This window comes from Peribacillus sp. FSL H8-0477 (genome assembly GCF_038002765.1).
Lineage (GTDB): Bacteria > Bacillota > Bacilli > Bacillales > DSM-1321 > Peribacillus.
Map to the genome: position 1 here is coordinate 1554648 of NZ_JBBODE010000001.1, position 461373 is coordinate 2016020.

The following is a 461373-nucleotide window of genomic DNA, read 5'->3' on the forward strand; positions in this document are numbered from 1 at the left end:
GAACTTAACGCTTTTATTCATACTTACACTAATACTCGGTTTTTCATTTGCAGGAGGCGTTGGAGCTGGTTACTTTGCTGCACTTGTAAAAGAGGAACCAATCAGATCAAAAACAGACCTAAAAAAGGATTTATACAATTATGAAGAAACCTCAGAAATCTACTTTGCCAATAAGGTTTATCTCGGCAAACTTACATCTGATTTGGAACGTGAAGAAATTTTATTAAACCAAATGTCAACACATCTTACTGACGCCATTATAGCCACAGAGGATGAATATTTCTATGAGCATGAGGGTGTCGTACCAAAAGCCATTATGCGTGCAATTTTTCAAGAAATGACAAATGCCTCTGTTCAATCAGGCGGAAGTACGTTGACTCAGCAATTAATTAAGAATCAAATACTAACAAATGAAGTATCTTTCGAGCGGAAAGCAAAAGAAATACTACTTGCGCTTCGCGTCGAAAAGTTCTTTGAGAAAGAAGAAATACTTCAAACCTATCTTAATATTTCAACATTTGGCAGAAACTCATCAGGTAAAAACATTGCAGGCGTTCAAGCTGCCTCAGAAGGGCTTTTTGGGATTAAAGCTAAAAAGCTTAATCTCCCACAGTCTGCCTTTATTGCCGGGCTGCCTCAAAGTCCATTCGGGTATACTCCATATACCCAAAAAGGAGAATTAAAAACAAATCTCGAACCAGGTCTGAATCGAATGAAAACGGTTCTAAAGAGAATGTTTGATGGCGGCTATATCACTGAAGCAGAATATAAAGATGCACTAGCTTATGACCTTGTAAAGGATTTCATAGGACCTCAACCACAACCCTATGATGAATACCCTTGGGTTACTTATGAAATTGAAAAACGTTCCGTAGAAATTCTCACAACCATCTTTGCAAAAGAAGCTGGCTATAATGAAAAAGACCTTGAAAAAGATAAAGATTTAAAAGAACAGTATACGACCATAGCTGATCGTAAGCTTCATCAGAACGGCTATAAAATTTATTCGACAATCGATAAAAAAATATATAATAAAATGAAAAAAGTAGCGAAAGATTACCAGTATTATGGGAATACAAAAAAACAGAGAATAACAGATTCAGAAACAAAAGAATCAAAGGTTATTGATCAACCAGTAGAAACCGGAGCCATCCTTATTGAAAATAAAACGGGTAAGATTCTTAGCTTTGTAGGCGGCCGGGATTATTCACGGGAACAATTGAATCATGCTACTGCAGCTAAGCGTCCAAATGGATCCACCATGAAACCACTGCTCGTCTATGCACCGGCCATAGAGTTAGGCAAGATTTCTCCTGCTTCCATATCCGTTAATGTGCCCATTAAAGTTGGTAAATGGGAGCCTAAGAACTACGGAGGCAGTTATTCAGGTTTAACCACCGCACGTGAAGCACTAAAAAAATCGCATAATGTTCCTGCAGCCATCTTTTACATGGACATTATTAATCAACGGCCAGCTAATTACTTGAAAAAGATGGGCTTTACTTCACTTGTTGAAGGAGATTACGTTAACCCATCGATGTCACTCGGAGCACTAAGCGATGGCGTGACAGTAGAAGAAAATGTGAATGCCTATTCGACCTTTGCTAATAATGGCGACTTTGTTGATGCCTACATGATTGATAAAATCGAGACTAAGGATGGCAAAGTTGTTTATAAACACAAAACAAAGCCAGTCGACGTATTTTCTCCGCAAACCGCTTATCTTACAGTAGATATGATGCGTGATGTCATAACCAGCGGTACAGCGGCATCCTTAAGAAACCGACTCGCCTTTTCTTCTGACTGGGCAGGAAAAACGGGGACAGGTCAAGATTATAACGATGCCTGGTTCGTGGCAACGAATCCTAACGTAACATTCGGAACATGGATGGGCTATGACACACCAAAACCGCTGGAGCAAACGTATAAAGGACTCTCCTATAGTAAGCGGAATATTTATCTCTGGGCAGATTTAATGAATGCTGCCTATCAAGTCAATCCCAAGCTTGTTGACCCAGCTGAACGGTTTGAAATGCCAGGAGGAATAGTCCGTCGATCTGTCTGTGCAGTATCAGGACTCCTTGCCTCAAATTCTTGCTCTGCAGCAGGTATGGCTTCTACAGACCTATTTAATGCAAAGTTTGTCCCAAATGAGACAGATGATAGCTTTATAACTGGAAGGTACGTACAAGTGGGTACCAAGCAATATACCGCGCTTCCTGCTACCCCAGAGGAATTTACAACCAATGGTTATGTACTTAATTCAGACTTTTTTAATAAGATTGGCGGAAAATATCTTGTCGATCCAAATATTTTGGCTTCCATGAATAGCAGCTGGAAAAACGTGGTTGTGCCAAACGCTGTTCTAAACGACAACGGAAAAGTTCCTGCTCCTCCAGAGGTATATCAGACAGGGCAATCCATAGCCTGGAATTCTCATTCTGAAGGGGATGTAGTCGGGTATCGCGTTTATAACGGCGGGCAAAAGGTTGCAAGCATTCGAGCTGGAGAAAAGCTTAGCTACAGCAGCGGTGCAGGGAGCTATTACGTCACTGCAGTAGATATAGCGGGCAACGAATCCCCAATGTCCACTCAGATTATGATTCAAACAGGCAGCACAAAAAAAGCACCTGAGACCACACCTGCAGAACCAGTTGTTGATTCTGATGAGGAAGATTCCCAAGAAAACGCAGAAGAAGAGGAATCTGAGCCTGCAGACGAACCTGAAGAAGTTGATGATGATACAGATGAGTAACAAGAAAGAGGCTTCCCTAATGGGAAGCCTCTTTCTTGGTTTGTTCTTTTTAGTCTTCCATCGTTGATAGATCTCCAGTTGGCAGATCTAGTTCCCAAGCTTTTAAGACGCGGCGCATGATCTTACCACTTCTTGTTTTAGGAAGCTTGTCACGGAATTCAATTTCTCTTGGTGCTGCGTGTGCAGCCAAGCCTTGTTTTACGAATTGGCGGATTTCTTCAATCAGCTCTTCCGTTGGTTCATAACCATCCCGGAGTGCAATGAATGCTTTAATAATCTCACCGCGTACCGGATCAGGTTTCCCAATGACACCGGCTTCAGCAACAGCCGGGTGCTCCACCAGCTTGCTTTCTACTTCAAAAGGACCTACACGCTCTCCTGAGGTCATAATGACATCATCAACCCGCCCTTGGAACCAGAAGTATCCCTCTTCATCCATATAAGCGGAATCTCCAGATACGTACCAACCACCCGGCATAAAATAAGATTCATATTTAGCTTGGTTATTCCAAATGGTATGCATCATTGACGGCCAGCCTTTTTTAATAGCCAGATTCCCCATCCGGTGGGGAGGAAGTTCATTTCCTTGATCATCTACAATTGCTGCCACGATTCCTGGAAGTGGTTTTCCCATCGAGCCCGGTTTAATTTCCAAGCAGGCATAATTGCTGATAATCTGAGCTCCTGTCTCGGTCATCCACCAATTATCATGAATTCGTTTATTAAAGACTTTCATCCCCCAACGAACGACTTCAGGATTAAGCGGTTCTCCTACACTTAATACATGACGAAGGGAACTCAAATTATATTTCTGGACGATTTCATCACCTGCGCCCATCAACATACGGAAAGCCGTAGGTGCACTATACCAAACAGTTACCCCATACTCCTGAATCGTTTTATACCATGATTCTGGTTTAAAACGGCCTCCTACGATAACATTTGTCGTTCCAGTCAGCCATGGTCCAAAAATTCCATAAGATGTCCCAGTTACCCATCCAGGATCAGCTGTGCACCAATAAATATCATTTTCTTTTAAATCAAGCACCCACTTCGCACTCTGATAATGCTGGATCATGGCATTATGAACATGTAGAACGCCTTTAGGCTTTCCTGTAGAACCAGATGTATAGTGAAGAATTAACCCATCGTCACGATTTACCCATTCTATTGAAAACTTCGTATCTGCTTGTTTTAATTTAGCAGAGAAATCATGCAGGTTTTCCTTTTCCTCAATATTATCCCCGACAAGAAAAATATGTTTCAGTTCAGGCAGATCGCTTACCGGTACGCGTGGCAGTAATTCTGGTGTAGTAATTAAAACCTTTGCACCGCTGTCCTCCAATCGGTCCCGAACCGCACCTTCCATGAATGCTTCAAAGAGCGGTCCAACTATCGCTCCCGTCTTAATCGTACCGAGCAAGGCCATATAAAGTTCTGGTGAACGAGGCATGAAAATAAATACACGGTCCCCTTTTTCTACCTCACCATAGTTTTTTAACACATTAGCGGCTTGATTACTTAAATTCTTCATCTCGTCGAATGTATATGTTTCGTCTCGATTATCGTCTTTATAAAGCAGGGCCGCCTTGTCTTTTCTATCAGATTCAGCGTGACGGTCAATCGCTTCATAAGCTAAGTTCATTTTCCCAGTTTTTGACCAAGAAAACTCTTTTTCTGTCTCAGCCCAATCAAACTGCTTGTACTTTTCATCATAATTTTGTAAGTTATACTCACCTTTAATTACTGGCAGCGCTTCCAATTTCATAGACAATGTTCCCCCTTTTCTCGACTTATACAGTATAATTATAGTATATAATTCTATTTATCTCAATTTTTTACTTTAAGAACCCACTATCCCTCTGCCCTTACTATACTCATAAACATCCATGTAACAAATATGTCCAAATTTAGAATGGATTAGAAAAACTTCAGAAGAATACTAGTTATCTAAAATTCCGATTTTACTTTTTATGTATAATAGAAGGTAATACTCATTAGGCGGTGAAAGAATGGAACATGTAAAGGCGTATAATTCCATGGAATTAGAAACAGGTAGAGGTACTCTAGTCATTGAAGGACCAGTTACTGCTGAAAAATTAAAATCATATGATTTCCACGAAGGATTAGTTGCTTTCCGACCGCCAGCACAACAGCATAAGGCATTAATTGAAATTGCTGATCTTCCAGAAGGAAGAATTATTATTGCCCGCCAGCAAGAAATGATTATTGGTTATGTCACTTATTTATATCCAGATCCGCTAGAGCGCTGGTCAGAGATCAAAATGGATGACTTAATTGAACTTGGTGCAATAGAAGTCATAAAAGATTACCGAGGAGCCTCTGTTGGTAAGAACATGATCCGCCTATCCATGACAGACGATGCGATGGAAGATTTCATCATCATTACAACAGAATATTATTGGCATTGGGATTTAAAAGGAACCGGATTAAATGTATGGGACTATCGCAAAATTATGGAGAAAATGATGAGTGCCGGAGGACTGGAATATTATGCTACTGATGATCCAGAAATCAGTTCTCATCCCGCTAATTGTTTAATGGCAAGAATCGGTAAACGAGTTGAACCCGAATCCATTCAAAAATTCGACCAGCTAAGATTTATGAACCGATTCATGTATTAAACGGTTATAAACTACGAGGAGGAGTAGAAATGATTGTTGAAAAAATCATGAAGAAAGAGATTATCACACTAACTGAAACGGATACCATTCAAACCGCCTTATTACTAATTCAAGAGAAACGAATTCGGCATATCCCAATCGTTAATCATGAGCATCATCTCGTTGGTCTTATCAGTGATCGTGACATCCGTGACGCTTCCCCCTCAATATTTAGAACCGAGGATTTTAAAGAGGATATGCAAAAACCTCTCCACACAATTATGAAAACCAATATCATAACCGGACACCCCCTCGATTTCGTTGAAGAAATAGGTGCTATTTTTTGCGAGTATAATATTAGCTGTCTCCCAATTATTCACGAAAAAAAACTTGTCGGCATCATTACTGGTACTGACTTGCTTCAATCTTATGTTGAACTAACAGGTGTGAATAAACCAGGTTCTCAAATTGAAGTCCAGGTCCCTGACCAACCAGGCGTTCTCTATGACCTGTCTTGTATCTTTAAAAAAAGAAATACCAACATCCATAGTATCCTCGTCTACCCTGCAAAAGAATCGGAAAGTGAGAAGGTTCTCGTACTGCGGGTTCAAACGATGAATCCATTTTTAGTGGTTGAAGACTTAAAGAAAGAAGGCTATAAAGTCATATGGCCAAGCCTTCCCGGTATCTCCCTATGAAGGATGCCGTGTTTGTCTTTTCTGAAGAACTATTAACATACAAATTCAGCAACGATCATCCGTTTAACCAAAAGCGCCTTCTCTTGACGCTGGATTTATTAAAAAAAACGGGTGCTATTACTGATGAGGATATCATCAAACCAAGGATGGCTACCGACCAGGAATTAGAATTAATTCATGATCCTGCCTATGTAAACGCTATCAGATTAGCTGGAAAAGGAAAACTTCCTAAAGAAAAAGCAGGGAATTTTGGAATAGGGACTGAGGATACGCCTATCTTTCCAGATATGCATGAAGCAAGTGCTCTTCTCGTTGGCGGGACCTTACAGGCTGTAGACTATGTTATGACAGGAAAGTCTCAACATGCATTGAACTTAGGCGGCGGTCTTCATCATGGCTTTCGCGGGAAGGCTTCTGGGTTTTGTATTTATAATGATAGTTCAGTGGCTATAAAATATTTACAGGAGAAGTATCACGCCCGTGTTTTGTACGTTGATACGGACGCCCATCATGGGGACGGTGTTCAGTGGTCTTTTTATGATGATCCAGAGGTATGTACTCTTTCCATTCATGAAACAGGAAGGTACCTGTTTCCAGGGACAGGAAATATCAATGAACGAGGCCAAGGAAAAGGATACGGCTATTCCTTTAATATTCCAGTCGATGCCTTTACCGAAGACGACTCGTGGTTAGACTCCTATACAACGGCCTTTACAGAAATCATGGAGTTCTTTAAACCTGATGTCATACTCACCCAAAATGGTGCCGACTCACACTACTTTGATCCATTGACCCATTTATCGGCAACCATGCGAATTTATCGCGAAATTCCACGCTTAGCTCACAAACTGGCCCATCAATATTGTGAGGGACGCTGGGTTGCAGTTGGCGGCGGCGGCTATGACATATGGCGTGTGGTACCGCGCGCTTGGTCAATGCTATGGATGGAGATGTCTGAACAGCCTAACCCTACGGGGCCATTATCGCCAGAATGGCTGGATACTTGGCAGCCTGACTCACCTGTCACACTGCCGCAATCGTGGGATGATCCTGAGGGAATCTACGAACCAATTCCCCGAAGACCTGAAATAACGGAAAAAAACGCGCTAACGGTTGAAAAATTACTCTACCCTATTCGTTCCAATCAATCATCTTCTGTGAAACCTACATAAAGCAAAAAAAATAAACGTCCATATTGGACGTTTATTTCGTTGATTGACGTTTTTCAATTCTATGTGGAAGAATAACAGACTCTTGATCCTCTACACTTTCTTTATTCATCAGCTTAGTTAGAAGACGCATGGAAACTGCACCAATATCATAAAGCGGCTGCACAATTGTCGTGATTTGCGGGCGAACCATTAAAGTAAGTCGTGTATTATCAAAACTAATTACCTCAAAATCATCTGGAACATTAAACCCGCGATCCTGAGCTGCATGCACAACTCCCAATGCCATTTCATCCGAACCAACAATAATAGCATTTGGTTTTTCTTTTAGGTCATTTAACTTTTGGAATGATTCAATGCCTGAATCATATGTATAATCGCCATCGATAACAAACTGCTCATTAAGTTCAATCTTTTGATGAGCTAGACCGCGCTTATATCCTGCTAATTTTTTTTGATTAATCGGATCATTAATGTTACCGCTGACAAATGCGATATTCTTTAATCCTCTTGCAGCAAAGTCCTTAACGGCATCAAAAGCAGCAGCCTCATAATCAATATTAACGGATGGAATTTGTTTCGTATCCTCAAGAGAAGCAGCAAGGACAATCGGAACCGGGGACTTCTGGAATTCCTTTACTAGTTCTTCCGTGATATTTGCACCCATAAACACAATTCCATCTACTTGTTTACCAAGCATTGTATTTAATAAGCGAAGTTCTTTTTCTTCATTTTCATCAGAATTACTGAGAATGATATTATATTTGTACATAGTGGCAATGTCTTCAATTCCTCTAGCCAGCTCTGCATAAAATATACTAGAAATGTCTGGGATTACTACCCCCACTGTTGTTGTCTTTTTGCTTGCTAATCCTCTTGCTACTGCATTCGGACGGTATCCTAAACGGTCAATCACATCAGATACCTTTTTACGTGTAGCAGGTTTAACATTCGGATTCCCATTAACTACGCGTGAAACGGTAGCCATTGATACGCTAGCTTCACGAGCTACATCATAAATCGTTATATTATTCATAAAACCACTCCTTCTTACCATCAATTTTCCCATTTACAGCTTTTCTCAATCTTAGCTTTTTTATAACCAGCTCATCTAAAGAGGAGCATATAGGATTTTTCATATATTTCTTCAGAGCTGATGTTAATCTCGATTCACTTGGTCAACTTCAGGAAATCAATCTAACATTTTAATTGTTCAGATATGAGCATTCAAGTCGTTTCATACACTTATCCATTACTGTATAAACGTACTGTATTACTCTATCATACGACAGGAGAACCCTTGTCCGCAATGTATCTGTTCCTAATTATATAACAAATTTATCAATAAAGTTCAGCACAAATAAAAAACAGCTCCCCAGCCGAATTGGAAGGGAGCTGTTTTCACTAAAGAAAATTACAATGATACCCAGTTCAACTTGTTAATTTCATTATAGAAAGTATCAAATTGTTTGAAGTCCATTTGTTGAGCAGAATCGGATAATGCAACCGATGGATCTGGATGTACTTCAGCCATAACTCCGTCAGCGCCGATTGCTAATGCCGCTTTTGCCGCTGGAAGCAGCAGATCACGACGTCCAGTAGAATGAGTTACGTCAACCATAACAGGCAGATGCGTTTCTTGTTTTAGAATCGGTACAGCTGAAATATCAAGTGTATTTCTTGTTGCACGTTCGTATGTCCGAATTCCACGTTCACAAAGAATGATGTTGCCATTTCCTCGGGACATGATATATTCAGCAGCATGAATAAATTCGTCAATTGTTGCTGCAAGGCCTCGTTTTAACAGCACAGGTTTATTCACAGCTCCTGCAGCCTTTAACAACTCGAAGTTCTGCATGTTTCTTGCACCAATTTGTATAACATCGATATACTCACAAGCCATTTCAATATCATTTGGGTTTACAATTTCACTAATGACAGCTAAATCGTATTCATCGGCAACTTGTTTTAGTATTTTTAATCCCTCTAGCCCAAGTCCTTGGAAGTCATACGGTGAGGTACGCGGCTTATAAGCGCCTCCGCGTAATAACTTAAGACCCTTCGCTTTTACAACTGCTGCTACAGCAGCTACTTGCTCATAGGATTCAACTGAACATGGTCCGAATACAAAGCTCGGAATTCCGTTCCCTATTAACTCACCCTTAATGTCAATAACGGTATCCTCTGCTTTTCTTTTTCTTGATACAAGTAAGGCTTTCTTTTGATCTTCTTCTTGAAGATCCAGTCCAACCTTAAAAATTTCCTTGAAGATATGTTTAAGGGAAGCAGGCTCTAATGGTCCTTCATTATTCGCTTCGATAAGATCCAGCATTTCTCTTTCACGAACTGGATCATAACGATTAACGCCCTGCTTTTCTTTTACACGGCCAATTTCTTGTACAACTCCCGCACGTTGGTTAATAAGATGTAATAAATCAAGGTTGATGTCATCAAGCTTTTCTCTCAGAGTTTCAAGATCCTTGTTGCTCATTTCAAACCGTCCCCTTTGACTGTCTATTTTACTACATACTCAACACTTATCTTTTGCAGATTGCTCAAATCTGCGGATATTCTTCCTTTTATATCCGACAACTGTCAAGAATTTAAAAAATATGGTACATTTCTTATATAATTTAGATTAGTATAAATGAAAATCTGAAGATTGTCACTATTTATTTCTTTATTAAAGAAACGCTTTTAAGCATTAAAGCGTATTATAACTACTTAAAGAGGTGTTTGTATTGCCGGAAAAACTCTTTGCCCTCGATATTGGTACGCGATCAGTGGTCGGTATTATCCTTGAAAAACAGGATACTACATATGAGGTAAAGGATATCCTATCCCAAGAGCATACAGAGCGGGCCATGCTGGATGGACAAATTCATGATGTATTGGCTGTTTCTAAAGTCATCACGGCTATAAAGAATCAACTTGAGGAAAAACACGGTCCCCTTAAGAATGTGTCCGTAGCAGCTGCCGGACGTGCACTTAAAACGGAAAGAGCTGTAGAAGTAATTAACATTAAGGACAAACCCATGATCCAGCAGGAGGATATTCTGCATCTTGAATTGTGTGCTGTTCAACAAGCTCAAGCAATCGTCGCCGAAAAAATGGCCTTACAAGAAAGTACACAATATTTTTGTGTAGGGTATTCTGTACTTTTCTATCGGCTTGACGGCCAAGAAATCGGCAGTTTAATCGATCAGAGCGGCTATGAAGCCTCGGTAGAGATTATTGCAACCTTCCTGCCTAAAGTCGTCGTTGAATCGTTAGCTGCCGCTTTAAAGAGAGCTGAGCTCCATATGCAGGCTTTAACACTTGAACCGATTGCTGCTATTAATGTTCTAATACCTCCTTCTATGAGGCGTTTAAACGTCGCTCTCGTTGATATTGGCGCTGGGACTTCCGATATCGCGCTGACTGATTCAGGAACGGTCATTGCTTATGGAATGGTTCCAATAGCAGGCGACGAAATTACTGAAGCAATCAGCGATCAGCTCCTTCTTGATTTTCCACTCGCTGAAAAAGCAAAAATAGAGTTAAGCGATCCTGAGCGGGACAGTATATCCGTAACTGATATTCTTGGATTTACAACTGAACTTAGCAAACAAGAAGTGATTACAGAGTTAAATCCCGCCATTGAAAAGTTAGCTCACTCAATCAGTCATGAAATTCTTGCTCTCAATAATAATAAAGCACCAAAGGCCATTATGCTCATTGGCGGTGGAAGTCTAACACCAGAATTACCGTCAATGATAGCTGAAAAATTAAGCTTGCCCTCGAATCGAGTGGCTATCAGAGGGATTGAAGCGATACAAGATATTAAAATTGCCGCTCATGTAAAAAAAGGACCAGAGCTTGTTACTCCTATCGGAATTGCTATTGCAGCACATCGTAATCCAATACGCTATTTAAGCGTCATTGTTAATGGAAAAACGATTCGCTTGTTTGATATGAAACGACTCACGGTTGCTGATTGTCTGCTCACGGCGGGGATTCGTTTGACTAAGCTTTTTGGCAGGCCTGGAATGGCGCAGATGGTTCAGGTGAACGGTCAGCCTGTAACCATACCAGGGAAACTAGGCGGTAAGCCTGTACTCACTCTGAATGGTATCTCCGCTTCCCTTGATGATCCTGTAAAAAGCAATGATGACATCTCCATTCAAAAAGGACTGGACGCCGAGCCAATTATGCTTCCAATCAAGGACTTACTTGATCATATTCCGCATTGTACCGTTTATATAAATAATCAGGAATATCCTGTTGAGGCTGAAGTAAGACGGAATGGATTCCCTGTATCTGGAGACGAGCTTATTGCGGATCACGATTCCATTACTTGTATAATGCCGCCAACGATCAGCGCATTAGTAACTTCCCTTCAATTAAAAAGTTTATTAGCTAACGTACGCCCATTTATAATTGAACTAAATCAAAAACCGCTGCAGCTCCCAGCCTTTGCCGGGAGACTTTTAAAAAATGGTTTAGCTGTAAAACCAGAATCATCCTTTGCGGATGGAGATAAGTTTAGTATCCATGCTCCTCTACAGCCAAGGGTAACAGATTTAGCAAAAGCTATTCAGGCACAGTTAGCCTATACAGTCCCTGTTTCTTTTAATGGCAAACGCATCATTTTGTCAAAAAAGCTAACCGAATTTTACAAAGAAGGACAGTTGTTAAAAGATACGGATCAGGTTACCGATGGAGACTCCATCTCTTTCATTCAACACAAAATGGAGCCTTTTATATTCCAAGACTTATTCCGACATGTCGAAATTGATATGCCTAAGCATTCAGCAGGGCGCTTTGTTTTAATAAAAAATAATCAAGAAACCAGTTTTCATGAAACGCTGGCATCCGGTGATGAACTTAAGATTCTCTGGCCTACCACCATCCATAATCATAAATAAAAAAAGCCAGATGCAGAGGTTAGCATCTGGCTCTTCCTATTTATTGCTCTAAAGCTGTTTGTAACGATTCCTGCGTAATTCTCCAATGTGAATCATTCCAGATTGGTTGTCCATTTTTAAACAAAATAGCTTGTGGAGATGCATGCTTGATTCCAAACGTTTCTGCTACATAATTGGACAACGGTCTAGCTTCCTGAACAGCTAAGAAGGCTGTTTCTAAGTCATTTTTATCAGAAATAAACGATTGGTACTCATCAAAAGCCGCTCCACTTACCGGACAAGTTAAACTATGTTTAAACAAAAGAAAGAATTCATTGGTAAGAAGTTTATTAAATTGCTCTTCTGTTTCAATTTTTTTACCCGCCAAGAATTTTACCCCCTTTACAAATTAAAAAGACGCTGAAAGTATCGTAACACTTCAGCGTCTTTTCTTACAAATTATTTTTTGTATTTATTTTCTGTCTCATCGAATGCTTTTTTTGTTTCATCCAGCTTCAGTTTAGCTGCATTAGCATTGCCAGTGGTAGTCGTGTTTCCTGTATTGGTATCAGTTTTCACTTCTACGGCTGCAACTGGAGCTTTATTATAGCCTGTTGAACCATCAGAATCACCAAGATCACTTGTGTCATTTCCAGTATTCTTAACATTTGGGTCTTCTTGTGATTGTTTTAACCCTTTTACTTTGTTAAGTATATCCGTTGATTTGGTAGTTACAATATCTGCAACTGGTTTTGTTTTTTCCATTGCAGTTTCAGCAAGTCCAGATCCTTTTTCCATTAAATCAGAACCCTTTTCCATTGCAGTTTGACGAAGTTTTTCGGTTTTCTCAGTAAGTGATTTGGCTTGGACGTTTAAATCATTACGAAGCTCTTTACCAGGCTTTGGTGCCATGAAAAGTGCTGTAGCTGCACCAACAATACTGCCAATGATTGCTCCTACTACGAAATCCTTCGAGCTCTTGCTGCCTCTTTCTTCTTCAATCGATCTTTGATTATCTCTTGTATAATCCTTTACTGGGTAATCTTTTTGTACCATGTTACATTCTCCTCTCAAATTTGAAATTAGTTAGTAGATCGTAAAAAGCGTTTTTTCGGTATACTTTCTGTTTCAACTTCAGGTTTTGTTACCATGGCTGCTGGGACAGATGAGTCTTCAGGTTGTCTTTTTCTTGTTTTCCACTTTTCACGAATTTCCATTGCAATATTACTCCATTGGACAACTTGTGAAATTCTTTCCTGATTATCATCTATTTCCTGTTGTACTTTATTTGAAACCTTTTGAATAGATGTATTAAAACTCTGGATAGAGGTTCCTACATCTCTTACAGCATGAACAACTGTATTCAGGTTTTCAGATTTCTCCTTCAAGTCTTCTGCCAAAACGTTTGTTTTGTGCAGGAGCTGTGTAGTCTCTAATGAGATACCCTGCATTTGACTTTCAAGACCGACAAGTGTTTTGGATACACTGTCTAAAGTAACCTGTAAAGATTTCAATGTATTGCCTAAGAAAAATACTAAAACTAAAAACGCAATCGCTGCAACTGCAGCACTTAAATATAATACAATTTCCATTTGACCACCTCCACGAATAATCCAACAACAATATATCCCTTATGTTACTAGTTTAAATACCCTAAAGGGAATAATATAAACTATTTATTTTTTCAAGAAAGAAAGTTAAATACCTTTATTTTTCAGAAAATAATTTTCACCTGCAAACCTATTATTTCAAATCCCGAAATAAATTCAGGAAGAATTCAAGGAAATCGGTTACAATAGAAAGGTAAAAATATTACATATATGGAGGAATACCTGATGAAAGACCCTAGAATTACATTATTAGCCAAAAATTTAATAAATTATTCAGTTAATCTTCAAAAAGGTGAAAAAGTTTTAATTGAGAATTTTGGAATACAAACCGAATTAGTTACAGCCCTCGTTCAAGAAGCGTATGCTGCCGGCGGATTCCCTTTCGTATCTTTAAAAGACCATCAAGTAGACCGTGCCCTCCTTATGGGTGCTAAAGAAGAACAATATGAAATGATGGCTAACTATGAAGCTAAAGTCATGAAAGAAATGGATGCTTATATTGGCCTTCGTGCAGGAAACAATATCAGTGAACAAGCCGATGTCCCATCCGATAAAATGGCTATTCACGGCCGCACAATCGGAAAAAAGGTACATCGCGATATTCGTGTCCCGAAAACCAAATGGGTTGTTCTCCGCTACCCAACTCAATCAATGGCTCAACTTGCCAAAATGAGTACTGAGGCCTTTGAAGACTTCTACTTTGATGTATGCAATCTAGATTATGGGAAAATGAGTGGAGCCATGGACAGCTTGGTTGAGCTAATGGATAAAACAGATAAAGTCAGAATCACAGGACCTGGAACTGATTTATCCTTCTCTATCAAAGGTATCAAAGCAATCAAATGTGCTGGAGAAATGAACATTCCAGACGGTGAAGTCTATACAGCACCAGTAAGGGATTCCATTAATGGCGTTATTTCATATAACACCCCATCCCCTTATCAAGGTTTCACATTTGAAAATGTAAAACTCACATTCAAAGAAGGAAAAATCATTGATGCAAAAGCAAACGATACAGAACGCATCACAAAAATATTTGATACTGATGAAGGCGCACGTTATGTTGGAGAATTTGCAATTGGAGTCAACCCCTTCATCCAAACTCCTATGCAGGATATCTTATTTGACGAAAAGATTGATGGAAGCTTCCACTTTACACCGGGACAATGCTATGAAGAAGCTTCAAATGGCAACCATTCCGATATTCACTGGGATCTAGTCAATATACAACGACCTGAATACGGCGGCGGCGAAATCTATTTTGATGATGTACTCATCCGCAAAGACGGAATTTTTGTCATTCCAGAATTAGAAAAACTGAATCCAGAAAATTTAAAGTAAACAAAAAAAGTGACCCAAATAATTAACGGGTTCTGTTTTGAAGTAGAAAACTTTAATTCACAACCCGCTTAGAATCATAATTAGTATTGTTTTTAACATAAAAATAGCAATAGAAAAAGCAATGGAATTCATTTTCCATTGCTTTTATTGTTGAATTTCGCCATTTGTTCGTGATACGTTGAAAACCTATTTCACCACTTGAGCAGTTCGCTCAGCAATATGTAGATTGTCGAAATCTCATATAAATGATGCTAGCAAAAAAATGAAACTAAGCCATACACAAAGAGGTGAATAGAAGGCGGTATCTTGTTTTGCAAATCTAGTATGTTTGATTTTCTTGAAAAAACCTACATATTTTCCTTCACCAATAGCACGTAACAAGAAAACAATTCCTCCAGCTATACAAAGCCATTTTGAAAGATGGGAGGATTTTATGACTGCGAACAAATCTATTTGAACTAATAGAAGTACAGATGCAAAAAAGCATAGTAATCCGATAAAAAGTGTACCTAACATTCTTGGTCGTAAAACTGGTAATTTACTGTCATCTTTAGTTGGAAGAGCCGTATTTACTCCCCAACTTCCACCAAATGCCCAAAAAACGTGTAAGATACCAATAAGTATAAATATGAGAGACGTTATTCCTATTAAAATCTTTATCAATTTACCACCTCTTCTGTATGTTATCGTCCTCCCATATCTAAATTGGTCATATCATTAGCATACTTATTTTTCAAGCATTTTAGCACACTTTTCGCAAGGTGTCTGCTGAGCAGCAGATTCTTGGGAATTGGAATGCTAATCTAATTGCTAATTGACTCGTTAAAATCATTGAAACCCTTATATAGCACCAAATAAATGAAGCCCAATTCATATGAGAATTGGACTTCAAATTGATTCGTTATTGTACTTTTTCTACTTCAATACCGAACCCGTTACCAAATTATTGGATCATTTTTTTGTACACTTAATTTTATGCAAATGATCCTGCACTTCTGATGGAGGGACGCTGACCCTGGGGGGTATTTCCTATAATAAAGCATTTAATCCCGTCTGAGGGGGGCGTATTCCCGTCTCGATCAAGGGTATTCCCGTCTGGAACAGCTGTATTCCCGTCTGAGACTAGCATAATCCCGTCTAGGCACTAAATTTGAACACAAAATACCCACCTGGGTATATTAGTTTTAGGTTCTTATATAAATGGGACGCTATCTTTTAATCTTCCTACGCCGCGCATACCCTATGGGGGTATTTCCTCTATATTTGTGCTTCTCCAGCACTTAATCCCGTCTGAGGGGGGTGTATTCCCGTCTCGATCAAGGGTATTCCCGTCTGGAACAGCTGTATTCCCGTCTGAGACTAGCATAATCCCGTCTAGGCACTAAATTTGAACACAAAATACCCACCTGGGTATATTAGTTTTAGGTTCTTATATAAATGGGTCGCTATCTTTTAATCTTCCTACGCCGCGGATACCCTATGGGGGTATTTCCTCTATATTTGCGCTTCGCCAGCACTTATTCCCGTCTGGGGTTAGCACTCGCTTTTTTCTAACAAAAAAACCGAGCACGGGTTTCTCCGGCTCGGCTGCTTTTCTTAATTAAGTTCAATTTGCTGCTCGTAAGCAACTTGGAATTTCTGAATATCTCCAGCTCCCATAAACAAAATAATGCCTGTTTCGTACTGCTTAAGTACGGACATATTGTCTTCTGTTATAAGTTCAGACCCTGGAATTTTCTTTAATAAATCTTGAATCGAAAGTTTCCCTTGGTTCTCACGTGCTGAACCAAAGATTTCACATAGATAAACCTTGTCTGTAAGATTTAATGCTTCTGCAAAGTCGTCAAGGAACGCTTGTGTTCTTGAATAAGTATGAGGTTGGAAGACAGCTACCACTTCACGTTCCGGGTACTTTTGTCTTACTGAATCAACAGTTGCCTTAATTTCAGTTGGATGATGCGCGTAATCATCAATGATAACTTGAGATCCTGCTATCTTTTCTGAGAAACGACGTTTTACTCCACCAAATGTTGCTAAATGCTCCTTCACTGCTTCAGTATCTAAATTTTCATATTGACAAAGCGCAATGACAGCAAGAGCATTAAGAACACTATGCTTTCCAAATGTCGGAATCGTAAACGTTTCATAATACGTATTACGAACATTTACATCAAACGTTGTTCCTTGTTCGGAAATAGAAATATTTCTTGCTTGGAAATCATTTTCTTCAGCAAAGCCATAAAAAATAACGGGAACCTTCGCTTGAATTCCTTGTAAATGTTCATCATCACCACAAGCAATGATTCCTTTGTTAACTTGAAGAGCCATCTGCTGGAATGCATCTACGACATCCTCAATATTCGCAAAGTAATCTGGATGATCAAAATCAATATTGGTCATGATTGCATAATCCGGAGAGTATGAAAGGAAATGTCTGCGGTATTCACATGCTTCGAAAACAAAGTATGCCGAATCAACGATTCCTTTTCCAGTGCCATCTCCAATTAAATAAGATGTTGGTTCTGCTCCTCCCATTACATGGGCGAGTAATCCAGTGGTTGACGTCTTACCGTGTGCACCTGTTACAGCCACACTTGTATAACGCTTCATGAAATCACCAAGGAAACGGTGATACCTAATAACTGGCAACCCTAGTTCCATTGCTCGGACTATTTCGGGATGTGTATCTGGAAATGCATTTCCAGCGATGACAGTCATGTCCGGCTGAATATTTTCTTCTGTGAAAGAAAGAATTGGGATACCTGATTTTTCTAATGCTAGCTGCGTAAAGAATCTCTTTTCATAGTCGGATCCTTGAACCTGATAACCAAGATCATGCAGCACTTGGGCAAGCGCACTCATGCCTGAACCTTTGATACCAACAAAATGGTAAACGGTCATATATAGAACCTCCAACAATCGTCTATCTGTATGACAGTATATGACGTTATCTTTTATTTGCCTTTAACGAGGAAAAGTAAAAGTCCTGACCTGCGTCTGACGATACTGTCAGATTTCAATTTGGACAACCATATCTCCTGATTAAACACACTTTTTTAATATAAATGGGTGTTACTTAAATTCAGTCAACGAAAATAATTATAGCACTTTTTCTTCAAATCAACCATCTTAGAAAGATTTCATTTGCTTACTCTATCTTTGTACCTAGACCCAACTATTTTCACGAATAAAAATTAGTTATTTAGAATTATTTCACAAGACTCTTGTCCTGAAGGAATTCTAATTCTTCTTCTGTAATTAATACATCTCTGGGCTTGCTTCCTCTAGATTCCGAAACGATTCCTTGACGCTCCATCATCTCAATTAACCGGGCTGCCCGATTATAGCCGACATGGAATCGTCTTTGCAGACTTGAAGCAGAGGCTGCACTTTGAGCAATGGCAAATTCGCATGCTTCAAAGAATAAATCATCACTATCCTCTGTAGCCTGAACTTTGTTGAGTAAATCTTCTTGTTCAAATAAATAATTTGGCTGCTGCTCATTTCTAACATGCTGTACAACCGCATCAATTTCATCATCATTCACAAATGTTCCTTGAAGGCGTACCGTTTTTGATGAACCATTCTCAGCAAAAAGCATATCCCCTTTGCCTAAGAGTTTCTCAGCTCCACCACTGTCAATAATTGTCCGAGAATCCACCTGAGATGAGACCGAAAAAGCAATTCTAGTTGGTATATTAGCCTTTATCAAACCGGTGATGACATCCACAGAAGGACGCTGTGTGGCCACAATCAAATGAATTCCGCATGCCCTGGCCTTTTGGGCTATCCGGCAAATGGCTTCCTCTACATCAGCTGGTGAAACCATCATTAAATCAGCTAATTCATCAATTATGATTAAGATATAAGGTAGTTTATTTGCATATTGGCCGGCAGCTTCAGCATTCTGGTTATAGCGGCCAATATCACGAGCACCAGCGTGAACAAATAATTCATACCGGCGTTCCATTTCATCAACAGCCCATTTAAGCGCAGCTGTTGCAGCCTTTACATCTGTAATAACAGGACTGACCAGATGAGGAATCCGGTTATATGGCGCCAGTTCCACCATTTTAGGGTCAATCAGCAATAATTTAAGTTCCTGTGGAGTTGCTTTATATAATAGGCTCACGAGCATTGAATTGATACAAACACTCTTCCCTGATCCCGTTGCACCCGCAATAAGACCATGAGGCATCTTTTTCAAGTCGGTAACCACCGGCTGACCAGAAATATCTAGGCCTAAAGCAACTGTTAACGGTGAGTCATTGGATGTAAATGGATCACTTTCCAGCACTTCACGTAAAAACACTGGTTTACTCTTTCGATTTGGGATTTCTATACCAATCGTATGTTTCCCGGGAATAGGAGCTTCCATTCTCAAATCTTCTGCTGCAAGACTAAGCTTGATATCGTCCATTAAATTAGTGACCTTATTGACTTTAACCCCAGGCTCTGGCTGTACCTCAAAGCGTGTAACAGCTGGTCCCTGTGTAACATTTACCACTCGGGCACGCACATTAAAATTCTTTAGCGTACCATCTAGAATAGCTTTCTGCTCCTCGACCCATATTTGATCATTTTCTGGAGGAGCTGCGGGTGTTAATAAATCACCACTTGGGAAAACATAGTAGGGATTTTCCGTTTCCAGCTGTACCTCTGTTTGAATGATCGTAGACGATTCAGGCTGTTGATCACTTTGGTTTACATCATTGAGACTCACCATCGTAGGAATCGCTGTTATTTCTTCTTGAACATTCTCTGCAATTCCAGCTGTTTCCGTAACTTCATGTTCAGCTTCTACATCTATATCCGTACTTGTCGTATTAATTGCATCTATAGACGATACTTCCTCAACGCCGCTTGCCACTTCTTCCTCAGATACAATATAAGTAGTCTGGTTAGTCTCTACTTTTTCCTGTGGTTTAACCGTTTCTTCCGTTAGAAGACTTTTTTTTTGAGCCTTTGGTACAAAAGATGTGATTTTTTCTTTATCCTTTTTTAACATCATCACATTAAATGGGATATGTTTTTTTACTGTTTTAGTCAAATCCTCCTCAACTTGAGGTGTCTCAATTTCAGCTGATTCTTCTGTTTGTATCACACGTTCTTCTATTCCAAAAGATTCCGGCTCCATTTCTTCGACGGCTTCTTCTTTTAGTACAACCTCAATTGGTTCAGGTTTGTTACCCGTTTCTTGATAATAAGCGGGCTCTAAAATACCTGCCGCTACTTCTGCACCGGCACTTTCACTTAATTCTAAGCGTTCAATCAGTTCTTTCTTTTCCTGCTCGTTAGGGTCGGTGCTGGATTCAAGGTCTATTAAACTATCTTCCTTACGATAGACCGCTGGTATATCCAGCGGCAGTGACTCCGTTAATGGAATAGCCGATTTAACAGTTTTTAATTCATATTCAATGATTTCTTCTGTGTGACTGACAATCTTACTCGGCCGTTGAAAACCATAAACAGCCGAAGGAATTTCCGTTGGACGAAAAGGTTTTTTCGATGGCATTATTTTATTTGTTACTTCTTCTTTTTTTGTATTAATTTTGGCGGCTGGCTTTTCGGTATGACTCTTCTTACCAGTAGCACGCCGTTCTGTTTTACCTGGTTTTACAGGTTCTTTCGTTCGTACACGTCTTGGTCTCGATTCTTTCTCTGCATGATCAGGAATAACAGGGAATTTAAATTGTCCCTTAGGATATTGAAATAAGATTTTGGTGTCTGGATCTCTAGACGTGTTATGTGCTTGTAATAAATGCTGTTCCTTCTTTTTCTTTTCCTTCTCTTGCTCTAAACGCCAATTCTGTGCTGATTTATGCTTTGAAAAATCTAAATCTACTAATTCTTTTGGTTCAAGTGGCTCATCTATAATAATCTCTTCAATTTCAATAATTTCCTCTTCCGTTTGAAACCATTTTTTAAACGTATTTAACCATTTCATTACAATCACTCTTTCTGCTTACATGTAGTCAATGTTCATTCTAACAGGATTCAAGAAAATTTGGAGTAAATATCCGTGATTAGGAAAAATAAAGAAGAACTTATTTTACATAAGTCCTCTTCTATACAACCCTCTTTATATACCTTTTAAACATTAAATTTTATATCAACATAGTTTTTATCGGTTAAAGACAATAAACATTAAAGTTTCATCACCCTATCATCATAATCCTTTCTACGGGAAATCTATATTAATAAAATATTTTATTTGCATTACAAGTAGTTTCAGCTATTACACTCAGTCATAAAAACAAAAAATGAAGCTCGATATATGTGAGTGTTTTTACTTACACTTTCTTTTCATACATTCGTTAAATCATTTTCTAAAATAGTTTAATCATGAGTTTTAATCATAGAAGCACTATTTGACGTCCCTGGATATTCATATTTTTATGACTAAGTTCAAAGGTATTTTTATTTGAATACATAATATAACAGTTAGTGACTACTCTATTTTGATTGGGGGAAGCATTTTGGGAAAGAATTGTACGATTTTTTTCTTAATTTTCTTTTTAGCAGGATGCGCTAAGGTAACAACTTCAGAAAATGAAATTCATGATGCAGCTACCCCGAAAGTTTTACCACTCGTCGAAGAACTGGAAGATGGATTAGAAACCTATCATTATTTATTAGATACTATGGAAAGAGGAAATCACGAATTATTTGATAAGGATTTAATTATCGATTTTAAAACTGAGGATGTAACAATTGAACGAGGCAACGTTGTAGTAACAAGAAATCAAGAAGTAGATTTACTTGTCACTCGTGTGATTGGTCTTCCTGGAGAACGTGTAAAAATTGAAAAAGGTCAAATATATATTAATGATAAAAAACTTAGTGCCTTTTATGGAAAGGCACATCGATTAGGAATGAATAAAAATGATTACTTTTCTTTTGTAGATAAAAATAAAAAGTATATGAAACAAACTAATTTGGAGGAAATATTTGATTTAGAAATGGAGAGCATGACCTTAAATAACAATGAATATTTCTTAATTGGGGACGATTGGTTTAGAAGTGTCCATCAAAAAGCAAACATAGGTGAGATAATCGGAATAGTCACAGGGATACAAGAATAATGAAACAGAAAAGACTGCCAATATAGATTGGCAGCCCTTTACTGTTAACGCTTTTTGTTTTTCCCAAGAATAAAAACAGGTTCAAGCTCCCCGTCTTCATAAAGAAACGATAAGGCGGTTATTGGTACATGACCACTAGTGAAAAAACTCATAGCCATTTGCGCGAGAATATCGTACCCCGTTTCATTTTCGATGTCACAAATGATAATAACGTCCTGATGAGGAATGGCTACTGCCATCGTTCCTTTCATAGAGGCCTTCATTTCTTTTAACCACGCTTCATTAACAATCCTACTTGCATCGTAACCATCATTCGTATTGAGAAAATAGAATGTATTCCCTGCCACAGTATCTGCCTTCACAGGGGTTGGTAAGGAACGGACATTAAAACGAGCTATTTCTCGGATTCGATCCGCATCCCAATCTTCCTGTTCAAGCATGGTATGATCGATTAAACGATACGTCTTTCCTAAGTCTAGAGCATAGTAAATCCGCGTTTCTGCTGTATGGTCATCAAATAAAAACTTGTTCCCACTTTCCGATTCATCAGGAAATGATGTTGAACGGACAACGGGGAAGATTTGTTTCTCTTTTCCCTGAAGTGAATGTTGTTCTCCCATTACTTTTAAGGCTTCTTCTACATAATAAACCACTTCGTCAATGGCTTTATCTTGAACGTTTTCCCAATTAGCCACAATTTTTGAAATTTCTACTGTAATTCCTTTTTTTGTATCTGTATTTACAATCCGCAAGGTATCCTGCTTACTATCATATTGAAAACTGCGTTTGCTCTGGTCTAACCGCTCTTGTAACGCCTTGACCATTTTCTTGCTATCCATTTTCATAATTTCGATTGCCTCCTGCTATTCTCTCTATAAGATAATCCTTTCCAATATACCGAAAGTGAAGTCTTATAATGATTCAATAAATGTTTCGATTTCCTCTTTTGTTTTCCGGTCCTTACTGACAAATCGCCCAGTTTCTTTGCCTTGATTATAAGCCAGAAAACTTGGGATTCCATATATATCATTCTGTGCACAAATATCAATAAACTCGTCACGGTCTACATAGATAAACGTGAACTCTGGATATTTCTCTTCAACCTCTGGAAGAAGCGGCTCAATGATTCGACAATCAGGACACCAGCCAGCGGAAAATAAGAATATATATTTCCCTTCCTTTTTCATTTCCTCAAATTGTTCAACTGATTCTAAATGCTTCATTTATAATTCCTCCTGCTATTTCATTTCAACGACAGTTATGTACCTTGATAATACCAAACAAACGTTAGGACAACCAATAATACGCAACCTGTCGCGTGAAAAAGAAAAGTAAAAACATGACCATTAGTCTATATAAATTAGGTGTACTGGTCAAAATTGACAAAAAACTATTGTTATACTGGTAAATTATATTTATAATATAGTAATTATTTAGTATTTTAACAATTTTCAACCATATCTGTATTTTGGTCCTTCCGTACGTAACCCATTAGAAAGAGAGGACGAAATGAAAACAATACGAGCAAAGATTAGTATTATTCTTTATATGACCTTAGCAGGGGTCATAGCATTAATTGCTTTTAATCTATATTCATCCACTATGCAAAAGAATGTACGCAATGAAGAGGTAATTTTAAATACTGCTGTCTCTCAGATAAAAGACGTTAAATACGACATGGCCACAACTCGTAAATTTGAGCGTCAATATTTAAGAAATCCACAAAAAACCGGTGCAAAGTTGGTAGAAAATAATATTAGCGATGTACAAAAACAAACAGCTGAATTAAAGAAAGAATACAGTGACTATCCTGAAATAGCTGCTAACTTTGAAAAAATTGAAAAGAGTGTAATCGATTATACAACGAATTTCAAGAAGCTTGCTGCTTTGTATGTTGAAATGGGTTACTCCCTTAATGAAGGTCTAAATAATGAAATAAACCAATCAGGCAGTAACGTGTCACAATTATTAAATCAAGCAGGTAATCAATCTCTGATTGACGAATTCTTCATACTGAGGCTCCTAGAGAATCAGTATCTACTTACGAAAGAACAAGAACCGTATAGTGACTACAGCAATCGTTTATCTACTTTCCTTACACTTTTGGAAGATTCGTCTCTAACCGGATCACAAAAAGAAAAAATAGTTAAAGAAATGGATACCTATCAAAAAGTCCTAAGTTCAATTGTTTCAGCGTACTTAAAGACAACCAGTATGAATCTCTCTTTCGATAAGCTTGGTAAATCTGTCGAGGCAGCCGCTGTCGATCTAGAAAAAATGGCCAGCCAAGAACAGGAAGTCTTAAATCAAACACAGCAAAAGAAAATTCAACAACTAACCTATTCATTAATTGGGATTAGTCTATTGATTATTATTATTTTATTTTTAGTAGGAACGTTTCTCTTAAAAACGATTAATTCATCGATTACCGCCTTAAAATCAGGTGCTGAAAAAATCGGCAGCGGTGACTTGACGCACCGTGTTTCTATGAAGCACAAAGATGAGATGGTCGCTGTAGCTGACACCTTTAATATCATGGCTGATCGAGTAAAAGAATCATTACTTGAGGTCCGTAATTCGGCTGAAAAGTTAAGCTCATCCTCTCAACATCTTGCAGCCATTTCTGAAGAAACATCTGCTCAATCTATCCAAGTTAATATAGCTGTCAAACAAGTGGCAGTGGGGGCTAGTCAACAGACATCTGAACTTGAAGAAAGCAACGGTATTATGAAGAATGTATCTAATTCTATCCTCGGTACGGAAATACTTAGCAAAGAAATACAAGCTGAAGCACAACAAACCGTAATTGAGGGGCAAGAAGGATTAAAAACCGTAGAAAGTCTTCATAATACATCAGAACAATTTCTCGAATTAGCGACGCATTTGACCCGACAAGTTCAAAGCGCATCTGAAAAGTCACATGCAATTGCAAGTATTGTTGGAACGATTCAAGAAATTGCTGAGAATACAGATTTACTCGCGTTAAATGCAGCGATTGAATCAGCTAGAGCGGGTGACGCAGGTCGAGGGTTTAGTGTCGTTGCAAAGGAAGTTCGAAAGCTGGCTGAGCGGTCAAAATTTGAAGCACAGACCATACAAAATCTAGTCCAATCTATGAATGATCAAATGGAAAAATTAATGATTGAAGCAAAGAAATTCAATGAATATAAAAATGTACAGAGTACTTCCGTAATCGTGACAAAAAATGCTTTTGAAAACATTGTTAATCATGTCAACCGAATCAGTTCCAAAATTTCAAATGTGCAGCTTTCTGTCAAAGAAGTTCAAGATTACAATAATGTCCTTGCGCATAAGCTTGGTGAAATCTATTCCATTTCTGAACAATCCGCAGGTTCATCACAAGAAGTAAGTGCATCAAGTGAGAGTCAGCTCCTTGCCATTAACCAGGTCAGCGAAGCTGCATCTGAGTTAAGTTATATTGCAGGGGACCTACAAAATGTTGTTTCTCAATTCGAGCTTGAAAAGACAGAGATAACGTTTGAACAACCAGCTGTATCTAAATAAAACAACCTGAAGTTCCAATTTGGAATTTCAGGTTGTTTACTTTTGTGCAATAGAGTCCACAATCGCCATCATTTGGGCAGCCTCATCAGACAGATTTTTTTCACTCGTTTCTGTCGTTAATTTAACTCCCCCAATTCCAACTGATACCTCGTATTTTTTCTCATCTAAATCTCTAATCGCTATAAAGCCGAAGCTTTCTCGATCTTCAAAGTTTGCAAGGTCAATATCCTTATTGTTCAACTGCTTTACGGTCTCATATAACGTTCGACTCTTTCGATTTTCATGGGGATTCACAAATAAGATATATGGATTCCCGCTTTTTTCTAATATAAAATTATTTTCACTCTCTTCCGCTACAATAAAGTCTTCTGGCAAATACAATTTTATAGTTTCTGTTTGATAGTCAGGCTTTAATGAAGCATCAAAAAAGACAGTTTCAGCCGCTTCTTTTGCTTTATTTGAATGATCTTCATAAGAACAGCCAGTTGTTACGCAGGCGGCAACACATAAGATACGTATTGATTTCGGAATAATCATACATCATCCCACATTCTTAATAATTTACTGGCATATCCAGTATTTTAAAAATGCCCTAATCTTCACCTTCTTATACGTTTCGTTCCTTATATTCATACTGCCCAGCAAGCATCCGAACAATATGCAAGAACATCTCTGCCCGCGTGACCCGGTTATTCGTAAATATCCCTATTGCCCCTTCTTTTATTCGAATATTATGACTTTGGGTAAAATCATCCATTACAGGTCCCAACTCTTCTCCAGCTCGCAGTCGCTTTGCGATACTTTCAGGAAGCAGGACTCGTGCCCCGCCAGCAATGAACACTTCATTCTTCCTTGTCACTAATGCACCCCAGTTACAGACAAACATGCCATGCTTTGTATCCACGACGCCTCCTTCAAGGCCGATGGAAAGTTCAGCATCACTTTCATTCAAACAATTTTTAGCTCGGTTAACAGCACCCTCTATTGTCTCTTCATCTGAGAAAGGCTGTTCAGATACCCCAGAATCAACGTTCAGGGTCACTAATTCATCTTTGTTAAAAATAGTCCGTACAGCTTCTACCTTTGCAGGGTTAGAACTTCCCACTGCTATTTTCATTTTCGTTCACTCCATTCAAAAAACCAGCACTGATCTAAGCAAACAGGACTCGCCTGTTTACCTAATCATTGCCGGTTTGTATCATCCGTTATTTCTAATACTTTCTACTGTTGAACGATCACAAGCCCTAACTAATTTTCCTATTAACTCACGAGCGGCGGCATAATCATCAATGTGAATAATGGAGGCATGCGTATGAATGTACCTCGAACAAATTCCAATTACCCCACTTGGGATTCCATCATTAGCAATATGAACCTTTCCGGCATCTGTCCCGCCTTGAGAAACAAAATACTGATAAGGAATGTCATTTGTTTCAGCTGTATCAAGGATGAACTCTCTCATCCCCTTATGTGTTACCATTGAGCGGTCAAGAATGCGAAGCAAAGCACCGTTACCAAGCTGGCCAAATTCATTCTTATTCCCTGAAGCATCATTTGCTGGACTTGCATCTAACGCAAAGAATAAATCGGGCTTAATCATAAATGCAGCTGTTTGTGCGCCTCTTAAGCCCACTTCTTCTTGCACTGTAGCACCTGAGAAAAGTGTATTAGGGAGTTTCTCATTTTTTAGGTCTTTGAGTAATTCGATTGCTAATCCGCACCCATAGCGATTATCCCAAGCTTTAGCCATAATTTTTTTTGGATTAGCCATTGGAGTAAATGGACAGATAGGAACGATGGCTTGCCCCGGTCTAATTCCAATTTTTTTTGCATCTTCGGCGCTGTCTGCACCAATATCAATTAACATATTTTTTTGATCCATTGGCTTAGAACGCTGTGATTCTTCAAGTAAATGTGGTGGTACGGAGCCAATAACCCCAATAACAGGGCCTTTATCAGTGATAATCTCAACCCTTTGGGCTAATAAGACCTGACTCCACCAGCCGCCAATCGTTTGGAAACGGAGCATTCCATTATCCGTAATGGATGTTACCATAAACCCTACTTCGTCCATATGCCCGGCTACCATAATTTTAGGGCCATCTTCGTCCCCTTTTTTCACGCCAAACAAGCTGCCTAATCCATCCTGAATCAATTCATCAGAATACTTTTCAAGCTCAGTTCGCATGAATTTACGGACATCGTGTTCATTTCCCGCAATACCCGGCAGCTCTGTTAATGTCTTAAACAGCGATAAAGTCTCTTGATCCATTTTATAACCCCTAATCTTTACTTTTTTATGTACATACCTATTTTAGTTAGATTCTTATATTTTGAATGATGTTATTATACCATTTGCTTGTTAAATATTGTTATGTTTTTGGTTTGTTCAAACATGTACCGTCCAATTATTGGGCTTTGTCCGTTTTTTTTGTATACTAGAACAAGAGACCAAAAAGATATCAAGCAGGAGGGGAACATTTATGAATTATAAAAATTTATTATTAGGTGCTGCCGCTGGATTTGCAGCAGGATATGCAGCTAAGCAAGCTCTTGAACAAAACTGTGGGCCATCACCAGAAAAAGTATTAGCCTCAGTAAAAGAATCTGTTAAAAAAGATGGTAAAATATATGGTTCATGGATTGTTATGAAGCCAGAAAATTATCAAAAAAATGATTTAGACTATCAAGTCTTTAAAGGCGGAATTACTCGTTATACCGACGGACTCCTTGAACAGTTTGATTTTGCTGCTGATGCCTCAACAGGCACTATCATTGATTTAACACAAAAATAATCAATATAATGGGGGGCAGACTACTCGTAGTCTGCCCCTTATAGTTTATAATTAAGTAATTCAGCGCAAAACTGGTACCCCTGTCCGGAGAAGATTGTCGCTGCCTTTAAATCAATCAGCGGATTCTTTTCACTTCATCAATCACTTGTTTACCTGTCTGATCCCATTTTATTGCCCGGTAATAGGCATCGTGATAAAAACTGTACCAGACTCGTTTCTCTAATCCCGTCTTCATCCACTTTTGTTTTTGGTAGACGGAATCCATTGGATAATCATCATAAGCAAGAACCCAAAGTACATTTGAATGAGCATGAGTCGGCATGATATCGCCCATATGGAGTAAGGTTTCATCACCATCTTCGATAATAACAATGGAATGCCCGTTGCTATGTCCTCCTGTATGAACCATTCTAATCCCTTTCGTAATTTCAATTTCCTTTTCGTAAGGTTTTATTTGACTAGATACAGCTTCCCAATTTTCTCTCCAGTACGTATTTTTTGAACGGATATTCGGGTCCCTCATTTCATCCCATTCAATCTGCGAAGTAATAATCACTGCCTGTTTAAAAACCGACACCCATTGATTATCCTTCAGCTCCGTTAATCCGCATGCATGGTCGAAATGAAGATGTGTCATCAACACGATATGTATATCATCCGCCGTTAGTCCTAATGCCTTTAAATCTGTTAATACAGATGATTCTTCCAAAACCCCAAAGTTCCGTTTCTTCTTCTCATCAAACTTCCCATTTCCCAATCCCGACTCAAGTAAAATATTTAAGCCATTTGTTTGGATTAACAAAGGATCGGTTCTTAATTCAATCTGATTATGTTCATTTGGTGCATACTTTTTTGCCCATAATGGCTTTGGCACAACACCAAACATTGCACCGCCGTCTAAAAAGGTTACTCCACCGTTTAGCCAGGTTAACTTAATATTACCCAATTGTAAGGTTTCCATATTCCCCCTCCTTTTCTTAAATTGTATCATTACTGACCAACTATTTAAAATTTTTAGAATACTGTCCCATAAAAAAAAGCCTGGGTAATTGCCCAGGCGTTTCTTAACGATATTGTGCTTCTAATCGATAAATTCGATTGCCTTTTTTAGAAAACTTTTCTTCATACTCGGTCATGATATTTCCCTCAAATGAACTGTTATGCAAATCTAAGCTGATAAAGTTCAACTTCATTCCATAATCGGAAATACTCAATAAAGAGGATTCAAACAAGCCTTGGTTATCCGTTTTAAAATGAACTTCACCTTTTTCCGGTAGGATGGATTCATAGATACCCAAGAATGAAATATGCGTGAGGCGTCTTTTGGCATGACGAGTTTTTGGCCAAGGATCTGAGAAGTTTAAATACACCCGGTCCACTTCACCTTTTTCAAAATAATCAGCAAGGTTTACTGCATCCACACTTAAAAGCTTTAGGTTTGGCACGGCCGCTTCAATTAGTAAATCAAGTGCCGATACAATGACGCTTTTATATACTTCAATTCCAATAAAGTTAATAGTCGGATGAGCTTTGGCCATTTCCGTAATAAAGCGGCCTTTTCCTGTTCCTACTTCAATATAAAGCGGATGATCGTTTCCAAACAATTCCCGCCATTTTCCCTTATGACTTTCCGGCTGAGCTATTGCATAGTTTGGGAACTCTCCCAAACGTTCGTCAGCCCAGGGCTTATTTCTTAAACGCATACTGACACCCCTAATTATAAGATTTCGTTCAAACCATACCATGAGAGCATGGCATCCTGCAACACCAAAAGAAACCGCTGCTGCACGCCGCGGGTTTAGTTTAGGTATAAAACCATTCGAAACACACATCCTATTTAAAGAAGAAACAATACCCCAAGGAGGATAAAAGATGCCCTTATCTCAACAAGATCAATTCTCTTTATTAAAGGATATTTTAACTAATCAACAAACTGATTGTTGTGGATCCGTTGCGGAATGCGAGCAAGTCGAACGACTGGTTAAATCACTCATGATCAATATGGATATTGATCAAAGCGCACTAACAATACTAGAAGAGATTTACCGTTATGGCCAAACAGGAGCCGGAACTGCTGATTTAGACAGCCATATTTCCGAACACCAAGGTCAGCTATCTGAATGGGTAGACGAAATTGACCAGTATTCCTAATTACGATTCAAGCACGTAGCCTAGTCGTTCTAAAAGAGCCGCCATTTCTTCTAAACGATTCTTTGATTTATGCCATTGAATAAAGGATAGTAATTGGGAAATGGCGTGCCACTTCATTCTCATTTCTAAGCCGGCATCCAAGCTTAGACCGTAGCGTTCCAACCAATCACTCCAATTTTCCCTTGGAACATAGGTATACAAAAGACTGCCTAGATCAATAGCCGGATCCGCAATCATTGCCCCGTCCCAGTCAATCAAATAAAGCTTTCCAGCATCAGTCAGCAGCCAATTATTATGATTAATATCACAATGACATACAGCCGTTTCATTGGATTCAATTAACAAAAGGTTTTCTCGCAAAAAGGAGAACGCCTGAGAAACCTTTGGAATATTTAATATGTCCTGTTCTATGTTCGTTTCAATTTCTGTAAGTATACCTTCAGGCCTTAGAGGGGATTTCCCAAGTCTTTTCAACATGCTTAACAGCGGTTGAGACTGATGGATTTTCCGCAGAAGTTTTGCAACTGGTTCTTTATCCATTTCAGCTTGCTTAAGCTCTCTGCCATTCAACCAGTGCTGAGCCGTAATGACATCCCCATTCTCCAGGCGTCTTGTCCACATTAACTTAGGAACAATTCCCTCCGCAGACAGAACAGCCAAAAATGGCGAAGAGTTACGTTTCAGGAAAAGTTTCTGTTGGTCATTTACAGCAATGAAGGCTTCTCCTGTTGCCCCTCCAGCGGGATAAACATCCCACCCCTCACCTAATATATCTTCCAAATGGTTCACCTTCAATTTCCTCACTTAATACGATCAAGCACTTTTGAATCAGCACAGAATATAAACAGTCGTACTCCAAACAATCTATTATAATGAACTTGATAAATTTCCTTAAGAATAAAAAAGACAGCTATTGAGCATTTAACAATAGCTATCTTATTAAATTTTAGTTAAAAGCCTTTCTTACGTCAAGTAGTATCCGACAATCTTCTACGAAATACTACCTAATATAGGCAAAAATGATAACAAAACCCTTTTATTTGGTAACGGAAGCGTTTTATTGGTTATAATATTCTTTTAATCGTTATCTATCTTTTTTGACATACGTGTAAATCACGCTCTGCCACTTGAATAGTTACACTTGTGCTACCAACGAATTCTCCATCAGCCTGTATTTTCACTGAATCAATGGAGTGAATCCGTATTGTCTTCCCAGTGAACATATCCACGTGTTTAATCCGAAGATGTCCTCCCCAATAAACGGAGATAAATACGAGGAGCAATTTAAGAGGGGAAATCGTATGTACAGCCAGCACCTCAAACTTGCCATCATTGGTCTTTGACGCTGGCGAGATGTTCATGCCGCCGCCAAAAAATGATTGATTCGCCACCACAATAAACCATACATTTTTAAAATAGAAGTCCTTTCCATCGATACTGATTTCCATATCGCTTCTCTTATAGGTAATCACTTTTTTAATAAATGTATAGATATATGCAAGTTTCCCTGCCTTGAAAATATTAAACCATTTTTTAATCTTTGATTGATTCATGGCATAGATGACTTCGGCATCAATGCCTATCCCAATACTATTTACAAAATGTCTCTGTTCACCGTCAATCATAAACTCACCTATATCCACAGCTGCTTGGGAAGATTCAGCTTGGGCTATAAGGTCTAGTGCTTCTTTAACATTTTTCGTCTTTTGAATACCTCTTACAAAGTCATTTCCTGATCCTGCCGGGATACTAGTAATAACTGCATGAGGGAATCCTTGCGCACCATTAATGACCTCATGAAGGGTTCCATCGCCTCCTACAGAAACGAGCAGCGTCCGATATGTTGTTTTCTGTAGAATATCTCTAACGATAGACTCTGCATGTCCCTTCTGTTCGGTATAAAAAACGGTGTGCGGTATGTTTAGACTGCTTTCTATTTTCCCCCAGAGCTTTTGGCTGCGTTCATTCTTGGCAGCTGGATTTACAATAAAATAAATCCGATTGATCGCCAGTCTTTCTCCTTCTTGATTCAAACTATTATGTTCTGTAATCATCTTCTGCTTCTCCATCTATTTCAGTTTCCCATTCTACTCGGCTGCTAGAAGTTGTTTGGCAATAATCAAGCAGTGCCTGTGCGGTCTTTAGTTGCTGATGCTTTAAAGGGGATCCTGCATTTCTCATTTTTTTAAACCAAGCTGGAAAGCTTCGTTTATCAACTATTTCTATATCATAAGGTGATTGTGGATAATCTATATACCCATTTCGAGATAATATGACTTTATGTATGGGAAGCGGCGATTCATAGATTGAACCTATCCTTTTAACAATTTTACCCATTCTGTTTACAGAAAGCATCGGATTTAACACTTTTTTATCGGAATGTAAATGATGCTTACGGAGCCAAAACCGATCACTTGAGCCCATAAAGGCCGCATCATCACCATCTTCTAAGAAAGCGATACACCAGACTTCTGTAGGAGTGACAATAATCACCTCTCCTTCGACAGGGGCATTTTTTAATAAAAAAATGGGTTTATACAGAATCAAGCATGTATCAGGAAAACGCTGTAAAAAGAAGCGCAGCTTTTCATCGAGAAAAAAGGTCTGGTTAATATACGATTTTTCTTGAATCGTTGAACTTCCCCATTTTAATTGAAAACGAATAAGTTGATTTAAATAGGTCTGTTTAAGTTCCTCTAAACTATTTGGCGTAGAAGAGAAACGTAATGAAAATTCTTTTCTTTCCATAACAGGAAGTGCTTCTAGTTCAGTCACCTCAGATTTCGCCTGACGGCTGAACATTTTTTTCAGCTTAGTACCAAACCTATTCTTCCCTTCCTGCCAAACTTCTGCTTGTATGTCTTCGGGCTGATTGCCATAAAGGGTCTCAAGTTCCCCAGCTAAAAAAGCTGTCTTTAACTTCTCCCATTGCTGTTGCTTTAAACGTACAAACTGCAGGGGATAACGATAAATGTCCTGTTCATATCTTGAAATGTAATCCTGCAGTTTAATGAGCTGTCCCATTCAACTCATCCCCCCTAAATTTTATGTATTAGGTCGTAAATAAATGGTCTCTATTGATTCGTAAGAAGGAGAGACACCTAAATGTGTTTGATATAAACTAACCTTAGTTGCAGTAAAATCTGCTGTCTGTTTACTATCGGCTGTATGTTGCAAACTCTCAAGAGAAAACTGTTCGCCTGTATATTTTCTTGCTAGTGTTATATGTGGTGTAAAGGGTTTTTTATCCAGTTTAAATCCAGCTGTTATACATGCATCATAGACTTTTTGCTGAATCGTCCTCAGCTTTTCAGATTCTTCTATACCTGCCCAAAGAATTCGTGGACTTTTCTTGTCTCCAAATATCCCTGCGCCATCCAGTGTGAGTTCAAAGCTGGTTTCATTCTTCAAGCTGCTTTCGACAAGACGGACTGCCTCCTGTCTTTGAGTGTCTGAAGCATTCCCAAGAAAAGCAAGTGTAATATGATAATCATCGCGATGAAGCCACTTTTTAAAAGGAAAATCCTTTTGTAATTTCTGAGATTGTAAATGAAGTTCTTCCTTCATTTGTTCAGGCAAGGTAAGAGCAAAGAAGAAATGCGCAGCTGAATTCATAAATAAACAAATCCTTTCTTTACCATTTCCTTTAATAGTATCACAAAGTACTTAATTTCAAAAAAAACGAAACAGCTCTTGCCTTAACTAGGCAAGAGCATTTCATTATAGTAGATTATATTCGACCACACTGCGTTTCAATTTCTTGGTGAAACAACTGCTGAAGTCTTTTGGTTATTGGTCCTGGTTCCCCGGCTCCGATTGCTTTTCCATCAATTAATGTAATGGGAGTAATTTCAGCACTCGTACTTGTCATAATAACCTCGTCAGCATTCATCATTTCAGCAATAGTGAAAGATTCTTCACGATAGGTTATTCCATTCGTTTGACAGAGCTGCAGCATTACCCTTCGCGTAATACCATTTAATATCAGGTTAGCAGGAGGATGGGTAAATAGTACATTGTCCTTCACAATCGAGATATTAGAAGAACTTCCCTCTGTAATCGTATCTCCTCGATGTTGAATGGCTTCAAAACAACCCTTTTCCACTGCCTGTTGTTTTGCTAAGATATTGCCAAGTAAGTTTAAGCTCTTAATATCACACCGCAGCCAGCGGATATCCTCCGTTGTAATCGCTTGTTTACCCGATTTCACTTCACCGCCGTATGGAATTTCTTTCGTGTAGGCAACAAAAACCGATTGTATTTTATCCACTGGAAAAGCATGATTTCTAGGTGCTGCTCCTCGGGTGAACTGCATATAAACCGTACCAAAAGTCAACTGATTTTCAGTGACTAGCTGCTGTATCAGGATTTCAAGTTCTGCTGCTGTGTATCCTACGTCTAAGGAAATCTTTTTAGCACTGTCAATTAATCGATTAAGGTGCATCTGACTTGTAAACAATTCCCCATTATATACACGGATTACTTCATACACCCCATCACCGAACTGATATCCTCGGTCTTCTACGTCCACTTTACCAGCTGAACGATTGATGAATTCTCCATTAAAAATCAGTTTTTCCAACATCTTTTCCTCCCCGCCCGATTATTTAGCTAATTCGTAAATGGCATGGGCATAAATAGCCGCAGCTCTAAGCATATCGTCTATATCTATATATTCATCCTTTTGGTGGGCGATGTCTTCACTTCCTGGGAATAATGGTCCAAAAGCAACCCCTTCTTTCAATGACCTTGCGTACGTTCCGCCCCCGATAGAAAGAAGTTCAGCTTGGTCACCTGTTTCTTCTTCATATACTCGTTTAAGGGTTTGAATTAAGAAACTGTCGCTATCGACATAATGTGGTGTTGAATGGGAATTCGTCACAACCGTAAAGTCAGGTAATTCTAGTTCTAGCTTTAATTTGTTCGCTTCCCAATCATAGGTGACAGGGTAACGCATACTGAAACCTATCATACCTTCTCCATGACTTGAATAACTGAATTTGCCCGCATTCAATGTTAATTCTCCAGTGATTTCATCGGAAAATGCTAGGTTCAATCGGTTTCCGCGAGTATCTCCAAAAAGCTGATTTTGAATAAATGTAAAATAGGTCTTTGCATGGGCAGGCAATTGCAGTTCTGAAAGAAAAGCAGCCAAATATAAGCCTGCATTCACCCCATTATTTGGTTCCATTGCATGGGCGGATACTCCCTCAAGTTCAAGTAAGGCTTCATCTCGTTCAATAGCAGCATTACCCTTTAAAGAGTGTTTTTTGAGGTAATCAGTAAATTGACTCGTTAACGTTGATGGGTCGGTAAGTTTCACTCTAGCACTAGCATAATCAGGAACCATATTTGTTCTTCTTCCGGACGAGAAGTCTATAATCTCTAGTTCGCCTTTTTCACTTTCACTGCTTGGTTCTTGTACAAGAGAAAAGTCCCAAATCCCCTTTTCTGCATTAATAATCGGGAAGTCGGCATCAGGAGCAAAACCGATTGTCGGCATTTCCTCTGTTTCAAAATAACGATCTACACAACGCCAATCTGATTCTTCGTCCGTTCCAATAATCATTCGTACTCGTTTATTTAACGGCAGACCAAGCTCCCGAATCGTTTTCATTGCATAATAAGCCGCCATCGTTGGACCTTTATCATCAACTGCACCACGAGCAAAGATTTTACCATCTCTGATTTCTGCACCAAACGGATCTGATGCCCAGCCGTCACCTTCAGGTACAACATCGACATGGCAAAGAATACCGATTAATTCTTCCCCTTCACCCATTTCGATATGACCAGCCACATGATCAACAGATTTAACAGTAAAGTTATCCTTCTTTCCTAACTCCAGCATATAATCCAGTGCTTTCTTTACACCTTCACCAAAGGGAGCCTGCTCTGTTGAATTCTCCTCATCCATTACACTCTTGATCTTCAGCAAGTTCTGAGTGTCTAACAATAAATCTAATTTCCTGCTCTCGATTTCATTTGTCCAATTAATTTGATCCATATTTTACAGCTCCTATTCATTTATGATGCTTCTATTCTAGCATTAAGTTCATAATATTCCACCTTGTTCGCCCTCTTAGGTAATGACTCCGATATAATAACCAATGAGATTAAACACGATACACCAGCTTAATGAACCAACTCCGGCATACAAGAAGTACTGCCTTTTTCTCATGCCGCTGATGCCTGAAAAATAGCAAGTCAAATGTCGGATGCCTGGAATGTAATAACCAATGACAATGGTCCACGGACCATAACGTTCAAACCATCTTTCGGCCATTGCTAATCTAGCCGGTGTCAATTTAATCCATTTCCCATGGTTCGTTAGCAGGGGCTTGCCCAATTTTCTACCAAGAAAAAAGCTCCCCATCATCCCTGTAATTGCCCCCAAAAAGCTAACAAGTACAGCTAATTTAAAATTCAACACAGAAGTAGATGTTAAGTATCCTACAAATGTCATTAAAATTTCATCAGGTACTGGCAGTCCAATCATTCCTAATGCAAGCATTCCATAGATAGCGAAATACCCATACTGAGCGATTAAATCTTTAGCGATATCCATTCCACAAGTCTCCATTTCATGTATATCCAGTGGCTTAATCTATAGAACGAACAACGAAGGGTGGAATTCAATAACTTTATGTAAATATTGATTAACTTTTTTTTCCACATAGACTAAAGATAATAGAAAAGTGGGAGCAAATCAATGATAAATTATCCTGTGGCATCGATGATGCTATTCATAAGTATGACCAAACAGTCTCTTTGTAGTCAATGGAAGATGGAGTGCCGAGAACGAAAAAGCAAGACACCGTGGTATAGTGTCTTGCTTTTTTCTACTCTTATTTAACAATTTTAAAATCATTAATCGGCCAATAGACAAAATTTGCTTTTCCTACAACTTCATCAATAGAAATTGTACCAATTTCTCGGCTGTCTAAGCTATTTTGACGATTATCACCCATAACGAATAATTCATTTTCGGGCACAGTCATACTGCCGGTTTTATCTTCAAGCTTAAAATCCCAAGTTAGCAGCTCGCCGCCCATTTCCTGCTTGTATTCATCTAAGTATGGTTCTTTATATTCTTTGCCATTTATATAGAGCGTATCATCCTTGTATTCAATATGATCGCCTGGCTTACCGATTACTCGTTTAATGTAATCCTTTTTCTCAGTTGCATGGAATACCACTACATCAAACCGTTCAATATCGTCAATGTTGGTTCCAAACTTATTAAGTACCAGTCTTTCATGGTCCTGTAGGGTGGGCATCATGGACTCACCGTCGACGATAATTGGTGCAAAGGTGAAAGTCCGAATGACAAAAGCCAGGATAACTGCAATGGCAATTGCCTTAATCCATGAAAATAGTTCTTTTCTTTTTTCCAAAACGAACCCTCTCTTTCCTTATTCAGAGATTATATCATAATTCCGCAGAACTACGGATATATAGAATTCACATTATTTAAGATATTTATCTCCAATGATCATATTGCTGCTCAAGTAATTCCTCAGTAAATAAGCCTCGTTGTAAGCGCGAAGGACAAATCGAATTATATTTCGCCACTTTTTCGTTTAGTTCATTTATGTAAGGTTCGAGGTCTCCTTCAAATTCATTTGAGGATTTTAAGGTAACTGTTTGTAACACAAGCTTACGAATGTCCTGTTGCAGCTTAATCCATGGCGGTAAATAGCCTGCTTGTTTTGCAGTATTTAAAAAATTATCATAAATAGAACCATGTAAAGTCGTTTTCGGAAGCGGTTTTCCGTACCCTGGATTATTTTTAAGTCCGCCGTCTTTCTCATACTCTTTATAAATGGAATCCATCCAATTTACATGCTCATTCTTACGATCAGCCAATACAACTGCCTCCTCACAAACAGTATCCAGTACTTTACAAGTATATAATACTTACCCATAATCTAACAATTCAAATTATAGAATCAAGGTCATATATTGCTTCTGGTGTTAGCAGGAGGAGGAGTTTAACAAATAATAACGTCTGCTTTTACTAAGCTTTTAAACGGAAATAGTCTTCTGCCAGAATGCCATAATAATGTAAATCGACTGATTCTCCACCCTTATAAACGTGCCCTCGGAGCGTTCCCTCTTTTTTCATTCCGATTTTTTCCATCACCATCCATGAGCCTGGATTATCGACAAAGGCTGCAGCAAAGATCCGATTCAGTCCTTTTTCTTCAAATCCAATCGTCAAAAGTTCCCGTGCTGCCTCACTTGCATAGCCATTTCCCCAATGTTCTTTTCCGACCCAATAGGCGAGCTCCCCACGTTTATGGTGCAAAGATAAATTTAGGTTTATTATTCCAACCAATTCATTCTCCATAGGATCCGCAATGGCATAGATTAACACTTCTCCCTTTTTCTCAGCTTCTCTCATACATTTTATAAATGTTACCGCTGCCCCTTCAGGATAAGGGTGGGGAATGGATAACGTAGTCTTTGATATGTCGTAATTCCCTGCAAGACTTTCTATATGTATAGCATCCTTGTCCTCCAAAGAACGCAGGATAATCTTATTCCCAACTTTCATATTCATCTCTCATCTCCTCTTTTAGTAAAATAGTATCATAAAACACCTATTATACTTCGTTAAATTTTCATTAAAAATTGGTTATAAACGTTTTTTTTGTAATATAATTTTTTTGCTTGAAATATTTTCGTTCGTTTAGACAAAAAAAACCTCAAAATATGAGGATTGTTAGGTAATAGCTTACCTATTCTCTCGTTATTTTTCTGCAATGACATCATTGAAATAATAAACCCTGCTGTAAAAGTAGTAAGTAAACTGTTTCCGAAAAACCTCCATGAGGGAGAAAATTGATTGGATCAATAGAACTGGAGACAGAAAGTATCCAGCCTTAGTATTTTTGATCCCATTACTAAAAAACGTAATTTTCATATAAGAAAATTACGTTTTTACTTCTATTCATTTGTGCAAGAATCATCCGTACAGCTGCCGCCTTCTGACTCATTTCCTGAAATCAGCTGCAACTCATCTTCTTCCCATGCCTTTTTCAGCGTGTTGATAAATAATTCAGTCGGCTGTGCACCTGAAACACCATATTTCCGGTCAATCACAAAAAATGGCACCCCAGTAATTCCGAGTTTGCTTCCTTCTTGCTCATCTGCTCTTACTTCTGAGGTATAGCGATCGCTTTCGAGCATTACTTTAGTCTCTATAGGGTCGAGACCTGCTTCAGCTGCGAGTGCCGTTAGTACTTCTTGTCTGCCAATATGCAAGGTATTTGTAAAGTACGCTTTAAATAGGAGTTCGTTCATCTCTTTTTCTTTACCATAGTCTGCTGCAAAATGCAGTAAACGATGGGCATCAAATGAATTGGTTAGGATCATTTTATCAAAGCGATACTCTAGCCCCTCTGCTTTTGCCTGCTGCAGAATACTGTCAGTTTGAGCCTTAGCTTGTTCTAGGCTCATACCGTATTTACCCGCAAGCATTTCATACATATTTACCTTGTTATCACGTTTTGCGTTCGGATCTAACTCAAAGCTCCGAAAGACAACCTCCACGTCCGATTTGTGATCGAACTGTTCTAATGCCTTCTCAAAACGGCGTTTTCCGATATAGCAAAACGGACATTGATAATCGGACCAAATTTCAACCTTCAGTTGAAACACCTCCAGAGTATTAGATAGTCACTTACTATATCTCTTTGTTCAAAAAATAGAAAGTAATTTAACTAACGATTCTATATCTTCCTTAGCTTAATTGAAGTAACATTATGGCTTGCATCTTTAACCAAAATGATATCTCCTCGGTTCTTGGTTGGTTCGATATTTTCTTTTAAATTAACTTTATTAATACTATTCCATATACCTGCAGCTGTTTCTTCCGCTTCAGCATCGGAAAGATATGCATAGCGTTTAAAATAAGAATTGGGATTATTAAAAGCAGTCAATCTTAACTTTTTAAAACGATCGATATACCACTCAATCAAATCATTTTCATCCGCATCCACATAAATCGATAAATCAAAGAAGTCAGAAACAAAGACGCTCGGGAGCGTTTGGTCATCCGAGGACGGTGTCTGTAAAACATTTACCCCTTCAACAATCACGATATCAGGTTGATCAATAATCTGATAGTCTTCTGGAATGATATCATAATACAAATGCGAATAGACTGGAGCTTTAATCCTCGGTGTCCCGGACTTCAACAAGGCTAAAAACTTAATTAATTCCTTAATGTTATAGCTTTCTGGAAACCCCTTTCTATGCATAATCCCTCTTCTTTCAAGCTCTGCATTGGGATAAAGAAATCCATCTGTTGTGACAATTTCCACCTTCGGATGATTCGGCCATCGTGAAAGCAAGGCCTTGATTATCCGTGCTGATGTACTCTTCCCTACAGCCACACTTCCCGTCATTCCTAAAATGTAGGGAACCTTTCGCGTGCTTTTTCCAAAAAACGTATCTGTTACCGAGTGCAGCTGTTGCGAAGCTGTCGTGTACAAATTAATTAGTCTTGTTAATGGAATATATATATTAGAGACTTCATCAATCGATACCTGTTCATTGACACCCTGTAGCTCTTCTATCTCTGATTTAGTTAAGGTCATTGGTGTGTTAAAGCGCAGTCTAGCCCATTCTTCTTTTGAAAATGTGCTATAAGGCGAATAAGTCTCAGTCTCGATTTTCATGTCAGGCTCCTTAGTGTCCGATTATGATGACGTTTACATCAACCATCATTTCCTATTTTAGTAAAAATAATTAGTTCTGGAAAGTAAAAAGAAACATCTGTGTCAATTTATTTTTCAAATGCCTAAATCGAACTTTCAAGAATATAACTCGATAAAGATTTTTAAGGCGTAATAATATGACCAGGGTACAACCCTTAGTTCAGAAAAGGTCTCGGTTCCTCCAATAATTATGACAACAGGAATGCTCATTATTGTTTTGTATCGGGATTATATAATAATCCATTTCGATAATGCTTTCCAACAGTTGGACTTGCAATGCCCGTTCCGAACCTTAAGTAACTTTCTCAAATGGCATTCGTATACCTGATTCATCTCCAATGAAATGGAATTAGTAAGTCGTAACGTTTTTTTCCTCCCTTGTTAAAGAGGGTTGCGTAAAGACTTTTAGAAAAATAATTCCTGCACCTGAAACAAGACAAATCAGAATACCAACGGAGAGAAAAAGCGCGGGTAGACCATATGCCGACGCACAAAATGTACCATATATGATTCCGAGCGGTGCCGCCGCTTTGGTGAGCAGAAAGCGGACGGATAACACCTGCCCCATGATCTCTTCAGGTACAAGCCGATGATAGAGAGTGGAACTGTATACATTCCAAAAAGGCATGGCCATTCCTGCAGCTAACTCAATCAAACACGCAGCCCAAAACATGGTTGTACTCCCTAAAGCGATGTAGGTAAGACCACCAAAGCATAGTGTTGTGAGCATAATCGGATACAAAGCTTTCGGCTCCCTCACTCTGCCTACGATAACAGTTCCTGCTATGTACCCTAATGGAAAGGACGCCGCAAAAAAGCCGTATGCTGCTGAAGTGCCGCCAAGAATTTCCGTTACATAAGGAATATACATCGCTTGTGTAGCAAACACTCCGAAACTTGTAATAGAGACAAATACGCCCAATATCAGGAGTATTTTTTGATTCTTATAAATAGCTAATCCCATTTCAAACTGCTTCCCCCAGGTTTGATTACGTTGAACCTTAGGCGGTTTCTCTTGGGTCCTAACTAAGGCTGCTAATGAGAAGACAAACAAGACAATAATGATTTCAAGTGTAATCTTCGTGCCATACATCCCAACCAGTAACCCAGATATAGGCAAACTTACGAATCGGGCAAATTGAACAAGTCCTGAGATTTTCGCATTGATTTTCACTAGAATACGGCGATGAACCCACTTTGGAATCAAGGCATTGGCTGCAGCATCATAAACAGCTAATGAACTGAGAAATGAAGCGATATATAATACAGCAACCGAACTCTGACCAGTCGTCTGGAATAAGAGAATGGCCCCATAGGAAAGAATCCGTACAAGCTCGGTCAGCTTCATCACTGACGTCCGCTTATACTTATCAATAAGTGGGCCAATTATAAACTGAATGAGCATCTGGGCACTAATGCTGACAAGCCATAAACTACCCATAGCCACTTTCGAACCGGTAAGTTCAAAAACCATCCATCCAATTACAAACGTTCCAGAAACACTAGCAAATGTTGAAAACATCTGGCTCGCAACGACTAACTGAAGATTAAACCGTTCTCTATTTTTCACGAGTCACCTCCACACTCAGATACTCTAGTAAACTTGCTTCATATCCGACAAGCGCTGATTTATTCAAGGAATACATAGCACCAGTGACATGTACCATTTGTGCAGATCTTAATATCGCTAAATGATGGTGAATCGTTGTTTTGCCAATATCAAGAATGTCGGTCAACTCTTTTAATGACCGATTCGAATCGGATAACAGGTTAAGAATACGAAGTCTTTTTTCATCTGCCAGCGCTTTATAAGCTTGAACTAAATATGCGGGAGGCTGAGTCGAATCTTGCATCCCGTGTAAACTAGCATCACTGACTGGGTAATAGAATACTTTCGTTCGCTCTAAATTCGCTTCAATTGTCCAAGGTCGATAAATGATATGAGGAATTAATAGAACACGTTCAACATTTACTTCCGGTTTATAGACTGACCCTGTTGACCATTGAACAACCTTTTCGGGTGATGATTGTGCAAGCCGGTGCTGTTTCTCCAAAACATCCCGCTGTAAAATTTGTTCGACATCTTCCTGCTTCATTACTTCATGAGTCCAGCCTTCCATTAGTTGTTTAATATGTAAAATGAGTTTACTGGTTTCTGTTTCTGCGATAAAGGTAATCATTTGAGGAAAAAATACATGATCCATACAAGCTGCAGCCATCTCCCTTATGGCCTGCTGATCTCCCTCAGAGGCACGCATTCGATTAGCCTGTTGGGATTCATCCAGATAAGGAAGAACCAAATAGGTAAACTGTTGGGGATTCACTTCATCCAGATAATCTAAAAAATCTTGAAGAGAGAAAAAATCTTGCTGGTGCAGAAGCTGCAAAATCATTTTCCATGTATTATGCTGCTGACAATAAGCGAGCTCAGCTTGTAGTTCCCTGGAAACAGATTTTCGTACCTGCTCTAATTCAGCTTTCGTTTTTTCCAACTGTTCGTGAAGCTTTGGATAGGTAATCATGGCAATCCCCAGCGCACATTCAAATAAGGGGGAGGATTTGAATTCTACCTCAAAGCTTCTTCGTTTAAATGACGTATCAAGAACGTTCATTTTTTCCCTCCTCGACCTTTTTACCATTAATATACAGTACTTATTTTAAATATTCAATATAATTAGAATATAGAATTCTATAAATATTGAACAATTTCTTCATAAAAAAACCGCCGAGTAAATGGCGGTATTCACGATTTTAATTTTCCAGTAAATCCTGTATTTCTTGATTATCATTGTAGGCAGCATAATCAGCTGCTGTTTCACTATTATCATCTTTTATCGTCGGGTCAGCACCTTTTTCAAGCAAAAATTTAACCATGTCGATATCATCATTATAGACTGCATACATTAGGGCAGTTGATCCATAATCATCTTGAGCGTCTATATCAATATTCTTCTCTATTAAGTAGGATGCCGTATCATAGCTGCTCATATCCACAGCATAATGAAGGGCGGTTGAACCCATATCATCCGTAATCAACATGTCTTCACCATTATCAATTAAGTCTTGTAGCAATGCTACATCATTATCTTCAGCAGCTGCAAAAAAGGTATTTTCAGTTTCTACATATTCCTCATTAACAAGCTCCCCTATTGATTCAATTACATCTGTTTTATAAATGGCATATACAATACCTGCTGGAATCATAATTCCAATCACGAGCATTCCAAAAACACCCATCACAACTCTTGACCTTTTTTCTTTCCGTAAGTGATGATGCTCAGGATCAACCCAATAATCCAGGGCATTTAATCGTTTCGGTAAGTCTGGATGTGAAGATAGTTTTTCACTTAACCATGCGAAGAAACCTGATTCTTCGTTGATTTGATCAATAAAAGCTTCTTGATTTACTTTCGGGGCAAGTTTCTTTCCAATAGCAAGCATGGTTAGTGCCTGCTTCGATGCTTCAAAATGATTAACATAAAAAGCAGCATAACGATCACATGTATATTCGCAGCCTCGTAAATAGGCTTCTCCAAGGAACGGAATAAACATGGCAGGAAGAAGCAGAAAGTGCACCAATACATGACGGCGTTTAAGATGAGCAAACTCATGGGCTAGTACAAATAATAGTTGGTCTTCTTTTCCCTCTTCACTCAGATCAAAGATTTCAGAGTAAACTACCACCATATTTTTTCCAAAGAATCGGGTAGCAAACGCATTGAGAAAACCAGATGACTCCAAAACATAGATGGATGGCATTTTCACCAATTCCATATCAGAAGCTAATCCTTGTGCTTTTTGATAAAGATCAGGAAATTGTTTTTCACTGATACGAATGCCATTGCGGCGGATGGATGCCATAGAAAGAGCATGAAAAAAATAAGAAAAAAGGATGATCGCAGCTATAATAGCTATCCCAATAAAAGAAAAAAGCAAGAAAATATAAGCGGTGATACTGACAATAATCGTTAAAGCAAAGTATAGCGTTTCTTTCGAATGAACGAGCCTGTTACGCAATGTTGAATCCAACTTTTTTCCTCCTAATATACATATTAATAGGTATTTCTGGTTACGTTATGTCTATAGGAGCAATAAAAGCTGACTTATCAACTAATATTTTCCCTAAAAAAGACAACAAATTTCATTATATAGTAATGAACCTATTTTTTTACATGAGTCCTTAGAACCATTTCTTTTCGCTGCCTCTCTGACTGTAATAGGTATAAAAAATATATAATTTGCGTATTATAATAGTAAAAAATTTAATATTTTGTTAATTCAATGTTTTTCTCTAGAATTGTGCTGTAAAAAGAGGTAAAATGAAGGCAAATGAACTTGTTATTTCATGGATGTTTATGAGGAGCTTTAAGGGTGGTATAGCAATTACATAGTGGCACTGTCATACTGCCCAGTATATCCGTTTGTGTTTTCATTTGTTTCGGACAATGAAAAAGACCAAGGGAGTGATTTTTTGAAACCTTCAACAAATCGCATGTTAACCCGTATTAAATCCGTTTATATGTTCATCAGTAATAACGGTACGGTTTCTACGCAAGAGCTTGTAGAAGAATTTGGTATCACTCCTCGAACCATACAGCGCGATTTAAATGTGTTGGCTTATAATGATTTAGTTAAAAGCCCAAGCCGTGGTGTCTGGACCACAACAAGTAAGCGAGTTAAAATATCTTCTTAATTGCATGAAATAACGAAAAAAGAGGCGGACCGCAGTTGAAGTGCACCCCAAAAGTTAGAGTCATAATCTAACTTTTGGGGTGTTTTAGTATGGCTAAATATAGCGATGAGTTTAAGTTGATGATTGTGAGAGAGTATCTTAATGGTCCACTTGGCTTCAAACTACTTGTTCGTAAATACGAGATAAAATCACCTACGCAATTAAGAAATTGGGTAAATATATACAAGAACCAAGGCGCAGTTGGACTTTCTAGAAAGAAAACCAATGAATTTTACTCTGTTCAATTCAAGCTTGATGTACTAAGCTTTATGAAAAGGACAGGCGCTTCTTACACTGAAACGGCTCTTCACTTCGGGTTAACCAATCCACCTTTGATTGCTTCGTGGAAAGGAAAACTCCTTGAGAGTGGTGTGGAAGGCCTACTTAAACCGAAAGGACGGCCAGCCATGTCAGACAAAGCGAAGAACAATCAAAGAAGAAAACAGCCTGTAAAAGAGATGACCGTTGAACAGAAACTCAAAAGGGAAAATGAACTTCTGCGTTTGGAGAACGAGTACCTAAAAAAGTTGCGCGCTTTTCAGATGGATCCGGACGGTTATCTCGAAAAGCACAAGCAGCGCTATCATACGAACTCAAAGAAGAATTCCGACTGAAGGATGTACTTCAGTTCATAGGTATTCCCGAATCTTCTTATCATTACCATGTGAAAAAAATGAAGCAAGAAAACCCTCATCAAGAAGTAGAAGAAATCATTCAAGCTATTTTTGAAGAGCATAATGGCAACTATGGGTATCGCAGGATTCGTTTAGCGTTAAAGAACCAGGGACTCCTAGTGAATCATAAGAAAGTACTACGCATCATGAGAAAGCTTGGATTGAAAGGGGATAAGTTCACCCGTAAATCACGTCGATTTAGTTCGTACAAAGGAACAATTGGCACGGTAGCGAAGAACAGAATCCATCGCCGGTTTAAGACCCCTATTCCCTATCAAAAACTCACCACCGACATCACAGAATTCAAGTGTGCGGATGGAGGTAAACTCTACCTCAGTCCGATTTTGGATATGTATAATGGTGAAATTCTTTCATATGGGATGAGTATGCATCCGACACTGGACTTTGTACTAGAGCCTTTGAAGGAAACTCTTCGAGTAGTAAAAGAGGCAAGATACCGAACGACCATCCATTCAGATCAAGGCTGGCATTATCAGCATAGAAAATGGGTCCATACATTGAAAAAACATAACGTGTTCCAAAGCATGTCCCGAAAGGGAAACTGCTTAGATAACTCGCCTATGGAGAACTTCTTCGGATTATTAAAGCAAGAAATGTATTATGGTGAACCACTTCGCACGTACGAGGAACTGAAACGGACTATCGAGTCCTACATTTATTATTATAATAACCAACGCATTAAACAGAAATTGGCTGGAATGAGTCCGGTACAATACCGTCTTCAAACCAACCAATTGGCTGCGTAATATAAAACTCTAACTTTTAGGGGTCACATCAAGTCCGCCTCTTTTTTCGTTATTCATTTGTTTCTTCACTTAACCCTGCAGGGCTGTTTTGCAGTCCCTCAAGTTCATCCAAAGTCAATTCCCGATAGGTACCAAGTTCAAGACTCTCATCGAGTTCCAAACTTCCCATTGAAACTCGTTTAAGATAGGTTACTCGTTTCCCAACTGCCTCGAACATCCGCTTCACTTGGTGAAACTTGCCTTCCATAATGGAGATTTCAATTTCAGAAGTTTCTCCTGATTTTAGAATTTGCAGCACAGCCGGCTTTGTTAGATAACCATCGTCAAACGTGACTCCGTTACGAAATGCCTCAATGTCTTCTTCCGTCACCATTCCCTCAATGACTGCGAAGTAAATTTTTGGTACGTGTTTTTTTGGCGAAAGGAGTTTATGCGTCAGCTTCCCATCATTTGTAATTAGGAGCAAGCCCTCTGTATCCTTATCAAGTCTTCCAACGGGGAAGGGCTCATAGGCAGCATGCTCAGGACTTAGAAGATCAATAACCGTTTCTTGAAAATTGTCTTCTGTCGCCGAAATTACTCCAGGCGGCTTATTCATCATTAAATAGATGAATTCCTTATACTCAACTAACTCACCGTGTACCGTGACGCGGTCTTGAATCGGATTGACATGCGCTTTTGCATCTTTAACTGCATGCTCATTTACCAATACTGCACCTGTCTTTAACATTTTCTTCACTTCTTTACGGGTTCCATAGCCTATATTAGCAAGCAGCTTATCTATCCTCATCTATTTTTCCCTCCAGTTATCCATCTCTTCGATGCCTTATAGGCCTAACTTTTGTTTCAACCGATCAATGCGGCTGCCTAGTAAGCGATGAGCTAATTTACTCTTTAATGATAACAGTGCATAAACTAAACCGCCAAAGACCGCACTAATGACTGTAATGATAATGGCTTGAAAGGTTTTTTTCTCATCTAGGAATAGACCTAATAATCCTTCGAGACCCCATACGATTAAGGCCATAACCCCAGCAAAGACAAACATTAAAACAGTCCTCTTAATCACCAGTCTATAGCTGTATCCTGTAAAGTATCGAATGAAATACAAATTCATAATACAGGCTGCTAAATAACCAAGTGTGGTTGCATATACGGCACCTTCCGCACCAAACATTTCAATAAAGGGAATATTCACTGATAGTTTAATTAAGAATCCTGTCAGTAAGCTGAGCACGGTGAATTTTTGTTGATTAATTCCCTGTAATACTGCTGCAGATACTGAAAATAGGGCAAATAAAATCGATGTAGGCGCATATGTCGCCAGGATACTTGAACCGAGCGGACTATACGAATAAAAAGCCGTATAAATAGGACTAGCTAAAATGGACATTCCGACTACCGCTGGAATGGTCACAAATAAAAGAATTTGGAACGCTTGATCCAGATGATGACGGAACTCTTTATTATCTCTGCTCACATACGCTTTAGTCACCGATGGCAGCAAGGCCATAGAAAAAGCTGTTGCCAAGGTCATTGGAATGACCACAAGCTTTTGTGCATTAAAGTTAAGTATCCCAAAAGCCTTGTCCGCAATATCACCAAGTCCTGCTGCTACCATCGCTCGGCTAAAGGTTAGAATATCAGCCAGCTGGAAGAGTGACATGGCAATCCCTACAAATATGAATGGAATCGATGATACGAAAATTTCTTTATAAATTTGCGGCAAGGAAATATCCATCGTTCCTTTATCTCTCGACAAAAGGTCTTGTAAATATGGTTTTTGCTTTTTCCAATACCAAAGTAATACAAGTAGACCGCCTATCGCACCAATTGCAGCAGCAAATGTTGCCACGCTAACCGCTGTAACTAGATCGCCGTCCAATACTTTGATAACGACAAATGCACCGGTTAGTAGAAAGACAATCCGGACCAGCTGTTCAACGACCTGTGAGTAGGCTGTCGGCTCCATGAATTGATGGCCTTGAAAATAACCACGGATAATACTCATAAACGGAATGAAAATTAATGCAAAACTGACCGCTCGAATAACCGAGCTGATATCGCTTGCTGAAAAACCTTCCTTATTTCCTTCCGCAATATAGTCTGCAAACAATGGTGCCATTGAATACATGACCAAAAAAGCTAGAAAGCCTGTAACAGCCATCAGCTTCAGACTGGATTTAAATAATTTTTGACTAACTGCATATTCTTCCAAAGCATTATACTTTGAAACCGTTTTGGAGACGGCAAGCGGCATACCAGCCGTCGCTAAACTAATGAAAATCGTATAGGGAATATAAGCATAGGAATAAAGGCCAGCGCCCTTTTCACCTAGTAGTGCGTCGAATGGAATAACATATAATAATCCAAGAACCTTTGATAAAACCGAACCGAGCGTTAATATAAACGCGCCCTTTAATAACTTAGATGACATCTTAATCCCTTCCTGCCTATGTCAGTTACGTACAATCTCTTTATCTTACCATAATTCATTCCGATAACATCACTTAAACCATGACCAATAATTTTTTTTATGGATTGATATACCTTAAGCATTTTAACAAACATTCCACATCCCTCACAAGACAAAGCTTTTGTACTTTTTTTACAAGTGAACCAGCTATGCTTTATAATAGAGGAACTGAAAAAAGAAACTGGTGATATGAATGAATGAAAATGTAATTATAATTGGCGGCGGTCCATCTGGTTTGATGGCAGCGATCGCAGCAGGTGAACAAGGAGTAAAGGTACTGCTCATTGATAAAGGGGAAAAGCTAGGAAGAAAACTAGCCATTTCCGGCGGCGGCCGCTGTAATGTAACGAATCGGCTGACCATTGATGAAATTATTAAGCACATTCCCGGGAACGGACGATTTCTATACAGTGCCTTTTCCGAATTTAACAACGAAGACATTATTGCGTTCTTTGAAAATCTCGGGGTTGAATTGAAAGAAGAAGATCACGGCCGAATGTTCCCTGTCAATAATAAAGCCCAAAGTGTCGTGGATGCTTTACTCGACAGGCTGAAAGAATTAAACGTGACTATTTATAAAAACTCGCCTGTACAGGACGTGTTATATGAAAATGGAAGAACGTCTGGTGTCTTACTAAAAAACGGTCAAACATTTACTGCAGATGCTGTCGTTATAGCCGTTGGCGGGAAATCCGTCCCACAAACGGGATCAACCGGAGATGGTTATGCATGGGCTGAAAAAGCAGGTCATACCATTACTGAGCTGTTTCCTACAGAGGTTCCCTTACTTAGTCACGAACATTTTATTAAAAGTAAGGAATTACAAGGGTTATCACTTAGAGACGTATCATTAAGTGTGTTGAACCCAAAAGGCAAGGCACTTATTTCACATAAAATGGATATGATTTTCACCCATTTTGGTGTTTCAGGTCCTGCCGTATTAAGATGCAGTCAATTTGTTGTCAAAGCACTGAAGAAATTCAAAACACCTACGATCACCATGAAGCTGGATGTACTGCCTGAGAGGAATCAAGAAGATATTTTTCAAGAAGTCATGAAGAGTATTAAAACGGACCCAAAAAAGGCAATTAAAAACACCCTTAAAGGTCTTCTTCCAGAACGCTATCTTCACTTCTTACTAGAGAAAAGCGGAATTGATCTACAAGAGCAAGGTACCGTGATTGCACACGATAAAATCCGTCGCTTCGCTGAGCTTTGCAAAGACTTTCAATTTACCGTGTATGGCACACAACCGCTAGAAAAAGCGTTCGTCACTGGCGGCGGGGTTTCTATTAAGGAAATCCACCCAAAAGAAATGGCCTCAAAAGTAATGGACGGCCTCTATTTCTGTGGTGAGATTTTAGACATTCATGGGTATACAGGTGGATACAATATTACTTCTGCTCTTGTTACCGGAAAACTAGCCGGACAAAATGCAGCGATTTACAGCAAAAGTTTATGATTTAAGAAAAAAATAAGAAGCAGTGCATCCATGGGTGCACTGCTTCTTATTTTTCATAAATAATCATTGCGCTGAAGCAATAAATTTGGTTATCATCATCTTCGCCAGAGGTTGCGATATTGTACTTGATATCCACAATCTCACGGTTATGAATATGTTTAAGAAACATATTCATTTCATGCTCAAGATCTTTCTCATGTTCATAATCAAAAAGCTTCACTTGAATCATGGCTCTCCCCTGCCTTTTTTAAACAGCGTGTCCAGATTCGTATCTTTATATACAAGATTTAAAAGACAATTTCTCCAGTCCAATGACTCATACCGCCAACCATATTGACCGTTTTATATCCCCGTTCCTGCAAGTAATAGCAGACATTCTGACTCCGTCCACCTGAATGACATACAAAGACATATTCTTTTTCTTTATCAAATTGGTCTAGGTTTCCAGGGATATCGTTCATCCGGATATGCTTGGCACCTTCAATCATTCCATTTTCCACTTCATCATCTTCACGTACATCAATTATTTCTAACTCTTCTCCTGCTTCCACTTTTGCTTCCAGATCTTTAGGGGTTATTTCTTTAATTGCTTCCATTTCTGCACCTCTATTCATATATTTCCCTTTTATTAGAAAGAAGCTCCCTGGGGGAGCTTCTACTACTTAATTAGCAACGATATTGACTAGTTTCCCTGGGACCGCAATTACCTTACGAATCGTTTTCCCATCGATTTGTTCTTTAATGATATGATCACCCATTGCAATTTCTTCTAACTTTTCCTTTGGTGTATCCGTTGGAACCATTAATTTGACCTTCATTTTACCGTTAATTTGAATAACGATTTCGACTTCATCATCCATAAGTTTCGCTTCGTCGTAAGCAGGCCATGTTTCATAAGTAATCGTGTCTGTGTGGCCTAGTTTCTCCCAAAGCTCTTCAGCAATATGAGGTGCAACAGGTGAAAGCAATTTAACAAAGCCTTCAATAAATACTTTCGGCATCACTTCTGCTTTATATGCCTCGTTTATGAAGACCATTAATTGTGAAATAGCCGTATTAAATTTAAGCTCTTCAAAATTCTCGGTCACTTTCTTAACTGTTTGATGGTAGATTTTTTCAAGCTGAGCCAAATCATCAGTCTCAACAATATTACCAGCAATGTTACCATTCTCATCTGTCAACAAACGCCAAATACGGTCAAGGAATCTGCGTGAGCCGTCAAGTCCATTATTGGACCAAGCAATTGATGCATCAAGTGGCCCCATGAACATTTCGTACATGCGAAGCGTATCTGCTCCATGGCTCTCAACAATATCATCAGGGTTTACAACATTCCCTTTTGATTTACTCATTTTTTCGTTATTTTCGCCCAAAATCATTCCTTGATTGAAAAGATTTTGGAATGGCTCTTTAGTTGACACCACACCGATATCAAATAAGAATTTATGCCAGAAGCGTGCGTAAAGTAAATGAAGCACTGCATGCTCTGCTCCGCCTATATATATATCGACTGGAAGCCATTCTTTTAATTTCTCAGGATCGGCCAATACTTGATCATTATTCGGATCAATGTAACGTAAGTAGTACCAGCTGCTGCCAGCCCAGTTTGGCATTGTATTGGTTTCGCGACGGCCTTTACGTCCATTTTCATCAACAACATTTACCCATTCGCTTATCTTAGCAAGTGGTGACTCCCCTGTGCCCGATGGTTTGATGTCATTTGATTTAGGAAGTAACAACGGAAGCTCTTCTTCTTTAAGTGCTTCAATCGAGCCATCTTCCCAATGGATGATTGGAATTGGCTCACCCCAATAGCGTTGACGACTGAACAACCAATCACGCAAACGGAAGGTAACTTTCTTCGTTCCAATTTCTTTTTCCTTTAACCATTTAATCATGGCTGATATACCATCTTCTTTGTTCAATCCATCTAAGAAGTCAGAGTTTACATGCAATCCATCGCCCGTATAAGCTTCAGTTGTTACATCTCCGCCAGCTACAACTTCCTTAATTGGCAAATTGAATTTGACTGCAAATTCATAATCACGCTCATCATGAGCAGGGACTGCCATGATAGCACCCGTTCCATAACTGATTAACACATAATCAGCTATCCAAATCGGCATTTTTTCACCATTAACTGGGTTAATTGCATAAGCCCCAGTGAATACACCTGATTTGTCTTTAGCTAAATCGGTTCTTTCTAAATCACTCTTATGTTTCACTTGATCTAAATAAGCTTGAACAGCCTCGTTCTGAGCAGCTGTTGTGATTTTATCAACAAATGGGTGCTCTGGTGCCAATACCGCATATGTTGCACCAAATAGTGTATCTGGACGTGTTGTGAATACAGTAAATGTCTCATCATGTCCTTCAATACCAAATGTAACTTCTGCACCCTCTGAACGGCCGATCCAATTCCGCTGCATATCTTTGATATTCTCAGGCCAATCTACATCATCCAAATCATCAATCAAACGATCCGCATAAGCCGTAATTCGAAGCATCCACTGCTTCATTGGACGTCGTTCAACCGGATGACCTCCTCGTTCACTTTTTCCATCAATTACTTCTTCATTAGCAAGAACGGTTCCTAACGCTGGGCACCAATTCACTGCCACTTCATCAACATATGCTAAGCCTTTTTCATATAATTTAATAAAGATCCATTGGGTCCATTTAAAATAACTTGGATCAGTTGTATCAATTTCACGATCCCAATCATATGAAAAGCCCAATGCCTTAATTTGACGGCGGAACGTATTAATATTATGCTCTGTAAATTCTGCTGGATCATTCCCAGTATCCAGCGCATACTGCTCAGCTGGAAGACCAAATGCGTCCCAGCCGATTGGGTGGAGCACATTACAGCCTTGCATCCTTTTTACCCGTGCTAAAATATCACTCGCTGTGTATCCTTCAGGATGACCAACATGAAGCCCGGCACCTGATGGGAAAGGGAACATATCAAGCGCATAAAATTTCCGCTTGCCGCTTTCTTCACCCGTTTTAAACGTTTTATTTTCTTCCCAAAACTTCTGCCATTTCTTTTCAATCGAAATATGATCAAAACTCATTTTGTTTTCCTCCTATACCAATATGGAATTACAATAAAAAAACCCCTCATCCCTGTAAAAGGGACGAGAGGATTATGTATATCTTCCCGCGGTACCACCCAGATTGGCGACTATATTCGTCACCCCGCTCAAACATCCGTAACGTGGACCCTACGCCGAGTACTACTACACTTCATACCCGTAACTCCAAGGCGAGTTCGCGATCACTCCTGATTGGCTTGCACCTTCCGCCAACTCTCTAAACAGGTTCTAATCGGTACTACTCCTTATCATAGCCAATTTGAATATTTAATTATATAGGTATTTTAGTAAATAATCTCGATAAAAGCAAGTACTGCTATGAATCATTTTGGTCATGTTTTCCTTTATATATGCAGAAAAGACTAAAAAGTTTCATTGTATATAACATTATAGCATTAATACCCAGATAGACTTGCACGGTGAAAGAGTATTTTCGTCTCTCCTGTGCAAACCAAAAGTTAATTTTGTGTGCAATGGAAGCCCATATCGGTCCAATCAAGGGATCAAAAAAGGTTGTCGAGAAGTTTCTCGACAACCTTTCTGCAAAGTTAATGATCTAGTCTTACCATATTGTATTGCATTTGCTGAAGCTGCATTCTCATACGATACAGCTGTTCTCTTTGTTGGTCGTTCGCACTGCCCAAAAGTTTTTCTAGATCATTCATTGCTTCCTGCAGAGTCGCTTGTGATTGCACATATGTCTCGTCTCCGTAATGCTCCTGCCTAGATCCGTCCTGATACTGATCCTGAGCATAACTAAGAGCATTTTCACATTGCTGTATGCACATGCCGATTGATTGCCTTGTAGCCATAGTAGCATCCGCTCCTCTTCCGATCATTTGATGGGGTGACCATCTTTTATATTTTCGGCAGAATGACGCTGGATTATCTACTCCAAGAAAAACCATTCTATGTTGGATGCCTAATTACCCTTGCTGACCATACCCGCCTTGACCGTACCCACCTTGGCCATATCCACCATGATAGCCATGACCATACCCGCCCTGGCCGTAACCATGACCGTATCCATGCCCGTATCCGCCATGACCATGGCCATATCCACCATGATGTCCGTACCCATAGCCTCCGCCGTATGGCTGTTGACCATAACCTCCGTATTGGGGCTGGCCATATCCATACATATTGTATGGATATCCGTATCCTCCCATTCCTGGATTAAACACTTGCCCTCCAAACCCATAAGGCGCAACAAACTGACGATCAATATTTAAAAATTCAGGATTCTCAGGATAATAATTATTATTTTGCATGAGTAATTCCTCCTCTTTTTTTAGGTAACTCCTCACTCGTAATGTTATATGCCTAATAATCAAATGACGTGCAAATACAAAAAGTAAAATGAATTGGACATAATGATGACATCTTGCGGAAAGGGTTCAGTGAAAAAGACTCGCTGAAAGAGCAGCCGGAGAAAAGAGGGACATAAAACAAAGATGGGTAAACTGAAACCAGAATATATGGTCTTCTCTGAGGGCGCATTATATGGTGTACAAGCTGTAAAACAGCAAAAAAATATTGACCCTTCATCTAGTCAGCATTCACATTGCTGACTTTTTCTTCTCCCATAAAGCCCCCCTTCTTCTGTTTAAAAAGTTGTATAATAATAATTACCGATTATTCACCTTTTAAGGAGGTTACTGATTTGCATCAGATAAACCCGTTCAAATATGCATCAGACGAAAAACGCTACCACACCTGGAACTATCATTTACGTCAAGAATTCGGTCACAAAGTGTTTAAGGTTGCTCTCGATGGCGGCTTTGACTGTCCAAATCGTGACGGCACCGTCGCTCACGGCGGATGTACATTCTGTAGTGCAGCTGGATCAGGTGACTTTGCTGGCAGCAGAGTCGAACCGTTGGATGTCCAATTTAAAGAAATTAGTGAAAAAATGCATCATAAATGGAAAGATGGTAAATACATGGCCTATTTCCAAGCATTCACGAATACACACGCACCCGTAGAAGTACTTCGGGAAAAATACGAAGGCGTTCTCCAGGAAGAAAATGTTGTCGGTTTATCTATTGGTACCCGGCCAGATTGTTTACCTGATGATGTGGTGGAGTATTTGGCCGAGCTCAACGAACGGACGTATCTTATTGTGGAGCTTGGACTGCAAACCGTGCATGAGAAAACGGCTCGGATGATCAATCGTGCTCACGACTTTGCCTGCTACAAAGAAGGTGTTGAAAAATTACGAAAGCATGGCATACGTGTATGTTCTCATATTATTAACGGCCTACCACAGGAATCTTATGAAATGATGATGGATACAGCACGTGAAGTTGCCAAACTCGATGTTCAAGGAATCAAGATTCATCTACTGCATCTTCTAAAAGGAACACCGATGGTCAAACAATACGAAAAAGGATTACTTGAATTTCTTACCTTTGAAGACTATATCTCGCTAGTTTGTGATCAACTGGAAATTCTTCCTCCTGAGATGATTATCCACCGCATAACAGGGGACGGTCCAATTGAATTAATGGTTGGACCTATGTGGAGCGTTAACAAATGGGAAGTATTGAATGCTATCGATGCAGAATTAAAGAAGCGTGACAGCTATCAGGGGAAATTATACATAACGGAGGTTCCACTTAAATGAAACTAGAAAAGATCTTACCATTTGCCAGTCGTTTATTAAAAGACTCCTTAACTCATGGAGATATCGCCGTTGATGGAACAGTCGGAAATGGATTTGATACCGTTTTTCTTGCGGATTTGGTTGGTGAGGAAGGGCATGTTTATGGGTTTGACATTCAGCAAGCTGCGATTGATCAAACGGAGAAAAAGCTAGCATCCGAGAAGGTAACCGAACGATGCACATTATTTACTGCTGGACATGAACAAGTGACCTATCGTATTCCCGAGAAACACCATGGTCAAATAAAAGCTGCCATTTTTAATCTTGGTTATCTTCCTGGCGGCGATAAATCAATTATTACACATTTTGAAACGACTATTTCCAGTGTAGAACAGCTCCTTGATATTATGGCACCAGGCGGAATGATCGTCCTCGTTATTTACCATGGTCATCCTGGAGGAGCTGAGGAACGCGACCATTTACTCGAATATGCTGCCGCATTATCTCAGCATCGGGCACACGTCTTGCAATACCAGTTTATAAATCAAGTAAACGATCCCCCATTTATCCTTGCTATAGAAAAAATATAGATTAAAAAGAAGCTGCCGAAATACCGGCAGCTTCTTTTCATTGAACTACATATCCTAGCGTCTTCAGGCGGGTTTCGACAAAACTGAGCGCATATGTGAATACATCGTTTCTTTCTGGTTCATTAAAGATTTCATGATATAGTCCGTGCCATTCTTTGAATTGCTTTTCGCTGCATTGATTATAATTAAACCATTCTCTAACAGGGCGCTTGTCAACTACCTTATCATCGCCGCCCTGCATTAATAGCATTGGAACATCCTGAAATTCAGGAATATCCTCAAAGGCCTCCTTAATTGCGCCCAGCAGTTCACGATACCAGCGAACCGAAACCTTCGTAACATATAAGGAATCGTTTAGATCTTCTTCTTGGATTTCTAAATTTCTCGTAACAAGTTCAGGTTTGAGACCCGCATCAATTCTTAATTTAGGCAACGCGATATTTAATCCTAGTGAAGCCGCGCCAAGTAGCTTAGGCGGCTGTGTTACCAGTCCTAAACATGGTGAAGAAAGGATGACGCCGGCTATTTCTAGTTCATCTTCTTGTAAAAGTCTAATAGCAATCAAGCCGCCCATGCTGTGTCCCAGCAGGAAGACTGGAAGGGCATATTCATATGCCTCCTCAATCCAGGTCCTGACCTCATTTAAGTACTGGTCAAATGAATTAATATGTCCTCGATAGGCTCTTGTTGTCATTCCTTGGCCTGGAAGGTCCCCCATAATAACATGATACCCAGCAGAGCGCCACATTTGTGACAGCCATTTATATCGGCCGTGATGTTCCATTGCTCCATGTACCATAACAATTACAGCTTTCGGGCTTCCTTCAGCCTCCCATTTCCACATATGATGTCCCCCCTATCATTTCAAGGTGTATTTTTTTCCAAATAGATTTTCGTCCTTTATAATACAAATAATACATAAAAAATGTCGATTTCGGAAAGGATTTGTTTTAAATATGCCAGTGTACCCATATAAAAACAAAATACCTCAAATTGCTGAAAGCGTTTATCTTGCTGAGAATACGATAATAACAGGTGATGTTACCATTGATGCTGAATCAACCATTTGGTTCAATTCCGTCATTCGAGGGGATGTTGCTCCAACTATTATCGGAAAAAAAGTTAACATTCAGGATAATAGTATTTTACACCAAAGCCCTAATAATCCACTGATTATTGAAGATGAAGTGACTATTGGACATCAAGTTATTCTTCATAGCTGTAAAGTTAGGAAAGGTGCACTTGTTGGAATGGGCTCAATCATTCTTGATAAAGCTGAAATCGGTGAGGGTGCATTTATCGGAGCCGGCAGTTTAGTCCCTCAAGGAAAAGTGATTCCACCTAACACATTGGCCTTCGGAAGACCGGCTAAAGTCATCCGGGAGCTGACGGAAGAGGACAAACGTGACATGGAGCGCATCGTAAACGAATATGCCGAAAAGGGCCAATATTATAAACACACTGCTCCACTAGAATAAGATATGAATTCCTTACCTGCTAAGAGCTTGATTGTTATAGTATTGATTCAGAAAAGCAGATAATGCAAAAAAAGAAATCTTACCAAGGTAAGATTTCTTTTTTTTGTTTATGCTTTTGCTTGTTCTTTTAAAGAAGCTGCCTTGTCTGTACGTTCCCAAGGAAGATCTACATCTGTACGGCCAAAATGTCCATACGCTGCAGTTTGTTTATAAATCGGTTTACGAAGATCGAGCATTTTAATAATTCCAGCAGGACGAAGATCAAAGTTCGCACTGACTAAGTCCACTAAAATATCTTCATCCACTTTTCCTGTACCGAATGTATCAACAGCGATTGATACCGGCTTAGCTACACCAATAGCGTAAGCAAGCTGTACTTCTACTTTATCAGCCAGACCCGCTGCCACTAAATTCTTCGCTACATAGCGCGCAGCATACGCAGCTGAACGGTCCACTTTTGTCGGATCTTTACCAGAAAATGCACCGCCGCCATGACGAGCATACCCACCGTAAGTATCAACAATAATTTTCCGACCTGTCAGACCTGCATCACCTTGTGGTCCTCCAATTACGAAACGGCCAGTTGGATTAATGAAATATTTTGTTTCAGCATCAATTAACTCGCTAGGCACTACCACATTAATGACATGTTCTTTTAAATCGCGTTGAATTTGTTCCAATGTAACATCAGGACTATGTTGAGTCGAAATAACAATGGTATCTACACGGACAGGCTTGTTATTTTCATCATACTCAATTGTTACCTGAGTTTTTCCATCTGGACGAAGGTAATCTAACGTTCCATTTTTACGGACTTCTGACAGACGACGAGAAAGCTTATGAGCCAATGAAATAGGCAGCGGCATAAGTTCTTCTGTTTCGTTACAAGCAAACCCAAACATCAATCCCTGATCTCCAGCACCAATTGCATTAATTTGATCATCAGTCATTTGGCCTTCACGAGATTCAAGAGCTTCATCGACTCCAGCAGCAATATCTGCTGACTGTTCATCAATTGAACTTAATACAGCACATGTTTCAGCATCAAAACCATATTTTGCGCGTGTGTATCCAATACCAGCAATTGTATCACGTACGATTCTTGGAATATCTACATAGGTAGAAGTAGTAATTTCACCAGCAACTAAAACTAAACCAGTTGTAACAGATGTTTCACATGCAACACGTGCATTTGCATCCTTAGCTAGGATAGCATCCAGAATTGAATCTGAAATCTGATCACAAATTTTATCCGGATGTCCTTCTGTCACAGACTCAGAAGTAAATAAACGACGTTTCTTTGACATTCTTTTGCCTCCTCAAATGTTCTCAGGCTAAGAAAATGAATGGCAGCCATTCACATTATCTTTTCCCATTTTGTTAGACGAAACTCATTCCCAGTTGGTATTATATAATAGAAGCAGAAAGGTTGATGCGAATCATTCATAGTAAAAAAAGAATGATTAAACGCATAAAAACCCTTCCTAGTTTTTGAGGAAAGGTTTGTTGTCTCGAATTGATCCTTTCACTCTTATCGTTCAAGGGTTTTTTTACCTTGCTCAGGTTAGCACCAACACTAAAATGATTTTGAAAATAAACAATTGCTGATAAAAGCAATTTATTGTTTTATCAAAATCAAACATTCTAGCAGGTTGCTGGGTTTCATTGGGCCTGGCCCTCCACCATCTCGGGATAAGAGAATCCGTACAATTTAAAATCATAACGTAATTCTACAAATTCTGTCAATACTTATTTCACATTCAGTAGAAAAAAACTTCTATTTCCACTATCCTCACATTATGTCATAGTACAGAGAAAAAATGGAGTAATACGCTCATATACCCTGTAGATCCTTTCACTAAATTTTGCCGAATTCAAACCAATTCCTCTCAGTAAATACACGAAACGAAACAAATAGTATAGACTATTAAAATCAATGTGTTATACTATTTATAAATTGATTATAAATTCAAAAAAAGGAAGGTATCTCCTATATGAATACGCTTGATATCTCAAATGAGTTACACCAATTATTATCCGGTAACAACATACATGTGCAGCTTTCTGTACCTCAATTAGTGGAAAAAGTATTAAGCCGCAATGAAGGGCAGCTCACGTCAACAGGAGCTGTAAAAGCTGAAACCGGAAAATACACAGGACGTTCTCCTAAGGATAAATATATAGTAGATGAAAAAGCGGTTCATGAAAAGATTGATTGGGGGACTGTAAACCAACCGATTTCTAGTGAAGTATTCGCAAAGTTATACGATAAAGTCCTGCAATATTTAAAACAAAAAGATGAAGTATTTGTTTTCAAAGGCTTTGCAGGTGCCGATAAACAACATCAATTACCCATTCAAATCATTAACGAATACGCTTGGCATAATCTGTTTGCCCATCAATTATTTATTCGGCCAAATGAAGAAGACCTTCAAGATCATTTATCAGAATTTACGGTCATATCAGCACCAAACTTTAAAGCCGATCCAGCCGTAGATGGTACACAGTCTGAAACGTTTATTATTATTTCTTTTGAACGCAGGACGGTATTAATCGGCGGTACTGAATACGCAGGAGAAATGAAAAAGTCCATTTTTTCAGTTATGAACTTTCTTCTTCCTGAAAAAGGGATTCTTCCAATGCATTGTTCAGCCAATGTCGGCCGAGAAGGCGATGTCGCATTATTCTTTGGTCTATCAGGAACTGGAAAGACCACATTATCTGCAGACTCTAACCGAAAATTAATTGGTGATGATGAGCATGGCTGGTCTTCAAACGGCGTATTCAATATTGAAGGCGGCTGCTATGCAAAATGCATCAATCTGTCTCGTGAGAAAGAACCTCAAATCTTCGATGCCATTCGTTTTGGTGCCGTTCTAGAGAATGTAGTTCTTAACCCGGATACCCGTATTGCGGATTATGACAGCAGTGCCTTGACGGAAAATACACGCGCTGCCTACCAAATACAATCGATTGATAATATTGTTGATCCAAGTGTGGCAGGTCACCCAACAACAATTATCTACCTAACTGCTGATGCATCAGGCGTATTGCCTCCAATCAGTAAACTAACGAAAGAACAAGCCATGTTCCATTTCTTAAGCGGCTATACGAGTAAATTAGCTGGAACGGAGAGAGGTATCACTTCGCCTGAAGCTACGTTCTCCACTTGCTTTGGTTCCCCATTCCTGCCGCTTCCTGCAGTCCGCTATGCAGAAATGCTAGGCGAAAAAATTGATGAGCACAGTGCAAAAGTATTCCTCGTCAATACAGGTTGGACTGGCGGCGAGTACGGCGTCGGCAGCCGAATGAAGCTTGCTTATACAAGAGCCATGGTACAGGCAGCACTAGAAGGGGAATTAACCAACGTCGAAACCATCAAGGACGAAGTATTTGGCTTTGACATTCCACTACATGTGCCCGGCGTTCCAGACGAAGTGCTCCAGCCTACACGAACATGGGAAGACAAAGATGCCTATAAAGCTAAAGCCATCGAACTAGCACAAAAATTCAATGAAAACTTCAAACAATTTTCAAATGTAGCCAGTACAATTAAAGATTTAGGCGGCCCATTAGTCAAATAAAAAAACGCTCTCCCAAAAGATCATTGATCTTGTGTGGAGAGCGTTTTTTATTACTCTGAATTTTTGATAATCCTTTGAATAACGAGCTTATGTTGGGAAGCCAGCTAGTTATTACATTCGGATTCGCATTAGAATTAAAGGGGGAACATTCGGCCCAACTCTCAATCATTTGGCTCGACGCCCTTTTGGATACAATCTGGACAACCCCGATTCTCCAGAAACGCTTTGATAAAATTACTACTTGGCTCTTAAAAAAGTGTATCTTTCTCTTATTCTGTCTAGATAACCGTAATTTCTCATGAATCTCTTCATTTGAAGCAGCCTGATTGGCAACAGATCCGCTAAATCCTTGTTCATTTGGCCTGAACTCTGTATGATTCGGCCCAAACTCCAAATCATTCGGCCCTTTCTGGCTTTGATTCGGCCCAAAACCAAGTTTATTCGGCCCTAATTCTTAATCATTCGGCCCGACGTCCTTTTAGATACACCTTTTGGACAACCCCGATCCGCCCAGAAACACCTTCAAAAAATTACAACTTGGCCCTTAAAAAAAGTGTATCTTTCACTTATTCTGTCTAGATAGCCAGGATTTCTCGTGAATCTTTCTTTTGAAGCAGCCCGATTGACATCAGATCTGCTAATTCCTCTTTCATTTGGCCTGAACTCTGCATGATTCGGCCCAAACTCCAAATTATTCGGCCCTTTCTGGCTTTGATTCGGCCCAAAACCAAGTTTATTCGTCCCTAACTCTCAATCATTCAGCCCGACGTCCTTTTGGATACACATTCTGGACAACCCCGATCCTCCCAGTAACGCCTTCATAAAATAACATCTTATCCCTAAAAAAAGTGTATCTTTCACTTATTCTGTCTAGATAACCAGGATTTTTCGTGAATCTCTTCATTTGAAGCAACCCGATTGGCATCAGATCCGCTAAATCCTCGTTTATTCGGCCCGCCCATCCAAAGATTCTATCTTATTAACTAACACAACAAAAAACAGTCTATCCTCCTAAGAGAATAGACTGTTTTAATCAATGTATTGATTAATGTACTAATGTGTAAAGAGCTTTGATATGAGCTAAATAACGTACATTACTTGCTTCCTTCATCAATGTTGCAGGAAGTCCTTTAAGTGATGTTCCGCTTGCACCAATTGATGCTACAGCGTCTTTACGGCCTAGGCTCGCAAGTGTACCTGAGTTAATTGGGCTGAATGTCTCGAACGATTTGCCTTCAAGGTATGCGTAAAGGTTGTACCCTACGTTTTCTCCCATTTGCCAAGCGATTTGTGCAGTCGGCGGATATGGGCGACCGTCTGGGCCAAAGAATACAGCACTGTCTCCAGCAATGAAAACATCGTTGTGTGATGTTGATTGAAGGAATTCATTAACTGTTGCACGTCCACGGTTCACTTCAAGACCTGATTGTCCTACAAGTGGATTTCCTTGTACGCCGCCAGTCCATACGAATGTATTCGCAACGATTTTTTGACCGTCTTTAAGGTCGATCACATTTCCTTCAACGCCTGTTACAGGAAGACCTGTTAGGAATGTTACGCCGCGTTTTTCAAGGCTGGTTGTTGCACGTTCAATTAAATGATCAGGAAGCATTGGCATAACCTTTGGACCTGCTTCAACAAGCATCAATTTAATTTCACTTGGATTAATTCCATGACGTTTAGCAAGTGCAGGCATTCTATCAGCGATTTCACCAACTAATTCGATTCCTGTTAGTCCGCCGCCGCCGATTAGGATAGCTGCATCAGCTGGATTTTTAGTTTTTGCATAAGCTGCAATACGTTCTTCAATATGTTGATTGATGAAGTTTGCATCTTTAGCAGATTTTAGAACTAAGCTATTTTCTTCAAGACCAGGGATCCCGAAGTAAGCTGTTGTGCTGCCAAGAGCAACGACAAGAGCATCATATGTTAATGTAGATCCGTCATTAAGTTTCACTTCTTTAGTATCCGCTGAGAATGTTTCAACTTTAGCAATCTTAAGTTTAACATCTTTCCCGCGAAGAAGTTTTTCTAACGGCATAGCGATTGCTTGTTCAGCAATACTTCCTGCTGCTAAACGGTGTAATTCAGTAATAATTTGGTGTGTTGGGTATTGGTTTACTACTGTAACTTTTGCTTCATCAGCTGTTAAATATTTGCGAACAGTTAAAGCTGCTAGTAATCCGCCATAACCTGCTCCTAAGATGACTATTTTCTTTGACATAGTGTATCCTCCGTCCTAACTGTAGAAATGTAATAGAACTTATTTTTTGTTATTATTTTCGGCATTAACTTGTAGAAAAGCATTCATGAAACGGAACATTTTTTGAGCTTGTGGATCTTTCATCATTTTCATTAGACCAAAAAGGCCGATTGATTCCGTACTATTTTCAGCGCGTTCTTTTGCTTCAAGTGTAGTTGCTGCAACATTTTTCAATGAACCTACCACCGGTCCTGCAATTTCAGTAATAGCTCCTACAGTATCGCTTTTAAGAACTTCATCAGTAGATATTGCTTGAACAAAGTCATAAGACTTCGTCATAACAGTTACCAATTCCGTTAATTTTGGAAGTTGTTCAACTAGAGCCGTCAAAGACTCCTGAACTTCTGGATTAAGTAGTTGATCTAAAATATCCAGTTTTTCTTGAGTTGAAGCCAATGCTGCTGCTTGTTCATTTGTTTGAGCGATTGATTCTGACATATCCATTCTCCTTTGCAATAAGCATAATGCTTTAATTCGGGAATTAGTGTGTTCCCTATTTCACATAAAAACTCTCAAAGCTGCAAGAGCTTAAAAAAGAGCATTATTATGACTCCCACAGCCTAAAATGTATTACTACATATTTGGGATTCAAACATATCCCCAAACCTAAATTTAGTTAATAGATAGAAAGTTTCTGTTAGGAGCCCGAACGACATTTTTTTAGATGACGGGTTCTGTAACTAGCAGCTTCCCCGAAAAAATAAGCTTGGTTTAAATAATACATATTATACTATTAAATATATCACAAAATTGTCATAAGTAGCTCGTCGATTTTTTTAAACGGTGTATTTTTTCCTATTTCAACCATATTAAACTATAAAACTATTCGATTGAAAGTGATTATATATATTATTTTCAATATCGTGAAATCCTTCACAAACATTCATTTATCAACTATTTTACTTTTAATTCTTGCAAAAAAGTTTAGTATCTCCAACTTTAAATTTGTAATCAATTCCCTGAAAAAATATTTTAAAAAAAGTGAGCGCTAAAGCCTAGCGCTCACCTCTTAACTATTTATACAGAAGGTAGTTTTTTCGGACATCCATAAAGTCTTTTAAACCATTTTTCCATTCTGCTTTCATTTGCTTTACTGTTTTTCCTTGTTCAATGCCTTGTCTGATTGAACCATTTCCAACCAAGTTATCAAAAAATGATATTCCGTTTGAACCAGGGGTCCTAAAGGCAAAGTCATTTGGATACATATCATGGACCGTTTTCACAATATGGAGCCCTGTTTCAAATGGTTTGTACGCATTACGATTCGTTACGTGAATTTGAATTCCATGAGAAAGAACATTTGCGTGCTTAGAGAAGCTTGGTGTAAAGGAAGCTGATCTAAACAGAACACCTGGAAGATCAAGCTTATTCAAGTTCTCTGCTAGTTCATCTCCATTAATAAATGGAGCGCCGATTAATTCAAAGGGCTTTGCTGTTCCTCTGCCCTCTGATAAATTTGTTCCTTCAATTAATGCTGCACCTGGGTAAACAGATGCAGTTTCGAGTGTCGGCATGTTTGGAGATGGCAAGACCCATTCAAGCGGCGTTTCATCATAATGCTGATATCGTTTCCAGCCTTCCATTTTTACCACTGTTAAATCAGCACCGATGTTAAACTCTTTATTAAAGAGTAAAGCAAGCTCCCCTACTGTCATCCCGTGGCGTACAGGAATAGGAAATTCTCCAACAAATGAAGAGTATTTATCTTCCAGTACGGGACCTTCTACTTCCTGACCGCCAAGCGGATTAGGCCGGTCCAGCACAATAATTTCTTTATTATTCTCTTTGGCTGCTTCCATAGCTAATGCCATTGTATAAATGTACGTGTAGAATCGACTTCCTACATCTTGAATATCAAATACGAGTACATCTACGTTTTCCAGCATTTCTGGTGTCGGCTTTTTCGTTACTCCATAGAGGCTATAAACTGGCAGTCCGGTTTTAGGATCTGTATAAAAGTCAACGTATTGTCCAGCCTGTGCACTTCCTCTTACCCCATGTTCAGGTCCGTATAAGGCTGTTACATTGATCTCCTTATGACTCGACATCAGATCCACAATACTTGTTAAATCCTGGTTTACACCAGTTGGATTTGTAATAATCCCCACACGTTTGTTTTTCAACGTTTTTATTTTATCCTGCAATAGGACATCAACCCCTAAACGGAACTTGGGCTGTTTATCGTGTTTATTCTTATCGGCGGTTGCCGATGAATAAACGGTCATGATGAGCAGTAAAGTCATTATACAAGCGAGCCATTTTTTCATCCTTTTCCCCTCCATCTCTAATAGTTTAAACCATGTCCAAACCCATAGAGAACATCACCACCACTGTTATAGATAGTAATTGGTAGTTTTCCTGTTGGATTGTTTTGGCCAAAAATAGTTGCAGCTGATGCTTCAAAACTAGCACGTCTAAATCCATATTGAACTAAGTAGGCGTCAACATTTGGATAAGCCATTACATCATATGGATTTCTGATTCCAATACCAATCACAGGAATTTGTCCTGATGTAAGCTGATTAGCAAGCTTCATCTGGTCGCTGTTTGGCGCCCGGCCGCTCACAGTTGAGGTCATTGTTCCTAAAATAATCGTTTTCGCATCTTGAATCCCAGCTAATTGCTCGTCAGTTAGTGGTTTTGTAGTGGAAATGACTTGAACATTTTGATGATATTTCTTAATCTCTGTTTCTAGCTCAGTAAGATACGTACTGCCAATGACAACGACCTTTTCTTTTTGAGTTGCTTTTAAAGGGAGTGCAGCTTCATTTTTCACTAATGTAATGGATTTTGCAGCTGCTTCTTTTTCTATTTGTTTATGTGTTGCCGAGCCTACGACTAATTGGGCATTTTTCACTTTTTCAGCGATATTCTTCTCTTCTTCAGCCTTAATAATTCCGCGGTTAACCTTAAGTGTTAGAATTCTTTTTACTGACTGATTAATGCGCTTTTCTGAGACTTCACCCGTTTTCACTGCACTGTAGAGTCCCTCAGCAGCATCTTTTAATCCAACAGGCATTAACACAATGTCCGTTCCTGCTTTTACCGTACGTATCGCAGCATCGACTGGACCGAAATGGCTGCTGATTGCTTGCATGTTCATTGCATCTGTAATAATGACTCCTTGGTAACCCATTTCTTCTCTCATTAAGCCCGTTAAAACTTTTTCAGAAAGAGTCGCAGGAATTGAAATCTCCGTTCCATCTTGTTTGGAAATCGCTTTGGTATTGTCAATTTTTGGGAACGTGACATGAGCAGTCATAATTGCATCAATGCCTGCATCCATAGCCTGCTGAAATGGATATAATTCGACTTTCTTAAGGCGTTCAAGATCATGGGGTACTTCAGGCAATCCTAAGTGAGAATCTACCGCCGTATCTCCGTGACCGGGGAAATGCTTAGCTGTGGCTGCGACACCCGTATCTTGAAGCCCTTTAATATAGGCTTTTCCCATATTGGCAACAAGCACTGGATCTTCTCCAAATGATCGTACTCCAATGACTGGGTTATCGGGATTATTATTCACATCTAATGACGGTGCTAAATTCATATTAATCCCCAGCGAATGTAATTCTTCACCTATCGCTGAAGACACCTTTCTTGTCAGTTCTTCAGACCTTGCAGCTCCAAGCGCCATATTGCCTGGCATATCGGTTCCTGATTGGAGTCGAGTAACAATGCCGCCTTCTTGATCAATCGTCATTAACAGCCCATACTTTTCAGCGGTTGCTTGATAATCATGTACAAGTTTAGTCGTCTGCTCAGTTGTCTCGACATTTTCTCTGAATAAAATAACTCCTCCAAGATGATAATCCTTAACAAGCTGTTTAATTTCTGGAAGCATTTGTGTCACATTCTGTCCGTTCCAAGTTCGGAAGTCAGGCATAAGCATCTGTCCGATTTTTTCCTTCACTGTCATTTTTGCTACAGCATTATCAATGATGTTGTATTTCCCCTTTTTATCCTTTGTTGGCGTGATAACTGCTCCTTTTTTTGAATTTCTGATCGTAATTTTGTCAGTTAAAACGCCATTCTTTACCGTAATAATGGTTGTACCACTGCGCCCAGACAGAGTCACTTTTCCTGCTTTCGATACAGAAGCGACTCGCTGGTTAGATGATCTCCATTCCAATTTTTTTTCTGCTTTCTCGAAATGTCCATCCTTATAGATACGGAGTGCATGGAGTTCAATTTTGTTATCTTTAAATTGCCCCTTTATCTGCGGAACATTTAAATCAATAATGAGTTTCGTTGAGCTATGTTTGGCCGGAGCCGCTTCAACATTGCTTCCTGAAACGCCTAAAACCTGTGTGACGGCCAGGCCTACTACTGCCATTGAAATAAGAAATAGCTTCATATACTTTTTCATATTTTTCCTCCTCTTGATTTAGTAGTTTCTAAGCTTCCAATCCGAGGCTTCAAAGGATAGAACCGTTTTCTTGTTCTTAGACTGAATTTTTGCGTCTTTGATATACCAGCCTCGTCCATTTACCGAGGCATCTGTATGATACGTAAACCGTATTTTCACAGCTTCTTTCGGGACCTCAACCCGTTGTTTTTCCCAGCCATTACTAGTTCCTTCAAACTTTACGAGTTCTACCCATTCCTCGTTCACCATCACCTCAACCACTCCATAGTCAGCATTTTGCTCGAGGCTATGCCATTGAGTGAAGGTTAAGTCGGTTTTATTTTTCAAATCAAGCTTTGCTTCCAACTTTCTAGAAAGCTTGTCGCCATACCCCGAGAACCAAGCTGACCCTTTCCCTGGTATCGAAACCGGAATAGCATCAGCAGTCTGACGAGCAAAGATTCTTCTAATCCCATTCGTCGAAATGGTCGTTCTAGAAGGATGAACACGGTTGGTTAAAAGAATGGCAATTGTTTTATGCTTTGGACTTATGACAATTGAGGTGCCCGTATAGCCTGTATGACCAAAAGAGGTACTGTCAGATAATGCATCCATGTACCAGCCTTGCCCTAATTCCCAGCCAAGTCCGTGGTCATTTCCAGGAAAGGCCTGATTCTGATTCTCGAGAAGAAGTTTCACTGTACTCGCCTTAAGAATTCTCTTCCCGCCATAGCTCCCATTATTCAGGAAGGTTTGTGCTAATGCTGCAAGGTCTTGTGCCGTTGTAAATACACCCGCATGGCCTGCTACACCATCTAGTGACCAGGCATTTTCATCATGAACCTCTCCCCAGACTAACCCTCTATTCGGTACAGTTTGAACTTCTGTAGCTGCGATGCGCATTTTCAATGATTCAGGCGGATTATACATCGTATCCCGCATTTTTAATGGTTTCGTAATATTTTTTTCAACGAACTCATCTTGTCGAATTCCAGAAATACGTTCTATAATCGCCCCAAGTGTGATCATATTTAAATCACTGTATGTATAAGTCGAACCGGGCGGCATAGAAAGAGGCTGTTTAAAGACTAAATTAAGCCTATCCTCTCTAGAATTCCCCTGACTATATAAGGGGACCCAAGCAACGAAGCCAGACGTGTGTGTAAGCAGCTGCCTAACCGTCACTTGTTCCTTTCCGTTCTGAGCAAATTCTGGTATATACTTCATGACAGGATCATCAAGACCTACCAACCCTTTTTCGTAAAGAACCATAATGGCTGTAGACGTGAAAATTTTACTAATGGACGCTGCATCAAATATCGTATTCTCTTGCATTTGAATCGGCGTATCCATCTCCGTATGAAATTCATCTGCATATTTAGCTGAATACCCATACGCTTCATTTTTAACAATCTTGCCGCCTCTTGCTACAAATGCAACTGCACCAGGCATGACCTTTTCAGAAATTGCTTGGTTAATCAGGCCATCCATTTCTTGTAAGGGGGCATCAACCATTCCTGCTTCACGTGCTGAACTCGGCTGGAGAATGCCTAATGAAGGAATCACCGGAGAATCCCAAGTGAAAATCGGATGAATTTGGTGATCAGCGGTGAATTTCTTTTCGGCTTTTTCAATTGAAGGCACCCCCTTTGGCGGCTCAGCATAGGCTGCTGCACTTGTGCTTGTCCAAAATACAGAGCATACGGACGAAATCATAAGCAGTTTCTTTTTCATAGACCCTCCTTTAGGTTTACTATTTACAAATTTACCCCAAAATAATAAAAATTGGATAATAACTACTTTTAGACTATCTTATTGTTGATAAATTCGTCTATAAAGCGTAAGTACTATCACGTCAGTATTCTGGATTCTTTAAATGTAAAAAGATGGATGTCTTTCGGATCATTTTTTGAATAGTCAGTATATTTTGGTTCTTTTTCACAAAAATACTCGCCAATCTATCTATCTAAAATCTCCATAATCATTTCTTTTTTTTACTATATCTATAATACTTTCTCCCTTCCTCTTTCTCTGTTACAATCAATGTCTGCCTATCCTCATTAGAAAAGGGGGAATATTTTGATAGTCTTAGATCGTATCAGCAAGAGCTATATGTTAAAAAATGGTCCATATAAAGCAGTACATTCTGTTTCTCTTCAGGTTTCTCAAGGTGAAATTCACGGAATAATTGGAACAAGCGGTGCTGGGAAGTCTACATTGCTCCGCATGATTAATTTACTTGAATCACCTTCCATGGGCCATGTCCGAATTAATGACTTAGAATTAACTCAATTAACCAGTAAAAACCTCCGCAAAGCACGAAGATCGATTGGGATGGTTTTTCAAGCGTTTAATCTAGTGAGTAACCGCAGTGTAAAAGGAAATGTCATGATCCCCTTAGAACTTGCTGGTTTTTCTAAACAAGCACGACTAGAGCGGGCAGAAGAATGTTTACGCATTGTAGGTCTTGAGCGGCAGGCAGAGCAATATCCGTCCAGCTTGAGTGGTGGACAAAAGCAACGTGTAGCCATCGCAAGGGCACTTGCGACCAATCCAACTGTACTTTTATGTGATGAACCAACATCTTCACTTGATCCGCAGACGACTGAAGAGATATTAAAGGTATTACATGAAATTAATAGGAATTTCGGTGTTACGATTTTAATCGTTACCCACGAAATGGACGTCATTAAAAGCATTTGCAACAAAGTTTCTCTTATGGAAGCAGGGGAAATAGTCGAAACCATTTCGTTCGAACCCAAAGGATTTATTGCCACAAAGAATGATTTTCAATCACTGCGTAGGCAACTTTTAAGCGAGGGTGATGGAGATGTTTGACCATATTATGCAATACCAGGCTGAAATTTGGCAGGCAATCGGTGAAACCTTTCTTATGGTAGGAATTTCTATTACAGCCGCTGTCTTGGTCGGTCTTCCACTCGGAACCTTGTTATTTTTATGCAGGAAAGGCCAACTGCTTGAAAATCGTATAGTGTTTTCCATACTTAATGTATTCGTTAACGTTGTCCGCTCATTTCCATTCTTATTACTGGTGGTATTTTTAATTCCGCTTACCCGATTTATCGTTGGAACGGCCATCGGAACCTTAGCTGCTTCTGTCCCTCTCGCCATTATGGCTGTCGCCTATTATTCACGTCTAGTTGAACAATCTCTACTTGAAGTGCCAAGAGGAGTAATTGAAGCTGGAAGGGCTATGGGGGCTTCTACCCTGGAAATTATTTATAAATTTCTTTATGTAGATGCACGATCAGGTTTACTTCTTGGATTAACAACCTCTACGATCAGCTTTATTTCCTATTCTACAGTAGTAGGAATTGTCGGAGGCGGGGGGATCGGCGATTTCGCCATCCGCTATGGCTATCAGCGATTTGAAACCGATCTCATGGTATTTACCATTATCATCATGCTCATCTTTGTTCAAACGATTCAATTTGTTGGAAGTACAACAGCAAGACTCATAGATAAACGCTAGAAATATAAACGGAGGTACACGACCAATGAAAAAAATAACCGCACTTCTTCTATCTCTATCTCTTATCCTTATTATTACAGGCTGTGGTCAAGACGAAAAACAACCAGCATCCCAACCGGAGAAAAAAGATGTTACCCTTAAGGTGGCCACACTTATTCCTCCAATGACTGATATCTTAGATATTGTAAAACCCTTACTTAAAGAAGACGGCATCAATCTAGATATTGTTGTTTTAGGAGATAACGTTCAACCAAATACTGCACTTGCTAATAACGAAGTCGATGCAAACTTCTTTCAGCATGTCCCTTATATGAATCAGTATAATGACAGCAATGATACTGAATTGACTCTTGTTCAACCTATTTATCATGCCATTTATGGAGCCTATTCAAAACGCTATAAAGATATTGCTGATTTGCCGGATGGAGCCACCATTGCCATTGCTAACGATGCCTCTAACATTGGCCGTTCACTAGTAATGATTGAAAAAGCCGGCTTGATTAAACTAAAAGAAGGCGCAGGCATCGAAGCAACACAGAGAGATATCGTTGAAAACAAACATAACTATCAGTTTAAAGAAGTCGATTTATTAATGCTGGCCCGTACACTAGATGATGTCGATTTAGTCGCGATGACACCAGCCTATGCAAAACCAGTTGGATTAACCCCTAAAAAAGATGCATTAATTACAGAATCCGTAGATTCGGAATTTGCCATTTCACTCGTGGCGCGTAGTAATAACGCTAACGCTGAAGAAATTAAAAAGCTGGCTGAACGAATGACTGGCCCTGAAGTGAAGAAATTCCTTGAAGAAGAGTATGATGAGATTGCTCTGCCAGCTTTTTAAGTTTTAAATGCTATCGATAATTTCTCGGCTCTTTAAAGGTATCCGTACTATTAAAAATAATCATATAAAAACAGGCTGTCGATTTCTCGACAGCCTGTTTTTAGTTTGTTGATTTTAAAGAGATTAATTTGTATGTAATCGTAGTTGCTTCATTCTGCCATTCTACTTTTTGGATGACCGCAGTTCCGCTTGATTCACTTTCGATCGTCTTACGGATATCGAGTGGAATATCGATTGGGTATAAACGATACCCTTCTTTTTTCAACCGGAAGATATTCTCTTCCTCGCGTTCTTCCCGTCCTTTAGTAACGATCATCGTATTTAATTCCATAGGCATGCCCATACTATGCCCTCCTCATTCGTATTACCTATATCTTATCATCTTTACACCTGTGTTTTCATCCACTGAGTTAAATCCCTGACAACTTTTCGGTTTACAGCAGGGGGAAAGTAGTGAGTAAACTGTGGGAAGTACCAGGTCTCCACTTGTTTATGCTTCTCGTTCAGTTGGTTTTCCAGACGATAGGCATGATCAATAGAGACATTTCCATCTCTTTCACCATGAATGATTAGCACGGGGACATCTAAAGAATCGAGTGAGAACAAGGGGGTACGATAAACAAATGCATCGGGGACTTTATTCGGCGTTCCTCCAATGACACGTTTCATCATTCTGCGTAAATCTACACGCTCGACATAGGTTAAAAACATATCTGAGACACCACCCCAAGTCACAATCGATGCGGCCGTCGGACAATAGATAGCCGCCCATAACGCCATGATCCCTCCTCTTGAGAAGCCAAAAATATGAATGGATTTTGGATTGACACGACGATGATTTTCAAGCAGTTTATATCCTGCAATCGCATCGTATCGATCTTCCCCTCCGAAATCCTCGTCTCCCTCACCGCCCTGATTGCCACGATAAAATGGGGCGAATACAATAAAGCCCTCTGAGGCAAATTGGGTAATTCGTGATGGTCTGACTTTGCCAACATTTTTGATTCCGCCGCGAAGATAGAGAAAACCATCATAAACTTCCCCATTTACCGGTTCCGCAAGTAATCCTTTCACCCTTAATCCCTGTGCAAGATACGTAACACTATAAAGATGAACCCCCGGATGCGGAGATGGAAAGCGGATTTTTTCAACAATTGTACCATCTTCCATTAACAGTACCCTCCTTCAACACTTCCTAATGACCTTATTTTAATGCATCCTAACTTTTTTATCCTGATTCAAAGCTTAGTCATAAAAAAAGGGCTATGGGCATTCACACATTTTCTACCTATTCATATTCTAATTCAAGATGATTACACACCATTTAGACGAGGAGGAACATAGGTGAAAAAGTGGTATAAAGCAAGTATTCTACTGCTATTCGCAGTAGTTTTAGTATTCTCATTAGCAGCATGCGGCAAGGATGAACTTCAAAAAGTCCGGATTGCTGAAGTTACTCGTTCCGTTTTTTATGCACCACAATATGTTGCGATAGAGAAAGGGTTTTTTAAGGAAGAAGGATTGGAAGTGGATTTAAAGACAACAGCTGGTGGTGATAAGACCATGACGGCACTATTATCTGACGGTGCCGATTTTGCTCTTGTCGGATCAGAAACTTCTATATATGTAACGGCCCAAGGAACCAATGATCCCATTGTGAATTTCGCTCAGTTGACACAAACTGATGGAACGTTCTTAGTCGCACGAGACAAAATTGATAATTTTTCATGGGATATGTTGAAAGATTCTACGTTCCTCGGACAGCGTAAAGGTGGAATGCCACAGATGGCAGGCGAATTCGTCTTAAAGAAACATGGAATTGACCCGCAAAACGATTTAACACTCATTCAGAATATCGACTTTGCTAATATCGCAACTGCCTTCGCATCTGGAACTGGAGACTACGTTCAGTTATTTGAACCTACAGCTAGTGTATTTGAAAAAGAAGGAAAAGGTCATATCGTGGCTTCTTTTGGAACAGAATCCGGTCATATCCCATATACCACTTATATGACGAAATCGAGTTATCTAAAAGAAAATGATGAGACTGTTTTAAAATTCACTCGAGCGCTGAAAAAGGCTCAAGATTGGGTTCAAAAACAGGATGCTTCAAAGATTGCTGAAACGATTCAGCCTTATTTCGAAGATGCAGATCCTGAAGTAATGGAAATGTCCATTCAACGGTATAAGGAGCAAGGGTCATATGCTACCGATCCTATTCTCGATGAAGAAGAGTGGAATAACCTTCAGGACATCATGGATGAAGCGGGGGAACTTCCATCCCGAATGGATTATAAGAAACTTGTGAACGTCAAATATGCCGAAAAGGTCTCTCAATAGAAAGGAGAGGCAACAATGAGTTTTTTAACGATTGATCATGTAAGTCATAGCTATTTTTCAAAAGAACATGCAACATCTGCACTATCAGACGTAAATCTTACGATGGAGGAAGGGGAGTTTATCTCATTCCTCGGTCCCAGCGGATGTGGTAAAACAACGCTGCTTTCTATTATTGCCGGTCTATTTCCCCCTACGATTGGGAAGGTACTAATTGAGGGACAATCCAATCACAATCGTTCCATTGGCTATATGCTGCAGCAGGATTATCTTTTTCCTTGGAAAACAATCAGCGAAAATATCACTCTTGGTTTAAAGCTATTAAAGCATGAGAGTGAGGACGCAAAGATAAAAGCACTCGAGTTACTCGAAAGCGTTGGATTAACCGGGGTAGAAAATCAATACCCTCGTCAACTTTCAGGCGGTATGCGTCAGCGGGCAGCTCTAGCGCGGACTCTTGCGGTTGATCCAAAAATTCTTTTACTTGATGAGCCTTTTTCTGCACTCGACTACCAGACGAAACTCCGTCTTGAAGATTTAGTATCCATTACCTTAAAGTCATTTGGTAAAACAGCTGTTCTCGTTACCCATGATATTGGTGAATCCATTGCTATGAGCGATAAAATCTATTTATTTGCCTCTAACCCAGGCAGAATCCATACAACATTTGACGTTCCTGAAGAACTTCGATCGCTTACACCCTTTGAAGTTCGAAACCATCATGCTTATAATGCTTTATTCCAAACTATTTGGAAGGAGCTCGAAAATCTTGAAGACAACATCTGATATACACGATCTGCATAATCAATATAAAGCTGATTTAAAGAGTGAGAAAAGACGTGTTCGAATATACCAGCTGTTGATCTTCATCATTTTTTTCGGCGGTTGGGAGATTGCGTCTCGATTAGAATGGGTTGATCCGCTCATATTCAGCTCACCTTCTAAAATCTGGAGTCTGTTTACTGTTAAATTTTTCGATGGCACTCTAATCAATCATGTGAGTATCACCTTATTTGAAACAGTCCTAGGGTTCATTTTAGGTACCCTGCTTGGTACCTTACTAGCCGCTATCCTTTGGTGGTCACCTTTTCTCTCAAAGGTGCTTGACCCCTATTTAGTCATTTTAAATGCCATGCCTAAAGTGGCACTTGGCCCTATTTTAATTGTAGCTCTCGGCCCTGGTTTCACCTCTATTATCTCAATGGGAGCCATTATTTCAGTCATTATTACCACCATTGTTGTGTATACGTCATTTAGAGAAGTGGATCCAAACTACTTAAAGGTCCTTCAAACATTCGGTGCTACTCGTTTCCAATCCTTTAAGGAGGCGATCCTTCCAGCCTCCTTTCCAACCATTATTTCTACATTAAAAGTTAATGTAGGGCTTTCTTGGGTTGGTGTAATTGTTGGTGAATTCCTCGTATCCTCAAGAGGACTTGGGTATCTTATTATCTATGGGTTTCAAGTGTTTAACTTCACGCTTGTCCTTTTGGCACTGATGATTATTGCTGTTTGTGCAACCATAATGTATCAGCTGGTTGCTTGGCTTGAGCGTAAACTAATAAAACATGGATAAAAAATAGACCATCGTGCTTTTAAAGCTCCACGATGGTTCCCTTTTTTTTAAGTTGAGTAAGACTAAGTGCGATAATTTCATCCTTCATAATAAAACTGTAACGAGGATCAGTTTTAATGTCTGCAGGCAATTTCTCAATCAAAACAGGTCCTGCTGTTTCTAAATAATCACTCTTTGGTTCCAGCTTCTCTAATTCGGCGTAATAAATCGATTTCACAAAGGGTTTAGTTGGATCGTTAACGCGGTACTGACCAAGCAGCAGTAATTCGTTTACAATACCGCCAATTTCTTCATATACTTCTCTGATAGCTGCATCCTCAATCGATTCTCCCGCTTCTCTTTTCCCCCCTGGGAACTCCAGTCCTCTTTTTTTATGCTGCGTTAATACCCAGTGATTATTCAAATGGCTTAACACGAGAACATGCCAAGCCTCGCCAAACTCTTCACTTTCGGAAAACTCAACTTGATAACCGTTTGCATCTACAAAATTTTGCATGAATTTACTCCTTAAACGTAGTACCTCTAGTTTACTACGTTTTAGCAAGTGCGACTGTTTAAGTCTCATCGTTTATTGGATTTTCTTTCAGCACACCAGTACTTTCAATAAATTGCTTCGTTTCACTATCGCCAAGTTCATAAATAAGTTCATACACCTTTTGCAAATTTTGATCATAGTGATCATTAGGGCGATCATAATGATACTGAATATATGGTACATGCGCTCTATAAAAAGAATCCACATCAGCTTCGTGTTCTAAATCAAAATATTCACGCAGCCTAATCATGTCCTCCTCAGACGCTTCAATTTTAAATGTCCATGGTGAAAACTCACCGTTCCGTGATATCTGGTGGGATGGTAAATCTATATAATATTCCTTGCGATTTTCACCCACAACATCAGCTCCTTTTATGGCTAGTGTACTTATTTTGCCACTCAACACAAACGTTCATACACATAAATTACACTAGGACTTTCCAACGAAATCCATTACTATTTGGCAAGTAAATGTAAAAATCAGATTAAAGTATCTTTCCAAGGGTAAAACATATAATATATCCATATAAGAAGTGTTCCTAAAGCCTAAGCTTTTTACATATGATTAACACAAATTAGCCTAGAAATGAGGTGACCTGCAATGAAATTAATTGAGGAGTTATATAATTTATACCGTAATAAACTCACCGGTGATGAAGAAGATATCGATATGCTTGCATTTGCTGTTTTAGAACAGCTGAATCGTGAGGAAATTCTTGAATTACTACAAGAAATGGATGATCAAGAATTAAACAATTTATTAGGTATCTATATCATTGAGTCGCTAAAAGGAAAATTCACACAAGATAGTATGGATGAAGTTAAGCCGTCTTCTTTTCACCAGCGGAATATTCATTAATAAAGCTATATCATATAAAACCTTTGAGTCCATCTCTTTGGTTTTTTTTTTCAAAAAAAAGACTAACTGAAAATGGTTTCAGTTAGTCTGACATCTTTATTATTTACCTAGATACGCACGAAGCATCCAAGTGTGTTTGTTTAGGGATTTTTTCATACCCACTAACATATCTCCTGTTACTTCATCGCTATTTTCTTCTGCAATGGAAATAATTTCAGCGAATTCATCTGATAAAGTTTCGAAATCACTAATGATATTTTTCACCATTGTCTCTGTTTTTTCACTGCCAGTAGCTTCTTTTATTGTGGTTAATTCCATATATTCTTTAATGGTTGCCACAGGTTTTGCACCCAATGCGAGAAGTCTTTCGGCCAGCTCATCCATATTTAAGGTCACTTCGTTATACAGTTCTTCTAACTTCACATGCAGAGAAAAGAAATGCGGACCATTAACATTCCAATGATAGTTATGCAATTTGGTGTAAAGTACATTAAAGTTTGCAATTTCCTTATTGACTAATTCAACTAATTTGTCTGCCGATCCATCTTCACCTTTTTTATATTGTACTAAATTTCCACTCATAATATCGCCTCCATATAGTATTACTGTCTATACTATATGTTTCCCTTTTTTAGGACAGTTAAACCATTCAAAAAGTTCTCCTAACACACTTTAGGTATAATCCTTGACCCAGCTTTATTTCATATATGGTAAGATAATTATAATTAGCCATACGAGAGGAGATTCCCCTTGACAGCTGTTTTAATTATTTCAATTCTAATTATTTTTGTTGTTTTATTTTTAGCTATTATGACAATAAATAAAGGGTATAACTTTAAGCATACGATTGATCCACTGGATAAAGAAGATCTAGAAGACCACACGAAAAAATAAAAAGCAAAAAGGGTGCGGAATTTTACTATTCTGCACCCTTTTTGCATGACTTTCCCATTTGCTTGCATACTAAGTTTGCAGCCATCATGCCAAACAAAGGTGGGAAACACCATGATAACGAAAAGAATATTCACCTCATTCGTATTATCTTTAGCACTTATAACCGGGTGTGCGCCAGAAAAGGAACAAGTTACTATCGATGGAATGACTAAGGCCTTCAAGGATGCAAAATTACCAATTGGTGATGTTGAATCATTCAGTAAAGATACTGATCCAAACGAGCAGCTAGGCAAACCTGGATATTATTCAGCTAAAGCTGATTTTGCCGATAATAGATTAGATCAAATTAATGAAGAGTATACTGAGGAAAAAGATTTAATCGGTGGAAAAATTGAGCTTTTCGAAAATGGCGTTGATGCTAAAAAACGGTATAATTATTTAAAAAGGTTAAACGATCCTGAATTAGGACCCCTTGCCTTAGACGAATTTTTATATTTACATGACAATGTACTTTTAAGAATTACCTATGACTTAAGTGAAGAACAAGCACAATAGTATAACAAGGTATTGAATAATTATCTAGATTAAAAAAGACTGTAGACGATTTGTCTACAGTCTAAGATATTAAGCGAATACTTGATGAAGATCTTCTTTACTTTGCTTAAGCCAGAAGTTTATCAACTTCTTTGCTCCTTCAAGATCATGCAGTTTAGCCTGGCCGCATTGTTTCTCATTAGCAGCTGGAATTTCTGTGATTTGAACAGCATCCTTAAATGTATCTTCCAATACATCGATAATTTCAGTAACAGTCGGCTCACCGCTTACTACTAAGTAATAACCAGTTTGACAACCCATTGGTGAGATATCAATAATATCAAAATGATCATATTTTTCCGAGTGCTTACGGATATTAAATGCAAGAAGATGCTCTAATGTATGAATCGTATCAGGCTTCATTGCTTGTTTATTTGGCTGACAGAAACGGATATCAAATTTATTAACCAATCCGTCTGACCCTACTTTATGCACTCCGCAGTGTCTAACATACGGGGCTTTAACGGCATCGTGATCTAATTCAAAGCTTTCAACTGAAGGCATTTTATCACTCCTTAAAAGTCTATATTCTTATTCTACATCTAATTCCGATTTTTTTCATCTATTTAGATTGATTTACCAATAAACTATCGCTCCATTATATACAATCTTTATGGTATAGTGAGAGAAATAATTATGATTATTTTCTAGAGAGAGATGAGCTGTCATGATAAAAAAAATATTTATGGGTATTATTCGTTTTTACCAAATCGTGATATCCCCGCTTACACCGCCAACATGTCGTTTCTATCCAACCTGTTCACATTATGGGCTGGAAGCAATCAATCGTTTCGGTCCAATTAAAGGAAGTTGGCTGACGATTAAGCGTATTGTTAAATGTCAGCCTTTTCATCCTGGTGGTTTTGACCCTGTCCCAGAGAAAAAGGAAAAACGTTTATAACGGCCCAAAATTACCACTTGCTTTCATCATTTAAATAAAGTAAAATACAGAAGTCAAATCGTAATCATTTCGTTTAATTTTTAAATCGTAATCAATCCGAATTATCAGGAGTGAAGAATCATGCACAAAAGATTTCTCATGATCGCTCTACTTGCTTTTGCGGTCATTTTAGCTGGTTGTAATAAAGAGGGAGAAAAAAGCAGCGAAACTGCGGATACCATTCATGTATATACAACGGTCTATCCACTAGCTGATTTCACGAAGAAAATTGGTGGTAAGTACGTGGATGTTGATACGGTTTATCCACCTGGCACTGATGAACATTCTTTTGAGCCCTCGCAAAAAGATATTGTGAGCATGGCTGATGCCGATTTATTTTTCTATATTGGTTATGACCTTGAGGGGTTTGTTACCAAAGCAAAGCCAATCTTAACAAACGAGGGTGTTAAGGTCCTTGCCATTGGAGAATCAATCGACCTCGAAGAAAATCACGAAGCAGAGGATGAAGGCCACGAAGAACATGATGGACATAATCACGGAAGTGTTAATCCACACCTTTGGTTGAATCCAGTCTATGCAAAAGCAATGGCTGAAAAAGTTAAAGAGGAACTCGTTGCGGAAAAACCGGAACAAAAAGAATTTTTTGAAGCTCAATATAAACAGTTAGCTTCTCAGTTTGACCAGTTAGATCAAGATTTTGCTCAAACCATTGACGCAGCCTCAACCAAAAAACTAATCGTGTCACATGCTGCATATGGGTATTGGGAGGAACGCTACGGTCTAGAACAAATTAGTATAACTGGTCTGACTGCTTCAGCTGATCCTTCTCAAAAAGAACTTGAGAAAATTGTTAAAACGGCTAAAGAGAATCATCTAACCTATATTATATTTGAACAGAATGTCAGCTCCAAACTAACCGAAATTATCCAGAAGGAGATTGGAGCAAAAGATCTGATGCTTCATAACTTATCGGTTCTTACTGAAAATGATGTAAAAAATAATGAAGATTATTTCAGCTTAATGGAACAAAACCTTGAAACCTTAAAAACAGCCTTATATTAAATTTTGGTAATCCTTCTATAAATACTGCAGGTTGTAACAGGATCATTTGCACATTCTAATAAGGTACCACTACAAAAAGGAGTGGATTGCATGCCACATGGTGTAAAGTGTTCGGTTGACAGCTGTCATTTTTGGCGGAACGGAAATCGCTGCTCCGCTGACCATATTAATGTAGTGAGTTACACAGAAGAACGAGCCCGTACCAGCGAAGAAGTGGCCTGCAAAACATTCCGGCCAAGTGAAGATCTTTAAATAAAAAAAGCGAGGCCTGGCGCCTCGCTTTTTGTTTGTGTTAAATTTGGAAATCAGTTAAGAATTCCTCATTGTTATTCCATTTATTTTTTAAGAAAAACAGCTCATGCTCTCCTAATTTCGTAATCTCTTTTACAACTAAATCCGGCAGCCCGCGCTCCAATAAAATCTCTGCAATTAAATATTGCTTCTCCATTTACTCATCTCCTCTGCTATTCTTCATTTGATGTAAGCGCTGTCACTATAATATAAAAAAGTAAATGCTGAAAAAAGTAGTAAATGCCTATTTTCCCTCATTTATTTGGAAGCTATATCTTAAAGGCATTCTACTTGTAATTCCTTCCATTTCATCATATCATAATCTGTTTCTTATCTCACCAATAATTTTTACAAATAACAGAAATTTTAAACAATTCAACACATGTATGATCCATTTAGCCAAAATGCAGCTTAAACAGATCATATATATATACAACGTATTCCTAGTCCTTTTCTTTCGTTCCTGTTTTCCACAATCATTGAGTAAATCGTTATCGTGTAAACGCATGGTTATAAATGGACATGCTGGTTACACGCTCCTCATCCACTGCAAAACCCATGCCTGGGGTTGTTGGTATGGTTATCTTCCCGTTGTTCACCATGACTTCCGGCTCAATAATATCTTCTGACCAGTACCTCGACGATGGTGCTAAATCACCTGGTATGGTAAAACCAGGTAGTGATGCCAGTGCCAGATTATGAGCTCGGGAAATACCAAACTCAATCATTCCACCACACCATACGGGTATTTGTTCTTGAAGACAAAGATTATGAATTTTAACCGCTTGATTCCACCCACCTACGCGGGACATTTTAATATTTATGATTCCACAGCTTCCAAGCAGTAACGCACTTTTCGCATCATGGAATGAACAAATACTCTCATCCAAACAAATCGGTGTAGTAAGCTTTTGTTGCAATAGTGAATGTTCCACAATATCGTCATTTCCTAATGGCTGTTCAATCATCATGAGATCAAACGTATCTAACTTCTTCAAATGCTCAACATCATCGAGTGTATATGCCGAATTAGCATCTGCCATTAAGCTGATATCCGGGTAGACATTTCTTATTTCCGATAAAAGGGCAATATCGGTATTTCGATGAATCTTCACTTTATATCTCTCATATCCTTCAGACTTCACGTCCTCAATTTGCTGAAGAGCTGTTTGAATATCTGGTGCCGCAATGACAACACCCGCTGCAACTTCTTGCCTTACTCCTCCAAATAGTTTACCGAGATAAACTCCTTGTTGTTTCGCGTATAAATCCCATAATGCTTGTTCGAGTCCAGCCTTAGCCATAGTATTCCGCCTAATTCCACTCCACAGAACCTCGAGTTCGGAGGGATGATGAATCGGTATATTTAATAAACGTGGAATCAAGAAATCTTCGAGCATGTGTTTACAGGTTTGAACCGTTTCCTCTGTATACCAAGGGCTTGAAAAAGGCACCGCTTCCCCGTAACCAATGTTTCCATCTTGATCCATGACTTTAATAACAATAACTTCTCTTATAGTGACAGTTTCTAAATGAGTCGTAAACGGTGATTTTAGTGGAGCGGAAATAATAGATAGAGTTACCGAATGTATTTTCATGAGCGGCATCCTAGTTCTTTTAGTTTTCTTCTCAGCAGCTTATTAGCAGCATTTCGAGGAAGTTCTTCGCAAAAGTAAATGTGTTTAGGCACTTTATATGCAGCTAGATTCTCTTTTACATACCTAAGTAATTCTTCTTCCGTAACCACTTGATTCTTATTGGTAACAACAAACGCAATCGGAACCTGTCCCCATTTTTCATCCTCTATAGAGGTTACACCAGACTCAAACACAGCAGGATGTTTACTAATCACTGCTTCTATCTCAGCTGGATAGACATTCTCACCGCCCGATATCAACAAATCACTACGTCGGTCCATAACAAAGAGAAAACCTTCGCTATCGAGATAACCAATATCACCTGTGTATAACCATCCATCCTTAATTGCTTTCTCTGTCACTACCTTTTGATTCAAATAGCCAGATGTCACATTTGGACCTGAAACCACAATTTCACCATGTTCATTTGGACCTGCTTCGTGCCCATCAATCTCAATTCGAAGTTGGGAAGGGAATAAAGCCTTTCCAGCTGAACCAAGCTTCTCCAAGCTATCTTCAGGAGACAGCGTCACAATTTGCGAAGCTGTTTCCGTCATTCCGTAGGTTTGATACACAGGAATCTGTTTAGCCTTACATTCTTCCAATAAGTACTTTGGAGCAGGACCTCCACCAAGAAGCATACAACGGAACGACTCCGGATAACCTTCATCGCCAAGATCCTGTATCATCCGGTTCAGCATCGTAGTAACTACAGAAATAATGGTAATTCCCTTTTCTTGAATCATTTTATTTGCTTCAATGGCACTGAATTTCTCGGCTAGAACAACCTTCATCCCGTATATCATATTTCGCATCAAGATGGAAAGACCGCTTATATGAAAAATGGGAACTCCACAATACCAGCAATCTTTTTCAGTTAGTCCCAAATTCAACACAGAACCAATGGCACTCCACCAATGATTGCCGAAAGTCTGGATAACGCCTTTTGGGTTTCCTGTAGTCCCTGAGGTATACATAATGGTTGCCGTTTCATCCATAACAAACTCACTGACAATCCGGGCTTGGTTATCTTCAGTCACTTGCTGAACAACCTCTATACTCACTATTTTAAGTAATGGAAGCTGACTTTGGACTTGATTCCCCTTTTCACTAAAGACATCATCAAAAATAAGCTGGTCTGCTTGACTATCCTTCACCTGCCAAGTCAGTTCGTTTGCAGTTAGACGATGATTCAGCATAACAATACGTACACCTAAATAAAAAAGCCCGTGAATTAATGCCACACTTCTACTATCATTTCGTATCAAAACGGCACATGTATCCCCCTGCTGTAAACCTAACGCAGCCGCTTTCCTTGCTGTGCTTTCTGCTAATCTGTCTAGTTCTAGAAAGGTATAAACTTTTTCTTTATACTCTATAGCAGGTCGATTTGGGGTCAACTGAGCACGTTTCTTCAGCCAATTCGGCATTTTTTCAACTTTTGCAGTCATTTTTCTAACTCCTTATACGAAAACAGCTCGACGAGTTACCCCGCCAAGCTGTTTCATGATTGTCTCTATTATGGGAAACGCGGGAATTGACCAAAGTCTGGATCACGTTTTTCTTTAAACGCATCGCGTCCTTCTTTTGCTTCTTCTGTTGTGTAATATAAAAGGGTTGCATCTCCAGCTAATTGCTGAATACCTGCAAGTCCATCTGAATCAGCATTGAAAGATGCTTTTAAGAAACGTAAAGCCATTGGACTATTTCGAAGCATTTCTTTACACCATTGAACGGTTTCTTCTTCAAGCTGTTCTAATGGTACAACCGTGTTAACTAGTCCCATATCTAATGCTTCTTGTGCATTATATTGACGACATAAATACCAAATTTCGCGTGCTTTTTTATGGCCGACGATACGGGCTAAATAACCTGCACCATATCCACCATCAAAGCTTCCTACCTTAGGACCCGTTTGACCGAATACAGCATTATCAGCTGCAATCGTTAAATCACAAACGATATGAAGTACATGTCCTCCTCCAATGGCATAACCGGCTACCATAGCTACTACCGGTTTAGGAATGACACGGATTAAGCGTTGTAGATCTAAGACGTTTAGGCGCGGTATATTATCCTCGCCAACATACCCGCCATTACCACGAACTTTTTGGTCTCCGCCTGAACAGAACGCTTTTCCACCTTCACCAGTTAGTATAATCGCACCAATTTCAGAATCATCACGTGCACGTGAAAATGCATCAATTAATTCAGTTGTCGTTTTCGGACGAAATGCATTATGTACGTGAGGACGATTAATAGAAATCTTTGCAATGCCATTATAAGCTGTGTATAGAATATCTTCATATTCTCGTTTAGTTACCCACTCGATTGTCATTTTTGCTCCTCCTTATTGTTTAGCTAAAAACTCATATACTATTTTACCAAACATTTTCTCATTCTCCGAGTGAATAGCATGCCCAACATCATTAATTATTTTCCAATCGCAATTTTTGATAAGCCTGCTCATCTTCTCTGCCATTTCACAGAACTTAACATCAAGCTCCCCGGTCAACAACAGCGTTGGAAAAGACAGCGTGTCAAGACTCTCCCAACGCGAAGGCTGAGCGCCCGTACCCATTCCGATTAAACTGTTGGCTAGTCCCGTTTCATGATTATCCAGTCTTTGTTTACGGATTACCGCCTGCTTTTCGGCAGGGAGTCTTTTTTGTGAAGCAAACAAAGGAATGTTCTCCCACATATTCACAAATGATTCGATCCCACTTTCTAGTATGTTGTACGCAAGTTGGTGGTCCTGATTCATTCTTTTCTTTCTAGCCTCGACGTCTTCAAGTCCTGGCGAAGCACTTTCAAGAATTAATGACTGGATGCATTCAGGGTAAAGAACGGCAAAGTTCAGTGCCAGCCTTCCACCCATAGAATAACCTAATACATGGATTTTACTAATGTCCAAGTGATCGACTATCGCTTTTATATCTGCAGCAGCTGATTCCATTTTATAAGGAGAAATGTCTTTGGGAGCACTTGTTTTCCCATGACCAACGATATCAATCATGATTAATTGAACATGTTCGCTAAGTATTGGGATAAGAAAGTCCCAAGTATGGAGATCTCCTGTGAATCCGTGCAGCAATAGAAGCTGTTTTCCACCAGATACACCTGCTGTTTCTATATGATATTCTACACCATTTACGACAAAATTCATGATTTTTCCTTATCTAGTACAACATTCATTTCCCGGGAAACATAATTCCATAAATCTCGATGTTTTAAGACATTTTCTTCTCTATTTGTCGGGACTTCAATGACCTTTAAACCGGGAACAGTAAAGGATTTTGTGAAATTCTCTTGGAAATCGTCCCAATTCTGTACTTTATGGTACTTACCTCCGTAAAGCTTTACGGCAAGTTCAAAGTCAAGACCATGAGGAGTACCAAATAGGACTTCGAAATAATCTTTTTCAGACGATTGAGGTAAAAAGGAGAAAATTCCACCACCATCATTATTAACAAGCAGTATGGTTAGGTTCTGCTTTTGCAATTTAGCTGCTAGCAGCCCATTCATGTCATGGAAAAAGCTTAAATCTCCAATAACTAGTACCGTATTTTCCTTCACAGTGCTTACACCAAGAGCCGTTGAGACAACTCCATCAATTCCATTGGCACCGCGGTTGGCATACGTACGAATCGACTTATTATTCGTAAAGAAGAATGTATCCAAATCTCTAATAGGCATACTATTTCCGACGAATAAATGAGAGTCTTCAGGCATTAAATCACTTAAAAGAGAAAATAGTTTCCCCTCATCCAGCTCAGCTCCATCTCGAATACTGCTTAAAGCCTGCTTAGCTGCATGATTAATAGTTATCCATTGAGACAGCCAGATTGAATCTTGGACTTCTGGCAGTCTTGCAGTCATCCCATGACAAAATACAGCTTCTTCTGACTGAATCATATTTGTAGCAAGACCTGCAGGTTCTCTCCATCCTCCGCCGCCATCAACGACCATATGAACAGCTTGACGCTGCTTTTTCATATATAGTAAAAGCGGCTTTGAAACTGGCATCGCACCGAATCTTAAAATAAGATCCGGACTGAGGGCCGCACACGCTCGTTCATCCCGCAAAATGGTATCATAGCAATCAATAATATTCACAGCGCTTTGTCCGCTCCGAAGTTGTGACAGCGGATCTGCAAGAATCGGTACATTCCATTTATCAGCTAATTGGAGAATGGCTTCTCTGCTTTCAGTGGTTTGCAGCTCTCCACAGACAATCAAAGCCGCCTTTGACTGGCTAAGTATGTTTGCTAGATTATCCATTTGCTTAAGCGAAAGGGATAATTCACCGGCTTCCACTTGTACAGTTGCTTCTCTTTGGCCTCTGTAAGTTTGTACATCCTTCATAGCAGGCACGAGCGGCTCTCTAAGAGGGAAGTTAACGTGTACTGGTCCGCTTGGTTGTTTAACGGCTGTAGCCGCAGCTCTTGCAGATATGGTGCGGGCATAGCGGATCATCACATCTGTATTTTCTGGAATAGCCATTTCAGCAAACCACTTAACATGCTTACCATACATCTGCATCTGATCAATGGTTTGCGGAGCACCTACATCACGAAGCTCATGCGGCCGATCAGCCGTGAGAACGATGAGAGGTACTCTCGCATAAAAAGCTTCTACTATAGCCGGATAAAAATTGGCTGTAGCTGTACCAGATGTACATAACATAGCAACAGGTTCTTGTAACGCTTTGGCTAAGCCAAGCGCAAAAAAACCTGCTGAACGTTCATCAACATTAATATGAATGGTAATGTCAGGGTGCTCTGCAAACAAAAGAGCCAGGGGAGTTGATCTCGAACCTGGACTTATCACGGCATGTTTAACCTGATTCCGAGCTAGTTCATCAATAAATGAAGCTGCATATGCGGTTAATGAATCTTGCTCATTCATTTAGCGTTCCTCCTAAAGCACTTAGCATTGGATTAAATTTAATGGATGTTTCCCGATACTCACTCTCCGGGATTGAATCTGCCACAACTCCACAGCCCGCAAATAAGGATGCTTCATTGCCTTGTAGAAGACCGGAACGAATTCCAACAGCAAATTCTCCATTTCCATAGGAATCGATCCAACCAATTGGTCCTGCATAAAACCCGCGTTCCAGCTCTTCTATCTCACGAATTCGGCTGACCGCCTTTTCTTTTGGCAGTCCGCCCATAGCAGGTGTAGGATGTAGTTTATCTACTACCTGAAACATAGAAACATCACGGGCACACGTCCCTTTCACAGGAGTAAATAAATGCTGAATATGTCTATTTTTCATCAATTCTGGTTCACGTGGAACCATTAATCTTTCACACACAGTTTCTAATGCACCTGTAATCATTGAAACCACATATTGATGTTCCATTAGGTTTTTTTCATCATGTAATAATTCATTTCCAAGAAGCGTATCCTCTTCCTCTGTCTTACCGCGGGCAATCGAACCTGCTAAACATGCAGAAAGCATTTCACTGTCCTGTTTTTTAACGAGTCTTTCTGGCGTGGCACCAATGAAACAATCACTCTCAGACTCTAAACTGAAGATATAGCTTTTTGGCTGTTCTTTTTGCATTTGATTTAATACAGTTTCAGACTGAATACGTTCTGTACACGTGACTCGTAATTCTCTTGCAAGGACAATCTTATCCATATCCGTATCTTTTAATTCTTGAACGGCCTGAGCTACGGTATTCTTCCAAGCTTCTGGATGAATTTCCGTTTGGCTTTGGACCTTGTTCTCCGGCATAGATTTGTTGATCTTCCCGTTCACTAACTTGTCCCAATCATTTATCTGTTTAATCAGCATTTCTCCCTTAACGCCGGGAGTGCAGAGTGTGTTGGTCGTAACATATGCTTGCCCCTTCACAACGGATAGCATGAGGGAGGGAATGTATAAAAGATTATCTCCAAAATGCTCCCATAAACGAGAGTCACTTTTGTTAGGATCAAAAGAAAAGCCTCCAAATAACAAGGGCCCTGTTGCTATTATATCGGTTGCTCCTGTAATAACAGCAGTATTCCGGATGGTAGACCAGTTATCTTCCATACTGTTGAAACGATTCGAATCAGCAGGTACTTGGAGTTTCAGGGCTTTCCCTAAACCCGCAATGACAATTTCTTTCTCAGGGTCCTGCCAAAAAAAGCGTTCCCCTTCATAGCGTTCTCTTCCAGCTCGATAAAATGAAAGGGGGTCAATATGATCGATTTTTTTTACTTCACTGAACAGGACGACTGTTTGGAGCAAATTTGCTTGTTCCAACGCCTGCTTTAGTCCTACAAATCGTTCAGTTTTATATGAAATAGACAAAAAAATCCCCCCGTAAATATAAGTTCAAACCTCTTTAAAGATACACCTCTGTCAGAGTTAATGTCAATTATTCCAACTAGTGAGAACAATTTTCTTCCTTATTATATAAAACTTGAACTAAGCAATTAGTGCCATTCGAAAAAGACATTGACACTGCCTCAATCTTTTTCTAAACTTAGTCTGTATGCTTACGTCATTTTCAGCCAATTTTCTACTTATAGAGGAGAGACACAATGGATTCACAAGATTATTCAAATTCAGCTTCGCTTCCAGGTAAGCGACACTGGAAAATATGGTGGGAACTAATAAGGCCCCATACATTAACAGCCGGTTTTATTCCTGTATTAATGGGAACCGCACTTGCACTCCTTACAGACTCAGTAAATACGCTGTTATTTCTAGCTATGCTTTTTGCCAGCTTGCTCATTCAGGCTGCTACCAATTTATTCAATGAGTATTATGATTTCAAACGAGGACTAGATACCGCAGAATCAGTAGGAATCGGCGGCGGCATTGTTCGTCACGGGATGACACCAAAACTGATTATGCAGCTCGCACTTGTTATGTATACCATATCGTTGCTGCTTGGCATTTATATCTGTGCCGCATCTTCTTGGTGGCTTGCAGCAGTCGGTCTTGTCTGCATGCTGGTCGGCTATTTATATACTGGAGGACCATTCCCAATCTCTTGGACACCATTCGGCGAACTTGCTTCTGGATTCTTTATGGGATTCTTGATTATACTCATTGCCTATTATATTCAAACTGGGCATGTTTCAAGCATAGCTGTATTAGTGGCTGTTCCAAGCGGTATATTAGTAGGACTAATTAATATGGCCAATAATATTCGAGATCATGATGGGGATAAACGCAGCGGACGTAGAACCCTTCCAATTTTACTTGGACAAAAGAAAGCAATTATCTTTATGGGGATTATGTTCGCAATAGCCTATCTCTGGGTAATTGGATTAGTTGTCACTGGAACGGTATCTCCATGGATTCTACTCGCTTTATTAAGTATTCCTAAGGCCGTACAAACAACAAAAGGTTTTGTTGGTAAAACAATGCCTATTGAAATGATGCCTGCCATGAAATCTGCTGGGCAGACCAACACCTTCTTTGGTTTCCTTTTATCGATTGGCTTATTCATCAGTTACTTTATATAACTCTTTACCCCGTGTATCCTTACACGGGGTATTTTTTTTCAATTGTATATCTTGTTTCCCCAGCCTATAAAGCGGGTAATATGTAGTTATAACTAATCGTAAGCGAGACATTAAACACGAGGAGTGATTTCAATGGCTACAAATAAACAGATAGAACACTTAAAAGATATGCTTTTGACTGAACAAGAGCAGGCATCGAATAGAATACAACAAGATAAAGAAACCGTAATTGAAAAAAGTGAAAGAGAAGCTTCAGAAGAGTTATCCTCCTATGATAATCATCCAGGTGACTTAGGCACAGAATTATTTGAAAAAGAAAGAGATATGGCGCTTACTACTCATGCTGAATCACAAAGTGAAAAAATAAGTGAAGCCTTAAATGCTATAGAAGACGGCAGCTATGGAAGATGTAAGACTTGTGGAGGAGATATTCCATACGAACGACTAGAAGCTGTACCAACCACTCTCTACTGCGTTGAACATACACCAAAACAACAATCTACAAGAGACAGACCTGTGGAAGAAGAGATATTGATCCCGTCTCAAGGTGATCACTTTGAAAACAGACGATCAAACGAGATTAACGATAAAGAAGATAGCTTTGCTGAAGTCGCCCGATTCGGAACATCTGAAACGCCTTCAGACTTCACCAAAGATACAGCTAATTATGACGACCTATATGAAACAGAAGATGATACCGATGGCTTTCCTGAAAAGTACGAAGGATATCTCGGAAATGATATTGACGGAAAAAACCGCAAAGCCTATCCGACTAGTCATCAAGAACACGAAGAAGAACTATTAGATAAAGAAAATAAGGAATCTAAGTTAGGTGACATTCCCTACAGAGAAAAAGACAGTTATCTAGATAAAAAGTAATAATTAAAATCCCCTGGCTGCACAGGGGATTTTTCTCTTTGGATGGAAGGAAGTTCTAAGATGAATGAGAAAGTTTTTCAAGAGGAGCAAGATACATGTTACATCTAGGTTTTAAATACTCTTTGAAAATAACGCTTACATATTAAACATAAAAAAAAGATGTACACAATGTGTATACATCTTTTAATATGACCCCTACGGGATTCGAACCCGTGTTACCGCCGTGAAAGGGCGGTGTCTTAACCGCTTGACCAAGGGGCCTACTGGCGGAGAAGGAGGGATTTGAACCCTCGCGCCGCTTACGCGACCTACACCCTTAGCAGGGGCGCCTCTTCAGCCTCTTGAGTACTTCCCCGTGGCTCCGCAGGTAGGACTCGAACCTACGACCGTTCGGTTAACAGCCGAATGCTCTACCACTGAGCTACTGCGGAACAATAATGGTGGGCCTAAATGGACTCGAACCATCGACCTCACGCTTATCAGGCGTGCGCTCTAACCAGCTGAGCTATAGGCCCATTATTGGAGCGGGTGAAGGGAATCGAACCCTCATCATCAGCTTGGAAGGCTGAGGTTTTACCACTAAACTACACCCGCAATATTAAATGGGGCGACTGATGGGAATCGAACCCACGAATGCCTGAACCACAATCAGGTGCGTTAACCACTTCGCCACAACCGCCAAAATAAAATATGGTGGCTCAGGACAGAATCGAACTGCCGACACAAGGATTTTCAGTCCTTTGCTCTACCGACTGAGCTACTGAGCCAATATGTAAATAATAATTTTTAAATAATAATGGCGGTCCGGACGGGACTCGAACCCGCGACCTCCTGCGTGACAGGCAGGCATTCTAACCAACTGAACTACCGGACCATTATGATTGCGGGGACAGGATTTGAACCTGCGACCTTCGGGTTATGAGCCCGACGAGCTACCGAACTGCTCCACCCCGCGATAATAATAATTGTACTAATCTAAATGTCACTGTTTTAAAAAATAATAATGGAGGAGGAAGGGGGATTCGAACCCCCGCGGGTTTTGACACCCCTGTCGGTTTTCAAGACCGATCCCTTCAGCCGAACTTGGGTATTCCTCCACAGTTGAAGATGGTGGACCTTGTAGGACTCGAACCTACGACCGGACGGTTATGAGCCGTCTGCTCTAACCAGCTGAGCTAAAGGTCCTCTAATTTTGGTAGCGGCAGAGGGGATCGAACCCCCGACCTCACGGGTATGAACCGTACGCTCTAGCCAGCTGAGCTACGCCGCCCAAATAGAAGATATATGTGTTATAAAAAATTGGTGGAGCCTAGCGGGATCGAACCGCTGACCTCCTGCGTGCAAGGCAGGCGCTCTCCCAGCTGAGCTAAGGCCCCAAAATTTCATGGTCGGGAAGACAGGATTCGAACCTGCGACCCCTTGGTCCCAAACCAAGTGCTCTACCAAGCTGAGCTACTTCCCGATAAAAAGTGCGCCCGGCGGGAGTCGAACCTACAACCTTCTGATTCGTAGTCAGATGCTCTATCCAATTGAGCTACGGGCGCATATTTAATTAAAAGATGGTGCCGAGGACCGGAATCGAACCGGTACGGTAGTCACCTACCGCAGGATTTTAAGTCCTGTGCGTCTGCCAGTTCCGCCACCCCGGCAAGGAACTAATAAGAATTGGAGCGGAAGACGGGGTTCGAACCCGCGACCCCAACCTTGGCAAGGTTGTATTCTACCACTGAACTACTTCCGCATATTAAGTGCGGGTGAAGGGACTTGAACCCCCACGCCTCGCGGCGCCAGATCCTAAATCTGGTGCGTCTGCCATTCCGCCACACCCGCGATAAAAAATGGTGAGCCATGTAGGATTCGAACCTACGACCCTCTGATTAAAAGTCAGATGCTCTACCAACTGAGCTAATGGCTCATAGATGTCTTGCAGCTTAAAATCAATATGATAAGCTTGTACATCCATAAAAATGGTGCCGGCAAGAGGACTTGAACCCCCAACCTACTGATTACAAGTCAGTTGCTCTACCAGTTGAGCTACACCGGCAGGTGTATAATAAAAATGGTGGAGGATGACGGGATCGAACCGCCGACCCTCTGCTTGTAAGGCAGATGCTCTCCCAGCTGAGCTAATCCTCCATATATATGCTTGGCGACGTCCTACTCTCACAGGGGGAGACCCCCAACTACCATCGGCGCTGAAGAGCTTAACTTCCGTGTTCGGAATGGGAACGGGTGTGGCCTCTTCGCTGTCGCCACCAAACATTTTCAATCTGACTTATATTATTATATAGTCTTTTTGAAATTTTGCAAGAACAATTTTACTTATTCTTTCAAAACTAGATAATAAGAAGGTTTTTGCATGTAATTAAAACGAATGGTTAAGTCCTCGATCGATTAGTATTTGTCAGCTCCACGTGTCACCACGCTTCCACCTCAAACCTATCTACCTGATCATCTTTCAGGGATCTTACTAGCTTACGCTATGGGAAATCTCATCTTGAGGGGGGCTTCATGCTTAGATGCTTTCAGCACTTATCCCGTCCGCACGTAGCTACCCAGCTATGCCTTTGGCAAGACAACTGGTACACCAGCGGTGCGTCCATCCCGGTCCTCTCGTACTAAGGACAGCTCCTCTCAAATTTCCTGCGCCCACGACGGATAGGGACCGAACTGTCTCACGACGTTCTGAACCCAGCTCGCGTACCGCTTTAATGGGCGAACAGCCCAACCCTTGGGACCGACTACAGCCCCAGGATGCGATGAGCCGACATCGAGGTGCCAAACCTCCCCGTCGATGTGGACTCTTGGGGGAGATAAGCCTGTTATCCCCGGGGTAGCTTTTATCCGTTGAGCGATGGCCCTTCCATGCGGAACCACCGGATCACTAAGCCCGACTTTCGTCCCTGCTCGACTTGTAGGTCTCGCAGTCAAGCTCCCTTGTGCCTTTACACTCTACGAATGATTTCCAACCATTCTGAGGGAACCTTTGGGCGCCTCCGTTACTCTTTAGGAGGCGACCGCCCCAGTCAAACTGTCCACCTGACACTGTCTCCCACCCCGATAAGGGGCGCGGGTTAGAATTTCAATACAGCCAGGGTAGTATCCCACCAATGCCTCCACCGAAGCTAGCGCTCCGGTTTCAAAGGCTCCTACCTATCCTGTACAAGCTGTACCAAAATTCAATATCAGGTTACAGTAAAGCTCCACGGGGTCTTTCCGTCCTGTCGCGGGTAACCTGCATCTTCACAGGTACTATAATTTCACCGAGTCTCTCGTTGAGACAGTGCCCAGATCGTTACGCCTTTCGTGCGGGTCGGAACTTACCCGACAAGGAATTTCGCTACCTTAGGACCGTTATAGTTACGGCCGCCGTTTACTGGGGCTTCGGTTCAAAGCTTCGCTTACGCTAACCTCTCCCCTTAACCTTCCAGCACCGGGCAGGCGTCAGCCCCTATACTTCGCCTTGCGGCTTCGCAGAGACCTGTGTTTTTGCTAAACAGTCGCCTGGGCCTATTCACTGCGGCTTTTCCGGGCTATTCACCCTAAAAAGCACCCCTTCTCCCGAAGTTACGGGGTCATTTTGCCGAGTTCCTTAACGAGAGTTCTCTCGCACACCTTAGGATTCTCTCCTCGCCTACCTGTGTCGGTTTGCGGTACGGGCACCCTTTATCTCACTAGAGGCTTTTCTAGGCAGTGTGGAATCAGGAACTTCGGTACTTAATTTCCCTCGCTATCACAGCTCCGCCTTAATGGAAACGGGATTTGCCTCGTTTCCGGCCTAACTGCTTAGACGCGCATATCCAACAGCGCGCTTACCCTATCCTCCTGCGTCCCCCCATCGTTCAAACGATAAATTGGTGGTACAGGAATATCAACCTGTTATCCATCGCCTACGCCTTTCGGCCTCGGCTTAGGTCCCGACTAACCCTGAGCGGACGAGCCTTCCTCAGGAAACCTTGGGCATTCGGTGGAAGGGATTCTCACCCTTCTTTCGCTACTCATACCGGCATTCTCACTTCTAAGCGCTCCACCAGTCCTTACGGTCTAGCTTCGACGCCCTTAGAACGCTCTCCTACCACGGACACCCTACGGTGTCCATCCACAGCTTCGGTGATACGTTTAGCCCCGGTACATTTTCGGCGCGGAGTCACTCGACCAGTGAGCTATTACGCACTCTTTAAATGGTGGCTGCTTCTGAGCCAACATCCTGGTTGTCTAAGCAACTCCACATCCTTTTCCACTTAACGTATACTTTGGGACCTTAGCTGGTGGTCTGGGCTGTTTCCCTTTTGACTACGGATCTTATCACTCGCAGTCTGACTCCCAAGAATAAGTATTTGGCATTCGGAGTTTGACTGAATTCGGTAACCCGTTGGGGGCCCCTAGTCCAATCAGTGCTCTACCTCCAATACTCTCATCTTGAGGCTAGCCCTAAAGCTATTTCGGAGAGAACCAGCTATCTCCAGGTTCGATTGGAATTTCTCCGCTACCCACACCTCATCCCCGCACTTTTCAACGTGCGTGGGTTCGGGCCTCCATTCAGTGTTACCTGAACTTCACCCTGGACATGGGTAGATCACCTGGTTTCGGGTCTACGACCACATACTAATTCGCCCTATTCAGACTCGCTTTCGCTGCGGCTCCGTCTTTTCAACTTAACCTCGCATGGGATCGTAACTCGCCGGTTCATTCTACAAAAGGCACACCATCACCCATTAACGGGCTCTGATTACTTGTAAGCACACGGTTTCAGGATCTATTTCACTCCCCTTCCGGGGTGCTTTTCACCTTTCCCTCACGGTACTGGTTCACTATCGGTCACTAGGGAGTATTTAGCCTTGGGAGATGGTCCTCCCTGTTTCCGACGGGATTTCTCGTGTCCCGCCGTACTCAGGATCCACTCAGGAGGGAACGAAGTTTCAACTACAGGGTTTTTACCTTCTTTGACGGGCCTTTCCAGACCTCTTCATTTACCCCGTTCCTTTGTAACTCCATATTGAGTGTCCTACAACCCCAAGAGGCAAGCCTCTTGGTTTGGGCTGATTCCGTTTCGCTCGCCGCTACTCAGGAAATCGCTATTGCTTTCTCTTCCTCCGGGTACTTAGATGTTTCAGTTCCCCGGGTCTGCCTTCAGTACCCTATGTATTCAGGTAAAGATACTGTTCCATTACGAACAGTGGGTTTCCCCATTCGGAAATCTCTGGATCAACGCTTACTTACAGCTCCCCAAAGCATATCGGTGTTAGTCCCGTCCTTCATCGGCTCCTAGTGCCAAGGCATCCACCGTGCGCCCTTTCTAACTTAACCTACTAAAAAAAACATTCGGTGTTTTAAAAATTGATGCAAAATTTGCCTTCTATCTATTATCTAGTTTTCAAAGAACAAGGTTGAATGAATTACTCATTCAAAACTGAACAAAACAAAAGCGTCACGTTAATTTTCCTTAGAAAGGAGGTGATCCAGCCGCACCTTCCGATACGGCTACCTTGTTACGACTTCACCCCAATCATCTGTCCCACCTTAGGCGGCTGGCTCCTTGCGGTTACCTCACCGACTTCGGGTGTTACAAACTCTCGTGGTGTGACGGGCGGTGTGTACAAGGCCCGGGAACGTATTCACCGCGGCATGCTGATCCGCGATTACTAGCGATTCCGGCTTCATGCAGGCGAGTTGCAGCCTGCAATCCGAACTGAGAATGGCTTTATGAGATTCGCTTACCCTCGCGAGTTTGCAGCTCTTTGTACCATCCATTGTAGCACGTGTGTAGCCCAGGTCATAAGGGGCATGATGATTTGACGTCATCCCCACCTTCCTCCGGTTTATCACCGGCAGTCACCTTAGAGTGCCCAACTGAATGCTGGCAACTAAGATCAAGGGTTGCGCTCGTTGCGGGACTTAACCCAACATCTCACGACACGAGCTGACGACAACCATGCACCACCTGTCACTCTGTCCCCCGAAGGGGAACGTCCTATCTCTAGGAGTGTCAGAGGATGTCAAGACCTGGTAAGGTTCTTCGCGTTGCTTCGAATTAAACCACATGCTCCACCGCTTGTGCGGGCCCCCGTCAATTCCTTTGAGTTTCAGCCTTGCGGCCGTACTCCCCAGGCGGAGTGCTTAATGCGTTAGCTGCAGCACTAAAGGGCGGAAACCCTCTAACACTTAGCACTCATCGTTTACGGCGTGGACTACCAGGGTATCTAATCCTGTTTGCTCCCCACGCTTTCGCGCCTCAGTGTCAGTTATAGACCAGAAAGTCGCCTTCGCCACTGGTGTTCCTCCACATCTCTACGCATTTCACCGCTACACGTGGAATTCCACTTTCCTCTTCTACACTCAAGTTCCCCAGTTTCCAATGACCCTCCCCGGTTGAGCCGGGGGCTTTCACATCAGACTTAAGGAACCACCTGCGCGCGCTTTACGCCCAATAATTCCGGATAACGCTTGCCACCTACGTATTACCGCGGCTGCTGGCACGTAGTTAGCCGTGGCTTTCTGGTTAGGTACCGTCAAGGTACCAGCAGTTACTCTGGTACTTGTTCTTCCCTAACAACAGAACTTTACGACCCGAAAGCCTTCATCGTTCACGCGGCGTTGCTCCGTCAGACTTTCGTCCATTGCGGAAGATTCCCTACTGCTGCCTCCCGTAGGAGTCTGGGCCGTGTCTCAGTCCCAGTGTGGCCGATCACCCTCTCAGGTCGGCTACGCATCGTTGCCTTGGTGAGCCATTACCTCACCAACTAGCTAATGCGCCGCGGGCCCATCTATAAGTGACAGCCGAAACCGTCTTTCCATCTTCTCTCATGCGAGAAAAGAACATATCCGGTATTAGCTCCGGTTTCCCGAAGTTATCCCAGTCTTATAGGCAGGTTGCCCACGTGTTACTCACCCGTCCGCCGCTAATCGTTGAGTAAACTCAACAATTCGCTCGACTTGCATGTATTAGGCACGCCGCCAGCGTTCATCCTGAGCCAGGATCAAACTCTCCGTAGAATGTTTGACTTGCTCGGTTGTTTTTATAGTGTGTACTCACTTCTTTAAAACGTTGACGCTTTGTTTTGTTCAGTTTTCAAAGAGCAATTTCGTTCAGCGTTTCTTCCGAAGCGACTTGATTATCATATCATGTAAGCAGCTTTTATGTCAACAACTTTTTTCGAAATATTTTCATGTGCTTCATTTCGTTTTTTTGTTTGTTGATGTTGTTGCTGTCTTAAGGACAAGAAATAATATACCACGATAAAAATATGTTTGCAATACATTTTTAAAAACTTTTTATAAAAACTCTTCCTACCGTTTCTATTTTTAAAACTCTCTCATTTATTATTCACTAGATTAGTATTCAACAGACATAATACTAAGTCTGTTGAATATGCTTAACTATCAAGTATATCCGAGGTGACACAATGGACTTGCTGCTCGTTGGATTAATTATTTCATACAGCATGACACTATACTTATTTATCATTGCTTATATAGAAGCAATAAAAATTTGCAGTGCTGAAGGTAAAGTCTATGGCGGAACAATGATTGGTAGTTTTACACTTGCTTTGGTCTTTACCAGGTTCACCTATCTATTCTATTCATAATTCTATACCTGTATCTACTATAAAAGCAGTAAGCATAAGCTTACTGCTTTTATAGTGCATCGGAATTGTTCTGTTCATCTCTTAAGAAGATCATGAGGCTTGCCAGAATAATTGCTCCCCCAACTGCTTGTGTCCACTGAATTGTTTCACCTAAGATCCAATAAGCAAGGAGTGCTGCTCCAATTGGCTCGAGAAGAATGGCCATTGATATGGTTGTCGTGCTCACCCACCTTAGTGACCAGTTAAATAGCGAATGTCCAAGTAAATTTGGGAAGATAGCAAGCAGAATAAAATAAATCCAATCACTTGCCGGATACGGACCAAAAGAACTTCCTGCTGCCCATGCATAAATAAATAAGGTAATCGTGCTCGCCGAGTACACAACAAACGTATATGTAATAGAAGAAAGCCTCTTTCTAACTGTCTGCCCTAACAGAAGATAAGCAGTAATGAATCCGCAAGCAATTAAGGCCAGCATGTCCCCAAGTAAAGCCAGTCCGCTCACCCTAAAATCACCCCAACTGATTAACAAACTGCCCAACACAGCAACGACTCCACTAAGAATGGCTTTTACTGAAAATCGCTCCTTGTAAAAGAAGTAAGCACCTGCAAAAGCAAATATCGGCTGCAGGGTTACAAGGACAGTTGAACTTGCTACAGAAGTGTAGGTTAACGATTCAAACCAAAGGATAAAATGAAAGGCTAAGAAAATCCCAGCAGTACTAGCTAACATCCAATCCTTTTTTTTCACTTTCGTAAGCTCCATGCGATATTTCATTAAAAACAAAGGAAGCATTAAAAGAACAGAAAACAAAAGCCGATAAAAAGCAATGATGGCGGACTCCGCAGTTGCAAGCTTAACAAAAATAGCCGATGACGAGACTGAAACCACACCGATTGCAATAATAAAGTAAGGATTTATTTTGGGTTGTTTCATGTTGGTTCCTTTCTATCATCAATGATAAAATGTTTATATCTATTGTACGATATTTCCTAGAAATCTGAGTATATAATCTTTTCCTGTAAATCCCGATTGGAGAGTGACGGCCTCATGGAATGGAGTATCAGCCTTTTAGAATGGCAAATCCTTATGAAATTAGGGATTTCTGCTTTATTAGGACTTATAATTGGCTTAGAGAGAGAAATAAAACGAAAACCAGTTGGCTTAAAAACAAGCCTTGTTATCTCCATTATCAGCTGTCTTCTGACAATTGTATCTATTGAATCAGCTTATAGTTTTCCTGGAAGCGACCAAGTGAATGTCACGATGGATCCCCTGCGTCTCGCAGCACAAATTGTATCAGGTATTGGGTTCCTTGGTGCAGGTGTTATACTCCGCCGTGACAACAATAGTATATCAGGGTTGACAACAGCTGCCATTATCTGGGGAGCGGCGGGAATTGGCATTGCTGTTGGTGCTGGTTTTTATATTGAAGCTATTGTTGGTGTCATCCTATTAATCATTAGCGTAGAATTTGTTCCTTCTTTTATCGCAATGATTGGACCTAAGCAATTACGTCAAAAAGAAATATTGCTTAAACTGACCATTAAAAACAAAAATGACATTGCTGCTGTTATGGAGCGTATTGATGCTGAAAACATTGCTGTCAAAAATGTTCGAATTAAAGACAGAGGCGAAGATAACCACCTTCTTCAATTAAGAATTCTTATTCACCAAAAACAGAAAACCACCGAAATCTATTACACTGTCTCTTCATTTAAAGAAATCTCAGCCGTTGAAATTGAAAATTTATAATGAAATTTTACACCCTCCAACGCATCAAACTTGGAGGGTTTTTTATTTTTCTGGAATTATTAATCAAATTCTATTGACTTTTCTCTGTTTTCCGATAAAATAATTCTTGTACATCAAACGGGGGCTTAGCTCAGCTGGGAGAGCGTTTGGCTGGCAGCCAAGAGGTCAGGGGTTCGATCCCCCTAGTCTCCATACTTCGAAAACCTTTGCGTAGCAAGGGTTTTTTTCTTTTTGTCCCCTTCCATTTTCTACTCGAAAATCATCAAAGTCCACAAAAGTTCACACAGATTCACATTTGATTTTCATTATTAACTTTTGTTTGTGCTTTTCGATCTCTTGTTCATACGAGGAAAATAAACTTATTTTTAACTATTATTTGTTGGCGTGTGCTGCACTAAAAAACAGTATCGGGGCATAGGTTAAAACCCTTGGATGGTTTTTTTCAAGTAAAAGGGTATCTCTATATTCTTTCGCATCCACCATAATAGTAAAGCTATGGGTGAATTATGATTTCGGTGTACAACCTTCCTTATTCATTGATAGCAAAGTAAACAAAACACTTCGGTGGTATACCTCCGAAGTGTTTTGTCCGTACATATATTTATTAACTTATCCAAAGATCCGCCCATCCAGCGCTCATAACAAACTTTGAATATACTTGGCACACTAAATAATCCTCCAATTGAACGGAGGATTCAGGTATTTCCAAGTTATTTATGCACGTTCATACTAATCAATTGGGCTAATTCTTCTGAGGAGAAACAAGTAACATCATTCCAATTTCTTCACTGTAATCCCACATTTTTATCCAAGGGTAAGTATCGTTCTCTCTTCTTGCGGCTTTATTACTAACATATCACATTCGGTACCATGTTCTTTAGTGGCCGGATGAATTTGAAAATCCCTATTGGTATCGTTATAATAAACAAATTTCATTATTATCTGCCCCTCACAAAAATTGCTCTTACTTCAAAGGTAATCTCATTTCTTCCGGGAGACATTCAGTCAGAAAATTAAATAGGATTTTACCCTCGATATTATTGACAAATAGTTAAAATATACTTACTCTTCGTTCTCAATATCAATCCCTTCTATTTTTACTCCACTCGTTAGGTATTTCATCTTTTACCAATTACCTATTCATATTTATTTCTATACCACCTATATTCATAAAGCAATTACAAATAAGAAACATTCCATTTGCAAGCCATACTTTACAAGATATTTTTGAAAGTAGATTTAAGAACCAGCGTCAAGGTAATAAATAGACATTTAGCTTATTCCCTTTCTCTTCTCCTGAATACATTATAAACAGAGCAACACTTGTTTTATTATGTGCAATATACAAGATTGTTTCAAATGATTTTAAAGGAGAGGTCAAATGTCGCAGCCGAATATCCCTAATATTTCCCCTACAGTTTCAATTACAAGAGAGGATGCTATTAACCTACTCTTAGTTTCTATTGCAATGGAAGAATTAGGACTAGCACATATCATTAATGCAGAAGGGGAAAAAATTCAATATGCTCTTGGCACATTACCTGGCTTGATAACACCAGCTTCATTAGAAGATATCTTACAAGTAAATGACAGTGTACAAGATACTCTCGAATTGGCGATTAAAAAAGAACTACTACTGGATAGCAAATTAAAACAAGTGACTCAAATCACTTCCTCTAGCTCTACTGGACCAACCGGTGCTACCGGGGTTACAGGTAACACTGGACCCACTGGATCCACTGGAGCTACTGGAACTACCGGGGTTACTGGAGCAACCGGCAACACTGGAGCTTCGGGAACTACCGGGGCTGCTGGAGACACTGGACCCACTGGAGCTACTGGAGCTATCGGGGCTACTGGAGCTACTGGAGCTTCGGGAACTACCGGGGCTACTGGTGACACTGGAGCAACTGGACCCACTGGAGTTACGGGAACTACCGGGGTTACTGGTGACACTGGAGCAACTGGACCCACTGGAGTTACGGGAACTACCGGGGTTACTGGAGCAACCGGTGACACTGGAGCTACGGGAACTATCGGGGCTACTGGAGCAACCGGTGACACTGGAGCTACGGGAACTACCGGAGCTACTGGAGCAACCGGCGACACTGGAGCTACGGGAACTACCGGGGCTACTGGTGACACTGGAGTTACGGGAACTATCGGGGCTACTGGAGTAACCGGTGACACTGGAGCTACGGGATCTACCGGGGTTACTGGTGACACTGGAGTTACGGGAACTATCGGGGCTACTGGAGCAACTGGTGACACTGGAGCTACGGGAACTATCGGGGCTACTGGAGCAACCGGTGACACTGGAGCTACGGGAACTATCGGGGCTACTGGAGCAACTGGAGTTACGGGAACTACCGGGGTTACTGGTGACACTGGAGCTACGGGAACTACCGGGGCTACTGGTGACACTGGTGACACTGGAGCTACGGGAACTATCGGGGCTACTGGAGCAACCGGTGACACTGGAGCTACGGGAACTACCGGAGCTACTGGAGCAACCGGCGACACTGGAGCAACCGGCGACACTGGAGCTACGGGAACTACCGGGGCTACTGGTGACACTGGAGTTACGGGAACTATCGGGGCTACTGGAGTAACCGGTGACACTGGAGCTACGGGATCTACCGGGGTTACTGGTGACACTGGAGCAACTGGAGCTATGGGAACTATCGGGGCTACTGGAGCAACCGGTGACACTGGAGCTACGGGAACTACCGGAGCTACTGGAGCAACCGGCGACACTGGAGCAACCGGCGACACTGGAGCTACGGGAACTACCGGGGCTACTGGTGACACTGGAGTTACGGGAACTATCGGGGCTACTGGAGTAACCGGTGACACTGGAGCTACGGGATCTACCGGGGTTACTGGTGACACTGGAGCAACTGGAGCTATGGGAACTACCGGGGTTACTGGAGCTACCGGTGACACTGGAGTTACGGGAACTACCGGGGTTACTGGTGACACTGGAGCTACGGGAACTACCGGGGCTACTGGAGTAACCGGTGACACTGGAGCTACGGGAACTACCGGGGCTACTGGAGTAACCGGTGACACTGGAGCTACGGGAACTATCGGGGCTACTGGAGCAACCGGTGACACTGGAGCTACCGGTGACACTGGAGCAACTGGAGCAACTGGAGCTACGGGAACTATCGGGGCTACTGGAGTAACCGGCGACACTGGAGTTACGGGAACTACCGGGGTTACTGGTGACACTGGAGCTACGGGAACTACCGGGGCTACTGGAGTAACCGGTGACACTGGAGCTACGGGAACTATCGGGGCTACTGGAGCAACCGGTGACACTGGAGCTACGGGAACTACCGGAGCTACTGGAGCAACCGGCGACACTGGAGCTACGGGAACTACCGGGGCCACAGGAGCAACCGGTGACACTGGAGCTACGGGAACTAACGGAGTTACTGGAGCAACTGGACCCACTGGAGTTACGGGAACTAACGGGGCCACAGGTGATACTGGAGTTACGGGAACTACCGGGGCTACTGGAGTAACTGGTGACACTGGAGCTATGGGAACTACCGGGGCTACTGGAGTAACTGGTGACACTGGAGCTACGGGAACTACCGGGGCTACTGGAGTAACCGGCGACACTGGAGCAACTGGACCCACTGGAGCTACGGGAACTATCGGGGCTACTGGTGTAACAGGTGACCCAGGAGCCACGGGGCCTACTGGTACTACTGGATTTACTGGGGCAACAGGCGCTACTGGTGTAACAGGTGCTACCGGCGCTACTGGACCTACTGGTATTACTGGTGTTACCGGCTCTACTGGTGTTACTGGTGTGACTGGTGTTACCGGCTCTACTGGACCTACTGGTGCTACTGGTGCTACTGGTGCTACCGGGACAGGTGCTACAATACAAAACGGACTATTTTTTGTTAATGTAACATCTGTAGTAAATGGCACAGCCATTTCATATTCAACCACGTTTATTAATGGCACTGACATTTCTCACCCTTCAAACACAACCTTTGTACTAGCAACTGGGCACATTTATTTGGTTTCGTATACTTTCAGAGCAACTAGTTCTTTAATTGGAAATATTACTGTTACACCTAGAATTAATACGGTATTTCAGAGTCGTTTTTCAGGTAAATCAGTTACTGGAACTTTAGATGCTAATGTTAGCGTATCAGGAACGTTCTTAGCTAATGCTACCGCAGGTGCCATTACATTAGATTTTCTTTATAATGGATCAGCAACTACCACTTTGTCTGAGGGTTCTGTTTCGATTATTGAAGTTCAGTAAGGTTGGCACTTGCCTTGCCATCCCCAATAATAAAACAATAATCTTTGAGTCATCTATGTAATAGGAAGCAATTCAGTACCCTCCCTTTTCAAAATTTTCAACTCTGCATCCAGCTCATCAAATGTAACAGGTACAGTCAATACTTCAGTCGATCCTTCCACTGGCGTAGGATCAGTTCCACCAAGAAATACTTTTGCTAGCGCAGTGAGAAATCCAATTTCTTTCAGCCTTCCTATACCTGTTGGAACAAGTGGTACGTTACTGTATCACCTAAGCGTGTATTAGCTTAATTTAGTATTAAAGTAAAAAAAAGGGAGTCTTATTTTGTATAAGAGACTCCCTTTTGTTGTAAGCAATACAGGATGGTATTTGAAAGGAAGAGAATTTATCCTCTTTTCCATAACAAAAAATCATTATTCAACTAAGGGATGCTTTATCGTCATGAGAACTGCTAATCGTCTAAACGAATGGACACCAAATGGGGAACGATATTTTGTAATGAAAACCAACCAAATTATTATGATCCAAATCACACTCATATTAAGTGAATGTGTACAGCCGCAGCCAGATATAGACAGAAGTCGTTAGTCCTGTTCAATTGTGGAATAACCGAGTGGAAGAAATTCAGCATAATAAGAGAGTTGCAATTACCTAAAGTTTTAACCTGAGTCGAAGGTAAATTCTGTTTGATAATGTTCTTTTATTTAATAAAAAAAACGCTGCAACTAGGCAGCGTTTCAACTTATATTTTTGATTCTTCTTTCGAGCGTAAATTCCCTTTATAGATAAAATAAAGGGCAATAATCATAAATAGTATTGCGAAAACACGTTTCATATCTAATTCTATGACTAAACTATTGAACCATCCAAAATGATCAATTATGACACCAATTATAAGTTGACCAGCTATACCAGAAATATTAGTTGCGATTACCCCAATTCTAGGAACTGCCATGACGGTCAGAAGTAAATACATAGTGCCTAAAAATGCTGCACTTAATTGCCATTTAGGTGCTTCTAGAATTCCAAGCACATTTCCACTGCCAAAAAATAGAATGAAAATAGTCAGAAACATTGTTCCAGTGAGAAAGGTTAAAAATGTTGTTTCAATTGTTCCGGCTTTTTTACTAAATGTACCATTTATAGATGATTGTGCACTTAATGTAATACCGCCAATCAATGTAAATAAAATCATAAATGTCCCCATAATTGTCTACCTCCTAGTTGATTAATATAAGTGCAATAATCATTGAAATCACTGCAAATATCTTTTCTTTATTAATTTTAGTTTTTTTACTGCCTAGCCATCCAAAATGTTCAATAACCATACTCATGACTAATTGTCCGATAATTACAGCCACCATTGTTATACCAACACCAACGTATGGGACACTAACCACAATGGAAGTTAAATAAACCACACCTAAGACCCCTCCAAGTAATGACCATTTAGGTGCTTCCAATGTATAGGAAATCCTTCCTTTTCCAAAAAACAGCCACAAAAGCCCCATGATAATTGAGCCCATAAAGAAGTTATAAAAACTTGTTTCTATTTGTCCAATTGATTTTCCTAATTCAGCATAGATAGCTCCTTCAAAGCTAAGTGCTGCACCAGCCAATAGAGCTAGTAGATAAGATAAAAAGCGCATAGATAGTATCTCCTTTTTCGTATAATTACATATCTAGAAAAATAGATATGACTAGGTAAAAAAAACAGAAATCAATATAGATTAGATCTCTGTTCGAAAATAATGAGCTAACTGTTGAATAAATTCTTCATTTCGCCTATAGTAAGTCCATTGTCCATGACGTATCGATTCAAGTAGACCAGCTTTTTGCATCATGTTTAAGTAGCTAGAAACGGTAGATTGAGAAACTTTGGCTTTTTCTTGAATATCCCCCACACATACTCCACCCTTATAACTTACCTCCTTTGGTAGGTGAGCGCCTTGTTTTGGGAAGTGCTTCTCTGGTTCCTTTAACCACTCCAAAATGTGGAGTCTTGTTTCATTTGATAACGCTTTGAAAACATCAATAGGTTTCATGGACGTAATTATATATCTGGAATTCTCGATATGTCAAGGTGAAGGAAATAGATTACATTTAATGAAACTATTTGATTTCTATATTAAAATAAACATCAGTTGCTTTGCGATCTTTTGAACGCGTATTTTTAGGGGGGTATTTTATCTATTTTTCTGCTATTCCTGCCATTAATCCCGTCTGGAGTAAACATATTCCCGTCTGAGATGGAGTTAATCCCGTCCGGATCATGCGTATTCCCGTCTGGGCACTATTTACAGCCCGATAATACCCCATAGGGCATCTTTCTTTGCTGACTACAAACACATATCACCCTAAGGCTGATCTTTTGTACCACAGCTTATAAATGGTTGGCCTTTTCATGGCCATAAACGAAAAAAGTTGTGAGTAGACGAAACTGTCTGCTCACAACTTTTTTATTATCCTTATTAATGAATTATTTTAGTTCCAGTGACCTGCCTTCACTAATTTTTCTTTTTGCTTGAAGGCAACCGTTACTAATAACATGGAGATCATAATCATCACGATAATCGCGATTAGTACAATGGTATAAGAATTGGTTAAATCTTTTATTAATGAATAAAGTGGTAACGCTACAATTCCTGCAACCGCTAAACCTACAGAAGCGGTAGCATAAATATCTGCGTAGTTTTTGTTACCGAATAATGAAATCGTAAGCAGTGGACCCAATGTACCGATTGATGATGATAAGAAACCAAAAATAATAGCACCAATCATAATCATTACTTTAATCTCACCGAATAACAGGAATAAAACGAATGTTACTAAACCGGAAATTAAGGCTACGAAAGTAGTGCCTTTTGCACCTATTTTATCAGCTAAGAAACCGAATGTTAATGAACCTATTAATAAACCAACCATGAATAGACCCATTAAGGTACCGCCAAATGCAGTATCGAATCCTTTGGTAATTGCGAAAGTCGGTACGTGTTGTGCGAATGCAGCAACAGATGTTAAGAAGAAAAAGAAGGCCATTAATGCGAAGAACGCAGGTGATTTTTTCGCAATATTAGATGCGATCCCTTTGTTTGCTTCTTCATTTGCTGCGTTTACTTCTTTATTTTCTGTATTTCCTTCGTCATCACCATATGCACCTTTTTTACCTGGGGCGAAACGGATGAATAATACAATTACGATAATTGCTCCTGCACCTAATAGTAGCCCAGAAGTAGTGTAAGCTGAACGCCAGCCTTCATTCGCGATTAAGTTACCGATCCAAGGAGCGATAAACGCACCGAATGCACCAACTGTCGCCATCATGATACCCAATGCTAAACCTTTAGATTTTTTGAACCAGTTGTTAATGATGACTGGACCAGCAATTTGTGCAACGATAACGTAACCAATTGCACAAGGAATTGCAAGTATGTACCAGCCCCATACGCTGTTCATGAAGCCCATTGCAGCAAATGCGCCGGCGTGGAAGATAACCCCTGCGATTAAAATAATACGGATATCCGCTTTTGCAATTAACTTACCAGCAAACGGTAAGAAAATCATTGTTACGATTGACATAATCGATACGTATAAAGATAAGCTGGATAAACTCATACCTAAGTCATCTGAAACAGGCGTTAAGAATAAACCTGTTGCGTTGTTAATACCACCACGAGCAAAGCCCATCATGATAGCAACACCTAATAGAACGAACCAAGCATAATGAATCCCTTTTTTTGACTTGTTTGTCATCTGAGTATAACTCCTTTTATATGTACTTCTACATGTATGCAACTTTAAAGTACTAAAACCTTATAAAGCTTAGAAAGAACAGTAAACTTATACCGTAATGCCTAGCAATAAGTTAATGAATATGCTGGTTGTTCCCTCGTGACTCGAATGACAACAAGTTATATCTTTATAACTTTTGCGCACAATTAGTAATATTAACATTATGCAACAAAAATTTCCATATGGGAATCTTTTATTTGAATTCTAATCAGATATAATATTTACGCTTTAAAAGTATTGCTTTTTTCTTTTAAACTATTCATATGAACCATCACATTTATTATCGTTTGATAATTTCATTTTTCTTTATAATCATTTATTCAATAGTAATTCATAAATATGAGGAGTTACTTTGAAAACCTACATTTAAACGTTCATACAACATTCACTCTTTAAAAATCTATAATGTGTTTTACATGGTAAGATTCAGTTATAAATAGTTTGTGAAAACATTCACAAACTTGGAATGGAGGGTTACCATGTCAACTAAATTAAATGTCATTCAGGAAAAACAACCTGTCACCCCTATGATTGATGAATTAGTCGCTAACGGATTATCCGCTCTGAAAGAGTTCAGTCATTTTACTCAGGAAATGATTGATGATGTAGTTAAAGAAATGGCTCTTGCAGGTATGGATCAGCATATGCAACTAGCCAAAATGGCTTTTGAGGAAACTAAAAGAGGCGTTTATGAAGATAAAATTATCAAGAATATGTTCGCTACTGAATTTGTATACCATAATATTAAATACGATAAAACGGTCGGAATTATCAACGAAAATACGAATGAAGGAATAATCGAAATTGCCGAACCAGTTGGCGTCATTGCTGGTGTTACACCTGTGACAAATCCCACTTCAACAACGATGTTTAAGGCTTTAATCTCAATCAAAACCAGGAACCCGATTATCTTTGCCTTCCATCCCTCTGCACAGAAGAGCAGTAGTGAAGCTGCAAGAATTCTTCGGGACGCTGCGGTTAAAGCAGGTGCCCCTAAGAACTGTATTCAATGGATTGAGAAACCGTCAATCGATGCTACTCAAGGACTTATGAACCATCCGAAGATTTCATTAATCTTAGCTACTGGTGGTTCAGGAATGGTCAAATCTGCATACAGTTCAGGAAAACCTGCTCTTGGAGTTGGACCTGGTAATGTTCCTTGTTATATTGAAAAAACGGCAAATGTTCTTCAAGCAGTAAATGATTTAATTCTCTCAAAGACGTTCGATAATGGGATGATTTGTGCCTCAGAACAAGCGGTAATTATCGATAAAGAAATTTATTCTGAAGTCAAACAAGAACTAGCATCAAATAACTGCCACTTTCTTACTCCAGAAGAAAGACAAAAAGTAGAGACATTAGTCATTAATGAACAAACCTGCGCAGTAAATGCAGCAATTGTCGGTATGCCTGCCTACAAAATTGCTGAAATGGCTGGAGTTACAGTACCAGAGCATACGAAAATTCTGATTGCTGAATTAGAAGGAGTAGGGCCGCAATTTCCTTTATCCCGGGAAAAACTAAGTCCTGTACTTGCTTGTTATAAAGTGAACAGCCTAGAAGAAGGCTTAGAACGGTCTGAAGAAATGCTAATGTTTGGTGGAACTGGTCACTCAGCTGTCATTCATACTTCAGATGATACGGTTATTAGAGAATTTGGTTTACGAATGAAAGCGGGACGGATCATCGTAAATGCACCATCTTCACAAGGTGCCATTGGAGATTTATACAATGCTTATATGCCGTCACTTACACTTGGCTGCGGTACCTACGGAGGCAACTCCGTATCAACAAATGTGGGAGTAATTAACTTAATCAATATAAAAAAGGTAGCGAGAAGGAATAATAATATGCAATGGTTTAAAGTCCCTTCCAAAATTTATTTTGAAAAAAATTCCGTTCAATACCTTGCTAAAATGCCGAATATTACCAAGGCATTAATTGTAACCGACCCGGCAATGGTTGAGTTAGGTTATGTAGATAAGGTTCTTTATTACCTTAGAAAACGTCCAGACTATATTCATTGCCAAATTTTCTCTGATGTTGAACCAGATCCATCTCTTGAGACCGTTGAAAAAGGCGCGGAAATGATGGATAAATTCCAACCCGATGTTATCATTGCTCTTGGTGGCGGTTCCGTGATGGATGCAGCTAAAGGCATGCAGTTATTCTTTGAATATCCTGAAATGGAGTTCTTCGGCATAAAACAAAAGTTCCTTGATATTCGTAAACGAATTGTTAAGTATCCGAAACTTGGGGTTAACGCTCAATTTGTTGCGATTCCGACCACATCTGGTACTGGTTCTGAAGTTACATCTTTTGCTGTTATTACAGATAAAGTTGCCAATATTAAATATCCATTAGCGGATTATGAACTAACACCTGATGTGGCAATTATTGATCCCCAATTTGTCATGACTGTACCTAAGGTCATTACTGCAGATACAGGTATGGATGTTCTAACACATGCTGTAGAAGCCTATGTATCTTGTATGGCGAATGACTATACAGACGGATTGGCCATAAAAGCTATACAGCTAATCTTTGAATACTTGCCAATAGCATATAAAGATGGAAGTAATGAATTAGCACGCGAAAAAGTGCATAATGCTTCTACAATTGCCGGGATGGCATTTGCGAATGCATTTTTAGGTATTAATCATAGTCTTGCCCACAAGCTTGGACCTGAATTTCATATCGCCCATGGACGGGCAAATGCGATTTTATTACCGCATGTTATTCGCTATAATGCGACAAAACCAACTAAATTCACAGCGTTCCCGAAATATAACCACTTCATTGCTGACAAGCGCTATGCAGAAATAGCCAAGATGCTCGGGCTTCCTGCACGCACAACAGAAGAAGGAGTAGAAAGTCTTATACAGGCGATTATAAAGTTAGCTAAAGAGATGAATATTCCGATGAGTATTGAACAGAATGGTGTCGATCTGGCTGATTTCGAAAGCAAGGTTGAATACTTAGCCGATCGGGCATTTGAAGATCAGTGCACAACGGCTAATCCAAAGCTTCCCCTCGTAACTGAATTAACCGAGGTTTATCGTCTAGCCTTTAAAGGCGTCTAATCTATAGAGAAAAAGAGTCAGGGATAAGAATCCCTGACTCTTTTTGTACCTTAAACGATCATTCAGATATCAATTCATAAACAGATATTTTCTTAATTCTCCGGGATACTAGCATGGAGACGATATAACCTGCTAGTAAAATACCGATACAAATACTAAGGACAATTGGAATACGAACGATAAATTCAGCGTTATAGATACTCATCCCTGACATCAGCAACTCAATTACTGAATTCGTACAATAATATCCGAAGACTCCGCCAATAGTGACCCCTAAAATAAGAATGGGCATAAGGCTAAATGATAGTTGTGTCATAAGATTTAGAGTTGTATATCCAACAGACTTTAGGATTCCAAATTCTTTTCTTCTTCTGAGAATGATGCTTTTAATAACTAGATAGAGAATTAAGGTTACGACAATCACGGTAGCGGTAATAATCAATAACATCATCAGAAAAAGGGCCTGTGTAAACGAGTCAAGTGTACTTTGGATCCCTTCTTCAACATTGTAAATGGCATCTAGTTGATCTCCGTATTGTTTTTCAAGCTTTGTGATATATTCTTCCGTACTTGTTGCATCAAGATAAACGTTTAAGGATACTCGATTATACTCTGGCTGCATCCGTTGAATTCCTGAAAGCGTCACGTTTGCTACCTTACCCAATTGAGAAACCCCCTGGCTAATCCCTGTAATTAAGAAGGGTTTGCTGCTTTGATTGAGCTCAATGGTGATCTCCTCACCAATTTTTTTATTAATTTTCTTTGCAACCAGGGAAGAAATAGCAATTTCATTATCGTAAAGCGGCTGTCTTCCTTTAAAAACGGTATTGGTCTCAAGCTTGCTAAAATCATCTGATACCTGTAACACAATACTCATGTTATCAACTTTCCCTGTCAGTGTATCAAGTGTACTTGTTTTTCCGACTCCATCCATATCAGATATTGAATGGTATAACTTCTCTTTATCGACCTTATTCTTTGGATAGAGGGTAACATTTGCTTGTTCAAAACCAATAATACTAACCACTGCATCGTTCTTCGAATTGATATTATCATATAGAACTGAAGAAAATAAACAAGCGAAGGTGAGCGCAGCTACAATCACGATAATAATTATATTTTGCCTAAAACTCACAGCTAATCCTTTTAAACTTAGTATCCAGTGAATGGATCCTTTTGTCTGTTCAATCGGAAAAAAATTCTTTTGGAAATTATGTGTTTGAACACCGCCTCTTATGGCTATCACTGGCGTAATTCGTTTTGTTCTTCTGCTTGAAAAAAATGCGGTTATGGAGACTAATCCTGCAATAAAAAATAGACTACACAAATTAATTATCCATTCAAGATGAAGGCTCCAAAGTAATCCTACTGAAGATGTTATGATATTCCCAATAAAAGGCATCAATGCATAGGAGGCTATAATCCCAGGAATAGCTGCTACGATCGTAACAGTCAGAAACTGCAGGATGAGTGTCTTGTTTATTTGAGATCCCGTATAACCAATTGCTTTTAATATCCCAATGTTGTTAATATCATCTTCTATGCTGGTTGAAACTTGAAAACGGATGACGATAATGGTGACAAAGACCATCACAAGAGAAAAACCAATGAGAATGACTGCCATGAAATTAATAAAGATGGTGCTGCTTTCTTTAGCAGAAACAAGGCTAACAGCACCAAAAGTATGATCTTGGGATTGAAAAAGCATATCATAATAGTCCATCATGACGGCTTCTCCTTTTTGACTTTCGGTAAACACAGCAGATAGATTCGTATAATCTCCAGATTGATCTAAATCAAGCGCAAGCTGACGATATCCTGGCCCATCTAAAAATAATTTAATGGATGAATTATTAAACGTACTATAAGAGGTATCTTCAAAAAATCCTCCTACAATATAGGTGTACGATATATTGTTATATTGTATTGAAAAAGAATCTCCAAGCCGATATCCCGATCCTGTTTTTAATATATAAGGTAGATAAACGGTGTTATCCTGTTTATTTTTAAGTTCTTCCACCATCGTTAACGGAGAGATTTCCCTGCTTTCATCTTGGTTAAAAAGAATAAGATTTTGTTTACTTTTTTCTTTGGAAAGATCAATCTCTGCTTGTGATAAAAATAGTATATTTTCGCGCTCGACATTGACGATATCAGGATGGCTTTTCAGCATATCCTCATATTTGTCTTCAAATTTATCTGTCATGAGATAGGTAGAGAAGTGGGCACCCTTTAATTCGATATTTTTCTCATCAAATAATGAGTTCACCGTTAAAATAACCGTCAAGCTAATGTTTAAGAGTATGGTACAAAGAAGAATTAAGATGAATAGCGCTATAGACTTACTCTTATGCTTGTTGATGTTAGAGAGGGCTAGTTTCCAAATTAACATTTCACCACCCCATATCCGTTAAAAACGCCTGCATTTTTTCTAATCGTGAATAATCATTAGATTCATCGTACTTCTCCATCTGCAGTTCACCCACAATAGTGCCATCCTTTAAATAGATTATTCGATTTCCTCTTAACGCTGACTTCATATCATGCGTCACCATAATTATACTTTGATGTTTTCGATTAACATCAGTTAATACATCAAGCACTTTTTTACCACTGGCAGAGTTTAATGCACCTGTAGGCTCATCAGCAAAAACGATCCGAGGTTCATTAATTAAGGCGCGCACGATTCCTGCTCTTTGTGCTTCACCACCTGATAGTTGTGAAGCTAATTTATTCCAAGTAGATTCAGCTAAATCTACTTGATGTAAAAGGTGTTTCGCTTTTCCAACAATTTCTCGTTTATTTTTATTCAGTAAAAAACCACTTGCCAGTATATTATCAAGGACACTCATATGGCTCAGCAGATGAATTTGTTGAAAGATGAATCCGCAATTTTTTCTCCTAAACTTGGCTAACTGGTCGTTATTCATCTTGGTGAGTTCTCTATCATTAACGAACAATTCGCCTAGTGTTGGCCGATCCATACCGGATAATGCATATAAAAGTGTGGATTTTCCAGATCCAGAACTGCCCATAATGACCGTTAAATCTCCTTCGAAAACCTGCAGGTCAAGATTTTTCAATACATGCTGCTGAATACCCCCGTTAGAAAAGGTTTTACCGAGCATTTTTGCCTCAATGATCACGTTTTTCATCTCAACACCGTCCATTCATAAGACTGCTATTCTCTTTTCAGTCTTATCGTACAATAGATGTTCTTAACGGAGCTTTATCTGTTTCTTAACTAATTCTTAATTAGGCAAGCTTTATTGCTAACACAGCCGTAAACCCCTTCTCACTATTCATGAAAGAAATATCGCCATCCATTTGCTTAATTAGATAGCTAGAAATGTATAATCCTAATCCTGAACCATTTTGCCCTTCTGCATTACGGCCACGATAAAATTTAGTACATAATAACGGTAAATCATCTTCTTCAACTCCGCTTCCATAGTCCTGAACTTGAACATGGAGATAGGCATCTGTTAACTGAAAAGTAATATTGATTGAAGTATTGGCATATTTGTAAGAGTTACTGATAATATTATCGAAAATTTGCTGTAACCGAATTACATCTACAACAATCACACACTCGGGGATACTCTCTAGCCTTATCCGATCGTAAAAATTAGTATTTTCAATTATTTCGTGAAGGATACGGCTATTTTCTTCCGTTGGCTGCACCTTTAACTCGTGAAGATCCTCAAGAGCCGATAAGAACAAATCAGATACCAGACGATCTATTTGCTCTGCTTTTGCATAAATCGTCTGCAGCTGTTTTTCCACTTTAGCTTCTTTCACTGTGACAAGCATAAATTCACTCACGGCTTTAATAGAAGCAACAGGTGTTTTAATGTCATGACTTAAACTTGCAACCAATTCCTTTTTACTTATATTTGCCTCATATTCTCTGATTTTCGCTTTCTTCAGTTCCTCCCGCATCATATCAAAGCTCTCCGTATACGCACCAAACAGATTATGTCTATCCATTGCAAGCGGGATATCTAAATGACCTCTTGCTATATGTCTAGCAAATCCTTGTAAACGATTGAACGGTTTGACAATAGAATGATAAGAATAAAGAATAAATAACGTAATCAAAACAGCAAATGTCATAAAAATAAGTAAAGCCGTTATGGCTAATCTATTTTTAGCATGAGACAACTCCTCTATATTTTTATTATAAAAAATGATTTTCCCCTTATAATCCTGATCAATGACTACATCTACAACCGTATCCCGATGTCGAATTGCTTCATTAAGCGTATGATACTTGTCAGGCTGGGTTGAAAATATGAGTTCATTATCATTTGTAATTATAGAAAACTCGTATTTCCATTCTTGAAAATCCTCCTGATTTAGAGCTGGCCAATTACGTTCGGCCTTCTTGAGAACATCATTCATCGCAACAGAATCAACCTTCGTTTCCAAGTCCATCTGTAGAATAAGCCCATATAACAAAAAACCAGTAAACAGCGTGAAACAGAATATACTAGCTATCCATTTTCTATTCATGATTTAATCAGCCTCAAACAGATACCCTGTTCCCCAAATGGTTTTAATGTACTGAGGCTCATTTGGATCTTTCTCAATTTTTTCCCGTAAGTGTCGAATATGTACATTTAGGGTCCCATCTCCTGTGATTGAATCGCCCCAGACATTCCGAAACAGTTCATTCTTTGTGACCACCTTATTCTTATTTTCTATCAAGTAACAAAGAAGTTTATATTCCATCGATTTTAGCTTGATAGGCACGCCGCCTACATTTATACGGCATAAATTATGATCAAGCTCGATATTTCCCACTTTTGTGACCGAAGCAACAGATTGATATCTTTTCAACACCACTTTCACTTTCGCCAATAACACGCTGAGCGAATACGGCTTTTGAATATAATCATCTCCTCCTATATTCAGAGCAATCAATATATCACTCTCACTAGACCTGGCACTTATAAATAAAATCGGAATTTGCGTCGTTATTCTTAGTGTTCTGCATAAATCGAATCCTGAAGAATCACCGAGATTTATATCCAGCAAGATCAGGGAGACTTCATTATTCTTTAAAAACTTCAAACAATCTGCCCCGCTGGTTACATAAGCAGAATGTACATCAAACATTTTTAAATATTCACAAGTAGTTTCTGCTAAAACCTGTTCATCATCTACAATTAAGCAATCATATTTCATTATCATTGTCCTTTTTCAGTATTTAGGATCCTATTCATCCTCTGCTGCAACCAAGTGTCACACTAAACAACCTGGATAAAGTTTTTCAGTATCTTATATTTTCCCAAAAATATACAGACTCTAACAAAAGTATATTGGCAAAATTAGGATAATACAACGTTATTTTTACTAGTAACTTTTCAAATGTCGTATGTATAATAAAGTAATAGGAAGGAGTTGATCATTTGAATAAAAAACAGATCACAAAAAAACAATATGACTTTCTTGAACATGAACTAAAATACCTTGAAAAAGAACAGTTTATTGTGGATAAGGAATCAGCTAGGATTTTATCAATCTATGAAGTCAAAAATGTCCAATTTATTACCATACTAGCAGCAATTGGAGCTCTTCTAATTGGGTTAGGCGTTTTAACATTTGTGGCAAGTAATTGGATGTATCTAACTAAATCAGTTAAGCTGTTTATCATCATTCTGTTTCTGATATTGGTCAATACAGCCGGGGTTTTTGTTACGAGAGAATTCCCTAAAACTGCAAGAAGCCTTCATTATATTGGTATCTTAGTATTTGGAGCTGGGATTTTTCTAATAGAACAAATGTTTAACATTAGTATTAACTTTAACCATTCGTTTTTATTATGGGCAAGTGGGACAATCATTATTGGCTGGTATTTAAAAGATGCGGCAATTTTAATGTTTACCTCTTTCCTGCTTTTTATCTATCTCAATGGCAGTATGTTTCTTGATGAAAAATCTTATCCGCTTGCTATTCTACTGTTTTTACCAACATTATATGTTTTACTCAGAGGATCTGCCTACCCTGTTATTCTTATCTTTTTCGTCAATGCCTTATCTATTAACACCTTTGTGTTATTCCTTCTGGAATTTGTTCCAAAGTTCTCACCTGATCATTCAGCTACTATCATCTCAGGCCTCTTATTTATCATAGGTATCATTCTCATATACATCCCGCTTCCATTAAGCGCAAAAAGAATAACTCATATTCAGGGACATATACTCCATGGAATCACGGCTATTATCTTAACCTATGACTTTGGTCTCTGGTTTTCTCTCTTTTATTTTTTCTTTCTTCTTTACCTCATTCAAAAAGGCAGTTTAATAAGTATTGTGATCATTTGTGCCTTGATTTTCAGATATTATCTACATTCAGTAGATTTCCTGCCAACATCCTTCACCTTTATAATTGGTGGAATCATTCTTTTAGGCTTTGGTTTCCTTTTTGAAAGACAGCGAAAAAGAGGGGGGAAAACTATTGAAAAATAATCGTTTTCTTCGACCGCTTATGGTTTTTTCCATACCCGTATTAATTCTCGTGCTTTTAGCCGCCCCTCATGTATGGACAACAGTTACTGGTGATGAGATCCAATTAAAGACCGTTCCAGTCGATCCAACAGATTTATTTCGTGGGAGCTATGTCGATTTACAATATGAAATAGAATCGGTAGATAGCCGTTTGCTCGATGACTCTACCCGTTCATTACTAAAAAAACAGAACAGAGGGGATTACAAAAACGTATATGTTCGACTGCAGCAAAACAAAACCGGACTTTATGAAGCTGCTTTAGTAACGCTAGAAAAGCCTCATAAAGGAACCTATCTTAAAGGACGTTTACACATCCCTTACGATACAACAAGTTCGTCTCTCCAAATTAAATACGGCTTAGACAATTTTTATGCGCCTTCTGACAAGGCAAAAGAGATGGAAGCAGCCGCCGCTGGTCATGCACCAGTAGCTATGGTAAAAGTTAAGAATGGAAATGCAGTATTAATGACAATATCATTTAAGTAAAAGCAATTTCCTTTTTTCGACTGTCGACTCCTAGACAGTCTTTTTTTCGTGACTTTTATACAATAATTTTTTTTACTGACAATGCCTCCTTAATACTCCATTATATTTAACAGAATTTGCTTAATTCAGACACACATATCCCATATACCCCATAATCTAAACAACATTAGTATCTTCATAGTCTCTTTTCAGTATGTTTTAATATTTATTGTCTTCCCTTAAAATATCTGTTATTTTAATATATGAATATTTTAAAATAACACAACAGGAAAGGTTAACTATATCCCGTGATTAAAGAATGGAACCTCCTAAGAGTAATTGCCTGTTTATGTATTGTTTTTTTACACAGTACAACCTTAAATTCAAGACATGCAGGACATCCAGACATTGATTATTACGATGTGTTTCGAGCCCTATTATGTTTCGCCACACCGACCTTCATTGTCTTATCCGAAATAATCTTGGCTAACCGCTATCCAGATAGATTACCAAATAATTTTTGGCAAAAACGATTAAAGTTCATTTTTCTGCCCTTTTTATCATTTGCCATAATCGATGCTTTTAACGCTAAGTACTTTAACCCTAACGTCTTTCTTGAACTAAAAATCTTCAATAATATTGTAATGGGTACCTTTATAGGGTATTTTATTTTCATCATTTTCCAATTTTATGTTTTACATTATCTTGTTGTACGTTTTAAACCATCAATGAAGTGGTTACTGCCGTTGAGTCTTCTTACAATGGCTGTTCATTTAAGTTTTATGAAAATGAATATTCCTTTTGTGAGTGAACATCAAGCACTTCTGAAATTACCGTTCACTGCATGGTTCGGTTACTTTACACTTGCTTTTATTATTGGGAAACACTATAAGAAACTACAGCTGGAATTATTGTCCTATAAATGGTTAACACTCATTCTGGCTGCTCTATCAGCCCTCTATTTCTACTTTTCATTTGAATCTGGAAATGCGCGAATCAACTCATTAAGGTTGGATTTATTCCCTGTTGTCTTGTCATTTACTGCAGTAATCTTGGCCTGGGGACAACTCATTCCTAATTTCCGTATCATTCAATTCATTAGCAACTATTCGTTTGGAATTTACCTGCTGCACTGGCAAGTACTAAGGCACCTTGCGCCCTATACGGTAACTTGGTTCAACCACACCAGCACCCGAGTTCTCGCCTTGTTTTTCATGGGTCTCGTTATAAGTATAACCATCATTAAATTGATTTCATTATTACCATTTGGTTCAATGATTGTTGGGCACATAAAAAAATTATCTCCAAAATTAAAACAAACAAGTGACACGGTAAAAGCTGCCTAAAGTATGCACGAAATATATACACAATAAGAGGACTTCGGTACACTGACCGAGGTCCTCTTTTTTCCAAATTGAAGATTCTCTTGATTCACTCCTCTATAGAACAGAAAAAGGTTTTAAGCTATACTTTAGGAAAGCAGTAAACGGTGGTGAATAGTTTGTTTAAACTTTTATTAATTGAAGATGATACGACTCTTTTTAATGAGATTGAAGAACGATTAACACAATGGTCCTATGAAGTGTTTGGTATACATGATTTTAATAAAGTGATTCAAGAATTTACCGAGTGTAAGCCTGACCTTGTCATTATTGATATTCAGCTCCCCAAGTTCGATGGATTTCATTGGTGCCGGATGATTCGTGCTCATTCCAATGTTCCAATTATCTTTTTATCGTCACGGGATCATCCCACCGATATTGTTATGTCTATGCAGCTGGGGGCGGATGATTTTATCCAGAAGCCTTTTCATTTTGATGTGCTTATTGCTAGGATTCAAGCCATCCTTCGTCGTGTTTACAACTACAATACAGATAAAATCGAACTGAAGACTTGGTGCGGCGCTGCTGTGGATTACGAAAGTAATATCGTCACAACGGATACGAGTTCTATCGAGCTAACAAAAAATGAAATGTTCATCTTAAAAAAATTAATAGATCAGAAAAATAAAATTGTTAGTCGAGATGATTTAATGAATAGTTTATGGGACGATAAACGCTTTGTCAGTGATAACACTTTGACGGTTAACGTTAATCGATTACGAAAAAAATTGGATGATATCAATTTAGGCCGTTTTATTGAAACAAAGGTTGGACAAGGGTATATGGCGGTTGAAGAGGCACAACAATGATAAGGAAATACTTGCTGGAAAGGGCCAGCTGGATTCTCTTTTTCCTATTTCTTCAGATTTCCATCCTTTTTGTTACTTATCTTGATTCAGCCATTCCATTAACAGCTGTTCTCTATGTTGTTCTTTTAACCACACTTATGTTTTGTCTCTTTCTTTTTATCCGTTATAAAAAAGAAACACGATTTTATAAAAGCTTGGCAGAACGAGAAGATAATCTAGATCTCACAAATATTCCTGAACCTGGGAGTCCCTTTGAAAAGATCATCGAAGAAAGTATTAACAGTCAATCCGAATTACTGGGAGACTTAATGTCAAAAAGTCAAACAAATCTAGAACAAGAGAAAGATGACTTACTGGCTTGGATTCATGAAGTGAAGACACCGTTGACGGCTATGCGTTTAATGATTGACCGCTTAGAAAAAGGATCGCTCAAAACTCATTTAACCTATGAATGGCTGCGGATTCACCTTCTGCTGGATCAGCAGCTTCATAATAGAAGGGTATTGTTTATCGAAAATGATTTGCATATTGATCGTCTTAACTTGGAAACAATTATCTTTGACGAGATTAAAATGCTTCAGTCATGGTGTATTCAAAAAGGCATCGGTTTTGATCTTAACCTAACTACAACGGAAGTGCTTAGTGATGCGAAATGGCTGGCTTTTATCATTAGACAGCTTTTATCCAATTCTATTAAATATAGTGAAGCTTCTGATATTGTAATGACGAGCTTTCAGCAAGATGACCATACAGTCCTTGTTGTGAAAGATTCTGGATGTGGAATTAACCCAAAAGACTTACCACGTATTTTTGAAAAAGGCTTTACCTCGACTACAAATCATCGGGATACTGCTGCAACAGGAATGGGCCTGTATCTAACCCATAAAGCAGCCGAGTCCCTCTTAATTCGGATTGATGTTCAATCAACACTTGAAGAAGGTACAACCTTTACTCTTACTTTTCCCAAAAAAAATGAATTTGTGAATATCTCAAGCATGTGACAAAATTGTCACATGCTTTTCTATTTTGTTCGGACAATCGAAGGAAAAGAATTCCCATCCCTTTTATACTTAGGACATAGAAAAAAAAGGAGTGAGCGTAGATGACTATTTTAGATGCAAAGAAAATCCATAAAAGCTTTGGAAACAAATTCAATAAACAAGAAGTGTTAAAGGGAATTGACCTTAGTATACAAAAAGGGGAATTCGTTAGTATTATGGGAGCCTCCGGTTCAGGAAAAACAACTCTGCTTAATGTCCTTTCCTCCATAGATAAAATCAGCTCAGGTACGATTATGATTGATGGAAAAGCAATGACGAGTATGAAAGAAAAGAAATTAGCGGAGTTTCGTAAGAATCATCTTGGGTTTATTTTTCAAGAATACAACCTATTAGACACATTGACGGTCAAAGAGAATATTCTTTTACCCTTATCCATCACCAAGACGCCAAAAAAAGAAGCTAATCAGCTCTTTGATGCACTTGCTAAGGAATTAGGAATCCATGAGTTAAGTAATAAATACCCAAGTGAAATATCCGGCGGTCAAAAACAGCGGACCTCTGCGGCACGCGCCTTTATTCACAAGCCTAGTATTATCTTCGCGGATGAACCCACTGGTGCATTAGATTCTAAATCCGCAACAGATTTGTTAAATAAAATGAGTGAGTTAAATCAAAAAAGAAAAGCTACCATCCTTATGGTCACTCACGACCCTGTCGCAGCTAGTTACTGCAGCCGAGTTATTTTTATAAAGGATGGACAAATTTATACCCAGTTAATGAAAGGGGAAGAAACGAGACAGACATTCTTTAAAGATATCTTAAAAACCCAGGGCGTACTTGGAGGGGTGCAAAATGAGCATTAATCACCTCATTTTTCGAAATCTGAAAAAAAACCTGAAAAACTATACACTCTATGTCTTTGCGCTAATCTTTAGTACCACTCTTTACTTCGCCTTTGTTACCCTGCAGTTTGACCCTTCCATGGATGAGGCGAAAGGTACAATCAAAGGCGGCGCTTCCGCCAGGGTTGCCTCTTATTTACTTGTCACGATTGTGTCCATATTTCTTTTATACGCCAACACAATCTTTATCAAACGGCGAAGTAAAGAAATCGGCTTATTCCAATTAATCGGAATGACAAAGGGGAAAATCTTCAGGATTCTTAGCATAGAGAATTTTATTCTTTATTCCGGTTCTGTCATCCTTGGAATTTTCGGAGGATTAATTGGTTCTAAATTAATTCTGATGATTTTATTTAAAGTCACAGGCGTTCAATCGATTGCGGCCTTTCAATTTTCATCTCAAGCAGTTAGTCAAACATTGGTCGTTTTTGGGGTTATCTATCTGTTGATTATGCTCATGAATTACAGATTTATTAAAAGACAAAGTATTTTATCGTTATTTAACGAAAAAGCAAAAACTGAAGAAAAGGTGAAGAAAGTTTCCTTTGTTGAAATAACAATTGGGATAGTCGGCATCCTCTTCATTCTTTCTGGTTATTATGTGTCATCTCAATTATTTACAAGTGATTTCTCCACGGCCTCTGATTTTTTTATGGCTATGAGTTTTATATTGGGTTCGGTTATTATCGGTACTTACCTCTTTTATAAAGGATCTGTCAGTTTTATCTTTAATCTTATCCGAAAAAATAAAAACGGATATTTATCCATTAATGAAGTACTTTCTCTTTCTTCAATCATGTTCCGAATGAAATCAAATAGTTTATTGTTAACAATTATCACGACTGTGTCAGCTCTTGCCATTGGGCTTTTATCATTAACCTATATCTCTTATTACTCGGCTGAAAAACTGGCTGTATCTGATGTACCTTCAGATTTTTCTCTTGATAATGTCCAGAATGCTGACATGGTAAAAGAGACATTCACAATGAACCATATTGATTTTACAGCGCATGAAATTGAAGTCATCAATGCATCTGTCAATATAACAGGAATAATGGATTCAAATGCAGGCCCATTAGCATTGGACATTAACCCAACTAGGTTAACCCTGCCAATCGTTAGCGATCGAGCTGTTAAAGGAGTCGATGTGACTGAGAATGAAGCCCTGTTCAGCGGTTACAGCAGTGTGGTTCAAGAGCTGATGCAATTTAAAGATTCCGGAATGATAGAACTTAAAGGTAAGAATGAAGTCATTCCACAGACCTATCTCGGTTTAAAAGATAAAACCCTTCTTTCCTATAGTTTTACAAACTTTAATGTCCCTGTGGTTATTATTGTTGACCAAACGGTATACGAGCGTTTGAAAAAAGATAGTGATCCCGAGGATCAACCACCTTCTAGTACCTATATTGGGATTGATATTAACGATAAAGAAAAACTTGAAGAAGCAAATCAATTATTCTCTCAGCTTCCGATTGAAGACTCAGCCAGCTCTTCTCAACTACAAGTGAAGAATGCCACAAAAATGGGTATGGGTCTAATCATGTTCATCGTCGGATTTTTAGGATTAACCTTCTTAATTACCTCTGGTTGTATCCTTTACTTTAAACAGATGGACGAAAGCCAAGAAGAAAAGGGCAATTACACGATTCTGAGAAAGCTTGGGTTTACCCAAGGTGATTTAATTAAAGGTATCCAGTTTAAACAACTCTTTAACTTTGGGATTCCGCTTATCGTCGGGTTGCTTCATAGTTACTTCGCCGTACAATCAGGATGGTTTTTATTTGGTACAGAGGTGTGGACACCGATGATTATTGTTATGGTCCTATACACAGGGTTATACTCCATTTTCGGCATCCTCTCTGTTCTTCATTATAAAAAGGTAATCAAGGATTCACTCTAAATCTAAAAAGCTCCAAGCCTAAATGGCTCTGGAGCTTTTTAATTACTTTTATAATAAGAACCCGTTTTTTTCTTTCTTCGTAAAAGAAAAAGAGTATAGATTAGCAGGCCGATTATAATAAACATCAGATAATAAATAATCATACTATCAGTTGTCAGGATTTGAAAAACATCCAAAGGCTCTACCTTCTGCATAGAGACCTCATAAGGGTTTTCCTCTGTGTAAGAAATTCCTATAGAATGGTTATATTGATAAAAGGTATGACTCGTCACTCTCTTTGTTAAATAGAAAACGTCCTTACTTTGGTTCTGATAATAGAGCGTTAAATAGTATGAGTTACTTCCTTTAGGATTGATAATTTTATATTTATCAGTTATCACTGCTCTAGCCTCTATTTTATTTTCGGCTGTATAGGTACCATAAGAGTTCTCCACCATGGTTCCAAAGTTAAACACACCATACAGCAAAGTAAAGGCTACGGCGCCCCATATAAGGATAATGAATGGCAGGTGAAGGGATTTTGAATTCAGCACGCGTTCAAAAAACCTACTTACAGCATCTATCTTATCTAACCAAAATAAAATATATCCTATAGGATATATTGCTACTAAACAGAATACTAGATAAAAAGAAAAAGATTCATCATCTAAATCCACTTTTGTACTAAACTTTCCATTAACGTTATATCCATCGATCGAATCATGAATAGCCAAATCATCAAAAACGTCTTTCGTTATACTCGCATGTTCCTCACTGCTTTGTTTAAAAACCGACTGATTAATGATCATTGGTTTAAGCAGTGCATAATAATTAGTCCCGTCAAAAAGATCTTGAACAACTGTTTTTCCATAGACCGTTGCTGTCATGGGCTGCTTATCATCGTTTTTTTTCTCCAGATATTCGTTTCCATTTTCATACATAGCTTGAAGGACAAAAACAAAGATGACAAACCCGAGAAGATAACTTCCAGCCCGTTTCATATTTCACACCCCCCTGCAGAGACACCTAATAATGGTAATTAAATCATACTACAGGAGGGGTGTTCAGCCAAGGCTGCTGCTATTGCATCATTTGCTTCACTAGTTCTTTATTCCGCTTCTTAAAGACTTCATTATGTGAAGAAACCATTCCTGCTTTAGTAGCGTCAGGCTGAATATATTGTTTTGCTTTATTTACAGCATTTGCGGCATCTTGAAAAGCACCTGCTATTAAATGTACTTTTCCTTCATGCATTAAAATATCACCCGCAGCATAAAGTCCATCAATCGAGGATTCACTAGTCGAGTTTCCTTTAATGTAATACTTATCTACACGGGTAATGCCTAAATCACTATTTTCAAGTAAGGTTGCATCATGCTCGTATCCATGATTAATAATGACTTCATCAATTGGTAAATAGGAGACCTCACCGGTTTGATGATTCGTGAGCTCAACGTGTTCAATTACTTCGTGGTTGGGACTTGCAATTAGTTTGGTAATAGACGTTTGGAATAGGCAGCTCGCAGAACTATTCATTAATTTTGTTGCCTGTGCTTCATGACCTGCCAAAGCTTCTTTTCTATAGGTTACATACACCTTTTTAGCTATAGTTTCTAATTCATTTGCCCAGTCAATTGCTGCATTTCCACCACCAGAAATAATCACCGTTTTATCTTTAAATTGTTTTAAAGATTTCACCGTATAATTCAGGTTGCTAATCTCAAATCTCTCTGCTCCTTCGATTTCGAGCTTTTGAGGATTTAAGATTCCTCCGCCAATGGCCATAATGACCGTTTTCGAAAAATGCACTTGACCAGAAGCACTATGTAAAACAAAGATTCCTTCTTCATCTTGTTCAATATTTATTATTTTTTCATTCAAAACCACTTCAGGATTAAAGGTCAACCCCTGTTCGATAAGCTGCTCAATCAGCTTGGCTCCAGGCATTGGTGTCAGCCCGCCTACATCCCATATCATTTTCTCAGGATAGACATGGATTTTACCGCCTAAATGCGGTTGATACTCAATAAGTTTTGTTTTCATCTCTCTAAGTCCACTATAAAAAGTCGAGTAAAGACCAGCTGGCCCTCCTCCGATCACGGTTACATCAAATAAATCGTGCTGTTCCATCCAGATTCACCCCTTAGTGAATTGTTACACCTGATTATCATTCTCAATTAAGCCTACTACGTTTTCATTATTTTTACAATACAAAAACCATTTTCCCTAATTAAATATACCTACTTATAAAAAATCAATAAAAAAAAGACAAATTCACTATGAATTTATCTTTTTTCTCACTCAAGACTTATTCTCTATCATAAACCCATATACTGCTCCAACTAAATTAGCATGTTGACGGAAGTGACAGGCTGCAATAGGGGGCTTAATTCGGGCATGCGGTATCCCTGATAGAATGTGATTGAGTTTATCGTCAATCATCGTAATGAGGTCTTCGCGGGCACTGATTCCACCCCCTATGAGAATAATCTCAGGGTCATAAACGTATTGCAGATTATAAATGCCAACTGCAAGCAAATGATAGAATTGATCCAGCGCCTGAATGCAGTCTTGATCACCTGCCTCTGCCATGGCAAAGATTTGTTCACCGGTAAGAGAATCCTCCGGAATTTGCTTCGCATCCGCCACATTTCTTACCAGAGCTGCTGTAGAGGCTTGTCGACTCCAGGTGTCATTACTGCCTTTCCTGCTGCTATCAAGCAGCATATATCCAAATTCTCCACCATGGAGATGTGCTCCCTTATGCAGGATACCATCCTTAATAATCGACCCGCCGATTCCTGTACCAATAACCATAACCATAATGTCTGTCATACCTTGAGCTGCACCTTTCCAGATTTCAGCATAAGCAGCACAATTAGCATCATTCTCGAGGTAGACCGGCTTTTTGGTTTTTTCTTTCAATAATTGTTTAATATTCGGTCCATGTAGGTAGGGCAGGGCGCTTGATCCGTAAATAATACCATCTTCTCCGACCGCTCCCGGAGCACTGACGGCAATACCCGCAGATTGTGGATATTTCTGAGAAATACCATCAATCAAGTGTAATAAATCTAAAAGTCCTTTAGGCGTTGATTCCCTGCCGCTTTCCAAGATAGCGGCATTTTCATCTACTAACCCATACTTAATATAAGTTCCTCCTATATCAATTGCTAAGAAAGTTTTCATGCATGCTCCCCGTTTTCCGCTGATTTTGATCAATACGCTTCAAAATCTTCAAGTTATTTTCTGTACGTTTAGCGAAGTGAAGCGTTCATGGTCATTTAACTATATCTTCATCCTCAGCCAAAAAAGATTTGTTTTCAATAATCTGTTTGTACCAGTAAGCTGATTTTTTTAAGTTTCGATTTCGATTGTTTTCTAAATCAATTTCCACTAATCCATAACGATTTTTAAACGCATTCATTGGAGATACGTTATCCGAAAAAGCCCACAGCATATATCCTGTACAGTTGGCTCCTTCTTCGACCGCCTTAATCAGCCATTTAAGATGTTCTGCAATAAACTCGATTCGATAATCATCCTGTATAATTCCTTCATCATTCTTAAACCGATACTCATTTTCGACTCCCATGCCGTTTTCAGCAATGAACCATTCAATATTCCCATATTCATTTTTCATACGCATAGCCATATCAAACATGATTTTCGGATAGATCTCCCATCCTCGGTAGGGATTCATTTTTTTACCTGGCAAATCAAACTTGGCATAATAGAACTCTGGATGAAATGGCATAGCTTCGTTCCATCCTGTTGTCCTGGCTTGAATACGATGCGGATAATATAAGTTCAGCCCGACATACTCCACAGTATTTTCTTTGATAATCTGTAATTCTTCTTTTGAATATTCAAACGTTATATCATGTTTCGACATTAAGTCGAATAATTCCTGCGGATACTCCCCTTTTATTGATGGGTCAAGAAATATTCGGTTAAAAAATAGGTCATACATTCTTGCTGCTTCCTGATCGTGTGGTGCAGATGAGCGGGCATAAGTCACTTCCGGGTTTAAAATAACCCCAATCTTTGCTCCATATTTTTCTTTAAGGTCCATTTCTTTAAACAACTGGACAGCCTTTGCTGTTGCCAGCACTTTATGATGATTCCACTGCATCCATTTCTTTGTGTTCTGTTCATAAGGATAACGAAGTGCATCTAAATAGACTCGAGTTTGAATCACGATAGGTTCATTAAACGTAAACCAGTGCTTCACTCGGTCACCATATCGTTCAAAAACTTTTTTGGCATATGTACTAAATAACTCAACAACATGCTTCGAACCCCAGCCTCCATACTTTTCGAATAACGCTGCAGGCAGCTCGTAGTGCTCAAGACAAATCATTGGCTCTACACCATTTCTGAGAAGTTCATTAATCATATCATCTATGTATGCTGCATATTCCTCGTCAACTACTCCCTCTTCATAATCCGTTAGAAAGCGTGACCAATTGATAGAAGTCCTAAAATGAGTTAAGCCTATTTCCTTCATGTATCCGATATCTTCCTTATACCGATTCTTAAAGTCAGTCGCTACTGCTGGACCATACCCTTTATGCCAAACATATTTATCGTTTTTATACCACAAATCTAAAAAAGAATCTTGATGATCCTTCTTACCTGACCATCCCTCAGTCTGCCATGCTGAAACAGCAGCCCCTAAGATAAAATTTTCTGGTATGTTTATCGTTTTTGTTTGCATAGTAATGCTCCTTCTTGGTTAAATAAATTGCTTTTTAAAAGTGTTTACTTGAAACTAACTTACGATATTGGGTTGGTGTTAGACTAGTTAACTTTTTAAAAACTTCAACAAAATATTTATATTCTTGATATCCAACCTTGTCGGCTATTTCATTCACCCTCATTAGGGTCTCTTCTAATAGTATCTTAGCATTGCCTATTCGCAGCTGGTTGATATATTCAGTAAAACTTCTTCCAGTTCCTTGCTTAAATAATGTACTGAAGTAGTTTGGAGAAATTTGAATATATTCTGCAACCTCTTGAGCAGTAATTAATGAAGTATAATGTGTTTGAATATACTGTTCCGCTCTGTTTATCAGCCAATCACTGTTGTTGGATTGTTTATAACCATAATAACTGTACAACATTGTTAAATTTTTAGTGAACAGTTTTTTTAATGAAACATTAGAGTTATACAAGCTTTCATCTATTTGTTCCTTTAATTGTTCTTCCAACGGGTGAAATTTTCTATTAAACAATTTTTCATAACGACTGAGGATATTCAGTAATATATCAGTACATACCTGAATGGTTTGTTTCAAATCAGCTTGGTTTTCTGAAAGATTATAAAATATTTCGTCAATTTCATCTTCGATATTCTCATTCCCCTGGTCTATGGCAGTCAATATTTGCTTGATCGATTGGCTGGTATCTATTCTTTTAACCGGTTGTTCTGCATTTTTCACGGTGATAACGTTTCCTTCACTTAACGGGAGATAACGAATACTCTCAACTAATTGTTCGTATGCTTTTCTTAAATGACTAATTTTCACTCCCACATGGCTTATAACAAAGGAGAGGGCTGGATGAAAGTTGAAATTATGAAGAAACGAACGGAAATCGTCTAAAGTAATGGGCTCCTTTAGGATCAGACAAGTTAGAAGAATGTTTTTGTTAGTAAAGATTGATACAGCTTCATAACTGGTGGTTTTTAAACATAATTCCATGGATTGTTTCCAAATTTCCTTATATAAAACCACTTCCTCCTCGCTCATCTCTTCTATAGCAAGAAAAGACGAATCAATTAGCGATAAAAAAGGAAAGATTACAATTTCATCTGTCCCTATTTCTCCTGAATGCTCCGTCTTCTCAAAACGCGTATCGAGAATCTGTGAGTAAATTGCATTTTCAAGTCTTGTTCTTTGTGAACTGATTTCTGAATTTCTCCGTACCTTTATTTTTTCTGTTATTTTGGTAATCACTTGCAAAAGCTCATCTACCACGACTGGCTTCAAAAGATAATCCTGAACTCCTGATTGAAGCGCCTGTTTAGCATATGAAAACTCATCATACCCACTAATCATAATAATTGAGATATGGGGATGATTATCTTTAATCCACTCTGCTAGTTCAAGTCCATCTACAACAGGCATTTGGACATCCGTAATAAGGATATCAATATTTTGTAATTCTGTTATTTTTTCCATTGCTTCTGATCCATCGTAAGCTGTACCTGCTATTTTAATCCCGTAATCCTCCCAAGGTATGGTTAACGTAAGCCCTCGGCAAATAATCGGTTCATCATCAACAATAAGTAAATTATAGGTCATTTATATCACCCAGATTCTTTTCATGATCTACGATCACCATTGGTATCTTAAGTCGTATCCATGTTCCGATTTCACTGTCCAGCCTTTCCATCCCAAATCCTCGGCCAAATAGAAGGTTAAGCCGTTCAGTTAAATTTTTTAGTGCAAATCCTGTTTCATTTTCGGTTAGGTTCTTTGGAAAACCATCACCATTATCAATGACATCTATCCAAATTTCATCATCGTTTTGATAGCAGCGTATTTGAATCTTTCCTTGTCCGCGAAGATTTTTAAATCCATGCAGGATACTATTTTCTACCAATGGCTGTAAAAGCTGCTTGATTATATAAAAGCCTTTAACATTATCATCATAATAAATAGAGTAATGCAGTCTTCGTCCCATCCTGCTTTTCTGAAGTTCAAGATAATTCTGCACATACATTAATTCCTCTTCAACTTGAACCCACATTTTGCCCATACTTAAATTCATTCGAAAATTTTTAGATAACCGTTCAATAAGCTGTCCCGTCTCCATCGCATTCTCAAGACGAGCAGTCCAGCGTATCATATCGAGGGTATTATAGAGAAAATGCGGATCAATCTGACTTTGTAAGGCTTTTAATTCCGATTCCTTTTGTTTAATCTTTAACTTGTATTCACGATTAATATATTCTTGGATTGAAATGGCTAAATGATTAAAGCGCATCCCTAATATTCCGATTTCATCCTGAGAACTAACTTGTACTCTAGCATTAAAATTTTGGTTTTCTAACAGTCTAGTCTGCTGAGTAAGCTCTGTTATTCTCTTAATATTCGAAAAATAAAACCCAATAAAAGCGATAATTCCAAGCATAATTAACACAATAAAGCTGAGTAGGAAAAGGCTTCGAATACTGTATAATCCGTCTGCAACCTTAGACTGATTAACCACTACTGCAGCATACCAATCTGTCCCCTCAATCTTCTTTTTAACGCCTAAGTAGGTTACACCATCTTCATTATAATGAATAACTCTTTTCCGTGTCTCATTGGAAAACTGAACAATTTCTCGGTTAGGATACGGTTTACCAACAAGAGATGGATTTTCATGTAAAATGACATCCCCTGTGTTAGATATAACAAAATAAGTACCTGGCTGTGCATTAAACTTTTTTTCAATCATTTTAAACAGTTTAGTTGAGTCAAGTCGAATGGTCACCATCCCAATTGGCTCATTAATTTGATTGATATCGTTAATGAATCGTATAAGACTGCTTACGTTCTTCACTCTCGACCAGCTAGTCGAAACTGAATAGGAATTACTCCAATGTATAGCTCCTTTTTTAGCCGCTGCCTCTTCCTCTAACCATTTCTCAGTTCCCAGTATTGTGTTACCAAATTCCAGTGTATCACCATCTTTCGCTTTCAGAGTAATCGAATCAATATAATCAAAACTCATCAATTGAAAGGTAAAATAGCCCTTAATTCCTTTAACGATTTGTGAATAATCCGCATGTTTTCGTTCTGCTGCTGACATAGTGAAGAATGATCGGAAATTATCATCGTAAATCATGAATGAAGATATATTTTCAATACTATGAATAATCGATTGCAAAGTCTGCTCATTGACTTCAATTCTATCCATAGTATTATCTTCTACTTGCTGTTTAAAGGTATTTGTCGTTTGGAAATAGATTATGCAGCCAAATAACAAGGTAGGCAGTGTAATTAAAACAATAAAAACGGTGGCAAATTGTTTTTTTAATCCCCAGTTTTTAAACAAGCCATCAACCCTTATCTCTTTCTCTGTCTTTATCTTATTTTATCCTTTTACAGCACCTGCTGTCATTCCTTTCACAATTTCCTTTTCTAACAATAGATAAAAAATTAAAATTGGCAGCAGAGACATTGTCAAACCAGCCATCTGAGCCCCGTAATTAACGGTAAATTGTCCAGCAAAACTTGCAAGCCCCAGCGGGAGCGTCTGAAGAGCGGGATCATTAATTAAGACGAGTGCAAATGAGAATTCATTCCAATTATAGATAAAGTTTAATATGACAACTGTTGCAACGGCTGGACGAGACATTGGCAAGATAATAGACCAAAAAATCCTAAAGATTCCCGCACCATCCATAACAGCTGACTCTTCAATATCCTTTGGAAACTGCTTCATAAAACTAGTCAGGATAAATATTGTCAACGGTAAATGAAAAGCTATATAGGGAAACAGTAAGGTGATTGGACTGTTTAGTAATCCGAGATCTCTAAGTAGAATAAACATCGGAACAAGGGTTGAGTGAATGGGAATCAACATCCCAAAAATAAAAAACGAATAGATACCTTTATTCATTTTAAAAGTAAACCTAGAAAGAAAATAGGAAGCCAAAGCCCCAATAAATACTGTGATCAGCGTTGCAACAATACAAATAAAAATACTATTTTTAAAAAGAACACCTAGATTCGCAGTATTCCACGCACTAATATAATTATCAATCACAAAGTCTTTTGGAAAACCAAATTGATTTATGGCAAATTCTTTTTCTGATTTGAAGGAGTTGATAACCATCCAAAGGATGGGGTAAACATTTATGACAGCAAAAATACTCAGAGCTGCATATATAGTTGATTTCTTCAGCCATTTTTTTCGGGCTTTTTTCTGTGGTTTCCTAACAGGTTTTGGTTCAGGCTTTACGATGATTTCCATGTTAAGCTCCTCTCTCTATATCATTTTTTTCCCCATAGACTTTGTAACTATAAAGATTAATAGCAGACTAAAGAAGAAAATAACTACGGAAACTGCACTTCCGTACCCGTATTGTAGTTTGTTAAAGGTTTCATTGAACATATACAAAGCCATAACTTCAGTCGAATGAGCCGGGCCTCCATGAGTCATTACATAAATTAAATCAAATGTCCTTAGACTGCCTGATATACAAAGTATCACTGCAACAATAATCGTATCCCAGATCATAGGTATCGTAATCTTCCATGTTGTCATCCATTCCGAGGCTCCGTCGATTTTAGCAGCCTCAAGTACTTCTTCTGGAATGTTTTGCAAGGCCGCTAAAAAGATAATTAGATAGAGACCAACAAATTGCCAAATCACTGTAATACAAACAGCAATCATGGACCATTTGGTATCACCCAGCCAATTTTGTGTGAGACTTTCAAGTCCAACTGTTCTAAGTAATTCATTGATTAACCCATTTTTCGTATTATAAATCAGGCTCCAGGTTAATGAGATGACGACTGTTGAAAGTACAACTGGAAGAAAACCAATCGTTCGAAAAAATTTAGCACCTTTTAATTTTCTATTAAGCAGTAACGCTATTACTAAGGCAATGGGGATTTGCCCTAGAACAGACGCCATGACTACAAACAAATTGTTCTTTGCTGACTTCCAAAATAATGGGTCTTGGAACAGCTCCTTAAAATTATTAAGTCCAACAAACTTCATCTCTGAAAAACCATTCCACTCCATCAATGAATAATAGAAGGATTGGAGGATTGGTACAATGGCAAAAATGGTATAGAGCAATAATGCAGGGAGCAATCCAATAATAATGGCAAATTTCGATCTTTTGGCAAGGTGCATGTTTCCCCTCCTATACTTAGAGGCTGCCCAATTTTCAGGCAACCTCTGAAGTTCTTATTTATTTTTTTCGTACGCCTTCTGCATTTCTTCTGCTAGTTCTTTGGGAGTTTTTTCACCGAGCGTAATGGATTGCAATCCGTTATTAATAACATCTGTTAACTCTGGGGTTAATGATGCATCATATACTGGAGCAATTCCCCCACCTTGAGCAAATTCATTTGCTGATTTTAATATCCCTGGAACACTGTCATCCATTTCCAGTTCAACAGGAACAATAATATTGGCTTTCATCAATTTTGTGTATAATTCATCATTGTAGAAGTATTCAAGAAAAGTAAATGCCGCTTCCTGTTTTTCCTTACTTAAGCTGCTGTTTAATGCGATTCCGCCACCAGCTGCTCCTGTCATTTTATTAATATCTCCTTCTCCTCCGAAATCCGGAAAAGGTGCCAATCCAATATTATCTGCATCTTCAACATCATTTAGAATCGGACCAATCGCCCAAGACCCGGCAACATGCATAGCTGTATTCCCGCTTATGAACATCGTTCTTGCTTGCGCTTCATCAATTGTATTTAAATCTTCATTAAATGCATTCAGCTTGGTTAACTCATCAATCACAGTCAGCGCTTTCACAAATCGCTCATCTGTAAAAGATTGTTTACCATTGAGCGTATCAGCTAAATACTCACTGCCAGTAAATCGATCAGCAATCATCGAAATATAAACAGATTGCAAGGGCCAGATGGCTTTATTCCCGAGAGCAATCGGTGTAATATCCTTATCTGTTAAACTTGTAATCAACTTTTTCCAGTCTTCATATGTTGTCGGGAAAGTATCGTATCCCGCTTTGGCTAAAAGCTCTTTATTATAAAAAATTAAACTAGTTTCACTAATGTTCGCAGGAATTGCATATTGTTCTCCATCCACGGCATAATCTTTTAAGATTGCTTCCGGGATTTTATCCTTCCATTTATCCATAATTGGATTAAGTGACAATAAGGCATCTCCTTCTACAAGAGGAGTAATTCTAGTCCCTGGCCAAACCCTGAACATATCCGGAAGTTGTTTGCCAGCAGCCTGTGTCCTCAACTTTGTTTCATATTGATCATGCGGAATACTTTCAATTTTAATTTCAATGTCTTTATTTTCTTTATTGAAGTTAGCAATAATGTCTCTATAAACTGTATTTTCCGGCCGCTCTTCCGTCCAATCATTCCAAACCGTCAATTCAATTTCACTGCTTCCTGAAGTTTTCTCATCACTACTGCAGGCAGCTAACCCAAAAAGCAAAAACAGACCTAAAACCATCATCCCAACTTTCTTCACATGCATTCCCTCCCTTTATTAAGCGCTTACAATTTTATTTTACCTATCTTACTCATTTTTAACTATCCGATAAAACTATTAAAATATCCGATAATTTACAATGAAAGCTTTTCTCGCAGGCTATTTTTTCATGCCTGATTTATTTACTTTTTCACAAAAAAACCTTCCCAAAAATTAGTTGAATTTTGGTACAATATTCTTGATATAAATACCAAATATTGGTTTAAACTTCTCCTTTCTCCCCTTCACTCACCATGTTCTCATCTCTTTATACTTAAACCCGTTTATTATTAAAAGGCTGTATCAGCCATGGAGGAAAAATATGAAACAGCTATTAGCTATGGTTATTGTTTTTGTTTTTGTTTTTGTCTTGGCGGGTGCAGAGGCTGTGACTGCTGCTGGTAAACGGTATGTGGTGATAACTGGAACTGTTCAGCAAACAACTGAGAGTGAAGAACGTGCCTTACAGCTAGCTCAAAAAAGCGGGGGCCAGGTTTATGAGGATAAGATCATTGGGATTGCTGGACAACAGGTGGGGTGGGGAGTCACGACCATTAAGGCAAATAAAGCTTGGAAGCTAAATTATAACGGAAAGGGTGTAAAGATTGGCATCATTGATACAGGTGTGGATACGGCTCATAAGGATTTAAGAGTTGCAGGTGGTAAATCGTTTATTAAAGGGATAACAAGTTATCGTGATAATAATGGTCATGGCACACATGTTGCTGGAATAATTGGTGCATTAGACAATAAAATTGGCATGATTGGGGTAGCACCTAAATCAGAACTCTATGCGTTAAAAGCATTAGACAAAGATGGCACTGGTTATGTCTCAGATGTCATCAATGCAATAAATTGGTGTATCGATAATAAGATGGACATCATTAACTTAAGCATGGGAATTAATGAAGATCTATTCTATCTTAAGGATGCTGTAGACAGAGCAGCTGCAGCGGAGATCGTTGTTGTCGCCGCCGCTGGCAATGAAGCGAAGAATAACGTAAGCTATCCTGCCCGTTACCCAAGTGTAGTAGGTACCGGTGCATTAAAAACCAGCACTTCCTTAGCCTCTTTCTCGAATAAAGGAAGCGGAATAACGGTAACTGCTCCAGGCTATAAAATCTATAGCACGTTACCTGGTGGATTTGGTACGTATAGCGGAACATCTATGGCCGCCCCATTTGTTGCAGGAACGCTCGCTCTTTATAAACAAGCTACCGGACTATCCGGTAAAAAGCTTGCAGCAAAATTAACTGCCTCTTCAATTGATTTGGGTACTAAAGGGAAAGACAACTCATTTGGCTACGGCCGTATTCAGGCTCCTATTAAAAAACTAGCTCAATCCCCTCCAAGCGATGAAGTGAATGGAAGAAAAGCGGTTGAATCAGCAGAGAGTTTTGTTCCAAGACTTAGAAGCTTATACAACGTGAAGAAGGAAGGAACGTCTTATTACTTTCCAAAATCAAATTCGTCGACTGAAGAAAAAGCCTATAAAGAATATACAATAGCAGCTTCGACAGTAAAGAAAGTGAAAAACAAGAAAGTAAAAGCAGAGTTAACAACGAAACTAAATGTAGTAAATAAACATTTCAGTAGGATTCATGCCTATAAAAATGCCCTTGATTATGCGCAAGAACTTGAATATTATCAAGTATTACTAGAAGAAGATTGGTACGCTGATACAATTACTGACCAAACTGTTAAGAATTTCTCTGCTCTGAAAGAACTCCTAAACCAAAAAGAACCATTCACCGAAGCCTATGGTCCTGGTAATCGAACTGCGTTTTACGAAAGGTATTATGAACCGGCCGAGGAACTGTGTGCCTTGCTCTATGATGAAATAAAGAAGTATACGAATTAAAAAATACAAGCATACAAAAAAGAACGTGCCGAGTGCACGTCCTTTTTCTAGACATTTGTTAGTCCATATCGTCTTGTTTCTTCACAAACAAATCATCGGTTACTTTTTCCTCAAGTTGATTCTTCAAAGCCAGACCTGCAGCCTTTCCATCACTTGGTGATCCATCTGCAAAGTACATGGGGAACAGAGAGAAGAACATAATATAAAATGAGAAGTAAATAAACTGATACCATACCACGGATCCCTCGATAATATCCTGGTAAATCAAGCTATATACAAGCAGCATACTGATTAGATTAAATAAAGATCCACCAATGTAAATCATCATGTTTGTGAATCGATTATCATGCTTTAAATTTTTAAACTCACACGAACCATTCCAAAAGTAATATTTTCTCACTTCAATAGTCAAAAACGAGAATAGTTTTTTTCCGCATCCAATATAGATTTTCTTTTCTGTACCTCCGAAAATTGAAACAAAGAAAATATGACCGCTCAAGTGAATAAGCGTAATGATCGGCATAATCAGAAAAAAGGACAACAAGAATTTCACAATATCCGTTAGTCCAAACATGGATATCACCCTCCTTTACTAGTTCTAGGTCCTTTAATGAAGGATGATACTCTGATACCCCCAATCGTCGTGCTATAACTAGTAATTATTATCAATTCTTACGAATTCATCTACATAAGAAAAAGCCGATCTAATGAAAGATCGACTTTTTGAAAATCATTTAGCAGCATCCACCGTAACCGCCGCCGTAGCCTCCGCCGTAACCGCCGCCGCCGCAACCGCCGCCGCCGCCTACAAAACTAGCTCCTACAATGATGAGCAGGATAAACAAAACGACGATAAAAGCAAAACCTCCACCAAATCCAACACCTTCATGGCCACCTGACATATTGGTACATCTCCTTTTTTTAGAAGGAGTACTTACATGGGTAATAGCAGTTTATGCACAGTTTAGGCAAGTGACACTCATTTAACGAACTTTATTTATATAAATATCAAAAGCCCTTGTTCATGAATTGTTCATGAATTAGATGGTTTTTATTCATTTTTTCATATTTTAAACAATCAAGCATAAATTCCTTTTTTTCTTCTTAAAAAGCCTTATTAAAGCAGGTATTACGCCCTATTATCAGGGATAATTTTGAACTTATTGATAATAATAACAACTAGTCACACCTTTACTTTGAAGGTGCTTGGTGATTAGATGATTTAGTTCTTCACAAATTAGACAAATTGCAGACAAAATTGGATTTTTCTTCTTTTCTTTATATTGCTTTTTTGTGTCCTAAGGTGCAAAATGAAGATATATTAAAGATTGTGAAAGAATTCACATACATCATGAATAACTGAATGGAGGAATTGTCATATGAAACAAAGAAATGTTAATCGCGTTGCTCTTATAGGTGCTGGATCTGTCGGAAGTAGTTATGCATTCGCCCTATTAAATCAATCTATTACTGAGGAATTAGTCATTATTGATCTAAATGAAAATAAAGCAATGGGTGATGCCATGGATTTAAATCATGGGAAGGTATTTGCACCGAATCCAACAAAAACATGGTATGGCACCTATGCAGATTGTAAAGATGCAGATGTAGTATGTATTTGTGCAGGAGCTAACCAAAAACCAGGTGAAACGCGCTTAGCTCTTGTTGAAAAAAACCTAAGAATTTTCAAAGGAATTGTGGAAGAAATTATGGCGAGTGGTTTTGACGGGATCTTCTTAATTGCCACAAATCCAGTCGACATCTTAACATATGCAACCTGGAAATTCAGCGGTCTGCCAAAAGAACGTATAATCGGCAGTGGTACGATCTTAGATACGGGCCGTTTCCGTTTCATGCTCGGCGAATATTTTGATATTGCTCCAGCTAACGTTCATGCTTATATTATTGGAGAACATGGTGATACAGAACTACCCGTTTGGAGCCATGCTGATATCGGGGGTGTATCCATTACGGAATTGATTAAAAGAAACCCAGAGTATACGATGAAAGATTTAGATGAGCTGTTTATAAATGTCCGCGATGCAGCCTATCAAATTATTGAGAAAAAAGGCGCAACCTTTTATGGTATTGCCATGGGTCTGGCCCGGATTACAAAAGCCATCTTAAACAATGAAAACAGCGTTCTAACTGTTAGTACTTATCTCGAGGGAGAATATGGAACAGAAGACGTATATATAGGGGTTCCAGCTGTAGTCAATCGTAACGGGATAAGAGAAATTGTTGAATTAACGCTTAGTGAACAAGAACGTCGACAATTTAAACACAGTGCGGATGTTTTAAAAGAAATCTTAGCTCCAAATTTTAAAGAACAATAAAATTTAAGAAAAGAAAAGGAGAAAAAACACCAAGTGTTTTTTTCTCCTTTTTTACATTAGTTAATAAGAATTTCTTGATTACTAGCTCCTGCCTTAGGACCAACATGTTTGTATTCTGGTTTAAAAACAGAGGTTTTAATGGGACAAGCAATCTGCCTTTGGGTGTTTCCCTTTCCATCGGGAACATCAACAATCATGCCGCGTTCCTTAAGCTGTGGATGTTCAACCGCTTCTGTAAATGTCAGCACTGGTTCAACGCAGGCCTCATATTTAACAAATACTTCTTGCCAATCTGCAAAGGTTTTTTCCAAAAACGCTTCCTTTATGGCATGTTTAAATACTCGAATGCTTTCGTCATCATTTTGCATACTAATCTCTGCTAAATCTCCCCTTTCTAGGGCCACGCATAAAGCTTTACGGAATGGAGGTTCTAAACTTCCGACAGAGAAGTAACGCCCATCTTTTGTTTGATAATAGTCATAAAAGGACCCGCCGTTTAATAGCAATTTTTCTGGTTTAAGCTCCATACCACTTTGTAAATTCAGAGGGGCTGATAAGGCATTTAATGAGAAACTGCAATCGGTCATACTTATATCAATCGATTGTCCCTCTCCAGTTCGATCACGAAAAATGACTGCAGATAGAATCCCAATGACCGCATGCAGTGAGCCGCCAGCGAGATCAGCAATTTGTGTTCCATTTTTGGCAGGGCCGTCTTCTTTTGTCCCAGAATAACTAGATAAACCAGCAATAGATAAATAATTAATATCATGTCCTGGGCGATATTTATATGGACCCGTCTGACCAAATCCCGTCAGCGAGCAGTAAATCAGCTGAGGATTCACTTTTTTCAATTCCTCGTATCCTAAGCCTAAACGTTCCATTACACCTGGACGGAATTGTTCAAGCACAATATCATATTCTTTCACAATCTTTTTAACTGCCTCTATCGACTCCTCTTGTTTTAAATCAAGAGTTATTGATCTTTTTGAGCGGTTAAGATATTGATCCATAGAGCGGGTTTCCCCGTCCGTTGGTCTTTCCACTCTCAAAACATCCGCTCCTAAATCAGCCAACATTAAAGTTGCAAAGGGACCTGGTAAAAGGGTTGAAAAATCAAGTACTTTTAAATTTGATAATAATGTCAACTACTGTACACCATCCTTTTCCTTCTTAACTGCTTATAGGCTTTTCTAGGGTAAAATCCCCGCTTCCTTTATTAATACTCTACTTTTATGGAAAACCCTTTTTTTATTTGAAAACGCCTTCATTTTATTTGTACAGCACAATATTTTCTGGTAAATTACGGTTTACAAGGCGATTGTCTATTCAACTCCTCTAATCATTCATTACATATTTTCTCATTTCTTAGGGCAATTTCTGATCGAATAATGAAAAAAGTTGCTTTCATTGTTGTCAACTGCGACAATTAAAAGGAACGAACAATAAAGTAAAAGAATGCGTAGGTGACTATTATGATTGAAATTAAAAGTTCTACACTTAGCGACGGAGAGTTTAATAGAGGGGTTTTTGCACAACGTGATATAAAAAAAGGAGAAATCCTGCACGAGGCACCCGTTATTGCTTATCCAAATGCCGAACATGAACACATCGAAAAAACACTGCTTGCAGATTATGCATTCGAATATGGTATAAACCATACAGCGATCCTCTTAGGATATGGTATGCTGTTTAATCACTCATACACACCTAATGCCACGTATGACATTAATTTTGATAATCATACCTTTGATTTCAGAGCATACACAGATATTAAAGCTGGTGAAGAGATAACGATTAACTATAACGGCGAAGTCGATGACAACGAACCGCTTTGGTTTAATAAAGACAAAGAATAGTTATGCAGCGGAACCCTTCAAGGGTTCCTTTTTTATTTATAATAAAAAAGAGAGAGCATTTCTGCTCTCTCACTTTCATTATTCAGCGTCAAAAACAACAACTTTTTCCATTTTGTCGCCTTGTTTCATGTTTTTAGCTGTTTCCAGACCAGAGGTTACCTGACCGAAGACAGTATGAACACCATTAAGATGCGGCTGCGGTTCGTGAACGATAAAGAATTGACTTGAGCCTGTATCTTTACCGGCATGAGCCATAGAAAGGCTTCCTGCAAGATGTTTATGCGGATTGCCTGCTGTTTCACATTTAATTGTCGTACCGCTTCCACCTGCACCAGTTCCAGTTGGATCTCCACCTTGGCTTACAAAGCCAGGGATTATACGGTGAAAGACAACGCCGTTATAGAAGCCTGTGTTAGCTAAATTTTCAAAGTTAGCTACCGTGTTTGGTGCTTCATTCGGGAATAGATCAAACTCAATCTTCTCACCATTCTCCATTTGTATGTATCCTTTTTTCGCCATAACAAAACATCTCCTTTTTACTCAGTAAACTTTATTATAGATAGAAAGAGCAGAAAGTGCTATTCTTTCGTATTTCTCTATCTTCTTTCTCCCTGACAAAAAGGGGTTAGCCCATTACACTCTTTTCGAATGCAGCAGAAACTTTTTCAAATTCCTCATCTGTTTCGATATCAGTTAACTGACCATCTTCTTCTACTTTGAAAAAGAAAATATCAATATCTTCCTCTGTTTCACGCTCAATATCATCAACGATTCCTGCAGCGATGTATTCAACACCTTCAACATCTAACTTTCCAAGTGCTTCAATTTCTTGTTCTACATCATTTTCATCAATTAATGTAAAGATATCGCCTATTTCAATTTTTTCCATATCTCATTCTCCTCTTTTTTGTTAATATAATACCTTATCTTTCCATTATTCAAACAATTTCATACGACTTAAAAGCAGATTAATTTAAAAAACTGCCTTTATCCACTAAACTCAATTTTCATTTGAGCCTTTTTTACAATGGACTCTCTATAAAGTGTACTTCATCATCATACCAAGCCAAGCAAATATTGCAAGAGTCAGCTATAAAGAAACAACATATAGACGAACCTGCCCTTAGAATAGGAAGAGAATCGCTATAAAATGAGAAAGGCTGTCGAAGTTACTCGACAGCCCAGAAGACTCCTAGCGAGCCTCCTCTTTTCTCCCAGCAGCATCCTTTACCATCTGTGAGCCTTAGCATTACTTCTAAGGATCATGGTTTGCTGTGATTCTTGGGTGTGCCCATTCACTTGAGATTTAGAACGCTTAGGTCTTGTCCAATTATGGTGAAACTGCTGCGAATGTGGATCTAACTGTTCACGGTAGCTCATTCCATATCACCTCATTGTTAGAATCGGATACGCTGGAGCGATATTCAAAAGAATATCAAGAATAGTATTCGATAACAGCCAAGATATCATACTTGATTTTCACAAAAATAAGCTGAATGCAAATGCAGTCAGCTCTTTCTTCGATGAGAGATTACTCTTTATTAAGATTATAAAACACTTTATCAACATTGTACTTTGCTCTACGCATATTGATAATATAGGTTTCGTAAATTTCACGTTCCATCGGATCTTCAACCACAAGGATTTCAACCTTAGTCACTTCTTTACGGTGAAGTTTGATTGGTGATACATTATCCTCAAAGTGTTTCTTAACGCGTTGTCTTAGTTTTCTTGCTTTACCAACGAAAAGAAGCTCATCTTCATCATTATAAAACATGATAATGCCGCCCTTATCCCTTGGAATTAAATGAAAATCAATGAAACCAAAAATTGATGGAATGACTGCTTCGTCACCTTCAATGACTTGTGTTCGTTGAGTAATCGTTATATCTGATGCTGGAATATCAATTTTTATCACTATAGTTCACTTCCTCTGTATGGGTAAAGGTAAATGTTATCATAGGTGATGGATTAAGTGCAAGCACTCCGCCAGTTCACTAAGTTCAAACAAACCTTAAATGATGAGGCCCATCTATGTTATTTAGGGAAACTTTTGCTACAATATAGAAAGAAGTTAACCATTCAGGAGGAAAAACAATGACTACATATGCAGCTGTTTACTATTATGAAGCACACCCAAATAAAGAAGAAGACTATACAGTTCATGTCTTTTTCCCCGATTTACAAGCAGTTGGACTGCCGGCAATCACGACGGGAGACAATCGTGATGACGCCAAAGAAGCAGCTGAGGATTTCCTTGCTATTTCTATGGATATGGCTGCTGACGAAGAAATACTGCTTCCTGTACCTACACCCATTGAAAAGATTGAGCTTGCAGACTTTATTGAGAGTGAAGACATTAAACCTTTTCGAATTGAATTAGATTACGTGACTGTATAAATTCTCATCCTTCCCTCATCAACCTATTGATGGGGGATTTACCCTTCACTTAGTTGGTTCTTTCCTTTGCTTTTAGCCTCATATAATAATTGATCAGCCCTAGTAACTAAGTTTTCATAAGGAGTTTTTTGGGTATCTGTCATACCTGCTGAAAGCTTAATGTCTGCATGATGACATTTCGTCATAATCTCATCGATAAACGGTTTTGATTGATCCGTATTTTTATTATAAAAGACAATACTGAATTCATCTCCTCCTATTCGAAAACCATACGCATCCCAGGGAATTGTTTCATGAATGATCTTACTGAAGGTTCTAATTAATTGGTCACCTGTTTCATGACCTAATTGATCATTAACCTGTTTTAAGGAGTCCAAATCCATGATGGCAATCGAACGCACCCCATCATGTTCAGGAAGATCATCATATACTTTATCCCAGAACCTTCGATTGTATAAGCCTGTCATGGGGTCTTTCGCATTTATGATTTGCAAATCAATCGCATATGCTAGAAAAGAGGCAAGTTTCTCTAAGATACTGATTGTTTTTTCGTCAAACATATTAGGTTGTTGATCAAACACGCAGAATGTTCCAAATACAGAGCCATCACCTAAAAGGATAGGCACTCCTGCATATGAACATAGATTAAGCTTTTTCACCATTTGCTTTCTGTCATCTTTGACAGCATTTTCTATATCATCCACTACGATTGGTTTCTTATTTTTATAAACTTGATGGCAATACGTTTTTTCAATAGGTACCATCATTCCTTCTGTGAATACTTCATGATTCATTACCTTTAGAGATTTATACGTACGTTCATTAATATAACTGATCAGAAAAGGCTTCTCACCTATTACGAGGTTGGCAACATCTAATAGTTCGCCCATTATCTTAGAGAATGTTCGCTCATCGGTTATCGGTGGCACAAGCATGATCTAAAACCTCCCTTATTATCCTAGAATCATTATATCATTCTCTTTTACTATATAAAGGGAATGCTAATAGGAGATTGGTTTCGAAATAAAGTCAGTTGTGGTACTTTAGAAATAATAAAGAAGCGGACTGGAGGAAGAATCCATGAACATTATTTTTCGGTTTTTAATAAGCGGCCTCATTCTTCTCATCATTGATTGGCTTCTTGATTCAATATCTATTGCCTCATATGGGACTGCTTTACTTGCTGTTTTCTTACTCAGCATTATGAATTTACTCGTTAAGCCCTTTCTCCATCTTATTTCTTTGCCCATTACGATTTTAACTTTCGGATTGTTTTCATTTGTGATTAACGCACTTACCTTCTATATAACGGCTTTCTTTATTGATGGGTTTGTCATCTCCTCTTTTTGGGGTGCACTTATTGGTTCAATTTTGTTAGGATTTACGCAAGGTCTGCTTACAAAAAAGGAGTAACACCCATTTATTCATCTGTTTTCAAAAAAAAGAAAGAGGTAACTTGTCATATTTCAAGCGTATTCTTATAGTATTAGCCGTCGCTATAGGTGGTTTTACTTCTTCAGGATATATTGTTGGTCAACCCGTATCAGATTCTACTGTCATTACGAATCATTATCCTAACCAATCCAGCTAATATGATTTTTATTCAGGTTCCGCCTGAACGCAGAGCCGAATTTGGGCGGGAATACAAGATATAGATTAGTCCCTTTGATACACCTGCTTCCATTCATTACCCATCATAATTATGGAAGTACAGTTACTTAAAGGTGCTCGCTTTACAAACGATATTTAACAGGCTATCATTACTTATGTTAATTTCGAATATTGTAAAAAATGGAGACATGTAATCCAGGAATTAATAACTCTATTACATCCATGATACTACGGAAGAAAAGGTGAAGAACACATGCAGAATACTAAAGAAGATCCTCAACTACAAAGGGGGCTTGAAGAACGGCATATTACACTAATGTCGCTTGGTGCTGCCATAGGCGTTGGCCTGTTTCTCGGATCCGCTTCTGCAATCAAGCTTGCTGGACCAGGAATTATCGTTTCTTATGCCATTGGCGGATTTATCATTTACTTGGTCATGAGAGCATTAGGAGAAATGGCCATAAAAAATCCCGTAGCAGGCTCATTCAGCCGATATGCACGAGATTACATAGGTCCATTTGCGGGTTATATCACAGGATGGAATTATTGGTTTTTATGGATTGTTACCTGTATGGCAGAGATTACGGCTGTAGGTATCTATATGCAGTTTTGGTTTCCAGATACCCCACAATGGGCTTGGGCTCTTGCTGCCTTACTTATTATGACAACCGTTAATTTTCTTTCTGTCAAAGCATATGGAGAATTAGAATACTGGTTTGCCTTAATTAAGATTATTACTATCGTCTTAATGATTATCGTAGGTTTCGGTATGATTTTCTTTGGTCTTGGTAATGGTGGAGATGCAATTGGTTTTGCTAATCTCTTTGAACATGGCGGTTTCTTACCTAATGGTGTTACAGGTCTCATTATGTCTTTCCAAATGGTTATGTTCGCTTATTTAGGAATTGAAATGCTTGGAGTTACTGCAGGAGAAGTAAAGAATCCTGAGAAAAACTTAAAACGAGCAATTAATACCGTCTTTTATCGTATTATGATTTTTTACGTTCTCTCTCTAACTGTCATCCTATCGATTTATCCATGGGATGCTATAACGGGACAAAATAGTCCATTTGTTTTAACCTTTGAAAAAATAGGGATTCCAGGTGCTGCTGGCATTGTTCAGTTTGTTGTTCTAACTGCTGCACTATCGTCATGCAACAGCGGAATTTTCAGCACGGCTAGAATGCTGTTCAATTTGGCTCAGCAAGGCGAGTCTCCGAAACAATTTCAGCGTACAACTAAGTCTGGCGTACCAGGTATAGCGATTATTGTCTCAGCAATCGTTCTCTTGTTCGGTGTTTATTTAAATTATATCGTTTCGGATAAGGTATTTGGCTATGTCACTAGTGTTGCAACTTTTGGAGCCCTTTGGACATGGGGAACTATTCTCATCACACAGTTAAAATCACGTAAGATTATGAGTAAACAAGATTTAAACAGGCTGCAATTCAAAATGCCGCTATTTCCCTTGACCTCATACGTTGCACTTGCATTCTTACTGTTTGTAACAGTTGTACTAGCTTTTTCTCCTGTCACACGGATTGCCTTAATTGTAGGTCCTCTCTGGCTTGGATTTTTGACTATCATTTATTTTGCCAGCGGCCTTCATAAACGCAATTAATAAAGAAAACCCGCTTCAGCAGAAGCGGGTTTTCTTTATTAATTTTTTCGTCTTCTCCTATTCCATATAACCAGCCATGTAATTCCGCCTAAAATAACTAGTATGGGTAGATTACCAATGATAAAAACGATTAGCCACGATCCTGCAGCAAGGATATAGTTTGTACTTTCAGCAAGTTGTTTTTTTGTTTTATCCCATGTATCTAAATTTTTATTGCTTACTTCTGGAACTACTACGCCATTTTGAATGAGCTGTAATGATACTGTAGCATATGCGGTTTGATTTTCGAGGTATTTCATTTTCCCCGTTACTACTTCTAATTCTTCTTGAACCTGAGCAAGATCAGCTGAGATTTTTAATAAATCCTCAGTCTTTTTAGCTTGTTTCATAAATTCAAGCAATCTTGCTTCTACGACACGTTTTGACTTCAGTGTCGATTCTAAGTCCACATATTGTTCCGTTACATCCTGTCCCGTAACCGTTCTGCTCAAAACCTTTGCTGCTTCACCTTCTGTATCATGTAAAAAATCTTGAAAATATTCTTCGGGGATTCGGACGATAGTCGACCCACTCATTTCTTCTTCCATTTCTTCCTCATGTGATAGTGTCGATTCAACAATATATCCTCCATACTGTTCTACCTTTTTTTCTATCCATCTGCTTGTTTTCTCTAGACTTTTTATTTTTAAGTATAATTCAGCCTGGTGAATGACCATCCGTTCAGATTCAATCTTTTCTCCCTCTTTGGCGGACTTATCTTCAGTCTCGGAACTAGTGTCTGCTTCATTGTTAGAGAGTGTATCATTTTTAGAAATTTTGTTCTCACCCGAATCCTTCGACCCCTTTGCAGGGTCATTACTACATCCCAGCAAGAGTATAGAAAGGCACATAAGGACCGTTATTAAAAATATGGACTTTTTCAGCATTGTTCGTCCCTCCTACCTTTATTACATGTAAGACGTCTTAAAAAGTAGGAAGGTTACAAGATAACAGATAAAATGTTTAAGTTTCAGTAAGAAGGTAAAAATAAACTATTACTTTAAGAAAGTGGTGTTGCATTTGACTCTTCTAACTGTAAATGGCGAAACGGATATTCAAAGATTAATCAAAAATATCTTGATTCCAATTGTTGGTGGTTCATTAGTCGGAATATTGGCTACAAGAAAGGCGAAAGAAAAATACCGAAAGCTGGATACACCCTCATACTCTCCTCCTTCTTGGGTATTTCCTGTCGCATGGACTGGTCTGTATACCACAATGGGAATAGCTCGATACCGAGTATCTTTAAAAGAAAAACAAGAATCTCTCCCTGAATCTGCTCCCCTGTACAATGTGCAGCTTGGGCTGAACTTCCTCTGGTCCTTCCTGTTCTTTAGATGGGGACTACGCGGTACAGCATTTATTGAGATGGCGATTATGCTCTCGCTGATTACGATTACTTCCTATAAATACTATCAACGAGATAAAATAGCCGGTGCCCTAATGATTCCGTATATTGGCTGGGTTACCTATGCACTTGGATTAAATTACTCTATTTGGCAAAAAAACTAAAAAAATCTCCCGGTCCTAAGACGGGAGATTTTCGGTTCACCTTATTTAGCTGTTAAATTGAATTTATAGATGCCAAATCCTTTTTCATTTAACTTATTAGTGTAAGAGATTTTACTATTTTCCGTTAAATACGCTGCTCCATTTGGCGACGAAGTGAAACTTACATTTACTTGGCTGTTTATTGGCGCTATCGACCAGTTATTATCGGCCGTTGGATTAATTTCTTTTACTTCAGTAATATAATCCATTAAAATTTGACGATTTTCATCAGCTGAATCTACGATATATTCTTTGTCTTTAATAGGGAAGTTACCGCCCCCTGAAGCTCGGTAATTATTCGTAATTACAATAAAATCTTGATTAAGATCTAATGCTTTTCCATCATAGGTTAAGTTTGTAATCCGGTTAGCATCAGACACCTTCAAACCTTTTTCATCATAACGAGCCGGTTTAGTCACGTCAATTTGATAAGAAACTCCATCTATCACATCGAAGTTATACACAGCGAACTTATCATTCAGCAGCGTTTGTTCTTCTGTTTGACTCGGGTCAATTTTATTAAATTTGCCCGCTGACATCTCCAGCCATTCCTTTACTGACGCTCCTTTAATCTTTATTGCTTTGAGTGTATTATCATATAAATAAAGATCTCCAGCACTGCGAATGGTTAAGTCGCCTTTCTTGATTTCCGTAAATTCTTCTACACCATTCCGTCCCGCCTTAAATGGTGCCCCGACTGATAGAATCGGTAAATTACTATATTCAGGACGGGTGGTTTTAATATATTTCTCCACGTACCATTTTTGAGCACTTGTTACAACCTGAATAGAAGGGTCATCCTGAACAAGTGCAAAATAACTGTGAATCGGAGCTGTCGTTGTACCGATTGGTGTATTCACATAGGCAACTGTTGCTTTATGATCGGCTGTAACTGCCTTTACGACAGCAGGATCTTCAACTGCTTTAAAACCAGTTGCCTTGTCATTAATTACTCGTGTAGACGATTGTGAATTAACGACTTCCCATTTTCCCTTAACAACTTGCAAGTTTAGGTCAATTAACCCAAGATTACTGCCCCCATATCCTGCTTGAACCGCTGGGACACCATTAATGGTTCCCTTTGCATTATCAACTCCAGGAAGAACCTTTCCTTCACTGTCTTTAAATAAGGCATCCAATGACTTTTCATCTGCTGCTGGAAATACCTTATGTGTATGTGAGAAAGTAATCGCGTCAATTTCTTTTACCTTACTAAGATAATAAATAACATCATCTGTAACAGAAATATCACTGTTAAAACCAGAATGGGCAAGGGCAATGACTACATCAGCACCCTTTTTCTTCATTTCAGGAACGTATTTGTTTGCGCTTTCAACAATTCCCTTGGCTACAACTTTGCCATCAAGGTTTGCCTTATCCCAATCCATGATTTGCGGTGGAACAAACCCGATATATCCGACCTTAACCGTTTTACGAGCGCCGCTTTCATCGTAAACTGTTTTATTCACAATTTTATATGGCGTGTACATATTCTTATCATTTTTAGGATTGTTGTCTTTATCCTTCACATATACATTCGCATTCACATATGGGAAATTCGCATCATTAACGGCTTCCTTTAGATAGTCGAGGCCGTAATTAAATTCATGATTTCCGAATGTCGCCATATCATAACCAAGCTGATTCATAGCCTTATAAACAGGATGAACTTCTCCTTTTTTCAATGGCTCAACAGTTGCTTTATATGTACCAAGCGGAGTTCCTTGGATTAGATCGCCATTGTCTACCAAGACACTATTTTTCACTTCTTTTCTAGCTTCTTTTATTAGGGTAGCTGTTTTTGCAAAACCAACAGTGTCAGAGACAGCATCTTTATAATAATCGTATCCTAAAAGATTCGTATGAACATCCGTTGTTTCCATAATACGAAGTGTCACTGGAGCATTATTAACGGGCTTGGCCAGACTGCTTCCAAAGTTCTTAAAGTTTCCATTATACTTGCTGACAACGGACACTTTTACCCAATATTCAGGGTTTGAAGCATTAAATGATACGGTAAACTTCTCTGCTTTTTTAATATCCGTTTCCACTGCTGTTTGGGTAACTGGGGTTGTCCCATTGATAAGTTGAAATACCACTGTTTCTAACCCTTTATTCCCTTTTCCAGGCGTTACGGTAACAGAAGCTTTGATACCTTTTTTATAGTCAACACTAGGTGCCGAAATAGTAAAGGGATCTTTCGATTTTACTGTCTTCGCTTCCGTATTCGCTGGAAACGTAAATTGTGCTGTTGTCAGACCAATAGCTAAAGAAGTTAGGAAAATTTTTTTCCCATTGCTTATAAATGACATGTTGCACACTCCCCTAATAATTTGAAATACAAGAATACTATACCATAAATATTTTACTTTTAATTAGAATTATTTTCTTTATTTATCGGCGAGGCCTCTATCAATAAAATTTGCAGAAACCGGTTTCATTTCCATTTCTCTTGCCCATATGGAAAGCTGGCCAATATGATGAATTTCATGAACGATAATATGACGTATGATTTCACCTTTTGTAAAAGATTGATTAAGCCATGAGGCATAAACCATCTGGTTTTCTATATCATGCGTCCATTCGCTAAGATATTCTCTATATTCCTGCTGGAGTTTGTTCGAAAGATCCTCAATCTCATCAATGGTGTAGTAGGAAGCCAAATCAATTTCAATATCCAGTTTTCCCATATACGCCCGGACCCAGCTGTATTCCACATCAATAATATGAAGAAGAGTTAACCGAAAACTCCCCATGCCCCCAGCCCGTTCCTTAGTCAGCTCTGATGCAGATATGCCGCGGCACCACTGAAGCCACTCCTCTCGAACCTGCCAATTGTACTGAAATAACATGTGCACACCATTCATCCCTTTCTATCTGATTCAACTTAACGTGCAAGAAACATATTCCCCCGACTCTTAAACCCGTACTGGAGAAATGATATGCAGTAAGGAATCATCTCCGAAAGGTGTAATAAGAATGGGCCGCATCGTACCTCCAAAACGAAGAATTGTTTCTGTGGTATGTATGGTCTTTAATGCATCAGTCATGAATACTCCATTGAAGGTTATTTTCAAATCCAGCTCATTCTTAATACTGTGCATCATTTGTCTTTCAGAGATTTCTCCCAACTCTGCAGAAGCGGATACTAATAACAGTTCTGTCTTGGAGTTAATGATTAATTGGATCGTGTGATTCCTGCTGGAAGCTACAAAACTTGCCCGCTCTATCCCTTCCAAAAAACTTTTAGTAGATACGCTTATTTCTGTCTGGTGTTCTTTTGGAATCAACATGCTTACATCAGGGTAGTTTCCCTCAACCAATCGAAAATACATTGTGATGGTTTTTATTTGAAAAATCATATAGCTGTCTGTGAAAAAGATTGAAACATCTGATTCAGCTTGATCGAGTATTCTTATTAATGCGTTTATCCCTTTGTTTGGGAGGATGACTGAACACCTTATACCTTGGTTAGCTATTTGCAGCCGTTTACTGGCTAATCTATGTGAATTCGTTGCCGCACACGTAATCTCCCCCTCACTGATACTCATGTTTATACCGCACAAAATTGGCTTTGTTCCATTTTTAGCTGCTGCAAATGCCGTTTGTTTAAACAGGGCACTAATTTCACTTTTTTTGAGTGTAATAGCCTGAACAGCTTCCATCTTGGGCAGCTCTGGGTAGTCGTCTGGATTTAGTCCATTTAGACGAAGGTTGATATCACCAGAAGTTATCTCGATATGAAAATTACTAAGTCCTTTAACGTTTATTATTTCAGGTAATTTTTTCATTATGTCTAAAAATAATTTTGCAGGAAGCAGTACATATCCCTCTTCAATTAATAATAAATCATCCGAACACACAGGGATTACTTGTTTCATTATGATGTCCGAATTACTCCCTACTAATGTCAGGTTTCTACTTGAAACAACGAGCAGTATTCCTGATAAGACCGGATTTACCGTTTGATTAGCTGTCATTCCACTTATATCCGTTGCTGCTTTAATGAATAAATCTCGTTTTATGACGAACTCCATAGCATTCTCCTTAATCGAAAGACTTTTCTGACTACTTACAGTATACAGGAACAAACGTTCTGAATATAGACATTTCTTTTACGAGTTCATTTCTTTTTCATAAATACAGCCGGTTCTAATGTTTCGGCTTCTATGACAATGGCCATCATACCTGTTTCGCTGATTGTTTCATGTCCCTCCCCTTTTTCCCAGAACACCGCATCACCAGTTGTTACCACAGATTCCCCGCTGATACCACGTACGCACCCTTCCCCCTGCACTACAAGAAGTAATTGCGGTACGACCGCTTTGTGATAACCAATGATTCCACCCTCAGCCAGATGCATGCAGTTTATGCGTACTTCAGCCTTTGTATTGAGTATTTTCGTCATAATAAATGTCGAATCAAAGTGGTTAATTACTTGACCAACCTTTTTACCAAAAGTAAATATCTCCAAAATTACCCCTCCATTCAACCGGTTAACACATCCAATATAAACCAATTTTATCATTCAATCTAGTCGAGTTGATTTAAATTCTGGTATATATAGTGTGCTCGATTGACGATAAATCGTGATATAACTTCTGGTTCTTTATCAAAAGAGGAGAGGTTGTTTTTTAAATATGGGTCGTTAAGGACATACGGTCGAATCATTTGAAAGGTCTCATCGATACGAGGCATTAAATATTCAAGAGTAAACTGGCTCTTTAACACTTCAAAAAGAAGCGTCTGATATTGTTTGCGGTAGGTATCTACATCCAAAATCCGAGCTGTTAAGGTATTAAATCCTTGAATGCGTACATAATCCGGCGGCATGTTTCTTCCATCAACGTCCCTTCCCCAGGTGGCATCAAAATCCCATGGGATGATTTCGAACTGAAGTGTTTCCGCATTTAAATACAAGGCATAGTTATGAACAAATCCATCAAAATTCTGCGTAAGAACAATTCCAGTAAGCCACTTAAGATATTTCTCAACATTGAGATATTGTCGAATTTCCTTTTCAAATGCTGCCCTTGGAATCGTATTTATCCGAATAATAAATTCCTGCAGATAGTGTTCATCCTGAGTAATTCCACACTTCGTTTCGTAACCATGTATGAGCGAGTCCTTAACCCCTTTATCTAAGTCACTAATGAGTGAGAAATTAGCATCATCATTTACTGCATAGAAAACAGCTCCTTTTGGCAGGCCTCTATTTGCGAGAAAAAATTCATCTACAGATTCAAGTTCTAAATAGATCCCTTGGTTTTTACCGTTTAATTTAAGTGAAATATAGCGTGAGCGAGGTGACAAGATGCCCAGTTCTGCAAAGAAATCCAATGACAATTTATTTCGTAAAAGAGAAATGTCATTGTATTCCGCATTAATATGAACTTCATTGGCATTGCTGTAGGTACTCGGACTGCGGAACACTACGTGGTACGATTTTTTTTTGAAATCTCGTATATGAGAGCCCCGGTAAGAAAGATGAATCTCCAGTTTCAGTTTGTTTATTATTAACACAGCCGGTACTAGGTCATCACACCAAATATCCTTATGAAGTTTCTTTACATTTTTCGGATGAATATCAAATTTATACTCAATTATCTTGTCATCCATTTGAAAACTCCCTTACTGCTTTTCTTTATTCGTATGAGGGAATTTAACAAATACAACTATCAATATATTATTATTTTTTGAACCTCAGCTTTTGCCTTACTCATTGTTAAGACAGGCTGCGTATAGTAGTATGTGGCAATTTTTAAAAAAATGGAGGTTATTTTTTTGGCAAACTCATCGAATAACGATATTCAAAAGGCTCTCAGAGAGGCTCTGACATCAGGTCTTGGGGACTTCCTGCTTCAAGAACCTGCATCATCTCAGAATGGGTCAGGGAACACAAATAATTCAAGAACAAGAGGATCTAATAATAAACAGTCTCGAAGCGGAAAGTCTGGAAACAAACAGTCTCGAAGCGGAAAGTCTGGAAATAAGCGGTCAAATAGCAATAAAAACAGCAGTCGTAGAAGCCGTTCACAAGGCTCTCGAACCGGAGCTAGATCCTCCCGAGGGAATAGCCGCCTTTTAGAGCTGTTCCGCCAACGACTAGCAAGCAGGTTGGGTGCAGATAATCAAAGGCGCTCTGGAAGATCGCGTTCGCGCAGGTCTCGCCGCTCCTAATTATTTTTAACAGCTGGTTTTATATGGTGGGATTCAGAGATGATATGTTTTATATCATCTCTATTCTATTCTATAAAACACACATAATCTTGGCGATGATCCTAAATTACCGGTATGATAAAAGCAGATTAACAAGAAGCGGCAGAGATTGTTTGAAGGATAGGTGAAATTAAATGAAGATAGGCTTAGTGAGACATTTTAAAGTAGCAAAGCCCTTACCTAGGGGAATATACATAACACCAGACTATCTGAATCAATGGTTTTTAGATTATGATTTAGCGGATATTGAATATGGTTCTACAGAACTTGGTGAGATTATCTGGTCTCAATGCTATGTCAGTGATATGCCAAGGGCCATAAAAACCGCCAAACATATTTATACTAGAAATGATATTATTCAGACGGACAAGCTTCGTGAACTGCCAGCACCAAAATATAAAGGAAAGTTTGGACTTCCTTTTATACTTTGGGCTGTGCGAATTCGATTAGCGCCTTTTTTTAATAGAGAAACACGTATAGCAGTTGCAGATGCCAAGAAACGAATTGGAGCAACGCTTGACGCTATCCATGAACAAGGCAGTGAAAATGTTCTGATTGTCAGTCATGCAGCTTTGATGGTATATATGCGTAAAGAACTGTTAAAACGAGGCTTTACCGGCCCTTCATTTTCGACACCCAACAATGGTGAACTATATATTTTCGAAAAGTAAGAATCTACTTCTAGAAGAATTTATCATTCTTGTTTTCGGAACAAAGCCTTCTGCTTACGCCAAATACAGGTTCGGTACTAGGAACTTGGATCATTGGTTCTCATTTGAATAACCTTAAAATTCTTAGAAGACCTAGTTGCCATGAAGGCTTCTTTCAAGATACACATCGGATCCGCAAGTCTCCTCCTTCAATAAAACAGGTAAGGAGTTAACCCCCTTTGGTTTTACATAAAAAAAGGCATCCCCTGTTGAGCTGGCCCCGAAAAGTTATTATCTAACTTTCAGGGGTCGGTTCACTTTAGGATGCCTTTTTATGACTCTTTAGCTTTTCACCTGATATTGATAATAGTCTTGTTGTCCAATTACCTTAAATCCGCACTCTTCGTAGAGCCTCAGCGCATGAGCATTTGTCGCTTCTACCTCTAGATAAATAGCGTTCCCTCTTGTTTCTTCCTCAAGGACTACTCGCTTCAATATTCTTCTGCCAAAGCCGCGGCCCTGATACTCTGGAAAAATAGCAAACCCGTAAATCCAGGTTTCAGTCGACTTACGATCCACTCTAATTTTACCAATCGTTTTTCTTTGTTCCTCATCTTCAATCATAAATACCTGTTCTGGTTCATCAGCGCGCATACGCTTATGAAACGATCGTGCATCCTCTTCCGAAAACCCAAAACATTGTATATCCAATTGAATTTCTACCTCTGCATCTTCATGCGTAGAAGGACGCAGCTTCACTCCCTCATAATTAAATAGTTCTGTCTTTCCCCACTTCATTTGGTATTCAGCAACAGCAAACTGACAGGAAATACTTTGTAAAAATCCCTTTGCACTTGCTGATTTAGCCGGGGCATTTAGTAAGATCGTCTTATATTTTCTATCTAAGCAATCCACAATTCCTGCATCAATAAGTTTTGTAAATATTCCCCGTCGGCGATAATCAGGATGAACCATCCCGCATATTTCTGCTTTATCTCCAAAATCATAGACTGCAGCAAAGCCTATCAGCCGATTCATTTCATAAAAGAAATAGTCGGAATCCTTCCTTTTTCGACTTCGCAGCGTATCCCAATTTAACTTCAGCTTAAACCCTTCTGCCTCACAGATTTGCTGCAGCTCTTCTACTTCTTTCAATTGAACTTCATTCAATTTCTCCAACTCCCAAAGTTCTTTATAAAAATATAATATCAAATTCCTACTTATTTTCATGTATAAACTGACTAATACCTAACAATTCCACATCCCTCTTTGTTCTTATTTATCACGATTAACCGTATCTAACAGTGCATTCACCGCTCGTGTCAGCTCTTCTATTTGTTTCTCAAACTTTAGTAGTAAGTAAAAGGATACGACCGTTGGAAATCCAAAATTGTTCAGAATAGCCAACCAATTTGACCCATCTTCCATATTGATCCTCTCCTTTTCGATTTACTACCCAAAGTGAAATATTATCCAAAAAGTAAATTTAGCCCGAACGGATCATAGAAATAAGAACAAATGTTCGTTTATAATTGATTTATACTCTTAAACTTTCACTTTATAGAATAAAGGAGGGCGAGATTCTATGAATAAGACAACGATACTTTTTCTATCGAATACGTTCGAATGCCTGATTGTGAAGCATCAGAGTTTTTTTGAACAACCGATAATCAAGCTTTTTTTACAACAACCTGGAAATCGCGCTAGTTTTCTTGCAGCGCTGGAAAACCCTACATTTCCTTACGTTAGTGAGCTCAATGATAAATTCGAGTTTTTTTATTACCGCACACGTATACAGAAATACCTGTGTTCGCTCATTCATTTTTATTCAATTGATTACGATAAACGAGAACGAAAGCACAGAGAGCGTTACCTTTCTATTCTTGACAAACCCGCTTCTGAATTTGAAAATGGTCCAAGCCTTTTAGAGTTACTTGATTATGATATGGATATGGACAAATCGAATTATTCAATCGAGCTATCCTCCATCTTAAGTGATGAAGATTTAATTATTTCCATTCGAAAATTGACACATAAGCAAGGGGTTGTTTTAAGCCTATACTTTATTAAAGGTTACTCGAATAAAGAAATTGCCGCTTATTTTAAAGAAACTCCACAAAATATCTCGAACATACGTAAACAAGCGCTTCATAAAATCAGACAGAATTATCGAAAGAGAATCTCAAACAAAAAGGAGGATAAGCATTGTGGCTAAAAAAATGACAAAAAGTGAGCTGCTTGAATTACTTAACACACTTGAACCAAAAATCAAGAAATCATTGTGGAATACCAGGTTTCAAGATCAAGAAGATTTAGAACAGGATATAAAGGTCAAAATTCTAGAGTCCTACGAAAAAATTGCAGATATTAAAGTCCCTAATTTCGAACAATTTCTTGGAGACTATTTATCTAATGAGAAAAAGAAATCTTGAATTTCTTTACGAAAACACAACAGCAGCCCTCCATGGAGAGCTGCCTTTTTTTACTTAACTTCCCCGATGGTGAAGTCCACCTTAACATTTGAAAGAAAATCCGCTATACGCTCAATTGTTGATTCAATACGATGGGTAAACATCGGTATTAAGAAGTATCCATGAATTAAGCCGGCTTCACATTTATATTCAACCTGAATACCTGCTTCGACCAGTCTTTTCGCATAAGTTAGTCCATCGTCCCTAAGCACATCGTATTCTGCCGTAAAAATAAGGGCAGGAGGAAGACCTCTTAGATCCTCAGTTAACAGCGGGGCTGCCAGATTGTTCAGCAGATCCTCTCGAGATTCAGCATAGTGACCAGCAAACCAAGTCATTAGTTCTTCTGTAAGAATAAACCCTTTACTATATTTTTGATAAGATTCTGTCGTAAAATCAAAATCTAAGCTGGGGTAGAGTAATACTTGAGCCATAATATTCGGCCCTCTTCGATCTCTGGCTAAAATAGTCACGGCAGCCGCCAAATTCCCCCCTGCACTATCGCCACCGACAATCACTTTCTTACTATCACCCTTTAGTAAACCGGCATTGGCTTCAACCCATTTTAAAGCCGTATAGCAATCTTCTAATGGGATAGGAAATTTATACTCTGGTGACAACCGATAATTCACGGAGATGACAACTGCATTTAGGTGGCTCGCCAGCATTCTGCAGGTAGAGTCAGCAGTTTCCAAATCACCAATGACCCATCCACCGCCATGATAGTAAACAAAAAGAGGGAATGGCCCATGTCCTTCTGGTGTATACGTCCTTACAGTAATACGGCCTTCCTCTACTGGAATTTCATATTCTTTAGTCCTCCCAGTACCTGCTGAAATCGATTGTTCTACTGGCAATTGTGATAGTAAATCCCTGACAGTTTGTGGATTCAGTGTATGAAGCGGCGGAATCCCGGTCATCATTTCAAGATAAAGCTTGGCCTGTGCATCTAGTACCATCTTCCTCATCTCCTCTGAATTATTAACCTGCTATAAAATCTATGTATTTTCACATGGAAAATAACTAGATTCCCCTAGTCAAACTGCCGCTGTAGAATCAATCCTTACCTGCAGGAGTCAGCGTCAGCACTTTACCTTTTACTTTTTCTAATTGGGTAACATGATACGTCCCTTCTGCCCAGCTAGTCATTTGATCATGATACCATTTACTTTTCACATTGCCTGATTGACCTGGTCCCACTAGATGGTAGGCCTGCTTCATATTCTCTATATCAATGACAAATCGCCAGGATCCGCCATGATTCACAATTCCATCTGACTTAAAGGCTGCTGCTTGAACGGTCACATTACTCCCGCCGACTGGAATGCTGCCTTCCTTATTAAATAAATAATTTAGAGGTGAAACACTCGATAATGGATGTGCAAAGGAAAGCTGATGGTACTCTCCCCAGTGCCAATCCGCAGGATCACTTCCCTGCATTTCCTTAATATCAGTCACCGTCTTCTGAAAAGATTCTGACAGTACCTTTTCTAGACCCCCATTATCTTTCATCCAAGGTCCCTCGTTCCCTTCCAGCGCTCTGCGCAGCAGTTCATCTACCGCTTGTCGTTTGCCCTTAAATAGAGCAAGTGTATCTTCAGGGATTTGTTTCACAAACAATACCTCAGCTATATTTTGCATCCAAAGATTAAAAACGAGGGGCGCTGCCTGGTCTTCACTATCAATAAAGTCCCATTTGTCTACAATATCCAACACTTGCTGGTCTTCTTTTTTGACTGAACCATTCAGTACCTGGACAAGCTGCGGAGCAAATTCTTTTGCCTGCAGATTTTTTTTATCCATTTGGAGATTCTGCATATCTTTGGCTGTCAGCTTTTCATTTGTTTGCAGTACTTCCTGAATTCTCATTTGCCGATAGGGTTGAGCCCAATCATTACTGATATGATACGGATATTCATCAGATATGACTTTATTGTTAGCCGTTGAGATAAAACCTTCCGCAGGGTTTACAACTTTAGGAAGCTCATCAAAAGGTATAAATCCTGTCCATTCATACTCATCTGTCCAGCCTGGAACAGGGAGTAAGCTATCACCCTTCTTCCGAATGGGAATGCTGCCATTTGCTTTATATGCAATTGTGCCATCAGTAGACGCAAATACAAAATTCTGGGCCGGAGTTTCAAATCTAAGAAGCGCCTGCTCAAATTCATCCCAATTGCTTGCTTTATTCATATTCAATATCGCCTCAAGTTCGGCTGATGGATCGAGTGCAGTCCAGCGTAATGCCAAAACGGTATCCTTCCCGCTTTTACCAGCAAACTCTGAAATAACAGGTCCATGGCGAGTCACTGTTACTTCATAATCAATTGTCTTCCCGTCCTTAACTTTAATCGGTTCCTTAATGACTTCCGCAGCTTCCCACTTATCTTGATAGGAAAATTCGGCAGCATTTGCAGGATTCCTTTTTTCAATATAAAGATCTTGGACGTCAGGTCCTGTATTGGTTACGCCCCATGCAATGGTTTCATTATGACCTAGAATGATTCCAGGGACTCCCGCAAATATGACACCGCTTACATTTACATTCGGGTTTTCTAAATGCATTTGGTACCAAACCGATGGTGTTGCAAGCCCCAAGTGAGGATCATCAGCAAGCAGCGGCTTCCCTGACTTCGTTTTACTCCCGCTTACAACCCAATTGTTACTGCCATTAAATTCATGAGGTATCACGGCATTTGCAAAGCTTTTATCAATATCGAGTGACTCTTTCCCAATTATGTACGGAGATCCTTTTGGATAATCTGGAAATAAATCATATGCTTTATCTTCAGGGAAATTCTCCAGCAAATACTGTCTAAATGCCTGCGACTCCCAATTTCCGCCAAGATCGAAAGCCATATATTTACCAATCGTTAATGAATCAACAGGTGTCCATGGCTCAGGCTCATAACTAAGAAGGGTAAATTCAATCGGCCACTTCCCACTTTCCCTAACTTGTTCCATATATAGATTAACACCTTCGGCAAAGTAATCCAGTGTGGCTTTTCCGCTGTCTGTATATTGATCATAGGATGCCTCGGCTGCTCTTCTTAACCCCAAAGTCAAAAAGAACTTGTCATTAGTAAGTACTTTATCACCTATAACTTCACTTAGCTGTCCAGATGCTTGGCGCCGGCTTAAATCCATCTGGAACAATCGATCCTGAGCTTGGATATATCCCTGAGCTAGATATAGGTCATGTTCATTATTTGCCTTAATATGCGGCACACCCGAAGCATCTCTTGTTACCGTTACCTCCTCTGTCAATCCAGGAAGCGAAATTTCTCCTTCTGTCTGCGGCAATAATCGATTAAGGTATATAGTAACGGCTAACCAAACAGCAAGCAGCAAGAAAAGGAGAATTGCTCCTATCCATAAAGCGCGTTTTTTCCACTTACGCTTCGGCTTAATTTGAGGTAAAACTGCCCCCATTTCATCATCTCTCCCTAATATGTTATTCATTCTGCTTTTTTCCGCTAACCTTAGTATTCGACTGAAGCGCCTTACATCCCTACTCTAATTTACAAAAAACAAAAAAACACAGATACAAAGTCCAAGTGAAGAGACACTTGAGCTTTGCCTGTGTTCTTATAGGCAGCATACCTTTAAAGCTGACCATACATCAGGATAAATGACTAGATCTTCAAGGCCCTCATTCAAATGACGGGCATCTTCTTTTAAGGTCTCTGTCAATCCCGACAAATAATAGGAGACACTAACGGCATTTAACGAAGAACACAACTGATAAATTCGTTCAGCATCTGACTTTTCAATGACATCGAAATTAGATAAATCAATAATTAACGTATGAATTTCTTTTTTTCTGCAAGATATAAGTGTCTCACGAAGAAATACGGCTGAATATTTTTGATCTTTATTTGGATAAAGAGAAACCAGACCTAATCCTTCTTTAAGTAAGGTAGCTTGGGTTGGTATATCTTCATTCGTAGTTGCCTCATCTTGTACACGTTCACGATCTGCTTGTTTATAATATTGAAGAAATGATTCAATAATCTCTTCAAAAGCAATGTAAACTAAATCACTCCAAAGCAAAATTTCCTTATGAGCCACTTTCTTATCATTTAGTTGAACAAATTCTCCAATCGCTTCCCAAAAGATCATTCTTATTCTGCGCAGCTCCACAATTACTTGATGAATGGAGGCTTTCTTTCCATGAAGTTTACCTGCAACCTGCTTAATCCAGCTATCAAGCGAAGAAAAAAACAGCCCCTGTTCGACGAGAAATACCTTACTGAGATGGATAATAAATAATTGATTTTGATAGGTTATTTTACTCAGCTGCACTGAATCATCAGTTGAAAATAGGGACACCCACTCGTCATTAAAGGATTTGGCCCATGTAGTTGAGATTTCAGCAGAGTGGTCTAATAAAAATGTATATAATTCTTTATTGTTATGCATATCTGATCATCCTTAAAGTGTGTAACATTATCATTAAAATAAGTCAGATTAGGAATCGTAAAGCAGCAGCAGGAGACTCCTGCTGCTGCTTTTTCTTCTCAAAAAGACAATACTTCCATAGTTATAATACCCTTACCTAAACATCTTAAACACTCTTTCAATACTAGCGAAAATTTAAAAAGTTGTCATTGGCTGATTGGCCCTATTTTCAACCCTCTATCTTTTAGTAACTCATTTATCGCCTGACGGAAGGATGAGTAAATGAATTCCTTGCTAAAAGAACCGTACTCTTTTATTTCTTTACTGACAAAAGACGAAAAACCTACAAAGATTGTTTTTGTTCCCATTGAAGACAAAGAATGAACCAGTTTCTCAAGAATAGGAAACAAACTGGAATCCTGTTCTGCTATTCCTGTAAAATCTATAATCACGCTATCTACCATTAAAACCTTGCATTCATTGACTACTTTTTTCTGCAAATCCTTCATTCTTTCTTCATTCAACTCGCCGCTTAGGGGAATATGAAGGACTCCATCCAGTACAGTTTGAATAATAGGCGTTGATAATGTTTTTATGACAGATTCTTGGTTTTTTATATGCTGTAGAGATTTTGAAGTTATATTTGTGGTTTCCTTGTAATGATTAACGAAGCCCAAACTAATACTTCGAAGGGATATATCTAATAGTGCATCGATAGTGGACATTGCTTTTAAGAGGATGTTTACAGCGTATTTCTGATTACTTACTTCTTCTTCAATAAAGCTCCAAAAAAGATGGCGGCTGTTCATGGTATTCTCTATCGCAAGATTAATAGAAGACCCGCTTTCCACCATTACTTTGCCTATATTCAAACTAGCCGTACTCATCTTTTTTTCTGCTTGTTCTTTTCCATAAATCAGAGCTTCTCCATGTATTTGCACAAGATCCGCACGCCACTCTCTTACCATTATGCCGCCAAAGGAAAAGTGATCATTTTGAAGAAGATCGATATGCTCAGCAAATATATACTTATTTTTAATTAGTTTTTCTCCTAATCGCTTTAATTCTTCCATGTTTGCCTCCACCACCGTCAACTAATTTAATTCTAGTTAATACGTACTTTCTCTTATATCGTTTATAGCCTAATTATCCATTTTAAAACATCAATCTTCTATTCAATTTTTCTGGATGTTTGCATATTTCTCATTTGGGTACTATATAAAAACTGAGTATTTACTAATCATCTTTGGGGGGATATTTATGTCTAACAAAAATAATGACAATGAAACAGAAAATATGATGGACCTGATTCGCTTAATTAATGCTAAAAACCATGGCAGAAGGATTAAGAAAATCATGAAAGAAAATAAAGCTGAAGATAAGAAAACCAATTAAAATAAAGAGCTCTCGCCTAAGACCAAGGTGAGAGCTCTTTTCCAATTATACTTTGAACGTGTGTGTCATCTCTTGCATTTCTTTTGCCAACTTAGCTAACGTTTCAGCAAACGTACTTATTTCTTGGATAGAAATTGCTTGTTCCTCAGTAGCTGCTAATACACTTTGAGTGGAGGCAGCCGACTCTGCAGCAGCATTAGTGATCATATCCATTGATTTTACAGCACTATTTGTTCCAGATGTCATCTGTTCAATCGCAGCAGAAACTTGAGCTACTTGTTCAAATACCGAATTAACTGATTCCTGAATCTGTGTAAAAGATTCACCTGCCCCTGACATCACATTGATTCCGTCGCTGACCTCTGCATTAACGGATTCCATGGTATCAACCACCTGACGTGTTTCAGTCTGTATATGAGAGATAATCCCTGTGATTTGCTGTGTAGCATCCCCTGATTGTTCTGCTAATTTCCGTACTTCATTTGCTACAACTGCAAATCCTTTTCCTTGTTCTCCTGCTCTCGCTGCCTCTATTGCCGCATTTAAGGCCAATAAGTTGGTTTGCGCTGATATCCCTGTAATTACTTCGACAATCTTTCCTATTTCTTTCGATCGTTCACCTAATCCCCTGACTACTCTTGCTAACTCATTGACATTTGAATAGATGGATTCCATCTGTCTTCCTGCAGATTCAATCGAACTAGTTCCCGCATCGGCTTTTTCCATTGATTTATTTATACTTGAAACTACGGTCACCGCGTTTGTAGAAACTTGAGCAAGACTTTCAGACATTTGATGAATCACATTGGATGTTTCACTTACACCTCGCACCTGATTATCTGCTCCACGAGAAATCCCTTCAATAACTGTTGAAATATGTTCTGTGGCCTGATTTGTTTGTGCTGTACCTTGAGCCAAGTTAATCGAAAAGTCAGTCATATTTTTCGATGATTCCTGAACTTTATTTAATACATTTGACCATGAATCAACCGCATAATTTACACTGATTGCCACAGATGCAAGAAAACCAAGATTCTCCGGTTCTAAGCGATCTCTCATATCTCCATCTGCCAGCTTTTCGAAGAACGTATTAATCTTTTCTATCGGTTTGATAAATCGTCTATGATTTATAAAAGCTGAAATCACTCCAACTACTCCGCCCATTAACGTAATACATATAAGGTTGATAACAAAACTTTTCCCCTCTATTCCGTTCATGATACAAACAAAAAAACCAATCGTGAATGTTGCTGGAATGACAATGATACTCGTTCGTAAAATATATTGGAAAAGCTGCATAGATTCATTCTCCTTACAATTAGTTTAAAAGCGCTTACATAGTTAAGCTCTACTCTTTATTTCAATCTAGCATAACTATTATACTATAAACACTTCTAACTATTTGGTTTTTTTTACCTTATAAAAAAAACCGACCTCAAATGCGAAGTCAGCCGATTAGTTCTACTTTACCCTCTGTATAAATAATAAAAAATACAATTAGAATAAATACACCACTTAGCAGAAAACCCGCCCAAGCGAATTTTTTTTCGTTTCTAATAGGGTCTTTTCTTTTAAATATTCCGAACAAACACAGCAAAAAGGCAGGGTAGGTACAAACTAAGAATAGCAAGGCAAGCAAACCATAAACAAAAATACTAGCTGAAATACCTGCCATGATCATACTAATTAAAATACTACCAGAAATTAACGCTCCAATACTTAAATAAAAACCTACTACACTTTTATTCATACATTTACACCTCAAGTTATCCATTAGCGGAAGAAAGTCTACACGTTAGCTATCATACCACTTACCACTGCCTCATCGAAAAAAATCATACAAAAAAACCCGTAAATCATATTTACGGGTTTGAACATATAGCGGTTATCTCCATCTCGTATTTCGCATAATTAAGGACACAATAAAAACCACTATGATTGCCCCAAGCAGTGCAGGAACAATGTAAAATCCGCCAGTAGCAGGTCCGATTGAACCTAGAATAGCCGTACCAAGCCATGCTCCTATAAATCCAGCAACGATATTCCCAATGACTCCACCAGGCATATCACGTCCAATTATTAAACTCCCCAGCCAGCCAATAATCCCACCAACAATTAACATCCAAAGAAGTTCCAAGCGTCTTCCACCCCCTTCCCTTGAAAATATATTAAGGGAATAGACAAGTTAGAATAGCTAGTTGGAAAATAATATAAATAAACACCCAACTTTGAATGGAACCTGAGTAGAACAGGCGAGGAATCAGCCATATTGACTGTCTTGCGTGTGTGCTTTATTAACCCTTTTTATCTTTATCCATATATTCTTGTATCTTTTTTTCTTTCCAGTCATAACCAATACTGCTGTGTACCCATGTCGTGACCCCATGTATGAACAATCCAGCACCCCATCCTCCGAGCGGGAACAGAAACCACCAGTTTCCAGCATCCGTTAAGAAATTAATAATAAAGAGCATACTATTCACTAACAGGTAAACAGCTAAATGAATATAGAAGCCAAATAGATTTTCAACCCTTTTTTTCGCCTGACGGTATTGTTCATTTCTCTCCATTTTAGACCCCCTAAAAGTCTTTTAGATATATTATACATAAATACATTAAATTTACATATAAACAAAAAAAATAAACCTACAGCTAAAGAAGTCTAATAGCTGCAGGTTTACGATTTGATTATTTTTTTCTTCTAATATCCGTTATTTGCTTTCCATCATATTCAATATAGACCGTCTCATGATTTCGAAAATCTAGATAGCGGTCACAATCTATTTCGAGGATTTTGTCATTGCTGAACTTCATTGCGCAGCTTGATCCTTCATCATTTTTTGTTACATCAATCACTTCATTCGTTTCGATACCAATAGCTGTACCAGCTTCTCCCTGTGGATAATATTTTTCTATTATCTCTACTTGTTCTGCTACCATTCCTGGACGCATAAATACAAATAATAAAATCAGTAATACAATTAGTAATCCTATTAAAACAGCTGCTTTACTTTTCAATTTCTTAATTACCCTCTTCTCTATGCAATCTATGATCATCTCTCTCTATTTATCCTCTTTTCTACAATTTATTCAGAAAAAAGATAAATATGAAAGCCTTTTTTATTAGCAATGCTCTCACCGAAAAAATCCCTAGACACTACTAAGTTTAAAAGGTTTTCAGCATGGTTTGCAATATATATATACTAGGAAAATCTTAGGTAGGAAGTTAATAAGATCCATTACCTAAATCACTGCCAATGATTTCCCCTGTCAAACCCCAGCTAAATGTTTGAACAGGAAGGAACTTACGGCGACTTTAACAAGCCCGCATCGTTTCATTCATACAGGATTCCATCCAGTAACACCACTATTTGTTTCTTGAAGTTACTACGCCCTATCTTCACGACTTTTAAAACTATGTATTGGGAAAAGATATTGAGGCAGATACTTTATCTGCAGGAAGGGATTGGGGGATTGGTTTTGCGATCCTGATTAACAGTAAAAAAACAGGTATCCGTTTCCGAAACGGATACCTGTATCTATAGAGAATAAAATGAGCAGTTTTGTTATTATCTTTGAACAACTGCTGCTGGTACTTCTAATCCAAGACCTTCTGCAATACGAGTTCCATATTCAGCATCTGCTTTGTAGAAGTGTCCAATTTGACGAAGCTTGATTTCATCTAGTGTCACAGGTTTCATTGCACCAACGATATTAGCAACAAGACGAGTACGCTCATCTTCGCTTAGTAGACGGTAAAGATCTCCTGCTTGTGTATAATGATCATGTTCATCATACGCAACACTATCAGCTACTCCTGAAACAGCAAATGGAGCTATTTTGTTTTCTGGAGTTTCAGTAGGGCCGCCGAAACTATTTGGCTCATAATATACTGATTTACCGCCGTTAGCATCATGACGCATAGCGCCATCACGGAAGTTGTTAGCAGCTTCCACTTTCGGGCGATTAATCGGAAGTGTATTATGATTAGCACCAACACGGTAACGTGCAGCATCAGCGTAAGCAAATAGTCGCCCTTGAAGCATTTTATCTGGAGATGGCTCAATACCAGGTACAAGCGTTCCAGGTGAGAATGTTGCTTGCTCAACTTCAGCAAAATAGTTCTCAGGGTTTCTATTTAATGTCATACGGCCAACTTCGATTAACGGGTAATCTTTTTGAGACCATACTTTTGTTACATCAAATGGATCGAAACGGTACGTATTTGCATCTTCTTCAGGCATGATTTGAACGCATAGCTTCCAAGAAGGGAAATCACCTTTTTCAATCGCATTGAATAAATCTTCAGTGTGGTAATCAGGATTTTCACCTGCAAGCTGTGCAGCAAGATCCACATCAAGGTTTTTAACACCTTGTTCAGTTTTAAAGTGGTATTTCACCCAAACTGCTTGTCCTTCAGCATTAACCCACTTGAACGTATGGCTTCCGAAACCATGAGTGTGACGCCATGTAGCAGGAATACCACGGTCTGACATTAGAATTGAAACCTGATGAAGTGATTCTGGAGAATGAGACCAGAAATCCCATACTGCTGTTGGGTTCTTCAAGTGTGTTTGTGGATCTCTTTTTTGTGTATGGATAAAGTCAGGGAATTTAATTGCATCACGAATAAAGAATACAGGCGTGTTATTACCTACGATATCGTAGTTGCCTTCTTCTGTATAAAATTTAACAGCAAATCCACGTGGATCACGAAGCGTATCAGCAGAACCAAGTTCACCAGCAACTGTAGAGAAGCGGATAAACATATCTGTTTTTGTGCCTGTGCCATTAAATAGTTTTGCTTTAGTATATTGTGACATATCATTTGTCACTTCGAAGAAACCATGTGCTCCGCCGCCTTTAGCATGTACAACACGCTCAGGCACACGTTCACGGTTAAAATGTGCAAGTTTTTCTAAAAGATATACGTCTTGAATCAATGTAGGGCCGCGATGGCCGGCAGTAATTGAATTTTGGTTGTCACCAACAGGTGCACCCCAGCTAGTCGTAAGTTTACGATCTGTCATAAAAAAAATCACCCCATATAATTAATAATCACATTTATAATACTAACGTTTATTAAAAAAAAATCAATACTTATTTATAATAATTTTAATTTAATACTATGTATTTGTTACTTCAAATTTCACATTTTATGTCAAGAAAAATGAATTGTATGTTTGCTCTAATCCCTTTCAGGCAGACATTAAGAGCATTATCCCTCATGTTACTCTGTTGATTTCTTCTATCTATTCACCAAGATACTTATTGCAAATTTCTAACTGTCATTCTCATTTACAATGCCAGAAAAACATTTATAAAAGAAAGCTGGACAATCATTCTTAACCCTTCTTCACTAAAAAAGGACATAACCAAATAATTTTTCATCTTCTAAAATGGGGTGTTGATTTCCATTCCAGACGTTTCGCTTTCCGCGGGCAGGCGGTGAGCCTTCTCATCGCTTACGCTCCTGCGGGGTCTCACCTGTCCTGCTTTTCCCGCAGGAGTCTTCACGCTAACACTCCCATCAACTGCCTTTCTAAAGGCAATCTCAAAAGTCAAATCCGTTCTATTTTTAAATAAACTTGATAAGGTCCTTTCAAAAACCCATTTAATTCAACGTGGTCAGCTTGAAATGGTCGCACTAGACCAGCTTGTTCCCGAGTACCATTTGGCCCGCAAAATGGAAGAAGCCCTGGACTTTTTATGATCTGGTCAAGATGATCTGTATTTGGAAGTAAGCCGGCCTTGAAAGATGTCATGAACAGTCTTTATAAGCCAGAAAACCTCCATGAAAAGTGTTCAAAACTCAAAGAGGTCCGGAATGAAACATTCCGGACCTCTTTTATCGACAAACTGAGGGGCTGTCTCATATGTCCTTTTTAAAGTAAAGTAACGCAAAATTGAAGAGGCAGAAATGTTGTTAAAACAACATTTCTGCCTCTCTCTTTTTATTCATTTTGGGCTTAAGTACCCCTTTTGGGAAAGCCCGAGAACTTTAGTTAGATGCCCTGCTCTTTTTCCTCGTCAACACCCAGTAGATAGGAAGTCCGATAATTCCAATTCCAATCGATAAAAGTGCATCCGCGGGTTTATCCATTACCGTATTAACCACCAGATAAATGGTTCCAATTACAGCTATAATTGGTGTTAACGGATAAAAAGGAACTTTATACGTCTTCACATCCGGCTGTTTCTTCCTGAGAATAAACACCGCAAAAAACGCTAAGCCATAAAAAGAAAATACTGAGAAAATGGCCATATCTGTGAGTCGATCTGGATCACTAACAATCATCATAATAACTGCAATGACCATTTGCATGATTGTTGCATTCATTGGTGTCTTGTAGGTCTTATGAACTTTTGAAATTTGTTTGGATCCAGGCAGTAATCCATTTTGCGCCATGGCAAAAGGAATTCTGGGAAACGTTAAAATTTTCCCATTTAAACAGCCAAAGATAGAAATTAAAATTCCTATGGTAATTAATTTACCCCCAAAATCCCCAAAGAGAATCGTAGCCGCAGTATTTGCTGCATTGGGACCGAGTTCAATGATTTGTTCTGCAGTAAGTACATGAAGCATAGCTACATTTACAGACAAGTATGAAACCATAACAATTAAAATCCCTGTAATAATTGCCTTCGGAAGCGTTTTCGAAGGATCCTTCATTTCCCCTGCCATAAATCCGACATTCATCCAGCCATCATAGGCCCAGAGTGTGGCCAGTATTGCTGCTCCCATGCTAATAGCTGCTGTTGAAGACCCACTCGAAACATTTAATACTGGTTGATCTCCCAAAATGATTCCAAATATAGCAATGGCGAATATCGGAATCAGTTTTGCAACCGTAGAAACATTTTGGATCATTCCTCCATAACGAGTACCTAGACTATTCACAACACCTAAAAAAATGACCGTTATAATACCCACGATTGTTGATAACGAGGAATCTAACTGAAAAAAACTAACGAGTAACGAACCAAAATATAACCCTAGGGCTCCCATAACTGCTGGTCCATAAATAACTGTTTGAACCCATCCGCATATGAATCCCCATATCCTGCCGTATACTTCCTCCAGATAAGCATACAGCCCTCCGGTTTTTGGAATACGCGTACTTACTTCGGCAATCGTTAACCCGCTGGCAAGGGTGATGAGTCCCCCTATTAACCAGGCTAAGAGTGCTCTCGTTGAGTCACCGCTTGATTCAAGAACAATTCCTGGTTTCATAAAAATTCCGGACCCGATTACGGTTCCAACTACTAATGATGTTCCAACAAAGAAGCCGATGTTTTTCTTTAACTGTACTGTTCCCAAAGCATCCTCCCCATAACCTATGTATAAATTTAATGTAGTAATTATAACATGTTTAATATATAAGAATAATTTAATTGTTGGCTTTACTATGGCTGAAAAATGCTATTTAATCAACAATTTAAAGCCCTGCTTCTTTAAAAAGAAGCAAGGCTTTGTGTTTAGTTTAAATGACTATGTTTTTTGGAGTAACTAAAATAAATAATCGTCCCAATCGACAGCCAAATAACAAATGAAATCCAAGTAATCAGCGGCAGACTCGAAGCTAAATAGAGACATAGCAATGCGCTGATGGCCGGCAGGACAGGAACAAAAGGCACACGGAAGGACGCTTTCAAATTAGGATGACTTTTACGCAGCACAATAATAGCAAGTGACACGAGCGTGAAAGCTGCTAATGTCCCCATATTAACCAAATGAGCTAGGGTAGTTAAATCAACGAAACCAGCAATTCCAGCTGCTACGAATCCGGTAATCCAAGTATTGATGAACGGAGTCTTAAATTTCGAATTCACTTTAGCCAAGGTTTTAGGCAGGAGACCATCTCTGCTCATTGCATAAGAAAGACGCACCTGTGCATATATCAACGCTAATATTACGGTTGTAATTCCAGCAACTGCCCCTACAGATATAATTCCAGCCATGGAATCTTGTCCAACCACACGAAGTGCAAAGGATACAGGATCCGCCACATTTAGCTGGGTATACGAAACCATTCCTGTCAGCACAGCGGATACACTTATATACAATACTGTACAGATTAATAAAGATGTAACGATTCCAATTGGCATATTCCTCTTCGGATTTTTCACTTCTTCAGATGCTGTAGCAATCACATCAAAGCCAATATAGGCAAAGAATACTGTTGCAGCACTGGTAACAATCCCTTCTAATCCAAATGGTGCAAAGGGGGTCCAGTTTTCAGGTTTTACATAGTTGATTCCTGTAACAATAAACAACAAAATGACTCCTAATTTAATAAATACCATAATGTTATTAAATGTAATGCTTTCCTTTACTCCACGACTGACAAGCGCCGTGATTGACAAAATAATTAATACAGCGGGTAAATTAACTAGTCCGCCGGATCCCATTCCAGGAGCAGATGCTAACACTTTTGGCACTTCCATACCAAAGCCGGCAATAAGTGATTGGAAGTACGCAGACCAACCTGTTGCAACTGCTGCAATGGCAAGAATATATTCCAATATTAGGTCCCAGCCAATCAAAAAGGCAAAGATTTCTCCTAATGTTGCATAGGTGTATGTATAAACACTACCTGATACCGGTACAGCAGAAGAAAACTCAGCGTAACAAAAGGCTGCCAGCGCACACGCTATGCCAGCAAGGACAAAGGAAAGCATAATGGCAGGTCCGCCGCTGGTTGCAGCTACTACACCAGTGATAACAAAAATCCCAGTTCCAATGACACAACCGACACCTAGGAAAATTAAATCAAGTAATCCCATCGAACGATTTAGATCTTTTCGCTGACCTTGAACAAGTAAATCATTTATTGATTTTTTTCGAAATATTTGGTTCATGGGAGTCCTCCTGATTAAATACAAAAAAATTCTGAATTAATACATCAAATAGCAGTATATTGTCGATTTTTGTCGAAGTCAAGTTCCTTTTAAATGAATTGGTTTATATCATGCCTGTTTTATATAGTATCTAACAAAATCTAGTATCTATTTAGTCTTTACACATATTTCGATAAGCAATGTCAGGTAACACAATAAAACTCTCGTCCCATATATATGAGACGAGAGTTTTATATAGTCTATTCATTTCCAGCAATCGGAACCTTACCAAACAATAAACAGAAGGATGATTGCTAGTACTATTCGATAAATGGCAAATGGAGTCAATTTAATTTTTTCAATCAACTTCAGGAAGTATTTAATACAAAATAATGCAAACACAAATGCACTAATGAAGCCTGCAATGAAAAACGGCATCGCTTCAGGTGTAAAAAAGCTCCAATATTTAACCACTTTTAAAAGGGTAGCTCCAGCCATAATCGGTACGGCCATGATGAAGGTAAAATCTGCTGCAGCCCGATAACTCATTCCTAGGAGAACCCCTCCGGAAATTGTTGATCCCGAACGCGAGAATCCAGGCCATAATGACAAGCATTGAATAAGTCCAACACCAAGGGCTTGTTTATAGGTAATCTGATCAACTGTTTCAGTCTTAATTTTCGGATGCAGCTTATCAGCAGCAATCATAAGGAAAGCACCAATAAATAATCCAATTGCGACCGTTTTTACTGAAAAAAGATGATCGTCAATATAATCCTCAAAAGCAAGACCTAGTACTGCTGCTGGAAGTAATCCAACAATGATTTGCAATAAATTGAGTTTCTTTTGACCAGCAGGAGCTGAAGAATCCATTTTCTTCAATCCAAGCAAGTCCATAAAACGGCTCCAAAAAAGAACCACTACAGCAAGAATAGAACCTAGCTGAATGATTATCTTAAAAGCATTGGCAATCTCGTCTCCAAATAACTCATTTGATTTAAATAAAAAATCGTCGACAATAATCATGTGACCTGTTGACGAAACTGGTGCAAATTCTGTTAGTCCCTCAACCAATCCAAGGACTATTGCAACAAATATTTCCCACATTTCTTAACTCCACCTCGTTTGATCTTATTCAGCTCTAATTAACAGTATATTTATTATTTCTTTTCTTGCATACGGTCGATTTTACCGGTTGTATAGAAAATTGTCTAAGATAATAGGTGAAATATTGTCAGATACGACGTAAAATAGGGAAAAATAGCTAGAGACACCTCGTAAAAGGAAGTGAATGTAGTGAAAAAAATTAGTGTTTATGCTCATCGAGGATCAAGAGGTACACATCCTGAAAATACAATGGCTGCTTTTATCGAAGCCGAAAGAGTGGGTGCTGATGGCATTGAATTCGATGTCCATCTTACTAAAGACGGCGAACTTGTTATTATTCATGACGAAACTCTTAATCGAACGACCAACTTAACTGGCTTTGTTAAGGATTATACTGCAGTTGAATTAAGAAAAGCTGATGCTGGGGTGAAATTTTCACCTGCTTTCTCTGGAGAGGGCCTCCCCTTCCTCTCTGATGTGTTTGAATGGGCTTCAGCAAATAAACTGATTATGAATGTAGAGTTAAAAAATGATAAGCTGAACTATCCTGCTATTGAGCAAAAGGTCATATCCTTAATCCGTCACTATCATTTAGAAAGCCGTATTGTTCTTTCTTCTTTTAATCATTCTTCTATTGCAGAAGTAAAAAAACTCGCACCCGACATCGAGCGTGCATTACTATTTGAAGGTCTTCCAGATGATATTGTCAATATTTTATCTAAAAAGAAGGAAGCAGGATTTCATCCAGATGCGCCTAGTCTAACCAAAGAGTTAAACAAGCAGGCACAAGAACTAGGATATGTTGTACGGCCGTGGGTAGCTAATACAAAGGAATGGATCCTTAGAATGGCTGAGTTCGGGGTAGATGTGATAATGACTGATTTTCCTGAAGCCGCTATAGGCATTCTTCAAACTAAACAAGATCTCGAATCAATATAAAAAAGAAGGGGCATCAGCCCCTTCTTTAATCCATATTTATTAGGTTTTATCAACGAGACGATCCGCCTAGTTGTTGTTCAGCCATTTGTACTAAACGCTTAGTGATTTCTCCACCAACCGATCCGTTCGCACGAGCAGTTGTTTCTGCACCTAAATTTACTCCAAATTCAGAAGCGATTTCATACTTCATTTGTTCTAGTGCTTGTTCTGCTCCTGGTACTACTAAATCATTGCTGCTGTTGTTATTTGCCATATGTCTTTCACCTCCTCTCTACTATTAATGATTTACTAATCTCCCCTTTTGTATGTTTGCCAATTTATTGAAAGTTGTTTATTCACTTATCATGAATAAAATCTTTTCTCATACATTAATAATGAAGTCTTTTTCTTTTATGGCATGCCATCTATAAGAAGGAGGATATTCCTTTGCAAATACATGTTGTTCAGCCAAATCAAACGTTGTCAGGTATTGCATCAACATATGGGGTCACGGTAGACAGACTGATTGAGTCGAATAAAATTCCGAACCCAACCAACTTAGTTGTCGGACAAAATATCGTGATCCCTATTGTAGGCAGTTATTATTTCGTTCAGCCAGGAGATTCCCTTTATAGTATTGCGCAGAAGGTAAACGTTCCGTATCAAGAACTAGCGAGAATAAATGGCCTTTCAGAAAATCAACAGCTCTCCGTTGGTTACCGGCTTTATATACCAGCTCGAACAAAAACAACAGCCGAATTTAATGCGTATATTGAGCCGCGTGGATCCAAAGTATCAACTGTCTTAGAGCAAAGTGCTATAGAGAATGCACCGTACTTAACTTATTTAGCACCGTTTAGTTTCCAAGCAAAGCGAGACGGTTCTCTTAAAGAGCCGCTCCTAAATAACTTTGCCGAAATTGCTAGAAATAATCGCAATGTTTTAATGATGGTTATTACCAATCAGGAAAATGACCAATTTAATGATGAACTCGGACGGATTCTGTTGACTGATATGGACATACAAACTAAGTTTGTGACCACGATTATCCGAACAGCAAAGAAGTATGGATTCAAAGACATTCATTTTGATTTTGAATATCTTCGACCCGAGGACCGCATAGCATATAGTCAATTTCTTCAAAAAATGAAAACACGTTTTCAAAAAGAGGGCTGGCTATTATCCGCTGCCTTAGCTCCGAAAACCAGTGCAGAGCAAAAAGGCCGCTGGTATGAAGCTCATGATTATAAAGCGATTGGCGCAATTGTTGATTTTGTCGTAATCATGACATACGAATGGGGATACAGCGGAGGACCAGCACAGGCCGTTTCTCCAATTGGTCCCGTTCGGAAGGTATTAGAATATGCCATCACGGAAATGCCCTCTTCCAAGATTCTTATGGGGCAAAATTTATACGGTTACGACTGGACTCTTCCTTTTGTACAGGGAACAACTGCAAAAGCTGTCAGTCCACAACAAGCAATCGAAATTGCCGCTGACTACCAAGTGACCATTGAATACGATCAAACCGCTCAAGCCCCCCATTACACATATACTGATAACGATGATAAACAGCATGAAGTATGGTTTGAAGATGCCCGCTCCATTCAGGCGAAATTTGACCTTCTTAAAGAATTAAAACTACGAGGAATGAGTTATTGGAAACTAGGTCTCGCGTTCCCGCAAAATTGGCTCTTAATCAGCGATAACTTCAATGTACGGAAACGGGCATAAACAGAAAAGCTGTCTCAAAAGGTCCCGAACCTTTGAGCACAGCTTTTTTCTTTTTGAAAGACTACTTGTAACTAAATAAATGACCGCCTTATGAATCCATTTTTTTTTGTACATAATGGAATTAAGGAGAGTGACAAACATGCTAAGAGTAAGAGTAAAACAATTTTATGACAGCTATCCACGCTGGCCGCGGCTGGCTCGGCTGCTCGTGATTATTTGTCTATTTCTGCTGGGATTCGGCACTCTTATTCATCTAGTAGAACCACAAACCTTTACGTTCTTTGATGGGATATGGTGGGCGATAGTAACTGCTGGGACAATTGGATATGGGGACTTCGTTCCCGTAACGCCTTTGGGTAAAGCGGTTGGGATCGTTCTCATTTTTTCTGGAGCTGGTATTGTTGCCACTTACTTCGCCTCCATTGCGGCAGTAGCCGCTTCCTCAGAGAAGTCCTTTATTGAGGGAAAAAAACCATTCAAGGGGAAAGATCAGTTAATCATTGTAGGGTGGAATGAACGCTCTCGGTATATTATCGCGGATATGCACGAAAGAGAACCACAGCTGCCTATTGTCTTAATTGATGAATCTTTACCCAGACATCCACTGCCGCGTACAAACATTCATTTCATTCATGGACGAGCTGCTGAAGATAACGTCTTATTTAAAGCAAACATTCATGAAGCAAAACAAATTCTTATTACAGCTGATTTACAGCAGAATGAATTTCACACAGACATGTTTTCAATCCTTACCCTTCTAGCCGTTAAAGGACTGAATCCTGCGATCTATTGTTTAATTGAGATCCTTACAGAAGAACAGCGTCTTAACGCCTTAAGAGCCGGAGCAAACGGATTAATTGAAACCAATAAATTCGCCAGTTTTTATATGGTTAAGGCACTTATTACCGGTAAAACTGTTTTTGAAGAGGAAGAGCTTCCCTCCAAGTAAAAAACAAACTCGGGTATGACCTTTAAAATCGAGAAGTTGATTTCCTTTCCAGGTGTTTCGCTTTCCGCGGGCGGGCGGTGAGCCGTATCAATGCTTACACTCCTGCAGGGTCTCACCTGTCCCGCTGTTCCCGCAGGTGTCGACTTCAATCAATTGACTTTCTAAACATAAAATTAAAGGCCTATTTGGTCTGAAAAAAGCAAAAGAGGTTCAGAATGAAACCATTCAAAGCCTCTTTTGTCTACTGAAACCTTCTCCAAGGACAAGGTCTTTTACTGGAGCAATTATAAGAGTAACTTTTCGACCTCATGCAAATGAGCCTGACCAAGAGAAATATAGTCTTCAGGAAATTCCCCATCCTTATCCTTCGGTTCAGCAAATTGGTTAAAAGCAGCGGTTACATTCCCGATATTACCCTCTGGATCAACACTATCCTGGTAGACATGAGACAATAAAAAGGGCTGTTGCAGTTCTACGACAGCACCTGCAGAATCGAGCTCGCTGTTAACTGCTTTAAATGGCAATCGTAAAAATAAATACCCTTCCTTATCATCCATTTTATAATCAAAAGACCCATGTTCATAATCCCAATTCCCACCAATTGAATAACCCAGCGGTTTCAACTTTTGTTCTAAATCAGACAGTGAAAAAGCCTTACCTGAAAGTGAAGAAGACAACTCAATCATTCAAACATCTCCTTTTTCTACTTTAGATTAGCTTTACCCACACCGGATAAATCATCCGAAGAAAGAGCCTGTCTTTCAAATTTCTAGTGTATCTGTTGGGATCTGAATCTGTAGTTGTTCGATCTCTTTTTACTTAGTTTCGTCATCCTTATCACTTTGGTTTATTTTCTCAATCTCTCCTTGGAGTTTCGTTAGCTGCTTTTCTAAGTGTGACGATGAAATTGATGATTGGCTGGCGGCACCGCTAACGGCCGAACTCGATAGTAAAAAAACTATACAAGATAAGAATTACCAATATATGAACAAAAAAAATCCAGAGCAGCATAGCCGCTCCGGATTCATTATTACAGACGTTTTTCTAGTTCCGCTTTCTTTTCCTCAAACCCAGGTTTACCTAGTAAAGCAAACATGTTTACTTTATAAGCTTCAACTCCAGGTTGGTCAAACGGATTAACTCCAAGCAGGTAACCGCTGATTGCACATGCTTTTTCAAAGAAATACACAAGGTATCCGAATGTAAAAGCATCCATTTTAGGGATACTTACGATTAAATTCGGTACGCCGCCATCTGTATGAGCAAGCAATGTTCCCTCAAACGCTTTATCATTAACAAAATCAACTGATTTGCCAGCCAGATAATTCAAGCCATCCAAATCATTCTCTTCTGCTTCAATGGTTAGCTCATGACGCGCCTGGTCAACTTTAATAACTGTTTCAAAAAGGTCACGGCGACCTTCTTGTACATATTGACCTAATGAATGCAGGTCAGTCGAAAAGTTGGCTGAGGAAGGGAAAATACCTTTTTGATCTTTTCCTTCACTTTCACCAAACAACTGCTTCCACCATTCAGAGAAATACTGTAAGCCTGGCTCATAGTTAATTAACATTTCAATGGTTTTACCCTTATTGTAAAGTACATTTCGAACAGCAGCATACTGATACGCAAGATTTTCGGAAAGTTCATCTGAACTGAAATCTTGACGTGCCTCTGCTGCCCCTTTCATCATTTCTTCAATATTTGCACCGCTTACTGCAATAGGTAATAATCCTACAGCAGTTAATACAGAATAACGGCCTCCAATATCATCAGCAATGACGAATGACTCATAACCTTTTTCTGTTGCAAGTGTTTTTAATGCACCTTTTGCTTTATCTGTCGTAGCATAAATTCGAGATTTCGCTTCATTCTCTCCATATTTTTCTTCGAGAAGTTTACGGAAAATCCTGAAAGCCAAAGCAGGTTCTGTCGTCGTACCCGATTTAGAAATGACATTGATTGAAAAATCTTTATCTTTTAATAAATCCATTACATCCGTCATATAGGATGAACTGATATTATTTCCAACAAAGATAATTTGTGGTGTTTTACGCTGTTCGCCAGGAAGTGCATTATAGAAACTATGTTGCAGCATTTCAATTGCAGCCCGAGCTCCTAGATAAGAACCGCCAATTCCAATAACAAGTAAAACTTCTGAATCCTTTTGAATCTTTGCAGCGGACTTTTGAATCCTTGAAAATTCTTCTTTATCATAATTCTCTGGAAGATCGATCCAGCCTAGAAATTCATTCCCTGCACCTGATTTAGCGTGAAGAGATTGGTGCGCTGCTTTTACAGCATCTTGTAAGTAAGTAATTTCATGTTCACCGAAGAACGGTAATGCTTTTGAGTAATCGAAACGTACATGTGTCATGTTAGTTCCTCCATCTTCTATAAGAGTACCACTTCACTTTATACAAACCCATCCCATTAATCAAGATGCTCCTATACAAAAATCACAGGGATGCACGTAATATTGCGAGTACGTCTTCTCGATTTAACTTCTTAAAGTTACCAAATTCGCCGTTTATCATAGCTTTATCAGCCATTTCTTCTATTTTCGAATCATCTATATCATATTCCGACAATTTTGTGGGCGCACCTAAGCTGCTCCAAAATTCCCGCAGTTTTTCAATTCCCTCAAGAGCTGTTTCTTCATCAGTTTTTCCTGCTGGGTCAACACCAAACACGCGGATTGCCACCTGTTTAAAACGAGAAACATCTTCATGAAGCACATGCTTCATCCAATTAGGGAAAATGATTGCCAGACCGCCTGCATGAGGAATATCGTATATCGCTGATACAGCATGTTCTATATTATGTGATGCCCAATCTCCTCGATATCCAACCTGTAAATACCCATTAAGAGCAATCGTACCTGAATAAAGAATGGTCTCTCTAAGTTCATAGTTGTCTAATTCATTTAACAGTTTAGGTCCAGACTCAATCACCGTAAGAAGTAATGATTCACAAAAACGGTCCTGAAGGGGTGCATTTGTTTTTTGATGAAAGTATTGTTCAAATACGTGAGACATCATATCAACCATTCCATAAACAGTGTGATTTTTCGGAACAGTAAACGTATTAACTGGATCAAGGATGGAGAATGTCGGGAATGTCAACGGACTTCCCCAGCCGTATTTCTCTTTTGTTTCCCAGTTAGTGATAACCGAACCTGAATTCATCTCTGATCCCGTGGCCGCAATCGTCAGAACCGTTCCAAAGGGAAGTGCTTCCTTAACCGGCGCTTTTTTAGTTACTAAATCCCAAGCATCTCCATCATACTTAGCCCCTGCTGCAATCGCCTTTGTACAATCGATTACACTACCACCGCCGGCAGCTAGTATAAAGTCAATATTTTCTTTTTTACAGATTTCTACACCTTTACGTACTGTCGTAATTCGCGGGTTTGGTTCTACACCGGCTAATTCATATATATCTGCATCTATGCTTTTGAGTTGTGTCATAATCTCATCATAAAGGCCGTTCTTCTTTATACTTCCGCCGCCATAAACAAGAAGTACCTTTGTTCCGTACTGCGGAATTTCTTTTGATAGTTGTTCAAGTTGTCCTTTACCAAATATTAGTTTGGTGGGATTTTGATAAGTAAAGTTATTCATTAAAAAATAGCCTCCTTTTTTCTTCATTATGAAGAATCGCGCGTAGAATTACAAAATATCGGATTGAGTAAATGAATAAATTTCGGGTTATGCAGCAAACTATAGATGTTCGAACTCAAAGGAGGAAATACTATGAGTGGCATTCAAAGAGCTGCACTAGTCCTTACAATAATCGGCGCCATTAACTGGGGACTGATTGGATTTTTCCAATTTGACCTCGTAGGTGCTATCTTCGGTGGCCAAGGTTCTGCCATTTCCCGTATCATATTCGGTCTTGTCGGAATAGCAGGATTGGTTAATCTCGGTCTTTTATTTAAACCGAGTGAGGAACGCTCTACGCAACCTGAAACAAGGACAGAACGTTAAAGAAGAAATGGCCGGCAATCGCCGGCCATTTCTTTATTGATATGAAAATAAATAAAAAAAACGGCTGCTCTCAAGAGAGCAGCCGTCGAAAATTATTTTTTAATTAAATCTTCGCGTTGGGATTGTTCGATCCATTCTTGAAGCTTGTCCTTCAACGTATTGAAGCCTTCATTTGAATCATTAGTTGTTGTTGAAGTTTTAATAGCTGCTTGACGTTTTTTAGGGGCTTTTTTAGCTGGTGAAGCAGGAACTTCTGGAGCTTCTTCAGTAGCACGAATTGATAATCCGATTTTACCTGCTGATGCATCAACAGAAAGTACTTTAACTTGAACTTCATCGCCCACTTTAAGATGTTCATTAACATCTTTAACATATCCGTGAGTAATCTCAGAAATATGAACTAAACCTTGTGTAGACTCATCTAACGCAACAAATGCACCATATGCTTGAATGCCGGTTACTTTACCAGTAACGACCGATCCAACTTCGAATTTTTCAGACATTGTAACACTCCTATATAAGTATATTTTTCCTCTATTACACGCAATATAAAATTATATCATACTTTTTGCAAATAATCAAAACATCCATATTCATTTTAACACACATTACATATTGTTTAAACCAGTAATTTAAAGAACGACCTTGTCTTTACATTCTCCAATTTCTTTTCAATTCAGTCATCCAGACAGCTGGATGATATTCCTATTATTAGAAACAGCCGATTTACAGCATTAATTCCCCTCTTGTCCTTCCCTAAAAAACATAGTAGTATAGTAAAAATATTCACAATTCAGCATTTTATAAAAGATACCTTCTCGATTTATTGTTGATTGTATTTTAAAAGGAGTTATTCAATTATGGCAAACCAAGAGCAGTGGACATCTAAGATTGGATTTATTTTAGCAGCAGCAGGGTCTGCTATTGGGTTAGGAGCGATCTGGAAATTCCCTTATATGGCAGGGACAAATGGGGGCGGTATTTTTTTACTACTGTTCATCCTATTTACCCTTTTAATTGGTACACCGATATTAATAGCTGAATTCATTATCGGCAGAAATGCACAAAAGGATGCAGTAAGTGCTTATAGGAAAATTTCACCTAAAAAACCATGGTATTTAATTGGTTATGGTGGAGTGATTGCCTCCCTTATCTTGCTTTCCTTTTATAGTGTTGTCGGCGGCTGGATTCTCTCTTATTTAGTACGAAGCTTCTCAGGCTCACTTTCAGGTCTTAGTCAGTCTGACTATAATGGATTATTTAATGACATTATCAGCAGCCCAACGGAAACAATACTAGCTCAATTCGCTTTTATGATTCTAACTATTATTGTTGTACAGGGCGGTGTTCAAAAGGGAATTGAAAAAGCATCTAAATATATGATGCCTGCATTATTTATTTTGTTTATTGTGCTATTGATTCGTTCTGTCACCCTTGATGGGGCAATGGAAGGGATTAAATTTTTCTTACAGCCTGATTTAGCGTCCCTTTCCAAAGAAACGGTTCTGCTTGCACTAGGGCAAGCGTTCTTCGCACTAAGTGTTGGTATATCTGTAATGGTCACTTATGCTTCTTATTTAAGCAAAAAGGAGGATATTGCTAAGTCAGCCTTTTCGGTTGTTGCATTAAATATCTTCATCTCCATATTGGCTGGTTTAGTTATCTTCCCTGCCGTCTTTGCTTTTGGTTTCGATCCTGCAAGTGGTCCGGGGCTTGTCTTTGTTGTTTTACCCGCCGTATTTAACGAAATGGCTTTCGGCACCTTGTTTATGGCAATCTTTTTTATTCTGCTTTTATTTGCAACCTTAACCTCAGCTTTCTCCATTCTCGAAATTATGGTTGCAGTTATGACTAAGAATGACACTAAAAAACGTAAAAAAGCATCATGGATATCCGGCCTTACTGTTTTCGTTGTTGGGATTCCAAGTGCTCTATCATTCGGTGTTCTATCTGATGTTAAACTTTTCGGCAAAACCATTTTTGATTTTGCTGACTTCCTGACAAGTAATATTGCTCTGCCTTTAGGCGCTATGCTGATATCCATCTTCGTTGGGTATCAAATGAAACGATTTGAAGTGCAAAAAGAGCTTGAACTTGGAACTGCAAGTACAGGGAAATTTTTTAGAATGTGGTATTTCTTAATCCGTTACGTGGCTCCAATAGGCATTTTCTTCATCCTATTAAGTTCTTTAGGAATTATTTAGGAATGATCAAGAAAAATACATTTTTATAAGATCTAATTCCTTCCTTATCATGGTAAAATTAGGTAGAAGCGAAATCTCTTTCTAAGGAAGTGAATTGCAATGACCGATATCGGTAAACTAATTAAAACATATCGAGAAAAGAAAAATCTGACACAGCAAGAATTAGCTGTTAAAGCAAGATTAGGTACTAAATCGATTGAAAAGTATGAGTCTGGAGAACAGATTCCCGATACTCAGACGGCATTGAAAATCTCAACAGTCCTTGATTTACCTGCTTCGGAACTATTAGAACATGAATACACCGTTCGTCATGATATTGATCAAGAAATCATCCAGCTGATTACTGAGCTTGGACACGAAAAGGCAAAGGTTATTTTGCGTAAGTTCAAGGAATTAAACGCAGAAGACTATACCTATATTATGCAAAAAATGTATGAATTAAATCACGTCAGTCAGTATAACGATAAAGAATAGTGGCAAGACTACTCGTAAGACATCTAAGGTTAGTCAGGATTCTATTTGCCCTGAAAAACATTCCTTTCTGATGTTTTTCAAGTATTCCCCCTTTTTAATAGGGCCCCCAAAGCTTGGGAGCCCTATTTTTTTATTGATAATTTTTCATAAATCGTGCTATTCGTTTTACTGCTTCTTGAAGTTGAACCAGTGATGATGCATAAGAACAACGGATATAACCTTCACCGCTTTCTCCAAAAACATCCCCGGGAACAACCGCAACTCTTTCTTCAAGAAGCAATTTCTCTGCAAATTTTTGAGAACTTAAGCCTGTCTTTGCAATGGAAGGAAACGCATAAAAGGCACCCCCTGGATTATGACACGTAAGACCAATTTCATTGAAGGATTTTACGATATAGTTTCTTCTCTGCCTGTAGCTAGTGCGCATATCTTCTACGTCATCCCAACCATGTTTCAATGCCTCTAACGCACCATACTGGGCCATTGTGGGTGCACACATCATCGTATACTGATGGAGCTTTAACATGGCCTCAAGAATTTCCCGCGGCGCACAAACAAACCCAAGACGCCAGCCAGTCATTGCAAAACTTTTAGAAAATCCATTGATTAAAATGGTCCGATTAATCATATCTCCTACTGATGCAAAGGAGGTAAATGTTTCGTCATACGCTAGCTCTGCATAGATTTCATCTGCGATCACCAGCAAATCATTTTTCTTAATGATCTCAGCAATTTTAATTAACTCTTCTTTATTAAGCTGTGTGCCAGTAGGATTATTCGGTGAACAAATAATCATCGCCTTGGTGTTAGGGGTAATCGCCTCTTCTAGTTCTGCTGGTGTCAGCTTAAATTGATTTTCACCGGTCGTATGAATGATCTTAGGAACCCCTCCAGCCATTGTTACTAAGGGAGCATACGAAACAAAGCATGGCGAAACCACTAATACTTCTTCACCTGGATTAATAATAGACCGTAACGCAAGATCAATTCCTTCACTTGCACCAACCGTGACTAAGATTTGATGTTCAGGTTGGTATGAGACGTTAAAGGCTTGTTCCATATAGCCGGCTATTTCCGTGCGCAGTTCCAATAAGCCAGCATTTGCTGTATAGGATGTCCTGCCTTCCTCTAAGGAATGTATAGCCGCTTCTCGAACGGACCAAGAAGTAACAAAATCCGGTTCACCAACACCTAGTGACACGACACCTTCCATATTAGCAGCCAAATCGAAGAACTTTCGAATACCTGATGGCGGCAGACTTGCAACCGTTTTTGACACATAATTCTCATTTGTCATGGTGACACCACAATCCGATTATCTTCTTCTGGCTGATCAAAAATCGTGCCATCATGTTTATATTTTTTCAAAATAAAATGTGTGGTTGTAGAGATAACAGAATCAAGTGTTGATAACTTTTCAGAAACAAATCTTGCAATTTCATTCATTGAGTTTCCTTCAACGATGACCGATAAATCATATACGCCTGACATTAAATAAACAGACTCAACTTCTTTAAACCGATATATCCGCTGTGCCACTTCATCAAAGCCCACACCTCGTTTAGGCGTAACCTTGACATCAATCATAGCGGTGACCCCGTGATGCTCATCAATTTTCGCCCAATTTATAATCGAAGCATACCGTACAATAATCCGCATTTCTTCAAGTTTTGTTAACGTTTCTTCAACCTCTTGTTCGGAGGAAGCTACCATTTTCGCCAAATCACCATAGTCAATTCGACTATTTTTTTCGATAATTCTTAATATTTCTAATTCCTTGTCATTTAAATGCATACCTTTCCCCACTTTCTTTACTCTATAATGGAATACATAAGTTTCAGTTGTTAGTAAACTTTTTTTATTATATCAAATACAAGTTACTGCGTTATAGGAAAATAAGGGCACGATAAAGAAAAGTGTGAACCCTAGGAGGACAGCTCGATGGAACAACCGATACATAAAGGCACCCAAACTATTGAAGAAAATGAACTCTATTATGAACTGTATCAACATCCCGAAGAAAGACCAACACTCATTTTACTACATGGATTTCTTTCATCAACTTTTTGTTACCGCAAGCTGCTTTCCATCCTTACCGAGAAGTATACAGTCTACTTGATTGATATACCCCCTTTTGGGCAAAGCGGAAAGAGCAGTAAGTATACATACTCTCTGACTAATATTGCAAAGACGATTCTAACCTTTATTGACATGCACAAATTGGAAAAAGTAATTTTAATTGGCCATTCCATGGGCGGACAAATAGGGTTAAACATGTGCAAACAACGGCCGGACTTGATAGAAAAAATAATATTACTTGCCGGATCAGGCTATTTAGCAGCTCCTTCTCGATGGTTAAAAAGAGCCAGTTATGTGCCTTTCTTCTCCTACTTCGTCAAGCGGTATCTTGAAAAATCCGGTATCGAAAAGAACCTCCGACAAGTTGTCTACGATCAATCGATGATCGACGATGACATGCGAGACGGATATACTGCACCCTTTCTCCAAGGAAAAGCCATCTTCAAAGCATTAGGAAAAATGGCCCGCGATAAAGAAGATGACCTAACGGAAAACGATTTACATACCATTCACACCAACTGCCTTCTCCTCTGGGGACGCTACGACAAAGTCGTTCCACTATCAATTGGCAAACGACTACACAAAGATCTTCCCTGTTCCCAGCTAATCATCATAGAAGACACAGGACATTTACTGCCAGAGGAAAAACCAGAAGAAGTGTTTCGTCATATTAACAATTTTATTACAAATGAAGGATGACGGCTCCAGGGGGTGGGGGTATTTGCTTTCTTTTTACAGCAGAATCTTGATTATTCCCGTCTGGATTGAGCTTAATCCCGTCTCGAGTATGGGTATTCCCGTCTAGATGAGCATTATTCCCGTCTGAGGGATTGGTATTCCAGTCTGGCACCTTATTATATGATGAAAATACCCATATGGGTATATTAAACGGTAATCAAAAAAAGCTGATCCATAGAAATGGTTCAGCTTTAGAAGGAGCAACTTGCATTATTTTTGATGGTTAGTAATTTTTCGGCAATCTTTAAGCATTCATCATATGCGAGTGCTTCTTCAAAGGAGAATTCATAAATTTCTTTAATTTTCCTGGCTAGGTCTTTACTGTTCTCTATGTCGCGCATGGCGATCATACAGTCGGCTATTTCTGGATCATAAAAATCTTCTCCTTGATTGAAAGGATCCCAGTTTCTCAGGACTTTAACCAGGGCAAGATTCATTTCTTGAGTTTGCATGCAATCATCACCTGCTATTCATTATCTGTGAACATGTTATCATATTACCATAGATAGTAAACTTTAAATGGTGGTGTTTGTAATGAATAACTTTGATGAACATATTGACCGAAAAAATACTGGTGCCTTTAAATGGGATCATATGAAGGATCTCTATGGAAGAGATGACCTTCTGCCAATGTGGGTGGCTGATATGGATTTCCCTTCACCAATAGGTGTACAGAAAGCTTTACTAGATCGAGTCATGCATCCTGTATACGGGTACACAGCTCCTATGCCGACCCTTTTGCCTGTCATTCAAACTTGGCTTAAGAATCGCCATTCCTGGGAAGTTGATAAAGAACATCTTTCCTTCAGCGCAGGCGTAGTCTCTGCAATTGGAATGACGATTCAGGGACTTACTGAACCTGGCGATAAAATTTTGCTGCAATCGCCTATTTACACACCCTTTTTCAGCATGATTGAACAAAATAATCGAGTGGTTGTTAATAGTCAGCTGAAAGTTATTGATGATCGCTTTGAAATAGACTTTATAGACTTTGAAGAGAAACTTAAAGAAGGCGTTAAACTCTTTCTTCTGTGCAGCCCTCATAACCCAGGCGGCCGCATTTGGACAAAAGAGGAGTTAACGCGTATGGGTGAACTTTGTTTGAAGTACGGAACTATAATTGTTAGTGATGAAATTCATGCTGACTTATTTCATTCTCCCTATACTCATTATCCGCTGGCCTCATTAAATGAACGTTATGCCGATCAGACTGTAACCCTGATGGCACCTAGTAAAACCTTTAATATTGCCGGCATGCAAGCATCGATTATGATTACGAGCAATAAAGATATTCGCACCAAAATAACGACTACACAGACTAGAAATGCCTTTCACGGGCTCAATATATTGGGATTAACGGCAATGGAAGCAGCCTATCAAACCGGGGAAACCTGGCTTGACGAAATGCTTGCATATGTTGAAACAAACGTAAAGATTGCAGAAGATTTTATCGCTCATGAAATACCTGGTTTGCGCTGTATGCACCCTGAGGCATCATATCTGCTATGGATTGATTGCCGCGGCCTAGGCTTGAGCGACGAAGAAATCCAAGAACTTCTTACTTCTAAAGGAAAACTGGCATTAGAGCCAGGAGCTAAATACGGTCCTGGCGGAGAAGGTTTTGTTCGAATGAACATTGGCTGTCCACGAACTCTATTAGAAGATGGACTCAACAGACTTAAACAAGCGTTCAGCTGAGAAACATTCACTTCCCTTTTGTAATGACACCGCAGGCGATTCGTTTCCCTGAGTCTCCTGCTGGCTGAGTCATCCCGTCATCTTGGTTTTGATTCACAATGATGGAAGTACCCTTCTGTGTAAAAAGCGTTGTTTTCCCTTTCCTTAACGTTACATCTTTTGCAGTAAGCGTTGCTTTCACATTACCAGAATCCTTTACAATTAAATTAGGCAAATCCCCAGCATGGGCTCCCTTCGGATGAAGAAGCCCATGCTCTTTATCATCGGGATTATAATGGTTGCCTGCTGATTTAAAATCAGGCGCTTTGCACTTACCTACACTATGAATATGAATGCCATGTACGCCCGGCTCAAGCCCCTCCAAATCAACTTTCAGTTTCAATCCCTTCGCTTGTTCCTGAAGCTTAATCGTACCCAAAGAATCCCCATCAGCATTAAACATTTTTACATCCAGTTTCTTCGGATTCTCTTCCGCACAGCCTGCAAGCAGCACCATAAACCCAATCAGTAACACTTTTTTCATCCAATTTTCGCCCCCTAATCTATTCCTATCTTCCCCCCAATAAGAAAAGAGATACAAAAAAAGCACCGTTCCAACTAGGAACGGTGCTTGTCTTTTAATACACGGTTTTAGCTGTAGAATACAGCTTATATCCGCCATCTAGATTTTTCACTTTTATACCATGACCAGTTAGAATACGGGCAGCTAAATATCCTCGTAAACCAACTTGACAAGAAACGTATAAGTCTTTATCTCGAGGTACTTCCTCGAGTCGTTCACGCAATTCATTAACAGGGATATTAATTGTGCCGTCAATCGCGCCTCTAGCCACCTCACCAGGGTCCCGTACATCAATCAATATACCTCCACCTGCCAGAAGTTCATCAATTTCATGCCACTGAACACTCTCAGCTGAACCATCCATAATATTTGAAGCCGCATAACCGGCAATATTAACAGGATCTTTAGCAGAAGAAAACGGCGGTGCGTAGGAAAGCTCTAAATCAGCTAAATCCTCCACCGTCATACTGGCTTTAATGGCGGTTGCTAGTACATCAATCCGTTTATCGATTCCGCCCTTCCCAACTGCCTGTGCTCCAAGTATTTCACCAGTTTTTTTATCAAAAATAACTTTTAACGTCATCGGTGAAGCACCAGGATAATAGCCAGCATGGTTCATAGGCTGAACGTGAATCACTTCATATGAGCGATTCATCTTCTTTAGTGTTTTTTCATTATTTCCGGTTACGGCAGCAGTAAGATCAAATATCTTTACAATCGAAGTTCCGAGTACACCCTTGTAGGCTGCTGGCAATTCATTAATCACATCTGCCACAATACGCCCTTGACGATTAGCAGGACCTGCAAGTGGAACAAAACCAGCCATTCCATTGATATAGTCCTTTACTTCAATGGCATCCCCAACTGCATAAATGGAAGGGTCGGAAGTTTGCAGCTTCTCATTCACTTTAATTGTCCCACGTACTCCAAGTTCAAGTCCTGCATCTTTTGCGAGCTGTGTTTCCGGCTGAACACCGATAGCAAGAATGATCATATCAGCTGTTTCAACCTTGCCGCTTTCTAAAATAATGGTCGTTCCTTGATCTTTAAATTCCTTGACACCATCGTTCAGGATTAAGTTTATCCCTTTATTCTTAAGCTCTGCATGAACAATTTGAGCCATTTCAAAATCGATTGGAGCCATAACTTGATCTCCACGCTCAATGACTGTTACCTTCACTCCGCGTTCTACCAAATTTTCAGCCAGCTCAAGACCAATAAATCCTCCGCCTATCACAACCGCTTGCTTGGGCTTTCCCTCATCAACATATTGTTTAATACGATCTGTGTCTGGAACACTGCGAACCGTAAATAAAGCTATAGCTTCTTCTATTCCAGGAATTTGAGGCTTAATTGGTTTAGAGCCTGGTGAAAGAATTAACGCATCATAGGGTTCATTATATTCTTCTCCCGTTTGCAAATTACGCGCCGTCACCGTTTTTTCTTGTGCATTAATCCGTACAACTTCCGTTAAATTACGAATATCTAAGTTAAAGCGATTACTCATTCCTTCAACAGTCTGAACAAGCAGCTTTTTACGATCTGAAATGACACCGCCGATATAGTACGGAAGTCCGCAATTGGCAAAAGAGATATATTCTCCGCGTTCAAACATAGTAATCGTATCTTCTTCATTTAACCGTCTCAGTCTCGCTGCTGCCGTAGCTCCCCCAGCAACACCGCCAACGATGATTATTTTCTTTTTCATTAATTTTCCCCCTCAATATACCTATGGGGGTATTATAACAAATCAAAAACAGGTGTGAAAGCTTTTGACACACTTTCACACCGTTGACACATTAATCCTCGCTGTCTTCTTCAACATAAGGTTCTTTTTCAGAAGCAGGCAAGTCGCCAAGGATGGTCTGCACGCCTTCTTCTTCTAACATATCCACATAGTTTTCATATTTAGCATTTCGATAGATGGTAACTGAATCTCCGTACAGGTCTACACCCGCAAAGTTTTCATAATCTTCGACGTAGCCAACATTTTCTTGTGCTTCTATATACGTATCGTTATAGTCTGCTGTAGGTTGAACTTGATCTGCAGGTGTATCGGACGTTCCGTATCTCGCAACATCCTGCCAAGAATCCTCACCATCATATCCCACTGATTCATGATCTTTATCTGCCACAAAACCTCCGAAGGACGTACGTAAAACTGATTCTTCGATTGGACGATCATCAGACGTATGTTGAGATGGAGAATGGTCTATACAAAAACGAGTCGTAGGCATGGCCTCCAGCCGTTCATATGGAATGTCTTTTGAGCATACCTCACATTTCCCATAATTTCCTTCTTCAATAGCCTTCAGTCCCTTATCAATATCTGCTAATTCAATTTGATAATGCTCATATAGGGCAAGATCCTTTTCACGCTCGTATAACTCAGTCCCTTCATCAGCTGGATGGTTATCATAACTTGATAACTCACCTGTTGAATCTACCAGGCTCCGCCTTAAACCAAAATCATTTTCATCTCCAAAGTGCTCCTTTAGCTCTTTTTTCTGCTGTTCGAGCTTTTGTTGAAAATCCTGTACTTGCTGGTTTGAAAGCATAATACGCCAGTCCCTTCCTCACTATAATCTTCTTTTAGTATTTTCCATTATCCATATTTTTATAAGTAATAAATAAGGGGACATTCTTGGCAAGCTGCGTTTTGTAAGTTATCCTAATGACTAACATAATTTTCCTATAGGGGTTTTGAAAAATGAAACCATTATCATTTCTTATTCATTTTGGATACACTCAAGCTTTGGCCTGTCTGTTTCCAGTCGCTATCTTTTTAACACTTGCACTTTCCAAAATCATTCCGCTTTCGATCATACCTCGATATGACTTTATTCTGATTCTTTGTCTGCTCATGCAGGTGTTTATGGTTACAGCAAAGTTTGAAACCTGGGACGAGCTTAAAGTGATTTGTCTCTTTCATGTCATTGGACTTGCTCTCGAATTATATAAAGTTCATATGGGTTCTTGGTCGTATCCAGAAGAGGGGTTTTCTAAACTTTGGGGAGTTCCGCTATACAGCGGATTTATGTATGCAAGTGTTGCCAGCTATATGTGCCAATCTTGGCGGCGTTTACACCTTACACTAGTCAATTGGCCGCCAACCATCATTGCAGCTATTACTGCTGCAGCAATCTATCTTAACTTTTTTACACATCATTTTATCATTGATTTTCGCTGGATATTAATGGGGGTCGTCCTTCTAGTCTTTTGCCGGACAATCGTAATGTTCACAGTAAACAATCAACCCTATCAAATGCCTGTGGTAGTATCGTTTGTTTTAATGGGGTTCTTTATTTGGATTGCTGAAAATGTGGCTACTTTCTTTGGGGCATGGCAATATCCGAACCAGGAAGAAGGCTGGCACCTCGTCCATTTCAGTAAAATCAGCTCTTGGCTGCTGCTCGTCATTGTAAGTTTTCTTATCGTTGCTCTTCTTAAACATGTGAAGAACCAAGAAGCACAACCAATCAATTTTAACCAATAAAAAAAGCTGCGGATTCTTCCCGAATTCGTAGCTTTTGCACTTATTGTGAAGGATCTTCTTCTGAAATCCTAAGATTTTTTTTTGTAATTTCTTCTTCTAATTTCTGAGTTTTCAATGCTTCATTTCGAGAGATTTTCATGATAAAGCGCATAGCGAATACAGCAGCGATAAGAAAGATGACACAAGTAATGCCTGCTGGAATATACTCAGATTTGTCTTCAGGAAAATAAAGAAACAGCCCCAAGACAGCTTGATTCAATTCATTCATTTCTACACTCCTTCCAGGCTTAAGGATCCTCTATATTATACCAACTTGAATCAATATACTCTAGAATAAAAAAAACGGGGATTTAAACCCCGTTTCAATTTTTCTTAAACTAATGTAATCGATTGAATCACGATATCTTCAGCTGGTTTGTCACCGTGTGTTGTTTTTGCGTTTGCAATTGCATCTACGATATCAAGACCTTCTACTACTTGTCCAAAAACAGTATGTTTGTGATCAAGCCAAGGTGTACCGCCATTTTCCATATACGCTGTGATAATTTCTTCTGGGTACCCAGCTTGTTTCATCTGATCGCCCATTCTGCTGTCAACATGCTGTGCTTGCACGATAAAGAATTGACTTCCATTTGTTGCAGGTCCTGAATTGGCCATTGAAAGTGCTCCGCGCAGATTGAATAGCTGCATGGAAAACTCATCTTCGAAAGTAGAACCCCAAATACTCTCGCCGCCCATTCCTGTTCCATCTGGATCGCCGCCTTGAATCATGAAGTCTTTGATTACACGGTGAAAAATAATTCCATCATAATAACCATTTTCTGCATGTGTTAAAAAGTTTTCAACTGTCTTAGGAGCTAATTCAGGGAAAAACTTAATTTTAATTGAACCTGCAGTCGTTTCCATAATTACTGCTTTTTCATTTCCAAGTACTTCTGTTGTTAATTGTGGAAAGTTTGTCATTGTGATAACCCTTCTTTCAGTTCTATTTTCGTAGGCCGTCCTATTGAAGACGACCAAGCATCAATTGTACAATACATGAAAAGGAAGAAAAAAGCATCTATTGAATCCTCCTTGCAGTTCGTATCAATATTCAATCGTGCCATTTATATGTATGATGATGGAAAGACATATTCTAAAAAGGTGGGATTCCCATGACAGAAAAATCATTTGTAAACGGTGAAATTGTTACCGCAATTTATAAAACGGGGAAATATATTGGGGAAATTACGGATGAACGGGCCAACGCTTACCTTGTACGGGTACTAGCAGTCGTCAATCATCCGACACAAGGGGATTTACACAATCCTAAACAAACCGATGTCTCTCTATTTCACCAGCGACGTGCATTAGCCTATCGTGAACAAACGAATGTCCCAAAAAACATGGTACGTCCTTACGACGAGACTGTGATCCCCGACTATCAAAGCTCATTAAAGGCTGCTTTAGAAAAACAGAAACAGAAATTGAATGAGGGCGGCAGGGAATGGGACCAAAAAAGCTTAGAAATGATTGCGGAACTTGAAGCTGATTATTTCAAATAATGACCATAATAAAAGCCAAATCAGTATCGTTGATTTGGCTTTTATAATACGAGTTGATCTAATACCTTCGATAAGTCAATTCTATCGCCGATAGTAGTGGGCTGGTGGTTTTTCATATAGCTTTTATCTTTTTCCACTAATTTAAAGATATTGTAAGTCGTCAATGCATCGTCTAGTGCACGATGGTGTTTACCTGTTCCTTCTTTTCCATATGCTTGTACGGCCTTCCAAAGACCTGTCTGATTTTGATCTCCAAAAAATCTTTTATATTCCAATGAAAGATCTACTTGTTTACCTGTAAACGGAAAGTCGAGTCCTGCTTTTTGACAATTGTTACGCAATACTTTCATATCCATATTTCCCCATGTTACCACCGTTGTAGGAAGCTTTTCATCATAGCTTTTTAACAGTGATACCAGTTCAGCAAATGGCATACCTAAATCGGTTTGACTTTGATTGATATGCAGGAACTTTTTACACCGATCGGTCAGCTTATTAAATCTCGTTGGTGTAACAAATGACGAAAATTCACCCGTAATGTGGCCGTTCTTCACCGCCGCAAACCCTACTTCAATAATTTCTGGATAAAATCCAATTGGATTTGCTTTCCCTTCCGGCATGGTAAATTCAAAATCAATAAATAGATACTGCTGCTCTTCCATGCTCTAACCTCCTTCTTTACACTATTAACATATTTAAGGTAATTAAGCCCTTTTTTTTATTAGTATATCAGAAACGAATTCGGAATATTTCATTTTTTTATACTAGATGCAACTTTTATTGCCTTAAGTTTTTTTTCCTCTATACAAAATGGAACATCCCTTCAAAAAGAAATTAACATTCTCCCTGAATTTGCCGTTATAAACAATGACCCAAAAATGTCCTTTTATTATCGTTTATACCCAAATATATTAGACAGGAAGTTGGACTATGCGTACGTTTCTTGGTTATGTCTTAATTTTTATGTTTGTCCCACTTTTCTGCTGGATGTTTTTTCTTTCCTATTCAGAATGGTCATCAAGCCTTAGCCTAAATCAAGTGCTTGATAAAAAGATTCCTATGAAAACCATTCCACTAGCTGAAACAAGTTGGATAAAAGATAAAAACGGCAGTGTAATCGCGTCAATCTCCAATCAACAACATAGGATTTCACTCGCTGATTCAGAAATACCAACGTTTTTAAAAGAAGTATTCATCATCGCTGAGGATCGTAGTTTTTATGATCATACAGGTTTTGATGCAGCAGCGATTGGCCGTGCAATAATGGTTAATGCAGCCAGTGATTCGATTGAACAAGGCGGCAGTACCATTACTCAGCAGCTAGCAAGAAATAGTTTCTTATCTTCTGAAAAAACGTATAATCGTAAGCTGGCGGAACTGCTTCATGCCTACCAGTTGGAACGGAAATACAGCAAACCGGAAATTCTTGATTCCTATATTAATGCCATTTATTTTCATAACGGCATGTATGGGATTGAAGCAGCAGCTAATTTTTATTTTAGCCAATCTACTGACAAATTGACCAACGCACAACTTGCTTTTCTTGCAGCGATCCCGAATAACCCAAACGCTTATAATCCACTAAAGCATTACGATGAAACAAAGCGCAGACAAGAACGTTTAATTAAACAGCTTAGTGAGGCTGGGAAACTGACAAAAAGTGAAACGAGTAAACTGATAGAAGAGAACATCACCTTGAATATCAACCAAAAAGCGAAGGAATCATACCCGGACTATACAGATTACGTAACCCATGAATTCAAAAGTCTCATCGCTCGGGGTGATGGCTTGGAAGCGAATCTTGCCAGTAAAGATTCCTCTATAAGAAAGGCAGCACAAATGAAGTTAGCTAATAAAGTAGAAACCTTACTTGAATCGGGTATAACCATCGAGACTGCGTTAGACCCTGCTATCCAGAAAGTCTCAAAAGAATCCGTGCAGCAAACGCTTAACGGAACCGATATCGAGGCATCAGCAGTGGTTATAGAACATCATACGCAAAAGCTTGTCTCTTTGATTGGGGGAAAGAATTATATCAAAAATTCTTTTAACCGTTCGTATCAAAGCTATCGTCAGCCAGGATCCGCAATGAAACCATTACTAGTTTACGCGCCTTATTTCGAGGAGACGAATGCACCAATTACTCAATTAATTAGTGGAGCATCTTATTGTAAAAATGGATACTGTCCCCGTAATGCCGGTGGAGGCAGTTATGGCTCTATTACCTTAAAGCAAGCATTTTCCCGTTCCTATAATACGCCAGCTATTCGATTATTTGAAAAGACAGGAATCAATACATCCTTTTCGTATCTAAAACCCTTTCGTTTCCAAAAAATCACCACTGATGATTATACTTTGCCCGCAGCAGTCGGGGGATTTTCGTATGGTGTCAGTACGCTGGAACTCACCCGGGCTTTTACCTCATTCGCAAACGGGACATATAAACCGGCACACGCTATTGTAAGAGTTCGTAATAAACAAGGAAAAACTCTCTACCAATGGGACGATAAAACAAAAACCATATGGAGCGATCAAACCGTTAAAAAAATGAGAAATCTTCTTCATGAAGTAACCATAAATGGAACTGGGCGGAAAGCGTATATTGAGCGTGGTTATATTGGGGGGAAAACCGGTACGACAAATGATGTTAAGGACCTCTGGTTTGTTGGACTGACGAACGACTATACCACAGGTATTTGGATAGGGAAAGATCAGCCGTCAAGCATGAATGCTCAACAGCTCGCTGCTCCTCATCTAACTATCTGGAAGACTATTAACCTCTCCATTCCAAGCTTATAAAGGCATGCTTGCTATGACACTGTTATAGAGCTTGATCCCACAGTATAAAATGGTACTCAGCATAGCTGACCAACCAAAAACGTGAAAAACAATGATTCCAATCAGCCCCGCTCCACTGAGTGCAGGGCTGATTTTGTATACAAAATAAATGAAAGCAACGAATGTGGTTGTAAGAAATATAGCTAAAATCCCTAAAATGGATTGAATACTTATGATAGAAGCAGCTCCTCCAATCAAATAAATCACAGCACAAGCTCGAATACTTCTTAAACTTTCCCCGTCTGATTCTTTGGAAAAAAACAATAAGGAAATCTCAATGGCTGTATCAGCGATTAGTTTTAACGCGGCGAACATCATAAAGACAATCAAAAACAATCCAAACAAAAGAGTTAATTTAATACCAGTAACCGAAAAAAACGCCAGCATTCCTTGATAAATACCAATCTGTTTTAACAAATTCAGGGTATGTAATTCACCATATACTGCAAAGGATAGACTGAATAATATAATTGAAATTAGCGGAAAATAACCTAGTAAATAGGTATTTTTCATTCTTAAACTTCCTTTCTTAAAAAAAAATTTTGCCTAAATATGACCTGTTTCTACCTATTTATAAATTTTTTTATAATTCGATTGCGGACGCTCGTCAGTCATGCAGCAGGCTATTATTTACGCTATACTTTAAGTACGTTCCCTGGGTAATGCACAATCGTACTAAAAATGAGGAGGAGTATTATGTCGTTGCTTCACTGGGCCGTATCAGCGCCGTTTTTGGCAGCGCTGCTGGTCCCTTTTCTTTATAAGCTTGTCCGGCGAATTCATACAGGCTGGTTTGTACTTTTTCTACCAATCATTCTTTTTACATACTTTTTCACACTGATTGAAACGACACGAAATGGTTCAACAGTTATCGAAAGTATTCCATGGATTCCTTCTCTACATATCAATGTATCCCTATATGTGGATGGATTAAGTTTATTATTCGCATTATTAATAACGGGTATTGGTGCTCTAGTTATTCTCTACTCAATTTTTTACTTATCAAATAAAAAGGAATCTCTGCATAACTTTTATGTATATTTACTTTTATTTATGGGTGCCATGCTAGGTGTCGTTCTATCTGATAACTTAATCGTTCTCTACACATTCTGGGAACTAACCAGCTTGTCATCCTTCCTGCTGATCGGCTATTGGCATCATCGTGAGCGCTCTCGCTATGGTGCACAAAAGTCATTGTTGATTACGGTTTTCGGTGGACTTTCCATGCTCGGCGGTTTTGTCCTCCTATCCTATATCGGCAGCACCTTCAGTATTCGTGAGCTAATTATTGAAAGCCGGCAACTGTTTGATCAGCCTTTATTCATCCCTGCTATGCTGCTGATTTTGATCGGCGCGTTCTCGAAATCCGCGCAATTTCCGTTTCATATCTGGCTCCCTGATGCAATGGAGGCTCCGACACCGGTTAGTGCTTACTTGCATTCAGCTACAATGGTAAAAGCAGGTATATACTTGGTTGCTCGTCTATCACCTGTCTTTGCTTTTTCTGGAACTTGGCTCTGGCTGGTTTCTATCTTTGGAATCATCACTCTTTTATGGGGTTCATTCTTTGCGGTAAAACAAACCGACTTAAAGGGCATATTAGCCTATTCAACGATCAGTCAGCTTGGCCTAATCATGTCATTATTAGGAGTTGGTGCAGCTGCCCTTCATTATGAACAACTAGATAACAATCTCTATCTTGCCGCTACTGTTGCAGCCGTTTTTCATTTGATTAACCATGCCACCTTTAAAGGCAGCCTGTTTATGGTTGCTGGGATCGTCGATCATGAAACAGGTACACGTGATATCCGTAAGCTCGGCGGTTTAATGCAGGTCATGCCGATTACCTTTACGGTTGCCGTTATAGGTACATTTTCTATGGCAGGAATACCGCCCTTCAATGGCTTTTTAAGCAAGGAAATGTTCCTAGCAAGCATGGTCCATGTCTTTGAATTAGATATATTTAACTTCACTACTTGGGGAGCTCTTTTCCCTGTAATAGCTTGGATAGCAAGTGTCTTCACCTTTATTTACAGTATGATTATTTTATTTAAAACCTTTACAGGAAAATTTCAGTCGGAAAAGCTTCCTAAACAGCCGCATGAAGCACCAATTGGGATGCTCATTTCCCCAATAATCTTGGCATCGCTGGTTATTGTATTTGGCTTATTTCCGAATCTGTTGTCAGCTTCCATTATTGCACCAGCAACAGCTGCCATTCAGCCAACGCTGACAAATGACCTTCATGTTCATATTGGATTTTGGCATGGATTTAAACCAGAGTTCTGGATGACCGTTGGAATCATCGTAATTGGGACTATTCTTTTTATAACCTTAAAAAGATGGAGGAGAATTTACTCCATCATTCCCGAGCATATTTCACTTAATAATCTCTATGACCACACTTTAAACTTGATTGAAGTAATCTCATTGAAACTCACAAAGTTCTTTATGACTGGGTACATTCGCAACTACTTAATATATATTTTCATATTTTTTATTGCGGCCCTTTTAAGCACCCTTTTTCAAAAAAATGCTTTCACATTCAATTTAGATCATGCTGCACCAATCGGAGTATATGAGGTTATTTTAGCGGTCATCATAGCCAGTGTGTCTATTGTTATTTTATTTGCTAAATCACGGCTGACCTCCATTATCTTGCTTGGTGCCGTCGGCTATACCGTTTCACTCTTTTTTGTTTTATTCAGAGCACCTGACCTTGCCTTAACTCAGCTGATTATTGAAACCATTTCAGTCGCATTATTCCTGTTATGTTTTTACCGGCTTCCGAAGCTTGGCAATCGAAAAGAAGAACGAATGGCCTTTAGATGGAATAATGCATTAATTTCTATCGGAGTGGGTATCACCGTGACACTCATTGCGATCGCAGCGTTTAGCAGCCCTAAACCGTTTTCTCCTATTTCGAGCTACTATGTCGAAAATGCCTATAAAGAGGCAGGGGGAAAAAACATTGTCAATGTCATTTTAGTTGACTTCCGCGGGCTGGATACCATGTTCGAAATTACAGTCCTTGGAATTGCAGCATTCGGCATCTTCGGAATGATCAAACTTAGGACAGGGAGGAAGTCAGAATGAAAACAAATGACCTAATCCTCCAAACCGTTACTAAGGTTGCAGCTTTTGTCATTATTCTGTTTTCCCTTTCTATCTTTTTAGGCGGCCACTACTCGCCAGGCGGCGGCTTTGTCGGAGGACTAATGACTTCCTCTGCTATCATCTTGCTGTTGCTCGCTTATGACCTAAAAACCGTTGCGGGAATACTACCTGTTGACTATAAACTGTTTATCGCAAGCGGGCTGCTCCTTTCTGCACTAACTGCATCAGGCGCTCTGCTGTTCGGTGTACCACTGATGACCCATGTATATACGTATGTTAACCTCCCGCTACTCGGACATATTTCACTGCATACAGCTGTCCTGTTTGACCTCGGTGTCTACCTTGTGGTTGTTGGCGTAACGATGACGATTATCCAAACGATTGGAGAGAGTGAATAATGGAAATTTTAATGGCCATTGTCATTGGCATCCTTTTTACGTGTGCAACGTATCTCATGCTCTCTAAAAGTATTCTTCGGATCATAATTGGGACAGGGCTGCTGAGTCATGGCGCACATTTATTAATTCTAACGATGGGTGGACTTAAACGCGGCGCAGTCCCCATCCTAACCGATAAGATTCAAGACTATGTAGATCCACTTCCCCAAGCTCTTATCTTAACAGCTATCGTTATCAGCTTTGGGGTTACGGCTTTTTTCTTGGTACTGGCATATAGAACCTATCAAGAGATTGGTACCGATGATATGGATCAATTGAGAGGGACGAAGCATAATGAATAACCTTGCTATATTGCCTGTGCTGCTGCCGCTGCTCACAGGAATTTTCTTACTGTTCTTTACCAAATCAATTATTACTCAACGAATTCTCTCGCTGCTCTCTTCCATAATTGGCATTGGAATTGCAGGTATCTTAGTTTCCAATGTTTCTGCCCACGGAATCATAGCCTTAGCTGTTGGCAGCTGGGAAGCACCATTTGGCATTGCCATCGTCGCCGATATGCTTGCAAGCTTACTTGTACTGACCACCACTATCATCGTCTGTGCGGTATTGATTTATTCGTTTTATTCGATTGGGGAAGCACGTGAGAAATTCTACTACTACTCAATGGTTCAGTTTTTACTAGTCGGAATAAACGGAGCATTTTTAACAGGGGATTTATTTAACCTCTTCGTCTTTTTTGAAGTTATGTTGATGGCTTCCTACGTATTACTTGCTCTCGGTGGAACAAAAGTTCAACTCCGCGAGACCATTAAGTACTTATTGGTGAACGTCATTGCCTCTGCGCTCTTTGTCATTACCGTTGCCTATCTATATTCCGTCACAGGAACTCTGAACATGGCCGACTTAAGCAGAAAAATCGCAGAAATTGGACAACCGGGCATTATCACCGTCATTGCTGTTTCCTTTCTCATCGTATTTGGGATGAAAGGGGCGATTTTTCCGCTCTTTTATTGGCTGCCCGGCTCATATGCCGCCCCGCCGATTCCAGTAATTGCTTTGTTCGGTGCACTTCTAACAAAGGTTGGAATTTACTCGATTTTTCGCACGTACACACTGTTGTTTTATCATGATCAAGGCTATACCCATACCTTACTAGGTATACTTGGCATCCTAACCATCATTATTGGGATCATAGGTGCGGTCGGCTATTGGGATTTAAAGAAAATTATTATTTATAACATCATCATTGCCATTGGCGTGATTACGTTTGGGATTTCACTAATGAATGAACAAGCTCTAATCGGAACAGTATTTTATATCATGCACGATATGATTATCAAAGCCGCATTGTTTTTACTAATTGGAATTATGATTAAACTAACTGGAACGAATAATTTACGTGAAATCAGCGGTCTGATCCGTACATACCCTGTACTCGGCTGGAGCTTCTTTATTGCAGCCATCTCACTAGCTGGGATTCCGCCTTTCAGCGGCTTTGCCGGAAAATTATTAATTCTCCAAGGAGCAGCTGCTGAGTCTGCATATCTCGGAATGGCCGTCGTTCTTCTGTCCAGTCTGTTCGTGCTCTATTCGGTCATGAAGATCTTTATCAATGGCTTTTGGGGTGAAGCAAAAGAATATCCGAAGAAAGAAATTCCTTATAAAAAGCTGCTATTTCCAGCCGTTTTACTTGTTGCCATTTCCATCAGCTATGGCCTAGGTACAGAACTTGTGTATCCATTTATCTCACAGGCAGCCGAAACCCTGCTTCATCCAGATATCTATCTTGATGCGGTATTAAAGGAGTAATGTGTAGATGTCTTTTCAAATCTTGTTAAATATATTACTCGCATTCACTTGGATGTTTTTAAAAAATGAGTACAGCGGAAACACCTTTATCATTGGGTACATACTCGGACTGCTCATTTTAATCGTCTTCCGTCATTTTTTCAACGAACGATTCTACATGCTGCGTGTTTATGCAGTCATGAAGCTCGTTCTCCTGTTCTTTAAGGAACTCCTTCTTTCTAATATTGCCGTACTCAAGGTTATTTTAAAACCACGGCTTACCATTACACCTGGGATTTTCGCATTAGAAACGAAGCTGACCAAAGACTGGGAAATTACAATACTAGCCAATTTAATTACACTTACGCCAGGAACGCTGGTCGTCAACGTCTCAGCTGATAATAAAACTCTCTACATCCATGCCATGGATCTAGCTGATAAACAAGAAGCAATCGACAACATTAAGAATACGTTTGAAAAAGCGATAATGGAGGTGAGCCGATAAATGTTTTCTATAATCATTCAGATAGCCCTCATCTGCATCTCATTATCTATGCTAGGACTGGTATATCGGCTTATTAAAGGACCTTCAACCCCTGACCGGGTTGTTGCACTCGACGCCATAGGCATAAACCTTATAGCACTGATTGCACTGCTTTCCATAAGCTTGGACACAAGTGCCTACCTAGAAGCCATCCTCCTTCTAGCAATTGTTTCCTTTATCGGAACAACCGCCTTTTCCAAATTCCTAGAGAAGGAGGATATCATCGAACATGATCGAAACCATTAAATTCATAGCAGGCATCCTAATCCTATTAGGTGCCTTCCTATTTCTAGCATCTACATTCGGCGTCATCCGGCTTCCGGACGTCTATACCCGAAACCATGCCGCCTCAAAAAGCACCACCCTAGGCGTCATCTCAATCCTCATTGGAACATGTATCTATTTTTACGCACAACACGGACACTTCAATTCAAGATTGATCCTAGCCATATTCTTCATTCTTCTAACCGCACCCGTAGCTGGCCACCTAATCAGCCGCGCTGCCTATAACACAAACGTCAAACTCTGGAAAAACAGCGGTGAAGATGATTTAGAAAAAGCGAGGATGGCGAAAGAAAAAGAGTAATACGATTAGACAAGCTGATAGATAGCTTGTCTTTTTTTTGGATGATTTTATTCTATAAGTATATACTCCCTACTTTTTGTAATTCCTGTGAAGTTAAGAGCCATAGACGCCAGAATACGATGGGCAATCGTTTCTGATTCTATTCCCAGGAAGAGACGAAGTTCCTTATTCGTAACTGTACGTTTTTTTAATAACGTATAGTCCCTCAAGGACGACAAATGGGCATCCGGAGACGATTCTCCACAAGATCTACATATCCAATTTCCAATTTTTCTGTTCATAGGAAGTGAAAAACATATTGGACAATGAACGCCATTCAGCAATTCATTTTCATTAATCGAGTATTTTTGCAGGATATTCGTTTGGAGAGGACAGTCAGAAGTAAGCAGAAGGGTTGAGAGTTTGAGGAGTTCATTTTGATTGAATATTTCAGATTGGTACTTTTGCCGAAGCTTTTCTATTTTTAAAGAAAGATAGTCACTATTAATCAACACGTCAAATATTGAAAAGTGCTGAGGCGAGGCCTTAATAATCGCATGCTGATTAGCAATAACAACAAGATGTTCAATAGGGATATCAGGAAATTCGTTGCGTTGAAGCCATTCCAAAAATAGATTTTTTTGCCTAATCACTTGAATAATCGGATCTTTATAAGCCGTTGTGACACCATTTCTTATTTGAATCAGCTGAGGATAGTCCCGCTCTAGAATGATTTCACCTGCATAATTTTTCACCTCGATTAGGAGAAAAAAAGAGGGAGAAATGAGTAAAAAGTCCATTTGAAAGTGTTCACCATAGATTTTGGAAAGCCTTAACCCATGAAAAATCCTATAGGCTGGATGATGAAGACGCACTAAATGGCGGTTCACTTCCATTTCACCTTTAAAGCCAGCCAAACTTTTTCCTACATCTTCCTCAACATATTTCTTTTTTGGATGCAGTTCCGGCATTCTTCGATTAAGTGCCTCCAGTGCTAGGATACCGACTGATTTATTACATGCTTTCATGAACATAAAATTCCCCCTTCGCCATTCACTACCCTACCATTCGACGAAAATTAAATTATACCTGCATCTTAACTCAATTCCTCCAAACCAAGGGGGTATTTTGTTGAAATTATGCCTGCTCAACTAATTAATCCCGTCTGAGGTGTGCTTATACCCGTCTGGATATGGCATATTCCCGTCTGCGCACCTCGTAATCCCGTCTGGCCTCGGCTTATTCCCGTCTAGCGGCTTGAAAAGGCACCAAAATACCCCAGCGGGTAACCTGTTAGGCTTGTCTTTTTAAAATGTTCTTTTCTAAAATTATTTCCATTTTTATGAAATTATTCTATAATGATTTGTATAAAAAACAAATCAGAAACTGGGTGTAACAGGATGGGGATTTTTGTTCTAATAGCTGTAGTAGCAGTAATTGTGGTTTTGCAATCAGCAGAATATTTAAAAAGGAAAAAACCAAATAGTAGAACTTACCTTCTGCCTGGATTCTTTTTAACTGTTCTATCTTTTATCCTAATGATAGTGTCCTATTTTACTTCATCGGATGGTTGGAATATTATGGGGTATTTTTTCTTGTTTATCTTTGTTTCTATAGCTTCATTTATAGGAACAATCGTAGGAAGAAAGTTTGGTATGGAAGAAGAATAATTAGCAACGGTTTTTTACACGTTGCTTTTTTTGTTGTTGATTATTTATTAACTATTGGTAATTTATGCTAATATAAATATAGACAAGATTATTATTGGAGGGATAAGTAATGATGCTATTTGGACCATTTTTAGTAGCCTGTATACCAGGTATTTGTATCTTGCTACTTACTTGGCGGCTTGGAAAAAAAGATATACCAACCTTCATAAAATTGTTACCCTGTCTTTTAACAATAGTTGCTGCCATTGGTCTCTTCTACGTTGGATTTGTAAACATTAGAGGATTTGAGGGTGCAGGTTATGGACTTCTCGCTATTTTCCTTATCATTTTTGCGTTAATTTCTTTACGATTTGCAAGAACAACAACAGCACCTTAAACTATCGGTTACTTTGCATAGAAATAGAAACTAAAGAGGACCATTTAAGGTCTTCTTTTATTTAATACAGGGGGGTATTTTGTTGAAATTATGCCTGCTCAACTCATTAATCCCGTCTGAAGTCTGCTTATTCCCGTCTGGATATGGTATATTCCCGTCTGCGCATCTCGTAATCCCGTCTGGCCTTGGCTTATTCCCGTCTCGCGGCTTGGAAAGACACCAAAATACCCCATTGGGTACCCCGTTAAGCTTGTCTTTTTTTAAATGACTCGCTTCTTCGGGGTTTGAAATCCTTCATCTAAACAGAAAAAAAAGCAGCCGCCGCTGCTTTTTTGTCTTATTGTTCTTTTTTCAGTTTTATAACGGCGAGTGTACAGCGGGAGATGCAGACTAGTTGTTGTTCTTCGTCGCGGATTTTGATGTCCCAGACCATGGTTGTTTTACCGTGGTGCAGGATGGTTCCTTCTGCTGTGACGATGCCGGAGCGTTTTCCTTTTAGATGATTGGCGTTAATTTCGAGACCAACCACGGCTTCCTTTGTGGGGTCTACAAGGGCAAATCCGCCCATACTGGCAACTGTTTCGGCTAAGGCTACTGAAGCACCTCCGTGAAGCAGGCCGAACGGCTGATGTGTTCTTTCGTCGACAGGCATAGTTGCAACAATGCGCCCTTCGCTTAGCTCCGTAACTTCAATTCCTAGTGTGTTCATTAATGTATTTTGGATATTTATTTCCATTGTCCTTACCTCCATATACTATCGATATACTGTAGTTCGATTAACTCATAGAAATATCCTTCTTTTACTCACTCATCATACCTATTTATCTTTTCTCATATGTTGAAGATGAAGGAGGCGCCAGCCATGAAATATTCTGATCAATCCCCAAATGTACATCGTTATCCTAAGGTCTATCAGCCAGACATTCATCCATTTCCGCAGCGGCCGTCACCTGCACCTGATCCATCAATGTTTATTAAATCTGCTCAACTCTCGCAGTCTCTTTTGGCCGATGCGCAAAAGGTGGTTAAACAGATGGCTTCTTCCAAATCATTTTCTCAAAAAATTATGACTGCTGCTCAAGATTCTAAACAGAGTGAGATCACAGAAATGATAAAAAAAGTAGGGCTCACTACAGTTCCAAAAATTCGAATTACCCCGGATGGAATACGAATGGACTTTGACTCTAAAATAGAAGAATCACCTGGGGATACTCATGTCATTATCTTGTTACGATGGCATACTTTTTAACGCCTTTCCATAATAACGGAAAAAAACCGAAGTCCCTAAGACTTCGGTTTCATCTTTTTATTTTTCTCCAAACCGTTCAACAAGCGTAGCGAGTGTTCTAGTCATTACACCCGTTCCACCAGCTGTACCGAGTTCTGATAGGGCATTGGTCGTTGATGTTCCGGCAATATCCAGGTGAACCCATGGAGTATCTTCTGCAAATTCCCCGATAAACGCACCGCCCATGATCGCATGTCCTGGACTTCCTGGTGAGTTGTTTAGATCCGCAATGCGGCTTCCTCTTACCCGCTTCTTATCTTTTTCAGTAATCGGAAGTCTCCAAATCGGCTCACCAGCTTCATGAGAGGCTTCTAAGACTTCAATGAATAAATCCTCATTATTAGTCATTGCGCCAGTCATATCCATCCCTAAGGCCGTAATAACCCCGCCAGTCAGTGTAGCCACATCAACCAAGTACTCTGCGCCATGCTGTTTCGCATAGGTGACAGCATCGGCAAGTACCAATCGTCCTTCTGCATCCGTATTTAATACTTCAATGGTTTTACCACTCATCGAAGTAATCACGTCATCTGGTTTAAACGCATTTCCGCTAATCATATTATCTGTCGATGGAATGACTGCCACCACATTTTGCTCAGGCTTTAATTCACCGATAATCTCCATAGCACCAAGTACAGCCGCAGCTCCACCCATATCGGTCTTCATCCCGACGATACCGGCCTTTGTTTTAATGGAATAGCCTCCTGTATCGAACGTAACCCCTTTACCGACAAGTCCGATGACATCTTTCCATTCTTCTTTACCCTGATATTTCAATACGATCATTTTTGGCGGTTCTGTAGATCCTTGGTTAACCGCTAAAAGCGCGCCCATTCCAAGTTTAATCATGTCTTCTTTATCTAATATTTCTGTTTCAAAATCATATTTTTTGCCAAGTTCAGAAGCGTATGCAGCTAAATCTGTCGATGTTAAAAGGTTTCCCGGTATATTAACTAAGGTTCTAGCTGAATTGGTTGCTTTACCAAATACATGTCCAACCTCAAGAGAAGCTTTTAAATCTTGACTGTCGCTTTCGCTGTAAACTGTAATTGCTTCGATCTGCTTTTGCTTCTCATTAGATTTTTGCTTGTATCCCGCAAATTCATAAGTGGCAAGCTGAAATGCTTCACTAAAGGCATGAGCGGTATCCAGGATTTCTACGTGCTCAGTACTAAATGTATCGAGTGCTACTGAAATCTCAGACGCACGGGAGTTCTTAATCATTTTAAAGGCAGCCCCGAATGACTCACGCAAGCTTTCAAAGCTGACTGTGTCACGTTTGCCTAGACCGACGAACAATAATATTTTCGGTCCCATTTGCCCTAATGTATGTACCTTCGTTATTTTATTACGTCTTCCAGATAGTTCACCAGCTTTTATTAGTTCCGTCAATTGACCATTTAGTTTTTCATCGGCCGTTTTCCCTGCTCCTTCAAGCCGTGCTGGCTGATCAAAGACACTGATAAGAAGACATTCCTCAGGATGATCTATTTGAAAATGATTATTTATGGTATACATAGTTACCTCCTATATTTCGTAAAATCAATTATATCTAAGTTTTCAAGATATTTCGAATATAGCACATATTTTCGATTTAATAATTATTTTTTTGTAAAAATGGTTTAGAGCCCCTTAATCATGTTTATGAATAAAGTAACAGGATTTCTTAGCAGGATTTACTTACTTTTTCACCGAATAACATATCATTATCTTTTCAAGCGTTTAGATCGCGTTGAAATTAGAAAGAAGGAGATGCCCCTTGGATATACTTTTCAATTTTCCCTTAATCGCGGCTTTACTTGCGATATTCTTTGCTCAATTCATCAAAGTTCCTATTCACTTTATCGCACTAAAAAAGCTGGATTGGTCTCTTCTTACCTCAACAGGCGGCATGCCGAGTTCACACTCAGCTGCAGTCACTGCGCTGGCCACGGCCGTGGGGATTGAAGCGGGGCTTACTTCTCCCATCTTTTCAGTTGCAGCCATTTTTGCCGTCATTACGATGTTTGATGCTACAGGAGTTCGACGCCAGGCAGGTGAACAAGCCGCGGTACTCAACAGACTGGTAGTGGATTTTAATACCTTTGTCTCAGAAGCAAAGACGTGGCAGCAAAAAGAAGAAAAGCAAAAACAGCGGAAACTTAAAGAACTGCTGGGTCATAAACCAATTGAAGTCTTTTTCGGCGGATTAACAGGTATTTTTATAGCACTCTTTCTTCATTTTGTATTATTTGAAGGGTAGAGTTCTCATGATGAAAATCATTTCTTTATGTCCTAGTAATACTGAGCTTTGTGTCTATTTAGGTGTTGAAGACCAGTTGATTGCTATAGATGATTACTCTGATTGGCCTGACTCTGTACAGCATTTGCCCCGGGTAGGTCCGGATTTATCCATAAATGTTGACCTAGTAGCAGAACTAAAGCCTGATTTAGTATTGGCATCTTTAAGTGTCCCAGGAATGGAGAAAAACCTTATAGCCCTTCAAGATCAAGGCATTCCCCACCTGACCTTCAATCCACAATCGTTAGATGATATTGCTAAGGATCTGCTAACGCTGGGTGATGCCCTAGGAATGGAGACAAGAGCTGCAGAAGCCGTTCATGCCTATCGAACACGGATTACGCAATTCGAGGAAACAGCTAAAAAGATAGAACAAAAGATACCTCTATACTGGGAATGGTGGCCGAAACCTTTGTTCAGCCCAGGTGGTGTGAATTGGCTGACAGAAATCAGCAGACTAGCCGGGGGTTATAATATTTTTGAAACCATAGATGCTGCAAGTATTCAAGTTCAACCAGATGATGTACGAAAGCTCGACCCAGCATTTATCCTTTTAGCTTGGGTCGGCATTCCTACAAGCAAAGTTAATCCTGAACTCGTAAAAAAAAGACCTGGCTGGAAGGATATGAGCGCTGTTCAGCAAGAACAACTGCGTCTTTTAGAAGAACCATTATATTGCCGACCCTCGCCGCGCCTTCTTGATGGATTAGAGAAATTAGCCTTACTTCTGCATCCTGAACATTTTCAGCATCTTACCGCTAAATAAAGAGACGGTCGAACTTTTTTCGACCGTCTCTTTTACTAGTTATTCTTTTTTTGTTTTTCCAACAATCTGTTCTCGAAAAACTTGCAGATTTTTATCTTCATTAAGAACTTCCAACTGTTTTTCTGTTAAAGAACCTTTTCCCTTTTCGATAATGTATACATCCAGGGTCTTTTTCCCCCAGTCCGAATATACATCAGCGACGGTATTGTAATACAAATCAAGTTCATCACCATTGATTGCTCCGCCTTTATCCGCGACTACTCCGTACCCATAACCAGGAATCCAAAGAATGGTCCCTAATGGGAAGACATTTAAATCTGCAGCGACTGTAGAATACAAATCCCTTTTTACCTTAACTCCTGAATAGGTAATCCCGTATGTAGGACTTTCTGGATATTTGCCAGTTGATTCGTATCCTGCGGTATAGCCTGTTGCTGTCACAGTATGTACTGGATATTGTGTAAAATCGATTTCATCCTCTATAGATGGTTGAATTTCTGCTGCTTGAGCTTTCAAACCGTGCCCTAAAAACGTTTTCTTAATTGACTCTAGACCTATATGATGAGTCTTTTTATTATCCAGAGATAAGAACTTTGTTGATTCCTCTGTTTGATTAATTTGAGCGTCGACCCCTGTTACCTGCCAGAAGGTCGTATAGAATGCTGTTATAAATAACAAGCTTACAGCTATTCTTTTAATCCCGATTTTCATTTTTTCCATATAGTAATTCCACTCCCTTATCATCATATTTCTTTCCCGAAAAACGATGAAGTATGCAGGATTCGTGGAATTTGTGTAAAGATTGGTTCTTTTGGATTAGCAAAAAACAGGCAGCCCTGATTCGGCTGCCTGCTTGATTTTAAAACATTTGATACCCTTGTTTTCTCAAAATTTTAATGACAACACCAGCTAAGATAGCTCCAGCTAGACCACTGGAAAGAATGGTAATGTCAGCAACTGCAAGATTTGAAAATTTAGTACCAAGTGTACTAAATACTCTGCCGGGAGCTCTGAAGTAGTCAATCATTTTCTCACCATTTACGATAAAGATCGTTACAAGAGGGAAAATAATTACCATGACCCAAGAGGACCGGAACAGCATATTTAATAAAAAACCGATTCCAAAAAAGAGCAGAAAAAATAGAACAACAGATATAATTAAAACAGGCAACGCCATAGTCAAAGACCCTCCTCAAGAAGCATCACTCTCAGTTTACTCAATGAAAAGGGACACGTCAATTCCTCAGATAGATAAAAATGGAATCAATGATTACGATGTTTTTCTAATTTTCACCTTTTAAAAAAGACAGTCAGGATTTTTCCCCTGTTTTTCCGCTGCCATCACAACCGTTGCAAGTTTCCGATCCGCCAAGTAATAATTGAAAATAGCCCTGCCCAGAACAATATTCACAAGTATTTCCCTTTCCTTTCATTATCAACATCTCCTTATAAATAATCTTAATTTTCTGATATCTTATCAAATATAACGATATAAGGAAAATCTCAAAAGGAACGAAAAACCTTTTATGTAACCGCATACAGTTATGATTTTCTGCTGTTTTCTCTCTATTTCTTAAATTAACTGAATATTTAAAAAGCTGTATAGGAAAATTCCTAACAGCTTGGTGTTTTAGAGAATATTAAATTTCCCTTTCTTTAATACGGTACTTGTGCCGCCAATAGAGAAAAGTGCGCGATTATCAATCACCTTTTTCATTACTGAAGCAGGTTTTCCTTTTAATTTTTTCCCATAGACGATACCAATTGCATCACGTTCCCCAAGCGAGCATACGGTGCCTTTAATATCAGGCTTAAACGCAGTCAAATTCGTTTCTTGACGTAATAATGCCAGTAGATTATTGGTTACCACATCTGCTTGCTGCAGCGCGATTTGAGCTGTTGGAGGATATGGCCGATTAATCTCCTCATTAATAATTAGGGAACAGTCTCCAATGATGAAAATATTCTCGTGTCCTGGAGCCCGTAAATCTGGGTCCACCTTCACTCGGCACCTATTCGCTTCAAAGCCTGATTCTTCAATTACGGAGCTTCCGCGAATTCCAGCCGCCCAAATCACTGTACCTGCTTTAATTTCTTGTGTCTCTTCTTCACCAATACCTACTATAATGCCTTCTGGATCAGCACCTTTTATAGGTGTTCCAATCTTAAATTCAACCCCTCTTTTCTCCAGATGGGCTACTGCATAATCAACCAATTCGGGATCAAAACCAGGAAGTACCGCTTTTGCTGCCTCTACACAATAAACCTTCACCTTATTTTGATCAATTTCATATGTTTTACATAACTGCGGTATGCGATTGACCAGTTCACCTAGGAATTCTATCCCTGTGAAACCTGCACCGCCGACTATGATTGTTAAGCGTTCTTCCTTTTTTATAGCTTCATTTTGATACGTTGAAAATTGACTTTCAATATGCTCGCGTATACGTTTAGCTGCATCTACACTCGTAATCGAATACGCATATTCCTTCAAGCCCTTTATGCCAAAGGTTTCTGACTCACCGCCGAGTGCTATAACTAAATAATCATAAGAAACCTCACCGATATCGGTCATTACTTTTTTTTCTGCGGTGGCTATTCTTGTAACGGATGCTTGAATAAAGGCCACCTTTTTAACATCAATTACAGATTTAACTGGGTAGGTAACCTGGTCGTCCCGTAGTGTACCCGCTGCGGCTTCATGAAGCCAAGTCGTTTCATAATGGTAGTTATTTTTGTTAATCAGTACAATTTCTACTTCTTCTGTACGTATTTTTTTTTGCAAGCGTACGGTAGTCATTAATCCACCGTATCCTGCCCCAAGAATAACGATTTTAGTTTTCAAGAATATCACTTCTGCCTTTCCTTTTACGATTATGTTTTATTGTTTCCATATTCTTTATTATTAACAATTCATTTTTTGGGATTCTTGTTTTTTTATCTTCTGAGGTTTTCTGTTCATTCCTGATTTTCCTTGTTTATTAAGAGAGAGGGGTCAGAATTAGGGGCAAACTAAGCGTAATAAGTTTCTGAATATAGAGGTTTTTGCGTTTCGTTCTTGATTATATATGATAAGATAGAAAAATAAATTTCGTATTTTTATCGGAGGGATTTTGCTTGGAAGAGAATGAAAAAGTATATGATATAACAATTATCGGAGGCGGCCCTATTGGTTTATTTACCGCTTTTTATGGCGGTATGAGACAGGCGTCTGTGAAAATTATAGAAAGTCTGCCACAGCTGGGCGGGCAATTATCCGCCTTATATCCAGAAAAATACATTTACGACGTTGCAGGCTTTCCAAAAGTACGGGCACAGGAGCTTGTCGATAATTTAAAGCAGCAAATGTCTAAATTTGAACCAACTGTGGTACTTGAAGAGGCTGTTCAAACCGTTGAAAAACAAGCTGATGGTGTGTTTAAGATAACAACTAATGGTGGTACACATTTTACAAAAGCCATTATTATCACAGCTGGGAACGGAGCGTTCCAACCACGCAGAATTGAATTGGAAGAAGCGGCTAAATACGAAGGGAAAAACCTTCATTACTTCATCGATGATTTAAATCATTTTGCCGGCAAAAAAGTGGTGATATTCGGTGGAGGAGATTCCGCAGTTGATTGGGCGCTTATGCTTGAACCCATCGCTGAAAAAGTAACAATCGTTCATCGTCGAGATAAATTCAGAGCACACGAACATAGTGTTGAGAATTTAAAAAAATCAAATGTTGAAATTAAAACCCCATTTATCCCTGCTGAATTCCTTGGTAACGACGAAGCCATTACACAAGTGGTCGTGCAGGGTGCAAATGGTGAAGATAAGGAAGTCATCGATGTCGATGCAGTCATCGGGAATTACGGTTTTGTATCCTCTCTTGGACCAATTAAAGATTGGGGATTCGAACTTCAAAAAAATACAATTGTTGTGAACTCAAAAATGGAAACGAGTATTCCAGGCATCTACGCAGCCGGCGACATTTGTACCTATGATGGCAAAGTGAAACTTATTGCCAGCGGCTTTGGCGAAGCACCTACGGCCGTCAATAACGCCAAGCAGTATATTGATCCAAAGGCTCGAATCCAACCGATGCATAGTACGTCAATGTTCTAAGAATTGATGAAAGGAACCAAGTGGAGGATGAAAAATCCCTTCTACTTGGTTCCTTTTTGTTTACCTGTTTTTATAGAGGGTAAAAAATAAATAAGTAATTTATGAAAGGGTGTTTCCATATGAAAGTATTAGTAGCTGGAGCAAATGGAACAACAGGCAGACAAATTGTAAGCTTATTAGCTAAAGAAGAAAATCATACGGCACTCGCTATGATTCGAAAAGAAGAACAAATTGAGGATATCAAAAAAGCGGGCGGCGAACCAGTCTTGGCCGATCTCGAGGGAAATCTTGATCAAGCAGTCCAAGGTGTCTCTGCAGTTATTTTTGCAGCTGGTTCTGGTCCAAAAACCGGCCCTGACAAAACGACAGCCGTTGATCGTGATGGGGCCATCTCTTTAATTAATGCAGCAAAAAAAGCGGGAGTAAAACGCTTTGTCATGTTAAGTGCGATTGGATCTGACACACCGGAACAAGGACCAGAAGGCATGCAGCACTATTTCAAAGCAAAGCTTGATGCCGATGAGCATCTTAAGCAAAGCGGACTAACCTATACGATTGTTCGTCCAGGCGCATTAACGAATGAAGAAGGTACAGGGAAAATTATTGCACAGAATAAACTTGAAGATCCGAAAGGAAAGATTTCTCGAGCAGATGTTGCACAAGTTATCGTTTCTTCCCTAGAAGACGAAAAAACGTATAATCAAACCTTTGAAATTCTGAATGGGAATGTCCCAATCAAAGAAGCCATTTCTGATCTATAAAAAAAAGCACCTGAAATGATTTCAGGTGCCTCTTTTTTGTATTAACAGCTTTCTGGTGTTCCTTCATTCTTCGCTGTTTTAAAAGATGATCCACAACCGCAAGAAGCGATGGCATTCGGATTCTCTATGGTAAAACCGCCGCCCATTAGCGACTGTTTGTAGTCAATAGCCGTGCCATTTAAAATCGAAGCATCGTTTTTATTGACTAGGATTTTGATTTCAAACTGTTCAAGCTGCTGATCATTTTCTCCAGCTTCTTGTTCAAAGCCCATACCATATGAAAGACCGCTGCAGCCTCCTCCTTTTACAGCTACCCGTAAAAAGGAACCTTCTTCTTCATTGTGTTTCATCATTTCTTTTATTTGAAAAGCCGCAGCTTCTGTAATTGTTACTACTTCACTCATTTAAAACCCTCCCTTAAGTTTGATGAGGAATGTTTCTCTATTAGTATATACTGAAAATCAGTTACTTCTCAACTTTCCGATCCAAAAATAGGAATATCTTTTTAAAAAGCAAACTTATCTATGATCACCATTCATTTAGAACATTGGATTGTCTTTAAGGTATTGATAAATATTACTAACCAGCTCTTCTGTTGTTTCTCCAGAAACAGGATCACCATTCACTAAAGCATAAAGACTTGCCGCGCATTTTCCACATTGACTGAGGCATCCATACTCCACAATATCTAAATTCGGATCACGTTCTAATTGCTCTAAAGCTTCCTGTGCTCCGCTGGCTAAGTTACTTATACAAAATTCAATTATAGGCTTCATACTCTCACCTCACATTACTAACAGATTATCCTATCCCTTTTTTTCTAAACAGTCAATTCATTTAGCTTACAATTATCAAAATTGTTATATAATTAGTTGTGATTTATCGACAATTTAGATATACTTTTTAGTGGTATATAATGCAGTAAATGCGCGGACAAACGGGGATTTAGGGGAAATATCTGCAACGAGAGTAAATTGCGCTCAGTATTGAGTAGTGACTCTTAGTTGCACAAAGGGGAATTATACATGAAGAACTTAGTCATACTAGGCGGAGGGTATGGAGGAATGCGAATCCTTGAGCGATTGCTTCCTGGACATCTTCCGGACGAAGTGTCCATTACACTTATTGATCGTAATCCTTACCATAGTTTAAAAACAGAATTCTACGGTCTAGCTGCTGGAACAATTCCAGATCAGCATATACGTGTGGGGTTTCCTGATCATCCAAGACTTGAGAAAGTGTATGGTGAAATTGAATCTATAGACTTAGAACATAAACAAGTCATTCTTTCAAATCAAGAACCAGTGCCTTACGATGATCTTGTTATCGGTCTTGGCTGTGAAGATAAATATCACAGTGTTCCAGGTGCAGATGAGTTTACGTACAGCATTCAAACAATAGACAAATCACGCCGTACATACCAAGCATTAAATAATCTTGGTTCTGGGGGAACGGTTTCGATTGTCGGCGGAGGGTTAAGCGGAATTGAACTCGCTAGTGAGCTTTGTGAAAGCCGTCCTGATCTAAAAGTGAAACTGTTTGATCGTGGTCCGCATATTCTATCTACGTTTCCTGTACGACTGTACACGTATGTAGAATCATGGTTCACAAAGCATGGTGTAGAAATAGTCCACCATGCAAATATTACAAAAGTAGAAGAAAATATTCTTTATAATAATGATCAGCCTACACAGAGTGACGTAGTTGTCTGGACAGCTGGAATCCGGCCGAATCGAATCGTCAGAGAAATGGACATTGAAAAAGACAAACAAGGCCGGGCTATTCTTACACCACAGCACTTTCTTCCAACCGACGACAGTGTTTTTGTAGTAGGAGATTGCGCGAGTCTTCCACATGCTCCAAGTGCACAGTTAGCAGAAGGACAAGCCGAACAAATCGTTCAGGTCCTTCAAAAAAAATGGGCGAATCAACCACTTCCTGAGAGCTTCCCATTGATTAAGCTTAAAGGGACATTAGGCTCTTTAGGTAAGAAGCAAGGCTTTGGGCTAGTAGCCGAACGTCCAATTACTGGACGAGTGGCACGTCTCTTAAAGTCAGGCATTCTTTGGATGTACAAAAATCATAGAGGATAACCCTAAGCTTGCAGAAACTTTCTGCAAGCTTGTTTTTATTCTGATCCTTCTTCATAGCCATATTCTTTTAATTTAGCAGCAATGGTTTTTAACCTTGGATTGCCTTCCCCCATAATTTCTCCCTCTATTAAGACAATGGGATAAAAAAGGTCTTCTTCAATTATTCTGTTTACAAATTGCTGAATCACAGGGTTATCATGTGAACTGTCAATATCAAAATAGTTCATTTGTATATGTTGGTTTGGGAATTTCCGATTTAGTGCAGCTCCAAGCCATTCATACGTATCTTTAGATGAAGGCATTCCTACACAGCTTGCGCAAACCTGTTCCGCTCCAAATACTTGTACTTCAGTCTCTTTGTAATTCATTATTTAGCATCCCCTAACTTTATTCTTCTGAATTTAAAAATAAGGCTTGTTTGAAAATTTTATACGTAGTTACAGATGGATTTTTTGCTTCCTGAGCATTATAATAAAGAGTATGAAAGGAGTCGATTGCAATGTCTGAACAGACAATGGAAGTACAGGTTCAAGAAGTTTTAGATAAGCTTCGTCCGTTTCTTCTTCGTGACGGCGGTGACTGTGAGCTTGTAGACGTAGATGAAGGAATCGTTAAATTACGTCTTCTTGGCGCATGCGGCAGCTGTCCAAGTTCTACAATTACCCTTAAAGCCGGTATTGAACGCGCTCTTCTTGAGGAAGTTCCTGGCGTAGTGGAAGTTGAACAAGTATTCTAAGTAACTTCAATATAGTAAAGCTGGCCTGTATAGGCCAGCTTTTTGTTTTATTTTTTACTTGTCTCTATTCCATCTCCTTGTGCAAAAACCATTGCCTTGCTTCCTTCATTATCAATATTAATCAGCTGCACTGTGTATGCTGGAAAAGTAGTTACCAAACACTCCAAAACCTGACCGGCTTTTTCCTCCTCCACGAGGCATAATACCGTAGGTCCAGCCCCGCTTAGTGCTGTTCCGACAGCACCACTATCCCTTGCTGCTTCTTCAACTTTGGACAAATGAGGCACCAGCGTACTACGATATGGCTGATGAAATCGATCCTTCTTCATCATTGCCCCAGCTAGCTCCCAATTACGTGTTAATAGCGCCGTCAGCAGAACATTCGCTGATGCACTGGCTAACACGGCATCTTGGTACCCTAAGCTTTTTGGTAAGACATTGCGTGAATCGTCTGTCCGAAGCTCATAATCTGGAATAACTGCAATCACCTTAATACCTTCTAAAGGATAGGATATTACATGTGTTTCCTCCTCCGAATGCCAGCCGACAACAAGTCCACCAGTAACGGATGCCCCAGCATTATCTGGATGCCCCTCCAATAGGGATGCATGACGGATTTTTTCTTCTGCAGATAGATGCAGATTGCCTGCAATATTGGCAAGTTCAATTCCAGCGACAATTGCAGATGCACTGCTTCCTAATCCACGCGTCAATGGAATGTCACTGCAAACGGTCATACGGCATGGCCTTAGTTCTTTATTATAGGCTTCAGCCACTTTTTTAGCGATTGAGACAATATAATTCGTTTCATCGGCAGGAAATACCTTAAGATCTTCTGATAGAGGTATCACTTCCCACCTTTCCGAAAAGCTTCCACGGACCTCTAAATACAGCGCAAGCGCTAGTCCAATTGAATCAAATCCTGGTCCTAGATTTGCAGTACTTGCTGGAACCTTGATTGAAAACATTGCCTCTTCACTCATACTTTTACCGCACCCTGCAGATGCTCAATGATGATTTTTTCATCCATTGGCAGCAGTTCCGCTTTGATTGAACTCGTCTCAACAGCCACATTCGGATCCTTCAGGCCATTTCCAGTTAATACAGCAACGATTTTAGAACCGCGTTTGATTTCTCCGCTGGCCAACTGTTTACGAATTCCAGCAATCGAGGCACATGAAGCTGGTTCAGCAAAGATCCCCTCTTTACTCGCTAACAGGTGATAAGCTTCTAGTATTTCTGCATCAGAAACTTCGTCGATTTTACCGTTTGATTCTTCAGCCGCTTCTACAGCAAATTTCCAGCTTGCAGGATTTCCAATTCGGATTGCTGTAGCAATGGTTTCTGGTTCCTCAAACACACGATTGTGTACAATCGCCGCTGCACCTTCGGCTTCAAATCCTCTCATCTCTGGAAGCCCTGTCTGTTTCTTTTCATTGTATTCCTTAAAGCCTTTCCAATAGGCCGTAATATTTCCAGCATTACCTACTGGAAGGGCTAGAATATCAGGTGCATGACCTAAAACATCTACAATCTCAAAAGCCGCTGTTTTCTGTCCTTCAATCCGGTAAGGATTAACCGAATTAACTAGTGTAATAGGCGCAATCTCACTGATATTACGGACAATTTGCAGCGCATTATCAAAATTACCTTCAATCGAAATAATTTCAGCTCCATACATGACCGCTTGGGCTAGTTTTCCCATGGCAATTTTTCCTTCTGGAATGACGACGATACAACGTATATTTGCTCTAGCCGCATACGCAGCCGCAGCAGCAGACGTATTTCCAGTGGAAGCACAAATGATTGCGTCACTGCCCTCTTCAATTGCTTTAGCAACGGCCATTACCATGCCGCGATCCTTAAAAGAGCCTGTTGGATTTAACCCTTCATATTTTACATAAAGGTCAATTCCCCATTCCGCAGAAAGGTTGTTACATTTAATAAGAGGAGTATTGCCCTCATGAAGGGATAAATCAGGTGTTTGATCATTGATTGGCAGATAGTCTATATATTCTTTTAACAGTCCGTTCCAACTCATTTTCCATTCTCCCCTTCAACACGGTACGTGCTTTTGATTTCTTTTACCATTTCATAATCATTCATTTTTTGTTGTATTTTTTCAAAATTTTCAAGAGTTGCGCGATGTGTTACAAGCACGATTTCTGACGAATGCTCTTCCTCCATCGGCAATTGCAGTATTTTATCAAAGCTGACACCATGTTCTGCAAATAGTGTGGTGATTTTTGCAAGTACTCCCACTTCGTCCTTTACATGCAGACGGAAAAAGAACTTCGCCTTAACTTCTGAAGGCTTCTTAAGCGTTTTTGAATATTGAGGCGAAACAGCACTTCGTCCATTTACACCTAATCTCATATTCTTCATAACAGATACGAGATCAGATACTACGGCTGTAGCTGTTGGAAGACTTCCTGCACCAGGACCATAAAACATCGTTTCCCCTACCGCTTCTCCATAGACATATACCGCATTATATTCATTGTTTACAGATGCTAAAGGATGATGTTCCGGAAGCAAGGCAGGCTGAACACTTACCTCTACCTTATCTCCATCTCTAGAAGATAAACCAATAAGCTTCATCGTATATCCGAGCCTCTTGCTATATACTAAATCTTCCTCCGAAATGCCCGTGATCCCCTCATACTTCACATCTGCTAGATCGATATTCATTGAGAATCCCAACGTAGAAAGAATCGCCATTTTACGCGCAGCATCTAGTCCGCTGACATCCGCAGTTGGATCTGCTTCTGCGTATCCAAGTGCCTGTGCTTCCTTTAATACATCTTCGTAGGCACTGCCATTTTTACTCATTTTCGTAAGAATAAAATTGGTGGTACCATTCACAATGCCCATCATTTTTGTAATCCGATCTGACGATAATCCATCTACAAGCCCACGTAAAATCGGGATACCTCCTGCAACACTAGCTTCATAGAATAGATCACATTGATTTTCAGTGGCAACTGTCAGCAGCTCTGAACCATATAAAGCCATTAAATCCTTGTTAGCCGTTACTACGTGCTTTTTATTTTTCAAAGCCTCTAAAAGATAGCCTCTCGTTTCGTCAATACCTCCCATGACTTCGATAATGACGTCGATTTCCGGATCATTTAAAACATCCGCAGGATTCAAAGTAAGCTTCCCTTCAGGAACTTCCACATCACGATCCTTATTCAGATTTTTGACAAGAATTTTCTTTATTCGAACGGGACAGCCGATTTGATGGATTAGCTTATCCTGATTTCTTTCTATGATTTTTACTACTCCAGATCCAACCGTTCCGAGTCCTAGTAGGCCAATTGAGATAGTTTTCATTTCCGTTTCCCCCTGCCGTCTGTATATCCATTAAAAACATTTGTTTTTCTATAGTAGACATTATAAATTTATTTTTCTAAAATTTCAATAGGTGACTCCCCATTTTCCTCATTACTCTGTTCGAATCCTCGTTAAACTAGCAGAATACACTGAAATTTCTTTTTTTAAAAAGTGCTTTCCATTAAGGAAAGCACTACTTTCAAATTTACCTATAAATTCTTTAGGCTAGTTTTTGAAGACAAAACAATCTGTGGATTTTTTGCAGGATCAAGCCAAGAAAGAATACGAACAACATTTTTCTCTGTTGTTGCCGCACATCCAGCGGTACTTGTTCCTCTACCCCGCCAGACATGAAGGAAAATGGCACTGCCCTTCCCTTTAATAACAGGGTCCATATTATACGAAATCACAGCTCCGTATCTATAAAGAGGATGATTCATCACCTCATAAGATTTCCACTTTTTATCTGGATTACCTGTGTAACGCACCCATTTGTTATAATCTTTTGATGCTGGATCATCTACCCAAAAATCATTCTTCGTCGTTTTTTTGTAAGGCCACGTTATCGAATCAAGTTTTTTTGTTTTTCCAAAGGCTGTCCCAAATGCATACATTCCTATTGGGGTTTTTCCATCACCCTCACTTTTTTGATTGGTGAAGCCTTTTTTACCAACGACCCCAGACATCTTAATTAATACTCTTCGCCACTCCCCATACTTGTTTTCATATGCTCGAATGGCGGCACTTGTACTGGTATTCTTTTCTCCAATGACAGTCAAAATCTGTTTTGCACCTTTTTCCTTAAGAGCCTTGTTCATGATTCCTTTCTCATCTACGGTGAAGACTTCTTTTGCAGAATGGGCTTTAACATATACAGGACGGTTATTATAACAAACATGGTACCAACTGTGTTTCCGCTTGACCACAGCTAGTTGTTTCCCTTTCGCCAGCGTTTTCACGGTGACTGATGCAGGGTCCTTTTTTTCTTTCAAGTCCGTTTTTTCCTTTAAAATAATGCTAAAAGCAGTCTTGCTGCATTCAGCAGCTAATGTTTCCTTTGGTTGACTTATACTCAGAATGAAAAGGAACAGTATGAACGTAAAAATAATTCTTTTTTTCAATTAGACAATCCTCCAAAATCTTCTTTTGCTGACAACCACTCTTTATTAACTAATGTTTTAGGCTTCCTTCTAGTTAAAATTCTGCTGATATTTTCTGAACATAAGGTCATCATTTCTATCCTTGTTTCTATGCTTGAACTTGCTATATGAGGAGTAGCAAGCACATTCGGTAATGAAACCAATGGGTGATCAGAACCAATGGGCTCAATTGTGAATACATCCAGTCCTGCCCCGGCTATTTCCCTTTGAACAAGCGCTTTATGTAATGCGTCTTCGTCAACAACACGCCCTCTGGACGTATTAATAAATATGGCTGAATCCTTCATGCGTTTAAATGCTCCCGCATCAAACATATTCTCGGTTTCGTCTGTTAAGGGAGTCATACAGACAACATAATCGGAACGTTCCAGTAATTCTTCGAATCTGCAATAAACAGCCCCTAGCTGCTGCTCAGCTACTGGCTTCCTGCTCCGATTATGGTAGAGAATTTCCATTTCAAATCCAAGGGACCGTCTAGCAACCGCTTCGCCGATTTCTCCCATCCCAATTATTCCTAATGTTTTATGATGAATATCATGACCAGCTAGTAGCAACGGACTCCACGATTGCCAGTTTCCCCGCTTAACTGTTTCAGCACCTTCGGCTATCCTTCTCGCCGTTGCCATTAAAAGCGCAAAGGTGAAGTCCGCCGTTGTATCCGTTAAAACATCTGGGGTATTACATACAGCAATTCCCTTAGAATTTGCAGCTTCCACATCAATATTATCGTAGCCTACTGCCATATTAGCGATTACCTTCAAATTTTCAGCCTGCGCTAAGAGGCTGTAGTCAATTTTATCTGAAATCGTGATGAATAGTGCATCGACCTTTTTTGCCTCTTCAAGCAAAATCTCCGGGGGAACTGCATCTTCTTCAGAGTCCCATATTCTAACTTCAAACTGTTTCTTTAAGTTCTCGATAACATCAGGTACCATTTTCCTTGTAATAAAAACGGACGGTTTACTCATTCTGTAATCCCCTTTCCGTGTCTGGTTATCGTTATCATAACATAGTAAAAAAGGGTGGAAAACAGATTAAGTAAATTTTCTAAATTTTCTTTTTATGTTCTCTACAGCCAACTAATGGATGGGATGTTTAACTGCCTTGCGGGAACTTGAGCAATTTCATAAAATCGCTTTAAAAATTCCTCATAATAATGAGCTGTATCTGTATAGCCATTCAGCTTATCTTCCAATTCATTTGCTCTAGACTCTTTCGGGTTCGAGAAATACTCCTCAATGGTTTCTACATAATGAATAGGGAAGAGCAGCCGTGAATAGAGTAAGCGTGCCGAAAAGCTTGATAGCGTGCCGAGTGCTTGGTAATCATTCATAAATTCTGTAATTTCCGGCTGATGGGTAAGTGGTTTTGCAAAGTACTGTTCCCTTGTCCACTCAGCTATATCTCGGCTTCCATGATCAAATACCCAATCAAATGGGTTCTTGATACAAGGCTTTCCACTCCAGATATCATTGGTAAACCTTTCATAGCAAACGGTTCCACCATCCGTCATAACAGGTGTATCATCGATTTCAGTATCTACCAAATATTGGATTGCGTTTTCTGAAAGGGACATATAGTAAGGAAAACTTTCAATAAATTGTTTCTCAAACGAATTATTCGGATGTGCAACTAACTTGTCATTCCACATTCTTTCCAGCTGGTCAATTCTTTGCTCCCAAAGACCTTTCCACTCACCCACTCTAGAACACTCCTTAATCGGTGTCGAAATGGAACGTGCCCGGTGATGAAACTTGGCCAGTTTCCTGCCCATTTGTGTGCTTCTCCCCTCTTCTTGAGAGGTGTTCTCCAGCAATAAAAATAATTGACCTTCCGTTACGGAAATATAACTCCCCTCTTTGGAAAGAATAAATCGTGAGACATACCTATCTCCCTGAAGAGCTAAATGCTCAGACATTTGTTGTCTTTCAGCTAACTCCGCCTCGTTCACTTCTTCTAATGGGATGATGCTGTAAATGGCATCGCCCGAACGGAAGGCTGGGTATCTGTTTCCTTTCTCTTCCCTATCTACAGTAATACCATACTGATCAAAGATCGTTTGCTCAATCATATTCCCCCGCCTTTTTTTAGAAGTGGCTTCACTACTTAAACATATGATGAAAGAGAAGGATTTCTGAATGATTTTCTAAATTTTAGAATACATTTTGATAATAAGCGCTTTGCTGTACAAATTGTTGGAGAAACGGGTGATTACATGACAGAAAAAGTTAATGTATCTGAACAGACAGCAAAAAGATGGCTGCTGGAGCGTGGAGTAACGATAAAAGATATTGCAGAGCTCGTGATGTTTTTACAATCTAGTTACCATGAAAATTTACAGTTAAAAGATTGTATCCATAATGTCGAACGTGTCTTATCTAAAAGAGAAGTTCAAAATGCAATTTTAACCGGTATTCAATTGGATATGCTTGCTGAGCAAAACATGCTAGAGCAGCCTCTTCAAGCGATAATCGAAACAGACGAAAGTCTATATGGCGTCGATGAGGTTCTCGCTTTTTCAATCGTTAACGTCTATGGTTCAATTGGATTTACTAATTATGGATATGTCGATAAACTGAAGCCAGGAATCCTCAAACATCTCAATGATAAGAGCAGCGGGAAGGTTCACACTTTTCTAGATGATATTGTCGGTGCCATCGCTGCCGCCGCATCAAGCCGTCTTGCGCACCGAGATGAAAACGCAGAATAAACCCGCGTTCGTTTTCTGATTAAGGATCCGGTTTTAACTAAATAAAGCCGGCCCTATTGGACCGGCTTAACGTTATCTGTTAAAATTCCCATTGATCAAGAGAATCAAGTACATGTGTTGGCTTAACATTATATTTAGTCAAATGTTCTTTTGTTGTCACGCCTGTGTGGACAAGTAAGGTGTCCATTCCAGCATTTATTCCTGCAAGGATGTCCGTGTCGTAATTATCACCGACCATAATCGTTTCATCTTTGCTGATACCTAACACTTTCAGTGCCTGTTCTACAATTATTGATTCTGGTTTACCAATGAACACGGGCTGCACGCCGGTTGAGACCGTGACCACCGAAGTGATTGAGCCGTTTCCAGGCAGAAAACCACGTTCTGTCGGCAAAGCAATATCAGCATTTGTTGAGATGAAAAATGCACCATTTCGAACAGCCAGACAAGCTTTTGTCAGTTTTTCATAATTGATACCACGATCAATCCCCATAACGACAAAGTCTGGTTTTTCATCCGTTAAGTGAATCCCCTTTGCTTGAAGAGCGGCAATAATTCCTTCTTCCCCGACTACATAAGCAGTCGAATTGCTTTTTCGTTCTGCAATAAAATTAGCTGTGGCCATACTAGTCGTAAAAACTTGTTCATCCTTTGCTTCTATCCCAAATGCACGTAATTTTTCGGCAACCTGCTCAGGTGTTCTTGAAGAGTTATTCGTAACAAATAAATAGGGAATCTTCCGTTTGACCAGACCCTCAATAAAAGCACCAGCATCTTCAATTTTCTCTGTTCCTCTATAGATTGTTCCATCTAAATCAATAAGGTAACCTTTATAGTGTTTCAATCGATAACCTCCAACCAGTTGTTTAGTTTTTAAAAGCAGATACTGGTCCTAATTCATTTAGTAAATAGGTTCTGATGTGACGAGGGTATAATACAAACGCTTCCAAATTTTCTTCAAATACAACGGACGTTTCTGTAAAATCTAATTCCAGATAATCCTGAATTAGTTTTTTTCGAAGCGGCAGTAAATGTTTGAATTGGACAGCCATTTCATTTGTGATTACCTTTTCATCGAGTAAAATATCAATAATGTCCTCAAAACTACCGGGGTCCCGCATAATAAATCCATCAATCATTGCATTACCCGTATCTAGTACGGCATCAATGGATGTTTGTATGATTCTTTCTAAAGCAAGTTTTGATTGACGTTCTTCCCAATTCTTAATTTCACGATAGGAAGCAAGCTGTTTTTCTAGAAAAGCTAACAACATTTCTATTCTTTCTCTATCCACAAAATACATTCTCACAAACCCCTTTTCTCTGGTTAGTCATAAATCACTCATGCCTTACCCGCCACTTGATGATACCATAATTCAGTCCTTTACCGTCGAATCTGCTATTAAATACGGCTGTGGATTGTTATGATAAAAGAAAATAGCGGAAAGAAGGGATTGTTATGGAAACGTTTGATTTTTTATACAATGACCTCGTAGATACGAAAACACGTTTTGCCAGCTTTGTCGGAAGAGAAATCCGTTATGACTTAGCTATTGTAATGACTGATCGGTTTTATGGAAAAAAACTTATTCTTGATATGCAAAGCAACCGTTTTGCGATTATCGGTCCTGATGATTTAGATGAAGAAGGCTACCTTGAACATGCCTTTCAAATTTCTGCTGAAGAAGCAGAAGAACTGCACTTATTCTTAACTGAAATCGTTTAGCATGCTCCCTCATAGAATGGACATCCTATAAAGGGAGGATGATACCAATGACAGAGAATTATCATGATTTCCTCAATGTTGAAAAACAACGTCATTCCCTGATACCAGAAGAATTTTCAGAAGGTTCATACGGTTCTTCACGAGGAGCAGATTCACCAGTTGAAAACAAAAGCTCAAATTGGAAAGAAGGACAATCATTCCAAAGTGCTTTTAATTATGAAAACAAATCGCTGCATGAAAACCTGCCAAGAAAATACCCTGGTGCAGCTGTACCTGAAGATCTTAAAAAAACATAAACAATAATAAAAGGAAGCTGTCAATGACAGCTTCCTTGATTATTTAACCTTTTTCATTACGAAATAGGGACATCCAAAATTACAGTATTCATACAGATACTCTGATAATGTACTAATTTTTGTATCGAAGGTTGCCTTTTGATTTTGATCATCAAAAAACCCGCGAAGCCGCAATTGACCATAGCCCCAATCACCGACTATATAATCATACTTAGTCAATATCTCACTGTATCTAGCTAGAAAAGCTTCTTCATTATATCCGTCCCTTTGTTCTTCTACCATTTCATAGTTCAGATTATTGATGCTAATCATGTTCATCACCTCGCAGCTTATAACTTCTTCCTTAAATTATAACGTATTCTCCATGATTTTCTAAGCGAAATTTAGATAAAACTGTCCATGATATGTAATAGGGGGTGCTAATACTTGAAAAAAACAATCTTAACGGTCAGCTTAAGCTCTATTATAGCCTTAACGGGTTGTTCTAGTGACAACAATCACGAGTCCAATGAGAGTATGGAAAAGGGGCGTAATCAAGCAAATCCTAGCCAAATTAATTCTCCAGCTACGATTTATGATGAAGATTACCAAAACAAAGATAATTCTCCCCAGGATTTTGGTTTTACTCATTTAACCAATGCCACCATCAATGGGAAGAAAATCAACAACCAAACACCAACGATTGATCGTGAACAACTTGCATCCATTATTACTCAACTCACTGTCCAACTGCCAAATGTAAAAGAAGCATCTACTTTAGTGACTGACGAAAAAGTATTAGTGGTTTACTCCACAGATACTTCTAACCGCTTTATGACAGCTGATCAAGTTAAACGGACGGCTGCCTCTGCAGTCCCGCGGTACTATCATATATATGTCAGTGATAATTATGTGCTGGCTCGTGATATTGAAGACTTTTCACTTCTTTCTACTCAAAGTCGTGATGTTGATCCGGCAATCAATTCCATTATTCAATTGATGTTAAAGTCACCACAAGGCAATAGGCTTTCTGATGGGGAAAACGAAAATGGCAAAATGAAAGGTGAAACGTCCATGTAATCAACTGGATAAAATTTAGAAAACCCCCGTTTAAAAAGGGGGCTTTTTTTTCGCTGTTATACTTCTTCTTTAATGAGCATTGCATCACCTTTTAACTGTTTTTGTTTGGCGGCTGCATTTACCTGCTCATCTGCATGATAAGACGAACGGACCATTGGCCCCGCTTCACAATGACTAAAGCCCTTCTGGATAGCTATCTTCTTAAGCTCATTAAATTCTTCTGGTGTGAAATACTTAAGCACATTAAGATGTTTTTTTGACGGTTGTAAATATTGTCCAATTGTCATGATATCTACCTTATTCGCCAATAAATCATCCATGGTTTCAAGAATTTCTTCCTTTGTTTCACCTAACCCAATCATTAAACTTGATTTGGTTGGGATATCTGGATACATCTCCTTGGCTCTATGCAGCAGTTCTAAAGACCGATCATACTTAGCACGCGCACGAACTCGATTGGATAAACGACGTACCGTCTCAATATTGTGATTGAGAATATCTGGTTTCGAATCCATTAGATTTTTTAAATTTTCGTATACCCCTCCCATATCGGAAGGAAGCACTTCAATGGATGTAAAAGGATTTTTCCTGCGAATGGCTCGAACTGTTTCTGCAAATACTACCGAGCCTCCATCCTTTAAATCATCCCGAGCGACAGCCGTAATGACCGCATGCTTTAAATTCATCGCAGCAACAGAATCAGCAACTCTCTCTGGCTCTGCTAAATCTAATTCTGTCGGTAAACCTGTCTTAACCGCACAGAAACGACAAGCTCTCGTGCAAACAGCTCCGAGAATCATGAAGGTAGCTGTCCGCCTTACTGCCCAACATTCATGGATATTGGGACATTTCGCTTCTTCACAAACTGTATGTAAATTTTTTTCACGCATCATTTTCTTTAAACCCGTATAGTTTTCATTTGTGTTGAGCTTAATTTTCAGCCACGCCGGTTTCCGAAGCGGTTCTTCTTTAGTCGCCATACCCCACACTCCATTCTTCTTGTAAATAATAGGAAATATCTCTTCATTGTCACTTTACCAAATAACATATCAATGAACAAGTATAGGTAGATATTCCATAATTTTAAAATAATGTTTTTCGACTTGTAATAGCAAACTAGATGTAATGAACTAGGAAGGAGACTAGATGCGTGAAGTGGAAATTAGTACTCGTTGTTTTTATTATCATTTTAAGTTTCCCAACAGAACACCGAACGGGCATCGCGGCTTCAACAGCACATTCTTCTGAAGTCATTTACCAAAAGCGGATGGAACTTTATAAAAACATGGAAACAGCATTGCAAATTCCTTGGTATTATTTAGCTGCTGCCGATCAGTATGAATATAGTATCCGAGGTTTTAATAAATCTGAACCGCTGTCGGGTGTCATTGCGATTCAAATTAAACCTTCGAAGTGGAGCGGAGTTCTTAACCCAGAGCCAAACGACCAAAACCCCCTTTCTATCAATTTTTTCGGCGGATCTGGATTAGATGGAAACGGTGATGGTCTGGCAGATAAAAGCAATGACGAAGATCTGCTGTTCACTTTTGCCAAGCATCTTTTATCCTATGGAACAGATGATGATAATATCCGAATTGCGCTTTGGAATTATTATAAACGGGATAAAGCAGTCGGAATTATTATGGGAAACGCACAAATGTATAAGAAGTTTAATCGGATTGACCTGCAGGAGAAAGCATTTCCCGTTCCTGTGGGGACTGACTATACCTTCCACAGTACTTGGGGAGTTGCCCGTGGATGGGGAGGAAGACGTTCACATGAAGGAACAGATATTTTTGCCCACTATGGGTTACCTGTTCGTTCTACTTGCTATGGAGTCATTGAAATGAAAGGATGGAATCGTTTTGGCGGATGGCGGATAGGCATTCGTGACATGAACAATACCTACCACTATTTTGCTCATTTAAATGGATTCACGAAAGATTTAAAAGTAGGACAAATTGTCGAACCAGGACAAGTAATTGGAAGTGTAGGCAGCACTGGCTATGGACCTCCTGGGACAGCTGGAAAATTCCCGCCCCATCTGCATTTCGGACTTTATAAAGATAATGGTAATCTGGAATGGAGCTTTGATCCTTACCCCCACCTCCGTGTTTGGGAACGAAAGGATACCTTAAAAGCTAGGCAATAACCGGTTGTTTTTTTACGTATTAATAAATATCCCTTTTCCTAAAGCATACGTTTTAAGGAGGGGGGTTGGCATGTTTCATAAGAAATCTAAACCAAATACTGATTTAAAGAGATTCTTTACCGGAATTCTCTCCTTAAAAAGGTATTCATCTATACCTTTATACTCTTTCTCATTTGCAGTATTTTTTCAATTTGGTTTATTGATAAAGCCATTGAACCTGTGATTATGAAAGTAGCACAGAAAGAAATTAAACGTGCTGCAACGGCAGTCATTAATGAATCGTTCCATAAAAACCTATCTAAAGAATTGCCCGACAACGATATTGTCTTGACCCATTATCAAGAAGGAGACCCCGCTCCATCCTATAGCTTTAATCCTAAATTATATAATGCAGTCCGAAAGGAAACCATACAGGATATTCAAGATCAATTAGGAATAAGTGATGAAAACCCATTTCAGAAAAAAACCAATAAAAATCAATTAAAATCAGTGGTATATTATATCCCCCTAGGCGTAGTCACAAGAACCTCTATTTTAGCTAATATTGGGCCGAAAATTCCTGTTGAAATGTCTCTAATAGGTCACGTTGAAATGGACTATGAATTTAAATCTACAAGTGCCGGGATTAATAATACGTATTTAGAATTATTTGCTCGTGTAGGTGTTCATATGGAGGTTGTTATTCCAACCTTCAAAAAAGAAACACCAGTTGAACAGGTCATTAACCTTGGAGGACGATATATTCCCGGCAGGGTTCCTAATTTTTATGGAACAGATCGAAGTCTCATAACGGCTCCCGGAGTAGATTCAGGGAAAAAATAAAAAGAGAAACGGGTACATACCCCGTTTCTCTTTTCAGACTTAGACAAACTCGGGTGAAAACCTTAGTTTGTCTATTTTTATGGTTTGTATAACCTGAACAATGATTTCCACTCCAGGCACTCGCTTTCCGCGGGCGGTCGGGAAGCCTCCTCGGCTTTCGCCTGCGGGGTCTCCCCTAGACACGCTACCCGCCAGGAGTCTCGTACCTTCCGTTCCAATCAACTTTGTTTTACCTTTGATCCTCGAGTCACTTTTTTTGAAAATAGAAGGATTAAAACTTAGGTGATGAGGATGCTTTCTAAACAAGATTCTATTCAGCGAGACTCCTTTGAAATGTTATATTACATCAACTGGTTCCATCTAACCATTTGGTTCGCAAAATGAAGGCCGTCATTGACTTCACTTTCATTTTTATGGCATGGTGAAAGATATGTATTCAGAGGTAGACGCTGAAGTATTTCTATAGGGTATCGGAATTTTTTAATTCCAATCTCCTTTTGTCTACAAACTAAAAAGAGAAACGGGTACCCCGTTTCTCTTTTACCTTTTAATCAACATGACATTTTTTTATGACTAAATAATCATGTTTGAGCAAATCTAGTTCATACCCTTTTTCCAAAACGTTTCCCTGCTCTTCAATAATCTCAAGAATCGGTCGTTCTCCCATCCCCGTGTTTTGTTTGGAAACAATCCCTTTTCGGCCATCATTTAGTTCGACAACTAGTCCAACAGGGTAAAGGGCAACCGACCGTCTAAATGCTTCAATAATCTTTACATCAAATTGCGTACCTGCACCCGAATATAGAATATCTAATGCTTCATGAGGAAGCAAAGCATTACGATACACTCGATTAGATGTCACTGCATCAAAAACATCTGCTACAGCTATAATTTTTCCATAAAAGTGAATATCCTCGCCGTTTAATCCTCTTGGATAGCCTGTCCCATCAAGTCTCTCATGATGTTGGTAGGCACAATGAGCTACAAGCAAAGGTATGGTATGTACTCCCCGCAATAATTGAAATCCAATCTCGGAATGTTTCTTCATGGTTTCGAATTCATCTTCCGTCAGGCGGTCTGGTTTTAAAATAATTTCAGTTGGAATCATCATTTTACCAACATCATGCATGATCGCACCTAAACCGAGAATTTCCATTTGCTTCTGATTTAATTTAAGGTCAAGTCCCATAGCTATAGAATATAAGGCTACGTTAAGCGAATGAGTAAAAATGTAATGATCATAGGCATACACGTCAGTTAACAGGGACAGTAATTCTTTATTATTATTCACTTCGGACAATATAGAGCGAACAAGATCAGTAAACTTCTTGCTTGCTTTTTCTAAAACAAAGGAATCACTAATCTTTTGATTCTTATTAAGTTGACTAAACGTTTCTTGAATAGTCAACACAGCTTGATTTCTTGTTTTATCTGGAAGAGAGGGATTCGGTTTAATATGTAATGTCCGTCCATCCTCAATATATACAAAAGGGATATCTAATTCGATGAGCCGCTTAATCATATTATTCGTCAACAATACACCGGAGCTAATTAAAACGATTCCTCTTTCATTGAATATCGTTTTACCTAGTTTCATACCCGAGGTCAGTGATTGCGTCTTTAATAGCCTCATAATTCATACTCCTATTGCTTCTTATATCCAACCTAAAGTCAGAAGCTATTCACTGTTTTTTAATCTGTCTCTATCCTATTTATCGGACATATCTGCCCAATTCTAAAGCTTCGATACTACATCCGTTATTTTAGTATACGATACAGACAAAATGAATAGCTATACAAACTGGATAAAAATACAATATTATTAGATAATTTTACTTAAAGACGTATTTTTCAACTAATCGTGCATTTTTAATAAGGCTTCTCGTCCAGTCATCCCTTTAGTAATCCCTAAGTTTTCTGCTTCAGTCGTTACCGCTTCAAGCGGTGCCTCAAGCAAGTCATCAATTGAAGTAACACCGACTGCCCTGCCTGCAATAATTTTTCGATGATTCAATTTAGTATTCAACTGGTGAACATCTAGTGCACCGCACATAATATAACCATTAGTAGAAGTGATCATTATCAGTGTTGTCTTTGGGAGATAGATGGTTATTCCAACAAATGTACTCTCTTCAATCGTTAGTGGCCTATAATCAATCATAAATATCCGCTCCTTTCCTACCCATACTGTATGTAGGAAAGGAGCTTTAAGTGCCCAGATTAATGTGTTTTAAGTTTCCATGCCAAGATATCCCTTAAAAACTCTGGCATTAAGTATTCCTTATGTTGAGATCGTTGAAGATGCGGAAAGAAATATCCAAAGGTAAACATGTCAGGAAGGACAAGTCTATACTGCTTCTCTGGATTCAGCTTTTCTCCATCAATTAAAATATACTTGACCAGTTTATTGTTCGTTGTAATAAAGCCAATCCTATCGTACACCATGTTTCCCATGATTTTTCCTCTAAAACCAAAACCCTTTACCGGCATATGGGGCCATTCCGGATTTAAGGATTGCATGATAATTTCTTTTAACTGGCTTCCGCTTAATGTCACTACACAAGGATTAATCGGATGTGGAAGGATTCGGTGTAGATCCGCCTTTGTCACCTTCCCCTTTGGCAATCCTTCTAAAAGCAGGCCAGCGTTTAAAAACGCACAGTCTGCAGAACTCCATTCCCTTAATGCCTGGCATAATATCTCTGGTAAGATTGAAGGTTTAAACCATTGGGTTTCTAAAGCTTCTGTCAAGGTCACTACGACATCTTTAAGTGCCTGGCTGCCAACATCATGGAGAGATTGTTCCCAATCGGATTCGCCCTCTATCTCATTAAATTCATTGGTGTCATATAACCAGGCCTTTTTATCGATAACATCTCCGATTTCATTTACAGTCAACTCCACCTGGCCCACATAAAATCCGTACTTTCCTGCCCCGCAGAGCAGAGATTGATTAACCACTTTTCCTTGGTGCAAGATATGGTGTGTATGTGCACCAAGAATTACATCTACCTCTGGAAAGTCCGCAGCAATTCTTTCATCATCATGTATTCCTAAGTGCGAAAGCAATACTATTATGTCTGCTTTCGATTTTAGAGCGCCTAATTGTTGTTCTAATTCTATAAAAGGCTCACTGACTTTCCATCCAAGTGCTGAATATAACTTTTGGAAATTTGCGGTTAGACCGAGCATGGCAATTCTTGTTCCGCTGGTTGTTGTATGTATTTCATAGGGCAATGCCCATTTAGGACGTTCTCCATTTTTTTGATAGATATTCGCAGCCAATACTTTAAAATCTGCCTTTTCGTAAAGAGAATCTAAATCGTCATATGTCATCGTAATACCTTCATTGTTTCCAATCGTCACATACTGATATCCAGCTTCGTTTAAAAGTTTAATATTGCCTTTGCCTTGCGTTCCCTCCGTATATGGATGCCACCTATCTACATGATCACCTATATCGAGAATCAAGCATTCTTCACCCGTTTCAGCATGCAGTTGTTTTCTACTCCGCAAAAAAGCCTCAATACGCGGCCATTTTTCAAAATGACTATGAAGATCATTTGTATGATATATGTGAATCGCCTCTGACATCGTTCGTCATCTCCTATCCTGTTATTCCGTTGATTATTAGGCGGAGACCAATAATGATGAGCACAGCCTTCAATAATGTTGCTAATGATTTACCTGTTAAACGTGAATTAATCATAACTCCGAGTTTCGCTCCAAACCATGCACCTGGAATAAGTGCCAGTACATACGGCCAGATGACATTTCCAAGATAAATATGCGTAATGGAATTTGTAATCGACGAAAGAAATACCATAAACATGGACGTAGCAACTGCCACATGCGGCGGAAAGAAAAACAGCAGCATCATAGCTGGAACCATCAAAGAACCTCCGCCTATTCCAAATAGACCGGAACAGAAACCAACACCAAACGAAAGGAAGACAGCTAGGATTGGATGATAGCCATACGTATATGCTTGCCCATCTTGATTGATGGTTTTTGTTATCTTATGCTTCCCTTCCTTAAAAACAACCGGTTTTAGTTGATCCTTTACTAAGAGTACCAATGAAATTAAAATCACAAAGCTGCCAAAATAAAGAGAAAAGGCAGCTATCTGCAAGCTTTTGTTCGCAAATGCACCAATGATACCACCGGGGCCGCTGCCCGCAAAGAATATCAATCCAGCTTTGTAGTCACCTGTTTTCTTTTTTAAGTAAGCAAGTGTCGACGAAAGTCCCGTAAAGATCATAATAACTGTCGATACGCCCACTGCACGCTGAGGAGTTAAATTTCCAAGAAGGTCAGTTGAGCCCGCAAGAAAAAGCAGCGCAGGGACTATGATAATCCCGCCTCCAAGTCCGACCAATGCCCCAATAATCCCGGCGGTTAACCCAATTGCAGCTAACACTATCCATACCATTTACAATCCGCCCCATCCTATTCTAAAAGAAATCGAGCTGTTTTGGTGCCAGCCCCTCATACTCTATATTTAATAATTCTATCATTTCCTTTGCATTGCCTGCCGCATCTCCACCAGAATTATTATTGAACAGCACATATATGTCCTTGCTCTGTTTTTCGAGAATTCTCAAACGTGTTACCCACTCCTGTAACTCTACATGATTGTATTTATAGAGATAACGGACTTCCCGCCAATTTCCTGAGGAAGGCTTTTTCCATCCATAGACATTTCGACCGTGAAAACGGACAAGTGTCTTTTCCTTATTGGTCGATTGAAGGACAATCGGGATAGAACCTTCTCCAGATTGAGGTTCATCACATATAGAATGGATCCAGCCCTCTCGTTCCATAAAATCCAATGTTTGTTCACGTCTCTCTCCTGTAAACCAACTCTGGTTTCGAAATTCTAAACTGACAGGTACATTGGCCATTTCTGCTCGACACCATCGAAGATACTCAACATTTTCACGAGTGCAGTCAAACCAAGGTGGAAACTGAAAAAGGACCATAGCAAGCTTTCCAGCTGATTGATAGGCATTTAAAGAGGCATGAAAAGCATCAAACATTTCCTTTTTACTTTGAAAAGGAATTTCTCCACGGGTATGAGTTGTCATCCCTTGATAGGCTTTTACAACAAATTGAAATCCTTGAGGTGTTTCGGCAACCCACTTTTTCGAATTCCTTTCCGGCTGTACAGCATAAAAGGAAGCATCCACTTCAACGGTTGGAAAATGCGAACCATATTCAAGCAGCTTTTTCCGGGGGGACAGCTTGTCCCCATATAACCCATCATGATCTCCCCAGCCTGTTACACCAATGTAAATCATTAAGTATCACCTCTTTATATTTAAAAAAGTCTCTCCTCATTATATAACCCAAAAACGAAACCATAAAGCATCCGGAACTGATTTTACCCGTAGAGTGTATCGATACGGACGTCTGTGCTGAATCGTTATTTCCATTCGACTAAAGATATAAACATCCACATTTCTATCCATTTGTGCTACATTATAGGAAAAAGTGTTAAGAGGTTATCCTATCGTGTATCTAGAATTGACCGCTTTTATTACTCTTGTTTGTACTTCAGGAGTATTACATCTGTGTTTATGTCTCTATGTATTCTTTAAGCGTCATAATTATACAAATATATCTTATCTATTTATCCTTTATTCTGCTTCTATAACCATATATTGCTTTGCTTCTGGTTTTGGTTTAACGGCTACGACACTCGAGCAAATTAAATTTTGGACTGTTATTCAGTATATTGGAATGCCGCTATCACCACCCTTAGGGCTATTGTTTATCATGCAGTATTTAGATAGGAAAATCACGAAAAAGCTGTGTATATTCCTTTTTTCTATCCCTTTAATCAGTTTGGCAGCAGTTGCTACAAATGATTTGCACCATTTTCATTATCGTGTATTTGAGGTTAATCAAGTTTTAGGGGTTCCTTACATTCACCAAGAAATAGGTGTCTGGTATATGATTCACGGTGTTTTCACGTTTTCCTGTATGTTTGCAGCTTTGTTGCTTGTCCTCTCACATTGGAAAGATACAGCTAAGGTCTATCGGCCGCAAATCATCTCATTAATTTTCGGACAATTTATCCCTATTGTTACAGCATTTATTTATTTGATCGGATTCACACCCCCTGGAGTTGATCCCGTACCAATGGTCTTATGGATTTCATCTCTGTTATATTTCTGGTCGATTGGTACATCACGTATGTTTTCAATTATGCCCATTACTAAAAGTACGATATTTAATAGCATCAATGATGGTGTTATGGTGTTGGATGAGTCCTATCGATTAATTGAATATAACCAAGCAAGCAAAAGGATGTTTTCAGATTTAAATAACTCCATGTTTGGCATGGCCTTTGATAAAGTTTGGATTAAGCTGTCAGGAGAATCTTTTCCTCATCTATTAACCCACGGTATAGTCACTCTGGAAGTAGAACTAACTGCTGACCGTTCAAATCGTGTCTATCAGATCCGTACTTCATCATTGGTACATCCTAATTATAATAAAGGTGTGCTAATGGTTTTCACGGAAGTCATGGAGCTTAAAAGGCTTCAGTCCAAATTAGAACATCAAGCCTATCACGATGAACTTACCAATATTCTTAATCGTCGCGCGTTTTTTCAGAAGTGCGACCAAGAGTTTTCTATAGCAAAGGCTGCTTTATCGCCTTTCTCAATCATTTTAATCGACATTGATCATTTCAAAAATGTGAATGATGCCCATGGTCACATCGTTGGTGATCAATTACTTATGCATTTCGTAACGGCTTGTCAAACACAAATAAACGAGGGCATTTTATTTGCAAGATATGGTGGTGAGGAGTTTGTTCTGGCACTGAAAGGTACCTTGATGGAAGCAGAAAAGTTGGCTGATCAGATGCGCAGACATATAGAAACACAACCTCTACTCGTAGTCGAAGGGGAGATTTCTGTTACTTTGAGCAGTGGTGTAGCTGAGGCAAGTAAAGAAACAGAAGAAACTCTGTATGAACTTTTGAATAAGGCTGATGAAGCACTTTATTCAGCAAAGCGCAATGGACGTAATCAAGTTCATGCGTATACCCTTCAAACGTAAAAGAAGACGAACTCAGGAGAGTTCGTCTTCTTTAAAAGGAAATGATTATCCGATAGAACCTTCCATTTCAAACTTGATTAGGCGGTTCATTTCGACTGCATATTCCATTGGCAATTCTTTTGTGAACGGTTCGATAAAGCCCATTACGATCATTTCTGTTGCTTCTTGCTGAGAAATCCCGCGGCTCATCAGATAGAACAATTGCTCTTCTGATACTTTGGAAACCTTAGCTTCATGTTCAAGAGAAATATTGTCATTCAGGATTTCATTGTATGGAATCGTATCAGATGTTGATAGATTATCCATAATTAACGTATCACACTCAATATTTGAACGGGCACCGTCAGCTTTACGTCCGAAATGGACGATTCCACGATATGTTACTTTACCACCCTGTTTAGATATTGATTTTGAAACGATTGTAGAAGACGTATTTGGCGCAAGATGCGTCATTTTTGCTCCTGCATCTTGATGTTGGCCTTTACCAGCAATCGCGATAGATAACGTCATACCACGTGCACCTTCACCTTTAAGGATGACAGCAGGATATTTCATTGTCAGTTTAGAACCGATGTTTCCATCAATCCATTCCATTGTCGCATTTGCATCACATACAGCCCGTTTAGTTACAAGGTTGTATACGTTATTTGCCCAGTTTTGAATGGTTGTATAACGGCAATATGCGTCTTTCTTGATGATGATTTCAACAACTGCACTATGAAGGGAGTTAGTTGTATAAACAGGAGCTGTACAACCTTCTACATAGTGGACACTTGCGCCTTCATCTACAATAATCAGCGTACGTTCGAATTGTCCCATATTCTCAGAGTTAATTCGGAAATAGGCTTGAAGAGGCGTATCTACTTTAATACCCTTAGGTACGTAGATGAACGAGCCTCCAGACCAAACAGCAGAGTTCAATGCAGCGAACTTATTATCTGTTGGAGGAATCGTTTTACCGAAATACTCGCGGAATAGATCTTCATTTTCTCTTAAAGCAGAATCCGTATCTTTAAATACGATTCCCATATCTTCAAGTTCTTTCTTCATGCTGTGGTAAACCACTTCTGATTCATATTGAGCAGAAACTCCAGCTAGATACTTTTGTTCAGCTTCAGGAATTCCTAATTTATCAAATGTTTGCTTAATCTCTTCAGGAACCTCATCCCATGATTTTTCTGATCTCTCAGATGGCTTCACGTAATAAGTAATTTCATCAAAGTTTAAGCTGTTTAAGTCTCCGCCCCATTGTGGCATTGGCATTCTGTAGAAATGCTCCAAAGATTTCAAACGGAAATCTAACATCCATTGTGGTTCACTTTTCATACGTGAGATTTCTTCGACGATTTCTTTAGTCAATCCACGTTTCGAACGGAATATGGAAACATCTTTATCTGCAAAGCCATATTTATAATCACCGATTTCAGGCATTTTCTTTGCCATAGCGCTATTCATCCCTTTCAATGAAGGCTGTGGTCTTGAAACATGTCCACAGCCTGCTCATTTATCTTACTGTTCCTTTAATCCCTTTTCCATCGCTTTCCAAGCTAAAGTAGCACATTTAATTCGTGCCGGGAATTTAGAAACACCTTGTAATGCTTCAATATCTCCAAGATCGAGACTATCGTCATACTCTTTTCCCTGAATCATTTCCGAAAATGTTTTCGACATGTTCAGAGCCGTCTCAATATCTTTACCCTTTACGGCCTGCGTCATCATAGAAGCAGAACTCATAGAAATAGAGCAGCCATCACCGTCAAACTTAGTGTCTACTACGATTCCATTTTCAACCTTCATCGTTAAACGAATTCGGTCGCCGCAGGTTGGATTATTCATATCTATGGTCAAGTTACCATCATTAAGAATCCCTTTATTACGGGGCTTTTTATAGTGATCCATAATGACCTGTCGGTAGAGTGTATCTAAGTTATTAAAAGACATTACTGAAATACTCCTTTGTTTTGACAAGCCCATCTACAAGCTTATCAACATCTTCCTCCGTATTGTAGAGGTAAAAGCTGGCACGCGCAGTAGAAGAAACATTCAGCCACTTCATTAATGGCTGTGCACAGTGGTGACCTGCCCGAACAGCGATTCCTTCTGCATCCAATACGGTTGCAACGTCATGCGGGTGAACTTCATCAAGATTAAAAGTAACCACTCCCGCACGTTTTTCAGGATCAACTGGTCCAAATATAGTCAAACCTTCCACTGCAGACATTTTTTTCATTGCGTATGCTGTCAGTTTATGTTCATGAGCTTCAATATTTTCCATACCAATTTCTTCAAGGAAATCAATAGCTGCACCGAGGCCGATTGCTCCTGCAATAATCGGGGTTCCACCTTCGAACTTCCACGGAAGCTCTTTCCAAGTAGATTCCTGCAAGCCGACAAAGTCAATCATTTCACCGCCAAATTCTACCGGTTCCATGTTTTCTAAGAGTGCTTTTTTACCGTATAAAACACCTATCCCAGTTGGTCCAACCATTTTATGACTTGAAAAAGCAAAGAAGTCACAATCCAAATCACGAACATCTACCTTTAGATGCGGTGTACTTTGAGCACCGTCAACCACCATAACCGCACCATGCTGATGAGCTATTTCGGCTATTTCTTTAACTGGATTAATTACCCCAAGTACATTTGACACTTGCATAATAGAAACAATTTTTGTGGAATCAGTTATGGTTGACCTAACATCATCTAACGAAATTGTTCCGTCCTCTTGAAGAGGCAAATACTTGAGTGTCGCACCTGTTTGCTTTGCAATTTGCTGCCAAGGAATAATGTTACTATGATGTTCCATATAGGAGATCACAATTTCATCGCCAGCAGAAAGGTTGGCGCCTCCGTAGCTTCTTGCTACCATATTTAAAGATGCAGTTGTTCCCTTTGTGAAAATAATTTCTTCCGTCGAGGCTGCATTTATGAATTTTCTTACCTTTTCACGTGCCCCTTCATACGCATCCGTAGCTTTTGTTCCAAGAGTATGGACTCCACGGTGGACATTGGAATTATACCCCCGGTAATATTCTTCAATGGTTTCAATCACAGAAGCTGGTTTTTGTGATGTAGCCGCACTATCTAGATATACCAGCTGATGTCCGTTCACTTCTTGATTTAATATTGGGAATAGCTTACGAATTTCGTATGGGTTCATTATCTAACTTTCCTTTCGATTACCTCAGCCAATTGTTTCTTAACGCCTTCAACAGGCAATTGATTAACAACTGGTGCAAGGAATCCAGTAATAACTAAGCGTTCAGCATCTTGCTTAGTAATACCGCGGCTCATTAAATAATAAAGCTGTAATGGGTCAACACGACCAACAGATGCAGCATGGCCGGCAGTTACATCATCTTCTTCAATAAGAAGAATCGGATTTGCATCACCGCGTGCTTTTTCACTAAGGATTAAGACACGTGACTCTTGCTCAGCGTTTGCTTTAGATGCACCATGTTCAATTTTACCAATTCCATTAAAGATAATGGTTGAATTGTCTTTTACAACACCGTGCTTCAAGATATACCCTTCAGAACGTAATCCGTAATGAATGATTTGAGTCGTGAAGTTTTGTTTTTGTTCTCCACGGCCGACTACAACACTTTTTGTATCTCCGAATGAACCATCGCCCATAAGGTAAGTCGTGTTATCAGAAATAGTATGGCCATCATTCATCAGACCTAGTGCCCACTCAATACGTGCATCACGGCCAGCTACACCACGGCGGTTTACATAAGTCGTAAAACCAGCTGATAATGTATCAACAGCTCCAAAAGCAACATGAGCATTTGCATTAGCGATAACTTCAGTAATAATGTTTGCAACACCTTGATTAGAATCTACAGTTGAAATGTAGTTTTCTACATACGTTACATTACTATTATCTTCAGCAACAATTAATACATGGTTGAAGAGTGTTGTATCCGGGTTATCTTGAATGAAGATCGCTTGGATCGGCTGTTTCACTTCAACATTTTTTGGAACATAAAGGAACGCTCCACCATTTACTAAAGCTGCATGAAGGGCTGCTAGACGATGTTCGTCAGCCTTAACACCAGATTTCATGAAATACTTTTCAACTAATTCACTGTGTTCACGGGCAGCTGTAAATAAATCCGTAAAAATGACACCTTGAGCTTTTAATTCTTCAGAAAGACTGAAGAATGCAGGCGTATTATTACGTTGAATATATAAATTGTTATTTTCTTCTAAATTAATAAGTGGTTTTACCGCTTCAGGAAGCTCGTCAAAGGAAGCGTATGCTTCACTTTTCACTACATGCGAACTAAAGTTAGTGAAATTCCAATTATCGATCTTCGTTTTATCAGGCTTAGGCATTGGAATAGCATCAAGTCCATCAAATGCTTGAATACGTTGCTCAGTAAGCCAAGCCGGTTCATTATTTTGTTGTGAGTAAGTGTTGATGTACTCTTTTTCAACTGATAGTTTTGTTACGGTAGTCATGGCAAATCCTCCTACTTACGCTTCTTGGCCAACAGTTTCGTCTTCGATGCCCAGTTCTTGTTTAATCCAGTCATATCCTTCAGATTCTAAGCGTGCAGCAAGCTCAGGACCGCCAGATTTAACGACACGTCCTTGCATCATTACGTGTACGAAATCAGGAGTTATATAATTTAACAGACGTTGGTAATGTGTAATGATTAAGCAGCCGAAATCTTCTCCGCGCATTTCATTTATGCCTTTTGAAACGACTTTAAGTGCATCAATATCCAGACCAGAGTCAATTTCATCAAGAATAGCGATTTTAGGTTGAATCATCATTAATTGAAGAATCTCGTTACGTTTTTTCTCTCCGCCTGAGAATCCTTCATTAAGATAACGTTGTGACATATCTTCAGACATTTCAAGGAATTCCATTTGTTTATCCATTTGGCGGATAAATTTCATTAATGAAATTTCGTCGCCTTCTTCACGACGTGCGTTAATAGCAGAACGAAGGAATTCAGCATTTGTAACACCGCTGATTTCACTTGGATATTGCATAGCAAGGAATAACCCTACACGTGCACGTTCATCTACTTCCATATCCAATACATCTTCGCCGTCAAACGAAATACTTCCGCTTGTTACTTCATATTTGGGATGGCCCATAATTGCGGCAGAAAGTGTTGATTTACCTGTACCATTTGGTCCCATGATTGCGTGGATTTCTCCACCTTTTACTTCAAGGTTTACACCTTTTAAAATTTCTTTGCCCTCGATAGAGACATGAAGATCCTTAATTGTTAAAGTTGAAGCTGACATATGAATACCTCCGTGATCTATATTCCTATTTTATAGCCAAAAGCTATTTTCTCTCTTTATAAAAGTAATTCTCACTTTATTCTCATTACAATTTTATAACAAATCAAATCTGTAAGCAACCATTACGATGTACTTTCTACTACGGTGATAGTATTAACCTTAGATCCTTTACACATAATGTGTCCATAAAGTCGATGTTTCTTCCGTTAAACCCACATTTAACTGGTTGTAAGAAGAACTTATCCAGCAATAAAAAAAACTGCCTTTTTGGCCAGATAAATGCTACCGAATCGAAGAAGGCAGCAATCCTACGCTTATCCTTCACCCATTAGGCATATTATCTTCCATTAAAGGCAGTTTCATTTGATTTATTATTTATATTAGGAATGAAGTTTCCTGCGAAGTTCATTAACGATCATATTGCTTGCTTCATAATCTCTCTCTCTTTGTTTTTCGACTTGGATCCGGACATCTAACCTCCTGCCGTACTCACTATAGCCTACGCCATGTGATTGTTGCATCGCCTTTTCCATTTCGCTGGTTACGTTAAAATCTAGAGAGTTGATAATGAATCAATCCTTTCTGGTTTTGTAGTTCTAATTTTATCATGTTTCTAAAAGATTACTCAAAGGTCATATACCCGCCCTACCATTCACTAAACATGATATAACTTAATAACAGCCAGCATATAAGGTATAGATGAAAAATACCTCCTAATCGCTGGCTCTTAAGCAGTAAGTGTTCACCGTAATAAATCGTCCAATGCTTCCTGAACAAGCGTAACTCCCTGACTAAGTGCAGCTCCGCCTCCAAATGCACCAGTTACTCCAACAGCTTCCATAATTTCCGTTTCGGATGCTCCATTATCAATACAACCCTTTAAATGATAAATAATACAATATTCATCCTGTGCGTACAGACTGATTCCTAAAGCTATTAATTGTTTTCCCTTTTGAGTAATTTGGCCTTCCTTGAAACAGGCTTTCGCAAAATCATTGTAAGGACCTGCGATTTCTGGCATCTTTTGTGTAAAAACACCCATTCCATGTTTGAATTCATATAGGGCTTCTTCAGTCGGATTAACAGGTTCGCTTGTCATTAGTAACATCTCCTTATACATCTTTTTTCTCTAGTATGGTCAGATGCTCAAGTGATATACCAACAACAAGAGGCTGTTCCGAGTTGGGTACGGGCAATAGATGGGTTAACTTACCTTATTCCATCATGCGTGCCGAAGATTAATGACCCTTTTTAAAATTTTAGCAAGAATTATTGTAGGCAGTAAATTGATAACGGTCTAATTGGACTGGTTATCGGTCTTCCGGCCATGTTTATCGGTCTAACTGGAGGTTGTATCAGTCTAACTAGGTTTTATCAGTCTACTTCATGGTTGTATCTGTTTATCTTGACTGGTTATCGGTCTGCCAGACACGTTTATCGGTCTAACTGGAGGTTGTATCAGTCTAACTAGATTTTATTGGTCTACTTCATGGTTGTATCTGTCTATCTTGACTGGTTATCGGTCTGCCAGACACGTTTATCGGTCTAACTCCTGTATAGCCTTTATTCAACCAATCTGCGCTGGAAGGCTCTAAAGTAGCGACCGAGGAGACAGTTCAGATTTTGAAAACCATCTCTCCCTCTACAATTTTTCGCAAAAAAAAGACTGTCGCAGTTCTCGACAGCCTCAACTCATCTATTTATTCAGAAACAGGTACAACCGCACCTTCATATTCTTTTAAAATGAAATCTTGAATTTCTTTCGAATGCAATACTTCTACTAGTGCTTTAATCGCTTTGCTGTCTTCATCGCCTTTTCTTACGGCAATCACATTCACATATGGTGAATTTTCATCTTCGATAGCAATGGAATCTTTAAGGGGATTTAAGTCTGCATCAATTGCATAATTGGAATTGATCATAACCGCATCGCCTTCTTTATTATTATAAACCTGAGGTAATAATGCTGCTTCAATATCCGTTTTGAACGTAATTTTCTTTGGATTATCTGTAATATCTTTTACAGTAGCCGTCGTTTTATCGATGCCTTCTTTAAGTGTCAATAATCCTTGAGCTTCAAGCAATGATAACGCACGACCATGATCAGCAACCGAGCTGCTCATAATAATTTCAGCGCCATTTGGAAGTTCGTCGAGAGACTTATACTTTTGTGAGTAAATTCCGATTGGCTCGATATGAATACCGCCGGCATTTACAAAGTCATATCCATTTTCAGCAATTTGCGCTTCTAAATAAGGAATATGTTGAAAATAGTTTGCATCCAAGTCTTTTTGCTCTAATGCTTTGTTCGGTAAAACATAATCCTGGAACGTTTCAATTTTCAGCTCGATTCCTTTTTCTTCAAGAAGAGGTTGAGCTTTTTCAAGTATTTCTGCATGGGGTACGTTTGAGGCACCCACCACTAATTCTACTGAATCTTTCCCGCCTTTTGAATCGTCATTACCGCAGGCAGCAAGCGCAAATGTTAAAACAAGAATTAAGGCAAAACTGACTATCTTTTTCATGAATTCATCTCCTAGTTATCGTTTGTCTAATTTCGTTGTGAAAAAGTCACCAATGATTTGAATAATAAATACAATTAATAAAATGATAATCGTAGCAATTAGCGTCACATCATTTTGACCTCGCTGATAACCATCCAGATAAGCAAGGTTTCCGAGACCGCCTGCTCCAATTACACCAGCCATCGCTGTATATCCAACAAGTGCAATTGCAGTTACCGTGATACCGGATATAAGGGCTGGTAATGATTCCGGAATCAACACTTTCCAAATAATTGTATTGATTGTCGCCCCCATTGACCGTGAAGCTTCAATAACACCCTTGTCAATTTCACGTAATCCTATTTCGACCATCCTCGCATAAAAAGGAGCTGCACCAATAATTAACGCAGGAAGAGCTGCATTTTCACCAATCATTGAACCCATAACTGCCCGGGTAAATGGAATGAGAAGGACAATTAAGATGATAAACGGAATGGATCTGAATATATTTACAAATGCGCTAATGACCACATTAACAGGGCGATTTTCCCATATGTTTCCCTTTGACGTCAAAAATAACACTAGACCAAGGACAATTCCCAATATGAAAGTTGCCACAATTGATATTCCTGTCATATAAAGTGTTTCATATGTTGCTTCCATCATTTCTTCCCAATCAACGTTAGGCAATAATTCTTCAATCATGTGAAATCACCTCCACGCCAACCTGCTGCTCTTTGATATATTGTATGGCCTGGTCCATTTCTGCCTGCGCACCATCGATATGAATAAACAGCGTACCGTATGAACCATGTTGTGTTTGCGAAATTTTCCCTTGTACAATATTTACATCCAGCTTGAAAGAACGAACAAGCTGAGTAATTAAAGGACTCTCGGTCGATTCCCCGACAAATGTCAGCTGAATAACCCTGCCTTCTGGGAAACGTTCCAATAAATGCTCAATCGTTTCCTTCGTTTCTTCGGGCTCGGTTACTTGTTGAACAAATCTCTTCGTAATCGGTTGAGCAGGGTTACGGAATACATCTAGAACAAGGCCTTGTTCTACCACTTGCCCGCTTTCCATAACTGCAACACGGTGACAAATCTTCCGAATGACATGCATTTCATGGGTAATTAAAACAATTGTCAATCCTAATCGTTTATTAATATCAACCAGAAGTTCTAGAATTGAATCAGTTGTCTGTGGGTCGAGGGCTGAAGTTGCCTCATCACAAAGAAGTACTTTAGGATTGTTCGCCAGCGCTCTAGCAATGCCAACTCTTTGCTTCTGCCCGCCGCTTAACTGAGAAGGATACGCGTCTTCTCTGCCTTCGAGACCGACCAGATTAATCAATTCATTTACTCTTTTTTTCGTTTCAGTTTTCGACACACCGGCAATTTCCAGAGGAAAAGCAATATTATCAGAAACCGTTCGAGACCAGAGCAGATTAAAATGTTGAAATATCATACTGATTTCTTGTCGAGCCTTTCTGAGCTCTGTCCCTTTAATTTTAGATATTTCCCGGCCTGCCACAATAACCGAGCCATCCGTTGGTGTTTCAAGACCATTTAACATCCGAATTAACGTGCTTTTTCCTGCTCCGCTATATCCAATGATTCCGAAAATTTCACCTTGATCTATCTTCATGCTGACATTATCGACAGCTTTTATTAATCCACCTTGGGCCAAGCCTGTACGAAAGGACTTACTTATTTGTGATAATGTTATCAATAATCTCACCTCTTTATTCAATACATTCTATGAACTTAGTAAACTTCCTCTCAAGAAAAGCCTTCACATATATCGTTTCTCATTTCACGCTAAACATGTATTAGAATTTCAATTAAGAAACAAAAAAACCTTTCCGCAAGAGCAGAAAGGCAGGCTAAGAAACTAACCGTCCTCTCATCTCCCAAAGCATAACTGCTTTGTGTGAATTGGCACCTTTCCAAGGTATTCCTTGTCGGTTGCCGGGCTTCAAAGGGCACATCCCTCAGCCTCTCTTGATAAGAGTAAAACGTATATGTGATTGAAGGTTTCCCCTCGTTTAAAGTCCATAATAATTATTACAAAATAATATCATGAATAAAGAGATGGTGTCAATCAATAACATCTAGTGTCAGATGCTCTTAACTAGTTTTAATTGAAGTACTCGTAATTCCTGTTGCTTTTCCGATACCATCTTCGAGCGCCTCAATTAAATCTTCCACGTTTTCAATGCCAACCGATAGACGTACGAGATCCGCGCTGACCCCCGATTTTAGTAATTCCTTATCATTTAATTGTTGATGTGTTGTACTTGCAGGATGAATAATTAAACTCTTAGCATCGCCTACATTGGCAACATGTGACCATAGCTCGATGGAGTTAATCAATTTCGCTCCCGCATCGCGGCCGCCATTAATTCCAAAGATAACGATGGATCCTGCACCCTTTGGCAAATATTTATCAACCAGTTTTTTATCCGGATGATTTTCATTACCTGGATAGGTTACCCAGCTGACAGCGGGATGATTTTCCAAATAGGTTACAATTTCTTTTGTATTGGCTAGATGCTCCTTCATTCTCACATGAAGCGTTTCTAAACCGAGCGTAAATTGGTACGCACTTTGTGCACTCAAAGTCGGACCAAAATCACGAAGCAATTGCACACGTGCCTTTGTTATGAATGCAGCAGGACCCGCTGCTTCACTGAAAACAATCCCTCCGTAGCTCGGATCCGGTTCCGTAAAGCCAGGGAAATTGGGTGAATTCCAGTCAAAGTTTCCACCATCAACAATAATACCGCCCAATGTCGTCCCATTACCAAGCAGCCATTTAGTTGCGGAATGGATCACAATATCAGCTCCGAATTCAATTGGCCGGCATAGATAAGGTGTTGCAAAGGTATTATCAATAATCAGCGGTATACCATTTTCATGAGCAATGTCAGCAATAGCTTCAATATCTAATACTGTTAAACTTGGATTACCAATGGTTTCTCCAAAAATAGCCTTAGTTTTCGGCGTAATTGCTTTTCTAAAGTTTTCTGGATCCTCAGGTGAAACAAAGTGAACTTTTATCCCATACTTCGGCAGCGTGTTGGCAAATAAGTTGTATGTTCCTCCATAAAGGGTTGAAGCTGCTACAATTTCGTCCCCAGCTCCAGCTAAATTGAGGATGGCTAGTGAAATAGCAGCCATTCCACTTGCAACCGCAAGAGACCCAATCCCTCCTTCTAGCAGGGCAACCCTTTCCTCAAATACAGTAACAGTTGGATTATGAATCCTTGTATATATATAGCCTGCTTCCTTTAATCCAAATAAATTGGCTGCATGCTCTGTGTCTTTAAATAAATAGGCATTACTTTGATGAATAGGCAGGGAACGTGCTCCTGTTTCATCCGTCTGTAATCCCCCATGAATACTCACTGTTTCAAACCGATAACTTTTTTCTTCTGACATCGTCTCATCTCTCCCTTTAATCTTATTCTTGATATATAAGCTTTCGAAGGATTTGTAAGAACAAAAAAACTTCATCTGGTTTAAGAAGAAGTTTTTTAGGAACTCTCCTTATCTTCCAGAGCTTATACTCTGCTGGAATTAGCACCGTGTATTAAAAACATACCGGTTGCCGGGTTTCAAAGGGCCAGTCCCTCCACCTCTCTTGATAAGAACATATTTAATTATCAGATTATTATCTTGTAGGAAATATATCACGAGCATAAGAGTACGTCAATATTAAATTCAGAATTTTCCACCTTTATAACCATTTTTAAATCTCCTCATACTCAAAAGTTCTTTTGACACCTGTATAAAAGCATACTTTCCCCCTAAATACTTCGCCGATTTTACCATTACTCCTCACTAAGACCTTATTCGCTCTATTTGGTTATTCCTACCAATTGTTCATTTTCAGTTTTCAACGATTTTCAAGACAAAATATGACAAAGTTTTCTTTGATCCGTTCGCTATTATTAAACTAGCATCAGTGACCTGCATACTGTCCGACTATGCAAAGGGAGGGTAGCTGAATAAATAGAACGGACTCATTTTGTTCTTTGACATTCGAATAGGGGGAAGAAAATTTGCTAAAAAAACGCGAAAGAAAATGGCTGGCTTTATTATTTTCGATATTGCTGTTTACATCCTTGATTATTCCGACAAACTCCACCATTGCTTCGACAAGTACACTTCATACCTCTGCAAAAGATAGTCTTTTAGGAAAAGAACAAAAGAAGATTGCTCCTACAGTCCTTTCACAATTTAAAGAAAATAAAGAAGTTACCTTCCTAATTAAATTCAAAGAACAAGTGGATACCCAAAAAGTATCTGCCAAAGCTGCTGCTATAGCCAAAACACAAAAACTATCAGCTAACCAATCAAAACTACTTAAACGCTCTACTCTTGTATCCGAGCTTCGATCTACTGCATTAGAAACACAGGTAAATGTTAAAAACTATTTAGACAAACAGGAAAAAGCAGGCCAAGCAAAGAATCTTCAATCCTTTTATGTCGTCAATGCGATGGCAGTAACAGCTTCCAAAGACGTAATGGAGCAGCTTGCTGTTTACCCTGAGGTAGCTAAAATCCTGCCAAATGAAATCAGACAGTTAATTCAACCAGATAGCAAAACCAAAATCTCTAATGCAGTGAACGGCTCTACTGCTGTTAAAAGCAAAGCCGACACGTCTGCCATAGAGTGGAATATCGATAAAATCGGTACACCAGCTGTATGGGACATGGGGATCGATGGTGCAGGAACCGTGATCGCCTCAATCGATACAGGTGTTCAATGGAATCACCCTGCATTAAAAACAAAATACCGCGGGTATAATCCTGCAAACCCAAACACCGCTGACCATGAATATAATTGGTTGGACGCGGTGGGTGGACAGGCTTCGCCTTATGATGATCAAGGACACGGAACACATACGATTGGAACCATGGTTGGATCTGAAGAAAATGGAACCAATCAAATCGGTGTTGCTCCAGGCGCTAAATACATTGCTGTTAAAGCCTTTTCTGCAAGCGGTGGTTCTGATATTGATTTATTAGAAGCAGGTGAATGGGTTCTGGCACCAAAAGATGCTGCTGGAAATCCACATCCTGAAAAGGCACCTGATGTAGTAAACAATTCATGGGGCGGTGGTGCTGGTCTTGATGAATGGTACCGTCCAATGGTTCAAGCTTGGAAATCAGCTGAAATATTCCCTGAATTTTCTGCAGGAAATACAACTCTGTCTAACCCTGGTGGTGCAGGTTCTATCGCTAACCCAGCAAACTATCCAGAATCCTTTGCTACAGCAGCCACAGATCTAAACAATCAAATTGCTAGTTTTTCCTTACGAGGACCTTCACCTTATGGAGAAATCAAGCCAGATATCTCTGCTCCAGGTGTAAATATTCGTTCATCAGTTCCCGGAGGTTTGTATGAGGGCGGTTGGAATGGTACATCAATGGCTGGTCCGCACGTGGCAGCTGTAGCTGCGCTGCTTCGACAAGTTAATGCGAGTTTAACCGTTGATGAGCTTGAGGAAATTCTATTAACTACATCAACACCTTTAACAGATGCTGCATATACAACAGTACCAAATAATGCATACGGCCATGGCTTAGTAAATGCATTTGATGCTGTTTCCTCTATTGTAAGTGGACTTGGGAAAATCGAGGGCAGAGTTTCGAAAGACGGAGATGATACAGAACCAGCTGTTATCCGTCACGAAGGCCCTGAAAGCTCGTATAAACAAATGGATCTTACCTTAACTGCTGAAGTTACTGATAATATCAGTGTTTCAGAAGTCCAAGTAAAGTACCAAAAAGCAGATGAGACTTGGGCTGAAGTGAAAGCGGATCGAGTAAGCGGAGATTTCAAATCAGGCACCTACGAAGCAACGATTCCAGCTTCTGCATTAACTGCAGATTCCATTGTCTATAAATGGACAGCTACAGACTTTGGCGGATCTGTTACGACAACTGAAAATGATACTGTCGAATTAATCCCTGGAATCAGTGTCGGCTATACAGAGGATTTCGAACAAAATCCTGTAGGCTGGACTAAATTCGGGACAAATAATGACTGGGATTGGGGCGTCCCAACCAGTGGACCTGGCTCGGCTTCTTCCGGAGAGAAAGCCTATGCTACAAACCTTGCCGGAAATTATTCGAACAGCGCCAACATGAGCTTAAAAATGCCTCCAATTGATTTACCAGAAGGCTCAAGCTATTTACAATTCAAACATTGGTATGAGCTTGAAAGAAACTATGATTTTTCTCATGTATTCATTTCAACAGATGGAACCAATTATGTTCAAGCAGCGCGATTCAATGATAAATCGACTACTTGGATTGATGGTGAGGTTAACCTAAGTGAATATGCCGGACAACGAGTCTATATTGCTTTTAATGTCACGACAGATGCCTCCATTCCTAAACCTGGCTGGTATATCGATGATGTTAAACTTAGCAGCACATCCCTGCTTCCAACTACAAAAGCAAAAGCTGGAATTAGCTTAGGCAAGAATGATTCTTCCGTTTCAGCTAAGCCTGCAGTTGATCCAAGTAAAATCACACCAACTATTGAAAAAGCAAAACAAGAACCTGAAAAGGATCAGCCTGCACCTGTACTTCTTCCCTTACAAGCTCAAGTTAGTGTGCTTGAGACTGGAAGATCTGTGTACACGAATCCACAGGATGGTACCTATCAATTAACACATGCAACAGGTTCATATACGTTACAAGCAGAAACGTATGGCTTCCGTTCGCAGACAAAAACCGTAACAGTCGAACAAGACGCTGTTTCAACAGCTAATTTCACCCTTCAAGAAATACCTAAAGGGACTGTGAATGGTACAATCACAAATAAAATTACGGGTGAACCAGTATCAGGTGCAACGATTTTCTTGGTTGAAGATGCTGCAATCCAGCCCGTAGAAACGAATTCAAATGGTGAGTATTCGCTAACGGCTTACGAAGGAGATTACACGTTAAAAGTGGTAGCACCTTCCTATTATGGAAGTGAAGCTGCCGTTACTCTTTCAGAAGGCAGTACTTCCACAAAAGATTTCGAACTTAAACCGTTCATTGGGTATCCTGATGAAATTAAGTATGATGATGGCACAGCAGAAAATGCTCATTCATTCAATGCAGCCGGAAATAGCTGGGCAGTGAAAATGTCACTGGCTAATGGTAATAAAACAGCCAATGTGACAGGCGCTCTCTTCCGTTTCTGGGATACTACATGGCCATTACCAGGTGGAACCGAATTTGAAGTGTCCGTCTATGATGCGACAGGTACAGACGGATCACCTGGCAAAAAATTAGCCGGTCCATTTACAGAAACAGCATTACGGAATGGTCAATGGACACATGTTGATTTAAGTACGCATGGAATCATGGTAGAAGGCGATTTCTTCGTCGTCTACACGCAAACAAAAGCGAATCCGAACTCTCCTGGACTGGCTACTGATGAAGATGGTCCAAATGCTGGACGCAGCTGGCAGGGAGTTAGCGGAGCATGGTCACTCTCTCCTGAAGAAGAAGGAAATTACATGATTCGCGCAACCGTTGATTATGAAGTAAAAGAACCTGTTATTACTTCACCTAAAGACGGCTCATTCACAAATAAAAAAGAAGTAACGATTGAAGGTACGTCTGCTCCAACAACAGCAGTCGATATCTTTAATAAAGGTGAGCAAGTAGCTACGACTGATTCAACAGACAGTGGAACCTTTACCGTTCCGGTCACCCTAACTAATGGGGAAAATATTTTGACTGCAAAAGCGCGGACAAGCCAAGGTTCAACAGAGGCTTCTGCTCCGGTTAAAGTGATTCTGGATACCCTTAAGCCAGAACTTGAAATCACATCACCTGTGAATGGCTCTAAATCTAACCGTGAAACCGTTACAGTAACTGGTACGGTAACTGATGAAAACCTTGATTGGGTTAAAGTGAATGGGCAAAAAGCAACAATTAAGGACCAAACCTTTAGCTATCGCCTTGTTCTCAATGAAGGCATCAATACAATCAAAGTTGTTGCACAAGATAAAGCAAACAATAAAATCACGAAAACAATCTCAATTGATGTAAAATACACAGCTCCTGAGATTTCAACATTAGTACCAAATGAAGATAAGATCCTAAAAAATGGTGAATCAGTCAAAATAGAATTTGACAGCGAACCAGGCCTAACCGCTGACTTCTCTATTATGATGCCTCTTACAAATGCAGGAGGGGTTGCAAACGCAACTGACTTACCAATGAAGGAAACCTCTTCAGGTCATTACGTCGGCTACTATACCGCCACAACGAATGTGAAGGCACCTGGCGCCGTTATCGAAGTGAAAATAGCTGACAGCTACGGAAATGTAACAACCAAACGAGCCGAAGGCAAGCTTTGGATTAACGCAAAAAAAGAATAAGCATACCGCCGCATACCCGTTACTAACCGGGTATGCGGTTTTTTAATTTTTAATGAAGTGCCGCCGCTGCTGAATACGAGGGTGAAATGGGTATGGGCAGAATCAGAGTATTCGAGCCTATAATTGATGAGATGTCGGAGACAATACCATCCCAGTTCAGCATGTTTTGTCCAGAATGCGTCATTAAAAGAAAAAAAGCTTTTAAAAAAGAGAAAATTACTCAAATTATAAAAGCTAAGCCCCGGGAAGTTTGATCGGTTGAAGGAAATCTAGCTCATTCTGCTTCGGGCCGAATCATCTTGAGTTTGGGCCGAATAAAACTCGGTTTGGGCCGAATCATTTTGGGTTTGGGAAGAATAAATCCTCGTTTGGGCCGAATCAGACTACTCGAGCCTATAATCGATGAGGTGTCGAAGACAATCCCCCTCCCTTTCAGCATGTTTTGTCCAGAATGCGTCATCAAAAAGGAAAAAGCTCTTAAAATCAAACGAAAAAGAGAAAGTTACTCTATTTTTAAAAGCTAAGACCAAGGGAAGTTTGATCGGTTGAAGGAAATCTAGCTCATTCTGCTTCGGGCCGAATCATCTTGAGTTACGGCCGAATAAATCCTAGTTTGAGCAGAATCAGGCTACTCGAGCCTATAATCGATGAGGTGTCGAAGACAATCCCCCTCCCATTCAGCGTGTTTTGTCCAGAATGCGTCATCAAAAGGTAAAAGAGCTTTTAAATTCAAACAAAAAAGAGAAAATTACTCAAATTATAAAAGCTAAGACCAAGGGAAGTTTGCTTGGTTGAAGGAAATCTAGATCATTCTGCTTCGGGCCGAATCATCTTGAGTTTGGGCCGAATAAAACCCGGTTTGGGCCGAATCATTTTGAGTTACAGCCGAATGAATCCTAGTTTGGGCCGAATCAGGGTATTCGAGCCTATATTTTATAAGGTTTTGAGGACAATCCCCCTCCCATTCAGCGTGTTTTGTCCAGAATGCGTCATCAAAAAGAAAATAGCTCTTAAATTCAAACGAAAAAGAGAAAGTTACTCTATTTTTAAAAGCTAAGACCTAGGGAAGTTTAATCGGTTGAAGGGAAATCTAGATCATTCTGCTTCGGGCCGAATCATCTTGAGTTTGGGCCGAATAAAACTCGGTTTGGGCCGAATCATTTTGGGTTTGGGCCGAATAAATCCTCGTTTGGGCCGAATCAGAGTATTCGAGCCTAAAATTGATAAGATTTTGAAGGCAATCCCCCTTCCATTCAGCGTGTTTTGTCCAGAATGCGTCATCAAAAAGAAAAAAGCTCTTAAATTCAAACAAAAAAGAGAAAGTTACTCTATTTTTAAAAGCTAAGATCAAGGGAAGTTTGCTCGATTCTGCTTCGGGCCGAATCATCTTAAGTTTGGGCCGAATCATTTTGGGTTTGGGAAGAATAAATCCTCGTTTGGGCCGAATCAGACTACTCGAGCATACAATCGATGAGGTGTCGAAGACAATCCCCCTCCCATTCAGCGTGTTTTGGCCAGAATGCGTCATCAAAAGGTAAAAGAGCTTTTAAATTCAAACAAAAAAAAGAAAGTTACTCTATTTTTAAAAGCTAAAACAAAAGAAAGTTTGATCGGTTGAAGGGAAATCTAGATCATTCTGCTACTGGCCGAATCGGAGTCTCGAGTCTTTTCGAAGACAATCCCATCCCCATTCAGCAGGTTTTATCCAGAATGGAGTATAAAAAAATCCTTATCTTCTAGGAGACAAGGATCAAGCGTTCAATGTTTTTAATTCTTCATATAGGTATGGTACTGATTGAAAGGCGTAGATTTTCTTCGTTAGTGTTCCATTTTTAAATAATAGCAGGCATGGGACACTTTCTACTTCGTATTGATGGGCAATCTTTTGCATAAAGTTTAGGTTCATCTTCCCGCATTCCAATTCTTGCAGTAGTTCTAATGATACATTCATCATTTTAGTGGCGACCATACAGGTGCCGCACATTGGGGTGTATAAGTATAAACAAAACGTTCGTTTCCACTGAATGGCTAGGTTCAATTCAGTCTCCGTCCAATCTTTCATGTAATCCAGTCATCCTCTTTTCACTTCTATTTTTCCTGCTGCTAATACGTCAGTCAAGTGGTGTAAGGGTGCATCTGCAACTTGACGATATACTCGATCAATATATAAATGTGAAGCATTTGGCATTTCACGCAGCAGTTTTTTGCGCAGCTTCTCCCCTGATTCATCAGCATCGACAAGAATGTAGACATCCTTATCAGCCAGCTCATCAACCAATTCGTCAAGCCGTGTGATAGATATGGTCCCATTTGTACAGATAATTTCCAGCTTCTCGTTAAGAATTTGTGTGACTTTTCGTTTATCCGTCACTCCTTCAACAATTAACACTTTATCTGAGCATTCGTTTCCCACTACAAATCACCTGTTTCTTCTGATTGTGTAAATAAAAAAACAGAGAAGGGCAATGCCCCTCCCCACCTGCACACATAACTTAACCTTCGTTTGTCATTTCGTCGTATTGTTCCGGAGTCATCAAGTTTTCAATTTCACTTTTGTCTGCCGGCTCAATAACGACCATCCATGCTTTTTCATATGGGGATTCATTAACGAACTCAGGGTTATCATTTAATTCTTCATTAATAGCAATGATCTTGCCGCTGATCGGTGCATACAATTCAGAGACTGTTTTAACAGATTCAACGCTGCCAAATGGTTCATTAGCTTTTAATTCAGCGCCTACTTCCGGAAGCTCAACAAAAACGATATCACCTAGTTCAGCCTGCGCGAACTGTGTGATTCCAACTCTTGCCGTTTCACCTTCTGTTTGTACCCATTCATGCTCTTTTGAATAACGAAATTCCTTTGGTGCTGCCATTATGAATTCCCCCCTATATTATGTAGACTAGAGCCTTATCAGCCCCAGGTCTTCGCGTACTCTTCTTCCTTAAAGCCTACCGTTACTTTATTCCCGTCTGAAACAATAGGTCTTTTTATCAACATGCCATCTGTAGCCAGAATATCAAGCATTTCAGCTTCAGTTGCATCCTTCAGCTTGTCCTTCAAACCAAGTTCCCGGTATTTCTGACCGCTGGTATTAAAGAATTTCTTTAACTCTAAACCACTTGTTCGATAGAGCTCTTCCAATTGCGATCTTGATGGCGGATTTTCGAGTAAATGAATCGCTTCATATTCCAAACCCTGCTGATCAAGCCATTTTTTTGCATTACGGCATGTACTGCATTTAGGATACCAATAAAATGATAGAGACATCTTTTCACCACCTACAAATAGAATACCCGTTTTTTCTTTCCATTACAAAAAATCAGCTGAATAAACAGCGCTGACTCTATGTTCTATCATACTAAAAAATCACCTTGGTGTATCTAAACAAATTAGAAAAAGAAGCACCCCCGCAGGGATACTCCTTTTAAGACATATTGATTAGAGGACAAATTTTTCTGCATCAATAATTTTGACTGCTGCTTCACGTTTCTTCGCAATTACATTGATTGGGTTATGACGAGTTAATTTACGGAATGAAGAAAGCATGATTCGTAAAGTATCGCCCGTTTCAACTGCAATTAACGTTTCTTTCGCATGCTGTTCAATTTGATTAAAGGCTTCTTGAACAAAAATTTCTGTATAAAGAACTTTTTGTTGGTTCTTCTCTAGTCCAGTTGCTGCGATTGCTTTTTCTGTCCGCAATACAGCTGATTCTGCAGCATAAGCTAGGGAAACAATATCAGCAATATTCACAAGAACTTCTTGCTCTTTATCTAGTTCTTTGCCATATTTTTGTGCAGCTAATCCAGCAGCTAAGATACCAATTTTTTTGGCGTTACTGACAAGCATTTTCTCTTGTGCTAATGGCTCATCGCCCGGTTCTTCAGGCATCATCATCATTAATTCCTCTTGAAGAGCTTGTGCCTTCTGGAATAATGGAAGCTCGCCTTTAAGCGCTTTTTTCAGGTATGTTCCAGGAACGAGTAGACGGTTAATTTCATTTGTTCCTTCAAAAATACGATTAATTCTTGAATCACGATAAGCTCTCTCAATCTCATATTCTTGCATGAATCCGTATCCGCCATGAAGCTGAACGCCTTCGTCAACCACATAATCAAGAACTTCAGAAGCGAAGAATTTATTGAGTGAACACTCAATTGCATATTCAGCTATCGACTTAGCTACTTCTTTACCATCTTTGATTTCATCAGCAGAAAGTTGGCTCATTCTTTGCTCAAACAGACCCACGGTCCGATATACGGAGCTTTCTGCTGCATAGATCTTAGAAGCCATGGTAGCTAGTTTTTCTTTTGTTAGATTGAAAGAAGAGATCGGTGTTTTGAACTGTTGACGTTGGTTTGTATATCCAACTGCAAGCTCAAATGCACGCTTTGCTCCGCCCACTACACCTACACCTAACTTATAACGACCAATATTTAGAATATTAAAGGCAATCACATGGCCTCGGCCTGCTTCTCCAAGAAGGTTCTCAACCGGCACCTGTGCATCTTCTAGGATTAATGTCCGTGTAGAAGAGCTCTTAATACCCATTTTCTTTTCTTCAGCACCCGTTGAAACGCCAGAGAAACTACGTTCAACAATAAAAGCTGAAAACTTATCGCCGTCAATTTTTGCATACACAACAAATACATCTGCAAAGCCAGCGTTCGTGATCCATTGTTTTTCACCATTCAACACGTAATGCGTACCTTCTGCATTAAGTTTAGCCGTTGTTTTTGCTCCTAACGCATCTGATCCCGAGCTTGGCTCCGTCAGGGCATAGGCAGCAAGAAGTTCACCGCTTGCAAGAGCCGGTAAGTATTTTTGCTTTTGCTCTTCGTTTCCGAATAGGACGATTGGCAGTGAACCAATCCCGACATGCGCACCGTGAGTAATACCGAAACCGCCAGCGCGTGCCATTTTTTCAGCAATGAGTGCTGAACTGATTTTATCAAGTCCAAGTCCGCCGTATTCTTCAGGTACATCTGCTCCAAGCAATCCAAGTTCTCCTGCTTGCTTTAAAAGCTCCACTGAATTTTCAAATTCGTGGTTTTCTAATTTTTCTACCTTAGGAAGAACTTTGTTAAGAACAAAATCCTCAGTTGTTTTCGCAATCATTTTTTGCTCATCTGAATAGTCTTCTGGCGTAAACATTTGTTCATACGTAATATCTTCTAATAAAAAGGCTCCACCTTTGAGCAGGTTTTCAGTTTGATTAGACATATATAATGACCTCCTGAATTTTATTATTTAAGCTAACAGTTCAAATACTCCAGCTGCACCCATACCGCCGCCAATACACATAGTCACAATCCCAAATTGTGTATTTCTGCGTTTCATTTCATGCAGCAGACTCAATGTTAACTTTGCACCAGTACAACCAAGCGGATGTCCAAGTGCAATAGCGCCGCCGTTCACATTAACGATTTCTTCATTCAAGCCGAGTTTACGAATGATTTGGATGGACTGAGAAGCGAATGCTTCATTCAGTTCAAAAAGACCAATATCAGATAGTTCAAGACCAGCTAATTTAAGTGCCTTCGGAATAGCTGCCACAGGACCAATTCCCATAATTTCCGGAGGTACTCCCGCTACTGCAAATGAGCGGAATCTGCCCATCGCTTGAAGTCCAAGTGATGTCGCTTTTTCTCTGTCCATAACCATCACCGCTGCTGCTCCATCACTCGTCTGTGATGAGTTACCAGCTGTAACCGATCCAGTAACAGAGAAAGCGGGCCGTAATTTCCCTAAGATTTGAGAAGTGGTTCCCTCGCGGACACCTTCATCTTGTGAGAATTGGAACGTTTTTTCTTGTAATCGATGATCTTTTCCAACAGACCGAAGCGTTACATCAACTGGTACGATTTCATCAGCGAATTTTCCTTCAGCGATGGCTTTAGCTGCCTTTTGATGACTGCGTACCGCGAAAGCATCCTGATCTTCACGAGAAATGCCAAACTGTCTAGCTACTTCCTCTGCTGTATGACCCATTCCCATATAGTATTCAGGTGCCGTTTCAGCAAGCATACGGTTCGGACGAGTGACATGGCCCATCATTGGCACAAGACTCATTGATTCTGCTCCGCCTGCCAGAACTGTATCACTTTGTCCAAGCATGATCCGTTCTGCACCGTAAGCTATACTTTGCAATCCGCTTGAACAATACCGGTTAATGGTAATGGCCGGTACATCGTGCTTAAGACCAGCTAACGCACCGATATTTCTTGCCATATTCAGCCCTTGCTCTGCTTCAGGCATAGCGCATCCGATAATCAGGTCATCAATTGTACCTTCATAATTTCCCGCACGTTTCAACGTTTCTTTTACAACAAGAGCCCCTAGGTCATCTGGACGGACATTGGCAAGTGAACCTTTTTTTGCCTTGCCCACCGGAGTCCTTGCTCCAGCTACTATTACCGCTTCTCTCATGAGGATCCCCCTTAAATTTTCTAGTAAGCTAGTGATTTTAGTTACGTAACGGCTTGCCTTTAACAAGCATATTTTGCATCCGCTGCTGTGACTTTGGCATTTGGATTAAGCTTAGGAACGCTTCTTTTTCTAGGTTAAGAATATACTGCTCATCAACTTCTGTTCCAAACGGAACCAAGCCTCCAGCCAGTACAAAAGCTAATTTCTTCGCAATTACCATATCATGGTCAGAAATGAAACCCGTTAATCTCATAGATTCTGCTCCTAATAAAAGAGCCGCATAACCTGTTTCACCAACCACTGGAATCTTAGTGTTCGCTGGTGCTGTATATCCCTCTTCATAGAGAGCAAGAGCTGCCTGCTTAGCATCATAAATTAAGTGGTCAGGATTGATACTGATTCCATCAGCAAAATTCAAGAAGTTATTTTCGCGAGCTTCTTCCCCTGAAGTGGATACCTTCGCAGTTGCAATGGATTCAAAGACATTATTCGCAACTTTTTGAAGATCGAACTCAACATTCTTCGGCATGCTTTTCAGTGTTTTAACATACAGCTCTTTTGCTCCGCCGCCGCCTGGAATTAAACCGACTCCTGCTTCGACAAGTCCCATATATGTTTCAGTGGACGCCTGAATTTTTGCAGCTGGCAAGCAGACTTCTGCACCACCGCCAAGGGTCATATTAAATGGGGCAGCAACAACTGGACGTGAGCTATATTTAATTTTCAGCATTGCTTTATGGAATTGAGTGATGACCATATCTAGTTCAAAGATATTATCATCCTGTGCTTCCATCAGCATCATCGCGATATTCGCGCCAACACAGAAATTCTTCCCTTGGTTCCCGATTACAAGCCCTTTATAATTTGCTTCCACTTCATCAATGGATTGATTAATCATTTGGATGATATCTAATCCAATTGCATTATTAGGTGAAGTGAATTCTAAAAGTGCTATACCGTCGCCAATATCAATTAGACTTGCACCACTATTTTTCTTAATGACACCTTTTTGTTTTTTTATTTGTTTTAAATTGATAACTTTCGGATTTTCCTGCAATGGTTTGTATTCACCATTGTTATAGTAAGAAACAACACCATCTTCTTCCTTATAGAAAGAAGTGAAGCCATTTGCCAACATGTCAGTCACCCATTGGGGAACCTTTTTACCTTCTTGCTCAAGGCGGGAAACGGATTTTTCTAGACCAATACTATCCCATGTTTCAAATGGACCTGTTGACCATCCAAAGCCCCACTTCATCGCCTGATCGATAGAAACGATATCATCCGCAATTTCTCCTGTAAGTTCTGCTGAATAGAGAAGAGCTGGAGTTAAAATGTCCCATAAAAGCTGACCAGCACGATCTTCACTATATACAAGCGCTTTCATTTTGTTCCCAAGACCTTTTGCTTGTTTGGCCATCTCAACGGATGGAGCTTTTAGTTTTTTCCTTGCCACATATTCTAATGTTTCTGGATCTAATTCAAGAATCTCTTTCCCTTTTTTATGGAAGAATCCTTGACCAGATTTGCTGCCGTACCAACCATTATCCAGCATTTTAGTTACGAAATCCGGTAGTGTGAATACGTCTTTCTCTTCGCCGTCAACTTGGTCATACACGTTTTTCGCAACATGTGCAAAGGTATCTAGTCCGACCACATCAAGTGTACGGAATGTAGCACTTTTTGCTCTGCCAATCAGCGGGCCTGTTACCGAGTCCACTTCACCGACACTGTAACCGCCTTTCAGCATTTCTCTAACCGTTACAAGCAAACCATACGTACCAATACGATTGGCAATGAAGTTTGGCGTATCTTTCGCCTCTACTACCCCTTTACCAAGGACATCTTCACCAAACTGTTTCATAAAAGTAAGAACGTTTGGATCGGTTGCTTTCGTCGGAATCACTTCAAGCAGTTTCAAATAGCGCGGTGGGTTAAAGAAATGTGTACCTAAGAAGTTTTTCTGGAAGTCTTCAGAACGTCCTTCTGCCATGGCCTCAATTGAAATACCAGATGTATTGGAGCTGATGATGCTGCCTGGTTTTCGGAATTGATCAACCTTTGTGAAAACATCCTGCTTAACGGCAAGATTTTCAACCACAACTTCTATAACCCAATCCACTTCACTTAATCGTTGTAAATCATCTTCAAAGTTTCCCGCCTCAATAAGCGCAAGGTGTTTTTTTGAGGTAAGTGGAGCTGGTTTTTGTTTAAGCAGCTTGGTAATCGCTGATTGACTAAAGCGATTCCGTACTTGTTTATCATTAATGGTAAGTCCTTTTTTCTTTTCATCCTCTGATAGTTCACGAGGTACAATATCCAATAATAAAGTTGGAATGCCGATGTTCGCAAGGTGTGCAGCAATCCCTGATCCCATAACTCCCGACCCTAAAACAGCAGCCTTTCGTATTTGTCGAACCAAGTTTAAATCCCCCTTACATAATGTATTGAATGAATGCTCATTCATTTTTATCTCAAAAAAATATCAACAATTTATTCCTATTACAAATATAAAAGATTCCAGAAGATTTCGCAATCAAAAGTAACCAAAAAATGTTTATTTTTTTACATTTATTTCTTTTAGCGGAATCGGAGTAAATAATCGCGCATTAGAAAAAATAAGAAAGGCGGAGGTGAATACAAGATGAAACGTAAACGAAATCCCTCAAAAGGTGCGGTCAGCGCTGCGAGTGTTAAGGGAAACGCTGGACCGGGTGAACAACAGGAAAAAAACAAAGTAAACAGTCAAAACAATCAATATAAAAAATAAGCTGAACGGAACCAGGTCTCATGAATGCTTGGTTCCGTTATTATCTTTATTTAAACATTCCTTTCAAAACAAATGCTACATTTGCCGGTCTTTCCGCAAGCCGCCGCATGAAGTAACCATACCAATCTGTTCCATATGGAACGTAGACTCGCATTTTATATCCTTCAGCAGCAAGCTCAAGCTGCCGTTCATTTCGAATCCCAAACAGCATCTGAAATTCAAATTGATCATACGGAATATTATATTCTTTTACTAACTGTTTAGTGTATTCAATGATCGCATCATCGTGCGTAGCAATCGCCGTATAATTTCCATTTTCTAAATGCATCCGAATAATGTTTTTATAGTTTTCATCGACATTCTTCTTTTCTGGGAAAGCCACATCAGGTGATTCTTTGTATGCACCCTTAACTAGACGAAGATTAGGTTGATACTCATTTAATTCTCGAATATCTTGTTCTGTGCGGTAAAGATAAGCTTGAATTACGGTACCGATATTGTCATATTCCCTTTTTAACTTCTTAAAAATTTCGATTGTCTTACCGCATCGTTCGTAATCTTCCATATCAATGGTAATAAACACATTATGTTCTTGCGCTTTATCAAGAATTCTTCGCATGTTATTCATGACAACGTTTTCATTTAAGTCTAGACCCATAGACGTTAATTTTAAAGAAAGCTGTGAGTTGAGACCTCGTTTACCAATCTCTTCAATCGCAATGAGACAATTATCAGCCATTTCATTCGCTTCTTTTTCGTTATCTACAAATTCACCCAGGTAATCTATCGTTACAGCTAACCCTTGATCATTTAAATCCTTAATCGCTTCTGCTGCAAAATCAATTGTTTCTCCAGCCACAAACCGTTTTGCTCCAAAGCGCAGCCCATATCTTTTAGCCAATTTTGTCATACCTCTATTTTTCGATAAGAACAGAAAAAAATCTCTCATTGCTTTCTCCATATAGCTGCCTCCTGTATCCCTCCCTTTTATAAAGCAAGGGGAAAACTATCGTAAGATTATATTACCATTTATTTAATATAATGGATATAAAATTCAAATCTTCAAAATTATTTATTTTGTATAGTTTTTTTGGACAGGGGGAAGGTAAGAAAGTTCGTTTAATTGAAAAGGAGGATACAAATGCAGAATCAATCATTTGAACAGTCCAATCAGCAGCAAACCCAAAGCACCATGGCACAACCTCCGAAGGTTATAACATCTAAGGATGCTCTTTATATTACAGACATGCTTTCTTGGAATTTGTTAGCACTTAAAAAAGCCCATTTCTATGCAACTCAGTGCACGGACCCTCAGCTGATCACAGCCATAAATGAATGTGGACAAATGCACCAAAGACATTATGAGAAAATTCTCTCACACTTGGATGCCGGTCAACAACAACTACAATAGTCTGAGGAGGCTTTCCTATGGATAATCAAAACCAAAATAAAGTTCAGAATCCCGAAACACCAGTCCCTAAGACGCCGCAAATGAACGAGCGAGATTTTATAAATGATCTTTTAAGCACAGAAAAGTATATGAAAAGTTCCTATGATACGGCGATTAATGAAGCAAGCCACCAAGAGTTATATCAAGACATTCTTTCTATCTATAATGAAACAGCAGATATGCAGCGGAATTTATACAATCTAATGTTCCAAAAAGGCTGGTACAGTCTCGAAAAAGCTGAGACTCAGAAAATAAGCCAATCACATCAGCAATTTACTGACTACGAAAACCAATTTCCTTATTCTCTTCATTAATAAGAAAAGGAGGCGCTATACGCCTCCTTTTCTTATTCAGCTGATTTATTGCGGTGAGCATCATTCAATTGCTTAATCTCCGCAATCAGCTGTATCATTTCTTGTTTGCTGTCTGGATAGATTTGATTCCAATGTTTAACGAGTGCAGGCATGGTTTTTGAAATCTGAGTATATAACGCATAATAACGAACTTTTTCCTTCAGTTCTTCCTCGCCGCTTCCAAGTAATAGCTCTGAATATTTTTCGAGGAGTGCGTCAAATTGTGCTCTAAACTGTTTAGTCATCTAATTCCTCCTTTACTAGCTTCAATTATTAAATAGTATGAATGATTGACTAGAATTAGCAAGCCTGACACCTGTTTCGCTTCGCTTCATACAATTGATTATCCGCTGATTGAACATACCTCTCTACATTCTCCCTGTCCTGAGGAACAAAAGAAGCCGCTCCAGTGCTTACGGTTACATAGGCACAATCAGTTGACAATGAATGCGGTATTCTCAATTTTTCTACTTCTTGTCTTAACCTAGCAGCCAGTTTCATACTAGTGTGTTCATCCGCATTCGGAAGGATGACCGCAAACTCCTCACCCCCATAACGAAAAACCTTTCCTGAATCATGAACCGTTTCCTCCAAGACTTTCGCTATTTTTTTAAGACAGATATCTCCTTCTATGTGACCATATGTATCATTAAATTTCTTAAAATAATCAATATCAAGCATAATCAGCGCCATTGGTTTTTTTTGTTTACGCATATCCTCCCATATGTCATATAAGTATTCTTCGAAATAACGACGGTTTGGGATTCCAGTTAACCCATCTGTTAAGGATAGGTGCTTCAACTGATTATTACGGTTTTGCATCTCATTTCTATATTGAAGTAAGAAAGATACTTCCGTAAAAACGATAACTACTTCATCTAAGTGGCTCTTCTTTGAAAGAATTGGATTCGTGTGTACGAGGAGCCATTTTTCTTGACCACTGCTTTTATGCTTTAACCCAATCATTTGATTTTGCATGGGCTGCTTATTCCTTAGTGTTACTTTAGAGGGCCGTTCCTCTTGTGCTATAGGTAAACCATATTCATCAATAAACTCCCAATCATCCATGCTTTCAGAAGAATCAGCAAACAGAATTTCTTTCCCTCTTTCATTAATTGTCGTCATCTTTCCTTGATGATTAACGATGGCGGTTCCATAGTGAATAAGGTGATTCTTTTGGTTCTCCGTTTTATATACATGGATTAGGCAGCATCCATGTATCAGGCAAACAATAAGCAGGTAAACCAAATGTATATTGTATAGCAGTCCCATCGTAATAATAATTAATAAACCGATTAGATAGTTATTTGAACCATGGCTTTTTAAGTATGTATGCATGCTGTAGTCCCCCGAGATAAGTTTCTGTTCTACCTATTCCCTTTTTACCAGGACTAAAAACCTATATATTCAGTTTTTACCTTATATATCCTATAAAACAACACCTAAAAAAAACCTATTGCTAATGACCTAAATACTAGGTATTAACAACAAGCTTTTTTCTAACTATTTGAAGAAAACATGTATTTCTTGTAATGATAGCGGATGCTGAAGATCAGTCCCATAGCCATCATATTCCCCATTAGAGAACTTCCTCCATAACTGATAAATGGAAGAGGAATACCCGTAATTGGCAAGACCCCAATTGTCATTCCGATGTTTTGGAAGACGTGGAAAGTAACCATACTAATCACACCGACACAGAGATATGTATAAAATCGATTTTTCGTATACATGCCAGTTTTGGTTAAATGATAAATTAATAAGAAAAATAAACTAATCAAGATACTTGAACCAACGAAACCAAATTCTTCGCCGATTACACTGAAGATAAAATCGGAATGACTTTCTGGAAGATAAACTTCGCGAGAACCGATACCTTTACCTGTCGTTTGTCCTGAGCCGATTGCAAGCAGTGACTTAGTCAGCTGAAAGCCTGTTGTACTAGAATAGTTATACGGATCAAGCCAAGAGTAAATCCTCCCGAATTGATATTCCTTTACGCCCAAATATTTTTCTAAGAAGGCAGGCTGTTTCAATACTAAATATAAAATCAATGATCCAATTGAAGCAACCGCCGACACGATTGGCAAAAGGATTTTCCATGATATCCCCGAAATAAACATCATCCCAAGCATGATGGCTAAAAACACCATTGATGTCCCAAGATCTGGTTGCTGCATAACGAGTGCAAGTGGAACCATTGTTACAATACCTAATTTAATCAACAGCCACAAATCTGATTTAATTGTTTTTATAATGAATTTAGGATGATGACTAGAGATTGTTTTGGCCAATCCCATGATTAGAAAGACCTTCATAAACTCCGACGGTTGTATAGATCCAAGTGCCGGGATGACAAACCAACTCTTAGCACCATTCCGAACTGGTACAATACTCTCTGGGGCAATAATAAGTAGAAGTAATAAGAATAGTCCAAAACCGTAAGCATACCAGGAAATTTTAATTAATTGATCGGAATCTAAAGTAATGACCGCTGCGATAATACCCACACCAACGGCATACCAGAAAATTTGTTTTACAAGAAAGTTTTCTGTATATTGCCCTGTTGTCATAGCACTGTAAATGGCGATACAACTAGAAATACATAATAGAAATAAGATAAAAACTAAGGTGTAGTCGATGCGATTTGAAAATCTATTTTGCTGTTCCATTTAAAATCTCCCCTAACAATGCAGCACTACTTAAAGCCATTTATCCATTATACTTTATCCAAGCAAAATCTCAACTATATCGAAGGATGGATAATATTACATATTGCGCATTGAGGAATACATATTTTTACTTTTCATTTTCTTTTTTTAACTTTAAGGTTATTTTTCATACAAATTCTCAACGGCATAAAGAAATACAAGCTCTTAATATGCTCATAACATCATCATCTGTTCAAGGGTGATCGAGATGAAAATTCTCCGAGGATATAAAGGGTACGGACCCATCATTCTATGTGAAGATACTACGCAAACAGAGTTTCCTTCTGTATGCATTGACCATTATGCAGCAGTAACCTTGGCATTTAATCATTTAATTAAAAATAATTATTCTAAAATCGGATTAGTCCTAGGATGATTGATTGGACGTAACAGTCATCAGCGTTTAAAGGCTAATCACGAATCAGTCGAAAAGTATCAGCTTGTCGCTAGAAAGGATTGGCTGATTGACGGCATCTATAACATTACAGATGGCGGTGAGGTGTTTCATATTTGGAATGGACTTGTTGAAAAACCAGACGACTTGTTGAAGCAGCAGCGGGTTTCATCTTACAAGCGAGGCAATCAGGAAAGAACGTTCCCAGAAGCGTTGGTATTATTGGCTTTAATAATGACGGCGTTGCCAAAACGCTCGGCATAACAACCGTTTCGCTCCCTCTAGAGCAGATTGGAAAAACTGCCTTTGACCTTAGTCAACTAGAAAAAGATCCAGCAAAAATCAAGCTCAAGTTCCGTCTGATTAAACGCAAAACCGTATAAATAGGTTTGCTTCCATATTTATTCATTGCACTCTGCTTTAAAGTCATTTATAATTTTAACATAATTAATTTAATACTTCCTCATTAACCGATGAGTTAGAGGCTGCAGCTTATAAAAGTATGACGGACGAGATTCAATGAAAATTTTTGACTCCTTCAGAAAGGATAAGTTGCCGAAGTTTGGGTATAACATTGTATACCCACGCTGGCGATGTTTTCAAATAGGAACATCTCTGTCACGTTTTTAAACGTGGGGTGCTATCTTCGGAAGGATAAACGGTCTATCAACAGCCGTCGATCTTTTTCGACTGCTGTTTTTTTGTGCCTTTTTTCTTCTATATATCAAAGGAGTGTTAGTTCAGTGAAGAATTCACAATCATCAAACGGTCAACTACAACGTGGACTGAAAGCACGGCATTTAACAATGATCTCTCTAGGCGGAACCATAGGCACAGGACTTTTCCTTGCCAGTGGGGGAGCCATTCATACGGCTGGACCAGGCGGAGCACTGGTCGCATATGCAGCAATTGGACTTATGGTTTACTTTTTAATGACTGGTCTAGCTGAAATGGCTGCGTTCATGCCTGTCACTGGTTCATTCAGGGTTTATGCGTCACGGTTTATTGATCCTTCCTTCGGTTTTGCGATTGGATGGAATTATTGGTATAACTGGGCAGTCACCATTGCAGCTGAGCTTGCCGCAGTTGTTCTGATTATGAAATTTTGGTTTCCAGACAGCCCATCTCTTCTTTGGAGCGCGCTTGCTTTAGTTATTATGTTTTTGTTTAATTACATGTCTGTTAAAGGATTCGGTGAAGCAGAATATTGGTTTGCTCTTATTAAAGTCATAACCGTTATCATTTTCTTAATTACCGGTATTTTAATTATTTTCGGAATCATGGGTGGAGAAACAATCGGTTTTTCTAACTTTACAATTGAAGATGCACCATTTAACGGCGGATTTTTCACCATTCTTGGTATCTTTATGGTGGCTGGTTTCTCATTCCAAGGAACAGAACTTCTAGGAATTGCTGCCGGAGAAAGTGAGAATCCAGAAAAAACAATCCCTAAGGCCATCAACTCCGTTTTCTGGAGAATTATTTTATTTTATATTTTAGCGATTTTTGTCATTGGAATGATCATCCCATATACAGACGCTCGTCTTCTAAGTGAAAACGTAGCGGTTAGTCCATTCACACTCGTGTTCGAACGAGCAGGACTTGCCTTCGCTGCTTCCTTAATGAACGCTGTTATCTTAACATCTGTTCTTTCAGCTGGTAACTCTGGAATGTATGCATCAACTCGGATGCTGTGGGATCTTGCACGGGACGGTAAAGCCCCTAAGTTCCTCGGTAAGCTCGATAAGAGAGGCGTTCCAGTAAATGCACTAATTATGACAAGCCTTGTTGGTACCCTTGCCTTTACTACAACCCTCTTTGGTGATGGTGTGGTATACGTTTGGCTCCTAAATGCTTCTGGTATGGCTGGATTTGTCACGTGGGTAGGAATAGCTATTGCTCATTACCGTTTTAGAAAAGCCTATGTAGCCCAAGGAAGAGATTTAAACGATCTTCCCTATCGCTCAAAGCTATTCCCAATTGGTCCTTTATTCGCTCTAGGTGTCTGTCTCGTGGTTATATTTGGCCAGAACTACGAAGCCTTTACTGGCGGTTCAATTGACTGGTTAGGGGCCATCAGCGCGTATATTGGCCTGCCTTTATTCTTTGTACTTTGGTTAGGCTATAAATTCATTAAAAAAACAAAAGTAATTCCTTTAGAAGAATGTGACTTTACGACTGAAGAAAAATAATTAAGCGTAAAAAAGCAGCCTCCAACGTTGGAGCTGCTTTTTTTTGTGAAATTTTAAACACCTAAAGAGACAGTCTGTTACTTTTGCTTGTTCATTTCTAATAAGCCCGCGGGAAAACCCGTTTTACTACAGAGCTGAATTCATCATACATACCTGAGATTGGTTTTCCATTCCTCACATCTCTTGCATATTGATCCATTCGCTTAACAAAGTGAGGACTAGTGGAAATGTAAACATGTCTGACTGTACGATCTGCTTCTCTCACTCTTTTGGCTATTCTCTGCTTTACGTCTTTAGAAAAATGCGTCTGTTTATGATCTGTAAGCTGTGCGGCAACATATGCCTGATCGCCAACCACGATTACCGTTGACCGTTTGATTTCTTTCAAATCATTCAGGCTTTTAGAAATGTCTTCTGACAGGCGCATATCTTTTCCGTTATTATTGTCTCTAACTCCCGCATCATTTGTATTAACATTTCTCGGCGTTATATAATCTCCGTTTCTAACTTGATTTACATTAGGTGTATTACGATTGTCTCGATTATTCATCCCTACATCCGTATTCTGGTTATCATTATTGGCTGAACATCCTCCAATAAATATGGCCATTACACTACTAGCTATAATTGCGGCAGATTTTCTCATCATTCTCACTCCTCTAAGTTGATACAGTTATTATCCGCCGTATCAATTGATTTATTCTTATGGAGTAAAAATGATCATGCCTTAATTAGAGGAGGTAACTTTCAACCCTATAATTCCAACCAATATAAATCCAACAAAAACTAAACGAGAAACACTTCTTGGTTCATTAAATAGAATGATTCCCATGATTACCGCACCCAATGCGCCAATACCAGTCCAAATGGCATAAGCAGTTCCAATTGGAAGCGTCTTAATTGCTGCTGAGAGAAAATAAAAACTAATAACCATTCCAATGATTGTTACAACCGTAGGCCATAACTTAGTGAATCCCTCTGTATACTTTAGACTGATTGCCCAGACCACCTCAAAAACGCCTGCAATAAGTAAAAAAATCCACGCCATATTCAATCTCCTCCTTAATAATCATGCTGCGTAATTTCCAGTTAAAATTCAAAAAAAGCCCGGGAGGTATCCTTAGATATCTCCCGGGCTTTTATCCCTCCGTGTACGCAAATTCGCGCGTTTCTCTCGGACCAGACCAGACCTTAACCTGCGGAACCCTAGAAACCTAATTGTTTATTCTATTTTAAGCCTGATCCCGTTTTGTAGCACTGACAGCAGGATTTTTGACATTTATTCCTTTGACAGCATGCCATACTTGTTTGAATGACGCAGGAACAGCTTTTACAGAATCCATTGTATATTGAACTGATTCTTTTTTCAACTGTACATCATCAGTAATTGCCTGCTGTGTCTGACTCAAATGAGTCGTTTCTTCCTTAAGCAATTCCATCCTTGCTTGCAATCTAACCGATGTTTCATTAAGGCTTTTTAAGGCTGGCTTCATATCTTTATATGTCTTAAAAGCCCGAAAAGCAAGATAAGCTAAGGAAAAAATCACAATTACTAAACTTAGGTAGACAATAAACATTCCGTATCCTCCTCCATTTAAATGGTCATTACCCTACTTTACCCTTTCCACACTATAAATAACAACTATCTATCTGAACATACTGAATTTCAACCTATTTACTCTTAAGATAACCAAATTTTCTATGACTAAAACCAACATACTGGGTAAAACTAGACCCATCATTGAAATAAAGGAGGCAGAATGAATGGATATCAGTCTCGTTTGGAGAACAGGATTTATTATTCTTGCAGTCATGTTCTTATTAAAGGAGGCAAAAAACAAGTCTTTAGTTCGAATTACCATTTCTCAAGCTATTGTGTTAATTGCCACTGTTATTCTTCTCATCCACCCTTTAACCAGCGGTAATGCGTGGATAACATTTGCTACATCCTACTTAATTATTATGGTCCTATAAATCAAAACCCCTAACCTTAACAGGTTAGGGGTTTTAAAAAGCTGCCGAGTTTATCTCGACAGCCGGATACTTTTATTATTTTTCTGAATTAGATTCTTCTTCAGTATTCGTGTAATCGTAATTTGCTGGGTCAATCGGCTTAAAGCCATTAGGAGTATAGAAACGAAGCAAATCTCCATTAACTACTTTATCCGAAAGCTCGAGCATAGTTTGAGCCATTTTCTGATCTTGAATGATTTCTTCATTTTCTTCGACTAGCTCACCAGTATTTGTATCATAGTTTTTACCTTTTAAGACCGTATAGTTTGGCGTGATAAAATCTCCATTACGGAATGGAACAACTTCACGGTGTTCTTTCGATAATAGATCCGAACCGAATTGAACATAATCTTTCGTATCAATACCTAATAAGTGAAGCATCGTTGGCATTAAATCAATTTGCCCGCCATATTGATGCATCTCTCCGCCTTCAACACCAGGAACATGAATTAATAGCGGTACGCGCTGTAATTGAGTATTTTCAAATTTATTAACTTCTTTACCAAGTACTTGAGACATAGCTGCATTATGGTTATCAGAAATACCATAGTGATCACCATACATGATAATGACAGAATTATCATATAGTCCAGACTCTTTCAGGTAAGTAAAGAATTGTTCCAGAGCCTCATCCGCGTATCTTGCGGTTTGGAAGTAATTATCTACTGATGAATCACCAGTCGTATGTTTCTCAATCGTTGCTTCTTCTGGGTCAAGTGGATATGGGAAGTGATTAGACAAGCTGATAAACTTCGCATAGAATGGCTGTTCCATTGATTCAATCAACGGAATAGATTCTTCAAAGAACGGTTTGTCTTTTAATCCGTAGTTCATCACGTCATCTTCATTCATATCATAGTAACTAGCGTCAAAAAATTGATTGAAGCCAAGTGCCTTATACATTTTGTCCCGATTCCAGAAACTTTTATAGTTACCATGGAAAACAGCTGATGTGTATCCCTTTTGCCCTAAAATAGCAGGAGCAGACTGGAATGTATTCTGAGATTGTGTTGTGAATGCCGCACCCTGCGGAAGACCAAACAGAGAATTTTCTAACATAAATTCTGCATCTGCCGTTTTACCTTGACCTGTTTGGTGGAAGAAGTTATCAAAGTACATAAAGTCCTTGCTGTCAGCAAGAGAATTCAAGAAAGGCGTTACTTCTTCGCCATTTAATTTATAGTCTATAATGAATTCCTGAATGGATTCTAGGTGAAGATAGATAATGTTTTTTCCTTCAGCTTTTCCAAAGTATTCAGGGTTTGGTGAGGCTGTAGTAGCCTTCGTATAGTTCACTGCCTCAGCAATATCTGAGCTGTTAGCTGTTGCACGCTGAGCATATGTTTTTGTATTTTGAATCGCATCATATACCGTATAATTGTACATACCTAAATACTTAACAATATAGTTTCGGTCAAACGTTTTTTTGAGGAGCTGCGGGCGATCCTGCTCCGCTAAACCTAAATTAACTGAGAAAATGGCAACCGCACAGGCAAAGACCACTGCTACCTTACGGCGATTCATTCTTCCTGTTTCGACTTTTACTGTTTTAAACAGGTAAAGTCCTAATAAAATCACTGTATCAAGGAAATACATAAAGTCATAAGGATTCATAAGTGCCGTAATACTTTGTCCAAGATCTCCAGCATTTTTTGTTTGAGTTAGTGTAGGAAGTGTGATGAAATCACTGAAAAAGCGATAATACATAATGTTAGCATATAACAGGAAAGACATAACAAAGTTTAATCCAATAATCCACTTATATGCTTTTTTCCCTCTTGCTAAAAGCGCAAGCCCAAAGATAAACATGGCTGAACTAACAGGGTTAATAAATAGCAGGAATTCCTGCATTTTACTTTCTACTCCTAAGTTAAATTCAACACGGTAACCAATATATGTCTTAATCCAGAAAAGTACAACCGCAATTAAGAAGAAACCAATAAGTTTATGCCGCAATAAAGATTGGCCCTTTTTAAATCTGTTCATATAACTTTTTCACCTCTATTAATCTAGTAGTTAGATTTAATTGTCATTCAAAAAATAAAAAGCCCTCAAAACAGCATCAGAGAGACTTTGCACATAAAGTAAATAGTATCACTCTTGGTGAAGTTGTCAATAAAAATACATTTTTTTACAATTCATATATCAGTTCAGTTGTCTGTTGGCGTAAAAGGACAAATCTACTGCTTGCCTTATTCATCTTATGAAAAGTTTTACATAAAAATAACAAATTAATGCTACGACATTTATATTACCACTTTCACGTTTAATTTTCCACTTTATCTATTTATCATTAATGAGTATATGGACACCCTGCAGTCCAGCCGCAAATTTATGATATGTTGATATATCAAGCTTTGTACACCTATTTTAAACCTTTTCTTCACTTTTTCAATATGTAATTATGCCTAATTTAAACCATTTATTTACATTTATTTGAAATAACAAACATGTTGTTGTTAGAAAGCCTATTTTACTGAGAATTATGTAATGCCTTCTTACATTTCTCTCTCCATTACTGAAACTGTTCCTACCCTTCAGGCAGATAGATACCTTAGAAATCGTCAGCATACTAACTGAAGAAAAATATTCATAGCGTTTAACCTAGATGATGCCTAATCTTCTTCGAGGTCTCCAGACCATGTTTGATAATCGTTTTCAAGGCGTGTCGGTGATATAATATGGATGACCATACTAAGCTAAAGGATGAGATTAGAGATGCCCACATTCCTTTCTAAGATATTTTCAAGCAAAAAGAAATTAAAAGTGGAGTTCTGCCAAAACAATTTGGATCAATTCGTTGATGAACAATCATTTCCTCGATATGAAGAATTTTTTTCATCAAATCGTGTTGAATATAAAGAATACGAATGCCTAAGCGAGTGTAAAACCTGTAGACAATCACCTTATGCTAAGGTTGATGGACAGATACTAACTGCCGATACGGCATTTGAATTATTAGAAAAGCTAAAAGCTCATTCACAATAAAACACCCCGTTTCACAGCGAAGGGGTGTTTTTGGTCTGTACTAATTCAATTATTTCTCCGGAAGGGCCTTCGACAAATAGAGTCTTCCAGCCATTTTCAAAAGATAAGGGTCCTTCAATGACTTTTCCATTCTGTACTACCTCCGCTTGCTCCTTTAAATCCGTTACCTCCAAGCAAAGATGGGGATTGGCGGCAGCGGTCTCTGTTTTTTGGACAATTAATTCTAATGTGAAAGTCCCGAGTGTTAAGAAATAGAGTTCCTCCCCCATTAAAATCATTCTGTCTTTCATCTGAAAACCCAACTGTTCGTAAAATCGCATGGATTTCTCAATATTATTAGTTTCTATACCGATATGATGAACCTTCACCTCTGACACCTTCCTTATATAATAAAGTTGATATCACCAAACTCATGCCATAAATACTTTTCCCGAATTGCCTCACCATAAGCATTAAACAATATTTCGGGGCTAATAAATGCGGTAAGCATATCTAAATGGCTTGCTTCTGGTTCATGAAATCCAGTAATAATCCCATCCACTATTTCCAATGGAAAAGCAGCGTCAATATAAAGCGCTGTCTCCCCAGAAGAAATACCTGTTGATACTGCTGACTCAAGTGCTCGGACTACAGTGGTACCTACTGCAATAACTTTGCCTCCTGAAGCTTTTGTTTTTAAGACTGCAGCCATTGTTTCTTGGGGAATGTCGTACCTCTCTATATTTTCTTTAGGGGAGAGTTGATCATTATCGTTCAAATAGGAAAGCCCAGTATGAAGCTGTAAATAAGAAAGCTGTATTCCTCTTTTCTGCAAATCCAGCAGCATCTCCCAGCTAAATGCTCTTCCAGCTGAAGCCAATTCCACTGAACCTGGTACCGTTCCATATACATTTTGGTAATAATGGAGATCCCATGACTCTTCGATATATTCATAGCGAATGGGTTCACCTAAGCTATACACATGCTGAAAAAGAGACAACCCGCTAATTGAGAAGCGAAGTACGAGTAGTGGTGAGTCCCGTTTTCTGTCTATTACAACGGCAAATAGTTCGTCGGAAAATTGGAGGCAATCACCAATTTCCACATTATCGAATAGTACTAAGGCTTCCCAACTTGTTTCGCTTAAGCAGCGAGCTAACCTCACCTCTATTTCTTGATTATGGATGGTTGCCCGGAGCGCAGCCGGGATGGTACGACTGTTATTCAACACAATCATGTCACCTGGTTTTACATAATCAGCTAAATGATTGAAAGAATCATGAATCACTTTGCCAGATTTTCTATCTATCGTCATCATTCGGACATGATCTCTTCTAACACCGCGCCGTTCAGGTGGAAACGCTGCGTGTAGTTCATGCGGGAGGGTAAAGGTTTGTGTGTTAATCTGCATAGCTGCCCCGCCCTTCTCTGAATTCGACTGCCTCTAGCCGTTGTCCATTTACGGTCCGAGCCTTCTCTGAAGCAAGAAAGAGAAAGACATCACACACATCTGCGGGATGATTTATAGGGTACGTACAATCTGGAACTGCTAATGCATGCATGTCAGTATCCATTTCCCCTGGATCTACCATATTAATTCTGACCCCCGTACCACTCACTTCATCTGCCCATGTTTGCGTTAATCCTTCTATAGCAAACTTTGAAATACCATAAGCACCCCATCCAGCGTAACCAGTGCTTCCTGCTTCTGAGGTAACATTGATAATAGATCCTCTGCCTTTCTGAAGCATACTTGGAAGAACACGTTTGGTCATTAAAAAGGGGCTTACCGTATTTGTTCTCACAACGTCGTGATAATCCTCTTCAGGATAATCTACTAAATACGGCATCGGACTCGGTCCTAGAACCGAAGCATTATTAATTAAAACATCCACCCTGCCAAATTCTTTTTCAATACATGACGCAAATTTCTCCACATCTCTTCCTATAGATAGGTCCCCGGCTACAGCTAGAACGATCGCCCCTAATTCCTCGGCTTCCGCTTTAACCTGGAACAGTAACTCCTCATTCCTTGCACACAGTGCCAGACACGCTCCCTTTTTTGCAAAAGCTAGAGCGAGCTCTCTCCCTAGTCCTTTTGAGGCACCCGTGATGATAACGACTTGGTTAGATTTTGTTTCCATTTATTATTCCCCTTTCCATCTACTGATTTATACCTTTATCTTACGCGCAGGATAAGGCAGCAGCATCGCCAATAAGATGGATGATTTACTACAACTTTAGTCGTACGTGGTTTTACTCAAGCAAGAAAGGGAACATATATAGAAAAAAGCTGGAGGTGCCTATGGATAGTCATAGTCTTCTTTTTAAGGATGATGGAATCATCCCCAACAACCCCGATCTACCTGTTCTTATTTACAAACATGCATTTGGAAAAGGAAATGAGATAGAAGAAAGATTTTACAAAAACAATTGGAGAAACAGCTGGGAAGGAGGAGTTTTTGATTATCACCATTTTCATAGCAATACTCATGAGGCCCTTGGTGTGATGCAGGGCACAGCGACCATTATGCTTGGCGGTGAACAAGGACAGTCTATTGAAGTGAAAACAGGTGATGTAATGATCCTCCCCGCAGGTACTGGACATAAATGTATCCTGGCAAGCCCTGATTTCATGGTTCTCGGCGCTTATCCAAATGGGATGAATTACAATTTAAAAACCGGTGAATCTAGAAATCGCCCTGAGGTGATTTCGGAAATAAAGCAAGTCCCCTTGCCAGATTATGACCCTGTATTCGGGAAAAATGGTCCTTTATTATCGGAATGGTTAAAAAAATAAAAAGAAAAGACTGTAGACAAAATCGGGTGGAAACCCGAGTTTGTCTACAGTCTTCTTTGGTTTTCTAAATCGGCAGTTGATTTCCGTTCCAGGCGTTTCTCTTTCCGTGGACGGGCGATGAGCCCGTAGGAATCTTCACGCCAACACCCAAATCAACGGTCTTTCTACATTTAATTTGGATTTTAGTCCGACGGTCAAATGAAAACACGTGCTACCCAAGAGCGGATTTAGGTGGAGATCCATTCAAATCGGGGGAATTGCGAAGAAATAGTAAGTAGAACAAAAGCTAAAACGCCATAAGAAGTCAGAGCACCTTATAAGGAGCTCTGACTTCTTTTAACATACGTTGTCTTCTGGAATGATTTTATCTTTATAATCTTGTAGTTCATCTAATGACTTATCTTTCTCAATACGGTGCATTTCTAGTACTTCTTCCGTTGGTGGAATAATCAAGCTGACCACGACAATCGTCAATCCTGAAATCACTGCCCCTGAGAATGCAGGCATATGCCATAGTTCAGATAAGAGACCAATGAAACCTGTTGAGTCTGATACAGTACCTGGAACTGAAAATACCGAAGTAACAATATAATAGGCAAGTCCTACGGTAATACTTGCCCAAACCGCCGGTGTACTTACGCGTTTCCAAAACGGCCCTAAAACTAATGGCCAGAATAATGTAACAAAGACAATATCCCATGCCAAGTAAGCTAGATCAATTACCTTTTGGAAGCCAAGTGATAGAATCAAGCCAAGTGCTGCACAGACTACGATAACCAGCCTTGAAAAAAGCAGCAATTTTTTTGGATCTGGATTTGGATTGATAAAATCGAGATAAATATTTTTGGTAATGATACCTGATGATGCTACATAACAAGCTGCTAATGTCGACATTCCCATGGCCGCCATTGCTGTAAGGAAAATTCCTGACACAATCGGTGGGAAATAGCCTTGAGCAAAAGCGAGCATTAATGTTTCTGGATTTGTACTATCTGGGAAAATCATTTTGAATGATTCACCAAGCATTCCCGGAATCCAACTGATTGCAATGACTACCGAACCAGCAATAATCATGCTTAAGTAGGCAACTCTCGGATTTTTAGCTGCGGCGACTCTTTGTCCCAAATCAGCTGCTGGAATATCGCCTAGAGCCAAAATCAAGTAGAGCGACCAAAAACCTGCTCCCCCTTTTTCAAAGAGGTGACTAACATTCCACCAATTCGGATTAAAGATAAACTCATCATATTGAAAGAACACGACCAGTGCGATACCAAGAATGCCGGCAATCGCAAATATTCCTTGGACAATCTCAGTATAGGCAACTGCCCATAACCCGCCCACAACAGAATACACGACGGTTAGTGAAACAAATAAAATCGCGGCCGGTACAAAATCTATCGTAAAAATGGCTTGAATAATATAAGTCCCACCAACCGTCAATGCTCCTGCATTGAATAATCCAAAAGCAATGGCCATTAAACTACCTGTATAAGCTCCCAGTTTTTTAGATCCATACCGTAAGCCATAATAATCGGCGATGGTCCATCCTTTCAATCTTCTTAGCGGCTTTGTCCAGATTAATGCACCAAGAATCATACATGTACCAAGACCAGCCATTGTAGCCGTACCTTCAAATCCACCATCTGTATAACCAGAACCTACAGCTGCAAAGAAGAATGGTGCAGCAAGCAAAGCTGCAATCAGACTGCCCGTTACAACATACAGCGGCATACTCCATCCGGCTACAATCAGGTCTTCTGCTGTTTTTATCCGTTGATACCCTTTGAAACCTATATAATAAATAAATACTAAATAAAGACAAAATATTACGATTGCACTCACTATTGAACCCTCCGCTGTTTATTAGCCATTCATAACTACTCCGCCATTCGGACTGATAATTTGTCCTGCGAAGAAATTAGCTTGCTCCGATGCTATAAAGAGGATGGTCTGGGCAATCTCCTCAGGCTTTGCCAAACGTTGTAATGGGTACTTACTCGCTTCTTCCTCAATATAATTTTCACCAAACGCTTCTAGGATATCTGTCAGCGTGCCGCTTGGTGCTACAGCATTTACATTAATCTCAGGGGCTAATTCCCTCGCGAGTGCTTTTGTAAAGGCATTGATTCCGCCTTTCGCTGCTGAGTAATGGGTAAAGTCCTCACACCCAAGGCTTCCTAAATCTGAAGAGATATTGATAATTTTACCGCTCCCCTGAACCTTCATCCGCTTGGCCGCTTCTCTCGCGTTATAAAAAGTACCGTACAGATGCACCTTAATCATCTTGTCCCACATATCATCGGACATCTCGGTAATTGGCGACTCCTGCGCAAACCCTGCATTGTTGACAAGAATATCCAAACTCCCTAATTGTTCGTCCATATAGCTGAACATCTCAGAAACTTGTTTAGAATCTGCGACATCTGCTCGATATTTATAGGCTTTCACACCATAAGTCTCGGCCTGTTCCCGAACAGCCTCCGCTTCTTCGTCACTTCCTATGTAATTGATTAAAACATTTGCTCCAGCTTTGGCAAAGGCAAGCACCGCTGCTTTACCAATGCCTTTACTTGAGCCGGTTACTACAACTGTCTTATTGCAAAAGTTCATAGCTCCCCCTGCTTTCTTAAATTTTGAAATGGCCGATTAGTATTTGTAATTCCTCAGCTGTTTTTCCTAACGAATCAGAAGTTGCCTTTATCTCTTCCATTGATATCAACTGTTCACGACTGGCTTCGGAAACATTGGTAGAGAATTTCGCTGTATTCTCTGCAGTGGCCTTCATTTCATTAACCGATGCGGCAACCTCTTCAGAAGAAGCAGATATTTCTTCAGATGCGGCAGATACTTCTTGAATTTGCAGGGCAACTTTTTCAGTTGATTCAAAAATCCGTTCAAAAATGGAACCGGCCTCGTTCGTTAGAGTCAAGCCTGCTTCCACATCTTTTTCACCTTTATCCATGACTTGAATGGAGTATGAAGAATCAGTTTGAATGACCCGAATTAGATCCGTAATTTGTACAGCTGAATTTGATGATTGTTCTGCCAGTTTCCTTACTTCATCAGCCACGACAGCGAAACCTTTACCATGTTCACCTGCACGAGCTGCTTCAATCGCTGCATTAAGAGCAAGTAAGTTCGTTTGATCAGCAATTTCAGATATGATTTTGACAAAACTGCTGATCTTCGCTGTATTATCATTTAATTTACCTATGACATTTCCGATTTGATGTACTGATTCATGGATGTTTTGCATCTGATCTATTAGTCGGTGCACAATTTCATTTCCTAATTGTGCCTCATTTGACGTATGAACGGAAGATTCCGATACGATCAAGGATGAACCGGCAATTTTTTGTATTCCAAATGCAGTTTCTTCAATTGCAGCGACACTTTCCTCCGTTGTCTGTAAGGTGGTTTCATTTCCACGTGCCACTTTCGTAATATCTTCAGACACTTTCATCGAATAGTCATACGTTTCAGAAGCATTAGCAGAAAGTTCTTCCGCAGAGGCAGCCAAATAGCTTGATGTATCATGAATATTAGTGATTAGACCATGCAAACTCGAAACCATTTCTTGTACAGAATGCGAAAGCTTGCCAACTTCATCATCCGTATTAACTGCTTTTATCGTAGCCGTTAAATCACCCTTCGCGACACTATCAGCAACTTCAACTACGAGGCCCAGCGGTTTTAAAAGACGTTTCAATACAAAATGGATCACAACCAGAATCACAATTAACCCCAATACCCCTATGACTACTTGATTAATAATTGATTTTTTTACAATATTGTTAATATAATCTGCCGAATAATCGATCCCAATAACAGCAATAACCTGTCCGTTATTCTCGATGGGAGTAAATACTGTTCTCCAGGATCCAAACGTATCCTTGAAAATATCAGTCACCTCTGATTTACCTGATTCCATTGCTTGTTGAGCCGTTTTTAAATGAATGGGCGCAATATCCTCAAATACTTCACCTGCTTTATAAATCTCATTTAAATTACTTGTATAGCCTATCGGCGTAACTTTATCTCCATCGACACTCCAGATATAGCTCCAGCTCATAATTCCCTGCTCTTTTTGAATCGAATCAAGGTCACCTTGTATTTTTTTAAAGGTTGAATTTGTTGTACTCGATGACTTGCTTAAAGTTTCTATCGCAGTCGAATTTAATGTCTTTTCTGTTAATAACCCCACACTTGTCAATTCCTGTTTTAAATCTTCTTGAAGTCTTAATTCCAACATATATATGCTTGTAGTTGAAAGAATTACGGTTAGCAAACATACGGTAACTAACACGATGACCATGATTTTGTAGCGTAACGATTTTTTATTAAACATCTTATTTCCCCCTTTTAGTGATTGACTGACATGATGTAAACAAATGCTAAACAAGACACATGATCACTAAAAGTACTGTATATATAATCCAAGCTGCCGGCAAAATAAAAAAAAAGCACCAGAAGAAGGTGCAGTGTATAAACCCATGGTAACTTGTACGGCAACCCGGCTGCCCTAGCACTATGCGGTAGGCCCGTGGCTTTGCGTCTCCACTTTTCAATGGATTTGCTATTTACACAATACATTTATAAAGTAATCTTTGTTTCTTAAAAACGAAGAGCACATTTTTTATTATATCGGCAGTTTTTATAAGAATTTCACTCTTTTTTTAAAGATTATAGGTCTATTCTCTCTGTTTATTTCATATTTTTTTCACATTCCCCCTGAGTAAATTCCATAAAATGAAAAAAACGCTCAGTGCTACTATTTCCATCGAAAGAATATACCAAGGATAGGGACCAAGTAGATCAAGGACACTTCCACTACCTGGCTTCTCCCGCAGAAACATATAATTACCACCGAGTTGATCATTTATCAACCATATAAAAGGCAGGAGAATATTTAAAGTAAGCATGGTTCCTCCAATTCCTCTTAGCGTGGGCCGATAACCTTTTACCCAAGTAAAATAGAGAGCCGTTATAATAATGCCTATATGTGTATAAAAAAAGTGAAAGTACCGAAAATGCGGAAAGCTCCATTCCATTACAGGGGTCAGCATGGCTTGAATAGCACCGCCAATTCCGGCAAATAAAACAAACTGATATAAATAGCGATTCCCCGTCCATAACAGCACGATTGTCACCATAAGACTAAGACTGCATAACTCTAGAGGAAGAGATTGTCTAAAATGCCATTGCTCCGTCGTAAAGAGCCACATGTGGTATAACCCTTCTATAATTAGCAGGGTGACAGCAAAGATTTTTTCTAACCACAGACATCTTGTCGTATTTACACTACGCCCTTTTAATATGAAGAGACCTATTATGAGTAGTCCTAATGCCGCTAGAGCCCATACATGGTCTACGGACCAAAAGATAAACTGATGGTCATCACTATCCCCTATAAATCTATCCATCTCAGCTTCTTCCCCTTTACCTATATGATAGAAAACAGCTTTTGTATCAAGTGTTTTTTCGTATATTAGCTTTGAGATGAGAATATACATATTCGTGACGTCTTATAAAAGGAGTGATCGAATGCAGCATGTCCAGCCAGAGATAAACCGTCTTACGGCTATTCTTCAGAACAGCCAAGGAAAAGATGGCTCATGGCATGACCCATTCGAAACAAATATTGTAGTCGATGCCTATATGATTATTTTACTAAGAGTTCTAGAGATCAATGACGAAAAGTTAATACAATCATTAGTCAAACGAATTGAAAGCAAACGCGAAAACGGTGTATGGAAACTCTTTGCGGATGAAAAGGATGGAAACCTTTCTCTTACCACAGAAGCCTACTATGCGCTTCTTTATTCAGGGTTAAAGAACAAAGAGGATCCAGATATGCGAAAAGCACGGCGATTTATCCTTGAAAAAGGCGGACTAAAGCAGACTAAGATGTTTACAAGATTAATGCTTACGGTCACAGGTCAATATAAATGGCCATTACTTTTTCCTATTCCCATAGAAGCTGTTTTGCTTCCGCCGACTTTTTTTGTGAATATGTTTGATATTTCCATCTATGCACGAGTTCATTTTATGCCGATCGTCCTGCTCGGGGAAAAGAAATTTCAGGTAAAAGGTGTGAATGCCCCAGATTTAAGTGATTTACATCAAAGCAGAAGCTCTGATCATGAGTGGGAGGAGATACGTTCAAACGGCTATCGTTCTCTATTTTCGAGTCTTCAAACCAGTACAGCAGCCTTAATTGGGCTGCCTTCTAAGCTGAAATCACTTGCTGTTGATTCAATTGAACAATATATGTTAAACCGTCTTGAACCAGACGGAACACTCTATAATTATTTTAGCTCTACTTTTTTTATGATTATCGCACTCCTTTCCCTTGGCTATTCAAAAAAGGATCCGGTAATCATTAAGGCAGTGGAAGGACTAAAAGCAATGGCTTCTTCTATTGATGGTCAGGTGCATATTCAACATACAACCGCAAACGTTTGGAATACAGCATTAATCAGCTACGCCTTACAGGAATCTGGTCTTTCTTCTTCAACACCGTCGATCAAAAAAGCAACTGCCTATTTATGCAAAAAACAGCATGTGAAATATGGGGATTGGGTCATTCACAATCCAAACACAGCACCCGGTGGCTGGGGATTTTCCGATTTAAATACTATAAACCCTGATGTAGATGATACAAGTGCTTCACTGCGGGCACTCCATCCCGTCTTTGTCTCAAATCCTGATCATCACAATTCCTGGGAGCGAGGCGTGACATTTCTTCTTTCTATGCAAAATGACGATGGCGGCTTTCCCGCTTTTGAAAAAAATGTCGACAATGAATTATTAAGCGTGCTCCCTGTCGAAGAAGCAAAATATATTTTAACAGATCCTTCTACACCAGATTTAACAGGCAGAGCGTTAGAATTTTTATGTAAGTATGCGGGCCTCCAAATGCCCAATCGATCGATAAAAAAGGCAGCAGATTGGCTTCTTCTTCATCAGGAAAAGGATGGTTCATGGTATGGAAGATGGGGAGTTTGTTATATTTATGGCACATGGGCAGCACTTACTGGCTTAGCTGCTTCGGGTTATTCCACAAATCCTGCAATCAGCAGGGCAGTCAAATGGCTTAAAAGTATCCAACACCAAGATGGAGGATGGGGTGAATCTTGCTACAGTGATATCAAAAAAAAGTATGTACCGCTTGGAACTAGTTCGTTAACTCAAACAGCATGGGCATTGGATGCTTTGATTGCGGTGTCAGCCAAGCCAAGTGCCTCCATAGAAAAAGGGATTGCCTACCTGATCCGTGAAGGCAAAAAAAATGATTGGACTACTTCTTATCCAGCTGGACAAGGACTAGCAAACTTCCTATATATTCATTACCATAGCTATCAGCACATCTTCACGCTGCTTACGCTTGCCCATTACCGGGAAAAATACCTCAATAACTCAACTAACTAGTGTTCTACTCGAAAAAACTCTCCTTAGTAAATAGGAGAGTTTTTTTTAATACAGTACCCTCAGTCTGAGATTTTCGACACGTATCTATTTCGACAGCTTACTAGTAATCATGTTCCAGTACTGTTCATCTTGATTGTGGCCTAATCTCCAGATACCAATTCCCTTTAAATTTTCTGCGTTTACTACGTCTAATTTATAGGAAAGACTTTGAGCATTTTCAAACCAAACAATATGTCGAACACCCTTACCGTCTTTATAAGAAAAATTCGGAGTTTTTGTAACCCGGTCAAAAATAATTTTCACTTTATATTTTTTTGCTAGCTTCATTGATTCCTCATAGGTTCTTGAAACAGTCTTCCCCTTTGTACTCCAGTCATACCCATAAGAACCAATACCAAGCAGGATTTTATCAGCTGGAACAACCGTTTTCGTGTAGGCAACGACTTTCTTCACCCAGCCAATGGAAGCAACTGAACCCGGTAAGCTAGATTTGTAGTGTTCTTCATAGGTCATGATTAATAGGTAATCGACATACTTTGCGACGGCTTTATAGTCATAGGCATAGTTCCAAGTCATCAGGGGGTGATCAGCTGTTTTAGGCTGCAATGACACCGATAGACTAAACCCTTTAGGCTTTAAAACTTCAGCTAATTCCTTTATAAGCTTCGTATATACGTTTCGATCTGAGCCTTGTACATTCTCAATATCAATATTGACGCCTTTGTAGTGATCTTTTTTAAGAATAGCCAGTGTATTCTTAGCAAATCTCGTTCGATTTGTTTTACTGTTTAGTAGTCTATGAGCATTTTCACGATTAAACTCATTCCCTATCATCAACGTCGCGTTCATGTTTCTTTCATTAGCTAACGTAATTTGCTCCTTGGCCGAAGTACCTCTTATTGTTCCTAACCCATCAACAACATGTGTAGCCGCAGCAATAGAAGTCAACATTTCAGAATGTTTATTCATGACTTTATACGAACTGACATCTAACTTATTGTACTTCACTGTAAATCCCAGTACCTCTTTCTTCACTGTTTTAGCCTCAGCATAGGAAACAGTACCAAAGAAAACGATAACCACGAGGAATAGTGTAATCATTTTTCGTACTAATCGATCATTCATTTGTATTTCCTCCATGTCTCGTTACTCCCAGACAGTATCTAATTTATCTGCATAAAAACTTAGCGCCTTCCGATATCGTTTAATTTCCTCATCGTTGGTTGTATCAACTAACTGGTTAATTAGAATCTCCATTGCCTGATGATGCTCATTACTATTAAAAAGTGTAAGTGCATAAAACACATGAAGAGCCCGATTATCCGGAAATAGTTTACGTGCCTTCTCTAATGTTTCTTTCGAGTTTGCATACTCTCCAACTGTTCGGTATGTACTTCCTAGACCTAAGAAAGCCGCTTGAGCATCTTGGTTAGGTAAGCCAAGCTCAATTGCTTTTTGATAATATGGAATAGCTCTTCGTTCCATTCCCCTAACATCAAAACTCCAGGCACATTGGTAAACAATCTTTGCATCCTCAGGATATGTCTCAGCCAATTCAATCAGCATTTCGTTTGATTTCACGTAATTCTGCTGTTTTCTCAGTTCTAACGCCTCTGTCAACTTATCCAAATTCTTATAATCCCCTCCTATCTTTGAACCCAAATAGCTTTGGTATAGGCAATATTCATGCCTGCTCGCTGCATATTCCGCTGACTGGCAGAGCCAAATTGGGCTTGTCCAATTATGTAATCACACCCAAGACTGCCGGCTAATTTAAAACGCTCTGCAAGCAATGCGCTTTGGACTCCTCTATTCCGTGCTTCAGGGACAGTTGCTGCCGCTGCTAAATCAGCACATTCACCATTTGTATATAACACAGCAACTCCAACCAGCTCCCCCGCGGCCATTGCTCCCAAAAACCTCCAATTCTGCAGTCCATAAAGAACCTGATTATTCCTTGTGATATCTTCCTTAAGAAAGGAAGGCATCCCAAATCCCCGAACGTAAATATCACCGAATCTGTCAAACTCGTGATCTTCCAATTCCCGAATCATTATCGTTTCTGAAACAGCAGCATAGTTCGCTTTTGTCGAGCCATACAAAAGCGTATGAAAACCGGACTGATAAAAACCTCTTTCTGTTAAAGAAGTATAGACTTCGATGACGCGTGTGTCGGTGTTAATTCAATTCGGCAAGGAATCTCTTTTTCTTTAAAAAAATCAAGGATTTGATTCAGAAAGGGAATAGCCTCCTTACTTAAACCCTTTACCGTATTAAAAGCGGGACCAGGTATATGCTTGACAGAAAAAGCACGAGCACCGCCAAAATCGCGAATATTCACACACATTGGGTTACCTTTACTACTCTGAACAGCAGTAAGCCTTGATGTCAGTGAATCGATTTCTGCTTTTTCAAATTTCAATGCTAAATCCTTTGTAAGCACACACATGATTTCTTCCTCCCGTTTATTTTTACCGCTCAGACTCACACCTTCTATCAAATCTTAATATGTTAAATGAGAGGTGATTGCAAACAAATGAATACCATTAGCTTATGTATGATTGTCAAAAATGAGGAGCAAGCGTTACCCAAATGCTTAGAATCAATTAAAGATATCGTGGACGAAATCATTATTATCGATACCGGCTCAACAGACCGGACTAAGGAATTAGCCAAAAAATTCACAGACAAAATATATGATTTCGAATGGATTAATGATTTTGGAGCAGCTCGTAATTATTCGTTTTCTAAGGCTACAAAAGATTTCATCCTGTGGCTCGATGCTGATGATGTATTTACCGATGAAAACCGAGAAAAACTGCTGACACTTAAAAAGACACTGTCCTTAGAAATAGATGCTGTTTCTATGCTTTATCATCTGACGTTAAATGAGGATGGCAGTCCAAGCTTTAGTTCTAGGCGAAATAGGTTGGTCAAACGCGAAAATAATTTTAAATGGATTGGTTTTGTTCATGAATATCTCGAGGTAGCGGGAAATATTATTCCTTCCGATATCGCCGTAGTCCACCAAAAGGAGCGGCATTCCAGCAACCGGAATCTACTTATTTACGAAAAAGCATTAGAATCAGGGAAACCCTTTTCACCCAGAGACAAATATTATTATGCGAATGAATGTAATGACAATAGAAAATATGAAAAGGCCATTTTTTGGTATCAATACTTTTTAGAGGAGGGTCTAGGTTGGTCTGAAGACAATATTCAAGCATGCGGAAAATTAGCCGATTGTTTTCTTAATCTTAAAAGGTATCCTGAAGCAATGGACATCTGTCAAAAAAGCTTTCTCTACGATACCCCAAGAGGAGAGATTTGCTGCCGATTGGGCTTTTTGTACTTAGAGCAAAATGATTTAGTAAAAGCTATCTCTTGGTATAAGCTGGCAACTATCGTAGAAATACCAGAAAAGAGTCCTTTTATCAACCGTTCATGTTACACATGGCTCCCAAATTTACAGCTCTGCCTGTGTTATTCAAGACTAGGACATCAGGAGATTGCCAGGAGTTATAACGATAAAGCGGCCGAATTTCTCCCGAACAATTCACAAATTCAGTATAATCAAGAATTCTTCAAACGGTATTTTGGAGAATAACTACATCCCCGCCACCGACTTAATAAGTTCTGGCGGGGACTTCTTACTTTCCTAAAAAGTCTTGTAAGGCTGCTTTATTTTTTTCTATGTCTAAATCTAGGACAAGTCCTGCCCCTGGATATCGTTTGTCTTGATACGATCCGTCTTGAGGAATTCTAAGCGTTTGAAGATTCCGATTTTCATTAGAAAGAAAGGCCGTTCCGATTGATAATAATAAAGACCGTTCGATATTGGTGAAAATGTATGGTTGTATGGTTCCAATCATAGTCGGCAACTTCATTACCCCCTGAATACTTACCACTTCATTCGTCAGCTGCTTAATAACCTTCTGCTGACGCTCCACTCGTCCAAAGTCCCCTTGTGCATCATTACGATATCTTACATAACCGAGTAGTTCTTTTCCATGCAGTTCTTGTAAACCAGGCTTTAATTTTACACCAATATTTTTTGACATCGCTTTTTCTACATTAATTTCAATTCCATTAGGAAAAGCTGCATCAATCATCTTTGTAAATCCTTTAAAATCAATTAAGGCATAATATTGTAAATCAATAGCAAAATTCTCGTATATCGTCTGTCTCAGCAGTTCTGTACCGCCATAAGTAAAGGCCGAGTTAAGTTTATGTTTTTTATATCCAGGTATTTCAACATAACTATCCCGCATGAGAGAGACAAGTTTTGACTTCTTCGTTTCTGGATCATACTGAGCAATCATAATAGTATCCGTCCGAGAAACCTCTTCACCTTCTCTAGCATCAACTCCCAGTAGAAGAACATTCACTTTCCCAAGAGGATTTTCTACTCCGTTAAACTCAATTTCTTCCGTTGGAACAGCCGTATCTGTATCCGTTTTTGCTTTATTTAGAGCCTGAGAATATTCATAATAAAAATAGGTGGCTGCCCCCAGTAAAACAAACAAGAAAACAAGAAACAAAGATACAATAACCTTTCGTCTTTTACCTTTCCTTTTACCATTCTTAGAACTCTGTCTGCTGCCTGCCATATTTTCCGTCCTTTTCTATTTCAGCTCTTTCTACATAATCTATCAAATATATCCAATAAATACAATATATGAAAAAATACAAAAAAAAGACCTGTCATAATGACAGGTCCATTCTTACTTTCTATTATGGATTAGTTGACCATAAGCCCGCTGACTTCATAAGGATACGAGGATGAAGTTTTAACTGTGCAACCATTACCTCAGCAAGATCTTCTGGCTGCATTACTTTATCCGGATTACCATCTGTCAGGTTCGTATCAATTGCTAAATCAGTTGCTACCGTACTTGGTGTTAAGGCGCTAACACGGATATTATGCTTCCTTACTTCCAGCATAAGCGATTCAGTTAATCCTAAAACACCAAATTTAGAAGCACTATATGCACTTGTAACAGGAGCTCCTTTTTGACCAGCAGTTGAAGAAATATTAATTATATCTCCTGATTTTTGCTCAATCATCTCTGGTAAGACAGCTCTTGTTACATAATATGTTCCCATTAAGTTTACCTGAATGATATTCTCAAACTCTTCTGGAGAAAGCTCAAGGAAGCTGCCGAACTTACCGATTCCTGCATTGTTAATCAGAATATCAATCGCTCCTAATTCCGCTTTAATCTGATCAACTGCTTTAATTACTTCAGCATTATTAGCAACGTTTGCCGCTGCCAAAGCAACCTTTACGCCATAAGGCTTTAGTTCTGCCGCAACTTTTTCAAGATTTTCTTTTGTACGGCCAACAAGTCCAACATTAATACCTTCTTTTGCAAAAGCGATGGCTGTTGCACGACCAATTCCCCGTCCAGCTCCTGTAATCAGTGCTGTTTTTCCTTGAATCTCTTGCATATGATCACTCCTTTTCTTCTACTGTTTCTTATGTCATAAGATTATATCCCTGCATAGAAAAGTAATCAATATTTCCGCCTGAAGCATACAGCCTCATTGGCTGCCTATTTAAACCATCCCTTTTCCTGTGATCGTTTAATGGCTTCAATTCGATTGCTTACATCTAGTTTATCAAGAATGATGGAAATATAATTACGAACCGTTCCATTGGTAAGATATAAATTACTGGCTATTTCCTTCGTGTTCTTTCCATCAGCTATCAGTTGGAGAACCTGCTTTTCACGATCTGTTAACGGATTAACCTCCTCGTAGGCAACATCCATCAATTCAGGCGCATAGATTCTTCTTCCACTGATAATCATTCGAATGGAAGCTGCCAGCTCCTCACTCGGACTATCCTTTAATAAATACCCGCCAACTTGAGCTTTACGCGCACGTTCAAAATAGCCTGAACGGGCAAAAGTTGTAAGAATGAGAACTTTACACGAACTATTCTTTAATGCTTCTGCAACATCGATACCATTTTTTATCGGCATTTCAATATCCGTAATGCAAATATCCGGTTGATGCTCTCTTACCAGCTCTAGAGCTTCTTCGCCATTTTTTGCTTTTCCGACCACTTCCATATCTTCCTCTAAATCAAGAAGTGCACCCATCGCTCCAAGCAGCATCTGCTGATCTTCCGCAATTACGATTCGAATCACATTATCCCCTCCTAAACTGTTTGAGATTGCATAATAACATTTGGAACCCTAATGTTAATCGTCGTACCATCTTGCGTTTGCATATCAAGATTTCCATTAACAAATTCCAAGCGCTCTTTCATTCCTAAAAGTCCATTCCCTTTCGTTAACTTTACTTTTTTGGATAGCCCCACACCATTATCTACAATTTTCAAATGCACCTCTTTTGAAGATTGATTAATAATTAACGTACAACTAGATGCTTGACTATGTTTCACAATATTGGTTACAGCTTCTTTCAAACACATGCTCAATACATTTTCGACCAATAACGGCGTATTTTCTAATTGAACATTGCCCTTCATTTGAAAATCAATGTCTGCTGCTTGTAAAAGTTGTCTAACATGAATGACTTCTTCGTCCAGACGGGTCCCGCGCATGTCAGAAACCATCTCACGAACCTCTTTCAATGCAGCTCTTGCCGTCTGTCGGATATCGTTAATTTCATCTTTAGCAGCATCCACATTTATCGAAAGCAGCTTACCTGCCAAGTCACTCTTTAACCCAATGAGTGAAAGTTTTTGGCCAAGTGTATCATGAAGGTCCCGAGCAATCCTTTGACGTTCCTCCAGCTTGACCAATTCCGAAATACGCTTATTGGCATCTTCTAATTTCTCTTCAAGTAAATCGTGTTTATTGCGATTGTATGTAGTAAAAGGCAGCAAAATCACCGCAAAAACACTAATCAGAATAAAGGGAGACTGTGTGAAAAAAATCGGATTCTTCGTTAGGAAGCCAATATTAATCGTAACAATTACACTGACTAAATTAATCGAATACAACGTGAAAAAACCAACCTTATTACGAATATTTCCAATGAAGAACGCTAAAAACAGCGAGAAGTAAAAATAACCAAACAAGCTAGTCATCGCCATACTAATTACGATTTGAAAGCTGACCCATACATAAACCGGCCATCCCTTTGACACATAAGAAAGACCATAGGAAGTAAAAAATAAAATGACTAATAGAATCCCATAAACCGTTTCAAGTACCGAAGACGACTTAAAAATAAAATAAAAAGGAAGAATACAAAAAATCAGCCATACATAAGGGCTCAGGCCCGTTCTCTTCGGAAAAATATGAAACCAATTTGCCATAATAACTCCCTTCAATAGTAACGAATAGATAACATACAGACATCATGTTTATCATACGGGGATTTTAAGCGGAGGTAAACTGTCTCGGAAAAGGGTATTCCCGTCTGAGGATGAGTGAATCCCGTCTCGAATAGGCTTAATCCCGTCTAAGCAGGTGTTATTCCCGTCTCGAATAAGCTTAATCCCGTCTGGCTTCATTAAAGTACCATTTATGAGCTGTTCGGGGGCTTTTTGCTTTTCTTATTGTCCAGCTCAGCCCCCAACTCACTTTGGAAAAGATGAGTGCACTCAAAAGGCAAAAAAAGCCTTTCGGGTCCCTCCCTTTTTCCTGTGTGAGCTGTTCGGGGCTTTTTGCTTTTCTTATTGTCCAGCTCAGCCCCCAACTCACTTTGGAAAAGATGAGTGCCCTCAAAAGGCAAAAAACGCCTTTCGGGTCCCTCCCTTTTTCCTTTGTGAGCTGTTCGGGGGCTTTTTGCTTTTCTTGTTTAAATTTATCAAAAAACCATTCAGGTGTAAATTGAATGGTTTTTGGGTGGTTATTTATTTTTCCTGGATGTGTGAGGTTGTAGTGTTTTGTCTCATCTCTGCTTTGGCTTGCCTGATCCTTGATTTGATTTCCTTGAAGCTGACGAATGTTTTATTTTCGCTATCCCATAAACGGAAGCGAAGGGCCCTTAGGCTTGAGCTGATTGTTATGGTTGTTGCAGCCTGAAGCGGCATAGATGCTTCGTGTACTTTTTCAAGATTGTAGTTGGGTACTTTAGGACTTAGATGATGAACATGATGGAAGCCGATATTTCCTGTAATCCATTGTAATACTTTTGGAAGTTTATAATAGGAACTGCCATCGATTGCGGCTTTGATGTAATCCCACTGTTCTTCGTCCTCAAAGTACGAGTCTTCAAACTGATGTTGTACATAAAACAACCAAATTCCAAGTGCCCCTGCGATAAATACAATGGGCGCTTGGACTAGTAGAAAGTTCTGCCATCCAATTGACCAGGCTAATAGTCCATAAATGAAAAGTACGGATAGGTTAATAAAATAAGTGTTCGTACGCTCTTTTCCTCTTGCACCTTTACGATTGAATCGATTACTTATTAGAAAGAGATAGAAGGGTCCAATTCCAAACATGACGACAGGATTTCGATACATCCGATAGACAAAACGCTGCCAAAAAGAAGATGCGATATATTCGTCAACGGTTAAGATCCAAATATCACCTGTTCCTCTTTTGTTTAAATTACTGCTGGTAGCATGATGAATAGAATGCTCACGTTTCCACTTTTCATATGGAAAAAGGGTGATGATTCCAGAAATAGTACCCAGTATCTTATTCCATTTTTTGCTTTTCAAAAACGATTGATGACAGCAATCATGGAAAATGATAAAGATCCTGATTACAAATCCTGATGTTAGGACCGCGCAAAGAAGGGTCAACCAATAAGAAACGCCTAAGCTAAGATACGCTGCATACCAGGATAAGAAAAAGGGTGGAATGGTATTGATTAATTGTTTGATACTATCCTTGGTACTAGATCCTTCAAAAGGTGCAACCGCTTTTCTTAATGCCAATTGTTTTTGTTTACTCATGTCATCCTCCTCAATCGCAAGTTTAGTTGGATATAAATTTACCTTATATACCCTAAATATCCACATAAAGTTATCCTGCGTAATTACGTTATTTTTTACTCTCAAAAATAAAAAAAATCCCGATTGTTAATCGGGATTTTGAAAAATGTTAGTCAATCCATGTTGTAAACGATTCTATATCTGTTTTGTTCACTTCTCTCGGTTCCATATCAGGATAGCCTAAGTAAACAAAAGCAAGAATTTCACCCTTCTCCGTTAATCCGAAGAATTCAGCAACCTTTTTATGGTAGCAGATATTCCCGGTTCTCCACACGGTCCCTAATCCAAAAGAGTGGGCAGCCAGCAGCATATTTTGCACAGCACTATTTACCGCAGCATGTTCCTCAGCTAAAATAACATTTCCCTTATCACTCGGCTCTACACCAACTGCAATAACAACGGGTGCTCTTAATGGATTTTTGCTTGATTTATCAACTTTGACGGCCAGTTCATCAGCAGGTAATCCTTCATTTTCTGCTTCTGTAATTTCTCCCAGAACCTTACCTAACTTATTTCTTCCTTCACCCGTCATGACGAAAAAACGCCAAGGATTGGTCCGATGATGATTAGGTGCATGAATCCCGGCAGTTAAAATTTGTTCAATTATTTCAGCTGGTACCTGATCAGGCTTAACCTTTCCAATACTTCTTCTTGTTAAAATGGCCTCCATGGCTTCCATTTGATCTCCTCCAATATTTCTCAACTTTAATTTCCTTTATAGTACCACCTATATAAGCTTTGCAGAAAGTATTTCTATTTCATCTATTATATAAACTAATGCCCAAACCAATTTCTAGTAAAATACACCTATTTTTATCTCCTATTTAATGTTATTGTATAATAACATTACCAGTTCAGAGGGTGGCTACTAATGAGAAGAAATATACCTATATACCGGATTCTGACTCTCAGTTTCCTATTCATTCTGCTGCTTTTTTATCCTTCTGGTGTTCAGAAGGAAGCAAAACAAATTTCTTTTCAAAAAAATAAATTGCCGCTTGGAATGGAAAACTTAAATGAAAAAAGAAGCATTCAAAAAATTTCAGCAGACATGACCTATACGAAGATTGAACGAGGCCGCCCTTCTAACCAATATACTGTCGAAGTGGGTTTTTTTGAAGATCAAGCAACGGCACGTAAATTAATTAAAAAACTAGCAATTAATAACTTCTCATTCTCAATTCTTCCGATTCAAAACGATCACTTCAATGACATCCGTGAAGACATAATCGGATACAGTGTCCGATCAAGAAATTATAAAAAAGAATCAGAAGCAAAATTAGTCAAGACTCAACTATCGGTTAAAGGGTTTTCCGGAAAAGTACTTTATAACGGATTTGATGGATCAAGTACCAAAACAACTGGTCCCTGGACAATACATATTTTAGAAATTAATCGAAAAGTCTCCGACAACTTATTTATAACATTAGCTAATGGAGAAGTTAGTGGAAAAGAAACAGTATCAAGGATAGCTGCCCGTTCAAATGCAATAGCTGCTATAAACGGCGGATATTTCGTAATGAAAGAAAACGAAGGAACAACTGGCGATTTAGCCGGTATTTCCATCATCAACGGTGAATTACTCAGCGAAGGTATAAATCACCGTTCAGGACTCGTGTTATCTAAGCGGAAAGCAAACGTTTCTGTTTTATCTACTCAGATACAAGTAAAATCTTCTGATGGGTTTCAACGAGACGTGAACGGAATAAACCGTGTGACTGGATTAAGTAGAAATTGTGGGAGTCTAACTAATCTAAAACCATTGCACGATATAACCTGTCACTCGGATAGCGAACTCATTCTCTATAAGCCAATTTTTGATACGGTCACTCCCGTAGGAATTGGTGTTGAGGTTGTCTTAAATGAACAAGGAGAAGTAATCCTACAGGATGAGTTTCAAGGTCATATCATACCTCGAAATGGATCAGTACTCAGCGGGACCGGAGAAGCAGCCGCGTGGTTGAGAACCCATGCTACAGTTGGGATGAAAGTAATGACGAAGACTCATGTTCAGTCTGACAAACGAGAGTTATCCCTCACACCAAAGACTTCAGTCGTAAATGGCGGCCCATTGCTGGTGAAAAACAATCAATTTTTCATCGACGCTGAACGAGAAGGCTTCAAATGGAGTCATGATTTCTTCTACCGTTTTGGAATTAATCGTAACCCACGTACCCTAGCAGGTATAAAACCAGATGGAACGATCCTGCTCGTCGCTGTAGATGGGCGAAATCCACAAATAAGCGTTGGACTCAGTTTCCAAGAAAGCGCCGTATTAATGAAAGCACTCGGTGCAAAAGATGCACTCAATTTAGATGGCGGCGGTTCAACTACGATGGTCATTAATGGGAAGATTGTTAATCATCCTTCTGATTCAGCCGGGGAACGACCTGTTGGAGATGCCATATTATTTACACAGAACTAACTAGATGTGAAAGAGAGACCAACGGGAACACTCGATGGTCTCTCTCATTAGCTTGATTGTTTCACTTGAGTAATGATAAAACCACTTTTCGGCAAACTAGGGATGCGAATGAGGTTATATGTTAAATCTTGCTCAGGTAATTCATAGGTGATCTGCTTAGTAAGAAATTCAAGACTTACTTTCATTATGTTAATGGTCGCCCACTCACCTGCACAGCGATGGCCTATGTCATACTCGCCGCCTCCTTGAGGAATAAAACTAAACGGGCTTTCCCTCCAATCAGCAAAACGTTTGGGCTGGAATTTTTCAGGATGGTCCCATACAGAAGGGTCCTGATTGGTGCCATACAGGTCAAGTAAGACTAGAGTCCCTTTTTTAAATTCGTAATCGTTCCAGGTGAAATTTTCTTTTACCTTTGCCCCCAAGAACGGAGCAAATGGATAATATCGCCGAACTTCTTGTACAAACATCAAACTGTATCGTCCATGATCAGTTTTTAATTTCGCTTGAATATCTGGATAATCATGCAGCGCCAATGCTCCGAATGTGATAAACCTTCCTACCGCTATAATCGGACGCAAAATGTTGATTAATTCGACCGCTGCCGTTTGTGTGTCCAATAACTTTCCTTGTAAATCCTTATGAAAAGCAATTACAGCTCCTGCCGTTTCAGCGGGCGGTGTGATGCTTCCTTCACGGATTTGTTCGATAATATCCATTATCCATTCTTCAGAACGAATTCTAGCTTTCTTCCCACGCTGATAACGCTCGCCTATCCCACCAATCGCGTCTATCATCTGCCCCATATCTACTGCACGCTTTTCAACATCTTCTTCCTTTAGCGGCACACCGGCCCACTCACAGGCAACTCGACACAGCACCTCCTCCGCTTCATCAAATAAGACCACTTTATCTCGTTGTTCCCAATTAGTGATTCTATCATTCCACTTTCTTTTCGTAATCTGCGCCAGATCATGCAGCCGCTCATGAGTCATAATCGATATAAACATTTGCTTACGATGCCGATGAGCTTCTCCATCAAGCAACTGGATGCCGCTCTCGCCAAATAAAGACTTTTGTATCCGCTTCGGAACGACGCCCTTTCGAATAAACCGGTCATTATCATAAAACAGCTTTGCTGCTTCCTCACCGCAAATACTAATCGCCCGCTGACCCATTAACCGTGTCTCAAATATGTCTGATTTTAAGCGAATGCGACGATTTGACATAAATCGGTACCCTTCAGCTATAACAGAGATTGTATTATCAAGTACTCTTTCTTTCGGAATGTCAGAAACCATACACTCAACCCCTAAAATTTACTATTTATAAATACCCAGATTGAAATTGTAAAACTTTACTATTTAGTATGATCAAAATGGCTCTGACTATCCTGAGAATAAGAAAAAACACCCAAAGGGGTATGGATTTTGTCCAGACGGGATGATCATCAAAATGACGTTTATTTTACCCCTGACAAAAAAGAAACCTTGCTGCAATGAGCAAGGTTTCCTTCATAGATTAATTATTAATATACTTTTCGTAAACGTCACCGAAATCTTTAACATGATACTGCTCACGGACAGATGAGAGCCAAGTAAAGCCAAAGTCTGTTAGTTCACGGAATGTATCCGCCAGTTTAGAATCATCTGTTCTAGAATTTTGGAGCACGAGAACAGCTTTATCTAGACTGGTTGAGCCCATTTCTAAGTGGATATCATTCTCGTGGGTGATTTCCGATATCCGAAGCAGTGATTTATATAGATCCTTCAATTGTTCAATTTGATCTTTTCTAACATCAATATCCATTTTCTCTTTACCAATCGTAAATTTAATCTCTACATCCATATCGATTTTCCCAGCTGTTTCAAGAAATACATCTGAAACTTTATACTGCGCATATGGATACCGCTTCAAGGTCCGTTTCGAAGAAATGGCACTTTCCCCATCCACATGAATGATCGCTAGATTCGTAAAGCAATACTCATCTGCCTTCGTCTTAATTAAAAAATAAATCTTCTCATCATCTTCATGCATGACATAGTCATCGGCATCTGTTTTATCATAATCAACTGGTGAAATAATCGTCCCGATATCGGATATTCCCAACGCATCTGCTGCCATTTTCTTAAACATATTATCAACCCTTTCTTGGTAAATTATAACTATTAGATTTTATCATATTGTTGATTTTATGTATAAATAAAATTTAATCAATCGATTGATTAAGAACGTAAGAGCCTTGATATGAAAGGAACTATTAATCTTTAATTAATCGATTGATTAATAAGTTTATGCAAATAAAATGAAGGAAAAATGAAGAATGAAAAGAAGTATAGTAACTAGATACTTATAATAAGAATTAAGACGGTGGAGGTTATTCTATGGAATATGTAAAATTTGGCTCTTCTGGAATGGACGTTTCTCGGATCTGCTTGGGCGCTATGGGATTTGGGGATACAGAGAAATGGGTCCACAAATGGATTTTAGATGAAGAACAAAGTCGTCCAATCATTAAAAAAGCTATTGAACTAGGTATTAATTTTTTTGATACTGCGAATATCTATTCTATGGGTGAAAGCGAAAAAATTCTTGGACGTGCATTGAAGGACTATACAAAACGCGACGATATAGTTCTAGCAACAAAGGTCCACCAAACGATGCGTCCCGATCGTCCTAACAGCGGCGGATTGTCTCGAAAAGAAATTATGACCGAAATTGATCATAGCTTGGAGCGTTTGGGGACTGATTATGTTGATTTATACATTGTCCATCGCTGGGATTACCATACACCCATTGAAGTAACAATGGAAGCACTCCATGATGTAGTGAAATCCGGGAAAGCTCGTTATATTGGTGCGAGTGCCATGTACGCTTGGCAATTTCAAAAAGCACAACGAACAGCAGAACGAAATGGGTGGACAAAGTTTGTCTCCATGCAAAATCACTATAATATGATTTATCGTGAAGAAGAACGTGAAATGATTCCATTCTGTCGTGATGAAAAAATTGCGATTACACCATACAGCCCGCTGGCTTCAGGTCGTTTGACCCGTGACTGGTCAGAAAGTACGTATCGTTCTGAAACAGACACCATCCAACATTCAAAATATGATCATATGATGAATGCCGACCACGGCATAGTTGAACGGTTAGCTGAAGTCGCAAACAACAAAGGGGTTACGCGTGATAAAATTGCCTTAGCCTGGATTCTTAACAAGGATGGGATTGTTGCCCCCATCATAGGTGCTCAAAAAGAAAGCCATCTTGAAAGTGCAGTTGCTGCTCTAGATATACAGCTTTCGTCTGATGAGATGCATTATTTAGAAGAGTTATATGTTCCCCATCCAATAGTCGGGGCTCTACCAGATCCGGGGTTGAATGCATAACATTCAAATTTAATTAATCGATTGATTAAGAACGCAAACCTTAGATACATATGACTTTTATAAATTTAATCAATCGATTGATTAAGAGAATTTAAAAAGCCCATTCATCATATGAATGGACTTTTTTTCGTTTAAACTTGCTCAGCAATAAATGTCTCTAATTCCTTTTTGTCTGGATAAGAAGATTGCGTACCACGTTTTGTTACGCTTAATGCTGCGAAGCCTGTCGCCATTCGAATAGAATGAAGAATATCACCAGTTTGTACAAAGAAATGGGCGAAGCAGCCAATGAATGAATCTCCAGCTCCTGTGGTATCAATAGCCGCCACACGATGAGCGCTAATCATATCAGCCCGTTCGTTCGTTACCCACATTACCCCGCGGCTTCCTAACGTGACAATTACATTTTTCACGCCTTTTTCTATTAGTGTTAATGCTGCATCATGAACTTGTTGGTCCGTTTCTACCGGCATGTCTGTTAAAATTTCTAATTCCGTTTCATTAGGAATGAAGAAATCACATTTACATACATAATCAAAGTCTAACTCCCGTGAAGCAGGAGCTGGATTCAGTACAACCGGAATATTATGTTCGTTCCCAAAGTCTATCGCTCGATAAATAGCCTGTAAGGGAATTTCTAGCTGCAGAATGATTAACGAACATTTTTTCAATTTATCTGCTGCTTGATCAATATCTTCTGGAAGCAGGTATTGATTTGCCCCTTTGATAATTAGGATCCGATTTCTAGATTGAGGGTCTACAAATATAGGCGCTACGCCGCTGGATGCTCCAGGTACCTTGTTTGTAAATTCAGTGTCTATTCCATAACTTTCTAAGTTACGAATCGTATTGTCTGCAAAAAGGTCATCTCCAACCTTTGTAAGCATCATCACCTTAGATCCCATTTTAGCAGCCGCAACCGCTTGGTTAGCACCTTTGCCTCCACAACCAATTTCAAAACTTGGTGCCTCGAGTGTCTCGCCTTCTTTAGGCATTTCATCTATATACGATATGAGATCAACCATATTAGAACCAATTACAGCAATATCCATCAAATTCTTCCTCCTTATTTCTTACCAGTTATGACTTTAAATGTTTTTTCTTCTCCTGGAGAAAGATTTAGCAAACTACCTGATTTTTCAGCAGCTAGAAATCCTTCAGGGCGACAGGTGGCAGGTAATACAAATGCACCAACCTGTTGATCTTCATTATATAACAGCCAACGGGTAGCATAATTGAATTCTTCCGTTGAAAACGTAGTGAAAAAGGCTGTGCCTTCCGGTGAAGTAATTTCGAATTCTGCATTTTGTTGATACTGATTTAAACGATCTGCAAAAAATACAATCTCAGGATCATACAAATCTGACCGTTCTAACGTATGAAGTGTTTCTTGACCCTGCTTTATTTTTTCATTAAATTCGAGCCATTTTTTTGTAGGCTTCACGTGGTCAGGGATGGACTCACGCAGCGAAAACGTACTATCTGGAATATTTTGCGTCATGACTCCATTAGCAAGATAAGCATAATTTGTATGGAACATATATTGCAATGGCATTTCATTTCCTGACAGGTTTTTGACGGTCATTTTCGTTTCAATGTAGGATTGTTCTGCCTTCATCAAGACGCTTGGCTTTGCTAGATAATGATGTCCAAAGCCTTTTACATATTCAGTCGAGCCACATATTTCAACGCTGTTTTCCGTTATATTTAACCACGCTTTGTCCATATTCGCACATGCCATTTCTCCATGTAAGACGTGAGTATCCTCTGGGCCTGGACAGCCATTACTGAGTAATCCCGAGTGAAAAGCAAAACACCCATATGTATCGACAATTTCAGCAGCATGTTTTGGTTGAGAGAACATATTCTTCATTTTAAGATCCACATTGTCAAAAACCAAATCCCATATAATTTGACCTTGATAGGGTAATACAACCATGTTCCCTCGTGAATTGGTTAATTCAATTGCTTCTATTCCCGATGGATAACGAAACAATGTTACCGCAAACTCATTATTTGTAAACAGCACTGTGGCCTGTTCTTTAAAAAAATCTCTACGAAGTTCAATTGTTCCAATCACATTGATCCCCTCTTCCCTATTATACTTGGTCAATTGGACATACACTCAGGATAGAATTTCTGAATATCTTCTTCTATAGACTATTTAGTTTCTCTTTTACCGTAAAAATAGAATCCTATATACATGAAGCAAAGCATAGACACGATGAATGCATATTGCATATTACCAAGCGAATCTGAAACCAATCCTTGTACTGCTGGTATAACAGCTCCACCTACAATGGCCATTACTAACACTGCACCAGCCACCTCTGTATACTCCTTGTCTACTTCCTCCAGCGTTTCTGCAAATATAGTTGCCCAGCAAGGACCAAATAGGAAACTTACAACGATCGCTGCATATACTGCTGTCATATTCGGAACAAAAGCCACATATGCGAGTAAGATGGAACCTAGTGTTGCATAAACGACGAGAATTTTCGATGATGAATACTTTGTAATTAATAGATTAGCAATGAATTTACCTACAAAGAATGCAATAAAGCTGTATATCATAAAGTTTGATGCCGTTCTTTCGTTAATATGAGGATTTAAATGCAATGTTAATCGAATAGTAAAAGCCCAGACCGTAGTTTGCATTCCTACATATAGAAACTGTGCTAAAATTCCTTTGCGGAATTTACTATTACCAGCTAAATATTTAATCGCTTTCAGGAGACTTCCTTTAGCCTTATTAGTAGTGCTAGTGAGTTTTTCTGGTTTACATGCTGGAAACTTAGTAAACAGGAATAATAGTAATACGACAATAAGAATAAAAATTATATATTTATATGGTTCAAGTGTATGTTGCAGCATTTGAATACCAAAAGCCTTTGCATCTTCCGGAGACATCTTAGACATTTGTGCCTCAAGACTTTCACCTTCTTGAAAAACAAGATATTTTCCCATTAAGATACCTAGAATTGAACCTACAGGATAAAAAGTTTGACTGATATTTAATCGGAGTGTCGCGGTTTGGCGAGGACCAATCATTGAACTGTATGTATTTGCTGCCGTTTCAAGAAACCCTAGACCAATCGCGATTGCAAATAGGGCAAACAGGAACATCGTATAGGTTGCTAAATGTGATGCAGGATAAAACAATGAACAGCCTATAATATAAAATAATAGCCCAGTGATGATGGCGAACTTATAATTTGTCTTTTTAATAACCATTGATGCTGGAATCGCTACCAGGAAGTACCCTCCGTAAAAGGCACTCTGTACTAAAGCGCTTGCAAAATCACTTAATTCAAACACACTTTTAAATTGAGTGATCAAGATATCGTTCAAACTAGCCGCCATAGCCCACATCGCAAATAGAGATGATAACAGAATAAATTGCAGGATTGGAGTACGATTCAGATAGCCATCCGGCAGCTGTATGATGTTTGGTTTTTTCATTTTTACACTCCCTTATAATGAATGAAATACTCTTCGATGAACGGTTTCTTTCTTGTAACTTCTCCCTAATTTAGTAACAATTAATTTAATAGTTAAAGAATAGCACTCTATTGAACAAATGTAAACGCTCGCATGAAATTTCGTTCATTTTAACTAAATTTATAAAAAAAAGGATTTTAGCATGGCCATTTGCCTGCTAAAATCCTTTTTTACTCAAGAAGTGCTCGTGCTGTATATTGATCTGTTATGAAGGTATTTGCATACCCGCCTGTCAACGCTGCCTTAATCGCTCTGACTTTATCTTCTCCTCCGGCAACTAGAATACTTTTTTCTTTCTTTCTCAGTTCCTCTAAATCAATTCCGACCGTACGGCTATTTATACTTTCGTTGCTTATATGCCCCTCATCATCAAAAAAACGCGAACAAATATCACCTACAGCATGCTGCTGAAGATCATTTTTTTCTTCGGCTCCTAAATACCCCAGCTTAAAAAGTAACGTATCTTCTTTCACCGTACCAACCGTAAATATGGCCAGATTCGCTTGTCTCCCCATTTCAATGATCCTTTGTATATGGCTGTCCTCTTCCACCAGCTGTTTAAGAGTAGGCGTTTCAAAAATAACCGGTAAAGGTAAATAACGAGTTATCGTATGAAAGGCATTGGCAAACAAAGCAGCAATCTCTGCCGCATAGGTAATGTTGTGGGAATGACTCACGCCTCCCTTTAACTGCACTACTTCAACCCCATGAACACGCTTACTTTTTAACCGAGAAGCCACCGAAAATAACGTTGTTCCCCACGTTATTCCAATAATATCGCCATCTTTTACAACCTGATTCAGATAATTCGCTGCTGTTCCTCCAATATGCTTTGTAATCTCTTCATCATCATTTAGCGGCGAATAACAAACATCAACATGATTCAACCGATACTTTTCCTTAAGCCGCTTAGACAGCTGATGAATATCCTCTAATGGATCGTCTATTTGAATGCTTACATACCCCTGTTCCTTCGCGTACTGTAATAGCCTGGATACCGTTGGTCTTGAAACCCCAAGTCTAACAGAAATCTCTTGTTGGCTATAATCCGATTGATAATATAACCTTGCAGCAGAAATACTAAGTCTTTGTTTATCCTGATCCATACTTCCCCTCTTTTCTCTCTAACAAATTAGAGCTGGGCCGAAAACAACATTCTCTTACCATTATTCTTATAGTATCAAATTTCCCCTGCTTATATTTGATCCATTTCCCTAAAATCCAAAATCTGCTAACTTTATTTAATGAAATACCAGTTGTATTTAAACCAACTGCGTTTTTAGAGGGTAATTATTTTTGAATTAGAGCAAAATATAAAAGCAGCTATTACGGAGAGGAAATATACATATGTTTAGAATGAATCTTCTTGATAAGTATGTTAAGAAATATACAAGAATGTCAAACAGAGAATTGTCTCATACGATTCAATCTAACTTGTGGTTTACGCCTGTATTATATGTATTTTTCACTTTTCTTTTTGTGGGTGTTGCATTTACTGCTGACTTCCAATATGAACTGGGGAAAAATATGAGACCTTATTTTTCCGTAGATTATAGTTTAACTCAAGCACTTGTCGGTACACTTACAGCAGCTATTTTGACATTGACTACGTTCACATTCAACTTGATTCTGTTAGTTTTCACGACATTTTCCGGACAATTTTCACCCCGCATGTTGAAAAATTTCATCGCTAGTAAAAGCACCCAACGCGTACTTGGGATATTCACGTCAAGTTTTTTCTATATGTTACTATGTTTTCTATTTTTAAATAAAGAAACAGCACAATACTATTTTGCAGTACCCGTTTTCGCAACATTGATAGCTGCCTTATCGATGGGAACGTTTATCTTTTTTATTAATCACGCGGTCGAATGGCTGCAAGTTAACCAGATGACTTATGACATGAAAAAAGAAGCGTTAAGTATTGTAAAAAGTACATTAGAAGATGAAGTTGATCCGTATAAAGTAAAAGATATAAGCATAGTTAACGACCAATCATACAAGAGTAAGGGATTGACTATTACAGCTAGAAAATCGGGCTACATTCAACTCGTCGATTTTATTACGATGATTGAAGAAGCTCAAAAAGATGACATCGTTATTCGTTTGGAATATACAATAGGAAATTATGTCTTTGCTTCTACGCCTATCATAACGTTTTGGAAAGAAAGCGCGATTGAAATAGACGAGCTAAAGTATCTTTCTCTTATTAGTATTAGAAGAAAGCAAACAGAAGTTCAAGATATTGAATTCAGTATAAACAAACTAGTAGAAGTTGCGATTAGGTCCATCGGACATTATGATCCCAAAACTGCTACGAATGTCATCTATCAAATTGGTGAGATCCTTGCTTCGATTTCACGTGAATCCATATTTTCAAATTATTTAAAGGATGAAAGTAATAAGCTTCGGATTATTTTACAGAAAAGGGAGTTCAACCATTATCTGTATCATGGTTTTGGTTATATTAGACACTATGCTAAAGATAATGTCATTGTATCTACTGAAATTATAAAAGTATTAGATTTAATGGCCCATTCCCTTAATACACGCGACTATAAAGCCGTTTGGGAATTTGGATTATTTACAGCAAGTGGATTTGACGATCAATTTTTATATAAAATTGACCACCAACAATTTTACCAAGCCCTTTCTAACCTTGCTGTTACAACAAAACATGAAAAAGAATATGAGGAGTACTGGGAAAATAGAAAAAAATAAACCCTAAACCATCCATCTGGACAGTTTAGGGTTTATTTTATTAAATATATCTCCGCCTTAAGCGGTTAATGGTAATGGAGACGGCGGGAGTCGAACCCGCGTCCAGACATATCGGCACTTAAGCTTCTACGAGTGTAGTCGACATATTCGCGTTTCGCAAACCCTTTAGCCTATCGACAGGCGGCAGGATAGCTAGTCTGATTGGTCTCTTCCTTCATCCTCAGACGGTGGATTCCGGCGTATCCCACTAGAGTGAGTCCCTTACCCTACCACGTGGGCTATGGAGGGAGGAACAGCTATCGGCTGTTGTTACGCAGCGAAAGCTAGGTTGTTGTTTTGTTTGCCAGTTATAGGCTTTGACGTTTTAACGAGGCCGATCCCCTCGACTCGCAACCTAAGCTCGAACTATCCCTGTCGAATCCGTAGCGTCCCCAGAATATAAATGGAGCGTACGAGAATTGAATAGATCAGCTTTGATGCTGATATTCAGTTGTCATTGGTACATTCTTTATTATACCAGCATTCGCAGGAAAATCAATCATATCGTTCAGCCAATCTATTCCTTTTGACGATCGCGGAAGGCACGCTCGATATCACGTTTTGCTTCTTTCTTTTTGAGATCGTCACGTTTGTCGTATTGTTTCTTCCCTTTACCAAGCCCGATTAACACTTTAGCAAAACCATTTTTCAGATACATTTTCAGCGGTAAAATGGTATAGCCTGGTTCTTTTGTATCACCAATCAGTTTATTAATTTCTTTACGGTGCAGAAGGAGTTTTCTCGTCCGCAATGGATCATGATTAAACTGATTTCCTTGATCGTATGGGCTGATGTGCATATTATGCAGCTGTAGTTCACCATTTTCAATACGAGCAAAAGAGTCTTTAAGATTAACCTTTCCTGCTCGGATGGCTTTAATTTCTGTTCCCACCAATACAATTCCTGCTTCGTAGGTTTCTTCAATCGCAAAGTCATGAAAGGCTTTTTTATTTTGAGCCAATTGCTTTCCGGATCCCTTTGGCATTTTACTCTCCCCTTTTTAACTAATAGGATAGAGCCCTAAACGGACTCTATCACTATTTTATCTCTTTTTAGGTTTTCTTTTCCGCTTCGCTGCGGGTGCATTTTCATAATACTTTTTGTTCTTTCGCGGCTTATCGGAAGACTTAGCACCAGTTTTAGCATTACGTCCGCTGCCTTGGCCGTTTCCGCTTCCTTTTCGCTCACTGCTTCCGCCACTATCCTTGCGGCGTCTATTCGTGCCATCAGGATTAGCCTTGAAAATCTGCTTACTTCCAGAGGTACGCGGTCGACTATTGACCATTCCTAGAATTTCGAAGTCAACTGCACGTTCTTCTTTATTCACATTTGCTACGCGGATTGATATTTCATCACCGATTCTAAACACTTTACCGGTCCGTTCACCTATCATGGCAAGCTGACGTTCATCAAATCTGTAATAGTCATCTGTCATCGCGCTGACATGTACCAAACCTTCAATGGTATTCGGAAGCTCGACAAACATTCCAAAATTGGTAACAGAACCAATAATACCGTCAAACTCTTCACCAATCTTATCAAGCATGTACTCTGCTTTTTTCAGATCATCTGTTTCCCGTTCAGCATCAACAGCACGACGTTCACGTTTAGATGTATGATCAGCTATTTCAGGAAGCATTGCGTCCCATTTTGCTTTAGTCGCTTCATTTTGGTTTCCTTCAATCAAATACGTCCGAATCAAACGATGGACAATTAAATCCGGATACCGGCGAATAGGCGAAGTGAAATGTGTATAAAATTCCGTTGATAAACCAAAGTGTCCTAGGCTTTCCGGATCGTATTTCGCCTGCTGCATGGAGCGAAGCATAACCGTTGAAATAACCATCTCTTCTGGTTTCCCAGCAACCGCTTCAATAATCTGCTGTAAAGCTTTCGGTTGAATGGAGCTGGCTGATCCTCTGATTACATAGCCAAAATTCGTAATAAAATCAAAGAATCGCTGCAGTTTTTCTTCCTTAGGATCTTCATGAATACGGTAAAGGAATGGCACCTTAAGACGGAAGAAATGTTCCGCAATTGTTTCATTGGCAGCCAGCATAAATTCTTCAATCAAGCGTTCAGCAACTGAACGTTCACGAACAACTACTTCTGTTGGGTGACCTTCGTCATCAACCAGAATTTTTGCTTCTTTAAAGTCAAAATCAATTGCACCGCGTTCCATCCGTTTCATACGCAGAATGGCAGCGAGCTCCTCCATTTGTTGGAACATTGGGACAAGCGGTTCGTAGCGTTGCAATAATTCTTCATCTTTGTCGACAAGAATTTTTTTCACATCATTATATGTCATTCTCTCAGTTGTTCGAATCACACTTTCAAAGATATCATGATTAACCACTTTCCCTTTTGCATCAAACTCCATCTCACATGAAAGGGTAAACCGGTCAACCTGTGGATTTAACGAACAAATACCATTGGATAAGCGATGAGGAATCATCGGAATCACTCGGTCAACTAAATACACACTCGTTGCCCGTTCGAATGCTTCACGGTCAAGTGGTGAGTTTTCTGTTACATAATGGCTGACGTCCGCAATATGAACGCCGAGCTTATAATTGCCATTTTCAAGTTTAGTAACAGTAACTGCATCATCTAGATCTTTCGCATCGGCACCATCAATAGTGACGAGTGTTTCTCCGCGAAGATCACGTCGATTACCGATATCACTTTCCTCAATCGTATCAGGCACTTCATTTGCCTGGTTAAGTACGTCGTCAGGAAATTCCATTGGAAGACCATGCTTATGAATAACAGACAGGATATCAACACCTGGATCATTTTTATGTCCAAGAATTTGCAAAACTTCTCCTTCAGCGCTTGTCCGTCCTTCTGGATAGGAAGTCAATCTTACTACGACTTTATGTCCCTCTACAGCACCACGAGACACATTCTTCGGAATGAAAATATCGTTAGCTATCTTCTTATCATCTGGGATTACAAATCCGAAATTTTTGCTTTCAGAGTACGTACCCACAACTTCTTTAATTCCGCGGTCAATAATCTTTTCAACAGAACCTTCTCTGCGTGAGCCCGAACTTTCTGAAGAGACTCTCACAAGAACGATATCTCCATGCATAGCATTTTTCGTTTCATTAGGCGGAATGAAAATATCATCCACACCAGCTGGCTCATCAGGCGTTACAAATGCAAAGCCCTTAGGGTGACCTGAAAGTTTGCCTCGAATGAGATTCATTTTTTGCGGAAGTCCATAACGGTTATTACGCGTTCGAATCACGCTTCCCTTTTCTTCCATTTTCACAAGTGCTTTAACAAAGTCCTTGAAATCTAATGAGTCTTCAATCCCAAGTGCTTCCTCAAGTTCTTGAACAGTTAACGGTTTATAAGCTTCATCTTTCATATAAGAAAGAAGCTTATCGTTAAAATAGCGTATCTTATCTTCCATCTAAAAAAACCCTCCTTTATGGGTGTATTACTTTTTTTATAAATTAACGAAGGGTTAATCAGACCATTCCAAGCTTTCTAAAAACTGATAAACGTCTTCATGAAGCTGTTCCTTCTCATGATCGAGAGTGATAACATGACCTGATTCTTCGTACCATTTCAAATGCTTATCTTCTGATTCTACTTCATTAAAAATGATGTTGGCGCTGTCCGTATTAATCATTTGATCATGCCGCCCCTGCACAACAAACACTGGTGCGTAAATATGGTCAACATGTTCACGAACATCGGCGATCATCTTTTGAAGCTCTTTTAATGTATTCATTGGAGTTTTCGCAAAGCTTGTCATTTCATGTTCTATTTCTTCTGCTGTTTTACCTTCGCGTCTTTTATACTCCTTAGCATATGTAAGAACTCCTTGATACATCGTTTCTTCACTTTTAATATACATAGGCGCACACATTGGTACAATACCCTTTACAGGTACAGTGTAACCTAATTTAAGTGAAAATACCCCACCTAATGAAAGGCCTACGACAGCTATTTCATTATGACCCTTTGAACGTAAATAATCATAGGCAGTCATGACGTCCTTCCACCAGTCTATAGGACCTGTTTTTACCAACTCTTCCGGAGGAACTCCATGACCTGAATAGTGGGGTGCATGACAAGTATACCCTTTTCCTTCGAGAAATCTACCCAGCATCCTGACATCGCTTGAATTTCCCGTAAACCCGTGCAGCATTAAGACTGCTCGATTCCCGCCTTCAAAAGTAAAAGGCTTTGGAAGCTTAATTTTCATTTAAAGACTCTCCTTTATTCACATCACAATAATAACCGTCCTCCATTAAAATTAATCAAACGTTTGATTAAGAAGAAACTAGGCTATAGCTAAGTATATACATAACTAACACTTATTCTTATTAGTATCCTCTTCTATTAAATCAGATAAACAGTCACCTTGCTATTTTTTTGACATAAAAGAAGGATCTGGTACCAAAAACAACTAAAAAAAAGCCCAGCAGCTAAGCTAGACTTTTGAATCTTTACAATTATAAGCCGAAATAAGTAACGGATAATGTTAAAATAAAGAACAATACAGATAATACAATCGTCATGCGATGAAGAACTAAGTCAAGACCGCGAGCCTTTTGTTTTCCAAATAATTGTTCAGCACCACCAGCAATAGCTCCTGATAAACCTGCACTTTTTCCGGATTGTAAAAGAACGCAGAGAATAAGCCCAATTGAAACAATAACTAAAAGAGTTACTAATAAAGTATGCATATACATCCACCTCCTAAAACCCGATAAACATTACTTTTACTGTACCACATTCTTGCTTCTGGAACAATCTTAGATTTGTTAGAAATTGCAAAATATGACCTTGTTATGTCGATAAACTATTATAAAGAAAGAAGTGATATCAAAATGTTTCAGAATATTCTTCGTTCTATAGATATCCTAACCATCATCTTATCAGTGACAGCCATCTATTCGATGGTTTTCATGGAAACAGACCTTATCAATAGTCTATTAATTATTCTTTCTCCCCTTTTATTGTTGATCGCCAAGTATAAGGGCAGCCGAACATTATTGTTTCTCGCCTATTTATGCACCACGATTTTCTTCACTTCCATTATATACAATGCATTATCATCAGGCAGTACAGACTATTTCCATTCAGGTGCCTCATCCTTTTTTATCGCTTTGATAGCGCTAACAGTGAGTCTAAGTGCAGCTATTATTGGCTTTGGAACGAATACACTAACGATATTGTGGATTTCCCTGCATATCCTCGTCCTGAGACAAACCTTAATTCTATATTCGGCCTCTGCATTTTTTGAACATTTTTGGTCGGAAAAAGCACTCAATACCGTTATCCGCCACGATTATCCATTTATTTTAATGATCGTCTGGCTTGGGCTGTTTTTAGATAAATATCAACGTGAACTTAGCCGAGAGTATATCTCGAGATAATGGTATTTATTTACGGTTTACGATGTTAGTAATATGGAAAGGCTTGTTATATAATTCATACGGCTTGTTTATTATTGCAATATAAAGTTGCAGGGAATAAATATGGTTATTGGAGGAAATAACAATGTCTTCTGCTCGACTTAGCATCGTGCTCCTATCTTCTATCTTTTTAGCCTCTGGCTGTTCGATAAATGACAGTGAAGAAGGAAAAGTGAAAGTAAATGAACATAAAGAATCTGTAAAAGTAGAGAAAAACACGGAAGAAAGTGCAGTACTCGTGAATAAAGAAAATAAGCTGCCGCAAGATTACCAAACGGATGATTTAGTTTATCCATCTATCCCATTTACATTTGAAGAGAAAATTGAAAAAAGAATGCTTAAAACCGTTGCAGCATCCGCTATTGAGCGTTTATTCACCGCTGCAAGCAACGAAGGGTTAGGCTTAGCAGGTGTCTCTGCTTACCGCTCGCACGCTACCCAAGAATCGCTTTTTAACTATTATGTAGATAGGGACGGTCTCGAGGCAGCTCTGAGCTATTGTGCTGTTCCCGGTACAAGTGAACACGAAACAGGCTTGGCTATCGATGTGACCGCTAGTGATGGCTCCTGCGCGGCAGAGGATTGCTTTGGTGATACAAAAGAAGCTGCTTGGCTTGCGCAACATGCAGCTGAGTATGGTTTCATCATTCGTTATCCAGAAGGCAAAGAAGATATCACTGGTTATAAATACGAACCATGGCATCTTCGCTATGTAGGTACCGCCATTGCACATGAAATCACTGAACAAGATCTTACATTAGAAGAATACAGTCAGACCCTTGTAGTTAAACAATAGTCCGTAAATGGGCTGTCCCATAAGGGGTAATTAAGCCGAAATTGAATAAAAAGAGAGAGGCAGAAATGTTGTTTTAACAACATTTCTGCCTCTTCAATTTGCGTTACTTTACTTGAAAAAGGACATATGAGACAGCCCCCTTAGCAGTTATTAAGCTGTCCCGCAGCACTTCTTATATTTCTTGCCGGAACCGCATGTACACGGATCATTTCTTCCAATTAATTCTTTGCTTTGTACTGGCTTCTGTTTCTTTTCAGCTTTCACAAGAATTGCGGAGCCTTCTTGCTTCATTTGCTGATAGCGTCGTTTAAACAAATCGATTGCTTGGCTGCTATTGTTCAACGTATCCTCTGCAATGTCTCTTGCTTCTTTTTTCGAAAAAGTACTATCTTCTACGATGAATTGATTCGTGTTAAACGTATATCTAACACCAAATTCATCCTTATCATCTTTGTTGATAAATTTCAGGTACACATTATTACAATTACAAGTTGGATGCATACAATAGAAATCGTAAATCCAAAATGTCTTTCCTTCGAACTCACTCTTTAATGAAATGTTATCTTGCAGACCAAATACATCTATGTATTTAACTGCCTTGCCCCCTGCAACTTCCTCAGCGGTTATGGTTCTCATCTATATGCACATCCTAATTAATATAATTTATTACCTGTAGATATTGTATATCGTAATCTGTCTCTCGTCACCTATAACGAAAAACCTCTAGCTTTTCATTACTAAAAGCTAGAGGTCTATCTAATTTAGTCGATTATCAAACATTGTATACTTGAAAACTTGACCAAGAAGCAGCTACCTCTGCACATGTAAGAGTGACAATGGCTGGCGGTAACGCGATTGTCCTTACTGTAACTTGACATGTTGCTAGATTCACAGCTAATAACTCATAATTGGTTGTCCCAAAAAGTGCGAAAGGAGACGTTATCCAACCATTAGCTCGCTGTTGGCGAAGGTTATTGGCTAATAAGCCACATACAACATTACACGATAAAGGAGGAATATTACTAGTACCTGCACCCGTACCAACAATTGCATAAGACTCCCAAATACCACTTAACTCATTACAAGTAAATGTTCGTGTAACCCCTGCATTATCGACTAATACTGTCCGACCTACTAAATCCACGTTTACTACATCAGAGGATATCGGGACACCTGTTAAAGGATCATTATAACTTAGTACTAATCTCCAACCAGTATTTTCTCTAACTGCAGCTAAATTACTTTCTAACACCTCGCAGATTGTAGAAAGCCCAGGAATAGGATTTGGATTTGGAGATGGACATGGACCTGAATTAGGAGATTTCTTTCCTTTTTTAGGCATAGCTTTCACCACTTTCAGATTATTTCATTACTATACTAACATATGAATGGCTTGTCCTTACTGACACGGCAATAGGCCTATTTTTCAATCTATTGTTTCAAACCATACGGGGGTTTGATCATCTGGCTCCCCGTTATAATTAATCGTTATCTCCTCACCAGTCAAAATGTCCGCAATGGCATAAAAATCCAAGGTCAAATGACGATCATTATTATAATAAGTCGCATTCGGAGTAAATGAATGATTAAACAACGATCCATATCCCAAAGCAATGGCTGCATCCTCTGAATTTTCTCCCCAATGAAAACAATAATTTGAAAGCACCGTTTTCTCTAAAAACTCCCATTCACTACTCGGTGAAAGGATAATTGGAGAGACTTCTATAAGCTCGTCCACTTTAATATCACGAGCCGCATAGATGCCTCTCCCATACTTGTGAGTATCCTTAACAAAGATCGTTTTCAGTTGATAACACCCTCTCCCTTATCTTCATTTTCACGCTCAAACTATCCTATGCAACGTTTCTAAAGATGAAACGATGTTTGTCCACATCTCTGAAATTGTTTTTTGAGAGACTCTTACTGAGGTTGGATTCTGCCACATACATTGTAAGTTCATGGTTGGGCTCTTGTGAAAATAGTGTATCTTTTGCTTTTGTTTAACCGGATTCGATTTTTTTCCCTTTTAGCGACTCTGTTTGGATAAAACCTAATCCTTTTTGATCTGATTTCTTCATGAGTTGCCCTTCATACAGTCAATTTCAGCTCTATCCGGCTTTCATTCGGCCCTTTCTGAACTTGATTCGGCCCAAACGGAAGTTGAATCAGCCCAAACTCGACATTATTCGGCCCAAATCCGATTTCATTCTCCCCTAACGACAAAAAAACCTCAATCAATTAGTGACAGGGTCACTAATCGATCGAGGTTTTGGTTTACACATTTAGCTGTCGAAACAGGTGTGTAGTATTATTTTTTAAGGTTATAGAAAGATTTGATTCCTTCGTATTTTGCTAATTCGCCAAGCTCGTCTTCGATGCGAAGAAGTTGGTTGTATTTAGCAATACGGTCAGTACGTGAAAGGGAACCAGTTTTGATTTGGCCAGCGTTTGTAGCAACTGCGATATCCGCAATTGTTGCATCTTCTGTTTCACCAGAACGGTGAGAGATAACAGCTGTGTATCCAGCGCGTTTAGCCATTTCAATTGCATCAAGAGTTTCAGTAAGTGTACCGATTTGGTTAACTTTGATTAGGATTGAGTTAGCGATTCCTTTTTCGATACCTTCAGCTAATTTCTTAGTGTTAGTTACGAATAAATCATCACCGACTAATTGTACTTTATTACCGATACGGTCAGTCAATAATTTATGACCTTCCCAATCGTTTTCGTCTAATCCATCTTCAATAGAGATGATTGGGAATTCGTTAACAAGCTCTTCATAGAAAGTTACTAATTCTTCTGAAGTTACGCCCATTTTTCCTTCGCCTGCAAGGTCATACTTGCCTGTTTCTTTGTTATAGAATTCAGAAGAAGCAACGTCCATTCCAAGAAGAACGTCTTCACCAGGCTTGTATCCAGCTTTTTTAATTGCTTCGATAATAACTTCTAATGCTTCACGGTTAGATCCAAGGTTTGGAGCGAATCCACCTTCATCACCTACAGCAGTGTTTAAGCCTTTACCTGAAAGTACTGATTTAAGAGCATGGAATACTTCTGCACCCATACGAAGTGCTTCTTTAAACGATGGAGCTCCAACAGGAAGAATCATGAATTCTTGGAAGTCTACGTTGTTATCAGCATGTGATCCACCATTAATGATGTTCATCATTGGTGTTGGAAGTGTTTTTGCATTTACTCCACCAATGTAACGGTATAATGGAAGGCCGACTGCTTCAGCACCAGCATGCGCACAAGCCATAGATACGCCTAGAATAGCGTTAGCTCCTAATTTACCTTTGTTTTCTGTACCATCTAATTCGATCAACGTACGGTCAATACCCACTTGATCTGTAACATCGATACCAAGCATAGCTTTAGCAATGATTTCATTTACGTTATCAACTGCTTTTTGAACGCCTTTACCTAGGTAACGTGATTTGTCGCCATCACGTAATTCAACTGCTTCGTGTTCACCTGTAGATGCGCCAGATGGAACGATTGAGCGGCCAAAATAGCCTGATTCTGTCATTACTTCTACTTCTACTGTTGGATTTCCGCGTGAATCAAGTACTTCACGTGCATAAACATGTTGAATATAAGGCATTTAAAACTCTCCTTTTTCCTGTAGCTTTTATTTTTTAATTAAAGATGTTCCTGTCATTTCAATCGGTTTATTAACGTTTAATAAATCAAGCATGGTTGGAGCTAAATCTCCAAGAATACCATCTTCTCTTAATGTTACACCATTCTTGGTCACAATGACAGGAACAGGGTTCGTTGTATGAGCCGTCATCGGGGTTCCTCCAAGTGTAACCACTTCATCAGCATTCCCATGATCAGCAGTAATTATAGCCGTGCCGCCTTTAGCCACAATTGCATCCACAATTCTGCCTAAGCATTCATCAACGGTTTCAATTGCTTTAATAGTCGGCTCAAGCATGCCTGAGTGACCAACCATATCTGGGTTAGCAAAATTCAGCAGAATCGCATCAAAACGATCATTTTCGATTTGATCTAACAGTGCATCTGTAAGTTCGTATGCACTCATTTCAGGCTGAAGATCGTACGTTGCTACTTTAGGTGAATTGATTAAAATACGCTCTTCACCAGGGAATTTATCTTCACGTCCACCACTCATAAAGAAGGTTACATGAGGATACTTTTCCGTCTCAGCAATACGTAATTGTGTTAAATTGTTCTGCGAAAGTACCTCGCCAATAGTGTTATCCAAGTTAGCCGGTTCAAATGCCACATAACCATCTACTGTTTCCGAGAAGTGAGTCAGGCAGACAAAGTGAAGTTGTTCTGGGTGTCCTGGTCCACGATCGAATGAACGGAAGTCTTTATTGGTAAATGTGTTAGAGATTTGAATAGCCCGGTCCGGTCTGAAGTTATAAAAAATAACAGAATCGTTGTCAGTAATCGTCGCAACAGGTTTTTCGTCTTTTCCTGTAATAACGGAAGGAATAACGAATTCGTCAAAAATCCCGTGATTGTAAGAATCGGCTACACATTCTGCTGCGCTTGTATATCCAGGCCCGTCACCATAAACCATTGCACGGTAAGATTTCTCTACCCGTTCCCAGCGTTTATCGCGATCCATTGAATAATACCGGCCTGAAATCGTTGCAAACTGTCCAACGCCGATTTCTTTCATTTTTGCTTCGGCCGCTTCAATATAACCCTTAGCTGACTGAGGACTCACATCGCGTCCATCTAAGAATCCGTGAACGAAAACATTCTTTAAACCTTCTTTTGCTGCCAGCTTCAATAAAGCATATAAATGTTCAATATGACTATGAACGCCGCCATCAGATAGAAGACCGAATAAATGAAGGTTTGTTCCGTTTTTCTTAGCATGATTTATTGCATCAAGGAATGTTTGATTTTCTGCAAATTCACCTGTTCGAATAGCTAAGTTAACGCGTGTTAGGCTTTGATAAACAATTCGGCCGGCACCAATATTTAAATGACCAACCTCAGAATTACCCATTTGTCCTTCAGGTAACCCAACTGATTCCCCGCTTGCGATTAACTTCGAATGAGGATACTGTTCCCAGTACCGATCAAGATTCGGTTTTTTAGCATGAAATACTGCATTACCTTCACGTTCTTCGCGACACCCAAGACCATCTAAGATGATTATAGCAACAGGTGCTTTAGTCATTTTTTCCAGCCTCCAGTAATTGCAAGAAGGATTGTCCTTCCAGGCTTGCTCCGCCCACTAGTGCTCCATCAATATCTGATTGAGCCATATATTCTTTAATATTTTCTGGTTTTACACTGCCGCCATATTGAATGCGTACAGCATCTGCAGTTTCCTGAGAGAATTTCTCAGCAACGATTGTACGGATATGAGCACATACTTCATTAGCATCTGCTGATGATGATGATTTACCAGTACCGATTGCCCAGATTGGCTCGTAAGCAATAACAGTTTGGGAAACTTGCTCTTCTGTTAATCCTTCAAGTGCCTTTTTAATTTGGTTGCCGACTAATACATTTGTTTGGCCGCTTTCGCGTTGTTCTAATGTTTCACCACAACAAACGATTGGAGTTAAACCATGTTTGAAAGCAGCAATCGCTTTTTTATTAACTGACTCATCTGTTTCATTAAACATTTCACGACGTTCAGAGTGACCAATAATCACATATTCAACACCGATATCTTTTAATGCAACTGGACTAATTTCACCTGTAAATGCTCCATTTTCAGCAAAGTGCATGTTCTGAGCACCAATTTTTACGTTAGTTCCTTCAGATGCTTGTACAAGTTGTTGAAGATATAAAGCTGGTGCACAAACAACAGAATCAATTTGGTCCGTTGATGGGACTAGGCTTTTAATTTCCTCTAAGAAGCTTGACGCTTCAGAAAGTGTTTTATTCATCTTCCAGTTTCCTGCAATAATTGGTTTACGCAATAGATCTGCACCCTTTCTTAATCTAATCCAAACTTCATTAGCTTGATTAGTTTTATTTATCGTTTAATGCGACAACGCCTGGAAGCTCTTTGCCTTCCATAAATTCAAGAGAAGCTCCGCCGCCAGTAGAAATATGCGACATTTTATCAGCTAATTCGAATTTTTCAACTGCTGCAGCTGAATCGCCGCCGCCAATAACGCTATAAGTATCAGTAGATTCTGCCAGAGCCATAGCTACCGTCTTTGTTCCATTTGCAAATAAGTCAAATTCGAAAACGCCCATAGGTCCATTCCAAATGACAAGTTTTGAGTTTTTGATTACATCTGCATATAGTTCACTTGTTTTTGGTCCAATATCAAGTGCTTCCCAATCTGAAGGAATAGAATCAATCGCAACTTCCTTAGTATTAGCAGTTGGAGAGAAATCATCAGCTACCACTACATCGATTGGCATATAAAGCTTAACGCCTTTTTCTTCTGCCTTTTTAATGAATGATTTAGCTAAATCAATTTTGTCTTCTTCTAAAAGTGACTTACCAACTTCATGGCCAGTAGCTTTAACAAATGTATACGCAAGACCGCCGCCGATGATTAGGTTATCCACTTTTTCTAAAAGATTATCAATTACGCCAATTTTATCTTTTACCTTTGCTCCGCCAATAATAGCTGTAAACGGACGTTCAGGATTAGATAATGCTTTGCCTAATACTTCTAGTTCTTTTTCCATTAATAAGCCTGCAACAGCTGGCAAGTACTGTGCGATTCCTTCTGTAGAAGCGTGGGCACGGTGTGCTGCACCAAATGCATCGTTTACATAAACATCCGCAAGCTCTGCGAAAGACTTAGCAAGTTCTGCATCATTTTTTTCTTCTCCAGCGTAAAAACGTACATTTTCTAAAAGAAGGACATCACCATCAGTCAGGCTGTCAATTTGGGATTTTACTTGGTCACCGAATGCTTCGTCTGCCTTTTCTACCTTTTTACCCAATAGTTCACTCAAGCGTTCAGCAACTGGTGTTAAACGAAGTTCTTCAACAACTTTACCTTTTGGACGTCCTAGGTGACTGGCAAGGATAACCTTTGCTCCTTGTTCAACCAAGTACTGAATAGTTGGCAGTGCAGCTCTAATTCTTGTATCATCAGATACCTTTCCATCCTGCATGGGTACATTGAAATCTACCCGACAAAACACACGTTTACCAGCTACGTTTAAATCCTTAATTGATTTCTTATTCATCAATGTGACCTCCTCTAAACAAATGTGTTTTTCACTGTATTTATCAGACAAAAGGAGAGAGGGTAATTATCCCAACTCCCCTTTTTCTTTTTTTATTTATAAACTGTCTTCATCTTTTCAGATGAAAACGAGCTGATTACAATCCTTTTTTAGCGATATAATCGATAAGGTCAACAACACGGCTAGAGTAGCCAGTTTCGTTATCGTACCAAGAAAGAACTTTAACCATATTTCCATCAAGAACCATTGTTGATAAAGCATCAATAGTTGAAGAAGCAGGAGCTCCATTATAATCACGAGAAACTAATGGAAGTTCGCTGTAAGCAAGAATTCCTTTAAGATCTCCTTCAGAAGCTTCTTTGAATGCTGCATTGATTTCTTCAGCTGTAGCATTTTTTTCTAATTCAACTACAAGGTCAACAACAGATACGTTTGGTGTTGGAACACGCATAGCCATACCATTCAATTTACCTTTAAGTTCAGGTAATACTAGTGCTACTGCTTTAGCTGCACCAGTAGTTGTAGGAATGATATTTTCTGCTGCTGCACGAGCACGACGGTAATCTTTGTGTGGAAGATCAAGGATTTGTTGATCATTTGTGTATGAGTGAACAGTTGTCATCATACCACGAACGATTCCAAATTGATCATTAAGTACTTTAGCAAACGGTGCTAGACAGTTTGTTGTACATGAAGCATTAGAGATAACATGGTGGTTAGCTGCTTCATATTTCTCTTCGTTAACACCCATAACGATTGTGATATCTTCATCAGAACCTGGAGCAGAAATGATAACTTTCTTAGCGCCAGCTTCAAGATGTTTAGCAGCATCATTGCGTTTTGTGAAGCGTCCAGTTGATTCAACAACTACTTCTACGCCAAGCTCGCCCCAACCTAATTGTGCTGGATCACGTTCTGCTAATACTTTGATTTTGTGTCCGTCTACTACTAGGTATTCACCATCAACTGAAACCGTTTCAGGTAGTGTACCGTGAATTGTGTCATATTGTAAAAGATGAGCAAGCATATTAGCATCAGTTAAGTCGTTGATTGCAATAACTTCTACACCAGGGTTTTTTAATGCTGCACGAAGTACGTTACGTCCGATACGTCCAAATCCATTAATACCAACTTTAATTGCCATGTGAAAAATTCCTCCTTTAAATTAAGAGCATATATATTATATAAAAGGGAAAAAATCATCCCTTTATTACCTCAAGCGCTGCTGCTTCATCCGTTATTAAAATCGTTGATGAAGGAGCTTTCTTCATATAAGAGCGTATGGCTTTTGCTTTTGACTTGCCGCCTGCAACAGCTATAACTGTTTTAGTTGAATCAAGATCTTCAAGCTGAATGCCAACCGTCTTCACTTTATGAACGACATCACCATATTCATTGAAGTAGTAACCAAAGGCTTCGCCAACAGCTTCCCCCTCATTCAACACGTTCATGATTTCAGCGGATGTTTTTCTTCGGTTAGCCATTGCAAGTGCGTCACCAATCCCGTGAATCACCATACCAGCTGATTTGATTAAAGAAATAACATCTTTAATCATGGGTTCCTTCATAAAGGAAAGATAGGCTTCCCCGCTAACTTGATCTGGAATATACAAGACCTTATAGGCCGCTTCTGCTTTTTCTGCCATTTTCGCTACAATCGTATTAGCCTGGTTATGAACTTCTTCACCAAGACCGCCTCTTGCAGGAACAAACAACACTTTTTCAGATTGCATTCCAGGTGTAAGTTCGCCGGCAACTTCTGCCATCGTCGATCCACCAGTTACCGCAATGATATGTTTCTCTTTCCATTGCCGTTTCATACGTGCTGCACAAGCTTTTCCAAGTTCACTTTTTACCCAAGGTGACTGATCACAGTCTCCGGGGACAATAATGACCTCCGTCAAGCCTAACTTTTTACTTAACTGCTTTTCAATTACGTTTATACCCGTTATCTCACGCATTATTCCTTCCAAATTTTCCAGAACTTCCATTCCTTCGTTTGAAAGCTTTATACCTGAGCTGTACACTTCCACCAAATTTTGATCTTTTAAAAAATCAATTTCACTGCGAAGTGTTCGTTCCGTAAGACTCATACCTGTTGCCAGACTTCGTCTTCCTACTGGCTGCATAAATTTAATCGTACGCAGGATGTGATAACGTTTTTGCATAATGGAAAGCAAATCAGGTAATAATTTTCTTTGTACCTCTATAATTGAATCCATTTTATAAAACCCCTTAAATATACCCGCTGGACTGTTTAAGTCCCGCGTAGACATTTAGTGTCCCACATACTGCAAAAAAATATTCCTGCTACACTCATATAGTAACAGGAAACTTCTTTTTATACAACTTTAAACCTCATTAATTTTCAACAAAAGAATAAAGAGCTGCTTTTTCAATTCTTCCGTATTGAATAATTTCACTCTTCCATGTAAGTACAGGGATCATCAGCCCATAATCCTCGGTTAATTGGTCATCAGAATAGATATCAATTTCTTGATAGCGCATTCCAGTCTCTTTTGAAAAGTCCTCTAAAATCCCTTTTGCCGTGTCACAAAGCGGACATTTTTCTCTGGTGTATAATACTAAATCCGTTTTTCCCATGATTGTTTCATCCTTTTCATTCATATCTTTTACGTTTTGATGAAGAAGGTAAACCTAACTGATCCCGATACTTTGCCACAGTACGACGGGACAGAATAATTCCTTGTTCAGCTCGCAACCGCGCTGATAACTCCTGATCCGAAAGCGGCTTTTGTTTATTCTCTTTGCTAATCATCTTTTCAAGTGCACTTCTTGCATTCTTCCCTGATATCTCTTCATCCATGGTTGATTGAAGAGAGGATGAGAAAAACTCTCTCATTTCAAATGTGCCAAAGGGTGTCTGCACATATTTTTCCTTTACTGCCCTGCTTACCGTGGATTCGTGAATGGCGAGTTCATCTGCAACTTCCTTCATCGTCATAGGCTTTAGTTCATTCATTCCAGTTAAGAAACACTGTGTTTGCTTTTCAGCAATCTTCCCCATCACGTTTAGTATCGTTTCCTTTCTGTGCTGAATGCCCTTCGATAACCATTGATACTCCTGCCACTTTTCCTGCCAGTATCGATTCAAATTCTGATCTTTACATTCTTTTAAGTTCTTAAGATAAGTTTTATCCGCATTAAGTCTTGGTGAATTCCCATCATAATCACCAACCACTAATCTTCCCCCTCGGTTTTCTACAACAACGTCAGGTACGATGTAAGCAGGGCGATCCATGCTATAATGTGCTCCCGGTCGAGGATTTAACCCCTGTACATAATCGAAAACACCTTGAATGTCCTGCATGGAGACACCAAGGTCTTTTGCTATCCCTTTCCACTTCTTTTCGACAAAAGGGGGGAAATGATGTTCGAGTATCAATTCAGCCAATTCATTCGATCCATCGAGCCTAGCCTGTATGAAGAGACATTCCTGCAAATTCCTCGCGGCAATTCCATAGGGCTCAAGTTGTTGTAACTCCTCAAGGTACTCCTCCACTTCCATTGAAGAGATACCATTCGTCTCCGCAACTTCTTCAATATTGATTCGTAAGTATCCATTGCCATCAAGATTATGAATTAATTGCAGAAAAATCGACTCCTGTTGCTTTGTCAGCTCATGGATATTTAGTTGAGACAACAAGTCTGCTTCAATAGAAGTAGTTTCTTCCCCAATTTGTTCTAACCAATATGCGGCATCTTTGTTTCCTGACTGTGTGCGCTTCTTATTTTGTCGAAACATTGGTTCATATGTTACTTGAGATGGATGTTCGAGAGACAGTAGTGGATTTTCCAGCAGCTTATTATCTAAGTATTCCTGCAGCTCTTGAGCAGAATATTGCAAAAGCGCAATCGCTTGGCTCAATTCCTGAGTCATGGCTAACTTTAAGGTTTGCTGTTGAAAAAGCCCCATTTTCATATCCATTCATTATGACCTCCATTCCCTCAATTTTACAACAACAAAAGAAAACAGAATAGCAATATCGTTGAAAGCGCTTACGTTTTTATGGAATTAACTCCGGTTGACAGGGTTATTTCTAGTTTATATGCAAATGAAGATCATTATAATACAAAAAAGAAGATCCTCCGCATCATTTTATATCATTCGTTTTCCCTTTGACCTGATTTTACAATATTTTTCATTTTTAACCTAAATTTTTTTCTTTAAGTGGTTTTATATAGAAACAAGCGGGAAATAAAAAAGTGTAAATTCACACATAAATGAGGAGGGAATTTTTTTATGTTTCGTCATCAAAAAGAATTACAATTTGAAGTTAAGGTAGATCGTCCGGATCCAATGTTAGCTCGTCAAATTCAAGAGGTACTCGGGGGCCAATTCGGTGAAATGACCGTTATGATGCAATATCTTTTCCAAGGCTTTAACTGCCGCGGAGAAGAAAAATATAAAGATATGCTAATGGATATTGGAACTGAGGAAATAGGTCACGTAGAAATGCTTTGTTCACTAATCAGCCAATTGCTCGATGGAGCTTCACCTGCAGATCAAGCAGAAGCGGCAAAAGATCCGGCAACAGCAGCTATTATGGGAGGAATTAATCCCCAACACTTACTAGTAAGCGGGCTTGGCGGCTTGCCTACTAACTCAAATGGTGTTCCATGGAACGGTTCATATATCGTAGCGAGTGGAAACCTGTTAGCGGATATGCGTTCAAATTTACATGCAGAAAGCCAAGGTCGTCTGCAAGTTGCGCGTTTATATCACATGACAAAAGACGAAGGTGTTCGAGCAACTTTCCGTAAAATGCTTGCCCGCGATCGTTACCATCAGTATCAATGGATGGCAGCCATTGCTGAATTAGAAGAGAAGAATGGTGTCGTTGTTCCAGCTTCCTTCCCTCCAGAAGCAGAAATGGAGTCTCAGAAAGAAGCCTATGAATTCTGGAACCTATCAGAAGGGGAAGAATCAGGCGAAGGCCTCTGGGCGAAAGGAAGCGCCCCTGATGGAACAGGCGACTTTGTCTATATTGCGAATCCAGTTGCGAAAGGACAAGTCCCTAACCCAACCATTCCTGCTGCCGAATTACATCATGATTTAGATGGGAAAGCAACGGACAAGTAAGTGAAAGCCCCTTTCCATTTGGAAAGGGGCTTTCACTATTTATACCATTAATAGAACTGATGCCCTCGGCAGGAATCGAACCTGCATTTCAAGCTTCGGAGGCTTGCGTGCTATCCGTTGCACTACGAGGGCTTTATAAATTCAACAACGAGATTAATTATATGCTAGAACAGGTAAGTTTGCAAGAGGAAAGCACGTTTTAAATAATCCATACATGGGTATTCTGTATAAAGGAATTCATATCCGTTAAACGGCTATTTTTTCTACATAGAATTACAGAAACAGCTAGTAAGGTTATTGTCGAACAATATAGGGAAAATAAAGGCTGTTTTGTTTGACCTATATTGACCAAAAAGTGTATCATACATACATAAAGGATTTCCTTGCCAGGAACCTAAATTACTCGTTAAAACCAAGGAGGAAGAAAGCATGAATTTAATTCCTACAGTTATTGAACAAACAAGTCGCGGGGAGCGTGCCTACGATATTTATTCACGCCTATTGAAAGATCGTATCATTATGCTTGGAAGCGCAATTGATGATAATGTTTCTAACTCAATTGTTGCTCAGCTTCTATTCCTTGAAGCAGAAAACCCTGAGAAAGACATTACTTTATACATCAACAGCCCTGGCGGCAGCATCACTTCCGGTATGGCGATCTACGATACTATGCAATATATTAAACCAAATGTATCAACAGTATGTATCGGTATGGCAGCATCTATGGGTGCTTTCTTACTCGCAGCGGGTGAAAAGGGCAAACGCTTTGCCCTTCCGAATAGTGAAGTAATGATTCATCAACCACTTGGAGGAGCACAAGGTCAAGCTACTGAGATTGAAATTGCAGCTCGTCGAATTCTTCACTTACGTGATAAACTAAATGAAATTCTTTCAGAACGCACAGGTCAACCAATGGAAATCATTCAAAAAGACACTGAGCGTGATAATTTCATGACAGCTTCAAGAGCAGTGGAATATGGCTTGATCGACAAAGTCATTACTCGTAGTATCTCAGAAGACGTTGAAAAAAAGTTAGATAAATAAGTTTACCTAAGAGCACCGATAGCTACATATCGGTGCTTTTTTTATTTATGGGTACAATTCTTCCGGGTCTGCCAATCTTTTTTCGTGTACTTTGGAAGTTTACTGGTTTTTCGTCATCTTTAACCAACCCCATTCTTACCTACCCGCTAGTCATTCTGCCCGAACTTCAATTTATTCTTCCCTAGCGCTTTTCTGTCTGGGCAGCTGCCAAAAATCTGTTGCTGGCTGATCAGCCCACTTTTCGTATCTAAATAAAAAACCACCATCCTCTTTCAGTAAGGGATGGTGGTTAACTATTATCCTTCTTGTTCAATAAACGCTTGTAGAGTAGAGATTGCTTCTTCTTCGTCTTTGCCGTCTGCGATTAGAGAGATGGTAGCTCCTGAGCTGACCGCCAGGCTCATTAACCCCATAATGCTTTTAGCGTTGACTCTTTTTCCGTCTTTTTCAAGAAATACGTCAGAGTTAAAGCGCGTTGCTTCTTGGACAAACAACGCTGCTGGTCTAGCTTGCAGACCTGATTTCAGAAGAACTTCTACTTGTTTCACAACCATTTAATCCCATCCTATCTATTTTAGTCATGCTTTTTGGCTTGCGAGTCCTTCTCCGCCTCGTAACTTATCAGCAATTTCATCTATCTTTCTCAGTCGATGATTAATACCTGATTTGCTTATATTACCGCCGGATACCATTTCCCCCAGCTCTTTAAGCGTAATGTCTTGGTAGGCGACTCTAAGCTCAGCAATTTCACGAAGTTTATCCGGTAACATACTAAGACCAGCTTCTTTTTCAATATAGCGGATATTTTCAACCTGACGCAGAGAAGCACCGATGGTTTTATTTAAGTTTGCCGTTTCACAATTGACTAGACGGTTGACGGAATTCCTCATATCACGCAGAATCCTAACATCCTCAAAACGTAATAACGCAGAATGTCCGCCGACAATCGTTAGGAAATCAGAAATCTTTTCGGCTTCTTTTAAATAGACAATAAAGCCTTTCTTCCGTTCCAATGTTTTAGCTTTTAAGTCAAATTTATTCATTAATTCACAAAGAGTATCATTGTGTTCTTTATATAATGATGAAACTTCGAGATGATAGGATGACGTTTCTGGATTATTGACAGAACCGCCAGCAAGGAAAGCACCACGTAAATACGCTCGTTTACAACATTTTTTGGTGATTAGCTTTGATGATACTCCATGAAGAATCTCGAAGCCTTCTCCAATAATCTGCAAATCCGTTAAAATTTCTTGGCCGTTTGCTGAGATTCGGACAATATAAACATTGTTCTTTTTGAGCTTCATCTTTTTACGAACGAGAAGCTCCATCTGTACATCATAGCTTTTTTTCAATAAGCTATAAATCCTTCTAGCTATGGCCGCATTTTCAGTTTGTATATCAATAACCAGCTTACGATTTGATAGAGAAATCGAGCCATTCATCCTGATTAATGCACACAACTCAGCTTTGTCACAGCAATCTTTTCCTTCCAGTGTTGTCAATTCCTTTTTTGTTTCAGAAGCAAAAGACATGGATTTACACCTCCAGCCCGAATTCTATTAAGCATGGACGACTGCACTAATTAGAGCCGTTTCAAGACATATGATTTCGTTATTTTTTAATCTTTCTTTTTCTTTCTTGAAGCAGTATACCATAAAGTAACCCAGCCACTTTTTTTGTATCATGGCGAATGGCATTTTCCTCATAATTAAAGATTTCACCTTGTACGATTTCCAGGTTGAGTTCAATGAGTTCGTCAACGTCAAAGAATACAGGCTTAGCTGATTCTTCTTTATATAAATTCTGTACCTCAATCGGTATATCCTGATTATTGACTAAGATACTATCAATCGCATGACAGTCCATATGATTGTAAATGGCTTTTACATGGTCACTCGCTGTGTAATCAAGTGTTTCACCGGCTTGAGTCATTAAATTGCAGATATATACTTTTTTTGCCTTTGATTTGCAGACTTCTTCACCAATTCCAGGCACCAGCAGGTTTGGAAGAATGCTTGTATATAAACTTCCTGGACCTATGACTATTAAATCCGCCTGTCTTATTGCTTGAATCGTTTCTCTAAGTGGTTCAATTTCTTCAGGTGTTAAAAAGACACGTTTAATCTTCTTCTCAGCAGTCGGTATCTTTGATTCACCAGAAACAATTGAACCATCCTCCATTTCCGCATGAAGAACAACACTCTGGTTCGCTGATGGGAGCACCTTACCTCGGACATTCAATACTTTGCTCATCTCTTGAATCGCATGGACGAAGTCACCGGTAATAGAGGTCATGGCGGCTAATAGAAGGTTCCCGAGGGAATGGCCGGACAATTCGTTAGTACTGGCAAATCGATGCTGAAACATCTGTTCAACAAGCGGTTCTACATCTGATAAAGCAGCAAGTACATTTCGAATGTCGCCCGGTGCAGGAATATCTAACTCGCTGCGAAGTCTGCCTGAACTACCACCATCGTCTGCAACCGTTACAATAGCCGTAATGTCTACTGGATAACTTTTTAGTCCCCTCAGCAGAACAGGAAGGCCTGTACCTCCGCCAATAACCACTACCTGCGGTTGCTTATTCGTCATCTTTATTCACCTTGCCAGCCTTTAACTTGATATCACGATGAGAGACTTGAGTTTCATAATCATCTTTGAAATAATCCGCAAGGTATTCTGTTAGTGCAACCGAACGATGCTGTCCTCCCGTACACCCAATAGCGATGACAAGTTGTGACTTTCCTTCGCGTTTGTAATGAGGCAGCATAAAATTAAGTAAATCAAGCAGTTTTTCTAGGAATTTCTGTGTCTCATTCCATTTTAAAACATAGCTTGATACCTCATCCTCCAAACCAGTCTTCGTACGCATATGTTCAATATAATAGGGATTTGGCAGGAATCTTACATCGAAGACTAAATCAGCATCAATCGGCAAACCATGTTTAAAGCCAAAGGATGTAACATTGAGCGTGAAAATTGGCTGCTTATCAGCTGAAAATTCGGTAAGAATTTTTTCACGTAGTTCTCGCGGACTTACCTTAGACGTATTATAAATAGTCTGAGCTCTGCCCTTTAATTCATCTAAGATGCTACGTTCAATTTGAATGCCCTCGAGAGGTAATCCAGATGGAGCAAGCGGATGAGTTCTTCTTGTTTCCTTGTATCGGCGTACAAGCGCTGAATCATCTGCATCTAAAAAGAGGATCTGTGGTGTTATCCATGGAGCAGCGGCTAAATCGTCCAGTGCTGTAAATAGATAATCAAAAAATTCACGGCCGCGCAGATCCATAACGAGCGCAACTTTATTCATTTTATTTCCAGAATCCTTCATTAATTCTAGAAATTTAGGCAGTAATGTTGGCGGTAAATTATCTACACAAAAAAATCCTAAATCTTCAAAGCTTTGGATAGCTACTGTTTTCCCTGCTCCAGACATTCCTGTAATCACGACTAACTGCGTTTCATTTGTATCCCCATTTGCCATACTCCGCACCCCCTTGTATCTATTTCTCTTTCTCTTTATCTTTACTTAACCCGGATCAAGTCGATAGGACAACAGCTCGAAATCAGGTGTATAGGTGAAGGTTCCATAGATAATCCCAGTTCCATGAATCATGTAATCCAGGATATGAGAATCTCCTTCAGCCATGTCTAAATTCTTTATTTCTTCGGTTGAATGCCAGGCAAGTTCGCCCTCTTCACAAACCTCAACGTTAACTCCATCAGATTCTGTTGCGAAAAAGGTAAACATCATCCATTCAGATAATACTTTATCTTCTTCTTTCATGATGAAAGTAAAAATTCCTTTTAGTGATGGGTTTCTTAAATATACGCCTGTTTCTTCACGATATTCTCGGATACAAGCATCTCTAACAGACTCTCCTTGCTCCATTTTTCCGCCAGGCGCTACCCACCAGCCGCGTCTTGGCTTTTTCAATAAAAGCAGCTGATTATCTTTTACTAGTACACAATTGGTCACACGCTGCACATTATTCACCTCAATTGTAAATGCCTCAAAACTAATCGTCTATTCAAATTGGGCGCTGCCCTTAAAAATTATTTTTAGATTCCTTTATTATACTATTTTTAAAAGGCACCCACAATGAACAACGACTAGGAATTTCCCCCAACCTCTCCACTGCTGATTATTCTCGTTTTCAATTGAAGGATTTCGACAAAAAAAGACACAGATGGGGAACATCTGTGTCGGCAAAAATATATATTTTATAAAAGGGGGTCAATTTCTACCTTAACTATAAACAATTTATATTGCACTACCATTACGCTTGAGTTAAGACACGATTACGAAATGTTAATGTTTAGTGTCTTCGTAAGCGATTCAGGCTTTTAATTTCATACTCTCAGCTAATTCCTCAACAAAATGCTGGGCGCTTTGAGCGGCAATACTTCCGTCTCCAGTAGCTGTTACAATTTGACGGAGGGATTTTTCGCGAATATCTCCTGCTGCAAAAATACCGTCTACCTTCGTTTCCATGCGTTCATTGGTTTCAATGTATCCCATTGCGTTTGTAATCCCAAGATTTAAGAACGGTTTGGTTAAAGGATTCATCCCAATATAGATGAATACGCCGTCTGCTTTACGTTCCACTTCTTCACCATCAATAGTAGAAACAAGGGTCACGCTGCCGACTTTTCCATCCTTCTCATTAATTTGCTTGAGCGTATGATTCCAAACAAAATCAATTTTTTCGTTAGCAAACGCGCGATCTTGAAGAATTTTCTGAGCACGAAGTTCGTCACGACGATGAACAATTGTTACCTTAGAGGCAAAACGAGTTAAATACACGCCCTCTTCAACCGCTGAATCTCCGCCTCCAATGACGAATAGTTCCTTCTCTTTAAAGAAGGCACCGTCACATACTGCACAATAGGAAACACCACGTCCACCTAATTCTTGTTCGCCAGGTACGCCGATTTTTTTATATTCAGCTCCGGAAGAAATAATAACGGCACGTGCTTTATATTCTTTCGAGCCAGCAACCACCGTTTTATATTCCTTACCATCAATGATTTCTTTAACATCTCCGTATGCATACTCTGCACCGAATTTTTTTGCATGGTCAAACATTTTGGTTGAAAGTTCAGGTCCAAGAATATGGTCAAACCCTGGATAGTTTTCAACTTCCTCTGTGTTAGCCATCTGTCCGCCTGGAATACCACGTTCCACCATTAGAGTCGAAAGGTTAGCCCTCGAAGTATAAACGGCTGCTGTCATCCCAGCAGGTCCTGCTCCAATAATGAGTACGTCATATATTTTTTCTTCTGCCATGTGGTTCACTCCTTCGTTCTATGTCAGTGAAAGAAATTTGTCTTATTTATAGTTTTTCCTAATACTCATATCCTATATAACAAATAATTTTCCGTCCAAGTATCTGCTCAAATGATCAGAGCCTGAACTAATTTGATGTACTTAGAAAGTGTGGCTGTCGAAATAGAATACTTTTCAGCGATTTCTGTTTGACTATGTTTTACATTTCCATGCTTGTGCCAGATATATTCACATGCTGCGGCCCAGCCTGATGGATTAGTCAGTTTTTGTTCTTCTTTAACCGCTTCAATAAAGACTGCGAACCACATCAAAAACAAACCAGCTTCTTTAAATTGTATCGGATTAAAGTGTTGATATAATACATCCGCAGTTTGATCAGCGAAATCTACTGCATCTTCGGCACGATTTTCATTATTCTTGAGAATCAGTGATCGATACGATTTCTCTATTTTAGAAAAACGAGAATTATCCGTAAACAATTTGTGTTTAGTGAGACTTGGTTTTTTCATAGAATTCTTGATTAAGAATATCGCAAATAAACGCTCTTCTTTAAACTCACTTTCTAACCGTTTAAGGATCGACGGAAGGTGGTGCTCAAATCCATTCACCGCTGCATTTACTTCTAACCATGGTTCATGCCCAGCTTTATCCGGGTCAAGTTTAACAACCTTTTTCCAATCTTGTTCCGCTCTATCCTCGTATCCCAGCTCATAACCCGATGCTGCGAGCCAGTAATAAAAATTCCCGTCGCCTTCATATCCTTCTTTTTGCAGCTGCCTTAGCCATTTATAGGCAAGTGCATGTCTCCCAATTAAAGCAAAAGTCGAACCCAGCTTAAAACGATGATCAATTAAAATAGGACGCACCTTCTCTAAGGTGTTTACTAGTTTATCCACTTCTTCATTTTTTTGCTGATAGTAATCGAAAACAAGCAGGTTACAAAGGGCATGCAAATTACCTGGACTCTTAGTCAGAACTTCCTCTAATGTGCTGTAGGCTTCTTCCACTCTTCCTAAATAAAAATAAGCGAGTGCTAGATTATTATAAGCTGACCAGTAATCTTCATATTCATTAATGGTTTCCTTTAATACATCCACAGCTTTAAGAAAATTGCCTGATTCCAGATATTCTCGAGCTTGTTCTTGTTTACCAATAAGCCCATCCTGAAGGGCAAGGCTTTCTTCTGTTTCATCTGATTCCAAAGTGATTAGATCCAGCAGATCTTCTGCATCTTCACTAAACTCTCCGTCTTCTTCCTTTTCAAGATACGTACTCGCATGAAGAAAAGCTTCTTTAAACATACCCTGATGGGCATAGTTATTAGCTAAAAAGTAATGGCACTCTATCATATATGGATCTAAAATATTAAGAATATTTTCCAAAAGATTATTTGAATAGCCATAATCGCCGATTTCAGTACATGTTATTGCCAGCTGGCAAACAATAATCGGCTCTTCTGGTTCTAGCTCCATAGCACGTTCTAGATATTTTTTTGCTTTATATAATTCACGTTTATTATATGCTTTTAAACCCTTGGCGAAATAATATTCTCCAGTTGGGTGAAAGGTCAATATTTTGGCTGTTTGAGCCAATTTAGAGTCTTTACTCATGAAATCCTCCATCTACAAGTTGATTAGCTATAGTAGTATATCATAATCTATAGATTTTGCGTATTATCCCAAATGCTCGTGCCGTGCACTTATTTAGTAAAAACCATCCGTATTCAGACATTTTTCTTTATCGTTGGCTAGTACCTATGATACAGTTAAATAGCCATTAGTTAGGAGAATGTTTTTAACTGGCAAAACTTTTTTCTTCGAATAATCTGGTTTTACCGTATTATTATTAAACAGAAAAAAATCTGTAGAAAGCTGTTCATTCTGCAGTGAATCAATATCTAAAGGAGAAGTATATGGCAACAAAAAACAAGGGGAAAATGATTGATTTATTAGGCTTCGCAATTTTTCCGGTTCTTGGAATAATATATGGTTGGTTAAATCTAAGAAACTCTGAAGCAATTGAACTTTCAACCCCGATAGATTCTTACATTCCATTTTTAACTGTATTTATTATTCCATACATTGCTTGGTACGCCTATTTGTTCCTCGCCATCTTCTTTTTTTGGTTTATGGATCGAATTGTTTACTGGAAAACCCTGCTTATGATTGCTGTAGGAGAAGTTATCTGTTTTACTATTTATTACTTTTACCAGACAACGGTTCCTAGACCTGAGCTACAGGGAAATTCAATTTTCACAACGTTAACAGCTTTGATCTTTAGAAATGATGAGCCTGTTAATTGCTTTCCAAGCATCCATGTCCTGACAACAAGTATCGTCATGCTTGCCTTCTTACAAATCAAACAAACTAATTTCTTCCAAAAGTCACTCATTCATATCATAGGCGCTATAATTATAATGTCAACATTATTTGTAAAACAGCATGTTGTGTATGATTTACTTGGATCCGTTTTATTAACCTTCATTTTGAATGTATTATTCTTTAAAGTACAATGGAGCTTTGCTAGAGGATTAAATAAAAAAAGAGCAAAAAAACTTCAACAGTCTGGTGTAACGATGAAATTATAATTGAAAAAAAAAGGAGTCCGTCATAGCGGACTCCTTAGACTGTAGACAAACTCGGGTGAAAACCTTAGTTTGTCTATTTTTTATGATTTGTATAACATGAACATTGATTTCCACTCCAGGCACTCGCTTTCCGCGGGCGGTCGGTGAGCCTCCTCGGCTTTCGCCTGCAGGGTCTCACCTAGACACGTTTTTCCCGCAGGAGTCTCGTACCTTCCATTCCAATCAACTTTGTTTTACCTTTTAGATATCCTCGAGAAATAGAAGGATTAAAACTTAGGCGATGAGGATGCATTCTAAACATGATTCTATTCAGCGAGCCCCATTTGAAATGTTATATTACATCAAATGGTGCCACCTAACCATTTGGTTCGCAAAATGAAGGCGGCCATGTATTCAGAGGTAGACGCCTAAGTATTTATAGGGAATCGGAATTTTTAATTCCAATCTCCTTAGTTCAAGAATTAATTAATCCTTTTTCGCGTGCCTTTCCTTCAAGACATCTAAGACTGCTTGCAACGGCAGCTCTTGCTCTTGGAATAACACGATTAAATGGTAGAGTAAATCAGCCGATTCCAAACTAAGTTCCTCATGACTGCGATTTTTCGCTGCAATGATGACCTCAGAGGCTTCCTCTCCAACCTTTTTAAGGATCTTATCTACCCCTTCGGTAAATAAATAGGTGGTATATGATCCCTCAGGCATCGTTGATTTTCTTTCAGCTACTACTGATTCAAGATCGAATAAGAAGGATGCCGGCGTATTAGGAGAGGATTCTTCTGCTTCAAATAGTGTCTCAGAGAAGCAGCTTGTGCTCCCTGTGTGACAAGCTGGTCCTTCAGGAATAACCTTCACCACTAAGGCATCTTGGTCACAGTCATAATTAATCTGTTTAATTTTCTGTGTATTGCCGCTTGTTTCTCCTTTATGCCAAAGCTCGTTCCGAGATCGGCTAAAGAACCACGTTTCTCCTTTTTCAATGGAAAGCTTAAGCGACTCTTGATTCATATAGGCAAGTGTTAATACCTCACCTGTATTCGCATCCTGAACTATTGCTGGTACTAACCCTTTTTCATCAAAAGCTATTTTTTCTATATTCATCGTACAACCACTCCCTGATTTTTTAGAAACATTTTTACTTCTTTTACTGAAGTCTCTTTATAGTGAAAAATTGAAGCGGCGAGTGCTGCATCTGCTTTTCCCTCTTCAAATACCTCTTGAAAATGTTCAGCGTTTCCTGCCCCGCCAGACGCAATGACTGGTACGGAGACCGCCTCTGATATGGCTTGTGTTAATTCAATGTGGAATCCGCTTTTCTCACCATCACAATCCATGCTCGTTAGTAGGATTTCACCAGCTCCACGGCTGACCGCCTCAACTGCCCATTCAATAGCCGTACGTTCAGTCGGCTTTCGTCCTCCATGTGTGTATACTCTCCACGTGTTAATGTCTGGATCATAACGAGCGTCGATGGCAATGACGATACACTGTGAACCAAAATAATCGGCTCCTTCACTGATTAGCTCTGGCCGTAAGACTGCAGCTGTATTTAATGATACTTTATCAGCACCAGCCCTGAGCAAGCGTTTCATATCTTCAAGCGTATTAATGCCTCCGCCTACTGTAAAAGGGATGGCGAGGCTTCCTGCTACCTCTTTCACCACATCAACCATGGTTTCACGGCCCTCATGAGAAGCTGAGATATCCAAAAAGACCAATTCGTCCGCACCTTCCTGGTCATAAAAGGCAGCAAGTTCCACTGGGTCCCCTGCATCGCGCAGCGAAACAAATTGGACGCCTTTTACCACTCGTCCTTCCTTAACGTCAAGACAGGGAATAATTCGTTTCGTAAGCATCTAAATCCGCCCCTTTTCCAGTGCCTCTCGAACGGTGAATCGATTTGTGTAGAGGGCTTTACCGACTATAACACCTGTAATCCCACTGCTGTAATATTCCCTTAATGCACTGATATCAGCAAGCGTACTAATCCCGCCTGATGCAATGACATCCTTACCTGTAGCTTCAGCCATGGCTCTTACACCTTCAATGTTCGGACCTGCCAACATACCATCAGTGGCAATATCAGTGACAATAAACGTTTCAGCCCCAGCATCGGCAAGTGCTTTCCCAAGTTCAATGGCCTTTGTTTCAGAAGTCTGCAGCCATCCATGAGTAGCAACCATCCCGTCTTTGGCATCAATGCCAATCGCAATATGACGGCCGAATTGACGGATCATATCTTTAGTAAAAGCGGGGTTTGATACAGCCGCACTGCCGAGAATGACACGTTCAATCCCATTTTCAAGATAGTGCGTAATATCTGCTTCTGTACGAATTCCTCCGCCAATTTGAATGTTTGAAGATAGCTCCTTAGCCGCTTGGATAACATAGGAATCATTAACTCTGCTGCCTTCTTTAGCCCCATCCAAATCAACCATATGTATCCATTCGGCACCTTGGTCAGCAAAGTTTTTCGCCATATCGAACGGAGAATCACCATAGATTGTTTCCTGATTGTAGTCGCCTTGTATGAGCCGGACGCATTTACCACCCCGCATATCAATTGCCGGATAAATCGTGAAATTCCCCATCGTCATTTCTTCCCTTCCACTAATTCAATGTAATTTTTCAACAGCTGCATGCCCATCGCTCCGCTTTTTTCTGGATGAAACTGCATCCCATAAACATTGCCCTTACTGACAATCGCGGGTACAGCAACATCATAATCGGCAGACGCCGTAACCACCGTTTGATCCTCAGCTTCGATATAGTAGGAATGCACAAAATACACATAGTCTTCTTTTACATCCGTTATTAATGGTGAGCGATATTGGAAGTTCAAGTAGTTCCAGCCCATATGTGGAACTTTATATGGCTGATCCTTACTGTCTATTCCCGAAAACTTCACGACCTTACCTGGAATAAGTGACAATCCCTTAGTTGGTCCATTTTCTTCACTTTCATCAAATAAAAGCTGCATACCTAAGCAGATGCCTAACAGAAAGCCGCCGGATTCGGTATATTCCTTTAAAAACACGTCCAGCTTCTGCCGCTCAAGCAGGTTCATCGCATCTCGAAATGAACCGACACCGGGAAGCAAAATTCCGTCTGCCTTAACTAGTTCAGCCGGATCATCAGAAATAAATGACTCAACATCAATTCGTTCAAGGGCTTTGCTTACACTAAATAAATTGCCCATGCCATAATCGACAATGCCAATCATTTATAACATTCCTTTCGTTGAAGGAATCCCTTTTTCCCGAGGATCGATGGAAGTGGCTTCGTCTAAGGCTCTTCCCAATGCTTTAAAAATCGCTTCAATCATATGATGAGTATTGTGTCCGTAGTGCACGATAACATGAAGGTTCATTCTTGCTTCAAGCGCCAGCTTCCAAAGAAATTCATGAACAAGCTCTGTATCAAACGAACCGACCTTCTGGGATGGAAATTCAGCTCTGAATTCTAAGTGCGGGCGATTGCTCAGGTCAATAACTACTTGAGCCATTGCTTCATCCATAGGGACAAACGCATTCCCATACCGTTTGATGCCTTTTTTATCTCCTAATGCTTGGATCAAAGCCTGTCCAAGACAAATACCGATATCTTCCGTTGTATGGTGGTCATCGACCTCAATGTCGCCTTTTGCATCGATAATCATGTCGAATTTTCCATGTTTAGTAAATAAGTCGAGCATGTGCGTCATAAACGGAACACCTGTCTCAATTGAAGCATTACCCTCACCATCCACGGCAAATTCAAGCTTTACATCTGTTTCATTCGTTTTACGTACAATACTTCCCACGCGCTCCATACTGCTCCTCCTTTTATGGTCAATTTTTACTTTACGTCTCGTATTTCAATTGCACGGGCATGAGCTTCTAGTCCTTCAAGTCGAGCAAAACCAGCTATTTTTTCAGCATTTTCCCGAAAATCTGTTTCGCTGTACATGATAATACTCGATTTCTTTTGAAAATCATCGACATTAAGCGGACTTGAAAACCGTGCCGTACCGTTAGTCGGAAGGACATGATTAGGTCCAGCAAAATAATCACCAACAGGTTCTGAACTGTATCTGCCCAAGAATATAGCACCCGCATGACGTATTTTCGCCATAACCTCAAAAGAATCTTTCGTAATGATTTCTAGATGCTCCGGTGCGATTTCATTCACGGCATGTATGCTTTCGTCCATATCTGAACATAGAATTATCCGTCCATAATCTCGAATGGCTGCTTCAGCCATTTCACGCCGAGGAAGTGTTTCAAGTTGTCTTTCCACTTCTAAAGCAACTTCTTCAGCAAGTACCGATGAAGTAGTCACAAGGACACTGCTGGCCCGAACATCATGTTCAGCCTGCGACAGTAAATCTGCGGCTACATCTGGAGCTAACGCGCTCTCGTCAGCTAGAATCGCAATTTCACTTGGTCCAGCAATCATATCAATCGCCACATCACCAAAGACTTCACGTTTCGCAAGCGCTACGAATATATTGCCTGGTCCTACAATTTTATCCACCTTAGCTATCGTATCCGTACCATAAGCAAGTGCTGCTATCGCTTGTGCACCACCAACACTGTATATCTCTGATATGCCTGCAATCTTAGCAGCTGCTAAAACAGCCTCGCTCAATCGGCCATCCTTACCTGGAGGTGACACCATGACAATCCGTTTTACTCCAGCAGCCTTCGCCGGCAAAACATTCATTAAAACAGATGATGGATAGGCAGCTGTTCCGCCTGGTACATAGACACCCACTGCATCAAGCGGAGTAATCTTTTGACCAAGCATCGTTCCGGATTCCTTCGTCGTCATCCAAGAATTACGCAGCTGTTTTTCATGAAAGCTGCGAATGTTCTCCGCGGCTTCTGAAATAATGCTGTACGATTCTTTACTAATAGAAGAAACAGCTTGCTCTATTTCAGCCTCTGAAACAGCCAGTTTTTCAAGTTTTACTTGATCGAATGTTTCAGTATAACTGTATAAGGCTTGATCGCCGTCTTTTCTAACGTTCGCAATAATTTCTTGTACAGCCTTACGCTGTTCAGCAGTTCCAGCGTCCACAGACCGTTTCAGAGAAATTCCCTTAGTGTATTTTTCAATCAACATCATGGTCACCTCTTCCTACTCCTATATAATTTCAGCCAGCCTGTCGACAATCTCAGTAATTCGTTGTTCCTTAATACGGTAGCTGACCGGATTGGCCACAAGTCTTGAGGTGACATCCGTTATTTTGGCATACTCTACTAAACCATTCTCTTTCAAGGTCTGCCCAGTTGAAACAATATCAACGATTCGTTCGGCAAGACCGATTAAGGGAGCCAGCTCAATGGAGCCATTTAGCTTGATTATTTCTACCTGTTCACCTTGCTGCCGAAAATAACTCGATGCTACATTCGGATATTTACTCGCAACCTTAGGAGATATATCACTGATTTTCGTTCCTGGCAATCCAGCAACTGCAAGATAACAAGCACTAATTTTCAAATCGAGGAGCTCGTATACATCTCGTTCTTCTTCAAGCATAACGTCTTTTCCCGCAATCCCAATATCAGCTACCCCATGTTCAACATAGGTTACAACATCCATTGGTTTAGCTAAGATAAAACGAAGATTTTCTTCCTCTACTTCTAAGATCAATTTACGTGAATCATCAAATTCAGGGGGAAGCTGAAAACCAGCTTTACGAAGCAGTTCGGCTGCTTCTTCAAAAATCCGCCCTTTAGGCATCGCTATCGTTAAGAAGCTGTTCATTTTTTACTGCCTCCATTTCCGACAAAAAACTGAACTTCTGCAAATGAAGACGTGTACGCATCGACATTCGTTACAGAATTGATGTCCTGTAAGGCCACACTCTTCCCTTGGGCACGTAAAGCTCTTGCGGCTGAAATTGCGTCATTCCGACGCTCTGAGCTGAATAAAATGCATTGTGTTTCATTATTATCATCTACAGCCCCAACCGCTTCCACAAGACGATCCATTCGAATTGCGAAACCAGTAGCCGGAGCATTCCAGCCGAATTTAGCTAACAGATTATCATACCTTCCCCCGTTACCTATTGGAGAACCAACCTGCCCTGCATAAACCTCAAAGAGTGTACCTGTGTAATAACTCATATGACTAACAAGCGTAAGGTCGAAGCTAACGTATTCTTCCACGCCATACGCCTTTAATTGCTGTGCTAATTCTTTTAATTCTGACAGTGTTTCTTGACCTACACTATTTTCAAGTAATTCAAGCGCCCGTGAAATAGTATCTTCGCCGCCTCTTAAAGAAATAAAGGCAATTAAACGCTGCTTATCTATAGAAGATAGCGGAAGTGATTTAACATGCTCCCGGTACCCTACATAATTCTTTTCATAGAGGAACTTACGCAGTACCGATGCTCGTTCTTCATTTCCAAGAATACTGAGAAAAAGCTCCTGTAGGAACCCAATATGACCAATAGAAATTTTAAAGTCCTTAAGACCTGATGCCAGCAAGACATCCGCCATTAAGGTAATCATTTCAGCATCAGCACTGATTGAATCGTTCCCAATACATTCAATGCCAATTTGCTCAAATTCAGCTGGACGTCCTCCCTCTCTCTGCTGAGCACGGTACACGTTAGCCGAATAAGCCAGTCTAAGCGGCACCTGTTCCTTTAGCATCTTAGAGGCCGCAGCACGAGCAATGGGGGCTGTCATATCTGGGCGCAGCACAAGTGTATGACCCTGCTGATCAAGGAGTTTAAACAGCTGTTGATCAAGAATCGCCGAAGCCTCTCCAACTGTTTCATAATATTCTAATGCAGGTGTTTCAATAAATTGATACCCCCATTTTTTTATCTCCGTACTTATTTTGTCTCTGGCAGCCGCCTTCGTTTCATATAAACGTGGAAGCGTATCTCGCATACCAAGAGGTTTTTCAAACATAAATAATTTACTCACAAATACACACCCTTTACTAAATCTACTCTTCTATCTAGGGTTCACTTACTTTAATCATTAACCCAATTATATGCGAAGTAAACAAACGCTTTAGTTCGCTAATATGTTACCAAAGTGAAGTTACTATCAGTCTACTCCCCGTTCAAACTTCCGTCAAGGAATTGAGAGGAATTATTTTCAAAAAAAATGCACTCAGATAGGTTTATTATCCACTTGAATCAGGGTAGATATAAGCTGTTGTTTATTTTCCAGCGAAGGAGTCTTTTATAATGGATAAGGACGTTCAAGATAATTTTTTTGAGGGACTAAGAAATTTGTTTGAATCAGCCTCCAACCAGCCAGATCTTTCATTGAATGAGATGATGAATCTTTTAACCGAGCAATTAAAAGGAATCTACCATACATAAAGAAAAGGCCTGCTCTCTAAGAAGAAGCAGGCCTTTATGCGCGTTTCAGCCGGGGTTAGACTAACCCACAGTTCAAACATCTGATGTGTGCAGACTTATGGAATTAGGTGTGCAGAACGGTCGAATTTCTGTGCAAAAGCTTTTTTCTAGGTGAGTGGGGTTATAAAAGAATGATATAAGGACGAATCATCTCCAAAATGGCCCGCACAAAAAAAGACTGTCGAGGGTTCTCGACAGCCTGTAAACTCATGTGATTGGGTTCGAATTCCGCGTAGTCATTTCTTCCTTTGTATAAATAACCTGCATTGGGTTCCCGCCAACGAAGGACCCCTCTGCAACATCTTTATGTACAAGAGTTGCCGCAGAGATGATGGCACCGTTTCCTATAGTTACACCCGGAAGAATGGTCGTATTAGCACCTATTAATACTTCGTCGCCAATAATAACCTCTCCCAAACGATATTCCTTTATTAAATATTCATGAGCTAAGATGGTCGTATTGTATCCAATAACCGTATTTCGGCCAATAGTAATTTTTTCGGGAAACATGACATCCAGCATGACCATCAGGGCAAAGGATGTCTGTTCGCCAACCTTCATCCGCAAAAAGGTTCGATACAGCCAGTTTTTCATTCCCAGAAACGGGGTGTAACGTGCCAGCTGAATCACGATAAAATTTTTCGCAACTTTTACGAAAGGGACGGTTTTATACACTTGTTGTAATGAATTCGCACCTTCTACTGGATATCTTTCGGTTCGTCTCATAAATGGTTGTCCTCTAAAATGGTGAATAAGTCTGCCATCGTTTCAAGCATATAATCCGGGTTAAATTGGTTGAGATAGTCAGCACCTTTTGCACTCCACGCAACACCTGCAGTTTTTGTTTCTGCTCTTTGTCCAGACAGAATATCATGATAGTTATCCCCCACCATAATAGATTCTTCAGGAGTTGAGCCCAAGAGCTTTAATGCGGTGAATACGGGTTCTGGATCCGGTTTCGCCTTTTCCACATCGTCAAGAGTAACAACGACATCAAAGAATTGATCCAATTTAGTCAGTGCTAGGCCCTTTTTCACAATATCTCGTTTCTTCGTCGTCACGATAGCAAGTTTATAACCGGATTCACTCAAGGTTTTAATCGTCTCAAATACACCTGTAAATTCCTTCACGAGCAGATCGTGATTTTCCCAATTATGGGTGCGATAATGACTGACCATTTCGTCAGCACGTTCTGGGTCAATTTTAGTAAAGGTCTCATATAGCGGAGGCCCGTTAAATGTGATGATTTCTTCACGTTGATAGACACCTGGAAAGAAAAAATCAAGTGTTTGTGTAAATGAGGAGAGAATTAATTCATTCGTATCAACTAATGTTCCATCAAAATCGAATAGCAGGGTTGTCATCTTACGGTTCATATGCGGGTTCCTTCCTCTTTTCATTAATGTTTCGATTCCAAATGAAGCCGATTATCATTGTAAGTATGATAGCTACACTCGCTCGAATTAGAAATAATGGCAGCACAGGTATTCCAAGAGGAATAAAAATTAAAGTATCTTCGACTACCGCATGGCAGGATACCAAAAAGATAAAAGCGAGAGTCATGTCCTTCTTACTAACACCATCCTCTTTGGCAGCTTGAATCATGACGCCGGCTCCATAAGCAAGACCTATGGTCAGCCCGGCTACAAGCGTCATCGAAGCATTCGGTTTCATACCAAGCAATCTAGCAAATGGAGCGATGATTTTAGAAAAGTAATCCAGCCATTTCAAATCTTTCATTATTTGAATGACGACCATCAGCGGAATCACGATTAAAGCAAGCTGAAAGACACCCGAAGCTGCCCGTTCTAAACCATTTAATAAAATCGGTCCAATGCCGGATATTTCAACTTGTTTGCTGATAAAGCCGTATTTCGCCGTTTCCGCTCCGCCGTGCCAGACTAAATTGATTACGACAGCCGATACTAACGCCAAACCAATCCTTACTGTAAGGATGACCCATAGTTTGACACCGACCTTCATCGCAACTCCCGATTCAATTAATAAATTATGTGAAAAGGACAGCATTGTCGCTAAGATGAATACTTCTTTAACCGTCAGATCAAGTGTTAAGATTGCGCCAATACCTGCATATAAATTAAGAAAATTCCCTAGAACTAGAGGAATTGCAGCATCCCCAGGCAAACCAAGCAAATTCATGATAGGAGCAATTCCCGCTATAATCCACTGTAAAACAGGTGTATATTGAAGAACAGAAACGATTAATGTAACTGGAAAAATAACTTTACTAAGCGTCCAAGTTGTTTTTAATCCCACGATTAGCCCGCTTTTTACTGAAGCTCCAATCAACGCTTTCCCCCCTAGCCTTTTACGACTCCAGATACTTCTTAGCAGATTGTCCTGTTTTTCTTCTATAAATCCAAATCACAATTGCCGCTGCAATTGAAGCAATAGAGATAACTTGTGCGATCCGCAGGCTTTCTGTCAGCATTAAGCTGTCGGTTCTCATCCCTTCAATAAAGTAACGCCCTATTGAGTACCAGATAAGGTAAGATAAGAAAATTTCACCCGTGCGCAGACTTGTTCTTCTTATCAAAATTAATACAACGACGCCTGCCAAATTCCATAGCGATTCATATAAAAAAGTTGGATGATGATACACACCATTTATGTACATTTGATTAACGATGAAATCAGGTAAATGCAAGGTCGACTCTAAAAAAGACCGGCTCACTTCTTCTCCATAAGCCTCTTGATTCATAAAGTTTCCCCATCGTCCAATGGCCTGACCGATTAATAAACCAGGTGCAGCTATATCAACAAGCTTCCAGAATGATATTTTTTTAACTTTAGAAAAAATATACCCCGTTAAAACAGAACCAATGATGGCACCATGGATGGCTATCCCGCCTTCCCAAATCTTAATGATTTGTCCCGGGTTTTGAGAATAATAATCCCACTGAAAAAGCACATAATAAATCCTTGCACAAATAATAGCTGCCGGAACAGCAAATAAAATAACGTCTATGAATGTTTCCTTATCCAACCCTCTTCGTTCCGCTTCACGCACCGCTATGTATAGACCCAGCAAGACGCCCAACCCAATAATCAGTCCATACCAATGGACTGTTATTGGTCCTAAGTCGACTGCAATGGAATTAAGCGGCTGTATTTCCTGTTCCATTTTACCCCTCTTTTCTTTCGATCATGACTCACAGATCATCGCGCCCACCTGAAATGGTGTTATTTAGACGATTTGAAAATTGTTCAGCCGCATTGACCCCCATTTTTTTCAAACGGAAGTTCATCGAAGCTACTTCAATAATAACCGCAAGATTTCGACCAGGACGGACTGGCACAGTCAATCTCGTAACGTTTGTATCGATAATTTTGATCACTTCTTCATCAAGACCAACCCGGTCATATTGTTTGTTCTTTTCCCATAACTCCAGGTTAATGACCAAGGATATTTTTTTATTGCTGCGAACCGCACCAGCACCAAACAGTGTCATGACATTAATAATCCCGAGGCCGCGAATCTCAAGCAAGTGCTCAATTAATTCAGGTGCATTCCCGACTAAGGTATCTTGATCCTCTTGTCTGATTTCCACACAATCATCGGCTACAAGACGATGACCCCTTTTTACTAGTTCAAGAGCGGTTTCACTTTTACCGACACCACTTTTACCTGTAATCATAACGCCTACGCCATAAATATCCACTAACACGCCATGAACAGCAGTCGTTGGAGCTAGCTTGCTTTCTAAAAAGTTTGTTAAATGACTGAACAGCCTTGTTGTTTTCGAATTAGAACGCATCACTGGAACCGATTCTCTCTCCGAAGCCTCAATTAATTCGTCAGGGATCTCATAGCCCCTTGTTATGATGATACATGGGGTCAAGTCACGACATAAATCATTCATTCTGTTCACTCGTTCAACAGGACTCAGCGTTTCAAAAAAAGACATCTCTGTTGTACCAAGCAGCTGTACTCGTTCAGAAGGATAGTATTCAAAATATCCAGCAAGCTCAATACCTGGTCTAGATAAATCACTTGTGACAATTGGACGATTAATCCCTTCTTCCCCACTAATTAGTTCCAAATCAAATGTATCCAACAAATCTTTTGTACGAACGCGCGCCATCTATTTTGCTCCTCTCTCATGGAGTTAATGTATTCTTCTGTAAATATAGATTTCATTTTAGCAAATACCTATCAATAACTAAAGAAAACTATAAAGTTACATCCGACTTGTGTCCTTTTGCCTGACACTATATTACCACATTTAAGGAAGTGACTTACTAATTAGCTATACTACTTTTTTTCACCAGCATGCTCCTTTTTTCCGTTTGAACGGTATATATCCTTCGAAGGATTGTACTGAAAAGGAGATGACTCATGAAAATTATGATTGATGCTGGACATGGCTACCAGACTCTTGGAAAACAAACGCCTGATGGAATGAAGGAATATAGTTTCAATCGTTCTGTTGCCGCCCATTTAAAAAACTATTTAAAAGGGTTCAAAGATACTTATGTTTACTTTGCTCATTCAGATCTTGAAGATGTCCCACTTAGAGAAAGGACAAATAAGGCTAACACCCTTTCAGTTGATGTCTATCTGTCCATTCATGCCAACGCCGCCGGCAGCGGAGGCTGGCATGCTGCCAAAGGGATTGAGACCTATATCTATTCATCTAAACCACGTGAGGCATTTGCTCTCGCAAATGGTATACAACTCGACTTGGTTTCCGCTACAGGTCTCAAAAATCGTGGGATTAAAACAGCAGAATTTCATGTGTTACGATACACCAAGTGTCCTTCACTCCTAATTGAATGCGGCTTTATGACCAACCACCGCGAAGCTGCTCTGCTAAAATCCGAAATCTACCGCAGAACATGTGCTACTTCCATTGGAACAAGTATTGTTCAGTTTTATAGCCTTACTAAAAAATAAAAACACAAAAAAAGCGTCCTAAAAAGGGGATCTAATCCCTTTTTAGGACAGCCTAAGGTTTATGATACGGTTATTGCACCCGTCTTTGTATCGGCAAAAAGATGTAGACTTGGAAGCGTATTTCTTTGGGTTTTAAATTTAAGTACCTTTTGAATGACATCACTTTTTTCTTCAATGACATCAATTCCGCCTAGACTTATATTAAAGCTGCCCAAATTAGACTTTAACTCCCCATCCGCTGAGGCACCTGATGGAAGCTGAAGCTGAATCGAACCTGTCACAGACTTGGCTTGAATCGATTCACAAGCTGCTTCAAGCACCTGACAGGATATTTGCCCATTAAAGCTTTGTGCATCAATCTGCTTGTAATGACCGTTAACCACTATTGCTCCGTTTAGTGACTCTGCCTCAACAATCTCAAGACGTGAATCATTAATCGTAATCTTTCCATTACCCGTTTCAGCATCGCACGTTTTTCCCTCTACTTTTTGCAGAGTGATTGCGCCATTTGCTGTTTTAGTTTTTAATGTATCAACCAGTAATGAACCACCCGTGATCCCACCGTTAAACAATCTTATGGAAATAGACTCATAGTGTCTAACTGGTACAAATATTTTAGTATCTACTTTAACTGACTTTTGCAAAACATGAAATCTAACTCTGCCTTCTTCATTCGTAAAGTGTACATTTTTTAGGAACTCTTCCCGTGCTTGAGCCTGTGTTTCACTACGATAAACCTTCGCGGCACATTCAATTCGAATATCGGGCTGATCCCATGTTTCAATTGCGAGCTTTCCGTTAGCAATTTCTATTTCGATCTCCTTTAAGTCTCGCGGCAGATCCTGAAAGATATGATTAATTTCCTGAGACGCTCCGAAGTTGAAATCCAAATCCGTATCTTTAATTTTTTGAAATGCTGTCTCAACAAACCCTAGGATTTTTTCCTTTGAAAATTGAACCTTCTTATTTAAGGACTCATTTCCCTTCGGTGTCTCCTTATTAAGAACAACCGTAGACAATTCATTGAGGAGATTTTCCTCTTTTTTTTCACTTTCCTTATTGGCTTTATCCAGTTCATTCAGAATTGTATAAGCTTCTTCTACCGTAATTAGTCCCTCTTGTACCATTTGAAGTATTTTCTTTTTTTCCTCCTGCATAACCGATTCCTCACTTTCAAAATAAAGACTTAGATTTTTAACCCTTGTAGTTTCATACGCTTATACCTACAAAAAGTTCCATGATTTCTCTGTAAAACCGCTAAATGATTTCGACAAATAATGCTGACAATCTTCGCAGCACATTTACTTAGATTTCCTCGGAAATAATAAGTATTTGCCACCTTTAATTAATCGATTAATTAAATTTACGGTTACACCCTTCAACATTGACTGACACATTCAGCCGTTTATTGACACAGGATAAACCCATTATTAGTAAAGAAAAGCAAACCTAAAAGGCTTGCTTTTCTTTTATTGGACAGATTCATGCTCTTTTGCTTTTATCTTATTTTCCATTCGGATTTGATCACGAAGGATGATTGGTTTTAAATATTTTCCTGTATATGATCCATCAAACATCATAATTTCCTCAGGAGTACCGGTTGTCAAAATCGTTCCACCCTTATCTCCACCCTCGGGGCCGAGGTCAACAATATAGTCAGAAGCTTTAATAACATCCAAATTATGTTCGATCACCAGAACAGTATCCCCATTGTCAACCAAACGCTGCAATACCTCTAAAAGTCTTGCAATATCATGTACGTGCAGACCAGTAGTCGGCTCATCAAGAATGTAGAAGGAGCGGCCATTTGAACGTTTATGAAGTTCAGATGCAAGCTTCACACGCTGAGCTTCCCCGCCGGAAAGCGTGGTTGCCGGCTGACCAAGCTGTAAGTAGCCTAAGCCCACATCATAAATGGTTTGTATTTTACGTTTAATTTTCGGAATATTTTCGAAGAACGGATTTGCCTCTTCGACAGTCATCTCCAGAATATCGGCGATGTTTTTTCCTTTATACTTTACTTCCAATGTTTCACGATTGTAACGCTTCCCATGACATACCTCACATGGTACATATACATCAGGCAGGAAATGCATTTCAATCTTAATAATGCCATCTCCACGGCAAGCCTCACACCGGCCGCCTTTGACATTAAAACTAAAGCGGCCTTTTTTATACCCGCGGATTTTTGCCTCGTTAGTGGAAGCAAATACATCACGTATATCATCAAAGACGCCAGTATAGGTTGCCGGATTGGACCGCGGTGTTCGTCCAATGGGTGATTGATCAATATCAATGACTTTATCCAAATAGTCAATGCCTTTAATTTCTCGGAAATCCCCTGGCTTCGTTTTGGCACGGTTTAATTTCTGTGCTAATGCTTTATGAAGAATTTCATTAATTAAGGTACTTTTCCCTGAACCCGAAACACCTGTCACAGCAATGAATGTTCCAAGTGGAAACTTCACATTTACATTTTTAAGGTTATTTTCTTTCGCGCCCTTAATCTCGATAAATCGTCCATCACTAACCCGGCGTTCGACTGGCAGCGGTATGAACTTTTCACCGGACAGATATTGACCAGTCAAAGAACGAGGATTCTCCATTACTTCTTTCGGAGTGCCGGCAGCAACTATTTCTCCTCCATGAGAACCCGCTCCTGGTCCAACATCGATTAAGTAATCTGCCGCAAGCATCGTATCCTCATCGTGTTCGACAACAATTAGGGTATTTCCTATTTCACGCATATTCTTCAATGTTTCAATCAACCTGTCGTTATCACGCTGATGAAGACCAATAGAAGGTTCATCTAAAATATATAAGACACCTGTCAGACGTGAACCAATTTGGGTAGCCAGACGGATACGCTGCGCTTCTCCGCCGGAAAGAGTTCCCGCGGCTCTGCTCAACGTTAAATATTCAAGTCCAACGTTTGCAAGAAATCCAAGACGTTCTTTAATCTCTCGAAGGATCAACTTCGCAATAGCCTGTTCTTTTTCTGTTAATTCCAGGTTAGCAAAAAACTCCAATGATTCCTCGATTGAGAGTGATGTAGTTTGACTAATCTGCTGCCCTTGTATTAAAACAGCCAAACTTTCCGGCTTCAGCCGGTAACCTTTACAACCAGGACAAGCACGATCTGCTAAGTATTTTTCCATTTGATCACGGGTATAATCAGAACTGGTTTCTTTATAGCGGCGCTCAATATTTTTCAAAACACCCTCAAAGGCAATATAACTTTCATGTACCCGTCCGTAATCATTTTTATAGCGAAAATAGATTTTTTCCGTTTTGGAGCCGTATAAAATGATATCCATTTGATCTTTTGGTAATTCCTTAACTGGAACATCCATATCAATTCCGAAATGCTTGCATATCGTTTCAAGCAGCTGTGGATAATACTGTGAACTCGTCGGCTCCCAAGGGGCGATTGCATGCTGTTTTAGCGTCAAGTCTTTATTTGGGATGACTAACTCAGGATCCACTTCTCTTTTAATTCCCAGGCCATCACATTCCGGACAAGCTCCAAACGGACTGTTAAAGGAAAACATACGCGGTTCCAGTTCTTCAATTGAAAAACCGCAGTATGGACAGGCATGATGTTCACTAAACAATAATTCATCATCAGTTCCAATCACATCAATAAGGACTTTGCCACCGCCGAGCTTTAGAGCACTTTCTAGGGAATCAGCAAGTCTCGCTTCTACCCCTTCCTTCACAACAATACGGTCGATGATTACTTCTATAGAATGTTTTTTGTTTTTTTCGAGCGAGATTTCATCGCTGAGATCATGCATTTCTTTGTCAATCCGCACCCGTACGTATCCTTGTTTTTTCACATCTTCAAGAATCTTCACATGCGAGCCTTTTCTTCCTGCAACCAACGGTGAAAGCACTTGGAGTTTGGTTCGTTCCGGATACTCCATGATGCGGTCTACCATCTGCTCGATTGTTTGGGAAGAAATCTCGATATGATGAATCGGACAGGTCGGTCTTCCTACTCGTGCAAAAAGCAAACGCAGGTAATCATAGATTTCTGTTACAGTTCCTACTGTCGATCGAGGATTTCTGCTGGTAGTCTTTTGATCAATAGAAATCGCTGGTGATAGTCCTTCAATCGCATCAACATCGGGCTTATCCAATTGTCCAAGAAATTGGCGGGCATAGGCAGATAGTGATTCTACATAGCGGCGCTGCCCCTCTGCATAAATCGTATCAAATGCCAGCGATGATTTCCCTGAACCAGATAAGCCTGTAATAACCACCATTTTGTCTCTCGGGATGATGACGTCAATGTTTTTCAGGTTATTGGCTCGTGCTCCTTTAACCGTAATTTTATCCATAGCCATGTATCGTCATCCTTCCGCCTTTAATTCTATTAATAAATCACGAAGTTCTGCTGCACGCTCGAAATCAAGAGCTTTAGCCGCTTCCTTCATCTGTTTCTCTGTACTTGCAATCACTTCAACGCGTTCTTTTTCTGTCAGTGTTTTATAATTTGGAACAGCGTATTCTTCCTGCTCTTCAGCAGCATATGTTGCACGAATCGAGTCGCGAATGTCTTTTTGTATGGTTTTCGGAGTAATTCCATGGTCTTGATTATACTTTTCTTGAATTTCCCGGCGACGTGTTGTTTCCTGAATCGCCAGCTCCATGGAATTCGTCATTCGATCGGCATACATAATTACTTGGCCGTTTTCATTCCGCGCTGCCCGGCCCATTGTTTGAATGAGAGCTCGTTCAGAACGGAGGAATCCTTCTTTATCCGCATCGAGAATGGTTACAAGCGATACCTCAGGAATATCCAACCCTTCACGCAATAAATTGATCCCAATTAATACATCATACTTACCCATTCTAAGCTCACGAATAATTTCTGTTCTTTCTAAAGTCTTTACCTCAGAATGAAGATATTGAACCTTGATACCAATTTCTTTTAAATAATCAGTTAAGTCTTCAGACATCTTCTTCGTTAAAGTAGTTACCAAGACCCGCTCGTTTCGTTTAACGCGCTCATTAATTTCACCAATTAAGTCATCAATCTGGCCTTCTATCGGCCTGACTTCTATTGTCGGATCAAGGAGACCTGTCGGCCGAATGATCTGTTCAACCATTTCCGGCGTATGCTCGAGCTCATATGGGCCAGGTGTAGCAGAGACAAAAATAGCTTGGCTGACTTTTTCCTCAAACTCCTCAAAACGGAGCGGACGATTATCTTTTGTAGATGGAAGCCGAAAACCGTGATCAACTAGAACCTGTTTACGTGCCTGATCTCCATTAAACATCCCACGTATTTGCGGCAGGGACACATGAGATTCGTCCACAATGAGCAGGAAATCCTTTGGTAAGTAATCAATTAACGTATACGGTGTAGACCCAGGTGGGCGTAGTGTAAGATGGCGCGAATAGTTTTCGATTCCAGAACAAAAGCCCATCTCAGTCATCATTTCTAAATCATAACGGGTACGTTGCTCTAAACGCTGTGCCTCAAGAAGTTTATTATTCTCCCGTAATTCAATTAGTCGTTCTTCAAGCTCAGCTTCAATATTTTTTATGGCTACTTTCAATTTTTCTGCCCGCGTAACGAAATGGGAAGCAGGAAAAATAGCAATATGATCTCGTTCTCCTGTAATTTCACCTGTAAGTGCATTTACTTCCCGAATACGATCAATTTCATCACCAAAAAATTCTATTCGAACACATTGTTCGTCACGAGATGCCGGGAAAATTTCAACAACATCCCCACGCACTCTAAAAGTCCCCCGCTGAAAAGCTATGTCATTTCGTTCGTATTGAATATCTACCAGTTTATGCAGTAAGGTATTTCGGTCAATTTCTAAGCCGGTCCGCAGCGATACAAGCATTTCTTTGTATTCCTCTGGTGAACCGAGGCCGTATATACAAGAAACACTGGCAATAATGATGACATCTTGACGTTCAAATAGTGAAGACGTTGCAGAGTGCCGGAGCTTATCAATCTCATCATTGATGCTCGCATCTTTTTCAATAAATGTATCAGTAGATGGTACATATGCTTCAGGCTGAAAGTAATCGTAGTAGCTGACAAAATACTCAACGGCATTTTCAGGAAAGAATTCTTTAAATTCGCTGTACAGCTGTCCTGCTAATGTCTTATTGTGAGCAATAACCAGCGTTGGTTTGTTTATCTCTTTAATAACATTTGAAACGGTGAATGTTTTTCCTGTACCAGTTGCACCGAGAAGGGTCTGGTATCGTTTGCCTTCGTTAATCCCTTTAACAAGTTCCTGTATAGCCTGCGGCTGATCTCCCTGGGGAGTATATTTTGAAACCAATTCGAATTTATCCTTCACCTAGTACCCTCCTACACGGGATTTTCTTGTTTAACTTCAATATATATATAAAGGAAGCTCCCTCAACTACCAGAAGCTGCATCCTCTTTATTTATAACCCTTTTACAAATACTTCTATACTCATTCTACCACAAAGCATAAAAAACAAACCATTAAAAAGCGAACGTTTATTCGTTTTTTATTTAATCGATACAGCTCAATAAATAAAAAAAAGCACCTTTTTCAGGCACTCTTGATGGTACGATTCATCATTCTTGTAGAAAGGTAAAAGCCCACTGTCAACGACAAAGCATCAACAATAACCAGCCACCAGGCATGCGTATACCCTTTATAGGCTGAAGCAGCGATTAACGCAACGGTTAAACCCAATCCTACATAGCGGTTATAGGTAACTCTAGAGAATAGCATCACTAATAGGCAAGGAAGAAAAAGGGCAGATAAAAGCTTAATCATTTATTCATCTCCTTAAAGAGAAAAGTCTTATTATATGATTGGTATTCAGTTTAATGGATTATCGCCGACAATGCCATTGATAATCTAAAAAAAGCAAATTTCCTTCCATAGGAAATTTGCCTTTTCTCCTTAATATGGTTCAGCGTCATGACTATTTTCTACTGCTTCTTCAGGCGCATCATTTCCTTCTTTGGAGCTGATTGGTTTTGAGTGCTCTGTTTCATCTTTAGGTGCATTGGCAAGCCCTTCTCTTAAACGGCGGCCGTACTCTTGATCGGCTTCTTCCGCAAGTGCAATCATTTTCTCTTGAATCCGCTTATCAGCTGGTCCCAATGCACTAACTAAATTAGCAATTAGTTCTTCTCGCTCCCATTCCTCAAAATTACGGAACGTTTCACCAGCTTGTTTCGTATTACTTGGACGATCAATGGATTCTCGAACCAAATGCCCTTCAATAAAAGGCGTATATTCCTTTCCAGTAGGTTTGGCTTCTTTTAACCCATCTATTGTAGAAGGCTCATAATTAATATGAGGATTTTGTTTTTCACCTAAATCTACTTTATATTGCATTTGGCCGCCGCGTTGATTCGTTGCAACCCTTTTATTAGGTGCATTAATCGGCAGCTGAAGATAATTTGGACCAACACGGTAACGTTGTGTATCTGAGTAGGAGAAGGTCCGGCCTTGCAGCATCTTATCATCTGAGAAATCAAGCCCATCAACCAGTACTCCTGTTCCAAATGCAACTTGTTCCACTTCAGTGAAATAATCCTCGGGATTTTTGTTCAACGTCATCGTCCCCACATGCTTCCATGGGAATGTATCATTTGGCCAAAGTTTCGTATCATCCAGCGGATCAAAGTCCAACTCTGGATGGTCATCATCACTCATAATTTGAACAAACAAATCCCATTCTGGAAAATCGCCCTTTTCAATGGCTTCATATAAATCCTGTGTTGCGTGATTAAAGTTAGTAGCTTGAATTTTATCCGCTTCGTCTTGAGTCAGGTTCTTAATACCTTGCTTCGGTTCCCAGTGATACTTAACAAGTACAGCCTTCCCCTCTTCATTCACCCATTTATAGGTATTCACACCTGACCCTTGCATCATCCGGTAGTTAGCAGGTATACCCCATGGTGAAAATAAGAACGTAATCATATGGAAGGTTTCCGGTGAACTTGAGCAAAAATCAAATATTCTCTTTCCATCCTGAATATTTGTAACAGGATCTGGTTTAAACGCATGGATAAGATCTGGGAACTTAATCGCATCACGGATAAAGAATATTTTTAAATTGTTACCGACCAAATCCCAGTTGCCGTCCTCTGTATAGAATTTCACCGCAAACCCACGTGGATCACGCAGCGTTTCTGGAGAGGTTCCGCCATGAATAACCGAAGAGAAACGAACAAACAGCGGAGTTTGCTTCCCTTCCTCTTGAAATAACTTAGCACGAGTATAGGTCGAAACAGGCTCGTCCCCAGCTTTTCCTGTAGCTGTAAAATACCCGTGCGCTCCAGCACCACGTGCATGGACTACCCTTTCTGGAATTCTTTCTCGGTCAAAGTGGCTGATCTTTTCCAAAAAATCATAATTTTCTAATGTAGTGGGCCCGCGATTACCAACAGTCCTCATGTTTTGATTATTGGTGACGGGATGCCCCTGTCTGTTGGTTAATGTTTCTTCATTTTCATTATCTGCTCGTTTTTTGTTTTTTTCGTCTTCGTTTATCAATTTTCTGCCTCCTTTTCAATTTACATCCAGTAATATCCCTCATTTAAAGAAAAATATTCCTTTTTTAAAATAAAGTATGGAAAGGTAAATGATTCCTATTGATAGGAAAAAAGGCTTATATAAAGAAAAATCTATTCAACTAATGACCTTTTAACCGATATTATTGGTACCTGTTTATAGCATATTTTGATAGATTGCTATTTTTTCTGTCAAAAATAGTGTAAAATTATTACTTTTTTAGATTATTTTTAGTTTTTTTGTCTTTTATGTAAAAAAATAGTTTATTATTGTACTAGGCAAAAAATGGGTTTCGAAAAAAACTTTTATGTAAGGCGGCGAACAGCATGAAAAAAAGATTAGGATCTCTATTGTTAGCCACGGTACTCTTATTATCACTATTCACATTTGTGAATCCTGCTGAATCAGTATCGGCAGCTGCCACGGTAAAAGCAAAGGTTAATGCAAGTTCCCTTAACGTCAGGGCTAAAGCAAGTACAAGTGCTAAAAAGTTAGGCGCACTAAAAAAAGGGAACACCGTGACGATTTCTCAGGAAAAGAGCGGCTGGAGCAAAATTCCTTATGGTAAGACCTCCGGATGGGTCTCATCTAAGTACTTAACCAAAGTAAAGACAGTTAAAGCGGCATCTGCCTCTGTAACAAAGAATGGCTATGTAACAGCCACGACATTAAATCTACGGTCATCTGCATCCACGAGCAGCAAAACCTTGGCGACCTTAAAAAAGGGCTTACTCGTCAATATTAAATCAACAAGCGGCACATGGTATAAAGTGTATGTTCCTTCCACTAAGAAAACGGGTTGGGTTTCAAAATCGTACATATCCACTAAAAAACCTGTGACAGCCGTGAAAACGGAAGCCAAAGGTACAATCTATTACGTTACAGCATCAGAACTAAATATCAGAAAATCGGCATCTCCTACTGCCAAGGTTGTTACATCTGTGAAGAAAAATGCTAAAGTAACAGTTAGTAAAATCAGTGGAAAATGGGCCAGCTTAAAAACGGCATCTGGCAAAAGCGGCTGGGCATCAACTTCTTATTTAACAAAGAAAGAACCTGTTAAAAAGGAGCCTGTTGAAGAGGCAAAACCTGCCGAGGATTCCACACCGGATGTTGATTCAGAAGTATACTATGTAACTTCCAATGGGTTGAATATTCGTAAAGCAGCCAATACAACAGCTAAGGTGTTAACAACCGTTAAAAAGAATGAAGAAGTAACCTTACTTGAAGTAAACGATGACAACTGGGGTAAAGTACTAACCACAGCCGGAGTTATTGGCTGGGCTTCCATGAAGTATTTAACTGATGAAGAACCTGTCAGAGGCGTAAACGGCAAAGTGATCGTGCTTGATCCTGGCCACGGTGGTTCAGATCCTGGAGCAGCTGGGAAAAATAATTTTGAAAAAACGCTCACCCTGAAAACAGCCAAAAAGCTGCAATCAAAATTAGAAAATGCTGGTGCAACAGTAATTATGACAAGAACAGGTGATACGAAACCTTCCCTCACTGACCGAGTAGAAATCAGCGAGAAACATAAGGCTGATGTTTTTATTAGTATTCATTACAATGCAAGTACGAATAAAGATGCTAACGGTGTTGATACATTCTATTACAAAACGCATGTAAATGAATACCAGCTTGCAAAATGTATTCAAGAAGAAGTAATCAAAGCCACAGGGATGAAAAGCCGTGGTGTCAAAGAAGGAAACTTCCAAGTCATCCGTACGAATAAACAAGCTTCCATTTTAGTTGAACTTGGTTTTATCTCCAATCCAACTGAAGAAAAAATCATTGCCACAGATGCCTATCAGACAAAGGCAGCTACTGGAATCTTCAATGGTTTAGAAAAATATTTTAATCTATAAAAAAAGGCTTTGAAGTCAGGTAGTACCTGCTTCAAAGCTTTTTTTATTTTTGGATGGCACTGGTCATTGATCGTCTCTCTATCCATTTTTCTAAAAGTCCTGAGAAAACAATCCGGGACTTTTGGAATACAGGACTTTGGATAAAGGTATAGATAAAGGTCGCAATGAACACAGGCCCTCCTAGTAGAAAACCAAAAACGAGGATGATGCTTTCAACGAGTATTCTTGCTCTACTCACTGAGATACCTGTTCTTTCTGAGACAATCAGCATAAACCCGTCCCGCGGCCCTGCGCCGAGATTTGAAGCCACGTATAGCCCTCCGCCGATTCCAGCTAATAAAATCCCTGCCAGCAGAATGAAATAGTCTATCCAAGTACCGGACGACTCTGGAAGCAATCCAGACCAAAGAAAAAAATCCATAATGACTCCCACGCACATCGCATTTAGAAAGGTTCCAAGACTTAGATATTTCCGATCGACTATATATGTAATCAGAACTAAGAATAAGCCGGTTATGATAGACCAGCTTCCAATGGTCAAACCAATCTCCTGAAAAAGAGCAACGTTCAACACTTCCCATGGATGCAAACCTAGAAATTTGACCTTAACTGCGAGAGCATTTCCCATTCCCAGCAGACATAAACCTCCGAAAAACATACCCCACCTAATCAGATGCAACACCCTGCTCACTCCACCTCTAATACGGATTATATCCTAACTATAGCACATTAAACTTTGGGGATTTTGACTGCTTCATATATAATTAAAGGGATCAGCAGTTATTCCCCACATTTTTACATAATCGTTTATATATGAAAGAAAAAAATAATTTAAATGAGGTGTTTTTTTGAACGAATCGATTATACAAAAACTCAGCAGAATGATTACAGGAAAATCAGGCAGATGGATCGTAATTGGTATTTGGATTGCTCTAACTGCTATTCTAACTTTCACCTTACCATCCGTTGGTGAAAAGGAAGTAAACAAAACAGTTGACCTTCCGAGCGATGCACCTTCTATGCAAGCAGATGAATTGGTAGAAAAAGAATTTCCCAACTCATCTGGTGTACCGGCTCTGCTCACATGGCACCGCGAAGGTGGTTTAGCAGATGAAGATTTGGCGGCTGTTCAAGCATTAAATGCAGAACTTACAAAAAACCCGCTGCCTAACCAATCGTTTCTTCCTCCTATAGACCAAGTACCGCTTCCAGCTCTTAAAGAGTTCGTTTCGGAGGATGGGACTACACTTGTTCAAACCATCTTTTTTGCCGAAGATGCAGGAGCTGAAGAACTGAAGGAAAATTTAAATGAAATTCAAGCAATCGTAAAGAAACAAGGGATCGGCAATCCGTTTAAAGAGGATATCAATTCAAGCGAACTCTCAATTCGTGCAACCGGCCCTGTCGGCATTTCTGTCGATGCAACCGGCCTATTTAAAGGTGCTGACGTAACGTTATTAATTGGAACTGTGTTATTAGTTCTTGTTCTATTATTACTTATCTATCGTTCTCCCCTGCTTGCCATTATTCCGTTAATCGGGGTCGGCTTTGCCTACCTGGTGACCAGTCCAATTCTTGGGTTTATGGCGGATAAGGGCTGGATAACTGTAGATGCCCAATCTATTTCAATTATGACCGTGCTCCTATTCGGAGCAGGAACGGATTATTGTTTATTCTTAATTTCTCATTACCGGACTGAATTACGAAAAACAGAAAATAAACGCAAAGCACTGATGCACGCCTTTACTGATTCTTCTGGCGCCATAGCGATGAGCGGCTTAACAATTGTTATATCTCTGCTGACTCTATTAGTTGCTGAATATGGGGCATATACCCGTTTTGCTGTTCCATTTAGTTTATCAATCTTTATTATGGGCATAGCTGCCTTAACCTTGGTCCCTGCTATACTAGCTGTTTTTGGCCGGGCTTCCTTTTTCCCAATCATCCCGCGTACACCTGAAATGGAAAAGGAACGGGCTCAAAAAACGGGGAAACCGGTTAAACGTCAGAAGAAAGCGAACAAGATCGGAAATAAAATTGGCAATTTAGTCATTAAAAAGCCCTGGACAGTCGTCATCATCTCCGTTGTTATCTTTGGGATTCTAGGGGCTTATTCTACACAAGTTAAATATACCTATGACATCCTCTCTTCTTTCCCAGAAGATATGGATTCTCGTGAAGGCTTTGCCGTCATTTCTGACGCCTATTCACCAGGGGAACTAGCTCCTGCAAAAATAGTCATTGATACAGAAGGAAAAGATATTCCGCTTACGGATGCCTTAAAAGAAATCGATATTGTTGAAACCGTCAGCGACCCTGAAGAAGGGGCAATAAATAAAAATTTGAAAGCTTATACGGTCAAGTTTTCAATCAATCCATATTCTTTAGAAGCAATGGATAACATTCCTGCTCTAAAAACCGCAGCCGAATCAGCCTTAACAGATGCTGATGTAAAAAAAGCATCAGATAAAGTCTGGATCAGCGGACAAACAGCCACACAGCATGACAACCAAGTAACGAGTGACAAGGATCGCACTATCATCATTCCGCTAATTGTTATTTTAATTGCGCTGCTGCTATTAGCTTATTTACGATCCATCACTGCGATGATTTATTTGATGGGTACAGTCATCTTGTCTTATACTGCCGCACTTGGTCTTGGGTGGTTTATCCTCCATAATTTCATGGGTGTCGAGGCGATACAAGGAGCCATCCCGCTTTACGCATTCGTCTTCCTTGTTGCACTTGGTGAAGATTATAATATCTTCATGGTCTCAAGTATTTGGAAGAAGAAAAAGAGCATGCCAATTAAACAAGCGATCAAAGAAGGTGTTAGTGAAACGAGCGGTGTGATTACATCCGCAGGTATCATCTTAGCCGCTACCTTCGCAGTCTTAACGACGGTCCCTATCCAGGTTCTCGTTCAATTCGGACTTATTACGTCAATTGGTGTCTTGATGGATACATTTATTGTTCGTCCGTTCCTAGTCCCAGCGATTACCGCACTACTCGGCCGTTATGCCTTTTGGCCAAGTAAGGCAAAATTGTATGAAGGTGAAAAAGAAAATTAACCAAAAAAAGTCTTTAGTCACTATGGTGATTAAAGACTTTTTTTTGCATATACTCTTAAAATGAAATTCCTTATCTACTTACTAAAAATAAGTAGTTGACTTTTAATTAACGATTACATATACTTACATTATAAACATTTATCTCGGAGTAAATATATTTTATTTCAAGATAATAATTTTTGGGAGGAATATACATGACAATAGAAAAATGGGTAATAGACGCAGATCATAGTTTAGTTGAATTTTCAGTGAAACATATGATGATTGCAAAGGTACGTGGGAACTTTGAGAACTTTGATGCAAACATTACAGCTGATTCTTCTGATTTAACGACAGCGGCTATTGAATTTACCATTGATACGGCAAGTATCCATACGAAAAATGAGGACCGTGATAATCATCTTCGTGCAGCAGATTTCTTTGATGTTGAATCCTATCCAAACATAACATTCAAAGCTACAGAGATTACTAAAGTAAGCGGCGATGACTATAAAGTAAGCGGCGATGTGACAATTAAAGATATCACTCGTCCTGAAACATTCGAGGTAACATTCGAAGGTGAAGGAAAAGATCCTTGGGGTAATACCAAAGCAGGCTTCAGCGCCAAAACAAAAATTAACCGCAGCGATTATGGATTGACGTACAATGCAGCATTAGAAACTGGCGGCGTTCTGATCGGTGATCAAATAACGATTAACATTGAGCTTGAAGCATCAAAAGGATAATGATAGAGATGGCGGATGGACTAATGTTCATCCGCCTTTTTTATTTTTCCCTGCTTTTTCAGGAAAAATGATTAAATATACCTAAAAATATTTTTTCTATCGTCAAAAAATAGAAGGAATTTCAATTTTTTGTCAGAATATATAAGGAATACAAACATAATGAATCATGATTCATTTATATTTGTAATCATAACAAAGGGGGAAAAATATGAATTCTTCGCAATCAGAAATGGGAGGATTTGCTGGCAGACGAGGTTGGATTATTGCAGTCATAGCCATTCTTTTAGTGCCGTTTGTATATGCGGCCCTTATCCTCACTGCTAAATGGGGACCATACGATAACCTAGCAAATCTTCCTGTTGCAGTCGTCAATCAAGATGAAGGTGGAATGTCCGGGGGAGAACCAATTAATGTTGGAAATGACTTAATTGCTGAGTTAAAAAGCAATAATAGTCTTGGCTTTGAATTTGTCGATTCTGAAAAAGCCGAAAAAGGATTAAAAGATCTTAAATATTATATGGTCATTGAAGTACCAAAAGACTTTTCACAGAAAGTGACGACTGTTCTCGATGCAAATCCACAAAAGCCAGAATTAAAGTATACTCAAAATGAAGGCTTACATTTTATGGCCGCACAAGTGACTAAAACAGCTACAGAGAGAATTCAAACACAATTAGCAAATAAAGTAACGGCTACTTATACAAAGAGTCTGCTTACTCAGCTATCTGAAATTGCAAGCGGTTTCAATTCTGGAGCAGACGGTTCCGGACAAATTAATTCAGGTGCTACTGAGTTGAAAAATGGAACAGATCAAATTCTTACTTCACTTAACGAAAAAGCTCCGGACATTGCCAAATTGGCAGATGGGTCAAAAGAATTAAAAGCTGGAACAAATGAACTTTATTCTTCGTTAACTAGTAAACAAGGTGACATTTCTAAATTAGCTGCCGGCGCTGGAGAAGTCGATGCAGGCGCAAATACGCTGTTATCTTCTTTAAAAGCGAAGTCAGGTGATATTTCAAAACTAGCAGCTGGTACGCAAACATTAGAAGACGGTTCGACTCAACTTCTATCTTCATTGAAAAATGGCTCTGGCAATATCGGTAAACTAGCGGCTGGTGCCAAGGACCTAGATAATGGAGCTAAACAACTAGCTGCTGGCACGAGAGAAGTTTCTGCAGGCGCTTCAACACTTGAAGCGGGATCTGCACAAGTACTGACCGGCTTAAAAACGGCACAAGCTGGAAGTAAAACACTAGATGGCGGATTAGCTCAACTGACACCTGGCAGTAAACAGGTAGCAGATGGTGCCGCAACCGTGAATGGAGCTGTAAAACAGCTAGCACCAGGAGCTGCACAAGTGGCCGCAGGGTTAGAACAACTTGTAGGAGCGTTGGCGGCACAAATTCCTGGGTTTGACAAACGAGCAGATGTTCAGACCCTTGTTGCCGGCAGTAAACAAGTTGCTGGTGGATTAAATCAATTAGCAGATAGCACACCTACTTTAAGTGCTGGTGCAAAATCTGTTTCAGATGGCTTGGCTCAAGCTGCACCAGGTGCCAAGCAGTTAGCTGGCGGCATTGACCAATTAGTAACCGGTCAAACATCCTTAAATGCCGGCGTAAAGAAGTTATCTGACGGTATTTCAAGCTTATCTACAGGGGCAAGTTCACTATCCGCAGGATCAGCTGCCTTGGCAGCAGGAAATGAAACGGTGAATCAATCATGGGGCACGCTAACCGATTCTGTATCTAAAATCAAAGGCGGAATCTCCACTGTCAATCAAGGTAACCATACCGTTGAAAGCGGATGGAAAACGATGACGAATGGTGTAACGACCCTTACTGGCGGAACGAAACAAGTAGCTGCCGGTAATCAAACCGTTAAAAGCGGATGGAATCAACTAACAGTTGGCGCAGACAAGTTAAATAACGGCGCAACTCAAATTAGTGATGGAACCTCCACCGTCCGAACCGGCTGGGGTACACTAACAGATGGTGTCACACAAGTAGATGATGGCATTGGTAAAATTGAAAGCGGCAGTAAAGAACTTACGGCCGGCCTATCCAGCGGAGCTGAAAAAACAGGTGCTATCTCCGTATCGGATAAAAATATTCAACAATTTGCAGCACCAGTTGAACTGAGTGGACAAATCATTAATCCATTCAAAGGTTATCGTTATGCAAATGCACCTTACGTCTTATCTCTTGCTTTATTTGTCGGAGTACTGCTTATGAGTCTACTATTCGATTTGAGAAAACCATATGACGCAGCGGTTTCATCATTGAGATGGTATGCAGGGAAATTTGGAACGATGGCATTATTTGCAACCGCTCAAGCGTTACTCGTTTCAATCCTAGCCGCCTTCTTAGTTAAATCAACTTTTGGAAACGGTTTCAGTTTAGTTGTATTCTCTATTTTTGTCAGCTTAGTATTCCTAACAATCGTATTTGCACTTACCGTACTAGCTGGTAATATCGGTCGCTTCCTTGCATTTGTTTTCCTTGTTCTGCAAATGTCTACAACAGGAGCAAGTTTACCAGTACAGATGCTTCCAGAAGGATTACACACATTAAGCAATTACTTACCACTAACGTACTCAATCAACGGCTTTAAAGCAGTAATCACCTTAGACAATTACAGCTCACTATGGTCGAGTGTCTTCGCTTTATTTATTTTCCTTGCTGTATTCTTAATTATAGCAAGTATCGTTGTCATGATTAAGGCAAGCTCTTCCTCCCGTCCAAGTACGGTCGAGTAAAAAGAAAGACCTTCCTGAGTTTTTATCAGGAAGGTCTTTTACTTTGTTACTTATTCATAAGAACGTTCAAGCTCATCGACAAGCGATCCAACATAGGCTACAGCCTTCTTAACAGCTTCTGGGGTCGACATATCAACACCGGCATGTTTTAGCAGGTCAAGCGGCTTCATTGTCCCTCCTGCACGCAGTACATCAAGCCATCTATCAACAGCAGGCTTCCCTTCTTCTTGGATCAGTTGTGATACAGCAGTCGATGCAGTCAATCCACATGAGTAAGTGTATGGATATAAGCCCATATAATAATGCGGCTGTCTCATCCATGTCAAACTCGCCCCCGCGTCTAATTCTACGGCATCTCCCCAAAAATCAGCGAGTACTTCATGATTTACTTCTGAAAGTGTTTTGGCAGTTAACGCCTTCCCTTTTTCAGCCATTGTGTATACCCGGCGCTGATACTCTCCCTCTAGTAAATGAGTGACAAAGTTATGATAATACGTACCTAGTAATTGCATAACCACCCAGCGTCGCATCTGCTTATCCTCAGTTTTATTAAGTAAATGCTGACCTAATAACAATTCATTCATCGTAGAAGGTGCCTCAATGAAATACATCGATGGACGCGTATTGCCAATCCGTTGATTTTGATTAGCTAAGTAGAAGTGTCCTGCGTGACCTAGTTCATGTGCTAGGACAAATGCTCCGCGCATGGTGTTCTGCCACGTAATGAGAATATATGGATGCGCATCATAAGGGCTTGAGCAAAATGCACCCGTCCGCTTGCCCACATTATCCGCCAAATCCACCCAACGTTCCTTCAATCCTTTTTCCATAATCGCCTTATACTCAGGCCCCATAACACTTAAAGCTTCTAAAATCACTTCACTAGCTTCTTCATAGGTAGTAGAAGGATTAAATTCCGGATCTAACGGAGCCTTCAAATCACAGTACATCATCTGATCCAGCCCAAGAACCTTTTTCTTTAACTTCGCAAAACGCTGCATGTGCGGGGAAAGCTCAGTTAGAATTGTATCCAACTGATTATTATACATGTCCAGACTAACCTGCTGCGGATCAAGGAGCATCTCCGTAATCGAATCATACTTACGCAGCTTTGAAAGGGCCGCCTGCTTCGCCACCTCTGTTGAATAAACCTGGGCAAAGGTATTCTTATATTGTTCAAGTGTACCAACAAAGGACTCGTAAGCTTTCCTCCGTACAGTCGTATTAGGCGAAAACTCATAACGATCCTCATATAGAGCCGCTGATACAGATAGTTGATTCCCTTCTTCATCTTCAATAGACGCAAACTGCATATCCGCAGTTTTACTAGTTCCATAGATTTTATAGGGAGCATCAAGGACTTCACCCAGTGAAGCCAACACCTCTTCTGACTCCGCAGACAAGCGATGCGGTTTCGTCTCTAACAACTTAATCAAATTTTGCTGAAAAGGCACAAGCTCGCTTTCTTCAGCTATGTATTGTTCAACCGTTCCATCAGGCAGTTCAAGAATCTCCGAATTAATAAACGATAGACCTGCATAGACCTTTGTAGCAAGGGAAGAATACACCGCACTGTCCGATTGATTCACAAAACTAGTACCATCGCCCGCTTCCAATAACGAAACATATGTACCAGCTTTCCCAAGTCTAATATAAAGCTGTTCCCGAAGAAGTAAACATTCCAAAAGAACACTCGCCCCATTTGGAAACTTCCCCTTAAACCTCGCAAATTCCGGCAACTGCTTCTCAATCACCGCTAACTCCGTCTCCCATGCTTCCTTCGTAACAAATAAATCAGTCAAATTCCACGTTAACTCCACAGGCACTTCATCACGCACAAGTCTTTTCTCAATCGTCTTTTCCATACACTAATCTCCCTCTATTACTATCTATTTTTTCCAATCCTATCTACTATATTATATTTTTTGAAGATTATGTCAATGAGGATTATGAGATGAAAGAGCCCAGGTTACACTCGTTCACCGGCAGGATCCACCCACTTTATACGTAGGGGAAGAATGTTTTGGAGTTACGGCCGGATGTGTCTTTCAGTTGAGCCACATCCATATAATTTGGGCAGCTGCCTGCCAAAAATCCTCTCAGTTCAGCTGGTTTTCTCCAGAATGAGTAATTAACATACGAAATGACTTTGGTATCCAACTAAAATAGAGCAGATTACACTTTTTCAAAAAACCGTTCAATCGGAGATATCGCGAGGGACGAATCTTTAGCAGTTTGGGCTGAATGTTAGGAAGTTTGGGCCGAATGTTTATTCATATGGGCCGAATAAATCGGGTTTTGGGCCGAATGTGTCACCATATTAGCTCCATCCAATAGATTCGGTCAGCCTCCTGCCCAGCAGCCAACTTATTTCAATGTGTTTTGCCAAAAAGGGTCTATTAAATACGAAAAGGCTTTGAAATTTTAGATGAAATAGAGCAGGGTACACCTTTTCATAAACCCATCCGTTCAGCTATTCTCCATTTCTAAGTGTAGGGAAGAATATCAACGAGTTGCAGAATGGGAGATTAAATTGAGATCTATCCAGTAGATACGGGCAGCTGGCAGCCAAGCAGCCAACCTATTTCAACGTGTTTTCTCAAAATGCATCTATACATACAAAAGGCTTTAAATAGAGCAGGTTACACTTTTTCATAAACCAGTACAACAGGATCCACCCATATTACACGTAGGAGCAGAACTTTTCTGAGTTACTGCCGAATGTGTATTCATATCAAGCTTATTTCATCAGGTTTTTCCCCAAATTCCCTTAATAAGAAATAAAAAGAAGAGGCTTTAAAAGCCTCTTCTTCATTACCCGACTTGGTCGGTTTCTTTGGTTTGGTTTTCTGTGAAGAGCAGTCCTAGTTCGTGGTGTTCGCCTTCAAAGAGGGCACGCTGGACATAGCGGATTTGTTGGTTGTTGCCGACTACTTCCAGTTTACAGTGGGCTCGGTTTTTCTGTAATGCTTTGTAGAATTTACGTTCGTCCGTGACATGAATGCCATTGACTTTCGTGACAATTTCTCCAAGTTCCAAGCCCATTTTTTGGGCTGGCGTTTCTGGAATGACACCCAGAATACGTACGCCAAGCTTACTTCTTGAGAAGTAGATAGGCAAATTTCGATCGCTTCTTTTTCTTAAGTAATAAATGCCTTCCCGGCCAATTAAACCGATTACGACCGATATGATTGACATGTATGGATACCAGTACCCGCCAACCGCAACAGCTAATACCACTGTTCCAAGAAGGATAACCTGTCGTCCACTCGCTTTAATGGCCGTTTCTGGAAGTATCCCTTGTACTTTTTGCGAAAAACCAATTAAGAACGGAATGACAATTGGTGTGATCAACTGACCGTCAATTGCGAAAACGGGGAACCAGTCAAATGGAGCCGGTAAATTACCGCCGGGGATGAAGACAAATAACGGAACCATCCAGATTCTTCTCGATGCATATCTGCCGACAGTCTGCCCGCGCTTTGAGATAACTAGTCCAGGAGACGGTTTTTTAATAGCATTTTTTGCTATTAAGAAGCCTTCTGCAAATAACAAGAGACCTAGCAAAATCGCTACAGTCGGATAAACTGCGGTATCAATGTCCTGAAAATATTCATCAAAGAACGGCCACTCTATCTCTCCCCCATATGTATAGAGAATAACTAATAGGAAAAAGCTGATACTGACGCTATACGCTGGTGAGAGTAATCTCATCTTTAGCGTGAAGGCTAGCAATATGCTTACTGCACCCACTATAACAAGAACTGCCGGTGGAACAACAAGGCCTGTACCGAGTGTAAACAGTGAAAGGATCAGCCCCCAAAGAATTCCCTGCGGTAAAAGCTGCCGTAATTCCGTACTTTTACGATAGATGCGAATGTTAAAATCACGACGCTCTCGTTGGACACGGATGACTCCGATTGCTAGAGCGATAATAATGGATACATACAATAACGGATGGATAAAAAGAATTCCAATTCCCCTTAAGCATTCTATCAGCCATTCCTCAGTCACGATACATCACCATCTTTCTTCTATCTTCTTTCCTATATACTAAAAATATACTATTCTCTATTCTATCAAAGATTACATACTGATGCCTAGCATGTACCAAAAAAAGAGCCCAGCTATATGGGCTCAACTTCTCCTATTCTCTTGAGACAATCTTTAAAGCGGTCCGCAGTTGAACATCGTTCTGTTTATCACGAATTTTTTCTGTGATCGAAGCCGTAAGCTCCTCTGCTGTCTGGTTATCCAGCTCTCCCGTCACGTTTAATCCTTTATGTCGTTGAAAAGCTTTAAGTGCTGTTTCTGTTTTTGAACTAAAGTACCCATCCGTACGCCCAGGCACAAATCCGATTGCTTTTAGCATTTCTTGAGCATGCTTAATTTTTTCATCATTCATATCACGTTCGAAAGGTTTGTCTACTTCTAACTGATGTGCGGTAAAATACGTTGGTTGATGGACTTCAATATTCGGTGCAATTCCCACTTTGTGAATCCAATTTCCATTTGGCGTCAGCCATTTAAACAGCGAAATCTTTATATTACTGCCGTCGCCCATAGGAACAGCCTGTTGAACGGTCCCTTTACCAAAAGTACGTTCACCAATTACTTTGTAACCGCCTGCTTCTTGTAATGCTCCCGCCAATATTTCTGAAGCAGACGCACTACCATTATCGGTTAGAACAACAATCGGGTAGCTCTTTCTCTGCTTGAGCTCAGTGGAAAACGTTTGTACCTTACCTGTTCGTTCGGCAATTTGTAAAATGGGCTTATCCTTCGGAATGAGTACCCCTAGAATGTTCTCAACACTCTTCAATAATCCACCAGGATTTCCGCGGACATCGATAATGAGCCCTTCGATTCCTTTATTCTCGAGATCCTTCAACTGTCTTTTAAAATCTGTCGCGGTTTTCTCCGAGAATAGCGTTATATCAATATAACCAATCTGTTCATTATTACTCTCGAGAGTTGATGAAAAAACTGTATCAACCGGGATTTCTTCACGTGTAATATTCAGTGTGATTGGACGAACTGCTCCTTGTCGCTTAATTTCGAGACTAACGGAAGTCCCTTTTTTTCCACGAATTTTTAGTCTGGTCTCTTCTAGATTCAAGCCTTCGATGCTCTCACCATTTACCTTTAATAACTGATCTCTTGGCTTTAAGCCGGCTTTTTCAGCGGGAGAATCTTTATATGGGGCAACGATGATGATTTTATTATCTTCTACCCCAATTTCCGTTCCGATGCCTTCAAAGGTTGAATCAAGTGACTCGCTGAATTGATTCGCTGTTTGTTTATCCATATAGACGGAGTATGGATCTTTAAGTGTTGCAAGCATTCCTTGAATGGCGCCTTCAACGAGCTGTGTACTCCCTACCTTTTCTACATATTGATTTTTAATGAGCTGGTAGGCAGCTTCAACTTTAATCCATTCTTGATTTGCCACACCTTCTTTCTTTTCCTGTTTTATTGGTTCATCAGCAGTCATCATCTCGGTATAATAGGCTCCGCCAAGTGCCCCGAGCAATAGTGATAATACGATTGCGAGTGGAAGAATCCATTTTTTACCCATAGTGGTCTCCTTTGTTTGCATTGTGTATTTCACTATATGAATAGCTTGTACGATTTATGCATTCTAGAGCACCTAAAAAAACCAGCTTGTCCAAATACGGACAAGCTGGTTTTTTCTCTTGCTATATGGGTATAGATTACATAGATACGTAGTTTAAAGGATTAACAGCATTTGTTTTTGATACATTCCATGCACCTTTATGCAATTCGAAATGTAAATGCTGTCCGTATGAATGACCTGTATTTCCCATGATTCCGATTTGTTGTCCTTTTGCAACAACTTGTCCAGTACCAACGTTACGCGAATTCAAATGTGCATACACTGTAGTATATGTTTGACCGCCAATTGAGTGGGATACCATGATACAGTTGCCATAAGAACTTGATAGATATGAACGGATAACAACACCGTCTGCTGCTGCTACTACTGGAACCGTTCCTGATTGAGCAATATCAATACCCGCATGGAATTTGTTCCAACGAGAACCAATTTGTGATGTTACTCTACCTGCACTTGGACGAGTAAATTGTCCAGATGAAACAGGCGGTGCTGATGTTACAGCTGGTGTGTTTGAAGATGGTGCAGATGATGATGAGCTTGAGTTTTTAGCGCTTGGTGCACTTTGTTTCGCAGCTGCTGCAGCTGCTGCTTCTGCTGCACGTTTCTTCGCTTCTGCTGCTGCTTTTTTCCTTGCAGCTTCTAATTCAGCTAGACGATTTTTCTCAAGGTTAATGGCTTCTTTCATTGCACTTGCTTGAGCAGCCAGATTTTCTTCTTCTTCTTTAAGGTTCATTTTCAGTTCATGTGCGTCATGCTCTTTTTCTTCGAGTTGAGCCATCAACTTATCTTTCTGTCCCTTTTGAGCTGTTAACTGACTCTTCATGTCTTCAAGCTCTGCTCGCATTGATTCAAGATTACTTAATTTCGTTTCAACAGAATTCTGTTTATCTTCAAGGTCCTTCTTATCAATCTCATGCTGTTTTAAGATTTCTTGATCAGCCTCTACGATAGTCGCTACCGCTCCCACACGACCAATGAAGTCACTAAAACTAGATGATCCAAGCAGTACTTCTAAATAGCTGACATTTCCGCCAGACTCCTGAAGCGATACCGCACGTTCTTTAAGCACTTCGTTACGCTTTGCAATTCTTTCTTTTAAAACGATAATTTCAGCCTTAAGAGCTTCAATTTCTTCTTTTGTTTCTTCAATCTGTATGTTTTTTTCAGCAATTTTTTGAGTTGAATCGTTAATAGCTAATTCAAGTCTATGTATTTGTTGTTCAACCGTTTCTTGTTGATTCTGTAATTTATTAATGTCTTGATCGGCTCTATTAATATCCGATATTACCCCTGATTGTTGTTCCTCAATCTTCTTTGTCTTTTCCTGCATTTCTTTAATCGATTCGGCATCTGCATGCTGGATGGAAAACATACTCCCCAAACCAAGTGTAAGTGCCGTGCTAAGTGCTACAATTTTCTTTTTCAATTCCCTGTTCCCCTTTCTTCCCGTCAGACTATCCAATGGCTCGTCATTTTTTGTCGCAGCTTGTTGGCTTCTCTGTAGTGGTACATAAAAAGAGAAGGAGCTGGGCCAAATTCGGCTCAGCTATTCTATTGTTTATATTTTTAAGAACTTTCTAACTGACATCAAGCTTCCCCAAACCCCAATCAGTCCTCCTAAAATAATTAGAATCGCAGATATTTGATAAACAAATGGGCTTACCGGAAGGAAATCAACAAATTTGATTGAAATCAACGGTGTCAAATAATTATATAAGTAAGAATAAGACGTTGCGATTAAAGCAATTGGGACGATTGATCCTAGAATACCCAACCATAATCCTTCTAAGAAGAACGGCCAGCGGATAAACGTATTCGTTGCTCCCACTAATCTCATAATCTCTATTTCTCGTTTTCTTGCCATGATGGTAATTTTAATGGTATTTGAGATTAAGAACATGGCAGTGAATAATAAGCCAATAATTAAGACAATCCCAATATTACGTGCCGTTTCAACGACGTTAAACAGTTTTTCAACATATCCCTCTCCGTAGATAACATCTTGTACGTAATGATATTTCTTTACATTCTTAGCTACAGGGATAACATCCTCTGGTACTTTTGTTTTGAGGATGAATGCATTTCGCAGTGGATTGTCCTGTTCGAACAATTTAAACGCATCACCATCATCACCAAGGTCTTTGATTAACTGAGTTAATTCTTCTTCCTTAGGTGAATAGGTTACCTTTTCAACTTCCTTTAGTTGAGTCAATTGCTGCTCAAGCAGCTCTCGATCATCCTCACTTGCTGCTGGATCCAGATATACCTTTACTTCTACATCTTTTTCAACATTACTGGCTATGTGATTTAAGTTCATCATAATGACAAAAAACACACCGACAAGAAGAAGCGTTACAGTCACGGCACTAACGGATGCGAATGTCATCCAGCCGTTACGGGAAAGATTCTTCCCACTCTCACGCAGATGTCGGTTCAACGTTCTAATTTTCATATCCGTATTCACCTCGTTGCTCGTCACGAACGATTTGTCCTTCTTCAATGGCAATAACTCTATGCGGCATATTATTAACAATATCCCGATTATGAGTGGCCATGACGACAGTCGTTCCATTCTTGTTGATTTGTTCGAAGATATTCATAATCTCCCATGATGTTTCTGGATCTAGGTTTCCTGTCGGTTCATCGGCAATCACGATTTTCGGTGAATTGACAATTGAACGCGCGATGGAAATCCTTTGCTGCTCTCCTCCAGAAAGCTCTGTTGGCAGCATTCTTACTTTATGTTTGAGTCCAACGAGATCGAGGACTTCCATTACACGTTTCTTTATTTCTGCGGGTGTACGTTCGATAACCTCCATCGCAAATGCTACATTTTCATAAACAGATAATGTTTGCAGCAATTTGTAATCTTGGAATACGACTCCGATATTTCTACGAAACAATGGAACTTTTGTATTCCTCAGTTTTGGTAAACTCACACCATTGACAATAATATTTCCTGATGTCGGACGCTCTTCTCTGTACATCATTTTGATGAACGTTGATTTACCGGCACCACTTGTTCCTACAACATATACGAATTCACCCGGTTTAATTTTTACATTAATTCCACCAATGGCACTTACACCATTAGGATAAGTTTTCTTTACATCAATCATTTCTATCATATATATACCACCTAATCAGCTCTTAAATTTATTCATGTTGAATAGTAAGTCATGCTGTCATTAAAAGCTCGTAAATATACTTTAGTCGCTGTTAAAACCAAAAAAATAAACAGGTTTGCCCTGTTTTTAGGTTCTAAAACATTATATCATCAATTTTCGTCAAAATAAGCAATTATATATTACAGTTTCATTTCATTTAGATGAAACAGAGTTTAAAAATCCATAAATAAAAAGACCTATCTTTTTGAAAAAATTTCAATTTCTTTTTAGGTCATTTTACACAATTATTTTCCTTGAATTTTGTTTAGGTGGAAAGTAATTCCTGATTAGTCTTTACCGTGAATAGACTATGATATAAGCACTTTACCCGTTATTTTTTAGTAAAAATCCTTTTTAAACTCTAGGATAAACGGCTTAGTTTTAGGTAAATAATGGGATTAGTTAATTGTTGCAACAAGGTAAAGTTCAAAAACATTTTATCCCATATATCGTGTCATAAAATGGAATAAAATAAAATAACCCTGCTTACGCTCAGCAGGGCCTCGGTACTTATTTTTTTTCTGCGAGCCAAGCTGCTACATTCGCAGCGTCTTCACCTTTTAGAACTTCTGGAGGCATGATTCCTTTTCCTTCTGCAATAATGGTTTCAATGTCTTCTTTTGATAGTTTTGATCCGACGGTACTTAGTTCAGGTCCAGCTGCACCTTCAAGATTATTTCCATGACAGCCTGCGCAGCTTCTTTCATAGAGCTTTTCTTCAGCGCTTGCTGTTTGAGTCGAATCTCCTGCAGGTTCTTTGCTTTCGTCTCCGCCGCCGCATGCAGTCAGCATAAGTGTTGTACCTAGTAAGATTCCTAGCATTTTTTTATTCATGTCTTTTGCCTCCTCTGTAAGTCCCTTAGGAATATTATAGCAGATTAAGCTGGTTTAAATCCTTCTCCCAGAACTTCAGAAGCATCCATTACGACGACAAAAGCCTTTGGATCCACGGTTTTAATCAATTGTTTCAATTTGGTGAATTCTGATTGATCGACCACACACATTAATAATGGGCGAGCATCATCCGTATATCCTCCCATACCTGTAAGACGAGTCACCCCTCGATTGATTTCATTGATAATCGCATCTCGAACTTCGACTTCGTTATTCGTAATGATCATGACCGTTTTGGAACGATGTATCCCTACTTGAATTAAATCAATCGTTTTGCTTGTTACATATAACCCAATTAACGCATAGAGTCCTTGTTCAATATCAAACACGATTGCTGCCCATAAAACAATTAATCCATCAATCATTGCGACACATGTTCCTAACGAAAAATGGGTGTATTTATGGATAATCTGAGCGGCTAGATCCGTTCCCCCCGTTGATGCCTTCCCGCGAAAGACAATACCAAGTCCGAGTCCAACCATGATTCCCCCGCAAATAGCCCCTAAAAGCGCATCCTCTGTCCAAGGTTCCCAATCTTTCGTTAGAAACACGATAAAAGGAAGAAATAGTGTGCCCACAAGTGATTTCGCGCCAAAATGCATACCGAGGAAAATTAATCCTGCAATGAATAATGGGATATTAAACGCCCATTGCACAAATGCCGGCTCCCAGTGCATGAGCGCATCAGTAATCGTACTAATTCCGCTTACGCCGCCAGAAGCAATTCGATTGGGGAGTAGAAATACATTAAATCCAATCGCAATAATCGCCGATCCTATCAAAACTAACCCATATTCAATCAGTTTTTCCAACATGGGATGCTTTGGTCCTCGATACCTTCTATTCATTATATTCTCTCCTCTATGACAGGACTACGTTAGTCCGTACTTCCTTTGATAGCCGAAAGTAGTATAGCATTCCAAAACTCGCTAGTAAATGGCATCCGGATAAAGCGGTAAAGGAACAAAGGCTGCTCAAAGAAAAAACTGGCAGGGGAAAACCCCTGCCAGTCATGAGTCTTATAATTTTGAACGAAGATAGGCATCAATAAACTGATCGATGTCACCGTCCATAACACCCTGGACATTCCCAGATTCCGTGCTGGTACGATGATCTTTAACCATTGAGTACGGATGGAATACGTACGAACGGATCTGGCTTCCCCAGCCATTTTCCTTTTGTTCGCCGCGGATTTCATCAAGATCTGCTTGTTGCTGCTCAATCTCACGCTGATACAATTTAGCTTGCAGCAGTTTCATGGCTTGTGCTTTGTTTTTGATTTGAGAACGTTCAGATTGGCAGGTAACGACCACACCTGTAGGTAGATGTGTAATCCGAACAGCTGAGTCTGTTGTATTAATATGCTGTCCGCCAGCACCTGTTGCACGGTACGTATCAATTCTCAAATCTTCGGTACGAATTTCGATATTAATCGTTTCATCAAATTCTGGCATTACTTCACATGAAACAAACGAAGTATGACGGCGGCCTGATGAATCAAACGGTGAAATTCGAACAAGACGATGAACACCTTTTTCTGCTTTTAAATAGCCATACGCGTTATGACCTTTGAAAAGAAGCGTTACACTCTTAATTCCCGCTTCATCTCCTGGCAGATAATCTAGTGTTTCGACTTTAAAGCCGCGCTTTTCACCCCATCTTGTATACATACGAAGCAGCATAGAACCCCAGTCCTGAGACTCTGTTCCGCCTGCTCCTGGATGAAGTTCAAGAATCGCATTTTTGCTATCATATTCTTCACTTAATAACAGTTGCAATTCAAATTCATTCATCTTTTTAGAAAGAACCATGATTTCTTCTTCTAATTCAGCTTGAAGCTCTTCATCACTTTCTTCTTTCACCAATTCGAACGTTAAATCAAGATTTTCATATGAATCATTAAGTTCAGCAAGCTCACCAACTATTTCTTTCAACACATTCGTTTCATTAATGACGCCTTGCGCTGCTTGTTGATCATTCCAAAAATCAGGATGAGTCATCTCGTTTTCTAATTCAGCAATACGGGCTTCCTTCTCTTCTAAGTCAAAGAGACCCCCTAAAGTCCGTTAGTCGCCTAGCGGTTTTTTCAAGTTCGTTTCTGATATCTGCTAATTCCATATTTCTCACCTCATAATAGTTTAAAAAGACAATATATTAACTCGTTCATTGATTGTTTCTTCCTCTGTAACTATAAGCCAAAGACAGGCCGATAAGCAACTGCCACATTGAAGCAAAACAAAAGAGGCAACGCATAAATGTGATTTGGCTGCCTCTTCTGTCACAAAACTGGACTTTAGTTTCCTCTGTTTATTCCAATTTACCGTGACAGTTTTTATATTTTTTCCCGCTGCCGCATGGGCATAAGGCATTACGTCCAACATCCGCCTTTTTTCGAGCCGGTTTTTTCTTAACCGCTTCTCCGTCTTCCTTTGGATTAACCGCTTCTCCCTTAATGACTTCTTGGCGTTCGAGGTTATTACGGATTTCTGCTTTCATAATGTATTTCGCTACATCATCTTCAATCGCAGTAATCATTGCCTCAAACATCGCAAAGCCTTCTTGCTGGTATTCACGAAGCGGATCAATTTGGCCATAGGCACGAAGATGAATTCCTTGACGTAATTGCTCCATCGCATCGATATGATCCATCCATTTACTGTCTACCGCACGGAGGACAATTACTTTTTCGAATTCACGCATTTGTTCAGCAGATAATTGCTCTTCTTTTTCATTATATTTCTGAAGAACTTTATCAATCAGGAAGGCAGAAATTTCTTCAGCATCCTTGTCTTTAAGATCAGACGCTGTTACTTCGCCTTCATCAAAGAGATTTCCTTGTGCATAATCAGCGATTGACTGTAGATTCACTTCTGTTTCTTCCTCAGTAGTTTGTGTTAATACTGCCACCGAACGTTGAATAGACGAAGTAAGCATCGTTTCAACAATGGAACGAAGGTTTTCACTATCAAGCACGTCAAAGCGTTGTTTATAAATAATTTCCCGCTGTTGGCGAAGAACATCATCATATTGAAGCAATTGTTTACGCGCATCAAAGTTATTTCCTTCTACACGTTTTTGAGCTGATTCTACTGCTTTTGATACCATTTTGCTTTGAATTGGCTCGTTATCATCCATACCTAAACGAGTCATCATCGCTTTCATGTTATCAGAACCAAAACGACGCATCAATTCATCTTCCATGGATAAGTAGAACTGAGTCATACCCGGATCCCCTTGACGTCCAGCACGCCCACGAAGCTGATTATCAATCCGTCGGCTTTCATGACGTTCCGTACCAATAACAGCCAAACCGCCTGCCTCAATGACACCATCACCCAGTTTGATGTCGGTACCACGACCAGCCATGTTTGTCGCAATGGTAACTGCTCCTAGTTGGCCGGCGTTGGCGATGATTTCTGCTTCACGCTCATGGTTTTTCGCATTTAACACATTATGCATGATTCCTTTTTTCGTTAAGTAGTTCGATATGATTTCTGATGTTTCAATGGCTACTGTACCCACTAGCATTGGCTGCCCTTTGGCGTGACGTTCCGCAATTTCTTCAACAACCGCACGGAATTTCCCATCCATTGATGCATAGATTAAATCAGCCCGGTCATCCCTGATAATTTCTTGATTAGTCGGAATGCTGATGACATTCATATTATAGATATTACGAAACTCTTCTTCTTCCGTTTTCGCTGTACCCGTCATCCCAGACAGCTTATCGTACATCCGGAAGTAGTTTTGGAAGGTAATCGTTGCAAGTGTCATGCTCTCATTTTGAATCTCGAGGCCTTCCTTCGCTTCAATTGCCTGATGAAGACCATCACTATAACGACGTCCCTTCATTAAACGACCTGTAAATTGGTCAACAATAATGATTTCGCCCTCTTGGACAACATAATCAATATCCAAATGCATCGTTGCATGTGCCTTTAAGGCTTGATTGATATGGTGATTAAGCACAACATTTGTGATTTCAAATAAGTTATCAATATTAAACGCAGATTCAGCTCGGTTCATTCCTTCTTCTGTAAGCTGAACACCTTTTGTTTTTTCATCATACGTATAATGCGTTTCTTTTGTCAGGGTACGCACAAAAGCATTTGCTTGAATATAGAGTTGGGCAGACTTTTGAGCAGAACCAGAAATGATCAGCGGAGTTCGTGCTTCATCAATTAAAATCGAATCGACTTCATCGATCACGGCATAATGAAGCGGACGCTGTGTCATTTGTTCTTTATAAAGGACCATGTTATCACGCAAGTAATCAAATCCAAGCTCATTATTCGTACTATAGGTAATGTCTGCTTGGTAAGCTTCTTGTTTTTCTTCCTTAGAAAGACCATTTGTATTCAAGCCAACCGTTAAGCCAAGAAATTCAAAGAGCTGACCCATTTCCTCAGCATCACGACTAGCTAAGTATTCGTTGACCGTCACGACATGTACCCCTTTGCCTGTTAGGGCATTCAGATACACGGGCATGGTTGATGTCAACGTTTTACCTTCACCGGTTTTCATTTCAGCGATATTTCCTTCATGAAGAGCAATCCCCCCCATGAGCTGAACGCGGAACGGGAACATCCCAAGTGCCCGCTTGGCTCCTTCACGAACCACAGCGAAAGCTTCTACTAATAGCTCATCGACACTTTCTCCCTTTTGGTACCGTTCTTTAAATTCTTCTGTTTTTGCACGAAGCTGTTCATCCGATAAAGCAGCTGTCTGATCGGCAAGTGCTTCAATTTGATCTGCCTTTTTTTCTAGACGTTTCACGTCGCGTTTATTCGGATCAAACACTTTATTTAATATATTCAGCATTCAGTAAGTCTCCTCTTTAGAAAGATAATCGACCTTATCTATAAGTGAACAGAAAATAGGACTTCTGCTTATTATCACGTAAATCACTCTGGTATCCCCTTAATATTACCACTTTACGTTTTTAGGTACAACTTCATCTATCTAAGAAAACTATGGATTTACCCATAGGGGAACTGGTAGAATGAAAATAAAGAAAAATGGAAAGTCTTCCATATAAATAGAAAGATGTAGGATGTGATGATTGTGATAGGAGAACGAGTTAAAAAATACCGGCAGCAAAAGCGTATGTCTATGACTGAAGTAGCCGATAAAGCAGGCGTTGCTAAGTCCTACTTAAGTTCAATTGAACGCAATTTGCAATCGAATCCTTCCATTCAATTTCTCGAAAAGATTTCTGCCGTATTGGATATTCCAGTTGACTCTCTATTACATGATGAGCCGAACACGGATAACTTAGATACTGAATGGATGGCGATCGTCCAGCAAGCAATGGCATCAGGTGTATCTAAAGATCAGTTCAAAGAGTACCTTGAGTTTCAAAAATGGAAAGCAACACAAGAAGATAAAACTGATCACGAAGGATGAAATAAAAAAATCCCTTAAGCAAGCCGATTTTTAACTAAAATCAGTTTGCTTAAGGGGTTTCTTCATTTAAAGGGCGCATGTTTTTTTATCTTTCCCTTGCTTGTCCTTTTTTTCTGCCTGTAAGAAGTCTTTAATTTCTTGTTGTTTGAGTCCCAGCTGCCTCGCTTGCAGAATTAATTCTACCCATTCTTGATCGAGCTTTGCTTGAACCAATCCAATCCCTCCTAAAATACCGACCGTATTTCAGGCAGCCCGGCCATCTTAGCGTAGATACCTTAGACCCGAAACTTTGCGTCCTTATTTTTCAATAAGTTTGCCTTTTTCTGCCAACTTTTTCCTTTGCCGTTCATTCATTATAAAGGAAGCGATTCAAAATCATTGTTGTTTTTTGTCGGACAATCCTAAATAGAACCAATTATTTTTTTACATTATTCTAACTATTCTCTTATCTCCACTTTAACATACAGGTAAACATTACCTATAATTTTTGTGTGTTACAGAATTTTAATGGTACTTTCTAACTTAATTTCTTTGGTACCTCTGGGTATTTTGCGTTCTCATTATTTGTGCCATATTATCAGGTTGATGTACTTTTTGTTTAGTTAAATCCTCACCACAGACAGGACAAAGCCATTGTCCCTCTTTTGAACTGCTGAATGAAGGTCTGTTACAGCTATAACAGTTTTTACGAAACATGGCCCATCTCCCTTCTGTACTTTTTGACGATAATTTGTTCTTATTTAAGAACAAGTACATTGAGTATAATGGAACCCTTTCATGAGATAAACTCTCGTAATTGGCTATTTTCTTTACGTAACATGCGTTATCCTACTATTTTTCCGAATTTTCTCTTAATTACATAGATTTTGTATTTTTATAAGAACTAATTGTTCTTAATAGAGTATAATCAGAGTAGAGAGGAGGAAAGATGATTAAATGATAGGAAAAAAAATAAAGGCGCTTCGTATACAAAAAGGGTACTCGCTGACAAAGATGGCTGAAGAAACCGATATTTCGAAGTCTTATTTGAGTTACATTGAACGTGGTATTCAGCAAAACCCCTCCATTAAGGTGTTAAGTAAAATTTCAACCTTATTAAATGTTTCATTAGAAGAGCTCATGTCACCGCCTCCTCAAGCTCCTAATATAATCGATGATGAGTGGTATGATCTATTTGCTGAAGCCATCCAAACAGGTGTGACGAAAGAAGACTTCCGTTACTATTTAAGTTTTATCCGCTTTAAAAAAGAGATTTCTAGACAGAAAAAAAAGTAACCAGCGATTCCAAGAGGAGAATGTCGGCTTTGTTCACTTTTTGCGATAGAAAAAAAGCCCCTGAATCGTAAGCCGGGATTTCCTGGCCTGACTCAGAGGCTTTCCTTATGAAAGAAAAATCCCACCATACAAGAGCGCCGCCGCAATTACATAAGCGGGATGTACCTTCCATTTATTCATCAGTAAATAACTGATGACGCCTATTACCAGCATCTGCAGAATTCCAATGCTCTCATAGGATGAAAAGAAGAAATCATAGGCCATCACACCAAGCAGGACAGCAATTACGGGTCTCACGACAACCGTTAATCGTTTAACCTTTGACGAGCCCTTGTGTTTGGTCAGAAGACCCAAGAGTCCAATCATTAAGAGCAGCGATGGTGCTACCGCAGCAAACACGCCCACGACTGCTCCTAGAATACCAGCTTGCTCAAAACCAATGTAACCCGCCATCTTGGTAGCAATCGGACCTGGCAATGCATTGCCAAGGGCAAGTACTTCACTAAATTCATGAAGCGACAACCATTCATACCGATCTACTACTTCTTTTTCAATCAAAGGAATCGATGCCGGACCGCCCCCATACCCTAATATACCCGAGATAAAGAAAGCCCAGAATATTTGCAGATAAATCATGTTTCTGCCCCCCGTTCCTTAGCATCCCGCTTGAGCAGAGCTCCAATTAACAGGGCAAAGATTAAGATGGCAGGATGAACATGAAGGACCTCCATTAGTACTAAACCACCGACTATAAAAACGATGGTCCATATCCAGCCTAGACTGGATTGTGTTGATTTTTTGATAAAATCGATGGTCATCGTCAGAAGCATAACTCCAACCACTGGCACGACGGCTGTTGACATGCCCTTTACCCAGCCTTGATCACGAAAGGCATTGAGACTCGCCAGCAGGACAATCATCAAAATGATGGTTGGAACAATCGTCGCCAGTACACCATTCACCATGCCCCACACGCCGCCAACGCGATACCCAATGTATCCAGCTAACTTCGTTGCAATTGGACCAGGCAGTGCATTGCCGAGTGCTAGGATGTCGCTAAATTCATCCGCATCCATCCATTTATATGTATCCACCACTTCTTTTTGCACAAGCGGAATAGCCGCAGGACCGCCGCCGAAACCAAGCATCCCTACTCTAAAAAAGGCCATGAAGATTTGTTTCTGTTCCATTGCTCTCACCTTTTTTTCTCTTATTCTCTACCAGGCTGCAACCATTCCATCCGTACGTGGTTCCGTTCCACCCTGTAGTACACCTGTTATGCGATCACGCCAAATAATCTGCCCTCTTCCAAACGACCCTGAATGAAGGGACACTTCAATAGTGTGCCCTCTTTCGCGTAAGTTCTCTACGGTATCAAGTGGGAAATCAGGTTCTACCTGGATGGTCTTTCCACCTACCCATTGCCAGCGCGGAGCATCAAGAGCCGCTTGAGGATGTAAGTGGAAATCAATCGTATTCATGACAACCTGCATATGTCCCTGTGGCTGCATATAACCACCCATGACACCAAATGGACCGACTGCTTCACCATCTTTCGTCAAGAAACCTGGGATGATCGTGTGAAAAGATTTTTTCCCTGGCTTTAATGCATTTATATGCTCTGGATCTAATGAAAAGTCATAACCGCGGTTTTGCAGAGCAATACCGGTACCTGGTACAACGATACCTGATCCGAATCCCATATAATTGCTTTGGATAAAGGATACCATATTTCCTTCCTTATCTGCCGTTGCTAAATAAACCGTTCCACCCTTAGGAAGGTCATAGGGCTGAGGGAGCAACGCATCTTTGCCGATTTCCTGACGGCGCGTTTCACCATATTCCGGTGACAGCAGTTGCTCAACACTGATATTCATATCTTCCGGGTCCGTAATAAATGCCTTACCATCCGTATAAGCAAGCTTCATCGCCTCAATTTGCTTATGATAGGTGTCCACTGCCTCTTTCTCTGAGAAACGAAAGCCTTTAACAATATTTAAGGCAGAAAGAGTGACAATCCCCTGACCATTCGGGGGAATTTCCCACACATCGTACCCTCGGTAGTTAACAGAAATCGGTTCCACCCATTGAGGCCGATAATTATTCAAATCCTCCAGAGATAGGAAACCATGATTTTTTATTGAAAAATCAGATATCTTTTTAGCTAACTCTCCACAGTAAAAGCTATCGCCATTCGATTCGGCAAGCTTTCTTAACGTATCTGCGTGATGAGGAGACCTCCAAATTTCTCCTGCTTTTGGTGCCCGGCCATTTGGAGCAAATGTTTTAAACCATTCTTCATATTCTTCCGTGATTAGTTCCTTTTTATAGCGCTGAAAAGCTGCGTTCCAGCTTGCAGCAAGAACCGGTGAGACTGGGTATCCTTCTTCCGCATATTGAATGGCAGGCTCCAAAACTTCTGAGAGAGACAATTGACCAAACTTTTCTGAAAGCTCTGCCCATGCTGCAGGAGCTCCAGGGACTGTAACCGGGATCATCCCATGAACAGGCATGGTCTCATATCCTCGTTCTTTCACCGCTTCAATCGAAATGGATTGTGGGGATGGACCGCTCGCATTCAATCCGAACAACTTGTCCTTCATCCACACAAGCGCAAAGGCATCACCGCCTATTCCATTTGACGTCGGTTCAACAACCGTTAAAGCAGCAGCCGAAGCAATCGCTGCATCCACAGCATTGCCGCCTTTTTTCAAAATATCTAAGCCCGCTTGTGCGGCCAGCGGCTGAGAAGTTGCGACCATTCCATTTCTCCCAAAAACAGTTTGCCTAGTCGAATTGTAAGGCTGATTGTGATAATTGAACTCCATCTTTTCACCCGCTTTATTAGTTATATTATACAAAAAAGATTATCTGTTATTTTTTTAAAAAATAGGTAAAACAAGGATATATGACCTTTTGTAACTATTTCGTTCTTTATTCTCATGAAAAAATAGGTAAAAAGTGTTATAATTATATGCGTAAATATGTATTTTTATGCCATGTTAGGAAGGGTTGTCTATGCATTATCCAACATATGAACATCCAACCACTAAGGTCATCCATGTGGTAACCGATCAACATAGTTGTCTGTGCGGAATGATTTATAATTCATTTTATCAAATGACTAGAAGAGATCTTCGTAACATCAAATTTAAAGATGTAATGAAAATCAATTGTCCAGAATGCCGCAGCAAACTTAAAGAAGTGCAACAGGATTTGATAAGTGTGAGGTCATAGGAAAAACGCAGTTCTAAAGGTAAGAACTGCGTCCATCCTGTGAGTATTGTTCAGTTTGGTTCAATCAATCCGTAGCGTCCGTCCTTACGACGGTAAACAACATTCGTTGTATTGGTATCAGCATTAGTATAGACGAAGAAGCTATGACCCAGCATGTTCATTTGCAGGATGGCTTCTTCACTATCCATCGGCTTCAAATCAAAGCGTTTATTACGAACTACTTCTAATTCATCATCTTCCTCTTCCTCAGGAAGCGTTTCAAAACTTGCTTCAAGAGGAGCAAATGTATCAGGAACGGTTGTAGTCGTTCTAAACTTACGGTTAATCTTCGTTTTATGTTTACGGATTTGGCGCTCAAGCTTGTCGGTAATTAAATCAATCGCTGCATACATATCTGCATGTTCTTCTTCCGCACGGAGTACCAAATTAGGCATTGGAATCGTTACTTCAACTTTAGAAGTTGTGTTGTTAACTTTTAGATTCACCATTGCATTGGCTTCTGGCATATTACTGAAGTATTTTTCCAACTTATCAATCTTTTTCTCAACATACTCTCTTATTGCTGGAGTTACCTCAATGTTTTCACCACGAACGTTGTAATTCATAAAGTTAGTCCTCCTTTAAATAGCTCTATAGGTATAATTCTACATTACCCCTTTGAAATCCTTCACAAACACTTATCAAAATGTGTCGAAATTTCAAAGCTTCCTGTCGAGAAAAGGAAGTTAATTTTGGTATCGCTTACAACCTTATTATATCAATAATCTCGGGAGAAAGAAAGACAGAGTTAAACTAGTAAAAGGTACAGCAGGATATTTTCGCTGTACCTTTTAAGAAATTGTATAAGGTGTTAACTGCTCTTGTACCTCTGCCTGCCAAACGGCAAAGACAGGATAAAAATGATCACGAATCAGCTTCTGTTTACCTTCACTTTTATTCCAAGTCCTCTCCAGATATTCAGCTTCCTCCACAACGAGCGAAAAGCCTTGAATCACAGAAAGAAATTCGGAATGATCATAAAAATAATGGGTTAACTGATGGTTTGCTTCATCGATTTGAGCTAGACCAGCAAAAATATCGATCAGTATGAGATCATCTTCTAGCAGCGTAAACTCATCAAAACCTGCCAGAATCGTATCAAGAATGCCTCTAACGTTGTAGAGTAATTCTGTGAATTCACGAATATACGGGTACGGAATCTCCAACGTTTCCATTAGTTTTTCTTATCATAAAACATGCCATCACCCATCACATCTTGATAGGGATTCACATATTTATCAGACGATTCCTTCTTCATACTAAGCTGCTTCAGGTCCCGCTGAATGGCATCTTTTTCAGTTTTCATTAGTCCAGCTAATTTCTTGTTCAACTCCACAGTACTCCGGCCAATCACTGCTTCATCATCTGAAAAAGGCGGAGCAATATTTGCTAACACCTCATCACGTTGACGTAACAACTCATTAACCTGAACAATCGTACCATCCCGCTTTTCTTTTGACGATTGCTCAAGAACAATAAGCAACTGCTCCGTTAAATCATGAAACTTTTTAACGACATCCATTATGCTTGTCCACTTTGAGTAAACTGCTTCTGACGATTCAGTTGGATCGCTTCTTTCCACGTATTACGGAAATCAGTCACAAACACAGTTACCTCATCAAGAATAGCAGGATCATTTTTCATATTGGCCTCGATCAACTGACGGTTCAGGTAATCATAAAGCGCTAATAAGTCCTTGGAAACCGCCACATCCATATTCAGCGTAACCATTAATTCATGAATGATATTCTGCGCCTTTAAGAGATTATTGTTCTTTTCCTGAATGTTGCCGGTCTCCATTGCTTTTTTGCCAAGGGTAATAAACTTCAAACAACCATTGTACAGCATTAACGTCAAATCACCAGGAGATGCAGTATTCACCGAGTTCTGTTGGTACGATTGGTACGGATTAGATAAAGCCATTTTTATTATTCATCCTTTCGATCTTACTTAACTAAAATATGAAGAAAGTGAGGCACTCTGGCTATTCGCTCTGTTAATAGCCGTTTCCATGGCTGTGAACTGTTTATAGTAACGGGTTTCTAGGGCGGTTAGTTTGGTTTCGAAGCTTGATATTTTCTTATCGTAGCTGTTGAGAAGCTTCCCGATAGTGAAGGTGTTATTGACTGCTGATGCCTTACCAGCTTTCGTCGTAATGTCTGCCATAGCTGTTTTAAGGTCAGCTCTTAAGCGGCGAGCAAGTCCCTGATTTTCTGTTGTTGTCCCTTCTTTTTGGAACAACTCATAAATGGCATTCGGATTCTCAGAAATCGCTTTACGAAGATTCTCTTCATTAATCTCCAGTTTCCCGCCCTCAAGATAATTTTTTGTAGTACTGATCCCAATTTGGCTTAACTGGCTGAATGTCGATGTTCCATTGACTTTGCCATAAAGAGATGACCTCATCTTCGTTAGCACACCATTTAATGTCGAATCATTCCGCAACGTTCCGCTCTTCGCTTTCTCATCCCAGAGCTTAATATCACTTTCATCCATGTCTTTCCGCTGCGCAGCCGTTAGTGGCTGGTAGGCACGATATTTAGTCTCATCGGTTTTTTCTTTAATTTTGGTGATGAGCTCGTTGTATTTGGCAACGAATTTAACGACCGTATCCATGACAGCATCCACGTCTGCAGTTGAGGAGAAGGTGACTGGATCAGTTTGGTCCTTCTTTAAAGTGATTTCCACTCCGTTGATTTGGAAGGTGTTGGAGGAACGTTCGATTTCAAGACCGTTGTATGTGAGTTTGGCGTTGACACCTTGAGTTCCTCGTTTAGCCACTTCTGCTTCAACATTATTGTCATCCATCTTTAGACCAGCTGTAAAAAAGGTGCCGGATAGAATAATCTCAGAATTAGCAGCATTGGCTTTTTTCAAATCCATATCGGGTTTCGCACCAGATACATCTCCAGTATTTTTAGCTGTAAAGGAGATTTTCTTAGACGTCGTATCATAGAAGGCTGTAACCCCAGATTCCGAATTCATTTTAGAAATTACACTGTCTAGAGTATCAGTATCCTTAATAATATACGTAAATTTCTCTAGTTCTCCTGTTTTCCCTATCGCCTCAATGGAAATGGTTTGGTCTTTATAGGTTGAAAGACTTTCCTTTGCAGAGGTAATTGTGATTGCACCGTTGCTCACCATCGTAGCAGCTGTTGCTAATTTTGGATTGCTAATCGTTCCTGAAAAATCAGAAGTCGAGCTAATATTCTTCACCGAAATCGCATCTGGAACGGAAATATTAACTGTTTTTTTGATATATGAACTTTGCTTCCCAACACCTTCAAAAATAAGGGTATCGAGTTCAAGCAGGGATTTATTGATATCGCGATAATCGTCCCGCTGCCATTCGGTAAATGTCTTCTTTTGTGTAATTGTATCGAGTGGGACCCTTGCAGCATTCATCATACTGGATACGAGGGTGTCGATATCCATTCCACTTGCTAAACCACTTATTCGTACCATGTAATCAGCTCCAGTCTATATTTTCTCATCAACCATGATTCCAACGAATTCAGTCATGGCCGCATAGATATCTAACATTTTCTTAGGTGGAATCTCTCTGATTGTTTCATTCGTTGTCTGATCAACAACCTTCACATAATATTCATTGAGCTTTTCATGATATTGAAATTGGACGGATGTGTAGCTTGGCTCAAGAAATTTATTCATTCCTTCAACTGCCTCTTTCACCTGTTCCTTCATTTTTGGATGATTACTGTCATCTACACTCTTTTCAACTTTTTCAATGGCATCAATTTCTCTCTGATAATACGAGCTGATTCCTTCTGAGATAGCTGTTCTTTGCTGTGAGGAAAGTACGTTAGTCGTTAAACTTTCCAGCATGATTATGCCCCCAATTATGATCTGTTTATATACTTTATATCGGAGACTGCACGTTTTTATTTAGAGAAATCACCAAAAAGCCGTAGTACAGAATGTACCACGGCAATTTAAGAAATTAGGTATAAATATTAAGGAGCATTCCTTTGATCTCCCCAACAATATTTAAAACATCAAGCCCTTTCTTCTCTTTATCTAGGACTTCGTTGGTCAGATCAATTAATTTTTTGTCTACTTCTTTAACCAATTTGTAGACCTTTGTCGAGCCACGTTGATTAAAGCCGCGCTGTTCTTTGAGCTCCAGACCATTTTTGATGGCATCATCCAGAAAATCCTTCACCATTTTCTTATATTTCCGCAGATTCTCAACCGATCTTGTATCAGCCAATTTCTCGCCCTGCGCTTCAATCTCCGTCATTTTTTTACTTAGCCGTTCGAACGTCACATCTGTTCGCCGCTTATCCATTACAGAGGTAAAGGAAACGGAGTCCTTAGCCACTTCTTCTTTAAATTCAGCCCGGGACAAAGAACTATTTGTTACCCGCTGTACTTCCATCAATTTACACCTTCTTTTATTGATAAAAGAGATGAGAACTCTCTCTCAGTCATTATTTCAATAATTGTAACACACCCTGCGGCATTTGATTGGCTTGAGCAAGCATCGATTGTGCTGCTTGATTTAGGATATTATTTTTCGTAAAGTTGGTCATTTCTAACGCCATATCTAGGTCACGAATCCTTGATTCAGCTGAAGTAAGATTTTCGCTCATGACCGACAAGTTATCAATCGTATACTCAAGACGGTTCTGCACCGCACCAAGACGGGAGCGCTCGGAAGAAACTCGTTGAATGGCGTCTTCAAACAAAGTGATTGCTGAGGATGCTTTTTCAACTGTGCTGACGTCTACTGAATATTGCTTAGCTCCATCACCATTTGTAACCTCATTAGTCTCTGTATACCAAACTGATAATTTAGTTTTATCCTTTAATTCCACGGTTTGCTTACCCGGTATTTCTGAAGAAACTCCTAATTTATCAGCACTCATATCGTTAATCTCAAGAATAACTGACTGTCCAGCATTGGCTCCAGTTTGGAAATGGATAGCACCATCCTCACCTGTCCGGCTGCCGTCTAATAATTTGGCTGTATTAAACTCCGTATCGGTTCCAATTCGGTTAATTTCAGAAGTAAGCTGTGTAATTTCTTTCTGAACTTCGTCCCGGTCAGCATCTGTAATGGTACCATTTGATGCTTGGACAGCTAGTTCCCGCATCCGTTGCAAAATTTCATGCGTGGATGAGAGTCCACCTTCAGCGGTCTGAATTAAAGATATGCCATCAAGGGAGTTTCGTTCCGCCATATCAAGGCCGCGAATTTGAGAGCGCATTTTTTCAGAGATGGCTAATCCAGCTGCATCATCGGAGGCTCTATTGATACGTAATCCAGATGATAACTTTTCAAGACTTTTAGAGGTGTTTTCTGTATTGATGGATAAATTTCGATAGGCATTTAAGGCGGATATATTATGATTAATTTTCATTTTTCATTCTCCTCAGGAGTTAGTTTGTCTCATAATCTGGCTTTCGTAGGTCGACAATTTCCGGGCAGACTCTGATGGTGCAGCATGATTCATTTTCATAGCTTTATTCCAAGCCTGGACAATTGGTACAAGCACTTGCAAAACTTCTTCAATTAAGACATAATCCTTTTTCCGATTGGCAAGAATGATCTGCTTAGCTAAATAGTTATAGATTCCATCCAGTTGCTCGGCGATTGGACCTGCTTCATACTTAAGACCGACCCCGAGTCGTTGAAGGATATCATTACATCGCTGCAACTTTTCATTTGCTTTTAAAAATTGATTCTTGATGATCAACAGCTTGGCTGCTTCAAGATGATCTAGTAACGCTTCATATAAAAGAGCAGTAAGCTCCTGTGATGTCTTTTTATATAAAATTTCTTTCGTCAGGATGTCCATTTCTTCCCTCCGTCTTGTTTCTCTACTTTACTTATCGGAATTCAACTTGAAATTTCAATAGGATTTTTCCATCTCTTCGAGCAAAATAAAGATTTCAGCAATAACAGCATATAATTGTGGGGGAACACCGTCTCCTAGATCCACATCTAAAAGATTAGCAACTAGTGATGCGTCTTCCTCCATATGGATGTTATTCTTTTTTGCCAGTTCTATAATTTTCCCAGCCACTTGACCACTGCCATGGGCGATAATAGAAGGCATTTTATCTTGGGCTTCATCATAACGGAGGACAGCCGCACTTGGACCATTTACTTTCTTTCGATTAATTTGGTTCATATATTGACGGTTCATCATATCGTTAAATCAAACCCTTTCTCAGCCGCAGACTGGTGAATCGGCGGTTTTTTCTCTTCATTCACTCCGCTTTTCACCTCTTGCTCAACAGTAAAAGGCTTGAACTGAATAGCTCCCGCATGATAGCCAATTTCCTGAAGCCGCGAAAGAGCATTTTCTGCAAGAGGCTCCATTTTTTGTTGAAACTGCTTATTGTCGTTTTTAAAAGTAAGTGACAAATTACTATTCTGAGCGTTTAGCATAATCCCCACTTCCCCCATCTTTTTCGTATCTAGGACAAAATAGAGACTACAATTCTCCCAATCGATTTTTTCTCCTTTTTTCTGGGAATTCACATAGACTTTCATGTTTTCAACCTGTTTTTCCAGCAAAAAAGGAAGTTGCATGAATAACTGTTGTAGACCTGTTGAATCATGCTTACTTAGCAGTTGTTGACCGGTCAAACTAGCTGTTGTCTGCTCCACGGTCCGTACAGCATCAGGCTGGAGATTCTCTCCTTGCAGCATTCGCAATAAGGAAGCTTTTAGATTGGTTTGCTCCTGGACTTGTTTGGATGATAATAAGTTCTGAACCAAATCATTTTCATGCATGAGTCCAAGTTTTTTAATACTTTCAAAAATCTGTCTTGCTCCAGGCTCTTCTCCTGGAAACGGTTTAATCGCTTGTTCAATTTGTCTTGCCAGAAGTTCATTCGGCGAACTGTTTCTCATAAGAAGGCTTTGTTCAGAAACAAAGTGTTTCATGCGAGCGTCCGAAGGCTGAAAGATCACCTTCTCAACGCTTGCTTTAATATCTTTGACAATCGTATTGGCCTCTGGATAACGCCCCTGCTGCAGCAAGTCACGTGCCGTGGCTAACCGACTACTAGCGGTCATTAGTTTCTTCTCGGTAGCCATATCGGTATATAGTAAAAAGTCACTCTTTAAAATCGTGTTATCAAGCTTCGTAATCGTTGCCTCCAACGTTTGCTTAATAGCTGCAGGCTGCTGCTTGGCATCAATCATACTGCTGATTTGACTGAGGTTTCTTGTGATTTCCTGCCGTGTTTTTTTAAAATCAATCGTCAGTTGAGATAGTTTTTTCGTAATTTCTGTAACTAAGATATTTTTAGAATCCAAGCCAAGCGCCTGAACACTTTGATTCAATTGATACTGCTCAGCTTCAGACAGGACAAGTGTATCTTTCTGTTTAAGCTCTGGATGTGCTTTTTCTAACTCTAAAAAGGCTTCAGTAAGTTCGCGACGTGCAGCAAGCTCACGGCCTTGTTCATTTAGTTTACTAGCCTTCGCTATTGATTCTTTCATACCAGATAGGTTCAATCCATCATTGTTCTCAATAAAATTTTCCGTGGATTGCAGTACCTTAGTAAATGAGGGTTCCTTTTGAATCTGCTTAACGACCAATTGGACAGCTTTAGCTAAATCATTGTTTTCTGAATCTGCGGGTTCAATTGTTTCAACCGTTTTACTCATCGCCTGAGTCAACTTTTTCAGGGCTATTTCTTGTAGCTTTAATGCATCCTGAGCATTTTTATCCATCATTTGTTTGCCTGCTTCAAATACTTGTCCGGCTTTTAGCAATTCATTTTTTAAAACAGCAAGACTTTCTGCATTCATGCCCTTTCCTTTTAGGGAATGAATGTATTGATCAACGGCTTCTTCATATCCACCTTCTTTTAAGGCTTTAATCAGTTGATTAAATAGATCCTGTTTAGCTGCCGGTTTATATTTTTCAGAAGTGAAATCGATAGAAAGGTCAAAATCATCAATCAGCTTATGTAGTGAATCAGTAATTGTTTGGCCATGAAGCGCTTGATGAACAGCTTTTAGCTGTGTAGAAGTGATGGGGAGCTTTTTACTTTGTAAAATTCGAATGGTTTCCAGTTTCTCATTCAATGGCCCTGGTTCAGAGGTTAGAAATTTTTGGAGTTCCGATAGCGTCTCTTTCGTAATCCGACCACCATTTTTAGTCACCTCAGCAGCCGCCTGCTTCAACTCACCATTTTTACCAGGATCGACGCCTGTTTTGGTCATTAAATCGTCAACTGATTCCTCTGAGGAAGTCGCTTCTTGAGATACAGTAGTCTGTTTTACATTCAACGTCCCATTCTCATTCACATCGCCGATTTCCACATTTACCCGATCATTCGTAGGGAAAGCCCCTTCAAACTTGACCTTCATTTCTTGGCCTTTAATCACAGCCAACGCTTCTGATTCACCCAAGCGCTCCTTAATCTGCAGCGAAGTAACCATACCTTGTTTAAGCTGTGAAACGCCTGTATCTACAATCTTGTTTGCATTTAAAAAACCACTCACATTAATTTGCATATCTTCACATCCCGAACGTATTATTTATACTAGTTTTATCGGTTGAGGATTTAAGATATGAAGGGATTTTTTAGAGCTACGTGTGGGTAAATAGAAACAATTAGAGAAGTTATTCGTAGAATAGTTTATTGTATTCTTATAAACCTGGGTACTCTTTATATTTGATTTTGAGACGAAGAGTTCCTTATTAGTTGATAGTTAGATTAATTACTAGTAGTCGATAGTAAAAATCAGTAATTGAATAGGTAGGTTGTAAATGCAAAATATGCTAAACATAGCAATTAAAAGTCCAACAACCAATGCATCTATAAGGTCAATCGCATTTTTTGGTATTTTAATTATTAAAATACCCAGTAGTTTGGGTTGCAGTCGATAATACCTATTAGTTTTTTCTAGTTCATTTTCTCTAATCATAGACCATATAAAAAGGGGCTGTCCCAAGTCATTTTGGATGACTTGGGACAGCCCCTTACATATTTTTTATGATAAAAAATCCTTTTATTTACAAATTTTTACGCTCCAAAAATTTGTAATCTTAGACTGATAAGAAATTCATTTTCATATTCTTTATCATCACTTAATAAATTCAAAATTTCGACTGATGCTCTTTTACCTGAATTTCCGTCTTTTAATGTATAAACATTATTAATTGCTTTTTTCACATTTATCTTTTGTTTCTCAAATAACTCTTTATCTTTTAGTATACTATATATATTTTGGTCTTTATTTATATTTTTTATAGTACTTCTTAAAATGAACTCGTCATTATTTTCTTTTACTTGTTGTTGATTATCACAATTTAATAATAAAACATCTTTTTCAACTAACATTGATTCGAAAATCATACCACTATTATCAGTAATTACAAAATCAGAAATTTCAAAAAGAGCCAATAAGTCATTAGGTTCCACAGATATATTTATAAAATTTTGATTAATATACTCTCTTCTATACGTTTCACTATCTCTAAAAGCTGTACCATGATGCAATTTTATAATTACATTATAATCGTTTTGCAATCCATTAATCTCTTTTATCCACTTATCAATCGAGCTCAAATGACCGTAAGTAGGTGCATACAAAATATTTTTTTTTTCTTTTTCCAACGTTAAATTTTCCTTTACTTCACTAATATTTGGAATTTTTCTTTTAAACCAATTATCAAATTTCGGATTACCAACTATTGAACAATTATTGTAAATATTTAATCTTGCATAATCATAGTGACTATAGCAAAGTATTTTGTCATAAAAAACATTCCACCAAGCATAATTCCAGTATCCTTTTGCTAACATTCCATATAGCGCCCGTACATGTTTTTTAGAAATTCCTTTTAACCATGGAGAATAATATGGACTTACCATACAATCATAAATATATTGATTTTCTCTAATGGCTGAAACAGTATAAACTTCAATATCAGTTCTTTCTAATTTTTCAAGATAATCTTTTAAATCTTGATACATAATAATAGTTTCTTTATCCTTTTTAAAATTATCATTTATCACAATATGACAACTTAAACCTAATTCTAGTAATTCATTTATTATAGATTCATATACGTAATAGTGAAATGTTGTCTCTACAAAAAAGCCAATAACATATTTTTCACTTAAGCTCATATTGATATTCAATCCTCTAGTTCTTTTATAGTGTATTAGTAAATTTTAATTATAATCCAAGATCATACTCTCTCAATTCTCTTTTTAACTCTTTCTTTCCATCAAGACTCAGTATTTCTTTTTTTAGTTTCATTAATACAGTACTTTTCTCCGCTTCAACTACAATAGCTCGTTTATAAATTCCAATAAACAGACTCTCTTCTATTAAAGATAGCTTTTTACTTTTATTAAAGAATAAAGTATTTATTAATTTTTTTATTGATTTATCTGTATTTAAGTTTAAAAGTAAAGTCCTATATTTCTCTTCATTCTGTTCAATTGTTAAAATTATGAAATCTATAATACTAAATATATCTGTATGCAATATACGAGATAGTTCTGATACGGACTTTAGATTTATGATTTCTATAATTTCAGAGTATTGACCTCCAATTAAATGCATTTTTAATTTTAAGGATTCTTTTTCAATTACTGGTATATCTAGTTCTTTATAAAACAAATTTATCAATTTTAGAACTTCATTATTGGGAACATTCAGTAATACTTTAATTAATCTTGTATGAGACATTTTATTTTTAATCAGGATATTTTTATATAAAAACTCTACCAATTGTTCCTTTGAAGAATGTTTAGCTAATAAATTAATCAGTCTCGTCCAAGTATAATCATCTGAATCATTTACAGATAATGTTTTTGAATAATGATGAACAGCATCCTGATATAGCTTTTCTTTCTCATATAACTCTCCAAGATGTTTATGTGGTAAATATTCTAAGTAATCTATGCTGGAATCTGTTTTAAGTTTATCTTTTTGTGATAATATTGTTTCAAAAACTTTGATTGCTTCCTTATTCTTTCTTTGACTTTGATATATTTTCCCTTTTAAGTATTTAAAATCAACTAGTTCTATAAATACCTCTTCACTGGGTATAATTATATCAAGTGCTTCAGTATAACGTTTTTCTGCATGTAAACAAAAAATCAATCTAACTAATAATTTTGGTACCCATTCATAAGTAATACTATTTTTCAGCTGATAACCTTTCTTATAAAAGTCTATAGCTTTGCTTAACTCTCCTAAAGCCGAATACTCATTACCTAAAAAATAATAGTCAATCGCTTCTTTATGTGTTTTTTTATTTAATAATTTTAAATTACGTTGAGACTTATTTTTTTCTCTCTTTTCAGCTGTCATATAACCAGAATGATAAACTTGTAAATTAGCAATCCCCACTTTTTCCAGCGAATCATTATGCTTTAACATTTCGTGTATAGTTCGATGATACTTAATTTTTCCATTGTTCATATAGATTCTTTCATGATAATTTAACAATGTCTCTTTACCATCAATACCTAAAAAATTTAGTATTTTAACTGCTAAAATATTTTTATCTATTAAGTTTTCCTTAAGTTCATTTTTAAAATTTTTAAAACTCTCTCTTTCTACAAATTCATCAGCGTCTAAAACAAGAATCCATTCTCCTGTTGCTTTAGAAGCTGCATGATTACGTCCTTTTGAAAAGTCGTCTTCCCATTTATAATCAAAAACTAAACTTGTAAATTCATTAGCAATTTCCTTAGTTCCATCAGTTGATCCTGTATCAATTATTATAATTTCATCCACAATCCCAATTACAGACTCTAAGCATCTTCTGAGGACCTTTTCTTCGTTCTTCACAATCATACATAGAGATAAAAATGGTTTCATTACTACACTTCCTTATAAGTGGTTTAATCACAAAAAGGTTGTATCTGTGATACAACCTTTTTGTGATTAAACCTATCTCAATAAAAGAGATAGGTTTGCCAAAATTAACGTAACAACTGTAGTACACCTTGAGGCTGTTGGTTAGCTTGAGCTAACATAGCTTGTGCTGCTTGAGAAAGAATAGAGTTTTTAGTTTGCTCCATCATTTCTTTTGCCATATCCACATCCCTAATACGTGATTCGGCAGCTGTTAGATTTTCAGAAGAAGTACCTAAGTTATTAATAGTATGTTCTAAGCGATTTTGGTAAGCACCTAACTTAGAGCGTTGAGCAGATACCGTTTCAATAGCGCTATTAATTGCTGTAATAGCTGTATTGGCATCAGATTTTGTATTAATTGCTATACCACCGGATGTTTTTGCTAGATCCGTGCCAGATGCTGCTGCATTTGTTCCGGCTGCTGATGCTGCTACTCCTAAAGTGGCTGCATCCATAGCTTCAATATTTAAATTAATATTCTGATCTGCATTAGCACCAATATGGAAAGTTAAACTATCAGCACCTGAGACTGTGCTTGCACTATTAGCAGCTCCTGTTAATAGCTTTTTGGTATTGAATTCTGTATTATTAGAGATTCTTGTAATTTCATTAGCTAATTCGTCAACCTCTTTTTGAAGCTCTCCACGATCAGTATCAGTGTTGCTATCATTTGAAGACTGAACAGCCAGCTCACGCATACGTTGTAAGATATCATGAGTTTCATTTAAAGCACCCTCAGCAGTTTGGATCAAAGAAATACCATCTTGAGCATTACGAGATGCTTGATCCAACCCACGAATTTGTCCACGCATTTTTTCAGAGATTGCTAATCCTGCAGCATCGTCTCCAGCTTTATTAATTTTCATACCTGAAGCTAATTTCTCCATAGATTTAGATTGTGCGTTAGTAGCACTACCTAATTGACGGTGTGTGTTAAGAGCTGCGATATTGTGATTGATAATCATTATTTGTTTCCTCCTTGAGTTTTATATCCCACATCCATGTGGTTTATTTGGTTTGCAGCGTTTCGTCATGTGTAAGTCGGCCGCCTATACTTGATTCAACGCTACATAAGTAATATCGGAGGAGTTGATTGTTTATTTAGCAGTTTTTTGAAGTTTATTAATTTTTTTTCTTAAAATATTCACTGAGGCTGGTGAGGATAGTAGCTTCAGATTTCAATGCGTCACCATTTTCTTGCTGAATGGCGAGGTAGATTTCTTTGCGGTGGATTTCTACCTGCTTGGGTGCGTTGATTCCGAGTTTGATTTGCTCACCGTCAACGGAGAGCACGGTAAGTTCAATATCGTCACCAATCATAATCGATTCATTTACCTTCCTTGTAAGTACAAGCATTTATTTCCCCTCCTGATCAGGTATCAGCAGCTGGCGCATGGAGAAGGTAGTGTCATTGGTGATGTATTGTTTGGCTAGTCTCTTTTTGTTATTAATGACGATTGGAGCCTGTAAGTTAGCCGTGGTTTTAGCAAACGGTTCTCTCACCGTTAAAATGGTATAGACTAAAACCTCTTCCTCCGCTTCAATTTGCAGCGATGCCAGCACATCGTCAGTCAGTTTGACATTATATTCAGGAAACACTTCAAATGGACTTGTGATAATAAAGGCTACCTCAAGCGTTGATACCGATTGTAAGACTAGTAATGATGTATCTTCTAAAGGCAGGATCACGAATTGTATTTCATCAAGGAATCCAGGCATGCCGTTTTCAAATGTGTAAATACCTTCATTTGATATCTCCGTATCGCCATGGAATTTGGTTTGAATGTTCATATAGTCAACTCATTTCATATAGTTAGTTTGGAATATAATAAGAGGAGCGAGCTCATCTTTCTGCTGCTCCTCTCTATTATGGGAAAAATATTCTCTAAAAACAATTAATTACTATTCTATACAGTTACAAAATCTATTTCTAATTGGTATTTCTCTAACACCTCTGGAGTGACTTTTCCTGGTGTGTATTCATGAATCGGCTTTTGCGTTTGGACCTGGATATTCGGTTTCTGCACTTGAACATCAATATGCAGTTGTGATGGCTGGTAATCCGTTCGAACACTGAAATGTGAAGGCAGCCAGCCGATGTTGAACTGCTTCACCTCACGTGCACTGTTTGCTTTTGCTTGATGAGCAATAGTATTACCTTTATATTGTATGTTTTTTAGTTGCGTTCCCTGCTGCGATCTTCTCGCGAGACCAGACATCCAGTCACGATAGCCGCTTTGTGCTGCTTCTTCTGTTCTCCGAAATACACTCTTTAAATCAACATCTTCGCGAGCCTTCGTCTGGTCGATCGTCAGCCTGCCTGGTGTCGTCTGCATCTGGACGATGGCTTTTGGTTGCTCGATTGTTTGGATGGCCTGAGGCTGTTCAATCCGCTGGTTCGGTTTTTGAATATCCAAACCAAGTTTGATAAAGGTAGACTCCATTCGAATTTGCGGAATCTGCATGCTTACCTTCCTCCTTTTAAAAAAGAGCTATCCTAGAAGGAATAGCTCATCGTAAAAAGTCCAACAGCGTTGGCTGGATGATTTTTGCTCCGACACTAAGGGCGGCGTTATGAATGCTTTCCTGTGTAGTAAGATTAAGAATTGCTTTTTCGATATCAATGTCTTCATTCTTGGAAAGGATCTCTGTAGCAAAGACTTCTTGCTGTTTCAGACGGTCACTCATCAAATCTACTCGGTTTTGACGGGCACCTACCTGAGCCTGTACAGAAAGAAATAAATCGATTGTACCATCAAGGTCTTTGAGCCTGTCATCAATTGAACCTTCGTTGTTAGTCAGGTCGTCAATTGTTTTCTGGATGCTGCCATCCTTACCGAGTGTATCTCCAAAGAGTTTTTGTCCATTCGTATTAATTTGGATGGAAATCCCTGAAAATACCTCTAACTTAATTTCACCTTCACCGTACTTCTTGTCAATCGATGGCTTTACATTCGTATCAATTCCATTAAATATATACTTACCGCCAACTTGGGTGTCTCCAAGATCGGTTAAATGCTCTTTTATCTGGATTAGTTCTTCTGAGATACTCTTCCGCTGATCAGCAGTAAGTGTTCCAGTGCTTGCCTGAACAGTTAATTCTCTGGCCCGCTGTAGTGCGGAAACAGCCTGAGAGAGAGTCGAATCTGTCGTGTCCACCCAGTTATTCGCCTCACCGATATTCCGGCTGAATTGCTCAATCTGGTTTAATTCGGTCCGGTAGCCCATGCCAAGCATTGCAGCTACTGGGTCGTCCGAAGGCTTCGTGTATTTCTTCTGCGTATTTATTTGCTCTTGAAGCTTAGCAAGATGTTCATAGCTTTTGCTTAGGTTATTCACCATATTATTGGAAAGCATCGATTGTGTTACGCGCATATCCATTCACTCCTTATCGGCCGCCAGTGCCCAATCCGTTTATGATTTTATCAAGCATTTCATCTACCATGGTTATATTACGTGCAGCCGCATTATAGGCGTGCTGGAATTTAATCATGTCTGTCATTTCTTCATCTAATGAAACTGCACTGACTGACTGACGGTTCTTTTCTACCGATTCAGAAAGAGTGATGGAATTAGATAAATCCTTTTGAGCTCCTTGCGATACAACCCCGAGCTTGCCAATAACACCTGCATAGAAGGAATCAAGATTGCCAGTCAGACCTTCAGGTAAGATATTACCGGCAATTTTGTAGAATTTATACTCGCTGAAGTCCACCGACTTTAACTCGGCAAGTAATTTCGCATTACTATTATCACCAGATGCCCCGCTTTTTTCCCCTGCTGCAATTAATGAAGGATTCTTTAGAATTTCTGGATTAACAACAAGCGTTTTAGCCGCATTGCCTGTATCAAATTTAAAAAAGTCTAAATTAGATTTTTCCGTCTTCCCTAAACCATATCCCTCACTATGAATCTTATTAAACTCAGTCGCAAATGCCTCGGTCATATTATTTAGGTTCTTCAGCATATCCGGATAGATTCCTTGAACGGTATCTACCCCACCAACCTGACTTATATACCCATGACTCTCAATCAAACCGGCAAGTTTCCCGGAAAACTTATATTCTGAGAGTTCTTGATTACCAAATTTGACGCCAGTTACCATTGCTGGATCTTTACCTTTTTCATATTTTACTTCTGCTTTAGTCGTTCCGAGCATCCCTGTTTTATTAGCTCCAACCAGGTTGATAGGAGGGGAGTAGGATTTGCCGTCATTGGCTACGACTTCTATGTTATAGAGACCCTCTGCGATATCTTTTGCAATACCGTAGTTATCGGGCTGAACTTTTGTCACCTTGATATTGATTAATCCCGACAATTCGTCCACCAGTAGGTCACGCTGATCATATAAGTCATTTGGCAGGTAGCCATGGGGTTCAATGGTGGATATTTCTTTGTTCAGCTTTTCAATATTACCGACCAGGGTATTGATTTGTTCAGCTGTAACATTTATTTGATCTTTAATATCCGATTGGACAGAGGTAAGCGAACTATGGTAGTAATTCAACGTATCTGCAACAGTCTGTCCACTTGCCGCAGCTACTTCTCTCGCACCTGAATTATCGGTATTGCTGGTTAAATCCTGTAGGGAATTCCAAAACTTAGACAGCACGCCTTGGAGACCGCTGCTTCCTGATTCGTCCATAATCCCTTCAATTTTACCCAGTGATTCACTCATGGAGCCGTAATAGCCAATTTTATGATTTTGACCACGGTATTGGGCATCAAGAAAACTTTCTCTGATCCGTTGAACGGAATCAGCTTGTACACCTGTCCCAATTTGTCCTGGAATCATTGGATTATTCATTCCAACGGCCGGAAAAGAGGTGGTTTGTGATAGATTGACTCGTTGTCGCGAATAGCCTGGTGTATTTGCGTTCGCGACGTTTTGTCCAGTTGTATATAAGGCGCTTTGTGCCGTTGACATCGCACGCTTTGCGGTCTCTAGCCCCATAAAACTTGATATCATGTTCAGGTCTCCTTTTCTTCAATCATGCTTTTGAATCAAACATACTTCGTGAACCTCGATTTGGTTGTTGCTGCACTGGCTTTTCGTAATTAAATTCCTGCTGACTGGGCCTGAACATATCAAGCGAAACATTAATGAATTGCAGAGATTGATAGATTAATTGTTGATTAAGCTGATTTTCTTGCTTCAAACTGGATACCTCGACTAGCAGTTTATTTTTTAATGTTTCTAACTGTGTGCGTTCTGACTCGTCTGCCCACGCACTAAGATCGGTCAGTGTCGTTGTGGTAATTGGAGCGTTCTTGCTTTGAAGAAAGGCTTTGACGGCATGTTCCCGTTCTTTATCCGTCTGTTCAATTGCCTTCAGCTGCTTTTGTTCATCAATCAATAATTGGCTGAGGGCATCTGTGTCATTTTTCTTGATGATTTCTGTTTTTAACTTAGCAAGACTGTTTATGCTCTGATAGAGCATAATGAGCTTTTCCAGTGAGGTAACAATAGCTGTTGCTGACATGATTTTCTCTCTCCTACCAAATGATTGTGAATACAAATTTGACGGACGGCTGTTCCCTGTCAGGTTAAGTCCGTCCGTATGTACGTCTTATTTATTTGAATAAAAGTCTAAAATACTCTTCGCTGTGTCACTTGCATTCATTTTGTATGTACCATTTTCAATTTGGCTTTTCAGTTCATCCAGCTTGTTTTGGCGTTCAGCAGAAACCTGTGAAACTTGCTGCATTTTCTTAGCTGATGCTGAAATTTCTACCTTATCTTTTGGCAGTGGTGTTGTTTTCGTTGTATCTACTTTGTTAACTTGTCGATTGTAAGGGTTTACCCCTGAAGTACCTATTGGATTTATTTTCATTTCGTAACCCTCTCCTTCAGCCGATTTTTATAACTCTATATTACTAGTATCGGTCATCACTTTGTTTTTTTAATTAAAATGACATATATTTTTGTTGACATCTTTTTCATACTTTTGTCGAATTCAGGTATTTTTTCCTAGTGTGTATATTTCCCGTCGTACGTGCTGGTTACGTGTGTTTTTTTCACAAAAAAATTATCCATATTCACAGCGCGTGGTAAGCAAATCATAAAAAAACAGTTACTTCAGCCTATAAAAAATCCATCACCTCTTCAGTATTTGCTGATTTCGTGTCAAATACCCTATTCTCCTTACATATAAAGGTTCAAATCAAATCAATAGTCCTATTTTTTTAAAAGCCTTTAGTCTTATACCCATAAAAAACCAGCCGAAATCATATTCCGACTGGTTTTTATTAATTCTTTATATAGTAGGTATTTTTTTTATCACGTTCGATCATTTCTTTGCGGCGATCTTCTTCTTTCTCAAACGTTTTTAATTCTTTGTTGAAATTCTGACTGCATTCTTTACACAGCCTTCCTTCATTTATCGGTTTTCCGCATTGTTCGCATGGAATTCCCAGATTAGGAAACTGCGCTAAACGAAGCTTTCCAGATTTAACAAACCGAATAATTAATTCCTCTTCAACTTCAGTGGCTTCGACAACTTGCGCCATCGTTGCCGTCCGATTAGAGCTCTTACGAATAAATTCATATACCTTATTAAACTGAGCTTCTTCTTCCTTATAACAAGCATCGCAGACCATACGAAATGTCGTTTTAACAAAAAGAGCATCGCAATTCGGGCAATTAGCTAAATTCATGATTATTCCCCTTTCCGTACATAAAGTTCCTACACTTACTATATCGAACAGTTACTAATAAAAGTAAAGTCCCTTCGAAATGATTTTTTTACCTTACTAGAGTGATTGACTTTACATCATAAGCTCCCTCAAGCCTCAAGACCCGCGCTGCTTGCCTAAGTGTTGAACCTGTTGTATAAATATCATCAATCAGTAAAAAATGTTTTCCCAGAATTTCTTTATCTGAAAGTACTTGAAATACTTGTGCCAGGTTGATTCGTTCATCACGTGTTTTTTTCGATTGTTTTTCTGAATGAGTTCGCTTCAAATACTCCTCACAGGAATAACCCGCCATTTCCGCCAGTCCTTTCGCCTGATTAAAGCCACGTTCTCTTAGCCGCTCATCGCTCAGTGGAATCGGGATGAGATAGTCAAAGTCCATCTTTGCCAATTGTTGCATCAGATACGGTGCAAAGGCACCAGCAATTGCATAATCACCACGGTATTTGTATTTCGCAATGATTTCTTTGATAAAGTCATTATAGATAAACAGCGAATGGTTACTGCTAAGACAGCCGCTCCACATAGAATCACGCTCCCAACGGATGCAGTCATAACACAGAGAATCCTGCGATTCAGCTAAATTTCTTGAACAGATTCGACATCTGTCACCAGTAATTATTTCAAATTTATCATTACATGTATCACAAACTGCTTTTTCATTCACTTTTAAAAAGACACTTTTCCAAGATAACTCCTGACGCATTTCTTTATTACATAGCAGGCATAGTTGATTACTAAACATCCAGCAGCCCTCGTTTATGCGCTTCTTCGTTCATCCGTCTAATATGAGAAACAGCCTCAACCATATCTTTGCTTTTCCCGTAATGAAAAAAGGTCACGTTCCCTTGGCAATGTTCCTTGCTGCGGCCAACCCTTCCTGCAATCTGGACCAGCGCACTTTCAGAAAAGACGTCATGCTCTGCCCCAATGACCGCCACCTCAAGCCGGTGAATGGTGACTCCCCGCTCTAGGATGGTTGTAGTGAGTAAGCCAGGGAGTTCTCCAAGTCGGAGCGAGATTACTTTTTCCTTTCGGTTAGGATCAGCAGAGTGAACAGACTGAAGGAGTGGATGAAGTTGTTGAAACAGTGGTAAACAGCTATCCATGACAGCGATGCTCGGGAAGAAGAGTAAAATGGGGATATTTTGTTGAAGCCGATGCAGCGTCCAGCGCTTCAACTCAGGGTCAAGTTTTCCCTGTTGCAGCTGCTTCTGCCAGTTGCCGCCCCATTTTAGTTCAGGAACCGGGATGGGCTGACGGTGAAAGCGTGCCGGTATTTTCACCGCAGAAAGCTTGCCGATTTTGTAATCATGCTGCATCTTTTTTGAAGGAGTGGCAGTTAGATAAATGGTTGAGGAGTTAGCCTTTTTTGCTTTACTAACAGCATATTGAAGCGAGGCGTCTGCGGAATAAGGGAACGCATCAACTTCATCAATAATGATGACATCAAAGGCACGTTCGAAACGGAAAAGTTGGTGCGTGGTAGAAACAACCAGCGGCGATTGCTTATGCCGATCCTCACTGCCTCCGTACAGAGCGGCGACTTCTACATGAGGAAACGCTGTTTTCAATCTCGGCGCCAATTCAAGGACAACATCCGTACGTGGCGTGGCGATGCAGACCCGCTTTCCCGTGATCAGTGCACTTTCTATGCCACGAAAAAGCACCTCTGTTTTCCCGGCACCGCAGACAGCCCAAACGAGCAGCTCAGCATTAGCCGATATTGAGGTAACTACCTGGTCTGAAGCCGTTTGCTGCCCTTCAGATAATGTCCCTTCCCAAGCCATGACGTTCCCTGGAATAGGATAGACCCTCTCTGGTCCGCTCCAGGTATACAGCTTTGCACACTCACTAACCCGTCCCATCATGATACACGCTCGACAATAGGTACAGTCTGAGTTGCATAAACTGCAGGGAAATGACGCGAAAAGCCGCTGATCAGTGGAGCCGCAACGGCCGCAAAGCCATTTTCCCTTATCTTGCATCACACCGAATTTAGCTTTGACATACCCTTGATGAAGATGTTCAGTTAATAAGTCTAATTCGAATGGGATTTCCAAGGCCAATAACGACCGGCCAGATAAATGATAATGAAGATCTTTGCTGTAGGAAAACGGGGAAGGTTCAGTAGAAGAAATATCGGGGATACTGGTCATATATAACCTCCTTTTCTACCCTAGCTATTCGACGGAACTTTAAAAAGTCCTTCCATTATGAGTTTTAATCTTCATACGTAAGGTCTTGTCCGTATATCTATCTGCATCGGATTCACTTTCTGGACAAAACCTCCTTTCGATTAACGTTTTATTGTGGAATCGAGTCATCTTGGCGTTACTTTGAACTGGGATTCCCTTGTTTAGAGCAGGCTGCTTCCTCTGTTGGAGCGCTTTTGGGATCTTTTGTGCGCTTCAGGCCAATTCGTGTGCGCTTATGGGATTTTTTGTGCGCTTCAGCTCATTTTGTGTGCGAAACTGCCATTTAGATGTGCGGATCGCCAAAACAGCTGCGGGGATGGGCTTGCCCAAATAGAGTATCTAAAGGTCATCTGATTTTAGACTCCCAATTTTACTAGACAATGATACACTTTCTGGACAAAACCTCTTGCAGCTAACGTTTTATCACGGAATAGAGTCATCTTGGCCTTACTTTGAACTGGGATTCCCTTGTTGAGAGCAGGCTTCGTCCCCAGTTGGAGCGCTTTTGGGATGTTTATGTGCGCTTCAGGTCAATTCGTGTGCGCTTTTAGAATTTTTTGTGCGCTTCAGGCTAATTCGTGTGCGAAATTGCCATTTAGATGTGCGGATCGCCAAAACAGCTGCGGGGATGTGCTTGCCCAAATGGAGTATCTAAAAAGCATCTCGATTTAGAATCCCAACTTCGCTAGAGAATGATACACTTTCTGGATTAAACCGCCTGGCCGACAACATTTTCGAGGGAATGCGGTCGACTCTGCGTTACTTTAAACTGGGATTCCCTTGTTTAGAGCAAGCTTCTTGCTCAGTTGGAGCGCTTTTGGAAGTTTTATGTGGCGCTTCTAGGATTTACTGTGCACTTCAGTCTGATTACTGTGCAGAACTTTCCTATTTCTGTGCACTTCACCTCGATTTGTGTGCAGAACTTTCGATTAACTGTGCAAAACTCCAAATTTTCTGTGCAAACCACTCAATCCCCCTAAAACTCAAAAAACGTCCCGCCACTTTCAGCGGGACGTTCAGTTTAGTTAGTTTACTTTATACCAGCCCATGCCCATAGAGCCTTCGCCTAGGTGGGTGCCGATGACAGGTCCGAAGTAGCTGATGTCGAATTCGACTTCTGGGTACTGAACCTGTAGTTCGGCTTTCCATTCGATTGCCTCTGCTTCGCGTTTTGCGTGAATGATGACGGCTTTGTATTGGCCATTGTCTTCTTTCATCGCCTCGCCAAGCAGTTCAGCAATCCGTTTCATCGCTTTTTTCCGTGTGCGAATCTTTTCAAAAGGGACTATGACTTTGTCTTTGAAGTGAAGCAGCGGCTTAATTTGCAGTACACTGCCAATAAGAGCTGCAGCTGCACTCAAACGACCGCCTCGCTGAAGATGACTTAGATCGTCGGCCATGAAAAAGGCATTTAACGATTTTTTGATTTCATTCATGCGTTCAATAATCACTTTCGGCTCTTTTCCGTCCAGAGCCATCTGAGCTGCCTCAAGAACATAGAAGCCTTGAACACGACAACTCAGTTCTGAATCGAATGCATAAACGTCTATCCCGTCCACCAATTCCCCTGCTGAAATCGCTCCCTGATAAGTACCGCTGATTCCACTTGAGAGGTGAATGCTGATGATTGCATCATAGTCCTGCTTCAATTCTTCAAATCTTTCCATAAACTGTCCGGTCGATGGCTGTGAAGTCGTTGGAAGCTTCTCTACCTTTTTCACTTCTTCATAAAATTCATCTGCCGTAATATCAATTTCTTCTCGATAAGCCTCTTTGCCAATGATAACGTTAAGCGGGACCATATGTATGTTTAATCGTTCTCTAATATCTTTAGGAATATATGCAGTACTATCCGTAACAATTGCCGTCTTCATAAACGTCTATCATCCTCATTTCCGATATCTTTTTCCCAAAAATGGGCTGACCTCTATCATAGCTGAAAATATTCCCAATTGCATTAATAAGTTTGTGGAAATACTCTCCTTATTAAGCAAAAAAAAGTGCCTTTCCACAGGGAAAGGCGACTTCTATCAATCAATCTATTATTTCACTTCAACCCAGCCGTTTTTAATTGCAAGAACAACAGCTTGAGTCCGATCATTTACATTCATTTTTTGAAGGATGTTACTCACATGATTCTTCACTGTTTTTTCACTAATGAACAGTGTTTCACCAATGCCGCGGTTACTTTTACCATCAGCAAGGAGCTGAAGTACTTCACATTCGCGGCGTGTAAGCAGATGCAATGGCTTTCTGATCTCCGGTGCATAACGCTCGTTACCAGAATGTTCTTCCATAGCCAGTCTGCGATATTCTTGAACAAGATTATGGGTTACCTTAGGATGTAAGTAAGAGCCGCCGTCTGCGACTACTTTAACTGCATCTACTAACGCATCTGCATCCATTTCTTTCAATAGATACCCTTGTGCACCTGTTTTTAGTGCATGTGTTACGTAGTTTTCATCATCATGAATAGAAAGAATGATAACTTTTGTATCTGGGTAGCGTTCGATTAACATACGAGTTGCCTCGACTCCGTTAATCCTCGGCATATTAATGTCCATGATCACTACATCAGGGTGATGGGCCTCAACTAAGGCCATTGCTTCACTTCCGTCATCGCCCTCTGCTACTACGTCAAATGACGCTTCAAAATCTAAAATGCGTTTTACACCTTCACGAAAAAGTTGATGATCGTCAATAATAATAATATTTGTTTTCAAATGTGACGCCCCCTTGTTTCCTTGGTACTTCTATTTTTAATTTTCTTGTTTATATGGAACCTGGATACACACAAGTGTGCCTACACCAGGATGTGAATCAATCGTTAGCTCTCCTTCGAGCAGTTCAACTCGTTCACGCATTCCCATTAATCCAAATGAACCTTCTTTTTGGATTGAAGAATCAAAGCCGATTCCGTCATCCTTTATCATTACCATTACGAGCTCAGCGGCAATTGAAAGCTTGACCTGAATATTTTGCGGTTTTGCATGTTTAAGAGCATTCTGAATCGATTCTTGAACCAATCGGAAGAAAGCGACTTCCATGTCAGATGGCAAGCGTTTTTCTTCACCAATATTAATAAAACTTAAATGAACACCCGTATTATAATCTTCGGTTGTTTGCAGATATTTTCTGAGGGTAGGAATCAGTCCCAAATCATCCAGCGCCATCGGTCTTAAATCATAAATAATTCTGCGAACCTCATAAAGTGCGTTTCGTACCATTACTTTTAGGTTACGAATCTCTGCTAAAGCTTCTTCACCACTACGTTCTCGGTAAATTCGATCAATCAGATCCGAACGCATCATCACGTTAGCAAGCATTTGAGCTGGACCATCATGAATTTCACGGGAAAGTTTTTTTCGTTCTTCTTCTTGTGCCTCAATAATCTTTAAACCGAAATCCTGTTTTCTTTTAGCATCTTCAAGTGCCTCCCCAACAAATTTCAAATCGCTCGTTAGGTAATTTAACACCACAGATATTTGAGAAACAAGATGAGCTGCCCGGTCGATTGTTTGTAAAAGACTCTTTAGTCTTCTCTCCAGATCGTCACGCCGATCACGAAGCTGCCTTTCTAACTGACGAGTCATCTGCAAATCTACTTGTAGTTTATGGGCTCGTTCATAGGCATCACGAACTTGTTCTTCAGAAAACTTATCAAAGTGCATACTCACTTCAGACAAACGCTTCCTAGCAAATCTGGCCTTTGTATCCAAGATGTCACTTTCCTCAATCACATCTCCAACTCTGACGCGAATTTGCTCCAGTTCTTTTGCCATTGATTCATAATCTTTTCGGCATTGTTCTTCAATTTCAAAGATATCATCTTTACTGCTTCCCACAGTGCTAATCATGGTTTCTAATATCATGTCCAATGCTTTAACATCGACTTTTTTCATGGACATAGAGACCCCTCCACCTGCACCAACAATTTTCACTGCATCAGTTTTTATATGTCGGTTTATGTACACTTATTTCATTCCTTTTCATTATTAGAAATGTCTCATCCTGTCTACTTGATCAGTTCTTGTCATTTCCAATAGCCAACCATTACAATTTACACACTTACTATTCGAATTGTATCAAAAGAACGTACATTACATCATTAACTAAATATTGTTCAGCTATTTTTGTCGAATTTTCTTGTAATCGGATAGAATCTTCCTATTTTTAAACTTACTAGAAAGTTCTAGTCTATTCTATTATCCTAATGCATTATGTATAAAACAAGCAAATCGAAGGATAAATCATAATTAGTCGATAAAGATAATTATTTTAAATTTGGCAAACGTTGAAACCCTTGGTATTACTGGGTTTTATAAGTAACTGAAATCAAATGTCGAAAAAAATTGATTGATTTTTACGGAAAATATTCTTTTAAGCATATGTAACTAAGTCAATATATATAGGAATTCTTTCATTATATCATGTGAAAACTTACATTATGTTAAGATACCAATACATATTCTTACGGTTTGATTACGGATAGGATAATCAGCAAAATTGATTTGCTCGTATAATCCCTAAGCCTTATACTAAATGAAACAAACGAACGGAAGGGTGACAAAGGATGCTCTCTGAGTATTTAACGGTAAAGGGAACAGCCATTCATGAAATTATTATAGATAAATCACGTTTTATTGCTCATATTTCACGTACTGAGACCGAAGAAGAGGCTCAAGCATTTATCGCCTCCATTAAAAAAAGCCATAAAGATGCCACGCATAATTGTTCAGCCTACTTAATCGGGGAACGTGATCAGATCCAAAAAGCACTTGACGATGGCGAACCAAGCGGCACAGCAGGTATCCCGATTCTTGAGGTGATTCGCAAAAAAGGACTGAAGGATACAACTGTTGTTGTCACACGTTATTTTGGAGGAATAAAACTCGGTGCAGGCGGATTAATTCGTGCATACAGCCGATCAGCATCTGAAGGAATTAACGCTGCAGGTATCGTTGAACGTACACTTATGAAAGTAATGAACGTTCAAATTGAGTATCATTGGCTTGGTAAGCTTGAAAATGAATTACGTGCATCAACATATCTCATTAAAGACATTCAATATCTTGAAAAAGTTTCTGTACTTACTTTTGTAAAAGAAGACCTCGTCGAAACATTTTCTAACTGGATAACAGAACTGACTAACGGACAAGCAGAGCTTACAGAAACAGACACTCAATATCTTGAACAAAGTAAGGCTTAATCGTTTCTCCTTCAACTATTCCTATCTTTAGTATTTTTACCAGTAAACTTCCACATGAAAAAGAGAGATTTATTTTACTCATTGATTAAATCAAGGTAGAATATAATTCGGTATAATTATTACCCCACAGTCGGAATGATTAAACTACTTATATTCTTATACTATGAAAATGACATTCTATGGAATGACTTTTAAAGGAGAAGAAACAATGTCTACTAGAAGACGTGTATATAAAGTGAAAAAAACTAGAAGGAAAAAACGAAGAAAAGCTCTTTTATTTTTCATTCCAATATTGATTCTAGTTCTAGCAGCCTCTTCGTATGCAGCCGTTTTATATACGAAAGCTCAAAATATATTTGATGCATCTTATGAATCAGTTGGTACATCTTCTAAACGAGATGGTGCCGTTAATCCCATGGCAGACAACATATCCATATTGTTTATTGGTGTGGATGACAGCAGTGAGCGAAATTACCAAGGTAACTCCCGTTCAGATGCGTTGATGCTTGCTACTTTCAATAAAAAACAGAAATCAATTAAACTCGTGAGTATTCCTCGTGACTCGAATGTATATATTCCTTCACGAGATACAACGTCAAAAATAAACTCAGCACATGCTTTCGGAGGACCAAAATCAACAATTGAAACAGTCGAGGAGCTATTAGATGTCCCGGTTGATTATTATGTCAGAATGAACTTTAACGCCTTTATTGATGTCGTTGATGCATTAGAGGGTATTGACGTTAATGTCCCTTACGAAATCAACGAAATGGATTCCAACGATAAAAAGGGCGCGATTCATTTAGAACCTGGCCTGCAAACCCTTGATGGTGAAGAAGCCTTAGCTATTGCACGTACTCGTAAGCAGGATAGTGATATCCAGCGCGGAGAACGCCAACAAGAAATTCTCAAAGCAATTGTGGCCAAAGGAACTTCAGTCAGTGCCGTATCAAAATATACCGATGTAATTGAAGCTATTGGAGACAACATGACCACAAACCTTAAATTCAGTGAAATGAAATCTTTCATTGAATATGTAACAACCGACAAAGGTCTAGATATCGAATCCGTCAAACTTGAAGGTACAGATAACACAACGAGCGGAACCTATTACTACGAGTTAGACCCAACTTCCGTCGAAGAAACCAAACAAACACTACAGTCTCACATGAATCTCAAAAACACGACCACCACAGATGAAATAGAAACCTACACCAACTAACAGATCAAGGCTGCCCATAAAAATATGGGCAGCCTTTTTTTTGTATCTCCAAACGGGTCTCAATTCTGCCCGTACTGGAGTTTATTCTTCCCTAACTTGGTTTTATTCTTTCCTTATTCATGTTGATTCTCCCTTAGAAGATCCTGGCTCTATAACCGTTCAATTTGTCTGGTTTGGCTTTTAAAAAAGGGTATCTTTCTCTTTTGGGTTTGGTTCTGAAGGGTTTTTCTTTTGATGACTATTTTGGGCAAGACATGCTTCAGCTTTGCTCCAAAACTAGACTTTTAGCGGGATCCAGTACTGCCATCTGCCATTCTGCCCGTACTGAAATTTTATTCTTCCCTAACTTGGTTTTATTCTTCCCTTATTCACGTTGATTATGCTCGTTCAGTTATTCTGGTTTGGCATTTGATTAATGGTAAAATTAGTATAAGGAATGATTGGAGGGAACTATGAAGAAATGGGAGAAAGCATTAATTAAGGATATGACGGAAGCCTTTAGGCCTGGAGCCGAGTGGATACCCCGTCCAAAGCACCCTCGATTAAAGGTAGCCGCGGTGAAACCGAAGGAAAAACAGACCTAACAGGTCATAGCGACCTATCTCCTTCAACCTAAAAAAGGGAGTCTCCGAATATGGAGACTCCCTTTTGTTTAGGATTTGCTGACTAGTACTTTTTCGTCGTCTTTTTCTGTGTCTGGTTGGTCGTTTTCTTCTTCTTGATCTGATGTGTTTAAGTCTGTCATTGGGATATGGTCAGGGTCGTTGTTTTCGTCCTCTTCAAGTGGTTCGTTGAGGATGTGGCTTAGGATTCGACGATTGTTTTCCATGTCTTGATACGAGAAGATCAGTTTCTTCCTGGAAACGACGTCAGAGCGTTCACGGAAATTCTCTTTAACGACCTCTTCAAGCTTCATGAGCAAGTCTTGTTGAGTGTAGACAATGTCACCTAGGAACGTTTCTTCAATAGGCCTTAAAATTCCATTGGCGAAGAATACATCTTGATCAAAGTGGTAATAAATCACTGGCTTGCCTAGAAGGGTGAAATCGAACGATACAGATGAATAATCTGTAATCATTAAGCTGTTTTCCTTCAAGAGGTCTTGTACCATTTTTGTCCCTAATTCAATTAAATGAATTCTTGGGTTATCAAATGACACATTTTCAATGATATATTGCTGCATCCGATAATGCGGATAGAAGTTTAATTTCAAATCATTTTCTTCAAGGATTTGTTTCAATTCATCGGATTGAAGGAATTTCATGTATTTCTCGAAATACAATGATTCCATTAAACGGTCTTCATTAATGATCCATTCACGCCAAGTTGGGATTAATAAAATCTCCCGTTTAGGCTGATGATTTTCCTGAAGGCGGTCAAAGCGTGACAGTCCAGTTACAATGACATCTTCATTCGTATAGCCGAGTTTACGCTTAACCATCCGTTTTTCATGACCCGATGACACGATAAACAAATCGAAAGGATAACGGTAGTATTTCTTATGATACTCGACATTTTTTCGACCTAATACTCCATGCTGAAGGAAGACCTTCTGTGCATTGCGGTAATTTTTAATTTTAATTCCCTTAAACGGCAGAATATAATCGAGATCATGCGTACCAATTAATCTTGATGCACGCAAGCTCTTCTGAATATGCTCCCGGCTGCCTATATACAGCACGTGTTCTGGATCATTCAAACGTTCGCTGTCGAGCGCGCCCTTTTCAATGACATAATAAATTTCTTTTTCAGGGTAATGTTCGCGCATATATTTAAAGAATTGATAGCCATTATCTTGAGCGGTATCCGGACGTTCACCGACTAACCAGATGTCTTCATTTGTTTCTTTTTCAGCAAATTCTTGAATTTCTGCGTATTGATCCTGTTCGTACATAAAGCTTTCTAGCTTTAGATTTCCTTTAGGTGTCGTTGTGATATGGTATTCAATTACATGATCGGCTTCTTCTTTATTGAAAGTTGCCAACACATCATCCTTGAAATAATCATATTGGTGTAAGCCCAGCTTTAATTTTCTTGTCACCGGACCGCCCTTCATTACGATATAGAAATCCAGGATATCCTTAAATTGAGTGACAAGCGGACTCATATCTTCAAAAGGAATAGAGAAATGGAATGGCTTTTCGCCCTTCTCGTTCATTGCCCCTTCAGTTACCGGGAATTCCAGCACGTCCTCAGTTGCACGGTTTTCTAATACCATCGACAAATTATATTGGAATGAATCCGTGTTTTTATTTGTCTCAAAGTGAGTCATCCCTTGCATGAAGAGTTGGCCGTCTTTAACCTGATAGCTGTCGATATGCTTTTTAAACGGCTGACGGGCATAGACAAAGGAAAGACGCTTATATTTCGTTGTATACAAGCTGCAATAGTAATAATCATCTTCGTTAAAGAAGGTATGTTTTTCTAAGACAGGAATTTCTGTAGCATTATTTATTTTCAAACGGTAATTATAATAGAAACCGTCTTTAAGGTAGCTGATATATAAATCCCAGCGCGTTGCTCGTTCATTCGTATCAAAACCGAAGGCTTCATAATCAATGATTGCCTCAAGTTTCATCTTATCGTTTTCCACATTGTACGTGAAAGGAACGGTTAAATAACTGTTAGCATCACGTTGGCGGATACGAAGAGAGACTTCCGTAATATCTTCAGGAATATAATTTTGAAATTGCTCTTTTTCAAAATCAAGATTTAGTTCAAGCGCTGTTTCTGAAAAATTATACTGTACGTTTGAAGTCGTAATCGCCATATAGGATGTACGAGCATGCAGTTTTCCATTAATGGCATACGATTTATAGCGAATCGCTTCACGGTACCATGGAAGTTGGAAGATTTTTTTATAGGCAGACTCATTACTTTCTCTGACATAACAAGGATAAAAATACTCATGATAATCATAATCAGCCATAATAAAAGCATCCCATTTTCCCTTTGGGAAGAAGGAATAGTCTTCAATATTAAGGGCAGCAGCGAAATCCTCATTGGCAATTTGCATAGGTGCCTTAAGGTACGAACCATTCTTTTTCTTTAACACAAAAAAGAAACGTGCTTCTGGATATTCCTTAACAAAGAACTCATGATGAATTTTCCCTTGAACAATCAGTTCTTGGCCATCGAAATCGATTTGTTTTACCATATTTGGTATATCAAAGATGGTTGCGATGTCATGCTTATAACCCACTTTAAAAAACGCCCTGCGGTGTCGGTCATAACGGAGCTGAAAGACAAAATGGTCATTTTCAAAGTATGGACGTGAAGTCGTTTCGCCAAACTCTTCATCTAGACGGACATTGAACAGCTTCTTGCCAATTTCAACAAAAAGATCATAGCTCCGTCTGCTTTCTTCAAAATAGATATCACTTTTGGTAATTTCGAAAAGATACACAATGCTGTCCTGTCTTGTTTCCATAACAGAGCCTGTCTGCGTATAGACAACTTCTTTGCTTCTATTTCTGAACAATAAGGTCAAAGGACGACTGCTGTTTTTACCCGCGTATTTCTTGCGGACTTCAATCTGGAATGAAATCATTTCATCTTGGTCGACCATTTTTTCCATTTCCACATACGGCAGATAATGATGAATAACATATTCCTTTAAATCCTGAAGTTTTTTTCCATAGACTCTTTTCAACTTTTTCTTAAGGCGTTTGGCGAACTTAGTGAGCGTACTAATTGTAGGTGCCTCCTTTAATAATCTTCGGTTTATTAACTCTAGGTGTTTCGGTAACCACGCGTGAAAAAAGAACCTCCACTCGTATATATCATACAATCTGGAGGTACTTTAAAGTGTATTAGGATTTATTTTTTGCATTCGTACCTTTACCATTTATCATCTTTAAAATCGGCTGATAATGCTCGCCGATCAATCCGAGCTTTTCAACCATAATTTCAATCGTAATTAATAGAATTGAAATCAGCAGGAGCGCACCCCAGATGGTCGCATACGAAAAAATAATCGCAGCTAACCCAAAGGTTGCAGCAAGTGCATAAATTAGAATAACTGTTTGACGATGCGTAAATCCGAGATTAATAAAACAATGATGTAAATGTGATTTATCTGGTGCAGATATAGGTTGTTTATTTACCAATCGACGAATAATGGCAAAGAAGGTATCTGAAATGGGCACACCTAGAATAATAATCGGAACGATTAACGAAATCATTGTTACGTTTTTGAATCCCAACAGGGAGAGAACGGCAATGATATAGCCAAGAAACATCGAGCCCGTGTCACCCATAAAAATCTTAGCAGGGTGAAAATTATATTTAAGAAATCCAAGTGTACTTCCTGTTACGATTAACGCAATCGTTGCTACGAACATATCACCTTTAATCACTGCCATAACGGCAACGGTAATTAAAGCGATGGATGAAACGCCTCCAGCCAAACCATCTAACCCATCGATCAGGTTAATCGCATTCGTGATTCCAACGATCCAAATAACCGTAATTGGAATACTTAAAACGCCAAAATGAATTTGACCTTCAAACGGAAGGTTAATAAAGCTTACTTCGATTCCGCCGCCAATCACAATAATGAGTGCAGCGACGATTTGTCCCAAGAACTTGGCACTAGCCCGTAGTTCATAGATATCATCAAATATTCCTATTAAAATAATAATGAGTGCACCTATAATAAATGGAGCAACGCTCATACTTGGCGCAAGCTCATTACCAAAAAGGAAATACGTCATTAAAAAGGTGACTAAGAAACTTATAAATATAGCTAAACCGCCCATACGCGGCATAATCTTCACATGTACTTTACGTTCATTTGGTTTATCAGTAGCGCCCCATTTAAAGGCCAGTCTGCCCACAAACGGTGTCAGCACTATTGACAAAATAAATGCTGTCAACAAGGCCACTGCCAGCATAGAACCCACCTCTTAAATTAGGATAAAAACGGAATGCAAAAAAAAATATGCACTGCTCGTCTTTTTATTTCAAGCTTACTTACAGATTATATATGTTTTCTTCGTAAATCTCTATAAAAATATTCCCAAATCCCGTTATTTGTAAATAATAACCTATTTTTGTAAACAGACCTATTAGTCTCTGATACCTATACCCATACTCAATTGAAAGAAACCTGTTTGTGAAAATCCCTTTCAAAATAATAGACGTAAAGAGTATTGGATAGGTTTCACTTACGCTTACTTAACACCTTAAGGGCAAATTTGGGCAGTACCAGCATCCGTTTCCAGCGTGATGGCTGTTGAATGAGCCGATACATCCATTCTAGGTTTAACTTCTGCCAGATGGCCGGCGCCCGGTTTACTTTTCCTGCAATCACATCGAAGCTGCCCCCGACTCCCATAAACAGACCCTTCTCAAACAGCGGGTTATGAAGTGTAACCCATTCTTCTTGTCTAGGGAAGCCTAGTGCCGTAATGATAATATCAGGCTTCACAGCTGCTATAGAAGCCGCCAGCTCTGCGTCATCAACTGAGATATAGCCATGATGATATCCAGCTAAGGTCATGTTCGGATAGTCTCTCTGAAGAATCCCCGCTGCTTTTTCAATCACATTCTGTTCGGCTCCAAGAAAATAGACTCTGTATGCATGTTGATCTGCCAACTTAAGCAAATCATGCAAAAGATCAAAACCAGTAATTCGCTCTATTAATGGTTGTTTCATCAGTTTGGAAGCCATAATAATGCCGATTCCGTCCGGCACAATATAATCGGCATTCATTAAAATATCTTTGTACTCTTGATGTGCATTTGCATACTCCACAATTTCTGGATTTGCCGTAACAACAAATGTTTTTTCGTTTCTGCTGATTCTTTGATTCATATCCTTTACCAATTGGTCCTTCGTTGTGTTGATAAAAGGAATGGATAAAACATCCACAATATGTTGTTTCATAATTATCTGCCCTTCTTCTTGTCCAAATATTCTATAACTATCTTACAGGGAATGTGTATACAAATAAATAATATATTACTTTCTCTGCAGTACCTGCTGTCCGTCCATAAAAAGAAGCTGCCTCGATTCTGAGACAGCTTCCTTTTTATACTTGTGCCTGGCTGCGTTTTGCCATCTGATCTTCCCGGTATTTTTTCTTTTCGAGGTCGTTCATGGCTTTATAATCCTTCAAGAACTTCTCATACTGCGGCATAACTTCGGAGATTGGACCAAACGCCCGAACTTCTCCATATTCCAGCCACAGTGCCTTTTGACAGAATCGTTTCATTTGTCCAAGTGAATGACTGACAAAGAACATTGTTTTACCTTGTTCTTTAAATTCATTCATTTTATCGAGGCATTTTTCTGCAAAAGCTTTATCACCGACAGATAATGCTTCATCAATAATCATCACGTCTGGATCGATATGGATTGAAATCGCGAAACCAAGCCGTGATTTCATCCCGCTTGAATACGATTTAACTGGCTGATCAATAAACTTCCCAAGTTCAGAAAACTCAATAATACCTGGTTCAAGTTCCGTAATTTCTTGTTTATTGAAACCAAGCATTAACAGCTTAAGTTCAATATTTTCACGGCCGCTCAACTGATTATTCAGACCAGACGCCACCGCAATGAGTGCCGTTTTCCCTTGAATCTCAATGTCACCGCTGGTTTCAGGTACGATACCTGCAATAATATTGGAAAGAGTGGATTTTCCGGAACCATTGACACCGACAAACCCAATGATATCTCCTTTTTCAGCTTCAAAGCTGACATTGCGCAGGGCAAAGTAATCTTCGCCATACTCTTTTGAAAGAAAAACATCTTTAAGCTTGTCCGAGTTGTTTTTATATAATTTATATTTTTTCGTCACATTTTTGACGACTACTGATTTTGTCATTCGCTCACTTCCATTATAAGAAATCAATAAAGTGCTTCCTAAATTTCACGTGCAAGGCCGAACCAATCAACAACATAACCACTACAACTCCCCAGAAATAAAGGGAATACGTACTCCAGATATACCAACCATCACCAAGCAGAGCTGCCCGATATCCTTCGATCAGATAAAATAGCGGGTTAACCATCATTAATGTTAATGCCCAATCTGGTAAGTGTAAATATGGAGACCAAAGAATTGGTGTGACATAGAGAAGAACTCTCATCAGCGATTGAACGAGCATTTGTACATCACGGGCAATCGTAGAAAGCGTCGATGTAATTAAGGACAAAGCAATCAAAAAAATCACCGTTGAAAGCATGAAATAAGGGAGCTGGATAAAATAAATCGATATTGGATACCCTGTAAACTGCAATACAATTGCTGTAAGAGAAATCAGTGCCACATGTGGATAAAACTTAGAAATAATCACATAGGTAGGAATGACACTTAAAGGAAAATTCATCTTCGAAACCATTTTAATTCGCGAGTAAATCGCCTTTGAACCTTGAGTAATGGAAGGATTAACAAAAAACCAAACAAGCAGGCCGATAATCATCCAGATAAAAAATGGTACTTCACCTATATCATCAGTTTGCTTAATCCCAATCCCGAAAACAAAGTAGAAGACGACAACTTGAATCGCCGGATTAAGAAGTTCCCATAACATGCCCAAATAATTATTCTTATTTGTACTTTTCATTTCATAGAGCGATAAACGCTGTATAAGATAGAAATTCTGTATCTGTTCTTTAATAACTGTAGTAAGAAAACTCATTCATTGTGGTCCTTCCTGGTAATTTTGAAAAAAACATCTGTTTTCTTCAAGATTGATGGCACGTACCCTAGCGGTCATGCCACAACGTCATTATACGTAATCCACTTTTTATTCACAACCATTATCCACAAGAACCCGATGTTATCAAACAAAAGGCCTGTATTCACAGGCCTGGTTCATCCTATTAATCTTGAAACACTTCATCAACAACACGTTTTGTTGATTCTCCGGACTCAAGATAACAAAACTTATTATAGAATTCTTCAAATGATTCATCTAGTTCAAATCCAGCTGCTTCCAAGCGTTTGACTTCAGCAATAATTCCGTCTGTAGTTTTCGTTAGCAGGCCTGGTGCTTTTTCTTCAAAATTAAAGTAAAAACCGCGCAGATTATCTCGATAATCTTCAATGTCATACACAAAGAAAATCATCGGTCTTCTAAGATTTGCATAGTCGAAAAAGACAGAAGAGTAATCTGTCATGAGGATATCAGAGATTAGATATAACTCACGAATATCTTCTAAGTGTGAAAAATCATAGGCAAATCCTTCATATGGACTAAGATCCATGTTTTCTGCAACTAAGTAATGCATACGCATGATCACAATATACGAATCACCCAGCTCATCGCGCATTTGATTCAGATCCATCTCCAAATCAAATTTATATTTCCCTTTTGCATAAAATTGATTATCCCGCCAAGTCGGTGCATAGAGAATAATTTTCTTATCTTCCGGCAAATTAAATTTGTTTTTTAACGCTTGAATGGTTTTTTCATTATTTGCTTGATGCAAGTAATCATTTCTAGGGTAACCCGATTCAATCATCTTCCGATTAAATTGGAAGGCACGGGCAAAGATTTCTGAAGAGTAAGCATTTGGAGATACCAGGTAATCCCAATTACTCGCTTCTTTAAGGAAATTCTCCTTATATTTTGCCGTGTTCGTGCCAGGCATATGCACTTCTTCCATATCTGCTGCCAGTCTTTTCAGCGGCGTCCCATGCCAGGTTTGCAGATAAGTCGTATGCTTCGGTTTTGGAATCCAAAGAGGGAACCGACTGTTATTAACCCAGTATTTTGCCCCTGTCATTAAAAATAGCCACTGTACGGAAAAACGTCTTACGTAAGGAATTCCTTTTTCTTCAAACATCTTAGAATACGCTCGGTCCACACTCCAGATTAACCGATAATCTGAATGATGCTCCGCCATATACTCATAGATTGCCCGCGGGCTGTCACTATACTGTTTGCCAAGAAAGCTTTCAAACATGACCAGCTTTTTATTAGCTGGGCGGTGGCCCAACAATTTAAACATTTTTTTGTACACTTTTTGCAGAACATTACTGCGTCTGAACTTCACCCATTTTGATTTCAAAGTAGTACTAACCTCTTTTTTAAAGTTGTATTTTCCAACACTCAGTGAAAGAAACTTAGAATCTTTCGTAGTTTTTATTCTAAGTTGTATTTTTTCAGAGTTTGGCTTTAAAATCAATTTATTTTTATAAGGCTTATTTATGGTTGCTTTTATTCGAGAACTTTGGATGCTTTCGACAAATCCATTTTGCTCATATTCTAACTCTAAATAGAACTTAAAAAACTTCTGATTCGGTAATTCAAGATATGGTAAGACATCAAAGGTACCACTAAACCCAAACTCTTTTACCATCTTACCCGAATCTGTAGTTTCTGAATCTTTCCCTTCGTTAAAAGAAATCGGTAAAGAAATGATTTCATCATTTAGACTATTTTTAATCAGTATCCGAACCTGTTTGATTATATATGCATTGTCTACACAAAGCGGAGGAAAATGAAAATGGCCTGCAAACCTAAACTGTCCTTGTTTCAATAACTCTATCTCTTCTATAGAGGCAAATAACTTATACGCAGTGACATAATACGATAAGTTCCCTTTTTTCGTTGCTGCTGGGTAAAGCATTTTTTGGTTGCCCGAAAAAACCGCTGCATGCCTAGTCAACTTAAGATCTCTCGTTCGAATCCTCGTTCTCATTGGAATGGAATCAACTTGCCTCAAGATGTAGACATTCCAGACTTCACCTTCTATGGATTTAAGCATGTACTCAATGGTTGACATGTCAACGTATAGCAGGTGAAATTCTCCAGATGGTCGTACCTCTCTTATTTCCATCGTCCGTTCTTCATCCGTCAATCGATTGACCATCAAAAATGAATAGCTCTCAGCATCTCTTAAAAACGATTCCTTCAAAGAGACAACCATCGTATACATATCATTTTCAAAACTAATGTGATATAAATTTCTATTTTTTAAGGCCCCAGCTTCCATGTTTCGGTTTTCCTCTCTCCTTTGGTTTACTGATCTAAAAATAGATCCTTTGAACCATTTTATCGCCTTAATAGTAAATAATTCTTACATTATTTTTCACATCTTAAAGTCAGTCATATCAAGAGCTGAACCCTCTTAATCAATCGATTGATTAAATTAATTTATTCTATTATATATTTACATTATCATTATTCACAATACTTTTTCCTATATAATCCAATAGTTTCGTAGGTACAAAGAATCAAAAAAGATTTTTCGTCACACAAACTATTATCCTATGATAAGATATTTAATGGAAATATACCCAATTAATTATGTAAAACCCTTTATTTCCTAAAGAAAAATATTTGGAGGTTATTATGCAAAAAACTCTTTATGTATTACTTGCTTTTAGTTTATTGTTTTCAGTTGCTCCGCTCCCCAGTTCGGTTCTGGCGAACGATGCTGATCGTCAGACCACAGAAACACCCACACAAATGGATGTTTATTCAGACTCTGAAGGAAAAGAAATGTTACAAACTATTTCTAGTGAAATGGAATTCACGCTTCTTGAATCAGGGACAGAATTTTCAAAGATCAGCTTTTTAGATAATGAAAGCAACGAAACAATCGTTGGTTACATCCGTTCACTTACCACTCGTGAAAACACCGAAACAACGAACCCCTCACTGCCAATGGATGAGAAAATCGAAACACAGCAAAAGACCAGTTCTACACTAAGCTTAAAAAAGTCTACCCTAGCTGTGGCAACTGCAACGATTAAAGGTGTTGCATTGAACAGCCCAACTAATATCTACCAAACAAACGACACAAACTCAAACGTATTAAAAAGCTATGCACAAGGTACACTGCTTACATACTCGGAAAGCAACCATTCTGATTTTTATCAGGCGACCGTATATGTCAACGGTGTCGCTGTAACCGGATATATTTATAAACATGATGTTGAACTTCCGGTCAGCAATCCGCAAAACATTAAAGGCGTTGCTATAAAGAACCCTACGGTCATTTATGCGAAAGCTTCTGCAGGTTCAAAAGGAATCAAAACTTATGCACAAGGCTCTAACCTAACCTATAAACCCTATATAACTGGCTGGTATCAAGCGACCGTTTATATAAATAGTAAGGCTGTTACCGGTTATATCGATGCAAAAGATGTAACGGTACCTACACCTTCTCCAATTGCTCAAAAAGGGATTGGTTTAGCCGCACCCACAGCCGTTTATGCTAAAGCATCTGAAACAGCTAAGATACTTAAAAAGTACGTTCAAGGCTCCATTTTGAGTTATGAGACCTTTATTGCCGGCTGGACAAAGGCAACAGTCACTATTAACGGGAAAAAGAACACAGGCTATATAAAGGAAGCAGACCTACAGCCATTGCTGGCTGATAGAGGTGAAAGCAGCAAAGGGATTGGCCTTGTACAACCTACAGCCATCTATACAAAGGCTGCTGAAAGTTCGAAAGTCTTAAAAACATATGCACAAGGAACTGTATTACAATATAAAACGTTATCCAAGGACTGGAATGAAGTAACGGTTTACGTGAATGGAAAAGCAACAACAGGTTATCTTAAAACAAAAGACCTTGAAGACGCATGGTCTTCTAGCCAAATTCTAAAAGGATTCGCTTTAAAGAGTCCTACAAACATTTATTCAAAAGCAGCAGTTAGTTCTAAGGTTTTAAAAACCTATAAAATGCGGACCGTACTCAGCTACCGGGAGCTGTCTGCTAACTGGTTTGTATGTACGGTGACGGTTAATGGTAAAAAAGTGACCGGATATATCCACGCAAATGACGTCAAAGGCGTTTCTTATTACGACTTATCTATTGATCAAGCTGTTGCGATGCAAATGAAAGTTAACCCGCAAACTGATTCTTCTGGTTCATGGAAATCAGCAACTGCGGTACAAACGGAATATTATTTAAATCCAACGAATTTTTTACAAACAACATCATCCTTTTATCAGTTTCTAGACCTTTCCTCTGTTGCTGGAACGAATGCAAATGAATTAAACAGCACCGTTTTAAAAAACAAAGGCATTTTAAGCGGACAAGCTAGTTCGTTTATCTCAGCAGCAAAAACGTACGGAATTAATGAAATCTATTTAATTAGCCACGCTTTGCTTGAAACAGGTCATGGGAATTCTTCTTTAGCAAATGGAATAGTGGTTTCAAAAGTGGACGGTAAAGCCGTAACACCTAAGAAGGTTTATAATATGTACGGCATCGGTGCTGTAGATAGATGCCCAGAACAATGCGGTTCCGAATACGCTTATACAGCAGGCTGGTTTACTCCGGAAGCGGCGATTATCGGCGGTGCCAAATTTATCGGCAACGGCTACATCAATGCAGGACAAAATACCTTATACAAAATGCGCTGGAACCCTGAAAAAATGGTCGCTAATGGGTATGCCACGCATCAATATGCATCAGATATTGGATGGGCAGTAAAACAAACGGTACAGATTGCCAATATGTACAGTCAGTTGTCCAAATACAATTTAACTCTGGAAATTCCAAATTACTTGAATAATAACTAACTAGATTCGATCCTCAGGCATTGGGCCTGAGGATATTTTTTCGACAATTCCTTCTATATTCTTGAATGCAAGCTAGAAACCAAGTAAACTGTAATAGTTATCCGAAATTTTTATAATTTTAATCCAGCAATGTAATTTTTTTACTGTTTATTTGTAAATAGAATGAGTTATAATGAAGTATTAACATATACTGTTAGCTACTTGTGTATTCAACTGTCGAAATAGATGCCGCCTGGGATTTACAGGGTTCCACCATACATTACATCCATTTAAAATAGGATATACAGGAGGAAGAAGCATGAAAAAAGTAATCACATATGGTACTTTTGATTTATTGCACTGGGGCCATATAAATCTATTAAAGCGGGCTAAAGCCCTTGGCGATTACCTAGTAGTAGCCATCTCAACTGATGAATTTAATGACTTAAAAAATAAAAAAGCTTACCATAGTTTTGAAAACCGTAAAATGATCCTTGAAGCCATTCGCTATGTAGATGAAGTTATTCCCGAGAATACATGGGAACAGAAAAAAGATGATATTATTCGTGAGGGAATTGACATCTTTGTGATGGGTGATGATTGGGAAGGGAAGTTCGACGAACTAGCTGCGTATTGCGATGTTGTCTATCTTCCAAGAACAATTGGCATCTCAACAAGTATGATCAAAAAAGACCTGACTAAAGTTAAAGTTCAAAATGGCTAGAGAAATCGCCATCAGGCTTTATCTACACACCTTTAGTATCCTTTTTTCCATTTTTAGCATCCTTCCATTAAAGTCAAAGGCTGTGTTTGTTACTTCCTTTGGCGACAATACACAATATATTTTAGATGAAATGGACAAGCAGGAGTTAACATGGAAACGAGTTATTTTACGAACGTCTACTAGTAAAATAAAAGGCGAAGACGATGGTCATACCATCGTCTTTAACTTTGAAACGAAGAATATCATCCATCTACTTCTCTCGATTTATCATCTGGCAACAGCAAAACGAATTATTGTTGATAATTACTTCGGCTTTTTAGCTGCTATCTCTTTCCGACCAGGCGTTACCTGTACACAAATTTGGCATGCAGCTGGAGCCATTAAGAAATTTGGATTAACAGATCCTTCTATCGCGGAGCGGACACCTGCCGCTAAGCAACGATTTATAAACGTCTACAAGATGTTTGATCATGTAGTAGCCGGCTCTGATGTAATGGCAGATATCTTTAAAGAAAGCTTTGGTTTGAGTGACAAACACTTCCTTTATACAGGGATTCCTAGAACCGATTTCTTCTTTAATCAACCTGCACTTACTGAAGCACAGCGCATATTGACTAGCAAATATCCCGAATGGGCTGATAAAAAAACGATTCTTTATGCACCTACATTCCGAAACCAGACCCTACATTCCGGCAAGATTGCTCTCGACATCGATTTGCTATACCGCGAACTTAGCCAAAAAGGATATGTCTTACTGCTAAAACTTCACCCTGCCGTAACCGCAGATGTTGAACTCGAATCAGCCTATCCAGGGTTCGTACATAATTTATCTGACTACCCTGATATGAACGAACTACTGCTGGCAGCCGATTGTCTCGTCACTGACTACTCATCCATTCCGTTTGAATATTCTTTCCTTGGAAAACCCATGTATTTTTATGCTTACGACTTGGAAGAATATCAGCAGGAACGAGGCTTTTGGGAGGATTACACCACCTCCATGCCAGGTCCCGTTTCACAAACAACAAACGAACTAATTGAACACATCAAGCGGAACGGCATTGATCAAAAGCAATTAATCGCCTTTAATCAAAAATGGAATCACTATTCCACTGGCCAATCCAGCAAAAACCTCGTTGATTTTCTTTTTAACAATGAATGACTTCAGGCTGTCGAGAACCCTCGACGGCTTTTTATTATTCAGTCAGCGGAAGTTTTCATCCTCATCACCTTTGCATAGAAATTCTTCTGTTTTGCACAGCATGACTTCGTGATGCTTAAAATACCCAGGCTCAAGATTGGTTTGTCTTTTAAAAATAGGGTATCTTTCCTTTATGTCTTCAACTTCGTTATAGCCTTCCGCACAGAAAAGTGCCTGAAGCGCACACAATAGTCCGGTTCCGCACATACTTAAGCTCCAAGCGCACATAAACTCTCCCGTTCCGCACATAACAAATGCCGAGGTGATTAACACACTCCAGCTGCACAGATTTAAAGACCGGTTTGTCTTTTTTTAAAATAGGGTATCTTTCTTTTTTGTCTTCAACTCGCCTTTTGCACAGAAAATCCTTAGTTTTGCACACTTTTTGGCCGCTTCTGCACAGGTTTAAGCTCCATTTGCACAGAAATTCTTCTGTTTTGCACAGGTTTCCCTCTGTTCTGCACAGTATGGATACCAAGATACCCAAAACACCCCAGCTGCGCAGGCTCAAAGATTGGTTTGTCTTTTAAAATAGAGTTTCTTTCTTTTTTGTCTTCAATTTGCCTTTTGCACAGAAATTCTTCAAGATGCCCCAGAAACGCGGGTTCAATTTAAATCAAGAAAACCCCGCAGACTTAAATCTGCGGGGTTTTCCTTTACTTTTTGTAGCGTGGTACGTCGTATGTGATGGTGTAGCTGTCGAGTAATTTATAGAGTTCGATGTAGTATTTGGTTTGTTTGGCTGCCCAGCCAATATCTGAGGCATATTGGTGGTAGGCTCTCCGATTGGCATCCATATAGTCTGGATTCCATCTCATTTTATAAATGGTATCTTGCCCTTCATGGATATAATCCTCTGCAGCATAGCGAGCGCCTTCAATGATGGCTTTATCCACGCTCGTCCATCCCTCATTGAATGCTCGTCGTGCTCCGCATTCCAACGCACAGGTGTCATAGGCACCGATTCCATACATATTGTAGACTTTCTTTTCGTAGTTCTTAGCATCGTCCGGGAGAATGTCAATTTCCTTTTCAACCACCTGTTTGCCTTTTATATTTACGGTTGTATAAACAGGTTTCCCTTTACTATCCAACTTGGCCTTCACTTTTATTCCCTTTGAAAGTCTTGACGTTCCTTTTCCCGTTTCCAATGAGGAATGAGCGAGTAAGTAGATTTCGTTAATGCCATATTTAAAGCCTGCCTTAATAAAAGCATCAGCCCGGTTCTTTAAAATTCCTCGTTCAAATAAAATTTTCTGATTAATCTCAGCAGGATTTAATCCAGCAAAATCGGAAAGCTTAACAAATTGATAAAAATCTGGTGTACCCTTTTTCACCTGCTCTGGATTCAGGTAGTGTTTAGTATCTGCAGATGATGCGTTCACCCATCCAGTTTGAACCTTATACCATAGCTCTTTATCATCTGACACTTTAAAACCTAGAATTTTCACCTTCGTCTTCTTAGGTAAGGTGGCAAGTGTACGCGAAACTGTACTTGTTCCCGCTTTAATCACTGTCTTCTCCAGCATAGCACCACTGTTAATATTTTTCGAATCGAGTTTGACACTGACCGCGGGAATATAGGCAGAATATTTTTTATCTGTCTGTGGGTTCACTTTCATCTGAGCGGCCAACGCTTCGTTAAGTGTTATTCCATAATTCGTGTAGGTAACCTGTTCTTTTTTTGCTTTCTTATCAAGCTTGACGGTTAGCTGTGCCGTCGCTTTTTTTTCATAATACTCGACCTTAATAATATGTATCCCTGCACTTAGAGCTATTTCTACATTAAATGTCTGCACATTGTCCTTCCACTGATCCACTTTCTTCACACCATCCACATAAATGCGGATTCCATCATCAGCACCTCCGCTCAGCAGGTACGTGCCGCTTTTGGTAATATTCGTCCGCTTTTCAAAAACAGCTGAAAATTGGTTAGCTGGAATACTAGGGTCTGGCGAACCTGTTCCCCAGTTAGCATCTAGCGCAGAGAACTGCTTCTTCACAGCTTTCCCCGTTAAGTTCTGCTTACTATAAAACGTTGCTCCCCATTTTTCTAAAGGGGTGACTGAAGCCGCCTCTTTAATATTGACTTTAAGTTTCGCATTTTTTCCTATGTTATAATACTCCACTCTAATTGTATGGTTTCCTTTTGTCAGCTTTACCTGCTTTTCGAAATTGCGCTCTCCAGCCTTCCACTCATTTACCTTTCGTTTTCCATCCACATAAATCCGCAGTCCATCATCCGCTTTTCCCATCAGGACATAGGTAGTAGTTTTAGAAACCGTCATTTTCTTTTCAAAAGTGGCTGAGAACTTGCTGCTGGGAATCTTCTTGGCTGGTGATTTGGATCCCCAAGAAAAATTTATCGAATTAACAGTGCAGCTCACCTTCGCACCCTTAAAATTCACCGTTGGATAATACACTGCCCGCCAATTTTCACTACCCTGTGCTTGCGATTCAATCGAGTAACCAAAGACCATTAATAAAGTAAACAACGATACTAGCAAACATTTTTTGATAACTTACTCACTCCTAATTCCTAGTTTCCTCCCATTATCTACTAAAATAGTTACTTTGTTAACCACTTTTTGACAATTAATCAGTTTTTTCGTGATAATTTGTGCCTAAAAACAAGGATATTAATAGGATTCAATTGTATGACGTGTTAAAATTAGACAATTACATAAAAGACTCCTACTCTCAGAATCTAATACTTATAAAAGGAGACCCATAATGAGACAATCCATTTTCTTATCTGCCGTTCTTATGGTTGGAATATTGACTTGTTCACCCGTAGATTTGACAGCCGCACAGTCCTCAACTGACAGTGTAAAAAATGAACTTTACGATAAAAATGAGTTAATTATCCAATTTAAACAAAATACAAATGAAAAAACCAAGCAAACACTAATCAAATCTATTTCCGCTGTGGAAGCATCGAAACTGACTGATCATCAATTCTCCTTACTGACTCTTCCTAAAGGGCGCACCCTAGAAACTTCAGCCAAAAGTTTGCTCTCCCACCCAGAAGTCCTTTCTGCTGAGCCAAATTATAAACTAGCACATTCGTATATCCCTACTGATTCGGATTACTCAAAGCAATGGTATTTAAAGAACCTAAACTTACCGGATACATGGGATTTGCCAAAAGGAAAAACGGTGATTAAAACCGCCGTTATTGATGGCGGTGTCCAAGTGAGCCATTTTGATTTAAAAGGGCAAATAACAAAACCGTTTAATATCATTACTCGGAAGAAGACCCTCTTACCTAATGATCATGGCACACATATAGCCGGAGTCATTGCAGCTGTTCAGGATAATGAAGGCACTAGCGGTATCGCCCCTTCCTCTAAAATCATTCCGGTGAATGTATTTAGAGAGGAAGAAGCCGATATTTATGACGTCGCTGAAGGCATCTATTATGCAATTGATGCAGGTGCAGATATTATCAATTTAAGTCTTACGACAAACGCCTATACCAACATTCTCGATGAAGCCGTACAAGCAGCTGCTGCTAGAGGAATCGTCGTCATTGCGGCAGCTGGTAATGAACATACAGCCAAGCCTCGCTATCCAGCAGCCTTGAAAAACGTTCTAGGAATCAGCGCCATTGATAAGAATGATAAGCTTGCCTCCTTCTCTAACTTTGGGAAGTATATAGACTTTACGGCACCTGGAAAGGATATTTATTCGACTATTTCAGAAGACTCGTTTGGTACCATGAGCGGTACAAGTATGGCAAGCCCTATGGTCTCTGGGGTTACAGCACTCATACTTGCTAAAAACCCCTTTTTAACGCCATCTGAAGTCCTTTCAATTTTAAAAGAGTCGTCCACTGATCTTGGACCATCTGGATGGGATCCGCAATTTGGAAACGGGAAAATCGATGCACACAAAGCATTGGTCAATACACCTGAATCAATGACTAATCTTGAACTATCTGATAAATCGTTCACTATAGAAGGATCGAATAAACTAAACATTTCATTCACTCCTCCTAAGGACACGACCATTTCGCTTTATATTGAAAATACCAATGGACAAATACTAAAGAAAATGCTCACTAATCAGGCATCGAACGGGGAACCCATTTCCTATAACTGGGATGGGAAGCTTGACAATGGATCCTATCAATCTAGCGGAGATGTCAAACTTGTGATTAAGACTGCGAATGCCCGCCATTCCTTGATTACTAAAAAGAGCTTAAAGGTGAATAATACGCTTGTGCCCGAGCTGACTGTTTCAAAAACGAATTATCTCTATTCACCAAAAGCGCAGGCTAAACTATCCATCCCTATCCGGTTGAATAAGGACGCGGTCATTAAAGCGGTTATCTTAGATAAGGCAGGTACTAAAGTACGAACCCTTCAAAAGAACAAACCGTTTACAGGCGGACGCCATACGCTTGAATGGAATGGTACGAATACCAACAGAAGCCAACTAAAAGATGGCAGCTATACGCTTCGTATTTCTCTAATAGACAGTGATGGACGCGCTGGATTAACAAAGGACATACCAATTAAACTAGATACAGTGCCTCCTTCTGGATCAATTGTGAATTCCGATGTTCGCTTTAAAACAACCGGGAAATCAAAAATAGAAAATACGATTACCGTTACTGAATCTGTTACTGGGTCAGTCTCTATAATTGATAAAAATGGTAAAATCGTAAACAGACTTTTAACCGATACTTCCTTTAAAATTGGTCAATCAAACGTGACTTGGAATGGTCAAACGAAGAACAAAAAAGCAGCCATTAACGGTGACTATCGTTTCAAGGTCATTTTAAGAGATGAAGCAGGTAATTCACGTATTATTAAGAGTCCTCCTTTTCAATTAGTAAACGCATAAAGACGACTATCCAAATCGATAGTCGTCTCAGTTTGTAGACAAAAGAGGTTTGGAATGATTTCATTCTGAACCTCTTTTGCATTTTTCGTACCAAATAGGCCTGCAGGAACAAGATGGCACTCGAAAATATTCCTTATCACCTCAATATTCTAGATCTATTTATACATAGTCCTTTTTTAAGTTTAGAAAGTCAGTTGTTGGGAGTGTTGGTGTGAAGCAGCTCACCGCCTGCGGAAAACGAAACGCCTGGAATGGAAATCACCGTCTGGTTTTATAGATCTTACCCGATTAGTCTAAAGTCTTAGAAGACTACCCTTCAATAGTCTTCTTTTTCTTGTTTATTTTTGATAAAAGTACATATTCTATCATTTAAACCTATTTTTCTCAATTTGTAACATAAATGTAATATAAGATTGTCTGATTTGTTTGATAAGATAGAGACAAACAACTTATCGAGGTGAGAAAAATCGTGAAAAAAGGCATTGCGACATTATCAGCAGCAGCTATCCTCTCTTCAGCATTTGCTTCTCCTGCCCTTGCTGCCAATACATATACAGTAAAAAGCGGTGATACTCTAACGAAAATCGCCAAAAATCATCAAACTACTCTTGCTAAATTAAAAACACTCAATAAATTATCCTCTGACGCCATTTTCGTAAATCAGACATTAAAAGTAGCTGCCGGCACTAATGCTTCTGTTACCACAAAAGCCTCGACTGCCAAAGCACAGGTATCTATTGAGAAAACCAGCACGGCTACCTATACCGTAGCAGCAGGTGATAATCTAACCAAAATTGCGAACAAGCATCATATCACTCTTGGTGAGCTGCAGAGCCTTAATAAATTAACCTCAACTGTTATTTATCCTGGTGATGTGTTAATCGTTTCTAAATCCACAGGAACAACCGTGATTGACCTGCCGCAAGCGAAGAAAACAAGTACCGATTCTTCACCATCTGAATCAAATAAATCCGGTCTATATACCATTAAAAAAGGCGACACTCTTTCGAAAATAGCCTCTCAATTTAAACTAACGCTGCAAGAGTTAAAAAGCTTGAATCAATTAACTTCGGATACTATTTTTGCGGGGCAAAATCTTAGTGTTAATCAGGCTGCTGCTTCTAAACCAGCAGCAAAACCTACTAACTCGGATACAATCAGTAATGTGGACAAGCAAGCTGATACATTAATTGCTGAAGCAAAGAAACTCATTGGGACGCCTTATTCATGGGCCGGTTCATCACCAGGAGGCTTTGATTGCAGTGGATTCGTTTACTATGTTATGAAGAAAGCCGGTTATTCCATTTCACGAACTTCTGCCTCAACGTACTTCGACCTTGGCAAAAATACGACCAACCCAAGCCCTGGTAGCTTAGTGTTTTTTGCTGGTAATCCAGCTATTAAATCTATCATCACACATATGGGAATCTATCTGGGTAACGGGCAATTTATACATGCCAGCACAAGTAAAGGTGTCATGATCAGCTCCCTGAGCTCTGGATACTATGAAACAAGGCTCGCAGGTTTTAAAAACTTCTAAAAAGGCAGCCCTCCGCTAAAGCGGACTGGCTGTTTTTTTATTGTGTGCTGCTCATCTAATAGAAAAATATTCCAAAATAAAGTACCAATTCAACTAAAACTTGTGAATACTTGTAAATTAACTTCTATTTCCTGTAAACTACCATACTTATCTATGGTACTATAATTATAACAACATTGGAAAGGAAGGAATAAATGCCCAATCTATGCAAATCATTTTTATCCATCTTGATGCTGGCAGCTGGACTACTTGTTTTCTCTGACTCTACTAAAGCAGCCTCTTACTTAGTAAACCCGAATAAAACTTATACCTATTCAACTATGGTCTCTGACATTGGCCAATTAAAGAAAGCCTACCCGGACTTAGTAGATGTTAAAGTCATTGGGACATCTGAATACGGCCGCAACATTTATGCGGTTTCACTTGGAAAAGGCGATTCCACCGTTTTTTTGAATGGCTCACATCACGCTCGTGAATGGATTACCACGAACGTCAATATGAATATGATTGATAAATATGCATACGCCTATAAAAACAATTCAAAAATAAATGGATTCAAAGTCCGTACCGTTTTAAACAACACAACCATTTGGTTTGTACCTATGGTTAATCCAGACGGTGTAACCCTTCAGCAGTCTGGTCTGAAAAACTTCCCGAAAAGCACCCATAAGCAATTAATTAAAATGAATAATGGCAGTAAAAACTTTAAGCGCTGGAAAGCAAATGGCAAAGGAATAGATTTAAATCGCCAATATAATGCCAAGTGGAAGGAAATAAAGGGCCCCAAATCACCAAGCTTTAAGAATTATAAGGGAAAGACAGCAGCCTCTGCTAAAGAAACCAAAGTAATTCTCGCCTTCACTAATAATATTGATCCGGAGATGGCCGTTGCCTATCATAGCAGCGGAGAAATTCTTTTCTGGAATTACCAGCAAAGCGGCGTTCGATATACTAGAGAGTATGGGTACGCAAAAAAGCTAGGAAGCATTACCGGCTACAGCCTCGTTTATCCGAAAAGTTTTGGCGGCGGTGGTGGATTTAGTGACTGGTTCTCCCGCGTTGAGAAAAAACCAGCCTACACAATTGAAGTAGCTCCGTATGCAGGTGAAACACATGTACCAATCAAGAAATTCCCTAGCATTTGGAAAGAAAATAGTATTGTTGGTCTTTACATTGCTCAGGAAGGCTTTAAACTCTATGATTCTCGTGAAACGGCGGCTAGCAAGCTTCTCGCGAAAAAGATTATCGCCTATAATACAAAAACAGCCAGCACGCTCCAACAAGCATATGGAAATGATATTACGTCTGTCCATCAATTAGTTGTGAGCAATTCCTTAAACAAAAAGTATAAAAACGTGACAGCTGAAATAAAAAAACAGGAAAAGCTGATAGCCAAGCTTCCTGAAAACTACCGCTCTAAACCGAAGACAGCACTCGGTAAAACGAAGACTTATTTAACGAACACACTAGCTTACATGAATGGCATTAGTGCGGGGGATAGTCTTAGTGAAAAAGCCCAGGTCGTAATCAATGACTTTGAAAACGGGACCATTAACTCAAATACCGTGAACTCGTATCAAAAGCTAAAAGTGAATATGACTTCAACGAAAACAAAACTTTCTAAAATGAAGTACAGCCATGTCCGAACCTTAGCCAAAACAAAATACATAGTACCGGTTCAAGATTTTACAGCAAGTGCTGATTATGAAATGAAACGTTACCAGCTCTTATTGGAAATCGATAAGGAAGCAGCGAATAAACGGTATCGTGAAGCCAGAGAAAAAATGTCTAAGCTTCAGGAGTTAAATACAGCTTCAACAGCCTTTAAACAGAACGCTCCTAAAAGGTATAAAACGTTTGCGGCAACCGAAGAATTCTTACTATCGATGCAGAACCGAATTGAACAACTACTTACAGAGGCGGAAAATCAACCAGATTCTAGTATTGATATACAAAAAGATGAAGAAGTAGATAGAGCTGAATAAACACTTATTGGATTAAGCTCTATGGTATTAATCTGGCTGAATAATCGGAATAATGATATAATCAAACTGATTTCTTTGTCGAACCATAACTCAGGGCAAGATATTTCCGTATATCCTTCCTTTACTGATTATCCTTGTATAACAAGGAGATTATTAGTAGAATAAATAAGGTATATTAGGATTATTCGTGTGGTCCAGCTGGACAAACTAATAAATACTACTTTTTTGTATATATTTATCTGTATAGTAGATAAACTGACAGCTAGTATAACAATGTACTTGAGTTGGGCTCGAACCGCTCAATGTGTTATGAATATAAGGGGGAGCAGATATAGTGGATAAACAGAATCAAATCGACAATCTCGTAGAAAATTTTAAGAAACACCCGCCAAAAATAATAGGAGGCTACAAAAAGCCAGGGTGGGCATTAAAAGTGCTGGAAAAAACCAGCAATGATTCGACTGAGATCGAACCGGACGGAACGATTACTGCTAAAGCCATCCTTGAAGCTAAAGATCTTACATATTATCCAGCTTTCTTAACCATAGATATCAGCAAGAAAGGTCAAATCGTTGGCGCTTACTTACTTTCAGAGAAAGCAGAGCAATTCGAATTACTTCCTTTCGAACTAGCTAAGGATTTTGTAGGTAAAGCGGAAGCAGAACTTACTCCATTCCGCTATCGTACCCTTGATAAAATTGAAGGCGATGAAGCGCAAGTGAATTGGCCTGAATTTTCATAAGCATAAAATGGACCCATCAGAATCTGATGGGTCTATTTTATACGATAAAAACCCCCGCCAAGGTCGACGGGGGAGTAGTTATGTTTGTGGAAGTGAAGCAGCAGGTGCATACGCCTTCCAACGAGATAAATCTGGTTCTTGTTTCTGGATTAATGAACTTGGGAATATAAACGTCCAAGGTTTACTCGTATTCGCTTTTACTTCAAAATTACTAAGATTAAATCCGCCCTCGCAGACAACATCCCCCTGTGCATCTTCAACCACCAGTGGAATGGTTTCAAGCTTAATGTTCTTCTCATTGCCATTTCTGACAAGAATAACGACAGCAAGTGCACCGTCTTCATTAAATTTCGCTTCAATGCCCATTAAATTGATTTCACCAGGAGAAAGCTTTGGCAGAGTAGTAATCAAGTTTTGCAGATTCTCTTTTTGAAGGCTGGAAAGTTCTTTTTCCCACGTTTCGTCAAGATCCAATAGATGCTCTTGTTCTTCGGTTTTATTTTTTAATTCAAAGGCAATCTTCCAGCCTTCTGTCGGAATGTCTCCAGCTACTCGATCTTCTTTTCCGAAAAGGAATCTCCAAGGCATGCAAGACAGTCCTGGAATCTCACTCACTTCGTCTAATTCAAACCGTTTCTTTGCTAGTACCTGGCCCTCTGCATCTAAGAGAAGAAGGTCCACTTCTTCAAAACGTACGGACTTCGACAATGTATTTCGTAAAAATGTTTCGACAATGACCTCATCTTCATCTTCAATCAAATCAATACCGGCAATGGACAGCTGGTCTGGAAGTAAAGCCGGTAGTTTTTGATGACGGAATTGATAGATATATTTTTCAGCTACAGTCAGTTCCCACTCAGGATGAAAGTAAAGGGTCGTATTGACGGTTCCATCTTCATTAAACTGCGCTTCTTTTTCACTTGCTGTTTGGTTGGCAGAATTGATTGCTTGTTGTTTTTTAATTTTCTTTCCTAATCGTCCCATCCTTTATTCACCCTCTTCATTTTCGTTTACAACTTGATAATTGTTTTTTATAAGTTCCATGAACTGTGTACTAATACCGGCCTCAATGTCAGCAATCAGCAGATTGAATTCGGCAGCTCCTTCTTTTTCAAAGGTGATGTATGGATCTTCTTGGGCATACCCTCTGAGTGTAATTCCCTCTTTAATCTGAGTCATTAAGTTCAGATGCTCAATCCAATCCGAATCAATTTGCGTAAGCATATAATTACGAAGCTGCAGTGCGAGCATTTCGTCACCTTTTAATTCAAGAATGGTTTGTTTTAGCTCATTGAATTCAGACACTGCTACTTGCTTCACTTGATACGCATCCTGGTCGATTAGTTTTTCTTGAGTCAGACTTAAGTCGATGAATAGCTCCGATAATTTCTCCATCAACTCGTCAAGTCTATGCTCTTCAGGATCTTCTGGAAGATGATGATCAATCAAAGTATTCATATATCGTTCCATATAAGCCAGCAGCTCATCAAACAGATCATCATCCGTTAATTCAAGCATTCTGTCTCTCATGGAATAGATAACTTTACTTTGTTGGTCCAGTACATTTTCAAGTTTTAATAAATGAATTCGGCTTGAATAATGCGCGCCTTCAATATTATCCTGAACCTTTTTAACAAACTTAATCGGATCTGGAGAAACGACTAAGCCTTCTTCATCAACCTTAACCTTCTTCAAATAGCGCTCTTTTTCTTCTTCATCATAGTAATCGAACAGATCATCTTCTAATGAAATGATAAATTGTGAAGAACCGGCATCACCTTGACGGCCGGATCTGCCTCGAAGCTGCATATCAATCCGTTTACTTTCGTTACGTTCCGTACCAAGAATATGCAGACCGCCAAGCTCACGCACATCTTCACCCAGCACAATATCTGTTCCGCGGCCAGCCATATTTGTAGCCAGCATAACTTGACCCTTTTGACCGGCTCGGGCGATGATTTCTGCTTCGTCTTGCTCGGTTTTAGCATTCAATACATAGTGTTTAATATTTGCTTTTGTCAGCGATTCTGACAGTACTTCCGATTGTTCAATAGAAGTCGTACCGATTAATACCGGGCGGCCCATTTTATGCAGGTGTTCCACTTCAGCAATGATTTTTTTAAGTTTGTCATTATACTTGCGGTACACCAAGTCAGGATAATCTTCTCGCCGAACAGGCTTATTCGTCGGAATCGTAATGACATTAAGATTATACGTATCCCAGAATTCTCGTTTAGACGGAGTTGCACTGCCTGTCATCCCTGATAAATTCTTGTAAAGTCTAAAATAGTTTTGGATCGTAATCGTAGCATGCGTTTCATTTTCTTCAGAGATTTCCAAGTCTTCTTTAGCTTCAATCGCTTGATGAAGTCCTTCACTAAAGGAACGGCCTTCCATAATCCGACCAGTAAACTGATCGATTAATTCAATCTTTCCGTCCTTAACAATATAATCAACATCCCGTTTCATAATGACAGATGCTCTTAATGACTGCATAACGTGATGTAGCAGTTCTTGATGTTCAGCATCATATAGGTTTTTAAGTCCAAACGCAGTTTCTATCTTCCGTGAACCTTCATCACTGATAAAGGTCTGTCTTGATTCTGGGAACAATTCGTAGTCCACATCTTTTTTGAAGCTTTTCACTATTTGTGCGGTGATGATAAACAACTCTGCCCCATCACTCGATTGATTCGCAATAATTAACGGTGTTTTTGCTTCATCAATTAAGATACTGTCGACCTCATCGACAATCGCAAACTCATGTCCTCTTTGAACCTTATCTTCTTTCTTAAACACCATATTATCGCGAAGATAATCAAAACCAAATTCTGTACCCGTACCATAGGTGATATCGGCTTGGTACGCTTCTTTCTTTTCTGAAGGCTCCATTTGCGAGATATTCAACCCTACCGTTAATCCAAGAAATTCATGAATTTGACCCATCAATTCCATATCACGGCGAGCTAAATATTCATTAGCTGTGATGATATGAACGCCTTGGCCTTTTAATGCTTGAAGATAACTCGGCAAGGTCGCCACTAACGTTTTTCCTTCACCCGTATTCATCTGTGCAATACTGCCTTCATTTAAAACAAAGCCGCCAATCAACTGAACATCATAGTGGCGCAGACCGATTACACGCTTCGCCGCTTCTCTAACCACAGCAAACGCATCTGCTTGTATGTGTTCAATCGTTTTTCCTTGGCTTAATTGGTTTTTAAATTCTGCCGTGCAGTATTTTAATTCCTCATCTGTATAATTTAGATATTTTTGTTCAGCACTATTTACTTTATCAACAAGTTTCAATAAACGTTTTAAATCTTTGGAACTCTCATTAAACAGCTCTTTCACTCTAGTTATCATGCAGTTCTCCTTTGTTACCATTAAATATGAAGCTAGTATAATTATATCATATTAACTAAAATATGGACGATAGTCCTTGGTTAATAACAAAAAAAGGCTCTCCCAAGGGTCCTATACTGACCCTTGGAAAAGCCTCTGTTTTTATTTCAAGTTCACATGTAAGGTATATGGATTGATCGACGCATTCCCTTTCACATCACGTACTTTAATGTAGTAGGTGCCTTTGGTAAGATTCAATGAAAGAAGCTCAGGATCTGCGAGCGCATATTGATCTGACTTAGCAACTCGTTTTCCATTTTTATATACTTCAATCACACCATCTATCTCATCACCAGCAGCAAACTTAATAGTCGCTGTTTCTTTTTTACCAGCTTTAAATACATACCAATCTTCATCACCTTCACCGACACCTGCATTAAGGTAGCCCTTAGCCGAATATGATTTGGTTTTTGCTTTCTTCAAATTCAGCGGTTTAGATGGTGTATTATTCTTTACCTTTGACCCAGCATCTTCATCATTTTGATTGACTGGAACTGCTGTGAATTTATACGGCCAAAGCGAAATTCCTGAGCTTGAATCAACCAAGCCTTGGATGGCAATAAAGTATTTTTTCTCTTTTTCTGCTTTAAATGAACCATAATTTACTCCAGATTCAATAATGTTCATAAACACTATCGTTTTATCCGCTTCCTCGGGATCTAGTTTATGGTTGCCATTGGTATCTTCCGTGATCTGTATAAATGCGTATATTGGCTGCAGCAATTCAGTTGGATACTCTTTTAAAGAGTTTGGCATTTTTTGACGTTCAAACTTGGCGCTGTATATGGCCGTCTTATTTGGCACTAAATAGAAGGTATCTACATCATTTGCAAATCCAAAGTTCCCTTCTGCCACGCCGGAATCCGGCAGATTCTTTGCATCTTCTGGTTTATCATTATCCTCATATTGATCCTGTGTACTTTTCACTGCTAACTTGGATGTAATTTTGTATGGATCGAAGTTAGTCGTACCGCCTGCTGCCAGATAATAGGTCTTCCCAGCTTTCAAGCCTGCAAAAAATGTATCTGTTAATTCCATATCCCAACTGTAATAGTCCATGTTACTCGCAACAGAACTTAAATATTTCACCGTTTTATTCGTTTCTTCATCAATGAATTCAGCAACTTCTGCTATCTGTACATATGGAAGATCTCTTTTCGGACTCGGAATATCAAATTGATAGATTCCATTTTCTTCAGGAACGAACGTATACCAATCCTGATCACTATCACTTTGAATATACCCTTCCGCACTTTCACCGATTTGGTATGGACGAGCACTTGCATCAATGCCGGCAATCATATCCTCCTCAGTTACTTCTTCTTCCTCTCCACCTAATGAATACCCATCTTCATCTTCAGGCATTAGTTTGCTTTCCATCTTAACTGTATAGGGAAGCATGGACTGACCTGCTTCCATTTCTCCATATTCTACGAAGGAAAAGTCATCTTCCCCGTAGGAATATTCATAGGACATTTTTTTACTCGTAACGCTCACATAGTATTCCTTTTCTGGCTCAGACATGAAGTACAGTGATTCACCTTCACTAACTCCACCATTATTACTCATATAGAGTGCTGGAATGGCTTCCTCTTCCCCATCTACAGGAGCAGGGTTCTCACTTGGAATATCTTGCACGGGAGCTGGTGCTTCTCCCGATTCTGTCTCCTCTGGAGGCGGGAACAACTGCTCTTTTTCATAAACATTTAACGCAATGTTTATACCAGGTATTCCTGAAACATCTATTTTCATAAGTCTAGCTTCATCTGCCTTGACATGGAAAAAGTCTTCATCACCTTTTTCTCCAGTTAAATATGCAGGTGTTGATGTAAACGGGAGCGCTGCAACTTCTACTGGTGTTTCAAGACTTGACTCATCTTCCGGTAATTCTTGATATTTGGCAACCTTCAGTTCATAATTGGCACCCTTTTTTGTGGAATCATCGAAGCTTCCATTGCTATCTTTGACACCAATCGCTACTTCTCCAGTAAACGGTGCCTGTATTAACTTAGCTTCCGTTTTTCCTTCTCTCTCATTATTGACGTCAATTATTTGCGGCTTTTCTTCACCATAAAAGTGAACCATCATCTTATAATCATATTGAGCTTGTCCAAGAAGAGATGTTTGAATATAGTCGCCTTTCTTCACAGAAAATTTAATCCACTTTTGTTCAAATGGTTTAGTAATCGATTCTTTAATCGAAATAGGCTGATCTGCATTCAGTGATGTTGCCTTTTCAAGTATCTCTTTTTGTCCCCAGTTTTCTTTAACGAAGGCTGGCAGTTTCTTAATATTGTAGTTTAAAGCGGCCACAGGATTGACCTGACCATTTCCGTACTTAATATCAAATCCTGAGTCACCCATATCTGTAGCCGTCTGCTCCAGTATGTATTCAACCTGTGCTGGAGTAAGGCTGGGATGCTTCGATAGAAGTAAGGATGCAGCACCTGCTACCACTGGTGTGGCCATTGATGTTCCACTCAATCTAGCAAAAGTGGATTTCTTCGCTGCATCATAAAATGGTGCATAAATATCCTCACCAGGAGCAACTAGATCTACTGAAGCCCCGTACGTTGAATAATAGCTTAATTTCTTACTACTATTAGTAGATCCAACGCTGATAACTCCCTCAAATGCAGCCGGATAACTCGCATAATCATCGCCGTCATTCCCAGATGCTGCGACCACAACAATCCCTTTTTCGATGGCCTTCTTGACAGCCTCTTCAAGCACTAACGACGGGTAACCGCCGCCTAGACTCATATTAATGACCTGCGCACCTTTTTCGATGGCATATAAAATCCCCTGAGCAATTGTATAGTCTGAACTATAGTACTGACCATCAAATACATCAATTGAAAGCAAGTTCACATTCGGATTCATTCCATAGCCGCCAATGCCATTATCTTTCTTAGCAGCGATAATTCCGGCCACATGTGTCCCATGGAAATCTGGAGCAGCTGGATTCATGGGATTCGCTGCATTATAGCTCGGAAGTAATGAACCTTTTAGTTCAGGGTGATTACGATCGATTCCTTGGTCAATCACTGCAACGGTGACTTTATTTTTTCCTGCAAGCTTTTGTGCTTCATCAACATTCAGCATCGATAACGCATATTGTTGATCCACTTTAGGATCGTTTGCTGCCAATGTCTTGAAAGTCGGACTCATATTAACCGTAGTCACTTTATTATTTTTTTGATAACTTTTCATTGCAGTTTCGAGGTTTTTCTTATTCTTTACTTTCACAACTATGTACTTCAACTCTTTTATTTGTTGAATAACAGTCGTTCCTGCACGCTGATGATCGGCAGCAGTCAGTGGTGTTCTATATTTGATGACAAGCGTGTTGTCACTGAACTTCTTCTCCGTATCTTGATTTTTTGCCTTACCTGTTGACGCCTGTAGACTCTTAAATGACTTTCCAGTTGGAAGACTTACGTGTGCTTCCGCATGATTGAAAGATAGCACCGGTGTAATGGCTACAGTTAGACTGATACCAAGTGCTGCTATCTTTTTAGAAATAGGTTTCATTATATTCCCCCTCATATATTACTAGATATATCATAACCGAAAATACCATTAATGGAAATATTTTCTTTTTATATTTAATAGACTTTAAATCAACAAATTTTCTTTATTTTTACTATTTTTCAACAAATTTCTTCCTTATTATTTAATAGAAATATATACTATTGAGGGAATCTTTTAAAAAATCTACTAATAGAAAGAATGGTGTTCATTTTTGAAGAATCATATCGTGACACGTATTGGGAAAGTAACCGCTTCCGCCATGTTAGTCAGCAGCTTAGTCCTGCCTCTTGGCACAACAACGATTCACAATGTCGAAGCTGCCTCAGCTAACGTTAAGGTACAAATTCTTAGCGTAAATGATTTTCACGGTCAACTCGACAAGTCAAGCAAGGTTGGCAATGATACAGTCGGCACCGCTGCTTATCTAGCTGCTCATTTAAAGAAACATGAAGCTGCAAACCCTAACAACACCATCAAAATTCACGCTGGTGATGCCGTTGGTGCAAGCAGACCGGTTTCAGCCCTGCTGCAGGACGAGCCTACGATTGAAATGTTTAATAAGCTTAAATTTGATATTGGAACACTTGGAAACCATGAATTTGATGAAGGCGTAGAGGAAATGAAACGGCTCATCAATGGCGGAGAGCATGCTAATACAAAACACCATGGTTCATTTGAAGGTGCACAATTCCCTTATATTTCTGCTAATGTCGTAGATTCAAAAACAAAACAACCCATTCTAGATCCATACATCATTAAAGAATCGGGCGGAGAAAAAATCGGATTTATCGGTATCACCCTTGCTGGTACGCCATCGATCGTTACGCCAAGTGGTGTCGCAGGTGTTGATTTTACCGACGAAGTAACCGCTATCAATAAATATACGACTGAACTAAAAGAGCAAGGCATCAAAGCCATTGTCGTAATTGCACATAACCCAGGCACATCCAATACAGATGGGACAAATCCTGATGGGGAAGCCATTAATTTTGCCAATACAGTGGATGATGAAGTAGATGTTATTTTTGCCGCGCACAATCATAGGTACCTGAACGCAACTGTTGACAACAAGCTGCTGGTACAAGCGTATTCAAGCGGAACTGCATTGGCTGATGTCGATTTAGAAATTGATCCTGCCACCCATGATATCGTCAAAAAAGAGGCAGTCATTGCTAATACCACTTGGGCTGGGATCGAACCTGATCAAGAGATTGATGCGCTAGTAAAGAAATATAAAGAAGAGACAGATAAAATTACGGAAGAAATCGTTGGTGAAGCTGCAGTTAACTTAACCAAGGATCAAAATGAGGATGGAGAATCTATCTTAGGAAATGTCATTGCCGATAGCATGCGTGCGGAAATGAAAACGGATTTCGGTTTCATGAATCCAGGCGGCATCAGAGCAAGCATTGACAAAGGCCCGATTAATTGGGGTAATGTTTTTACTGTAGAACCTTTTGGTAATGATCTTGTTTCTCTAAATATAACTGGAGAGCAAGTAAGAACCCTATTGAATCAGCAATGGACAGAAACAAAAACAAATATTCTTCAGTTATCCGGACTGAACTATACGTGGAGTGCCGAACTTCCGATTGGTAAACGCGTCCTAGATATCACTCTTCCAAACGGTGACAAAATTGACCCTGCCAAAACCTATTCAGCAACCGTCAACAACTTTATGGCTGAAGGCGGCGACAACTATACGATTCTGCGTGATGGTACCAATAAAGTAACGGGTCCTGTTGATTTCGATGCCTTATTAACCTATGTCAAAGCAAATTCTCCACTAAAAGGCAGTATTGAAGGACGAATTAAAAAGGTAACCAAAACAACGATTGAACCAGCGATTGTCAATCCAATCAGTGATAAAGATTCAGTTATTGAAGGAAAAACAGAAAGCGGTGCAGCAATCGTTGCTGCCGTAAACAATAAAGAAATTGGCAAAGCGACGGCAGATGCAGCTGGTTTATTCAAGATCCAGATTAAACCGCAAGCAGCAGGAACTGTTATCACCGTAACGGCGACTGACAGTGCCCAACGTTCAAGTGAAACCACACTTACCGTTACAGACCTTACTGCCCCGGCAGCTCCTACCGTTCATGCTGTAAGTGATGCTGCGAAGATGGTAACTGGTAAAGCGGAAGCGAATTCCACTGTCAGCGTTAAGATCGGCAAGAAAGCGTACACAGCTAAAGCTGATACAAAAGGGAATTTCAGTATTACAATTCCTAGCCAAAAAGCAGCTACGCGTTTAGACATATCAGCGGTTGATGCAGCAGGAAATGTCAGTAAAGTTGTAAAAGTTACAGTCATCGATAAAACAGCACCAGCAACACCTAGTCAGTTGAAAGCTACTCCTGGTACTGTAACGGGGAAAACAGAAGCCCGTTCAACCGTTTATGTAAAAGCAGGCAGTAAACTAGTTGGGAAAGCTACTGCAAGTAAATCGGGTACATTTAAAGTGAAAATTAAGAAACAAAAAGTCGGCAAGAATCTTTCCGTCTATTCAGTAGACAAAGCTGGTAATAAGAGCGTGGCAAAGAAAATCACCATCAAGACAGCAGCACCGGCCGTCACTAAAGTTAAAGCAAATGCTAAAAAAGTCACTGGCAAAGCAGAAGTAAATTCCACCGTATATGTAAAAGCGGGTAATAAGACGCTTGGACATGCGAAAGCATCTAAAAACGGCAAATTCACCGTAGTCATCAAAAAACAAAAAGCAGGTACAGCTCTGACTGTCTACTCAAAAGATAAAAAAGGCAGCACAAGCTATTCCACAACTCTTATCGTGTCCAAATAAATGAATTGACGTAAGGCTGCCGAGACATTCCTCGGCAGCCTTTTTCTTATTTTAATTTTTTTGTGAAGTTTGGCAAATAATACAGTGGATGAAGGGAGGAATTTGATGAGGAATTTCATCTTAATTCTACTGATTGGCGTTTTGATCGTACGACCAGCGACTGCTGAAGCCTCACCCCCCGCAGAAAGCACCTACCCGAAAAATGTTATTCTCTTAATCGGAGACGGCATGGGGCTTGGGCAAATGGAAATTGCTCGTCAATTCGAGTATGGCCGTAAAGGCGTGCTGCATCTTGAAAAGCTTGAACAAACGGCCCTCATGCGAACGTATTCAGCCAATCGGCATGTAACCGATTCAGCGGCTGGGGGTACCGCGCTCGCTACTGGCGTCAAGACGAATAATGAAATGATAGGAGTTGACGCAAATGGCAAACCTGTCGACAGTGTTCTTGATGCATTTAAAGCTGCTGGTAAAAAAACAGGTCTCATCTCGACTAATATGGTGGTGGACGCGACACCTGCCGCTTTCGGAGCAAGCGTGACTAACCGCTGGACTGGATTTGCTGATATTGCCAAGCAACTTCTGCAAAATAAGGTAGATGTTATTCTTGGAGGCGGTGCATTATATTTCAGTCCTGAAAAACAAGACGGAGTTAATTTGCTGAAATCCTTTCAAGCTAACGGCTACTCGATTGCGAACAATGCAGTCGAACTGACTGCCGCTCCCAATACCGGACGCCTTCTTGGTTTATTTCATCCCGATTACATGAACTTTAAACAAGACAAAGAAGAATACCATTCTAAGGAACCGACTTTAGCCGAGATGACAAAGAAGGCGCTGCAGGTCTTAAGTAAAGACGAAAAAGGCTTCTTTTTAATGTCTGAAGGTGCTCGAATTGACCAGGCCTCACATGCCTCGGATATGGCTGGTATCTGGAAAGAAACCATTGAGTTTGATAACACAGTTAAGCTCGTTACAGAATGGGCTAAGAAACGTGGAGACACACTTGTTGTCGTCCTGGCTGATCACGAAACAATGGGCATTTCAGCAACAGAACCATTGAACATCAACGCCTATAAAAAAATAAAGGTGTCTCCCTATTACATGGCATCCCAATTAACGTGGGGACCTAATCAATCCATCGATCCCAAAACTGTAAAAGCTGTTTTCAAAACCTATGCCCATCTAAATCTGTCCGATCAAGAATGTTCTCAATTTATCAAAACCATTCAAAACACTACCCATGGGGTATACCCCAAAAACAAAGTACAATGGGAAATCGGCAGCCTCATCGCAAAGCATTTCGATGCGGGCGTCCTTACTTCATCCATCCGCAGTAAAAGCACAGCCGGTGGACACACCGCCAACATGATTCCCGTATTTGCAACAGGACCTGGCAGCCAGTCCTTCCATGGCGTCATCGACAATACCGACATCTCCCGAATCATCACCAAAGCAGCAAAGATACCATTTACTCCTGGCCAACATCAGCCCTCCTAAGGAGGGCTGATGTTTTTATGAGAAAACACGCTGAAATAAGTTGGTTGCTTGGCAATATGGTCTGAAAAAATGGCTGAACGGATGGTCTTGTAAAAATGTGTATCCTGCTCTTTTTCATTTGATTTTTAAAGTCTTTTCGTATTTATAGATCCTCTTTGGACAAAACACGTTGAAATAGATTGGTTACTTAGCAGCTAGCTGCCCAATTCTATTGGATGGAGCTAAAATGGTGACTCATTCGGCCCAAAACTCAATTTATTCGGCCCATTTGAACAAACATTCGTCCCAAACTCCTTAACATTCAGCCCAAACTGCTAGAGATTCATCCCTCGTGATATCTCCGATTGAACGGCTTGTGAAAATGTGTATCCTGCTCTTTTTCATTTGTTTTTCTAAGCCTTTTCGTATTTATAGACACATTTTTGAGAAAACACGTTGAAATACGTTGGTTGGTTGCTTGGAAGCTAGCTGCCAGAATCTATTGGATGGAGCTAATATGGCGACTCATTCGGCCCAAAACCCGATTTATTCGGCCCATATGAACAAACATTCGGCCCAAACTTCTAGAGATTCGTCCCTCGCGATGTCTCCGATTGAATGGTTTTGTGAAAATGTGTATCCTGCTCTTCTTCATTTAATTTTCTAAGCTTTTTCGTATTTTATAGACTCTTTTTGGACTAAACACGTTGAAATAAATTGGTTGTTTAGCAGCTAGCTGCCCAATTCTATTGGATGGAGCTAATATGGTAACTCATTCGGCCCAAAACCCGATTTATTCGGCCCATTTGAACAAACATTCGGCCCAAACTCCTTAACATTCAGCCTAAACTGCTAGAGATTCGTCCCTCGCGATATCTCCGATTGAACGGTCTTGTGAAAATGTGTATCCTGCTCTTTTTGATTTGATTTTCTAAGCCTTTTCGTATTTATAGACTCTTTTTTGGAAAAACCCGTTGAATAGGTAGGTTGCTTGGCAGCCGCCCGCCCGAATCTATTGGATGGGGCGAGTATGATGACTCATTCTGCTTTAACTCGAGTACATCCTTCCCTAACTGCCGCTAGATTCTTAGCCAAAGTCATATATACGAAACTATCTATCTATTTATATGGTAAAAATTATGATATTCATTTACAATTAAAGTTAGATTATAGTTATTTTCCCTCATTTAATTAGTTAGGTTGTGAGTGTGTGATACGAAAGAAAATTATGTTGGTTGTTTGCGTACTGTTTGGAGTTGGATTATTTGTTTTTAGCTTGCCATCTTCAACGGCAGCTGCTTCAGACCCTTTATATACCTTGCTTTATAAAGGTTTAAAAGAGTATCAAACAAAGATATCACTTGGAAAGTATGGAGCCGATACGGAAAAAGTGGCGGATACATATGAACGAGTAATAAATGATCATCCAGAAATTTTTTATACGAAACATCAATTTATCTACAACGCACAAGCCTTTTATCCACAATACGTAGGTTCAAAAAAACAAATAGAAAAAATGAAAATTGCCCTTAACAAAAAGGCTGATGCTGCGGTTAAGATAGCGAAGACCAAAAAGACGCAAACCGAGCGCGTCATCTATCTTCACGATTATCTCGTTAATTCAACCGAATATGATACCGAAAACTACCTTAAGGATACACTTCCAGAGTCTTCTTTTACTGCGTATGGAGCATTAATGAAGGGAACGGCTGTCTGTGATGGCTATGCAAAAGCCTTAAAGCTGCTGCTCAATAAAGCGGGCATATGGGCAGTCCGGGTCACAGGTGAAGGAAAAGGTGAATCTCATGCCTGGAATCTCGTTAAAGTCGATGGAAAGTACTTTTATGTTGATGCTACTTGGAATGATCCTGTTGCAAACGACAAATCACCCATCCTTGCTTATAACTACCTGCTCGTCCCTGAATCTGTGCTTGCAAAAGATCATACTTGGAATAAAAAAGGGCTGCCAAAAGCCAGCAGTACGAAATTTAACTATTTATACACCCTGGAGGATTTTGCTCGTTATCAATCATACGTCTATTACGTAAACGAGAAGGATGCCAAGCTATTCCGGATGAATCTTAATGGCAGTGGAAAGAAACAAATCGCAAGAACGAGTTCTTCTGCTATCTATTCACTAAAAGCCGTTGGAGACACGTTATATTTCATTAATATAACAGACAGTCAACGTCTTTATAAAATGAAACTTACGGGTAAAAATGAATGGAGAGTGATAAAAAAATCAGTCTCTCAACTATCGATCAAAGGCAAATACCTCTACTTTCTCAATAATCAGACCAAAAAAACAGAGAAAATCAAAATATAGCTAAAAGGTGTCGAGAATTCCTCGACACCCTTTTACGTTATAACTAACCTTCAACTTAGTTTCCTGCAAGTTTTACTTTTACTGTATTTCCTGCGTTGAATAGCTTATAGACACTGTTAATTCGAATAAAGTCTTCCGTTGTATTAATGGCTTGGTTTTCAGCCAATTCGTCTAGATTTTGTTCTGTGAGTTTGTTGTAGGTTGCTTTGTATTGTGAGCCTGGTCCTTCGTTTTTCCAGACTAAGAATTGCATAGGGCGCCCAACCTTATTAAAGGTATTATCTTTAAAGGTTGGGTTCAGCGCACCACTTACCAAGATTCCCCGCAAGTTCGGTTTTCCGCCGTCCACATCTTTAATGATATTTTGTGTGATGGCTGGGTTGGACCAGTTCATTACACGAATGGCGTCAAGGCGGGTCTTTTCAATGACATTATTCTTAATAACGACGTTTTCATGATATTTTCCTTCTGAATATTTATGTGTTCCAATAGCCCGATCCAAATTCCTAAATTCATTTTTTTCAATCGTTACATTACGATTAGGCGTCTTATCAAATTTACTCCAAATTTGGCTCCAGCCTTTCGTTGCTCGATCGGGCGTATCGATGTTAATCGCCTCTTTATTTTTCTTAACGGAAGGTTTCGAGTCAATGAATTTATTATTCGTGATTTTTACCTTATCTGATGCATCCATTTCAATGAAATGGCCAGACTTCATATGGGTAAAGGTGATATTCTTCACACTGACATTTTGGTTATGTCCCATGATGATCGCAATCGAATCCGGATAATATTTCAAATCAATACTAACGTTCCCTTCACCAACAAAGGCAATGTTCTTTTCACCTTTATATCCTCCATATGCCCCTTTTTTTGCCGCCTTACTTGGACTGACTAATTGGAACATGGAGTGCGAAGCGACCATCTCCTTTGTACCAGTCGTTGTTCCTTTGACCAGCTTCACACCATTTTTCATTTTGATGGTGACGTTGGAAGGTACATATAGAACATTGCTGATTGAATATGTTCCTTTTTTCAAAACCAACGTTCCGCCGCCCTTTTTCTCTAATTGTTCCAAATATGAACGGAGCAAATAATAGTGCTTTGTTTGCTGAGTATACGTTGAAAAATTCATCATATTCCCCTTAAACGTTTTGCTGTCAGGTCCCACTGTATATACTGGACTCGTTGCACTTGCTTGATGAGGAGCGAAAATAGAGAAAACCAATATCACCGCTGCCACTAACATCCCATACTTTCTCATGATTGCAGAACCCCTTTTATTATGATCTCTATAGTAGTATCGGCAAACATTTTAAAATAATGATAAAGACATAAAAAAAGACAGGAGCTTTTACACTCGCTGTCTTTTTGAGAAGGGGTTTGTTACCGTTCTTTGAATTCAATTATATATTTATTGGATTCAATCTTCTTAACAATCTTCACTAAGATGCCCAAGGGAACTTGTTCAATTTCTTTTTTTCCTGCTTTTCCTATTAGCGCATTAATTAATGCGTTGTCCGTTTTAATATCCGTTCCCATATATGATAATAAAAGATCGATGAACTCAACTCCACCAGCAGATTCATCAATATCACCAATTGTTAAATGATACTTGTCTTTATTTATTTCTACTGTGGCTTTATGTTTTCCCTTTTCATTTAAACCGTTTTTAGTTATAGTTACATAATCATTCTCATAGGTTGTAGGCAGATCTTTGCTATCACCTAATTTAATCGTAATATCAATGTCTTTATTATCCTCATTCTCATTGTTTAAATATCCTTTTATAACAATTGGTTTATTTAATAATACAGTCCTCAAATTCCCCATTGAGATTCCTTCATCACCTAGGTCATGACTTCCTAATAAATCTTTGACAGATAATGTTGTACTGCCTGCTATCTGATATTCCAGCGGAGTAGAACCCATAAGGTTTACTTCTGCTCCTCTAACTTTCACACTATCCAGCACCAATTTCTCGGCATTATCTGCTGTAATTTTCACTCTAGTGAACATATCTTCGTTCGATGTTCCGGTTAAATCAATAACGTTATCTGATGTCATAGCGACCTCATTACCGCCAACTTCTGCTGTAACGTTCTTCAACTCAGTAACTGCCACTGGATTTCCAATAAGCTCAATGCTTTCGTCGGCATTAATGATGCTTCCTTGGTCCTCAACTTTTACTTCTCCCTTAACCGATGGATCTACTTTTATTTCACCGACTACGGTATTTTCTGAGATTTTGATGATTGCATCAGCATTGTTGACAACAACTACGGTATCTTTCAAATCGCCAGAAAGAGTAATATTTTCACCTTTTTTTACTGGATCGATATGAAGTTCAGAAATTTTCACGTTTTCAGCAGCAGTAACTGTTGCCCCTGCTTTGATGGTCAATTCATTAATCGCCGTCCCTGCCGCAAAATTAACATTCTGTTCGTTACCTTTAACAACTACGTTCGATTTATCGAAATTACCTGCAAAGTTAATTGCTTTCGAATGTGTAGATTCTAAATTAATTGTTCCGAATGTATCACCAAGAGAAGAATGCAGATTAACATTTCCACCTGCTTGGTCACTGACTAACAGATTCGCAATTTTCGCCCCTGCTCCAGCTACAATGTTTGAGCCGTTTACATCATTCACAATAAGTTCTTTGGCCGTAATCCCATTAAGATGCAGGCTCTTTTCAGCGATATCCTTTACGACGATTTGTCCGCCATTGTTTTTTAACGCGCTAACTTTTACGTTTTCGAGTGTTATAGTTCCAGCACCTTTATTAACACCGATAATGTTTAAGTTGCCGCCAATATTAGCATTACGGAGCTTAATATACCGTTCTTCGCCTGCTGCCACTGTAACATCCTTCGTGTAAGATATGGTTTTCTCAGGAGTCTTGCCGCCGCTTAGTGTCGGATCTGTAGCTGATTTAGATGTTGCAATGTATAATTTTCCCCAAGCTTTATAATCATCTAGTGTTGGACTATAAGCTGCGTAGAGCTTTTTGTAAAGTTCGCTCGATGTGCCGACATAATTATGTACTTTATTCTCTGATAATAATTTATTCAGACTAGTATAATAGGTAAGTGCTTTTTCATAATCTTCATTATTGAAGGAATTGATGAAATTGTCCGTATCACTCTTAAAGCTTAATGAGTATTTCGCAGTGGAAACGATGGCAGATGCTTTATCGGAGTATTCTTTAGTTAAAGCAGGGCGAGTTGTTTTACCATAAACACGTTTGATTTGTTTATCTAGCTTTTTTAGATCCGTGCTTACTTGATCATATTGTTTTTTTGTATTTTCATTTAGATTAGCAGCTTGTACTCTTTCGTTAAGTACATTACTAGCCGATTTAAGTTCTAATCCCATTTGAACAGCTTCTCTATATTTATCCGTACGTTCGATAACAGGTTTTACCTTTTGAGCAAGACGTGTCTGCAAGACTTTACGTTCTTTTGTATTCTTTACGTTTTTTGTTTCTGCTAAGGCTTTGTTATACGCCGTTTTTGTTTGTTTGTATAATTTATCATTTGGCAGACCAACAGCCGTTTTTGGATTCGCTTTCTTTCTAGCACCATAATTTATATCCTTTTTTAGTTGAACAGCCAATTTCTCTGCTTTAGTTACTGAGTTTTTTGCACTTATTGCAGCATCTGCGTCAATCGGTTGTGCAATAGCCGCAACACCTGTTATAGCAGCGGTAACAGTAAGCAGATTTATCATTTTTTTTCTGTTTAACATTCGTTATCCTCCATATTTTAGAATTTTTGGAATATTAGTTAAGTGAATATTATCACCCGTGGAATATTTATACAACCTTTTGCAAACGAATTGAGAGTATATACACAGCTATTTCAATCCTTTTGGGTAACTTTGTAAATAATCGTCAATTTACTAATCCATGTTTCCTATTCGTCTTTAAACACCTACTTTCACCATAAAATTATGATAATATTAACAAAATTATATGTTTAAGGAAGGGTTGGATATGAATCGCATTATACTAATCACCGTATGTTTATTAGCTATTACTTCAATAACATCAGGTAGCCTTTACTGGAGTAAGCAGCAGCAGGAGACCGTTAACAATGCTAAGGTGACACTTAAAAATGTACAAGCAGCAGAACGCTCACAATCAACAAAGGCTGACCTTCCCGAACAAACTAAAGGTGAGGATAAAACATCATTAAGTGAAATTAAAGACTACTATATTTCTCTTTTCAATGACCTCGAAGTACAGGAAACCAGTAAGGCCGATCAACTTCTTGTACAAGCAAAAGCCGATCAGGTAAGCGGAAAATTTTCCAAAGCTGAAGTAACGACGAAGTACCAGGATTTATCTCAGAAATTAGAGCAAAACGCTGATCAAACATTTGATCTTTTGTATGAGGCTGTACATGCTGATTTAAGCAAGAATGGTCACAGTACAAGTGAGGCAAAAGAGTTCAAAACCACCTATCACACTAAGAAAAAAGAACGAATTGACCGCATTATGACGAAGTTAAATAAAATGTAAGCAAAAAAGCTTCCTGCTGGAAGCTTTTTTTATTAAAAAATTCCTAATACCTTTTTTCGCTTAACACGGTGTGGTTCCTCTTTGTAAACATTTTTCCCCGAAACTAAAAGTTGAGCATTTTCTTGAAAATAGTAAATACGGTCTACCCCATATTTCTTTTCAAGTACTCTATAAGCTTGCGCCAACTGAAAAGGTCTACTTGTTGTATTATGAGCATCGGATGCGATAAAGTGGGTCAACTCTGCCTCTATCAGCTGCATACTGAACTTTTGTATGGTCTTACCGAAAAAACCGGTAATACTGGAGGCCGTTATCTGTGTAAGCGCACCATCTCTTACGAGGTCAAATACTAGTTCTGGTTCTGCAATCATTTCTCGGTTTCGCTCAGGATGGACGATAATTGGAATCAGCCCGTTCAATTGGATATCATAAATCAGTTTTTTTGTATATCTTGGAACATGATTAGAAGGAAATTCAATAAAGAGATATTGACCGCTATTATTGAGCGGCAATATCTCTTCCATTTTATATTCTTCCAGTAACTCTCCGAATATACGGACTTCCTGTCCAGGCAGAATAGTGAGGTTAATATTCTCTTCAGCTAATCGTTGATTCATTTCCTGTACTTTTTCCAAAATCAACGACTTAGGATTAATGTATTGGCCGTTTTTATGATGGGGAGTGGCAATGATTGTATCAATACCGTCCAGAACTGCTTGTTGAGCCATTTGAAGACTTTCAGTCAGGTTTTTTGGCCCATCATCCAATCCTGGTAACAGGTGACAATGAATATCTATCATTATTTTCTCCTCTTCTACTCTCTATTACTCTCCGTAATAATAATAGTAATTGCTGTCACTCATTTTCTTCTGATTTAAAACAACTCCAAGCAGCTTGGCATTAACTGTTTCTAATAAATCCTTTGCTTTAAGCGCTGCATCCACTTGGGTTCTTCCACTGTTCACAACCAAGATTGTCCCATCGCATTTATTACCAAGAATCTGTGCATCTGTGACAGCGAGCACTGGAGGAGTATCAATCAATATCACTTCATAAGCGTCATATAAATCTTCTAGCAGTTTATCCATAGCCTGTGAGCCAAGCAATTCAGCTGGATTCGGTGGAATAGGCCCAGTAACAAGGACCGATAAATTCTCGACTTCCGTTTGCTTGACGGCCTTTTTAAAATCAGTCTGCTTGCTTAAGACATTTGTCAATCCAATTAAATTAGTTAGCTGGAAAGTATAGTGTACAGTTGGCTTTCTCATATCTCCATCGATTAACAGCACGCTTTTCCCTTGCTGGGCAAACACAACAGCGAGGTTGGCAGCCGTTGTGGACTTGCCCTCTGCAGGACCCGATGAAGTCACGACGATGGATCGGATTTGGTGATCTAGTGAAGAGAACTGTATATTCGTACGGATCGTTTTATATTGCTCAGAGACTGGTGAACGAGAGCTTGTATGCGTAACTAATGTCCGGCTGTGCGCCATTGTTCCATGCTTTTTAGTATTCATTTTATTTTGCTTCAAGAGATTCACCTCGACTGCTATTTTTCCTGCCATTTTGCCCACTGTACGTTTGCTTTTCTTCTTTTGTAGAAATGACCTGCACAGCTCCTAGTACCGGAAGACCAAGAAGTTTTTCTACATCTTGTTCAGATTTCACCGTATTATCGAGATATTCAAGCAAGAACGCAAGTCCAATAGATGCCATTAACCCAACTATAAATGCAATTGCCATATTGAGTACAGGCTGCGGTTTAACCGGGACTGGATTTTCACTTAGCTCAGCTGGAGAAAGAATATGTATATTATCAATTTGCATCAACTTAGCAATTTCCCGTTGAAACACTTTCGCTATCTCATTCGTAATCAAGACCGCTTTAGCTGGATCATTATTCTGAACGCTTAATGTGACAACTTGTGATTGACCTTCTTGGCTGACACTCAAACTGCCATTCAATCCAGAAGGTGTCGTATTCAGATTTAATTCCTCAATTACTTGATCCAATATGTATGGACTTTTCATGATGACATTATAGGTTTCAATATATTTAGCATCTGCATCAAAACCTGCAATGGATGCCAGAGCACCTGCAGCTGCTTGACTAACCAAAATCTGTGTAGACGATTTATATACGGGTTTGATTAAAAAATAACTCATTGCTCCACTTATTGCCGTTACTAATAAAGTAATACTAATAATTAAAACAATCCTCTTTTTTAATGTCCCAACTAACTCACGTAAACTAACTGTTTCTTCCATAATTCCCTCCAACACAATCTTTATTTATTTATAAAAAATGCCCGCCTATATTTTCTTATAAACGAGAATGATTGGCTGTTTTACCTCATGCAGAATTTGTGAATAATTCTACAAAAGAAAGTTCACCAGTGAAATCTATTGTTAACTTATTTCCGTGTACAATTTCTCAACAGCTGTTTTGAATGTTTTTAATAAGTGAAAATAATCATACTTTGACCTTTTACCAATGAGGACGACACTGTTTTCATCCGTTCTTAGATATAACTGAGTTTTGGGGATTCGAGTGAACCGTAGCTATTAATTATAAGTTACCGTCTATAGCCCTTCACAAATGGACCAGTTTCCTGAAAAATAACCTATCTTTTTTCTAAAAAAACCCCCTTCTTGATAAATATATAAATTTATCTCACTTCATTTTTTCCATTTTAACCTATATATCGATTAAATTGGACATTTTTAACGAATAAGCGACGAAAAACTAACTATTTTCCTATATGAAAAATAGTTGATAAAAATAAAAAAAACTCCTGATTTTTACATCAGAAATCTCTTTTTTTGATACTTTTAGAAACCTTTAATAACGAATTTCTTTCCCATTGGTCTTTATTCATTTCTTTCGTATCAAAATAACTAAAAGCCGACTCTATCAACGTTTTTTGAAATTTAATCAATCGATTGATTAACTAATTTTTCTTAATCAATCGATTGATTAAGAACTTTTTTGTTACTGAGCAACTTTAAATGTGTAAGCTCCACCGCCATATTGAATCAGTACATAATACGTTCCTTTAGGTAAAGTAACCGTATGGGTACTTTTAGTTGGTTTTTTCACATAATAATCGGTGCGGATTTTGGCATATTCCTTTCCTTTCGCATTTACGATTAAGAGATCACGCTGCTTTTTAGGGGTATTGTTATACGTAAGACTTACTTTTCTTTTTTTAGTGACGGTAAATTTAAAATAATCCTGATCGGTGAACTCTTGAAGGGCACCCGAATAGTTTTTTCCAAACGTAATCACATTCGATTTCTTAACGGTATCATTGTCTTCTCTTTCATAGTAATTACTGCTCTTAAAGTTCACTTTCATCTTATATGCCGTATTATATATCCCCGAAATAGCGACATAATACGTTCCTTTGCTCAAGCCGATTTCCCGGACCTCATTCCCTTTACTCTTTGTCGTCGTATAGAAACTCGTCAATTTCTCACCTTTACTAGTAAGGACTTCCACATACCAGCTTCGTTTCGTATTGGTTTGCACCGTAATCGACAAATTACCATTTTTCTTTAACTTTGCCTTGTACACATGTTCATAATTTCCATTCCCAGTTGAAAGCTTACCGGTTAAATTTTTGTTGAAACTAATTGTTTTTGCCTTCTTAAGATCTACGGCGGCAGAAACAGGCTGCAAAAGCTGCATCGACATCACACTTACCAATAAAAAACTAATAAAGCCTTTTAAAAATTTGTTCATGAACATCACCTTTCAATTTTTATTTATGTAAAAGAATAACTTATGTAAATATATCTATATTTTACATAAATTACTAACTAATATATACCCTAATTTTCATTATTCAATCATGACTTTCTTCCTATTTTCCAACCTAAAAAAACCAACATCCTCATAGGAGAGATGTTGGTAATTACTTTGGCACTAATTAACTAACATATGTTGAGGGAACAAATCTAACTCCTTGTCTTTTTTTAGCGGGTTTCTTCTTCTTTTTCTTCTCTTTAAATGGTGATGCTATCTTCTCACCGTTCGAATGATAGAAGGTAATCAGGCTAGCGTCTACGTGTTTTCCTTTTTTCCATTTCTTCACGTGTTCAGCACCGCGGATTTCTTTAACCTGATTGTTTTCAATTAAGACTTCTTTCACCTTTGATCCTTCAAAGTCTACGATTGAATTTGGCTTCTTAGGACTGATGATAATCTTCGTTTTCTCTAGTCCTTCACCATTTAGCGTAGCCGTTGCTTTTACCCAAATACCTTCTTTAATAGACGAGGTACGATCCATCATGACTAAAGAATTTTCAATATCAACCACAAGTTTTTTAGCTTTGTAACCGACCAGATTATAAATTTTATTGTATTTCTTTTGAGCCGTTAATTCAGTTTGAATAATCAGCGGATCATGATCGCTTGCCCGGCCATCTGCTTCTGTAAATGAAGAGTTAATATGGACAATTTCTGCTTTTGTCTTAGCCGCCATATTGTTGCTCACAAGGATATGGTCCAGCACCTGTGAATTCCCTTGATACGTGTAGGAATAGCGTTCAGCAAATGGTACGGTATCAACCAAATTCGTCATTTCTTTTCCTTTTAACATTTCAAGGGGTTTTGAGAATTCGAAATCATTGAAGTCTCCTAATAGCACGACATTCGCCTGCTCATCCTTCGCTTTCACATCTTTCACAAACCCATTTACGATGGACGCAATTTGCAGGCGTTGAATTTCACTAGAAAGCACTGGCGGCTGATTTTTACCGAATAGTGGTTGATCGCCGCCTTTGGAATTAAAATGGTTCGCTACAACAATTACCTTTTCACCATTAAATTCAAATTGTGCTGCAAGCGGCTTACGGCTTGAAGCAAACGCTGGATTCGTTGGATCTATACGTCCAGGATTTAAGGTGAGTGTACCCTCACTGAAGCCAACAGCCTCTGTTGCAGTGCCTTTCACGCCAGGAGTTAACGATATTCTGTCTTGCTTATATAAAAACCCGACACGTATATTCCCACCAGGAGCACCGCCATCTTGATTATTTTCCGGTGCAATATCTGTATATTGATAAACAGGCCCGCCTAGTTCGTTAATTTTCCCTATTAACTTCTCATAACTTTGAGCAGCATCTGTGATTCCCGTGTCTTTTGCTCCATCATTATCTTGCATTTCTGTTAACCCAATAATATCGGGTGATTTTAAATTCGTCACAATGGCTTCAGCTAATTTAGTCAATTTATCATCAGCAGATTCTGCTGAGAAATTTTCAAGATTATAAGAAGCAATTGTCAGCTTCTTTTGGTCTGCTTCTATGGAAGTGACTTCCCGCTTTGTGCCTCCATCTTTCAATTCAGGCAATTTTGCTTTATCCGTTAGTACTTTATAATTACTAAAACCATAGCTGACCACACCTGTAACGTTCCCGGCAAAGTAATCCCCTGTTTTGGCCACGTAATTCCGGTCATTAATCAACAGGCTGATTCTTTCAGGGTTCCCATCAGACTCTGTATATTTAAGGCCGCCTGCAGCAGTATTCGTTCGGTAGTTCCCCGGCACGACAATCACTTCACCATACTCCTGTGGTGCAACTACTTTTGGAGAATCCAGCTGAACAAGCATCCCTTCTAGACTTTCGTAAAAATCAATACCATCTGTATCTGGATTAAATACGGCTAATGCATCACTATCAATCTTCTCTGTCGGTGGAATACGATCGACGCCAAGAATAACGGGTTTCGGTAAAGCTTGTCCTCTTTGAACCGTCGTCATTTCTGATACATTGATTTCTGTCATTGTCAGATCAGTATTTTGCTTATCAGAATAGCCATCTAGAACGAATTCTTTCACCTGTCCAGAAACCTTCATCAGGTCACCTAGTTGAACTCCGTGGGCTTTTTTATAGACAAGAATTCCTTCTGCCGTGCGCTCATCAATGTCACCTTCTGGATCCTGCATATAAAAGTTGTTTGCATCTACGATATGCGTGACAACACCTTCGATATCAGCAACAGACTGATTTTCATAGGGAGAGGCATGACCGATACCCTGAATATCGTGTATGCGCGGATCCCCAACTTGAATGGTATACGTAAACGTGGATACCGTACTGTCTTTTAAGTCTTTTTTAACTGCATACGCTTTAATAGCTGTTTCCTTTTCAATCACGATAGCTTCTTGATAGACGCTGCTCGATGTGGATGGTTCTGAGCCGTCCGTAGTGTAATAAATGGTTGCTCCATCTGTGGCACTTGCAAGAGTAATCGAGTCCCCCGCTTTAATCATGCCGCTTCCAGGTGCAGCTGCCACTTCTTGAACCTTCGTTGAATCCTGAATTACATCCAACTTACTTCTTGGAATCAGTTGATACACGTTTTTATAGGAACCTAACACACCTGTAATTTGCTCATAGCTTGTCCCAACTGTCAGGAGATCCGCATCATTCGGACGGATAGAAAAGCTTGTTCCTTGTTCATCCTTAGCCGTATAAACACCGTTAGTAAGCGATTCGACATGTACATTTTTCATAGACACTAGTGTCGCTTCTTTCGATTCATCAAGTTCCGACGCTGTCACTAGGCTCGCTTGCGGCACTTCAGATTTTTCAATCACTGTGACATCTGATTTCTGAACTTCTAGTTCTAATAGAGACTGATAATCTACTAATTTACCTTTTACTTTAACCAGATCGCCAGTCTCAAGTAAAAGTCCTGCACCGTATACAACAATTCCTGCCGTCTCATCTTGGATATAGACAGTTGTATTGGTTCCCGTAAATACTGCAGTGACGATTCCAGTTGTTACTGCTGCACTGCCAACCTCTTGTTTTCGAATGTCCGTAATTGGACTTGATGTTAAAATACTGTATTCAAATACAGCCACTTCGCTGTTTTCTAAACTAGGAGCCAGCGCTACCGCCTTAATCGTCATGGCTGTATCAATTGTTATAGGTGATTCATATTTGGTACTTGATGCACTTGGTTCTGATCCATCAACCGTATAATAGATTTCAGAATCAACCGTTTCAGAACGTAAACTTACCTTCGTTCCTTTTTCTACTCCACCGTTTGTACTGGCTATAACGGTTTCAACTTGATTCGAGTCTTCCTCTTCCACCATACTTCCGGCCGTTAAGTCCTTCATACCTGAAACAGTAAAGTACGTTTTCAGTTCACCGGTAACGCTTACTTTTTTTCCTAAATGAGCGGGTGTGGTTTTTAACCCTAATAAAGTCCGAAGTGTTGAGCCGCTCTTTAACTCAACCGGCATAATTTTAGCAGGATCTGTTTCTTCAGGAGAATCCGCAATAGCAATGTTCGTATCCGCATATTTTGCTGGATCCTTCGTGTACGACTTGGTGCCTGTAGTATATCCTACAATGTACCCTTCTACAGTAGCCGTACCAGTATTACTTTCGATTGCTTTACCTACTGTTATTACGTCCGCTGCCAATGACTTATCCGCATTAAATGGAGTCATTAAACTAAAAAGTAACGCTAAAACCAAACCTAAGTTTATCTTTTTTCGCATGCCACACACTCCTTCAATTTAATTACTTGAACCAAGACTAACTACTGATGAAATTTTACAAATACTGACTCATTACCCAAATATATAATAAATTTCAACAATTCAAACAGAGTACAAAGAATCAATAATTGCTTTATCTGTAAAAAAACAACTACTATCTAAAG

General features: G+C 39.3%; 428 protein-coding genes, 23 tRNA genes, 3 rRNA genes, 1 other RNA gene, 3 pseudogenes, 7 riboswitches and 1 other annotated feature (1 of these 466 cut by a window edge). Of the genes and pseudogenes, 136 read left to right on the forward strand and 322 right to left on the reverse strand.

The window, feature by feature from the left end:
* A protein-coding gene (locus tag MHI18_RS07870) for a transglycosylase domain-containing protein (protein ID WP_340846838.1) crosses the window boundary here: on the forward strand, positions 1-2755 show its 3' portion. It extends 107 nt beyond the left edge of the window; the window shows 2755 of its 2862 coding nt (coding positions 108-2862); its start codon lies off the left edge, out of view; its stop codon occupies positions 2753-2755.
* Positions 2756-2804: 49 nt separating this feature from the next.
* Here MHI18_RS07870 and acsA read toward each other — a convergent pair whose 3' ends face one another.
* The gene (gene acsA, locus MHI18_RS07875) at positions 2805-4523 is read right to left on the reverse strand and encodes an acetate--CoA ligase (RefSeq protein ID WP_340846839.1); all 1719 of its coding nucleotides are present in this window, start codon (positions 4521-4523) and stop codon (positions 2805-2807) included.
* Between the two features lie 244 nt (positions 4524-4767).
* On the opposite strand from acsA, the gene MHI18_RS07880 reads away from it, so the two are divergent.
* From MHI18_RS07880 to MHI18_RS07890, 3 genes are read left to right on the forward strand one after another with little or no spacing between them, the layout of a single operon-like run.
* On the forward strand, positions 4768-5400 hold the full coding sequence (locus tag MHI18_RS07880; RefSeq protein ID WP_340846840.1) for a GNAT family N-acetyltransferase: 633 nt from the start codon (positions 4768-4770) through the stop codon (positions 5398-5400).
* A 29-nt stretch (positions 5401-5429) separates the two neighbouring features.
* Positions 5430-6077, forward strand: coding sequence for an acetoin utilization AcuB family protein (locus MHI18_RS07885; protein ID WP_340846841.1), 648 nt, complete (start codon positions 5430-5432; stop codon positions 6075-6077).
* Positions 6074-7249, forward strand: coding sequence for an acetoin utilization protein AcuC (locus tag MHI18_RS07890; protein WP_340847615.1), 1176 nt, complete (start codon positions 6074-6076; stop codon positions 7247-7249). The genes MHI18_RS07885 and MHI18_RS07890 overlap by 4 nt, the downstream gene beginning before the upstream one ends.
* Positions 7250-7280: 31 nt before the next feature.
* Here MHI18_RS07890 and ccpA read toward each other — a convergent pair whose 3' ends face one another.
* Both ccpA and MHI18_RS07900 read right to left on the reverse strand, forming a co-directional pair.
* Positions 7281-8282 carry a catabolite control protein A gene (gene ccpA, locus MHI18_RS07895; protein WP_340846842.1) on the reverse strand — a complete coding sequence of 334 codons (1002 nt, stop codon included), beginning with the start codon at positions 8280-8282 and terminating at the stop codon, positions 7281-7283.
* A gap of 378 nt (positions 8283-8660) precedes the next feature.
* Positions 8661-9737, reverse strand: coding sequence for a bifunctional 3-deoxy-7-phosphoheptulonate synthase/chorismate mutase (locus tag MHI18_RS07900; protein ID WP_340846843.1), 1077 nt, complete (start codon positions 9735-9737; stop codon positions 8661-8663).
* A gap of 250 nt (positions 9738-9987) precedes the next feature.
* On the opposite strand from MHI18_RS07900, the gene MHI18_RS07905 reads away from it, so the two are divergent.
* Positions 9988-12153 (forward strand): cell division protein FtsA, encoded by a 2166-nt coding sequence (locus MHI18_RS07905; protein ID WP_340846844.1) that lies wholly within the window; start codon positions 9988-9990, stop codon positions 12151-12153.
* A gap of 40 nt (positions 12154-12193) precedes the next feature.
* On the opposite strand, the gene ytxJ is transcribed toward MHI18_RS07905, so the two are convergent.
* The 3 genes from ytxJ to MHI18_RS07920 form a co-directional block, all read right to left on the reverse strand.
* The gene (gene ytxJ, locus MHI18_RS07910; RefSeq protein WP_340846845.1) at positions 12194-12520 is read right to left on the reverse strand and encodes a bacillithiol system redox-active protein YtxJ; all 327 of its coding nucleotides are present in this window, start codon (positions 12518-12520) and stop codon (positions 12194-12196) included.
* A 71-nt stretch (positions 12521-12591) separates the two neighbouring features.
* The gene (locus MHI18_RS07915) at positions 12592-13188 is read right to left on the reverse strand and encodes a YtxH domain-containing protein (protein WP_340846846.1); all 597 of its coding nucleotides are present in this window, start codon (positions 13186-13188) and stop codon (positions 12592-12594) included.
* 26 nt (positions 13189-13214) lie between these two features.
* A complete protein-coding gene (locus MHI18_RS07920) occupies positions 13215-13724 on the reverse strand; it encodes a DUF948 domain-containing protein (RefSeq protein ID WP_340846847.1) in 510 nt (169 codons plus the stop codon).
* A gap of 243 nt (positions 13725-13967) precedes the next feature.
* Between MHI18_RS07920 and MHI18_RS07925 the strand changes: the two genes are divergently transcribed.
* The gene (locus tag MHI18_RS07925; RefSeq protein ID WP_340846848.1) at positions 13968-15083 is read left to right on the forward strand and encodes an aminopeptidase; all 1116 of its coding nucleotides are present in this window, start codon (positions 13968-13970) and stop codon (positions 15081-15083) included.
* 237 nt (positions 15084-15320) lie between these two features.
* On the opposite strand, the gene MHI18_RS07930 is transcribed toward MHI18_RS07925, so the two are convergent.
* From MHI18_RS07930 to MHI18_RS07940, 3 genes are all read right to left on the reverse strand, one after another.
* Positions 15321-15746: a DUF3995 domain-containing protein gene (locus MHI18_RS07930; protein WP_340846849.1), complete on the reverse strand. Its 426-nt coding sequence runs from the start codon at positions 15744-15746 to the stop codon at positions 15321-15323.
* Positions 15747-16679: 933 nt separating this feature from the next.
* On the reverse strand, positions 16680-17984 hold the full coding sequence (gene murC, locus MHI18_RS07935) for a UDP-N-acetylmuramate--L-alanine ligase (RefSeq protein WP_340846850.1): 1305 nt from the start codon (positions 17982-17984) through the stop codon (positions 16680-16682).
* A 307-nt stretch (positions 17985-18291) separates the two neighbouring features.
* Positions 18292-21030 (reverse strand): DNA translocase FtsK, encoded by a 2739-nt coding sequence (locus MHI18_RS07940; RefSeq protein ID WP_340846851.1) that lies wholly within the window; start codon positions 21028-21030, stop codon positions 18292-18294.
* A 532-nt stretch (positions 21031-21562) separates the two neighbouring features.
* Between MHI18_RS07940 and lepB (MHI18_RS07945) the strand changes: the two genes are divergently transcribed.
* Positions 21563-22168 (forward strand): signal peptidase I, encoded by a 606-nt coding sequence (gene lepB, locus MHI18_RS07945; RefSeq protein ID WP_340846852.1) that lies wholly within the window; start codon positions 21563-21565, stop codon positions 22166-22168.
* A 44-nt stretch (positions 22169-22212) separates the two neighbouring features.
* On the opposite strand, the gene MHI18_RS07950 is transcribed toward lepB (MHI18_RS07945), so the two are convergent.
* A complete protein-coding gene (locus tag MHI18_RS07950; RefSeq protein WP_340847617.1) occupies positions 22213-23007 on the reverse strand; it encodes a DUF1444 domain-containing protein in 795 nt (264 codons plus the stop codon).
* 72 nt (positions 23008-23079) lie between these two features.
* Positions 23080-23391 carry a thioredoxin family protein gene (locus MHI18_RS07955; RefSeq protein ID WP_340846853.1) on the reverse strand — a complete coding sequence of 104 codons (312 nt, stop codon included), beginning with the start codon at positions 23389-23391 and terminating at the stop codon, positions 23080-23082.
* Positions 23392-23677: 286 nt separating this feature from the next.
* On the opposite strand from MHI18_RS07955, the gene MHI18_RS07960 reads away from it, so the two are divergent.
* A complete protein-coding gene (locus tag MHI18_RS07960) occupies positions 23678-25693 on the forward strand; it encodes a methyl-accepting chemotaxis protein (RefSeq protein ID WP_340846855.1) in 2016 nt (671 codons plus the stop codon).
* A 36-nt stretch (positions 25694-25729) separates the two neighbouring features.
* On the opposite strand, the gene MHI18_RS07965 is transcribed toward MHI18_RS07960, so the two are convergent.
* The 3 genes from MHI18_RS07965 to MHI18_RS07975 form a co-directional block, all read right to left on the reverse strand.
* Positions 25730-26230: a hypothetical protein gene (locus tag MHI18_RS07965; protein ID WP_340846856.1), complete on the reverse strand. Its 501-nt coding sequence runs from the start codon at positions 26228-26230 to the stop codon at positions 25730-25732.
* 70 nt (positions 26231-26300) lie between these two features.
* A complete protein-coding gene (locus MHI18_RS07970) occupies positions 26301-26810 on the reverse strand; it encodes a DUF84 family protein (RefSeq protein WP_340846857.1) in 510 nt (169 codons plus the stop codon).
* A gap of 81 nt (positions 26811-26891) precedes the next feature.
* On the reverse strand, positions 26892-27965 hold the full coding sequence (locus tag MHI18_RS07975) for a M42 family metallopeptidase (protein WP_340846858.1): 1074 nt from the start codon (positions 27963-27965) through the stop codon (positions 26892-26894).
* Between the two features lie 211 nt (positions 27966-28176).
* On the opposite strand from MHI18_RS07975, the gene MHI18_RS07980 reads away from it, so the two are divergent.
* Entirely contained in the window at positions 28177-28488 is a 312-nt protein-coding gene (locus MHI18_RS07980; RefSeq protein ID WP_040372439.1) for a peptidase M4, read from the forward strand.
* Between the two features lie 115 nt (positions 28489-28603).
* Here the strand turns inward: MHI18_RS07980 and MHI18_RS07985 are convergent, their stop codons facing one another.
* Together MHI18_RS07985 and trmB are read right to left on the reverse strand one after the other, a co-directional pair.
* On the reverse strand, positions 28604-29449 hold the full coding sequence (locus tag MHI18_RS07985) for a YtnP family quorum-quenching lactonase (protein WP_340846859.1): 846 nt from the start codon (positions 29447-29449) through the stop codon (positions 28604-28606).
* 103 nt (positions 29450-29552) lie between these two features.
* Positions 29553-30191, reverse strand: coding sequence for a tRNA (guanosine(46)-N7)-methyltransferase TrmB (gene trmB / locus MHI18_RS07990; protein ID WP_340846860.1), 639 nt, complete (start codon positions 30189-30191; stop codon positions 29553-29555).
* A 169-nt stretch (positions 30192-30360) separates the two neighbouring features.
* Here trmB and MHI18_RS07995 point away from each other — a divergent pair, with 169 nt between their 5' ends.
* Positions 30361-30639, forward strand: coding sequence for a YtzH-like family protein (locus MHI18_RS07995; protein WP_340846861.1), 279 nt, complete (start codon positions 30361-30363; stop codon positions 30637-30639).
* Here MHI18_RS07995 and MHI18_RS08000 read toward each other — a convergent pair whose 3' ends face one another.
* From MHI18_RS08000 to MHI18_RS08070, 15 genes are all read right to left on the reverse strand, one after another.
* Positions 30640-31419 carry a phosphotransferase family protein gene (locus MHI18_RS08000; protein ID WP_340846862.1) on the reverse strand — a complete coding sequence of 260 codons (780 nt, stop codon included), beginning with the start codon at positions 31417-31419 and terminating at the stop codon, positions 30640-30642.
* Between the two features lie 308 nt (positions 31420-31727).
* The gene (locus MHI18_RS08005) at positions 31728-32693 is read right to left on the reverse strand and encodes a diacylglycerol/lipid kinase family protein (protein WP_340846863.1); all 966 of its coding nucleotides are present in this window, start codon (positions 32691-32693) and stop codon (positions 31728-31730) included.
* Positions 32677-33663 (reverse strand): NERD domain-containing protein, encoded by a 987-nt coding sequence (locus MHI18_RS08010; RefSeq protein WP_340846864.1) that lies wholly within the window; start codon positions 33661-33663, stop codon positions 32677-32679. Before MHI18_RS08010 ends, MHI18_RS08005 begins: the two co-directional genes overlap by 17 nt.
* Before the next feature lie 21 nt (positions 33664-33684).
* Positions 33685-34254, reverse strand: coding sequence for an RNA 2',3'-cyclic phosphodiesterase (gene thpR, locus MHI18_RS08015; protein ID WP_340846865.1), 570 nt, complete (start codon positions 34252-34254; stop codon positions 33685-33687).
* Between the two features lie 115 nt (positions 34255-34369).
* Positions 34370-35221, reverse strand: coding sequence for a D-amino-acid transaminase (gene dat, locus MHI18_RS08020; protein ID WP_340846866.1), 852 nt, complete (start codon positions 35219-35221; stop codon positions 34370-34372).
* A 21-nt stretch (positions 35222-35242) separates the two neighbouring features.
* A complete protein-coding gene (pepV, locus tag MHI18_RS08025) occupies positions 35243-36646 on the reverse strand; it encodes a dipeptidase PepV (protein WP_340846867.1) in 1404 nt (467 codons plus the stop codon).
* Between the two features lie 75 nt (positions 36647-36721).
* Entirely contained in the window at positions 36722-37207 is a 486-nt protein-coding gene (locus MHI18_RS08030; protein WP_340846868.1) for a DedA family protein, read from the reverse strand.
* A gap of 280 nt (positions 37208-37487) precedes the next feature.
* Positions 37488-38036 carry a signal peptidase I gene (gene lepB, locus MHI18_RS08035; RefSeq protein WP_340846869.1) on the reverse strand — a complete coding sequence of 183 codons (549 nt, stop codon included), beginning with the start codon at positions 38034-38036 and terminating at the stop codon, positions 37488-37490.
* Positions 38037-38121: 85 nt separating this feature from the next.
* Positions 38122-38508 carry a DnaJ family domain-containing protein gene (locus tag MHI18_RS08040; protein WP_340846870.1) on the reverse strand — a complete coding sequence of 129 codons (387 nt, stop codon included), beginning with the start codon at positions 38506-38508 and terminating at the stop codon, positions 38122-38124.
* 151 nt (positions 38509-38659) lie between these two features.
* A complete protein-coding gene (locus MHI18_RS08045; protein WP_340846871.1) occupies positions 38660-39205 on the reverse strand; it encodes a GNAT family N-acetyltransferase in 546 nt (181 codons plus the stop codon).
* Positions 39206-39591: 386 nt separating this feature from the next.
* A complete protein-coding gene (locus MHI18_RS08050) occupies positions 39592-40296 on the reverse strand; it encodes a DsbA family oxidoreductase (protein ID WP_445669986.1) in 705 nt (234 codons plus the stop codon).
* An 80-nt stretch (positions 40297-40376) separates the two neighbouring features.
* Positions 40377-41327, reverse strand: coding sequence for a type I pantothenate kinase (gene coaA, locus MHI18_RS08055; protein WP_340846873.1), 951 nt, complete (start codon positions 41325-41327; stop codon positions 40377-40379).
* A gap of 388 nt (positions 41328-41715) precedes the next feature.
* On the reverse strand, positions 41716-42936 hold the full coding sequence (locus MHI18_RS08060) for an MFS transporter (protein WP_340846874.1): 1221 nt from the start codon (positions 42934-42936) through the stop codon (positions 41716-41718).
* On the reverse strand, positions 42926-43978 hold the full coding sequence (locus MHI18_RS08065) for an ArsR/SmtB family transcription factor (protein ID WP_340846875.1): 1053 nt from the start codon (positions 43976-43978) through the stop codon (positions 42926-42928). The genes MHI18_RS08060 and MHI18_RS08065 overlap by 11 nt, the downstream gene beginning before the upstream one ends.
* Before the next feature lie 139 nt (positions 43979-44117).
* Complete coding sequence (locus MHI18_RS08070) at positions 44118-45395, reverse strand: M48 family metallopeptidase (RefSeq protein WP_340846876.1); 1278 nt, start codon at positions 45393-45395, stop codon at positions 44118-44120.
* A 442-nt stretch (positions 45396-45837) separates the two neighbouring features.
* On the opposite strand from MHI18_RS08070, the gene MHI18_RS08075 reads away from it, so the two are divergent.
* The 3 genes and pseudogenes from MHI18_RS08075 to MHI18_RS08085 all read left to right on the forward strand — a co-directional run.
* The gene (locus tag MHI18_RS08075; protein WP_040372415.1) at positions 45838-46059 is read left to right on the forward strand and encodes a DeoR family transcriptional regulator; all 222 of its coding nucleotides are present in this window, start codon (positions 45838-45840) and stop codon (positions 46057-46059) included.
* An 89-nt stretch (positions 46060-46148) separates the two neighbouring features.
* Complete coding sequence (locus MHI18_RS08080; RefSeq protein ID WP_340845507.1) at positions 46149-46712, forward strand: helix-turn-helix domain-containing protein; 564 nt, start codon at positions 46149-46151, stop codon at positions 46710-46712.
* A pseudogene (locus MHI18_RS08085) lies at positions 46706-47539 on the forward strand (IS3 family transposase); the annotation flags it as partial. The gene MHI18_RS08080 and the pseudogene MHI18_RS08085, both read left to right, overlap by 7 nt.
* A 49-nt stretch (positions 47540-47588) precedes the next feature.
* Here the strand turns inward: MHI18_RS08085 and MHI18_RS08090 are convergent.
* Positions 47589-48329 (reverse strand): pseudouridine synthase, encoded by a 741-nt coding sequence (locus MHI18_RS08090; RefSeq protein WP_340846877.1) that lies wholly within the window; start codon positions 48327-48329, stop codon positions 47589-47591.
* Positions 48330-48365: 36 nt separating this feature from the next.
* Positions 48366-49976: a putative polysaccharide biosynthesis protein gene (locus MHI18_RS08095; RefSeq protein ID WP_340846878.1), complete on the reverse strand. Its 1611-nt coding sequence runs from the start codon at positions 49974-49976 to the stop codon at positions 48366-48368.
* 232 nt (positions 49977-50208) lie between these two features.
* Between MHI18_RS08095 and MHI18_RS08100 the strand changes: the two genes are divergently transcribed.
* Positions 50209-51477, forward strand: a complete 1269-nt coding sequence (locus tag MHI18_RS08100; protein WP_340846879.1) for a BaiN/RdsA family NAD(P)/FAD-dependent oxidoreductase — start codon at positions 50209-50211, stop codon at positions 51475-51477.
* 46 nt (positions 51478-51523) lie between these two features.
* On the opposite strand, the gene MHI18_RS08105 is transcribed toward MHI18_RS08100, so the two are convergent.
* The 5 genes from MHI18_RS08105 to MHI18_RS08125 all read right to left on the reverse strand — a co-directional run bounded on the left by MHI18_RS08105 (position 51524) and on the right by MHI18_RS08125 (position 55846).
* Entirely contained in the window at positions 51524-51706 is a 183-nt protein-coding gene (locus tag MHI18_RS08105; protein ID WP_340846880.1) for a sporulation protein Cse60, read from the reverse strand.
* Between the two features lie 58 nt (positions 51707-51764).
* Positions 51765-52073: a rhodanese-like domain-containing protein gene (locus tag MHI18_RS08110; RefSeq protein WP_340847618.1), complete on the reverse strand. Its 309-nt coding sequence runs from the start codon at positions 52071-52073 to the stop codon at positions 51765-51767.
* A 66-nt stretch (positions 52074-52139) separates the two neighbouring features.
* Entirely contained in the window at positions 52140-54554 is a 2415-nt protein-coding gene (gene leuS / locus MHI18_RS08115) for a leucine--tRNA ligase (RefSeq protein ID WP_340846881.1), read from the reverse strand.
* 56 nt (positions 54555-54610) lie between these two features.
* Positions 54611-54836 (reverse strand) — a binding site (T-box leader).
* Between the two features lie 287 nt (positions 54837-55123).
* Complete coding sequence (locus MHI18_RS08120; RefSeq protein WP_340847620.1) at positions 55124-55387, reverse strand: YtzC family protein; 264 nt, start codon at positions 55385-55387, stop codon at positions 55124-55126.
* 114 nt (positions 55388-55501) lie between these two features.
* Positions 55502-55846, reverse strand: coding sequence for a hypothetical protein (locus tag MHI18_RS08125; protein WP_340846882.1), 345 nt, complete (start codon positions 55844-55846; stop codon positions 55502-55504).
* 392 nt (positions 55847-56238) lie between these two features.
* On the opposite strand from MHI18_RS08125, the gene MHI18_RS08130 reads away from it, so the two are divergent.
* Together MHI18_RS08130 and MHI18_RS08135 are read left to right on the forward strand one after the other, a co-directional pair.
* Positions 56239-57201, forward strand: coding sequence for a TIGR01212 family radical SAM protein (locus tag MHI18_RS08130; protein ID WP_340846883.1), 963 nt, complete (start codon positions 56239-56241; stop codon positions 57199-57201).
* Complete coding sequence (locus MHI18_RS08135) at positions 57198-57770, forward strand: tRNA (mnm(5)s(2)U34)-methyltransferase (protein ID WP_340846884.1); 573 nt, start codon at positions 57198-57200, stop codon at positions 57768-57770. Before MHI18_RS08130 ends, MHI18_RS08135 begins: the two co-directional genes overlap by 4 nt.
* Positions 57771-57807: 37 nt before the next feature.
* Here MHI18_RS08135 and MHI18_RS08140 read toward each other — a convergent pair whose 3' ends face one another.
* Positions 57808-58614, reverse strand: coding sequence for an alpha/beta hydrolase (locus tag MHI18_RS08140; protein ID WP_340846885.1), 807 nt, complete (start codon positions 58612-58614; stop codon positions 57808-57810).
* A gap of 112 nt (positions 58615-58726) precedes the next feature.
* Here MHI18_RS08140 and MHI18_RS08145 point away from each other — a divergent pair, with 112 nt between their 5' ends.
* On the forward strand, positions 58727-59248 hold the full coding sequence (locus MHI18_RS08145; RefSeq protein WP_340846886.1) for a gamma carbonic anhydrase: 522 nt from the start codon (positions 58727-58729) through the stop codon (positions 59246-59248).
* Positions 59249-59355: 107 nt separating this feature from the next.
* On the opposite strand, the gene metK is transcribed toward MHI18_RS08145, so the two are convergent.
* Positions 59356-60555, reverse strand: coding sequence for a methionine adenosyltransferase (gene metK / locus MHI18_RS08150; protein WP_340846887.1), 1200 nt, complete (start codon positions 60553-60555; stop codon positions 59356-59358).
* 221 nt (positions 60556-60776) lie between these two features.
* A riboswitch (SAM riboswitch) is annotated at positions 60777-60947 on the reverse strand.
* A 295-nt stretch (positions 60948-61242) separates the two neighbouring features.
* Here metK and pckA point away from each other — a divergent pair.
* A complete protein-coding gene (gene pckA / locus MHI18_RS08155) occupies positions 61243-62832 on the forward strand; it encodes a phosphoenolpyruvate carboxykinase (ATP) (protein ID WP_340846888.1) in 1590 nt (529 codons plus the stop codon).
* 1045 nt (positions 62833-63877) lie between these two features.
* On the opposite strand, the gene MHI18_RS08160 is transcribed toward pckA, so the two are convergent.
* The 5 genes from MHI18_RS08160 to MHI18_RS08180 form a co-directional block, all read right to left on the reverse strand.
* Positions 63878-65056, reverse strand: coding sequence for an NAD(P)/FAD-dependent oxidoreductase (locus MHI18_RS08160; protein ID WP_040374169.1), 1179 nt, complete (start codon positions 65054-65056; stop codon positions 63878-63880).
* Between the two features lie 39 nt (positions 65057-65095).
* Entirely contained in the window at positions 65096-65533 is a 438-nt protein-coding gene (locus MHI18_RS08165; protein ID WP_340846889.1) for a DUF1641 domain-containing protein, read from the reverse strand.
* Positions 65534-66108: 575 nt separating this feature from the next.
* Complete coding sequence (locus MHI18_RS08170; protein ID WP_340846890.1) at positions 66109-67362, reverse strand: exo-beta-N-acetylmuramidase NamZ family protein; 1254 nt, start codon at positions 67360-67362, stop codon at positions 66109-66111.
* A gap of 17 nt (positions 67363-67379) precedes the next feature.
* Entirely contained in the window at positions 67380-69464 is a 2085-nt protein-coding gene (locus MHI18_RS08175; protein ID WP_340846891.1) for a glycoside hydrolase family 3 protein, read from the reverse strand.
* Between the two features lie 18 nt (positions 69465-69482).
* Complete coding sequence (locus MHI18_RS08180; protein WP_340846892.1) at positions 69483-71177, reverse strand: serine hydrolase; 1695 nt, start codon at positions 71175-71177, stop codon at positions 69483-69485.
* 345 nt (positions 71178-71522) lie between these two features.
* Between MHI18_RS08180 and MHI18_RS08185 the strand changes: the two genes are divergently transcribed.
* The 3 genes from MHI18_RS08185 to MHI18_RS08195 are packed head-to-tail and all read left to right on the forward strand — an operon-like array spanning position 71523 to position 73783.
* The gene (locus tag MHI18_RS08185; protein WP_340846893.1) at positions 71523-72281 is read left to right on the forward strand and encodes a methionine ABC transporter ATP-binding protein; all 759 of its coding nucleotides are present in this window, start codon (positions 71523-71525) and stop codon (positions 72279-72281) included.
* On the forward strand, positions 72274-72936 hold the full coding sequence (locus MHI18_RS08190) for a methionine ABC transporter permease (protein ID WP_340846894.1): 663 nt from the start codon (positions 72274-72276) through the stop codon (positions 72934-72936). The genes MHI18_RS08185 and MHI18_RS08190 overlap by 8 nt, the downstream gene beginning before the upstream one ends.
* A gap of 25 nt (positions 72937-72961) precedes the next feature.
* Positions 72962-73783: a MetQ/NlpA family ABC transporter substrate-binding protein gene (locus MHI18_RS08195; protein ID WP_340846895.1), complete on the forward strand. Its 822-nt coding sequence runs from the start codon at positions 72962-72964 to the stop codon at positions 73781-73783.
* A 100-nt stretch (positions 73784-73883) separates the two neighbouring features.
* Here the strand turns inward: MHI18_RS08195 and MHI18_RS08200 are convergent, their stop codons facing one another.
* Together MHI18_RS08200 and MHI18_RS08205 are read right to left on the reverse strand one after the other, a co-directional pair.
* The gene (locus MHI18_RS08200) at positions 73884-74126 is read right to left on the reverse strand and encodes a DUF2584 domain-containing protein (RefSeq protein WP_040374174.1); all 243 of its coding nucleotides are present in this window, start codon (positions 74124-74126) and stop codon (positions 73884-73886) included.
* Positions 74127-74167: 41 nt separating this feature from the next.
* Entirely contained in the window at positions 74168-74953 is a 786-nt protein-coding gene (locus tag MHI18_RS08205; protein ID WP_340846896.1) for an alpha/beta hydrolase family protein, read from the reverse strand.
* Between the two features lie 174 nt (positions 74954-75127).
* On the opposite strand from MHI18_RS08205, the gene MHI18_RS08210 reads away from it, so the two are divergent.
* The 3 genes from MHI18_RS08210 to MHI18_RS08220 are packed head-to-tail and all read left to right on the forward strand — an operon-like array spanning position 75128 to position 77696.
* Positions 75128-76123 (forward strand): ABC transporter substrate-binding protein, encoded by a 996-nt coding sequence (locus MHI18_RS08210; protein WP_340846897.1) that lies wholly within the window; start codon positions 75128-75130, stop codon positions 76121-76123.
* A gap of 15 nt (positions 76124-76138) precedes the next feature.
* Entirely contained in the window at positions 76139-76906 is a 768-nt protein-coding gene (locus tag MHI18_RS08215; protein WP_340846898.1) for an ABC transporter ATP-binding protein, read from the forward strand.
* Positions 76890-77696 (forward strand): ABC transporter permease, encoded by an 807-nt coding sequence (locus MHI18_RS08220; protein ID WP_340846899.1) that lies wholly within the window; start codon positions 76890-76892, stop codon positions 77694-77696. The genes MHI18_RS08215 and MHI18_RS08220 overlap by 17 nt, the downstream gene beginning before the upstream one ends.
* Before the next feature lie 19 nt (positions 77697-77715).
* On the opposite strand, the gene ytkD is transcribed toward MHI18_RS08220, so the two are convergent.
* Positions 77716-78192, reverse strand: coding sequence for an RNA deprotection pyrophosphohydrolase (gene ytkD / locus MHI18_RS08225; protein ID WP_340846900.1), 477 nt, complete (start codon positions 78190-78192; stop codon positions 77716-77718).
* A gap of 58 nt (positions 78193-78250) precedes the next feature.
* Positions 78251-78589 carry a hydrolase gene (locus MHI18_RS08230; protein ID WP_340846901.1) on the reverse strand — a complete coding sequence of 113 codons (339 nt, stop codon included), beginning with the start codon at positions 78587-78589 and terminating at the stop codon, positions 78251-78253.
* A gap of 243 nt (positions 78590-78832) precedes the next feature.
* On the opposite strand from MHI18_RS08230, the gene MHI18_RS08235 reads away from it, so the two are divergent.
* Complete coding sequence (locus MHI18_RS08235) at positions 78833-79090, forward strand: DUF6154 family protein (RefSeq protein ID WP_340846902.1); 258 nt, start codon at positions 78833-78835, stop codon at positions 79088-79090.
* A gap of 99 nt (positions 79091-79189) precedes the next feature.
* On the opposite strand, the gene MHI18_RS08240 is transcribed toward MHI18_RS08235, so the two are convergent.
* Positions 79190-79672, reverse strand: a complete 483-nt coding sequence (locus MHI18_RS08240; protein WP_040374181.1) for a Dps family protein — start codon at positions 79670-79672, stop codon at positions 79190-79192.
* Between the two features lie 168 nt (positions 79673-79840).
* Here MHI18_RS08240 and ytzI point away from each other — a divergent pair, with 168 nt between their 5' ends.
* On the forward strand, positions 79841-79984 hold the full coding sequence (gene ytzI / locus MHI18_RS08245; RefSeq protein WP_340846903.1) for a YtzI protein: 144 nt from the start codon (positions 79841-79843) through the stop codon (positions 79982-79984).
* A gap of 111 nt (positions 79985-80095) precedes the next feature.
* Entirely contained in the window at positions 80096-80539 is a 444-nt protein-coding gene (locus tag MHI18_RS08250; protein WP_340846904.1) for a hypothetical protein, read from the forward strand.
* Positions 80540-80608: 69 nt separating this feature from the next.
* Here MHI18_RS08250 and MHI18_RS08255 read toward each other — a convergent pair whose 3' ends face one another.
* Positions 80609-81082 carry an S-ribosylhomocysteine lyase gene (locus tag MHI18_RS08255; protein ID WP_340846905.1) on the reverse strand — a complete coding sequence of 158 codons (474 nt, stop codon included), beginning with the start codon at positions 81080-81082 and terminating at the stop codon, positions 80609-80611.
* A gap of 163 nt (positions 81083-81245) precedes the next feature.
* Between MHI18_RS08255 and yidD the strand changes: the two genes are divergently transcribed.
* The 3 genes from yidD (at position 81246) to MHI18_RS08270 (ending at position 82793) form a co-directional block, all read left to right on the forward strand.
* Complete coding sequence (gene yidD, locus MHI18_RS08260; RefSeq protein WP_340846906.1) at positions 81246-81479, forward strand: membrane protein insertion efficiency factor YidD; 234 nt, start codon at positions 81246-81248, stop codon at positions 81477-81479.
* A gap of 120 nt (positions 81480-81599) precedes the next feature.
* Positions 81600-82541, forward strand: coding sequence for a metal ABC transporter solute-binding protein, Zn/Mn family (locus MHI18_RS08265; protein ID WP_340846907.1), 942 nt, complete (start codon positions 81600-81602; stop codon positions 82539-82541).
* Positions 82542-82631: 90 nt separating this feature from the next.
* The gene (locus MHI18_RS08270) at positions 82632-82793 is read left to right on the forward strand and encodes a DUF1540 domain-containing protein (protein WP_340846908.1); all 162 of its coding nucleotides are present in this window, start codon (positions 82632-82634) and stop codon (positions 82791-82793) included.
* A gap of 40 nt (positions 82794-82833) precedes the next feature.
* On the opposite strand, the gene MHI18_RS08275 is transcribed toward MHI18_RS08270, so the two are convergent.
* The 7 genes from MHI18_RS08275 to MHI18_RS08305 form a co-directional block, all read right to left on the reverse strand.
* Positions 82834-82989: a hypothetical protein gene (locus tag MHI18_RS08275; RefSeq protein WP_340846909.1), complete on the reverse strand. Its 156-nt coding sequence runs from the start codon at positions 82987-82989 to the stop codon at positions 82834-82836.
* Between the two features lie 334 nt (positions 82990-83323).
* Complete coding sequence (gene menC / locus MHI18_RS08280; RefSeq protein WP_340846910.1) at positions 83324-84430, reverse strand: o-succinylbenzoate synthase; 1107 nt, start codon at positions 84428-84430, stop codon at positions 83324-83326.
* On the reverse strand, positions 84427-85920 hold the full coding sequence (locus tag MHI18_RS08285; protein WP_340846911.1) for an o-succinylbenzoate--CoA ligase: 1494 nt from the start codon (positions 85918-85920) through the stop codon (positions 84427-84429). Before MHI18_RS08285 ends, menC begins: the two co-directional genes overlap by 4 nt.
* Before the next feature lie 68 nt (positions 85921-85988).
* Entirely contained in the window at positions 85989-86807 is an 819-nt protein-coding gene (menB, locus tag MHI18_RS08290; RefSeq protein WP_340846912.1) for a 1,4-dihydroxy-2-naphthoyl-CoA synthase, read from the reverse strand.
* A gap of 12 nt (positions 86808-86819) precedes the next feature.
* Positions 86820-87635, reverse strand: a complete 816-nt coding sequence (gene menH / locus MHI18_RS08295) for a 2-succinyl-6-hydroxy-2,4-cyclohexadiene-1-carboxylate synthase (protein ID WP_340846913.1) — start codon at positions 87633-87635, stop codon at positions 86820-86822.
* A complete protein-coding gene (gene menD, locus MHI18_RS08300; protein ID WP_340846914.1) occupies positions 87632-89377 on the reverse strand; it encodes a 2-succinyl-5-enolpyruvyl-6-hydroxy-3-cyclohexene-1-carboxylic-acid synthase in 1746 nt (581 codons plus the stop codon). The genes menH and menD overlap by 4 nt, the downstream gene beginning before the upstream one ends.
* Positions 89370-90776, reverse strand: a complete 1407-nt coding sequence (locus MHI18_RS08305; RefSeq protein WP_340846915.1) for an isochorismate synthase — start codon at positions 90774-90776, stop codon at positions 89370-89372. The genes menD and MHI18_RS08305 overlap by 8 nt, the downstream gene beginning before the upstream one ends.
* Before the next feature lie 233 nt (positions 90777-91009).
* Here MHI18_RS08305 and MHI18_RS08310 point away from each other — a divergent pair, with 233 nt between their 5' ends.
* Entirely contained in the window at positions 91010-91942 is a 933-nt protein-coding gene (locus MHI18_RS08310; protein WP_340846916.1) for a 1,4-dihydroxy-2-naphthoate polyprenyltransferase, read from the forward strand.
* 132 nt (positions 91943-92074) lie between these two features.
* Positions 92075-92821 carry a TraR/DksA C4-type zinc finger protein gene (locus MHI18_RS08315; protein ID WP_340846917.1) on the forward strand — a complete coding sequence of 249 codons (747 nt, stop codon included), beginning with the start codon at positions 92075-92077 and terminating at the stop codon, positions 92819-92821.
* 189 nt (positions 92822-93010) lie between these two features.
* Here MHI18_RS08315 and MHI18_RS08320 read toward each other — a convergent pair.
* The 24 genes from MHI18_RS08320 to MHI18_RS08435 form a co-directional block, all read right to left on the reverse strand.
* Positions 93011-93082 (reverse strand) — tRNA-Glu (locus MHI18_RS08320).
* Between the two features lie 3 nt (positions 93083-93085).
* Positions 93086-93176, reverse strand: a tRNA-Ser gene (locus tag MHI18_RS08325).
* Between the two features lies 1 nt (position 93177).
* Positions 93178-93252: transfer RNA gene (locus MHI18_RS08330), tRNA-Asn, on the reverse strand.
* Between the two features lie 7 nt (positions 93253-93259).
* Positions 93260-93336: transfer RNA gene (locus tag MHI18_RS08335), tRNA-Ile, on the reverse strand.
* Between the two features lie 5 nt (positions 93337-93341).
* A tRNA-Gly gene (locus MHI18_RS08340) sits at positions 93342-93415 on the reverse strand.
* Between the two features lie 9 nt (positions 93416-93424).
* Positions 93425-93500: transfer RNA gene (locus MHI18_RS08345), tRNA-His, on the reverse strand.
* A 12-nt stretch (positions 93501-93512) separates the two neighbouring features.
* Positions 93513-93588 (reverse strand) — tRNA-Phe (locus MHI18_RS08350).
* 30 nt (positions 93589-93618) lie between these two features.
* Positions 93619-93695, reverse strand: a tRNA-Asp gene (locus MHI18_RS08355).
* A 7-nt stretch (positions 93696-93702) separates the two neighbouring features.
* Positions 93703-93776 (reverse strand) — tRNA-Met (locus MHI18_RS08360).
* 49 nt (positions 93777-93825) lie between these two features.
* Positions 93826-93918: transfer RNA gene (locus MHI18_RS08365), tRNA-Ser, on the reverse strand.
* An 11-nt stretch (positions 93919-93929) separates the two neighbouring features.
* A tRNA-Ile gene (locus MHI18_RS08370) sits at positions 93930-94006 on the reverse strand.
* Positions 94007-94014: 8 nt separating this feature from the next.
* Positions 94015-94091 (reverse strand) — tRNA-Met (locus MHI18_RS08375).
* 30 nt (positions 94092-94121) lie between these two features.
* A tRNA-Ala gene (locus MHI18_RS08380) sits at positions 94122-94197 on the reverse strand.
* Positions 94198-94206: 9 nt separating this feature from the next.
* A tRNA-Pro gene (locus MHI18_RS08385) sits at positions 94207-94283 on the reverse strand.
* An 8-nt stretch (positions 94284-94291) separates the two neighbouring features.
* Positions 94292-94365 (reverse strand) — tRNA-Arg (locus MHI18_RS08390).
* Positions 94366-94381: 16 nt separating this feature from the next.
* Positions 94382-94470: transfer RNA gene (locus MHI18_RS08395), tRNA-Leu, on the reverse strand.
* Between the two features lie 17 nt (positions 94471-94487).
* Positions 94488-94562: transfer RNA gene (locus tag MHI18_RS08400), tRNA-Gly, on the reverse strand.
* Between the two features lie 8 nt (positions 94563-94570).
* A tRNA-Leu gene (locus MHI18_RS08405) sits at positions 94571-94651 on the reverse strand.
* Between the two features lie 9 nt (positions 94652-94660).
* Positions 94661-94736, reverse strand: a tRNA-Lys gene (locus tag MHI18_RS08410).
* Positions 94737-94789: 53 nt separating this feature from the next.
* Positions 94790-94865: transfer RNA gene (locus tag MHI18_RS08415), tRNA-Thr, on the reverse strand.
* 16 nt (positions 94866-94881) lie between these two features.
* Positions 94882-94957, reverse strand: a tRNA-Val gene (locus MHI18_RS08420).
* An 8-nt stretch (positions 94958-94965) separates the two neighbouring features.
* Positions 94966-95081, reverse strand: a 5S ribosomal RNA gene (gene rrf / locus MHI18_RS08425).
* A 114-nt stretch (positions 95082-95195) separates the two neighbouring features.
* Positions 95196-98128, reverse strand: a 23S ribosomal RNA gene (locus MHI18_RS08430).
* A 140-nt stretch (positions 98129-98268) separates the two neighbouring features.
* A 16S ribosomal RNA gene (locus MHI18_RS08435) occupies positions 98269-99814 on the reverse strand.
* Together the 16S, 23S and 5S rRNA genes with 21 tRNA genes alongside form the textbook arrangement of a ribosomal RNA operon.
* A gap of 410 nt (positions 99815-100224) precedes the next feature.
* Between MHI18_RS08435 and MHI18_RS08440 the strand changes: the two genes are divergently transcribed.
* Positions 100225-100407 carry a hypothetical protein gene (locus tag MHI18_RS08440; protein WP_040373443.1) on the forward strand — a complete coding sequence of 61 codons (183 nt, stop codon included), beginning with the start codon at positions 100225-100227 and terminating at the stop codon, positions 100405-100407.
* Between the two features lie 49 nt (positions 100408-100456).
* Here MHI18_RS08440 and MHI18_RS08445 read toward each other — a convergent pair whose 3' ends face one another.
* Positions 100457-101344 (reverse strand): DMT family transporter, encoded by an 888-nt coding sequence (locus MHI18_RS08445; RefSeq protein ID WP_340846918.1) that lies wholly within the window; start codon positions 101342-101344, stop codon positions 100457-100459.
* A gap of 114 nt (positions 101345-101458) precedes the next feature.
* Here MHI18_RS08445 and MHI18_RS08450 point away from each other — a divergent pair, with 114 nt between their 5' ends.
* The 4 genes from MHI18_RS08450 to MHI18_RS08465 all read left to right on the forward strand — a co-directional run bounded on the left by MHI18_RS08450 (position 101459) and on the right by MHI18_RS08465 (position 107042).
* Positions 101459-102163, forward strand: a complete 705-nt coding sequence (locus MHI18_RS08450) for an MgtC/SapB family protein (RefSeq protein ID WP_340846919.1) — start codon at positions 101459-101461, stop codon at positions 102161-102163.
* Positions 102164-102282: 119 nt separating this feature from the next.
* Positions 102283-102355 (forward strand) — tRNA-Ala (locus MHI18_RS08455).
* A gap of 1189 nt (positions 102356-103544) precedes the next feature.
* Positions 103545-106454, forward strand: a complete 2910-nt coding sequence (locus MHI18_RS08460) for a beta strand repeat-containing protein (RefSeq protein ID WP_340846920.1) — start codon at positions 103545-103547, stop codon at positions 106452-106454.
* A 441-nt stretch (positions 106455-106895) separates the two neighbouring features.
* Positions 106896-107042, forward strand: coding sequence for a hypothetical protein (locus tag MHI18_RS08465; RefSeq protein ID WP_340846921.1), 147 nt, complete (start codon positions 106896-106898; stop codon positions 107040-107042).
* A 154-nt stretch (positions 107043-107196) separates the two neighbouring features.
* Here the strand turns inward: MHI18_RS08465 and MHI18_RS08470 are convergent, their stop codons facing one another.
* The 4 genes from MHI18_RS08470 to MHI18_RS08485 all read right to left on the reverse strand — a co-directional run bounded on the left by MHI18_RS08470 (position 107197) and on the right by MHI18_RS08485 (position 110207).
* Positions 107197-107661, reverse strand: a complete 465-nt coding sequence (locus MHI18_RS08470; RefSeq protein ID WP_340846922.1) for a DMT family transporter — start codon at positions 107659-107661, stop codon at positions 107197-107199.
* Positions 107662-107674: 13 nt separating this feature from the next.
* Positions 107675-108103 (reverse strand): DMT family transporter, encoded by a 429-nt coding sequence (locus MHI18_RS08475; RefSeq protein WP_340846923.1) that lies wholly within the window; start codon positions 108101-108103, stop codon positions 107675-107677.
* 81 nt (positions 108104-108184) lie between these two features.
* Entirely contained in the window at positions 108185-108499 is a 315-nt protein-coding gene (locus MHI18_RS08480) for an ArsR/SmtB family transcription factor (protein ID WP_340846924.1), read from the reverse strand.
* 439 nt (positions 108500-108938) lie between these two features.
* Positions 108939-110207: an MFS transporter gene (locus tag MHI18_RS08485; protein WP_340846925.1), complete on the reverse strand. Its 1269-nt coding sequence runs from the start codon at positions 110205-110207 to the stop codon at positions 108939-108941.
* A 518-nt stretch (positions 110208-110725) separates the two neighbouring features.
* Between MHI18_RS08485 and adhE the strand changes: the two genes are divergently transcribed.
* Positions 110726-113329, forward strand: a complete 2604-nt coding sequence (gene adhE, locus MHI18_RS08490; RefSeq protein WP_340846926.1) for a bifunctional acetaldehyde-CoA/alcohol dehydrogenase — start codon at positions 110726-110728, stop codon at positions 113327-113329.
* Positions 113330-113387: 58 nt separating this feature from the next.
* On the opposite strand, the gene MHI18_RS08495 is transcribed toward adhE, so the two are convergent.
* The 4 genes from MHI18_RS08495 to MHI18_RS08510 form a co-directional block, all read right to left on the reverse strand.
* The gene (locus tag MHI18_RS08495) at positions 113388-115721 is read right to left on the reverse strand and encodes an ABC transporter permease (protein ID WP_340846927.1); all 2334 of its coding nucleotides are present in this window, start codon (positions 115719-115721) and stop codon (positions 113388-113390) included.
* Between the two features lies 1 nt (position 115722).
* A complete protein-coding gene (locus MHI18_RS08500; RefSeq protein WP_340846928.1) occupies positions 115723-116484 on the reverse strand; it encodes an ABC transporter ATP-binding protein in 762 nt (253 codons plus the stop codon).
* Positions 116485-116584: 100 nt separating this feature from the next.
* A complete protein-coding gene (locus MHI18_RS08505; RefSeq protein ID WP_340846929.1) occupies positions 116585-117844 on the reverse strand; it encodes a HAMP domain-containing sensor histidine kinase in 1260 nt (419 codons plus the stop codon).
* Between the two features lie 3 nt (positions 117845-117847).
* On the reverse strand, positions 117848-118525 hold the full coding sequence (locus tag MHI18_RS08510) for a response regulator transcription factor (protein ID WP_340846930.1): 678 nt from the start codon (positions 118523-118525) through the stop codon (positions 117848-117850).
* A 218-nt stretch (positions 118526-118743) separates the two neighbouring features.
* On the opposite strand from MHI18_RS08510, the gene MHI18_RS08515 reads away from it, so the two are divergent.
* The 7 genes from MHI18_RS08515 to MHI18_RS08545 all read left to right on the forward strand — a co-directional run bounded on the left by MHI18_RS08515 (position 118744) and on the right by MHI18_RS08545 (position 126304).
* Positions 118744-119802 carry a DUF2157 domain-containing protein gene (locus MHI18_RS08515; RefSeq protein WP_340846931.1) on the forward strand — a complete coding sequence of 353 codons (1059 nt, stop codon included), beginning with the start codon at positions 118744-118746 and terminating at the stop codon, positions 119800-119802.
* Positions 119792-120328 (forward strand): GDYXXLXY domain-containing protein, encoded by a 537-nt coding sequence (locus MHI18_RS08520; RefSeq protein ID WP_340846932.1) that lies wholly within the window; start codon positions 119792-119794, stop codon positions 120326-120328. Before MHI18_RS08515 ends, MHI18_RS08520 begins: the two co-directional genes overlap by 11 nt.
* A 287-nt stretch (positions 120329-120615) precedes the next feature.
* Positions 120616-121653, forward strand: a complete 1038-nt coding sequence (locus MHI18_RS08525) for an acyltransferase family protein (protein WP_340846933.1) — start codon at positions 120616-120618, stop codon at positions 121651-121653.
* 155 nt (positions 121654-121808) lie between these two features.
* Positions 121809-122498, forward strand: coding sequence for a response regulator transcription factor (locus MHI18_RS08530; RefSeq protein ID WP_340846934.1), 690 nt, complete (start codon positions 121809-121811; stop codon positions 122496-122498).
* The gene (locus MHI18_RS08535) at positions 122495-123499 is read left to right on the forward strand and encodes a sensor histidine kinase (RefSeq protein WP_340846935.1); all 1005 of its coding nucleotides are present in this window, start codon (positions 122495-122497) and stop codon (positions 123497-123499) included. The genes MHI18_RS08530 and MHI18_RS08535 overlap by 4 nt, the downstream gene beginning before the upstream one ends.
* 101 nt (positions 123500-123600) lie before the next feature.
* Entirely contained in the window at positions 123601-124362 is a 762-nt protein-coding gene (locus MHI18_RS08540) for an ABC transporter ATP-binding protein (RefSeq protein WP_340846936.1), read from the forward strand.
* Positions 124352-126304, forward strand: a complete 1953-nt coding sequence (locus tag MHI18_RS08545; RefSeq protein ID WP_340846937.1) for an ABC transporter permease — start codon at positions 124352-124354, stop codon at positions 126302-126304. Before MHI18_RS08540 ends, MHI18_RS08545 begins: the two co-directional genes overlap by 11 nt.
* Positions 126305-126342: 38 nt before the next feature.
* Here the strand turns inward: MHI18_RS08545 and MHI18_RS08550 are convergent, their stop codons facing one another.
* The 9 genes from MHI18_RS08550 to MHI18_RS08590 form a co-directional block, all read right to left on the reverse strand.
* Positions 126343-127284: a hypothetical protein gene (locus MHI18_RS08550; protein ID WP_340846938.1), complete on the reverse strand. Its 942-nt coding sequence runs from the start codon at positions 127282-127284 to the stop codon at positions 126343-126345.
* Positions 127285-127363: 79 nt separating this feature from the next.
* Positions 127364-128413: an NAD(P)/FAD-dependent oxidoreductase gene (locus tag MHI18_RS08555; RefSeq protein ID WP_340846939.1), complete on the reverse strand. Its 1050-nt coding sequence runs from the start codon at positions 128411-128413 to the stop codon at positions 127364-127366.
* Between the two features lie 171 nt (positions 128414-128584).
* Entirely contained in the window at positions 128585-129472 is an 888-nt protein-coding gene (locus MHI18_RS08560) for an ROK family protein (protein WP_340846940.1), read from the reverse strand.
* A gap of 91 nt (positions 129473-129563) precedes the next feature.
* Positions 129564-131003, reverse strand: coding sequence for a glycoside hydrolase family 1 protein (locus MHI18_RS08565; RefSeq protein ID WP_340846941.1), 1440 nt, complete (start codon positions 131001-131003; stop codon positions 129564-129566).
* A gap of 34 nt (positions 131004-131037) precedes the next feature.
* Entirely contained in the window at positions 131038-132591 is a 1554-nt protein-coding gene (locus tag MHI18_RS08570; RefSeq protein ID WP_340846942.1) for a response regulator transcription factor, read from the reverse strand.
* Complete coding sequence (locus MHI18_RS08575; RefSeq protein ID WP_340846943.1) at positions 132581-134332, reverse strand: cache domain-containing sensor histidine kinase; 1752 nt, start codon at positions 134330-134332, stop codon at positions 132581-132583. The genes MHI18_RS08570 and MHI18_RS08575 overlap by 11 nt, the downstream gene beginning before the upstream one ends.
* 39 nt (positions 134333-134371) lie before the next feature.
* Positions 134372-135253: a carbohydrate ABC transporter permease gene (locus MHI18_RS08580; protein WP_340846944.1), complete on the reverse strand. Its 882-nt coding sequence runs from the start codon at positions 135251-135253 to the stop codon at positions 134372-134374.
* 15 nt (positions 135254-135268) lie between these two features.
* The gene (locus tag MHI18_RS08585; RefSeq protein ID WP_340846945.1) at positions 135269-136144 is read right to left on the reverse strand and encodes a carbohydrate ABC transporter permease; all 876 of its coding nucleotides are present in this window, start codon (positions 136142-136144) and stop codon (positions 135269-135271) included.
* Between the two features lie 54 nt (positions 136145-136198).
* Positions 136199-137473, reverse strand: coding sequence for an extracellular solute-binding protein (locus MHI18_RS08590; protein WP_340846946.1), 1275 nt, complete (start codon positions 137471-137473; stop codon positions 136199-136201).
* Between the two features lie 322 nt (positions 137474-137795).
* On the opposite strand from MHI18_RS08590, the gene MHI18_RS08595 reads away from it, so the two are divergent.
* Positions 137796-139334: a S8 family serine peptidase gene (locus MHI18_RS08595; RefSeq protein WP_340846948.1), complete on the forward strand. Its 1539-nt coding sequence runs from the start codon at positions 137796-137798 to the stop codon at positions 139332-139334.
* Positions 139335-139392: 58 nt separating this feature from the next.
* On the opposite strand, the gene MHI18_RS08600 is transcribed toward MHI18_RS08595, so the two are convergent.
* Both MHI18_RS08600 and MHI18_RS22145 read right to left on the reverse strand, forming a co-directional pair.
* Positions 139393-139908, reverse strand: a complete 516-nt coding sequence (locus MHI18_RS08600) for a hypothetical protein (protein WP_340846949.1) — start codon at positions 139906-139908, stop codon at positions 139393-139395.
* A 226-nt stretch (positions 139909-140134) separates the two neighbouring features.
* Positions 140135-140236 (reverse strand): annotated as a pseudogene (locus MHI18_RS22145) (YjcZ family sporulation protein); the annotation flags it as partial.
* A 477-nt stretch (positions 140237-140713) separates the two neighbouring features.
* Here MHI18_RS22145 and MHI18_RS08610 point away from each other — a divergent pair.
* A complete protein-coding gene (locus MHI18_RS08610; protein WP_340846952.1) occupies positions 140714-141670 on the forward strand; it encodes an L-lactate dehydrogenase in 957 nt (318 codons plus the stop codon).
* Between the two features lie 56 nt (positions 141671-141726).
* Here the strand turns inward: MHI18_RS08610 and MHI18_RS08615 are convergent, their stop codons facing one another.
* Positions 141727-142818 carry a CaiB/BaiF CoA transferase family protein gene (locus MHI18_RS08615; RefSeq protein ID WP_340846953.1) on the reverse strand — a complete coding sequence of 364 codons (1092 nt, stop codon included), beginning with the start codon at positions 142816-142818 and terminating at the stop codon, positions 141727-141729.
* A 327-nt stretch (positions 142819-143145) separates the two neighbouring features.
* On the opposite strand from MHI18_RS08615, the gene MHI18_RS08620 reads away from it, so the two are divergent.
* Positions 143146-143529 carry an SET domain-containing protein gene (locus MHI18_RS08620; protein ID WP_340846954.1) on the forward strand — a complete coding sequence of 128 codons (384 nt, stop codon included), beginning with the start codon at positions 143146-143148 and terminating at the stop codon, positions 143527-143529.
* Positions 143530-143607: 78 nt separating this feature from the next.
* Here the strand turns inward: MHI18_RS08620 and MHI18_RS08625 are convergent, their stop codons facing one another.
* From MHI18_RS08625 to MHI18_RS08640, 4 genes are all read right to left on the reverse strand, one after another.
* Complete coding sequence (locus MHI18_RS08625) at positions 143608-144048, reverse strand: peptidylprolyl isomerase (protein WP_040374318.1); 441 nt, start codon at positions 144046-144048, stop codon at positions 143608-143610.
* 106 nt (positions 144049-144154) lie between these two features.
* Positions 144155-144418, reverse strand: a complete 264-nt coding sequence (locus tag MHI18_RS08630) for a DUF1292 domain-containing protein (protein ID WP_340846955.1) — start codon at positions 144416-144418, stop codon at positions 144155-144157.
* A 338-nt stretch (positions 144419-144756) separates the two neighbouring features.
* Entirely contained in the window at positions 144757-144909 is a 153-nt protein-coding gene (locus MHI18_RS08635; protein ID WP_081704844.1) for a YpzG family protein, read from the reverse strand.
* A 151-nt stretch (positions 144910-145060) separates the two neighbouring features.
* A complete protein-coding gene (locus MHI18_RS08640) occupies positions 145061-145447 on the reverse strand; it encodes a nucleotide excision repair endonuclease (protein ID WP_340846956.1) in 387 nt (128 codons plus the stop codon).
* A gap of 179 nt (positions 145448-145626) precedes the next feature.
* On the opposite strand from MHI18_RS08640, the gene MHI18_RS08645 reads away from it, so the two are divergent.
* Positions 145627-145929 carry a type II toxin-antitoxin system HicB family antitoxin gene (locus tag MHI18_RS08645; RefSeq protein ID WP_340846957.1) on the forward strand — a complete coding sequence of 101 codons (303 nt, stop codon included), beginning with the start codon at positions 145627-145629 and terminating at the stop codon, positions 145927-145929.
* Between the two features lie 38 nt (positions 145930-145967).
* Here MHI18_RS08645 and MHI18_RS08650 read toward each other — a convergent pair whose 3' ends face one another.
* Positions 145968-146864 carry a sensor domain-containing diguanylate cyclase gene (locus tag MHI18_RS08650; protein WP_340846958.1) on the reverse strand — a complete coding sequence of 299 codons (897 nt, stop codon included), beginning with the start codon at positions 146862-146864 and terminating at the stop codon, positions 145968-145970.
* 145 nt (positions 146865-147009) lie between these two features.
* Between MHI18_RS08650 and MHI18_RS08655 the strand changes: the two genes are divergently transcribed.
* The 3 genes from MHI18_RS08655 to MHI18_RS08665 all read left to right on the forward strand — a co-directional run bounded on the left by MHI18_RS08655 (position 147010) and on the right by MHI18_RS08665 (position 149161).
* Positions 147010-147342 carry a phage holin family protein gene (locus MHI18_RS08655; protein WP_340846959.1) on the forward strand — a complete coding sequence of 111 codons (333 nt, stop codon included), beginning with the start codon at positions 147010-147012 and terminating at the stop codon, positions 147340-147342.
* 43 nt (positions 147343-147385) lie between these two features.
* On the forward strand, positions 147386-147520 hold the full coding sequence (locus MHI18_RS08660; protein ID WP_340846960.1) for a hypothetical protein: 135 nt from the start codon (positions 147386-147388) through the stop codon (positions 147518-147520).
* Positions 147521-147793: 273 nt separating this feature from the next.
* Positions 147794-149161, forward strand: coding sequence for an amino acid permease (locus tag MHI18_RS08665; RefSeq protein ID WP_340846961.1), 1368 nt, complete (start codon positions 147794-147796; stop codon positions 149159-149161).
* A 38-nt stretch (positions 149162-149199) separates the two neighbouring features.
* Here MHI18_RS08665 and MHI18_RS08670 read toward each other — a convergent pair whose 3' ends face one another.
* A complete protein-coding gene (locus tag MHI18_RS08670; protein WP_340846962.1) occupies positions 149200-150087 on the reverse strand; it encodes a DUF4349 domain-containing protein in 888 nt (295 codons plus the stop codon).
* Between the two features lie 133 nt (positions 150088-150220).
* Between MHI18_RS08670 and MHI18_RS08675 the strand changes: the two genes are divergently transcribed.
* Positions 150221-150712, forward strand: coding sequence for a TspO/MBR family protein (locus MHI18_RS08675; protein WP_340846963.1), 492 nt, complete (start codon positions 150221-150223; stop codon positions 150710-150712).
* Between the two features lie 41 nt (positions 150713-150753).
* Here MHI18_RS08675 and MHI18_RS08680 read toward each other — a convergent pair whose 3' ends face one another.
* The 5 genes from MHI18_RS08680 to MHI18_RS08700 form a co-directional block, all read right to left on the reverse strand.
* Positions 150754-152634, reverse strand: a complete 1881-nt coding sequence (locus MHI18_RS08680; protein WP_340847622.1) for a bifunctional 2',3'-cyclic-nucleotide 2'-phosphodiesterase/3'-nucleotidase — start codon at positions 152632-152634, stop codon at positions 150754-150756.
* Positions 152635-153141: 507 nt separating this feature from the next.
* Positions 153142-153603 carry a DinB family protein gene (locus MHI18_RS08685; protein ID WP_340847623.1) on the reverse strand — a complete coding sequence of 154 codons (462 nt, stop codon included), beginning with the start codon at positions 153601-153603 and terminating at the stop codon, positions 153142-153144.
* A gap of 66 nt (positions 153604-153669) precedes the next feature.
* Complete coding sequence (gene dnaN, locus MHI18_RS08690) at positions 153670-154788, reverse strand: DNA polymerase III subunit beta (RefSeq protein ID WP_340846964.1); 1119 nt, start codon at positions 154786-154788, stop codon at positions 153670-153672.
* Between the two features lie 86 nt (positions 154789-154874).
* Positions 154875-155225, reverse strand: coding sequence for a cupin (locus tag MHI18_RS08695; RefSeq protein WP_340846965.1), 351 nt, complete (start codon positions 155223-155225; stop codon positions 154875-154877).
* Positions 155226-155284: 59 nt separating this feature from the next.
* Positions 155285-156370 carry a CotH kinase family protein gene (locus tag MHI18_RS08700; protein WP_340846966.1) on the reverse strand — a complete coding sequence of 362 codons (1086 nt, stop codon included), beginning with the start codon at positions 156368-156370 and terminating at the stop codon, positions 155285-155287.
* A gap of 265 nt (positions 156371-156635) precedes the next feature.
* On the opposite strand from MHI18_RS08700, the gene MHI18_RS08705 reads away from it, so the two are divergent.
* On the forward strand, positions 156636-156839 hold the full coding sequence (locus MHI18_RS08705) for a hypothetical protein (RefSeq protein ID WP_340846967.1): 204 nt from the start codon (positions 156636-156638) through the stop codon (positions 156837-156839).
* A 265-nt stretch (positions 156840-157104) separates the two neighbouring features.
* On the forward strand, positions 157105-157641 hold the full coding sequence (locus MHI18_RS08710; protein ID WP_340846968.1) for a histidine phosphatase family protein: 537 nt from the start codon (positions 157105-157107) through the stop codon (positions 157639-157641).
* A 321-nt stretch (positions 157642-157962) separates the two neighbouring features.
* Here MHI18_RS08710 and MHI18_RS08715 read toward each other — a convergent pair whose 3' ends face one another.
* Complete coding sequence (locus MHI18_RS08715; RefSeq protein WP_340846969.1) at positions 157963-158790, reverse strand: GNAT family N-acetyltransferase; 828 nt, start codon at positions 158788-158790, stop codon at positions 157963-157965.
* A 105-nt stretch (positions 158791-158895) separates the two neighbouring features.
* A complete protein-coding gene (locus MHI18_RS08720; protein WP_340846970.1) occupies positions 158896-159048 on the reverse strand; it encodes a YvrJ family protein in 153 nt (50 codons plus the stop codon).
* A 157-nt stretch (positions 159049-159205) separates the two neighbouring features.
* Between MHI18_RS08720 and MHI18_RS08725 the strand changes: the two genes are divergently transcribed.
* On the forward strand, positions 159206-159835 hold the full coding sequence (locus MHI18_RS08725) for a sigma factor-like helix-turn-helix DNA-binding protein (protein WP_340846971.1): 630 nt from the start codon (positions 159206-159208) through the stop codon (positions 159833-159835).
* Positions 159828-160052, forward strand: a complete 225-nt coding sequence (locus MHI18_RS08730; RefSeq protein ID WP_340846972.1) for a hypothetical protein — start codon at positions 159828-159830, stop codon at positions 160050-160052. Before MHI18_RS08725 ends, MHI18_RS08730 begins: the two co-directional genes overlap by 8 nt.
* 50 nt (positions 160053-160102) lie before the next feature.
* On the opposite strand, the gene MHI18_RS08735 is transcribed toward MHI18_RS08730, so the two are convergent.
* The 4 genes from MHI18_RS08735 to MHI18_RS08750 all read right to left on the reverse strand — a co-directional run bounded on the left by MHI18_RS08735 (position 160103) and on the right by MHI18_RS08750 (position 165565).
* Positions 160103-161050, reverse strand: a complete 948-nt coding sequence (locus MHI18_RS08735) for an alpha/beta hydrolase (protein ID WP_340846973.1) — start codon at positions 161048-161050, stop codon at positions 160103-160105.
* 97 nt (positions 161051-161147) lie between these two features.
* Entirely contained in the window at positions 161148-163523 is a 2376-nt protein-coding gene (locus MHI18_RS08740) for a penicillin acylase family protein (protein WP_340847624.1), read from the reverse strand.
* A 156-nt stretch (positions 163524-163679) separates the two neighbouring features.
* Complete coding sequence (locus MHI18_RS08745) at positions 163680-164513, reverse strand: hypothetical protein (RefSeq protein WP_340846974.1); 834 nt, start codon at positions 164511-164513, stop codon at positions 163680-163682.
* A 185-nt stretch (positions 164514-164698) separates the two neighbouring features.
* Positions 164699-165565: an STAS domain-containing protein gene (locus tag MHI18_RS08750; protein WP_340846975.1), complete on the reverse strand. Its 867-nt coding sequence runs from the start codon at positions 165563-165565 to the stop codon at positions 164699-164701.
* 187 nt (positions 165566-165752) lie between these two features.
* On the opposite strand from MHI18_RS08750, the gene MHI18_RS08755 reads away from it, so the two are divergent.
* A complete protein-coding gene (locus MHI18_RS08755) occupies positions 165753-165887 on the forward strand; it encodes a hypothetical protein (RefSeq protein ID WP_268870053.1) in 135 nt (44 codons plus the stop codon).
* A 45-nt stretch (positions 165888-165932) separates the two neighbouring features.
* Here the strand turns inward: MHI18_RS08755 and MHI18_RS08760 are convergent, their stop codons facing one another.
* The 10 genes from MHI18_RS08760 to MHI18_RS08805 form a co-directional block, all read right to left on the reverse strand.
* Positions 165933-167186 (reverse strand): methyl-accepting chemotaxis protein, encoded by a 1254-nt coding sequence (locus tag MHI18_RS08760; protein WP_340846976.1) that lies wholly within the window; start codon positions 167184-167186, stop codon positions 165933-165935.
* A 148-nt stretch (positions 167187-167334) separates the two neighbouring features.
* On the reverse strand, positions 167335-167637 hold the full coding sequence (locus tag MHI18_RS08765) for a hypothetical protein (protein ID WP_340846977.1): 303 nt from the start codon (positions 167635-167637) through the stop codon (positions 167335-167337).
* Between the two features lie 135 nt (positions 167638-167772).
* The gene (locus tag MHI18_RS08770) at positions 167773-168024 is read right to left on the reverse strand and encodes a GlsB/YeaQ/YmgE family stress response membrane protein (protein WP_340846978.1); all 252 of its coding nucleotides are present in this window, start codon (positions 168022-168024) and stop codon (positions 167773-167775) included.
* A gap of 157 nt (positions 168025-168181) precedes the next feature.
* Complete coding sequence (locus tag MHI18_RS08775; RefSeq protein ID WP_340846979.1) at positions 168182-168457, reverse strand: 2TM domain-containing protein; 276 nt, start codon at positions 168455-168457, stop codon at positions 168182-168184.
* A gap of 118 nt (positions 168458-168575) precedes the next feature.
* Positions 168576-168905: a hypothetical protein gene (locus tag MHI18_RS08780; RefSeq protein ID WP_340846980.1), complete on the reverse strand. Its 330-nt coding sequence runs from the start codon at positions 168903-168905 to the stop codon at positions 168576-168578.
* A gap of 551 nt (positions 168906-169456) precedes the next feature.
* Positions 169457-170917, reverse strand: coding sequence for a catalase KatA (gene katA, locus MHI18_RS08785; protein WP_340846981.1), 1461 nt, complete (start codon positions 170915-170917; stop codon positions 169457-169459).
* Between the two features lie 531 nt (positions 170918-171448).
* Positions 171449-171652: a hypothetical protein gene (locus MHI18_RS08790; protein ID WP_340846982.1), complete on the reverse strand. Its 204-nt coding sequence runs from the start codon at positions 171650-171652 to the stop codon at positions 171449-171451.
* 236 nt (positions 171653-171888) lie between these two features.
* Positions 171889-173208 carry an APC family permease gene (locus tag MHI18_RS08795; RefSeq protein ID WP_340846983.1) on the reverse strand — a complete coding sequence of 440 codons (1320 nt, stop codon included), beginning with the start codon at positions 173206-173208 and terminating at the stop codon, positions 171889-171891.
* A 158-nt stretch (positions 173209-173366) separates the two neighbouring features.
* Positions 173367-174749 (reverse strand): amino acid permease, encoded by a 1383-nt coding sequence (locus MHI18_RS08800; protein ID WP_340846984.1) that lies wholly within the window; start codon positions 174747-174749, stop codon positions 173367-173369.
* Between the two features lie 264 nt (positions 174750-175013).
* Positions 175014-175835, reverse strand: coding sequence for an undecaprenyl-diphosphate phosphatase (locus tag MHI18_RS08805; protein WP_040374859.1), 822 nt, complete (start codon positions 175833-175835; stop codon positions 175014-175016).
* 189 nt (positions 175836-176024) lie between these two features.
* Here MHI18_RS08805 and MHI18_RS08810 point away from each other — a divergent pair, with 189 nt between their 5' ends.
* Positions 176025-176774, forward strand: coding sequence for a glycerophosphodiester phosphodiesterase (locus tag MHI18_RS08810; RefSeq protein WP_340846985.1), 750 nt, complete (start codon positions 176025-176027; stop codon positions 176772-176774).
* Between the two features lie 49 nt (positions 176775-176823).
* Here the strand turns inward: MHI18_RS08810 and MHI18_RS08815 are convergent, their stop codons facing one another.
* The gene (locus MHI18_RS08815) at positions 176824-177027 is read right to left on the reverse strand and encodes an alpha/beta-type small acid-soluble spore protein (protein ID WP_040374861.1); all 204 of its coding nucleotides are present in this window, start codon (positions 177025-177027) and stop codon (positions 176824-176826) included.
* A gap of 173 nt (positions 177028-177200) precedes the next feature.
* Between MHI18_RS08815 and MHI18_RS08820 the strand changes: the two genes are divergently transcribed.
* On the forward strand, positions 177201-178487 hold the full coding sequence (locus tag MHI18_RS08820; RefSeq protein WP_340846986.1) for a glycoside hydrolase family 18 protein: 1287 nt from the start codon (positions 177201-177203) through the stop codon (positions 178485-178487).
* A gap of 139 nt (positions 178488-178626) precedes the next feature.
* A complete protein-coding gene (locus MHI18_RS08825) occupies positions 178627-179436 on the forward strand; it encodes a potassium channel family protein (protein WP_340846987.1) in 810 nt (269 codons plus the stop codon).
* Between the two features lie 284 nt (positions 179437-179720).
* On the opposite strand, the gene MHI18_RS08830 is transcribed toward MHI18_RS08825, so the two are convergent.
* From MHI18_RS08830 to MHI18_RS08840, 3 genes are all read right to left on the reverse strand, one after another.
* Positions 179721-180122, reverse strand: coding sequence for a YugN-like family protein (locus tag MHI18_RS08830; protein WP_340846988.1), 402 nt, complete (start codon positions 180120-180122; stop codon positions 179721-179723).
* 344 nt (positions 180123-180466) lie between these two features.
* Complete coding sequence (locus MHI18_RS08835; protein ID WP_340846989.1) at positions 180467-181813, reverse strand: glucose-6-phosphate isomerase; 1347 nt, start codon at positions 181811-181813, stop codon at positions 180467-180469.
* 82 nt (positions 181814-181895) lie between these two features.
* Positions 181896-183059 carry an iron-containing alcohol dehydrogenase gene (locus MHI18_RS08840; RefSeq protein ID WP_340846990.1) on the reverse strand — a complete coding sequence of 388 codons (1164 nt, stop codon included), beginning with the start codon at positions 183057-183059 and terminating at the stop codon, positions 181896-181898.
* A 132-nt stretch (positions 183060-183191) separates the two neighbouring features.
* On the opposite strand from MHI18_RS08840, the gene MHI18_RS08845 reads away from it, so the two are divergent.
* A complete protein-coding gene (locus MHI18_RS08845) occupies positions 183192-183425 on the forward strand; it encodes a DUF378 domain-containing protein (RefSeq protein ID WP_340846991.1) in 234 nt (77 codons plus the stop codon).
* 92 nt (positions 183426-183517) lie between these two features.
* Here MHI18_RS08845 and yugI read toward each other — a convergent pair whose 3' ends face one another.
* Positions 183518-183928 carry a S1 domain-containing post-transcriptional regulator GSP13 gene (gene yugI / locus MHI18_RS08850; RefSeq protein WP_340846992.1) on the reverse strand — a complete coding sequence of 137 codons (411 nt, stop codon included), beginning with the start codon at positions 183926-183928 and terminating at the stop codon, positions 183518-183520.
* A gap of 357 nt (positions 183929-184285) precedes the next feature.
* Here yugI and MHI18_RS08855 point away from each other — a divergent pair, with 357 nt between their 5' ends.
* Both MHI18_RS08855 and MHI18_RS08860 read left to right on the forward strand, forming a co-directional pair.
* Positions 184286-185629: a sodium-dependent transporter gene (locus MHI18_RS08855; RefSeq protein WP_340846993.1), complete on the forward strand. Its 1344-nt coding sequence runs from the start codon at positions 184286-184288 to the stop codon at positions 185627-185629.
* Between the two features lie 99 nt (positions 185630-185728).
* Positions 185729-186103 carry a helix-turn-helix domain-containing protein gene (locus MHI18_RS08860; protein ID WP_340846994.1) on the forward strand — a complete coding sequence of 125 codons (375 nt, stop codon included), beginning with the start codon at positions 185729-185731 and terminating at the stop codon, positions 186101-186103.
* 130 nt (positions 186104-186233) lie between these two features.
* Here MHI18_RS08860 and MHI18_RS08865 read toward each other — a convergent pair whose 3' ends face one another.
* Together MHI18_RS08865 and MHI18_RS08870 are read right to left on the reverse strand one after the other, a co-directional pair.
* Positions 186234-187400: an aminotransferase gene (locus MHI18_RS08865; protein WP_340846995.1), complete on the reverse strand. Its 1167-nt coding sequence runs from the start codon at positions 187398-187400 to the stop codon at positions 186234-186236.
* Positions 187397-187897: an Lrp/AsnC family transcriptional regulator gene (locus MHI18_RS08870; protein WP_340846996.1), complete on the reverse strand. Its 501-nt coding sequence runs from the start codon at positions 187895-187897 to the stop codon at positions 187397-187399. Before MHI18_RS08870 ends, MHI18_RS08865 begins: the two co-directional genes overlap by 4 nt.
* Positions 187898-188044: 147 nt before the next feature.
* Here MHI18_RS08870 and MHI18_RS08875 point away from each other — a divergent pair, with 147 nt between their 5' ends.
* The gene (locus MHI18_RS08875) at positions 188045-188881 is read left to right on the forward strand and encodes an alpha/beta fold hydrolase (protein WP_340846997.1); all 837 of its coding nucleotides are present in this window, start codon (positions 188045-188047) and stop codon (positions 188879-188881) included.
* A 230-nt stretch (positions 188882-189111) separates the two neighbouring features.
* Here MHI18_RS08875 and MHI18_RS08880 read toward each other — a convergent pair whose 3' ends face one another.
* Complete coding sequence (locus tag MHI18_RS08880; protein ID WP_340846998.1) at positions 189112-189372, reverse strand: DUF1871 family protein; 261 nt, start codon at positions 189370-189372, stop codon at positions 189112-189114.
* Positions 189373-189454: 82 nt separating this feature from the next.
* On the opposite strand from MHI18_RS08880, the gene MHI18_RS08885 reads away from it, so the two are divergent.
* Complete coding sequence (locus MHI18_RS08885) at positions 189455-190618, forward strand: MalY/PatB family protein (protein WP_340846999.1); 1164 nt, start codon at positions 189455-189457, stop codon at positions 190616-190618.
* Between the two features lie 7 nt (positions 190619-190625).
* Here the strand turns inward: MHI18_RS08885 and MHI18_RS08890 are convergent, their stop codons facing one another.
* The 3 genes from MHI18_RS08890 to MHI18_RS08900 all read right to left on the reverse strand — a co-directional run bounded on the left by MHI18_RS08890 (position 190626) and on the right by MHI18_RS08900 (position 193738).
* Positions 190626-191141, reverse strand: a complete 516-nt coding sequence (locus MHI18_RS08890) for a superoxide dismutase family protein (RefSeq protein WP_340847000.1) — start codon at positions 191139-191141, stop codon at positions 190626-190628.
* A 94-nt stretch (positions 191142-191235) separates the two neighbouring features.
* Positions 191236-192888, reverse strand: coding sequence for a CoA-disulfide reductase (locus MHI18_RS08895; RefSeq protein WP_340847002.1), 1653 nt, complete (start codon positions 192886-192888; stop codon positions 191236-191238).
* A gap of 91 nt (positions 192889-192979) precedes the next feature.
* Entirely contained in the window at positions 192980-193738 is a 759-nt protein-coding gene (locus tag MHI18_RS08900; RefSeq protein ID WP_340847003.1) for a TraR/DksA C4-type zinc finger protein, read from the reverse strand.
* A 152-nt stretch (positions 193739-193890) separates the two neighbouring features.
* On the opposite strand from MHI18_RS08900, the gene MHI18_RS08905 reads away from it, so the two are divergent.
* Entirely contained in the window at positions 193891-194676 is a 786-nt protein-coding gene (locus MHI18_RS08905; RefSeq protein WP_340847004.1) for a DUF817 domain-containing protein, read from the forward strand.
* Positions 194677-194716: 40 nt separating this feature from the next.
* Here the strand turns inward: MHI18_RS08905 and MHI18_RS08910 are convergent, their stop codons facing one another.
* Positions 194717-194944, reverse strand: coding sequence for a hypothetical protein (locus MHI18_RS08910; protein ID WP_340847005.1), 228 nt, complete (start codon positions 194942-194944; stop codon positions 194717-194719).
* 104 nt (positions 194945-195048) lie between these two features.
* Positions 195049-195639 (reverse strand): peptidylprolyl isomerase, encoded by a 591-nt coding sequence (locus MHI18_RS08915; RefSeq protein ID WP_340847006.1) that lies wholly within the window; start codon positions 195637-195639, stop codon positions 195049-195051.
* A 191-nt stretch (positions 195640-195830) separates the two neighbouring features.
* On the opposite strand from MHI18_RS08915, the gene MHI18_RS08920 reads away from it, so the two are divergent.
* On the forward strand, positions 195831-196220 hold the full coding sequence (locus tag MHI18_RS08920) for a kinase-associated lipoprotein B (protein ID WP_340847007.1): 390 nt from the start codon (positions 195831-195833) through the stop codon (positions 196218-196220).
* 41 nt (positions 196221-196261) lie between these two features.
* Here MHI18_RS08920 and kapD read toward each other — a convergent pair whose 3' ends face one another.
* Positions 196262-196882, reverse strand: a complete 621-nt coding sequence (kapD, locus tag MHI18_RS08925; protein ID WP_340847008.1) for a 3'-5' exonuclease KapD — start codon at positions 196880-196882, stop codon at positions 196262-196264.
* A 268-nt stretch (positions 196883-197150) separates the two neighbouring features.
* Here kapD and MHI18_RS08930 point away from each other — a divergent pair, with 268 nt between their 5' ends.
* The gene (locus MHI18_RS08930; protein ID WP_340847009.1) at positions 197151-199019 is read left to right on the forward strand and encodes a transglycosylase domain-containing protein; all 1869 of its coding nucleotides are present in this window, start codon (positions 197151-197153) and stop codon (positions 199017-199019) included.
* Here MHI18_RS08930 and MHI18_RS08935 read toward each other — a convergent pair.
* The gene (locus MHI18_RS08935; RefSeq protein ID WP_340847010.1) at positions 199014-199571 is read right to left on the reverse strand and encodes a DUF5366 family protein; all 558 of its coding nucleotides are present in this window, start codon (positions 199569-199571) and stop codon (positions 199014-199016) included. The genes MHI18_RS08930 and MHI18_RS08935 overlap by 6 nt on opposite strands.
* 183 nt (positions 199572-199754) lie before the next feature.
* Here MHI18_RS08935 and MHI18_RS08940 point away from each other — a divergent pair, with 183 nt between their 5' ends.
* Genes MHI18_RS08940 through mnhG form a run of 7 tightly spaced genes read left to right on the forward strand, consistent with a single transcriptional unit; the run spans position 199755 to position 205494 of the window.
* Positions 199755-202154, forward strand: coding sequence for a Na+/H+ antiporter subunit A (locus MHI18_RS08940; RefSeq protein WP_340847011.1), 2400 nt, complete (start codon positions 199755-199757; stop codon positions 202152-202154).
* Positions 202151-202573, forward strand: a complete 423-nt coding sequence (locus MHI18_RS08945) for a Na(+)/H(+) antiporter subunit B (protein ID WP_340847012.1) — start codon at positions 202151-202153, stop codon at positions 202571-202573. Before MHI18_RS08940 ends, MHI18_RS08945 begins: the two co-directional genes overlap by 4 nt.
* Positions 202573-202914, forward strand: a complete 342-nt coding sequence (locus tag MHI18_RS08950) for a Na(+)/H(+) antiporter subunit C (protein ID WP_040374885.1) — start codon at positions 202573-202575, stop codon at positions 202912-202914. Before MHI18_RS08945 ends, MHI18_RS08950 begins: the two co-directional genes overlap by 1 nt.
* On the forward strand, positions 202907-204385 hold the full coding sequence (locus MHI18_RS08955) for a Na+/H+ antiporter subunit D (protein WP_340847013.1): 1479 nt from the start codon (positions 202907-202909) through the stop codon (positions 204383-204385). The genes MHI18_RS08950 and MHI18_RS08955 overlap by 8 nt, the downstream gene beginning before the upstream one ends.
* Positions 204386-204392: 7 nt before the next feature.
* A complete protein-coding gene (locus MHI18_RS08960; protein ID WP_340847014.1) occupies positions 204393-204869 on the forward strand; it encodes a Na+/H+ antiporter subunit E in 477 nt (158 codons plus the stop codon).
* Positions 204870-205154, forward strand: a complete 285-nt coding sequence (locus MHI18_RS08965) for a Na(+)/H(+) antiporter subunit F1 (protein ID WP_340847015.1) — start codon at positions 204870-204872, stop codon at positions 205152-205154. It begins immediately after the preceding gene.
* Complete coding sequence (gene mnhG, locus MHI18_RS08970; RefSeq protein ID WP_340847016.1) at positions 205138-205494, forward strand: monovalent cation/H(+) antiporter subunit G; 357 nt, start codon at positions 205138-205140, stop codon at positions 205492-205494. Before MHI18_RS08965 ends, mnhG begins: the two co-directional genes overlap by 17 nt.
* Before the next feature lie 47 nt (positions 205495-205541).
* On the opposite strand, the gene MHI18_RS08975 is transcribed toward mnhG, so the two are convergent.
* On the reverse strand, positions 205542-206507 hold the full coding sequence (locus MHI18_RS08975; RefSeq protein WP_340847017.1) for a nuclease-related domain-containing protein: 966 nt from the start codon (positions 206505-206507) through the stop codon (positions 205542-205544).
* Between the two features lie 366 nt (positions 206508-206873).
* On the opposite strand from MHI18_RS08975, the gene MHI18_RS08980 reads away from it, so the two are divergent.
* Positions 206874-207143 carry a hypothetical protein gene (locus MHI18_RS08980; protein WP_340847018.1) on the forward strand — a complete coding sequence of 90 codons (270 nt, stop codon included), beginning with the start codon at positions 206874-206876 and terminating at the stop codon, positions 207141-207143.
* A 109-nt stretch (positions 207144-207252) separates the two neighbouring features.
* Positions 207253-207519, forward strand: a complete 267-nt coding sequence (locus MHI18_RS08985; protein WP_340847019.1) for a YesK family protein — start codon at positions 207253-207255, stop codon at positions 207517-207519.
* A 337-nt stretch (positions 207520-207856) separates the two neighbouring features.
* Here the strand turns inward: MHI18_RS08985 and MHI18_RS08990 are convergent, their stop codons facing one another.
* Entirely contained in the window at positions 207857-208270 is a 414-nt protein-coding gene (locus MHI18_RS08990) for a hotdog fold thioesterase (protein WP_340847020.1), read from the reverse strand.
* A gap of 111 nt (positions 208271-208381) precedes the next feature.
* Here MHI18_RS08990 and MHI18_RS08995 point away from each other — a divergent pair, with 111 nt between their 5' ends.
* Positions 208382-208768 carry a hypothetical protein gene (locus MHI18_RS08995; RefSeq protein ID WP_340847021.1) on the forward strand — a complete coding sequence of 129 codons (387 nt, stop codon included), beginning with the start codon at positions 208382-208384 and terminating at the stop codon, positions 208766-208768.
* 57 nt (positions 208769-208825) lie between these two features.
* On the opposite strand, the gene MHI18_RS09000 is transcribed toward MHI18_RS08995, so the two are convergent.
* A complete protein-coding gene (locus MHI18_RS09000) occupies positions 208826-210325 on the reverse strand; it encodes a leucyl aminopeptidase (protein ID WP_340847022.1) in 1500 nt (499 codons plus the stop codon).
* A gap of 241 nt (positions 210326-210566) precedes the next feature.
* Here MHI18_RS09000 and MHI18_RS09005 point away from each other — a divergent pair, with 241 nt between their 5' ends.
* Both MHI18_RS09005 and MHI18_RS09010 read left to right on the forward strand, forming a co-directional pair.
* The gene (locus MHI18_RS09005; RefSeq protein WP_340847023.1) at positions 210567-211049 is read left to right on the forward strand and encodes a divergent PAP2 family protein; all 483 of its coding nucleotides are present in this window, start codon (positions 210567-210569) and stop codon (positions 211047-211049) included.
* Positions 211050-211056: 7 nt separating this feature from the next.
* Positions 211057-211854 (forward strand): cobalamin-binding protein, encoded by a 798-nt coding sequence (locus MHI18_RS09010; protein WP_340847024.1) that lies wholly within the window; start codon positions 211057-211059, stop codon positions 211852-211854.
* Positions 211855-211893: 39 nt separating this feature from the next.
* Here MHI18_RS09010 and MHI18_RS09015 read toward each other — a convergent pair whose 3' ends face one another.
* From MHI18_RS09015 to MHI18_RS09030, 4 genes are all read right to left on the reverse strand, one after another.
* Positions 211894-212574: a 3D domain-containing protein gene (locus tag MHI18_RS09015; RefSeq protein ID WP_340847025.1), complete on the reverse strand. Its 681-nt coding sequence runs from the start codon at positions 212572-212574 to the stop codon at positions 211894-211896.
* 139 nt (positions 212575-212713) lie between these two features.
* Positions 212714-213031: a YuiB family protein gene (locus MHI18_RS09020; protein ID WP_340847026.1), complete on the reverse strand. Its 318-nt coding sequence runs from the start codon at positions 213029-213031 to the stop codon at positions 212714-212716.
* A 133-nt stretch (positions 213032-213164) separates the two neighbouring features.
* Entirely contained in the window at positions 213165-213296 is a 132-nt protein-coding gene (locus MHI18_RS09025; RefSeq protein ID WP_340847027.1) for a YuiA family protein, read from the reverse strand.
* Between the two features lie 188 nt (positions 213297-213484).
* Positions 213485-214708: an NAD(P)/FAD-dependent oxidoreductase gene (locus MHI18_RS09030; protein ID WP_340847028.1), complete on the reverse strand. Its 1224-nt coding sequence runs from the start codon at positions 214706-214708 to the stop codon at positions 213485-213487.
* Between the two features lie 263 nt (positions 214709-214971).
* Here MHI18_RS09030 and MHI18_RS09035 point away from each other — a divergent pair, with 263 nt between their 5' ends.
* Positions 214972-215964 carry an NAD(P)/FAD-dependent oxidoreductase gene (locus tag MHI18_RS09035; RefSeq protein ID WP_340847029.1) on the forward strand — a complete coding sequence of 331 codons (993 nt, stop codon included), beginning with the start codon at positions 214972-214974 and terminating at the stop codon, positions 215962-215964.
* A 119-nt stretch (positions 215965-216083) separates the two neighbouring features.
* Positions 216084-216725, forward strand: coding sequence for an SDR family oxidoreductase (locus tag MHI18_RS09040; RefSeq protein ID WP_340847030.1), 642 nt, complete (start codon positions 216084-216086; stop codon positions 216723-216725).
* A gap of 41 nt (positions 216726-216766) precedes the next feature.
* Here the strand turns inward: MHI18_RS09040 and MHI18_RS09045 are convergent, their stop codons facing one another.
* Positions 216767-217129 (reverse strand): HesB/IscA family protein, encoded by a 363-nt coding sequence (locus tag MHI18_RS09045; RefSeq protein ID WP_040374898.1) that lies wholly within the window; start codon positions 217127-217129, stop codon positions 216767-216769.
* Positions 217130-217264: 135 nt separating this feature from the next.
* Complete coding sequence (locus MHI18_RS09050) at positions 217265-217501, reverse strand: YuzB family protein (RefSeq protein WP_040374899.1); 237 nt, start codon at positions 217499-217501, stop codon at positions 217265-217267.
* A gap of 249 nt (positions 217502-217750) precedes the next feature.
* Between MHI18_RS09050 and MHI18_RS09055 the strand changes: the two genes are divergently transcribed.
* A complete protein-coding gene (locus MHI18_RS09055) occupies positions 217751-218818 on the forward strand; it encodes an NAD(P)/FAD-dependent oxidoreductase (protein WP_340847031.1) in 1068 nt (355 codons plus the stop codon).
* Positions 218819-218853: 35 nt separating this feature from the next.
* Here the strand turns inward: MHI18_RS09055 and MHI18_RS09060 are convergent, their stop codons facing one another.
* Positions 218854-219186 carry a YuzD family protein gene (locus tag MHI18_RS09060; protein ID WP_340847033.1) on the reverse strand — a complete coding sequence of 111 codons (333 nt, stop codon included), beginning with the start codon at positions 219184-219186 and terminating at the stop codon, positions 218854-218856.
* Positions 219187-219317: 131 nt separating this feature from the next.
* Here MHI18_RS09060 and MHI18_RS09065 point away from each other — a divergent pair, with 131 nt between their 5' ends.
* The gene (locus MHI18_RS09065) at positions 219318-219554 is read left to right on the forward strand and encodes a NifU family protein (RefSeq protein WP_040374902.1); all 237 of its coding nucleotides are present in this window, start codon (positions 219318-219320) and stop codon (positions 219552-219554) included.
* 47 nt (positions 219555-219601) lie between these two features.
* Here the strand turns inward: MHI18_RS09065 and thrB are convergent, their stop codons facing one another.
* From thrB to yutH, 6 genes are all read right to left on the reverse strand, one after another.
* Positions 219602-220537: a homoserine kinase gene (gene thrB, locus MHI18_RS09070; protein ID WP_340847034.1), complete on the reverse strand. Its 936-nt coding sequence runs from the start codon at positions 220535-220537 to the stop codon at positions 219602-219604.
* On the reverse strand, positions 220534-221595 hold the full coding sequence (gene thrC / locus MHI18_RS09075) for a threonine synthase (protein WP_340847035.1): 1062 nt from the start codon (positions 221593-221595) through the stop codon (positions 220534-220536). The genes thrB and thrC overlap by 4 nt, the downstream gene beginning before the upstream one ends.
* The gene (locus MHI18_RS09080) at positions 221592-222890 is read right to left on the reverse strand and encodes a homoserine dehydrogenase (protein ID WP_340847036.1); all 1299 of its coding nucleotides are present in this window, start codon (positions 222888-222890) and stop codon (positions 221592-221594) included. The genes thrC and MHI18_RS09080 overlap by 4 nt, the downstream gene beginning before the upstream one ends.
* A 209-nt stretch (positions 222891-223099) precedes the next feature.
* Entirely contained in the window at positions 223100-224011 is a 912-nt protein-coding gene (locus tag MHI18_RS09085) for a L,D-transpeptidase family protein (RefSeq protein WP_340847038.1), read from the reverse strand.
* Positions 224008-225018, reverse strand: coding sequence for a 2-hydroxyacid dehydrogenase (locus tag MHI18_RS09090; protein WP_340847039.1), 1011 nt, complete (start codon positions 225016-225018; stop codon positions 224008-224010). Before MHI18_RS09090 ends, MHI18_RS09085 begins: the two co-directional genes overlap by 4 nt.
* Positions 225019-225119: 101 nt before the next feature.
* On the reverse strand, positions 225120-226121 hold the full coding sequence (gene yutH, locus MHI18_RS09095; RefSeq protein ID WP_340847040.1) for a spore coat putative kinase YutH: 1002 nt from the start codon (positions 226119-226121) through the stop codon (positions 225120-225122).
* 144 nt (positions 226122-226265) lie between these two features.
* Here yutH and MHI18_RS09100 point away from each other — a divergent pair, with 144 nt between their 5' ends.
* The gene (locus tag MHI18_RS09100) at positions 226266-226760 is read left to right on the forward strand and encodes a phosphatidylglycerophosphatase A family protein (protein WP_340847041.1); all 495 of its coding nucleotides are present in this window, start codon (positions 226266-226268) and stop codon (positions 226758-226760) included.
* 79 nt (positions 226761-226839) lie between these two features.
* On the opposite strand, the gene MHI18_RS09105 is transcribed toward MHI18_RS09100, so the two are convergent.
* Both MHI18_RS09105 and MHI18_RS09110 read right to left on the reverse strand, forming a co-directional pair.
* The gene (locus tag MHI18_RS09105) at positions 226840-227604 is read right to left on the reverse strand and encodes a TIGR01457 family HAD-type hydrolase (RefSeq protein ID WP_340847043.1); all 765 of its coding nucleotides are present in this window, start codon (positions 227602-227604) and stop codon (positions 226840-226842) included.
* A 22-nt stretch (positions 227605-227626) separates the two neighbouring features.
* Positions 227627-228064, reverse strand: coding sequence for a DUF86 domain-containing protein (locus MHI18_RS09110; RefSeq protein WP_340847044.1), 438 nt, complete (start codon positions 228062-228064; stop codon positions 227627-227629).
* 155 nt (positions 228065-228219) lie between these two features.
* On the opposite strand from MHI18_RS09110, the gene MHI18_RS09115 reads away from it, so the two are divergent.
* Positions 228220-228486: a DUF3055 domain-containing protein gene (locus tag MHI18_RS09115; RefSeq protein WP_340847046.1), complete on the forward strand. Its 267-nt coding sequence runs from the start codon at positions 228220-228222 to the stop codon at positions 228484-228486.
* Between the two features lie 47 nt (positions 228487-228533).
* The gene (locus MHI18_RS09120) at positions 228534-228782 is read left to right on the forward strand and encodes a cytosolic protein (protein WP_445669960.1); all 249 of its coding nucleotides are present in this window, start codon (positions 228534-228536) and stop codon (positions 228780-228782) included.
* A 39-nt stretch (positions 228783-228821) separates the two neighbouring features.
* Here MHI18_RS09120 and MHI18_RS09125 read toward each other — a convergent pair whose 3' ends face one another.
* A complete protein-coding gene (locus tag MHI18_RS09125; RefSeq protein WP_040374912.1) occupies positions 228822-229094 on the reverse strand; it encodes a YutD family protein in 273 nt (90 codons plus the stop codon).
* A gap of 114 nt (positions 229095-229208) precedes the next feature.
* Here MHI18_RS09125 and MHI18_RS09130 point away from each other — a divergent pair, with 114 nt between their 5' ends.
* Complete coding sequence (locus MHI18_RS09130; RefSeq protein ID WP_340847048.1) at positions 229209-229841, forward strand: YhcN/YlaJ family sporulation lipoprotein; 633 nt, start codon at positions 229209-229211, stop codon at positions 229839-229841.
* Between the two features lie 56 nt (positions 229842-229897).
* Here the strand turns inward: MHI18_RS09130 and lipA are convergent, their stop codons facing one another.
* Entirely contained in the window at positions 229898-230821 is a 924-nt protein-coding gene (lipA, locus tag MHI18_RS09135) for a lipoyl synthase (RefSeq protein WP_340847049.1), read from the reverse strand.
* Between the two features lie 170 nt (positions 230822-230991).
* On the opposite strand from lipA, the gene MHI18_RS09140 reads away from it, so the two are divergent.
* Positions 230992-231993, forward strand: a complete 1002-nt coding sequence (locus tag MHI18_RS09140; RefSeq protein ID WP_445669961.1) for a M23 family metallopeptidase — start codon at positions 230992-230994, stop codon at positions 231991-231993.
* 111 nt (positions 231994-232104) lie between these two features.
* On the forward strand, positions 232105-232815 hold the full coding sequence (gene yunB / locus MHI18_RS09145) for a sporulation protein YunB (protein WP_340847627.1): 711 nt from the start codon (positions 232105-232107) through the stop codon (positions 232813-232815).
* A 547-nt stretch (positions 232816-233362) separates the two neighbouring features.
* On the opposite strand, the gene MHI18_RS09150 is transcribed toward yunB, so the two are convergent.
* The 5 genes from MHI18_RS09150 to MHI18_RS09170 all read right to left on the reverse strand — a co-directional run bounded on the left by MHI18_RS09150 (position 233363) and on the right by MHI18_RS09170 (position 238115).
* Positions 233363-234448, reverse strand: a complete 1086-nt coding sequence (locus MHI18_RS09150; protein WP_340847050.1) for an HD-GYP domain-containing protein — start codon at positions 234446-234448, stop codon at positions 233363-233365.
* A 222-nt stretch (positions 234449-234670) separates the two neighbouring features.
* The gene (locus tag MHI18_RS09155) at positions 234671-234976 is read right to left on the reverse strand and encodes a YunC family protein (RefSeq protein WP_340847051.1); all 306 of its coding nucleotides are present in this window, start codon (positions 234974-234976) and stop codon (positions 234671-234673) included.
* A gap of 59 nt (positions 234977-235035) precedes the next feature.
* Complete coding sequence (locus MHI18_RS09160; protein ID WP_340847052.1) at positions 235036-236409, reverse strand: bifunctional metallophosphatase/5'-nucleotidase; 1374 nt, start codon at positions 236407-236409, stop codon at positions 235036-235038.
* Positions 236410-236422: 13 nt separating this feature from the next.
* The gene (locus tag MHI18_RS09165) at positions 236423-237247 is read right to left on the reverse strand and encodes a sulfite exporter TauE/SafE family protein (RefSeq protein WP_340847053.1); all 825 of its coding nucleotides are present in this window, start codon (positions 237245-237247) and stop codon (positions 236423-236425) included.
* 22 nt (positions 237248-237269) lie between these two features.
* Positions 237270-238115 carry a DUF72 domain-containing protein gene (locus MHI18_RS09170; RefSeq protein ID WP_340847054.1) on the reverse strand — a complete coding sequence of 282 codons (846 nt, stop codon included), beginning with the start codon at positions 238113-238115 and terminating at the stop codon, positions 237270-237272.
* A 214-nt stretch (positions 238116-238329) separates the two neighbouring features.
* Here MHI18_RS09170 and MHI18_RS09175 point away from each other — a divergent pair, with 214 nt between their 5' ends.
* Positions 238330-239886, forward strand: a complete 1557-nt coding sequence (locus tag MHI18_RS09175; RefSeq protein ID WP_340847055.1) for a histidine kinase N-terminal 7TM domain-containing diguanylate cyclase — start codon at positions 238330-238332, stop codon at positions 239884-239886.
* A 45-nt stretch (positions 239887-239931) separates the two neighbouring features.
* On the opposite strand, the gene sufB is transcribed toward MHI18_RS09175, so the two are convergent.
* The 11 genes from sufB to MHI18_RS09230 all read right to left on the reverse strand — a co-directional run bounded on the left by sufB (position 239932) and on the right by MHI18_RS09230 (position 251102).
* Complete coding sequence (gene sufB, locus MHI18_RS09180; protein WP_340847056.1) at positions 239932-241329, reverse strand: Fe-S cluster assembly protein SufB; 1398 nt, start codon at positions 241327-241329, stop codon at positions 239932-239934.
* 66 nt (positions 241330-241395) lie between these two features.
* The gene (gene sufU, locus MHI18_RS09185; RefSeq protein ID WP_340847057.1) at positions 241396-241827 is read right to left on the reverse strand and encodes a Fe-S cluster assembly sulfur transfer protein SufU; all 432 of its coding nucleotides are present in this window, start codon (positions 241825-241827) and stop codon (positions 241396-241398) included.
* Complete coding sequence (locus tag MHI18_RS09190) at positions 241817-243046, reverse strand: cysteine desulfurase (protein ID WP_340847058.1); 1230 nt, start codon at positions 243044-243046, stop codon at positions 241817-241819. Before MHI18_RS09190 ends, sufU begins: the two co-directional genes overlap by 11 nt.
* Positions 243046-244353 (reverse strand): Fe-S cluster assembly protein SufD, encoded by a 1308-nt coding sequence (gene sufD, locus MHI18_RS09195; protein ID WP_340847059.1) that lies wholly within the window; start codon positions 244351-244353, stop codon positions 243046-243048. The genes MHI18_RS09190 and sufD overlap by 1 nt, the downstream gene beginning before the upstream one ends.
* Before the next feature lie 15 nt (positions 244354-244368).
* On the reverse strand, positions 244369-245154 hold the full coding sequence (sufC, locus tag MHI18_RS09200; RefSeq protein WP_040375894.1) for a Fe-S cluster assembly ATPase SufC: 786 nt from the start codon (positions 245152-245154) through the stop codon (positions 244369-244371).
* A gap of 380 nt (positions 245155-245534) precedes the next feature.
* Positions 245535-245675: a hypothetical protein gene (locus MHI18_RS09205; RefSeq protein WP_169732068.1), complete on the reverse strand. Its 141-nt coding sequence runs from the start codon at positions 245673-245675 to the stop codon at positions 245535-245537.
* Positions 245676-245896: 221 nt separating this feature from the next.
* Positions 245897-246253 carry a carboxymuconolactone decarboxylase family protein gene (locus MHI18_RS09210; RefSeq protein ID WP_340847060.1) on the reverse strand — a complete coding sequence of 119 codons (357 nt, stop codon included), beginning with the start codon at positions 246251-246253 and terminating at the stop codon, positions 245897-245899.
* 601 nt (positions 246254-246854) lie between these two features.
* Positions 246855-247679, reverse strand: coding sequence for a MetQ/NlpA family ABC transporter substrate-binding protein (locus MHI18_RS09215; RefSeq protein ID WP_340847061.1), 825 nt, complete (start codon positions 247677-247679; stop codon positions 246855-246857).
* A 15-nt stretch (positions 247680-247694) separates the two neighbouring features.
* Positions 247695-248363: a methionine ABC transporter permease gene (locus MHI18_RS09220; RefSeq protein ID WP_340847063.1), complete on the reverse strand. Its 669-nt coding sequence runs from the start codon at positions 248361-248363 to the stop codon at positions 247695-247697.
* Positions 248356-249390: a methionine ABC transporter ATP-binding protein gene (locus MHI18_RS09225; RefSeq protein ID WP_340847064.1), complete on the reverse strand. Its 1035-nt coding sequence runs from the start codon at positions 249388-249390 to the stop codon at positions 248356-248358. Before MHI18_RS09225 ends, MHI18_RS09220 begins: the two co-directional genes overlap by 8 nt.
* 171 nt (positions 249391-249561) lie before the next feature.
* Positions 249562-249672, reverse strand: a riboswitch (SAM riboswitch).
* 116 nt (positions 249673-249788) lie between these two features.
* Entirely contained in the window at positions 249789-251102 is a 1314-nt protein-coding gene (locus MHI18_RS09230; RefSeq protein ID WP_340847065.1) for an O-acetylhomoserine aminocarboxypropyltransferase/cysteine synthase family protein, read from the reverse strand.
* Between the two features lie 105 nt (positions 251103-251207).
* A riboswitch (SAM riboswitch) is annotated at positions 251208-251314 on the reverse strand.
* A gap of 411 nt (positions 251315-251725) precedes the next feature.
* Here MHI18_RS09230 and MHI18_RS09235 point away from each other — a divergent pair.
* Positions 251726-256057, forward strand: a complete 4332-nt coding sequence (locus MHI18_RS09235) for a S8 family serine peptidase (protein WP_340847066.1) — start codon at positions 251726-251728, stop codon at positions 256055-256057.
* A 1750-nt stretch (positions 256058-257807) separates the two neighbouring features.
* Here the strand turns inward: MHI18_RS09235 and MHI18_RS09240 are convergent.
* The 7 genes from MHI18_RS09240 to MHI18_RS09270 form a co-directional block, all read right to left on the reverse strand.
* Positions 257808-258119 carry a thioredoxin family protein gene (locus tag MHI18_RS09240; protein WP_340847067.1) on the reverse strand — a complete coding sequence of 104 codons (312 nt, stop codon included), beginning with the start codon at positions 258117-258119 and terminating at the stop codon, positions 257808-257810.
* 9 nt (positions 258120-258128) lie between these two features.
* A complete protein-coding gene (locus MHI18_RS09245; RefSeq protein WP_340847068.1) occupies positions 258129-258470 on the reverse strand; it encodes a toprim domain-containing protein in 342 nt (113 codons plus the stop codon).
* Between the two features lie 79 nt (positions 258471-258549).
* On the reverse strand, positions 258550-258933 hold the full coding sequence (gcvH, locus tag MHI18_RS09250; protein ID WP_340847069.1) for a glycine cleavage system protein GcvH: 384 nt from the start codon (positions 258931-258933) through the stop codon (positions 258550-258552).
* Between the two features lie 38 nt (positions 258934-258971).
* Entirely contained in the window at positions 258972-259328 is a 357-nt protein-coding gene (locus tag MHI18_RS09255) for an arsenate reductase family protein (protein WP_340847070.1), read from the reverse strand.
* Positions 259329-259499: 171 nt separating this feature from the next.
* On the reverse strand, positions 259500-261284 hold the full coding sequence (locus MHI18_RS09260; RefSeq protein WP_340847071.1) for an acyl-CoA dehydrogenase family protein: 1785 nt from the start codon (positions 261282-261284) through the stop codon (positions 259500-259502).
* 27 nt (positions 261285-261311) lie between these two features.
* On the reverse strand, positions 261312-262490 hold the full coding sequence (locus MHI18_RS09265; RefSeq protein ID WP_340847072.1) for an acetyl-CoA C-acetyltransferase: 1179 nt from the start codon (positions 262488-262490) through the stop codon (positions 261312-261314).
* 37 nt (positions 262491-262527) lie between these two features.
* Positions 262528-264912: a 3-hydroxyacyl-CoA dehydrogenase/enoyl-CoA hydratase family protein gene (locus tag MHI18_RS09270; RefSeq protein ID WP_340847073.1), complete on the reverse strand. Its 2385-nt coding sequence runs from the start codon at positions 264910-264912 to the stop codon at positions 262528-262530.
* Between the two features lie 222 nt (positions 264913-265134).
* Here MHI18_RS09270 and MHI18_RS09275 point away from each other — a divergent pair, with 222 nt between their 5' ends.
* Positions 265135-265260, forward strand: coding sequence for a YuzL family protein (locus MHI18_RS09275; protein ID WP_081704954.1), 126 nt, complete (start codon positions 265135-265137; stop codon positions 265258-265260).
* Positions 265261-265306: 46 nt separating this feature from the next.
* Here MHI18_RS09275 and MHI18_RS09280 read toward each other — a convergent pair whose 3' ends face one another.
* Positions 265307-266221, reverse strand: a complete 915-nt coding sequence (locus MHI18_RS09280; protein WP_340847074.1) for a proline dehydrogenase — start codon at positions 266219-266221, stop codon at positions 265307-265309.
* Positions 266222-266401: 180 nt separating this feature from the next.
* Here MHI18_RS09280 and MHI18_RS09285 point away from each other — a divergent pair, with 180 nt between their 5' ends.
* Positions 266402-266671, forward strand: a complete 270-nt coding sequence (locus tag MHI18_RS09285; protein ID WP_340847075.1) for a hypothetical protein — start codon at positions 266402-266404, stop codon at positions 266669-266671.
* Between the two features lie 17 nt (positions 266672-266688).
* Positions 266689-267024: a spore coat protein gene (locus MHI18_RS09290; protein ID WP_340847077.1), complete on the forward strand. Its 336-nt coding sequence runs from the start codon at positions 266689-266691 to the stop codon at positions 267022-267024.
* A gap of 32 nt (positions 267025-267056) precedes the next feature.
* Here the strand turns inward: MHI18_RS09290 and MHI18_RS09295 are convergent, their stop codons facing one another.
* The 3 genes from MHI18_RS09295 to MHI18_RS09305 all read right to left on the reverse strand — a co-directional run bounded on the left by MHI18_RS09295 (position 267057) and on the right by MHI18_RS09305 (position 269735).
* Positions 267057-267308: a DUF2573 family protein gene (locus tag MHI18_RS09295; RefSeq protein ID WP_340847078.1), complete on the reverse strand. Its 252-nt coding sequence runs from the start codon at positions 267306-267308 to the stop codon at positions 267057-267059.
* A gap of 55 nt (positions 267309-267363) precedes the next feature.
* Positions 267364-268401, reverse strand: coding sequence for a GGDEF domain-containing protein (locus MHI18_RS09300; RefSeq protein ID WP_340847079.1), 1038 nt, complete (start codon positions 268399-268401; stop codon positions 267364-267366).
* Between the two features lie 161 nt (positions 268402-268562).
* Positions 268563-269735 (reverse strand): FtsW/RodA/SpoVE family cell cycle protein, encoded by a 1173-nt coding sequence (locus tag MHI18_RS09305; RefSeq protein ID WP_340847080.1) that lies wholly within the window; start codon positions 269733-269735, stop codon positions 268563-268565.
* Positions 269736-269961: 226 nt separating this feature from the next.
* On the opposite strand from MHI18_RS09305, the gene MHI18_RS09310 reads away from it, so the two are divergent.
* From MHI18_RS09310 to MHI18_RS09320, 4 genes are all read left to right on the forward strand, one after another.
* Complete coding sequence (locus tag MHI18_RS09310; RefSeq protein ID WP_340847629.1) at positions 269962-270150, forward strand: hypothetical protein; 189 nt, start codon at positions 269962-269964, stop codon at positions 270148-270150.
* Entirely contained in the window at positions 270151-270432 is a 282-nt protein-coding gene (locus MHI18_RS09315; RefSeq protein ID WP_340847081.1) for a hypothetical protein, read from the forward strand.
* Positions 270339-270551, forward strand: a complete 213-nt coding sequence (locus MHI18_RS22150) for a substrate-binding domain-containing protein (protein ID WP_445669987.1) — start codon at positions 270339-270341, stop codon at positions 270549-270551. Before MHI18_RS09315 ends, MHI18_RS22150 begins: the two co-directional genes overlap by 94 nt.
* Positions 270552-270639: 88 nt before the next feature.
* A riboswitch (Lysine riboswitch) is annotated at positions 270640-270819 on the forward strand.
* A 68-nt stretch (positions 270820-270887) separates the two neighbouring features.
* Positions 270888-272360 (forward strand): amino acid permease, encoded by a 1473-nt coding sequence (locus tag MHI18_RS09320; protein ID WP_340847630.1) that lies wholly within the window; start codon positions 270888-270890, stop codon positions 272358-272360.
* A gap of 97 nt (positions 272361-272457) precedes the next feature.
* On the opposite strand, the gene MHI18_RS09325 is transcribed toward MHI18_RS09320, so the two are convergent.
* The 3 genes from MHI18_RS09325 to MHI18_RS09335 form a co-directional block, all read right to left on the reverse strand.
* Positions 272458-273006: a YhcN/YlaJ family sporulation lipoprotein gene (locus MHI18_RS09325; RefSeq protein ID WP_340847082.1), complete on the reverse strand. Its 549-nt coding sequence runs from the start codon at positions 273004-273006 to the stop codon at positions 272458-272460.
* 81 nt (positions 273007-273087) lie between these two features.
* Positions 273088-273408 (reverse strand): quaternary ammonium compound efflux SMR transporter SugE, encoded by a 321-nt coding sequence (gene sugE, locus MHI18_RS09330; protein WP_340847084.1) that lies wholly within the window; start codon positions 273406-273408, stop codon positions 273088-273090.
* 78 nt (positions 273409-273486) lie between these two features.
* Positions 273487-273581: riboswitch (guanidine-I (ykkC/yxkD leader) on the reverse strand.
* Positions 273582-273592: 11 nt separating this feature from the next.
* Positions 273593-273937 carry a DUF948 domain-containing protein gene (locus MHI18_RS09335; RefSeq protein ID WP_340847085.1) on the reverse strand — a complete coding sequence of 115 codons (345 nt, stop codon included), beginning with the start codon at positions 273935-273937 and terminating at the stop codon, positions 273593-273595.
* Between the two features lie 187 nt (positions 273938-274124).
* Here MHI18_RS09335 and MHI18_RS09340 point away from each other — a divergent pair, with 187 nt between their 5' ends.
* Positions 274125-274334: a hypothetical protein gene (locus tag MHI18_RS09340; protein ID WP_040375873.1), complete on the forward strand. Its 210-nt coding sequence runs from the start codon at positions 274125-274127 to the stop codon at positions 274332-274334.
* A 75-nt stretch (positions 274335-274409) separates the two neighbouring features.
* Here the strand turns inward: MHI18_RS09340 and MHI18_RS09345 are convergent, their stop codons facing one another.
* On the reverse strand, positions 274410-276359 hold the full coding sequence (locus MHI18_RS09345) for an LTA synthase family protein (RefSeq protein ID WP_340847086.1): 1950 nt from the start codon (positions 276357-276359) through the stop codon (positions 274410-274412).
* A gap of 732 nt (positions 276360-277091) precedes the next feature.
* Here MHI18_RS09345 and MHI18_RS09350 point away from each other — a divergent pair.
* A complete protein-coding gene (locus MHI18_RS09350; protein ID WP_340847088.1) occupies positions 277092-277361 on the forward strand; it encodes a DUF1450 domain-containing protein in 270 nt (89 codons plus the stop codon).
* A gap of 11 nt (positions 277362-277372) precedes the next feature.
* Here the strand turns inward: MHI18_RS09350 and MHI18_RS09355 are convergent, their stop codons facing one another.
* Genes MHI18_RS09355 through MHI18_RS09365 form a run of 3 tightly spaced genes read right to left on the reverse strand, consistent with a single transcriptional unit; the run spans position 277373 to position 279484 of the window.
* Positions 277373-277729 carry a VOC family protein gene (locus MHI18_RS09355; RefSeq protein ID WP_340847090.1) on the reverse strand — a complete coding sequence of 119 codons (357 nt, stop codon included), beginning with the start codon at positions 277727-277729 and terminating at the stop codon, positions 277373-277375.
* Between the two features lie 14 nt (positions 277730-277743).
* Positions 277744-278751, reverse strand: coding sequence for an S-adenosylmethionine:tRNA ribosyltransferase-isomerase (locus MHI18_RS09360; RefSeq protein ID WP_340847091.1), 1008 nt, complete (start codon positions 278749-278751; stop codon positions 277744-277746).
* Positions 278741-279484: an SDR family oxidoreductase gene (locus MHI18_RS09365; protein ID WP_340847092.1), complete on the reverse strand. Its 744-nt coding sequence runs from the start codon at positions 279482-279484 to the stop codon at positions 278741-278743. Before MHI18_RS09365 ends, MHI18_RS09360 begins: the two co-directional genes overlap by 11 nt.
* An 80-nt stretch (positions 279485-279564) precedes the next feature.
* Here MHI18_RS09365 and MHI18_RS09370 point away from each other — a divergent pair, with 80 nt between their 5' ends.
* Positions 279565-280140 (forward strand): cupin domain-containing protein, encoded by a 576-nt coding sequence (locus MHI18_RS09370; protein ID WP_340847093.1) that lies wholly within the window; start codon positions 279565-279567, stop codon positions 280138-280140.
* 336 nt (positions 280141-280476) lie between these two features.
* On the opposite strand, the gene MHI18_RS09375 is transcribed toward MHI18_RS09370, so the two are convergent.
* The 4 genes from MHI18_RS09375 to MHI18_RS09390 all read right to left on the reverse strand — a co-directional run bounded on the left by MHI18_RS09375 (position 280477) and on the right by MHI18_RS09390 (position 285563).
* Entirely contained in the window at positions 280477-281982 is a 1506-nt protein-coding gene (locus MHI18_RS09375; protein WP_340847094.1) for a sodium:solute symporter family protein, read from the reverse strand.
* 21 nt (positions 281983-282003) lie between these two features.
* Complete coding sequence (locus MHI18_RS09380) at positions 282004-282750, reverse strand: SDR family NAD(P)-dependent oxidoreductase (protein WP_340847095.1); 747 nt, start codon at positions 282748-282750, stop codon at positions 282004-282006.
* Positions 282751-282766: 16 nt separating this feature from the next.
* Positions 282767-284488, reverse strand: coding sequence for a methyl-accepting chemotaxis protein (locus MHI18_RS09385; protein ID WP_340847096.1), 1722 nt, complete (start codon positions 284486-284488; stop codon positions 282767-282769).
* 156 nt (positions 284489-284644) lie between these two features.
* A riboswitch (cyclic di-GMP riboswitch) is annotated at positions 284645-284728 on the reverse strand.
* Between the two features lie 121 nt (positions 284729-284849).
* On the reverse strand, positions 284850-285563 hold the full coding sequence (locus MHI18_RS09390) for a YwaF family protein (RefSeq protein ID WP_340847097.1): 714 nt from the start codon (positions 285561-285563) through the stop codon (positions 284850-284852).
* A gap of 121 nt (positions 285564-285684) precedes the next feature.
* Between MHI18_RS09390 and shc the strand changes: the two genes are divergently transcribed.
* Positions 285685-287571: a squalene--hopene cyclase gene (gene shc / locus MHI18_RS09395; RefSeq protein WP_340847098.1), complete on the forward strand. Its 1887-nt coding sequence runs from the start codon at positions 285685-285687 to the stop codon at positions 287569-287571.
* Between the two features lie 84 nt (positions 287572-287655).
* Here shc and MHI18_RS09400 read toward each other — a convergent pair whose 3' ends face one another.
* Genes MHI18_RS09400 through MHI18_RS09415 form a run of 4 tightly spaced genes read right to left on the reverse strand, consistent with a single transcriptional unit; the run spans position 287656 to position 290020 of the window.
* Positions 287656-288696 (reverse strand): glycosyl hydrolase family 18 protein, encoded by a 1041-nt coding sequence (locus MHI18_RS09400; protein WP_340847099.1) that lies wholly within the window; start codon positions 288694-288696, stop codon positions 287656-287658.
* 21 nt (positions 288697-288717) lie between these two features.
* Complete coding sequence (locus tag MHI18_RS09405; protein WP_340847100.1) at positions 288718-289200, reverse strand: tetratricopeptide repeat protein; 483 nt, start codon at positions 289198-289200, stop codon at positions 288718-288720.
* 17 nt (positions 289201-289217) lie between these two features.
* A complete protein-coding gene (locus tag MHI18_RS09410; protein WP_340847101.1) occupies positions 289218-289673 on the reverse strand; it encodes a GNAT family N-acetyltransferase in 456 nt (151 codons plus the stop codon).
* A gap of 38 nt (positions 289674-289711) precedes the next feature.
* Positions 289712-290020: a hypothetical protein gene (locus MHI18_RS09415; protein ID WP_340847102.1), complete on the reverse strand. Its 309-nt coding sequence runs from the start codon at positions 290018-290020 to the stop codon at positions 289712-289714.
* Between the two features lie 87 nt (positions 290021-290107).
* On the opposite strand from MHI18_RS09415, the gene MHI18_RS09420 reads away from it, so the two are divergent.
* A complete protein-coding gene (locus tag MHI18_RS09420) occupies positions 290108-291178 on the forward strand; it encodes a tetratricopeptide repeat-containing glycosyltransferase (RefSeq protein ID WP_340847103.1) in 1071 nt (356 codons plus the stop codon).
* A gap of 43 nt (positions 291179-291221) precedes the next feature.
* On the opposite strand, the gene MHI18_RS09425 is transcribed toward MHI18_RS09420, so the two are convergent.
* From MHI18_RS09425 to MHI18_RS09450, 6 genes are all read right to left on the reverse strand, one after another.
* Entirely contained in the window at positions 291222-292097 is an 876-nt protein-coding gene (locus MHI18_RS09425) for an LCP family protein (protein ID WP_340847104.1), read from the reverse strand.
* A 208-nt stretch (positions 292098-292305) separates the two neighbouring features.
* On the reverse strand, positions 292306-293022 hold the full coding sequence (locus MHI18_RS09430) for a 3-ketoacyl-ACP reductase (protein ID WP_340847105.1): 717 nt from the start codon (positions 293020-293022) through the stop codon (positions 292306-292308).
* Positions 293023-293126: 104 nt separating this feature from the next.
* Positions 293127-293726, reverse strand: a complete 600-nt coding sequence (locus MHI18_RS09435) for a response regulator transcription factor (protein WP_340847106.1) — start codon at positions 293724-293726, stop codon at positions 293127-293129.
* An 11-nt stretch (positions 293727-293737) separates the two neighbouring features.
* Positions 293738-294865 carry a sensor histidine kinase gene (locus MHI18_RS09440; RefSeq protein WP_340847107.1) on the reverse strand — a complete coding sequence of 376 codons (1128 nt, stop codon included), beginning with the start codon at positions 294863-294865 and terminating at the stop codon, positions 293738-293740.
* A 540-nt stretch (positions 294866-295405) separates the two neighbouring features.
* Positions 295406-296458, reverse strand: a complete 1053-nt coding sequence (locus MHI18_RS09445) for a fatty acid desaturase (RefSeq protein ID WP_340847108.1) — start codon at positions 296456-296458, stop codon at positions 295406-295408.
* A gap of 148 nt (positions 296459-296606) precedes the next feature.
* Positions 296607-297176, reverse strand: a complete 570-nt coding sequence (locus tag MHI18_RS09450) for a nitroreductase family protein (protein WP_340847109.1) — start codon at positions 297174-297176, stop codon at positions 296607-296609.
* Positions 297177-297368: 192 nt separating this feature from the next.
* On the opposite strand from MHI18_RS09450, the gene MHI18_RS09455 reads away from it, so the two are divergent.
* Positions 297369-298922, forward strand: a complete 1554-nt coding sequence (locus MHI18_RS09455; protein WP_340847110.1) for a phosphodiester glycosidase family protein — start codon at positions 297369-297371, stop codon at positions 298920-298922.
* A gap of 47 nt (positions 298923-298969) precedes the next feature.
* Here the strand turns inward: MHI18_RS09455 and MHI18_RS09460 are convergent, their stop codons facing one another.
* Together MHI18_RS09460 and MHI18_RS09465 are read right to left on the reverse strand one after the other, a co-directional pair.
* Positions 298970-300223: a cytochrome P450 gene (locus MHI18_RS09460; protein WP_340847111.1), complete on the reverse strand. Its 1254-nt coding sequence runs from the start codon at positions 300221-300223 to the stop codon at positions 298970-298972.
* Positions 300224-300443: 220 nt separating this feature from the next.
* Positions 300444-301058, reverse strand: a complete 615-nt coding sequence (locus tag MHI18_RS09465) for a PH domain-containing protein (RefSeq protein ID WP_340847112.1) — start codon at positions 301056-301058, stop codon at positions 300444-300446.
* Positions 301059-301306: 248 nt separating this feature from the next.
* On the opposite strand from MHI18_RS09465, the gene MHI18_RS09470 reads away from it, so the two are divergent.
* Positions 301307-302311 (forward strand): aldo/keto reductase, encoded by a 1005-nt coding sequence (locus tag MHI18_RS09470; RefSeq protein WP_340847113.1) that lies wholly within the window; start codon positions 301307-301309, stop codon positions 302309-302311.
* Positions 302312-302442: 131 nt separating this feature from the next.
* Here MHI18_RS09470 and rbsK read toward each other — a convergent pair whose 3' ends face one another.
* The 4 genes from rbsK to MHI18_RS09490 form a co-directional block, all read right to left on the reverse strand.
* Positions 302443-303363, reverse strand: coding sequence for a ribokinase (rbsK, locus tag MHI18_RS09475; protein ID WP_340847114.1), 921 nt, complete (start codon positions 303361-303363; stop codon positions 302443-302445).
* A gap of 14 nt (positions 303364-303377) precedes the next feature.
* Entirely contained in the window at positions 303378-304391 is a 1014-nt protein-coding gene (locus MHI18_RS09480) for an aldose 1-epimerase family protein (protein WP_340847115.1), read from the reverse strand.
* An 80-nt stretch (positions 304392-304471) separates the two neighbouring features.
* A complete protein-coding gene (gene fucP / locus MHI18_RS09485) occupies positions 304472-305773 on the reverse strand; it encodes an L-fucose:H+ symporter permease (RefSeq protein WP_340847116.1) in 1302 nt (433 codons plus the stop codon).
* Between the two features lie 209 nt (positions 305774-305982).
* On the reverse strand, positions 305983-306918 hold the full coding sequence (locus MHI18_RS09490; protein ID WP_340847117.1) for a sugar-binding transcriptional regulator: 936 nt from the start codon (positions 306916-306918) through the stop codon (positions 305983-305985).
* A gap of 241 nt (positions 306919-307159) precedes the next feature.
* Here MHI18_RS09490 and MHI18_RS09495 point away from each other — a divergent pair, with 241 nt between their 5' ends.
* On the forward strand, positions 307160-308533 hold the full coding sequence (locus tag MHI18_RS09495) for a DUF2254 domain-containing protein (RefSeq protein ID WP_340847118.1): 1374 nt from the start codon (positions 307160-307162) through the stop codon (positions 308531-308533).
* A 72-nt stretch (positions 308534-308605) separates the two neighbouring features.
* Here the strand turns inward: MHI18_RS09495 and ssrA are convergent.
* The 5 genes from ssrA to secG form a co-directional block, all read right to left on the reverse strand.
* Positions 308606-308966, reverse strand: a transfer-messenger RNA (tmRNA) gene (ssrA, locus tag MHI18_RS09500).
* A gap of 123 nt (positions 308967-309089) precedes the next feature.
* The gene (gene smpB, locus MHI18_RS09505; RefSeq protein WP_340847119.1) at positions 309090-309557 is read right to left on the reverse strand and encodes an SsrA-binding protein SmpB; all 468 of its coding nucleotides are present in this window, start codon (positions 309555-309557) and stop codon (positions 309090-309092) included.
* A 57-nt stretch (positions 309558-309614) separates the two neighbouring features.
* Positions 309615-311993, reverse strand: coding sequence for a ribonuclease R (gene rnr / locus MHI18_RS09510; RefSeq protein WP_340847120.1), 2379 nt, complete (start codon positions 311991-311993; stop codon positions 309615-309617).
* A gap of 54 nt (positions 311994-312047) precedes the next feature.
* The gene (locus MHI18_RS09515) at positions 312048-312794 is read right to left on the reverse strand and encodes an alpha/beta hydrolase (protein ID WP_340847121.1); all 747 of its coding nucleotides are present in this window, start codon (positions 312792-312794) and stop codon (positions 312048-312050) included.
* Between the two features lie 250 nt (positions 312795-313044).
* Positions 313045-313278, reverse strand: a complete 234-nt coding sequence (gene secG, locus MHI18_RS09520; protein WP_040375834.1) for a preprotein translocase subunit SecG — start codon at positions 313276-313278, stop codon at positions 313045-313047.
* 144 nt (positions 313279-313422) lie between these two features.
* Here secG and MHI18_RS09525 point away from each other — a divergent pair, with 144 nt between their 5' ends.
* Together MHI18_RS09525 and MHI18_RS09530 are read left to right on the forward strand one after the other, a co-directional pair.
* On the forward strand, positions 313423-313971 hold the full coding sequence (locus tag MHI18_RS09525; RefSeq protein WP_340847122.1) for a hypothetical protein: 549 nt from the start codon (positions 313423-313425) through the stop codon (positions 313969-313971).
* A gap of 124 nt (positions 313972-314095) precedes the next feature.
* Entirely contained in the window at positions 314096-314806 is a 711-nt protein-coding gene (locus tag MHI18_RS09530) for a M15 family metallopeptidase (protein ID WP_340847123.1), read from the forward strand.
* Between the two features lie 150 nt (positions 314807-314956).
* Here MHI18_RS09530 and MHI18_RS22155 read toward each other — a convergent pair.
* From MHI18_RS22155 to rpoN, 11 genes and pseudogenes are all read right to left on the reverse strand, one after another.
* A pseudogene (locus tag MHI18_RS22155) lies at positions 314957-315061 on the reverse strand (SEC-C metal-binding domain-containing protein); the annotation flags it as partial.
* A gap of 517 nt (positions 315062-315578) precedes the next feature.
* Positions 315579-316148 (reverse strand): hypothetical protein, encoded by a 570-nt coding sequence (locus MHI18_RS09540; RefSeq protein ID WP_340847125.1) that lies wholly within the window; start codon positions 316146-316148, stop codon positions 315579-315581.
* A gap of 84 nt (positions 316149-316232) precedes the next feature.
* Positions 316233-316613 (reverse strand): SET domain-containing protein, encoded by a 381-nt coding sequence (locus MHI18_RS09545; RefSeq protein WP_340847631.1) that lies wholly within the window; start codon positions 316611-316613, stop codon positions 316233-316235.
* 501 nt (positions 316614-317114) lie between these two features.
* On the reverse strand, positions 317115-318410 hold the full coding sequence (gene eno, locus MHI18_RS09550) for a phosphopyruvate hydratase (protein ID WP_340847126.1): 1296 nt from the start codon (positions 318408-318410) through the stop codon (positions 317115-317117).
* A 27-nt stretch (positions 318411-318437) separates the two neighbouring features.
* Positions 318438-319973 carry a 2,3-bisphosphoglycerate-independent phosphoglycerate mutase gene (gpmI, locus tag MHI18_RS09555; protein ID WP_340847127.1) on the reverse strand — a complete coding sequence of 512 codons (1536 nt, stop codon included), beginning with the start codon at positions 319971-319973 and terminating at the stop codon, positions 318438-318440.
* The gene (gene tpiA, locus MHI18_RS09560) at positions 319966-320727 is read right to left on the reverse strand and encodes a triose-phosphate isomerase (RefSeq protein ID WP_340847128.1); all 762 of its coding nucleotides are present in this window, start codon (positions 320725-320727) and stop codon (positions 319966-319968) included. The genes gpmI and tpiA overlap by 8 nt, the downstream gene beginning before the upstream one ends.
* 52 nt (positions 320728-320779) lie before the next feature.
* Positions 320780-321964 (reverse strand): phosphoglycerate kinase, encoded by a 1185-nt coding sequence (locus MHI18_RS09565; RefSeq protein ID WP_340847129.1) that lies wholly within the window; start codon positions 321962-321964, stop codon positions 320780-320782.
* Positions 321965-322100: 136 nt separating this feature from the next.
* A complete protein-coding gene (gap, locus tag MHI18_RS09570) occupies positions 322101-323108 on the reverse strand; it encodes a type I glyceraldehyde-3-phosphate dehydrogenase (RefSeq protein WP_340847130.1) in 1008 nt (335 codons plus the stop codon).
* Between the two features lie 55 nt (positions 323109-323163).
* Positions 323164-324186 carry a sugar-binding transcriptional regulator gene (locus MHI18_RS09575; protein ID WP_340847131.1) on the reverse strand — a complete coding sequence of 341 codons (1023 nt, stop codon included), beginning with the start codon at positions 324184-324186 and terminating at the stop codon, positions 323164-323166.
* 139 nt (positions 324187-324325) lie between these two features.
* On the reverse strand, positions 324326-324568 hold the full coding sequence (locus MHI18_RS09580; RefSeq protein ID WP_340847132.1) for a glutaredoxin family protein: 243 nt from the start codon (positions 324566-324568) through the stop codon (positions 324326-324328).
* A 16-nt stretch (positions 324569-324584) separates the two neighbouring features.
* Positions 324585-325913 carry an RNA polymerase factor sigma-54 gene (rpoN, locus tag MHI18_RS09585; protein ID WP_340847133.1) on the reverse strand — a complete coding sequence of 443 codons (1329 nt, stop codon included), beginning with the start codon at positions 325911-325913 and terminating at the stop codon, positions 324585-324587.
* A 315-nt stretch (positions 325914-326228) separates the two neighbouring features.
* Between rpoN and MHI18_RS09590 the strand changes: the two genes are divergently transcribed.
* Positions 326229-327068, forward strand: coding sequence for a manganese catalase family protein (locus MHI18_RS09590; RefSeq protein WP_340847134.1), 840 nt, complete (start codon positions 326229-326231; stop codon positions 327066-327068).
* Between the two features lie 60 nt (positions 327069-327128).
* Here the strand turns inward: MHI18_RS09590 and MHI18_RS09595 are convergent.
* Positions 327129-327200, reverse strand: a tRNA-Arg gene (locus MHI18_RS09595).
* Between the two features lie 234 nt (positions 327201-327434).
* Between MHI18_RS09595 and clpP the strand changes: the two genes are divergently transcribed.
* The gene (gene clpP / locus MHI18_RS09600; protein WP_340847632.1) at positions 327435-328112 is read left to right on the forward strand and encodes an ATP-dependent Clp endopeptidase proteolytic subunit ClpP; all 678 of its coding nucleotides are present in this window, start codon (positions 327435-327437) and stop codon (positions 328110-328112) included.
* 296 nt (positions 328113-328408) lie between these two features.
* Here clpP and MHI18_RS09605 read toward each other — a convergent pair whose 3' ends face one another.
* The 7 genes from MHI18_RS09605 to MHI18_RS09635 form a co-directional block, all read right to left on the reverse strand.
* On the reverse strand, positions 328409-328666 hold the full coding sequence (locus tag MHI18_RS09605) for an HPr family phosphocarrier protein (protein WP_340847135.1): 258 nt from the start codon (positions 328664-328666) through the stop codon (positions 328409-328411).
* A gap of 24 nt (positions 328667-328690) precedes the next feature.
* Positions 328691-329647: a DNA-binding protein WhiA gene (gene whiA, locus MHI18_RS09610; protein ID WP_340847136.1), complete on the reverse strand. Its 957-nt coding sequence runs from the start codon at positions 329645-329647 to the stop codon at positions 328691-328693.
* 79 nt (positions 329648-329726) lie between these two features.
* Positions 329727-330707, reverse strand: a complete 981-nt coding sequence (locus MHI18_RS09615; protein ID WP_340847137.1) for a gluconeogenesis factor YvcK family protein — start codon at positions 330705-330707, stop codon at positions 329727-329729.
* The gene (rapZ, locus tag MHI18_RS09620; RefSeq protein WP_340847138.1) at positions 330697-331602 is read right to left on the reverse strand and encodes an RNase adapter RapZ; all 906 of its coding nucleotides are present in this window, start codon (positions 331600-331602) and stop codon (positions 330697-330699) included. The genes MHI18_RS09615 and rapZ overlap by 11 nt, the downstream gene beginning before the upstream one ends.
* A gap of 45 nt (positions 331603-331647) precedes the next feature.
* Positions 331648-332106 (reverse strand): NUDIX hydrolase, encoded by a 459-nt coding sequence (locus MHI18_RS09625; protein WP_340847139.1) that lies wholly within the window; start codon positions 332104-332106, stop codon positions 331648-331650.
* A gap of 351 nt (positions 332107-332457) precedes the next feature.
* The gene (trxB, locus tag MHI18_RS09630) at positions 332458-333408 is read right to left on the reverse strand and encodes a thioredoxin-disulfide reductase (RefSeq protein ID WP_340847140.1); all 951 of its coding nucleotides are present in this window, start codon (positions 333406-333408) and stop codon (positions 332458-332460) included.
* 107 nt (positions 333409-333515) lie between these two features.
* Positions 333516-335018, reverse strand: coding sequence for a tetratricopeptide repeat protein (locus tag MHI18_RS09635; RefSeq protein ID WP_340847141.1), 1503 nt, complete (start codon positions 335016-335018; stop codon positions 333516-333518).
* 302 nt (positions 335019-335320) lie between these two features.
* Here MHI18_RS09635 and MHI18_RS09640 point away from each other — a divergent pair, with 302 nt between their 5' ends.
* Entirely contained in the window at positions 335321-335995 is a 675-nt protein-coding gene (locus MHI18_RS09640; protein ID WP_340847142.1) for a phosphatase PAP2 family protein, read from the forward strand.
* A 465-nt stretch (positions 335996-336460) separates the two neighbouring features.
* On the opposite strand, the gene hisIE is transcribed toward MHI18_RS09640, so the two are convergent.
* Genes hisIE through MHI18_RS09680 form a run of 8 tightly spaced genes read right to left on the reverse strand, consistent with a single transcriptional unit; the run spans position 336461 to position 342918 of the window.
* Positions 336461-337093, reverse strand: a complete 633-nt coding sequence (hisIE, locus tag MHI18_RS09645; protein ID WP_340847143.1) for a bifunctional phosphoribosyl-AMP cyclohydrolase/phosphoribosyl-ATP diphosphatase HisIE — start codon at positions 337091-337093, stop codon at positions 336461-336463.
* On the reverse strand, positions 337090-337848 hold the full coding sequence (gene hisF / locus MHI18_RS09650; protein WP_340847144.1) for an imidazole glycerol phosphate synthase subunit HisF: 759 nt from the start codon (positions 337846-337848) through the stop codon (positions 337090-337092). The genes hisIE and hisF overlap by 4 nt, the downstream gene beginning before the upstream one ends.
* Positions 337849-338583 carry a 1-(5-phosphoribosyl)-5-[(5-phosphoribosylamino)methylideneamino]imidazole-4-carboxamide isomerase gene (gene hisA, locus MHI18_RS09655; protein WP_340847633.1) on the reverse strand — a complete coding sequence of 245 codons (735 nt, stop codon included), beginning with the start codon at positions 338581-338583 and terminating at the stop codon, positions 337849-337851.
* Between the two features lie 2 nt (positions 338584-338585).
* Positions 338586-339215 (reverse strand): imidazole glycerol phosphate synthase subunit HisH, encoded by a 630-nt coding sequence (hisH, locus tag MHI18_RS09660; RefSeq protein ID WP_340847145.1) that lies wholly within the window; start codon positions 339213-339215, stop codon positions 338586-338588.
* A complete protein-coding gene (gene hisB / locus MHI18_RS09665; RefSeq protein WP_340847146.1) occupies positions 339216-339803 on the reverse strand; it encodes an imidazoleglycerol-phosphate dehydratase HisB in 588 nt (195 codons plus the stop codon).
* A gap of 26 nt (positions 339804-339829) precedes the next feature.
* Complete coding sequence (gene hisD, locus MHI18_RS09670; RefSeq protein WP_340847634.1) at positions 339830-341098, reverse strand: histidinol dehydrogenase; 1269 nt, start codon at positions 341096-341098, stop codon at positions 339830-339832.
* A gap of 21 nt (positions 341099-341119) precedes the next feature.
* Positions 341120-341743 (reverse strand): ATP phosphoribosyltransferase, encoded by a 624-nt coding sequence (gene hisG / locus MHI18_RS09675; RefSeq protein ID WP_040375810.1) that lies wholly within the window; start codon positions 341741-341743, stop codon positions 341120-341122.
* Positions 341740-342918, reverse strand: a complete 1179-nt coding sequence (locus tag MHI18_RS09680) for an ATP phosphoribosyltransferase regulatory subunit (RefSeq protein ID WP_340847147.1) — start codon at positions 342916-342918, stop codon at positions 341740-341742. The genes hisG and MHI18_RS09680 overlap by 4 nt, the downstream gene beginning before the upstream one ends.
* Before the next feature lie 269 nt (positions 342919-343187).
* Between MHI18_RS09680 and MHI18_RS09685 the strand changes: the two genes are divergently transcribed.
* Positions 343188-343325, forward strand: a complete 138-nt coding sequence (locus MHI18_RS09685; protein WP_340847148.1) for a hypothetical protein — start codon at positions 343188-343190, stop codon at positions 343323-343325.
* 246 nt (positions 343326-343571) lie between these two features.
* On the opposite strand, the gene MHI18_RS09690 is transcribed toward MHI18_RS09685, so the two are convergent.
* From MHI18_RS09690 to hprK, 5 genes are read right to left on the reverse strand one after another with little or no spacing between them, the layout of a single operon-like run.
* Positions 343572-344090 (reverse strand): acyltransferase, encoded by a 519-nt coding sequence (locus MHI18_RS09690; RefSeq protein WP_340847149.1) that lies wholly within the window; start codon positions 344088-344090, stop codon positions 343572-343574.
* Positions 344087-344740 (reverse strand): pyrophosphatase PpaX, encoded by a 654-nt coding sequence (gene ppaX / locus MHI18_RS09695; RefSeq protein WP_340847150.1) that lies wholly within the window; start codon positions 344738-344740, stop codon positions 344087-344089. Before ppaX ends, MHI18_RS09690 begins: the two co-directional genes overlap by 4 nt.
* Positions 344730-345674 (reverse strand): nucleoside recognition domain-containing protein, encoded by a 945-nt coding sequence (locus MHI18_RS09700; RefSeq protein ID WP_340847151.1) that lies wholly within the window; start codon positions 345672-345674, stop codon positions 344730-344732. The genes ppaX and MHI18_RS09700 overlap by 11 nt, the downstream gene beginning before the upstream one ends.
* A 19-nt stretch (positions 345675-345693) precedes the next feature.
* On the reverse strand, positions 345694-346509 hold the full coding sequence (lgt, locus tag MHI18_RS09705; protein WP_340847152.1) for a prolipoprotein diacylglyceryl transferase: 816 nt from the start codon (positions 346507-346509) through the stop codon (positions 345694-345696).
* 28 nt (positions 346510-346537) lie between these two features.
* Positions 346538-347470, reverse strand: a complete 933-nt coding sequence (hprK, locus tag MHI18_RS09710; protein WP_340847153.1) for an HPr(Ser) kinase/phosphatase — start codon at positions 347468-347470, stop codon at positions 346538-346540.
* Between the two features lie 254 nt (positions 347471-347724).
* Here hprK and MHI18_RS09715 point away from each other — a divergent pair, with 254 nt between their 5' ends.
* Positions 347725-348282: an N-acetylmuramoyl-L-alanine amidase family protein gene (locus tag MHI18_RS09715; RefSeq protein WP_340847154.1), complete on the forward strand. Its 558-nt coding sequence runs from the start codon at positions 347725-347727 to the stop codon at positions 348280-348282.
* Between the two features lie 59 nt (positions 348283-348341).
* Here MHI18_RS09715 and MHI18_RS09720 read toward each other — a convergent pair whose 3' ends face one another.
* The 5 genes from MHI18_RS09720 to MHI18_RS09740 all read right to left on the reverse strand — a co-directional run bounded on the left by MHI18_RS09720 (position 348342) and on the right by MHI18_RS09740 (position 356798).
* Complete coding sequence (locus tag MHI18_RS09720; protein WP_340847155.1) at positions 348342-349439, reverse strand: DUF4097 domain-containing protein; 1098 nt, start codon at positions 349437-349439, stop codon at positions 348342-348344.
* A 312-nt stretch (positions 349440-349751) separates the two neighbouring features.
* Positions 349752-352631 carry an excinuclease ABC subunit UvrA gene (gene uvrA, locus MHI18_RS09725; RefSeq protein ID WP_340847156.1) on the reverse strand — a complete coding sequence of 960 codons (2880 nt, stop codon included), beginning with the start codon at positions 352629-352631 and terminating at the stop codon, positions 349752-349754.
* A 6-nt stretch (positions 352632-352637) separates the two neighbouring features.
* Positions 352638-354614, reverse strand: a complete 1977-nt coding sequence (gene uvrB, locus MHI18_RS09730) for an excinuclease ABC subunit UvrB (RefSeq protein WP_340847157.1) — start codon at positions 354612-354614, stop codon at positions 352638-352640.
* A 222-nt stretch (positions 354615-354836) separates the two neighbouring features.
* On the reverse strand, positions 354837-355067 hold the full coding sequence (locus tag MHI18_RS09735) for a CsbA family protein (protein ID WP_340847158.1): 231 nt from the start codon (positions 355065-355067) through the stop codon (positions 354837-354839).
* 129 nt (positions 355068-355196) lie between these two features.
* On the reverse strand, positions 355197-356798 hold the full coding sequence (locus tag MHI18_RS09740) for a catalase (RefSeq protein ID WP_340847636.1): 1602 nt from the start codon (positions 356796-356798) through the stop codon (positions 355197-355199).
* A gap of 347 nt (positions 356799-357145) precedes the next feature.
* Here MHI18_RS09740 and MHI18_RS09745 point away from each other — a divergent pair, with 347 nt between their 5' ends.
* Positions 357146-358684, forward strand: coding sequence for an N-acetylmuramoyl-L-alanine amidase (locus tag MHI18_RS09745; RefSeq protein WP_340847159.1), 1539 nt, complete (start codon positions 357146-357148; stop codon positions 358682-358684).
* Between the two features lie 43 nt (positions 358685-358727).
* Here the strand turns inward: MHI18_RS09745 and MHI18_RS09750 are convergent, their stop codons facing one another.
* Entirely contained in the window at positions 358728-359342 is a 615-nt protein-coding gene (locus MHI18_RS09750; RefSeq protein WP_340847638.1) for a YczE/YyaS/YitT family protein, read from the reverse strand.
* Positions 359343-359532: 190 nt separating this feature from the next.
* Here MHI18_RS09750 and MHI18_RS09755 point away from each other — a divergent pair, with 190 nt between their 5' ends.
* The 3 genes from MHI18_RS09755 to MHI18_RS09765 all read left to right on the forward strand — a co-directional run bounded on the left by MHI18_RS09755 (position 359533) and on the right by MHI18_RS09765 (position 365241).
* Positions 359533-361755, forward strand: a complete 2223-nt coding sequence (locus MHI18_RS09755; RefSeq protein ID WP_445669962.1) for an MMPL family transporter — start codon at positions 359533-359535, stop codon at positions 361753-361755.
* A 194-nt stretch (positions 361756-361949) separates the two neighbouring features.
* A complete protein-coding gene (locus MHI18_RS09760) occupies positions 361950-362480 on the forward strand; it encodes a YceI family protein (protein WP_340847160.1) in 531 nt (176 codons plus the stop codon).
* Positions 362481-362688: 208 nt separating this feature from the next.
* Positions 362689-365241, forward strand: a complete 2553-nt coding sequence (locus MHI18_RS09765; RefSeq protein WP_340847161.1) for a YhgE/Pip domain-containing protein — start codon at positions 362689-362691, stop codon at positions 365239-365241.
* Positions 365242-365291: 50 nt separating this feature from the next.
* Here the strand turns inward: MHI18_RS09765 and pepF are convergent, their stop codons facing one another.
* The 10 genes from pepF to secA all read right to left on the reverse strand — a co-directional run bounded on the left by pepF (position 365292) and on the right by secA (position 379761).
* Entirely contained in the window at positions 365292-367106 is a 1815-nt protein-coding gene (gene pepF, locus MHI18_RS09770) for an oligoendopeptidase F (protein ID WP_340847162.1), read from the reverse strand.
* Between the two features lie 949 nt (positions 367107-368055).
* Positions 368056-369255 carry a PDZ domain-containing protein gene (locus tag MHI18_RS09775; protein ID WP_340847163.1) on the reverse strand — a complete coding sequence of 400 codons (1200 nt, stop codon included), beginning with the start codon at positions 369253-369255 and terminating at the stop codon, positions 368056-368058.
* Between the two features lie 133 nt (positions 369256-369388).
* Positions 369389-370819: a S41 family peptidase gene (locus MHI18_RS09780; protein ID WP_340847164.1), complete on the reverse strand. Its 1431-nt coding sequence runs from the start codon at positions 370817-370819 to the stop codon at positions 369389-369391.
* Between the two features lie 136 nt (positions 370820-370955).
* On the reverse strand, positions 370956-372305 hold the full coding sequence (locus MHI18_RS09785; RefSeq protein ID WP_340847165.1) for a murein hydrolase activator EnvC family protein: 1350 nt from the start codon (positions 372303-372305) through the stop codon (positions 370956-370958).
* Between the two features lie 132 nt (positions 372306-372437).
* On the reverse strand, positions 372438-373331 hold the full coding sequence (gene ftsX / locus MHI18_RS09790) for a permease-like cell division protein FtsX (RefSeq protein WP_340847166.1): 894 nt from the start codon (positions 373329-373331) through the stop codon (positions 372438-372440).
* Positions 373321-374007 carry a cell division ATP-binding protein FtsE gene (ftsE, locus tag MHI18_RS09795; RefSeq protein ID WP_340847167.1) on the reverse strand — a complete coding sequence of 229 codons (687 nt, stop codon included), beginning with the start codon at positions 374005-374007 and terminating at the stop codon, positions 373321-373323. The genes ftsX and ftsE overlap by 11 nt, the downstream gene beginning before the upstream one ends.
* Positions 374008-374556: 549 nt before the next feature.
* On the reverse strand, positions 374557-374880 hold the full coding sequence (cccB, locus tag MHI18_RS09800) for a cytochrome c551 (protein WP_340847168.1): 324 nt from the start codon (positions 374878-374880) through the stop codon (positions 374557-374559).
* 44 nt (positions 374881-374924) lie between these two features.
* Complete coding sequence (locus MHI18_RS09805) at positions 374925-375788, reverse strand: YitT family protein (protein ID WP_340847169.1); 864 nt, start codon at positions 375786-375788, stop codon at positions 374925-374927.
* A 171-nt stretch (positions 375789-375959) separates the two neighbouring features.
* Positions 375960-377058 (reverse strand): peptide chain release factor 2 gene (prfB, locus tag MHI18_RS09810; protein ID WP_445669963.1). Its coding sequence is split into 2 segments (ribosomal slippage): positions 375960-376985 and positions 376987-377058, totalling 1098 coding nucleotides; the frame shifts between segments, so codons are not numbered across the junction.
* A gap of 189 nt (positions 377059-377247) precedes the next feature.
* Positions 377248-379761 (reverse strand): preprotein translocase subunit SecA, encoded by a 2514-nt coding sequence (gene secA / locus MHI18_RS09815; protein ID WP_340847171.1) that lies wholly within the window; start codon positions 379759-379761, stop codon positions 377248-377250.
* A gap of 243 nt (positions 379762-380004) precedes the next feature.
* Between secA and MHI18_RS09820 the strand changes: the two genes are divergently transcribed.
* Positions 380005-380346, forward strand: a complete 342-nt coding sequence (locus MHI18_RS09820) for a helix-turn-helix domain-containing protein (RefSeq protein WP_340847640.1) — start codon at positions 380005-380007, stop codon at positions 380344-380346.
* A gap of 66 nt (positions 380347-380412) precedes the next feature.
* Here MHI18_RS09820 and MHI18_RS09825 read toward each other — a convergent pair whose 3' ends face one another.
* Together MHI18_RS09825 and MHI18_RS22160 are read right to left on the reverse strand one after the other, a co-directional pair.
* Positions 380413-380559 (reverse strand): anti-repressor SinI family protein, encoded by a 147-nt coding sequence (locus tag MHI18_RS09825; RefSeq protein ID WP_340847172.1) that lies wholly within the window; start codon positions 380557-380559, stop codon positions 380413-380415.
* A 30-nt stretch (positions 380560-380589) separates the two neighbouring features.
* A riboswitch (cyclic di-GMP riboswitch) is annotated at positions 380590-380674 on the reverse strand.
* 194 nt (positions 380675-380868) lie between these two features.
* Complete coding sequence (locus MHI18_RS22160) at positions 380869-381102, reverse strand: Sjogren's syndrome/scleroderma autoantigen 1 family protein (protein ID WP_445669964.1); 234 nt, start codon at positions 381100-381102, stop codon at positions 380869-380871.
* Between the two features lie 180 nt (positions 381103-381282).
* Between MHI18_RS22160 and MHI18_RS09830 the strand changes: the two genes are divergently transcribed.
* On the forward strand, positions 381283-381621 hold the full coding sequence (locus tag MHI18_RS09830) for a helix-turn-helix domain-containing protein (protein WP_340847173.1): 339 nt from the start codon (positions 381283-381285) through the stop codon (positions 381619-381621).
* 105 nt (positions 381622-381726) lie between these two features.
* Here MHI18_RS09830 and MHI18_RS09835 read toward each other — a convergent pair whose 3' ends face one another.
* The 3 genes from MHI18_RS09835 to ggt are packed head-to-tail and all read right to left on the reverse strand — an operon-like array spanning position 381727 to position 384449.
* Positions 381727-382257: a chromate transporter gene (locus tag MHI18_RS09835; protein ID WP_340847174.1), complete on the reverse strand. Its 531-nt coding sequence runs from the start codon at positions 382255-382257 to the stop codon at positions 381727-381729.
* Positions 382254-382811, reverse strand: a complete 558-nt coding sequence (locus MHI18_RS09840) for a chromate transporter (protein ID WP_340847175.1) — start codon at positions 382809-382811, stop codon at positions 382254-382256. Before MHI18_RS09840 ends, MHI18_RS09835 begins: the two co-directional genes overlap by 4 nt.
* Positions 382812-382838: 27 nt before the next feature.
* Positions 382839-384449, reverse strand: coding sequence for a gamma-glutamyltransferase (gene ggt / locus MHI18_RS09845; protein WP_340847176.1), 1611 nt, complete (start codon positions 384447-384449; stop codon positions 382839-382841).
* A 190-nt stretch (positions 384450-384639) separates the two neighbouring features.
* Between ggt and MHI18_RS09850 the strand changes: the two genes are divergently transcribed.
* Positions 384640-384858 carry a hypothetical protein gene (locus MHI18_RS09850; RefSeq protein ID WP_340847177.1) on the forward strand — a complete coding sequence of 73 codons (219 nt, stop codon included), beginning with the start codon at positions 384640-384642 and terminating at the stop codon, positions 384856-384858.
* Between the two features lie 50 nt (positions 384859-384908).
* Here the strand turns inward: MHI18_RS09850 and hpf are convergent, their stop codons facing one another.
* The 27 genes from hpf to MHI18_RS09985 form a co-directional block, all read right to left on the reverse strand.
* Complete coding sequence (hpf, locus tag MHI18_RS09855; protein WP_340847178.1) at positions 384909-385463, reverse strand: ribosome hibernation-promoting factor, HPF/YfiA family; 555 nt, start codon at positions 385461-385463, stop codon at positions 384909-384911.
* Between the two features lie 225 nt (positions 385464-385688).
* Entirely contained in the window at positions 385689-386072 is a 384-nt protein-coding gene (locus MHI18_RS09860; RefSeq protein WP_340847179.1) for a hypothetical protein, read from the reverse strand.
* Entirely contained in the window at positions 386072-386419 is a 348-nt protein-coding gene (locus MHI18_RS09865) for a flagellar protein FliT (protein ID WP_340847180.1), read from the reverse strand. The genes MHI18_RS09860 and MHI18_RS09865 overlap by 1 nt, the downstream gene beginning before the upstream one ends.
* Positions 386419-386820, reverse strand: a complete 402-nt coding sequence (gene fliS, locus MHI18_RS09870; RefSeq protein ID WP_340847181.1) for a flagellar export chaperone FliS — start codon at positions 386818-386820, stop codon at positions 386419-386421. The genes MHI18_RS09865 and fliS (MHI18_RS09870) overlap by 1 nt, the downstream gene beginning before the upstream one ends.
* A gap of 27 nt (positions 386821-386847) precedes the next feature.
* The gene (locus MHI18_RS09875; RefSeq protein WP_340847182.1) at positions 386848-388365 is read right to left on the reverse strand and encodes a flagellar hook-associated protein 2; all 1518 of its coding nucleotides are present in this window, start codon (positions 388363-388365) and stop codon (positions 386848-386850) included.
* Between the two features lie 15 nt (positions 388366-388380).
* On the reverse strand, positions 388381-388746 hold the full coding sequence (flaG, locus tag MHI18_RS09880) for a flagellar protein FlaG (RefSeq protein WP_340847183.1): 366 nt from the start codon (positions 388744-388746) through the stop codon (positions 388381-388383).
* A gap of 115 nt (positions 388747-388861) precedes the next feature.
* On the reverse strand, positions 388862-389299 hold the full coding sequence (locus MHI18_RS09885) for a YaaR family protein (protein ID WP_340847184.1): 438 nt from the start codon (positions 389297-389299) through the stop codon (positions 388862-388864).
* 52 nt (positions 389300-389351) lie between these two features.
* Entirely contained in the window at positions 389352-390284 is a 933-nt protein-coding gene (locus MHI18_RS09890; RefSeq protein ID WP_340847185.1) for a flagellin N-terminal helical domain-containing protein, read from the reverse strand.
* A gap of 12 nt (positions 390285-390296) precedes the next feature.
* Positions 390297-390722: a flagellar export chaperone FliS gene (fliS, locus tag MHI18_RS09895; RefSeq protein WP_340847186.1), complete on the reverse strand. Its 426-nt coding sequence runs from the start codon at positions 390720-390722 to the stop codon at positions 390297-390299.
* A 54-nt stretch (positions 390723-390776) separates the two neighbouring features.
* Positions 390777-391058 carry an EscU/YscU/HrcU family type III secretion system export apparatus switch protein gene (locus MHI18_RS09900; RefSeq protein WP_445669965.1) on the reverse strand — a complete coding sequence of 94 codons (282 nt, stop codon included), beginning with the start codon at positions 391056-391058 and terminating at the stop codon, positions 390777-390779.
* A gap of 14 nt (positions 391059-391072) precedes the next feature.
* Positions 391073-393403: a hypothetical protein gene (locus MHI18_RS09905; protein WP_340847188.1), complete on the reverse strand. Its 2331-nt coding sequence runs from the start codon at positions 393401-393403 to the stop codon at positions 391073-391075.
* A gap of 512 nt (positions 393404-393915) precedes the next feature.
* Positions 393916-395025: a CDP-glycerol glycerophosphotransferase family protein gene (locus MHI18_RS09910; protein WP_340847189.1), complete on the reverse strand. Its 1110-nt coding sequence runs from the start codon at positions 395023-395025 to the stop codon at positions 393916-393918.
* A 49-nt stretch (positions 395026-395074) separates the two neighbouring features.
* Positions 395075-396733 carry a glycosyltransferase gene (locus tag MHI18_RS09915; RefSeq protein WP_340847190.1) on the reverse strand — a complete coding sequence of 553 codons (1659 nt, stop codon included), beginning with the start codon at positions 396731-396733 and terminating at the stop codon, positions 395075-395077.
* 104 nt (positions 396734-396837) lie between these two features.
* Positions 396838-397737, reverse strand: a complete 900-nt coding sequence (hag, locus tag MHI18_RS09920) for a flagellin Hag (RefSeq protein WP_340847191.1) — start codon at positions 397735-397737, stop codon at positions 396838-396840.
* A 157-nt stretch (positions 397738-397894) separates the two neighbouring features.
* Positions 397895-398128 (reverse strand): carbon storage regulator CsrA, encoded by a 234-nt coding sequence (gene csrA / locus MHI18_RS09925; RefSeq protein ID WP_340847192.1) that lies wholly within the window; start codon positions 398126-398128, stop codon positions 397895-397897.
* Positions 398129-398563 (reverse strand): flagellar assembly protein FliW, encoded by a 435-nt coding sequence (gene fliW, locus MHI18_RS09930; RefSeq protein WP_340847193.1) that lies wholly within the window; start codon positions 398561-398563, stop codon positions 398129-398131.
* A gap of 116 nt (positions 398564-398679) precedes the next feature.
* Positions 398680-399237: a DUF6470 family protein gene (locus MHI18_RS09935; protein ID WP_340847194.1), complete on the reverse strand. Its 558-nt coding sequence runs from the start codon at positions 399235-399237 to the stop codon at positions 398680-398682.
* A gap of 46 nt (positions 399238-399283) precedes the next feature.
* Positions 399284-400147, reverse strand: a complete 864-nt coding sequence (flgL, locus tag MHI18_RS09940; protein WP_340847195.1) for a flagellar hook-associated protein FlgL — start codon at positions 400145-400147, stop codon at positions 399284-399286.
* Between the two features lie 13 nt (positions 400148-400160).
* Positions 400161-401741: a flagellar hook-associated protein FlgK gene (gene flgK / locus MHI18_RS09945; protein ID WP_340847196.1), complete on the reverse strand. Its 1581-nt coding sequence runs from the start codon at positions 401739-401741 to the stop codon at positions 400161-400163.
* Positions 401742-401763: 22 nt separating this feature from the next.
* Positions 401764-402255, reverse strand: a complete 492-nt coding sequence (locus tag MHI18_RS09950) for a flagellar protein FlgN (protein WP_340847197.1) — start codon at positions 402253-402255, stop codon at positions 401764-401766.
* An 87-nt stretch (positions 402256-402342) separates the two neighbouring features.
* Positions 402343-402606, reverse strand: coding sequence for a flagellar biosynthesis anti-sigma factor FlgM (gene flgM, locus MHI18_RS09955; protein ID WP_340847198.1), 264 nt, complete (start codon positions 402604-402606; stop codon positions 402343-402345).
* 415 nt (positions 402607-403021) lie between these two features.
* Entirely contained in the window at positions 403022-403429 is a 408-nt protein-coding gene (locus MHI18_RS09960; protein WP_340847199.1) for a TIGR03826 family flagellar region protein, read from the reverse strand.
* An 88-nt stretch (positions 403430-403517) separates the two neighbouring features.
* A complete protein-coding gene (locus MHI18_RS09965; RefSeq protein ID WP_340847200.1) occupies positions 403518-404213 on the reverse strand; it encodes a ComF family protein in 696 nt (231 codons plus the stop codon).
* On the reverse strand, positions 404206-405627 hold the full coding sequence (locus tag MHI18_RS09970; RefSeq protein ID WP_340847201.1) for a DEAD/DEAH box helicase: 1422 nt from the start codon (positions 405625-405627) through the stop codon (positions 404206-404208). The genes MHI18_RS09965 and MHI18_RS09970 overlap by 8 nt, the downstream gene beginning before the upstream one ends.
* A gap of 1064 nt (positions 405628-406691) precedes the next feature.
* A complete protein-coding gene (locus tag MHI18_RS09975; RefSeq protein WP_340847202.1) occupies positions 406692-407540 on the reverse strand; it encodes a DegV family protein in 849 nt (282 codons plus the stop codon).
* Positions 407541-407708: 168 nt separating this feature from the next.
* Positions 407709-408389, reverse strand: coding sequence for a response regulator transcription factor (locus MHI18_RS09980; RefSeq protein ID WP_340847203.1), 681 nt, complete (start codon positions 408387-408389; stop codon positions 407709-407711).
* Between the two features lie 36 nt (positions 408390-408425).
* A complete protein-coding gene (locus tag MHI18_RS09985; RefSeq protein WP_340847204.1) occupies positions 408426-409574 on the reverse strand; it encodes a sensor histidine kinase in 1149 nt (382 codons plus the stop codon).
* Positions 409575-410239: 665 nt separating this feature from the next.
* On the opposite strand from MHI18_RS09985, the gene MHI18_RS09990 reads away from it, so the two are divergent.
* The 3 genes from MHI18_RS09990 (at position 410240) to MHI18_RS10000 (ending at position 412681) form a co-directional block, all read left to right on the forward strand.
* On the forward strand, positions 410240-410875 hold the full coding sequence (locus MHI18_RS09990) for a YigZ family protein (protein ID WP_340847205.1): 636 nt from the start codon (positions 410240-410242) through the stop codon (positions 410873-410875).
* A 208-nt stretch (positions 410876-411083) separates the two neighbouring features.
* Positions 411084-412097: an LCP family protein gene (locus tag MHI18_RS09995; protein WP_340847206.1), complete on the forward strand. Its 1014-nt coding sequence runs from the start codon at positions 411084-411086 to the stop codon at positions 412095-412097.
* Positions 412098-412549: 452 nt separating this feature from the next.
* Positions 412550-412681 carry a hypothetical protein gene (locus tag MHI18_RS10000; RefSeq protein WP_340847207.1) on the forward strand — a complete coding sequence of 44 codons (132 nt, stop codon included), beginning with the start codon at positions 412550-412552 and terminating at the stop codon, positions 412679-412681.
* Positions 412682-412749: 68 nt separating this feature from the next.
* Here MHI18_RS10000 and MHI18_RS10005 read toward each other — a convergent pair whose 3' ends face one another.
* From MHI18_RS10005 to MHI18_RS10030, 6 genes are all read right to left on the reverse strand, one after another.
* Positions 412750-415749: a CDP-glycerol glycerophosphotransferase family protein gene (locus tag MHI18_RS10005; protein WP_340847208.1), complete on the reverse strand. Its 3000-nt coding sequence runs from the start codon at positions 415747-415749 to the stop codon at positions 412750-412752.
* Positions 415750-415909: 160 nt separating this feature from the next.
* The gene (locus MHI18_RS10010; RefSeq protein WP_340847209.1) at positions 415910-416992 is read right to left on the reverse strand and encodes a glycosyltransferase family 4 protein; all 1083 of its coding nucleotides are present in this window, start codon (positions 416990-416992) and stop codon (positions 415910-415912) included.
* 269 nt (positions 416993-417261) lie between these two features.
* Positions 417262-417987: a WecB/TagA/CpsF family glycosyltransferase gene (locus tag MHI18_RS10015; protein ID WP_340847210.1), complete on the reverse strand. Its 726-nt coding sequence runs from the start codon at positions 417985-417987 to the stop codon at positions 417262-417264.
* 145 nt (positions 417988-418132) lie between these two features.
* Positions 418133-418930 carry a teichoic acids export ABC transporter ATP-binding subunit TagH gene (gene tagH, locus MHI18_RS10020; protein WP_340847211.1) on the reverse strand — a complete coding sequence of 266 codons (798 nt, stop codon included), beginning with the start codon at positions 418928-418930 and terminating at the stop codon, positions 418133-418135.
* A 13-nt stretch (positions 418931-418943) separates the two neighbouring features.
* A complete protein-coding gene (locus MHI18_RS10025; protein ID WP_340847212.1) occupies positions 418944-419747 on the reverse strand; it encodes an ABC transporter permease in 804 nt (267 codons plus the stop codon).
* A 184-nt stretch (positions 419748-419931) separates the two neighbouring features.
* Positions 419932-422049 (reverse strand): CDP-glycerol glycerophosphotransferase family protein, encoded by a 2118-nt coding sequence (locus tag MHI18_RS10030; RefSeq protein WP_340847213.1) that lies wholly within the window; start codon positions 422047-422049, stop codon positions 419932-419934.
* A gap of 359 nt (positions 422050-422408) precedes the next feature.
* On the opposite strand from MHI18_RS10030, the gene MHI18_RS10035 reads away from it, so the two are divergent.
* The 3 genes from MHI18_RS10035 to MHI18_RS10045 all read left to right on the forward strand — a co-directional run bounded on the left by MHI18_RS10035 (position 422409) and on the right by MHI18_RS10045 (position 426457).
* Positions 422409-424592 (forward strand): N-acetylglucosaminidase, encoded by a 2184-nt coding sequence (locus tag MHI18_RS10035; RefSeq protein ID WP_340847214.1) that lies wholly within the window; start codon positions 422409-422411, stop codon positions 424590-424592.
* Positions 424593-424890: 298 nt separating this feature from the next.
* Positions 424891-425295: a glycerol-3-phosphate cytidylyltransferase gene (tagD, locus tag MHI18_RS10040; RefSeq protein WP_340847215.1), complete on the forward strand. Its 405-nt coding sequence runs from the start codon at positions 424891-424893 to the stop codon at positions 425293-425295.
* Complete coding sequence (locus tag MHI18_RS10045; protein ID WP_340847216.1) at positions 425288-426457, forward strand: CDP-glycerol glycerophosphotransferase family protein; 1170 nt, start codon at positions 425288-425290, stop codon at positions 426455-426457. The genes tagD and MHI18_RS10045 overlap by 8 nt, the downstream gene beginning before the upstream one ends.
* A gap of 42 nt (positions 426458-426499) precedes the next feature.
* On the opposite strand, the gene MHI18_RS10050 is transcribed toward MHI18_RS10045, so the two are convergent.
* A complete protein-coding gene (locus MHI18_RS10050; protein ID WP_340847217.1) occupies positions 426500-426769 on the reverse strand; it encodes a hypothetical protein in 270 nt (89 codons plus the stop codon).
* 383 nt (positions 426770-427152) lie between these two features.
* On the reverse strand, positions 427153-428991 hold the full coding sequence (locus MHI18_RS10055; RefSeq protein WP_340847218.1) for a PA14 domain-containing protein: 1839 nt from the start codon (positions 428989-428991) through the stop codon (positions 427153-427155).
* 238 nt (positions 428992-429229) lie between these two features.
* Between MHI18_RS10055 and MHI18_RS10060 the strand changes: the two genes are divergently transcribed.
* The 4 genes from MHI18_RS10060 (at position 429230) to MHI18_RS10075 (ending at position 435614) form a co-directional block, all read left to right on the forward strand.
* Positions 429230-431347 (forward strand): S8 family serine peptidase, encoded by a 2118-nt coding sequence (locus tag MHI18_RS10060; protein ID WP_340847219.1) that lies wholly within the window; start codon positions 429230-429232, stop codon positions 431345-431347.
* A gap of 469 nt (positions 431348-431816) precedes the next feature.
* The gene (locus MHI18_RS10065) at positions 431817-432887 is read left to right on the forward strand and encodes a C40 family peptidase (protein ID WP_340847220.1); all 1071 of its coding nucleotides are present in this window, start codon (positions 431817-431819) and stop codon (positions 432885-432887) included.
* A gap of 194 nt (positions 432888-433081) precedes the next feature.
* Entirely contained in the window at positions 433082-434872 is a 1791-nt protein-coding gene (locus MHI18_RS10070; RefSeq protein WP_340847221.1) for a M14 family zinc carboxypeptidase, read from the forward strand.
* Between the two features lie 334 nt (positions 434873-435206).
* Positions 435207-435614 carry a hypothetical protein gene (locus tag MHI18_RS10075; RefSeq protein WP_340847222.1) on the forward strand — a complete coding sequence of 136 codons (408 nt, stop codon included), beginning with the start codon at positions 435207-435209 and terminating at the stop codon, positions 435612-435614.
* 78 nt (positions 435615-435692) lie between these two features.
* On the opposite strand, the gene MHI18_RS10080 is transcribed toward MHI18_RS10075, so the two are convergent.
* The 3 genes from MHI18_RS10080 to MHI18_RS10090 form a co-directional block, all read right to left on the reverse strand.
* Entirely contained in the window at positions 435693-436598 is a 906-nt protein-coding gene (locus MHI18_RS10080) for an accessory Sec system S-layer assembly protein (protein ID WP_340847223.1), read from the reverse strand.
* A 3-nt stretch (positions 436599-436601) separates the two neighbouring features.
* Positions 436602-438980, reverse strand: a complete 2379-nt coding sequence (gene secA2, locus MHI18_RS10085; RefSeq protein ID WP_340847224.1) for an accessory Sec system translocase SecA2 — start codon at positions 438978-438980, stop codon at positions 436602-436604.
* Between the two features lie 141 nt (positions 438981-439121).
* The gene (locus MHI18_RS10090; protein ID WP_340847225.1) at positions 439122-442553 is read right to left on the reverse strand and encodes a S8 family peptidase; all 3432 of its coding nucleotides are present in this window, start codon (positions 442551-442553) and stop codon (positions 439122-439124) included.
* Positions 442554-442812: 259 nt separating this feature from the next.
* Here MHI18_RS10090 and MHI18_RS10095 point away from each other — a divergent pair, with 259 nt between their 5' ends.
* The 3 genes from MHI18_RS10095 to MHI18_RS10105 all read left to right on the forward strand — a co-directional run bounded on the left by MHI18_RS10095 (position 442813) and on the right by MHI18_RS10105 (position 449158).
* The gene (locus MHI18_RS10095) at positions 442813-445353 is read left to right on the forward strand and encodes an Ig-like domain-containing protein (RefSeq protein ID WP_445669989.1); all 2541 of its coding nucleotides are present in this window, start codon (positions 442813-442815) and stop codon (positions 445351-445353) included.
* 105 nt (positions 445354-445458) lie between these two features.
* Positions 445459-446853, forward strand: a complete 1395-nt coding sequence (locus tag MHI18_RS10100; RefSeq protein WP_340847227.1) for an alkaline phosphatase — start codon at positions 445459-445461, stop codon at positions 446851-446853.
* A 1189-nt stretch (positions 446854-448042) separates the two neighbouring features.
* Positions 448043-449158 (forward strand): DUF5050 domain-containing protein, encoded by a 1116-nt coding sequence (locus tag MHI18_RS10105; protein ID WP_340847228.1) that lies wholly within the window; start codon positions 448043-448045, stop codon positions 449156-449158.
* 55 nt (positions 449159-449213) lie between these two features.
* Here the strand turns inward: MHI18_RS10105 and MHI18_RS10110 are convergent, their stop codons facing one another.
* Both MHI18_RS10110 and MHI18_RS10115 read right to left on the reverse strand, forming a co-directional pair.
* Positions 449214-450422 (reverse strand): right-handed parallel beta-helix repeat-containing protein, encoded by a 1209-nt coding sequence (locus tag MHI18_RS10110; protein ID WP_340847229.1) that lies wholly within the window; start codon positions 450420-450422, stop codon positions 449214-449216.
* Between the two features lie 122 nt (positions 450423-450544).
* Positions 450545-452908, reverse strand: coding sequence for a hypothetical protein (locus MHI18_RS10115; RefSeq protein WP_340847230.1), 2364 nt, complete (start codon positions 452906-452908; stop codon positions 450545-450547).
* Positions 452909-453155: 247 nt separating this feature from the next.
* Between MHI18_RS10115 and MHI18_RS10120 the strand changes: the two genes are divergently transcribed.
* Positions 453156-453683 carry a hypothetical protein gene (locus MHI18_RS10120; RefSeq protein ID WP_340847231.1) on the forward strand — a complete coding sequence of 176 codons (528 nt, stop codon included), beginning with the start codon at positions 453156-453158 and terminating at the stop codon, positions 453681-453683.
* A 32-nt stretch (positions 453684-453715) separates the two neighbouring features.
* On the opposite strand, the gene MHI18_RS10125 is transcribed toward MHI18_RS10120, so the two are convergent.
* From MHI18_RS10125 to MHI18_RS10145, 5 genes are all read right to left on the reverse strand, one after another.
* On the reverse strand, positions 453716-454483 hold the full coding sequence (locus tag MHI18_RS10125; RefSeq protein ID WP_340847232.1) for a tyrosine-protein phosphatase: 768 nt from the start codon (positions 454481-454483) through the stop codon (positions 453716-453718).
* A gap of 24 nt (positions 454484-454507) precedes the next feature.
* Entirely contained in the window at positions 454508-455200 is a 693-nt protein-coding gene (locus MHI18_RS10130; RefSeq protein ID WP_340847233.1) for a CpsD/CapB family tyrosine-protein kinase, read from the reverse strand.
* Position 455201: 1 nt separating this feature from the next.
* Positions 455202-455951, reverse strand: a complete 750-nt coding sequence (locus tag MHI18_RS10135; RefSeq protein WP_340847234.1) for a YveK family protein — start codon at positions 455949-455951, stop codon at positions 455202-455204.
* Positions 455952-456675: 724 nt separating this feature from the next.
* Positions 456676-457428 (reverse strand): hypothetical protein, encoded by a 753-nt coding sequence (locus MHI18_RS10140; RefSeq protein ID WP_340847235.1) that lies wholly within the window; start codon positions 457426-457428, stop codon positions 456676-456678.
* 187 nt (positions 457429-457615) lie between these two features.
* Positions 457616-461209 carry an FN3 associated domain-containing protein gene (locus MHI18_RS10145; protein ID WP_340847236.1) on the reverse strand — a complete coding sequence of 1198 codons (3594 nt, stop codon included), beginning with the start codon at positions 461207-461209 and terminating at the stop codon, positions 457616-457618.
* Between the last annotated feature and the right edge of the window lie 164 nt (positions 461210-461373).

Excerpts from the sequence above, each read along its gene's own strand:
- acsA (WP_340846839.1), bottom strand. The coding sequence starts at position 4,523 with ATGAAATTGGAAGCGCTGCCAGTAATTAAAGGTGAGTATAACTTACAA.
- MHI18_RS07880 (WP_340846840.1), top strand. The coding sequence starts at position 4,768 with ATGGAACATGTAAAGGCGTATAATTCCATGGAATTAGAAACAGGTAGA.
- MHI18_RS07885 (WP_340846841.1), top strand. The coding sequence starts at position 5,430 with ATGATTGTTGAAAAAATCATGAAGAAAGAGATTATCACACTAACTGAA.
- MHI18_RS07890 (WP_340847615.1), top strand. The coding sequence starts at position 6,074 with ATGAAGGATGCCGTGTTTGTCTTTTCTGAAGAACTATTAACATACAAA.
- ccpA (WP_340846842.1), bottom strand. The coding sequence starts at position 8,282 with ATGAATAATATAACGATTTATGATGTAGCTCGTGAAGCTAGCGTATCA.
- MHI18_RS07900 (WP_340846843.1), bottom strand. The coding sequence starts at position 9,737 with ATGAGCAACAAGGATCTTGAAACTCTGAGAGAAAAGCTTGATGACATC.
- MHI18_RS07915 (WP_340846846.1), bottom strand. The coding sequence starts at position 13,188 with ATGGTACAAAAAGATTACCCAGTAAAGGATTATACAAGAGATAATCAA.
- MHI18_RS07920 (WP_340846847.1), bottom strand. The coding sequence starts at position 13,724 with ATGGAAATTGTATTATATTTAAGTGCTGCAGTTGCAGCGATTGCGTTT.
- MHI18_RS07925 (WP_340846848.1), top strand. The coding sequence starts at position 13,968 with ATGAAAGACCCTAGAATTACATTATTAGCCAAAAATTTAATAAATTAT.
- murC (WP_340846850.1), bottom strand. The coding sequence starts at position 17,984 with ATGACCGTTTACCATTTTGTTGGTATCAAAGGTTCAGGCATGAGTGCG.
- MHI18_RS07940 (WP_340846851.1), bottom strand. The coding sequence starts at position 21,030 with ATGAAATGGTTAAATACGTTTAAAAAATGGTTTCAAACGGAAGAGGAA.
- MHI18_RS07950 (WP_340847617.1), bottom strand. The coding sequence starts at position 23,007 with ATGGATAGCAAGAAAATGGTCAAGGCGTTACAAGAGCGGTTAGACCAG.
- MHI18_RS07955 (WP_340846853.1), bottom strand. The coding sequence starts at position 23,391 with ATGAAGCATTTAGAATCAGTTGAACAATTTGAGGAAATGAAAAAGGAA.
- MHI18_RS07960 (WP_340846855.1), top strand. The coding sequence starts at position 23,678 with ATGAAAACAATACGAGCAAAGATTAGTATTATTCTTTATATGACCTTA.
- MHI18_RS07965 (WP_340846856.1), bottom strand. The coding sequence starts at position 26,230 with ATGATTATTCCGAAATCAATACGTATCTTATGTGTTGCCGCCTGCGTA.
- MHI18_RS07970 (WP_340846857.1), bottom strand. The coding sequence starts at position 26,810 with ATGAAAATAGCAGTGGGAAGTTCTAACCCTGCAAAGGTAGAAGCTGTA.
- MHI18_RS07975 (WP_340846858.1), bottom strand. The coding sequence starts at position 27,965 with ATGGATCAAGAGACTTTATCGCTGTTTAAGACATTAACAGAGCTGCCG.
- MHI18_RS07980 (WP_040372439.1), top strand. The coding sequence starts at position 28,177 with ATGAATTATAAAAATTTATTATTAGGTGCTGCCGCTGGATTTGCAGCA.
- MHI18_RS07985 (WP_340846859.1), bottom strand. The coding sequence starts at position 29,449 with ATGGAAACCTTACAATTGGGTAATATTAAGTTAACCTGGCTAAACGGT.
- trmB (WP_340846860.1), bottom strand. The coding sequence starts at position 30,191 with ATGCGTTTAAGAAATAAGCCCTGGGCTGACGAACGTTTGGGAGAGTTC.
- MHI18_RS07995 (WP_340846861.1), top strand. The coding sequence starts at position 30,361 with ATGCCCTTATCTCAACAAGATCAATTCTCTTTATTAAAGGATATTTTA.
- MHI18_RS08005 (WP_340846863.1), bottom strand. The coding sequence starts at position 32,693 with ATGATTACAGAACATAATAGTTTGAATCAAGAAGGAGAAAGACTGGCG.
- MHI18_RS08010 (WP_340846864.1), bottom strand. The coding sequence starts at position 33,663 with ATGGGACAGCTCATTAAACTGCAGGATTACATTTCAAGATATGAACAG.
- thpR (WP_340846865.1), bottom strand. The coding sequence starts at position 34,254 with ATGAATTCAGCTGCGCATTTCTTCTTTGCTCTTACCTTGCCTGAACAA.
- pepV (WP_340846867.1), bottom strand. The coding sequence starts at position 36,646 with ATGGATCAAATTAATTGGACAAATGAAATCGAGAGCAGGAAATTAGAT.
- MHI18_RS08030 (WP_340846868.1), bottom strand. The coding sequence starts at position 37,207 with ATGGATATCGCTAAAGATTTAATCGCTCAGTATGGGTATTTCGCTATC.
- MHI18_RS08045 (WP_340846871.1), bottom strand. The coding sequence starts at position 39,205 with ATGAATATGAAAGTTGGGAATAAGATTATCCTGCGTTCTTTGGAGGAC.
- coaA (WP_340846873.1), bottom strand. The coding sequence starts at position 41,327 with ATGAAAATCGAGACTGAGACTTATTCGCCTTATAGCACATTTTCAAAA.
- MHI18_RS08065 (WP_340846875.1), bottom strand. The coding sequence starts at position 43,978 with ATGAACGTTCTTGATACGTCATTTAAACGAAGAAGCTTTGAGGTAGAA.
- MHI18_RS08080 (WP_340845507.1), top strand. The coding sequence starts at position 46,149 with ATGGCTAAATATAGCGATGAGTTTAAGTTGATGATTGTGAGAGAGTAT.
- MHI18_RS08090 (WP_340846877.1), bottom strand. The coding sequence starts at position 48,329 with ATGAGGATAGATAAGCTGCTTGCTAATATAGGCTATGGAACCCGTAAA.
- MHI18_RS08095 (WP_340846878.1), bottom strand. The coding sequence starts at position 49,976 with ATGTCATCTAAGTTATTAAAGGGCGCGTTTATATTAACGCTCGGTTCG.
- MHI18_RS08100 (WP_340846879.1), top strand. The coding sequence starts at position 50,209 with ATGAATGAAAATGTAATTATAATTGGCGGCGGTCCATCTGGTTTGATG.
- MHI18_RS08105 (WP_340846880.1), bottom strand. The coding sequence starts at position 51,706 with ATGATTCAAGTGAAGCTTTTTGATTATGAACATGAGAAAGATCTTGAG.
- MHI18_RS08110 (WP_340847618.1), bottom strand. The coding sequence starts at position 52,073 with ATGGAAGCAATTAAAGAAATAACCCCTAAAGATCTGGAAGCAAAAGTG.
- leuS (WP_340846881.1), bottom strand. The coding sequence starts at position 54,554 with ATGAGTTTTGATCATATTTCGATTGAAAAGAAATGGCAGAAGTTTTGG.
- MHI18_RS08120 (WP_340847620.1), bottom strand. The coding sequence starts at position 55,387 with ATGGCTACAAGGCAATCAATCGGCATGTGCATACAGCAATGTGAAAAT.
- MHI18_RS08125 (WP_340846882.1), bottom strand. The coding sequence starts at position 55,846 with ATGCAAAATAATAATTATTATCCTGAGAATCCTGAATTTTTAAATATT.
- MHI18_RS08135 (WP_340846884.1), top strand. The coding sequence starts at position 57,198 with ATGAAACTAGAAAAGATCTTACCATTTGCCAGTCGTTTATTAAAAGAC.
- MHI18_RS08140 (WP_340846885.1), bottom strand. The coding sequence starts at position 58,614 with ATGTGGAAATGGGAGGCTGAAGGAAGCCCGAAAGCTGTAATTGTTATG.
- MHI18_RS08145 (WP_340846886.1), top strand. The coding sequence starts at position 58,727 with ATGCCAGTGTACCCATATAAAAACAAAATACCTCAAATTGCTGAAAGC.
- metK (WP_340846887.1), bottom strand. The coding sequence starts at position 60,555 with ATGTCAAAGAAACGTCGTTTATTTACTTCTGAGTCTGTGACAGAAGGA.
- pckA (WP_340846888.1), top strand. The coding sequence starts at position 61,243 with ATGAATACGCTTGATATCTCAAATGAGTTACACCAATTATTATCCGGT.
- MHI18_RS08160 (WP_040374169.1), bottom strand. The coding sequence starts at position 65,056 with ATGTCAAAGAAAATAGTCATCTTAGGAGCAGGTTATGGCGGATTACTA.
- MHI18_RS08165 (WP_340846889.1), bottom strand. The coding sequence starts at position 65,533 with ATGTCAGAATCAATCGCTCAAACAAATGAACAAGCAGCAGCATTGGCT.
- MHI18_RS08170 (WP_340846890.1), bottom strand. The coding sequence starts at position 67,362 with ATGAAAAAATGGCTCGCTTGTATAATGACTTTACTGCTCATCATGACC.
- MHI18_RS08175 (WP_340846891.1), bottom strand. The coding sequence starts at position 69,464 with ATGAAAAAGTATATGAAGCTATTTCTTATTTCAATGGCAGTAGTAGGC.
- MHI18_RS08180 (WP_340846892.1), bottom strand. The coding sequence starts at position 71,177 with ATGAAAAAGAAACTGCTTATGATTTCGTCCGTATGCTCTGTATTTTGG.
- MHI18_RS08190 (WP_340846894.1), top strand. The coding sequence starts at position 72,274 with ATGTTTGACCATATTATGCAATACCAGGCTGAAATTTGGCAGGCAATC.
- MHI18_RS08195 (WP_340846895.1), top strand. The coding sequence starts at position 72,962 with ATGAAAAAAATAACCGCACTTCTTCTATCTCTATCTCTTATCCTTATT.
- MHI18_RS08200 (WP_040374174.1), bottom strand. The coding sequence starts at position 74,126 with ATGGGCATGCCTATGGAATTAAATACGATGATCGTTACTAAAGGACGG.
- MHI18_RS08205 (WP_340846896.1), bottom strand. The coding sequence starts at position 74,953 with ATGGAAGATGGTACAATTGTTGAAAAAATCCGCTTTCCATCTCCGCAT.
- MHI18_RS08215 (WP_340846898.1), top strand. The coding sequence starts at position 76,139 with ATGAGTTTTTTAACGATTGATCATGTAAGTCATAGCTATTTTTCAAAA.
- ytkD (WP_340846900.1), bottom strand. The coding sequence starts at position 78,192 with ATGCAAAATTTTGTAGATGCAAACGGTTATCAAGTTGAGTTTTCCGAA.
- MHI18_RS08235 (WP_340846902.1), top strand. The coding sequence starts at position 78,833 with ATGAAATTAATTGAGGAGTTATATAATTTATACCGTAATAAACTCACC.
- MHI18_RS08240 (WP_040374181.1), bottom strand. The coding sequence starts at position 79,672 with ATGAGTGGAAATTTAGTACAATATAAAAAAGGTGAAGATGGATCGGCA.
- MHI18_RS08250 (WP_340846904.1), top strand. The coding sequence starts at position 80,096 with ATGATAACGAAAAGAATATTCACCTCATTCGTATTATCTTTAGCACTT.
- MHI18_RS08255 (WP_340846905.1), bottom strand. The coding sequence starts at position 81,082 with ATGCCTTCAGTTGAAAGCTTTGAATTAGATCACGATGCCGTTAAAGCC.
- yidD (WP_340846906.1), top strand. The coding sequence starts at position 81,246 with ATGATAAAAAAAATATTTATGGGTATTATTCGTTTTTACCAAATCGTG.
- MHI18_RS08265 (WP_340846907.1), top strand. The coding sequence starts at position 81,600 with ATGCACAAAAGATTTCTCATGATCGCTCTACTTGCTTTTGCGGTCATT.
- MHI18_RS08270 (WP_340846908.1), top strand. The coding sequence starts at position 82,632 with ATGCCACATGGTGTAAAGTGTTCGGTTGACAGCTGTCATTTTTGGCGG.
- MHI18_RS08275 (WP_340846909.1), bottom strand. The coding sequence starts at position 82,989 with ATGGAGAAGCAATATTTAATTGCAGAGATTTTATTGGAGCGCGGGCTG.
- menC (WP_340846910.1), bottom strand. The coding sequence starts at position 84,430 with ATGAAAATACATTCGGTAACTCTATCTATTATTTCCGCTCCACTAAAA.
- MHI18_RS08285 (WP_340846911.1), bottom strand. The coding sequence starts at position 85,920 with ATGACTGCAAAAGTTGAAAAAATGCCGAATTGGCTGAAGAAACGTGCT.
- menB (WP_340846912.1), bottom strand. The coding sequence starts at position 86,807 with ATGACAATCGAGTGGGTAACTAAACGAGAATATGAAGATATTCTATAC.
- menH (WP_340846913.1), bottom strand. The coding sequence starts at position 87,635 with ATGAATTTTGTCGTAAATGGTGTAGAATATCATATAGAAACAGCAGGT.
- menD (WP_340846914.1), bottom strand. The coding sequence starts at position 89,377 with ATGAATGAGCAAGATTCATTAACCGCATATGCAGCTTCATTTATTGAT.
- MHI18_RS08310 (WP_340846916.1), top strand. The coding sequence starts at position 91,010 with ATGGATTCACAAGATTATTCAAATTCAGCTTCGCTTCCAGGTAAGCGA.
- MHI18_RS08315 (WP_340846917.1), top strand. The coding sequence starts at position 92,075 with ATGGCTACAAATAAACAGATAGAACACTTAAAAGATATGCTTTTGACT.
- MHI18_RS08440 (WP_040373443.1), top strand. The coding sequence starts at position 100,225 with ATGGACTTGCTGCTCGTTGGATTAATTATTTCATACAGCATGACACTA.
- MHI18_RS08445 (WP_340846918.1), bottom strand. The coding sequence starts at position 101,344 with ATGAAACAACCCAAAATAAATCCTTACTTTATTATTGCAATCGGTGTG.
- MHI18_RS08450 (WP_340846919.1), top strand. The coding sequence starts at position 101,459 with ATGGAATGGAGTATCAGCCTTTTAGAATGGCAAATCCTTATGAAATTA.
- MHI18_RS08460 (WP_340846920.1), top strand. The coding sequence starts at position 103,545 with ATGTCGCAGCCGAATATCCCTAATATTTCCCCTACAGTTTCAATTACA.
- MHI18_RS08465 (WP_340846921.1), top strand. The coding sequence starts at position 106,896 with ATGAGAACTGCTAATCGTCTAAACGAATGGACACCAAATGGGGAACGA.
- MHI18_RS08470 (WP_340846922.1), bottom strand. The coding sequence starts at position 107,661 with ATGGGGACATTTATGATTTTATTTACATTGATTGGCGGTATTACATTA.
- MHI18_RS08475 (WP_340846923.1), bottom strand. The coding sequence starts at position 108,103 with ATGCGCTTTTTATCTTATCTACTAGCTCTATTGGCTGGTGCAGCACTT.
- MHI18_RS08480 (WP_340846924.1), bottom strand. The coding sequence starts at position 108,499 with ATGAAACCTATTGATGTTTTCAAAGCGTTATCAAATGAAACAAGACTC.
- MHI18_RS08485 (WP_340846925.1), bottom strand. The coding sequence starts at position 110,207 with ATGACAAACAAGTCAAAAAAAGGGATTCATTATGCTTGGTTCGTTCTA.
- adhE (WP_340846926.1), top strand. The coding sequence starts at position 110,726 with ATGTCAACTAAATTAAATGTCATTCAGGAAAAACAACCTGTCACCCCT.
- MHI18_RS08495 (WP_340846927.1), bottom strand. The coding sequence starts at position 115,721 with ATGTTAATTTGGAAACTAGCCCTCTCTAACATCAACAAGCATAAGAGT.
- MHI18_RS08500 (WP_340846928.1), bottom strand. The coding sequence starts at position 116,484 with ATGAAAAACGTGATCATTGAGGCAAAAATGCTCGGTAAAACCTTTTCT.
- MHI18_RS08505 (WP_340846929.1), bottom strand. The coding sequence starts at position 117,844 with ATGAATAGAAAATGGATAGCTAGTATATTCTGTTTCACGCTGTTTACT.
- MHI18_RS08510 (WP_340846930.1), bottom strand. The coding sequence starts at position 118,525 with ATGATAATGAAATATGATTGCTTAATTGTAGATGATGAACAGGTTTTA.
- MHI18_RS08535 (WP_340846935.1), top strand. The coding sequence starts at position 122,495 with ATGATAAGGAAATACTTGCTGGAAAGGGCCAGCTGGATTCTCTTTTTC.
- MHI18_RS08540 (WP_340846936.1), top strand. The coding sequence starts at position 123,601 with ATGACTATTTTAGATGCAAAGAAAATCCATAAAAGCTTTGGAAACAAA.
- MHI18_RS08545 (WP_340846937.1), top strand. The coding sequence starts at position 124,352 with ATGAGCATTAATCACCTCATTTTTCGAAATCTGAAAAAAAACCTGAAA.
- MHI18_RS08550 (WP_340846938.1), bottom strand. The coding sequence starts at position 127,284 with ATGAAACGGGCTGGAAGTTATCTTCTCGGGTTTGTCATCTTTGTTTTT.
- MHI18_RS08555 (WP_340846939.1), bottom strand. The coding sequence starts at position 128,413 with ATGGAACAGCACGATTTATTTGATGTAACCGTGATCGGAGGAGGGCCA.
- MHI18_RS08560 (WP_340846940.1), bottom strand. The coding sequence starts at position 129,472 with ATGAAAACTTTCTTAGCAATTGATATAGGAGGAACTTATATTAAGTAT.
- MHI18_RS08565 (WP_340846941.1), bottom strand. The coding sequence starts at position 131,003 with ATGCAAACAAAAACGATAAACATACCAGAAAATTTTATCTTAGGGGCT.
- MHI18_RS08570 (WP_340846942.1), bottom strand. The coding sequence starts at position 132,591 with ATGACCTATAATTTACTTATTGTTGATGATGAACCGATTATTTGCCGA.
- MHI18_RS08580 (WP_340846944.1), bottom strand. The coding sequence starts at position 135,253 with ATGGAAATCATCGTAAAGCCTGAACCAAAACCTGTTAGGAAACCACAG.
- MHI18_RS08585 (WP_340846945.1), bottom strand. The coding sequence starts at position 136,144 with ATGCACCTTGCCAAAAGATCGAAATTTGCCATTATTATTGGATTGCTC.
- MHI18_RS08595 (WP_340846948.1), top strand. The coding sequence starts at position 137,796 with ATGAAACAGCTATTAGCTATGGTTATTGTTTTTGTTTTTGTTTTTGTC.
- MHI18_RS08600 (WP_340846949.1), bottom strand. The coding sequence starts at position 139,908 with ATGTTTGGACTAACGGATATTGTGAAATTCTTGTTGTCCTTTTTTCTG.
- MHI18_RS08610 (WP_340846952.1), top strand. The coding sequence starts at position 140,714 with ATGAAACAAAGAAATGTTAATCGCGTTGCTCTTATAGGTGCTGGATCT.
- MHI18_RS08620 (WP_340846954.1), top strand. The coding sequence starts at position 143,146 with ATGATTGAAATTAAAAGTTCTACACTTAGCGACGGAGAGTTTAATAGA.
- MHI18_RS08625 (WP_040374318.1), bottom strand. The coding sequence starts at position 144,048 with ATGGCGAAAAAAGGATACATACAAATGGAGAATGGTGAGAAGATTGAG.
- MHI18_RS08630 (WP_340846955.1), bottom strand. The coding sequence starts at position 144,418 with ATGGAAAAAATTGAAATAGGCGATATCTTTACATTAATTGATGAAAAT.
- MHI18_RS08635 (WP_081704844.1), bottom strand. The coding sequence starts at position 144,909 with ATGAGCTACCGTGAACAGTTAGATCCACATTCGCAGCAGTTTCACCAT.
- MHI18_RS08645 (WP_340846957.1), top strand. The coding sequence starts at position 145,627 with ATGACTACATATGCAGCTGTTTACTATTATGAAGCACACCCAAATAAA.
- MHI18_RS08650 (WP_340846958.1), bottom strand. The coding sequence starts at position 146,864 with ATGCTTGTGCCACCGATAACCGATGAGCGAACATTCTCTAAGATAATG.
- MHI18_RS08655 (WP_340846959.1), top strand. The coding sequence starts at position 147,010 with ATGAACATTATTTTTCGGTTTTTAATAAGCGGCCTCATTCTTCTCATC.
- MHI18_RS08665 (WP_340846961.1), top strand. The coding sequence starts at position 147,794 with ATGCAGAATACTAAAGAAGATCCTCAACTACAAAGGGGGCTTGAAGAA.
- MHI18_RS08670 (WP_340846962.1), bottom strand. The coding sequence starts at position 150,087 with ATGCTGAAAAAGTCCATATTTTTAATAACGGTCCTTATGTGCCTTTCT.
- MHI18_RS08680 (WP_340847622.1), bottom strand. The coding sequence starts at position 152,634 with ATGGAAACAACGGATGTTCATACGAATCTTTTAGGATACGATTATTAT.
- MHI18_RS08685 (WP_340847623.1), bottom strand. The coding sequence starts at position 153,603 with ATGTTATTTCAGTACAATTGGCAGGTTCGAGAGGAGTGGCTTCAGTGG.
- dnaN (WP_340846964.1), bottom strand. The coding sequence starts at position 154,788 with ATGGAGTTCGTCATAAAACGAGATTTATTCATTAAAGCAGCAACGGAT.
- MHI18_RS08700 (WP_340846966.1), bottom strand. The coding sequence starts at position 156,370 with ATGGATGACAAGATAATTGAGTATAAATTTGATATTCATCCGAAAAAT.
- MHI18_RS08705 (WP_340846967.1), top strand. The coding sequence starts at position 156,636 with ATGGGTCAGGGAACACAAATAATTCAAGAACAAGAGGATCTAATAATA.
- MHI18_RS08710 (WP_340846968.1), top strand. The coding sequence starts at position 157,105 with ATGAAGATAGGCTTAGTGAGACATTTTAAAGTAGCAAAGCCCTTACCT.
- MHI18_RS08720 (WP_340846970.1), bottom strand. The coding sequence starts at position 159,048 with ATGGAAGATGGGTCAAATTGGTTGGCTATTCTGAACAATTTTGGATTT.
- MHI18_RS08725 (WP_340846971.1), top strand. The coding sequence starts at position 159,206 with ATGAATAAGACAACGATACTTTTTCTATCGAATACGTTCGAATGCCTG.
- MHI18_RS08735 (WP_340846973.1), bottom strand. The coding sequence starts at position 161,050 with ATGGTACTAGATGCACAGGCCAAGCTTTATCTTGAAATGATGACCGGG.
- MHI18_RS08740 (WP_340847624.1), bottom strand. The coding sequence starts at position 163,523 with ATGGGGGCAGTTTTACCTCAAATTAAGCCGAAGCGTAAGTGGAAAAAA.
- MHI18_RS08745 (WP_340846974.1), bottom strand. The coding sequence starts at position 164,513 with ATGCATAACAATAAAGAATTATATACATTTTTATTAGACCACTCTGCT.
- MHI18_RS08750 (WP_340846975.1), bottom strand. The coding sequence starts at position 165,565 with ATGGAAGAATTAAAGCGATTAGGAGAAAAACTAATTAAAAATAAGTAT.
- MHI18_RS08755 (WP_268870053.1), top strand. The coding sequence starts at position 165,753 with ATGTCTAACAAAAATAATGACAATGAAACAGAAAATATGATGGACCTG.
- MHI18_RS08760 (WP_340846976.1), bottom strand. The coding sequence starts at position 167,186 with ATGCAGCTTTTCCAATATATTTTACGAACGAGTATCATTGTCATTCCA.
- MHI18_RS08765 (WP_340846977.1), bottom strand. The coding sequence starts at position 167,637 with ATGAATAAAAGTGTAGTAGGTTTTTATTTAAGTATTGGAGCGTTAATT.
- MHI18_RS08775 (WP_340846979.1), bottom strand. The coding sequence starts at position 168,457 with ATGGAGAGAAATGAACAATACCGTCAGGCGAAAAAAAGGGTTGAAAAT.
- katA (WP_340846981.1), bottom strand. The coding sequence starts at position 170,917 with ATGACAGATCGTAAACTTACGACTAGCTGGGGTGCACCTGTTGGTGAC.
- MHI18_RS08790 (WP_340846982.1), bottom strand. The coding sequence starts at position 171,652 with ATGACATCTTTCAAGGCCGGCTTACTTCCAAATACAGATCATCTTGAC.
- MHI18_RS08800 (WP_340846984.1), bottom strand. The coding sequence starts at position 174,749 with ATGAACCAAATATTTCGAAAAAAATCAATAAATGATTTACTTGTTCAA.
- MHI18_RS08805 (WP_040374859.1), bottom strand. The coding sequence starts at position 175,835 with ATGTGGGAAATATTTGTTGCAATAGTCCTTGGATTGGTTGAGGGACTA.
- MHI18_RS08815 (WP_040374861.1), bottom strand. The coding sequence starts at position 177,027 with ATGGCAAATAACAACAGCAGCAATGATTTAGTAGTACCAGGAGCAGAA.
- MHI18_RS08825 (WP_340846987.1), top strand. The coding sequence starts at position 178,627 with ATGCTAAGAGTAAGAGTAAAACAATTTTATGACAGCTATCCACGCTGG.
- MHI18_RS08830 (WP_340846988.1), bottom strand. The coding sequence starts at position 180,122 with ATGATTGAGTTGTCTTCTTCACTTTCAGGTAAGGCTTTTTCACTGTCT.
- MHI18_RS08835 (WP_340846989.1), bottom strand. The coding sequence starts at position 181,813 with ATGACACATGTACGTTTCGATTACTCAAAAGCATTACCGTTCTTCGGT.
- MHI18_RS08840 (WP_340846990.1), bottom strand. The coding sequence starts at position 183,059 with ATGAATAACTTTACTTATCAAAATCCCACCAAACTAATATTTGGTAAA.
- MHI18_RS08845 (WP_340846991.1), top strand. The coding sequence starts at position 183,192 with ATGAGTGGCATTCAAAGAGCTGCACTAGTCCTTACAATAATCGGCGCC.
- yugI (WP_340846992.1), bottom strand. The coding sequence starts at position 183,928 with ATGTCTGAAAAATTCGAAGTTGGATCGGTCGTTACTGGTAAAGTAACC.
- MHI18_RS08855 (WP_340846993.1), top strand. The coding sequence starts at position 184,286 with ATGGCAAACCAAGAGCAGTGGACATCTAAGATTGGATTTATTTTAGCA.
- MHI18_RS08860 (WP_340846994.1), top strand. The coding sequence starts at position 185,729 with ATGACCGATATCGGTAAACTAATTAAAACATATCGAGAAAAGAAAAAT.
- MHI18_RS08865 (WP_340846995.1), bottom strand. The coding sequence starts at position 187,400 with ATGACAAATGAGAATTATGTGTCAAAAACGGTTGCAAGTCTGCCGCCA.
- MHI18_RS08870 (WP_340846996.1), bottom strand. The coding sequence starts at position 187,897 with ATGCATTTAAATGACAAGGAATTAGAAATATTAAGAATTATCGAAAAA.
- MHI18_RS08875 (WP_340846997.1), top strand. The coding sequence starts at position 188,045 with ATGGAACAACCGATACATAAAGGCACCCAAACTATTGAAGAAAATGAA.
- MHI18_RS08880 (WP_340846998.1), bottom strand. The coding sequence starts at position 189,372 with ATGCAAACTCAAGAAATGAATCTTGCCCTGGTTAAAGTCCTGAGAAAC.
- MHI18_RS08885 (WP_340846999.1), top strand. The coding sequence starts at position 189,455 with ATGAATAACTTTGATGAACATATTGACCGAAAAAATACTGGTGCCTTT.
- MHI18_RS08890 (WP_340847000.1), bottom strand. The coding sequence starts at position 191,141 with ATGAAAAAAGTGTTACTGATTGGGTTTATGGTGCTGCTTGCAGGCTGT.
- MHI18_RS08895 (WP_340847002.1), bottom strand. The coding sequence starts at position 192,888 with ATGAAAAAGAAAATAATCATCGTTGGCGGTGTTGCTGGGGGAGCTACG.
- MHI18_RS08900 (WP_340847003.1), bottom strand. The coding sequence starts at position 193,738 with ATGCTTTCAAACCAGCAAGTACAGGATTTTCAACAAAAGCTCGAACAG.
- MHI18_RS08905 (WP_340847004.1), top strand. The coding sequence starts at position 193,891 with ATGAAACCATTATCATTTCTTATTCATTTTGGATACACTCAAGCTTTG.
- MHI18_RS08910 (WP_340847005.1), bottom strand. The coding sequence starts at position 194,944 with ATGAATGAATTGAATCAAGCTGTCTTGGGGCTGTTTCTTTATTTTCCT.
- MHI18_RS08915 (WP_340847006.1), bottom strand. The coding sequence starts at position 195,639 with ATGACAAACTTTCCACAATTAACAACAGAAGTACTTGGAAATGAAAAA.
- MHI18_RS08920 (WP_340847007.1), top strand. The coding sequence starts at position 195,831 with ATGACAGAAAAATCATTTGTAAACGGTGAAATTGTTACCGCAATTTAT.
- kapD (WP_340847008.1), bottom strand. The coding sequence starts at position 196,882 with ATGGAAGAGCAGCAGTATCTATTTATTGATTTTGAATTTACCATGCCG.
- MHI18_RS08930 (WP_340847009.1), top strand. The coding sequence starts at position 197,151 with ATGCGTACGTTTCTTGGTTATGTCTTAATTTTTATGTTTGTCCCACTT.
- MHI18_RS08935 (WP_340847010.1), bottom strand. The coding sequence starts at position 199,571 with ATGAAAAATACCTATTTACTAGGTTATTTTCCGCTAATTTCAATTATA.
- MHI18_RS08940 (WP_340847011.1), top strand. The coding sequence starts at position 199,755 with ATGTCGTTGCTTCACTGGGCCGTATCAGCGCCGTTTTTGGCAGCGCTG.
- MHI18_RS08945 (WP_340847012.1), top strand. The coding sequence starts at position 202,151 with ATGAAAACAAATGACCTAATCCTCCAAACCGTTACTAAGGTTGCAGCT.
- MHI18_RS08950 (WP_040374885.1), top strand. The coding sequence starts at position 202,573 with ATGGAAATTTTAATGGCCATTGTCATTGGCATCCTTTTTACGTGTGCA.
- MHI18_RS08955 (WP_340847013.1), top strand. The coding sequence starts at position 202,907 with ATGAATAACCTTGCTATATTGCCTGTGCTGCTGCCGCTGCTCACAGGA.
- MHI18_RS08960 (WP_340847014.1), top strand. The coding sequence starts at position 204,393 with ATGTCTTTTCAAATCTTGTTAAATATATTACTCGCATTCACTTGGATG.
- MHI18_RS08965 (WP_340847015.1), top strand. The coding sequence starts at position 204,870 with ATGTTTTCTATAATCATTCAGATAGCCCTCATCTGCATCTCATTATCT.
- mnhG (WP_340847016.1), top strand. The coding sequence starts at position 205,138 with ATGATCGAAACCATTAAATTCATAGCAGGCATCCTAATCCTATTAGGT.
- MHI18_RS08975 (WP_340847017.1), bottom strand. The coding sequence starts at position 206,507 with ATGTTCATGAAAGCATGTAATAAATCAGTCGGTATCCTAGCACTGGAG.
- MHI18_RS08980 (WP_340847018.1), top strand. The coding sequence starts at position 206,874 with ATGGGGATTTTTGTTCTAATAGCTGTAGTAGCAGTAATTGTGGTTTTG.
- MHI18_RS08985 (WP_340847019.1), top strand. The coding sequence starts at position 207,253 with ATGATGCTATTTGGACCATTTTTAGTAGCCTGTATACCAGGTATTTGT.
- MHI18_RS08990 (WP_340847020.1), bottom strand. The coding sequence starts at position 208,270 with ATGGAGGTAAGGACAATGGAAATAAATATCCAAAATACATTAATGAAC.
- MHI18_RS08995 (WP_340847021.1), top strand. The coding sequence starts at position 208,382 with ATGAAATATTCTGATCAATCCCCAAATGTACATCGTTATCCTAAGGTC.
- MHI18_RS09000 (WP_340847022.1), bottom strand. The coding sequence starts at position 210,325 with ATGTATACCATAAATAATCATTTTCAAATAGATCATCCTGAGGAATGT.
- MHI18_RS09010 (WP_340847024.1), top strand. The coding sequence starts at position 211,057 with ATGATGAAAATCATTTCTTTATGTCCTAGTAATACTGAGCTTTGTGTC.
- MHI18_RS09015 (WP_340847025.1), bottom strand. The coding sequence starts at position 212,574 with ATGGAAAAAATGAAAATCGGGATTAAAAGAATAGCTGTAAGCTTGTTA.
- MHI18_RS09020 (WP_340847026.1), bottom strand. The coding sequence starts at position 213,031 with ATGGCGTTGCCTGTTTTAATTATATCTGTTGTTCTATTTTTTCTGCTC.
- MHI18_RS09025 (WP_340847027.1), bottom strand. The coding sequence starts at position 213,296 with ATGTTGATAATGAAAGGAAAGGGAAATACTTGTGAATATTGTTCTGGG.
- MHI18_RS09040 (WP_340847030.1), top strand. The coding sequence starts at position 216,084 with ATGAAAGTATTAGTAGCTGGAGCAAATGGAACAACAGGCAGACAAATT.
- MHI18_RS09045 (WP_040374898.1), bottom strand. The coding sequence starts at position 217,129 with ATGAGTGAAGTAGTAACAATTACAGAAGCTGCGGCTTTTCAAATAAAA.
- MHI18_RS09050 (WP_040374899.1), bottom strand. The coding sequence starts at position 217,501 with ATGAAGCCTATAATTGAATTTTGTATAAGTAACTTAGCCAGCGGAGCA.
- MHI18_RS09055 (WP_340847031.1), top strand. The coding sequence starts at position 217,751 with ATGAAGAACTTAGTCATACTAGGCGGAGGGTATGGAGGAATGCGAATC.
- MHI18_RS09060 (WP_340847033.1), bottom strand. The coding sequence starts at position 219,186 with ATGAATTACAAAGAGACTGAAGTACAAGTATTTGGAGCGGAACAGGTT.
- MHI18_RS09065 (WP_040374902.1), top strand. The coding sequence starts at position 219,318 with ATGTCTGAACAGACAATGGAAGTACAGGTTCAAGAAGTTTTAGATAAG.
- thrB (WP_340847034.1), bottom strand. The coding sequence starts at position 220,537 with ATGAGTGAAGAGGCAATGTTTTCAATCAAGGTTCCAGCAAGTACTGCA.
- thrC (WP_340847035.1), bottom strand. The coding sequence starts at position 221,595 with ATGAGTTGGAACGGACTGTTAAAAGAATATATAGACTATCTGCCAATC.
- MHI18_RS09080 (WP_340847036.1), bottom strand. The coding sequence starts at position 222,890 with ATGAAAACTATCTCAATTGGCCTACTAGGACTCGGAACGGTTGGATCT.
- MHI18_RS09090 (WP_340847039.1), bottom strand. The coding sequence starts at position 225,018 with ATGAGTAAACCGTCCGTTTTTATTACAAGGAAAATGGTACCTGATGTT.
- yutH (WP_340847040.1), bottom strand. The coding sequence starts at position 226,121 with ATGATTGAGCAAACGATCTTTGATCAGTATGGTATTACTGTAGATAGG.
- MHI18_RS09100 (WP_340847041.1), top strand. The coding sequence starts at position 226,266 with ATGACAGAAAAAGTTAATGTATCTGAACAGACAGCAAAAAGATGGCTG.
- MHI18_RS09110 (WP_340847044.1), bottom strand. The coding sequence starts at position 228,064 with ATGTATTTTGTGGATAGAGAAAGAATAGAAATGTTGTTAGCTTTTCTA.
- MHI18_RS09115 (WP_340847046.1), top strand. The coding sequence starts at position 228,220 with ATGGAAACGTTTGATTTTTTATACAATGACCTCGTAGATACGAAAACA.
- MHI18_RS09120 (WP_445669960.1), top strand. The coding sequence starts at position 228,534 with ATGACAGAGAATTATCATGATTTCCTCAATGTTGAAAAACAACGTCAT.
- MHI18_RS09125 (WP_040374912.1), bottom strand. The coding sequence starts at position 229,094 with ATGATTAGCATCAATAATCTGAACTATGAAATGGTAGAAGAACAAAGG.
- lipA (WP_340847049.1), bottom strand. The coding sequence starts at position 230,821 with ATGGCGACTAAAGAAGAACCGCTTCGGAAACCGGCGTGGCTGAAAATT.
- MHI18_RS09150 (WP_340847050.1), bottom strand. The coding sequence starts at position 234,448 with ATGAGGCTATTAAAGACGCAATCACTGACCTCGGGTATGAAACTAGGT.
- MHI18_RS09155 (WP_340847051.1), bottom strand. The coding sequence starts at position 234,976 with ATGATTGATTATAGGCCACTAACGATTGAAGAGAGTACATTTGTTGGA.
- MHI18_RS09160 (WP_340847052.1), bottom strand. The coding sequence starts at position 236,409 with ATGTCAGAGGCGATTCACATATATCATACAAATGATCTTCATAGTCAT.
- MHI18_RS09165 (WP_340847053.1), bottom strand. The coding sequence starts at position 237,247 with ATGGTATGGATAGTGTTAGCTGCAATTGGGTTAACCGCCGGGATTATT.
- MHI18_RS09170 (WP_340847054.1), bottom strand. The coding sequence starts at position 238,115 with ATGATTTACATTGGTGTAACAGGCTGGGGAGATCATGATGGGTTATAT.
- sufB (WP_340847056.1), bottom strand. The coding sequence starts at position 241,329 with ATGGCAAAGAAAATGCCTGAAATCGGTGATTATAAATATGGCTTTGCA.
- sufU (WP_340847057.1), bottom strand. The coding sequence starts at position 241,827 with ATGTCTTTTAATAACTTAGATACACTCTACCGACAGGTCATTATGGAT.
- MHI18_RS09190 (WP_340847058.1), bottom strand. The coding sequence starts at position 243,046 with ATGAACCCATACGAAATTCGTAAGCTATTCCCAATATTAAATCAAGAA.
- sufD (WP_340847059.1), bottom strand. The coding sequence starts at position 244,353 with ATGACTACCGTAACAAAACTATCAGTTGAAAAAGAGTACATCAACACT.
- sufC (WP_040375894.1), bottom strand. The coding sequence starts at position 245,154 with ATGTCAGCTTCAACTTTAACAATTAAGGATCTTCATGTCTCTATCGAG.
- MHI18_RS09205 (WP_169732068.1), bottom strand. The coding sequence starts at position 245,675 with ATGCAACAATCACATGGCGTAGGCTATAGTGAGTACGGCAGGAGGTTA.
- MHI18_RS09210 (WP_340847060.1), bottom strand. The coding sequence starts at position 246,253 with ATGACAAGCGAACCTGTTAATCCGACTGAAGAAGCCCTATATGAATTC.
- MHI18_RS09215 (WP_340847061.1), bottom strand. The coding sequence starts at position 247,679 with ATGAAAAAGATAGTCAGTTTTGCCTTAATTCTTGTTTTAACATTTGCG.
- MHI18_RS09220 (WP_340847063.1), bottom strand. The coding sequence starts at position 248,363 with ATGATTGAAGAATTATTGCCTAACGTTGATTGGGAAGAAATGATGGAA.
- MHI18_RS09230 (WP_340847065.1), bottom strand. The coding sequence starts at position 251,102 with ATGTCAGAAGAAAAAAGTTATCGGTTTGAAACAGTGAGTATTCATGGG.
- MHI18_RS09240 (WP_340847067.1), bottom strand. The coding sequence starts at position 258,119 with ATGAAAGATTGGACGGAGACTGAATTGAACCTAGCCATTCAGTGGAAA.
- gcvH (WP_340847069.1), bottom strand. The coding sequence starts at position 258,933 with ATGGCAGCACCAAAGGAATTTCGTTATTCAAAAGAGCATGAATGGGTA.
- MHI18_RS09255 (WP_340847070.1), bottom strand. The coding sequence starts at position 259,328 with ATGTCTCTATCATTTTATTGGTATCCTAAATGCAGTACATGCCGTAAT.
- MHI18_RS09260 (WP_340847071.1), bottom strand. The coding sequence starts at position 261,284 with ATGTCTAATCAAACTGAAAACCTGCTCAAAGGTGGAGCCTTTTTATTA.
- MHI18_RS09265 (WP_340847072.1), bottom strand. The coding sequence starts at position 262,490 with ATGAGAGAAGCGGTAATAGTAGCTGGAGCAAGGACTCCGGTGGGCAAG.
- MHI18_RS09275 (WP_081704954.1), top strand. The coding sequence starts at position 265,135 with ATGAAACGTAAACGAAATCCCTCAAAAGGTGCGGTCAGCGCTGCGAGT.
- MHI18_RS09280 (WP_340847074.1), bottom strand. The coding sequence starts at position 266,221 with ATGGAGAAAGCAATGAGAGATTTTTTTCTGTTCTTATCGAAAAATAGA.
- MHI18_RS09285 (WP_340847075.1), top strand. The coding sequence starts at position 266,402 with ATGCAGAATCAATCATTTGAACAGTCCAATCAGCAGCAAACCCAAAGC.
- MHI18_RS09290 (WP_340847077.1), top strand. The coding sequence starts at position 266,689 with ATGGATAATCAAAACCAAAATAAAGTTCAGAATCCCGAAACACCAGTC.
- MHI18_RS09295 (WP_340847078.1), bottom strand. The coding sequence starts at position 267,308 with ATGACTAAACAGTTTAGAGCACAATTTGACGCACTCCTCGAAAAATAT.
- MHI18_RS09300 (WP_340847079.1), bottom strand. The coding sequence starts at position 268,401 with ATGCATACATACTTAAAAAGCCATGGTTCAAATAACTATCTAATCGGT.
- MHI18_RS09305 (WP_340847080.1), bottom strand. The coding sequence starts at position 269,735 with ATGGAACAGCAAAATAGATTTTCAAATCGCATCGACTACACCTTAGTT.
- MHI18_RS09325 (WP_340847082.1), bottom strand. The coding sequence starts at position 273,006 with ATGAGAAAATCTGCCGCAATTATAGCTAGTAGTGTAATGGCCATATTT.
- sugE (WP_340847084.1), bottom strand. The coding sequence starts at position 273,408 with ATGGCGTGGATTTTTTTACTTATTGCAGGCGTTTTTGAGGTGGTCTGG.
- MHI18_RS09335 (WP_340847085.1), bottom strand. The coding sequence starts at position 273,937 with ATGTTTATTGTCTACCTAAGTTTAGTAATTGTGATTTTTTCCTTAGCT.
- MHI18_RS09340 (WP_040375873.1), top strand. The coding sequence starts at position 274,125 with ATGGATATCAGTCTCGTTTGGAGAACAGGATTTATTATTCTTGCAGTC.
- MHI18_RS09345 (WP_340847086.1), bottom strand. The coding sequence starts at position 276,359 with ATGAACAGATTTAAAAAGGGCCAATCTTTATTGCGGCATAAACTTATT.
- MHI18_RS09350 (WP_340847088.1), top strand. The coding sequence starts at position 277,092 with ATGCCCACATTCCTTTCTAAGATATTTTCAAGCAAAAAGAAATTAAAA.
- MHI18_RS09360 (WP_340847091.1), bottom strand. The coding sequence starts at position 278,751 with ATGCAGATTAACACACAAACCTTTACCCTCCCGCATGAACTACACGCA.
- MHI18_RS09365 (WP_340847092.1), bottom strand. The coding sequence starts at position 279,484 with ATGGAAACAAAATCTAACCAAGTCGTTATCATCACGGGTGCCTCAAAA.
- MHI18_RS09370 (WP_340847093.1), top strand. The coding sequence starts at position 279,565 with ATGATTTACTACAACTTTAGTCGTACGTGGTTTTACTCAAGCAAGAAA.
- MHI18_RS09380 (WP_340847095.1), bottom strand. The coding sequence starts at position 282,750 with ATGAACTTTTGCAATAAGACAGTTGTAGTAACCGGCTCAAGTAAAGGC.
- MHI18_RS09385 (WP_340847096.1), bottom strand. The coding sequence starts at position 284,488 with ATGTTTAATAAAAAATCGTTACGCTACAAAATCATGGTCATCGTGTTA.
- MHI18_RS09390 (WP_340847097.1), bottom strand. The coding sequence starts at position 285,563 with ATGGATAGATTTATAGGGGATAGTGATGACCATCAGTTTATCTTTTGG.
- shc (WP_340847098.1), top strand. The coding sequence starts at position 285,685 with ATGCAGCATGTCCAGCCAGAGATAAACCGTCTTACGGCTATTCTTCAG.
- MHI18_RS09400 (WP_340847099.1), bottom strand. The coding sequence starts at position 288,696 with ATGAATGATCGATTAGTACGAAAAATGATTACACTATTCCTCGTGGTT.
- MHI18_RS09415 (WP_340847102.1), bottom strand. The coding sequence starts at position 290,020 with ATGTGTGTGCTTACAAAGGATTTAGCATTGAAATTTGAAAAAGCAGAA.
- MHI18_RS09420 (WP_340847103.1), top strand. The coding sequence starts at position 290,108 with ATGAATACCATTAGCTTATGTATGATTGTCAAAAATGAGGAGCAAGCG.
- MHI18_RS09430 (WP_340847105.1), bottom strand. The coding sequence starts at position 293,022 with ATGCAAGAGATTCAAGGAAAAACAGCACTGATTACAGGAGCTGGACGG.
- MHI18_RS09440 (WP_340847107.1), bottom strand. The coding sequence starts at position 294,865 with ATGGCAAATTGGTTTCATATTTTTCCGAAGAGAACGGGCCTGAGCCCT.
- MHI18_RS09445 (WP_340847108.1), bottom strand. The coding sequence starts at position 296,458 with ATGAGTAAACAAAAACAATTGGCATTAAGAAAAGCGGTTGCACCTTTT.
- MHI18_RS09450 (WP_340847109.1), bottom strand. The coding sequence starts at position 297,176 with ATGGAAGCCATGGAGGCCATTTTAACAAGAAGAAGTATTGGAAAGGTT.
- MHI18_RS09455 (WP_340847110.1), top strand. The coding sequence starts at position 297,369 with ATGAGAAGAAATATACCTATATACCGGATTCTGACTCTCAGTTTCCTA.
- MHI18_RS09460 (WP_340847111.1), bottom strand. The coding sequence starts at position 300,223 with ATGGTTTCTGACATTCCGAAAGAAAGAGTACTTGATAATACAATCTCT.
- MHI18_RS09465 (WP_340847112.1), bottom strand. The coding sequence starts at position 301,058 with ATGTTTAAGAAAATGGCAGCAGATGCGTTGGGAATATCCGATATCGGG.
- MHI18_RS09470 (WP_340847113.1), top strand. The coding sequence starts at position 301,307 with ATGGAATATGTAAAATTTGGCTCTTCTGGAATGGACGTTTCTCGGATC.
- rbsK (WP_340847114.1), bottom strand. The coding sequence starts at position 303,363 with ATGGATATTGCTGTAATTGGTTCTAATATGGTTGATCTCATATCGTAT.
- fucP (WP_340847116.1), bottom strand. The coding sequence starts at position 305,773 with ATGAAAAAACCAAACATCATACAGCTGCCGGATGGCTATCTGAATCGT.
- MHI18_RS09490 (WP_340847117.1), bottom strand. The coding sequence starts at position 306,918 with ATGGATCAGGATAAACAAAGACTTAGTATTTCTGCTGCAAGGTTATAT.
- MHI18_RS09495 (WP_340847118.1), top strand. The coding sequence starts at position 307,160 with ATGTTTAGAATGAATCTTCTTGATAAGTATGTTAAGAAATATACAAGA.
- smpB (WP_340847119.1), bottom strand. The coding sequence starts at position 309,557 with ATGCCAAAGGGATCCGGAAAGCAATTGGCTCAAAATAAAAAAGCCTTT.
- rnr (WP_340847120.1), bottom strand. The coding sequence starts at position 311,993 with ATGGAAGATAAGATACGCTATTTTAACGATAAGCTTCTTTCTTATATG.
- MHI18_RS09515 (WP_340847121.1), bottom strand. The coding sequence starts at position 312,794 with ATGAAAATTAAGCTTCCAAAGCCTTTTACTTTTGAAGGCGGGAATCGA.
- secG (WP_040375834.1), bottom strand. The coding sequence starts at position 313,278 with ATGCATACTTTATTAGTAACTCTTTTAGTTATTGTTTCAATTGGGCTT.
- MHI18_RS09525 (WP_340847122.1), top strand. The coding sequence starts at position 313,423 with ATGTTTCAGAATATTCTTCGTTCTATAGATATCCTAACCATCATCTTA.
- MHI18_RS09530 (WP_340847123.1), top strand. The coding sequence starts at position 314,096 with ATGTCTTCTGCTCGACTTAGCATCGTGCTCCTATCTTCTATCTTTTTA.
- MHI18_RS09540 (WP_340847125.1), bottom strand. The coding sequence starts at position 316,148 with ATGCCTAAAAAAGGAAAGAAATCTCCTAATTCAGGTCCATGTCCATCT.
- eno (WP_340847126.1), bottom strand. The coding sequence starts at position 318,410 with ATGCCTTATATTCAACATGTTTATGCACGTGAAGTACTTGATTCACGC.
- gpmI (WP_340847127.1), bottom strand. The coding sequence starts at position 319,973 with ATGACTAAAGCACCTGTTGCTATAATCATCTTAGATGGTCTTGGGTGT.
- MHI18_RS09565 (WP_340847129.1), bottom strand. The coding sequence starts at position 321,964 with ATGAATAAGAAATCAATTAAGGATTTAAACGTAGCTGGTAAACGTGTG.
- gap (WP_340847130.1), bottom strand. The coding sequence starts at position 323,108 with ATGGCAATTAAAGTTGGTATTAATGGATTTGGACGTATCGGACGTAAC.
- MHI18_RS09575 (WP_340847131.1), bottom strand. The coding sequence starts at position 324,186 with ATGGATTCAATTATAGAGGTACAAAGAAAATTATTACCTGATTTGCTT.
- MHI18_RS09580 (WP_340847132.1), bottom strand. The coding sequence starts at position 324,568 with ATGGGAAAAACGGATTTAGTATTATACACCAGAGAAAAATGTCCGCTT.
- rpoN (WP_340847133.1), bottom strand. The coding sequence starts at position 325,913 with ATGGATATGAAAATGGGGCTTTTTCAACAGCAAACCTTAAAGTTAGCC.
- MHI18_RS09590 (WP_340847134.1), top strand. The coding sequence starts at position 326,229 with ATGTTTCGTCATCAAAAAGAATTACAATTTGAAGTTAAGGTAGATCGT.
- MHI18_RS09605 (WP_340847135.1), bottom strand. The coding sequence starts at position 328,666 with ATGGTTGTGAAACAAGTAGAAGTTCTTCTGAAATCAGGTCTGCAAGCT.
- whiA (WP_340847136.1), bottom strand. The coding sequence starts at position 329,647 with ATGTCTTTTGCTTCTGAAACAAAAAAGGAATTGACAACACTGGAAGGA.
- MHI18_RS09615 (WP_340847137.1), bottom strand. The coding sequence starts at position 330,707 with ATGACGAATAAGCAACCGCAGGTAGTGGTTATTGGCGGAGGTACAGGC.
- rapZ (WP_340847138.1), bottom strand. The coding sequence starts at position 331,602 with ATGGCAAATGGGGATACAAATGAAACGCAGTTAGTCGTGATTACAGGA.
- trxB (WP_340847140.1), bottom strand. The coding sequence starts at position 333,408 with ATGGCAGAAGAAAAAATATATGACGTACTCATTATTGGAGCAGGACCT.
- MHI18_RS09635 (WP_340847141.1), bottom strand. The coding sequence starts at position 335,018 with ATGAGTAAAGACTCTAAATTGGCTCAAACAGCCAAAATATTGACCTTT.
- MHI18_RS09640 (WP_340847142.1), top strand. The coding sequence starts at position 335,321 with ATGGCAACAAAAAACAAGGGGAAAATGATTGATTTATTAGGCTTCGCA.
- hisIE (WP_340847143.1), bottom strand. The coding sequence starts at position 337,093 with ATGAATATAGAAAAAATAGCTTTTGATGAAAAAGGGTTAGTACCAGCA.
- hisF (WP_340847144.1), bottom strand. The coding sequence starts at position 337,848 with ATGCTTACGAAACGAATTATTCCCTGTCTTGACGTTAAGGAAGGACGA.
- hisA (WP_340847633.1), bottom strand. The coding sequence starts at position 338,583 with ATGGGGAATTTCACGATTTATCCGGCAATTGATATGCGGGGTGGTAAA.
- hisH (WP_340847145.1), bottom strand. The coding sequence starts at position 339,215 with ATGATTGGCATTGTCGATTATGGCATGGGCAATTTATTTAGTGTAAGC.
- hisB (WP_340847146.1), bottom strand. The coding sequence starts at position 339,803 with ATGGAGCGCGTGGGAAGTATTGTACGTAAAACGAATGAAACAGATGTA.
- hisD (WP_340847634.1), bottom strand. The coding sequence starts at position 341,098 with ATGTTGATTGAAAAATACACTAAGGGAATTTCTCTGAAACGGTCTGTG.
- hisG (WP_040375810.1), bottom strand. The coding sequence starts at position 341,743 with ATGAACAGCTTCTTAACGATAGCGATGCCTAAAGGGCGGATTTTTGAA.
- MHI18_RS09685 (WP_340847148.1), top strand. The coding sequence starts at position 343,188 with ATGGATAAGGACGTTCAAGATAATTTTTTTGAGGGACTAAGAAATTTG.
- MHI18_RS09690 (WP_340847149.1), bottom strand. The coding sequence starts at position 344,090 with ATGAGACGAACCGAAAGATATCCAGTAGAAGGTGCGAATTCATTACAA.
- ppaX (WP_340847150.1), bottom strand. The coding sequence starts at position 344,740 with ATGAACCGTAAGATGACAACCCTGCTATTCGATTTTGATGGAACATTA.
- lgt (WP_340847152.1), bottom strand. The coding sequence starts at position 346,509 with ATGGAACAGGAAATACAGCCGCTTAATTCCATTGCAGTCGACTTAGGA.
- hprK (WP_340847153.1), bottom strand. The coding sequence starts at position 347,470 with ATGGCGCGCGTTCGTACAAAAGATTTGTTGGATACATTTGATTTGGAA.
- MHI18_RS09715 (WP_340847154.1), top strand. The coding sequence starts at position 347,725 with ATGAAAATTATGATTGATGCTGGACATGGCTACCAGACTCTTGGAAAA.
- MHI18_RS09720 (WP_340847155.1), bottom strand. The coding sequence starts at position 349,439 with ATGCAGGAGGAAAAAAAGAAAATACTTCAAATGGTACAAGAGGGACTA.
- uvrA (WP_340847156.1), bottom strand. The coding sequence starts at position 352,631 with ATGGCTATGGATAAAATTACGGTTAAAGGAGCACGAGCCAATAACCTG.
- MHI18_RS09735 (WP_340847158.1), bottom strand. The coding sequence starts at position 355,067 with ATGATTAAGCTTTTATCTGCCCTTTTTCTTCCTTGCCTATTAGTGATG.
- MHI18_RS09745 (WP_340847159.1), top strand. The coding sequence starts at position 357,146 with ATGAAAAAAAGATTAGGATCTCTATTGTTAGCCACGGTACTCTTATTA.
- MHI18_RS09750 (WP_340847638.1), bottom strand. The coding sequence starts at position 359,342 with ATGTTTTTCGGAGGTTTATGTCTGCTGGGAATGGGAAATGCTCTCGCA.
- MHI18_RS09760 (WP_340847160.1), top strand. The coding sequence starts at position 361,950 with ATGACAATAGAAAAATGGGTAATAGACGCAGATCATAGTTTAGTTGAA.
- MHI18_RS09765 (WP_340847161.1), top strand. The coding sequence starts at position 362,689 with ATGAATTCTTCGCAATCAGAAATGGGAGGATTTGCTGGCAGACGAGGT.
- pepF (WP_340847162.1), bottom strand. The coding sequence starts at position 367,106 with ATGGAAAAGACGATTGAGAAAAGACTTGTGCGTGATGAAGTGCCTGTG.
- MHI18_RS09780 (WP_340847164.1), bottom strand. The coding sequence starts at position 370,819 with ATGGGTAAAAAATGGATTCTTCCACTCGCAATCGTATTATCACTATTG.
- ftsX (WP_340847166.1), bottom strand. The coding sequence starts at position 373,331 with ATGAAAATTAGAACGTTGAACCGACATCTGCGTGAGAGTGGGAAGAAT.
- ftsE (WP_340847167.1), bottom strand. The coding sequence starts at position 374,007 with ATGATAGAAATGATTGATGTAAAGAAAACTTATCCTAATGGTGTAAGT.
- cccB (WP_340847168.1), bottom strand. The coding sequence starts at position 374,880 with ATGAATAAAAAAATGCTAGGAATCTTACTAGGTACAACACTTATGCTG.
- MHI18_RS09805 (WP_340847169.1), bottom strand. The coding sequence starts at position 375,788 with ATGAATAGAAGGTATCGAGGACCAAAGCATCCCATGTTGGAAAAACTG.
- secA (WP_340847171.1), bottom strand. The coding sequence starts at position 379,761 with ATGCTGAATATATTAAATAAAGTGTTTGATCCGAATAAACGCGACGTG.
- MHI18_RS22160 (WP_445669964.1), bottom strand. The coding sequence starts at position 381,102 with ATGTACTTGTTCTTAAATAAGAACAAATTATCGTCAAAAAGTACAGAA.
- MHI18_RS09830 (WP_340847173.1), top strand. The coding sequence starts at position 381,283 with ATGATAGGAAAAAAAATAAAGGCGCTTCGTATACAAAAAGGGTACTCG.
- MHI18_RS09835 (WP_340847174.1), bottom strand. The coding sequence starts at position 382,257 with ATGATTTATCTGCAAATATTCTGGGCTTTCTTTATCTCGGGTATATTA.
- MHI18_RS09840 (WP_340847175.1), bottom strand. The coding sequence starts at position 382,811 with ATGGAACAGAAACAAATCTTCATGGCCTTTTTTAGAGTAGGGATGCTT.
- ggt (WP_340847176.1), bottom strand. The coding sequence starts at position 384,449 with ATGGAGTTCAATTATCACAATCAGCCTTACAATTCGACTAGGCAAACT.
- MHI18_RS09850 (WP_340847177.1), top strand. The coding sequence starts at position 384,640 with ATGCATTATCCAACATATGAACATCCAACCACTAAGGTCATCCATGTG.
- hpf (WP_340847178.1), bottom strand. The coding sequence starts at position 385,463 with ATGAATTACAACGTTCGTGGTGAAAACATTGAGGTAACTCCAGCAATA.
- MHI18_RS09860 (WP_340847179.1), bottom strand. The coding sequence starts at position 386,072 with ATGGAAACGTTGGAGATTCCGTACCCGTATATTCGTGAATTCACAGAA.
- MHI18_RS09865 (WP_340847180.1), bottom strand. The coding sequence starts at position 386,419 with ATGGATGTCGTTAAAAAGTTTCATGATTTAACGGAGCAGTTGCTTATT.
- fliS (WP_340847181.1), bottom strand. The coding sequence starts at position 386,820 with ATGGCTTTATCTAATCCGTACCAATCGTACCAACAGAACTCGGTGAAT.
- MHI18_RS09875 (WP_340847182.1), bottom strand. The coding sequence starts at position 388,365 with ATGGTACGAATAAGTGGTTTAGCAAGTGGAATGGATATCGACACCCTC.
- flaG (WP_340847183.1), bottom strand. The coding sequence starts at position 388,746 with ATGCTGGAAAGTTTAACGACTAACGTACTTTCCTCACAGCAAAGAACA.
- MHI18_RS09885 (WP_340847184.1), bottom strand. The coding sequence starts at position 389,299 with ATGGAAGTACAGCGGGTAACAAATAGTTCTTTGTCCCGGGCTGAATTT.
- MHI18_RS09890 (WP_340847185.1), bottom strand. The coding sequence starts at position 390,284 with ATGAAAATTAATCATAATATATCCGCCTTAAATGCCTATCGAAATTTA.
- fliS (WP_340847186.1), bottom strand. The coding sequence starts at position 390,722 with ATGGACATCCTGACGAAAGAAATTTTATATAAAAAGACATCACAGGAG.
- MHI18_RS09900 (WP_445669965.1), bottom strand. The coding sequence starts at position 391,058 with ATGAACCAAATTAATCGAAAGAAAGTAAATGGTCCAAGTGCGGCTGTC.
- MHI18_RS09905 (WP_340847188.1), bottom strand. The coding sequence starts at position 393,403 with ATGCAAATTAATGTGAGTGGTTTTTTAAATGCAAACAAGATTGTAGAT.
- MHI18_RS09910 (WP_340847189.1), bottom strand. The coding sequence starts at position 395,025 with ATGAGCTTAAGTGAAAAATATGTTATTGGCTTTTTTGTAGAGACAACA.
- MHI18_RS09915 (WP_340847190.1), bottom strand. The coding sequence starts at position 396,733 with ATGAAACCATTTTTATCTCTATGTATGATTGTGAAGAACGAAGAAAAG.
- hag (WP_340847191.1), bottom strand. The coding sequence starts at position 397,737 with ATGATTATCAATCACAATATCGCAGCTCTTAACACACACCGTCAATTA.
- csrA (WP_340847192.1), bottom strand. The coding sequence starts at position 398,128 with ATGCTTGTACTTACAAGGAAGGTAAATGAATCGATTATGATTGGTGAC.
- fliW (WP_340847193.1), bottom strand. The coding sequence starts at position 398,563 with ATGAACATTCAAACCAAATTCCATGGCGATACGGAGATATCAAATGAA.
- MHI18_RS09935 (WP_340847194.1), bottom strand. The coding sequence starts at position 399,237 with ATGCAGATTCCGCAAATTCGAATGGAGTCTACCTTTATCAAACTTGGT.
- flgL (WP_340847195.1), bottom strand. The coding sequence starts at position 400,147 with ATGCGCGTAACACAATCGATGCTTTCCAATAATATGGTGAATAACCTA.
- flgK (WP_340847196.1), bottom strand. The coding sequence starts at position 401,741 with ATGATATCAAGTTTTATGGGGCTAGAGACCGCAAAGCGTGCGATGTCA.
- MHI18_RS09950 (WP_340847197.1), bottom strand. The coding sequence starts at position 402,255 with ATGTCAGCAACAGCTATTGTTACCTCACTGGAAAAGCTCATTATGCTC.
- flgM (WP_340847198.1), bottom strand. The coding sequence starts at position 402,606 with ATGAAAATAAATCCAATAGGTACTTCAGGGGTAAACCCTTACAATCGA.
- MHI18_RS09960 (WP_340847199.1), bottom strand. The coding sequence starts at position 403,429 with ATGAATTTAGCTAATTGCCCGAATTGCGATGCTCTTTTTGTTAAAACG.
- MHI18_RS09965 (WP_340847200.1), bottom strand. The coding sequence starts at position 404,213 with ATGTTTAGTAATCAACTATGCCTGCTATGTAATAAAGAAATGCGTCAG.
- MHI18_RS09970 (WP_340847201.1), bottom strand. The coding sequence starts at position 405,627 with ATGACCAGTATCCCCGATATTTCTTCTACTGAACCTTCCCCGTTTTCC.
- MHI18_RS09975 (WP_340847202.1), bottom strand. The coding sequence starts at position 407,540 with ATGAAGACGGCAATTGTTACGGATAGTACTGCATATATTCCTAAAGAT.
- MHI18_RS09985 (WP_340847204.1), bottom strand. The coding sequence starts at position 409,574 with ATGTCCATGAAAAAAGTCGATGTTAAAGCATTGGACATGATATTAGAA.
- MHI18_RS09990 (WP_340847205.1), top strand. The coding sequence starts at position 410,240 with ATGCTCTCTGAGTATTTAACGGTAAAGGGAACAGCCATTCATGAAATT.
- MHI18_RS09995 (WP_340847206.1), top strand. The coding sequence starts at position 411,084 with ATGTCTACTAGAAGACGTGTATATAAAGTGAAAAAAACTAGAAGGAAA.
- MHI18_RS10000 (WP_340847207.1), top strand. The coding sequence starts at position 412,550 with ATGAAGAAATGGGAGAAAGCATTAATTAAGGATATGACGGAAGCCTTT.
- MHI18_RS10010 (WP_340847209.1), bottom strand. The coding sequence starts at position 416,992 with ATGCTGGCAGTGGCCTTGTTGACAGCATTTATTTTGTCAATAGTGCTG.
- MHI18_RS10015 (WP_340847210.1), bottom strand. The coding sequence starts at position 417,987 with ATGAAACAACATATTGTGGATGTTTTATCCATTCCTTTTATCAACACA.
- tagH (WP_340847211.1), bottom strand. The coding sequence starts at position 418,930 with ATGACAAAATCAGTAGTCGTCAAAAATGTGACGAAAAAATATAAATTA.
- MHI18_RS10025 (WP_340847212.1), bottom strand. The coding sequence starts at position 419,747 with ATGAGTTTTCTTACTACAGTTATTAAAGAACAGATACAGAATTTCTAT.
- MHI18_RS10030 (WP_340847213.1), bottom strand. The coding sequence starts at position 422,049 with ATGGAAGCTGGGGCCTTAAAAAATAGAAATTTATATCACATTAGTTTT.
- MHI18_RS10035 (WP_340847214.1), top strand. The coding sequence starts at position 422,409 with ATGCAAAAAACTCTTTATGTATTACTTGCTTTTAGTTTATTGTTTTCA.
- tagD (WP_340847215.1), top strand. The coding sequence starts at position 424,891 with ATGAAAAAAGTAATCACATATGGTACTTTTGATTTATTGCACTGGGGC.
- MHI18_RS10045 (WP_340847216.1), top strand. The coding sequence starts at position 425,288 with ATGGCTAGAGAAATCGCCATCAGGCTTTATCTACACACCTTTAGTATC.
- MHI18_RS10060 (WP_340847219.1), top strand. The coding sequence starts at position 429,230 with ATGAGACAATCCATTTTCTTATCTGCCGTTCTTATGGTTGGAATATTG.
- MHI18_RS10070 (WP_340847221.1), top strand. The coding sequence starts at position 433,082 with ATGCCCAATCTATGCAAATCATTTTTATCCATCTTGATGCTGGCAGCT.
- MHI18_RS10080 (WP_340847223.1), bottom strand. The coding sequence starts at position 436,598 with ATGGGACGATTAGGAAAGAAAATTAAAAAACAACAAGCAATCAATTCT.
- secA2 (WP_340847224.1), bottom strand. The coding sequence starts at position 438,980 with ATGATAACTAGAGTGAAAGAGCTGTTTAATGAGAGTTCCAAAGATTTA.
- MHI18_RS10090 (WP_340847225.1), bottom strand. The coding sequence starts at position 442,553 with ATGAAACCTATTTCTAAAAAGATAGCAGCACTTGGTATCAGTCTAACT.
- MHI18_RS10095 (WP_445669989.1), top strand. The coding sequence starts at position 442,813 with ATGTTAGTCAGCAGCTTAGTCCTGCCTCTTGGCACAACAACGATTCAC.
- MHI18_RS10100 (WP_340847227.1), top strand. The coding sequence starts at position 445,459 with ATGAGGAATTTCATCTTAATTCTACTGATTGGCGTTTTGATCGTACGA.
- MHI18_RS10110 (WP_340847229.1), bottom strand. The coding sequence starts at position 450,422 with ATGAGAAAGTATGGGATGTTAGTGGCAGCGGTGATATTGGTTTTCTCT.
- MHI18_RS10115 (WP_340847230.1), bottom strand. The coding sequence starts at position 452,908 with ATGTTAAACAGAAAAAAAATGATAAATCTGCTTACTGTTACCGCTGCT.
- MHI18_RS10120 (WP_340847231.1), top strand. The coding sequence starts at position 453,156 with ATGAATCGCATTATACTAATCACCGTATGTTTATTAGCTATTACTTCA.
- MHI18_RS10125 (WP_340847232.1), bottom strand. The coding sequence starts at position 454,483 with ATGATAGATATTCATTGTCACCTGTTACCAGGATTGGATGATGGGCCA.
- MHI18_RS10130 (WP_340847233.1), bottom strand. The coding sequence starts at position 455,200 with ATGAATACTAAAAAGCATGGAACAATGGCGCACAGCCGGACATTAGTT.
- MHI18_RS10135 (WP_340847234.1), bottom strand. The coding sequence starts at position 455,951 with ATGGAAGAAACAGTTAGTTTACGTGAGTTAGTTGGGACATTAAAAAAG.
- MHI18_RS10140 (WP_340847235.1), bottom strand. The coding sequence starts at position 457,428 with ATGAACAAATTTTTAAAAGGCTTTATTAGTTTTTTATTGGTAAGTGTG.
- MHI18_RS10145 (WP_340847236.1), bottom strand. The coding sequence starts at position 461,209 with ATGCGAAAAAAGATAAACTTAGGTTTGGTTTTAGCGTTACTTTTTAGT.